This is a genomic window from Streptococcus gallolyticus subsp. gallolyticus DSM 16831 (genome assembly GCF_002000985.1).
Classification (GTDB): Bacteria; Bacillota; Bacilli; order Lactobacillales; family Streptococcaceae; genus Streptococcus; species Streptococcus gallolyticus.
The window spans coordinates 1,289,234-1,750,606 of record NZ_CP018822.1; the positions used below are offsets into that span (position 1 = coordinate 1,289,234).

At 37.7% G+C, this 461,373-nt stretch carries 434 protein-coding genes, 3 tRNA genes, 7 pseudogenes, 1 CRISPR repeat array, 2 riboswitches and 3 other annotated features (2 of these 450 only partly in view); of the genes and pseudogenes, 57 read left to right on the plus strand and 387 right to left on the minus strand.

Features of this window, described 5'->3' with window-relative positions:
* The 4 genes in view from tenA to thiW are tightly spaced (at most 3 nt apart) and all read right to left on the minus strand, a layout consistent with a single transcriptional unit that may run on beyond the window.
* Positions 1-66, minus strand: partial view of a thiaminase II gene (gene tenA, locus BTR42_RS06500; protein WP_077496932.1) — the 5' portion only. Its footprint begins 621 nt before the window's first position; the window shows 66 of its 687 coding nt (coding positions 1-66); its start codon is at positions 64-66; its stop codon lies off the left edge, out of view.
* A complete protein-coding gene (locus tag BTR42_RS06505; RefSeq protein WP_012961999.1) occupies positions 53-706 on the minus strand; it encodes an HAD family hydrolase in 654 nt (217 codons plus the stop codon). Before BTR42_RS06505 ends, tenA begins: the two co-directional genes overlap by 14 nt.
* Before the next feature lie 3 nt (positions 707-709).
* Positions 710-1,426 carry a class I SAM-dependent methyltransferase gene (locus BTR42_RS06510; RefSeq protein WP_061458591.1) on the minus strand — a complete coding sequence of 239 codons (717 nt, stop codon included), beginning with the start codon at positions 1,424-1,426 and terminating at the stop codon, positions 710-712.
* Positions 1,426-2,004, minus strand: coding sequence for an energy coupling factor transporter S component ThiW (gene thiW / locus BTR42_RS06515; protein WP_077496934.1), 579 nt, complete (start codon positions 2,002-2,004; stop codon positions 1,426-1,428). Before thiW ends, BTR42_RS06510 begins: the two co-directional genes overlap by 1 nt.
* A gap of 176 nt (positions 2,005-2,180) precedes the next feature.
* Positions 2,181-2,270, minus strand: a riboswitch (TPP riboswitch).
* A gap of 150 nt (positions 2,271-2,420) precedes the next feature.
* Between thiW and BTR42_RS06520 the strand changes: the two genes are divergently transcribed.
* Together BTR42_RS06520 and BTR42_RS06525 are read left to right on the plus strand one after the other, a co-directional pair.
* Positions 2,421-3,284, plus strand: a complete 864-nt coding sequence (locus tag BTR42_RS06520) for an Rgg/GadR/MutR family transcriptional regulator (protein ID WP_077496936.1) — start codon at positions 2,421-2,423, stop codon at positions 3,282-3,284.
* A gap of 514 nt (positions 3,285-3,798) precedes the next feature.
* A complete protein-coding gene (locus tag BTR42_RS06525) occupies positions 3,799-5,034 on the plus strand; it encodes an MFS transporter (RefSeq protein WP_077496938.1) in 1,236 nt (411 codons plus the stop codon).
* Between the two features lie 58 nt (positions 5,035-5,092).
* On the opposite strand, the gene pcrA is transcribed toward BTR42_RS06525, so the two are convergent.
* The 3 genes from pcrA to pdxS all read right to left on the minus strand — a co-directional run bounded on the left by pcrA (position 5,093) and on the right by pdxS (position 9,006).
* On the minus strand, positions 5,093-7,408 hold the full coding sequence (pcrA, locus tag BTR42_RS06530; protein ID WP_012962001.1) for a DNA helicase PcrA: 2,316 nt from the start codon (positions 7,406-7,408) through the stop codon (positions 5,093-5,095).
* Positions 7,409-7,546: 138 nt separating this feature from the next.
* Positions 7,547-8,119 (minus strand): pyridoxal 5'-phosphate synthase glutaminase subunit PdxT, encoded by a 573-nt coding sequence (pdxT, locus tag BTR42_RS06535; protein WP_077496940.1) that lies wholly within the window; start codon positions 8,117-8,119, stop codon positions 7,547-7,549.
* A gap of 11 nt (positions 8,120-8,130) precedes the next feature.
* Entirely contained in the window at positions 8,131-9,006 is an 876-nt protein-coding gene (gene pdxS / locus BTR42_RS06540; protein WP_077496942.1) for a pyridoxal 5'-phosphate synthase lyase subunit PdxS, read from the minus strand.
* 104 nt (positions 9,007-9,110) lie between these two features.
* On the opposite strand from pdxS, the gene pdxR reads away from it, so the two are divergent.
* Positions 9,111-10,511: a MocR-like pyridoxine biosynthesis transcription factor PdxR gene (pdxR, locus tag BTR42_RS06545; protein WP_074657305.1), complete on the plus strand. Its 1,401-nt coding sequence runs from the start codon at positions 9,111-9,113 to the stop codon at positions 10,509-10,511.
* Between the two features lie 180 nt (positions 10,512-10,691).
* Positions 10,692-10,883, plus strand: a riboswitch (glycine riboswitch).
* Positions 10,884-11,011: 128 nt separating this feature from the next.
* Complete coding sequence (locus BTR42_RS06550) at positions 11,012-12,340, plus strand: alanine/glycine:cation symporter family protein (RefSeq protein WP_077496944.1); 1,329 nt, start codon at positions 11,012-11,014, stop codon at positions 12,338-12,340.
* A 46-nt stretch (positions 12,341-12,386) separates the two neighbouring features.
* Here BTR42_RS06550 and BTR42_RS06555 read toward each other — a convergent pair whose 3' ends face one another.
* The 14 genes from BTR42_RS06555 to BTR42_RS06620 all read right to left on the minus strand — a co-directional run bounded on the left by BTR42_RS06555 (position 12,387) and on the right by BTR42_RS06620 (position 25,584).
* Positions 12,387-12,755 carry a hypothetical protein gene (locus BTR42_RS06555; RefSeq protein ID WP_003064981.1) on the minus strand — a complete coding sequence of 123 codons (369 nt, stop codon included), beginning with the start codon at positions 12,753-12,755 and terminating at the stop codon, positions 12,387-12,389.
* Between the two features lie 29 nt (positions 12,756-12,784).
* On the minus strand, positions 12,785-13,054 hold the full coding sequence (locus BTR42_RS06560) for a hypothetical protein (RefSeq protein ID WP_012962004.1): 270 nt from the start codon (positions 13,052-13,054) through the stop codon (positions 12,785-12,787).
* A 147-nt stretch (positions 13,055-13,201) separates the two neighbouring features.
* Positions 13,202-13,681 carry an RrF2 family transcriptional regulator gene (locus BTR42_RS06565; protein WP_009854298.1) on the minus strand — a complete coding sequence of 160 codons (480 nt, stop codon included), beginning with the start codon at positions 13,679-13,681 and terminating at the stop codon, positions 13,202-13,204.
* A complete protein-coding gene (locus tag BTR42_RS06570) occupies positions 13,681-14,256 on the minus strand; it encodes an NAD-dependent epimerase/dehydratase family protein (RefSeq protein ID WP_012962005.1) in 576 nt (191 codons plus the stop codon). The genes BTR42_RS06565 and BTR42_RS06570 overlap by 1 nt, the downstream gene beginning before the upstream one ends.
* 130 nt (positions 14,257-14,386) lie before the next feature.
* On the minus strand, positions 14,387-15,208 hold the full coding sequence (locus tag BTR42_RS06575) for a Cof-type HAD-IIB family hydrolase (protein WP_077496954.1): 822 nt from the start codon (positions 15,206-15,208) through the stop codon (positions 14,387-14,389).
* Positions 15,209-15,320: 112 nt separating this feature from the next.
* Positions 15,321-18,095: a GBS Bsp-like repeat-containing protein gene (locus BTR42_RS06580; protein WP_077496956.1), complete on the minus strand. Its 2,775-nt coding sequence runs from the start codon at positions 18,093-18,095 to the stop codon at positions 15,321-15,323.
* Positions 18,096-18,228: 133 nt separating this feature from the next.
* On the minus strand, positions 18,229-18,801 hold the full coding sequence (locus BTR42_RS06585) for a TetR/AcrR family transcriptional regulator (protein ID WP_009854303.1): 573 nt from the start codon (positions 18,799-18,801) through the stop codon (positions 18,229-18,231).
* An 80-nt stretch (positions 18,802-18,881) separates the two neighbouring features.
* Entirely contained in the window at positions 18,882-19,322 is a 441-nt protein-coding gene (locus BTR42_RS06590; RefSeq protein WP_077496958.1) for a nuclear transport factor 2 family protein, read from the minus strand.
* 30 nt (positions 19,323-19,352) lie between these two features.
* Positions 19,353-20,804: an MFS transporter gene (locus tag BTR42_RS06595; protein ID WP_077496960.1), complete on the minus strand. Its 1,452-nt coding sequence runs from the start codon at positions 20,802-20,804 to the stop codon at positions 19,353-19,355.
* A 178-nt stretch (positions 20,805-20,982) separates the two neighbouring features.
* Positions 20,983-22,488 (minus strand): glycoside hydrolase family 1 protein, encoded by a 1,506-nt coding sequence (locus BTR42_RS06600; RefSeq protein WP_077496962.1) that lies wholly within the window; start codon positions 22,486-22,488, stop codon positions 20,983-20,985.
* A 91-nt stretch (positions 22,489-22,579) separates the two neighbouring features.
* Positions 22,580-23,236, minus strand: a complete 657-nt coding sequence (locus tag BTR42_RS06605; protein ID WP_039694521.1) for an SGNH/GDSL hydrolase family protein — start codon at positions 23,234-23,236, stop codon at positions 22,580-22,582.
* Positions 23,233-24,060, minus strand: coding sequence for a Cof-type HAD-IIB family hydrolase (locus BTR42_RS06610; RefSeq protein ID WP_077496964.1), 828 nt, complete (start codon positions 24,058-24,060; stop codon positions 23,233-23,235). Before BTR42_RS06610 ends, BTR42_RS06605 begins: the two co-directional genes overlap by 4 nt.
* Entirely contained in the window at positions 24,057-24,875 is an 819-nt protein-coding gene (locus tag BTR42_RS06615; RefSeq protein WP_077496966.1) for a Cof-type HAD-IIB family hydrolase, read from the minus strand. Before BTR42_RS06615 ends, BTR42_RS06610 begins: the two co-directional genes overlap by 4 nt.
* A gap of 136 nt (positions 24,876-25,011) precedes the next feature.
* Positions 25,012-25,584, minus strand: coding sequence for a sugar O-acetyltransferase (locus tag BTR42_RS06620; protein WP_174564804.1), 573 nt, complete (start codon positions 25,582-25,584; stop codon positions 25,012-25,014).
* A 265-nt stretch (positions 25,585-25,849) separates the two neighbouring features.
* Between BTR42_RS06620 and BTR42_RS06625 the strand changes: the two genes are divergently transcribed.
* Positions 25,850-26,650: an SDR family NAD(P)-dependent oxidoreductase gene (locus BTR42_RS06625; RefSeq protein ID WP_039694524.1), complete on the plus strand. Its 801-nt coding sequence runs from the start codon at positions 25,850-25,852 to the stop codon at positions 26,648-26,650.
* Between the two features lie 51 nt (positions 26,651-26,701).
* Here the strand turns inward: BTR42_RS06625 and BTR42_RS06630 are convergent, their stop codons facing one another.
* Positions 26,702-27,466 (minus strand): AraC family transcriptional regulator, encoded by a 765-nt coding sequence (locus tag BTR42_RS06630; protein WP_077496968.1) that lies wholly within the window; start codon positions 27,464-27,466, stop codon positions 26,702-26,704.
* Between the two features lie 182 nt (positions 27,467-27,648).
* Between BTR42_RS06630 and BTR42_RS06635 the strand changes: the two genes are divergently transcribed.
* Positions 27,649-28,491, plus strand: coding sequence for an oxidoreductase (locus tag BTR42_RS06635; RefSeq protein WP_077496970.1), 843 nt, complete (start codon positions 27,649-27,651; stop codon positions 28,489-28,491).
* A gap of 45 nt (positions 28,492-28,536) precedes the next feature.
* Here the strand turns inward: BTR42_RS06635 and BTR42_RS06640 are convergent, their stop codons facing one another.
* From BTR42_RS06640 to BTR42_RS06695, 12 genes are all read right to left on the minus strand, one after another.
* A complete protein-coding gene (locus BTR42_RS06640) occupies positions 28,537-29,628 on the minus strand; it encodes a DUF871 domain-containing protein (protein ID WP_077496972.1) in 1,092 nt (363 codons plus the stop codon).
* An 89-nt stretch (positions 29,629-29,717) separates the two neighbouring features.
* Complete coding sequence (gene celB / locus BTR42_RS06645) at positions 29,718-31,043, minus strand: PTS cellobiose transporter subunit IIC (RefSeq protein ID WP_009854314.1); 1,326 nt, start codon at positions 31,041-31,043, stop codon at positions 29,718-29,720.
* Positions 31,044-31,083: 40 nt separating this feature from the next.
* The gene (locus tag BTR42_RS06650) at positions 31,084-31,596 is read right to left on the minus strand and encodes a hypothetical protein (protein WP_231097578.1); all 513 of its coding nucleotides are present in this window, start codon (positions 31,594-31,596) and stop codon (positions 31,084-31,086) included.
* A 17-nt stretch (positions 31,597-31,613) separates the two neighbouring features.
* Positions 31,614-31,928 (minus strand): PTS cellobiose transporter subunit IIA, encoded by a 315-nt coding sequence (locus BTR42_RS06655; RefSeq protein ID WP_009854316.1) that lies wholly within the window; start codon positions 31,926-31,928, stop codon positions 31,614-31,616.
* Between the two features lie 7 nt (positions 31,929-31,935).
* Positions 31,936-33,924 carry a BglG family transcription antiterminator gene (locus tag BTR42_RS06660; RefSeq protein ID WP_009854317.1) on the minus strand — a complete coding sequence of 663 codons (1,989 nt, stop codon included), beginning with the start codon at positions 33,922-33,924 and terminating at the stop codon, positions 31,936-31,938.
* Positions 33,925-33,972: 48 nt separating this feature from the next.
* Positions 33,973-34,290, minus strand: a complete 318-nt coding sequence (locus BTR42_RS06665) for a PTS cellobiose transporter subunit IIB (RefSeq protein ID WP_009854318.1) — start codon at positions 34,288-34,290, stop codon at positions 33,973-33,975.
* Positions 34,291-34,543: 253 nt separating this feature from the next.
* Positions 34,544-34,873: a hypothetical protein gene (locus BTR42_RS06670; protein WP_009854319.1), complete on the minus strand. Its 330-nt coding sequence runs from the start codon at positions 34,871-34,873 to the stop codon at positions 34,544-34,546.
* Between the two features lie 15 nt (positions 34,874-34,888).
* Positions 34,889-35,215 carry a hypothetical protein gene (locus BTR42_RS06675; protein ID WP_009854320.1) on the minus strand — a complete coding sequence of 109 codons (327 nt, stop codon included), beginning with the start codon at positions 35,213-35,215 and terminating at the stop codon, positions 34,889-34,891.
* A 193-nt stretch (positions 35,216-35,408) separates the two neighbouring features.
* Positions 35,409-35,648 carry a SemiSWEET transporter gene (locus BTR42_RS06680; protein ID WP_009854321.1) on the minus strand — a complete coding sequence of 80 codons (240 nt, stop codon included), beginning with the start codon at positions 35,646-35,648 and terminating at the stop codon, positions 35,409-35,411.
* 74 nt (positions 35,649-35,722) lie between these two features.
* Positions 35,723-37,156 carry a 6-phospho-beta-glucosidase gene (locus BTR42_RS06685; RefSeq protein WP_077496974.1) on the minus strand — a complete coding sequence of 478 codons (1,434 nt, stop codon included), beginning with the start codon at positions 37,154-37,156 and terminating at the stop codon, positions 35,723-35,725.
* Between the two features lie 99 nt (positions 37,157-37,255).
* The gene (locus tag BTR42_RS06690) at positions 37,256-38,827 is read right to left on the minus strand and encodes an ABC1 kinase family protein (RefSeq protein WP_009854323.1); all 1,572 of its coding nucleotides are present in this window, start codon (positions 38,825-38,827) and stop codon (positions 37,256-37,258) included.
* 8 nt (positions 38,828-38,835) lie between these two features.
* Complete coding sequence (locus BTR42_RS06695; protein ID WP_009854324.1) at positions 38,836-39,129, minus strand: phasin family protein; 294 nt, start codon at positions 39,127-39,129, stop codon at positions 38,836-38,838.
* Between the two features lie 452 nt (positions 39,130-39,581).
* On the opposite strand from BTR42_RS06695, the gene BTR42_RS06700 reads away from it, so the two are divergent.
* A complete protein-coding gene (locus BTR42_RS06700) occupies positions 39,582-40,505 on the plus strand; it encodes a helix-turn-helix domain-containing protein (protein ID WP_009854325.1) in 924 nt (307 codons plus the stop codon).
* A 168-nt stretch (positions 40,506-40,673) separates the two neighbouring features.
* Here BTR42_RS06700 and BTR42_RS06705 read toward each other — a convergent pair whose 3' ends face one another.
* The 21 genes and pseudogenes from BTR42_RS06705 to BTR42_RS06805 all read right to left on the minus strand — a co-directional run bounded on the left by BTR42_RS06705 (position 40,674) and on the right by BTR42_RS06805 (position 62,784).
* Positions 40,674-42,593: a beta-glucoside-specific PTS transporter subunit IIABC gene (locus BTR42_RS06705; protein ID WP_012962021.1), complete on the minus strand. Its 1,920-nt coding sequence runs from the start codon at positions 42,591-42,593 to the stop codon at positions 40,674-40,676.
* 361 nt (positions 42,594-42,954) lie between these two features.
* Positions 42,955-43,794: a BglG family transcription antiterminator LicT gene (gene licT / locus BTR42_RS06710; RefSeq protein ID WP_009854327.1), complete on the minus strand. Its 840-nt coding sequence runs from the start codon at positions 43,792-43,794 to the stop codon at positions 42,955-42,957.
* A 196-nt stretch (positions 43,795-43,990) separates the two neighbouring features.
* Positions 43,991-45,523, minus strand: a complete 1,533-nt coding sequence (locus tag BTR42_RS06715; RefSeq protein ID WP_077496976.1) for a ClC family H(+)/Cl(-) exchange transporter — start codon at positions 45,521-45,523, stop codon at positions 43,991-43,993.
* A 154-nt stretch (positions 45,524-45,677) separates the two neighbouring features.
* On the minus strand, positions 45,678-46,751 hold the full coding sequence (locus tag BTR42_RS06720; RefSeq protein ID WP_074581063.1) for an ABC transporter substrate-binding protein: 1,074 nt from the start codon (positions 46,749-46,751) through the stop codon (positions 45,678-45,680).
* Positions 46,744-47,532, minus strand: coding sequence for an ABC transporter permease (locus BTR42_RS06725; RefSeq protein ID WP_009854330.1), 789 nt, complete (start codon positions 47,530-47,532; stop codon positions 46,744-46,746). The genes BTR42_RS06720 and BTR42_RS06725 overlap by 8 nt, the downstream gene beginning before the upstream one ends.
* Positions 47,529-48,323, minus strand: coding sequence for an ABC transporter permease (locus BTR42_RS06730; protein ID WP_009854331.1), 795 nt, complete (start codon positions 48,321-48,323; stop codon positions 47,529-47,531). The genes BTR42_RS06725 and BTR42_RS06730 overlap by 4 nt, the downstream gene beginning before the upstream one ends.
* Positions 48,307-49,461: an ABC transporter ATP-binding protein gene (locus BTR42_RS06735; protein ID WP_009854332.1), complete on the minus strand. Its 1,155-nt coding sequence runs from the start codon at positions 49,459-49,461 to the stop codon at positions 48,307-48,309. The genes BTR42_RS06730 and BTR42_RS06735 overlap by 17 nt, the downstream gene beginning before the upstream one ends.
* Before the next feature lie 27 nt (positions 49,462-49,488).
* Positions 49,489-50,391 (minus strand): UDP-N-acetylmuramate dehydrogenase, encoded by a 903-nt coding sequence (murB, locus tag BTR42_RS06740; RefSeq protein ID WP_009854333.1) that lies wholly within the window; start codon positions 50,389-50,391, stop codon positions 49,489-49,491.
* A 128-nt stretch (positions 50,392-50,519) separates the two neighbouring features.
* Positions 50,520-50,999: a 2-amino-4-hydroxy-6-hydroxymethyldihydropteridine diphosphokinase gene (gene folK, locus BTR42_RS06745; protein ID WP_003065053.1), complete on the minus strand. Its 480-nt coding sequence runs from the start codon at positions 50,997-50,999 to the stop codon at positions 50,520-50,522.
* On the minus strand, positions 50,996-51,358 hold the full coding sequence (gene folB / locus BTR42_RS06750) for a dihydroneopterin aldolase (protein WP_009854334.1): 363 nt from the start codon (positions 51,356-51,358) through the stop codon (positions 50,996-50,998). Before folB ends, folK begins: the two co-directional genes overlap by 4 nt.
* Before the next feature lie 66 nt (positions 51,359-51,424).
* Positions 51,425-52,225 (minus strand): dihydropteroate synthase, encoded by an 801-nt coding sequence (folP, locus tag BTR42_RS06755; protein ID WP_043878569.1) that lies wholly within the window; start codon positions 52,223-52,225, stop codon positions 51,425-51,427.
* A gap of 37 nt (positions 52,226-52,262) precedes the next feature.
* On the minus strand, positions 52,263-52,826 hold the full coding sequence (gene folE, locus BTR42_RS06760) for a GTP cyclohydrolase I FolE (protein ID WP_009854336.1): 564 nt from the start codon (positions 52,824-52,826) through the stop codon (positions 52,263-52,265).
* Between the two features lie 37 nt (positions 52,827-52,863).
* Positions 52,864-54,117 (minus strand): bifunctional folylpolyglutamate synthase/dihydrofolate synthase, encoded by a 1,254-nt coding sequence (locus BTR42_RS06765; protein WP_009854337.1) that lies wholly within the window; start codon positions 54,115-54,117, stop codon positions 52,864-52,866.
* A 613-nt stretch (positions 54,118-54,730) separates the two neighbouring features.
* Complete coding sequence (locus tag BTR42_RS06770) at positions 54,731-55,609, minus strand: cysteine ABC transporter substrate-binding protein (protein ID WP_009854338.1); 879 nt, start codon at positions 55,607-55,609, stop codon at positions 54,731-54,733.
* A 33-nt stretch (positions 55,610-55,642) separates the two neighbouring features.
* Positions 55,643-56,389, minus strand: coding sequence for an amino acid ABC transporter ATP-binding protein (locus BTR42_RS06775; RefSeq protein WP_043878570.1), 747 nt, complete (start codon positions 56,387-56,389; stop codon positions 55,643-55,645).
* Between the two features lie 5 nt (positions 56,390-56,394).
* The gene (locus BTR42_RS06780) at positions 56,395-57,072 is read right to left on the minus strand and encodes an amino acid ABC transporter permease (RefSeq protein ID WP_009854340.1); all 678 of its coding nucleotides are present in this window, start codon (positions 57,070-57,072) and stop codon (positions 56,395-56,397) included.
* Positions 57,032-57,716 (minus strand): annotated as a pseudogene (locus BTR42_RS06785) (amino acid ABC transporter permease). Before BTR42_RS06785 ends, BTR42_RS06780 begins: the two are co-directional and overlap by 41 nt.
* Before the next feature lie 248 nt (positions 57,717-57,964).
* A complete protein-coding gene (gene pabB, locus BTR42_RS06790; protein ID WP_077496978.1) occupies positions 57,965-59,683 on the minus strand; it encodes an aminodeoxychorismate synthase component I in 1,719 nt (572 codons plus the stop codon).
* 15 nt (positions 59,684-59,698) lie between these two features.
* Positions 59,699-60,586: an EamA family transporter RarD gene (gene rarD, locus BTR42_RS06795; RefSeq protein ID WP_043878571.1), complete on the minus strand. Its 888-nt coding sequence runs from the start codon at positions 60,584-60,586 to the stop codon at positions 59,699-59,701.
* Complete coding sequence (thrB, locus tag BTR42_RS06800; protein WP_009854344.1) at positions 60,573-61,439, minus strand: homoserine kinase; 867 nt, start codon at positions 61,437-61,439, stop codon at positions 60,573-60,575. The genes rarD and thrB overlap by 14 nt, the downstream gene beginning before the upstream one ends.
* Positions 61,440-61,497: 58 nt before the next feature.
* On the minus strand, positions 61,498-62,784 hold the full coding sequence (locus tag BTR42_RS06805) for a homoserine dehydrogenase (RefSeq protein WP_043878572.1): 1,287 nt from the start codon (positions 62,782-62,784) through the stop codon (positions 61,498-61,500).
* 221 nt (positions 62,785-63,005) lie between these two features.
* Between BTR42_RS06805 and BTR42_RS06810 the strand changes: the two genes are divergently transcribed.
* Positions 63,006-63,956 (plus strand): polysaccharide deacetylase family protein, encoded by a 951-nt coding sequence (locus tag BTR42_RS06810; RefSeq protein ID WP_014620159.1) that lies wholly within the window; start codon positions 63,006-63,008, stop codon positions 63,954-63,956.
* 578 nt (positions 63,957-64,534) lie between these two features.
* Positions 64,535-65,131 carry a TetR/AcrR family transcriptional regulator gene (locus BTR42_RS06820; protein ID WP_009854348.1) on the plus strand — a complete coding sequence of 199 codons (597 nt, stop codon included), beginning with the start codon at positions 64,535-64,537 and terminating at the stop codon, positions 65,129-65,131.
* 79 nt (positions 65,132-65,210) lie between these two features.
* On the opposite strand, the gene BTR42_RS06825 is transcribed toward BTR42_RS06820, so the two are convergent.
* Positions 65,211-65,675 (minus strand): hypothetical protein, encoded by a 465-nt coding sequence (locus BTR42_RS06825; protein ID WP_077496980.1) that lies wholly within the window; start codon positions 65,673-65,675, stop codon positions 65,211-65,213.
* A gap of 117 nt (positions 65,676-65,792) precedes the next feature.
* Here BTR42_RS06825 and BTR42_RS06830 point away from each other — a divergent pair, with 117 nt between their 5' ends.
* Complete coding sequence (locus BTR42_RS06830; RefSeq protein WP_013643159.1) at positions 65,793-65,993, plus strand: helix-turn-helix domain-containing protein; 201 nt, start codon at positions 65,793-65,795, stop codon at positions 65,991-65,993.
* Between the two features lie 100 nt (positions 65,994-66,093).
* Here BTR42_RS06830 and rplL read toward each other — a convergent pair whose 3' ends face one another.
* Positions 66,094-66,462, minus strand: a complete 369-nt coding sequence (gene rplL / locus BTR42_RS06835; RefSeq protein ID WP_009854351.1) for a 50S ribosomal protein L7/L12 — start codon at positions 66,460-66,462, stop codon at positions 66,094-66,096.
* 68 nt (positions 66,463-66,530) lie between these two features.
* Positions 66,531-67,034, minus strand: coding sequence for a 50S ribosomal protein L10 (gene rplJ / locus BTR42_RS06840; protein ID WP_009854352.1), 504 nt, complete (start codon positions 67,032-67,034; stop codon positions 66,531-66,533).
* 28 nt (positions 67,035-67,062) lie between these two features.
* Positions 67,063-67,198: a sequence feature (ribosomal protein L10 leader region), on the minus strand.
* A gap of 374 nt (positions 67,199-67,572) precedes the next feature.
* Here rplJ and BTR42_RS06850 point away from each other — a divergent pair.
* The 3 genes from BTR42_RS06850 (at position 67,573) to BTR42_RS06860 (ending at position 71,212) form a co-directional block, all read left to right on the plus strand.
* The gene (locus tag BTR42_RS06850) at positions 67,573-69,681 is read left to right on the plus strand and encodes an AAA family ATPase (RefSeq protein ID WP_009854354.1); all 2,109 of its coding nucleotides are present in this window, start codon (positions 67,573-67,575) and stop codon (positions 69,679-69,681) included.
* A gap of 106 nt (positions 69,682-69,787) precedes the next feature.
* Positions 69,788-70,435, plus strand: coding sequence for an endonuclease III domain-containing protein (locus BTR42_RS06855; RefSeq protein WP_009854355.1), 648 nt, complete (start codon positions 69,788-69,790; stop codon positions 70,433-70,435).
* A gap of 108 nt (positions 70,436-70,543) precedes the next feature.
* The gene (locus BTR42_RS06860; protein ID WP_009854356.1) at positions 70,544-71,212 is read left to right on the plus strand and encodes a YoaK family protein; all 669 of its coding nucleotides are present in this window, start codon (positions 70,544-70,546) and stop codon (positions 71,210-71,212) included.
* A 39-nt stretch (positions 71,213-71,251) separates the two neighbouring features.
* Here BTR42_RS06860 and mmuM read toward each other — a convergent pair whose 3' ends face one another.
* The 7 genes from mmuM to BTR42_RS06890 all read right to left on the minus strand — a co-directional run bounded on the left by mmuM (position 71,252) and on the right by BTR42_RS06890 (position 77,363).
* On the minus strand, positions 71,252-72,202 hold the full coding sequence (mmuM, locus tag BTR42_RS06865; protein WP_009854357.1) for a homocysteine S-methyltransferase: 951 nt from the start codon (positions 72,200-72,202) through the stop codon (positions 71,252-71,254).
* Positions 72,203-72,214: 12 nt separating this feature from the next.
* Positions 72,215-73,591 (minus strand): amino acid permease, encoded by a 1,377-nt coding sequence (locus tag BTR42_RS06870; protein WP_077496984.1) that lies wholly within the window; start codon positions 73,589-73,591, stop codon positions 72,215-72,217.
* A gap of 297 nt (positions 73,592-73,888) precedes the next feature.
* A complete protein-coding gene (gene yihA, locus BTR42_RS06875; RefSeq protein WP_012962046.1) occupies positions 73,889-74,482 on the minus strand; it encodes a ribosome biogenesis GTP-binding protein YihA/YsxC in 594 nt (197 codons plus the stop codon).
* A 10-nt stretch (positions 74,483-74,492) separates the two neighbouring features.
* Positions 74,493-75,722, minus strand: coding sequence for an ATP-dependent Clp protease ATP-binding subunit ClpX (gene clpX / locus BTR42_RS06880; protein WP_009854360.1), 1,230 nt, complete (start codon positions 75,720-75,722; stop codon positions 74,493-74,495).
* Positions 75,723-75,754: 32 nt separating this feature from the next.
* Positions 75,755-75,925 carry a hypothetical protein gene (locus BTR42_RS12520; RefSeq protein WP_003065196.1) on the minus strand — a complete coding sequence of 57 codons (171 nt, stop codon included), beginning with the start codon at positions 75,923-75,925 and terminating at the stop codon, positions 75,755-75,757.
* Positions 75,926-75,941: 16 nt separating this feature from the next.
* Positions 75,942-76,436, minus strand: coding sequence for a dihydrofolate reductase (locus BTR42_RS06885; protein ID WP_009854361.1), 495 nt, complete (start codon positions 76,434-76,436; stop codon positions 75,942-75,944).
* 87 nt (positions 76,437-76,523) lie between these two features.
* The gene (locus tag BTR42_RS06890; protein WP_009854362.1) at positions 76,524-77,363 is read right to left on the minus strand and encodes a thymidylate synthase; all 840 of its coding nucleotides are present in this window, start codon (positions 77,361-77,363) and stop codon (positions 76,524-76,526) included.
* A gap of 320 nt (positions 77,364-77,683) precedes the next feature.
* Between BTR42_RS06890 and BTR42_RS06895 the strand changes: the two genes are divergently transcribed.
* The 4 genes from BTR42_RS06895 to trhA all read left to right on the plus strand — a co-directional run bounded on the left by BTR42_RS06895 (position 77,684) and on the right by trhA (position 81,386).
* Complete coding sequence (locus BTR42_RS06895; protein ID WP_009854363.1) at positions 77,684-78,862, plus strand: hydroxymethylglutaryl-CoA synthase; 1,179 nt, start codon at positions 77,684-77,686, stop codon at positions 78,860-78,862.
* On the plus strand, positions 78,837-80,120 hold the full coding sequence (locus BTR42_RS06900; protein ID WP_009854364.1) for a hydroxymethylglutaryl-CoA reductase, degradative: 1,284 nt from the start codon (positions 78,837-78,839) through the stop codon (positions 80,118-80,120). Before BTR42_RS06895 ends, BTR42_RS06900 begins: the two co-directional genes overlap by 26 nt.
* Before the next feature lie 176 nt (positions 80,121-80,296).
* Positions 80,297-80,740 carry a DUF1836 domain-containing protein gene (locus tag BTR42_RS06905; RefSeq protein ID WP_003065202.1) on the plus strand — a complete coding sequence of 148 codons (444 nt, stop codon included), beginning with the start codon at positions 80,297-80,299 and terminating at the stop codon, positions 80,738-80,740.
* Positions 80,730-81,386, plus strand: coding sequence for a PAQR family membrane homeostasis protein TrhA (gene trhA / locus BTR42_RS06910; RefSeq protein ID WP_009854365.1), 657 nt, complete (start codon positions 80,730-80,732; stop codon positions 81,384-81,386). The genes BTR42_RS06905 and trhA overlap by 11 nt, the downstream gene beginning before the upstream one ends.
* A 39-nt stretch (positions 81,387-81,425) precedes the next feature.
* Here the strand turns inward: trhA and fni are convergent, their stop codons facing one another.
* From fni to BTR42_RS06980, 14 genes are all read right to left on the minus strand, one after another.
* The gene (fni, locus tag BTR42_RS06915; protein ID WP_009854366.1) at positions 81,426-82,424 is read right to left on the minus strand and encodes a type 2 isopentenyl-diphosphate Delta-isomerase; all 999 of its coding nucleotides are present in this window, start codon (positions 82,422-82,424) and stop codon (positions 81,426-81,428) included.
* Between the two features lie 41 nt (positions 82,425-82,465).
* Positions 82,466-83,473 (minus strand): phosphomevalonate kinase, encoded by a 1,008-nt coding sequence (locus BTR42_RS06920; RefSeq protein ID WP_009854367.1) that lies wholly within the window; start codon positions 83,471-83,473, stop codon positions 82,466-82,468.
* Positions 83,460-84,410 (minus strand): diphosphomevalonate decarboxylase, encoded by a 951-nt coding sequence (mvaD, locus tag BTR42_RS06925; RefSeq protein ID WP_009854368.1) that lies wholly within the window; start codon positions 84,408-84,410, stop codon positions 83,460-83,462. Before mvaD ends, BTR42_RS06920 begins: the two co-directional genes overlap by 14 nt.
* Complete coding sequence (mvk, locus tag BTR42_RS06930; protein ID WP_009854369.1) at positions 84,392-85,270, minus strand: mevalonate kinase; 879 nt, start codon at positions 85,268-85,270, stop codon at positions 84,392-84,394. The genes mvaD and mvk overlap by 19 nt, the downstream gene beginning before the upstream one ends.
* Before the next feature lie 292 nt (positions 85,271-85,562).
* Positions 85,563-86,606, minus strand: coding sequence for a glutathione S-transferase C-terminal domain-containing protein (locus BTR42_RS06935; RefSeq protein WP_009854370.1), 1,044 nt, complete (start codon positions 86,604-86,606; stop codon positions 85,563-85,565).
* A gap of 16 nt (positions 86,607-86,622) precedes the next feature.
* On the minus strand, positions 86,623-87,579 hold the full coding sequence (locus BTR42_RS06940) for a glutathione S-transferase family protein (protein ID WP_009854371.1): 957 nt from the start codon (positions 87,577-87,579) through the stop codon (positions 86,623-86,625).
* Complete coding sequence (locus BTR42_RS06945; protein ID WP_009854372.1) at positions 87,576-87,722, minus strand: hypothetical protein; 147 nt, start codon at positions 87,720-87,722, stop codon at positions 87,576-87,578. Before BTR42_RS06945 ends, BTR42_RS06940 begins: the two co-directional genes overlap by 4 nt.
* 1 nt (position 87,723) lies before the next feature.
* Positions 87,724-88,209: a GNAT family N-acetyltransferase gene (locus BTR42_RS06950; protein WP_009854373.1), complete on the minus strand. Its 486-nt coding sequence runs from the start codon at positions 88,207-88,209 to the stop codon at positions 87,724-87,726.
* Positions 88,210-88,218: 9 nt separating this feature from the next.
* Positions 88,219-89,073: a transporter substrate-binding domain-containing protein gene (locus tag BTR42_RS06955; protein ID WP_013643175.1), complete on the minus strand. Its 855-nt coding sequence runs from the start codon at positions 89,071-89,073 to the stop codon at positions 88,219-88,221.
* Positions 89,074-89,222: 149 nt separating this feature from the next.
* A complete protein-coding gene (locus BTR42_RS06960) occupies positions 89,223-89,981 on the minus strand; it encodes an amino acid ABC transporter ATP-binding protein (protein WP_009854375.1) in 759 nt (252 codons plus the stop codon).
* Positions 89,982-90,001: 20 nt separating this feature from the next.
* Complete coding sequence (locus BTR42_RS06965) at positions 90,002-90,682, minus strand: amino acid ABC transporter permease (RefSeq protein WP_009854376.1); 681 nt, start codon at positions 90,680-90,682, stop codon at positions 90,002-90,004.
* Between the two features lie 9 nt (positions 90,683-90,691).
* On the minus strand, positions 90,692-91,384 hold the full coding sequence (locus BTR42_RS06970; protein WP_009854377.1) for an amino acid ABC transporter permease: 693 nt from the start codon (positions 91,382-91,384) through the stop codon (positions 90,692-90,694).
* A gap of 9 nt (positions 91,385-91,393) precedes the next feature.
* The gene (locus BTR42_RS06975) at positions 91,394-92,272 is read right to left on the minus strand and encodes a transporter substrate-binding domain-containing protein (RefSeq protein ID WP_009854378.1); all 879 of its coding nucleotides are present in this window, start codon (positions 92,270-92,272) and stop codon (positions 91,394-91,396) included.
* Positions 92,273-92,298: 26 nt separating this feature from the next.
* On the minus strand, positions 92,299-93,303 hold the full coding sequence (locus tag BTR42_RS06980) for a uroporphyrinogen decarboxylase family protein (protein ID WP_174564816.1): 1,005 nt from the start codon (positions 93,301-93,303) through the stop codon (positions 92,299-92,301).
* Positions 93,304-93,880: 577 nt separating this feature from the next.
* On the opposite strand from BTR42_RS06980, the gene BTR42_RS06990 reads away from it, so the two are divergent.
* Positions 93,881-94,786 (plus strand): LysR family transcriptional regulator, encoded by a 906-nt coding sequence (locus tag BTR42_RS06990; RefSeq protein ID WP_009854381.1) that lies wholly within the window; start codon positions 93,881-93,883, stop codon positions 94,784-94,786.
* A gap of 66 nt (positions 94,787-94,852) precedes the next feature.
* On the plus strand, positions 94,853-95,692 hold the full coding sequence (locus tag BTR42_RS06995) for an aldo/keto reductase (protein WP_009854382.1): 840 nt from the start codon (positions 94,853-94,855) through the stop codon (positions 95,690-95,692).
* Positions 95,693-95,852: 160 nt separating this feature from the next.
* On the opposite strand, the gene BTR42_RS07000 is transcribed toward BTR42_RS06995, so the two are convergent.
* The 15 genes from BTR42_RS07000 to gdhA form a co-directional block, all read right to left on the minus strand.
* The gene (locus BTR42_RS07000) at positions 95,853-97,082 is read right to left on the minus strand and encodes a sensor histidine kinase (protein ID WP_009854383.1); all 1,230 of its coding nucleotides are present in this window, start codon (positions 97,080-97,082) and stop codon (positions 95,853-95,855) included.
* A gap of 8 nt (positions 97,083-97,090) precedes the next feature.
* Complete coding sequence (locus BTR42_RS07005) at positions 97,091-97,771, minus strand: response regulator transcription factor (RefSeq protein ID WP_009854384.1); 681 nt, start codon at positions 97,769-97,771, stop codon at positions 97,091-97,093.
* A 30-nt stretch (positions 97,772-97,801) separates the two neighbouring features.
* Positions 97,802-98,425: a GTP pyrophosphokinase gene (locus BTR42_RS07010; protein ID WP_009854385.1), complete on the minus strand. Its 624-nt coding sequence runs from the start codon at positions 98,423-98,425 to the stop codon at positions 97,802-97,804.
* Positions 98,426-98,560: 135 nt separating this feature from the next.
* On the minus strand, positions 98,561-99,187 hold the full coding sequence (locus BTR42_RS07015) for an ABC transporter permease (RefSeq protein WP_009854386.1): 627 nt from the start codon (positions 99,185-99,187) through the stop codon (positions 98,561-98,563).
* A complete protein-coding gene (locus tag BTR42_RS07020) occupies positions 99,180-99,953 on the minus strand; it encodes an ABC transporter ATP-binding protein (protein WP_009854387.1) in 774 nt (257 codons plus the stop codon). The genes BTR42_RS07015 and BTR42_RS07020 overlap by 8 nt, the downstream gene beginning before the upstream one ends.
* Before the next feature lie 12 nt (positions 99,954-99,965).
* Complete coding sequence (locus BTR42_RS07025; RefSeq protein ID WP_009854388.1) at positions 99,966-100,886, minus strand: glycine betaine ABC transporter substrate-binding protein; 921 nt, start codon at positions 100,884-100,886, stop codon at positions 99,966-99,968.
* Positions 100,876-101,511: an ABC transporter permease gene (locus BTR42_RS07030; protein ID WP_009854389.1), complete on the minus strand. Its 636-nt coding sequence runs from the start codon at positions 101,509-101,511 to the stop codon at positions 100,876-100,878. The genes BTR42_RS07025 and BTR42_RS07030 overlap by 11 nt, the downstream gene beginning before the upstream one ends.
* Entirely contained in the window at positions 101,501-101,953 is a 453-nt protein-coding gene (locus BTR42_RS07035; protein WP_009854390.1) for a MarR family winged helix-turn-helix transcriptional regulator, read from the minus strand. The genes BTR42_RS07030 and BTR42_RS07035 overlap by 11 nt, the downstream gene beginning before the upstream one ends.
* A complete protein-coding gene (locus tag BTR42_RS07040; RefSeq protein WP_009854391.1) occupies positions 101,943-102,920 on the minus strand; it encodes a zinc-binding dehydrogenase in 978 nt (325 codons plus the stop codon). The genes BTR42_RS07035 and BTR42_RS07040 overlap by 11 nt, the downstream gene beginning before the upstream one ends.
* Before the next feature lie 268 nt (positions 102,921-103,188).
* A complete protein-coding gene (locus BTR42_RS07045) occupies positions 103,189-104,961 on the minus strand; it encodes an ABC transporter ATP-binding protein (RefSeq protein ID WP_009854392.1) in 1,773 nt (590 codons plus the stop codon).
* Entirely contained in the window at positions 104,951-106,765 is a 1,815-nt protein-coding gene (locus tag BTR42_RS07050; RefSeq protein WP_009854393.1) for an ABC transporter ATP-binding protein, read from the minus strand. Before BTR42_RS07050 ends, BTR42_RS07045 begins: the two co-directional genes overlap by 11 nt.
* A 3-nt stretch (positions 106,766-106,768) precedes the next feature.
* Positions 106,769-107,209: a MarR family winged helix-turn-helix transcriptional regulator gene (locus tag BTR42_RS07055; protein ID WP_012962070.1), complete on the minus strand. Its 441-nt coding sequence runs from the start codon at positions 107,207-107,209 to the stop codon at positions 106,769-106,771.
* Between the two features lie 174 nt (positions 107,210-107,383).
* A complete protein-coding gene (locus BTR42_RS07060) occupies positions 107,384-107,794 on the minus strand; it encodes a peptide deformylase (protein WP_009854395.1) in 411 nt (136 codons plus the stop codon).
* The gene (locus tag BTR42_RS07065) at positions 107,791-108,300 is read right to left on the minus strand and encodes a GNAT family N-acetyltransferase (RefSeq protein ID WP_077496988.1); all 510 of its coding nucleotides are present in this window, start codon (positions 108,298-108,300) and stop codon (positions 107,791-107,793) included. The genes BTR42_RS07060 and BTR42_RS07065 overlap by 4 nt, the downstream gene beginning before the upstream one ends.
* Positions 108,301-108,566: 266 nt before the next feature.
* Positions 108,567-109,916: an NADP-specific glutamate dehydrogenase gene (gene gdhA / locus BTR42_RS07070; protein ID WP_009854398.1), complete on the minus strand. Its 1,350-nt coding sequence runs from the start codon at positions 109,914-109,916 to the stop codon at positions 108,567-108,569.
* A 246-nt stretch (positions 109,917-110,162) separates the two neighbouring features.
* Here gdhA and BTR42_RS07075 point away from each other — a divergent pair, with 246 nt between their 5' ends.
* A complete protein-coding gene (locus BTR42_RS07075) occupies positions 110,163-110,660 on the plus strand; it encodes a DUF308 domain-containing protein (RefSeq protein ID WP_009854399.1) in 498 nt (165 codons plus the stop codon).
* A gap of 56 nt (positions 110,661-110,716) precedes the next feature.
* Here BTR42_RS07075 and queF read toward each other — a convergent pair whose 3' ends face one another.
* From queF to BTR42_RS07220, 30 genes and pseudogenes are all read right to left on the minus strand, one after another.
* Entirely contained in the window at positions 110,717-111,208 is a 492-nt protein-coding gene (gene queF, locus BTR42_RS12750; protein WP_009854400.1) for a preQ(1) synthase, read from the minus strand.
* A gap of 12 nt (positions 111,209-111,220) precedes the next feature.
* Positions 111,221-111,934 carry a 7-carboxy-7-deazaguanine synthase QueE gene (gene queE / locus BTR42_RS12755; RefSeq protein WP_009854401.1) on the minus strand — a complete coding sequence of 238 codons (714 nt, stop codon included), beginning with the start codon at positions 111,932-111,934 and terminating at the stop codon, positions 111,221-111,223.
* Positions 111,927-112,373 carry a 6-carboxytetrahydropterin synthase QueD gene (gene queD, locus BTR42_RS07085; protein ID WP_009854402.1) on the minus strand — a complete coding sequence of 149 codons (447 nt, stop codon included), beginning with the start codon at positions 112,371-112,373 and terminating at the stop codon, positions 111,927-111,929. The genes queE and queD overlap by 8 nt, the downstream gene beginning before the upstream one ends.
* A gap of 5 nt (positions 112,374-112,378) precedes the next feature.
* Positions 112,379-113,026 (minus strand): 7-cyano-7-deazaguanine synthase QueC, encoded by a 648-nt coding sequence (gene queC, locus BTR42_RS07090; RefSeq protein ID WP_043878574.1) that lies wholly within the window; start codon positions 113,024-113,026, stop codon positions 112,379-112,381.
* Between the two features lie 240 nt (positions 113,027-113,266).
* Positions 113,267-115,036, minus strand: a complete 1,770-nt coding sequence (locus BTR42_RS07095) for an ABC transporter ATP-binding protein (RefSeq protein WP_009854404.1) — start codon at positions 115,034-115,036, stop codon at positions 113,267-113,269.
* Positions 115,037-115,038: 2 nt separating this feature from the next.
* Positions 115,039-116,778, minus strand: a complete 1,740-nt coding sequence (locus BTR42_RS07100; RefSeq protein ID WP_043878575.1) for an ABC transporter ATP-binding protein — start codon at positions 116,776-116,778, stop codon at positions 115,039-115,041.
* Positions 116,779-116,855: 77 nt separating this feature from the next.
* Positions 116,856-118,727 (minus strand): ABC-F family ATP-binding cassette domain-containing protein, encoded by a 1,872-nt coding sequence (locus BTR42_RS07105; RefSeq protein WP_009854406.1) that lies wholly within the window; start codon positions 118,725-118,727, stop codon positions 116,856-116,858.
* Positions 118,724-119,929, minus strand: coding sequence for a CCA tRNA nucleotidyltransferase (locus tag BTR42_RS07110; protein ID WP_009854407.1), 1,206 nt, complete (start codon positions 119,927-119,929; stop codon positions 118,724-118,726). The genes BTR42_RS07105 and BTR42_RS07110 overlap by 4 nt, the downstream gene beginning before the upstream one ends.
* Positions 119,926-120,693 (minus strand): 4-hydroxy-tetrahydrodipicolinate reductase, encoded by a 768-nt coding sequence (gene dapB, locus BTR42_RS07115; protein ID WP_009854408.1) that lies wholly within the window; start codon positions 120,691-120,693, stop codon positions 119,926-119,928. The genes BTR42_RS07110 and dapB overlap by 4 nt, the downstream gene beginning before the upstream one ends.
* Before the next feature lie 19 nt (positions 120,694-120,712).
* The gene (locus BTR42_RS07120) at positions 120,713-121,561 is read right to left on the minus strand and encodes a DegV family protein (protein WP_009854409.1); all 849 of its coding nucleotides are present in this window, start codon (positions 121,559-121,561) and stop codon (positions 120,713-120,715) included.
* On the minus strand, positions 121,561-121,941 hold the full coding sequence (locus BTR42_RS07125) for a DUF1149 family protein (RefSeq protein ID WP_009854410.1): 381 nt from the start codon (positions 121,939-121,941) through the stop codon (positions 121,561-121,563). Before BTR42_RS07125 ends, BTR42_RS07120 begins: the two co-directional genes overlap by 1 nt.
* A 128-nt stretch (positions 121,942-122,069) precedes the next feature.
* Entirely contained in the window at positions 122,070-122,843 is a 774-nt protein-coding gene (locus BTR42_RS07130; protein WP_009854411.1) for a TMEM175 family protein, read from the minus strand.
* A 55-nt stretch (positions 122,844-122,898) separates the two neighbouring features.
* Positions 122,899-123,558, minus strand: coding sequence for a glucosaminidase domain-containing protein (locus BTR42_RS07135; protein WP_043878660.1), 660 nt, complete (start codon positions 123,556-123,558; stop codon positions 122,899-122,901).
* 400 nt (positions 123,559-123,958) lie between these two features.
* Positions 123,959-125,722 carry a 1-deoxy-D-xylulose-5-phosphate synthase gene (locus BTR42_RS07140; RefSeq protein ID WP_043878576.1) on the minus strand — a complete coding sequence of 588 codons (1,764 nt, stop codon included), beginning with the start codon at positions 125,720-125,722 and terminating at the stop codon, positions 123,959-123,961.
* Positions 125,723-125,901: 179 nt separating this feature from the next.
* Positions 125,902-126,372, minus strand: a complete 471-nt coding sequence (locus tag BTR42_RS07145; RefSeq protein ID WP_009854414.1) for a flavodoxin — start codon at positions 126,370-126,372, stop codon at positions 125,902-125,904.
* Between the two features lie 91 nt (positions 126,373-126,463).
* The gene (locus BTR42_RS07150) at positions 126,464-127,081 is read right to left on the minus strand and encodes an SDR family oxidoreductase (protein WP_012962086.1); all 618 of its coding nucleotides are present in this window, start codon (positions 127,079-127,081) and stop codon (positions 126,464-126,466) included.
* Positions 127,082-127,101: 20 nt separating this feature from the next.
* A complete protein-coding gene (locus BTR42_RS07155) occupies positions 127,102-127,899 on the minus strand; it encodes an aldo/keto reductase (protein WP_009854416.1) in 798 nt (265 codons plus the stop codon).
* A 48-nt stretch (positions 127,900-127,947) separates the two neighbouring features.
* Positions 127,948-128,934 (minus strand): aldo/keto reductase, encoded by a 987-nt coding sequence (locus BTR42_RS07160; protein ID WP_039695094.1) that lies wholly within the window; start codon positions 128,932-128,934, stop codon positions 127,948-127,950.
* A 134-nt stretch (positions 128,935-129,068) separates the two neighbouring features.
* Positions 129,069-130,197 (minus strand): annotated as a pseudogene (locus BTR42_RS07165) (low temperature requirement protein A).
* A 206-nt stretch (positions 130,198-130,403) separates the two neighbouring features.
* Entirely contained in the window at positions 130,404-132,260 is a 1,857-nt protein-coding gene (locus BTR42_RS07170; RefSeq protein WP_077496990.1) for a bifunctional homocysteine S-methyltransferase/methylenetetrahydrofolate reductase, read from the minus strand.
* Between the two features lie 13 nt (positions 132,261-132,273).
* Positions 132,274-134,501, minus strand: a pseudogene (gene metE / locus BTR42_RS07175) (5-methyltetrahydropteroyltriglutamate--homocysteine S-methyltransferase).
* Between the two features lie 218 nt (positions 134,502-134,719).
* Positions 134,720-136,690 carry a PTS fructose transporter subunit IIABC gene (locus BTR42_RS07180; protein WP_009854421.1) on the minus strand — a complete coding sequence of 657 codons (1,971 nt, stop codon included), beginning with the start codon at positions 136,688-136,690 and terminating at the stop codon, positions 134,720-134,722.
* Positions 136,687-137,598 (minus strand): 1-phosphofructokinase, encoded by a 912-nt coding sequence (pfkB, locus tag BTR42_RS07185; protein WP_009854422.1) that lies wholly within the window; start codon positions 137,596-137,598, stop codon positions 136,687-136,689. The genes BTR42_RS07180 and pfkB overlap by 4 nt, the downstream gene beginning before the upstream one ends.
* Positions 137,595-138,344 carry a DeoR/GlpR family DNA-binding transcription regulator gene (locus BTR42_RS07190; RefSeq protein WP_009854423.1) on the minus strand — a complete coding sequence of 250 codons (750 nt, stop codon included), beginning with the start codon at positions 138,342-138,344 and terminating at the stop codon, positions 137,595-137,597. Before BTR42_RS07190 ends, pfkB begins: the two co-directional genes overlap by 4 nt.
* 254 nt (positions 138,345-138,598) lie before the next feature.
* Complete coding sequence (locus tag BTR42_RS07195) at positions 138,599-139,609, minus strand: NAD(P)/FAD-dependent oxidoreductase (RefSeq protein WP_077496992.1); 1,011 nt, start codon at positions 139,607-139,609, stop codon at positions 138,599-138,601.
* The gene (locus BTR42_RS07200; protein ID WP_009854425.1) at positions 139,610-140,122 is read right to left on the minus strand and encodes a GrpB family protein; all 513 of its coding nucleotides are present in this window, start codon (positions 140,120-140,122) and stop codon (positions 139,610-139,612) included. It abuts the gene before it with no gap.
* A 51-nt stretch (positions 140,123-140,173) separates the two neighbouring features.
* A complete protein-coding gene (gene trmD / locus BTR42_RS07205; protein ID WP_009854426.1) occupies positions 140,174-140,911 on the minus strand; it encodes a tRNA (guanosine(37)-N1)-methyltransferase TrmD in 738 nt (245 codons plus the stop codon).
* The gene (rimM, locus tag BTR42_RS07210) at positions 140,901-141,419 is read right to left on the minus strand and encodes a ribosome maturation factor RimM (protein WP_012962097.1); all 519 of its coding nucleotides are present in this window, start codon (positions 141,417-141,419) and stop codon (positions 140,901-140,903) included. Before rimM ends, trmD begins: the two co-directional genes overlap by 11 nt.
* Positions 141,420-141,500: 81 nt before the next feature.
* Positions 141,501-141,572: transfer RNA gene (locus tag BTR42_RS07215), tRNA-Glu, on the minus strand.
* Positions 141,573-141,602: 30 nt separating this feature from the next.
* A tRNA-Gln gene (locus tag BTR42_RS07220) sits at positions 141,603-141,674 on the minus strand.
* 187 nt (positions 141,675-141,861) lie between these two features.
* Here BTR42_RS07220 and BTR42_RS07225 point away from each other — a divergent pair.
* Positions 141,862-141,987 (plus strand): annotated as a pseudogene (locus BTR42_RS07225) (helix-turn-helix domain-containing protein); the annotation flags it as partial.
* Between the two features lie 133 nt (positions 141,988-142,120).
* Here BTR42_RS07225 and BTR42_RS07230 read toward each other — a convergent pair.
* From BTR42_RS07230 to BTR42_RS07345, 24 genes are all read right to left on the minus strand, one after another.
* Positions 142,121-142,369, minus strand: a complete 249-nt coding sequence (locus BTR42_RS07230) for a KH domain-containing protein (protein ID WP_003065320.1) — start codon at positions 142,367-142,369, stop codon at positions 142,121-142,123.
* 24 nt (positions 142,370-142,393) lie between these two features.
* A complete protein-coding gene (gene rpsP, locus BTR42_RS07235; RefSeq protein ID WP_003065322.1) occupies positions 142,394-142,666 on the minus strand; it encodes a 30S ribosomal protein S16 in 273 nt (90 codons plus the stop codon).
* Positions 142,667-142,819: 153 nt separating this feature from the next.
* Positions 142,820-143,203, minus strand: a complete 384-nt coding sequence (locus BTR42_RS07240) for a hypothetical protein (RefSeq protein WP_077496995.1) — start codon at positions 143,201-143,203, stop codon at positions 142,820-142,822.
* A gap of 14 nt (positions 143,204-143,217) precedes the next feature.
* Positions 143,218-143,625, minus strand: a complete 408-nt coding sequence (locus tag BTR42_RS07245) for a hypothetical protein (protein WP_009854429.1) — start codon at positions 143,623-143,625, stop codon at positions 143,218-143,220.
* 189 nt (positions 143,626-143,814) lie between these two features.
* Positions 143,815-144,564, minus strand: a complete 750-nt coding sequence (locus BTR42_RS07250) for a class I SAM-dependent methyltransferase (RefSeq protein ID WP_009854430.1) — start codon at positions 144,562-144,564, stop codon at positions 143,815-143,817.
* Positions 144,565-144,582: 18 nt separating this feature from the next.
* Complete coding sequence (locus BTR42_RS07255) at positions 144,583-145,188, minus strand: TVP38/TMEM64 family protein (protein WP_077496997.1); 606 nt, start codon at positions 145,186-145,188, stop codon at positions 144,583-144,585.
* A 67-nt stretch (positions 145,189-145,255) separates the two neighbouring features.
* Positions 145,256-146,488 (minus strand): ABC transporter permease, encoded by a 1,233-nt coding sequence (locus tag BTR42_RS07260; protein WP_009854432.1) that lies wholly within the window; start codon positions 146,486-146,488, stop codon positions 145,256-145,258.
* An 11-nt stretch (positions 146,489-146,499) separates the two neighbouring features.
* Positions 146,500-147,210 (minus strand): ABC transporter ATP-binding protein, encoded by a 711-nt coding sequence (locus tag BTR42_RS07265; protein ID WP_009854433.1) that lies wholly within the window; start codon positions 147,208-147,210, stop codon positions 146,500-146,502.
* Positions 147,210-148,439: an efflux RND transporter periplasmic adaptor subunit gene (locus BTR42_RS07270; RefSeq protein WP_009854434.1), complete on the minus strand. Its 1,230-nt coding sequence runs from the start codon at positions 148,437-148,439 to the stop codon at positions 147,210-147,212. The genes BTR42_RS07265 and BTR42_RS07270 overlap by 1 nt, the downstream gene beginning before the upstream one ends.
* A gap of 244 nt (positions 148,440-148,683) precedes the next feature.
* Complete coding sequence (gene carB, locus BTR42_RS07275) at positions 148,684-151,863, minus strand: carbamoyl-phosphate synthase large subunit (RefSeq protein WP_009854435.1); 3,180 nt, start codon at positions 151,861-151,863, stop codon at positions 148,684-148,686.
* 168 nt (positions 151,864-152,031) lie between these two features.
* Entirely contained in the window at positions 152,032-153,120 is a 1,089-nt protein-coding gene (locus BTR42_RS07280; RefSeq protein WP_012962106.1) for a carbamoyl phosphate synthase small subunit, read from the minus strand.
* A gap of 78 nt (positions 153,121-153,198) precedes the next feature.
* A complete protein-coding gene (locus tag BTR42_RS07285) occupies positions 153,199-154,125 on the minus strand; it encodes an aspartate carbamoyltransferase catalytic subunit (protein WP_009854437.1) in 927 nt (308 codons plus the stop codon).
* A 4-nt stretch (positions 154,126-154,129) separates the two neighbouring features.
* Positions 154,130-155,392, minus strand: a complete 1,263-nt coding sequence (locus tag BTR42_RS07290; protein WP_009854438.1) for a uracil-xanthine permease family protein — start codon at positions 155,390-155,392, stop codon at positions 154,130-154,132.
* Positions 155,393-155,423: 31 nt separating this feature from the next.
* A complete protein-coding gene (gene pyrR / locus BTR42_RS07295) occupies positions 155,424-155,945 on the minus strand; it encodes a bifunctional pyr operon transcriptional regulator/uracil phosphoribosyltransferase PyrR (RefSeq protein WP_009854439.1) in 522 nt (173 codons plus the stop codon).
* A 254-nt stretch (positions 155,946-156,199) separates the two neighbouring features.
* Positions 156,200-157,096: an RluA family pseudouridine synthase gene (locus tag BTR42_RS07300; RefSeq protein ID WP_077496999.1), complete on the minus strand. Its 897-nt coding sequence runs from the start codon at positions 157,094-157,096 to the stop codon at positions 156,200-156,202.
* Positions 157,080-157,553 carry a signal peptidase II gene (lspA, locus tag BTR42_RS07305; protein WP_003065359.1) on the minus strand — a complete coding sequence of 158 codons (474 nt, stop codon included), beginning with the start codon at positions 157,551-157,553 and terminating at the stop codon, positions 157,080-157,082. Before lspA ends, BTR42_RS07300 begins: the two co-directional genes overlap by 17 nt.
* Positions 157,550-158,467, minus strand: coding sequence for a LysR family transcriptional regulator (locus BTR42_RS07310; RefSeq protein WP_077497001.1), 918 nt, complete (start codon positions 158,465-158,467; stop codon positions 157,550-157,552). Before BTR42_RS07310 ends, lspA begins: the two co-directional genes overlap by 4 nt.
* 221 nt (positions 158,468-158,688) lie before the next feature.
* Positions 158,689-158,982 carry a 50S ribosomal protein L27 gene (rpmA, locus tag BTR42_RS07315; RefSeq protein WP_003065365.1) on the minus strand — a complete coding sequence of 98 codons (294 nt, stop codon included), beginning with the start codon at positions 158,980-158,982 and terminating at the stop codon, positions 158,689-158,691.
* 21 nt (positions 158,983-159,003) lie between these two features.
* Positions 159,004-159,339: a ribosomal-processing cysteine protease Prp gene (locus BTR42_RS07320; protein ID WP_009854442.1), complete on the minus strand. Its 336-nt coding sequence runs from the start codon at positions 159,337-159,339 to the stop codon at positions 159,004-159,006.
* 12 nt (positions 159,340-159,351) lie between these two features.
* A complete protein-coding gene (gene rplU / locus BTR42_RS07325; RefSeq protein ID WP_003065371.1) occupies positions 159,352-159,666 on the minus strand; it encodes a 50S ribosomal protein L21 in 315 nt (104 codons plus the stop codon).
* A gap of 33 nt (positions 159,667-159,699) precedes the next feature.
* Positions 159,700-159,775, minus strand: a sequence feature (ribosomal protein L21 leader region).
* A gap of 84 nt (positions 159,776-159,859) precedes the next feature.
* Positions 159,860-160,405, minus strand: a complete 546-nt coding sequence (locus BTR42_RS07330; protein ID WP_077497003.1) for a GNAT family N-acetyltransferase — start codon at positions 160,403-160,405, stop codon at positions 159,860-159,862.
* On the minus strand, positions 160,396-161,610 hold the full coding sequence (locus tag BTR42_RS07335) for a CapA family protein (RefSeq protein ID WP_077497005.1): 1,215 nt from the start codon (positions 161,608-161,610) through the stop codon (positions 160,396-160,398). Before BTR42_RS07335 ends, BTR42_RS07330 begins: the two co-directional genes overlap by 10 nt.
* A 105-nt stretch (positions 161,611-161,715) precedes the next feature.
* Positions 161,716-162,930, minus strand: coding sequence for a tRNA uracil 4-sulfurtransferase ThiI (gene thiI, locus BTR42_RS07340; RefSeq protein ID WP_077497006.1), 1,215 nt, complete (start codon positions 162,928-162,930; stop codon positions 161,716-161,718).
* Positions 162,931-162,967: 37 nt separating this feature from the next.
* On the minus strand, positions 162,968-164,113 hold the full coding sequence (locus BTR42_RS07345) for a cysteine desulfurase family protein (RefSeq protein WP_077497008.1): 1,146 nt from the start codon (positions 164,111-164,113) through the stop codon (positions 162,968-162,970).
* A 196-nt stretch (positions 164,114-164,309) separates the two neighbouring features.
* On the opposite strand from BTR42_RS07345, the gene BTR42_RS07350 reads away from it, so the two are divergent.
* Both BTR42_RS07350 and BTR42_RS07355 read left to right on the plus strand, forming a co-directional pair.
* Positions 164,310-164,768 carry a DUF6556 family protein gene (locus BTR42_RS07350; RefSeq protein ID WP_012962117.1) on the plus strand — a complete coding sequence of 153 codons (459 nt, stop codon included), beginning with the start codon at positions 164,310-164,312 and terminating at the stop codon, positions 164,766-164,768.
* Positions 164,769-164,906: 138 nt separating this feature from the next.
* Positions 164,907-166,151 carry a bifunctional folylpolyglutamate synthase/dihydrofolate synthase gene (locus BTR42_RS07355; protein ID WP_077497010.1) on the plus strand — a complete coding sequence of 415 codons (1,245 nt, stop codon included), beginning with the start codon at positions 164,907-164,909 and terminating at the stop codon, positions 166,149-166,151.
* 36 nt (positions 166,152-166,187) lie between these two features.
* On the opposite strand, the gene BTR42_RS07360 is transcribed toward BTR42_RS07355, so the two are convergent.
* The 8 genes from BTR42_RS07360 to BTR42_RS07395 all read right to left on the minus strand — a co-directional run bounded on the left by BTR42_RS07360 (position 166,188) and on the right by BTR42_RS07395 (position 173,694).
* On the minus strand, positions 166,188-167,105 hold the full coding sequence (locus tag BTR42_RS07360) for an L-lactate dehydrogenase (RefSeq protein ID WP_077497012.1): 918 nt from the start codon (positions 167,103-167,105) through the stop codon (positions 166,188-166,190).
* A 97-nt stretch (positions 167,106-167,202) separates the two neighbouring features.
* Positions 167,203-167,541: a YlbF/YmcA family competence regulator gene (locus tag BTR42_RS07365; protein ID WP_039695136.1), complete on the minus strand. Its 339-nt coding sequence runs from the start codon at positions 167,539-167,541 to the stop codon at positions 167,203-167,205.
* 11 nt (positions 167,542-167,552) lie between these two features.
* A complete protein-coding gene (locus BTR42_RS07370) occupies positions 167,553-168,659 on the minus strand; it encodes a prephenate dehydrogenase (protein ID WP_077497014.1) in 1,107 nt (368 codons plus the stop codon).
* Between the two features lie 80 nt (positions 168,660-168,739).
* Entirely contained in the window at positions 168,740-169,906 is a 1,167-nt protein-coding gene (gene aroC / locus BTR42_RS07375; protein WP_009854452.1) for a chorismate synthase, read from the minus strand.
* Position 169,907: 1 nt separating this feature from the next.
* The gene (aroB, locus tag BTR42_RS07380) at positions 169,908-170,975 is read right to left on the minus strand and encodes a 3-dehydroquinate synthase (RefSeq protein ID WP_077497016.1); all 1,068 of its coding nucleotides are present in this window, start codon (positions 170,973-170,975) and stop codon (positions 169,908-169,910) included.
* A gap of 22 nt (positions 170,976-170,997) precedes the next feature.
* A complete protein-coding gene (locus BTR42_RS07385) occupies positions 170,998-171,867 on the minus strand; it encodes a shikimate dehydrogenase (protein ID WP_077497018.1) in 870 nt (289 codons plus the stop codon).
* A complete protein-coding gene (gene aroD / locus BTR42_RS07390) occupies positions 171,857-172,534 on the minus strand; it encodes a type I 3-dehydroquinate dehydratase (protein ID WP_009854455.1) in 678 nt (225 codons plus the stop codon). Before aroD ends, BTR42_RS07385 begins: the two co-directional genes overlap by 11 nt.
* Positions 172,531-173,694, minus strand: a complete 1,164-nt coding sequence (locus tag BTR42_RS07395; RefSeq protein WP_077497020.1) for a class I SAM-dependent rRNA methyltransferase — start codon at positions 173,692-173,694, stop codon at positions 172,531-172,533. The genes aroD and BTR42_RS07395 overlap by 4 nt, the downstream gene beginning before the upstream one ends.
* A 134-nt stretch (positions 173,695-173,828) precedes the next feature.
* Between BTR42_RS07395 and BTR42_RS07400 the strand changes: the two genes are divergently transcribed.
* Entirely contained in the window at positions 173,829-175,997 is a 2,169-nt protein-coding gene (locus BTR42_RS07400) for an LTA synthase family protein (RefSeq protein WP_012962119.1), read from the plus strand.
* Positions 175,998-176,385: 388 nt separating this feature from the next.
* On the opposite strand, the gene rplT is transcribed toward BTR42_RS07400, so the two are convergent.
* From rplT to BTR42_RS07425, 5 genes are all read right to left on the minus strand, one after another.
* Positions 176,386-176,745, minus strand: coding sequence for a 50S ribosomal protein L20 (gene rplT / locus BTR42_RS07405; protein ID WP_000124839.1), 360 nt, complete (start codon positions 176,743-176,745; stop codon positions 176,386-176,388).
* A 51-nt stretch (positions 176,746-176,796) separates the two neighbouring features.
* Positions 176,797-176,997: a 50S ribosomal protein L35 gene (gene rpmI, locus BTR42_RS07410; RefSeq protein ID WP_003065422.1), complete on the minus strand. Its 201-nt coding sequence runs from the start codon at positions 176,995-176,997 to the stop codon at positions 176,797-176,799.
* Positions 176,998-177,034: 37 nt separating this feature from the next.
* The gene (gene infC, locus BTR42_RS07415) at positions 177,035-177,565 is read right to left on the minus strand and encodes a translation initiation factor IF-3 (protein WP_003065423.1); all 531 of its coding nucleotides are present in this window, start codon (positions 177,563-177,565) and stop codon (positions 177,035-177,037) included.
* A 14-nt stretch (positions 177,566-177,579) separates the two neighbouring features.
* Positions 177,580-177,707: a sequence feature (ribosomal protein L20 leader region), on the minus strand.
* 23 nt (positions 177,708-177,730) lie between these two features.
* Positions 177,731-178,411, minus strand: a complete 681-nt coding sequence (gene cmk, locus BTR42_RS07420; protein ID WP_077497022.1) for a (d)CMP kinase — start codon at positions 178,409-178,411, stop codon at positions 177,731-177,733.
* 15 nt (positions 178,412-178,426) lie between these two features.
* Entirely contained in the window at positions 178,427-178,921 is a 495-nt protein-coding gene (locus BTR42_RS07425) for an SAG1386/EF1546 family surface-associated protein (RefSeq protein ID WP_009854460.1), read from the minus strand.
* 44 nt (positions 178,922-178,965) lie between these two features.
* On the opposite strand from BTR42_RS07425, the gene BTR42_RS07430 reads away from it, so the two are divergent.
* Entirely contained in the window at positions 178,966-179,163 is a 198-nt protein-coding gene (locus BTR42_RS07430; RefSeq protein WP_009854461.1) for a ferredoxin, read from the plus strand.
* Here the strand turns inward: BTR42_RS07430 and BTR42_RS07435 are convergent.
* From BTR42_RS07435 to dnaG, 26 genes and pseudogenes are all read right to left on the minus strand, one after another.
* Entirely contained in the window at positions 179,150-179,641 is a 492-nt protein-coding gene (locus tag BTR42_RS07435) for an EbsA family protein (RefSeq protein WP_009854462.1), read from the minus strand. The two genes, BTR42_RS07430 and BTR42_RS07435, sit on opposite strands and share 14 nt — an antisense overlap.
* A gap of 53 nt (positions 179,642-179,694) precedes the next feature.
* Positions 179,695-180,912 carry a peptidase T gene (gene pepT / locus BTR42_RS07440; protein ID WP_077497024.1) on the minus strand — a complete coding sequence of 406 codons (1,218 nt, stop codon included), beginning with the start codon at positions 180,910-180,912 and terminating at the stop codon, positions 179,695-179,697.
* 161 nt (positions 180,913-181,073) lie between these two features.
* Positions 181,074-181,655, minus strand: coding sequence for a DUF6287 domain-containing protein (locus tag BTR42_RS07445; RefSeq protein WP_077497026.1), 582 nt, complete (start codon positions 181,653-181,655; stop codon positions 181,074-181,076).
* 12 nt (positions 181,656-181,667) lie between these two features.
* Positions 181,668-183,833, minus strand: a pseudogene (locus BTR42_RS07450) (GBS Bsp-like repeat-containing protein); the annotation flags it as partial.
* A gap of 9 nt (positions 183,834-183,842) precedes the next feature.
* Positions 183,843-184,640: pseudogene (locus tag BTR42_RS13035) on the minus strand (GBS Bsp-like repeat-containing protein); the annotation flags it as partial.
* A 115-nt stretch (positions 184,641-184,755) separates the two neighbouring features.
* Positions 184,756-186,096: a GBS Bsp-like repeat-containing protein gene (locus tag BTR42_RS07455; RefSeq protein ID WP_077497030.1), complete on the minus strand. Its 1,341-nt coding sequence runs from the start codon at positions 186,094-186,096 to the stop codon at positions 184,756-184,758.
* Between the two features lie 82 nt (positions 186,097-186,178).
* Complete coding sequence (locus BTR42_RS07460) at positions 186,179-187,768, minus strand: glycosyltransferase family protein (RefSeq protein ID WP_077497032.1); 1,590 nt, start codon at positions 187,766-187,768, stop codon at positions 186,179-186,181.
* Between the two features lie 57 nt (positions 187,769-187,825).
* Complete coding sequence (locus BTR42_RS07465; protein ID WP_074581183.1) at positions 187,826-188,752, minus strand: glycosyltransferase family 2 protein; 927 nt, start codon at positions 188,750-188,752, stop codon at positions 187,826-187,828.
* 118 nt (positions 188,753-188,870) lie between these two features.
* Positions 188,871-190,340, minus strand: coding sequence for a glucosyltransferase domain-containing protein (locus tag BTR42_RS07470; protein ID WP_077497034.1), 1,470 nt, complete (start codon positions 190,338-190,340; stop codon positions 188,871-188,873).
* A gap of 19 nt (positions 190,341-190,359) precedes the next feature.
* Positions 190,360-192,828 (minus strand): LTA synthase family protein, encoded by a 2,469-nt coding sequence (locus tag BTR42_RS07475; protein ID WP_077497036.1) that lies wholly within the window; start codon positions 192,826-192,828, stop codon positions 190,360-190,362.
* On the minus strand, positions 192,825-194,585 hold the full coding sequence (locus BTR42_RS07480; RefSeq protein WP_077497038.1) for a rhamnan synthesis F family protein: 1,761 nt from the start codon (positions 194,583-194,585) through the stop codon (positions 192,825-192,827). Before BTR42_RS07480 ends, BTR42_RS07475 begins: the two co-directional genes overlap by 4 nt.
* Positions 194,582-195,928: a glycosyltransferase family 2 protein gene (locus tag BTR42_RS07485; protein WP_077497040.1), complete on the minus strand. Its 1,347-nt coding sequence runs from the start codon at positions 195,926-195,928 to the stop codon at positions 194,582-194,584. The genes BTR42_RS07480 and BTR42_RS07485 overlap by 4 nt, the downstream gene beginning before the upstream one ends.
* On the minus strand, positions 195,925-197,124 hold the full coding sequence (locus tag BTR42_RS07490; protein WP_009854474.1) for an ABC transporter ATP-binding protein: 1,200 nt from the start codon (positions 197,122-197,124) through the stop codon (positions 195,925-195,927). The genes BTR42_RS07485 and BTR42_RS07490 overlap by 4 nt, the downstream gene beginning before the upstream one ends.
* Positions 197,124-197,930 (minus strand): ABC transporter permease, encoded by an 807-nt coding sequence (locus BTR42_RS07495; protein ID WP_074581188.1) that lies wholly within the window; start codon positions 197,928-197,930, stop codon positions 197,124-197,126. Before BTR42_RS07495 ends, BTR42_RS07490 begins: the two co-directional genes overlap by 1 nt.
* On the minus strand, positions 197,927-198,862 hold the full coding sequence (locus BTR42_RS07500) for a glycosyltransferase family 2 protein (RefSeq protein ID WP_077497042.1): 936 nt from the start codon (positions 198,860-198,862) through the stop codon (positions 197,927-197,929). The genes BTR42_RS07495 and BTR42_RS07500 overlap by 4 nt, the downstream gene beginning before the upstream one ends.
* Complete coding sequence (cps2T, locus tag BTR42_RS07505; protein WP_077497044.1) at positions 198,852-200,006, minus strand: beta 1-4 rhamnosyltransferase Cps2T; 1,155 nt, start codon at positions 200,004-200,006, stop codon at positions 198,852-198,854. The genes BTR42_RS07500 and cps2T overlap by 11 nt, the downstream gene beginning before the upstream one ends.
* Before the next feature lie 211 nt (positions 200,007-200,217).
* The gene (rfbD, locus tag BTR42_RS07510) at positions 200,218-201,072 is read right to left on the minus strand and encodes a dTDP-4-dehydrorhamnose reductase (protein ID WP_074581190.1); all 855 of its coding nucleotides are present in this window, start codon (positions 201,070-201,072) and stop codon (positions 200,218-200,220) included.
* An 88-nt stretch (positions 201,073-201,160) separates the two neighbouring features.
* Positions 201,161-201,877, minus strand: coding sequence for a hypothetical protein (locus BTR42_RS12975; RefSeq protein ID WP_331852232.1), 717 nt, complete (start codon positions 201,875-201,877; stop codon positions 201,161-201,163).
* Between the two features lie 124 nt (positions 201,878-202,001).
* Positions 202,002-202,928, minus strand: coding sequence for an ATP-binding cassette domain-containing protein (locus BTR42_RS07520; protein ID WP_077497046.1), 927 nt, complete (start codon positions 202,926-202,928; stop codon positions 202,002-202,004).
* Between the two features lie 10 nt (positions 202,929-202,938).
* Positions 202,939-203,991 (minus strand): ABC transporter ATP-binding protein, encoded by a 1,053-nt coding sequence (locus BTR42_RS07525; RefSeq protein ID WP_074657565.1) that lies wholly within the window; start codon positions 203,989-203,991, stop codon positions 202,939-202,941.
* 8 nt (positions 203,992-203,999) lie between these two features.
* Positions 204,000-204,926: an oligopeptide ABC transporter permease OppC gene (gene oppC / locus BTR42_RS07530; RefSeq protein WP_061459706.1), complete on the minus strand. Its 927-nt coding sequence runs from the start codon at positions 204,924-204,926 to the stop codon at positions 204,000-204,002.
* Entirely contained in the window at positions 204,923-206,425 is a 1,503-nt protein-coding gene (locus BTR42_RS07535; protein WP_077497048.1) for an ABC transporter permease, read from the minus strand. The genes oppC and BTR42_RS07535 overlap by 4 nt, the downstream gene beginning before the upstream one ends.
* 67 nt (positions 206,426-206,492) lie before the next feature.
* Complete coding sequence (locus BTR42_RS07540; RefSeq protein WP_077497050.1) at positions 206,493-208,463, minus strand: peptide ABC transporter substrate-binding protein; 1,971 nt, start codon at positions 208,461-208,463, stop codon at positions 206,493-206,495.
* A gap of 592 nt (positions 208,464-209,055) precedes the next feature.
* The gene (locus tag BTR42_RS07545; RefSeq protein ID WP_009854479.1) at positions 209,056-209,391 is read right to left on the minus strand and encodes a metal-sulfur cluster assembly factor; all 336 of its coding nucleotides are present in this window, start codon (positions 209,389-209,391) and stop codon (positions 209,056-209,058) included.
* 21 nt (positions 209,392-209,412) lie between these two features.
* Positions 209,413-210,522, minus strand: coding sequence for an RNA polymerase sigma factor RpoD (gene rpoD, locus BTR42_RS07550; protein ID WP_009854480.1), 1,110 nt, complete (start codon positions 210,520-210,522; stop codon positions 209,413-209,415).
* Between the two features lie 8 nt (positions 210,523-210,530).
* A complete protein-coding gene (gene dnaG / locus BTR42_RS07555; protein WP_331852238.1) occupies positions 210,531-212,339 on the minus strand; it encodes a DNA primase in 1,809 nt (602 codons plus the stop codon).
* A gap of 320 nt (positions 212,340-212,659) precedes the next feature.
* On the opposite strand from dnaG, the gene mscL reads away from it, so the two are divergent.
* Positions 212,660-213,037, plus strand: a complete 378-nt coding sequence (mscL, locus tag BTR42_RS07560; protein WP_009854482.1) for a large conductance mechanosensitive channel protein MscL — start codon at positions 212,660-212,662, stop codon at positions 213,035-213,037.
* Between the two features lie 61 nt (positions 213,038-213,098).
* Here the strand turns inward: mscL and rpsU are convergent, their stop codons facing one another.
* The 10 genes from rpsU to BTR42_RS07615 form a co-directional block, all read right to left on the minus strand.
* On the minus strand, positions 213,099-213,275 hold the full coding sequence (rpsU, locus tag BTR42_RS07565) for a 30S ribosomal protein S21 (RefSeq protein ID WP_000048058.1): 177 nt from the start codon (positions 213,273-213,275) through the stop codon (positions 213,099-213,101).
* A 396-nt stretch (positions 213,276-213,671) separates the two neighbouring features.
* Positions 213,672-215,012 carry an ISLre2 family transposase gene (locus BTR42_RS07570; RefSeq protein ID WP_077497054.1) on the minus strand — a complete coding sequence of 447 codons (1,341 nt, stop codon included), beginning with the start codon at positions 215,010-215,012 and terminating at the stop codon, positions 213,672-213,674.
* A gap of 388 nt (positions 215,013-215,400) precedes the next feature.
* Positions 215,401-215,589 carry a hypothetical protein gene (locus BTR42_RS07575; protein WP_077497056.1) on the minus strand — a complete coding sequence of 63 codons (189 nt, stop codon included), beginning with the start codon at positions 215,587-215,589 and terminating at the stop codon, positions 215,401-215,403.
* 14 nt (positions 215,590-215,603) lie between these two features.
* Positions 215,604-216,329 (minus strand): class A sortase, encoded by a 726-nt coding sequence (locus BTR42_RS07580; protein WP_077497058.1) that lies wholly within the window; start codon positions 216,327-216,329, stop codon positions 215,604-215,606.
* A 9-nt stretch (positions 216,330-216,338) separates the two neighbouring features.
* Positions 216,339-216,527, minus strand: coding sequence for a hypothetical protein (locus BTR42_RS07585; RefSeq protein WP_077497060.1), 189 nt, complete (start codon positions 216,525-216,527; stop codon positions 216,339-216,341).
* A 104-nt stretch (positions 216,528-216,631) separates the two neighbouring features.
* Positions 216,632-218,251 (minus strand): helical hairpin domain-containing protein, encoded by a 1,620-nt coding sequence (locus BTR42_RS07590; RefSeq protein WP_077497062.1) that lies wholly within the window; start codon positions 218,249-218,251, stop codon positions 216,632-216,634.
* The gene (locus BTR42_RS07595; RefSeq protein ID WP_077498010.1) at positions 218,223-218,597 is read right to left on the minus strand and encodes a plasmid mobilization protein; all 375 of its coding nucleotides are present in this window, start codon (positions 218,595-218,597) and stop codon (positions 218,223-218,225) included. Before BTR42_RS07595 ends, BTR42_RS07590 begins: the two co-directional genes overlap by 29 nt.
* A gap of 310 nt (positions 218,598-218,907) precedes the next feature.
* Positions 218,908-219,201 (minus strand): hypothetical protein, encoded by a 294-nt coding sequence (locus BTR42_RS07605; RefSeq protein ID WP_012961410.1) that lies wholly within the window; start codon positions 219,199-219,201, stop codon positions 218,908-218,910.
* 48 nt (positions 219,202-219,249) lie between these two features.
* Entirely contained in the window at positions 219,250-223,599 is a 4,350-nt protein-coding gene (locus BTR42_RS07610; RefSeq protein ID WP_077497063.1) for a PBECR4 domain-containing protein, read from the minus strand.
* 53 nt (positions 223,600-223,652) lie between these two features.
* The gene (locus BTR42_RS07615) at positions 223,653-225,389 is read right to left on the minus strand and encodes a DNA topoisomerase (RefSeq protein ID WP_077497065.1); all 1,737 of its coding nucleotides are present in this window, start codon (positions 225,387-225,389) and stop codon (positions 223,653-223,655) included.
* Between the two features lie 63 nt (positions 225,390-225,452).
* On the opposite strand from BTR42_RS07615, the gene BTR42_RS07620 reads away from it, so the two are divergent.
* Positions 225,453-226,022, plus strand: coding sequence for a hypothetical protein (locus BTR42_RS07620; RefSeq protein ID WP_077497067.1), 570 nt, complete (start codon positions 225,453-225,455; stop codon positions 226,020-226,022).
* Here the strand turns inward: BTR42_RS07620 and BTR42_RS07625 are convergent.
* From BTR42_RS07625 to BTR42_RS07685, 14 genes and pseudogenes are all read right to left on the minus strand, one after another.
* Entirely contained in the window at positions 226,008-226,514 is a 507-nt protein-coding gene (locus tag BTR42_RS07625) for a helix-turn-helix domain-containing protein (protein WP_237394383.1), read from the minus strand. The genes BTR42_RS07620 and BTR42_RS07625 overlap by 15 nt on opposite strands.
* A 40-nt stretch (positions 226,515-226,554) precedes the next feature.
* Positions 226,555-226,698 carry a hypothetical protein gene (locus BTR42_RS12675; protein ID WP_167367610.1) on the minus strand — a complete coding sequence of 48 codons (144 nt, stop codon included), beginning with the start codon at positions 226,696-226,698 and terminating at the stop codon, positions 226,555-226,557.
* Between the two features lie 35 nt (positions 226,699-226,733).
* The gene (locus BTR42_RS07630) at positions 226,734-228,764 is read right to left on the minus strand and encodes a VirD4-like conjugal transfer protein, CD1115 family (RefSeq protein ID WP_077497071.1); all 2,031 of its coding nucleotides are present in this window, start codon (positions 228,762-228,764) and stop codon (positions 226,734-226,736) included.
* Positions 228,764-229,258, minus strand: a complete 495-nt coding sequence (locus tag BTR42_RS07635; protein WP_077497073.1) for a DUF3801 domain-containing protein — start codon at positions 229,256-229,258, stop codon at positions 228,764-228,766. Before BTR42_RS07635 ends, BTR42_RS07630 begins: the two co-directional genes overlap by 1 nt.
* 18 nt (positions 229,259-229,276) lie before the next feature.
* Positions 229,277-230,107, minus strand: a complete 831-nt coding sequence (locus BTR42_RS07640; protein WP_077497075.1) for a hypothetical protein — start codon at positions 230,105-230,107, stop codon at positions 229,277-229,279.
* Positions 230,107-230,382, minus strand: a complete 276-nt coding sequence (locus tag BTR42_RS07645) for a hypothetical protein (RefSeq protein WP_077497077.1) — start codon at positions 230,380-230,382, stop codon at positions 230,107-230,109. The genes BTR42_RS07640 and BTR42_RS07645 overlap by 1 nt, the downstream gene beginning before the upstream one ends.
* A 27-nt stretch (positions 230,383-230,409) precedes the next feature.
* Entirely contained in the window at positions 230,410-230,802 is a 393-nt protein-coding gene (locus BTR42_RS07650) for a single-stranded DNA-binding protein (protein WP_077497079.1), read from the minus strand.
* A gap of 15 nt (positions 230,803-230,817) precedes the next feature.
* Positions 230,818-231,423 (minus strand): hypothetical protein, encoded by a 606-nt coding sequence (locus BTR42_RS07655; RefSeq protein ID WP_077497081.1) that lies wholly within the window; start codon positions 231,421-231,423, stop codon positions 230,818-230,820.
* Positions 231,424-231,439: 16 nt separating this feature from the next.
* A complete protein-coding gene (locus BTR42_RS07660) occupies positions 231,440-234,139 on the minus strand; it encodes a phage tail tip lysozyme (RefSeq protein ID WP_077497083.1) in 2,700 nt (899 codons plus the stop codon).
* Positions 234,140-234,177: 38 nt separating this feature from the next.
* Entirely contained in the window at positions 234,178-234,426 is a 249-nt protein-coding gene (locus BTR42_RS07665) for a hypothetical protein (protein WP_077497085.1), read from the minus strand.
* 332 nt (positions 234,427-234,758) lie between these two features.
* Positions 234,759-235,034 (minus strand): annotated as a pseudogene (locus tag BTR42_RS12980) (hypothetical protein); the annotation flags it as partial.
* A 1-nt stretch (position 235,035) separates the two neighbouring features.
* Complete coding sequence (locus tag BTR42_RS07675; protein WP_174564818.1) at positions 235,036-237,387, minus strand: VirB4-like conjugal transfer ATPase, CD1110 family; 2,352 nt, start codon at positions 237,385-237,387, stop codon at positions 235,036-235,038.
* Positions 237,374-237,727, minus strand: a complete 354-nt coding sequence (locus BTR42_RS07680; protein ID WP_064592500.1) for a PrgI family mobile element protein — start codon at positions 237,725-237,727, stop codon at positions 237,374-237,376. Before BTR42_RS07680 ends, BTR42_RS07675 begins: the two co-directional genes overlap by 14 nt.
* Before the next feature lie 67 nt (positions 237,728-237,794).
* Complete coding sequence (locus BTR42_RS07685; protein ID WP_077497091.1) at positions 237,795-238,031, minus strand: hypothetical protein; 237 nt, start codon at positions 238,029-238,031, stop codon at positions 237,795-237,797.
* A 31-nt stretch (positions 238,032-238,062) separates the two neighbouring features.
* Between BTR42_RS07685 and BTR42_RS07690 the strand changes: the two genes are divergently transcribed.
* Entirely contained in the window at positions 238,063-238,716 is a 654-nt protein-coding gene (locus BTR42_RS07690) for a DUF6710 family protein (RefSeq protein ID WP_331852239.1), read from the plus strand.
* On the opposite strand, the gene BTR42_RS07695 is transcribed toward BTR42_RS07690, so the two are convergent.
* From BTR42_RS07695 to BTR42_RS07805, 28 genes are all read right to left on the minus strand, one after another.
* The gene (locus BTR42_RS07695) at positions 238,697-239,032 is read right to left on the minus strand and encodes a hypothetical protein (RefSeq protein ID WP_077497095.1); all 336 of its coding nucleotides are present in this window, start codon (positions 239,030-239,032) and stop codon (positions 238,697-238,699) included. The genes BTR42_RS07690 and BTR42_RS07695 overlap by 20 nt on opposite strands.
* A gap of 276 nt (positions 239,033-239,308) precedes the next feature.
* Positions 239,309-239,875 carry a hypothetical protein gene (locus BTR42_RS07700; RefSeq protein ID WP_077497097.1) on the minus strand — a complete coding sequence of 189 codons (567 nt, stop codon included), beginning with the start codon at positions 239,873-239,875 and terminating at the stop codon, positions 239,309-239,311.
* Positions 239,876-239,878: 3 nt separating this feature from the next.
* On the minus strand, positions 239,879-240,379 hold the full coding sequence (locus BTR42_RS07705) for a hypothetical protein (protein WP_077497099.1): 501 nt from the start codon (positions 240,377-240,379) through the stop codon (positions 239,879-239,881).
* Positions 240,380-240,591: 212 nt separating this feature from the next.
* On the minus strand, positions 240,592-241,122 hold the full coding sequence (locus BTR42_RS07710) for a hypothetical protein (RefSeq protein ID WP_077497101.1): 531 nt from the start codon (positions 241,120-241,122) through the stop codon (positions 240,592-240,594).
* 38 nt (positions 241,123-241,160) lie between these two features.
* Entirely contained in the window at positions 241,161-241,913 is a 753-nt protein-coding gene (locus BTR42_RS07715; protein ID WP_077497103.1) for a hypothetical protein, read from the minus strand.
* 59 nt (positions 241,914-241,972) lie between these two features.
* The gene (locus tag BTR42_RS07720; RefSeq protein ID WP_077497105.1) at positions 241,973-242,539 is read right to left on the minus strand and encodes a hypothetical protein; all 567 of its coding nucleotides are present in this window, start codon (positions 242,537-242,539) and stop codon (positions 241,973-241,975) included.
* Between the two features lie 104 nt (positions 242,540-242,643).
* Positions 242,644-242,871, minus strand: coding sequence for a hypothetical protein (locus tag BTR42_RS07725; RefSeq protein WP_077497107.1), 228 nt, complete (start codon positions 242,869-242,871; stop codon positions 242,644-242,646).
* Positions 242,872-243,123: 252 nt separating this feature from the next.
* On the minus strand, positions 243,124-247,488 hold the full coding sequence (locus BTR42_RS07730; RefSeq protein WP_077497109.1) for a GbpC/Spa domain-containing protein: 4,365 nt from the start codon (positions 247,486-247,488) through the stop codon (positions 243,124-243,126).
* A gap of 196 nt (positions 247,489-247,684) precedes the next feature.
* Positions 247,685-250,888 carry an SEC10/PgrA surface exclusion domain-containing protein gene (locus BTR42_RS07735; RefSeq protein WP_077497111.1) on the minus strand — a complete coding sequence of 1,068 codons (3,204 nt, stop codon included), beginning with the start codon at positions 250,886-250,888 and terminating at the stop codon, positions 247,685-247,687.
* Between the two features lie 34 nt (positions 250,889-250,922).
* Positions 250,923-251,735, minus strand: coding sequence for an LPXTG cell wall anchor domain-containing protein (locus tag BTR42_RS07740; protein ID WP_077497113.1), 813 nt, complete (start codon positions 251,733-251,735; stop codon positions 250,923-250,925).
* Positions 251,736-251,803: 68 nt separating this feature from the next.
* A complete protein-coding gene (locus BTR42_RS07745) occupies positions 251,804-252,130 on the minus strand; it encodes a hypothetical protein (RefSeq protein WP_077497115.1) in 327 nt (108 codons plus the stop codon).
* Between the two features lie 251 nt (positions 252,131-252,381).
* Entirely contained in the window at positions 252,382-252,642 is a 261-nt protein-coding gene (locus BTR42_RS07750) for a thiopurine S-methyltransferase (RefSeq protein WP_077497117.1), read from the minus strand.
* A gap of 77 nt (positions 252,643-252,719) precedes the next feature.
* Entirely contained in the window at positions 252,720-252,866 is a 147-nt protein-coding gene (locus BTR42_RS12600) for a hypothetical protein (protein WP_231873046.1), read from the minus strand.
* A gap of 4 nt (positions 252,867-252,870) precedes the next feature.
* The gene (locus BTR42_RS12935; RefSeq protein ID WP_257787374.1) at positions 252,871-252,999 is read right to left on the minus strand and encodes a hypothetical protein; all 129 of its coding nucleotides are present in this window, start codon (positions 252,997-252,999) and stop codon (positions 252,871-252,873) included.
* Positions 253,000-253,018: 19 nt separating this feature from the next.
* Complete coding sequence (locus BTR42_RS07755; RefSeq protein WP_077497119.1) at positions 253,019-253,498, minus strand: hypothetical protein; 480 nt, start codon at positions 253,496-253,498, stop codon at positions 253,019-253,021.
* A complete protein-coding gene (locus BTR42_RS12680) occupies positions 253,491-253,655 on the minus strand; it encodes a hypothetical protein (RefSeq protein ID WP_167367611.1) in 165 nt (54 codons plus the stop codon). The genes BTR42_RS07755 and BTR42_RS12680 overlap by 8 nt, the downstream gene beginning before the upstream one ends.
* Positions 253,648-254,196 carry a hypothetical protein gene (locus BTR42_RS07760; protein WP_077497121.1) on the minus strand — a complete coding sequence of 183 codons (549 nt, stop codon included), beginning with the start codon at positions 254,194-254,196 and terminating at the stop codon, positions 253,648-253,650. Before BTR42_RS07760 ends, BTR42_RS12680 begins: the two co-directional genes overlap by 8 nt.
* Positions 254,197-254,252: 56 nt before the next feature.
* Complete coding sequence (locus BTR42_RS07765; protein WP_077497123.1) at positions 254,253-254,483, minus strand: hypothetical protein; 231 nt, start codon at positions 254,481-254,483, stop codon at positions 254,253-254,255.
* A 107-nt stretch (positions 254,484-254,590) separates the two neighbouring features.
* Positions 254,591-255,265, minus strand: a complete 675-nt coding sequence (locus BTR42_RS07770) for a hypothetical protein (RefSeq protein WP_077497125.1) — start codon at positions 255,263-255,265, stop codon at positions 254,591-254,593.
* A complete protein-coding gene (locus tag BTR42_RS07775; RefSeq protein WP_077498011.1) occupies positions 255,262-256,242 on the minus strand; it encodes a replication initiator protein A in 981 nt (326 codons plus the stop codon). The genes BTR42_RS07770 and BTR42_RS07775 overlap by 4 nt, the downstream gene beginning before the upstream one ends.
* A 4-nt stretch (positions 256,243-256,246) precedes the next feature.
* On the minus strand, positions 256,247-256,414 hold the full coding sequence (locus BTR42_RS12685) for a hypothetical protein (protein ID WP_167367612.1): 168 nt from the start codon (positions 256,412-256,414) through the stop codon (positions 256,247-256,249).
* 200 nt (positions 256,415-256,614) lie between these two features.
* Complete coding sequence (locus tag BTR42_RS07780; protein WP_077497127.1) at positions 256,615-256,869, minus strand: DUF3850 domain-containing protein; 255 nt, start codon at positions 256,867-256,869, stop codon at positions 256,615-256,617.
* A 22-nt stretch (positions 256,870-256,891) separates the two neighbouring features.
* A complete protein-coding gene (locus tag BTR42_RS12605) occupies positions 256,892-257,053 on the minus strand; it encodes a hypothetical protein (RefSeq protein WP_157769863.1) in 162 nt (53 codons plus the stop codon).
* Positions 257,054-257,059: 6 nt separating this feature from the next.
* Positions 257,060-258,340, minus strand: coding sequence for a DNA cytosine methyltransferase (locus BTR42_RS07785; RefSeq protein WP_077497129.1), 1,281 nt, complete (start codon positions 258,338-258,340; stop codon positions 257,060-257,062).
* Positions 258,341-258,399: 59 nt separating this feature from the next.
* On the minus strand, positions 258,400-258,582 hold the full coding sequence (locus BTR42_RS07790; RefSeq protein ID WP_231873047.1) for a hypothetical protein: 183 nt from the start codon (positions 258,580-258,582) through the stop codon (positions 258,400-258,402).
* 314 nt (positions 258,583-258,896) lie between these two features.
* Positions 258,897-259,694, minus strand: a complete 798-nt coding sequence (locus BTR42_RS07795) for an alpha/beta fold hydrolase (RefSeq protein ID WP_077497131.1) — start codon at positions 259,692-259,694, stop codon at positions 258,897-258,899.
* Positions 259,695-259,885: 191 nt separating this feature from the next.
* Positions 259,886-260,260, minus strand: a complete 375-nt coding sequence (locus BTR42_RS07800; protein ID WP_077497133.1) for a pyridoxamine 5'-phosphate oxidase family protein — start codon at positions 260,258-260,260, stop codon at positions 259,886-259,888.
* 242 nt (positions 260,261-260,502) lie between these two features.
* Positions 260,503-260,880, minus strand: a complete 378-nt coding sequence (locus tag BTR42_RS07805; RefSeq protein ID WP_012962128.1) for a VOC family protein — start codon at positions 260,878-260,880, stop codon at positions 260,503-260,505.
* Between the two features lie 230 nt (positions 260,881-261,110).
* Here BTR42_RS07805 and BTR42_RS07810 point away from each other — a divergent pair, with 230 nt between their 5' ends.
* Positions 261,111-261,938 (plus strand): alpha/beta hydrolase, encoded by an 828-nt coding sequence (locus tag BTR42_RS07810; protein ID WP_077497135.1) that lies wholly within the window; start codon positions 261,111-261,113, stop codon positions 261,936-261,938.
* Positions 261,939-262,310: 372 nt separating this feature from the next.
* On the opposite strand, the gene BTR42_RS07815 is transcribed toward BTR42_RS07810, so the two are convergent.
* The 7 genes from BTR42_RS07815 to BTR42_RS07845 form a co-directional block, all read right to left on the minus strand.
* Positions 262,311-263,132, minus strand: a complete 822-nt coding sequence (locus tag BTR42_RS07815; protein ID WP_014294807.1) for an ABC transporter substrate-binding protein — start codon at positions 263,130-263,132, stop codon at positions 262,311-262,313.
* Positions 263,133-263,247: 115 nt separating this feature from the next.
* Positions 263,248-264,360, minus strand: coding sequence for an aminotransferase (locus tag BTR42_RS07820; RefSeq protein WP_077497137.1), 1,113 nt, complete (start codon positions 264,358-264,360; stop codon positions 263,248-263,250).
* Positions 264,361-264,445: 85 nt separating this feature from the next.
* Positions 264,446-265,261: a transporter substrate-binding domain-containing protein gene (locus BTR42_RS07825; RefSeq protein ID WP_077497139.1), complete on the minus strand. Its 816-nt coding sequence runs from the start codon at positions 265,259-265,261 to the stop codon at positions 264,446-264,448.
* Between the two features lie 11 nt (positions 265,262-265,272).
* Entirely contained in the window at positions 265,273-266,112 is an 840-nt protein-coding gene (locus BTR42_RS07830; protein ID WP_370289672.1) for an ABC transporter substrate-binding protein, read from the minus strand.
* A 167-nt stretch (positions 266,113-266,279) separates the two neighbouring features.
* Positions 266,280-268,544 carry a glycogen/starch/alpha-glucan family phosphorylase gene (gene glgP / locus BTR42_RS07835; protein ID WP_077497141.1) on the minus strand — a complete coding sequence of 755 codons (2,265 nt, stop codon included), beginning with the start codon at positions 268,542-268,544 and terminating at the stop codon, positions 266,280-266,282.
* On the minus strand, positions 268,534-270,075 hold the full coding sequence (malQ, locus tag BTR42_RS07840) for a 4-alpha-glucanotransferase (protein WP_012962135.1): 1,542 nt from the start codon (positions 270,073-270,075) through the stop codon (positions 268,534-268,536). Before malQ ends, glgP begins: the two co-directional genes overlap by 11 nt.
* A 179-nt stretch (positions 270,076-270,254) precedes the next feature.
* The gene (locus BTR42_RS07845) at positions 270,255-271,280 is read right to left on the minus strand and encodes a LacI family DNA-binding transcriptional regulator (protein WP_009854490.1); all 1,026 of its coding nucleotides are present in this window, start codon (positions 271,278-271,280) and stop codon (positions 270,255-270,257) included.
* Between the two features lie 319 nt (positions 271,281-271,599).
* Here BTR42_RS07845 and BTR42_RS07850 point away from each other — a divergent pair, with 319 nt between their 5' ends.
* The 3 genes from BTR42_RS07850 (at position 271,600) to BTR42_RS07860 (ending at position 275,189) form a co-directional block, all read left to right on the plus strand.
* The gene (locus tag BTR42_RS07850; protein ID WP_009854491.1) at positions 271,600-272,856 is read left to right on the plus strand and encodes an extracellular solute-binding protein; all 1,257 of its coding nucleotides are present in this window, start codon (positions 271,600-271,602) and stop codon (positions 272,854-272,856) included.
* Between the two features lie 129 nt (positions 272,857-272,985).
* Positions 272,986-274,353 carry a carbohydrate ABC transporter permease gene (locus tag BTR42_RS07855; protein ID WP_061458734.1) on the plus strand — a complete coding sequence of 456 codons (1,368 nt, stop codon included), beginning with the start codon at positions 272,986-272,988 and terminating at the stop codon, positions 274,351-274,353.
* On the plus strand, positions 274,353-275,189 hold the full coding sequence (locus tag BTR42_RS07860; protein ID WP_009854493.1) for a sugar ABC transporter permease: 837 nt from the start codon (positions 274,353-274,355) through the stop codon (positions 275,187-275,189). Before BTR42_RS07855 ends, BTR42_RS07860 begins: the two co-directional genes overlap by 1 nt.
* Positions 275,190-275,298: 109 nt before the next feature.
* Here the strand turns inward: BTR42_RS07860 and BTR42_RS07865 are convergent, their stop codons facing one another.
* Together BTR42_RS07865 and uvrB are read right to left on the minus strand one after the other, a co-directional pair.
* Positions 275,299-275,763 carry an 8-oxo-dGTP diphosphatase gene (locus BTR42_RS07865; RefSeq protein WP_061459716.1) on the minus strand — a complete coding sequence of 155 codons (465 nt, stop codon included), beginning with the start codon at positions 275,761-275,763 and terminating at the stop codon, positions 275,299-275,301.
* Positions 275,764-275,853: 90 nt separating this feature from the next.
* Complete coding sequence (gene uvrB / locus BTR42_RS07870; protein ID WP_077497143.1) at positions 275,854-277,845, minus strand: excinuclease ABC subunit UvrB; 1,992 nt, start codon at positions 277,843-277,845, stop codon at positions 275,854-275,856.
* A 188-nt stretch (positions 277,846-278,033) separates the two neighbouring features.
* Here uvrB and BTR42_RS07875 point away from each other — a divergent pair, with 188 nt between their 5' ends.
* The 3 genes from BTR42_RS07875 (at position 278,034) to BTR42_RS07885 (ending at position 282,914) form a co-directional block, all read left to right on the plus strand.
* Positions 278,034-280,259, plus strand: coding sequence for an ABC transporter substrate-binding protein/permease (locus tag BTR42_RS07875; protein WP_074657592.1), 2,226 nt, complete (start codon positions 278,034-278,036; stop codon positions 280,257-280,259).
* Positions 280,259-280,999: an amino acid ABC transporter ATP-binding protein gene (locus tag BTR42_RS07880; RefSeq protein WP_009854497.1), complete on the plus strand. Its 741-nt coding sequence runs from the start codon at positions 280,259-280,261 to the stop codon at positions 280,997-280,999. The genes BTR42_RS07875 and BTR42_RS07880 overlap by 1 nt, the downstream gene beginning before the upstream one ends.
* A gap of 415 nt (positions 281,000-281,414) precedes the next feature.
* Positions 281,415-282,914, plus strand: a complete 1,500-nt coding sequence (locus BTR42_RS07885) for an ATP-binding cassette domain-containing protein (RefSeq protein ID WP_077497145.1) — start codon at positions 281,415-281,417, stop codon at positions 282,912-282,914.
* Between the two features lie 78 nt (positions 282,915-282,992).
* Here BTR42_RS07885 and BTR42_RS07890 read toward each other — a convergent pair whose 3' ends face one another.
* The 6 genes from BTR42_RS07890 to BTR42_RS07915 all read right to left on the minus strand — a co-directional run bounded on the left by BTR42_RS07890 (position 282,993) and on the right by BTR42_RS07915 (position 289,728).
* Entirely contained in the window at positions 282,993-283,175 is a 183-nt protein-coding gene (locus BTR42_RS07890) for a hypothetical protein (protein ID WP_039692728.1), read from the minus strand.
* A 410-nt stretch (positions 283,176-283,585) separates the two neighbouring features.
* The gene (obgE, locus tag BTR42_RS07895; protein WP_077497147.1) at positions 283,586-284,899 is read right to left on the minus strand and encodes a GTPase ObgE; all 1,314 of its coding nucleotides are present in this window, start codon (positions 284,897-284,899) and stop codon (positions 283,586-283,588) included.
* Positions 284,900-284,984: 85 nt separating this feature from the next.
* Positions 284,985-285,113 (minus strand): DUF4044 domain-containing protein, encoded by a 129-nt coding sequence (locus tag BTR42_RS07900; protein ID WP_003065505.1) that lies wholly within the window; start codon positions 285,111-285,113, stop codon positions 284,985-284,987.
* 81 nt (positions 285,114-285,194) lie between these two features.
* Positions 285,195-285,923, minus strand: coding sequence for a pseudouridine synthase (locus tag BTR42_RS07905; protein WP_077497149.1), 729 nt, complete (start codon positions 285,921-285,923; stop codon positions 285,195-285,197).
* A 124-nt stretch (positions 285,924-286,047) separates the two neighbouring features.
* Positions 286,048-287,694, minus strand: a complete 1,647-nt coding sequence (locus BTR42_RS07910; RefSeq protein ID WP_099046286.1) for a peptide ABC transporter substrate-binding protein — start codon at positions 287,692-287,694, stop codon at positions 286,048-286,050.
* Positions 287,695-288,078: 384 nt separating this feature from the next.
* On the minus strand, positions 288,079-289,728 hold the full coding sequence (locus tag BTR42_RS07915) for a peptide ABC transporter substrate-binding protein (RefSeq protein WP_077497151.1): 1,650 nt from the start codon (positions 289,726-289,728) through the stop codon (positions 288,079-288,081).
* A gap of 425 nt (positions 289,729-290,153) precedes the next feature.
* Here BTR42_RS07915 and BTR42_RS07920 point away from each other — a divergent pair, with 425 nt between their 5' ends.
* Together BTR42_RS07920 and BTR42_RS07925 are read left to right on the plus strand one after the other, a co-directional pair.
* Positions 290,154-290,588: a MarR family winged helix-turn-helix transcriptional regulator gene (locus tag BTR42_RS07920; RefSeq protein ID WP_077497153.1), complete on the plus strand. Its 435-nt coding sequence runs from the start codon at positions 290,154-290,156 to the stop codon at positions 290,586-290,588.
* The gene (locus BTR42_RS07925) at positions 290,585-291,238 is read left to right on the plus strand and encodes a YczE/YyaS/YitT family protein (RefSeq protein WP_077497155.1); all 654 of its coding nucleotides are present in this window, start codon (positions 290,585-290,587) and stop codon (positions 291,236-291,238) included. Before BTR42_RS07920 ends, BTR42_RS07925 begins: the two co-directional genes overlap by 4 nt.
* Positions 291,239-291,296: 58 nt before the next feature.
* Here BTR42_RS07925 and BTR42_RS07930 read toward each other — a convergent pair whose 3' ends face one another.
* From BTR42_RS07930 to BTR42_RS13040, 9 genes are all read right to left on the minus strand, one after another.
* Entirely contained in the window at positions 291,297-292,952 is a 1,656-nt protein-coding gene (locus tag BTR42_RS07930; RefSeq protein ID WP_077497157.1) for a SulP family inorganic anion transporter, read from the minus strand.
* A 227-nt stretch (positions 292,953-293,179) separates the two neighbouring features.
* Positions 293,180-293,623 (minus strand): zinc ribbon domain-containing protein, encoded by a 444-nt coding sequence (locus BTR42_RS07935; RefSeq protein ID WP_061459089.1) that lies wholly within the window; start codon positions 293,621-293,623, stop codon positions 293,180-293,182.
* 125 nt (positions 293,624-293,748) lie between these two features.
* Complete coding sequence (locus BTR42_RS07940) at positions 293,749-294,597, minus strand: N-acyl homoserine lactonase family protein (RefSeq protein WP_009854509.1); 849 nt, start codon at positions 294,595-294,597, stop codon at positions 293,749-293,751.
* A 95-nt stretch (positions 294,598-294,692) separates the two neighbouring features.
* The gene (locus BTR42_RS07945; RefSeq protein ID WP_061459719.1) at positions 294,693-295,235 is read right to left on the minus strand and encodes a TetR/AcrR family transcriptional regulator; all 543 of its coding nucleotides are present in this window, start codon (positions 295,233-295,235) and stop codon (positions 294,693-294,695) included.
* A gap of 116 nt (positions 295,236-295,351) precedes the next feature.
* Positions 295,352-295,816, minus strand: a complete 465-nt coding sequence (locus tag BTR42_RS07950; protein ID WP_077497159.1) for a nucleoside deaminase — start codon at positions 295,814-295,816, stop codon at positions 295,352-295,354.
* Between the two features lie 117 nt (positions 295,817-295,933).
* Positions 295,934-296,383, minus strand: a complete 450-nt coding sequence (locus tag BTR42_RS07955) for a GNAT family N-acetyltransferase (RefSeq protein ID WP_077497161.1) — start codon at positions 296,381-296,383, stop codon at positions 295,934-295,936.
* A gap of 32 nt (positions 296,384-296,415) precedes the next feature.
* Complete coding sequence (locus BTR42_RS07960; RefSeq protein ID WP_074657621.1) at positions 296,416-296,826, minus strand: GNAT family N-acetyltransferase; 411 nt, start codon at positions 296,824-296,826, stop codon at positions 296,416-296,418.
* A gap of 51 nt (positions 296,827-296,877) precedes the next feature.
* Positions 296,878-297,345 carry a GNAT family N-acetyltransferase gene (locus tag BTR42_RS07965; RefSeq protein ID WP_077497163.1) on the minus strand — a complete coding sequence of 156 codons (468 nt, stop codon included), beginning with the start codon at positions 297,343-297,345 and terminating at the stop codon, positions 296,878-296,880.
* Positions 297,346-297,580: 235 nt separating this feature from the next.
* A complete protein-coding gene (locus BTR42_RS13040) occupies positions 297,581-297,874 on the minus strand; it encodes a transglutaminase domain-containing protein (protein WP_237394391.1) in 294 nt (97 codons plus the stop codon).
* Between BTR42_RS13040 and BTR42_RS12915 the strand changes: the two genes are divergently transcribed.
* On the plus strand, positions 297,796-298,002 hold the full coding sequence (locus tag BTR42_RS12915) for a hypothetical protein (RefSeq protein ID WP_237394394.1): 207 nt from the start codon (positions 297,796-297,798) through the stop codon (positions 298,000-298,002). The two genes, BTR42_RS13040 and BTR42_RS12915, sit on opposite strands and share 79 nt — an antisense overlap.
* Before the next feature lie 36 nt (positions 298,003-298,038).
* Here BTR42_RS12915 and BTR42_RS07975 read toward each other — a convergent pair whose 3' ends face one another.
* The 10 genes from BTR42_RS07975 to BTR42_RS08015 all read right to left on the minus strand — a co-directional run bounded on the left by BTR42_RS07975 (position 298,039) and on the right by BTR42_RS08015 (position 307,423).
* A complete protein-coding gene (locus BTR42_RS07975; RefSeq protein WP_077497165.1) occupies positions 298,039-298,968 on the minus strand; it encodes an AEC family transporter in 930 nt (309 codons plus the stop codon).
* Between the two features lie 92 nt (positions 298,969-299,060).
* Positions 299,061-299,948, minus strand: coding sequence for a CPBP family intramembrane glutamic endopeptidase (locus BTR42_RS07980; protein WP_077497167.1), 888 nt, complete (start codon positions 299,946-299,948; stop codon positions 299,061-299,063).
* A 32-nt stretch (positions 299,949-299,980) separates the two neighbouring features.
* Complete coding sequence (locus BTR42_RS07985) at positions 299,981-300,442, minus strand: GNAT family N-acetyltransferase (RefSeq protein WP_077497169.1); 462 nt, start codon at positions 300,440-300,442, stop codon at positions 299,981-299,983.
* A 29-nt stretch (positions 300,443-300,471) separates the two neighbouring features.
* Entirely contained in the window at positions 300,472-300,990 is a 519-nt protein-coding gene (locus tag BTR42_RS07990; RefSeq protein WP_077497171.1) for a hypothetical protein, read from the minus strand.
* A 296-nt stretch (positions 300,991-301,286) separates the two neighbouring features.
* Entirely contained in the window at positions 301,287-301,760 is a 474-nt protein-coding gene (locus tag BTR42_RS07995; RefSeq protein WP_077497173.1) for a GNAT family N-acetyltransferase, read from the minus strand.
* A 305-nt stretch (positions 301,761-302,065) separates the two neighbouring features.
* The gene (locus tag BTR42_RS08000) at positions 302,066-303,847 is read right to left on the minus strand and encodes a recombinase family protein (protein WP_077497175.1); all 1,782 of its coding nucleotides are present in this window, start codon (positions 303,845-303,847) and stop codon (positions 302,066-302,068) included.
* A 53-nt stretch (positions 303,848-303,900) separates the two neighbouring features.
* A complete protein-coding gene (locus BTR42_RS12995; RefSeq protein ID WP_331852233.1) occupies positions 303,901-304,050 on the minus strand; it encodes an SHOCT domain-containing protein in 150 nt (49 codons plus the stop codon).
* 254 nt (positions 304,051-304,304) lie between these two features.
* Entirely contained in the window at positions 304,305-304,529 is a 225-nt protein-coding gene (locus BTR42_RS08005) for a helix-turn-helix domain-containing protein (RefSeq protein WP_077497177.1), read from the minus strand.
* Between the two features lie 169 nt (positions 304,530-304,698).
* A complete protein-coding gene (locus BTR42_RS08010; protein ID WP_077497179.1) occupies positions 304,699-306,087 on the minus strand; it encodes a PTS transporter subunit EIIC in 1,389 nt (462 codons plus the stop codon).
* Between the two features lie 7 nt (positions 306,088-306,094).
* Complete coding sequence (locus BTR42_RS08015) at positions 306,095-307,423, minus strand: glycoside hydrolase family 32 protein (RefSeq protein WP_077497181.1); 1,329 nt, start codon at positions 307,421-307,423, stop codon at positions 306,095-306,097.
* A gap of 153 nt (positions 307,424-307,576) precedes the next feature.
* Here BTR42_RS08015 and BTR42_RS08020 point away from each other — a divergent pair, with 153 nt between their 5' ends.
* A complete protein-coding gene (locus tag BTR42_RS08020; RefSeq protein ID WP_077497183.1) occupies positions 307,577-308,422 on the plus strand; it encodes an AraC family transcriptional regulator in 846 nt (281 codons plus the stop codon).
* Positions 308,403-310,592, plus strand: a complete 2,190-nt coding sequence (locus BTR42_RS08025; protein WP_077497185.1) for an alpha-galactosidase — start codon at positions 308,403-308,405, stop codon at positions 310,590-310,592. The genes BTR42_RS08020 and BTR42_RS08025 overlap by 20 nt, the downstream gene beginning before the upstream one ends.
* A gap of 186 nt (positions 310,593-310,778) precedes the next feature.
* Here the strand turns inward: BTR42_RS08025 and BTR42_RS08030 are convergent, their stop codons facing one another.
* The 8 genes from BTR42_RS08030 to BTR42_RS08065 form a co-directional block, all read right to left on the minus strand.
* Positions 310,779-311,990, minus strand: a complete 1,212-nt coding sequence (locus tag BTR42_RS08030; protein ID WP_077497187.1) for an NADH:flavin oxidoreductase/NADH oxidase family protein — start codon at positions 311,988-311,990, stop codon at positions 310,779-310,781.
* A complete protein-coding gene (locus tag BTR42_RS08035; protein ID WP_077497188.1) occupies positions 311,983-312,855 on the minus strand; it encodes an SDR family NAD(P)-dependent oxidoreductase in 873 nt (290 codons plus the stop codon). The genes BTR42_RS08030 and BTR42_RS08035 overlap by 8 nt, the downstream gene beginning before the upstream one ends.
* The gene (locus tag BTR42_RS08040; protein ID WP_077497198.1) at positions 312,848-313,693 is read right to left on the minus strand and encodes an alpha/beta fold hydrolase; all 846 of its coding nucleotides are present in this window, start codon (positions 313,691-313,693) and stop codon (positions 312,848-312,850) included. The genes BTR42_RS08035 and BTR42_RS08040 overlap by 8 nt, the downstream gene beginning before the upstream one ends.
* A 9-nt stretch (positions 313,694-313,702) precedes the next feature.
* Positions 313,703-314,707: an NADP-dependent oxidoreductase gene (locus tag BTR42_RS08045; protein WP_077497200.1), complete on the minus strand. Its 1,005-nt coding sequence runs from the start codon at positions 314,705-314,707 to the stop codon at positions 313,703-313,705.
* A gap of 72 nt (positions 314,708-314,779) precedes the next feature.
* Complete coding sequence (locus BTR42_RS08050) at positions 314,780-315,211, minus strand: Rrf2 family transcriptional regulator (RefSeq protein ID WP_077497202.1); 432 nt, start codon at positions 315,209-315,211, stop codon at positions 314,780-314,782.
* Positions 315,212-315,398: 187 nt separating this feature from the next.
* Complete coding sequence (locus BTR42_RS08055) at positions 315,399-315,668, minus strand: hypothetical protein (RefSeq protein ID WP_077497204.1); 270 nt, start codon at positions 315,666-315,668, stop codon at positions 315,399-315,401.
* A gap of 90 nt (positions 315,669-315,758) precedes the next feature.
* Positions 315,759-316,031, minus strand: coding sequence for a hypothetical protein (locus tag BTR42_RS08060; protein WP_077497206.1), 273 nt, complete (start codon positions 316,029-316,031; stop codon positions 315,759-315,761).
* Between the two features lie 117 nt (positions 316,032-316,148).
* A complete protein-coding gene (locus BTR42_RS08065) occupies positions 316,149-316,769 on the minus strand; it encodes a CatB-related O-acetyltransferase (RefSeq protein WP_077497208.1) in 621 nt (206 codons plus the stop codon).
* A gap of 116 nt (positions 316,770-316,885) precedes the next feature.
* Between BTR42_RS08065 and BTR42_RS08070 the strand changes: the two genes are divergently transcribed.
* Together BTR42_RS08070 and BTR42_RS08075 are read left to right on the plus strand one after the other, a co-directional pair.
* A complete protein-coding gene (locus BTR42_RS08070) occupies positions 316,886-317,431 on the plus strand; it encodes a TetR/AcrR family transcriptional regulator (protein ID WP_077497210.1) in 546 nt (181 codons plus the stop codon).
* Between the two features lie 10 nt (positions 317,432-317,441).
* Positions 317,442-318,284, plus strand: a complete 843-nt coding sequence (locus tag BTR42_RS08075) for a hypothetical protein (RefSeq protein ID WP_077497212.1) — start codon at positions 317,442-317,444, stop codon at positions 318,282-318,284.
* Positions 318,285-318,361: 77 nt separating this feature from the next.
* On the opposite strand, the gene BTR42_RS08080 is transcribed toward BTR42_RS08075, so the two are convergent.
* The 3 genes from BTR42_RS08080 to BTR42_RS08090 are packed head-to-tail and all read right to left on the minus strand — an operon-like array spanning position 318,362 to position 320,951.
* Entirely contained in the window at positions 318,362-320,230 is a 1,869-nt protein-coding gene (locus BTR42_RS08080; RefSeq protein WP_077497214.1) for an SAG1250 family conjugative relaxase, read from the minus strand.
* Complete coding sequence (mobC, locus tag BTR42_RS08085; protein ID WP_077497216.1) at positions 320,217-320,582, minus strand: plasmid mobilization relaxosome protein MobC; 366 nt, start codon at positions 320,580-320,582, stop codon at positions 320,217-320,219. Before mobC ends, BTR42_RS08080 begins: the two co-directional genes overlap by 14 nt.
* A gap of 6 nt (positions 320,583-320,588) precedes the next feature.
* Positions 320,589-320,951, minus strand: a complete 363-nt coding sequence (locus tag BTR42_RS08090) for an SAG1252 family conjugative relaxosome accessory protein (RefSeq protein WP_077497217.1) — start codon at positions 320,949-320,951, stop codon at positions 320,589-320,591.
* A 557-nt stretch (positions 320,952-321,508) separates the two neighbouring features.
* On the opposite strand from BTR42_RS08090, the gene BTR42_RS08100 reads away from it, so the two are divergent.
* Both BTR42_RS08100 and BTR42_RS08105 read left to right on the plus strand, forming a co-directional pair.
* Positions 321,509-321,910, plus strand: a complete 402-nt coding sequence (locus BTR42_RS08100; protein WP_157769864.1) for a transposase — start codon at positions 321,509-321,511, stop codon at positions 321,908-321,910.
* The gene (locus tag BTR42_RS08105; protein WP_077497222.1) at positions 321,900-322,652 is read left to right on the plus strand and encodes a transposase; all 753 of its coding nucleotides are present in this window, start codon (positions 321,900-321,902) and stop codon (positions 322,650-322,652) included. The genes BTR42_RS08100 and BTR42_RS08105 overlap by 11 nt, the downstream gene beginning before the upstream one ends.
* 170 nt (positions 322,653-322,822) lie before the next feature.
* Here BTR42_RS08105 and BTR42_RS08110 read toward each other — a convergent pair whose 3' ends face one another.
* The 7 genes from BTR42_RS08110 to BTR42_RS08140 all read right to left on the minus strand — a co-directional run bounded on the left by BTR42_RS08110 (position 322,823) and on the right by BTR42_RS08140 (position 331,129).
* The gene (locus BTR42_RS08110) at positions 322,823-324,256 is read right to left on the minus strand and encodes a 6-phospho-beta-glucosidase (protein WP_077497224.1); all 1,434 of its coding nucleotides are present in this window, start codon (positions 324,254-324,256) and stop codon (positions 322,823-322,825) included.
* Complete coding sequence (locus BTR42_RS08115) at positions 324,253-325,176, minus strand: ROK family protein (protein ID WP_077497226.1); 924 nt, start codon at positions 325,174-325,176, stop codon at positions 324,253-324,255. The genes BTR42_RS08110 and BTR42_RS08115 overlap by 4 nt, the downstream gene beginning before the upstream one ends.
* Positions 325,157-325,783 (minus strand): YesL family protein, encoded by a 627-nt coding sequence (locus BTR42_RS08120; protein WP_077497228.1) that lies wholly within the window; start codon positions 325,781-325,783, stop codon positions 325,157-325,159. Before BTR42_RS08120 ends, BTR42_RS08115 begins: the two co-directional genes overlap by 20 nt.
* A 9-nt stretch (positions 325,784-325,792) precedes the next feature.
* Positions 325,793-326,620 (minus strand): carbohydrate ABC transporter permease, encoded by an 828-nt coding sequence (locus BTR42_RS08125; protein ID WP_077497230.1) that lies wholly within the window; start codon positions 326,618-326,620, stop codon positions 325,793-325,795.
* Position 326,621: 1 nt separating this feature from the next.
* Positions 326,622-327,536, minus strand: a complete 915-nt coding sequence (locus BTR42_RS08130; protein ID WP_157769865.1) for a carbohydrate ABC transporter permease — start codon at positions 327,534-327,536, stop codon at positions 326,622-326,624.
* A 61-nt stretch (positions 327,537-327,597) separates the two neighbouring features.
* Positions 327,598-328,797 (minus strand): ABC transporter substrate-binding protein, encoded by a 1,200-nt coding sequence (locus BTR42_RS08135; RefSeq protein WP_157769866.1) that lies wholly within the window; start codon positions 328,795-328,797, stop codon positions 327,598-327,600.
* Between the two features lie 64 nt (positions 328,798-328,861).
* Positions 328,862-331,129 (minus strand): alpha-L-rhamnosidase-related protein, encoded by a 2,268-nt coding sequence (locus BTR42_RS08140; RefSeq protein WP_077497236.1) that lies wholly within the window; start codon positions 331,127-331,129, stop codon positions 328,862-328,864.
* 156 nt (positions 331,130-331,285) lie between these two features.
* On the opposite strand from BTR42_RS08140, the gene BTR42_RS08145 reads away from it, so the two are divergent.
* Entirely contained in the window at positions 331,286-332,353 is a 1,068-nt protein-coding gene (locus tag BTR42_RS08145; RefSeq protein ID WP_077497238.1) for a helix-turn-helix domain-containing protein, read from the plus strand.
* A gap of 157 nt (positions 332,354-332,510) precedes the next feature.
* Here the strand turns inward: BTR42_RS08145 and BTR42_RS08150 are convergent, their stop codons facing one another.
* The 49 genes from BTR42_RS08150 to BTR42_RS08390 all read right to left on the minus strand — a co-directional run bounded on the left by BTR42_RS08150 (position 332,511) and on the right by BTR42_RS08390 (position 390,343).
* Entirely contained in the window at positions 332,511-332,807 is a 297-nt protein-coding gene (locus BTR42_RS08150; RefSeq protein ID WP_077497240.1) for a hypothetical protein, read from the minus strand.
* 49 nt (positions 332,808-332,856) lie between these two features.
* Entirely contained in the window at positions 332,857-333,246 is a 390-nt protein-coding gene (locus BTR42_RS08155; protein WP_077497242.1) for a DUF5945 family protein, read from the minus strand.
* The gene (locus BTR42_RS08160; protein WP_077497244.1) at positions 333,243-333,470 is read right to left on the minus strand and encodes a DUF5965 family protein; all 228 of its coding nucleotides are present in this window, start codon (positions 333,468-333,470) and stop codon (positions 333,243-333,245) included. The genes BTR42_RS08155 and BTR42_RS08160 overlap by 4 nt, the downstream gene beginning before the upstream one ends.
* Positions 333,471-333,523: 53 nt before the next feature.
* Positions 333,524-334,600, minus strand: a complete 1,077-nt coding sequence (locus tag BTR42_RS08165; RefSeq protein WP_077497246.1) for a toprim domain-containing protein — start codon at positions 334,598-334,600, stop codon at positions 333,524-333,526.
* Between the two features lie 39 nt (positions 334,601-334,639).
* Positions 334,640-335,278: a peptidylprolyl isomerase gene (locus BTR42_RS08170; protein WP_077497248.1), complete on the minus strand. Its 639-nt coding sequence runs from the start codon at positions 335,276-335,278 to the stop codon at positions 334,640-334,642.
* A gap of 95 nt (positions 335,279-335,373) precedes the next feature.
* Positions 335,374-335,664, minus strand: coding sequence for a DUF5966 family protein (locus BTR42_RS08175; protein ID WP_077497250.1), 291 nt, complete (start codon positions 335,662-335,664; stop codon positions 335,374-335,376).
* Between the two features lies 1 nt (position 335,665).
* Positions 335,666-335,977, minus strand: a complete 312-nt coding sequence (locus tag BTR42_RS08180; RefSeq protein ID WP_077497252.1) for a DUF5962 family protein — start codon at positions 335,975-335,977, stop codon at positions 335,666-335,668.
* Between the two features lie 70 nt (positions 335,978-336,047).
* Positions 336,048-342,884: a helicase-like domain-containing protein gene (locus tag BTR42_RS08185; RefSeq protein ID WP_077497254.1), complete on the minus strand. Its 6,837-nt coding sequence runs from the start codon at positions 342,882-342,884 to the stop codon at positions 336,048-336,050.
* A gap of 49 nt (positions 342,885-342,933) precedes the next feature.
* Positions 342,934-343,485, minus strand: a complete 552-nt coding sequence (locus BTR42_RS08190) for a hypothetical protein (RefSeq protein WP_077497256.1) — start codon at positions 343,483-343,485, stop codon at positions 342,934-342,936.
* Entirely contained in the window at positions 343,469-343,660 is a 192-nt protein-coding gene (locus BTR42_RS08195; RefSeq protein WP_077497258.1) for a thrombospondin type 3 repeat-containing protein, read from the minus strand. The genes BTR42_RS08190 and BTR42_RS08195 overlap by 17 nt, the downstream gene beginning before the upstream one ends.
* Positions 343,661-348,556: an SspB-related isopeptide-forming adhesin gene (locus tag BTR42_RS08200; protein WP_077497260.1), complete on the minus strand. Its 4,896-nt coding sequence runs from the start codon at positions 348,554-348,556 to the stop codon at positions 343,661-343,663.
* Between the two features lie 232 nt (positions 348,557-348,788).
* The gene (locus BTR42_RS08210) at positions 348,789-349,799 is read right to left on the minus strand and encodes an Abi family protein (protein WP_077497262.1); all 1,011 of its coding nucleotides are present in this window, start codon (positions 349,797-349,799) and stop codon (positions 348,789-348,791) included.
* Positions 349,800-349,936: 137 nt separating this feature from the next.
* Entirely contained in the window at positions 349,937-352,738 is a 2,802-nt protein-coding gene (locus tag BTR42_RS08215; RefSeq protein ID WP_077497264.1) for a phage tail tip lysozyme, read from the minus strand.
* 1 nt (position 352,739) lies between these two features.
* Entirely contained in the window at positions 352,740-355,091 is a 2,352-nt protein-coding gene (locus BTR42_RS08220; protein ID WP_077497266.1) for a VirB4-like conjugal transfer ATPase, CD1110 family, read from the minus strand.
* Positions 355,048-355,401, minus strand: coding sequence for a PrgI family protein (locus BTR42_RS08225; RefSeq protein WP_012775123.1), 354 nt, complete (start codon positions 355,399-355,401; stop codon positions 355,048-355,050). Before BTR42_RS08225 ends, BTR42_RS08220 begins: the two co-directional genes overlap by 44 nt.
* Positions 355,402-355,591: 190 nt before the next feature.
* Complete coding sequence (locus tag BTR42_RS08230; RefSeq protein WP_099046289.1) at positions 355,592-356,446, minus strand: VirB6/TrbL-like conjugal transfer protein, CD1112 family; 855 nt, start codon at positions 356,444-356,446, stop codon at positions 355,592-355,594.
* An 18-nt stretch (positions 356,447-356,464) separates the two neighbouring features.
* Positions 356,465-356,707, minus strand: coding sequence for a hypothetical protein (locus BTR42_RS08235; RefSeq protein ID WP_001072182.1), 243 nt, complete (start codon positions 356,705-356,707; stop codon positions 356,465-356,467).
* A 17-nt stretch (positions 356,708-356,724) separates the two neighbouring features.
* Positions 356,725-358,542 carry a VirD4-like conjugal transfer protein, CD1115 family gene (locus BTR42_RS08240; protein ID WP_077497268.1) on the minus strand — a complete coding sequence of 606 codons (1,818 nt, stop codon included), beginning with the start codon at positions 358,540-358,542 and terminating at the stop codon, positions 356,725-356,727.
* Positions 358,542-359,030, minus strand: a complete 489-nt coding sequence (locus BTR42_RS08245) for a hypothetical protein (protein ID WP_077497270.1) — start codon at positions 359,028-359,030, stop codon at positions 358,542-358,544. Before BTR42_RS08245 ends, BTR42_RS08240 begins: the two co-directional genes overlap by 1 nt.
* A gap of 76 nt (positions 359,031-359,106) precedes the next feature.
* Positions 359,107-359,691 (minus strand): CPBP family intramembrane glutamic endopeptidase, encoded by a 585-nt coding sequence (locus tag BTR42_RS08250; protein WP_077497272.1) that lies wholly within the window; start codon positions 359,689-359,691, stop codon positions 359,107-359,109.
* A 2-nt stretch (positions 359,692-359,693) separates the two neighbouring features.
* Positions 359,694-359,927, minus strand: coding sequence for a transcriptional regulator (locus tag BTR42_RS08255; protein ID WP_077497274.1), 234 nt, complete (start codon positions 359,925-359,927; stop codon positions 359,694-359,696).
* Positions 359,928-359,935: 8 nt separating this feature from the next.
* A complete protein-coding gene (locus BTR42_RS08260) occupies positions 359,936-360,319 on the minus strand; it encodes a thioredoxin domain-containing protein (RefSeq protein WP_077497276.1) in 384 nt (127 codons plus the stop codon).
* A 10-nt stretch (positions 360,320-360,329) separates the two neighbouring features.
* Positions 360,330-360,758 (minus strand): hypothetical protein, encoded by a 429-nt coding sequence (locus tag BTR42_RS08265; protein ID WP_077497278.1) that lies wholly within the window; start codon positions 360,756-360,758, stop codon positions 360,330-360,332.
* Positions 360,742-362,097, minus strand: coding sequence for a DNA (cytosine-5-)-methyltransferase (gene dcm / locus BTR42_RS08270; protein ID WP_077497280.1), 1,356 nt, complete (start codon positions 362,095-362,097; stop codon positions 360,742-360,744). Before dcm ends, BTR42_RS08265 begins: the two co-directional genes overlap by 17 nt.
* Positions 362,098-362,245: 148 nt before the next feature.
* Positions 362,246-363,064 (minus strand): replication initiator protein A, encoded by an 819-nt coding sequence (locus BTR42_RS08275; RefSeq protein ID WP_077497282.1) that lies wholly within the window; start codon positions 363,062-363,064, stop codon positions 362,246-362,248.
* Positions 363,061-363,234, minus strand: coding sequence for a hypothetical protein (locus tag BTR42_RS12530; protein WP_099046290.1), 174 nt, complete (start codon positions 363,232-363,234; stop codon positions 363,061-363,063). The genes BTR42_RS08275 and BTR42_RS12530 overlap by 4 nt, the downstream gene beginning before the upstream one ends.
* Positions 363,235-363,445: 211 nt before the next feature.
* The gene (gene rlmD / locus BTR42_RS08280) at positions 363,446-364,807 is read right to left on the minus strand and encodes a 23S rRNA (uracil(1939)-C(5))-methyltransferase RlmD (RefSeq protein WP_077497284.1); all 1,362 of its coding nucleotides are present in this window, start codon (positions 364,805-364,807) and stop codon (positions 363,446-363,448) included.
* A 190-nt stretch (positions 364,808-364,997) separates the two neighbouring features.
* The gene (locus tag BTR42_RS08285; protein WP_061459083.1) at positions 364,998-365,393 is read right to left on the minus strand and encodes a type II toxin-antitoxin system death-on-curing family toxin; all 396 of its coding nucleotides are present in this window, start codon (positions 365,391-365,393) and stop codon (positions 364,998-365,000) included.
* The gene (gene mazE, locus BTR42_RS08290) at positions 365,390-365,623 is read right to left on the minus strand and encodes a type II toxin-antitoxin system PemI/MazE family antitoxin (protein WP_009854526.1); all 234 of its coding nucleotides are present in this window, start codon (positions 365,621-365,623) and stop codon (positions 365,390-365,392) included. Before mazE ends, BTR42_RS08285 begins: the two co-directional genes overlap by 4 nt.
* A 158-nt stretch (positions 365,624-365,781) precedes the next feature.
* A complete protein-coding gene (locus BTR42_RS08295; RefSeq protein WP_077497286.1) occupies positions 365,782-367,224 on the minus strand; it encodes an LCP family protein in 1,443 nt (480 codons plus the stop codon).
* Positions 367,225-367,310: 86 nt separating this feature from the next.
* Positions 367,311-368,135, minus strand: a complete 825-nt coding sequence (gene pheA / locus BTR42_RS08300) for a prephenate dehydratase (RefSeq protein WP_077497288.1) — start codon at positions 368,133-368,135, stop codon at positions 367,311-367,313.
* The gene (locus BTR42_RS08305) at positions 368,132-368,608 is read right to left on the minus strand and encodes a shikimate kinase (RefSeq protein WP_014294902.1); all 477 of its coding nucleotides are present in this window, start codon (positions 368,606-368,608) and stop codon (positions 368,132-368,134) included. The genes pheA and BTR42_RS08305 overlap by 4 nt, the downstream gene beginning before the upstream one ends.
* Entirely contained in the window at positions 368,601-369,884 is a 1,284-nt protein-coding gene (gene aroA / locus BTR42_RS08310) for a 3-phosphoshikimate 1-carboxyvinyltransferase (RefSeq protein WP_077497290.1), read from the minus strand. Before aroA ends, BTR42_RS08305 begins: the two co-directional genes overlap by 8 nt.
* A 221-nt stretch (positions 369,885-370,105) precedes the next feature.
* The gene (gene lepA / locus BTR42_RS08315) at positions 370,106-371,941 is read right to left on the minus strand and encodes a translation elongation factor 4 (protein WP_077497292.1); all 1,836 of its coding nucleotides are present in this window, start codon (positions 371,939-371,941) and stop codon (positions 370,106-370,108) included.
* 168 nt (positions 371,942-372,109) lie between these two features.
* Positions 372,110-372,472: a CRISPR direct-repeat array (repeat unit 36 nt; unit sequence GTTTTGGAACCATTCGAAACAGCACAGCTCTAAAAC).
* Positions 372,473-372,603: 131 nt separating this feature from the next.
* Positions 372,604-372,984, minus strand: a complete 381-nt coding sequence (locus BTR42_RS08320) for a type II toxin-antitoxin system HicB family antitoxin (protein WP_077497294.1) — start codon at positions 372,982-372,984, stop codon at positions 372,604-372,606.
* Between the two features lie 11 nt (positions 372,985-372,995).
* On the minus strand, positions 372,996-373,184 hold the full coding sequence (locus tag BTR42_RS08325) for a type II toxin-antitoxin system HicA family toxin (protein ID WP_009854536.1): 189 nt from the start codon (positions 373,182-373,184) through the stop codon (positions 372,996-372,998).
* Between the two features lie 95 nt (positions 373,185-373,279).
* The gene (gene csn2, locus BTR42_RS08330) at positions 373,280-373,945 is read right to left on the minus strand and encodes a type II-A CRISPR-associated protein Csn2 (RefSeq protein ID WP_174564805.1); all 666 of its coding nucleotides are present in this window, start codon (positions 373,943-373,945) and stop codon (positions 373,280-373,282) included.
* Positions 373,932-374,276: a CRISPR-associated endonuclease Cas2 gene (gene cas2 / locus BTR42_RS08335; protein WP_009854538.1), complete on the minus strand. Its 345-nt coding sequence runs from the start codon at positions 374,274-374,276 to the stop codon at positions 373,932-373,934. The genes csn2 and cas2 overlap by 14 nt, the downstream gene beginning before the upstream one ends.
* A complete protein-coding gene (cas1, locus tag BTR42_RS08340) occupies positions 374,273-375,139 on the minus strand; it encodes a type II CRISPR-associated endonuclease Cas1 (RefSeq protein WP_077497298.1) in 867 nt (288 codons plus the stop codon). The genes cas2 and cas1 overlap by 4 nt, the downstream gene beginning before the upstream one ends.
* Positions 375,139-379,293 carry a type II CRISPR RNA-guided endonuclease Cas9 gene (gene cas9 / locus BTR42_RS08345; RefSeq protein WP_077497300.1) on the minus strand — a complete coding sequence of 1,385 codons (4,155 nt, stop codon included), beginning with the start codon at positions 379,291-379,293 and terminating at the stop codon, positions 375,139-375,141. The genes cas1 and cas9 overlap by 1 nt, the downstream gene beginning before the upstream one ends.
* 274 nt (positions 379,294-379,567) lie before the next feature.
* Positions 379,568-381,859 carry an alpha-xylosidase gene (yicI, locus tag BTR42_RS08350; protein WP_077497302.1) on the minus strand — a complete coding sequence of 764 codons (2,292 nt, stop codon included), beginning with the start codon at positions 381,857-381,859 and terminating at the stop codon, positions 379,568-379,570.
* 5 nt (positions 381,860-381,864) lie between these two features.
* Positions 381,865-382,752 (minus strand): ROK family protein, encoded by an 888-nt coding sequence (locus BTR42_RS08355; protein ID WP_077497304.1) that lies wholly within the window; start codon positions 382,750-382,752, stop codon positions 381,865-381,867.
* A 100-nt stretch (positions 382,753-382,852) separates the two neighbouring features.
* Complete coding sequence (locus BTR42_RS08360; RefSeq protein WP_077497306.1) at positions 382,853-383,056, minus strand: helix-turn-helix domain-containing protein; 204 nt, start codon at positions 383,054-383,056, stop codon at positions 382,853-382,855.
* A 3-nt stretch (positions 383,057-383,059) separates the two neighbouring features.
* Positions 383,060-384,274 carry a response regulator transcription factor gene (locus tag BTR42_RS08365; RefSeq protein ID WP_157769867.1) on the minus strand — a complete coding sequence of 405 codons (1,215 nt, stop codon included), beginning with the start codon at positions 384,272-384,274 and terminating at the stop codon, positions 383,060-383,062.
* A 114-nt stretch (positions 384,275-384,388) separates the two neighbouring features.
* Positions 384,389-385,219, minus strand: a complete 831-nt coding sequence (locus BTR42_RS08370; protein ID WP_077497310.1) for an alpha/beta hydrolase — start codon at positions 385,217-385,219, stop codon at positions 384,389-384,391.
* An 8-nt stretch (positions 385,220-385,227) separates the two neighbouring features.
* Positions 385,228-386,697, minus strand: a complete 1,470-nt coding sequence (locus BTR42_RS08375; RefSeq protein ID WP_077497312.1) for an alpha-L-fucosidase — start codon at positions 386,695-386,697, stop codon at positions 385,228-385,230.
* A 64-nt stretch (positions 386,698-386,761) separates the two neighbouring features.
* A complete protein-coding gene (locus BTR42_RS08380) occupies positions 386,762-388,510 on the minus strand; it encodes an extracellular solute-binding protein (protein WP_077497314.1) in 1,749 nt (582 codons plus the stop codon).
* Between the two features lie 64 nt (positions 388,511-388,574).
* Positions 388,575-389,483, minus strand: a complete 909-nt coding sequence (locus BTR42_RS08385) for a carbohydrate ABC transporter permease (RefSeq protein WP_077497316.1) — start codon at positions 389,481-389,483, stop codon at positions 388,575-388,577.
* A 14-nt stretch (positions 389,484-389,497) separates the two neighbouring features.
* On the minus strand, positions 389,498-390,343 hold the full coding sequence (locus tag BTR42_RS08390) for an ABC transporter permease (RefSeq protein WP_237394393.1): 846 nt from the start codon (positions 390,341-390,343) through the stop codon (positions 389,498-389,500).
* Between the two features lie 277 nt (positions 390,344-390,620).
* Here BTR42_RS08390 and BTR42_RS08395 point away from each other — a divergent pair, with 277 nt between their 5' ends.
* Positions 390,621-391,229, plus strand: coding sequence for a YesL family protein (locus tag BTR42_RS08395; protein ID WP_074657719.1), 609 nt, complete (start codon positions 390,621-390,623; stop codon positions 391,227-391,229).
* Positions 391,230-391,234: 5 nt separating this feature from the next.
* Positions 391,235-393,040, plus strand: a complete 1,806-nt coding sequence (locus tag BTR42_RS08400; RefSeq protein WP_167367613.1) for a sensor histidine kinase — start codon at positions 391,235-391,237, stop codon at positions 393,038-393,040.
* Between the two features lie 22 nt (positions 393,041-393,062).
* On the opposite strand, the gene BTR42_RS08405 is transcribed toward BTR42_RS08400, so the two are convergent.
* From BTR42_RS08405 to cdaA, 11 genes are all read right to left on the minus strand, one after another.
* Positions 393,063-395,063 carry a beta-galactosidase gene (locus tag BTR42_RS08405; RefSeq protein WP_077497320.1) on the minus strand — a complete coding sequence of 667 codons (2,001 nt, stop codon included), beginning with the start codon at positions 395,061-395,063 and terminating at the stop codon, positions 393,063-393,065.
* A 12-nt stretch (positions 395,064-395,075) separates the two neighbouring features.
* Positions 395,076-396,545, minus strand: a complete 1,470-nt coding sequence (locus tag BTR42_RS08410; protein WP_077497322.1) for a glycoside hydrolase family 1 protein — start codon at positions 396,543-396,545, stop codon at positions 395,076-395,078.
* Positions 396,546-396,665: 120 nt separating this feature from the next.
* Complete coding sequence (locus BTR42_RS08415) at positions 396,666-396,836, minus strand: hypothetical protein (protein WP_009854541.1); 171 nt, start codon at positions 396,834-396,836, stop codon at positions 396,666-396,668.
* Position 396,837: 1 nt separating this feature from the next.
* A complete protein-coding gene (locus tag BTR42_RS08420) occupies positions 396,838-397,518 on the minus strand; it encodes a TIGR01906 family membrane protein (RefSeq protein ID WP_077497324.1) in 681 nt (226 codons plus the stop codon).
* Positions 397,508-398,281 carry a TIGR01457 family HAD-type hydrolase gene (locus BTR42_RS08425; RefSeq protein ID WP_012962176.1) on the minus strand — a complete coding sequence of 258 codons (774 nt, stop codon included), beginning with the start codon at positions 398,279-398,281 and terminating at the stop codon, positions 397,508-397,510. The genes BTR42_RS08420 and BTR42_RS08425 overlap by 11 nt, the downstream gene beginning before the upstream one ends.
* Before the next feature lie 60 nt (positions 398,282-398,341).
* Positions 398,342-398,965, minus strand: coding sequence for an NUDIX hydrolase N-terminal domain-containing protein (locus BTR42_RS08430; protein ID WP_043878582.1), 624 nt, complete (start codon positions 398,963-398,965; stop codon positions 398,342-398,344).
* Positions 398,965-399,693, minus strand: coding sequence for an acyl-ACP thioesterase domain-containing protein (locus BTR42_RS08435; RefSeq protein ID WP_077497326.1), 729 nt, complete (start codon positions 399,691-399,693; stop codon positions 398,965-398,967). Before BTR42_RS08435 ends, BTR42_RS08430 begins: the two co-directional genes overlap by 1 nt.
* A gap of 4 nt (positions 399,694-399,697) precedes the next feature.
* The gene (gene hemW / locus BTR42_RS08440) at positions 399,698-400,828 is read right to left on the minus strand and encodes a radical SAM family heme chaperone HemW (protein ID WP_043878665.1); all 1,131 of its coding nucleotides are present in this window, start codon (positions 400,826-400,828) and stop codon (positions 399,698-399,700) included.
* A gap of 105 nt (positions 400,829-400,933) precedes the next feature.
* A complete protein-coding gene (gene glmM, locus BTR42_RS08445; protein ID WP_009854547.1) occupies positions 400,934-402,286 on the minus strand; it encodes a phosphoglucosamine mutase in 1,353 nt (450 codons plus the stop codon).
* 141 nt (positions 402,287-402,427) lie between these two features.
* Positions 402,428-403,384: a CdaR family protein gene (locus tag BTR42_RS08450; RefSeq protein WP_009854548.1), complete on the minus strand. Its 957-nt coding sequence runs from the start codon at positions 403,382-403,384 to the stop codon at positions 402,428-402,430.
* On the minus strand, positions 403,381-404,229 hold the full coding sequence (gene cdaA / locus BTR42_RS08455) for a diadenylate cyclase CdaA (RefSeq protein ID WP_003065571.1): 849 nt from the start codon (positions 404,227-404,229) through the stop codon (positions 403,381-403,383). Before cdaA ends, BTR42_RS08450 begins: the two co-directional genes overlap by 4 nt.
* 105 nt (positions 404,230-404,334) lie before the next feature.
* Here cdaA and murT point away from each other — a divergent pair, with 105 nt between their 5' ends.
* Complete coding sequence (gene murT / locus BTR42_RS08460) at positions 404,335-405,678, plus strand: lipid II isoglutaminyl synthase subunit MurT (protein ID WP_009854549.1); 1,344 nt, start codon at positions 404,335-404,337, stop codon at positions 405,676-405,678.
* A gap of 1 nt (position 405,679) precedes the next feature.
* A complete protein-coding gene (gene gatD, locus BTR42_RS08465; RefSeq protein WP_012962182.1) occupies positions 405,680-406,468 on the plus strand; it encodes a lipid II isoglutaminyl synthase subunit GatD in 789 nt (262 codons plus the stop codon).
* 232 nt (positions 406,469-406,700) lie between these two features.
* Here the strand turns inward: gatD and eno are convergent, their stop codons facing one another.
* Positions 406,701-407,999, minus strand: coding sequence for a surface-displayed alpha-enolase (gene eno / locus BTR42_RS08470; RefSeq protein ID WP_012962183.1), 1,299 nt, complete (start codon positions 407,997-407,999; stop codon positions 406,701-406,703).
* Between the two features lie 209 nt (positions 408,000-408,208).
* Here eno and BTR42_RS08475 point away from each other — a divergent pair, with 209 nt between their 5' ends.
* The gene (locus tag BTR42_RS08475; protein ID WP_009854552.1) at positions 408,209-408,658 is read left to right on the plus strand and encodes a YueI family protein; all 450 of its coding nucleotides are present in this window, start codon (positions 408,209-408,211) and stop codon (positions 408,656-408,658) included.
* Here BTR42_RS08475 and BTR42_RS08480 read toward each other — a convergent pair.
* Entirely contained in the window at positions 408,655-409,770 is a 1,116-nt protein-coding gene (locus BTR42_RS08480; protein WP_009854553.1) for a glycerate kinase, read from the minus strand. The two genes, BTR42_RS08475 and BTR42_RS08480, sit on opposite strands and share 4 nt — an antisense overlap.
* Positions 409,771-409,846: 76 nt before the next feature.
* Here BTR42_RS08480 and BTR42_RS08485 point away from each other — a divergent pair, with 76 nt between their 5' ends.
* Positions 409,847-410,341: an NUDIX hydrolase gene (locus BTR42_RS08485; protein WP_009854554.1), complete on the plus strand. Its 495-nt coding sequence runs from the start codon at positions 409,847-409,849 to the stop codon at positions 410,339-410,341.
* Positions 410,342-410,388: 47 nt separating this feature from the next.
* Here the strand turns inward: BTR42_RS08485 and BTR42_RS08490 are convergent, their stop codons facing one another.
* From BTR42_RS08490 to BTR42_RS08630, 29 genes are all read right to left on the minus strand, one after another.
* Positions 410,389-417,081, minus strand: a complete 6,693-nt coding sequence (locus tag BTR42_RS08490; protein WP_077497328.1) for a pullulanase — start codon at positions 417,079-417,081, stop codon at positions 410,389-410,391.
* Between the two features lie 231 nt (positions 417,082-417,312).
* Positions 417,313-417,627, minus strand: coding sequence for a phosphoribosyl-ATP diphosphatase (gene hisE / locus BTR42_RS08495; protein ID WP_039695478.1), 315 nt, complete (start codon positions 417,625-417,627; stop codon positions 417,313-417,315).
* Between the two features lie 19 nt (positions 417,628-417,646).
* The gene (hisI, locus tag BTR42_RS08500) at positions 417,647-417,967 is read right to left on the minus strand and encodes a phosphoribosyl-AMP cyclohydrolase (RefSeq protein WP_009854557.1); all 321 of its coding nucleotides are present in this window, start codon (positions 417,965-417,967) and stop codon (positions 417,647-417,649) included.
* Complete coding sequence (gene hisF, locus BTR42_RS08505) at positions 417,964-418,722, minus strand: imidazole glycerol phosphate synthase subunit HisF (protein ID WP_009854558.1); 759 nt, start codon at positions 418,720-418,722, stop codon at positions 417,964-417,966. Before hisF ends, hisI begins: the two co-directional genes overlap by 4 nt.
* Positions 418,723-418,725: 3 nt before the next feature.
* Positions 418,726-419,445, minus strand: coding sequence for a 1-(5-phosphoribosyl)-5-[(5-phosphoribosylamino)methylideneamino]imidazole-4-carboxamide isomerase (gene hisA, locus BTR42_RS08510; protein ID WP_009854559.1), 720 nt, complete (start codon positions 419,443-419,445; stop codon positions 418,726-418,728).
* A 51-nt stretch (positions 419,446-419,496) separates the two neighbouring features.
* Positions 419,497-420,105 carry an imidazole glycerol phosphate synthase subunit HisH gene (hisH, locus tag BTR42_RS08515; protein ID WP_003065613.1) on the minus strand — a complete coding sequence of 203 codons (609 nt, stop codon included), beginning with the start codon at positions 420,103-420,105 and terminating at the stop codon, positions 419,497-419,499.
* A 70-nt stretch (positions 420,106-420,175) separates the two neighbouring features.
* Positions 420,176-420,760, minus strand: a complete 585-nt coding sequence (gene hisB / locus BTR42_RS08520) for an imidazoleglycerol-phosphate dehydratase HisB (RefSeq protein ID WP_043878583.1) — start codon at positions 420,758-420,760, stop codon at positions 420,176-420,178.
* A gap of 34 nt (positions 420,761-420,794) precedes the next feature.
* Complete coding sequence (gene serB, locus BTR42_RS08525) at positions 420,795-421,439, minus strand: phosphoserine phosphatase SerB (protein ID WP_003065617.1); 645 nt, start codon at positions 421,437-421,439, stop codon at positions 420,795-420,797.
* Positions 421,432-422,709: a histidinol dehydrogenase gene (hisD, locus tag BTR42_RS08530; protein WP_009854561.1), complete on the minus strand. Its 1,278-nt coding sequence runs from the start codon at positions 422,707-422,709 to the stop codon at positions 421,432-421,434. Before hisD ends, serB begins: the two co-directional genes overlap by 8 nt.
* Positions 422,706-423,353 carry an ATP phosphoribosyltransferase gene (hisG, locus tag BTR42_RS08535; RefSeq protein WP_003065624.1) on the minus strand — a complete coding sequence of 216 codons (648 nt, stop codon included), beginning with the start codon at positions 423,351-423,353 and terminating at the stop codon, positions 422,706-422,708. Before hisG ends, hisD begins: the two co-directional genes overlap by 4 nt.
* Positions 423,353-424,321 carry an ATP phosphoribosyltransferase regulatory subunit gene (locus BTR42_RS08540; RefSeq protein WP_012962193.1) on the minus strand — a complete coding sequence of 323 codons (969 nt, stop codon included), beginning with the start codon at positions 424,319-424,321 and terminating at the stop codon, positions 423,353-423,355. The genes hisG and BTR42_RS08540 overlap by 1 nt, the downstream gene beginning before the upstream one ends.
* A gap of 26 nt (positions 424,322-424,347) precedes the next feature.
* The gene (hisC, locus tag BTR42_RS08545) at positions 424,348-425,406 is read right to left on the minus strand and encodes a histidinol-phosphate transaminase (protein ID WP_077497330.1); all 1,059 of its coding nucleotides are present in this window, start codon (positions 425,404-425,406) and stop codon (positions 424,348-424,350) included.
* A 492-nt stretch (positions 425,407-425,898) separates the two neighbouring features.
* Complete coding sequence (locus BTR42_RS08550) at positions 425,899-426,576, minus strand: 5'-methylthioadenosine/S-adenosylhomocysteine nucleosidase (RefSeq protein ID WP_077497332.1); 678 nt, start codon at positions 426,574-426,576, stop codon at positions 425,899-425,901.
* Between the two features lie 80 nt (positions 426,577-426,656).
* Entirely contained in the window at positions 426,657-428,381 is a 1,725-nt protein-coding gene (gene ezrA / locus BTR42_RS08555) for a septation ring formation regulator EzrA (protein ID WP_009854566.1), read from the minus strand.
* 105 nt (positions 428,382-428,486) lie between these two features.
* Positions 428,487-430,439: a DNA topoisomerase (ATP-hydrolyzing) subunit B gene (gene gyrB, locus BTR42_RS08560; protein WP_039695491.1), complete on the minus strand. Its 1,953-nt coding sequence runs from the start codon at positions 430,437-430,439 to the stop codon at positions 428,487-428,489.
* Complete coding sequence (locus BTR42_RS08565; RefSeq protein WP_009854568.1) at positions 430,440-431,000, minus strand: HAD-IA family hydrolase; 561 nt, start codon at positions 430,998-431,000, stop codon at positions 430,440-430,442.
* Positions 431,001-431,101: 101 nt separating this feature from the next.
* Positions 431,102-432,313, minus strand: coding sequence for an FtsW/RodA/SpoVE family cell cycle protein (locus BTR42_RS08570; protein ID WP_009854569.1), 1,212 nt, complete (start codon positions 432,311-432,313; stop codon positions 431,102-431,104).
* A gap of 242 nt (positions 432,314-432,555) precedes the next feature.
* Positions 432,556-432,627 (minus strand) — tRNA-Arg (locus BTR42_RS08575).
* A gap of 57 nt (positions 432,628-432,684) precedes the next feature.
* Complete coding sequence (gene rplS / locus BTR42_RS08580) at positions 432,685-433,032, minus strand: 50S ribosomal protein L19 (RefSeq protein WP_012962198.1); 348 nt, start codon at positions 433,030-433,032, stop codon at positions 432,685-432,687.
* A gap of 210 nt (positions 433,033-433,242) precedes the next feature.
* The gene (locus tag BTR42_RS08585) at positions 433,243-434,463 is read right to left on the minus strand and encodes a chloride channel protein (RefSeq protein ID WP_077497334.1); all 1,221 of its coding nucleotides are present in this window, start codon (positions 434,461-434,463) and stop codon (positions 433,243-433,245) included.
* Positions 434,464-434,476: 13 nt separating this feature from the next.
* Positions 434,477-434,755, minus strand: a complete 279-nt coding sequence (locus BTR42_RS08590) for a chorismate mutase (RefSeq protein WP_009854572.1) — start codon at positions 434,753-434,755, stop codon at positions 434,477-434,479.
* Positions 434,756-434,795: 40 nt separating this feature from the next.
* On the minus strand, positions 434,796-435,488 hold the full coding sequence (locus BTR42_RS08595) for a TVP38/TMEM64 family protein (protein ID WP_077497336.1): 693 nt from the start codon (positions 435,486-435,488) through the stop codon (positions 434,796-434,798).
* Positions 435,489-435,585: 97 nt separating this feature from the next.
* A complete protein-coding gene (sufB, locus tag BTR42_RS08600; protein ID WP_012962201.1) occupies positions 435,586-436,971 on the minus strand; it encodes a Fe-S cluster assembly protein SufB in 1,386 nt (461 codons plus the stop codon).
* A gap of 266 nt (positions 436,972-437,237) precedes the next feature.
* Complete coding sequence (locus tag BTR42_RS08605) at positions 437,238-437,681, minus strand: flavodoxin (protein ID WP_009854575.1); 444 nt, start codon at positions 437,679-437,681, stop codon at positions 437,238-437,240.
* Between the two features lie 41 nt (positions 437,682-437,722).
* Positions 437,723-438,742, minus strand: coding sequence for an adenosine deaminase (gene add, locus BTR42_RS08610; protein ID WP_077497337.1), 1,020 nt, complete (start codon positions 438,740-438,742; stop codon positions 437,723-437,725).
* A 124-nt stretch (positions 438,743-438,866) separates the two neighbouring features.
* A complete protein-coding gene (locus BTR42_RS08615; RefSeq protein ID WP_074657748.1) occupies positions 438,867-440,018 on the minus strand; it encodes an iron-containing alcohol dehydrogenase in 1,152 nt (383 codons plus the stop codon).
* Positions 440,019-440,159: 141 nt separating this feature from the next.
* Positions 440,160-441,170, minus strand: a complete 1,011-nt coding sequence (locus BTR42_RS08620) for an alpha/beta hydrolase (protein ID WP_074657750.1) — start codon at positions 441,168-441,170, stop codon at positions 440,160-440,162.
* A gap of 16 nt (positions 441,171-441,186) precedes the next feature.
* Positions 441,187-442,410 (minus strand): MFS transporter, encoded by a 1,224-nt coding sequence (locus BTR42_RS08625; RefSeq protein WP_074581257.1) that lies wholly within the window; start codon positions 442,408-442,410, stop codon positions 441,187-441,189.
* 91 nt (positions 442,411-442,501) lie between these two features.
* On the minus strand, positions 442,502-444,907 hold the full coding sequence (locus BTR42_RS08630) for a glycoside hydrolase family 2 TIM barrel-domain containing protein (protein WP_061459770.1): 2,406 nt from the start codon (positions 444,905-444,907) through the stop codon (positions 442,502-442,504).
* Positions 444,908-445,031: 124 nt separating this feature from the next.
* Here BTR42_RS08630 and BTR42_RS08635 point away from each other — a divergent pair, with 124 nt between their 5' ends.
* Complete coding sequence (locus BTR42_RS08635; RefSeq protein ID WP_231097430.1) at positions 445,032-446,024, plus strand: AraC family transcriptional regulator; 993 nt, start codon at positions 445,032-445,034, stop codon at positions 446,022-446,024.
* A gap of 9 nt (positions 446,025-446,033) precedes the next feature.
* Here BTR42_RS08635 and BTR42_RS08640 read toward each other — a convergent pair whose 3' ends face one another.
* Positions 446,034-447,032, minus strand: a complete 999-nt coding sequence (locus tag BTR42_RS08640) for a helix-turn-helix transcriptional regulator (protein ID WP_074657752.1) — start codon at positions 447,030-447,032, stop codon at positions 446,034-446,036.
* Between the two features lie 225 nt (positions 447,033-447,257).
* Between BTR42_RS08640 and BTR42_RS08645 the strand changes: the two genes are divergently transcribed.
* Positions 447,258-448,952, plus strand: a complete 1,695-nt coding sequence (locus tag BTR42_RS08645; RefSeq protein WP_074657754.1) for a glycoside hydrolase family 3 protein — start codon at positions 447,258-447,260, stop codon at positions 448,950-448,952.
* Positions 448,953-449,080: 128 nt separating this feature from the next.
* On the opposite strand, the gene BTR42_RS08650 is transcribed toward BTR42_RS08645, so the two are convergent.
* Positions 449,081-450,334 carry an IS110 family RNA-guided transposase gene (locus BTR42_RS08650; RefSeq protein ID WP_077496147.1) on the minus strand — a complete coding sequence of 418 codons (1,254 nt, stop codon included), beginning with the start codon at positions 450,332-450,334 and terminating at the stop codon, positions 449,081-449,083.
* A gap of 360 nt (positions 450,335-450,694) precedes the next feature.
* Here BTR42_RS08650 and BTR42_RS08660 point away from each other — a divergent pair, with 360 nt between their 5' ends.
* The 3 genes from BTR42_RS08660 to BTR42_RS08670 are packed head-to-tail and all read left to right on the plus strand — an operon-like array spanning position 450,695 to position 455,756.
* On the plus strand, positions 450,695-453,496 hold the full coding sequence (locus BTR42_RS08660; RefSeq protein WP_077497339.1) for an alpha-L-rhamnosidase: 2,802 nt from the start codon (positions 450,695-450,697) through the stop codon (positions 453,494-453,496).
* 3 nt (positions 453,497-453,499) lie between these two features.
* Positions 453,500-454,162, plus strand: a complete 663-nt coding sequence (pgmB, locus tag BTR42_RS08665) for a beta-phosphoglucomutase (RefSeq protein ID WP_077497341.1) — start codon at positions 453,500-453,502, stop codon at positions 454,160-454,162.
* A gap of 52 nt (positions 454,163-454,214) precedes the next feature.
* Positions 454,215-455,756: a glycoside hydrolase family 43 protein gene (locus tag BTR42_RS08670; RefSeq protein WP_077497343.1), complete on the plus strand. Its 1,542-nt coding sequence runs from the start codon at positions 454,215-454,217 to the stop codon at positions 455,754-455,756.
* Between the two features lie 226 nt (positions 455,757-455,982).
* Here the strand turns inward: BTR42_RS08670 and BTR42_RS08675 are convergent, their stop codons facing one another.
* Together BTR42_RS08675 and BTR42_RS08680 are read right to left on the minus strand one after the other, a co-directional pair.
* Positions 455,983-458,511, minus strand: coding sequence for a glycosylhydrolase-like jelly roll fold domain-containing protein (locus BTR42_RS08675; RefSeq protein ID WP_077497345.1), 2,529 nt, complete (start codon positions 458,509-458,511; stop codon positions 455,983-455,985).
* 27 nt (positions 458,512-458,538) lie between these two features.
* On the minus strand, positions 458,539-459,927 hold the full coding sequence (locus tag BTR42_RS08680) for a PTS transporter subunit EIIC (RefSeq protein WP_077497347.1): 1,389 nt from the start codon (positions 459,925-459,927) through the stop codon (positions 458,539-458,541).
* A 101-nt stretch (positions 459,928-460,028) separates the two neighbouring features.
* On the opposite strand from BTR42_RS08680, the gene BTR42_RS08685 reads away from it, so the two are divergent.
* Entirely contained in the window at positions 460,029-461,018 is a 990-nt protein-coding gene (locus BTR42_RS08685; RefSeq protein WP_077497349.1) for an AraC family transcriptional regulator, read from the plus strand.
* Positions 461,019-461,037: 19 nt separating this feature from the next.
* On the opposite strand, the gene BTR42_RS08690 is transcribed toward BTR42_RS08685, so the two are convergent.
* Positions 461,038-461,373: the 3' end of a family 78 glycoside hydrolase catalytic domain gene (locus tag BTR42_RS08690; protein ID WP_077497352.1), read on the minus strand. The gene runs 1,953 nt beyond the window's last position; 336 of the gene's 2,289 nt are visible here — the last part of the coding sequence; the start codon falls outside the window, past its right edge; its stop codon occupies positions 461,038-461,040.

Below are 461,373 nucleotides of genomic sequence, written 5' to 3' on the forward strand. Positions count from 1 at the left end.
AAAGTCATCCTCTACAATTTTCTCAATAAAAATCTCACTACGTTTTTTTAATTCATTTACAATCATTGTTCATTTCCTTTACTATTTTTGTCAATTCATCTAGTGAATCAATCGTTACAAATGTGTCATTTTGACCAGCTTGCGGGTTATCAGAATTTGCTAAATAAATCCCTGTCACACCAAGTTTTCTAGCTTCTTTGAGATTTGCAAGACTATCCTCAACATAAATAATCTGATTAGCATTCAGGCGCTCTTGTTCGAGAATTTCCTGAAAAAATGCCTGCTCTTTATCAGCATATCCCATACTTAAACACGAATATAAGGTCGTAAAATACGGCAACAACTGCTGTGATTTCAAGCCAATTTCAGCCAAATCATAATAATTAGAAGTCACTGCATAAAGCTTGCAACCACGCCTAACCAAAGCTGCTAAAACGCACTTCGCATTTTCCATAATATCGACCGTTTCGTATAATTGAAGCAAAATCGCTTTTAAAATTTCTGGTTGATAAGCTTGCCCTTGCTTGCCAAAAAGTTCTCTCAAATAATGTTCTGCCTCTAGCATATTTAATTGCCACAACTTCTGCTTCATTTCTGTGGTATAAGTCAAATTCACCGTACTCAAAAAGTCCTCAACAGCCTTATCCCACAATCCATAGGAATCAAAAATCACTCCATCAAGGTCAAAAAAGATTATCGTTTTCATTATTTATTTTTCAGCGACAAGCGCCACATAACCACCCTTGTCGTACCCTTCAATTGGTTCTTCCACAAAATCATTTGTGTAAATCGGCTGCGCTGTCAATGTTTGGAAATAACGGATATTTGTCATTCCTAGCTCCTCACGCAAGATATTTTCTTTCTCAAGTGGTGAATGGAAAATGGCAGAGCTGACAAGTTCGATTGGATAAGGGAAAGTTGGTGCGATTTGTTCAAATAATTCTTTCTCATATGACCCAACATGCGCCGCAAATTTGTACAAAATGCCATACGCACTTTCAACAGGAACATCAAGTAAAATCAAATGCCCACCTTTTTTCAAAGCACGGTGACAATTCTGATAAGCTGCTGACAAATTTTTGATATAACTTGAACAACCATTTAGATAAATCACATCATAGCTATTTTCCGCTAATTCGCTTGTCTCAGCATCACCGATAAAAACAGTCATTCCTCTTTTGCGGGCGATTTTTGCCATATCCGTTGACGGTTCAACACCATATTGGACATGAATGCCATATTCTCTTTTCAAGGCAGATTCAAAAAGCCCACTACCACAACCAATCGAAAGTATCGTTTTCTTTTCCAACGGTTCAAGCGTACGGTGCAATAACTTTAATTCACTGGCAAAAACATTTTCATTTTTCATAAACCATTGGTCATATGCATTAGCATAACCATCAAACATCTTAGCTTTACTGGTCATTATTTTTCTCCTAATTTTTTACTTGGCTTTAAATATAAATTTTCTAAATTAACAAAATAAGCAGAGTATCTCAATCCATGAACGACAGTCAATCCAAGCGCACCACCGATAAGCGTGGCACAAATAAATCTTGGCATAAAAAGAAATAAAGATTGTGCTGCGGAAGCTTTTGCCAAGAGCTCATTATCACCATTAGCTGTCATTGTCCAATACCAGTTCATAACGGGTGCAGAGAGAATCGAGCCAATAATACCAGTGCCGAGAAACTCCCCCATCCACGACATGATTGGTCTCTTGGTTAAGCGGTAAAAATAAGCAGCTAAAACCGCCCCAGGAACCGCTCCTAAGATGGCTAACGGTGCCACACTTGCTACTCCTGCTTGTGTCAAAATACGAATCACCGCAACAATCAATGCCATAGTAGCTGCATACAACGGTGTCATAAATGTTCCTGCAATGATATTGACGACGCTAGACATAAATGCCATTCCCTCAATCCGAAAAAGTGGTGTCAACAGGACATCTAAAGCAACCATAATGGCTAAAACCGTTAAACGATGAACATGATTAAATGTCATTTGTCTTCCTTTCCTGACAAATAGGCAGCCAAAAACTCAGCCAAAACAAGCATAAAAAAACACCACTTGAAAACTTCAAATGGAGTCATTTTTATCTTGAAAAACTGCAGAATAATCCCTTTAGTATTGCAATACTAAAGTATTTTTTCTATCGATTTTTAGCACAACAAAAAAACGTTGTTACTCACACATTTCCCTTCGTCAGTTCTAACTGCATCAGGTTCAATGGGTATAATCTCAGCTTTTACGCACCCCAAATGTCTTTATTTAATTACAAAATTAACTATAACACATTCACCTTGAAAGCGCAATAATTTTCAGAAAATTTTAGATAAAGAAAAATCTGCCCAGCAAGTTGTCAATTGATAAAAAAAGGGTATAATTTGTACAAAAGAACTTTTAAAATGGAGTAAAATATGAAATATTTAGGGCAGGCCTTCAAAGAATTAAGAGAAGCTAGACATATCTCACTAGCTAAAGCCTCTGGTGGGCAATTCTCTCCTTCAATGCTCTCAAAATTTGAAAGCGGAAAGAATGACCTTTCTGCTCAAAAATTATTTATAGCACTTGAAAATACTCACATTGAAATCAATGAATTTCTTTATCTGACTAGAGGATTTTTAAAAAGCGACTTGGTAGAATTACAAGAGAAAATCTATGCTTGTGAGGAAAAATTTGATAGTGCTGGTTTACAAAAATTGTATGAAAGTGAACTTAAAAAACAGCAAGATGAAGAGACAGGAATGATATATGCGCTAATTGTTAAAGCACATTTGAAAGCCTTTGATGAGACTGTTGAACTAACAGCGAAAGAGGAAACTTTTCTTTATAATTACCTTTTTGATACTGAAATTTGGGGCAATTATGAGCTGACATTACTTTCTATTTGCTCTACCTTATTAACTCCTGATTTGTTTACCATGTACGCTAGAGAATGTCTCCGAAAGACTGATTTTTTAGGAGAAATCAAAGAAAATCGAAAAATCATTCATAACATGTTGCTCAATGGGTTTCTGCTATGTATTGATGAAAATGATTTTATCAATGCTAATTACTTCGACAAACAAATTCAAAAGCATTTTTACCAAGAAAGCGAAGCTTATTATCGTATTGTTTATCTATGGGCAAAGGGGTTATTTAGCTACAAACAAGGGCAGCAGCAAGCTGGTAAGAAGCAAATGGAAGAGGCTATCCACGTCTTACGGATTTTAGAATGTCATTCAGCTGCTGACTATTACACTTCTGGCATGCAAGACGCCATTAAAGGCAATGACGATTAGGTATATTTTTTGAATATATTCAAAGTGCTTATTTTGAGAAAAATTTTATTTTCATGCTCAACGTTCACAAATAGAGATTTGATTCATTTATAAGTACAAAAAAACAGTCCACTGGACTTAATTCGCTTTCCCATTTTCGGGCTCGTGAAAAAACAGTCCACTGGACTTAACTCGCTTTCTCATTTTCGGGCTCGTGAAAAAACAGTCCACTGGACTTAACTCGCTTTCTCATTTTCGGGCTCGTGAAAAAACAATCCACTGGACTTAACTCGCTTTCCCATTTTCGGGCTCGTGAAAAAACAGTCCACTGGACTTAACTCGCTTTCTCATTTTCGGGCTCGTGAAAAAACAGTCCACTGGACTGTTTTTTTTATATTTGTCTAGCTGTTAATGGTTAAATTTAAGAACTATTCATCTTTACCATAATCAGAGCTGTTTGAATATATTCAACATTTTGTTTCCTTAAAAGATAATCATATTATAATGTTTCAAAATCAATTAAGGAGACAAAATCATGAGATTATTTTTTAAAAATAAAATTTACCACCTTTTGACCGTTTCTCGTTTTCTAAATACTATCGGCTCCTCCTTGTACAATATTGTTTTTGTCGTCTATGCTGCTACCGTTTTTCATTCGAAAATTATGGTGAGTATTGCTAATGTGACAATGGTCGTTCCGACGCTCTTTACCATTTGGATTGGAATAAAAGCTGACCAAACCCAAGCTAAAAAGAAATGGATTATTATCACAGGTTTCGTTCAAGCAATTATTTTTACATTCTTAGCTTTCATAATCAATGAGCCTAGTTTGCTTGCTTTTTCTTTTATTTGTCTGTTTAACATTCTTAGTGATATGCTAAGTGACTTTTCAAATGGTCTGCGGATGCCCATTATTCAGAAATACGTTCGCCAAGAAGATTTAATCGAAGCCTATTCCTTTACACAATTCATCTCTTACATCTGCAGTTTTTCTGGACAAGCCTTGGGCATCTGGTTGTTAACGGTTTCTAAGCAGAACTTTTCACTTGTCGCACTCATTAATGCGCTATCATTTTTACTATCAGCACTAGTGGTATTACTCATCAAAGATAACACCAATTATGATGTCTTGCCCAATGGAAAAAAACAGTCATTAAAAGAGCAATTTTCAGCTTTATACCATAATGTGATGCTGATTTTCAATGAAGCTAGTACAGCAGATTTTAGTCGGCTGCTTCTGTCAATTCTTTGCTTAAATATGCTTGGTGGCTCACTTAATGCCATTTATAATATTTGGCTACTGACTGCCAAAATCGGTCACCTCTCTTACAGCCAAGCGCTACTTCTTATTGAGTTTATCTTAGTTGGTGGTATTCTGATAGGAAGCTTAACGCCACACGATTACTTTTCTAAAAAATCAGTTAGGGAGTTGCTAAAAATTAATGCCGTTATTTTCTTTCTCGTTGGTCTGTCTAACCTCATTCACCTACCGTTAATTTTCGGTGTGCTGCTACTAGCATTCGCGAGTTATCTGGTGGGAAAAGTCAATCCTAAAATTAATTCTCTATTACTAAGCAAACTTCCTGCTAATACCTTAGCACAGACGAATAATTTCTTGTCTTTTTTATTCACCTTGTCACTTCCTGTCGGAACCGTTTTATTTAGCAGCTTATCTTCGTGGAACATCACATTCACTTGGCTTACATTTCTTATTGTAGCAGTCATTATCTTTAGATTCTCAACACCGAGCAAAACAATTAATACTGATTAAAAATCTTGCTAAAAAGGAACCTGAGTTTTGTCTCAGATTCCTTTTGATTTATACTTGTTTATTTCTTCTCAATCGGTGCGACGCTGGCTAGTAGTTTTTTAAGACCAACTTCTGGGAAATTGATTTTAAGTTCTTGTGTTTTTCCGCTTCCTGTAACGGCTAGAACGGTACCGTCACCCCATTTTTTATGGTGAGCAATGTCACCAATTTGCCAATCGACCGCTTCTTTTGAAGCGCTAGCTGATTGACCAACTGGAACAGCTTTGCCAGATTTTGAAAATGGCTGCGCTCCACGACTTGATGTTGGTTGAACTTTTGCTTTACGTGCTTGAAGAGCTTGCTGTAAGCTCATGCCTTGTCCGAAAGTCAATTGCTCATCACTACTATTGCTGTAACGAACACCAAATGATGAATTAGCTGGACGTGCTAAACCTTGGTATTGCAATAATTCGTCATCAATTTCACGAATAAAACGTGACGGACGGTTATAGCTTGTCTTACCAAACAAAGTACGTGTGTTAGCATTGGTTACAAAAAGCAATTGTTCTGCACGTGTAATCCCAACGTAAGCCAAACGGCGTTCTTCTTCTAATTCATCTTGGTCCTCGGCGGCACGAGAAAGTGGAAAGACGCCTTCTTCCATACCAATCAAGAAAACAATTGGAAATTCCAACCCCTTGGCAGCGTGCAAAGTCATCAAGGTCACTTCTGCAGTTTCCGCATCACCGTCATCAGTATCAGCAATCAAAGCCAAATCATTTAAGAAACGACTTAGTTTGTCAATACCAGATTCATCTTCTGGGGCATCTTCTTGATTATCATCAAAATTCTTAGTTACAGTCAAGAATTCTTCGATATTTTCAATACGCGCTTGGCTTTCAAGGGTATTTTGCACACGAAGGGCATCAAGGTAACCAGTTTTGTCAAGAACAGCTTCGACCAATTCTGTAACAGTCATCTGGTCTAAGTCATCACGAAGTTTCATGAGCAGATTCGCCAAATCCCAAACCGCTTGTGCTGCTTTTCCTTTTACGCCAGAAAGCATGATATTAGCAGACGCATCTAACAAACTCATGTTTTGCATATTGGCAAAATCACGAATTTTTTCAAGGGTACCAGGACCAACGCCACGTTTTGGTTCGTTGACGATACGTTCATAACTGATATTATCCGCAGTATTTGCAATCACATTGAGGTATGAAATCACATCACGAATTTCCTTACGGCTGTAAAATTTTGTTCCACCAACCATTGTATAAGGAATGTTTGATTTTAACAAAGCTTCTTCAATGGTACGTGATTGCGCATTGGTACGGTATAGAACTGCAAAATCTTTGAAGTTCTTGCCTTCTTCGCGGACAATATTGTCAATCGTAGAAGCGATAAAGACTGCTTCTTCACGTTCATCACGCGCACGGTAATAGACAATCTGCTCACCGTCAGCATTTTGCGTCCACAATTTTTTCGGACGACGATTGCGATTGTTATTAATCACCGCGTTTGCTGCTTGCAAGATTTTCTTGGTTGAACGATAATTTTCTTCCAATAGAACAACTTTTGCTTCTGGATAATCCTTTTCAAAATCAAGGATATTTTGCATATCTGCACCACGCCAACCATAAATGGATTGGTCAGCATCACCAACAACACAGATATTCTTAAAACGAGACGCCAAAAGTTTCACCAATTGATATTGCGCATGGTTAGTATCTTGATACTCATCTACATGAATGTATTGGTAGCGTTGTTGGTAATAAGCCAAGACATCAGGATTTTGGTCAAACAAACGAAGCGTTAACATGATAAGGTCATCAAAATCCATTGCTTCGCTGCGGCGCAATTCTTCTTGATAAGCCTTATAACATTTGGCAACAATTTGCGTGTACATGTCACCTGCTTGATTTTCATAAGCTACCTCATCAAGCAAATCATTTTTGGCATTTGAAATTGTCCCAAGAATCGCACGTTCATTCCATTTCTTAGGGTCGAGATTCAGATTTTTTAAAATACGTTTCATGAGCGTGCGCTGCTCACCTGGGTCAACAATCGTAAAATTGCGATTATAGCCAATGTGGTCAGCATCACGACGCAAAATTCGCACACACATGCTGTGGAAAGTTGCAATCAACGTATCAGCCGTCGCAGGATTTAACGCCATAGCACGTTCACGCATTTCACGCGCCGCTTTATTCGTAAAGGTAATCGCAAGGATATTCCAAGGATTTACAAATTTTTCATCAATTAAGTAAGCAATACGATGCGTTAAAACACGTGTCTTACCAGAACCAGCTCCCGCCATGATTAAAAGCGGACCTTCCGTTGTCTTAACAGCCTCTGCCTGCTTGTCATTCATACCATTTAATAAAGGATTCATCGTAAAATACCACGGATGTCACTATTTCGCTAAATAAATAAGCAAATTATCCGAGTTTTATTCCTCTCTAGATTAATTAGTCATATAAGATAATGCTTATCTATTGTACCATTTTTTGGAAAATAGTGTTGGCTGCTTTCACTTTGTTTGGCAAATTTTTAGGAAATAAGCATGAATACTGTCATCGCTATCGACCTCTGGGTGAAAAGCAAGTCCCAATTGATTTTGATAGCGAACCGCAACAATTTTTCCGTCTTTTTCAGCCAGAATGTCCACCCCTTTACCGACCTTGCTGATATAAGGCGCGCGAATGAAAGTTGCTGGCAGTTGACCCAAGCCTGAAAAATCCAGCCCTGTGTAGAAACTGCCTAATTGCCTGCCGTAAGCGTTTCGTTTAACTGTCACTGGCAATGTCGCAAGGTAATTTTCTTGTTGATTTTCAATTTTCTCTGCTAATAAAATCAAACCTGCGCAGGTTGCAAAAACTGGTAAACCTGCTGCTATTTTGTCTTGCAATAGTTTAAGCAACTTCAAATCCTGCAATAATTTTCCCTGAACAGTTGACTCGCCACCAGGTAAAATAATGCCGTCTAAGGGAGCTTGTAAATCCTCTCTTTGTCTAATTTCAATCACCTGCTCTCCCAAAGCACGCACTTTTTGACAATGCTCTTCAAAATCACCTTGCAAAGCTAATATACCAATTAAAACCATACATTTCTCCCTTAAATTCCACGTTCAGCCATAAGAAGTTGAATTTCATCTTCATTAATCCCAACCATGGCTTCGCCTATATTTTCTGATAATTTAGCAAGCAATGCTTTATCTTGGTAATTTGTCACAGCTTGCACAATCGCACGCGCACGTTTTTCTGGGTCACCTGATTTGAAAATGCCAGAACCAACAAAGACACCTTCTGCACCCAAATGCATCATTAGCGCTGCATCTGCTGGCGTCGCCACACCACCTGCGGCAAATAAAACAACTGGCAATTTTCCAGTTTCGTGCACTTCTTTGACTAATTCATATGGCACTTGAAGCTCTTTTGCGGCATGGTACAATTCGTCATCACGAAGTGATTGAAGGCGAGCAATTTCTTGATTCATTCGGCGCAAATGACGGACAGCTTGAATGACATCGCCTGTACCAGGTTCACCTTTTGAACGAATCATACTAGCGCCTTCAGAAATACGGCGTAAGGCTTCCCCAAGATTTTTAGCACCACAAACAAAAGGCACCTCAAAGCTTGTTTTATCAATATGATAACGGTCATCTGCTGGTGAAAGCACCTCACTTTCATCAATGTAATCAATCTCAATAGCTTCTAAAATCTGAGCTTCAACAAAATGCCCAATGCGAACTTTTGCCATGACTGGAATAGAAACCGCTTCTTGAATTTCTTTAATCATTTTTGGGTCACTCATGCGAGAAACACCGCCTGCGGCTCGAATATCAGCTGGAATTCTTTCAAGTGCCATAACGGCACAAGCACCAGCAGCTTCAGCGATTTTAGCTTGTTCTGGTGTTGTCACATCCATAATAACCCCACCTTTAAGCATTTGAGCCAATTGTTTGTTGAGTTGATAACGTTGATTTGTCATAAGAAATACCTCATTTACTTTTTAATTGATTTTCATTATAATAAAAACTGACATGGTATCAAGTGCCATTTTAAAACTTTTTTACAAGGTCAGATTGGAGATTTATGCTTACTTACACTTTGGATAATCACGGAAAAATTCCGCTTTACGAACAACTTTACCGCGCTATTAAAATAGACATTACAAATGGCACATTGAAAGCAAATGATAAATTACCTTCTAAGCGTAGTTTGGCTAAACATCTGGGCATTTCCATTGTCACCGTTGAAACCAGCTATCAACAATTAAAAGCTGAAGGCTACATTTACAGTCAAGCTAAAAAAGGCTTTTTCGTTGCTAATATTAAGCCACATCGTCCGCCAGTTAAAAAGACAGTAAGGTTAGTTTCAACTCCAGCAAGCATGCCAGATGAGACAAAACCGACCTTAAACCTTAGCAATAATCAGACGAATTCTGAAACATTTCCCTTTGCCACTTGGTCAAAATTAGTCCGCCAAGTCCTCAATAATTGTCAAAATGAGCTGGTCACTCCTTCTCCTAGTAAAGGTGTGCCACTTCTTCGGCAAGCTATTGCCAACCATTTAAATGATTATCGGGGAATGGCTGTTGACCCAAGGCAAATCATTATTGGAGCTGGGACTGAATACCTCTACACGCTCTTGATTCAACTTCTGGGGCTGGATAGAACCGTTGCTCTAGAAGAACCGAGTTATCCTAAAATCACCGAAATCTACCGACAATTTAATATTAATCCTATCTATATTCCTATGGAAAATGACGGACTTGATACGGCTCAACTCAAAAAATCGACAGCTGATACTGTTCATTTGTCGCCCTCTCATCAATTTCCGACTGGTGCCATTCTTTCTATTAGTAAACGTTACGAATTGCTTAGTTGGGCAAGTCAAGGTAACCGCTATATTATTGAAGATGATTATGATAGTGAATTTCGTTTTCAAGGCTTGCCCATTCCGAGCCTCCAAGAAATTGATAGTTCAGGAAAAGTCATCTATATCAACACTTTCAGCAAAAGCCTTGCTTCCACACTGCGAATAAGTTACATGATACTTCCACCTCAATTATTAGATACATTTGAAGAAAAGCTAAGTTTTTACAACAATACCGTTTCTAATCTGGAACAATACACCTTGGCTTACTTTATTCAAGAGGGGTATTTTGAAAAGCATTTAAATCGTATGCGGCTCTTTTATCAGAAAAAACGTGATGAATTGATTCATCGTTTGATGACAAGTCCGCTAAACAAACGAATAAGCATTCATGAGCAAGAATCGGGTTTGCATTTCATCTTGCATATTCAAAGTGACCTATCTGAACAAACAATTTGCCAATTGGCTAAAAAACATGGACTGCAGATGACACCATTATCGCGCTATTATCGTTGCCAAAACACGTATTCTGACAAGGATTTTATCATTAATTACGCCAATATCACCTCACCTGACATCGACAAGATTATTAATATTTTGTTGCAAATTGTTCCTTAATTATTTCAAAAATAACATTTTTCCCAAACATTACAAAAAATACTATTGACAAAGTTCGGATTTTGCTTTAAGATAGTAAACGAATTAAATAGCAAACCGAATGATGTCATTCAGGAGAAGAAAGCTTGCCTTTCGCCGAAGGAGTTACGCTCTCAGGTGTCATAGACAGGACTGGGTGACGGACGGACTTCTGGAGAGACCTTGTTATCAAATGATTTGATAACAGCTAGAATTTCCACTAGAGTCAGTAGTGTTTTTAAGGACTTTGTATTACTTACTGATTGCTAATTGGGTTATCTAGATTAGGCGCCGAAGGGGCAAGGTTGACCTTTGTCAACTCAAACTCTCAGGCAAAAGGACAGAAGATAAGAATGGATTCACAAGCGAGCATTAGGCTTGCTAAGTCTTCTTATCACTTTTCAGGAGTTATCTTTTTAGATAACTCTTTTTCTATTGGCATCTTTGGCGCTATATTTAAAATGGGGAGACTATTTCTTTTTATGTTAGACTTTTATACTTTACTTGATGATATTGTCTGGGGAGCACCGCTTTTAATCTTGCTCGTTGGGACTGGTGTTTACTTAACTGTCCGCCTCGGCTTACTTCAAGTGATTAAATTACCTAAAGCATTTAAATTAATCTTTGCTGATGATAAAGGGCAGGGAGATATTTCAAGTTTTGCTGCTTTGGCTACTGCACTTGCCGCTACCGTCGGTACAGGGAATATCGTTGGGGTGGCAACAGCTATTAAAGCTGGTGGACCAGGCGCACTCTTTTGGATGTGGATGGCTGCTTTCTTTGGAATGGCGACAAAATATTCTGAAGGGCTTCTTGCCATTAAATACCGTACTAAAGATGATAATGGTGAAATTTCTGGTGGTCCAATGTATTACATCCTCAATGGTATGGGAAAACGTTGGAAACCTTTAGCTGTTTTCTTTGCAGTTGCTGGTGTTTTGGTTGCTTATTTTGGTATTGGGACATTCTCACAAGTAAACTCAATTACATCATCACTTGAAAATTCCTTTGGTTTGGCGCCACAAATCGTAAGTGTTGTCATTGCAGTTCTTGTTGCTATCATCATTTTTGGCGGTATTCAATCTATCTCAAAAGTAGCCGAAAAAGTCGTGCCTTTCATGGCTATCATTTATATCGTTGCTACGCTTGCTGTTATTTTTGCTCACGCCAATCAAATCCTACCAGCGTTTGGTGAAATTTTCTCTGGTGCCTTTACTGGTACGGCTGCAGTCGGTGGTTTTGCTGGAGCAGTCGTTAAAGACGCTATCCAAAAAGGGATTGCTCGTGGTGTTTTCTCTAATGAATCTGGGCTTGGTTCTGCTCCAATCGCTGCTGCCGCTGCTAAGACAGAAGAACCTGTTGAACAAGGGCTTATCTCAATGACAGGGACTTTCATTGATACAATCATCATTTGTACTTTGACTGGGCTTTCTATCATTGTTACTGGAAAATGGACTGTTTCTGGTCTTGAAGGTGCCCCGTTGACACAAGCTGCCTTCTCATCAATCTTTGGAACGCCCGGTGCGATTGCTCTTACATTCTGTCTTGTGTTGTTTGCCTTTACGACAATCCTTGGTTGGTCTTATTACGGTGAACGTTGTTTTGAATTCCTTTTCGGAACAAAACACATCAAACTTTATCGTAGTATCTTCGTTGTTATGGTTGCCCTCGGCGGCTTCCTCAAATTAGAATTGATTTGGGTTATTGCTGATATCGTTAATGGACTTATGGCTTTACCAAACTTGATTGCCCTCTTGGCACTCTCACCAGTCATTATCCATGAAACAAAACGTTATTTTGCCAAGAAATAAATTTAAAAAAATTAGCTGAGCACTTGTCTCAGCTAATTTTATTTTCTTAATTTTTCAAACCGACAACAACTGGAATAATACCGATAAGTAGTACCAGACCAACTAGACTTAAAACGAACCCGATAACAAAATTTCCTGAGCTAATCAAGGCAAAACCACCACCGAAAACAAGCGCAGCAACAACGGAATAGACTACTTTTCCAACTAGTTTTGGATTGACGTTTGGAGCTCCTTTGCCAGCCAAGCGACGTTGAATCACCCAAGAAATCACTTCGAGCAGGAGACCAACGATAGCAACTGGCAAGCCGATATTTTGCAAGTGCCAATCAGGAAGTGTAAACATGCACATCCCAAGAGCCAAGACTAAAGTGCTAACTGTATAGGTAATAAGTGTGATAAAATCTGATTTTTTCATGTTTTGTCCTTTCTATTTACCAAAACGATTTAATATTTATGAGATTTAGCTTTTTCGTTAATGTCTTTTGAACGTGTTTTTGATTTTTCAGCTGATGCTGCTAAACGTTTCTTAGCCTCTTCGACACTTTCACCGTCTTTTGTAAAGAATTTTTCAATGAATTTGTCTGAAACTTTATTGAATCCGTTGACAGCGCCAGTTTCTGTGGCTTTGTAAGCACCGACAACTGTTTTTTCAATGGTTTTATGAGTGGCACCAACTTTTTCAGCAATTTTTTCATTTTTTTCTGTAATTGACATATCCAAGAACTCCTTTCCTTTGATAATCCTAGTATAGAAATTTTTAGTGCCTTTTAACACAACAACTTTTAAAGAAAGTGTCGGATATGAAAAAAACACCCTAGGGTGCTTTTCAGAAATAAGAGAGAATGTTTAACTGTAGGATAGCTATTTATTGAGATGATTTTTTACTTTATTGCTCCAATTAATAGCACCATTCTCATAGGCTTCTTCTTGGAGTAAATCAGCAATTGTCAATGTATCCAACTCGTGATAGAATGCAAAAAGTCCTTTTTCCAATGTTTGTTGAACCTTATTTTCAACTTGTTTGACGTGACTTGTATCATCATAGATGTGATGAGCCATATGTTTGAATTCGATAACATTAGCTTGTAAATCAAGAGCAAAAAAGACGTCTTTAAGTGTGATAGTTGTCACAGATTGGGCTAACTGATACCCACCAACTTTACTAGCATTTGATTGAATGAGACCTGCTCTTGTTAATTTAACAAGGATTTTTTTCAAATAAGAATCCGACACTTCTAAAATATCACTAAGAACATGACTTTTAACTGGTGTATGATTTTCTTGTAAAGCTAACATCGTTAGCACATAAACCGCTTGCTCAAAGCTTTTATTTAATTTCATTATGACCTCTTGATTAGTTGTGTTATTAACTCATTAGCGACATCGTCAACATGGACAGGTTTTAGCATTTTTACTAAAACACCCACCACTTTCAAAATAGGAACCATTTTGGCTAAAGTATCAGCTCGTCCATTCCCATAGACAATCGTTGGCTCAACCACTGCTAATGGAATATCTGATTTTTCCAAAGATTCGATAATCAGCTTCTTCCCATTTACAAACGATTTCGGACCGAGAACACCACCAATAAACCCCATTGCTTTAACACGATGTTTTTCAGCAACCCTAAGCATAACTTGAGCAGGTAAATTATTAACTTTTTTAAATAGGTCAACATCTTTTTCTGGTCGTCCAATAAAATCGATAATATAATCAATTTTTTCTGGCAATACTGCTTCAACTGCTCCCACAGATGTGACGTCAACAGCTATATTTTTAATACGCGAATCCTTCAATTCATTTTTTCCAGAACGCGATAAAACGTAAAATTCAGCACTTGAATCTTTTTTTAGCCAATTTTTAGTGACATTCCGACCGATATAACCATTTCCGCCTAATAATACAATTGTTGTCATCACATGCTCCATTCTTTGGATATTTTTTATCTACGGTTTATATTTTATATCTTGAGACTTTTTTTGTCAAAAGATAAGTTCAAAAAATTCTTAAGATTAATTATCTCAAGAATTTTGGTATTAAAATACTTTAATTTTCCTTTAAATACGCTTCGATAACTTGGAAAACGCCTGATTTGGTATTAGCTGGTGCAGTAAATCTGGCTGTTTCTTTCACGCGCTCTGTCGCATTTTCCATAGCATAAGAATGATAAGCCAAAGACAACATGGCTAGGTCGTTATCTCCGTCGCCAAATGCCATAAGTTCATCTGGGCTAATGTCAAAAAGTGTCATGATTTGCTTTAATCCCCAAGCTTTATCAATATTTGGTAGGACAACATCAAGCGCTCCAAAACCGCTTGCCATTGGCACCAAGTCAGGAAATTCACGCCTAAAATCGTTGGTTACCTTTTCTTCTGCTGACATTGGAACCTTCATGGTTATCTTATTAATGGCTTCCTGTGGTATTTCAGACATATTATCAAGTAAAATCACATTCGGAAAGCTGTTATTATAGTAATCCAAACTGGCTTTATCTGCTAAGTTATCGCATGAAAAAGCCCCTTTGGTCATATAAGAATGCTCTGGCGATGAAACAACAATATGATAGTCATCAAAATGATGTTCATAATAAGCAAACAAATGCTCCAACTGCTTCTCACTCAGATTTTTTAAAATCTTGGTCTCATTTTTCACAATAACGTGACTGCCATTGCCGACAACGTAAGCCAATCTATCTGACTGCTCACCAAAAATATGACGCATCCGCGAAATCTGATTACCAGTTACCACGACAAATAAAATCTCACGTTTTTCCAATTCTTCGAGTATTTTTTCAAATCGCTCAATGTCATATCGCCCATTTTCGTCTAAAAAAGTCCCGTCCATATCAACGGCAATCATCTTGATCATCGTCCTATTATTCCTCACTATCCATTCAAGTTTATTTCTATTATATCATGATACTGTGATGAATAATCAAAAAAGCTGAAAGCAATTTCACAATTACTTTCAGCTTCTTCTATTAAATATCTGTAATTTTGACAAATGGATTTCCTAAACCACGAGTATCCACGCTTTGCGTACTTTGTTCATTCCAAAGCGAAGCAATTGGATACCAACCGTTATTGGCTGAATTGTATGGGTCTGAAACATAAGTATTTCCATTTGAGTAACCTTTTAGAACAATTTCATGGCTAGTACCATAACCCCATGGTGAGAATTTATCTTGTTGAACGGCTGCCACCACATGATGCCCTTCTTTGAGAGCACTTGTTAGCGCAGCTGAGGAATTAATAACAGTCGGTGTCAAGCCCCATTGACGAGAGGCAACCAAAATACCATTTCCTGTTGTTCCTTCTGTGCCTCGGTTAAATTCAACAGTATTGTTGTAAAGGTAACTTGCTACCGTTGTTGGTAGCACTTCAGTATTGGTCAATGCTGAAAAGACCATGGCAAGACTTGTTGGCACACAACCAGTTGAAGCCATTGTGTAATAGCCATAACGCGTATTTGCCCAACGTCCGTCACGTTGATTATAATACGGTGTGTTGTAGTTGGTTTGTTTAACGGTGAAATCTGTTGATGTCAAGAAATACATCTGCCCATTATCAGATTGATAAGCATGAAGATGATATGTGCCTGTACCAGAATGATTTGCTACATTGATAAGACCAGTTGCGGTTGTTCCTGATGTCGTAGCGTCATACCATTTAATATCATCTTGTCCATTCGTATCAGACCAAACAGCGTATTTCACCGTTCCACTTGAATAAACACCAGAAATCGTCACACTATAAACACCAGTACCTTTATAGCTTGTTGTCGCCTTGGCTGTTGATTGTGTTTTCGTTAACGCATAACTTCCCAAGGCATAACCAACGGTATCACCGCTTGTTGTTTTGACATATACGTGAACAGTATAATCGCCAGAAATATTGTGATGATATTTTTCATCAACAGTCACAACTACTTTACCATTGACAACACTTGAAGTTGTGTACCAGTGAATATTTTTTTGTTCTGCTTGTGACCATGCAGCGACTGCAACGCTAGCAATATCTTTAGAAGTTTCTGTTTCTGCAATTACCACTTGCAAGGTTCCGTTAGCAGCATTGTGATTTTGAACTGTTACGGTTGGATTAGTAAGCTTTTCTGAGAATGTTAAATCAATACCACTTGTCGCTGTTAACCCAATGAAAGAGTTGGTAACGGCACTTGTTCCATAAACATGAACATTATAATGCCCTGATTCAAAGTTATGATTTTTGGCATAGAAAGTGTAAGTGTAGCTGCCGTCTGACTGCTTAGTAGCTTGATACCATTTAATATCATCTTGTCCTTTGTTTTCAGTCCAAGTTGGTAGGACAATACTAGTCATGTAAGCTGGCACGTCGCTAATAGTAACTTTAACAGATGTTTCGCTGACCTTAGTCAAATCAACAGAAACACTAGGTTTGACAACATCGATACTTGTGGTATTCAATCCAATCATGCGTCCGTTAACAACACCGTATGTGTGAATAAGATATTTACCATAATCACCAGTATATTTAGCTGTTAATTCTCCGTTAGAAGGAACTTTATACCAGACAATATCATCTTGGTCGTTTTTAGCAGACCAGACCGCATGATAAACAGTCATTGCCTTGCTAACATCACTTGGTATTGTAATATTAATCCCTTTTTGACCGAGACTAGCTGACACCGCAATATCTCCAAATGCATAGTCACCTTGGAAACTTGTTCCCAACAAACCTGTTAGAGAATTGGTAACCGCACTTGTTCCGTAAACGTGGACATTGTACTTACCACTTTCAAGGTTGTGTTCGGCAACGCTGATAGTTGCTGAATACGTTGTCGTTGAATCCTTAGTTGTCTTATACCAGATAATGTCATCTTGTCCTTTGTTTTCCGTCCACGTTGGCAAGCTTACACTAGTAATATAAACTGGTACGTCTGTGACGGTCACTTTATAAGTTGTGGCGCTGGCTTTTGTAATGGTTACTTTAGCACTCGGTTTTGGAACATTAATTGTTGTTCCGTTCAGTCCAGTCATCTTTCCATTGAGATTTTGGTACGTGTGAACATTATATTTACCGTATGAGCCCGTATATTTAGCGGTTGCTTTTCCGTTGCTGTCTGCGATGTACCAAACTAAGTCATCTTGACCGTTAACGTCAGACCAAACCGCAAACATGATTTTAGCACCACTTGCAATGGCTTGATTATATTGTAAGTTAAAGCCGTTGCTTGCTAAAGAAACACTTGTGACTTCGTTAGTCGCATTTCCAGTTGCTCCACGCTCAACAGTCGCATTGTCAGCCGATTCTTCGACGGTTGCTAGTTGTTCATCAGTTTGGACAGAATCTTGTGTATCGGTTGTAACATCTTCTGTTTGCTCTGTTATTTCACTATCAGACACTTTTGTATCTGTAGTGGCTTGTGAGCTTTCTGATGACACGTCTTTTGCTGTTTCAGACTCAACATTTTCATCAGTTGTCGTCTGTTCTTGAACGTCAGCTTGGTTATCTTCAGAAACCACTTCTTGTTCATCATTAACCGTTGCGGTCTTGTCGCTGTCAACACTTTCTACTTCAACGGTTTCGTTGTCAGATTCTCCTTGGACAGCTGATGACTCAACGACTGTTTCAATAGTTGCTGCTGTATCCACGCTTGTTTCATCTGCGCTAACGTTTGTTGTTCCCAAAGCAGCAATTAAAGCTCCCGATAGTAGCAAAGTTCCAATGGCACCATAGGCTTTTGATTTTTTGATTGTTCCATGACCTTTTTGTTTCATAATAATCTCCATAAAAAGTTATTTCAATTTTCTCTATTATTTTAACATAACTTTAATCTTAAAAGAAGAAACATTAGAGCAATTTTCTGACTTTTTTCAACTAAAAAACTTCCGCCAAAAGACGGAAGTGCTACTATTTTTCAAAAAATCCTTGAATTCCCGAGCTTGTTAAAATGATAGCTCGATTAATGATTTCATTTAATGCTATTACTTTCCCACTTGCAATCCATTGTTTATAGATTTCAAGGCTAACGGTGTTGGCATAGTTGACAATCAATTTTTTATCAAAATCAGATAACTTCTGATAAACAGAAGATTTTCCCCAAGTCACATCATTAACTTGTCCAATCATCTTGTTTCGGACATATTCATAAGAACCACTACACGTGATTTTCTCGTATGCTTCACCCTGCTCGCTAGAGTATAGGAAAAATTCGCGCGTCACTTCGGACAAGTCATCAGGTAGGCGATAGTGTTGTACGCGCTCTAAAAAACCAGAAGATAATTCGACTTGCATTTCGGCTAACAAATCATATAAATCGGCGTAATAATGATAGAATGTTTTCTTGTTGATTCTAGCTTTTTCAGATAGTTCTTTAACTGTAATTTTTTCAAAATCTTTTTGACAAATCAATTCTTCAAAAGCACTTTTTATGCCTTCTATCGTTTTAATAACACGCAAATCTTCATTTCCTGTTAAAATCATGAATTCTCCTTTTTCTAACGCTAAAACAAGTAATCCATTTAAAATATCTGCCAAATTAAGGATTTTATGAATTTATGCTACTACATTTCCTTTGTGTCGGTATAGACGAAGTGAGATGTACGGTTCGCAATTTTCCATTTACCATCAATCTTGATGTATTCGTCATTGTATCGGACACCTTGTGTCGTTTGGATACGTTTGCCCTCTTCGTTTTCACCAATCAAAACAACATGGCAATAAGCTGTGCCTGTCGCCGCGTCTCCTGTTTCATTAATATCAACAACTTGTTGACCATTCAAATGATAAACAGTATCAAAAAGAGCAAGAAAATTGGCACAAGCTGTCTCGATTTCTTCACGACCATTTTGCACCGAATGAAAATCACCGTTAAATGACTCTAATTTAGCATCTTCAACAAACAATTGAGCTTGTGTTTTCGTATCCTTGATATCTGCTAAATTTGAAAATGTATCTACCAATTCTTTTAATGCCATTTTATCAAAAAATTTCTCTGTATTCATTTTAAAACCTCACTTTTTAGTTAATCATGATTAATCTTTTTGCCAGCTAAAGCGATTCATCACAGTTCCAATAGCCACCAAAATCAAAGCAACTACAAAAATAATATGAAAACCATGATATGCGATAGCTTCCATTTGTGTCAAAACAGATTGTGACACAGACGAAACGTCTAAAGTCCCCAAGTTATTCATTGCTGATAGGGTAATTTCACCGTGACTTGCAGAAATACCGTTGGCAGTTGTTTGAGCATAGATAACGCCATAAATTGAAGTCACTAGTGTTTGTCCAAGTGTTCGAATTAACAAACTGAAAGTCGTTGCCACACCAACAATACTCTCGTCAACATCTGCTTGGAAAGCCACTTGAGCAGGTGGAAAAATCATTCCTTGCCCTAAACCTTGCAAACCTCCCGTGATGACAAGCAGCCAATATGGACTTGAACTTGGAAGTAGAGCCATGATAACGGCTGATAGTAGGACAAAACTAAAACCAATTTGAATAATCTGTTTGAAACTAAAACGTTCAAATAATCTCGGTGTCAAACGTGTTGCGACAATAAGCAAAATAGAACTTAGTATTTGCGTACCACCAGCTAGAGTAGCATTCGTGTGAAGAATATTTTGCGCCCACATCGGTGCATAAATACTATAAGCCATTGTCAAACCATAAACTAAAGTCATCAACAAACTCTTAGCAATATAAGGCCAATTTGTAACTAAAACTGGTGGTAAAATAGGGTCAATCGCATGATGTTCCACTCTCCAGAAAACAAACAATAAAATAGCAACAATCACAAGTAACCCTACAATCATACCAAGACTAAGGCTGCTGATAGAGGTGATTGTATATAATAGTAATGATAAAGCAATGATTAATAAGCCACTGCCAAGAAAATCAACTTTTGATTTTACTGATGAGATTTGATTTTCTTTATAATTTATCTGCAATAAAAGAATAGATAGGATACCAAATGGAACATTGATGAAAAAGACCAAACGCCAACCGAAGGTATCAACGAGTACCCCACCAATAATCGGACCAAGAATGGTTGCAACAGCATAAAAAGCTGTCACCCACCCAAGAGCTGTCGCACGCGCAGTTAACTCAGGATACAAATCAATGTAAATAATAAAAGGAATAGAAACCATGCCTCCAATTCCGATTCCCATGAAAGCACGCGCTAAAATCAATAACCAAATATTCGAAGATAATCCTCCAATTGCCGAGGCTACAACAAAAATAATCGTTGCAATGATAAAGCTTTTTTTATTGCCGATTTTTTCAGCAATTTTCCCCCAAAGAACAGTTGTTATGGCAATTGTAAATAATAAAATAGACGTTAAAAGACCGACTTCATTCACTGCATGCATATCACTGACAATCTGCGACAGAGCAACGTTTAAAAGCGTAGTATCCAGTCCACCCATAAAGTTTGCCAATAACAAACCAACAGTAGCTAGACCAATTTGTTTTCGTGTCATATAAACTCCCTTTCAATTTAAGATAGTCATATTATAGTATTCGTTACTAAAGGATAGAACACCACTTATCTTCAAAAAGAGAATTAAGTAACTTTTTTTAAAGAAAAGTTACTTTTTTCAACTAAAAAACTTCCGCCAAAAGACGGAAGTTAAAGGAAGTTTACATATTTTATATCAATTAATGATTTTGACTTGCTTCGTCAATGGCTTTTTGTCCGTTTGTTGCTAGAACGTCTTTGTACCAATAAAAGCTATCTTTTGGTGTGCGGTTAAGGGTGCCGTTTCCAGCGTCATCCATATCAACGTAGATAAAGCCGTAGCGTTTACGCATTTCACCAGTACCTGCTGAGACAATATCGATACATCCCCAAGTTGTGTAACCGATAAGGTCAACACCATTGTCAATCGCGTCTGCCATGGCATTGATATGCGCACGATGGTAATCAATACGGTAGTCATCGTGGATTGAGCCATCCTCTTCAACCGTATCAAAGGCACCAAGACCATTTTCGACAACCATCAATGGAATTTCGTAGCGGTCGTAGATTTTTTCAAGGTAATATTGAAGCCCTACTGGGTCATGTGCCCAACCCCAATCAGAGTATGTCAAGTAAGGGTTTTTAGCACCAGTTGAGAAATTCCCTGCTACTTCTTCAACACCTGTATGTGTCGTCACGTTGTTTGACATATAGTATGAGAAGGTGTACATGTCAACAGTACCACGTTTCAAATCTTCGAGGTCTTCTGCCGTAATGTCTAACTCAACATTGTGTTCTTTCCAAAGGCGTTTAGCATATGTGCCGTATTTTCCTTTGGCTTGAACATCACCACAGTAATAAATGCCAGATTCCCATTTGTGTTCGTTAGCCAAAATATCTGCTGGGTCACAAGTTCCTGGATAGAAAGTAATCCCACAAATCATATTTCCAATCATAAAATCAGGATTGATAGCATGACCGAGTTGCACAGCTTTAGCTGACGCTACAAATTGGTGGTGTAAAATTTGATAACCGTCTTGATAATCAGCATCGCTCGCTTTTGCACCAAACATATCAAGGAACATGGTCGTATTATTGATTTCATTGAAAGTTAGCCAGTATTTAACCAAATCTTTGTATTCAGTGAAAATCACTTCGCAATAGCGCACGTAAAAATCAATGAGTTTACGATTTTTCCAACCACCGTATTTTTCTTCAAGAGCAAGTGGCGTGTCAAAATGCCAAATAGACACCAAAGGCTCAATGTTGTATTTACGGCATTCTTCAAAAACTGAACGGTAAAAATCTAGCCCAGCTTGGTTAGGCTCTTTGTCATCACCATTTGGGAAAATACGTGCCCAAGAAATAGACAAGCGAAAGACTGAATAGCCCATTTCAGCAAATAATTTAATATCTTCTTTATAACGATGGTAGAAATCAACCGCTACATGGTTTGGATAATGTTCGGTATCAAGCACCGCATATTTAGCACCTTCTGGGATTTTACCATTGTGTCCCATTGCTGGCGCTTTACCAGGCTTGCCATCTTTATCAATATAAGTCATGTAACGTGGCGCATTAACACTACCGCCTGTTGTCACATCAGTCGCAACAAGTCCGCGACCATCTTCGTTATAAGCTCCTTCGGCTTGGTTGGCAGCAATCGCTCCGCCCCAAAGGAATTTTTTTGGAAATGCTTTTGTCATCTATCGTTTCCCTTCTTTCAATTAAGTACAATAATATTATATTGTTATTTGAAAGCGTAATCTTGCATTATCATCTTATAAAATGATACTATCACACTAAATATGGCTGAATAGCGTCAGCAATCACCCGATAACCTGCTACTGTCAAATGAAGCCCATCAACTGTCCAGTCACGTTTGAGTTGCCCAGTTTCATCACAAAGTAAATCATGAACGTCAATCCAACGTACCTCATCGCCAGCTAATCGACTAAGGTTATCATTTAGTAGTGAAATACTTTGATTATTTCGCAAGCTTGGTGTGCGTACAAATTCAGGCGATTCATTCATCGGAAAAACAGATAATAAGAAAATCTGTGTTTCTGGCAACTGTTGATGAATCTTTGTAATAATGCTCTGAATGGTTTGGCAAACCTCTTCTGGTGTGCGTTTTTTCAAATCATTGACACCAATCAATAGAAAAACTTTGCTCGGTGCTAAATCTAGTATTTGACTACTAAGGTGCTCTAGAAACTGTAAACTATCAATACCATGAACACCACGATTATACAGCGGCACAGTTGATGTCAGCAGTTCATGAATTGGAAAATATTCTGTAATGGAATCGCCTGCAAACACAATATTGGGATGTGAAACAGTTTTATTGAGCGCAACGTATTTTTCCCACAATTGATGTTGTTGGTCAGCCAAAATATACTGACGATATTCTTGCACATCAGCTTTGTGATATAGTTCTTGAAAATCTGTCATTTTATTTCTCCTGAAAGTATTTTTTCAATCGTTGTCAGCACTGCATCTTCAGCATTTGATGCAATTTGGTAACATGCAACATTTTTAATATCTTGTGTTGCATTTGCCATCGCAAAAGAATACTTAGCCAAGTTTAAGAGTTCCTTATCATTTCCACTATCACCAAAAGCAGCAACTTCTTCTGGTTTAATTTTGTATTTTGCCATCAGGACTTGTAAGCCCCATGCTTTGTGAACACTACTTTGAATGATATCAACAGCTCCGTAACCACTTGACACAGCTCGCAAATCTCCATGGAACTCTTGATTAAACTGTTGTGTTACCTCATCGACATCATCTGAGTCTACCATCATAGTAATTTTTACAATAGGATCTTTAGGACGTTTTGTAAGATCTTCTAAATAAACAAGATTAGAAAAAAATTGTCGCAGCTCATCTTGTGAAACAGCGGCTGTGCCAAATTCAAACGAAGTCCCTTGAAGTACATAAGAAGCCTCAACTCCCGACAATATCACTCGATAAGATTTCAATTTATCAGCAAAAAATACAACAACAGCATCAACAAGGTGTTTAGGCATTGTTTGTCGCGCCAATAGGTTTCCTTTGTCAATAACAAGAGCTCCATTTTCAGCGACATAATCAATATTGTCAGAGACTTCTGCAAAGATTTGTCTTAAACGTTCCATACGATTACCACTTGCAACAACAAAAAGAATATTTCTTTCGGTTAATTGCCTTAAAAGGTCTTGGAATCTTCTTTTATCATAACTTCCTTGAGGATTCAAGAAAGTTCCATCCATATCACTTGCAATTAATTTTATCACAACTCAATACCTTTCAAAAAATGATTTGACAAGACTTGTAACACGCCGTTTTCTTGATTTGACGGCGCTTGGTAGCTAGCAACAGCCTTGATTTCCTGCGGAGCGTTTGCCATTGCAAATGAGTATTTTGCTAGTGTTAGCATTTCAATATCATTGCCGCCATCGCCAAATACCATGAGATTTTCTGGAGTATAGTCCCAATGATTAAGTAGAAAATCAAGCCCTGTTCCCTTGTGAACGTGTGAGGGAATCACGTCAATACAACCAAAACCACTAGAAGTAGCCGTTAGCTGGTAATCAGCAAAAAGCGTGTTAATGTCATCACGAACTTTGAACGTCAAATCGTCACGAACCAGCAAGGTTACTTTGAAAAAATGATCATCTGGAATCGGGTGAAGATTGTCAACGTAAGTTAACACAGGCAAATAATAACTGAGCAAGTCTTTCACTTTCTTAGGTGTCGCTGCAGGAAGGTAAGATGAGTCTTTCCCTGCCAAATTAATCACCGTGTCGGGATAATACTTTTCAATATAATTCACCAAAGCTGAAATCGCTTCTTCAGTTTCAAAGGCTTCTTGCAAGGTTCTGCCGTTTTCAATAATGTGACCGCCATTTTCAGCCACAAACGTCATTTGATGTTTATGTTTAGGAAATTGTTGAATAATTTGACGGTACTGATTACCGCTTGCCACGACAAATTTAATATCATCTGCCATAAATTTATCAAATAAACGGTTAAAAAGTACTTTATCATAGGTTTTGTTATTCGTTAAAAACGTTCCGTCCATATCTGTTGCGATTACTTTTATTGTCATAAGCTTCTCCTTTTCCGCCATTATACGCTATTTTCTTGAAAATATCCTTGTCTATTATCAGAAAAACTAATACTATGATATGAAAAATCACCACAAGATTTTCAAAAATAGAAATCTCATGGTGAGTGTGACATCCTCAGTCTATATCATTGTCAATGGTTTTAATCATCTTAGCTGGTACGCCTGCGACGACGCAATTATCAGGAATATTCTTGGTGACAACTGCACCTGCGGCAACCACGACATTGTTACCGATTGTCACCCCTGGAAGAATCGTGACATTGCCGCCAATCCAGACATCATTTCCAATCGTGACTGGCTTCGCGATACCAATGTTATCACGTCTGCCTTGCGGTGTTAGCGGATGATTAACAGTCGTAATCATGGTATTTGGACCAATCATGACATGATGACCGATACGAACTTCGGCAACATCCAAAATAATCCCATTATAATTCATCAAGAATTGTTCACCGACATGGATATTTTTCCCATTATCACAATTAAAATTTGGAAAGACAGAGACATTCTCACCAGTCGTTCCAAAAAGGTCTTTAATCGCCGCAGTTCGTTCTTCCGTATTTAAAATGTCAATAGCGTTCAAAGCTTGGCATTTCCTAAGTGCTTCTTTTTTAATGGCTTCAATAGCTGAATCCGTGAAACAATATGGCAAGCCTGCTTGTAATTTTTCAAGTTCTGTCATTTTCATAAAATAAATCCTCTCATCTAAAACTACAAAAGTAATATGATTAAATAAGCGTCACCTTTTTAAAGGTTGTCTCAAAAAGTTCATTTTCTACCAGACATTTTAAAAACATTGTTTCAGTCTGTCAAGAATAGTCGTTCAATTTTCCTTAGAAAATAGAGTCCTCCGCAAAATTAACCATAAAAATAACCAATTATCATTCTTTTTTACCAAAAATTCAATACCTCTTCTGCTATGATGAAGACATCAAACAAGAAAAGAGGATATTATGATGACTAAACCTTTAGCACTTGTTACTGGTGGAAATGCTGGTATCGGTTTTGAAATTTCCCAAATACTGGCTGTAAACGGCTATAATCTAGTGATTGCAGGTATTGGTGATGTGGAAACAGCGAAAAAAGAGTTAGAAAAGCTTGGTAGCAGAGTAACCGCTGTAAGATGTAATCTAATCACCGCAGAAGGAAATCAAGAACTCATTGATGCCGTAAAAGAAACTGCTGAACCGCTAAATTTGCTTGTCTTAAATGCTGGAATTTCTGTTGGTGGTGCTTTTATCGACCATAGTTTGGAAGAACATTTGAATGTTATCTCGCTTGATTTGTTATCTCCAGTACGATTAACTTACGGCTTTTTACCTGATATGATTAAAGCTGGCGGCGGGAAGATTTTGTTTATTAGTTCCTTATCTGCAACCACTCCAACGCCATACGAAAGCGTATATGGACCGTCAAAAGCCTTTATTAGTTCATTTGCCAATAGTATTCGCGAGGAACTTCGTGACAAAAATATTCAAATTACAACTGCTCACCCAGGAGCTACGGCAACAAATTTCCACGCTAAGGCAGGTATGCAAACAACAGCATTTGGTGACAATAGTTGGAAAAATTCACCACTTGATATTGCCAAACAAGCTTACGATGCTCTAGTTCAAGGAAAAACGAACGTTGCTTGTGGAGACGAAGATACACAAAAAGCTTGGATAACTAATCACCAATTATCAGATGAAGAAAAAGCTAAAATTCACGCTGAACGAGCCATTCCAAACTCAAAACTTAAACGTGGCATGTAAAAAATATTATTCACCAAAGCAAACAAATTAGAGGTCTGATTTGTTTGCTTTTTAGCTATTCTTCGATTTTTCCTCAATAGCATTTGCTATAAACGTTGATTTATACTCCAAAGGTGTCATTCCAACGATTTTCTTAAACACTTTTGTGAAATAGCTCTGCGAGCTGAAAGAAAGTGTTTCTGAGATTTCTAGAAGTGAGTAGTCAGATTCTAGTAGCATATTTTTGGCAACGGCAATTTTCTGTGCTTGAATGTAAGACTTGACAGACTGATTCATGCGTTCCTTGAACAATTGTGAAATATAGTTACTTGAATAGCCTGTGTGTTTCGCTAAATCAGCTAGAGTAATCGTCTCATGCAAATGCAAGTCAATGTACTCAATACAACGCAAAATTGGAAGTGATTGTGCTTGGTCGAGCTTACTTTGTCTAACCAATTTTGTGAAACTGGTAAACATTTCAACCTGCAAGTCAAAAATATCTGGTACATTATCAAGTTTATCGACTTTTTGAATGTAGAGGTCACTTGTGTTGAAAGCCACTTCTTCATCTAACCCACCTTGAATCGCAAAGCGTGTGGCAAGTGTCACCGATGCGACAAAAAGATATTGATAATTTCTAACTGGATTTTCCGATAGATGCCCTGTCAAATCTGACCGGAACATCTGTTTGGTAGCCTTTATGGCATTTTCCAAATCACCATTTTTGAGATAGCTGTATTGCTGCAATTCTTCATCATAACGATGATGACGTTTCTGGCTCTCACGGTTTAAAAAAGCTTGGTAATCAATTTGTTTTCGAGTAACAGCATCAGGCATTTTAGACCACCTCTCTTTCATCTAGTCTCTAAGAAAATTGTACTAAAAATAATGGTATTAAAATACTTGAAAAGTAGAATTTTTCCTATTTCTACTGAAATTTTACCAAAAAGCGTGGAAAACTACCAAAATAAATCGGCACAATTTTTTATAATAAAGTCATCAAATTTACGGAGGAATTTATGATGACAAAAACATGGTTTATCACTGGTACTTCAACTGGTTTCGGAAAAGAATTGGCACGTTTATTAGCTCAAAAAGACGATGTCAATCTTGTCGCTACCGCTCGTAAACCAGAACAACTAAGCTACCTTGATGAGTTTGACCACGGTCAAATTTTGAAATTAAAACTTGACGTTACCAATCAAGAAGAGATTCAAAAAGCTGTCAAAGCAACGCTTGATACATTTGGCAGTATTGATGTTTTGGTTAACAATGCTGGTATCGGTTATTTTGGCACATTTGAAGAAAGTAACCGTGAAACTGTACAATATATGTTTGATGTCAATGTTTGGGGACTTGTTGATATGACACGCGCTGTTTTGCCAACCATGCGCAAACAAAATGAAGGTGTGATTATCAACTTTTCATCTATCGGTGGATTGTATTCATTCCCAACGCTCTCTTTCTATCATGGAACAAAATATGCAGTTGAAGGACTTAGCGAATCCTTAGCTAAAGAAGTCGCTCACAAAAACATTCAAGTGCTCATTATCGAACCGTCAGGTTTCCGCACTGACTGGGCAGGACGTTCTTCTGACAAAGCGTTACCTTCTATCGAGGACTACCAACAATTTACTGACTTTATCACCACAAATGAAAATGGTGCTAGACACGAAGCAGGCGACCCAATCAAAGCCGCTGAAATCATCTACGACCAAGTGACAAATAACCCACAACTTCCACTTCGTCTCCCACTTGGTGCTTTCGCGACAGATACCGCTATTGATAAATACAGCAAACAACTCGCCGAATTCAAAGAACTCCACGACCTCTCAGCATCCGCTGACATCCCAGAAAATTAACGAAAATCATCCCTATATTACAAGATAATATAGGGATTTTTGAGCTTAACTACTTATTTGTAATTTAAACTGTTGCCATGGTTTCAATAAATCCAGTATCAGCAAATTGTTCTGTTTAATTCTGCCAACAAGATTAAAGCTCCCATCATTTGGGCGGTCTTTTAGCACAATCTGTAATTCTCCCTTGTACTGACCAGCTGCATTATTACAAATCGTAATGTCACCTTTTTTCAAAGATTGTATGTCATGTGTTGGAAAATTTGAGTCTTTATAAGTAATACGCGTTTCTGACGACCGAATCATATAGCCAGAATAATCTCCACGATACATGTGTAAAGGAGTGACAATAACATCTTTTTCCACTTCTGTCACATTTTTAGCTAAATGAACCGACAACATTGGAACAGATGAATAAAATACGTGATAAACTGCTGCTAACTCTTCTTTAGGTAAAAATGACGAGCTGATAATAATATCGTCTATCACATCTGTCATTTTAAGCAGTTGAACTTGTTCTGTTATTGGTAACTGTCTTTGAATTTCTGTGCTCACCATCAAGTTAGATACCGGCCATGGACCAACCGAACCATTCATTGAATCAACAAAGGCTGCTGTGCGCAAATGATGTGATTTATATTGCCCTGCAGTTTGCACAAAATAATCAAAGTCCAAGCCTGTATAAGTTTGAGGATAAAAATTATGTGAGCCAATTATCCGATTCTTATCGGCTCCAAAATCCATGACCATATCAATGTAATGTTGCCCTCGTGAAATATTGAGTTCGATTAAAATTCCAAAAGGATTCATTGCCATTCTGGCTTCTTCAAGCCCCGTAAACCCTTCATCTAACCGAACAGACCAAATACCTAAATCACTAAAAAATTGCAAATCCTGATAAGAAATGCCGAGTTTTGCAAACAATTTAGGATTAACATCAAGCGACGTTTTCATCCCGAGTTGATTTCCATAGTCAATGATTTCTTTAAATCTTCCAATTGTTTCACTTGGATTATCTGCTACCTCTAACATCGAAGTAAAAATACGTTGATAACCTATCTCAGCCGCTTGCGCTATATAATCTTTCATCTCAGTTAAATTTGATTTTGATGGATAGATAGAAATTCCTAATTCTCCCATATTTTCACGTCCTTTCTATAAAAAAGAGGTTTGGACAAAAGTGCCCAACCTCATTATTTATATAGTTGTAATAAGCAAGATGCAGTGGCTTAAGCTTCAACACCTTCTTCTTTAAGAAGTTGGTTGTCATACATTTTAAGGAATGGGAACCAAACCAAGAATGCAGCTGCCGCACAGACAAGAGCTGTAAGTAAGGCACCAACACTACCACCTGAACCAACATAGGCACCTAAACCAATTGGGGTTGGCCATGGTGTTTGAATGATTGATACGGCAGCAAATCCAATCTTAACTGACCAGTAACCAATTGTTGCACTGACAATTGGTGCAAGCATAAACGGCAATGCAAGTGTTGGGTTATAGACAACTGGAAGACCAAAGATTAATGGTTCATTGATGTTGAAGATAGCAGGCCCCATAGCTGCACGTCCAAGCATTTTAAGTTGAGATGATTTAGCCGCAAAAGCCAACCATACACAGGCAAGGAGCATCGCACCAGAACCACCGATTGTGACATATGAATTCGTAAATTCACCAGCGTATGCAATATGTGCACCGTCAACGTTTTCTGCCATATTTGCTAAAAGGATTGGGTTAACAAGCCCCATAACGATATTTGCACCATGAATACCAACAATCCACAAAGCGTGAACAAGGAGGTAAATAACCACAATACCAAGCCATGAATTGGCAATGTTCTTAACGAAACTAAATGGAATAGCAACAACGTTGTAAATATCAGTACCTAAAACAACAAAAATACCGTTAATAACAAGAACAACAATGGCTACAACACCTGCTGGAATCAAAGCTGAGAATGAACGTGAAACACCTTCTGGAACAGCTTCTGGCATTTTTACAACCCAGTTGCGTTTGATACATGTTTTATAAAGTTGAACAGCAAGAATTGACATCAAGATAGCCGTAAACATACCTGATGTTGACAAACGATCCAAGCTATTACCACCGATTGTCCAACCATTAATAGTAGCACCGTCAACGTTAAGGTAATCAAACGCACCATTTGAAACTAACAATTCTGGAATGGTTAAGAAGAAAGCAAATACAGAAAGCAAAGCACCATAAACAGGATCTACATTCAAGTCATCTTCTTCTGCAAAAATTTTAGTATATTCATAACCAATAACAATGGCAAAGTAAAGAGATAAAATCCCCATAGTACAGTTGTAAGCTTGCAAGTATAGCGGTGCAATCTTATCAACCGAGTTTGCCCAAAGTGTGGTCAAGGCTGGAATCGGAAATGCTTGTGGGATAATACTCAATACAAGGAACATTGACCCAACAATGGTGAAGGGAATACTTGCCATACCAGCGGCAACAATAGCACGAACAGGACGCCAAGTAGAAACTTTTCCCATTGGACCCATTAGGTACTTTTCTAGAAATTCAAACATCTTTTACTCCTCCTAAAAACTATAGAATGTTTGTGATTGATTAATTTAGTGATGCCAAATATTGTTGAATACGATAATATTGCTTATCTGAATTGTGATTAATACGTCCTAATTTTACTAGCATCCATGATGCCATAAGAATCCCAAGTAATAACATCACGATAAGAAAAATTTGAGTCGTTGTAGATTCAGATAAGAATGGGTAAAAATAATGATATTGGTTAAACAAAGTCGCTAAAATTAAAACAATATTTACTGCAATAATCAGTTGAAAATACAGTTTTGTCTTAACAGCTGGTTTTTGTTCTCTTGAATACATCCGTGATTGTTCCCACATACAAATGGCACCGAATACAGCCATAAAGAAAGGGATAACAATGAAACTCACATTATCAGTAGAGAAAAACATCAATATCCAATAGAGATTGACAAAGAAGAAGAATGCCACCACATAACGAATTAGGAAATAACGTGTGTAATACATATTTTTTATCCCATTTTCACGTCTTGTTTCATCTAACTTCTTTTTCTCTTGTTCTGTTAAAGCTGCCATCATTTATCCCCTCTCAACTAATTAACTTTTTTATATAACTCTAGCATTTCAAGTGCAACTTCTCGAAGTGTCATCGTTGTCATCAAATGGTCTTGGGCATGAACCATGATGATTTCAATTTTAATCTCTTTACCACCTGCGTACTCTTGTAGCAAATTGGTTTGTGCTTGATGAGCCTTCAAAAGTTCGTCATTTGATTCTTGTAATTTCTGTTCTGCCAGGTCATAATTGCCTTCGCGCATGGCGTCAAAGGCTTCATGAACCATTGTTCTGGCATTCCCAGAATTTAAGATAATTTCAAATGCTGCGACTTGTAACTCTTCTGGATTCATATAACTCCTACCTTTCTTTTATTTTAAAAAATAATGTTCTAAATTCTTCAAATGATTGGCAGGCTAACATTTGCTCTTGAAGGTCTGGTTCATCAACCAAATCAACAATGGCAGAGGTTAGCTCTGGCAAGCCATCATTTTCATGAATTGACATTGACATTAAAAAGACAATTTTGATTGACGGATATTGGTCATCCCATAATAACTCATCTTGAATTAAAGCAACCGCAAAATGATGTTTACTACCGACAGCTTTCATCGGATGTGGAACAGCGATGTGTTCACCGAAAATAATAGAACTCATTGCTTCACGTTGTTTCATCATATCAAGCATACGTTTTTCAAACTGGTCATTTTCATGTTTAGAAATGCTTTTTACCAGCTTTCTCAATACTTCGTCTTTAGAAACATTGGACAAGATAAAGAAAGCTTCTTTTGAAAAATAGTCGTCAAATACTTCTCTGACACTAAGTTCAGAAGTCTCATCTTCCATTTTTCTCAATGACGTTGACGTATTTAAATGTGAAATGCCGTGCTTAATCTCTTGTAACTCCTCATCTGTCAGAAAAACTGATACAGTAAAAACGGGAATATTGAAAATCAAATTTGACAAATCAATCGAAGAAACGATAAAGTCAATTCCTTTTAATTTCTCATCATTAATTTCATAATAACCAATCACATCCGTAATCGAAATCAGGTTTCCCAGTTCATTTTCAATTCTACTTTTTAACATTTGTGCGCTTCCATATCCCGTTGCACAAATGACAAGAACATTGTATTTTCGTTGTTCTTTGTAACGTTCTTTAGCAGCCATAAAATGTAGCGCAATGTATGCGATTTCATTTGGTGTTAAAGAAAAAGATTGAAAAGTTGGCATTGTGGTAATGACTTGCTCTGCCAATTGATACATTTCTTGGTAATTAGCTTGAATTTCCGTAGTCAAAGGATTTTCCAAGACCACCTTACCTTCCAAACGAATCAACATGGTTGATAAATGTGCCAAAAGTCCTTCGATTAACTGAAAATCATTTTTGACTTCTGGATTGATTTTTTCAATACTGTCAATGAGCTCTTGACGCATCTGCTCTTGCATGCTTTCGGAAACATAGCGCGCGTTTCCATGACTTTTTGAAATCAAATGCAGAGTAATGTAATCTACTTCTTCGACTGGAAAATCAATTCCCGTTGATACGGACACACGTTTTAAGATATTATCAGCAATCTGCCGTTCTGGTAATTCACGTAGCTTTAACTCTTCCTCTTCTAATTTACTGATTTTAAACCCTTCCGTAATACGACGAATGGCTAAAGCAATATGAATCACCAAATTTTGAATCACAAAATCAGATAGCTTGAGCCCACCTTCTCGACATTCATCAAGCACAATAATGGTCAACTCTTCAAAAGAAATCCTCTGATTAAGCAATTCATTATCAACATAAGAGTGCATGGTATCGATAAAACCAGATGAAATAAAATAATCCATGATGAATCGCCGTTTATCACGTTCTGACCCCGTTACGTAAACACCCTTATTAGCCTTACTTTCAATCTTTAAATGATATGGTTTAAATTTTTGTCTTATCTTTTTAAAATCACTAGATAACGTTGACCGACTGACATATAATTCATCTACTAAATCGTCAAAATAAATTTCATTTTGCTCAAACAAAAGTTTATTTAGCAGATAATTGTAACGGTCATTGATATCCGTAATACTTTGATAATCAAAATGGTGGTCATTGATATGATTTTCTTCCAAGAAATCAGCCAAAGCGTCGTCATCTAAAACGTCTAACTTATAACCATAACCTTGTTTGGAAATCAAATCAATTCCAGAATAATCATCTAATTTTTCAACAAGTGTTTTATAGTAAGTTCTAATTGTTCTGTCCGAACAGTTCAAATGTGCTGCTAGTTCTTTACTAGTAACAAATTTATCCCTATCTTTCATCAGATATTGGATAATTTGCTTTTCTTTTTTATTTAACACAGAAAAGGACACCTCCAAACAACAATAGAACCATTATAACACATCAATTTAGATATTTTCCTTCACCAAAACAGCCATTTTTTCAATTCCCATTGGAATTGGAATGTACGCTTGTGGTGGAATTTGTACGATTGGTTTGTTTGTTTTTGCTGCTGCATCAGCCAATTGTTTGAAATTCATTTTCGTTTGTGGACTGACAAGATACAGATCGTATTTGTCAGCTTCGATGCGTTTTTGTCCTTCTGGAACACCAACGGCATCCATCTCAATGTCGTTTCCTTGTTCTTGGAGGAGTGTCATTGTCTTTTTGGCAATCATTGATGATGACATCCCACCAGCACAGATAATTAAAGCTTTTTTAGCCATAATGTGAATCTCCTTTGTTTTTTATTTACACATTCATTTTATAAAAACGCTTACATAAAGTAAATGTACTCTTTTTCCTCTTTGATAAGGAAAATACTTCACCAAGTGCGGAAAATCAAGATTAAGAGCCTTACAATTTCCGTAATGATTGTGGCATAAAACTAAAAAAACAGACGAAAAAGTTATTTTTTTCGCCTGAGTTTTTCTTGATTTACTGACCAAAAAATGTTTGTTTCTTGAAAGTATGTTCTTTTCAAACAAAAGTATATAATTTTATATAGGTAACCTGAACTTGATTAGTGGTTAATCCAAGTTCTTTTACAATCAACTGCTGCAATTTTTTATCATTAATTTTAGAGTACACACGGTAGTTTTTGCCGTTGCTGTCAGCATGGATAACGTCAATTGTTTCTCGTAATTTACGATTGCTTAGCAATTCTGGCAAGATGTCAACGTCTTTAAACTGAATGAGATAAGGACCTCCCATTTGCTCACCTTGCGCATAGTATTCCTTTTGATAACGGCTACTAAATACCCAAACACCAGCAATGATTATGACAAAAGCAAGAATAATCCAATTCATCACTCCGCTCTCTTTCTAAATCATTCCAAGTGCTCCTGACAACTGCGCTGTTTGCACGTGAATCTCGGTTGAATCCAAATGGTATTCTTTCATCAAAAGCGTCTTGAGCTCTGTATCATTAAGCCTAGATTGCACCGAACAACTCTGTTCAGATTTGCCAACAACTCTAACATTATTTTTTAGCTTGGTATTTTGGCTTAAATCTGGCAGCTTGCCACCATTTGTCATTGTAATCACATAATTATACCCAAATGTTTTGGTTACCCAAATCTTAGCGCGGAAAGCTTGGACAACTGCCGCAATCAATAAAATAATAAAAATTGTAACGATAATGCCTACCATACTACGCCTCCTTTTTCCCTTATATGGTATTTTTTTATTTTACGCGATTAGTATATTCCTTTTTGAAAGCCCTGTCAATCCTTTACTATCAACGGATTCCAAGATAGTTAAATAGGATAATTCATTTCAAATTTTCAATCAAAAAATCCTCTAAAACGCAGATGTACCAGCACTTCAGAGAATTTTTAAAAAATTATTTATAAATCAGTTTGCAAATCAGAATCGTTCCTGCTAGTGTAGCGGAAATGCTATTCGCAGCAATCAAAGCAATGTCAGAAATGGAAATGCCGTGTGCTAGCCAGAGTAACATTCCTGTCACAGACATGCTATACATACCTAAAGAGATAGATTCTGTATCTTTCGTTTTTAAGACTTTTACCACTTGGGGAACAAAGCCCAAGGTGGTTAGTGAAGCGGCAATCAATCCAATCATCAGTTATCCTTTCTCATCTAACAAAAACCTTCATGAGACAGGAGATTGCAGTCTCATAAAGGTTATTAACTCACTCAAACGTCCTCACCATTAGAAGCAATGACTTTTTTATACCAATCAAATGAAAATTTCGGTGAGCGTTTATAAGTACCATTACCATCATCATCTTTATCAACGTAGATAAAGCCATAACGTTTGCGCATTTCACCCGTACCAGCTGAAACGAGGTCAATGCAACCCCACGGTGTGTAACCAATCAAGTCAACGCCGTCCTCATCAACAGCTTTAATCATTTCTTTGATATGAGCACCAAGATAAGCAATGCGATAATCATCATGCACCATGCCGTCAGCCTCAACTTGGTCAATCGCACCAAAACCATTTTCAACGATAAAAAGCGGCAAATGGTACATATCTGTAAACCAGTTCAAGCTGTAACGAAGCCCTTCTGGGTCAATTTGCCAATCCCATTCTGATGCTTTTACATATGGATTTCGGACCAAATCTTCTGTTTCTAAATAATCAAAGTGTGGATTGTTGTCACGGTGTGCATCAATCGCAAATGACATATAATATGAAAAACCGATATAATCAACCGTGCCAGCCGTCAAATCAGCCAAATCTTCTTCTGTCACATCAACCTTGATTTCTTTACGTTGCCAGTATTTCAAAATATGATTTGGATAATAGCCATGCACATGAACGTCAGCGAAATAATAACGTTTTTCCATTGCTTTTTGAGCCATTAAAATGTCTTTGGGATTGCAAGTTGCTGGATAAATAGGACACATAGCAATCATACAACCAATTTGGAAATCAGGATTGATTTCATGACCGATTTTAACCGCACGCGCTGACGCTACCAATTCATAATGCGCAGCTTGATACATAATCGCTTCGCGGTCATCGCCTTCTTTATAAACAATCCCAGAATTCGTAAACGGTGCAAAATCTTCTTGGTAATTGGCTTGGTTATTAATCTCATTAAACGTCATCCAATATTTGACTTTGTCTTTGTAACGACGGAAACACGTTTCAGCAAAACGGACAAAGAAATCAATTACTTTACGATTGGTGAAGCCACCGTATTCTTTCACCAAATGGAAAGGCAATTCAAAATGTGACAAAGTCACAACTGGCTCAATGCCATATTTCAAACATTCATCAAACAAATCATCATAGAATTGCAAACCAGCTTCATTTGGCTCCAATTCATCACCATTTGGAAAAATCCGTGTCCATGCAATCGACGTACGGAAGCATTTAAAACCCATTTCAGCAAACAAGGCAATATCTTCCTTGTAATGATGATAAAAATCAATCGCTTCATGGTTTGGATAATATTTTCCTTCGATAACACCATCAGTAATCTCACGTGCGACACCATGGCGCCCAGCGGTCATCACATCAGCAACGCTTAAACCTTTGCCACCTTCTTGCCAACCGCCTTCAAGTTGATGAGCAGCAACTGCGCCACCCCATAAAAAGTTTTCTGGTAATTTAGACATAACATAACCTCCTCGATTAATACAAGAATATTATAGCAAACGGTTACAAAAACGAGAATAGAAAAAATTTCCTAAGTTATTAGGAAATTTTTGACATCTTTATTTATGTTTGAACATCAAGACAAGCTCCCATACCAATAAAATAGAAGCAAGACCAAAAAGAAATTTGGAAATTTCTTGCATTGCGACATTAAAACTAAGCAGAGCTGCGGTTAACATAACTGCCAGAAATAAAATGCTCACAACAAAGCGATTAGCTATTTGACTGATGGTCTTAATACGATTTTTATAATCATAAATGTCATGATTGATTAAAATCCGACCATTGAGCATCTGTTCAAGTAACTGATTAAGCCGACGTGGAATATTTTTCCCATTTTTCAATTGATAAAAGAGCTCAATCAGTAACGTTTCCTTGTTCAGGGCCTGTTTTAACATGTCAGGTCCCATATTTTCTAAGAAATAATTTTTAGCAAGCGTCATCAAGTCAACTTCTGGGGCTAATTCACGGAAAATTCCTTCAATTTGTAGCGCAGCTTTTTCCAAAATCGTAATCTGCGGCGAAGCCTTCAAGCCATTTTTGACGAAAACGTCCAGCAAATCTTCCAATAAATCTGTGATAGATAAGACACCCAAATCCAAACTAGAATATTTCGCCAGCATTCGTTCAACATCTTGGCTAAGTGCTGTTTTATTTATTGAAGTATCAAAACTTGTGACAGACAAAATGCCTTGCATCATCCCTTCAACATCTTGTGCCGTAAAGCTGTAAAGAATATCATTTAACGCCACGCGCATGCCATTTTCCAGATTTCCCATAATCCCAAAGTCAATAAAATAAATTTTTCCTTCAGAAATAAAGAGATTTCCTGGGTGTGGGTCACCATGAAAATAGCCGTCTTTAAAGACTTGTTTGATAAAACTTAGCATCAGCTTCTTACCAATGTCTTCCAAATCATAGCCAGCTTTAATCAATTCTTCATAATGATTGATAGGAATTCCTGAAATATACTCCTCAACAACCATACGTGATGTGGTATATTCGTCAAAAACTTCAGGAATGGCAATGCATTTTATCGATTGATTTAACTCAGCAAAAGTAAGCATCGCTTGCGCTTCGTTACGAAAATCGATTTCTTTCGTCAAGCTATCCTTGAGCTGCTGCAAAACCTCTGATAAATTAACCATGGGCAACATTGCCTTGGGAATGCGCCGCGACAAGCCAATCAACAATTCTAAATCTTCTTCGATAATTTCTGGCAAATGCGGTCGCTGAATCTTGACAACAACTTCTTTGCCATTAAGCAAAGTAGCTCGATGTGTCTGAGCAACCGAGCCACTTGCCAAAGGCTCTGAAGAAATGCCTGCAAAAACTTCCGAAATGGGTACTGGTAACTCTGCAGCAATTGCCTCCATGACAACCTCTTGCGGTAATGGAAGAACATCGCTTTGCAGCTTGCTTAATTCTCTAATATAAGCTTCAGGAAATAAATCACTTCTCGTTGAAAGAATTTGTCCGATTTTGACAAAACTAGGACCTAATTTCTCGAAAGCTAAACGTAATTTACGAGGTGTTGATTTGTCCTCGATAGTTTTTCCTTTTTCTTTTAGCGTTGTTAAACCGACCGAGCTGAAAGCTCCGATGATTTCTCTTAAGCGCTTATTTGACATAAATCATCCTACTCTTTATCATCAGATGCTGATTGTTTCAAGAGCGCATCCAATTTATCTTCAAGACGAGAAACATCTTCTTTAGTAGCATATTGAACAGTTTTCGTTTTAACATCCAATTGGTCAAGTAATTCTTTTGCTTCATCTTCGCCTTTTCGTTTTAATTCAGACTGTAATTCTTTGCCTTCTTCAACGGTCAAGCGACCTTTTTCAACCAATTCTTTGACAAAAGCGTCAGCTTTTTCCAAAGTCATTGAAGTCAAACCAATACCAGCTAACAAGACTTTTTTCAACTCATCCATGATAATTCCTCCTTGAACGATTTTTATAACAATTGTTTACCCTTTCATTCTACTACTTTTAAGTCAAAATAGCTAAAGGAAACCAATCATTTCATGAAATTTTCTGACAATAGCGGTGATATTTTTGACTCCAAAAACAAAAACTCCGCCTAAAACAAAGGAGATTGCGTTGTCTTTGCGGAGTTTGTAAGGGTATAAGAGGTGTGTTTGCCAAACACTTAAATCACGCCAGCCCTGCTATCTGTTTTGAGAGGTCTTGGTCATGATTCACCTAAATTATAATGCTTTGTCTATCACAGCGCTAACATTATCCTTTCAGATTATGATACTTTAACACGATATTAAAAAGAAAATTTTCGGAAAAAATCAAAGTATCCGTTTCCAATTTTTAGTCGATTTTGATATAATAACATTACATAATAATACTATACTATGATTGGGATGATTAATATATGAAAAATAATACTGACCCATTGGAAATAAAAATAGATGAAAACAAACATCTCTTGCCTTATGATTATTACAGTACGGTTGTTGAACATGGGCGTCCTGACGTCCTTTTCCATTGGCACCCAGAAATCGAAATCAATTATATCTACGAGGGCTCGGCTCGTTTCCACATTGATTATGATTATTTTAACAGTCAAGCAGGTGATATTATCCTCATCCGTCCAAATGGAATGCATTCGATTCACCCACTTGAAAATCAAAAACACGTCACTGATACTTTCCGATTCCACCTCGATATGATTGGACATTCTACCGTTGACCAAGTCAGTCTAAGGTATTTGCAACCGTTGCAAACCAGTCTCTACAAATTTGTCCCACGCATTCAACCAGGAATGGAAGGGTACGAGGATATCAAAGAATGTCTCTTTACCATTTTTGAGCTTTCTAAAAACGAAGGACGTCATTTTGAACTGCTACTCAAATCAAAATTAAACGAATTCTTATATCTTCTTTTCTATCACCATTATGTATTACGTAAAAATACTGATGATGCTTACCGCAAAAACGAGCAAATTCGTGAATTGATTGATTACATTAACAATAATTATCAAAAAAATCTCTCGATTGATTTTCTTTCACAATTTATGGGTTACAGCAAAACACACTTTATGGCAGTCTTTAAACAACACGCTGGCACATCTTGCACCGAATTTATCATTCAAGTTCGCTTGAACAAAGCTTGCGACTTATTAATCAACACAGCTGACCCAATTTTAGAAATTGCTACCACTGTTGGCTTTAACAACTTATCTAATTTCAACCGACAATTCAAACGTTACTACGAACTCACACCGAGCCAATACCGCAAACAATTCAAAAAAGCCCACTACATCGGACCTCACCCATCACGAAATCTCAAAAATTAACAACAAAACACTAAGCATGCTTAGTGTTTTTAGTTGCAATGAATTGAAGTTTAAAGACTTCAGACTCAAAACTTTGACATGGAATTCCACAAGAAGTCGCTTCCGAGGAAGTAGCAAAAAATTTTTCCAGTCAAAAAAGAACGCCTAACAGCGTTCCTTTTAACTTAATTATGCAAGTGTTGTCAAGAGATAATCTCCTGTGTTAACACGTGCTTCTTGTGTTGTCAAAACATCATCAAAATCAGCTGAATTTGTCACAATGATCGGAGAAATGACAGGTAAGTTTGCTTCGCGAATGGTTGCTAAGTCAAATTCTAACAATTTTTGTCCTGCTTCGACTTTATCACCAACTTCAACATATGTTTTGAAACCTTTTCCTTCCAAAGATACAGTATCCATACCAACGTGAATCAAGAGTTCAGCGCCATTTTCAGTACGCATACCAATGGCATGACCAGTTGGGAAAACAAGTGTCACTTCACCATTTGCTGGTGCAAAAACAGTACCTTCTGCTGGGTTGATAGCAATACCTTTACCCATAGCTCCTGAAGCAAAAACTTCATCAGGAACATCTTCGAGTTTAACAACATCACCCATCATTGGGCTAGCAATAATTTCCTGTTTTAATTCTTTTAAATCATTAACAGGTTCTACTACTTTTTCTTCAGTTGTAGCAGAGGCATCTTTTGGACCACCGTAAAGGTAAGGGACTGGAGCAAACATTTGAACTGCAAATGAGAGGACAACAGCAAGAACAGATAGAGCAATCATTACCCACATACCAGACATATCACCATTTGCTGGATTTACGTATGAAGGATATTGGAAAACTCCCATTGCACCAACGCTATATCCATAAACATTAAAGAACATAGTTAGCGCACCAATAATACCAGATACTCCACATGAAATGTAAAATGGAATACGCATTGGAAGTGTAACCCCGTAAATAGCAGGTTCAGTTACACCAAAGATTGAAGAAATGAATGCTGGTGTAGAAATTGTACGAACTTTTTGTTCTTTTGTTTTAAGCATGATTGCACCAAGAACACCAGTTTGTGTAAAGTTAGGAAGGCAAGCTGCAACCAAGATAGCTGACATACCATTAGTAGCAACGTCCATAATTGCAAGTGGCACAAGTGCCCAGTGAAGACCAAACATAACCAATACTTGCCACAAAGCACCAAGTAAGAATCCATAAAGAATTGGACTGAAACTAAGAACAGCTTGGAAACCTGCTGATAGCCAGTCAGTTAGGAGATTAGCAACTGGACCAACAACCAAGAATGTTAACGGAACAGTAACAAGAATTGTTACAAACGGAACAACGAAAAGTTTAACAACATCAGGTGTGATTTTCTTGATATTCTTTTCGATAAGAGAAGCCACCCACATTGCAAGGATACTTGGCATTACTGTTGAGAGATATGAGCCTGATGATGGTAATTCAAGTGAAATTCCAAATATTTTATCAAGTCCAGCATCTGCTAATGCAGGAATAGTAGTTGTTAATGTTGGATAAACAAGTGCACCACCGATAGCTAACGCTGTAAACTCATTCATCTTGAATTTACGAGCAGCTGTAACCGCAATTAAAAGTGGTAGATATTGGAAGAAACCATCACCAGCAGCTTCAAGGATAACATACCAAGCACTATTTGCTTCTGATAATCCAAAAGCTCCCATAATTGCTACAATACCTTTAATAATACCGGCAGCAGCCAAAGGTCCAAGGAAGGGTTGGAAAATACCAGAAATCAAATCAATAAATCGATTGAATAAGTTACCTTTTTCAACATCATCACCTTCATCGACATCAAGTGAACCAACACCAGAAACACCCGTTTCAAGAACAGATGCATAAACATCAGGAACGTGATTTCCGATAACAACTTGATATTGTCCACCTGCCTTAACAACAGTCACAACACCGTCACGTTGTTTTAAATAATCGTCATCTGCTTTTGATTCATCTTTTAAGACAAAACGTAAACGCGTAACACAATGACGAACATTAACGACATTATCTTTACCACCAACGTGAGCGACAATGTCTTTTGCCAACTCTGTATAGTCTTTTTTAGCCATATCTGGCTCCTTTCTCTTTTCTGGTTTTAAACAACAGAAAAAACCTAAACAAATACCAAACAATTTCTTGCGCCCATGCGGTAACGCCAAAATTATCTTGTATTCATTTAGGTTTTGCCTGCTAACCAGTAACAATCCTTTTAACAATTCATAGTATAGCATGCGCTTTTATGTTTTGCAAGCGCTTTTTTAAAACTTTTTTACAGCAAAACAACATTTTCATAATTTATGAAAACGAATTCTTCGCCTTTTATTGTCACAAAGCGAATTTACAACATTTTTCACAATGTTTTCATTTTAAAAAATTTTTACAAAAAAATTTCTCCTCAAATCACTTTGAAGAGAAATCTAATGCTTTTTATCAGTTATGACTGGTTTCCAAACGTTGAATGTGAATAGTGATATAAACTTGTTCATCACGACTCATTGGAAAATCATAACTACTTTCGATATAATTTTTTATTTTTTCAGAACATGAAAAGGCAACGGGGTAGTTTAATTTGACTTGTTCATATAAAAAACTATCATTTTTTCCTTGAACAACGCCATTAACAACACGCTGAGCAAAATACTGAATATGAGTAATAAAACGATTATAACTTACCGAATCTTCATCAACGACCTTGCCATAAAACAGACGAACAATGCCTAAAATATCCGTGACAATCTTTGAAATCTGATAATTTTGCTCTACCATTCCCGAATCTTTTTGGGCATTGATAAAATGCAAAGCAATCGATGAAATCTCATCATCAGGCAAAATGACACCTAGCTTTTCAAAGATAATCTTTAACGCATCCCTTCCAAGCTGATATTCCTTTGGAAAAAATTTACGAATCTCCCATGATAACGGATTTTGAATGGTTATGTTTTCACGAGTTCGTTGAAGCGTATAATGCAAGTGGTCTGCTAAAGCAATATAAAAGGCAGTATCAAAAGTGGTTCCAAGAACTTCTTGACCATGCTTGATAATGTCGAGGACGACCTCAGTTTCTGCTGGTGATAAATCAAGATAGACACGTGTCAATTCATTGGTTGTATCTTTGTCCTGCATAACAAACGTCTTTTCAACTAAAGCAGTATCGATTTCATCACCCGGCTTTTTTTGAAAACCAAGCCCTCTTCCCATGACAATGATTTCCTCTCCGTCATCCCCTTTAGCCAAAACAACATTGTTATTATAGACTTTATCAATTTTCATCTTCTACTACTCCTCAAAAAAATTCGGAAAGAAAAGGCAAAACTAGCGTACACAAAAAGCACTGCGTTTTAACACAATCTCTAAATGTACACTAGGTTTTGCCTGCTTAACCAGTAACAATCCTCTTACCTTCTCCCATTGTACCAAAACTTTTTGCAAAATGAAAGGGAATTCATAAATTCTTTTATCGTTCAAATTACATTAGCAATTCTCTGACTTTCCCAATTTCTGGCTCATTGACCACCAAAAAGATTGTATCGCCTGCATTTAATCGTGTATTGCCTGATACCACTTCTGATTTTTTGGCATGAATTTGAGTTGTAATAAGAACATTTTTAGGAAGTGTCAAGTCTCTGACGTATTTTCCAGCAATTTTATCGGAAACCGTTAATTCAATCAACGTTGGTTCGATGACCTCTCTATCTTGTGGCACAGAAAGTTTAGCAAGTAAAGCTTCATAGATTGGCTCACCTTTTAACAAATCCATTGCGATATATGCAACCAAAGTCACCACGGCAATCGTCATCAATTGACGGAAATCACCAACCATTTCAGTTACTAAAAACATTGCTGTCAGTGGCGCTTTTGAAATCGCCCCAAAATAGCCCGCCATTCCTAAAACGACAAACAAGGACAAATAATGACTAGAATACAAACCGAATTGTTCAAAAAATAGCCCAAAACCAAAGCCCAAAAGTGCTCCCAAAGTCAAAATCGGAAGAAAAATCCCACCAGGAAGTCCACTTGAGTAACTCAACATACTCCACACAAAGCGGATGATAAAGTATAGGCAAACAATCATAAGAGTCAGGTGACTTGTCGATAACGAAGTAATCAAGCCATTTCCGCCACCTAGCAATTGCGGATAGAAATAGCCGATTGGCAAGATTAAAATAGCAGCAAAGATACCGTAAAAATGACTTGGAATGTGACACACTTTTCCAAGAAAGTCGTAGATGATAGTTGCCTTCAAAGTCGTTTTTTCATAAACATATCCCATAACGCCTAAAAAAGCACCCAGCAATAGTAAAATCCAATAGTGCTTCAATGGCAATACCGCCAAATCTCCTGGCATATCAAGAACTGGCGTCAAACCAAAAATATTAAGCGAAATAAAATTAGCAACTAAACTGGCGACTAAAGCGGTAATCCAAACCAAACGTGAAAATTGATGATAGATTTCTTCGATAACAAAAAGCAAACCTGCAATCGGAGCATTAAAAGCTGCCGATAAGCCTGCTGCCGCACCACTCGCAATCAAAACACGTTGCTCCATGCGTTCTGCTTTTAAAGATTTGGCAACACCTTTTCCTGCCATGGCACCTAACTGAATACTTGGTCCTTCACGCCCAAGCATAAATCCCATTGAAATCGCTAAGACACCACCGACAAATTTCTTCCAGAGAACAGACCACCAATTTGGGTGAAGCAATCCTTTCAATTCCCCTTCGACATGAGGAATCCCAGAACCTTTGATGTCAGAATCGGATTTAATCAAAAAGCCAATGGCAACAACAATGAACAAAGTCACTCCCAAAATGAGAATTAAAAGACTTGGCTGTTCGTGTGACAACTCATAATAATTGACAACTTTGGCAGAAATGAAACCAATCAAAAGGCGAAATAAGCTAACCACAATACCTGACACGCAGCCAACCACAATCCCTCGCCAAACAAAACTGAGAATAGAGGAAAGCGAAAATTCATATTCTCGATGATAACTATCCATATAAAACTCCTTAATTTCTCAAATGCAACAAACTTTTTACGATGTTTGCGATTTTCCTGAAATATTAGTCACTATTATTTTATCAAAACTAAGATAACTTTTCGAGATGCAAATCAAAAGAAGCTGAGCACTTCGTCTCAACTTCCTAAAATCATTATTTACGATACATTTTAAATTGTAGATAGAGGTCATTATAAATCCCTAGCCATTTTTGTCCGAGATTATCATAAACTTCAAGGTTTTCAATGGTTTCTTCAGAAGGGTAAAAGGCTTGGTCATTTTTAACGTCATCTGGTAACAATTCTTTGGCAGCGTCATTTGGTGTCGAATAACCAATGTATTCCGCATTTTGCGCAGCATTTTCAGGTCTCAACATAAAATTGATAAAAGCGTAAGCTTCGTCGATATGTTTGGCTGTTTTTGGAATAACCAAATTATCAAACCAAAGATTTGACCCCTCACTAGGCACGACATAATGCAGGTGTTCGTTAGAATCAAGCATTTCACTAGCTTCACCAGAGAAAGTCACTCCAATGGCAGCATCACCATTAATCATGTACCCTTTCATTTCATCGCCGACAATAGCTTTGATATTTGGAGTTAAATCGTCTAACTTCTGAGAAGCCGCATTTAACTCTGACAATGACTTGGTATTAAGACTATATCCTAACGTTCCAAGTCCAATCCCCATAACTTCACGCGCTCCGTCAACAAGCATGATGTCGTTGGCGTATTCCGAATTCCAGAGGTCTGACCAATGCTCTGGCGCGTTTTCTACCATGGTGTCATTATACACAATGCCCAATGTTCCCCAGAAATATGGGATAGAATAATCGTTGTTTTCATCAAAGCTTAGCCCAAGAAATTCGTCACCGATATTTTCCAAGCCTGTGATTTTTGACTTATCTAACTTGATAAGAAGATTTTCTTTTCTCATCTTATCAATCATATAATCTGACGGCACAGCGATATCATAAGTCGTTCCACCTTGTTTTATCTTGGTGTACATCGATTCGTTGGAATCAAACGTTTCGTACTGAACTTCAATTCCTGTCTCATCCGTAAATTTTGTAATCAAATCAGGGTCAATATAATCTCCCCAATTGTAAATAACCAGTTTATCCGATTGACTTGTTGAACTTGTCGTCTTTTGCATGTAAACAGAAACGCCAAACAAAACAAGTGTGACCGCAATCACGCCCAATACAAAAGAATATAATCTACGCATCACGATCCCCCTTATCTTGCGAAATAAAGTAATAACCAATTACAAGCAAAATACTAAAAAGAAAGACAATCGTTGAAAGAGCGTTAATTTCTAGAGAAATACCACGGCGTGCTCGTGAATAGATTTCGACAGATAGGGTTGAAAAACCATTACCTGTTACAAAAAAGGTTACTGCAAAATCATCCAATGAATAGGTAAACGCCATGAAGAAACCTGAAATAATTCCTGGCGTCAAATATGGCAACATGACTTCTTTTAACATTTGCCAAGGCGTTGCTCCTAAATCATAAGCAGCGTTAATCATGTCGTCATTCATTTCTTTCAAACGTGGCAAAACCATTAACACCACAATTGGAATAGAAAAAGCAATGTGACTAAGCAAAACTGTCATAAAACCAAGATTGAAATGAAATAGCTCTGCTAAACGGGTAAAGAGAATCAGGAAACTTGCCCCAATCATCACATCAGGTGCCACCATAAGAATATTATTCATTGAAAGAATGGCGTGCTGATGTTTTCGGCGTGCTTGGTAGATGAAAATCGCACCAAATGTCCCAATAGCTGTTGCTAAAATGGAACTCAAAAACGCCAAAAAGAAAGTTTGAATGAGAATCAACATCAAACGACTATCCGCAAACATTTCCGAATAATGCTCTAAGGTAAAACCAGTAAAGCCATTCATATCCCCGCCTTGATTAAAAGAATAAAAAATCAGATAACCAATTGGAATATAGAGGATGATAAAGACCAGTGTCAAATAAAGATTGGCAAATTTTTTCATTTTCTTCTCTCCTTAGTCACCCACATCGTAGCCAACATTGCCATGATTAAAATCACACCAATGGTGGAGCCCATACCCCAATTCTGTGTTGTCAAGAAATGTTGCTCAATGGCTGTACCAAGAGTAATCACACGATTACCACCAATCAAGCGTGTCAGCATGAACAAGCTCAAACTTGGGATAAATACTGACTGAACACCACTTCTCACGCCGTTAAGCGATAAAGGAAAGACAACTTTGACAAAGGTCTGTAATTCATTTGCCCCCAAATCTCGACTAGCATTGATAAGATTGCTATCAATGTCATCAAGCGCATTGAAAATCGGCAAAATCATAAACGGAATTTCAATATATGAGGCAACAAAAATAAAGGAAAAATCTGTGAACAGAATTTGCTTAGGTCCAATACCAACAAAGCTCAAAAACGCATTGACACCACCTTGTTGCCCGAAAATTCCCATAAAAGCATAAGCTTTCAGCAAAAGGTTAATCCATGTCGGCAATACAACCAACATCAACAAGAGTTGCTTATGTTTCAAACGTGTCAAAAAATAAGCTGTTGGGTAAGAGATAAGCAAGGTCACCAATGTGATAATGGCAGCATATAAAATCGAATTGAAGCTCATGCGAATGTAAGTCCATGAACTAAAAAAGGTTTTATAATTATCAAGGGTAAAATGACCTTGAATGTCGAAAAAGGACTGCCAAAGAATCATAATCACAGGGGCAATGACAAAAAGAAGCAACCATAGCACATAAGGAATTGAGAAGAAACTAGAGTTTTTCTTCATTTCGCTCCTCCTCAATCGCATGAATCAAGCCATCTTCATGTTCTTCCATTTCGACATATTCTTCCAGACGGGCATCAAATTCTTCTTCTGTCTCATTAAGGCGCATGATATGGATATCTTCAGGCGTAAAATCAAGCCCAATAACTTCGCCCTCAATCGCCTTACGAGTTGAATGAATCATCCATTCGTTTCCTAATTCGTCATGAGCGATAATCTCATAGTGAACACCACGGAAAAGCTGTGTATCAACTTTAACACGTAATTTTCCTTCTTCTGGCAAAGTGATTTGCAAATCTTCTGGACGAATAACCACTTCAACAGCTTCATTTGGACGCATTCCACCATCAACGGCTTCAAAACGTTTGCCGTTGAACTCGACCAAATAATCTTCAATCATTGTTCCTGGTAAAATATTTGATTCCCCAATGAAAGTCGCCACAAAGTGGTTAATTGGTTCATCGTAAATATCAACAGGTGTCCCAGATTGCACGATTTCACCGTCATTCATGACAAAAATCCAATCTGACATAGCCAAGGCTTCTTCTTGGTCATGAGTGACAAAAACAAAGGTAATGCCTAAACGTTGTTGCAGCTCGCGCAGCTCATATTGCATTTCTGTCCGCAACTTCAAATCTAAGGCTGATAAAGGTTCGTCAAGTAAAACGACACGCGGTTCATTGATAATCGCACGCGCAATCGCCACACGTTGGCGTTGACCACCAGACAATTTCTGAATCGGACGTTTTTCAAAACCAGCCAAACGCACCATTTTAAGAGCTTCTTCCACACGACGTTCGATTTCTTTTTTATCAACTTTTTTTAATTTAAGAGGAAAAGCGACATTTTCAAAAACATTCATATGTGGGAAAAGCGCATAATTTTGGAAAACGGTATGGACATCACGTTTATTAATGGGAATATCATTGATACGTTGACCGTCGAGATAAACATCTCCTGTCGTCGCATCTAAAAGCCCAGCAATGATATTCAAAATCGTTGATTTTCCTGACCCTGAAGCACCAAGTAGGGTATAAAACTTTCCTTCTTCAAGTTCAAAATTAATGTCCTTTAAAACAACAGTACCGTTATCTTCAAATACTTTTGATACGTTTTTAAACGCAATAATTGGATTAGTCAATTCTCATAAAACCTCCTTGGAGCTTCTTTAACGTTTCTTTTCGCCGATAATTCGGACTTCACGCTCTAAACGAACGCCAGAATTTTGTTCAACTGTGTCAATGACATGAGCAATCAAGTCCTCATAGTCTTGTGCATTACCATCAGCCACATTTACCATAAAGCCAGCATGTTTTTTACTAACTTCAACACCACCAATACGGTGACCTTTTAAATTTGCTTCGCTAATTAATTGTCCAGCAAAATGTCCAACGGGACGTTTGAAAACAGAACCACATGACGGGTATTCTAGAGGCTGTTTTAACTCACGTAAATGAGTTAAACGTGCCATTTCTTGTTCGATTAAAACGTAATCACCTGGTTTTAAGGCGAATTTTGCTGAAATGACCACATCACCACTATCTTGAACAGCTGAATGACGATAGCCAAACTTCATATCACGAGCTTCAATTGTCTTGATTTCACCTTCTTTGGTAATCACTTGCGCTGATACCAAGATATGTGAAATTTCACCGCCATAAGCGCCAGCGTTCATAAACACAGCGCCACCAACGCTACCAGGGATACCACAAGCAAATTCAAAGCCTGTCAAGCTATGGAATTTAGCAATGCGCGTCGTTTCAATTAAATTAGCTCCTGCTTCTGCTTCAATCACATAACCATTGACCGTAACAGTGTTAAGTTTATCAAACATAATAACAAAGCCACGAATACCACCATCACGCACGATGATGTTACTAGCATTTCCTAGCACCATCCATGGAATATTATTTTTATTAGCAAATGTAACAATTCGTGCTAACTCGTAACGATTTCGCGGAAAAGCTAAATAATCCGCTGGACCACCGACTTTCGTATAGGTGTATTTTTTTAGCGGTTCGTCAACACGAATATCGATTCCTTTTAATTCTTCATTTAAAAATTCTAACATTTCTTCCAACTCTACAATTCTTTAATAAAATAGTGGGCGCATGTTGTTAAAATCACTTGAACTCACTACTAAAAAATCGGCATAAAGCCGACCTTAATTATATCAAAAAAATCAGCTTTTGACGATAGTTAAACCAGAAGTTTTCGGACCTCTTGGACATTTAAATGCGCCAGATAAGATGAAATTGATTGTCCATTAAGTTGAAGTTGCGGAGCGATTTCCTCTAACGGTACCAAAACAAAAGCTCGTTCTGTCATGTAAGGGTGCGGAACGCTCAAATTTTCAGTAGCAATCGTCTCATTACCATACAACAGAATGTCGATATCAATGGTACGAGGTCCCCAATGCTCATGCCTAACACGCTTCAGCTCTTTTTCGATGTTTTGACAAGCAAGTAATAATTCTTGCGGCGTCAAATCTGTCTCGAGCTCACAACAACTATTCAAAAAATCATCTTGGTCGGTCTTTCCCCATGCTGCTGTCTCATAAAATGAAGAGACCGACGTCACAGAAGTCTGTGCTAATTGTTCTAAGCGTTCAAGCGCAGCCAGTAAATAAGCTTTTTTATCGCCGATATTGCTTCCTAAGCTCAAATAAACCTTTGTCATGCGCGCTCCCGTTCTAACTCAATACCAACCGCATCATAATGCCCATTGATTGGCGGATTTTCTTTAAAAATCTTAATGTTAATGGCTTGAACTGGAGGAAATTGTTCAAAAATAGCTTGACAAATTGCTCCTGCCAAACGTTCAATTAAAGCGTAGCGTTCTTCTTCAACTTGTCTTTTTATCGTTTCAAAAACCAGTCCATAATGAACAGTATCTTCTAGCACATCAGACTGTGATGCTTTTTGTAAATCGACAGACAAGGTGCAATCAACGACAAAAATCTGACCAAGCGTTTGTTCTTCAGCTAACGCTCCATGGTAGCCATAAAAACGGCAATCTTTTAAATGTATTTTATCCATATTAGTAATCAATCAGAAAAGAAGAATCCCTACCCAGTGGCAAAGATAACTTCTCTCCTACCCCTTTCAACTCAGTTGACTAATCACTTTAACAATGTCACGATTAACGTCAACGTTATGTACACGAACAATTTGGCAACCTTTTGCGACAGCCCAAGCTGATAAAGCAGCTGTTCCCATATCACGGTCGGCAGCTAACGTTCCCCCACCAAGCAAATAATCAACCGTACGTTTACGTGAAATTCCAAAAAGAACTGGATAACCGAGCTTACAAACCGCATCTAATCCTTTTAGCAATTCGATATTTTGTGCCTCGTTTTTAGCAAAACCAAACCCTGGGTCAATCCAAATATTTTCAAGCGCAACACCTGCGTCCAAAGCAGCTTGGGCACGTTCTGTTAAAAAATCACAAACTTCTTTAGTGATATTATCGTATTTTTCTTCCTCTTGATTATGCATCAAAATGATAGGAACATTTTTCTCAGCTGCCAGCGCCAGCATTTTTCCATCATAAAGACCAGCCCAAACGTCATTTAAAATATCAGCACCTGCTTCCAAGGCAGCCCGTGCTGTTTCAGTTTTATATGTGTCAATACTCACCAAAACATCAAAACGTTCTTTGAGCGCTCTGATAACAGGAACAACACGATTAATTTCTTCTTCTGCTTCAACGAAAGTATAGCCTGGGCGAGTTGATTCACCACCAACATCAATAATCTTAGCTCCTGCTGCAATCATTTTTTCAGCCTGAGCAAGGGCATTTTCAATAGAAGTGTAAGAACCGCCATCAGAAAAAGAATCTGGGGTCACATTAAGTATCCCCATGATACAAGCTGTTCCGTCAATCTCGTGTTTTCCAATTTTCATCATGTCTCCCCTTATATGCTAACGTGTCAGTAAGGTCTTATTTTCCTAAAATCAGTGATAAAATTTCATTTCGTTCTTCACGATTTTCTTTGAAAATACCTTTTGCAACAGTTGTTATGGTTTTGCTACCAGGTTTCTTGATACCACGCATTGTCATACACATATGCTCTGCTTCAAGCATGACAAAAACGCCCTTAGGATGCAAAGCTTCTTCAAGTGCAGTAGCAACTTGGTCAGTCAAACGTTCTTGTAATTGCGGACGTTTACTAGCCACTTCAACGGCACGCGCTAACTTACTCAAACCAGTCACACGACCGTCACTTGGCAAATAAGCAACATGAGCTTTCCCATAAAAGGGAACCAAATGATGTTCACACATTGAATAAAATGGGATATCTTTAACTAAAACTACTTCATCATGATTTTCTGTAAAAACAGCTGTAAATTGATCTTTTGGGTCTTCATTTAAGCCTGAAAACATCTCTTGGTACATTTTAGCAACACGTTTTGGGGTATCCAATAACCCTTCACGCTCAGGATTTTCTCCCAAGGCTTCTAAAAGTTGGTAAACTGCTGCTTCGAGTTTTTCTTGATTTGCCATTATCTCTTCCAATCTTTTTTATTTTTTCTATTATAGCTTAATTTTGCTGTCTTGACAAAAGCACAGGACGTACTTGTGATATGAAATAGAGCGACCCCGTGATAAGGTAAAAATCATCTTTACTGTCACTATCGATTTGCTTAACCCAGTCCTTCCAATCTGGAACTTTATGATATTGTTCTGGGTAATTTTCCAAAGCAAGCGAATTGTGATACTCAAACGTCGTTACATCAACATCCGCTAGTTGACTAAGCAATGCTAACATCGAGTCAATCGGCTTTGTATCAATAGCTGCAAATAAAATGTGCAAATTCTTGTCCTTGTACGCCTGCATGACATTAACGAGAGCTTGAACGCTTTCATTATTGTGTGCGCCGTCAATCATCACATTTGGAAACATAAGTTCTGTTCGCCCAACCCAATGTGTCTGTGCCAAGCCATATTTGATAATTTCTTTAGTGACTTTTGGATACGTTTTACTTAATAGCAACGCAGCCGTAATAGCAAGGCTAGCATTGCTAATCTGATGTTTACCTAGCATTGCTAAACGAATATCCTCGAGATTTTCTTGTCCTTGATAATCAAAGCCATTTTCAGTTTCATTAACCGAAAAATCCTTTTTAAATTCATACGTTTGGCTGCCACAAGCTTGCGCTTTTTTAAGGAAAACTTGACGAACATTATCACGTTCTGTGGCAAAAATGAATGGAACATGTTCTTTCAGGACACCTGCTTTTTGCTCAGCAATTTCTGCATAAGTCTGCCCTAAAACATTCTGGTGGTCTAAACCGATTGAAGGACAAATAACCGCTAAAGCTTTAAAAACATTTGTTGAATCATAAAGCCCACCCATACCTGCCTCGATAAAAGCAATATCAACAGGGTGCATATGCCCAAAATATTCAAACATCAAGACCGTGATAACTTCAAATTCTGTCGCAGGTTCTAAAGTCGTTTCAAGCGGCAAACGTTCCACTACTGGACGAACACGCTCAACCAAGTCAAGAAAATCAGTCTCTGAAATCATTTGACCGTTTAAACTAATACGTTCACGAAAATCAACAATGTAAGGAGAGGTAAATGTCCCAACCTCATAACCAGCTAGTGAAAAAATATGTTGTAGATAGCTAGTCACCGAACCCTTACCATTCGTTCCGACAACATGGACAGCTGATAGCTTTTCCTGAGGATTGCCAAGTTCTTCCAACATCCAAGCCATCCGTTCCAAACCAGGCTTAATTCCAAATTTTAACTTGCCATGAATCCAATCTAAAGCTTCTTGATAATTCATTAGTGAATTTCCCAATATGACCAAAAATACTCATAAAAAAAGAAAAGTAAAACCGTCATTTCCGAACAAAATCTTTTCATAATGAATTTTTAGTCTATGTTTTATCCTTTCTGTCTTGACTTTACAATAACACTTCTATTATAGCACAAGAAATCGCTAAAAAGCTTGATAATCAGACTTTCTTCAAAGAAAGTTTCTGAATGTAGACAAACTTACTTTTAACTCAAAATAAGTTGCAAACAATTGTTGTCTCACTGTTCGATTTCAGGATTATTTGCGAACGAAGTAAGCACAAAAACGATACTTTGTGCCGCTTAAACAATCTGGGAGATTGTTTAAGGTTGCAGATAAGAGAAACGAAGTTTCTCCTACATCTCGGAAGTTTTAAGAATTCCTTGGATTCCTTCAATAGTCCACTGGACTATTGAACCTGCCGTCGACTCAAACCATTTACTGGATGGTTTGAGGTCTGAGCCTAGAAATAAAAAAGCGAGAAACCTAAGGGAAGTATCAAAAAAGACTTTTTCTTCAGCCTGAGACTTTCTTCAAAGTAAGTTTTCTCTAAAAAAACAGAACCTAGTTTTAAACTAAATTCTGTTTTAGTTATTTGAAACTAATCTACGTTACCACCTTCGACAACCAAATCATCAGGGTTAGCTGCGTCTCCATAAACAGGTTCAAGCGTTTCTTCGTAATCTTTATGGAAAAAGTTTTCTTCGCCTAATGTCTTGATTTCGTCGTTAATCCAGTCAAGAAGTTCTGTGTTTCCTTTTTGGACAGCTGGAGCAATCGTATCAGTATCTCCTAAACTTGTAATTCCAACTTCGTAACCTTTATTTTCCAATGCCCAAGCAAGAACCTCTGTATTATCAGTTGAAAGAGCATCACCACGACCATCAAGAAGCGCTTGATAAGCTTCGCTATATTGGTCATATTTTAATAAATTAACTTTTGGATAATTCTTTTCAAAATAAGTTTCAGCAGTTGTTCCTTTACCAACAATCAATGTTTTTCCTTCCAAATCATCAACAGAAGAAATCAATTTACTGCTTGGTGAGACAACTCCAAGTGCAACTTTCATATATGGAAGCGCAAAATCGACTTGTTCAGCACGTTCATCGGTAACTGTAAAATTCGCTAGGATAATATCAACCTTAGCCGATGTCAGGTATTCTACACGGCTAGCGGGGTCAACAGCGACATATTCCACATCCACGCCTAAATCCTTGGCTAAGCGATCAGCAAAATAAACATCATATCCTTGATAGTCTCCCTTATCATCAACGTAGCCAAATGGCTTTTTATCAGAAAAGACACCAATCTTGATTGTTCCGCTCTCTTTGATTTCATCTAAAGTACGAGCTTTTGCTGTATTTCCTGATGACGAACTACTAGATGACGTTGAAGAAGAGGATTTTGATGTCGAACAACCGACTAACAAAACCACAACTAACAAACTAACAATCGCTAAAAAACGTTTTACAATTTTCATATATAACTCCTTTTTATAATTAATCACTAAAACTTAACCAACCGTTGAAAAATCAAACACATTTAAAAAGTCACGTGCGCGTTGTGTCTTAGGTTGCGTGAAAAACGCCTTGGCATCATTTTCCTCAACGATATGACCATTTTCCAGAAAAATGATACGATCAGCAATGGCTTTGGCAAATTGCAACTCATGGGTCACAATAATCATGGTTCGACCTTCATTTGCCAATTCACCAATCAACTCTAAAACTTCTCTGACCATTTCAGGGTCTAGCGAAGCTGTCACTTCGTCAAATAAAATGACCTTTGGATGCAAAAGCAAGCTCCTCACAATCGCCACACGTTGCTTTTGTCCACCTGATAGTTCATGCGGAAAACTGTTTTCCCTACCAGCCAAACCAACACGTTCCAAAAGTTCTAAAGCTTCTGCTTCGACTTCCTTTCGCGGACGTTTTTGTGCTCTGGTAGGAGCCAGCAAGAGATTTTTCAAAACGGTCAAATGAGGAAAAAGGTCATAAGATTGAAAAACCATGCCAATTTTTTGGCGAATCAAAGGTAACTCTTTAGGGTTATTTAAAATTTCTTCCCCCTCAAGGCTCACAACACCTGATTGAATGGATTCCAAACCGTTAATGCAACGTAGCAAAGTTGATTTTCCACAGCCTGACGGACCTAAGATAACCAACACCTCACCTTCGTCAACTGAAAACGACAAATCATTCAAAACATTGTGTTCACCATAGGATTTCTTTAAATCGCTAATTTCTAAAATCGGTTTCAACTGCTCTACTCCTTCCACACTTTTTCTAAATACATTGATAATCGTGAAATTGGAAAACAAACCGCAAAATACATCAAGAATATCAGTCCATATATCCAAATCGCTGCGCTTGGTACCGTGAGACGGTTAGCTTCGATAATTTGCTGCCCGACTTTCACCACTTCCACAACTCCTATCAAGACAATCAATGACGTTGTTTTTATCATCCGTGTCATCAAATTAACCGCTTGTGGCAATAATCGCCGTAAAATCTGCGGAATAATCACATAAATGAATAACTGCGTTTTTGTTAGCCCTAAAGCTAGCCCACTTTCGAATTGATGTTTGGGTAGCGATGTTAGTGCTCCGCGAACAAGGTCACCCATCTCAGCAATTCCCCACATTGAAAAGACAATAAGCGCCGCAACTTCTCCCGATAAATTAAGATTAAATGTTCGTGCCAAACCAAAATAAACTAAAAACAATAGTACCAATTGTGGCATTATTCTGATAAATTCCAAATAAATCTGAGCCAAGACGCGTACGATACGAAAACGTGAGGTCATTACAAAACCGAATAAAAAGCCGAAAACAATCGAAATCACAATTGACAATAAAGAGATATTAATCGTCACCAACAGCCCTTGAAATAACCGCCATAAATTATTTCCCTGAAAGAGCACTTGTAGCCCCGAATCCTGCATGACGTAACCTCCTTTCAATCAATCTTGCTACCAACGAAATTGGCAAAAGAACGATCAAGTATGCCAAAACCAACATCAATAGCGCCTCATCAGTCTCGTAATACAAGCCAATCAAATCTTTTGCAACATACATCAAATCTGCTAAAGCAACAATTGAAAAAAACTGACGTTTCTTTAATCAAAAAAATAACATTAGCAACAAGCGATGGCAAAGAAACAGCTAAAGCTTGCGGAAAAATGACATAAAAGAAATTTTGAACTGGCTTTAAGCCGATACTCAAACCAACTTCGTACTGCGTTTTCGAAATAGCTTCCAAACCTGACCGAAATGATTCTGCCATATAAGAACCACCAAGAAAAATCAAGCCGACAACCGCGCACATCTCTGATGATAAAACAATACCAATCTTTGGCAACCCAAAATAAAGAAAATAAAGCTGTATCAAAAGCGGCGTGTTACGTGATAACTCAATGTAAACCTGACAAATTTGACTCAAAACAGGAATCTTATAATATTTAATCAAACTAATCAAAAGTCCTAAAACAAAAGCACCTAAAATCCCAAAAAATGCTAGACGAATCGTCAGCACCAACGCCTCTTGATACAAGGGAATATTCGCACGAATAAACTCCCAATTGAACATAATATCCCTCCAAACGTTATAAAGGTATTATAAAAAATTATACCCCGCTCGTGTATTCTAAATTATTTATAGGTAGCCATAAATAATTTTTATAGCGAGAATACAGCACTAATTATTTTTTCCAATAGCTAACAAATTTTCTCTTCTCCCAAAAACAAAGCTGGACAAAATGTCCAGCTTTGTTTAAGTAATTATAGTTCCAATATATAATGATTTTGACTTCAACAATTTGAAAAAATAGAATGAGATTATATAATGTCTATCTCATAAAGCCCACGAACGCTATTACACACATAAATATGGTCAGCATTCTCCAAATCTGTCTTTGTTAAATAGCGTTCAGTTACTTCTCCTTGTTGAATTAAATACTTCCTATATATGCCATCTAATATCCCAACTTCAACTGGCGGAGTATAATAAGTCCCATCGATTTCTAAAATAATATTCCCTATTGAAGTTTCTTGCAAATAGCCATCACTAGAAATGAAAACTTGTTCCTTATCAGAATTAGGAATATGAGGGCGATAACTTGTTTTAAAATAGGTAAAGGGTGAATCACACGCTTCTTCTCTTTGAACCAATTTAGCCTGTAAAAATGTTGAGGGCAAATCTTCTAACATCGACACTTCAAACGATAGTTGACCAGATTTATGAAGTAATACCCTTAGACGATAATCAGACAAATCTAGTGTCTTAAGCAATTCTGAAATTTTATCTAAAAATTCTGTTTCAGAAAAAGGCCATCCAAAAAATCGAGCCGAACTTTTTAAACGCTTTGTATGCTCTTTAAGGAAAATTACCTTTTTTTGTGTAATCTTAGCCGTTGTTAAAATATCGAATGTGGGCTGTGATTTATACAAAAAAGCACTCTTTTCACGTGTTTCCCTGTACTCACTTTCCCATTCACTATCCCAAGTAATCCCCCCACCAACACCGTAGATTGCTTGATCATCCTTCACCTGAATTGTTCTAATAGCAACATTAAAAATTGCTCTGTCATCGTGAGGCAAACATATTCCAATAGAACCACAATAGACACCTCGTGGAGAAGGTTCTAGCTGATTGATTATTGACATTGTCGAAATTTTAGGTGCTCCTGTTATGGAACCACACGGAAAAAGGGCGTTAAAAATATCAAATAGAGATAAATCTTTCTTCAATTGACTTTCAATCGTTGAAGTCATTTGCCAAACAGTAGAATATTGTTCGATATCACAGAGTTTGCTTACTGTTACACTTCCCAATTCTGAAATACGTCCCATATCGTTTCTTAGAAGATCGACAATCATCATATTTTCAGAGCGATTCTTACTATCATTAGCTAACCAATATTTATTTCTAAAATCTTGCGCATCATTAATCCCACGAGCAACAGTACCTTTCATTGGACGTGTTGTCAATTTTGAGCCATTTTTTTCAAAAAATAATTCTGGACTCATTGATAAGACGGCAAAATCATCATGTTCAATATAACAATTATATTTGGCATCTTGTTCAATCACTAGCCGATTGTAAAGCTCAAAAAGATTCGAATTAATTCTATTATGAAGCTGTACAGTATAATTAACTTGATAGGTATTTCCCTGACGAATTTGTTGTCTAATTTCTGAGATAGCTTTCTCATATTCATCTTTATCCGTCTTAGATTCCCAAACTTGTGGCATTGTGATATTCATCTCGTAATCAAGAGGAAAGGGTTCTTTTTTTACTTCACTATGAACCGTAAAGTAAACAAGGTATTCCCCAGATAACGGAAAAGTCTTTACAGAAAAATTGTTTTCAAATGCTTTTCCTGCCTCATAACTGACATAACCAACAACATAGTATCCTTGACTTTGATAATAAACTACTTTCTTAAGAATAGCCTCTACATCATCAATCAACTTTGTTGCTAATATTTTTACTGGATTTTCAAAAATTAATCGGTGTCCCAATTCTTTGAAATCAACCACAGTCTTTTTATGCATCCAAACTCCTTGTCTTTACCTGCTTTTCTTCCGCAACGACATCAGCTGTCCTAAGATAAAAATAGCAATCGCTATCCAGATGAAAATAAAACCACTAACTTCTCCATTGCCTACCTTTTCGTGAAAAACGAACACGGCTATTGCCAGTTGAATTGTGGGATTGATGTATTGGATAAACCCAATGATATTCAACGGCGCACGTTTTACCGCTTCTGCAAACAGCAACAAAGGAATCGCCGTCACAATGCCAGATACTAAAAGTAGCACATTTTCTAGCAAGCTATAATCTAATAAACTTTCTTTTGAAAAGAATAGCAAATAGATAAGCACAAAAGGGGCGACAACACTACTTTCTACCAACATGGCAACGTCACTGGATAACTTGACATTTTTCTTAACCAGTCCATACAAAGCAAAGGTAACTGCTAACAGTATCGAAACAAGAGGCACCTGCCCTGTGTTAATTGCTAAAATTCCCACACCAATGCCTGCAATGATAATCGCCGCAGTCATCCATGGACTCAATCGTTCATGTAGGAAAACTAATGCTAATAATATTGACACAAGGGGCATAATATAATAGCCAAAACTAGCTTGTGTTGCCTGCTGGTGACTAACTGCAAAGATATAAGTTAACCAATTCAATGCAATCAAAAAACTTGCCAAAACAGCCATAGCAAGTTCTTGCTTATGACTGATAAGTTGGCGAATTTCACCACGGTATCGCTCCTTATTTTTGGATAAAACCATGTAAACCAACATTGTTAAAACAGTAAAAATAATGCGATAAGAAAAGGTGTTATATGAATTAACACCTGAAAGTAATTTCCAATAAAGGGATAAAAAGCCCCACAAAATATAGGTTATTAAGCCAAGCAAAATCCCCAAATTAGTCTTTTTCAACAAAAACTCCTTTAGTATCAACGTAAAGTGCGACAACTTCACCATCCAAAGCGAGCGCTTCAAGGCGCTCAACAAGCTCTGCTTCTTTTGCTTTTGGAGCCAAGGTCATAATCGTTGGACCTGCACCAGATAGGTAAGTTGCATAGGCACCAACCTCGTGAGCTGCTTCTTTAATCGGTGCAAATTCTTTAACTAGTTTTTGACGGAAACGTTCATGGAAAAGGTCAGCTTCAATCGCTTTTCCAGCTTTTTCCAAATCACCTGTTAGAAGCGCAGCAATAGCTACATTGGCAATTGATGAGGCAGCAACAGCTTCCTTATAAGAAAACTCATTTGGCAACACATTGCGGCTATCGCTAGTCTTTAATTCATAATTAGGAATGAAAGCCACAAAAGAGGCTTCAGGAAAGGCAGCAACGGCACTATTGACCTTTTCATCAACATAAGATGAAATAACAAGATTACCAAAAATAGCTGGCGCAACATTGTCTGGATGCCCTTCGATTTTTGTTGCAATCACCAATTTTTCATCAGCTGAAAGCTGTAAATGAGCCAACTGATTAGCTAACTCAATTCCAGCCACAATAACTGATGAAGATGACCCTAATCCTCGTGCTAGCGGGATATCTGAAACCATTTTAATACGATGTGGTTGTAGGTCAGCTTTCACTTGTAAAGCTGTCGTAATCAAAAGATTTGTTTCGTCACTAGGAACGTCACCCAAATCATGTAAAACCTCCCATTTTTCAGAAGGCTCTAAAATCTCAATCGTTAAGTACTTAGAAACCGCTACGCCGACCGAATCAAAGCCTGGTCCAACATTAGCAGAGGTTGCTGGTACTGTAATTCTCATATCATTATCATACTCAAAAGGTAGTCTTGAGCTTTTCCTTTCACTTAATCAGTTATTATTATTCGCCTAATACTTTAAGTGTATTAACCACTTGGAAATCTTCTACCGCTTCCAATTTAGCTGTTACATCAGCCAACTGTGTTTTACTCATTGAGTGTGTAATGATAACCACACGCGCACGTGTACCATTGGCTTTTTGTTGAAGCACTTGTTCAAATGAAATATTTTCAGAATTGAAAATTTCAGCTAAACGAAGCAATTGACCTTTTTTATCAGGGGTATTAATCGCAAAGTAATAATGGCTCTTCACATCTGCAGGATTTGCCAATGTTGTTTCACGAACAAATTCGTTAAATGGTTTCCCAACATTACCGTCTTTAATACGACGACAAATACGGATAATATCAGCAGTTACAGACGTTGCTGTTGGTTTTTGACCAGCACCAGGTCCATAATACATTGATTCCCCGATACCGATTGACTCCACAAAGACAGCATTCATAACATCGTTAACACTAGCAAGCGGATGTGCTTTTGGCAAGAAAGTTGGTGAAACTTCTGCTGAGATACCTGATTCAACTTCACGCACATCTCCGACCAATTTGATGACATAGCCAAGTTCTTGAGCGACAGCAACATCATCTGGTGTGATTGTTGTGATTCCCTTATGTGCAACATCATCAAAATCAATCGTCATTCCAAAACCAAATTGGCTTAAAATAACAGCTTTATAGGCAGCATCGATACCTTCGACGTCATTTGTTGGGTCACTTTCAGCATAACCAAGCTCTTGAGCTGTTTTAAGCGCATCTTCGTAAGTCCAACCTTCATCAACCATTTTAGTCATCATAAAGTTAGATGTACCATTAAGAACACCCAAAATACGTGTAACTTTATCAGAAGTAAGCGAATTAGCAAGTGTACGAAGAATTGGGATACCACCAGCAACAGCTGCTTCATAATAGAAAGCAACGCCCTTATCTTTGGCAAGTTCAATTAATTCTTTACCATGAGTGGCAATCAAGTCTTTATTGGCAGAAACAACATTTTTTCCTGCTTCAAGTGCTTTTGTAATGAATGTACGAGCAGGCTCAATGCGTCCCATTAATTCAATAACAATGTCAATGCTATCATCACTCAAAATATCATCAACATTTGTAACGAAATTATAATCATTTCCAGCAGCTAACAAACGATTTTTTTCGTCATCATCTTTGACAAGAACCTTAGTGATTTCAATCGTGTCATGGGCTGCTTCAGTAATTTTTGATTGATTTTCTTTCAAAAGGAAAGGAACACCACTGGCAACAGTACCAAAACCGAGTAAAGCAATTTTTATTGACATCTTTTTCTCCTTAATAAGCAAATTTCGAACAGCATAGCCAAATTTTCAGGCTACCCACTCTCAAATAAAAACATTTCCTACATTATACCATAAAATTATTCAGAATTTACAGAAAAATAACGTCCTTTGAAAATCTTTCCACAATTTACAGTAAACAGTTCCCTTTGTCTTAAAAAATAGTACAATAGGAGTAGATTTTTGCGAGGAGATCGTTAAATATTATGGAAAAACGTCGTCAACATCAAAAACATAGCAACAAGCCATTAGCTATTATAAATATTATTCTATTAATAGCCTGTATTGTCGCAAGTGTTTTTCTTTTTATAGCTTTAAAGGAGAACAACTTCATTTTTTCAACAACTAAAACCGAACAAGTGTCATCATCAAGTGCTAGCCATACAAATACTACCACGACTTCTTCTGCATCAACGGTGACAAGCGACAGCTCTTCTGCTAATACCAATGAAAACGAGGTTAACTGGGTAAAACAGGATTCAAATGTCTCTGTTCCCATTCTTATGTATCACGCCATCCACGTTATGGCTGCGGAAGAAGCTTCAAATGCTAACCTCATCGTCGATCCGACAACATTTGAAAGCCATATTCAACGTCTTTCTGAAGAAGGTTACTACTTTTTAACACCCGAAGAAGCCTACAAAGTTTTAACTGAAAATGTGCTTCCAAACGGCAATAGTAAAATTGTTTGGTTAACGTTTGATGATAGCCTTTGGGATTTTTATGACAATGCTTACCCTATCTTGCAAAAATACGGTGCAAAAGCAACAAACAATGTCATTACAAGCACTGTTGGAAATAGCGGAAATTTATCACTTGATGAAATGTTAGAAATGAAAGCAAACGGCATGTCTTTCCAAGACCACACCGTGACACATCCTGACTTGTCAGCTAGTGATGACGCAACTCAGACTTCTGAAATGGAAGATTCTAAAAACTATCTCGATACCAATCTTAATCAAGATACTATCGCTATCGCCTATCCAGCTGGGCGTTATTCTGACACAACACTTCAAATTGCAGCAAACCTTAATTATAAACTCGGCCTAACGACCAACGAAGGTATTGCCAGTGCTAGCGACGGCTTATTATCATTAGACCGTGTCCGTATCTTGCCGACAACAACTGCTGATAGCCTTATCGCAAGTATTAGCTAACATATCATAAAAGCCCCCTTTCAAAAAAAGAGGGCTTTCTTGCTATAATCGTATTGTTATCAGCTTATTGCTATTTATTTTTCTTATGATTTCTAACGAAACTATAGATTAAGAAAGCTAAATTTCCTAAAAAAAGCGCCGACCATAAATACACAAATACCATATTTGAATGGGCAATATTGTAAATAATTGCCACAAAGAAAATAATCAAATAGATGACTGACATGTAATAAAAAGAATTATTTTGCATACGTCACAGCTCCTTCAACCTGTCATATCTTATCATAATTTTAGAAGGCTGTCTATTATTGGGCAGAGCTCTAAAAATTTTCGTATTATATTATAGAAAAAACTTACCAAAACTAGATAAAACGAAGCTTAATTGGATCGAAATTTTATATTTATCTTATTAACTAAGCAATCATAAATGCGGTTTCATTTTGTAAAAATATTTTTATGTGGGCCTTATTTTATCTATACTTTAGGTTAGAGTGGTATAATGGAACTAATATATAGCTATAAACAAGGAGCTCCCAACTCTCGTTTTCTTTGTTTTCCTGTTAGGAAGGGGTCGCAGCATGATAGACGGAAAAACAAAACAAACTAAAGAAACCAAGGATAGGCTTTTTCAAGCTCTTATCTCCCTAATGGAAAATAAAAGCTACGAAGAAATCAAAATTAAGGATATTCTTGATTTGTCAGGCGTTTCAAGACGAACATTTTACCGACATTTTGCCAATAAAAATGAATTACTAAATCACTATTTTGAACAAATTATCAATCGTTACCTTACTGAAAGAAAGTATTTTACTGAAACGGATAATTTTGAGGATATGTTGGCTGAATCAATGAACTTTTGGTATCAAGAACGTGAAACATTGCACATCTTGATAAAACACCAACACTACGATTTTTTCTTTCACCAATTCAACGAGCATGCCAAGGAAGTTTACATGAGTATCACACTTCCATGGTTCGCTTACAGCGGGAAAATTGATACCCAAAATTATGCAATGAGCTTTATCGTTGGCGGTTACTACAACACCTTGCGCAATTGGCTCATGCAGGAAAATCCAGAAGAACCAAAGAAAATTGCTCACGACATCCAACGAATGATTATCAAACTGACCGATTTCTTTGATTTAGACGAAACAAATAACATTGATAACCTTTAACAAATAAAATCGACTCTGTATTCCATGCAAAATCAAGGTTGGCATAGAATATAGAGTCTGTTTTTCTGTTCTAAAATCATTAATTATCTGCGTTGTCGTCATACAATTTTTTTAGACCAACCAATGTCTTATAGTAGTCGTTCAGCAACTCAGTCTTACGGTCTGAATCATTTAAATAATCTTCTGCTGTTGTATAGTATTTATATAGATTAGCATATTGTTTGGCTACATCATCTGTATCAACCTCTTTTTTATTTTCAGCTTTTTCTTTAGCATCCTCAAGATAATCTGAATACGATTCATTTACATGGTCTAACCAATAATAACGTTTCTTTTCTTTCGCTTCGTGATCGTCTTCATTTTCAAGGTCAACATTCCCCGTCAAGTAATTGTAAGTTACTCCTGCACCCGCTAAATTAGAGACCGCTTTATTATCACCTAAATGATCAGGTAAGTTACTAAAACCACCTAACGTAGAATTGCTACATCCCACTACTAAAAATAGCGATACTACTGATAACACAAAAATTGCAATTTTTTTCATAATATTCTCCCAAGTTCAATAGTTTATCCAAATTACACTCAATATATTAGGTATAGTCAATGAATTAAGTATGATATTTTGAAACTTGTAATCCAAAATGTGAAAGCGAGCAACAAAATGATTACTTATGACCCATTTTATAAAACCTTAAATAAGAAAAATATGTCTGAATATGAGCTGATATTTAAACATGGAATATCTGCAAACACTCTACATCGAATGAAAAAGGGTGAAGCTATCACTACAAAAACATTAGATACATTGTGTTTCATACTTGACTGTAAAGTCGAAGAGGTTATAGAATACCGAAACGAATAACCGCCCCTTTTTTGCCCCTTTTCTTAAGATACAAAAAAACCGCTAGTCCTAAGACCAGCGGGTTTATGCGTTTTATTAGGCTACTTGAGTAGTTACCCTATTATTTAAGAGTAACTGAAGCTCCAGCTTCTTCAAGTTTAGCTTTGATTTCTTCAGCTTCTGCAGTTGCAACGCCTTCTTTAACGTTAGCAGGTGCACCATCAACAAGAGCTTTAGCTTCTTTAAGACCAAGACCTGTAACTTCACGTACAGCTTTGATAACAGCAACTTTTTTATCGCCAGCTGCAGTCAATTCAACGTCAAATGAGTCTTTAGCAGCACCAGCGTCTGCAGCACCAGCAGCAGCTACAGCTACAGGAGCAGCTGCAGTTACACCAAATTCTTCTTCGATAGCTTTTACAAGATCGTTCAATTCAAGGATTGAAGCTTCTTTAATTTCAGCAATAATGTTTTCAATGTTCAATGCCATTGTAGATTCCTCCAAAATATTAATTGTTTTATTAGATAATTGTTTGTAGCGTTAAGCTACCATACGCATTAAGCAGCGTCGTCTTCTTTGTTGTCTGCAACTGCTTTGACAGCAAGTGCAACGTTGCGAACTGGCGCTTGAAGTACAGAAAGGAGCATAGATAGAAGTCCTTCGCGGTTTGGCAATGATGCAAGGGCAGCGATTTCTTCTTTTGAAGATACAGCGCCTTCGATTGCTCCACCTTTGATTTCAAGTGCTTCAGCATCTTTAGCAAAGTCACTAAGAACTTTTGCTGGTGCAATAACATCTTCGTTAGAGAACGCTACTGCAGATGGTCCAACGAAAAGATCTTTCATTTCGTCAAGACCTGCTTTTTCAGCTGCACGAGTCAAAATTGAATTTTTGATAACTTTAAATTCAACACCGTTTTCACGAAGAGTACGGCGAAGAACTGTATCTTGTTCAACTGTAAGACCGCGTGAATCAACAACAACGATAGATGCAGCAGCTTTCATTTTTTCAGCAACAGCATCAACTTGTTCAGCTTTTTTAGCAATAATTGCTTCACTCATTAGTTTTACCTCCGTTATTATTTTTGGGCTAGGTACAAAAAAATTCGCACCTAAACCTAGACACGAAAGTACAAATACGTTATTTCATCATTACGTTTTGTGCCTCGGCAGGAATATTATGAGCACGGCTCCCCTGCTGTCTTAGGTCAGTTTCATTACAAAACCTTAATTATTATATCCAATATTCCTCCTTGTGTCAACACTTTTTATGAAATATTTTATTTTTTCATTTCTTTTCATGTTTTTAAATATCCTTTAAAGATGGGAAAAATCCAAAAAACAGATTATAGTATCGGTTTAGTTTTGTATAAAACGTTTTCTTTTAAAAAAATCAGATTTTTTGCATATAAATATTTGACTTTTACTGACCAATGGTATATTATAGTATCAGAAGGTGATTGATAGGAACAATTAAGAAATCTCTTTAAATACGACCTCTCTACTACGATTTGTAAAGACTAAAGAGATTTAACCTTCCAGGTACTAAATCGTACAATAGTATCATTTTAGAAAATATGATTGAAAAGAGGTAATATTTATGGCAAATAATAATTTTTACGGAAGAGATCCTTTTGGAAATATGGATGACATTTTTAATGAACTTATGGGTAACATGGGCGGGTACAATTCAGAAAACAGACGCTATTTGATTAATGGGCGCGAAGTTACTCCTGAAGAATTTGCACAATATCGCCAAACAGGTAAGCTCCCCGGAAACGCGGAATACCAAGAAGGGACGCCTGCTTCTGCTCCTAAAGAAGATGGTATCTTGGCAAAATTAGGAACAAACTTGACCGAACGCGCACGCGCTAACGAACTCGACCCTGTTATTGGACGTAACAAAGAAATCCAAGAAACTGCTGAAATCTTGTCACGTCGTACCAAAAACAACCCTGTCCTTGTGGGGGACGCAGGTGTTGGTAAAACAGCCGTTGTCGAAGGCTTAGCGCAAGCTATTGTCAATGGTGATGTGCCAGCAGCTATCAAAAATAAAGAAATTATTTCTATTGATATTTCTGGTCTTGAAGCTGGCACACAATATCGTGGTGCTTTTGAAGAAAATATCCAAAACCTTGTCAAAGAAGTTAAAGACGCTGGTAATATCATTCTCTTCTTTGATGAAATCCACCAAATTTTAGGCGCAGGGTCAACTGGTGGCGACTCTGGTTCGAAAGGCTTAGCTGACATTCTCAAACCTGCACTTTCTCGTGGCGAATTGACCGTTATCGGTGCAACAACTCAAGACGAATATCGTAATACTATTTTGAAGAATGCTGCGCTCGCTCGCCGTTTCAACGAAGTCAAAGTAAATGCTCCTTCTGCTCAAGATAGCTTTAATATTTTAATGGGAATTCGTGATTTATATGAAAAACACCACAACGTTATTCTCCCTGATAATGTGTTAAAAGCCGCTGTTGATTTTTCAATTCAATATATCCCACAACGTAGTTTGCCAGATAAAGCTATTGACTTGATTGATATGACTGCTGCTCATTTGGCTGCTCAACACCCTGCAACTGATGTCAAATCTCTTGAAAAGGAAATTGCAGACCAAAAAGAAAAACAAGAAAATGCTGTGGCTAAAGAAGATTACGAAGCAGCCCTCAATGCCAAAGTTCGTATCGAAGAATTGCAAAAACAAATTGACAACCATACGGAAGGGCAAAAAGTTACAGCTACCGTTAATGATGTGGCAGAATCTGTCGAACGATTAACTGGTGTTCCCGTGTCAAATATGGGAGCAAGTGATATTGAACGCTTGAAAGAATTAGCTAGCCGTTTGAAAGGTAAAGTCATCGGACAAGATGAGGCTGTTGAAGCCGTCTCACGTGCCATTCGTCGTAACCGTGCTGGTTTTGACGAAGGTAATCGACCAATTGGTAGTTTCCTCTTTGTCGGTCCTACTGGCGTTGGTAAGACAGAGCTTGCTAAACAATTAGCCCTTGATATGTTCGGCTCAAAAGATGCTATTATCCGCCTTGACATGTCTGAATACTCTGATCGCACAGCCGTTTCTAAATTAATCGGTACAACTGCTGGCTATGTTGGCTACGACGACAATAGCAACACGCTTACTGAACGTGTTCGTCGTAACCCATACTCAATTGTTCTTCTTGATGAAATTGAAAAAGCTGACCCTCAAGTCATCACACTTCTTCTCCAAGTTTTGGATGATGGTCGTTTGACAGACGGTCAAGGTAATACGATTAACTTTAAGAATACCGTCATCATTGCTACCTCTAATGCTGGATTCGGCAACGAAGCTTTGACTGGTCAAGATGATAAAGATAAGAAAATTATGGATCGTATCGCTCCATACTTCCGCCCAGAATTTCTTAACCGTTTCAACGGTATTATCGAATTCTCTCACTTGACTAAAGAAGATTTGAACGACATTGTTGACTTAATGCTTGACGAAGTTAGCAAGACCATTGCCAAGAAAGGCATTGATTTGGTGGTTAGTGATGCTGCTAAACAACACCTTATCGAAGAAGGTTATGATGAAGCCATGGGTGTTCGACCACTCCGCCGTGTCATTGAACAAGAAATCCGCGATAAAATCACTGATTTCTACCTCGATCACACAGATGTTAAACACCTTAAAGCTGACATGGTTGACGGAGAACTAGTCATCAGCGAAAAATAATTCCTATTTTTAAACACTCCTATTAAGCTCAACTCACAGAAGTTGGGCTTTTTCTATGGTATTTTGATAAAATAGAATAGCTAAAAAGTTTACAAAGGATAATGATATGCAACTTACACTTTATAATCTTTATCAAAAAATGCTAACACATATGGGAGCAACGAATTGGTGGCCTGCTGATTCCAAGCAACAAATCATCATTGAGGCTATTCTCATTCAAAACACGACTGAATTAAATGCTACTAGGGCTTCACAACTTATCAAATCAGTTAGCAACTACGATTTGCAAGTGCTGGTGGATATGCCTAAAGAAAACTTAGAAGAGCTTGTCCGCCCTGCTGGTTTTATGAAAAATAAAAGCAAGGCTATTCAAGAAGTGGCTAGTTGGTATTTGGCGCATGAGGAAAATCCTACAAAAATTGTTCAACAGTATGGTAGCTCATTGCGAAAAGTCTTATTGTCTTTGCACGGTGTTGGACCAGAAACTGCTGATGTTCTCATGGCTTATATCTTTGACCAGCCGCAATTTATCGCTGATAAATACGCTCGTACATTATTTACACAATTAGGAATTAATGATTTAACTGACTATAAAAGCTTAGCAATATTGCTCGCAGAACTTCCGCAACCATTTACCTTTGCGGATGCACAAGAATTCCACGGATTAATTGATGAATTTGGCAAACAATATTTTCATCCTGTCGAGGACTTTCAGAAAAGTTTTCTAGCAGGTGACCAGTTGATTTTGAAATAAGTGTCATTTTTTCTGAAAATGAGCTAGTTAGCCGTTTGAGAAAGTGCTACAATAAAACTATTGAGCTTATTGTAGAAAGAAGGAAATGATGTGAACGAATTAGAATATATGCCTCAAAACAGTCGCTTTGAGGCCATTTTACTTGGCTTTTTGGGAGGCGCTTTAGATGTCTATTGTCAAATACAATTCGACACCTTGGTCGCAACTCAGACTGGTAATATTCTTTTTCTAATCGCCGATATTAGTCATAGTCCATTGCAGCAAACGCTGATTCGCTTGTTTTCTGTTCTTTTCTTCTCGATTGGTTTCATGTTTGGTTTGCATGTGCGTGCCAATGCCAAAACAGCCTTTTGGAGAGTTTATGCTCTGCTACCGTTGTTGATTGTCACAATGATTTTGCCACTATTGCCAGATATTCGTTTACTTTGGGTTGTCTTGTTGGCACTAGCAACTGGGCTATTGACTTTGACATTTTCAGGTAGTCAGATTGAATCACACGCTTATTCTATTCTGATGACGTCTGGGAATTACCGTAAAATGATAACAGCTTGGCATCAGTATTTTAATGCCGATGAAAAAATGTGTGCTATGAAGCGCCAAGCTATCAATTACTCCCTTGTTGTTATTAGTTTTGTCATCGGCGCTATCACGACAGCTATTTTATATCATTTTACACATGAAAAAACTATCTGGATAGTAACGCTAAATCTCGCTTGCATTATCTACCATTATTCAAGTGTCGTTGTCCGCTATCGCTTGCAAGCTTGTAATATTTGATATTAAAAAAGGTCAGGAAATTATCTTGACCTTTTGTTATTATTCTCGAAAGGCTTGGGCTAGGCATGCGATATCTTCTGGGCTTGTGCGACAGCAACCGCCGACTATTTTTGCGCCTAATTGGTGCCAAGCTCTGCTATTTTCAAGAAGAGTGTGTGAATTATCTGGTATGGATTTCCAAGTTTGTGTTGCACCGTCGTAAATCTCGCCAGAATTTGGATATGTCACCAAAGGCTTCTTGGGCGAAACCGTTCGAATCCGTTTTAGCAAGCCAGAAATAACGGCAGGGCTACTGCAATTGATGCCAAAAGCCAAAATTTGCGGACTTTGTTCACACAGAGCCGCTACTTCTTCAATCGGCGTTCCGTCGGAAATATGTTTATCATCCTGTGCCGTAAAAGAAATATAGGCTTCTGTTTGCGGAAATTCTGTCGCCAATAAATCAAGCAAGGCTTTAGCTTCAGCAACATTAGGAATCGTTTCAATTCCTAAAAAATCACTTCCAGCAGACAGTAAAGCCTGAATACGTGGGCGGTGAAATGCCTGATATTCTTCTTGCGTCAGCTGATAATTGCCATTATATTCAGAGCCGTCAGCTAAGTAAGCTGCATAAGGTCCGACATCCCCAGAAATCAAAGGATAAGGGCGTTTTTTCTTTGCCTCATCAGATAAACCATTCCAAAAAATATCTCGTGCTTGTCTAGCTAAAGTCACTGTCAAAGAAATAATATCCAACGCTTCTTTTTCAGATAAACCAAAATCCTTTAACCCTTGAACAGTCGCTTGATAACTAGAAGTTGTTAAAATATCAGCACCAGAACGTAAATACACATCATGCAAATCTTGGATAACGCTTGGATTTTCCAATAAATATTTAGCAGACCAAAGTTTGCCCGAAACGTCATAACCACGCTTCTCAAGCTCAGTTCCCAAAGCGCCGTCTAAAATCACATAATCTTGACTGGCTAGCAATTCTTTAAATGTTCCCATAGTAAATCCCTTCTACCACTTCTTATAACGCAAATAATGGTAAACATAACACAAAATGACAAATGGAATCCCAAAATACAAGCCTGCACGCTGCGAAGCATCCCAAGCAATTCCGATAATCGAAATCACCAAAAGAATAATGGTAATATAAGGCAAAACTGGTGTAAAAGGCGTTTGATAAGACAATTCATCAAGAGAATGTTCTTTCAAAAATGCCTTACGAAAATTGATTTGTGCCATTGGAATGGATAACCAAACAACCACAACCGCAAAACCTGCAATCGATACCAAGGCAAGATAAACCGTATCTGCCGCATAAATACTTGAAAATAGTGACAAGACCGCACCTGCCATTGACAAAAGAAGGGCACGCATTGGGACACCGTGTTCATTGATTTTGACGACCTTTTTTGACAACATTCCTTCGTTTGCCAAAGACCAAAGCATACGGCTAGAAGCATAAAGTCCTGAATTTCCCGCCGATAAAATCGCTGTTAGAATGACAAAATTCATAATATCTGCCGCAAAAGGAATCCCCATTTTATCAAATACATCAACAAATGGCGCTGTCGAAACCCCAGCTTCCTTCATTGGTAATAGCGAAGCGAGAACCACGATTGTCAAAACAAAGAAAATCACTAGACGACCAATCGTTGTTTTGATTGCCTTAGACACAGCTTCTTTTGGATTGTCCGTTTCACCAGCTGCAATACCGATTAGCTCTGTCCCAGAAAAGGCATAATTAACCGCCAACATGACAGAAATAACAGCTGTAATTCCCTTCGGAAAAGCACCGTTTGCCGTTAAATTTGTAAAAAGAATTGCTTTGTGTTCTCCGTCAAATGAGACTAAACCAAGCATCGCTCCCAGCCCCAAAATAATGAAAATAATAATCGCAATCACCTTAATTGAGGCGAAGAAAGATTCTGCTTCAGCAAAACTGCGTACACTTAGGGCGTTAATCGCAAAAATAATCACCGCAAACAAAGTCGCAAAAAGCCACGTTGGTACGTTTGGAAACCAACGTCCCATTAGCATAGCCGCACCGAGGAATTCTGTCCCTAGCGCAACCGTCCAACAAATCCAGTATAGCCAAGCAACTGTAAAACCTGTCCCAGGGCTAATAAATTTTGTGGCATAAGTGTGAAACGAACCTGTAACTGGCATGGCAACAGCTAATTCACCCAAAGATAACATAACGAGATAAACAACCACTGCTCCCACTAGATAAGATAAAACAGCTCCCAACGGTCCAGCTTGAGCGATAGTATAGCCCGAACTTAAAAACAAACCTGTACCTATCACACCGCCAAGTGACAACATAAATAAATGACGACTGGTCATTTTTCGCTGAAACTGACCTTCGTTTTCAAAATTATGATTTTCCATATAACCCTCTCAATTTTTAATATGTTTATGATAGCACAAGATTTTGAGAAAAGATAATAGTCATTATCTATCAATTTATTAGTTAAAAACTATAACAAAAAACTGAAACAAAAGTGTTCAGCTTCTTTGCTGTGTCATTATAATTCCAAGACGCAATACAATCTGGATTGTTGAAGGTCTCTGTCAAAAAATATAAAAACAATGATTTTCAACTTTAGACAACTTAAAATTTCCCATACGCATACAAATTTGCACCCACATAGCACAAACAAAAAAGACTGGAGACCCAGCCTTTTATCACAATTCATCTAAAATACTATCCCAAGATTCGTCTAAACCTGTGCGGTCAACGGATGAAAAGATAATAAATTTATCTGATTTATCAAAGTTTAATTTCTTTTTGATTGCTGATTCATGCTTGTTCCATTTACCACGAGGAATCTTGTCAGCTTTTGTGGCAACAACAATAACAGGAATCTCATAATATTTTAGGAAGTCGTACATTTGAACGTCATCAGCGCTTGGGTCATGACGAAAATCAACCAAGCTGACAACGGCACGCAAATTATCACGACTTACCAAGTATTCTTCAATCATCTTGCCCCATTTGGCGCGTTCTGATTTAGAAACTTTGGCATAGCCATAACCAGGCACATCAACAAAACGCAATTTATCATCAATATTATAGAAATTAAGCAATTGTGTTTTTCCTGGCTTACTAGATGTACGAGCTAGATTTTTACGCCCTAAAAGGGTATTGATAAAGCTCGACTTTCCAACATTTGAACGCCCAGCAAGCGCAATTTCTGGTAAATCATCTTGCGGATAATGGGATTTATTGGCTGCGCTCAACAGAAGCGAAGCATTGTGGGTATTTAAATACTCAGTCATCGTCAGCTCCTTACGCAATTTCCAAAATTGGTTTGTCTTTGCCTTCAACAGCCGCTTTAGTGATACGAACCTTAGTCACTTCTTCTTGGCTAGGAATTTCAAACATGATATCCATCATAGTTTCTTCAATAATTGAGCGTAAACCACGAGCTCCTATCTTGCGTTCAATGGCTTTGTTAGCAATAGCTTGCAAAGCATCTTTATCAAATTCTAGTTCAACACCGTCGTATGATAATAGCGTTTGATATTGTTTAACCAAGGCATTACGTGGTTCTGTCAAGATACGAACCAAATCATCAGCCGTCAACTGTTCAAGTGCCGCTACAACTGGCAAACGTCCGATAAATTCTGGAATCAAGCCAAATTTTTGAATATCCTCTGAAATGATTTCTTGCATATAAGAAGCATTTTCATCAATTTTACGGTTATTTTGACAAAAACCGATAACCTTTTCACCTAAACGTTGTTTGACAATATCTTCGATACCATCAAAAGCACCGCCGACAATGAATAGGATATTTTTAGTGTCAATTTGAATCATTTCTTGGTTAGGGTGCTTACGTCCACCTTGAGGTGGTACGCTAGCAACTGTTCCTTCAATGATTTTAAGAAGTGCTTGTTGAACACCTTCACCTGAAACATCACGTGTAATTGAGACATTTTCACCTTTTTTAGCGATTTTATCAATTTCATCCACGTAAATAATACCGCGTTCGGCGCGTTCGATATTAAAATCAGCTGCTTGAATTAATTTCAAGAGGATATTTTCAACATCTTCACCAACGTATCCTGCTTCTGTCAATGATGTCGCATCAGCAATCGCAAACGGTACATTCAATGTTTTAGCCAAAGTTTGAGCTAGGAATGTTTTTCCTGAGCCTGTAGGACCAATCATCAAAATGTTTGATTTTTGCAAATCAACATCTTCTTCGTTGCGACTTTCCGCAAAAGAAACACGTTTGTAATGGTTATAAACAGCTACGGCAAGCGCGCGTTTGGCACGGTCTTGACCAACGACATATTCGTCAAGAGTTGCTAACAACTCTTTAGGTTTTGGAACTTCCGCTAAATCTGCAAGAACTTCCTCAGCAAGTTCTTCTTTGATAATTTCTTGTGACAAAGCCACACACTCATTACAGATAAAAACATTGTTTCCTGCAATGATTTTTTTTACTTCATCTTGGCTTTTTCCACAGAATGAGCAATAAACTTTTACATCATTTGTTCGATTTCCAACCATCTTTTATTCTCTCTAATTCTATTCTCTCTAAATTAAAATAAGGTACCATACACGGCATGAATGGTATTGACTATATTTGTAAAGGCATTTAAAAACAAAAGAACTGCCAATCCATATCGTTTTTTTCTAAGTGCTGGGAGGGCACATAAAATACAAATAACCGCTAAGAAAGCCGTGAATACCCCAAAAATACTTCTTTGCATTCCTACCTCCCTATTTTTATTTTTCTAAGACTGTAATGGTAAAGTCGTAGGCATTTTTATCATCTTTTTCGTTGAAGGTTTCAGAGACTTTTCTAAAGCTTGTCAAATCAACGTCTGGGAAATACGTATCACCTTCAAAAACACCATGAACCGTTGTTTTAATAATAGCATCACAATGCGGTAGAAAAGCTTTATAGATACTAGCTCCACCAACGATATAAAGGGTCTTATCCTGCTTTTCAAACCAATCAAAAACCTCGTCCATGTCATGAACGATTGTTACACCATCTGCCTCAAAGGACTTGTCTCTTGTTAAAATCAATGTTTCGCGTCCTGGAAGAATACGGCGATTCATTCCGTCAAAGGTGACACGCCCCATTAAAAGGGCTTGTCCCATGGTTGTTTCCTTAAAGTGTTTTAATTCTTTTGGTAAACGCCATGGCAAGCCATCATTTACTCCGATTAAACGATTTTCATCTTCTGCCCAAATGGCAACGATTTTCTTTGTCATACAGTCCTCTCATTTCGTCTATTTCATTTTATCAGATTTCCCTAAAAAATGCAGAAATGTGATACGGAAACGACCACAAAAGAGGGATTAAATAGCCAAATCAAATTTTAATTGTGGTTTAACTGGCTCATAATCAACTAATTCAAAATCTTCTGGTTTAATATCAAAGAAATCTGTTCCGTCTGGCACGTTGAGTACCAAACGTGGTTTACAATCCGTAGATTCGCGAGAAAGCAATTCTCGAGCTTGCTCAAATTGATTATCGTAGATATGCAAGTTATTGACAAAGTAGAAGAATTTTCCCACTTTCCAACCAAAATGCTTAGCAATCATCATTTGAAGGGCAACATATTGCATAGCATTGATGTGGTGTGAAACAAGCATATCATTTGAACGTTGAGTCAAAGTAGCATCAAGGTAAATCTCACCGTCAACACGACGCACATCATACATTGTCTGAAAAGCACATGGCAAAAGTCCGTCTGTATTTTCAAAAGCTTCGTAATCCCAAAGTGAGATGACATTGCGACGATTCCATGGATTTTCCTCTAATTGTTTCAATATTTTACGGATAATGTCGTGTTTTTTGACAACAGCACCATAACGTTCACCAATCGTTCCAGAGTTGTCAACTTCCCAGTCATTCCAATATTTGACATTGTATTTATCATTTAAAACTGATAAATCATTCGTTTGGTCTTGATAAATCCAAAAGATTTCGCGAATAGCACTTTTAATTGGAATAGGGCGGAGAGTTGTAATCGGAAATTCCCCCTTACTCAAATCATATTCAGCAAACGCTCCCGTAACGTATTTTGAATTAGCTTGTCCACCGCTTTGGTAAACAGGGCGAGCATTTTCTGAAAAGACACCTTCTTCCATAATTTTTTTGATATTTTCTTTAAAAATCACATCAGCTTTTGTCATGCCATTCACTCCTTTGGATTTTTTGATTTTGTTAAAAAATCATTCCTTCCTATTTTATCTGAAATAAACAAAAAAAGCTAGTATTTTTCTTGTATTCAAAATATTTTGCCCATTACTTTGACGAATGAAATAAATAATTTTTTTGTAGAGCATTTTCACAACTTTATGGTAGAATTATGAATGGACATTTAGTCACTCAATTAATAATAATCACGAACTCACTATGCCATAAGACATTTGAGCTAATTATGAGTTAGCTAGGCAGGTACTCGTAAACATTGTAGTATCAGGTGAGTTCAATCATTCAGAAAGGTTTATTCATGAAAATCGGTATTGATAAAATCGGGTTTGCGACATCACAATATATGCTAAACATGGATGATTTAGCTGAAAGTCGTCAAGTTGATCCTGAAAAATACAGCAAAGGTTTGCTGTTAAGAACGCTTAGTATTGCACCTGTCAATGATGACATTGTAACTCTTGGTGCTTCTGCTGCTGACAGCATTCTTACTGATGATGACAAAGAAGCCATTGATATGGTTATCGTTGCGACAGAATCATCTGTTGACCAAAGTAAAGCGGCAGCAACTTGTATTCACAACCTTTTGGGAATTCAACCTTTTGCACGTAGTATCGAGATGAAAGAAGCTTGTTACAGTGCGACAGCAGCGCTTGATTACGCTCGCTTACACGTTGAAAAACACCCAGAATCAAAAGTCCTCGTTATTGCTTCTGACATTGCTCGTTACGGGGCCCACACTTCAGGGGAACCAACGCAAGGTGCTGGTAGCATTGCCATGCTTATCTCACAAGACCCACAAATTTTGCTCTTAAATGATAATTCTGTTGCTCAAACACGCGACATTATGGACTTCTGGCGTCCTAATTATTCAACAACGCCTTATGTCAATGGTATTTATTCAACCAAACAATACCTTGATATGTTGAAAACAACATGGGCAGAATTTCAAAAACGCTTTAATACATCACTTTCTGATTTTTCAGCTTTCTGTTTCCACTTACCATTTCCAAAATTAGCCCTTAAAGGCTTTAATAAAATTATGGATAAAACATTGCCAGCTGATTTGCAAAAAAAACTTAAAGCTAATTTTGAAAGCTCTATCCTTTATAGTAAACAAGTCGGAAATATGTACACTGGTTCACTCTTCCTTGGACTCCTTTCACTTCTTGAAAATAGTGAAAACTTGGTAGGTGGTGACGATATCGCCTTCTTCAGCTATGGAAGTGGCGCAGTTGCTGAAATTTTCACTGGAACATTGGTTGAAGGTTTCAAAGACAAGCTTAAAAATAGCCGACTTCAAGAACTCAAACAACGTATTGCTCTTTCTGTTGAAGATTACGAAAGAATCTTCTTTGAAGAACCTGTTTTAGATGCTGACGGCAATGCTTCTTTTGCAAATTACAAAACTGGAACATTTGCCCTCAAAGAAATTCGTGGACACGAAAGAATTTATGGAAAAACAAACGAAATCGACTAAAGTTAACTGGAGTGGATTCTCCAAAAAAACAATAACTGAACGTCTTGAACATTTGGAAAATAATCATCTTTTAAGCACTGAAACACTTAATGACTTAAAAGAAAATACCTTGCTATCGCTTGAAACAGCCAATCAGCTAACAGAGAATGTTTTGGGAACTTTCTCTTTGCCGTTTTCGGTTGCTCCTGATTTTCAGGTTGATGGTGCTACTTTCAACGTTCCAATGGTAACTGAAGAACCTTCAGTGGTAGCGGCGGCTAGTTTTGCAGCTAAAATCATCAAACGTTCAGGTGGTTTTAAGACCAAAGTTCATTCTCGAAAAATGATTGGCCAAGTTGCCCTTTATGATGTGGTAGACAAAGCTATCGCAAAAGAAACTATCCTGAATCATTCTGCGCAGCTATTGACTTTAGCCAATGAAGCTCACCCTTCTATCGTAAAACGTGGTGGCGGCGCTAGAGAATTGACTATGGAAGAAAAAGATGAGTTTCTGATCGTTTACTTGACGGTTGATACACAAGAAGCTATGGGAGCCAATATGGTCAACACCATGATGGAGGCTTTAGTGCCTAGTCTGGAAGAACTTTCTGGCGGAAAAACTCTAATGGCAATTCTTTCAAACTATGCAACGCAGGCGCTGGTTACCGCCGAATGTCAAGTTGACCTTCGCTACCTCAGCCGCAACAAAGAGGAAGCTCATGAGTTGGCTCAAAAATTTGAACTGGCAAGCAAACTTGCTCAAGTTGATGTTTATCGTGCTACCACGCATAATAAAGGGATTTTTAATGGTATAGATGCCGTTGTCTTGGCAACTGGAAATGACTGGCGAGCTATCGAAGCAGGCGCTAACGCCTATGCTTGCAAAGACGGACAATACCGTGGTTTAGCAACTTGGTCATTTGATAAAGAACAACAAGTGCTTCGCGGTCAATTAACGCTCCCAATGCCAATCGCAACACGCGGTGGTTCTATCGGACTTAACCCAACCGTTAAAATCGCTCACGAACTATTAGGGCATCCAGATGCACAAACACTTGCAAAAATCATTGTTTCTGTTGGGCTAGCACAAAATTTCGCTGCCGTGAAAGCATTGACTTCTACTGGTATTCAGGCAGGACACATGAAATTGCAAGCCAAATCATTAGCACTTCTTGCTGGTGCCACTGAAAACGAAGTTGGCAAAGTGGTTCAACAACTCTTGCAAGCACCACATATGAATTTAGAAACTGCCAAAACAATTCTAAAAAATCTGAAATAGATAAAGCGTCTGGAACCTCCCAGACGCTTTTTTATAACTGTAATTGAACGAAAAAGATTAAGTTTTCTGATTTTTTTGACATTATTTCTCCAAAATGAAGGTTTTTTCTTGACAATATTTTTTAGAGATTATATAATCTAGTTATCGATACTAGATAAAGAGGTAAATAAAACTTTATGACAATGTCTTATCCAAAATGGTCTGAATTACCAGATATAGATTTATATTTAGATCAGGTACTGCTGTATGTCAACCAAATCGGCGAAGCCAATCATCAAAACGAAAAAGGATTAACGGCTTCTATGATTAACAATTATGTTAAACATGGGCATCTCGAAAAGCCGATTAAGAAAAAATACAGTCGTAAGCAGGTGGCACGATTAATTGTCATTACAAGTTTAAAAAACGTCTTTTCCATTCAAGAAATTAGCCAAACATTGGCAATTTTGACAGCGGACAACCAATCACAAAAACGTTATGATGATTTTGTTGCTTGCATGAATGGTGAAAAGATAGACGACTTACCTCCTGTTGTCGTTTCAGCTTGTCAAACATTGCAGCTGTATTACCAAACTCACCAATTAGTTCAAGAATTAGAAGGAGAAAAAGATGAATGCTAGCATGACTATGAAATTAAGTAAACGTCTTTCATTCGGCGAAGAAGTCGCAAATAGTGTCACTCACGCTGTTGGAGCTGTGGCAATGCTTGTCCTGCTTCCTATCACTGCCATTTATAGTTATCAACATTATGGTATAGAAGCAGCTGTCGGCATGTCTATCTTTGATATTAGCCTTTTCTTGATGTTTCTATCATCGACAATTTATCATTCTATGCAATATGATTCACCGCAGAAATTCATTTTGCGGATTATCGACCACAGTATGATTTACATTGCTATTGCAGGGTCTTACACTCCTGTCGCTCTCTCTTTAGTAGGTGGCTGGCTCGGATACGTTATTATTATCTTGCAATGGGGCGCAACTATTTTTGGTATTTTATATAAAATTTTTGCCAAGAAGATTAATGAAAAATTCTCACTCTTTCTCTACTTGCTTATGGGCTGGTTAGTGATTTTCATTATTCCAAGCATTGTTAGTAAAACTGGCGTTGCTTTCTGGCTACTAATGCTTGCTGGTGGTCTTTCATATACTATCGGAGCAATCTTCTACGCTAGAAAACGTCCTTACGACCACATGATTTGGCACCTCTTCATTTTACTAGCTTCAGTGCTACATTACATTGCCATTGTTTATTACATGTTGTGATAAATTTAGTAATATATAAAAAACGTTGATTCAAAAGAATCAGCGTTTTTGGTTTGCTTCGTTTAATTTTCCGTATAGGAGATAATCTACCTGTCTAAGTTCGGCAATTGTTTTGCAATTCAGAGCACACATGATGAGACGCAAGTCGTCTTTCCAGCCATTAATGATTGTGATGACTTCTTCAACGGAATATTTTTCGACTAGTTTTAGGATTGCTCGCGATAATCCTACCGCTTTTGCTCCTAAAACCAAGCATTTTACAATATCCAAAGGATGACGAACGCCGCCAGATGCCAAGATTTCAATCTTATCAATCATCGGCTGAGCATTCAACAGCGTTTGAACCGTGCTTTGTCCCCACTCATCGAGATAAGAACGATTATGCCCACGTTGATTTTCAATATAGGCAAAACTTGTGCCACCACGTCCTGAAATATCGACAGTTTTAATGCCTAACTTGTGAGCCATTTCAATTGTTTTCAAATCCATGCCAAAGCCGACTTCTTTAAGAATGACAGGAACTGGCATCTTTGTGGCATAATCGGCGAGATTTTCTTTCCATTGGCGGAACTCACGTTCACCTTCTGGCATTAAAAGCTCTTGCATTAGGTTGACATGAACTTGGAGAAAAATAGGTTGCATTTCGTGAATGGTTTGTAGCCCTAATTCATAAGGTTTATCAATTCCGATATTGGTCGCTAGCAGCAACTCTGGAAATTCTTCTTTGCTAGGATAAGAATCATCATGTGGATTTTTCAGCGCAGCACTATAAGAGCCTGTAACCATGACAAGCCCCGTTGCTTGTGCAATTTGAGCCAATTTTTGATTAACAGCTCTGCCTTTTTCTGAACCGCCCGTCATGGCATTGATATAAAAAGGAAACTCAAAATCACGCCCCGCAAAATGGGTATGCAAATCAATCTCACTTAAATCATAATCAGGAAAAGAATGATGAATCAACTCCATATCGTCAAAAGAATTATAAGGAGATTGATATTTTAAAGCATACTTAATGTGTTCATCTTTGCGATTAATCATTCTTGGTTACCTCAATCCAAATTGGTCTGACTAAACTTAATTTATCTTTCATCACTTAATCTTTCTTGATATAGTATTTCAATACCAGCTTTCTGCCAACGTTGGGCGAGTTCGTGGCTGTCGCTTTCTGAGAATGATATTGCAATACCACAGTCGCCGCCGCCTGAGCCAGATGATTTTGCAATGACATCTAAACCTTTTTCAGCAGATTTCAACGCCTTTAATTTGTCATTGTAAATAGCTGAGCTTAAACCGAGCAACAAATCACTAACTTTTTGCAGGCTTGCCTTAACAGCCATCTTATCACCCGTTTGAAGGGCTTGCTTACAGATTTGAACATTTCTTTCTGTATCCTCAAGAAACGCTTTTGTAATGGCTGATTTGACTAAATTAATCATATCTTTTGAAATGGACGGTTGTTTTGTCCAGCCTACCAAGAAATCACATGCCAACGCAGGTTTGATGATTTCGATATGATAGCCCCAGTCTTTAGCAAGTACAGTTTTGATGTCTTCTGTTGCAATCCACGTTGACACTTTTTGACGGTCAAAAGAGGTGAAAGCCACCAAATCATCGTAAGCAATACAAGCTATATCGCCCATAGAACCATTGTCCCCCAGTTTTAAAAGCGTATAGGAAGCAAGCTTGAAAATGGTATCTGCTGATAAATTTAGCTCATAAAATGCGGACAAGGCTTTGAGCGTTAACACCGTCACTGAACCACTTGACCCAATGCCAAATTTCTTACCGTCACGCTCTAACTTTCCAGTAATATCGAGTTTAAACGCTGGTAAATTATGCAAAGATTTGTCAAGGTAAGTAGCCAGAGTTACAATGGTTTGCTGAATGAGCGCATAATTCTTATCTACTGTCATATCAGTAGCGTAGTCAAACATGTCTGAAAAAAGGGTAATTTTTTCGGCTTCTTTGACTGTCGCTGTCATATGAATGGGAATATTTTTCAAAATAGCAGTTTGCCCAGGGGTTAGTATGGCATATTCGCCTGCAATATAGAGCTTTCCACCTGTCTGCACACTAATCGTTTTCATCTGGTAACACCTTAGTACGTGATGCAATCACACGATAGTTTTCTTCAAAACGTTTTGTTAAGCGCTCTAAATTTTCTTCCAAACAAAGAACTTTAACATTTGGACCTGCATCCATTGTGAAATAGCATTTTTCACCTTGAGCGCGCAGCGATTTAACAAAATCCATAGCTGCATAAGTCTCATCTGTCAAATAATTGAATGGTGGATTAGCGTGTGTGTTAGTATCGTGCATGGCAAGCGCATTGCGTTCTGTCAATTCTCCAACTTTCTCAAAATCATTGGCTTTCAAATAAGCAAGCATATCCTTATAATCTTGCTCAGATTGTTTGACCCAATCCGCAAAAGTTGTTGACGTTTCAGCACAGCGTTTCATGCCTTCACGACTAGAAATTGGTTTCTTGCTATCGCTTAAAACAAGCATAATCATTGCTAATTTGAGATCAGTTTGCACTGGATAAATGTCTCCGCTGTCTTTATCCCACGCAGCAATCGGTCCAAAGAATGAACGCGATGATGACCCTGAAGCAAATTTGGCTTTTTGTGCCAACTCTGATTGATTTAAGCCAGTTTCGAAAAGTTCATTACAAGCCTTTACAAGCGCTGAAAGTCCACTTGAACTTGATGATAAACCTGCAGCGGTTGGCATGTTATTGCTAGTTTCAACTTTGACAAATTCGGAACGTCCACCACGGTATTGGTCGATAATGGCAGAAATTTTTGCGTGTTCTTTTTCATCTTGCAAGACACCATTGATGTAAAATTCATCATGACCAACCGATTGTGGTAAAAAAGAAACAGTTGTTGTGGTAAACATATTTTCCAGAGTCAAAGAAATACTGCTAGTTGCTGGAATCATCTTGACAGCGTCAGCTTTCCCCCAGTATTTGATAATAGCAATGTTGGCATATGATTTTACCGTTACAATTTTTCGATCCACGTTTGAACCGCTCCTCCTTCTTTTAATGCGTTACTTATTTTTTCTGCGTCAGCTTTGGTACTTGCAAGAGCAATAATACAGCCTCCAAGTCCGCCACCACTCATCTTGGCTCCAAGGGCACCATTTTCCAAAGAAAGCTTAACCAGTTGGTCGGCAACGTCAATGCTGACACCAATAGCTTGTAAATGAGCGTGTGCTTTGGTCATCATGTAACCAATTTTTTGAATATCTTTGTCTTGAATAGCTTTTTGAACAATTTCGGTTAAATCACCGAGGACTGCCAGATGTGGTAAATTCGCCTCTTCTGCCTGTGCAACCTTCTCAACAGCTTCACGCGTATTACCATAAATTCCCGTATCTGCAATAACCAAATAAGCATCCAAATCTAAATCAAGGGTACTAAAACCGATGTTACGGATAAAAGTAATGGCTTTATCACTCAAACAAGTCTTGGCATCAAGCCCACTTGGATTTGAATGTGCAATAATCTCTGCTTTATTCACCAAAATTTCCAGAGTATCCATATCAATGCTTTGCTCAAAATAATCAAAAACAGCACGGATAGCTGCGATAGAAACCGCTGCTGATGACCCCATGCCACGTTTTTGTGGAATTTCAGAACGAATCGCATAGGTAATGGAAACATCTGTGTGATTTAGGTACTCTAACGCCGCATAAACGGCAGTTGATAACGTGTCATAAAAATCAAAGTGAATCTTTTCTTCAGCTGGATAAATATGACATTCAACCTCAATTCCTTGAAGCGGAATCGCAATGGCAGGATAGCCATAAACAACGGAATGTTCACCCATCCAAATAATCTTACTATGCGCCTTACCGACGCCAATTTTCTTAGTCATGTTCTTCTCTTACAATTTTTAGTTTACACTCCATTTTATCATTGTTCCACAAAAAAAGCGACTTTTACTAGAAAATAAATGCCGCTATAAAAAAACAAACGAAGCTGGAAAAGTGCACTCAACTTCGCTTGTTTATGTCAGTAATAATGGTTAGAGGTGAAGAAAGCGATGAAGCTATAAAACAGACTTCCTATTAGCCAACTTATATCATTTCAATGTACAATTTATTAGCCACTTTTAACACTGTAATTATGAACTGAATTCTTAATTTCAATCAACCATGCTCGCAAACTCAATCAATCAAAAATTTTTGTTCTGGTGTTTTTGAAAGGTATTTGCGTTTTTGTGGTGTTGACCAAATAGCATCGAAATCAATATCATCAGCGAACCGTGAGTTGAAATCGACAAATAATTTTTCTTTCTTGGTATCCCAACCACGCGCTATATCATGAAAATAAGTATTGTGTTTAAAGGCTGGAATTTCATACAAATCACGCGCATAGCCCCAAATATTAGTGTACTCGGAAATTCGTTTTTTGATTGGACCTAAATTTCGGTAGTAATGTGTATCAAAGCGTGCTAAGGTGACAAAAAAGCGCACATCGCTATCTGTAACATAATCACCAAATAAAAATCTATTATTCTCCAATCGTTTTTCAAGCACATCTAAAGTTGTGAAAAAATCATCGAATGCCTCCTCGTAAGCAACTAAGGATTGTGCAAACATCATTCGATAAACGCCATTGTTAACAAATGGAAAAAGAACATTATCATTCAAATTATCAATATCAGCACGCAATTCTTCTGGGTAGAGATTAGGGGCATTTACTTTTTGGAATGGTTTAAAGTTAACTTCTAAATAATTAGTCAATCGATGATAATCATTATTAACAACTGTATAAGTTTCTAAATCTACAAGAGCTGGTACAGTTGTACGACCAGTATAGTCTGGATCGGCACGATAATAAAATTCAGATAAGAATTCGGCTCCTGTTGTTGGGTCAACTTGGTTTTCGTAAGCAGCAAAATCCCATCCATATCGGCGTTTTTCTGGATCTTCGTAATCATGTCCAACAATAGTAACAGAAATGGCATCTTCTAAACCTAGTAATTCTCGAACAATAGAAGCACGATTTGACCAATGGCATCCTTTTGCCCAATATAAATGATAACGCCCTTTTTCTGCTTTTAATTCGCCCTCACCATCTCCAAATGGTGTTGTAAAATGATTTGGTTGGCGTTGAAAAGCACCGCGTTCATCAATTTCTGTTTTCGTTTCAACGGGACGAATTTTTATTTCTACTGGCTTGATATTAGGATTTGTATAGTTTGGCATAGTATTTCTCCCTTAATTAAATATAGTGACGACTAGCACGGTCATGTGGTAAATCCCAAATACTCAAATCGGGACCTTTTGGTAAAATTTGATGAGGATTATCAACAGCGCTTAAATGATAATGTTTCTTGATATGGTCAAAATTGGTAGTTTCTTTAAAAGCCTCTTGCTGATAAAGGTCACGCGCATAACCCCAAAGATTAGGAAAATCAATTAAACGATTGCGATTACAGCGAAAACCATTATAGTAGGCAATGTCAAAACGCACGAGAGAGACGTAAAGTCGAATATCAGAGTCCGTTAATCGCTCACCGAATAAATATCGACTATGTGCTAATCTTTCTTCCAATTCATCCAACCGTTGAAATAATTTATCATAAGCTTCTTCATAAGCTTTTTGACTCGTAGCAAAGCCTGCTTTGTAAACACCGTTGTTAATGTCATGAAAAATAATCTCATTTAAAGCATCAATATCAGCACGCAATTCTTCTGGATAAAGGTCAGGAGCTTCTGTACTATGAAATGGTGTCCAATCCGTCTCCCAAATTTTCAGCAAATTATAAAAGTCATTATTAACAACTTCTTTTGTTTGCAAATCCACTACTGCTGGGACAGTAAAACGTCCCTGATAAGCAGAATCAGTTTTTAAATACAATTCACTTAAATAACGAACACCAAGGACAGGGTCAGTATTATTTTTATCCAAACTAAACTCCCAATCTGTCCGATTAACCCCCACAGGACGAATAGGATTAACAACGCCTACGCTAATAACATTTTCTAACCCCAACAGTTTAAGAGCAATTAATTGCCTGTGTGCCCAAGGGCAAGCATATGAAACAATCAATCTATAACGATTCTTCTCAACAGGTAACTGACCTTCTTCTTTTCCAAAAGGAGTTGTAAATCTGGTTTTCTGGCGTTTAAAATGTCCTGAATCATCTACTTCTTTGCTAACAAATTTAGTTGTCATAGTCTTTCCCCACTTTCGATTTCTTCTAAGAATAAAAGTGAAATATCTTCTAAATAACCATTTGCTTGTAAGCTTGTTAAACGATATATCATTGAACGCGGGTCATCTTCATAAATAAAAAGAGATTTTAACAATTTTTTCATACTAATACCGTCCTTTCTCACTATCAAAGCGATAATTTTCTGGTAAAAAGAACCCTTCATCTTCCATCCATTGTAAACTCTCAGGTGTTCCATGATCAAAGTGAGCAAAAGCTGTTTTATTGCGACGGAAACCATATTTTTCATATAAAGTGAGTGTTTGTGGATGTGTATAAAGAATCACATTAATTCCTGCTAGTTTTTCTAATAAGGTTGTGATAATGGTATGCCCAATGTGCTGTCCTTGATAATCTGCAGCAACTGCAACGTTATAAATCGCTCCTTGCGAAACAAAATCAGTCAAAGCACGTCCAACTCCAATCACTTTATTTCCATCTTTGATATAAATAGTAATGTCGCTGTTACGAAAAGACTTTTCAGTTTGTTTGACATCTGTATTGCTAGCAAGCCCTGCTGAATGCAAAACATCAGCAACTTGTTGAAAATCCACCTTATCCGAATCTGTTTCAATCGTATATTTAAAAGTCATAACAATCTCCTAATCATCATAAGTTGGTGAATAATCTTCATCAAAATACTTTTCATTAATTTGTTTAGAAGTTCCGTCCTCAACGACTTCTTTAAGAGCAGCATTAATATCCTCTGCTAGTTGCGTTTCTTCTTTTCCAACAACAAAATAACTATATGGTTCAGACATTAAAGCTGTTGACAAGTCTCCACTAATCGTTTTCCCCGTTAAATCCAAGCTATACTCTTTTTGATAGTATTCAAACATTGGTTTATCCATAACGAGAAAATCATATTTACCACTTTCAACGCCTTCAAGTTGTGATTTTAAATCCTCAGAAGAATAATTGAGTTCAATCGTATTGTCTGGATTTGCTTTATTATATTCTTCGATTGCTGTTGTTGAATTTACACCTGATGACCCAACCGTTGATAAACCAGCTAAATCTGACCATTCATCGGCTGTTTTGGCTTTATCGCTACCGTTTTTAAAAATAACGACGTAAGAATTTTTAAAAATTGGATCTGTAAAAAGATAATTTTTTTCACGTTCGGCGTTTTTGGCTAAATTATTCACTGCAATTTGATAGCGTCCTGAAGTTAGCCCAGAAAAAATAGATGAAAATTCAACCTTGACGATTTTTAATTTATACTGAGGCAATTTTTCAAAAACAGCTTTGATTAATTCAATATTTTGTCCAGTTAGTTCACCATCTTCCTCATAAGTAAAGGGTTTTGGCGAGCCACTTGTTGCCGCAACAACGGTGATTTTTTCACTAGAATCGGACTTGGCTTCACTAGTATTTTTAGTTACTTTATCAAAAATCAATAGCCCTACTAACGCTACTACAATAATAGAAATAATCCATTTTACTTTTTTCTTCATTCTCATTCCCCCTAAAGGTTTTATTAAGTACAACTATCTTACCACCACCTCATAAGTCTGCATAATCTATCTTTTTTATAGACCGCCATAGATTTCTTTTATATTCATCTATCACAAAAAACATCGGTACGTTGGCATACCGATGCTTTTTAAATCACTGGGTCTATATTGAGTTCTGGGATGATGCGGGTTAAGAATTGTTTGGTGCGTTCTTCTTTTGGTTTGCTGAAGAATTCTTTTGGGTCGCCTTCTTCGATAATGTGTCCGCCTTCCATAAAGATGACATGTGTTGCCACATCACGCGCAAAGCTCATTTCGTGAGTGACGACTACCATAGTGACCCCTTCTTGGGCTAATTCTTTCATGACATCAAGAACATCTCCAATCAATTCTGGGTCAAGGGCAGATGTCGGCTCGTCAAATAAAATGACATCAGGTTTCACAGCGATAGCACGCGCAATTCCAATCCGTTGCTGTTGCCCACCAGACAATTGACTAGGATAGTAGTCTTTTTTCTCTAAAAGCCCAACTTTTTTCAGCGCATTTTCAGCAATTGGGATAGCTTCTTCTTTTGGAATCTTGCGAGCAATGACTAATCCTTCCAAAATATTTTCAATAGCCGTTTTGTTAGCAAATAAATTATAATTTTGGAAAACAAAGGCTGTTTTTTTGCGAATTTCAAGGACATCCTTGCGACTGATTTTTGCCAAATCGTAGGTCTTGCCATCTAGTATCAACTCCCCAGCGTCAGCTTTTTCAAGATAATTAAGAGACCGCAAGAAAGTTGTTTTTCCTGAACCAGAAGGTCCCAAGATGACAACAACATCACCTTGATTGACTGTCAAACTAATCCCGTCTAAAACTTTTTTATCTCCAAATGATTTTTCGATATTTTTAACTGATAACATAGAAAACTCCTAACTTGACCTCAAACAATTTGAGCACGTTTTTCTAAAAATTTAAAACCGTATTGAATAAGCCCACAAATCACAATATAAATAATGAAAATAACAAAATAGGATTCAAAATAATGGTAACCATAAGCGGCTTCAATCTTAGCAATTGCCGTGATATCTTTCACCGTCATCACAAAAACAAGAGAAGTCCCCTTGACGAGATTAATCACCAAGTTGCAAAGATTTGGTAGCGCCTGACGAATAGCTTGCGGAAAAACTATTCTAATATAAGCTTGACTGGTCGAAAGCCCAATCGCCTGTGCAGCTTCTAACTGTCCTTTATCAACCGTTAAAATGGCAGAGCGGATAATCTCAGATAGGCTTCCAGTAGTCATAAGCCCAAAAATAATGTAAGCGTAATAAATAGGATTAATGTCAAAAATATTAAAACCTGTGGCTTTCAATAGCTGGTTAATCAAACTTGGAAAAAGACTATAAAAAAATAAAATCAGTAAAATAGCTGGTGTCGAACGAATAAAGGCGAGATAAATAACTGAAAATCCCGTAACACCTTTCACCTTATAAATGCGACCTAAAGCTAGAAAAAGAGCTGGAAAGAAACTCAAAAGAATGGAAACAACCATAATTCCCAAGGTTACTGGAATCCCAGAAAGAGTTTTGACAAATGTTTCTAAAATGTAAGAAAAATCCATAATCCCTCCTTAACCTCGTGTCGTGTCTAACTCATTTTCAATGAAATGTGTTCCAACAGCTAAAATTAACGCTAAAACCCAGTAAATAATGGCAACCGCTGTATAGGTTTCAAGCGAATAATTGCCCAGATTTCGTGAAATAACCAAATTTCCAGCACCCATTAAATCAACCAGACCAATCGTATAGGCTAAAGCAATGTCTTTTAATAGATTAATAATCGCTGTCGTGATATTGGGGAGTGCAATCCGAAACGCCTGTGGCAAAAGGATTCTGACAAATGTCTGATAATCTGTTAAACCAATACTAAGCCCTGCTTCTAATTGACCTTTAGGAAGTGCTTGATAAGAGGATTTAAAAACTTCTGAGATACTAGCTGCAAACAACAATGTCATCGCTAAAATAACAAACACTGAACGAGACCAACCATTGACATCGATGCCTAACCACCATTCTAAAAAACGAGGTAAACCATAAAAAACCAAAAAGATAAGCACAATAGGTGGCGTACATCTTAAAATAAAGACATATCCTCTTGCAAAAGAGGATAAGCTTTTTTCACCTGACAACTGTGACCAAGCCAAAAACAGTCCTAACAGGCTTCCAAATAAAATGGTCAATACTAAAACCCATAAAGTCAGAGGTAAAGCTGATAAGATTTCTGGAAGAAATGTTATCACACGAGACGGTTCATAAGAAACCATAGGCACCTCCTAGTCTGTGACGTAACTAAAGACATCTTCTCCAAAGTATTTTTCAGAAAGTTTTGCGATTGTGCCGTCTTCTTTCAACTCTTTAATAGCTTTATCATATTCTTTGGCAAAGGCTTCATTAGTAGCATTTTTATGAATCAATGGATAAGTTTCAATGCCTTTATATGGGAACCATGTTAATTGGTCAGCATATTGATGATAAGCACCATCTTCGTCTTGAACAGCTTCTTCAAATGACAACTTGATTGAGAAATAAGCATCGTAACGTCCTTCAAGAACCCAAGCATAGGCATCCGCAACAGAGAAACTTTCTGATTCTGTCAATTCAATCGGATTTTTAGCTGTTTTATTGTACTCTTGAATCACATTATATTGAGCATTTTGTGGTGAAATTGGAACGAGTTTACCACCGCTATTAGCAAATGAATCGATATCTGTGTATTTTGATTCATCTTCTTTACGAATGGCAAAGCCAATCACACTAGCACCAATGGCTTCGTCTGGAATCACAAATTTTTCAGCACGTTCAGCGGTGTACCATGCACCTTTGACACCAATATCGTATTTTCCAGATTCAAGACCAATCAGCAAATCTTCGTCACTTGTTCCTGTGTATTCGAATTTATAATTTTTCAATTTTTTATCGACAGCCTTCAAAACAGCAACTTCAAATCCGTCACTTTCACCATTTTCATCGACATAATCGTATGGCACATAGTTTTGTGTATGAGCGACTTGAAGGGTAGTCACCTTGTCTGAATCGCCAGATGAGCTTTGAGCACTTGCGGTCGTCTTACCTGTTAATTGACGTCCAATTACTGTCGCTGCAACAAGCGCTACAACAACTCCACCAGCAACAATCCATTTTTTCTTACTCATATAAATCCACTCCTTTTCCTAAAAACTTATAAAGCAACCGCTTCTTTCACCCAATCAATACGTTCTGACGAAATATCACTTGGTACGGTACAATCTGCTCCAATCACAACGCCTTGACGTCCTGCTTCATCAAGCAATTCTTTGACTTTTCCTTGAATAGCTTCTTTACTGCCAAGGTACAATAAACCTTTTTCAGTATTTTCAAAGCCACCAAGAACTGTTTTGCCACCGAACAATTGACGTCCTTCTGATAAGCTGACACCTTCCAATTCAACTGCCCAGTTAATGACATCTGCGGGATAATCTGTGTAATACGTAATGTCATTTGTTGCGCCTTCATAACCACAGATGTGAAGAATATTCGTACCACCAGCAGAAATCGCACGATTCAAAATGTGAAGCTCACCTGGTTTAATCACTTGGTTGTATTCTTCTTTGCTTGAACGTAAATCTTGCAAATTTTGAACGCTGAGGTAAATACCGTCAACTCTTGCTTCTTTAATTAAACGTTTTGTTAAGATGCCAATGTCGCCAGCAACCACGTCCAAAACTTCTTTAGTCAACTCAGCATCTTCCTTGATAAAGTTTTCAATGATTTCATCACCATTGCCGCCTTTTCCTGCCAATTGCCACTTCAAATAAGTCACAGGAGCAAAAATATTATAGAAAGAAGCAATATCTTCTGGGAAATCTTCACGTATTTCTTTGGCTAATTCAACTTGTTGTGTAATCCAAGGATGATTTTCACCGATAGAGACAATTCCTTCTAATTCTTTGATAGAAGTGACACCTTGATGAATTTGTTCATTAGGATAAGTGAAGAAGCCGTCACTCATCACCTTGACAAAATCTGGATTGACGTCTGAAACGAATTTCTTATGTCCTGCGATATTTTTATTGAAAATCTCAGGATTAAAACCGTCGCCTCTTTCATCATCCGTTGTGAAATGATACCAAAATCCGACAGGAACTTTGTCGACTTTTTCATTTTTAAATGCTTTTAAAACCCATTCTCTCTTTGTTGTCATAATCTGTTTCTCCTTTGCTTTTGGTATGACAATTATACTATCATGCATTTTTATACTTGAAAAATCTATATTTTTTATGAATAGCCATAAGATTTGCTTATAGCAAAAAACAAAGAAAAAGCCAGTCAAGATATTCTCTCGACTGACTTTTTATCTTCAAGGCAAATGTGTCAAACTTTTTAAGCAATTAAGATACTGTAAATCTTCTTTCGTGATTTCAGAGCTCTGGTAATCAGAAATCAATTGGTTAAAAGGAGATATTTTCAAAAAAATAAGAAGAGATAAGACAAAAATTATTAGTGTTACTATTGAAATGTTTCTTAACTGCTTTTCGGTTACTATCATAGACACGTCTTCCTTCAAGATTTTTAGTAATTCTATCTTACCACGTCTCTTTTCATTCGTATAATCTAAATTTTTTATTATTATCCATAAAATCTGCTTATAATCTAGAAAACTAATGACGGGTTATAAAAAAATCTTATCACGGCTTTATTTTTTTCTATCAGAAATTTACTGATTTTTTAATCTTATTTTTGCTATAATGACAACAACTATTATGAAGAAGGGATGAGGTTTTATGAATTTTCAACAATGTCGTTATGTTGAAGCAGTCGCTCGTGTAGGTTCTTTTAGTCAGGCAGCTAAGGAATTATTTATGACTCAACCCAATTTATCAAGTTCTATTAAGGATTTAGAAAATGAATTAGGGGTTCAACTGTTCACACGTTCCAATACAGGCACGCGCTTAACTGAAGATGGCTATGATTTTTTGAAATATGCCAAACGTATTATCGGTGAGCTTGATTTGCTTGAGCAACGTTACCATGACCAATTTAAAAAGAGTTTCACGGTAGCATCGCATCATTATGATTTCTTGTCAATTCCGTTGGCTAAGGTTGCCCAACAATTCAATCAAGATTATCAAGAATTTCAAACGATTGAAACGACCACTAAGAAAATCTTAGAAAGTGTTGCTCGTTTTGAAGCTGATTTGGGTATTATTTATCTGGATGACGAAAATAAGCATATTTTGGAATCTTCCTTGGAACACCAAGACTTGGAGTTTACGTCTTTGGGTGATTTTCCAACACGTGTCTTTCTTAGACGTAATCACCCATTGGCACATAAGGATGTCATTTCTGAAAGCGACTTAAAAGGTTACGACCAAATTCGCTTCCGTCAGGAACAATCAGGTTTGAATTTTGACGAGGATGCCTTGCAAATTCACGATGAACAGCACGTGCTTTATAGCAATGACCGTGGAACAGTCATGAATTTACTTTGTGCAACAGACGCCTACGCCTCTGGTCTTGGAATTGTAAATAGCTTCGTTCGTGACCAAATTGTCCTCATTCCTCTGCAAGATAGTCCTAAACATACCCTTGGATATGTGACCAATAAAAAGAAAAAAGTTTCAAAAATTGGAACAGCCTTTATCCAAGAAATCAAGAAAAGCCTCAATGAATTTCCTGAAGCAAACTGATAAAGCAATCTTCATACCGTTATTTTGCTTTCTTTTGTGCTAAAATGAGGCTAAGGAGGAAACATTATGCATTTTAAAACGTTAAATAATGGTATCCAAATCCCTGTTTTAGGCTTTGGTGTTTGGCAAATTTTCGACCAAGCACAATGCCAAGAATCAGTCGAAAACGCCCTTGAAGTGGGCTACCGTTTAATTGATACTGCCGCTATTTATAAAAATGAAGAAGCTGTCGGGCGTGCGGTGAAAGCTTCTGGTCTTTCACGTGAAGATGTCTTTCTGACTAGTAAAGTCTGGATTGACCACCTTGGTTATACCGAAACGAAGAAGGCTTTTGAGGAAACGCTACGCAAACTGGATACTGATTACCTTGACCTTTATCTCATTCATCAACCATATGGTGACACTCATGGCGCTTGGCGTGCGATGATTGAGCTTTATAAGGAAGGATATATCCGTGCTATTGGTGTTTCTAACTTCTCTACTGGACGTTTAACAGATTTTGCGCTCAATACCGAAGTTGTGCCAGCACTCAACCAGATTGAGCTTCACCCCTACAAACAACACCCTATCATTCAAGCTGCCAATGCCCAATTTGGCATAGCTACCCAAGCTTGGAGCCCTTTCAACCGTGGAGAAGATAATATTTTTAAGGACGCTACGCTCAATAGCATAGCTGAAAAACATGGCAAGGCTGTGGTACAAGTCATTCTACGTTGGCAAGTTCAAAACGATATCCTTACCATTCCAAAATCCGTTCACTTAGAACGCATGAAAGAAAATTTTGATATTTTTGATTTTGAACTCACACCAGATGACATCAAGCAAATCCAGTCACTTGACCGTTTTCCAAACAACTACGGACCAAATGAAAGCCCAGAACACGTCAAACGCTTATTGGGCTTGTAAGTCAGAAAACGAGTTTATATACAATATAGCAACATAGTAAAACAAGACGACTTCCAAACGGAAATCGTCTTTTGTTGATGTTAACGAGTTTTGAACAGGAGAAAGTAAGCTATTAGAGTGTTGCTTACTTTACTTGCAAATCAGCTTTGGAGTTTTCCCCCTACAAACTTACTAAGAATGTAATGGTATCTCCGCTATAAGAAACGCTAATGCTTCCTTTGAAGAGTTTGACCATGGTCTGTGCCATTGACAATCCGATACCATAACCTGATTTTTTGTTATTATGTGATTCATCTTCACGGTAAAAACGTTCAAAGAATTTGCTATAATCAACATTCTTGCCTTCGGCGTAGGTATTGGAAATTTCCAAACGTGCTTTTGAGAGGCGATTAGCTTTGCTTAATTTAACTGAAACCGTTCCTCCTGCATCACAATATTTGTTGGCATTATCAACCAAAAGGGTCACCAATTCAAAAAGTGATTTTTCTTCTGCTTTGACATGAATATCAGGTTGAATTTCCATGACAAATTGCTTGCCGTCTTTGATAACAGGACCTTTAAAGTCCTCGGCAGCATCTTCAGCAATTGCTGAAAAATTCAAATCGGTCAACACGACTTCAGGTTGTTCCTCTAGACGGGCCATAGCCACCAAACTATTAATCAAGCCAGTCATACGTTCAACTTGGTCGTTGGTACTTTTTGTCCATTCTGATTCACCGTTCATCATCTCAACCAATTCATTATTAGCCGAAATAATTGCCAAAGGTGTCTTTAATTCATGCCCAGCATTCGTGATAAAACGACGTTGTCGCTCATAATTTCGGATAAAAGGCTCAATAACCCTACCAGAAAAAATAGAAACCATGAGAACAAAGAAGGCAAAACTAACCCCTGACATCCATAAAGAAAGATGAACCAGTGTCATATTTTCTTCAACTTGATTTGTTGCGTCTAAGACAACAATCAATGTCGAATCATCTGATTCATCCGTTACAAGATAAGAATAGGTGTGATTATTGTAACGAAAATCACCGCTCGTATCACCTGATTTATTAATCTTAGTCAGGTAACTCTCCACTTGCTCATCGGTCAAATCAGAAATATTGCTCGAATTTAACGAAGTGATATTTCCATCTTCATCAATAACAGCACTAAAATACCGATATTGAAAGAGCGTATCGACAGAAACCGTGTTGCCTAATTCACTAGTTGCCTTGGAAACACTTGGGAACGTTCCGTCATTATCTGAAATCAAAGTTAAAATCTTGTTGATTTCATTTACCGTTTGAATATGACGGGCAGAATTAAGCACCCCAACCACTGAAAACAAGACAATCAGAATGGCTAAAGAGGCAATCGCAATAAAACGAATCCTTAATTTTCGAAACATGGCATCACCTACAATTCTTTCAACTCATAATCACCCATTTCCTCACCCTCAATCACTACATTTGCGCCGATTGATTTCAATTTTTGACGAAGGTAGGAAACGTAGATAAAAACATAGCCATTATCAATCTCTGGGTCATCTTTGTCATTTGCCCAAACATGGTTAAAAATTTGGTCGGTTGATAATTTCTTGCCTGCATTAAGCATGAAGAATTCCAGCATTTTAGATTCTTTACCTGCTAGGCGAATGGTGTTTTGACTGACAAGTTCCTGTTCACCAACATTCAAAGTAACTGTTCCAACGGTCAAAATATTAGACGTGAAATTGGTATCCACACGACGTGACATTGACCGCAAACGCGCTAATAGTTCTTTTAATGAAAAGGGTTTAGTCAAATAATCATCTGCTCCAGCATCTAAGCCTGTCACACGGTCATCAACTTCAGCCATAGCAGTCAACATAATAATGTGTGACTGGTTGCCTGTTTGACGAATTTCTTGCACAGCTTCGATGCCAGATTTGACAGGCATCATAATATCCATGACCATAACGTCATAGGCATTTTCATTTGCCATATCAATAGCTGCCTGTCCATCATAAACCGAATCCACATCATAACCTTCATGGGTTAACGCCGTAGTCAACACACGATTCATTTGAATTTCATCTTCTGCAACTAATATTTTCATATGCTATCTCCTATCGTAACTCGTGTTCATTTAATCTTGGGAGCTTTCTTGAATGAGGTTTCGAATGGTTTGCATGGTCAAATCACAAGACGCTAATTCATCTGCGCAGCGTTTGAGCTCACGGACAATCCGTTTTGGGTCTTTAATATCATGCTTATACTTCATTTGATGTTCCAAACTAGCCCAAGAATCCATAGCAATGGTGCGAAGCTGTATTTCAATAAAGTATGAGCCCTGCTTATTTCCCAAACAATCAGGATAAGGCGTCACAACTTCTACTATCAAATGGTAAGAACGATAGCCATTTGGTTTCGCATTTTTGATGTAATCTTTCTCAGCAACAATGGTGCAATCATCAAAAGAACGGATAAGGTCCACTAAGGTATAAATATCATCAACAAAACCACATACTATCCGCAGACCAATACTATCACGCACTTTTTTCAAAGCAGACTCGGTTGTTACTGGAAGATTTTTGCGTTGACACTTCTCTGTCATACTTTCAGATGTCTTAACGCGAGCGATAAAATGTTCAAACAGCTTATAACCAGTCTCTTTTTTAACCTCATCATTTTTCTTGCGAATACGCTGACTAAAGTCCTCCAAAATCAAAGGCAGGTAATCAGCATATTCTCCATAAATCATATCTGTCATAACTTTTCCTAACTAGATGATAGTTTCATTATAACAAAATTCCTTATAAGAAGCTAAAAGGGGCATTTTTAAGAGCTAAAAAGTTGAGCAAAATGCCCAACTTCTTGGTTTGTGTTCTTATTATTGCAAGACGCATTAACTCACGCTTTCGTTCTTGACTAATTCTTCAACAAGATACAAGATGAGGTTGACTAATAAGCTTAGGGCAACAGTCAAAATGATACCCCAAAGCAATTTAGGCAAACTCATTGTGCGGAGTCCGTCAAACAAAATACTACCTAGACCACCTGCATTAATCGTTGAGGCAATTGTTGCGATAGCAATCATTGAACTTGCTGCCAAACGTAATCCTGCAAAAATAGAGGATTGCGCCAATGGCAACTGAATTTTTGCTAATATTTGCCACCTTGTCATCCCCATACCAGTCGCCGCTTCAACAATACTGTCATCAACTTGTGTCAATCCTGCTAAAAATGTGCGAACTAACGTATATTGCGCATAGATTACCAAAGCTATTATGGCTGTTCGCGTCCCCAAACCTGTCACGGGAATCAACAAGGTAAACAGCGCAAAACTCGGAATGGCGTACAATAGTGATAAGACGTAAACAGAAGCCTGCCTTATTTTAGGGTAAAACAGCAAAATCACCGTGATGACACTAGCAAATAGCAGAGCAAACAGTAGGGAAAAACTCGTCAATTCAATATGTTCAATGAGCGCCGTGATTAACTTATCAGAAGATGTCTTAAAATAATCAATCATAGCTAGCCCTCCACAGTTTTTCTTGTTCCTGCGCGGTTGTTATCAATTTTTGGACAAATTCATTTCCTGGATTTTTGATAATATTTTCTGGTGTGTCAAACTGGCAAATGGTACCATTATCCATGATAACCACGCGTGTTCCCAGTTTAAATGCCTCATAAATATCGTGAGTGATAAAAACAAATGTCTTTTGATTTAATTTCTGATGAATCGCTTGCAATTCCTCTTGTAAATCATTACGAGTAATGGCATCAATGGCACCAAATGGTTCATCAAATAACATGACATCAGGGTCAGCAGCTAAAGCACGCGCAACACCTATCCGTTGTTGCTGCCCACCGGATAATTCACTTGGATAACGTTCGCCGTAATCCGCTGCAGGCAATTGCACCAAATCTAAAAGTTCTCCCACACGATTTTCAATACGTTCCTTATCCCAGCCCAATAACTTGGGAACAGTTGCAATATTTTCAGCAACCGTCATATGTGGAAATAAGCCGATTTGTTGGACAACGTAACCAATCTGACGACGAAGGCTAACGGAATCCATTTGCTCAATATCTTGCCCAGCAAAGAGAATCGTCCCTGACGTTGGTTCAATCAGCTTGTTAATCATTTTTAGCATGGTTGTCTTACCAGAACCTGATGTTCCCAAAATGGTGATAAATTCGCCATTTTCAATGGTTAAGTTAATATCATTAACAACCGTTTTATCACCATAAACTTTGCTCACATGCTCAAATTGAATCATTGTCTTTTCTGTCATAAATCTATCTTTCTAACCTTTTATGCTATCGTAGTATTCTTTCGCGACATCTGTATATTCTTGACCGTCAACATCCACTTTAGCATTAAGTTCCGTAACTGTTTCAGTATCAAGTTTTGCCGAAATATTATTTAAAATGGTTTTAATATCTGGATTGTCATCCAAAATATTATCTCGCACAACGGGCGCTAAATTATAAGGTGGCCAGAATTGTTTATCATCTTCCAATAAGGTGAATTCATCCGTATTGACCAACTGACCTTCGGTCGTGTAAGCTGGCGTCACATCCGCCTCATCATTTTCAAGAACACTGTATTTCAAACTGTTGTCATATACCTTTGAAGATTGCCAGTTAAAGGTACCATAAGTCTTTTCAAGTCCTGGTAAACCATCTTCACGTTCATCAAATTCCCCTTGTGAAGCAAAGCGCAATTCACTAGCATGAGCTTGCAAATCAGAAATCGTCTTGATGTTGAGTGAATTGGCGACTTCCGTACGAATAACCAAACCTTGGCTATCATTTGCTGACGCGTAATCAAGCCAAGTCAGGTTAAATTGTTCCTCATATTCCTTTTTAACAGTCTTATAAACTTTCTCTGGGTCTGTTTCCATATCCTCACCCAAAACTGACAGCAAACCAGTTCCTGTATATTCTGGATATAAGTCAATCTCATCATTGACAATTGAATTATGAATCAAAGAACTTGAAATATTTGACACACGCTCAACGGTATAACCATTGTCCTCAAGCGCAAGCGCATAAATTTCAGCAATGACTAGATTTTCCGTAAAATCTTTCGACCCCACACGAATAGTGGTTGACGATTGCTGCGCTTCAGAAGATTGATTATTGCGCCACGCCCAAATTCCACCAACAATTGCCACCAAAATGACTACCAGTAACGCTCCTGAAATCACCTTTTTATTTTTCATAATGTTCTACCCCTTTTATGCTTAAATCAAAAATAATCATACTAAGGAACGACAATATCGCAACCGAACCACCACCAATTAGCAATAAATCATAACGATAAAGTCCTAATCCTGTAAAAATCAAAGTACCAAGTCCACCTGCTCCAATATAGGTCGCCAAGGTTGCGCTAGCAATAATTTCCACCAATGCCAATTTAATGCCATTTAAAATATGTGGCAGAGCTAACGGAAATTGGACTTTTGTTAATAATTGCGACCTTGTCATCCCAAGTCCCAAAGCTGTTTCCAGCAAATTTTCTGAAACCGACGCAAACCCAACAATCGTATTTAATAAAATGGGTGGTATTCCCAAAATCACTAAAGCAATCAATGCAGGTAAGCGCCCCACTCCAATGAATGGAATCAGAATAAATAGTATTCCAAGGCTTGGAATAACGCGTAGCCCTTGCGTCAAAAGCGTTGACAATTGTCGTACAAACGGCTTTTCATAAGAAAAATAACCAAGTGGTAGAGCGATGATTAAAGCAATCAACAAAGCCTCGAAACTTAGGCTAATGTGTTGCCAAACGTATCCTAAATAAGTATTTCCATTATCTGCAAAATATGCAGCTATATCATTTAACATGTTCCTTTACCTGATGACTTTCTAAAAGTTCTTTTAACCTATCAGTGAACATCGCTGTCGCTGACAATAAAACTTCCTGTTCTTCCAAAGTCAAAGCGCTCATTGCTTGCGCTTCAAAATCTGCTAACGGCTCCAATAATTCAGCAGCAAACTGCTGACCTGTTTCAGTTAAACGAATCAACTTCTTGCGCCTGTCAATTCGGGAAGGCTCCAAATATAATATTCCTTTTTTCATATAAGTTTTAACAATTGCTTGAATCACTTGTTTCGTTGAAAATGTTCGTTTTGCAATGCTCTCCTGTGTCATCCCATGTGGATTATGATAAATCCACATAAAAACTAATAACGATTTACTATTTAGCCCATGCTTTTTAGCGTAGCTTTCATAGAGGGAAAATTGCTCATCACGCAAACGAGCGTATTTTCTAGCATTACTTATCACTAAAATTTTCCTCCTTATTTAAAACAATGACCTTGCCAAATGCCGCAACACTATCAAGATAATCATGTGCAGCTTGGATACTATCCAAATCAAATACACGCTCAGGGCGAACATCTACTTGTTCTTGCTCAATATAAGCTAACATTTTCTGAATCTTATCTTGTGAAACATTGCCTGAATAAAATGTTGTCAAATAGACATTATTTTTAAGTTCCATAATTGGATCAAATTCTTCCAGATACCATTTTCGTCCCAATTGACCGCAGGAACAAATAATTCCGTTTTCTTGCAAATGCCCTAGACTGTCTTTGATGGTGGCAGGTCCAACTAATTCTAAGATTTTCGTGAATGTCACATCCGTCTTTAGCACACCATTATCATCAATAACCAAATCATCATATCCAGCGTCCAAAAGCTGCGCTTTTTTAGCAGTATTGCGCACACTTGCATAGACGTTCACGTCAGGAAATTTAGCTTTTACCAATTTTACAAAAGCCGTCCCGACACCACTAGCACCAGCACGCACCAAAATCGTATCACGGGAGGTGATTTTTAAATTTTGATAAGCACCAAAGGCAGTATAATAAGTCTCTGGAATCGTCGCCAACGTTGCCCAATCCAACTGCGTTGAGATAGGATAAATCTGCTCATTTGGCAAAAGGACATATTCAGCATACGAGCCATCAAAATCACGTCCCATTTCTCCCATAATCGAAATGATTTTTTGACCAACTGGCAAACGTTGCTCGTCCGTCGTCTCTTCAATGACACCAACACATTCTATCCCAAGAATCCTTGGAAAGGTGACACTCGGCGACAAGCCTTGTCTGGTAAAAATTTCAGAACGATTAATCCCAAATCCCATAATTTTCACCAAAGACCAACCTGATTTCACTTGCGGTTTAGCAATCTGAGTCACCTTTAAAACACTACTATCTCCTGCTTTGCTAACAATAACAGCTTTCACTTTCTTCCTCCCTCTTGATTCTCACTATTTTCCATTATTATGTCACAACCACCAAAAATAGTCAAATATTTTTACTATTTTTCAATTCCTAAACAAATGCCACTTTTGCTTTAAAAATTGATTGCAAGTTATATAAATGCCATTACAAAATAAAAACAAAAGAAAAAGCTAGGTACTTGCCTAACTTTCTAAAATCTTCTAGCCAGACTATGCAGACAACAAAAAACGAGTCTGAGCACGTTGTCCCAGACTCGTTTAGTTTTAAGCTTTAAGCTACTTCAAATTGTGAATTGTAGAGGTCAGCATAGAAGCCGCCTTGTTGCATCAAATCATCGTGATTGCCTTGTTCGATGATGTTACCATCTTTCATCACAAGGATAAGGTCAGCGTTTCTAATCGTTGACAAACGGTGAGCGATAACAAATGATGTACGACCTTCCATCAATTTATCCATGGCTTTTTGAATCAATTCTTCAGTACGTGTATCAACTGATGACGTTGCTTCGTCCAAAATAAGGAGCGGTGAATCTTTCAGAAGAGCACGCGCAATCGTCAAGAGTTGTTTTTGACCAATTGAAAGCGTTACAGAATCATCAAGATAAGTGTCATAACCTTTTGGAAGTGTCATGATAAAGTGATGAACACCAACAGCCTTAGCCGCTGCAATAACTTGTTCATCTGTAATATTTTCTTGATTGTAAATCAAGTTTTCTTTGATTGTTCCTTCAAACAACCACGTATCTTGAAGCACCATTGAGAATTGGTCATGCACTTCTTCACGTGTCATCAAACGTGTATCCACACCATCAATAGTGATTCGACCTTTATCGATTTCATAGAATTTCATGAGCAGGTTAACAATGGTTGTTTTACCAGCACCTGTTGGTCCAACAATGGCAACTTTCTGACCAGGTTTCGCCACAGCTGAGAAATCATGGATAATTGTTTTATCCTTAGAATAACCAAAGAAAACATTATCAAAGGCAACTTCACCATTAACATCACTAAGTTGACGTTCCTTGTCAGACTCGTCTTCCATTTCATCTTCTTCAAGGAATTCAAAGACACGACTCATGGCAGCTGTTGCTGATTGCATTTGTGTGAAAGCTTGCGCAATTTGTGACAATGGTTGTGAGAAGATACGAACATAAGTCATAAAGGCAACCACGTCACCCATGGTAATATCACCATTGATAACTTTAACGGCACCAACCACACAGACCATAACATACCCAAAGTTCCCAACGAAAATCATAAGCGGCATCATAATACCTGACAAGAACTGTGATTGCCACATTGATTTATAAAGATTGGTGTTTAATTTTTTAAAGGTTTCGCTTGTTTCACCAGCAGCGTTATAACTTGTTACCACATTATGACCAGAGTAAATTTCTTCAACATAACCGTTAATCGCAGCCAAGTTATTTTGTTGGCGTTTGAACAATGGTTGTGATGAGCCCATGATAACCATAACCAAAACAAAACCAATCAGAACAGACCCAATCGCTGTTAAAGCCATGCTGACATTTGAATGGAACATCATGAAAATTGAACCAATCAATAACATGGTTGATGTCACCAAAGTTCCCAAACTTTGGTTAAGCGATTGACCAAGCAAGTCAACGTCATTTGTCACACGAGAAAGGGTGTCCCCTTGCGAATGACTATCAAAGTAATTCAATGGAACCTTGTCAATTTTGGTCTGAATAGCTTTACGTAAACGTTGTGAAAAACGTTGAACGATAGTCGCTACGGTAAAGCTTTGAATATAACCAACTACTGCTGAAATAACGTATAAAATTGCCAAAGTTAATGCAATTTCACCAACTTTATCCAAGTCGATTCCTGGAATCATACCAGTCGCCGTTGGTGTCAAACCTTTGGTGATTGTATTGGTGATTTCTTTTAATTTATCAGGTCCAATAACCGTAACCGTCGCAGAAACAATTGCTCCAATCACTGCAAGAAGAAATGGAAGCTGGAAACCTTTAATGTAGGGCTTCATTCTGCCATAGAAAGATGTTTTTTTCTTATTTTCCATTTTCTAATTCCTCCTTAGATAGTTGTGAGTAAGCAATTTCACGATAAACATCGTTGTTTGCAAGCAATTCTTCGTGCGTACCTTGACCAACAACTTTACCTTCATCCAAGACCAAAATTTGGTCAGCGTCCATAATCGTTGAGATACGTTGTGCCACGATTAATTTCGTCATATCAGCTGTACGTTCTTTCAACTGTGAACGGAGGATTCGGTCAGTCTTGTAGTCAAGTGCTGAGAACGAATCATCAAAGATGATAATTTCAGGCTTACGAGCAAGAGCACGCGCAATTGCCAAACGTTGTTTTTGACCACCTGAGAAGTTTTGACCACCTTGAGCAACAGGTGCTTTTAACTTACCGTCTTTCATTTCAACGAATGTCTTACCTTGAGCTAAATCAAGAGCTTCCCACATCTTGTCATCATCAAGCGGCGAGCTATTGCTTTCTCCCATATCCATATTTGAAGCGATATCCCCACTGAAAAGCACTGCTTTTTGCGGAATATAACCAACAATCTTATGAAGCGTATCGTGGTCATATTGACGAACATCAATGCCATCGACTTTAATCGTTCCTTCTGTCGCGTCATAAAAACGTGGAATCAAGTTCACCAAAGTTGATTTACCAGAACCAGTTGAACCAATAAAGGCAACCGTGTCTCCAGCTTTCGCTTTAAAGGAAACGTGTTCCAAAACAGCTTCTGAATTTTTGCTGTAACGGAATGAAACATTGTCAAATTCAACAGAACCTTTTTCAGTTGGTTTAGCTTGATTTGTTTCTGGATATTCAATTGAAGATTTTGTTTCAAGAACTTCATTAATACGCCCAGCAGCAACAACGGCACGAGGTAAAATGAAGAATACGACAATCATCATCATGAATCCCATAACAACTTGCATGGCATATGATGAATAAACAACCATATCTGAAAACAAATCAACTTTATCTTGCATAGCGCCAGCAATTTTCGTTGGGTCTGTCGGAATAGCAATATTTTCAATCAAATGCGCACCAATCCAGTAAATAGCAAGTGTCATTCCGCTTGAAATTCCTGTCATTACTGGAGATAACAACGCCATTGAACGTCCAATAAAGAGGTTAAGATTGGTAACATTATCATTGGCTTGTGCAAATTTGGCATCTTGATAATCTTCGGCATTGTATGCACGCACCACACGGATACCTGTCAATGATTCTCGCGTAATACTGTTCAATTTATCGGTTAATGTTTGAATCATGCGTTGTTTAGGCATCACCATCATCAACAAGAAAATGATCATCAAGAACATAACCGCAACTGCGACGATAAGAACCAATAACCATTCATGATTTTTATCAGCAATCTTGGTTATTGCCCAAATTGCCATGATAGGTCCTTTAGTAATGACTTGGATTCCCATTGTGAAAACCAATTGAATTTGTGTAATATCATTGGTTGTACGTGTCAAAAGACTAGGAATTGAAAATTTCTTGATTTCAGCATCTGAAAAATTCAAGACACTATGGAAAATATCATCACGTAGGCGTGTACTAAAACTTGCCGCAATACGAGCAGCTAGGAAACCGACAACGACAGATGCCGCAAAGCTTCCCAAAGAAAGCAAGACCATACGCATACCTGGTGCATCAAAGTTCCAAGCAAAAATATCTTTTACTTTTGTCCCTTCTGTTGATAGCAAGGTCGTGATATCCGACATATAATCTGGAATTTTTAACTCAAGATAAACATTCAAACACACAAATAATACAGCAAAAATAAGCATTGTAACTTCTTTTGCTGTTAAGCGTTTCAAAATTTTTAACATGCGTTACTCCTTGTTTTCTAAATTTTTCAAAATGCGGTCAAAGACGCGAAACGAGATTTTGAGATCCTCATGGTCAACACCAGCTAAGATTTGCCTATGCATTTCATCATGGAAATCTTGAATATCCTGAGCCTTTGATTTTCCAAGCTCAGTCAACACAACTTGCTTATAACGCTTATCTTCTTTTGACGAAACAACTTGGATAAAACCATTTTTCTCCATGCGCTTAATCAAATTACTAGTCACTGACTTTGAAATTCTTAGTCTCTTCTCAATGTCCTTAATATAAATTTCTTTATCGGGATTATCACGAAGATACATCACTGCAAATCCCTGTGGACCAGCTAGATTTTCAACACCATGACTTTCCGCAAGAGCGTGGACACGATTTTCCATTAAATTGATAAAATCCCTAAACTGTGAAAACGGATCTTTCTTGTGCATCTTTTCCTCACTTTCTGAAAAATACCAAGATTCATTCTTGTAGAACACATTATAGTTCTTATGAGAACTATTGTCAAGAAAAAAGCTTCGCTTCTGCTTATTCTTTTCAACTATTTTCTGAAATCAAAAACAAACGTTGATATATCAACGTTTGTTTGAGGTTGTTTTTGAAAATTAAATGATAATACCTTCCAAGTGGTCTAATTCGTGTTGGCAAATTTGTGCTGGCAAACCTGTCAAGGTTAAGGTCTGTTGGTTCCAATTTTTGTCTAAAAAAGACACTTCGATTCTCTGGTAACGACGTGTTGGTCGTGCTCCTGTCAATGATAAACAAGACTCTTTCGTGTCAAATGGAAGTGATTTGTTAAGCAAAACTGGATTGAACATCACCAAATCTGCTCCCCCCATATTAACGATAATTGCTCGCTTTTTAACGCCAATCATATTAGCAGCCATGCCGACACAATTATCACGGTTTGCCACTAAAGTATCTTGCAAGTCTTGTGCCAAATACAAATCTTCTTTTGTTGCTTCTTCTGACTTTTGCGCCAAGAAAAATGTGTCTCTTACAATCTGTTTAATCATTTTTTCTCCAATAGTAATTCCATAATATCAAAATCAATAGCTTGGTCATCAATTTCCATAAAGTGCTTAAACGTTCCAATCTTTTGAAAACCAAGACTGTCATAAAGATGAATCGCTCGGTCGTTATCAGACCGAACTTCAAGTGAGAGGACTTTTAAACCTGATTGCTGCGCTGCTGCAATCAATCGCGTTAATAGCTGACGCCCAATTCCTTGGTTCCAGTAGGCTTTTTTCACCGCGATACCAATTTCTGCACGATGCGCCAATCGTTTTTTACGAAAAGCACTACAATTACACGTTCCTACTATCTCACCAGCTTCTTCGGCTACTAAGAAATGTGATGTCTTAGATTTTTGAATCTCACTTAATAAGTTTCCCTCATCTGCAACAGAAACAGACACCCCTTCTTCTCCATAAGACAAGTTATCTGTTTCTGAACCAATCTGCTGGCAAAATGCCAAAATAGCCTCGGCATCACTAGCCAAAGCACTTCTCACTATAACCATATCAAGCCCTCGCTTTCGCTAAAAACATTATAACAAAATAAATAAAACCTTGCTACCATGCGCTTTCTCACATTTGCCCCAAGATTTTATTGCACCAACAAAATCGAGAATAACTAACAATGAGTTGCAACGATACCAACCAAAAGAGCCCACACTTCGTGGACTCATTTTCGGTTATTTGATATTAGAGAATTTAATTAAAGATTATAAAAGATTGTTGATTAAATCATTAAGAGTTATACAACAGTCTTGTGAAAAACAAGATTTTAAACGATACCTTGTGCTGACATTGCTTCTGCAACTTTAAGGAATCCAGCAACGTTGGCACCGACAACAAGGTTACCTTCAGCACCAAATTCTTTAGCTGCTGCTGCAGAATTATCGTAGATACCTTTCATGATGTCATAAAGTTTAGCATCTACTTCTTCGAATGACCAAGGTGTACGTTGACTATTTTGAGCCATTTCAAGAGCTGATACCGCTACACCACCAGCATTCGCAGCTTTGGCAGGACCAAATGAAACGCCAGCTTTTTGGAAAACTTCGATAGCTTCAAGCGTAGAAGGCATATTTGCACCTTCTGTAACAGCGATAACACCGTTAGCTACAAGAGCTTTCGCATCTCCCTCGTTAATTTCATTTTGTGTAGCACATGGGAATGCAAGGTCAGCTTTGATTGACCAGATTGAGCCTTCACCAGCAGGTGTAAATGTTGCACTTGGACGAGCGTCAGCGTATTTGACAATACGTGCACGTTCAACTTCTTTCAATTGTTTAAGAAGAGGGACATCAATACCTTCTGGGTCATAAACATAACCAGATGAATCTGAAACAGCAACAACTTTAGCACCAAGTGATTGAAGTTTTTCAGTAGCGTAAATCGCTACGTTACCTGAACCAGATACAAGAGCTACTTTACCAGCGAAGTCTTCACCGCGAGCTTTAAGCATTTGTTCTGCAAAGTAAACAGCACCGTAACCAGTTGCTTCTGTACGAGCAAGAGATCCACCGTAAGTAAGCCCTTTACCAGTAAGAACACCTGTGTATTCATTGCGGAGGCGTTTGTATTGACCGTAAAGGTAGCCGATTTCACGTCCACCAACACCGATATCACCAGCAGGAACGTCAGTGTCAGCACCAATGTGTTTGCTCAACTCTGTCATAAAGCTTTGGCAGAAACGCATAATTTCGTTGTCTGATTTACCTTTAGGATCAAAGTTTGAACCACCTTTACCACCACCGATAGGTTGACCAGTCAATGAGTTTTTAAAGATTTGTTCGAAACCAAGGAATTTGATGATTGATTGGTTTACTGATGGGTGGAAACGAAGACCACCTTTGTAAGGTCCAATAGCAGATGAGAATTGAACACGGAAACCGCGGTTGACTTGAACTTGACCTTTGTCATCAACCCAAGGAACACGGAAAGAAACGATACGTTCTGGTTCAACCAAACGTTCGAGAAGATTTTCTTCAATGTATTTTGGATATTTATCAAACACTGGAACAAGTGACTCAAATACTTCTTCTACTGCTTGTAAAAACTCTGGTTCGTGAGCATTTTGCGCTTTGACTTTATCAAAGACACCAGCTACATACTCTTTACCTGTTGTCATATATATTTCCTCCGAAAATCAGATTATAAATCGTGTAATCAATAGACTACAAAAAATATTATAAATTTTCTGAAAATTCTTGTCAAGTATTTATTGTACTTTTTTTGAAAAAATTACGTTTTTATGTCACAAAATATAACATCGTATGTGAAGTCGTGTGGGAAATTTCGTCATTCTGGCAGGCTTTATCCTCTCCTTTTCGCGAAAATTATGGTAATATAGGGGTATATTATTAGGAGGTATATTATGAAACGTTTATCACTATGGTCAGGTATTCTGGCACTACTTATTGGCATTTTTCTTTTTGTGCATCCTTTTACCACGACTGCAATGATTGGTTGGATAATCGCTTTATTAGTTTTCATGTCTGGAATCACCAGCCTTTTGATGTATACCAATAGTGTCGAGCGATCATTTTGGTATTTGTTGCAAAGTATTTTATCGATTATTTTTGGAATTATTCTCCTATCAAGCTCAGCCATGTCTTTATCAAGTGCTGTTATTACGATTGCTGCTTATTGGATTCTTATTAGCGGTATCCTTCGTTTAATTGGTGGCTTCCAAATGCGTAGAGCAGGTTTTTACGACGCTAATCGTTTCCTAAGCTCTGCGGTCCTTGCCATTCTTCTAGGGCTTTTCCTCTTATTCAATCCTGCACTTTCAGCTATTTTTATTGGGCGTCTAACAGGATTACTTTTAATGGCAGTTGGTGTTTCAGGAATCGCTTTTTCATTCCGTATTTAACTAAGACTACAAAAAGACTTCGTTCAAAAAAACGAAGTCCTTTTTTTAGTTCTCAATTAACGATTATCAATGGTTTCTGGATACAAGTCGTGGTTCATTAGGCGATAATCTGCCATTTTTTCATACTTGGTATTTGGTTTTCCGTAATTAAAATATGGGTCAATTGATAAGCCACCACGTGGTGTGAATTTTCCCCAGACTTCAAGATAGCGTGGCTGAAGCAAGTCAATCAAATCTTTACCAATCGTATTAATGCAATTTTCGTGAAAATCACCGTGGTTACGGTAGCTGAAAAGGTAAAGTTTCAATGATTTTGATTCCACGCAAAGTTTATCTGGAATATAAGAAATATAAATCGTCGCAAAATCTGGTTGCCCAGTAATCGGACAAAGTGATGTAAACTCTGGACAATTGAATTTGATAAAGTAATCATTGTCAACATGACGATTATCAAATGATTCCAGAATACTTGGGTCGTAATCGTAAGTGTAAGTCGTCTTTTGATTTCCCAAAAGGGTCAAATCTTTCATTTCATCTGTTCTAGTCATCTCATTCTCCTTTTAAACACCGCGTTGGTTGTCATATAAAAGCGTGTGTAATTGTGGCAACACGCGCACGCTTTGCCATTCTGGGTCAGCTGCTACTGTCTCCCATAGTTGTCGCAAACGGTCGAGCTGGTGCTCCACGATGTTGCCGCTGGCGTGCGGTTCTGGATTACCAGCTGATAAATACAAAACATCAGGCTGATAACGTTTTTGAATCATTTTAGCAAATGCCAAATCGGCATCATCAAAAACTGGAATTTTAAAGGTGATTTGGTCTTTTTTCAATTGCGAAACAATAAAATCAAGCGTTTCAAAATTAACCGTCATCTTACTTGACGGTGGCTTGGGACTAAGCGTTACTTGGTCAATGTCCTTTAGCCACGTTTGCCAGCGTGAGCCTTGCGTTTCAATAGCTAAGGTCACCCCACGCGCTTTTAATTTGGCAACAAGCTCTGCCATATTATTTGCCAATAAACATGGATTGCCACCTGATAAAGTCACATAATCGTAGGTTCCCAATTGGTCAAGCTGCTCAATCACTTCATCAACAGTCATTCGCTTAGGCTTTTCTGAGCCATCCCAAGTAAAGGCAGAATCGCACCAATCGCAATGATAGTCACAGCCACCCGTTCTCACAAACATGGTCTTTTGCCCAATCGCTCTGCCCTCGCCTTGAAAAGTTGGACCAAAAATTTCAAGAATCGGAAGGGTTAACTGACGTTTAGTCATCAATCTCCCACTCCCTTCTAAATTCCGCAAATGATGTCGGCGTTTCATACAAGCGGACATATTCTACACGAATCTCACGTTCTTTTGGCAAATGCTGCGCGACTTGCTTAAAAATCCAGTAAACCATATTTTCTGCTGTGGTGTTCATATAGGGCAGGCTTTCATTGAGGTAATGGTGGTCTAAACTTGGTTCCAAATGTTTTTTGTAAATCTGTTTGAGGTCGCCAAAATCAACTGCCATGCCACGGTCATCAAGCAGTCCAGAAACCGCAATTTGCAAACAATAAGTATGTCCATGCAAAGCCTTACATTTACCATCATAATTGAACAAATGATGTGCCGCATCAAAGGTGAATTCTTTTGAAACCATGACACGACGTGGGCAATAAACCAAGGATTCACCCGTTGGGACTTTTAGCTCTTTTGGTATTTCAAACATTAGGCTTACCCTTTCTTTGCAAGGTATTTTTCAAGACCTGCCTGACGAAGCTTGCAAGCAGGACATTCACCGCAACCACTTCCTTTAATGCCGTTATAGCACGTTAGCGTATTTTCTCGAACATAATCAAATTTGCCAAGTTGGTCAGCTAATTCCCATGTTTCTGACTTATCAAGCCACATCAGCGGTGTTTGAATAACAAAATTATAATCCATTGCCAAATTCAGCGTAACATTGAGTGATTTGACAAAGGCATCACGACAGTCTGGATAACCTGAAAAATCCGTTTCACAAACGCCAGTAATAATGTCTGTGATACCAAGACGCTTCGCCAGCACAGCCGCAAACGATAAAAACAAATGATTTCGACCATCAACAAAAGTATTTGGCAAATCGTCATCTGGATTTTCGATTGCAATATCACGAGTCAAGGCATTTTCAGTTAATTGTCCCAATAAAGACATGTCTAGCAAATGGTTTTTAACCCCTTGTTCGGCAGCGATGTGTTTGGCTACTTCAATTTCCAAACTGTGACGTTGACCATAATTAAACGTGACAGTTTCCACGTGGTCGTAGTGTTTCAAAGCCCAAAATAGGCAAGTTGTTGAATCTTGTCCGCCACTAAAGACGACAAGTGCAGATTGACGTTTCATCTTATCTCCTCTATATCTTTTCAGATATTTGGGCAAAAGAAAAGCCCTCATGGGAATCCACAAGGGCGCTAATTCAGTCATTAGGCTGGTTTTTTTTAGCGATGGCTTTTCCCAAACATCGTTATTATTAACGTTACTATCATATCATCTTTGCAACAGATATTCAATGACTAAAAAATGCAAGAATAAGAAAACAGGACTTGCTTAAAACAAAATCCTGTTTTTTATTAATAATTATGCTTATTTGCTTTTGGCAAACTGGCTATTGTAAAGGTCATAATAGAAACCTTTCGCAGCTAATAAACTTTCATGATTGCCCTGTTCAATGATTTGACCATTGTTAAGCACCAAAATCTTATCAGCCTCTTGAATGGTTGATAGGCGGTGAGCAATGACAAAGCTTGTACGCCCTTCCATTAATTTAGCCATAGCCTTTTGAATCAATAATTCCAAACGTGTGTCAACAGATGACGTTGCTTCGTCCAAAATCAGGATTTTAGGGTCAGCAAGCAAGGCACGCGCAATGGTTAACAATTGTTTTTGACCAAGTGATACGTTGCTTGATTCTTGGTTCATTTCCATATTGTAACCACCAGGTAGCGTGCGAATAAAGTGGTCAACATTGGCAGCTTTAGCAGCCTCAACAACCTCTTCATCTGTCGCATCCAAGTTCCCAAAACGGAGATTTTCCTTGATACTTGCCTCGTAGAGCCACGCATCTTGCAAGACCATTCCAAATTGTTTGCGATATTCTTGACGTGACAAGTTGCGAATATCATGCCCATCAATTTTAATCGAACCAGAGGTAACGTCGTAGAATCGCATTAAAAGATTAATCAGCGTTGTCTTACCAGCCCCTGTTGGACCAACAATCGCCACCATTTCACCTGGTTTGACATCAAGATTGAAGTTTTGAATCAATGGTTTGTCTGCCACGTATTGGAAGGAAACATTTTCAAAGCTAACTTGACCTGTTAAATCATGTGTCAAATGCTCTGTTACATCAGCAACTTCTTCTGGCTCATCTAGAACTTCAAAGATACGGTCAAGTGATGACTTGGCACTTTGAAGAATACTTGCCAACTGTGTAATGGTTTGAACGGGTTGACTGACTTGCCAAACGTATTGAACGAAAGCTTGCATATTACCAACCGTCAAGTTCCCAGAAAGAACTTGCAAAGCTCCCAAAACTGCCACAATCAGGTAAGCCATATCAGAAATTGCACTAAGAACTGGCATCATAATTCCTGAAATAAAGCTTGCCTTGAAACCAACTTCTTGCAAATTTTGAGTGATTTCACGAAATTCTTCACTTGAAATTTCTTCACGACCATAAAGTTTGATAACGTTAAAGCCAGTTAGATTTTCCTGAACAAAACCGTTCATATCACCGAGAGCGTCAGCTTGTTTTTTGAAATAGGGTTGAGATTTTTTCAAAATAAACTGAGCACTGATATAAGTGATTGGAATGATTAAAATAACCACCAAAGCCAAACGCCAATTGAGGTAAAGCACCATGCAAATAACCAAGAAAATGGTTAAGAAAGCATTGATAATTTGAAGAAAGCTTTGTTGTAAAGCGTTTGAGACTGTTTCAACATCTGACGTAAAACGTCCCAAGACATTTCCGAATTGTTGACTGTCAAAATAAGAAACTGGAATTTTATTGATTTTTTCACTTAAATCTCGGCGCAAATCATGAATACTTTTTTGCACAGCGTCAGTCATGAAATAGTTTGACCAATAGCTTCCTAGCTCATAACCCAAACCTCGCAAGAAATAAAGGGCTAAAATCATTGCAATATAAGAAATATTGATATGAGCACCTGCTACACCGTGCGCCATGTCAAGAAGGTTTGCCGTCAATTCTGTAATGGCAAGCCCTAAAATAAAAGGTTCCAATACACTCATGACACTACTGAAAACTTTCAAGAAAATGGCAAGAAAAAGCGCACCTTTATATTGTTGGAGATAATCCCATAAACGTAGAAAAACGTTGCGTTTTGACATTGTTATTCTCCTTTCATCTCGTCTGCATTTTTCAATTGTGAGTTAGCAATTTCACGATAAATCGTGTTTGTTTGCATCAATTCATCATGTGTACCACGTCCCACAATTTCACCTTTATCGAGGACGATAATTTGGTCAGCATCCATGATCGTTCCCACACGTTGTGCCACAATAAGAACAGTCGCTTCTTGAGTAACTTCTTTCAAACGCTCACGCAATTGCGCATCTGTTTTATAATCAAGAGCTGAGAACGAATCATCAAAAATATAAATATCAGGTTTCTTAACAACCGCACGCGCAATGGACAACCGTTGTTTTTGTCCTCCTGATAAATTGCTACCACCTTCTGCCAAATGTGTTTGGTAACGCTCATCACGGCTTTCGATAAATTCTTTTGCTTGTGCAACATCTGCTGCTTCTTGCAATTCATCAACTGTTGCATCCGTTTTACCGTATTTTAGATTTTCGGCAATGGTTCCCGTAAACAAGAGCGCTTTTTGCGGAATAAAGCCAATCTTCTGACGTAGAGCTTTCAATTGATATTCTCTAACATCAACACCGTCAACCAAAATTTTACCAAGTGTGACATCGTAAAAACGTGGAATCAGATTGACAAGAGAAGATTTTCCAGAACCTGTTGAGCCGATAAAGGCAATGGTTTCGCCAGGCTTGGCTTTAAAGGAAATATCTTTTAAGACTGGACTTTCTGTCTCACCAGGGTAAGCAAAGGTCACCTTGTCAAATTCCAAATAACCTTTTGTTTCAGTCTCAGTCACACCATTTTCATTAGGTGTGATTGAAATTGGCATTGCCATAACTTCTGAAATACGCTCGCTTGAGACAACAACACGAGGATACATGGTAAAGAGATTGGCAAAAAGTAAGAATGAAAAGAGCGCATGGAAGCTATATTCAATAAAAGCAACCAGATTACCAATCTGCAAATCACCTCTTGAGAGCGGATTTAAGGCAAACCAGACAATGGCAACAATCATTGAGATGATGATAAAGACAAACAAAGGCTCTGTTAAACCAGTTAGCTTGAACAGACGACTTGAAATACCTTTATAGTCTTCGTTTTTACTATCAAAACGTTCTTCTTGAAAATCTTCTCTAGCAAAGGCGCGGATAACACGCAAACCAGTCAAATTTTCACGAACGTATTGGTTAATTTTATCAAGGGTGGCTTGTTGTTTTTCAGACAAAGGACGTGTGCGTGTCGCAACGTAATAAACCACAAGAACCAAAAAGGGAATAGCCACCGCAACAATCCATGCTAAAGACGGACTTGTTACCAGAATCATGACAACACTAAAAATAATCATGAGCGGTGTTACAACCCCCATACGTAGAGATTGTTCAGCAAATTGCATAAGAATAAATGCATCGCTTGTCATCCGAGTGACAAGTGATGACACACCGATTTGTTCGTATTCATGGTGTGAGTATTCCTGCAATTTATCGTACATGTCATTACGCATGTCTTTAATCATATTAGTCGTGATTTTTCCTGCCGCATAAGCCAAAGTAACACGACCAATCGCTCCAACAATAATCACGATAAACATAACAATTGCCCAAAAATAAACCTTATCTTTATTTCCAACTGTTATCCCTTGGTCAATCATACGAGCTAGTGCTGTTGGCAACCCAAGGTTAACCACGACAAATGTAAAAGCTCCTAATACATCCAAAATGAGCCATTTGGGATATTTTTTCAAATAAGTCCAAACTAGTTTCATAGTAACTTTCCTTTCTAATCTGTTCTCTATTTTTAAGTAACGAAATACCTTCTTTCTGCAAGAAAGAGTGACCATGCTTATTCAGCTAAGTCACTCAAATAATCGTATCTTTCATATTTTTCAAGTAGGGTTTCATTAGCTTCATCTAATGAACGTTGAAGCTCTGCTAATTTGCCATAATCACTGGCATTTTCCTGCATTTGCGCTTCAATAGTTTCGATGTCCTCTTCAAGTTTGGCAATCTCATCTTCGATGACTTCCCATTCTTGTTTTTCAAAGTAAGACATGCGTTTCTTCTTCGTTTTTTCCTTCTCAGTCTTTTGTGACGGCGCTTTTTTAGCTTGTTCCACTACGGCATTTTCTTCAAACGCTTTTTCATCAAGATAATCCGTATAATTTCCGAAGAATTCGCGAACACGCCCATTTTCAAATGCTAAGATTTTATTAGCCACTTTATCAAGGAAATAACGGTCGTGGCTAACCGTGATAACTGGTCCTGAGAATGTTTGCAAGAAACTTTCAAGAACTGTCAATGTTGCAATATCAAGGTCATTGGTTGGTTCGTCAAGAAGAAGCACATTTGGTTTTTCAATCAAAATTTTCAACAGGTAAAGGCGTTTTTTCTCACCACCAGATAATTTTGAAATCAATGTGCCATGTGTTGAACGTGGGAATAAGAATTGTTCTAACAAATCTGTGACACTTGTTGTTCCAACGCTTGTTTTGACCTCATCAGCTACTTCTTGCAAATAATTGATGACACGTTTGTTTTCATCCATGTCTTTTGTCAATTGTGAGAAATAGCCAATGCGAACCGTTTCACCAATTTCAAGATTCCCAGCTGTCGGCTGCAAATCACCATTTATCAAATTAAGAAGCGTTGATTTGCCGACACCGTTATCACCAACAATTCCGATTCGGTCTTTATTTTGCACCAAAAGGTTAAAGTCAGTCAAAATCTGTTTATCAGGATAAGCAAAGGAAACATTTTCAAAATTGATAACTTTTTTACCGATTCGGCTTGTTTCAAAATTAATCTCAAGCTCTGTTGATTGTGTCGCTCCTGACAAATCAGCTTTCAACTCATTGAAACGATTGATACGAGCTTGCTGTTTTGTCGCACGCGCTTGTGGTTGCGTACGCATCCAAGCTAATTCTTGCTTGTAAAGTTGTTTTTTCTTGTGAAGCGTTGCAGCGTCACGCTCATCTTGCTCCGCACGCAAACGCACATAATCTTGATAATTTCCTTGATATTCAGTCAATTGACTATTAGCCAATTCAAAAATACGCGTTGCCACATTATCCAAGAAATAACGATCGTGGGTAATGAAGAGCACCGTTTTCTTAGAATTTTTTAGGAAATTCGTCAACCAAGCAATGGTATCAATATCCAAGTGGTTGGTTGGCTCGTCCAATAATAACAAGTCTGCATCATTTAACAAAACTTGCGCCAACTGAACACGACGACGAAGCCCACCAGACAAAGCACCAACTTTTTGTGACAAATCGTCCAAACCTAGCTTTGTAAGAACAGTTTTGACTTCACTTTCAATCGCCCAAGCGTCAAGCGAATCCATTTCTGCCATGACTTTTTCAAGTTTAGCTTGATTAGCTTCATTGTAATCAGCCATCAAGGTCTCATAGGTCTTAATCAAAGTCATCTCACGCAAATCAGACGACAAAACTGTATCCAAAATAGTTTTATCATCATCAAATTCAGGCTCTTGGGTCAAATAAGCAATTTTATAACCATTCTTAGCTGAAAACGGCGATACGTCGCCATCAAAGCCAAGACGACCAGAAATGACATCAAGGAGCGTTGTTTTCCCCGTTCCATTGACACCAATAATACCAATGCGGTCAAAATCATGAATAATAAAGGAAATATCACGAAAAACAGTCTTATCACCGACTGATTTTGTTAAGTATTCTACGATAAAATCACTCATTTGTTTTCCTTTCTAATAAAGTCAAAAATAGCTTCTTTGTCATTGGCAAGCTCACCAAGAACAATTTTTTCCTCTATTTCTTTTAATACCCGCCCTAATTCTGGACCAGGTTTGTATTGTAATTCTTTGATTAAAACTCCGCCATTGACAACAATTTCGTGTTTATCATGAATGGTTAATTCTTTATCTAAACGCTCAATACGCTCAAAATCAACTGGCAAACCAAAACCAGCACGCAAAGCTTCTGCTTGTTCAATCAAACAACTGCCATAACGGTACATTTCCATCTTATCAAGCTCATTTTCTAGACGGAAACGGTAAATCGCCACAATCTTTTCGACATCTTTTTGAAATTGACTTGATGTTTTCCATGCTTTCAAAAAGACACGAACGTCTTTGACATCTAAAGCTAATAGCAAAGCTGACCAAGCTTGTTCAGACGTTTTAAAGTGATAATCACAAGCCAAATCGTCAAGTAATTGCTGTAAATTGTCATGAGCATTCTCAAGATATGGTAAATATTTTTGAGCTTGACTAGTAATCATGGCTTTAATCCCTTTACGCCAGAAAGGTGCCATCAATAATTTATCAAATTCAATAAAAGAGCGCTCTACCGAAATTTTTTCAAGTAAGGGCGCATGTGCTGCCATAGCAGCAAACGTATCAGGTTCAATATCAAAATCAAGACTAGCCGCAAAACGGAAACCGCGCATAATGCGCAGCGCATCTTCGTTAAAACGCTCCGCAGGATTTCCCACCGCACGTAATAACTTAGCTTCCAAATCTGCCAAACCGTTGAACTTATCAATAATTAAACCTGTCTCATCAAGTGCAAAAGCATTGACTGTAAAATCGCGACGTTTCAAATCTTCCTCTAGAGAACGCACAAATGACACGCTGCTAGGTCTGCGGTAATCCACGTAAACATCTTCTGTACGGAAAGTGGTGATTTCATACTCGCCACCTTCTTCTAAAACAAGAACCGTGCCATGCTCAATCCCAATATCAACCGTACGATGAAAAATGCTTTTAGTCTCTTCTGGATAAGAACTTGTTGCAATATCAACGTCGTGAATTGGACGATTTAGTAAAACATCACGAACGCTACCGCCGACAAAATAAGCTTCGTAGCCAGCTTCGCGAATTTTTTTCAAGATTGGTAAAGCCTCCTGAAATTCAGAAGGCAGATTGTTTAATTTCATAGTAATTTTTCCAAACCATAAACGAGTTTATCTCGTTTGACAACTGCTTTAATTCCAATATTAACACCACTCATAAACGAAATACGATCATAAGAATCATGACGAAGTGTTAATCCCTCACCTTGGGCACCGAAAATGACTTCTTGGTGCGCAACCAAGCCAGGTAAACGAACACTATGGATACGCATACCATCAAAATCAGCTCCACGCGCTCCTTTTAACGTTTCAACTTCATCTGCAGCCCCTTGTTTTTTAGGTTGACGAACTTCACGAATCAATTCCGCTGTTTTCACAGCTGTACCTGAAGGAGCATCTTTCTTATTGTCATGATGTAGTTCAATGATTTCAAGGTCCGGAAAATATTTGGCAGCCTTAGCGGCAAATTCCATGAGTAAAATAGCACCAATTGCAAAGTTTGGAGCAATCAAACCACCTGTTTTCTTTTCTTCAGAAAGAGCGATTAATTCAGCGATTTCATCTTCTGAAAATCCTGTCGTTCCAACAACGGGAGCGAAGCCATTTTCTAAAGCAAAGCGGGTATTTTCATAAGCAACTGCTGGCATGGTAAAATCAACCCAAACATCTGCATCAAACCCAACTAATTGTGATTTGTCTGTGAATACTGGGACACCATCCACGTCTGATTCTGTCGCAAATGGGTCAAGTAATGCGGCTAAGGTTAATTCGTCATCTCCCTTAACCATATTAACTGCTGCTGACCCCATTCGTCCTTTAAAACCTGCAATGATAACTTTAATACTCATGTTTTTTCCTCTCTAACACTTAAACAATTGGTGTGAAACCAAATGCAACTGCGCCTTCCCCTAAATGAGTAGCAATAACACCATCAAATGTAACAATTTTAAGATTTTCAGCCTGACCTCTGTCGGCTAAAGTCTGATAAAACTGTTGCGCTTTTTCTTCTGCTCGCGAATGAATGATGAAAACTTCATAATCACCATTAACAGTCACTTCAGACAAAACGTCAATTAAACGCTTGATAGCTTTTTTCTCAGTTCTCACTTTTTCGAAAACTTCGATAACACCTTCGTCATTAAAATAAAGAATTGGCTTGATGCTAAGCAAATTTCCGATAAGTGCTGAGCCATTTGACAAACGTCCACCTTTTACCAAGTGATTCAAATCATCAACCATAATAAAGGCGCTTGTTCCGTCAATTTGTTGTTGCAATTTGGCTAAAATATCGTCGAAATCCATACCAGCTTCTGCCCAATTCAACGTATTTCTTACCATGCTGCCAAGTGGTGCGCAAGTAATTTTGCTATCTGGGAAAGCAATGGTCAATTCTGGATAATCGTCAACTAGAAATTGAATATTTTGCCAAAATCCTGAAATTCCTGAAGATAAGAATAAACCGATGACATGTGTGTAACCTTCTGAAGACAACTGTGACAAAATCTCGTCTAGTTTTGCCAAACTCGGTTGGCTTGTTTTCGGAAGAACAGGCGACATTGCCATTTTCTTGTAAAAATCATCCAAACTCAAGTTCTTACCTTCAACGTAGCTAATCCCACCAATTATGATTGGAATATCCAAAATGTGAAGGTTCTCTTTTTGTTTGATGTCATCTGACAAAACTGCGGTTGTATCTGTAATAACTGCTAATTTCATTAGTTTCTAAACTCCAATTTAATCCCTGGACGGTCTAGGGCAATTTCGGTTACTTCATACGTTAAGCGTTGCACAATGTCTAATAGCGGTGCGGCTAAATTTTCAACTTCTTCTTTGGTGAATTCACTTGGTTCGTTAACAATACGATTTTTAATGTGAACCATTTGTGACACAACGCCACTGATAACGAATTCTTTTTTAACGACCATAAATTGTAATACTGATACAATCGTTGTTTGGTTGTTTTCTGTATCTTTTTTTACTAATTGAAAAGTTACTTCAAAATTAGTCTTTGGTGTACCATTTTTCTTTTCCCATTCGAGATTTCTTGCATCATAATGGTACTGGTTTACAAATTCTTTTTCGCGTACTAATTCCATACTGGTCTCCTCTTTTGTATATCACCATTCATTATAGCATAAATAGCCTATATTTTGCACATTTTTCTTTGAAGTTTGAAATAATACTGAACATTCTTTTTTAATGTTTTTTCTCTTTTACATTCAATTTAATGTTTTTTAGATTTATGATTTTTAGAATGTCTTTTCTGATGTTCAGCATGGCGTTCAGCCACTTCTTGACGATGAATTTGCTGACGTTGTTTAATGTTTTCGTGTCTTTCCTGTAAGTTTTCTACCGCAGCACGATGTTCAACAATTTCTTTAAAAGTTTGTCCTTCATGGAAGGCTGCTTCCATTACACGCCCACGTTTAAAATTTCCAATAAATTCTAGAAAAGGCGTTAAAATATAAATATAAACGCCAACGGTGTTAAAGCAAAGTGCAATCAACATCATCACAATGTCTGAAATTAGACTAACTAATGTCCGACGTTTAAGCCAATCATTAAGCATATGTGTACGTTCATCATCTTTATCCACTAAATTCTTTATAGTCTGCATAGCCAACTCATAGGTCATACGATTAATCAAAAATGCAGTTGCTAAATTAATACCACCAAAGAAAATAATAGCAATCCATTTGATATTAAATTCTACGAGCATCTTTGTTGCTAAAGGGTAAAGCGATAAAATTGCATGCGCAATAACATCCATAACAAATGTTCTAAAAGTTGTCGTCTCTGTTGCACGCATAGCTTGAAAACGACGATACCAAAAATTAATAATAATAACAAAGCTCACCAAAAAAAGAGCTATTTCTTCTAGAAGATACGGCAACTCCTTTGTCGTAGCAGGAACAGCGATTTCCAACACCAAAATAGTCATAACTATAGCAACAATAGCATCACTCAAGGCATCAAAACGCTCTTTTAATTGTTTCATAAGTACTCCCTTTTTATTTTAATTACACATTAGCTTCAATATATCCCTTATTCACTCACCAACTATCATAAACAGTAAGTCCGTATTGTTCAATCAGTCGATTAAGTTTTGTTCCATATGAAGTGTCTGTAGCATAGGTACCTGTAAGAGCTGCAGTCGCATCCTTGTAGGAAGTTGTGTTTGATCTATGCACACCAGCATAAATATCTTTTTGGAGAAATTGGGCATAATCTTCCAATGACTCTGCTTGGCTACCATACGAGCGAAATTTGGCATCAATGGTATAAGCATTACCACTTCCGTCATCTTCCCACGTTTTCATCGTGACTGATTGCCCATTGTAGTCCCCTTTTATGCCAAAAAAGTTATAATTAGGTGCTTGACTGAGAGCTGATTGACCGCTGTTTGATTCTAGAATCGCTTGCGCAATCATCACCGAAGCATAAAGGTCATTTTGCGCAGCAATTTGCCGTGCGGATTCGCCAATACTTTCAATAAAATTTATCGTTATTTGGTCAGATATTGTAGTAGAACTTGTGGTGTCAGCAGTTGCCGTACTATCTGCATCTTGTGCTTGATAAGTGAAAATCACTAAGGCGACACAAGCTAAAACCGCCAACAAACTCATGCCATATAAAGTCCATTTAGGAACTTTTTTCTGCCGACGATGACTTCTCGCTTTCTTTCTAACCTTTCGTTTTCTTGTTTTTGCCAAATCTGTCAATCCTTTCGCAAATTCACCTTTCAGTATAACAAATTTTTAATAAAAAAGAGACTGATAACTGTTGTCAAAAATAAAAATCAGCACCCAAAAGAGTGCCGATTATCAGCGTATTAGAACCCAGTAATTGATTATTTGAGGTTGGAAATCTAGCTTACAAAGCAAACATTAAAAAGTGCCTAATCAATTGAGCATGGGAAATCTAAATTAACCAAAGGTGACTAGCGCTGTTTTAATATGCCTTGACAGCGACCTTTAACAATCTATTTCCAGATTATTGAAATTCAAACGGCATGTAACTGCATAAACAAAGAAGCTGAGCACTTGGTCTCAGCTTCTTTGAAGGCAAGTTTTGCCTTTTATCATGTTGACCGTTACTTACACTGAAAAGTTTTTATTCTGCCAAATTTTTTAAAACATTGTTAACGATATTTTCGACAGTAATGCCATTTTCTGCTAACAATTCTTGCGCATTGTAGCGGTCATGAAAGGCTTTTTCAACACCGTAATTTTGGACTTTAAGTTCCGTATCACCAAGGTAGCTTGCAATCATTTGACCGTAGCCACCTTCTAAAATACCGTCTTCCAAAGTAACCACGACTTGGTGCTCAGCTTCTAAACTATCAAGTAATTCTTCGTCCAATCCTGTGATGAATTTTGGATTAACAATTGTCGCTGTAATACCATGTTTGTCAGCCAATTCTTTAGCAACTTCCTCTGCCAATCCGTAGAAATTACCAAGACCAAAGAGCGCTACTTGACTACCTTTTTGAGTCACTTGGTTCTTATTAAGAATTGAATAATCTGTCGTATCAGCAATACCAATTTCACGAAGTGGACCAACTGGAATGCGGATAGCTACTGGGTGTTCTTTTTGCTCAATTGCCCAATCAAGCATGGCAAGATGTTCTTCTTTACTTGTTGGTGCCAAGTAAACCACGTTTGGAATGTGAGCTAAGAATGGAATATCAAAGAAACCAAGATGACTTTCGTCGTTCAAAGAGCTAACAGACGCCATGTAAACAAGAGCTGTTACTGGCAAATTATTCAAAGCAATGTCATGTGACCATTGGTCATAAGTACGTTGCATAAATGTAGAAGCAACATACCAGACTGGTTTTGCACCGTTTTTAGCAAGCCCAGCTGACATTGTAGCTGCTTCTTCTTCAGCAATACCCACATCAACAAATTGTTTACCTGCTTGTTTGCGTTGGTCTTGGCTCAACATAAACATTGGTGTTCCAGCATTTACGGCAACTACTGTTGAGTCATTTTTGATTTTATCTAAGACAAAATCTGTTGTAATGCTGTTGTATGTTTCAGCAGCGCCTGCACCACCAAGATATTCTCCTGTCTCAGGATTATATGGTCCCCCCGCATGGAAAGCTTCACGATTTTCTTCCATGAATGACACACCATGCCCTTTTTGCGTATGAATGTGTAGCAAAACTGGGTGACTAGCGTCTTTGACTTCTTCAAATAAAGCAATCAATTGGTCGAGATTATTTCCTGCGTCAAGGTAATGATAATCAAAACCGAGAGCTTTGAAAAGATTATTGTCAGCTTGACCGTTGCTTTCACGTAAGTCACGAAGTGCTGTGTAAATACCGCCAGTTGGGTTAACAGCGATTGATTGGTCGTTATCGTTAATAACGACAATCGTATTTGTCCCTTCTGTTGCGATTTGGTTTAGCCCTTCATACGCCATACCACCTGAAAGAGAACCATCACCAATAACCGCCACAACATTATAAGCTTCATCTTTCAAATCACGCGCTTTAGCCACACCAGAAGCAAGTGACAATGATGTTGACGTGTGACCTACTGTGAAGAGGTCGTGTTCGCTTTCTTTAGGATTTGTGTAACCTGATACGTCATCATAATGCGCTGGGTCAAGAAAAGCTTGCGCACGCCCAGTCAACATTTTATGAACGTATGATTGGTGTGACACGTCAAAAATGAATTTATCTATTGGTGAATTAAAGACATAGTGCATAGCAACTGTCATTTCAACCATACCAAAGTTTGGTCCGTTGTGTCCACCATGTTGGCTTGTTTTTTCAAGAAGCGCTTGTCGTGCTTCATCAACAACACGGTGCAAATCTTCACGTGATAATTGTTTTAAATCTTGTGGTGATGAAATTGTTTCAAGTACCATAAATTCTCCTTCTTTCATCTAAGAATCAATTGAAAAGTTTCATAACATTCTATTCCCAAATTGATTAATATCTTCAAAAATCAGCTAAAAACTCACTAATTTTTGCAAGTAATGCTATCATACACCCTGGAGTGCACTCCAAGTCAAATACTTTTTTAATTTTTTTCAATAATAATAAACTAACTAATCAGACCATTGTCTGCCAACCAGCTATTAATCGACGTTTCACTTGATAAAATACGCCCCTTGACAGGATTTTTCAGCAAATTATCCATTTCAATCTGGGCATCGCTATAAGTTGAACCGCCAGAGGTTGCAAAACTAGCGACTTTTTTCCCAGTCAAGTCCAAAGCTTCGATGACCGTATAGATGATACGTGGCGGAATTCCCCACCAAATCGGATGACCAAAAATAACCGTGTCATATTGGCTAATATCAGGCAATTTCCCGTGATAAGCTGGGCGACTGGCTGAATCTTTTTGTTCAACATTGGCACGACAATTTGGAATTATCCAGTCTAAATCCTTACTTGTATAGGGATTTTCAACGTCAATTTGATACAAATCAGCGCCTATTTTACGTGCCATTTGCTGGGCGACACGTTTCGTATTTCCTGTAATGGAAAAGTAAATAATCAATGATTTCGACATCAGAATCCTCCCTTCTGAAAGTCATTAAACTTTCCAAGTGTCCTTATCATACACCTTAGAGTCAACTCTAAGTCAAGTGTTTTTTTTGCATTTAATCAAATAATTGTGAAATGGCTGTGCTACCAGGATTGATCGCAATCACACGTTTAAAAGTTGACGGTTTGTCAACAATTTCTGCTAAAACACTCGCCACATCTTCAATTGAAATAGCGGTAAAGCCTTTATCTCCCAAAGCAATGTGACCTTGCCCTGCTTCTTCCAATAAATTTCCTGGCTGAACAATCGTGTAGTCCAAACCAGATTGATTCACCAGATAATTATCCGCAAAGAATTTAGCGATATAATAATCAGTCAGATTATCTGGCCATTTATCAGGTGTTAAGGAATAAAGTGCACTCAACATCACAAAACGAGTAATGCCAGCTTTTTTAGCTGCCTGCATTAATTTGACAGCACCGTAGGCATCGGTTTGTAGCAAATCCTTACCACGAGAACCCGCCGCAAACACAACAACGTCAGCACCTTTTAAAAGTTCTGCAATATTATCAACCGAAGCATGCAAATCCATTTTCTGCGGTGTAACGTTGGGCAGTTCAACAACTGCTTCTGGACGACGAGCACCCGCAATCACTTGGTAATTTTTTGCTGATAATTTTTTCAAAAGTTCTGTCGCTACACGACCTGTCGAACCTGCCACAAAAATCTTCATTTTGATACTCCTTTCCTGTCTCATTCGTTCCAACCAAATAAACCATGTCCACGGTCAAGCTGACGAATTGCTTCCATATCTTTAGCAGACAATTCAAAATCAAAAACCTCAAAATTCTCTTTCATCCGCTCACTATTGGCTGATTTTGGAATAGCTACCACACCTTCTTGAAGTAAAAAGCGTAAAATAACCTGCGCAGCTGTCTTGTGATATTGGCTGCCAATCGTTGTTAACAAAGGATGATTAAAAATATTTTCCTTGCCTTCGCCAAAGGGCGCCCAAGATTCAAATTGAATATCATTTTTGTGGCAAAATTGTCGCATAGCAACTTGTTGCTGAAAAACGTGCATTTCATTTTGGAGCACCGCTGGTTTCACAGAAAATTTAGCTAAAATTCCTTTGATTTGTTCTTGGTTAAAATTCGACAAACCGATTGCTTTTAATTGACCTGCTTGATAAGCTTCTTGCAAAGCTTGGTAAGTTCCTTCGTAATCAGATACCACCCAATGAATCAACATCAAATCAATATAATCTGTTTGCAAATTCTTTAAAGCCTGCGCAATCTGTGCCTTTGTCGCACGATAACCTGATGTTGCTAATTGGGTTGTGATGAAAAAGTTCTCTCTTGGCAAACCAGACGCCTTAATCGCCTGACCAACACCAACTTCATTACGATAATATTGTGCCGTATCAATGTGACGGTAGCCTGTTTTTATCGCTAGACTAACAATTCTCTCTGTCTCTTTTTCAGGAATTTGATAAACACCAAATCCCAACTGAGGCATCTGTGTCCCAGTGTTGAGTGTTACGTATTGCATCGCTTTCTCCTTTCGCTTTGAAATGAAAGAAAAGATTGAAAAGTCACCTTACAAAGCCCCAACAATTTTATGTGGTAAATAGTTTTCGTCCAAATAAGCCATATCGTCATTTGTCAAAGTCACATCAAAAGCCCCCATGAAATCATCTAGGTATTTTTCTTTTGTCACTCCAACAATCGGTGAGTCAATCCCTTTTTGCCATAGCCAAGCAAGAGCAACTTGGGCACGAGTAACACCGTATTTTTCTGCAACTTCTGCCACTCGCGCTACGATAGCTTTATCTTGTTCTTCGGTGCTATCGTATTTCATTTTGGCTGTTTCATCTGTCTTACTACGTGCAGTATCCGCATCCCAATCGCGCACCACGCGACCTGCTGCCAAAGGACTATAAGGCGCTAAACCAACACCTGAATCTTTACAAAACGGAATCATTTCACGTTCGTCCTCACGATAAAGCATATTGTAATGATTTTGCATGACTGAAAATTTTGTCCAACCATTTTTCTCAGCCACATACTGCGCTTTTTGGAACTGCCAAGCATACATTGCTGACGCACCAAGATAATGCACCTTACCAGAGCGCACTAAATCATTAAGTGCAGACATAGTTTCTTCAATCGGTGTGTTATAATCCCAACGATGAATGTAAAGCACATCAATATAATCTGTTCCTAAACGTTTAAGACTAGCTTCGACTTGACTAAAAATTGCTTTTCGTGACAAACCAGTTGTATTTCGTCCCTCGTGTAAACCATCACCAAAGAAAACCTTTGTGGCAATAATCACTTCATCACGATCCGCAAAGTCACGAAGAGCACGACCAAGGTATTCCTCACTTGTTCCTTTTCCGTAAACATTTGCTGTATCGAAAAAGTTAATGCCCAAATCTAAGGCTTTCTTAATGATGATACGTGATTTTTCTTCATCTAAAAGCCAACCGGAATGAAAACCAAGACTAGCATCACCAAAACTCATGCAACCAAGACATAATTTTGACACTTCAAGACCTGTATTTCCCAATTTTGTGTATTCCATACGAAACCTCCAATAAATTTCTATTTTTCTAAACGTTTTCATTGTACACCTTGGAGTTAACTCCAAGTCAAGTAAAAACATTATTTTAAAAAATAAAAAAGTTTATCAACCCCAAAAGTTGATAAACTCTCACATTAAATTCGTTTTAGATTAAAGGAAATCATAACAATCATCATGATAAGCGTCACAAGACAAGCAATTGCAATTAAAGCAAATGCGGATTGAAGCGTCAAGAAACTCAAAAGCAGTCCTAGTATTGGCATACCAAATTCAACCCAATAAAGCTTATTGGTAAATTGATGACTTGATTTATTATAATGCTGATGTGCAAAAACACCAAACAGTAATAGTAAAATCCCAAGATAAAGAAGGCAAATCGAAAACAGATTATTTGCCGCTTGATTTCCTATAAAACTTAGGGAAACTGTAATCAAACTAAGCCCTAGAAAAATAGGATAATGGTAATAGATTGCGCCATTTCCTGTCACACGGTCTTGGTTGACATCTATCATGTGGTCAATTTCAACAATGTAAATCATAAAAAGGTTAGTTACGATGATGAAAATCAAGAAAGAAGCCACAGACAGATTATCTACTGAAAAATACGGCGCTATGCCGATAATCATTTCACCGAAAGTGATGATAACCAGAAGCGATAAACGCTCCACCAAATGTGGAAAATTAATGGCACGTGTTTTCTCTGAGACATGACCTTGTTTAGGATTGGTTAAAATACCAGGTAAAATCCACGTTAATAACACACCAGAAACCGCCAGAATCAGCCCAAATTGATAAGGCAAAAAGATTGAAACAAACAAAGTCAGCGAACGTATTCCCAAAATATAAAAATATTGACGAATCAAATCACGGTCTGCTTCTGCCTTAGTATTGAAATACTCAATCACATATTGCAACAAAAGAAGCAGAGAAATAAACGCCATTGGTAAAATAAATGGCACAAAACTCGTTGACCATTCTTCTGTCACAGCCGTTGATGAAATCAAAAGGCACAGCATTTGGGCAAACATAAATAAAATATTGGTTAAACTATTTTGTCCAAAACGATTCGTGAATACCGTCTGCACCATCCAAGAATTGACAAAAATAATCAAGGCAATAACAAACGTGAAAAAAGCATATGGTTATTACAATACCATGATGAACATGATGAATCAATGTTGTGATTTGACTAATGGCATAAACGAAAACCAAATCATAGAACAACTCGGTCAATTCCACCTTTTTGTGCTTTATCAAGGTCATCTTTCTTCCCCTTAAATCCTAATTTATTTGTGTCTATTATAACAAAAAACGATGAAAATTTACTGCTATAACGCTTCTAGCCAAAACAACTCAAAAAATATTTTTCTCCACTTTTGCTCTCATCTTCAGATTTTAAAAGCCCAATCAACATATCTTGTAGCTAAAAAAGCTGGGCACTTTTGTCCCAGCTTTCCCATTCTCAATTTTTAAGATATTCTTTGATTTTTTAACTCAACTTTTTGGTGAATGTAATCAATCAACTCAACTGTCAAGTCATAGCGCATAAATGGTGTGATGAGATAAATCCCATTAAAATGCTCCAAAGCGCGGTCAATTAATTGTTTACTTTCTTCCAAAGCCAATTTTTGACAGGTTTCTTTATCATCTTTAACAACTTCTAATTTTGCTAAAAACTCATCTGATAGTTGGATACCAGGAACTTCATTATGAAGGAAAATAGCATTATTATAGCTTGTAATCGGCATGATACCTACAAAAAATGGCGCTTCATAATCTCGTGTTAAATCGGCTAATTCATCAATAATCTCTGTGTTAAAAACAGGTTGTGTGATGAAATAATCTGCTCCTGCCGCTACCTTTCTTTCGATTAAACGACCACAGCGTGATAGATTTTTGACGTTTGGGTTAAAAGCCGCAGCTGCTGTAAAATTGGTCTCTTTCTTGATACTAGCTCCACTGTATCCTTGACCTTTATTGAGCTGTTTTATGAGTGCTAACAATTTAAAGCTTGTAGCATCATAAACACTTGTGGCACCAGGAAAATCACCGATTTTTGACGGATCTCCTGTAATGGCAAGAACATGATTAAATCCTAAAACGTCCATTCCCAAAAGTCGCGATTGCAAACCAATCATATTATGGTCACGGCAGGATAAATGCAAAAGAAACGGTGTTGAAATTTCATTTTTCAATAGAGCCGCGATACTAACATTACAAATTCGCGTCTTAGCTAGCGAATTATCTGCTAAGGTAATGGCTGAAATTCCTGCTTTGTCTAAGGCTTTTACCCCTTCCGTAAATTTCGCAATGTCAAGCGTCTTTGGTGGGTCTAACTCCGCAATAATCGTAACTTCTCTTTTGACCCTATCAACCAATGTCTCTGATTGTTTAGCCGCTTTGATAAGCTCTGCTTCTTCAACCATTGGTGTCACAAATTTTCGTTCAACAGGTTTTAATCCTTTAACAGCACGTTTTACCGCTCTGATATGGTCAGGCGTTGTTCCACAACAACCACCTATCAAACGCGCACCTTCTGCCACAAGAAGTTCTGCACTCTTTCCGAAATAATCAGCATTTTGACTAAAGCCATACTGACCGCTGCCATTGTCATCAACAAAAGACAACAAACTAGCATTTGGATAAACAGACAAATAAGACTGAGCAAAAAGCGGAACTTGTTTCAGTGACTTAATCATGTGATAGGGACCGAGGTGGCAATTCAAGCCAACCACATCAGCACCTAACATGACTAATTTTCCTAGAATTTCAACTAAAGGACGACCATTTTCCGTAATTCCAGCTTCATGGAGAGCAATATTAGTGATAATTGGCAAATCAGTTATCGGTCTAACAGCTTTTAAAACTTCGATAATTTCTTCTTCATCATAATAAGTTTCAAAAAGCAAACCATCAATTTGATTCGTTTCAATCAAATACCCGACTTGTTCCAAAGTCTCCTCAATAATTTCATCAAGGGTTAAATCACATTGTTTAAGCCCACGAAGAGCTCCAACAGTTCCAAGAACAAAAGCATCATCACCTGCAGCTTCCCTAGCAATTTTAACACCAGCCTGATTGATTTTCTTAACTTGGTCATCATAAGCATAGCCTTTCAGACGATGGCGTTTAGCAGCATAGGTATTGGTTTGGATAATGTCTGCCCCTGTCTCAAGATAAGCATGATGAATGGCTGAAATTTTATCTGGATGTGTAAGATTATAAGCTTCGTAGCAATTGTCAAGACCATTGGCGTAAAGAAGAGTTCCCATAGCACCGTCGGCTACCAGAATATCTGTTTTTAAACGTTCTAATAATCGTGACATAGCATAACCTTTCTTATTTTCCGTATTTAGCTCGGACTTCCTTGGTTGCAGCCACCAAAACTTCAAGTGCCGCTACTGTTTCTGGTTCGCGACGTGTTTTAAGACCACAGTCAGGGTTTACCCAGAACTGTTCAAGTGATAATTGACGCAATGGACGTTCAATGTTAGCAATAACTTCTTCCTTAGTTGGTACACGTGGAGAGTGGATATCATAGACACCAAGACCAATTCCAAGCGGGTAAACAGCTGTTTCAAATGATTCAATAACGTCACCATGGCTACGGCTTGTCTCGATAGAAATAACGTCTGCATCCAAAGCACGAATAGAATCAATGATTTCATTGAACTTAGAGTAACACATGTGCGTATGAATTTGTGTTTCTTCTTTCACTGATGATGTTGCTACGTGGAAAGCATGAACGGCATATAAGCTTGTTGTTTGCTCTTACGAAGCGGCAAACCTTCACGAAGCGCTGCTTCATCCACTTGAATAATGGCAATACCTGCATCTTCAAGCAATTTAATTTCATCTTTGATAGCAAGACCAATTTGGTTAAACAAATCAGCACGTGAAATGTCAGAACGTTCAAATGACCAGTTTGTAATAGTGATTGGACCAGTTAACATTCCTTTTACTGGACGGTCAGTCAGGCTTTGAGCATAAACGGTTTCTTTCACAGTCAATGGTTGAATGTGTTTAACATCTCCATAAATGATTGGTGGTTTAACAGCACGAGAACCATATGATTGAACCCAACCAAGTTTTGTTGTTGTGAAACCAGCTAGTTTTTGACCGAAGAATTCAACCATGTCCACACGTTCAAATTCACCATGAACAAGCACATCAATGTCCAAATCCTCTTGAATTTTAATCCAACGTGCGATTTCTGATTTAATGAAATCTTCATATTCCGCATCAGAAATATTGCCACGTTTCCAAGCCAAACGTGTACGGCGAACTTCTGGCGATTGTGGGAATGAACCAATTGTTGTCGTTGGAAGAATTGGCAAACCAAGTTTTTCTTGTTGCACTTGACGACGAACTTTATAGTCAACACGTTCAGTAGCAACATCATCCAAATTTTCCAATGTTACATTACGGAAATCAGCTGCTTGCAAAGCATCAAAATCAGCAACGTGTTGTTTGTAAGTATCAGATTCTTCACCGTCTAAACGTTGGCTCAACAATTTGATTTCTTGCAATTTTTCATCCGCAAATGCCAAACCATTTTTAAGAACTGGTTCGAGTTCTGTTTCGTTTTTAGTCGTTACTGGCACATGAAGAAGTGAACAAGAAGGTTGTACAACAAGTGTTTTTACATTGGCTTGAATTTTTTCGAGTAATGCTGATGTTTTGACAAAATCTGTTGCCCAGATATTACGTCCGTCAACCACACCTGCAAAAACGTCTTTAGCAGTAAAATAACCTGCTTCAATAGCTTCAAGGTTTTCATCAAGACCATGAACAAAATCAAGACCAAAAGCTGCTACTGGTAACTCTGACAAATCTTTGGCATCAATCAAGGCTTCAAAATAAGTTTGGAAAATCAATTTAGCTTCTGGCACTTCTTTGGCAAAATAGGCATAAACATATTTTGCTGCTTCTAAAAGGTCAGCCCCTTCATCTGTCACAAAGATTGGCTCATCAACTTGAATATAAGTTGCCCCTGCTTCAACCAATTCTGCAAAAACTTGTTTATAAAGTGGCAACAATTTTTTCACTGCAGCTGTGAAATCATCAACTTCAGATGAAAGAGCCACATAAGTGATTGGTCCTGTAATGACTGGTTTAGCTTTATCGCCAACCACCTCTTTTGCTTCCAAATACAAGTCAAGCAAACGTGTATTTGTCAATTGTGGTTTAACACCAGACCATTCAGGAACGATATAGTGATAGTTTGTGTTGAACCATTTTTTCATTGATGAAGCAACGTTGTCTTTATTACCACGCGCAATTGCAAAATACAAATCAAGATTGATTTCTTCTTTAGCAAAACGTTTTGGAATGACACCAAATTGTACTGACAAGTCCAAGATATGATCATAAAGTGAAAAATCACCTACAGGAATAAAATCAAGCCCTGCATCAGCTTGTTTTTTCAAAAATTCAAGACGTAAATCTTTAGCTTGAGCTTGTAATTCTTCTTGTGAAATATCCCCTGCCCAATAAGACTCAATTAATTTTTTCCACTCGCGATTTTCACCTAAACGCGGATAACCCAAATTCGAAACCTTTACCATAGTTACCTCCTATACCAGCATTAGTTTTAAACTATACCTACTAAATTTTTTATAATTAAGATTGTAAAGGATAACAAGCCTTTTTTTCAATACCTTTCATCATTCTATCTTTTTATGGCCTGATATAGTTTTTAGCTATACATTTAGAGTTTGTTATAGTTTTTAACTATAACAAAAAGAACTCCCTAAGGAGTTCAATGTTAGATTAATAAAATTTATTATTTAGCTTTTCTAAGGGCACCAAATAGTAATCCTGAAACAATAGCACCGATAACAATAGCAACAAGGTAAAGAATCCAGTTACTTGTCAATGCAAAGACGAAGATACCACCATGAGGAGCCATCAATTTAATACCAAATGCACCTACTAAAGCACCTGTTACAGCTGAACCAACCATAAAGCTTGGAATAGCACGAGCAGGGTCAGCAGCACCAAATGGAATTGCACCTTCTGTGATGAACGATAGCCCCATAACAATATTTGTCAAACCAGCGTCACGTTCTTCAGCTGTGAATTTATCTTTGAACAAACGTGTTGCAACAAAGACAGCAAGAGGAGGAACCATACCACCGGCCATAACAGCCGCCATAACAACTGAACCACCATTTGAAAGAGCTGCCGCAGTAAGACTACTTGTACCAAAGACATAAGCAGCTTTATTGAAAGGTCCACCCATATCGATTGCCATCATACCACCAAGGATAAGTCCAAGGATAATAGCAGAGCTACCAGACAAACTATCAAGGAAATCATAAAGTGCACTGTTAATAGCTGCCATAGGAATGTTGATGAAGAGCATCAAGAATCCTGTTACCAACACACCAAGAAGTGGGTAAAGGAGGATTGATTTGATACCTTCAAGTGATTTTGGCAAGAAGGCAAGAGCTTTCTTAAGAACAAGAATAACACCACCAGCTAAGAAACCACCAACAAGAGCTCCAAGGAAACCTGAGGCAATTTGATTGTCAGCAAGGTTTACTGCGCTATCCAAACTATAGAATGAAATGCGACCAAAGGCAATACCTGAAGTTGCCATAGCACCAGCTGTGAAACCAGCTACCAAACCAGGTTTTTCAGCAATTGAATAAGCAATGTAAGCTGCAAATACCGGAATCATGAAACCAAAAGCTGCATTACCAAGTTGGTTAAAGACAGCTGCAATTTCATGGTAATTACCAAGGTGACTCAATTGGTCATTTGGCACTCCCATAAATTGGTCAATCAAGAATGAAATAGCAATTAAGATACCACCACCAATAACGAATGGCAACATTTGAGAAACACCACTCATCAAGTGCTTGTAGAATGCAGCACCAAGGCTTAATTTTTCACTAGCATCACTTGAAGATGAAGCTTCATCAGCTGAAGCTGTATAAGTTTCTGCTTTTCCGTCAAGGATGATATTGATTAATTCTTCAGATTTTTTAATACCGTCAGCAACTGGACGTGATACTAATGGCTTTCCATCAAAACGTGCCATTTCAACGGCTTTATCAGCTGCAACAATGACACCTTTTGCACGCGCAATTTCATCAGCAGTCAAACGATTACCGACACCTGAAGCACCATTTGTTTCAACACGAACAGTGACACCCATTTCATCACCTTGTTTGATGAGGGCTTCTTCTGCCATGTAAGTGTGCGCAATACCAGTTGTACAAGCTGTAACAGCTACGATAAGTGGTTTATCATCTGAAACTGGAGCAGCTTTCGATTCTTCTTTTGCTTTGTTATCTTCTTCTGCTGCGTTAAATGTTGCAATCACTTCGTCAGCTGATGTCACTTGACGTAATTGATCAGCAAAGCCATCTTTCAAAAGATATTTTGATAATTCAGCAAGAGCAGCCAAGTGAGTGTCGTTTGCGCCATCTGGTGCTGCAATCATGAAGAATAGGTAAGTTGGTTGACCGTCCAATGCTTCATAATCAACACCTGCAGCAGATTTAGCAAACAAAACAGTCGCTTCTTTAACAGCTGCATTTTTACTGTGAGGCATGGCAATACCATCACCTAAACCAGTAGATGTTTGCGCTTCACGGTTCATGATACCTTGTTTAAAAGTATCAAAATCAGTTACCACACCGTGTTCAACAAGGCTTGTGATCATTTCATCGATCGCTGCTTCTTTTGAAGTTGCTTTCAAATCAAGAATCATGACATCTTTTCTGAGCAAGTCTTGAATTTTCATATTTTTTCTACCTCTACTTTTTGATAAGTTTCTTTTATGAATTCAGCAGTTGCCAAGTCATCTGAGAATGTTGTTGCTGTCCCACATGCGACACCCCATTTAAGAGCTTCGATTGGGTCGCCAGATTTGACATATTCGCCTGTAAATCCTGCAACCATAGAATCGCCCGCACCCACAGAATTTTTGACAGTGCCTTTAATTGGTTTTGCAAAGTATGCTGCTTCTGGTGTTACCAACAATGCACCGTCTCCAGCCATTGAAATAATAACGTTTTTAGCACCTTTAGCGAGAATTTCACGGGCGTATTTTTCAATATCAGCAAGACCGTTTAATTCAACACCAAAAATATCAGCTAATTCATGGTTATTTGGTTTTACCAAAAGCGGTTGATAGTTTAAGGCATCTAAAAGTGTTTGTCCTTCAAAATCACAAACAACTTCTGCACCGGCTTTTTTAGCAATCGGAATCAATGTGTTATAGACTTGGTTTCCAAGGCTACTTGGAGCTGAACCTGCAAAAACAACAGTATCTTCACTTGAAAGACCAGCAAGAATAGCTTCCAATTCTTCAAGTTTTTCTGTTGAGATGTGTGGACCTGCACCGTTGATTTCTGTTTCTTCACCCGCTTTAACTTTGACATTAATACGTGTGTCCTCAGAAACTTCAACAAATTTTGTTGCAATGCCTTCATCTACCAAGCCATCTTTCACAAAACGCCCTGTAAATCCACCGATAAATCCTGTGGCTGTATTTTCAATATCAAGACGTTTCAAGATACGGCTAACATTAATCCCTTTACCACCAGCGAATTTATCATCACTAGTCATACGGTTAACACTTCCAAGTGCTAAACTATCCAAGCGAACAATAAAGTCGATAGATGGATTAAGAGTGACTGTGTAAATCATACTTCAATTACCCTCGTTTTTTCTTTTATTTTTTTCATCAGTGCTCCGCTAGATTGATTGGTAATGATAGTGACATTTTCAACCTTATCAACCTTGGCAAAAGAAATGTGACCAATCTTTGATGAATCTGTAACAATAAATGTTTTTCTGGCATTTTCAATAACCGTTTTCTTGATGACCGCTTCCTCAACATCAGGTGTTGTTAAGAATTGCTCATCGACACCGTTAATTCCTAAAAATGCTTTATCAAAATTTAATTGTTTAATTTGCTCATACGCAACCGTTCCAATACTAGCGTCAGTTGCTTTTTTGACATGCCCACCAATAATAATCGTTTGAATGTTTTTATCAACCAATTTGGCAGCATGGTGAATGGAATTGGTAACTACCGTTAAATTATCTTGGGAGAGATAATTGAGCAGCAACTCATTTGTCGTTCCTGCATCAATGAAAATAACTTCATTGTCAGCAATCAAATCAGCTGCTTTCTGAGCGACTAACATTTTTTCTTGAATGTTTTTGATAGATTTTTGTTGATTGGTAAATTCCTCTTGAAGCGAGTGAGGGAGTTCTGCGCCACCATGGACTCGGTGGAGCTTACGCTCACTCTCCAATTCGTCCAAATCGCGACGAACAGTGGACTCCGAGGTATCTAGCATGCTAACTAAGTCCTCAAGATTAACAAATTTATCATGAGACAATTTTTCCATGATTAATTGTTTTCGTTTAGACTTAAGAATGTTCATCACCTCCACTGAAATCGTTTACAGATAAAATTATACTATTTTTTCTATCATTGTCAAGCATTTTCTATCAAATTCTATCAAGTTTTTTCACTAACTAGTTAGAATGCCTACAAAATCAGAAAAATAGTGACTGTAACCCAATTTCAACTAAAACAAAAGGACTTAGTCCTGTGCAATACAGAACTAAATCCTTTCAATAATTATTTGTCTAACTTTTTGGGGTTACCACAATCACTTGTGAAGAGAGTTTCGTTTTATTTTTCCTTGTCTTTAATCAATGATGTTGAGTGCACCACACGGTTATCACGGTCAGGGTAAATGTATTTAATCGCTTGATTAATCGCAGTTGGAGCTTCACCAAAACCAGAGGCGATCAAAGCAACTTTACCTTCATAGTCAGCGGCATCACCAATCGCATAAACACCTTCTTGACTTGTCTCAAACAATGGCGAAACCGTAATGCTTGAACGTTTATAATCAACGTTCCAATTTTTAAGGTTTTTATTTGATGTCGAAAAACCAAAGCTAACAATCAAAGCATCTAATGGCAATTCAACAGTTTCATCTGATTTAACCTTTTGAATCGTTAAACTGTTAGCAAATTGACCATCACCGTCCAAAGCAACTGGTACGTACGGTGTCATGATTTTCACATTTGATTGTTTAAGCACTTCAACGCTATGTTCGTGAGCACGGAAAGCATCACGACGGTGAACGATTGTCACGCTTTTAGCCAAGCCATCCAAATGATTTGCCCAGTCAACGGCAGAATCACCACCACCACAGATAACAACGTCTTTGCCAGCAAATTGGTCTAATTTATGAACATTGTAGAAAAGGTTGTTGTCAGCGTATTCTTCTTCCCCTTCTAAACCAAGCGTACGGGGAGCAAATGCACCATTACCACAGGCAATAACAATCGCACGTGAAAAATGTTGACCTTTATTGGTCTCAATAGTGAAAACATCGCCCTCTTTCTCAAAAGTCTTAACTTCTTCTTTAAGGCAAATCGTTGTTTGGTCTTCAAAGCGTTCTAATTGTTTGATAAGATTTTCAGTTAATTCTGCTGCTGTGATTTCAGGGAAACCAGCCACATCATAAATGGCTTTTTCAGGATAAAGGATAGCTGGTTGCCCACCAAGTTCTGACAAACTTTCAATAATTTTCACTGAAACACCACGCATACCTGCATAAAAAGCAGCAAAAAGCCCTGCAGGACCACCACCAATAACGGTAATATCATATATTTCACGATTTTCTGACATTTATTTTTCCAACTCCTTATAAATTTCTTCGATGACTGATGCTTTATAAGCCATGTAACTTTCGATATTTTTGGGAAATAGCTGCGCTGCTTTCATTTTTGTTGCTCCATAAATCGCAACTGCATCAGGATGACTGCGCAAATAATCACGAAAAGCAAGGTGCCGTTTCAACTCAAGTGAATTTTTAGGACAAACATAAAGATGATGACATTGCAAATGCTCCTTACCAGAATAAGCAAAAGCTTCCCTGCCTTCAATCCCTAGATTTCCCTCATGAACATATCCAATACTTGCTAATTTTTCAACAACCATAGATAAATCCGTCTCTTGAGCAATCACAACATCAATATCAATGATTGGCTTTGCTGCTATGCCTTCAACGGCTGTACTTCCAACATGCTCAATTCTAATAGCTAACTCACCAAGAACAGCACGCAACTCTTGAGTAATTTTTTCAAAATCATCTTTCCAACTTTCTTGGTAGGAAAGAACAATCACCTCTTCTGTCCGCATGAAACCTCCTCAAAAATAAAGAGACATACAGTCCGCATGTCTCCTATTATATCACATATTTTTAGCTTTCGCGTCTTTCTCTGCGAGAATCTTTCGAAAAATAGCTTCTTCTTCCTTGCTAAAAACATAATTTTCCAATAAATCTGGACGACGTTCTAACGTCTTACGCAAACTTTGCTCAATACGCCATTTTCGGATATTCTCATGATGCCCACTCATTAACACATCTGGAACTTTCATGCCACGAAAATCATATGGGCGAGTATATTGTGGAAATTCCAAAAGCCCTGATGAAAAAGAATCATCTTGATGACTAGCTTCTTTTCCTAAGACATTAGGAATCAAACGAACCGTTGCATCAACAATCGTCATCGCAGCCAATTCTCCACCAGTCAAAACAAAATCGCCCAAAGAAATCTCATCGGTAACCAAGGTTTTAATGCGTTCATCATAGCCCTCATAATGCCCACAAATAAAAATTAGTTCATCTTCTTGTGCTAATTCTTCAGCGTAGCTTTGATCGAATTTACGCCCTGCTGGGTCCAAAAGAATCACGCGCGGCTTTTTAGCGTCAATCTTATCAATGGTATCAAAAATCGGCTGTGCTCGCAAAAGCATTCCTTGACCGCCACCATATGGTTCATCATCAACATGACGAGCCTTCTCTGCATTCTCACGGAAATTATGATAATTGATTTCCAACAGACCTTTTTCAGTAGCTTTACCAACAATCGAATGCTCAAGCGGTGAAAACATTTCTGGAAAGAGCGTTAGAATATCAATCTTCATCGTCAAGTCCTTCCAAAACGTCAACATCAATACGATTGCCAGCAACATCCACGTTAAGCACAACTGGTGGAATGTATGGAAGCAACAAATCACGTTTTCCTTTACGTTTCACCACCCAGACATCATTAGCACCAGGTTGCAAAATCTCCTTAACTTGACCAATCAAAACATCATTTTCATAAACATCAAGTCCAATAATTTCATGATAATAAAATTCACCATCATCAAGGTCAGATAAATTTTCCTCAGCAACTTTTAAAGTACAACCTTTGTATTTTTCGATATCATTAATATGATACATGCCTTTAAATTTAACAATATCAAAATTCTTTTGTTTACGGTGACTAGCAATCTCAACTTCAATAATAAAACGGTCTTTATCATCAAAAATCGCTAATTTTGAACCCTTTTTAAAGCGTTCTTCTGTAAAATCCGTCACAGACAACACGCGCATCTCACCTTGGAGACCTTGTGTGTTAACAATTTTTCCAACATTAAAATAATTCATGTTTACTCCACTTAACTTAGTCTTTACCATTGTACCATGATAGCAATGAAAAAACCAGCTGCGCTCTGCAACTGGTCAAGATAGTCCGTACGGGATTCGAACCCGTGTTACCGCCGTGAAAAGGCGGTGTCTTAACCCCTTGACCAACGGACCAAAATCAATGTATAAAACCAATGAGGTTTACTGGGGTAGCTGGATTCGAACCAACGCATGAGGGAGTCAAAGTCCCTTGCCTTACCGCTTGGCTATACCCCAAAACAACAAAATATATTCTATCGTAGATTTGACTCCCTGTCAATACATTTTTTAAATTTTTTTGAAAAAATTTTTGGTTACCAACAGTTTTGAAAGTTCTAAAATGAAGTTAGCCACTTGAGCGTATCAAAAAACATCTCAGAGAGATATAATGTCATCACCACAACAACATTAGAAGGACTCTGAGATGCAAGACTATTATACACCAAAAGGCAAACTTTTAACACTAGCAGACCGTAGAAATATTAAACGTTGGCTCAAAGAAGGTCACTCCAATCGCGAAATCGCTAGAAGATTAGCTAAAGCTCCTCAACCCCCAACATCTAAATCGCATTAGTCAGCATTCAAAACGTATAATGATGATTTGCAATCTCGGATTTTCTAATAAAAAGTTTCAATGAATACGACACTTCTTCACCAAAAACAAGAAAAAGAGTAGCAAATCACTACTCTTCTCCCTTTTCATCAATAACGAGTCTTACTTTTTTACCTTGAGTTGGTACCGAATAGACAATCGACCTTATCGCTGTAATGGTACGACCTTTTTTACCGATAACACGACCGATGTCCTGTGCATCCAAATCAAGATGATATTCTAAAAACTCAGGTGTATCTTCAATTTTAATGGTAAGATTATCTGGTTGTGAAATCAAAGGTTTCACAATAGCGATAATAAGATTTTCAATGGTATCCATAGGCTTTCTTCTTAGTGTACTCTATTATTTTGAGAATTTTGATTCGTGGAATTTTTTCATAACGCCTTCACGTGAAAGGATGTTACGAACTGTATCTGAAGGTTGTGCACCTTTTGACAACCATTCAAGAACACGATCTTCTTTCAAAGTTACTTGGTTTTCTTCAACAAGTGGGTTGTAAGTACCAACTGTTTCGATGAAACGACCATCACGTGGAGCACGTGAATCAGCTACGTTGATACGGTAGAAAGGTTTTTTCTTAGAACCCATACGAGTTAAACGGATTTTTACTGCCATTAGTATAAAGTCTCTTTTCTATATTTTTTGTTTTGGTTAATAGCTCTGCTACTAACTCACTTAACTTATTATATCATAAAAAGATAAGGTGTCAAGTTTTTTTCTTGACACCTTTTAAATTTTTTTGAAAGGTTAAAAATAAGCAGGAGCGCATTATTGTTGAGATTGCAAAATAGCTTCTTTTATTTCCGCAACAGTCACTGCTTGGTCATCTCGATAGACAACGTTGCCATCATCATCCAAAAGTTCTCCAACCAATGGCTCAGCAGCCGAACTTGCTTCATCTTTAAATGAAAATCCTCCGCCCACTTCATCAGGATAACCAATGACAAAATCAGTATCTGAACAATAAGTATCCAAAAACTCCACAAAACTATTATCTTTTTGATATTCCTCTACAGCAAGCTGTAAAGGAATCGGTTCGGCAGCAGTTTTAGGAAGCAACGCTGTCAATTCATCAGACACAATTGTTTTAGCTGTACCAACGGATACAATCGCTAAAGCACCAATAATCGGTAACATGATTCTTTTTTTCATAGCTTCTCCTTAGTTTATTTTAAATATTGATATAAGACCTGACGAGCTTCGCCAACTGTCGTTGATTCTGAACCTTCTAAATCAAGCTCATGAACAGTTCCGTCTTCGTACTGAATATAACTATTTTGTGATTCTTCCTCATCACCGTAACCATCAGCATAAGCCAAAATACCACCTTCTTCATCGGCAATAATACGCTGCTCGTCCGAATAATCTGCAAAATAGTTATCAAACGCTTCTCGCGATTTTCCTTTCCAAACCTTAATCAAACGATTTATAGTCGCATTATCACTTGATGTCTCGCAGGACTTGACTTGAACATCGTCAGCAACCACATCTTTATTTTTAATTTGATTCATTCCCAAAATACCAGTCACAAGACATGCTAATAACATTAGCGAAAAAACAGCTTTTCTTTTCATTCTATCCCCTTTTTCAAAAATCTATATTTTAATTTACATAAATATATTTTTTATTTAAAATAGCATGAAATTGCATAAAAAGCAAATAAAAACATGATAATTATCTGAAAATATTATTTTAAAAACAAAAAGAGCTGAAACAATTGTTCCAAGCTCTCTCAAAGCTATTTTCTATTATTGACTGTCGTGTTATAACTCAATAATGCCATAATGAAATTTTTGATTAGGTCTGACAATTCTTTTAAAACCAAATTTTTCAAAAACATCATCTCTAAAATGAGCTTTAATAATAAGACTCTTTCTTGCCATGCGCTTTGCTTCCCTCAAAAACTCATCAGATAGAGGACTAGGATTGGCAAATTGTCGTAAACCATCTAAGTTTTTAGATTCTGAAATCCTATCAGAAAACATTGGGTCGCAATAAACCACGTCAAATGACTTATCAGGCAATGATTTCATATAAGTAATATTGTCAGCGCAATAAGTTTTAATGGAACGCATGACAGCTGTTAAGCGTTGATTTTCTGATGGATAAGTTACCAAACCCTCTGAAACGATAAAGTGGATAAGAGGATTGCTTTCTATCGCTGTTACATCATTGCCTGCTGACGCCATAACAATGCTATCGCTAGCAAGCCCCATCGTTGTATCAAGGATTTGTAACTTGTCATCACCCAATAACGCCAATAAAGCGTCATGCTCACTCTTAATACGCAACATAGCAGTATCAGGATGAAAAACAAACTCACTACCGTCTTGATTGACCAAGCGCAGCTCATTTTCATAAACCAAAAGAAGCGCTTCTCTAGACTGTAAAAGCTTTGTCACTGATTGTTTTCGTCGTTCAATAACAGGTAAATGAAGTTTTTCGCCAATAGCTTGCGCTCGCTGACGCAAAGCAACATTTTCCCGCAAACTTGTCGTAATCGCAATAATCATGCTTTTATTATAGCAAAATTACAAAAAAGATTTAATGAAATGCCCACCGTAAATCCAGAAATAGCTATAAGCCACGATAGAAATAGGCTTACAAAGCAGAATGATATAGAGAAAACGCCTAAACGTCATCTTTGACAGCCCTGTTACCATAACCAAAATATCTGCAGGCGAAATGGGGGACGCCATATTTAAGGCAAAAACTTTTTCGTAAGTTGATGACGTTAATTTTCGCTCATAACGAGCAAATAATTTCTCCTCCATAAATAGCAAAATAAATGGCTTCCCATAGCGGCGTGTTAATAGAAAAAGAATAATACTCCCAATAACAATGCCAACATAATTGAGAATAAAGCCCAGTATTGGACCAAAAGCCATAAAACCAACTACCGTTGTCACCCCACCTGGAATAATCGGAATAACCACCTGAATAATTTGCAACAGAAGAAAAATAATGCTTCCCAAAAAGAGATGTCCTCGCAAAACATCCGCTAAAGCATGAGGGTTATTCAAAATATCTAAATGTTTAAAAAGATAAACCAAACACAAAAGGGTTAGAATAATAGAAAAAATTCCTAAAAACTTGATTACTCTTTTTAAAGCGTCATACATAACATCACCTTTCATCGTTCTCAAAAAAAGAGCTGGTGACAGCTCTTTAAATGTCTAAGCAATTTTTATATTAATGCTATTATTATTCATAACGTAATGCTTCGATTGGGTCGAGTTTACTTGCTTTATTTGCTGGTAAAATACCGAAGATCATACCAATCAAAGCGGAGAAGAGAAGGCTTCCTATTGCTACGTTAAATGAAATAGATGGTTTCATATCAGCCATATTGCTATTAAGAATACTTGTCAAACCAGCTGCCAAACCTAAACCGATCAGCCCACCAAGGAGAGTCAATACCATTGATTCAATTAAAAATTGCGTCAAAATTTTCCTGCGTGTTGCCCCCAAGGCCTTACGTAAACCAATTTCACGTGTACGTTCTGTAACAGATACAAGCATGATGTTCATAACCCCAATACCTCCAACTAACAGTGAGATACCAGCAATCGCACCAATAACTGTAGTCATCATGCCATAAGCTGAATTAATTTCAGCAATCTGTTTAGACATATCAAAAATGGTAAAGTGGCCTGTTTTCACACCTGATACTTGTGTCATCACTTTAGCAGCTTCTTCCCCTACGGTTGTTGCTTGCGTTGCATCATTAACATGGACATATGCCGCCTCAATTTCGTTAACATTAAACTCAGCAGCCAGTTGTGTGTTTGTCATGACAGCATTACCACCTGAACTCATTCCGTAGAGAGCTGAACCAGCATTTGGATCTTTATAAACACCAACAACTAAGTATGATTTAGAACCGACTGAAACCTGCTTATTTAAGGCATTATCATTCGTTCCAAATAGTTTCACAGCCAATTTCGTATCAAGCATAATGATACGTGAAAAATGCTCATAATCATCTGAACGGAAATTTCTTCCAGCTACAACCTTGTATTTTTTAACATCAAAATAGGTCTTATTAACACCTATAATGTTAACGTTTTTGGCTTTTTTCTTATTAAGCGAAACCGTTGCAGTCGTACCATTCGTCAAGTAATAGTTTTGAACCCCTGAAACATCAGAAGTAATTTTTTGCAACCATTCTTCCTGAATTTTAGGACCTTTGTCTGATGATGTCGTTTCAACATCATCGTCAAAAATACTTTTGCTGTCAGAATCCTTAGCAACATAATAAATCTCAATGTCACGTGTATCGGCAGAAAACATATCTGTGATTTGTTTTGTCATTCCTTGCCCCAACGCCATGATAACAACAACCGAAGCAACTCCGATAATAATCCCTAACATTGTTAAGAATGAGCGCATCTTGTGCCCCATGATTGAACTAAGGGCGAATTTCCAGTTTTCCATAATCTTCCTCCTTAGTCAATCCTAACACTATCTGTCGTGTCTCTTGTGATTTCACCATCACGAATGACAATTTTACGTGTTGCAAAATCTGCAATTTCCGGCTCGTGCGTAACCATGACAATGGTTTTACCTTCACGATTAAGTTCTGTCAATAGCTGCATAATCTGCTCACTGGTTTTCGTATCAAGGGCACCTGTTGGTTCATCCGCCAAAATAATCGAAGGATTATTGACCAAAGCACGCGCAATGGCAACACGTTGTTTTTGTCCACCAGATAATTCAGAAGGCAGGTGCTTCATACGTTCACCTAGTTCAACTTTGTCTAAAAATTGTTTAGCAAGTTGGTGGCGTTTTGAAACACCGACCCCAGCATAAATAAGTGGAAGCTCAACATTTTGCAAAGCATTTAATTTTGAAAGTAGGAAGAACTGTTGAAAAACAAAGCCGATTTCTTCATTTCTCACTTTAGCCAATTCTTTTTCTTTCAAGTCTTCAACTTGTGTTCCATTTAAACTGTAATCGCCAGAAGTTGGTCTATCAAGTAAACCAATAATATTCATAAGGGTTGACTTCCCTGAACCAGAAGGTCCCATTATCGCTAGGAACTCTCCTTCATAAACTGTCAAATCAATCCCTTTAAGAACTTGCAACTCCTGATCACCATTACGGTAGGACTTGACAATATCTTTGAGTTGAATTAAAACTTTTCTTTCTTCTGTCACTACTCGCTCACCTCTGATTCTTCTGCAGTGGCTGTATCATCAGAAGTAACATTGGAAACTTTTTCACCATCTTTCAAACTGCTATCTGGGTTAGAAATAACGATTTGACCAACTTCTAAACCACTCAAGATTTCTTGTTGTTTGGCATCAGCGCTTCCAAGTGTTACCTCAATTTTACTTGCTTTTTGACTGTCCTTATCGTAAACCCAAACATAATTTTTATCACCTTCATTGACAACTGCATCAACTGGCACAAGTTTGTTTTTATTTTCATTAACAACTTCTACAGATACTGTGAATCCTTGTTGAAGATTAGAAATATCACCAGTCAAATCAACTTTGTAATCATAAGAAGCTGACCCTGAAGATGAACTTGAACCGCCTGTTCCAGATGAATCATCAGATTGATTTGGGTAGTTAGAAACGTATGAAATGGTACCAGTCCATTCTTGGTCTGGATAAACTTTAGATTTGATTTTGACATTTTGTCCTGTTTTGATATTAGCCAAATCATACTCAGTCAATGTTCCTTTGATTTGTAATTGACCTTCTGTCGCAACATGGACAAGCGTTTGGCTATTTTTAGATGATGGGTCAATGTCATTATTGACTTCAACAACTGTACCAGACACATCACTCACAATAACGGTTTCGTTTAGAGCTTGTTGTGCTTTATTAACCTCAGCTTGTGCATCTGCATAAGAATCATTTAAATCTTGCAATTGTTGATTGTATTGTGCATTCTCTTGAGCTGTTGGTGGTGTTGTAACAGTTGTTTCTTCGCCAGTTTCTTCATCGGTCGTTGTCGATGTTGTTGGTAGATTACCATAAGTTTTAAGGTAATTAATCTGACGTCCAACCTTATTTAAATTACGAACAGCTGTGTCATAAGCTGCTTGGGCTGTTGTAGTGTCGTATTGAACCAATTGTTGACCAGTAGTAATTTGGTCACCTACTGACACCGTTGGTCTAGCTTCAGTTCCTTTACTGCTGTCATAATAAACGTATTGTTCTTGGAAAGCTTTAACTGTACCAGTCAACAAAGTTGATGATGAAATGGTACCCTCTGTTACAGCTGTAGTATCGTAGGTTGTTTCAACGGTTGACTCTGATGTTTTGGTTTGTTGCCACCAAAGCAGAGCTGCACCTGCAACGACAAAACAAGCTGCCGCAGCTCCAATAATCCCTTTAGTCTTTTTAGACATTTTCGCTTTACTTCTTCTAGGCATAATCTTCCTCTTTTTCTTTTGTATAGTTGTATTGTTGCGATAAGACAATTATACGTTTTTGGCATTTTACTGTCAAGAATAAAATGTAAAAACCATCTTTCATATTTATTATAAGAAAAACAGCTCTCAATAACCTTACAGTTTTGTAAGTAGAAATTTTGAGGCTCTTTGATAGTGAAAATTTATGGCTAAACAAAAGAAACTGAGCGTTGGCTCAGCTTCTTATTTCTATAATTTGAATATATTAGATAGCTTGTGTTGTGAATCCACGACTTTCAAGGACACGAATCATAGCATCTGCTGTATCGAGTGCGGTAAAGAGAGGAATACCGTGTTCAATAGCAGAGCTACGAATTGTTGCACCATCTTCGTCAAGCGTACGTTTTGTACCAACGGTATTGACGATAGCTTGAACTTTTCCAGTGCGAACAAGGGCTGGAATATCGTTCTCATCATCTTCGCCAAGTTTATTGACAATCGTTGACATCAAACCATTCTCAGCAAAATATTTGGCTGTGCCTTGTGTAGCAAAAATACTGTATCCGATATTAGCAAAACGTTTCGCCAAACCAAGCGCTTCTTCTTTTGTATCATCGGAAACTGTGAAAACAACATTACCAAATGATGGCAAATGGAAGTATGAAGCTTCAAAGGCTTTGTAAAGAGCTTTTTCAAGTGTTTGGTCTGACCCCATAACTTCACCTGTTGATTTCATCTCGGGACCAAGGAGACTATCAACCTTAGCTAATTTTGTGAATGAGAAGACTGGTGCTTTCACATGCACATAATCAGATTCTGGGTAAAGGCCATCTTCATATCCAAGGTCAGCAAGAGTTTGTCCAAGAATCAATTTCGTTGCAACTTGTGCCATAGGAATGTTAGTCACTTTAGACAAGAATGGCACCGTACGACTAGCACGAGGGTTAACTTCGATAACGTAAACTGTTTCATCTTTGATAACAAATTGAATGTTCATCATACCAAAACAGTTCAATCCAATCGCCAAACGTTTTGTGTAATCAGCAATTGTATCTTGGATTTTCTTAGATAATGTTTGAGGTGGGTAAACTGCCATTGAGTCACCTGAGTGAACCCCTGCACGTTCGATGTGTTCCATGATTCCTGGAATAAGCACATCTTTACCGTCAGAAATCGCATCTACTTCACATTCACGACCAACGATATATGAGTCAACAAGGACTGGGTGGTCTGGACTAGCTTTAACAGCTGTACGCATGTAAGAACGAAGATCTTCTTCATTTTCTACGATTTCCATAGCACGTCCGCCAAGTACGTATGATGGACGAACAAGAACTGGGAAGCCAATCTTACGCGCAGCTTCAACCGCCTCTTCTTCATTTGTTGCAGTTTGTCCTGGTGGTTGCGGAATATCCAATTCTTTCAAAGCTTGCTCAAAGAGGTCACGGTCTTCAGCACGGTCAAGGTCAGCAACTTGTGTACCAAGGATAGTAACACCAGCTTTTGACAATGGTTCTGCCAAATTGATAGCTGTTTGACCACCGAATTGCACGATAACACCTTTTGGTTGTTCGAGTTCGATAACATTCATAACATCTTCGAATGTTAATGGCTCGAAGTAAAGTTTATCAGAGATTGAGAAATCTGTTGATACCGTTTCTGGATTTGAGTTCATGATAATGGCTTCATATCCAGCTGCTTGAATGGCTTTAACTGAGTGAACAGTGGCATAGTCAAATTCAACCCCTTGCCCAATACGAATTGGACCTGAACCAAGAACGATGATAGATTCTTTATCAGATTTGACTGATTCATTTTCCCATTCATATGTTGAATAGAAATATGGTGTTGCTGATTCAAACTCAGCTGCACACGTGTCAACCATTTTATAAACTGGAATGATTTTATTTTCAGTACGAATGGCACGCACGTCATCGGCAGTCATGTTCCAAAGCTCTGCAATTTTACGGTCAGCAAAACCATTGCGTTTAGCTTCTTTCAGAACAGCGATATCTCCGACATGACTTACTAACTCTTGTTCCAGTTCAAAGATGTGGAGCAATTTATCAAGGAAGAAAAGGTCGATTTTTGTTAGTTTAGATAGTTCTTCGATAGTGTATCCACGGCGGATGGCTTCAGAAAGGTAGAACAGACGGTCATCTTGCGCACGAACAATCTTATTAACCAATTCGTCGTCTGAAACTTCTGCCAAATCAGCCATTTCATTGTGGTAAACACCGATTTCGAGTGAACGACAAGCTTTCAAAAGCGATTCTTCGATATTACGACCGATAGCCATAACCTCACCAGTCGCTTTCATTTGTGTTCCCAGACGACGTTCACCATTTTCAAACTTATCAAATGGGAAACGTGGAATTTTGGCAACCACATAGTCAAGAGCTGGTTCAAACATAGCATATGTTGTTCCAGTAACTGGGTTAACCATTTCATCAAGGGTCAAACCAACGGCAATTTTGGCAGCCAATTTCGCGATTGGGTAACCCGTTGCTTTTGAGGCAAGGGCTGATGAACGTGACACACGTGGGTTAACTTCGATAACATAATATTTGAAGCTATTTGGGTCAAGAGCAAGCTGAACGTTACATCCTCCTTCGATTTTAAGGGCACGAATAATGCTCAAACTTGCATCACGCAACATTTGGTTTTCAATGTCTGAAAGAGTTTGTGTTGGTGCAAATACGATTGAGTCCCCAGTGTGGATACCAACTGGGTCGAAGTTTTCCATATTACAAACCACAAGGGCGTTGTCGGCAGCATCACGCATAACTTCGTATTCGATTTCTTTGAATCCTGCAATAGAACGTTCAATCAAACATTGCGTTACTGGTGATAATTTCAAACCATTTTCAGCGATTTCACGAAGTTCTTCTTCGTTATCACACATACCGCCACCTGTACCCCCGAGGGTAAAGGCAGGACGTACGATAACTGGATAACCAATTGATTCTGCAAAGGCAACTGCTTCATCAACGGTATTGACGATTTCAGATTCTGGAATTGGTTGATTGAGATCTTCCATTAATTGTTTGAAAAGGTCACGGTCCTCAGCCTGATCAATCGCTGATAGCTTTGTACCTAGTAACTCAACACCAAGTTCATCAAGGATTCCAGCTCTTGACAACTCCATTGCCATATTAAGACCAGTTTGTCCTCCCAATGTTGGAAGAAGCGCATCTGGACGTTCTTTGCGGATAATACGTGTGACAAACTCGAGTGTCAACGGTTCGATATAAACCTGATCTGCGATTTCTTTATCTGTCATGATTGTCGCTGGGTTTGAGTTAACAAGAACAACGCTGTACCCTTCTTCTTTAAGGGCAAGACAAGCTTGTGTTCCTGCATAGTCAAATTCAGCTGCCTGACCAATAATAATCGGACCAGAACCAATCACCATAATTTTTTTAATATCTGTACGTTTTGGCATAATCTATGATACAAAGCCAAACAAGTAATAAAAACCACGATAACATCTATTTCTAAAGATTATCTTTTGGCGCAGCTTGTATGGCTTGTTCAAATCAGCTCATTAGCCAATCTGAACGATGTATCTTCTCCTTTCTATATTATCTAACTCACGGATTAGATTTAAATATTAGTTACGAGCTTTTTCAGCTTGAAAAGCGTCAATCAATTCAAGGAAGTCATCAAAAAGATAACTTGCATCATGTGGACCTGGCGCAGCATCTGGGTGGAATTGCACTGAAAAGGCTGGGAAGTCACGGTGACGAACACCTTCAACAGATTTATCATTGATTTCTTCATGCGTCACCATCAGACAATCAGGAAGAGTATCACGGTCAACGGCATAACCATGGTTCTGACTTGTAAAATCAATACGTCCCGTTGCAATTTCACGAACAGCGTGGTTAAATCCACGGTGACCAAATTTCATTTTGTAAGTTGTCGCACCATTAGCCAAGCTGAACAATTGATGTCCCATACAGATACCGAAGATTGGAATTTTGCCTTGAACACCACGAATCATGTCAAGAGCTTCTGGAACATCTTCTGGGTTACCTGGACCATTTGATAACATGACGCCGTCAGGATTCAAGTGAAGAATTTCTTCAGCCGTAATATTATAAGGAACAACGGTCACATTGCAATCACGTTTTGAAAATTCACGTAGGATAGAATGTTTCAATCCAAAATCAACCAAGACGATATTTTTACCAACACCTGGTGCTGGGTAAGCCGTTTTTGTTGAAACTTGTTCGATGTTATTTGTTGGTAAAACTGTTGCTTGTAATTGCACTTGCAAATGTTCGATAGAATCACCACCACTAGCAAGTGTAGCTTTCATTGTCCCGTGTTTACGGATAATTTTTGTCAAAGCACGTGTATCAATTCCTGAAATTCCTGGAATATTTTTTGCTTTCAAAAACTCGTCCAAAGTCATTTGATTACGCCAATTGTTTGCGCGACGTGCATTTTCAGAAACGACGACACCTTTACAAGTTGGTGTGATTGATTCATAGTCATCTCGATTAATACCGTAATTACCAACCAACGGGTAAGTAAAAGTCAAGATTTGACCATTATAAGATTGGTCTGTGATAGATTCTTGATAACCTGTCATACCAGTGTTAAAAACAATCTCACCTGTTACATCAAGGTCAGCTCCAAAAGCTTTTCCTTCAAAAATTGTTCCATCTTCTAAAATTAAAAGTCTTTTTGCCATTTTTATTCCTCTCGTTTGCTCTCACGGGAGCACTTTAACGTTTATTAGCAGACACTTCAAACTAAAGTAAGTTATTCATTAAGCTTTGCCGTTCAGCACAGCTTCTAGAATTGCCATTCGTACAAAAACACCATTTTGCATTTGTGTTGCAATTCGTGATTTAGGCGCTTCTACCAATTGATCTGCAATTTCCACATCACGATTGACTGGTGCAGGGTGCATGATAATCGCAGAAGTTTTCATTTTTTCATAACGTTCGGCAGTTAAACCGTATGTCTTATGATAGGTTTCCTTTGAAAAACCACGCTCGCTATCATGGCGTTCATGTTGAACACGAAGCATCATCATGACATCCACCTTATCAACAATATCATCGATTGCAACGTATTTTCCATAAACATCAAATTCACTTGAATACCATTGTTCTGGACCAGCAAAATATAATTCTGCTCCGAGACGTTTTAGAATTTGCATGTTTGATTTTGCCACACGTGAATGGGTAATATCACCAACGATAGCTACTTTTAGATTTTCAAAGCCACCAAACTCTTCATAAATCGTCATTAAATCCAACAGACATTGGCTTGGATGTTGACCTGAACCGTCACCACCATTCACAATTGCTGTTTGAATTGTTCGACTATCAATTAATTCTTTGTAGTAATCTTCCATTGAATGGCGAATCACACAAATGTCAATTCCCAAAGAACTCATCGTCAAAATAGTATCATACAAAGTCTCACCTTTGTTCACTGAACTTGTTTTAGCGTCAAATTCAATGACATCCAATCCAAGTTTCCTTTCAGCAACTTCAAAAGACTTATGCGTACGCGTTGACGGTTCAAAGAAAAGATTTGCCGCAAAATACTGCCTATCTAAACTAAAGTCTGCTTTATTTGTTTTAAACGCCATACCACGTCTAATCAAGCCAAGCACTTCTTCGTTTGATAATGTTTCCATAGTCACTAAATGTTTTAGTGAAACAACGCCATCTGTAACTGCCATTTTCTTAATCCTTTTCTGGAAGAATTTGATACAAAATGATACCTAAAAGTGTTGAGAATGCGACACCTGTAATTTGTAAACCAGCAACTTGCAATGTTAAGCCACCAATACCAGATACCAAGATAACACTTGCAATCAAAAGATTTTTCTTATTATCAAAATCAATTTTATTTTCAACTAAGATTTTAAGACCACTTGAGGCGATAACACCAAAGAGGGCAATTGAAATCCCACCGATAACTGGTGTAGGGATTGAAGAAAGCAAAGCTGAAATTTTTCCGATAAAGCTCATCACTACTGCAATCACAGCTGCCCCAGCAATAACATAAACTGAGTAAATCTTATTAAGTGCCATAACACCAATGTTTTCACCGTAAGATGTTACTGGTGGAGCACCAAAGAAACCAGCGATAATTTGTGCAATACCGTCACCTGTAAGGGTACGGTCAAGCCCTGGGTCTTTAAAGAAGTCACGTCCTGTCAAACTATTAAGCACCATAACGTGACCAAAATGTTCAGTCATAGTAACAAAAGCAATTGGTGCCATTGTCAAAATCGCGCTTGGATAAAGTTTGAAGTGATAATCCACGAAAAGAATATCAAAACTTGGAACTTGGAACCAAGCTGATTTAGCAACATCTGATAAGTCAACAATTGTTTGACCTGTTACTGCGCCAACAATCAAAGCGAAAATATAACCAACAATCAAACCAAGAAGGATTGGGATAACACCAATAATTTTCTTGCCATACATATTAAATAGAATAACAGCAAGGAGCGTTACCATACCAATCAACAGGTATGTGAAATTATATTCGCCATTTTTCAACATGACATCATCAACAGCTGTTGTTGCAAGACTAAGTCCAATAACAATAATAATTGGACCAACCACGATTGGTGGAAGAACTTTATCAATCCAAGCATTTCCAGCAAATTTGACAATCAAGGCAACGATTAAGTAAACTAGACCACCTGCGATTGCCCCTTGTGCTACTGCCGCAATACCATCGGTTTTCATTAGCATTTGCATGGTTGCAATGTAAGCAAAACTTGACCCCATGTAAGCTGGGATTTTATATTTGGTTACTGTCAAATGTGCCAATGTTCCCAAACCACTTGAGAAAAGGGCGATTGCTGGGTCAATACCAACTAGAATTGGAACCAAAACCGTTGAGCCAAACATGGCAAATAAATGTTGGAATGATAGTCCAAACAACATCCCTGGTTTAGGCATATCATGCACATCATATTTTACGTTTTCCACTTTTTATCTTCCTCCTCAATTCTATAACTGCTTAGCTTGGATCAACAATGCTGACGCGATCTTTTCCATCTACTTCAATCACTTCAACAATAATTTCTTCCACAGCACTTGTTGGAATGTTTTTACCAACATAATCAGCACGAATTGGGAGTTCACGGTGACCACGGTCAACAAGTACAGCAAGGCTAACACGCGCTGGACGTCCAAGACTTACCAAGTTATCAATTGCTGCACGGATTGTACGTCCTGTATAAAGAACATCATCAACCAAAATCACGTCTTTTCCAGTAATATCAACTGGCATATCAGTTGTATCTTCTTCGACTTTCATATCATCACGGAAAGGTTTGGTATCGAGTTCGCCAATTGGAATATCAATTCCTTCCAATTGTTTCAAGCGATCTTGAATGCGGCGAGCGATAAAAACACCGCGTGTCTTAATTCCTGCGAGAACAATATTATCAAGATTTTTATTACGCTCGATAATCTCATAAGTGATACGTGTAATCGCACGTTTCATTGTTACGTCATCAACAATTTCTTTTGTTTTCATAAAACAAACCTCTCTAATATACAAAAAATCTCCTCGTTACCAAGGAGATTCCACAAAATATAGGTACAACTATGCCAGTTGCACACTTCTTTTACCGTTCTCTCCTTGCCTGCCTCACGGGACAGTATTAAAGGATAATATTTACTCTCTATATGATACCAAAACTATGATTATTTGACAAGAGATTTACGATTATCTTTTACCAACTTTATAGCAAAAAAGCAGAATCTGGTCATCCAAACTCTGCTTTATCATTAAGCTTTGCCATTTCTTAGATTTTCCAATGTCTCTTTAAAAATAGCTGGCGCTTCTGCCGTGAAAGTCAATGTTTCACCTGTTGTTGGATGAGTAAAACCAAGTGTTTGTGCATGTAAAAACTGACCATCGCCTTTTAATGTCTTACGTGGTCCATAAAGCGGATCACCAGCAACAGGATGACCAATATACGCCATATGCACACGAATTTGGTGCGTACGCCCTGTTTCCAAAGTCAACTCAACCAACGTATAATTCCCAAAACGTTCCAAAACCTTAAAGTGAGTTACAGCGGGTTTGCCTTTTGCTGTCACAGCTTGTTTTTTACGGTCTTTTTCTGAACGTCCAATTGGCGCTTCAATGACACCACGGTCATTTGGAATATTACCATGAACAATTGCAACGTATTTACGAAGTGATTTTTTATCTTTCAATTCTGCTGCAAGTGCGTTGTGAGCTTTATCATTTTTAGCAATCATCAACAAACCTGAAGTGTCTTTATCAATACGATGCACAATTCCTGGTCGAATCACACCGTTAATCGAAGATAAATCTTTAATGTGGTACATCAAGGCATTCACTAATGTTCCAGACGTATGACCAACTGACGGATGAACCACCATTCCTTGTGGTTTATTGACCACAGCAACGTCATCATCTTCGTAAATAATATCAAGTGGAATATTTTCAGCTGTATATTCTAGCACTTCTTCTTTTGGCACTTCGTAAGTGACAACATCACCAACTTTGACAGCATATTTCGCTTTAACAGCTTTGCCATTGACCAAAACTGTTCCTTTTTTGATTTCATCGTTAGCTTGGCTACGTGACAATTCTGTCAAATCTGCTAGCGCCTTGTCTAAACGAACACCAGCTTCCTTAATGATTAACTCCATTCTCCTCCTCTTTCCAAAGGGCAATAAATAGTATCACAACCCCAACTGTTAAATAAGAATCCGCCATGTTAAACACCGCAAAATTCATAAAATCTAAATGAATCATATCAACAACATAACCAAGGCGCACACGGTCAATAAAATTTCCTAAACCGCCTGAGATAATGAGGATTAAACCAAGTAAAAACCAAAACTGACCATTGATATTTTTAACAAAATAATAGCAAGCAGCCCCAACGACCGCAAACGTAATAACCGCAAATAGCCATTGTTGATTTTGTAAAATCGAAAAAGCAGCGCCATAATTACGCAAGTAAGTTAAGCTAAAAATACCTGGCAAACACTCTTGAATGGTGTCCAAAGTGATGTGATTAACAATCCATAGCTTACTTAACTGGTCTAAAACAATCAAAACCACAGCAGCAAGCGGAAAATAAACTTTTCTTAATGTCTTCATTTAGTCACCTTTGGGCTGAATTTAGCAAAATAATCCTTCATAACAGCGATAAATTTAAGCGCACAAGCTGATAAATTCTTATCACGGCGTTTGATGTAAACCATTTTATTATCCAAATCATCTTCAAGTGGAATGACAGTAATTCCGTTTACGCTACGACTATCTAAGAAACCAGAGCCTGTTGCATAGGCATCCGTTCTTTCCAAAATACCATTCAAAGTAGCACGGTCAGTAACATTGAAGATACGAGAACTATCCGTTGTATCCACAAAATTTTCAGAATAGTAAAGGTACTCATCTTTTTCTTGGGTAAATCGCACAGTCGGAAATCCTAACAAATCAGCCATAACCAAGCTATCTTTTTTCGCTAAAGGATGCTCTTTAGCAAGATAAATATGGGTTTGAAATGGAATTAACTCAACAAATTCTAAGCCAAGCTTTTCCATACGCTGCAAAAGCCCTTTACGATTTTGATTATTTAAATAGATAATCCCTATCTCACTATCGCCTTGAGCAATTTCATCTAAAATTTGAATCGTCGTTGATTCAAAAATACGAAAATCTTTATGTTCTGGGTGAGCTTGTGAAAAAGCAGTAATTAACGGTGGCAAAAAATCATAGTGCTGACTGGCAATTGAAAATTCATCTGAATCCGCTGCTGCTTGTGAAAATTGTCTTTCAAAGGAATCAAAACTTTTCACAACCTCAAGAGCTTTCTCATAAAAAGTCATCCCATGGCTTGTCAAAACCGCTCCAGTTGTTGTTCGAGTAAAGATTTGAAAGCCAAGTTCGCCTTCCAAATCTCTAATTGCTACTGATAAACTGGGTTGGCTTACAAAAAGTTTAGAAGCCGCCTCACGAAATGTACCACTATTGGCAATCGCCACGACATAACGCAATTGTTGTATGTTCATTTAAATCATTCTTTCTAAAAATCAATCAACTTTATTATAACAAAAAAACTAGGCTGTTGCCTGTTTTCCTAATTCTTTTTGCAAAATGGTTAACAAACTTGTAATAGCCTTTTAGGCTAGTTTCAAAATTTGACAACGCAAGGCTCTCTTCCAAGGTGGTCAGGCAAATAAAAAAGCCCTGCCAAGATTGACAAAGCTTTCAATAATATCTATTTACGCTATTATTTTGCGATAGGGTAAACAGAAACTTGTTTTTTATCGCGACCTTTACGTTCGAAACGTACAACACCTTCAACTTTAGCGAAGAGTGTATCGTCACCACCGCGACCTACGTTTACACCTGGGTAAATGTGAGTACCGCGTTGACGGTAAAGGATTGATCCACCTGAAACAGTTTGTCCGTCAGCTGCTTTAGCACCTAGACGTTTAGCTTGTGAATCACGACCATTTGATGTAGAACCTCCACCTTTTTTGTGGGCGAAAAGTTGCAAGTTAGCAAGATTCATTTTTAACATATGTTGTGTCCTCTTTTCAAATTAGTTTGCAATGACTTGAACTGACACAAACTCTTGAGAGTTTTCTGCCAAATTTGTCATTCCTAAAAGAAAGCTTTCAAATAAAAGTTGAACTTTCTCATCTGTCTTTTTAGTTACATGAGAGATATCAATCTTCATATAACCACCATCAATCTCATTGATAGCTAAATCAGCGTTGCAATCTGCCAAAGCTTCTAACGAATTAACCAAGTTAATTGATAAAGTTGAGACAGCTGCACATACGATATCAAAGCCATACTCACCACTACCAGCGTGACCAGTCAGTTCAACACTTTCTAAGTTATCCTTGTGGCGAATAAAAGTTGCTTGAATCATAATAATGCCAAATTAAGCGTTGATAGCGTTGATAACAACTTTTGTGTAAGGTTGACGGTGACCTTGTTTACGGTGGCTACCTTTTTTAGGTTTGTATTTGAAAGTAACAACTTTCTTTTGTTTACCTTGTTTTTCAACAGTACCAACAACAGTAGCTCCTTCAACAACTGGTGTACCAACAACAGTTTTGTCACCACCAACAAGAACAACTTCGTTAAATGTTACTTCTGAACCAGCTTCAACATCAAGTTTTTCAACATAGATAGCTTGACCTACTTCAACTTTAACTTGTTTTCCACCAGTTTTGATGATTGCATATGTGCTCATCGTGCACCTCCTATAAATTTTTTTGCGGATTTTCCGCTTGTGAAGACTCGCCTAAATCGTGAACTTCGAAAGTTACTTATGAACGATTTTCGTGCGGTTGCACAGGATGTGCATTTAGTCAACGTTCATATTTTAACATGATAAAGTGATTAAATCAAGGAATATGCTATATTTTTTTAGCAATATTACGTTTTCATTCTGCTTTTTTCTCAAATGAGATAGCAATTAAGCCTAGCACCGCTTTTTTCGTTAATTTTTCCACTACTTGAATGTTAAGCGAGGCATCTGTTGCCATGACTTGATACACTTCTGTTCCTTCATGATAATAATAATCCGTGATGTTAAATCCATTTCTTTCATAAAAAACAACTCGTTTAACACGTTGCTGATAATTTTCAGCAGTTTTATCTAATGGTTCCATGGCAAGAATAATCGAACGTTTTCCTGCTAAATTTCTAATGTCTTGTAAAATGGCAGAGCCATAGCCACGTGAACGAATATTTGGATTAACCGCAAGAAAGAAAAGATAGATAACTTCTTCATTCTCCAACAAATACACTAAACCAACAAAGTCATCCTTATCATAGTAGGCATAAAAATTCGCTAAACGCCGATAAGCATTCAAAACTAATGGAAAATAGGGTAACCGTTCTACTGCTGGAAAGGCAGTTAGGTATAATTTTTTAACATCTTCATAACTCTTTGAAAATAGGTTAACTTTTTGACGACTTAATCCCATTGTAAATTCACCAATTCATTCATTTCTTGGTAGGCAGTATCCACTTTTTCTTGCATAGTTGAATCAAGAATATCACGATACTTTCCACCTTCAATAAAATCTTCCAAAACAAGCGTTCGATAATCGGAAAGCACAAAGCCTTCTGATCCCGTCACACCCTTGCTCCAAACCCAAACCATTGTCGGATGAGCGGCAACGGTCTTGATTGTTGTTTTATTATTTTTCTTTTCAAAAGTGATGTCCATTAAGAGACCACGTTCTGTCCAGATATTATCAACCGTTTCTAAACGCTGGTTAGAGATAAAATTTCCCATTGAATAGATGATAAATTTCTTATCACCGTCTTTTTCAAGCGTTTCAGACGGCTCAGCAACGTGAGGGTGTCCACCAAACACAACATCTGCTCCCCAGTCAATCATTTTATGATAAAGCGTTACTTGTTCGTCTGTTGGTTCAAGAGCGTATTCTGTTCCCATTTGTGGCATGACAATTGTGACATCAGCTTTCTTTTCAGCTTCTTGAATTTCTGATTTCATTTTATCTTCATCTAAATCTGACATATGTTTTTCATAATCTTCATCTGCCACATTTGCTTCCATGCCATTATAGCCATAAGAATAACCCAAAATCGCAATTTTGATGCCGTTGACATTTTTAATGAGAATGTCTTCCGTATCACGATTTTCTTTGTAAACACCGATAGTTGACAAGCCAAGATTTTCAAAGGTTTCAACCGTATTGATAACACCTAAAAGCCCAGAATCCAAAATGTGATTATGCGCTAAATCAACAACATCATACCCCGTGTCTTTCATAGCGTCAGCGATTTCACTTGGTGCATTAAAAAGCGGATAACCACCCAAAGGGTAATCAGGGCTAATCGTTCCTTCGTAATCACCGATAGCCAAGTCAGCACTTGAAATCCAGCTCTTGACATATTCAAAAAATGGCGTGAAATCATAGCTTCCGTCAGCTTGTTCAGCACTTCCATAAAGCCCGTTGTGAATAAGAATATCACCATTTGCCATGACACGCGCTGTTTTCGTCGTATTGCTTTTATTTTGTGCTTGTTTTTCTGTCGTTTGTGTCGTATTAGCGATCGATTTTTCAAAAGCTAGACTATACACACCCGAACCAAGCAAGGAAATCACCAAAAAACTCAAACAAGCAAGCGTTGTTTTTTTATAAATAATCCTATCAAACATCACTTAATCTTACCTCCAGACACTATTATAGCATTTTCTAGCAAAGGAGCCAGAATTTACCTAAAAAGGCAAACTAAAAAGCCACCAACGGTAGCTTTTTGTCTCCTATAATAAATCATCAATCAAGTCATCAACCTCATCGTGGTCTGCTTGTGGAGTGATTGTTGTTACTTTAATACCTGCAACCGCACGTTCAACAAGCCCTTCAACGTCCATACGTTTTTCGTATTGTTCAACATTTTTGATTTTAGGATTTGTTTTTGGACGGTCAGGTGCAAAAATGGTACAGCAGTCCTCAAATGGTTGAATTGAAATGTCGAAAGTATCGATTTTTTGAGCAATATCAATGATTTCTAATTTATCCATTGTGACAACTGGACGAATAATTGGGGTTGCGGTTACCGCATTAATAGCACGCATGCTTTCAAGTGTTTGACTGGCAACTTGTCCAAGACTTTCACCATTAATAATCACCAAACCATTACGTTCTTCACGCATACGGTCAGTAATACGCATCATGAAACGACGTGTCAAAGTCATCAAGTAAGCTTCAGGTGCTTTTTCTTTAATTTCTTCTTGAATTTCTGTAAATGGCACTTCGATAAAATCAATATTACCACCAAATTTAGTCAATTTACGTGTCAAATCTTGGGCTTTTTTAAGAGCACCTGGGCTTGTGTAAGGTGGGCTAGCAAAGTGAACTGCCTCAATATCAACCCCACGTTTAAGAGCAAGGTAACCTGCAACTGGTGAATCAATTCCGCCAGAAAGCATCAACATTCCTCGTCCTGCTGTTCCGACAGGGAGACCACCAGCACCTTTGATATTTTCATAGGAAAGGTAAGCTGCTTCTTCACGGATTTCAACTTTTAAATTAACATCTGGACCTTTCATTTGAGCTTGGATATCTGGTAAAACCTCAAACACGGCAGAACCAAGGTATTGGTTCAATTCGCGACTATCCATTTCAAAGTTATGGTCGCTACGTTTACTTGTAATTTTAAAAGTTAGTCCTTCGTGATAAACATCTTTCATCACATCTTGAACTGCTTTCTTAATGGTTTCAAGATTTTTCTCAACTTTGTATGATGGCGAGAAGCCTTGAATCCCAAAAATTTGTTTCAATGATTCAGCAACTGGTACGTAATCTGTGCCATTTAAATAAATGTGAGCACGGTCACGGTCAGCAACAACACGCACATCTGGATAAATTGAAAGAACGTGTTTCATGTTACGTTTCAATTTATTGATGAAACGCATACGGTTCTTTCCTTTGGTTGATAGTTCGCCGTAACGAACCATAATTTCTGAATACTGCATAGTTTATTAAAGAGAAAACTCTCTTTATCCTTTCTTATTATCTTACTTTTTTGGTTTTTTCGTAAACTTGTTTGAAAATCGTTAGAAATTGCTCAACTTGTCCCATGTCATTATCATCATCAAGACTGATTCGGACAGCTGATTGTGCTAATTTCGTTGGAACACCCATAGCAATCAATGTTCCAGCAGGTTTTCCAGCTTTTGATGAACAAGCTGATGTGGTTGAAATGTAGATTTCATGTTCTTCAAAAGCATGAACCACAACCTCACCACGAACCCCTTTAATTCCAAAGGTTAAGATATTTGGGGCAAATGTGTCATCTTTACCTGAGAAAATGACAATATCTTTGTGCTTAGCTAGCTCATCATAGATAACTTCTTTCATCTTGGCAATTTTCGGAAGAGCATAAGCTTCTTTGTCAGTCACCAAGCGAAGTGCTTTAGCCGTAGCCGCAATTCCTGCCACATTTTCAGTTGTAGAACGAAGGTCGCCTTCTTGACCACCACCAGCTAGTAATGGGTTTAATTTTTTACCTTCTTTTTTATAAATGAAACCAACCCCACGAACGCTGTGGAATTTATGCCCTGAAAAGCTTGCAAAATCAACACGGTCAGTTAAATAATCCGCTGCTGGAATTTTTCCGATAGCTTGAACAGCATCCACATGGAATGAAATGCCTGGCTTATCAGCTAATAATTCAGAGATTTCTTTAATTGATTGGATAGAGCCAATCTCATTATTCACTGCCATGATTGATACCAAAGTTGTATCTGGTCGCAAAAGCGCAGCTAATGCTTTGACATCAACAAAACCTTGGTCATTAACAGGTGCATATGAAACGTCAAAATCGTGTTCGCTTAGCCATTTTGCCGACTCTTTAACCGCTGGGTGTTCAATATCTGAAACGATGATGTGTTTGCCATAACGTTCTTTTTCAAAGGCAACACCTTTAAGTACCCAGTTATCACTTTCTGTACCACCAGACGTAAAAATAATTTCAGTGCTCTTAACCCCTAATAAATCCGCGATTTGCTTGCGACTAGCTTCTAAAATACGACTAGCCTTTGTTCCTAAATTATGCAAACTTGAGGGATTTCCAAATATCTTGCTAGCAACTTCCTGATAAGTGCGCAACACTTCAGGATAGGGAATTGTTGTAGCTGAATTATCAAAATATATCATTTTTTCTTCCTTCACAAAAATCAATACTACCATTATAGCACAGACTTTTATGAGTGTGAAAGTTTTAATTTTAAGTTTTTTTAAGGTTAACTTTAAGAATTTGGCGTACAATAATTTTTGAAGCAAAAAAATTCTAACGCTGGACATTTAAAAAGAATATTTTATAATAGAGTCATATGCGAAAAAGGAGTTAATCATGTCTCAAAAATACTCAAGACGTCAAAAATCATCATCAAAAAACGATAAGTCAGCTGCCCCAACAAAACACATTAAGACAGGCTTTTCTGCCCTTCAAAAAACAGTTGCTCTTATTGGTTCTATTCTTAGTATCATTGTGGCAAGTATTACCATTAGCAATGCCTTAAAGGGGTCAAACTCAAAGACAACAGACAAATCAACAACGACAACAACTGTTGTCATCAAAGAAAGCGACAGCGATAGTAAAACAGACACTTCCGCTTCGACAACTTATTCAAGTTCTGCTTCTGCTAATAATAACTACAACAGTGGTTCTAATAACAATACTTACAGTTCAAGTTCAGATACCACTTATAGTTCAAGCTCTGCTACAAGCCAAAGTTCAACAACACCGTCAAGTTCAGATACAACTTCTGACGATACCACTACAAGTAGCAACACCGAAACAACTGAGTAATCATTACTAGTGGCAATATCGTTTTCAACGAGCATTTGCTGCTCATATTGATTTTTAGTCTGTCTCAATCACACTCAAAAGAGGTAAGTACACTAAGTTCTCACCTCTTTTTTACGAATTTAATCAAAAAGAAAAGTTATGAATTATATTGAAACATTAAACTGGATTCATTCTCATAAAGCCAACGGACGTCGTCCGAGCCTTGAGCGTATGCAGTATTTACTCGCATTACTCGACAATCCGCAAGATAAATTTCCTGCGATTCACGTCGTCGGAACCAATGGCAAAGGTTCAACAACAAGCTTTTTACAACATATTTTAACTGCTTCTGGTTACAAGACTGGGACTTTCACATCGCCATTTATCACTCGTTTTAATGAGCGCATTGCTATTGATAGCATTGAAATCCCTGACCAAGATTTGGTCAAAACAGTTCAAGCTATTAAGCCGATTGTCGATAGCGCAGAATTTCAAGACAAGGTCGGCAAAGTGACCGAATTTGAATTAGTCACTGCTCTCATGTTTTATTATTTTGCAGTCATTAATCCCGTCGATATTGCGGTCATCGAAGCTGGGATTGGTGGCACTTACGATTCAACCAATGTTTTCACAGCCAAAGCCGTCATTTGCCCCTCAATCAGCATCGACCACCAAGAAACACTCGGCAATTCCCTAGCTGAGATTGCCCAGCACAAAGCAGGTGTCTTAAAAACAAACGTTCCCTTTATTTTTGGAAAAATGGCAGAGCCCGTTCGCCGCGTTTTTTATCAGAAAACCGAAGAGACAATGTCCAGCATTTATGAGTTAGGGAAAGATTTCTCGTTTATAGAAAATGGCAGAGCTTTTGATATGATTTATCATCAAACCATTATTCCAGATATTCAGCTCAAAATGCTTGGTAAACACCAAAAAACTAACGCTTCTTTGGCAGCTATGACTGCATTGATTCTTCAAAAACAATTGCCAGCTATTACACCAATTACAATCAAATCTGGTCTAGAAGAGACTGTTTGGGCAGGACGTTGTGAACTCATCAAGCCCAATCTAATGCTAGATGGTGCTCATAACGAAGATTCTATCGCCAAATTAGTTGACTTACTAAAGAATGACTTTGCTCAACAGAAAATTCACATTTTATTTGCAGGGCTAAATCGCAAGCCTTTAACACAAATGCTGGAAGAATTGTCCGCCTATGACTTAACCGTCACAACATTTGATTTCTACCAAGCGCAGGCATTGTCAGACTACCCAGAACAATACCCAAAAGTTGCTGATTACAAAGACTGGCTCTCAAGGGTAGATGACAATCCAGAAGACTTATTTGTGGTGACAGGGTCACTTTATTTCATTTCTGAAGTTCGAAATCACTTGCTAAATCACTAATCCCACCTGATTTTCCAGATGGGATTTCTTTTTTCTTTAATTTAGACTTTCTGCAAATTTACGTTTAATAAAGTTGGCAGAATTTTCAAGTTTTGCTTCTTCTTCTGCTGGTAATGTCAATTTTATTTGCTCGATAATTCCTTCACGTCCAACAATGGCAGGATAGCTAAGGTAAGTATCAAGCGGTTCATAATAATTTGACACTGGTAATTCTTCGTGGCTATCTGACACAACAGCTAAAGCTAAACGGATTGCCGCACTTGCAATGCCATAGCTAGTGTATTTTTTACCGTAGAAAACAGTATGCCCACCAATCATCGCTTCATGAGCAATTTCGTCCAAAGTCTTAGCATCTGTAAATATTGAAATCGGTTGCCCCTTCACACGCACTTGGCTCCATGCTGTAAATTGAGAATTCCCATGCTCACCTAAATTATAGCCATAAACACTACGAGCATCTACACCGAAACGTTCTGAAACTGCACGTTTCATACGTGCTGTATCAAGCAACGTTCCCGTACCAATGACGCGTTCCTTAGGAAGCCCTGAATAATGTTGATAAAGGCTAGTCACAACATCAACAGGATTAGAAATCGCGATAATAATACCTTTAAAACCAACTTCTTTTAATTTTTTAGCAACAAGTGGTACTTGCTTTGCTGTAAAAGGCAATTCTGCAAAACGGTCCGCATCTGGATTGTCCTGCAAAGCAATATTCCCCAAAGCTGAAATCACAACATCTGCATCTGCCAACGCTTGATAATCATTGACAACGATATTAGCATGCTGATTGAGATTAGCTGCCGCATCTGTAAAATCAACAGCATCCGCCGTAACTTTCTTTTCGTTAATATCTATCAAAACATAATCATCAAATGCACCTTGAGCAATCAAACCATGAGCAACTGTTGACCCAACATGCCCCATTCCAATAATTCCGACCTTACGTGACATACAACATTCCCCCTTATAAAGTTATCACTCATTATAGACCTTTGATTCAGAAAATACGAAAACAACCTAACAAAGAATGTCAGGTTGTAAAATATCATTATTTCAAAAGGTCTTGCAAAGGTCCAAAGACAATTTTTTCAATGTCAGATACATAAACTGACAAAGCTTGTTGCGCATCGAGGTAAGCTTTCAGAACTGGATTAGCTTCAATTTTAGCTCCTAATTCTTGCATTTTAGCTTGTTCGTCACCAGTAGGCATTTGTCCAGATTGCAATTTAGCATAAAGCCCTTGTTGAAAATCTGTAAATTCTTTGAAAAGTTCTTTAGCTGCCGCATCTGCTTCAATCGCTGCACGACTTTCTTCAGCTTTTTTATACTCCGGAAGGGCACGGATGCCACGTTCTAATTCATTTGCTAAATCATAAATATTTGCCATAGTAAGTCTCCTTAATTAACATAAACTTTATAATCAGTATTTTCACTGATAACTTTCTTAGCGTGTTCCAAATCTTTGATATTCTTAAAGGAAATTTGTAAAATACCGTTAATATCCTCACGGTTTTCTTCGTTAATATGAACGTTAACCAAAGATGTTCCACGAAGTAATTCCAAGATTTCCAAGATAACATCTTCTTCATCAGGAACGTCAACAAAAATATCAAAGCCACTTTCGACACCACCACGTTTGTGAATGTTCATTTCCTTGCGGGTTTCTTTGGCATGGTTAAAATAATTCCAAATAGCATCGGCGTCATTTTGCGAAATAAGCTCCGCAACGCCATCAAGTCTGTTTTTAAAATCATCAATACGCTCTAAAACCGCAGCCTTATTGGTTAGTAAAATACTAGTCCACATACCTGGTTCGCTTTCCGCAATACGTGTCATATCACGAAAACCTCCAGCCGCAAAGTGGTTAGTCATCTCATGTTCCGAAGCATAATCCCCAGCTTGTTCCATTAAACTAGCTGCCAAAATATGTGGAAAATGCGAAATTTGACTTGTAACACGGTCGTGCTCAGCAGCATCAATTTCAATGTAGCGCGCATGAAGCCCTGACAAAATAACTTTCATGTCAGCAATTGTGCTGGCATCTGTCAGCCTTGACGGCGTGAAAATATAATAAGCATTTTCAAATAAATTGACTTCAGCAGCAATAGCACCAGATTTATGAGAACCTGCCATAGGATGAGAGCCAACAAAACGAACGTTTTTTCCAGCAAGGTATTTCTCACCAGCTTCGACAATTTCACGTTTTGTAGAACCTGCATCTGTAATAATGACATTGTCTTTCAAATCCATATCAGCTAAAGCCTTAATAAATTCGATCGTTTGCTTAATTGGCACAGCTAATATAATGACATCGGCTAAGGGCGCAAATTCCTTAAAATCAGCAGTCGCTTCATCCACAATTCCGCGTTCAAGGGCAACGTTGCGTGATTTATCAGAGCGATTATAACCAAGGATTTTATAATCAGGGTGGTCACGTCTGATTCCCAAAGCAAGGGAACCACCAATCAAACCTAAACCTGCAATATAAATCACTTTATTTTCCATAGTTACTCCATTTCTGGTTTGCAAATCTTTATAGCAATATTGGAGAGCATACGCCCTCCAATTGTCAAAATGTTATGTTTTTAAAAATGTTTGACATAATCACGATGACGAGCGACAGCTTCTTTTAATTCCTCAAGATTATCAGAAGAGAATTTTTCAAGAATTTCATCTGCCACAACAGTTGCAACAACTGCTTCCATAACAACACCTGCTGCTGGAAGAGCTGTTGGGTCTGAACGTTCAACCGTTGCTTTGTATGGCTCATGTGTTTCAATATCAACTGACATCAAAGGTTTATAAAGTGTTGGAATAGGTTTCATGACTCCTCGAACAACAATTGGTTGTCCATTAGTCATACCACCTTCAAAACCACCAAGATTATTGGTACGACGAGTGTAGCCATCTTCTTCGTTCCAAAGAATTTCATCCATGACTTGGCTTCCTTTGAGGTAACCATCTTTAAATCCTAAACCAAATTCAACTCCCTTGAAAGCATTGATTGAAACGACCGCACCTGCAATTTTTGCATCAAGTTTCTTGTCCCATTGAACATAAGAACCAAGACCAACTGGAACGCCACCGACAACAGTTTCAACAACACCGCCAATAGTATCACCATCTTTTTTGATTTGGTCAATATAATCTTTGATTTCTTGTTCACGCTCTTGATTGACAATTGAAACTTCTGATTGACTAGCCAATTCTTTAATTTGTGAAACAGTCAGTCCCTCTGGAACATCAATCTCTTTGCCACCAAAAACAACAACGTGATTAGCAATTTCGATATCAAGCTCTGCTAAAATACGTTTTGCCACCGCTCCAACGGCTACACGCATTGTTGTTTCACGTGCAGATGAGCGTTCAAGAGAATTACGCAAATCTTCAAAACGGTATTTCATCCCACCAACAAGGTCAGCATGCCCTGGACGCGGATGAGTAATTTTACGTTTTGTTTTTAAGCTATCATCAATATCCTCAACTGCCATAATATCAAGCCATTTTTCATGGTCTTTATTGATGACATGAAGGGTAATTGGAGCACCAGTTGTTTTTCCGTGACGTACACCAGATGTGATTTCTACCTTATCTGATTCGATTTTCATACGCCCACCACGTCCATAACCACCTTGGCGTCGTTTTAAATCAACATTAATATCCTCAGCAGTTAAAGGAAGCCCTGCAGGAACTCCTTCGATAATTGCTGTCAAACGCGGTCCGTGGGATTCACCAGCTGTCAAATATCTCATTTTACTTCTCCAAATACTCTTTCATCTCTTCAAGTGGGATCTGATTGATCGCTGCGCTACCAAGCTCTGGTACAATAACTGTCTTAATCATTTTACCGCGAGCTTTCTTATCATGTACTAAAGCACCATAAAGTTCGTCAACATGCCATGGTTTGTAATCCGTAGGCAAACCAAATTTTTGGCACATGTCAAAAATTTCTTTTGTAATGCCTTGAGGCATCAAGCCTTTTTTCTCAGCAACACGCGAAATTTGTACCATTCCAATGGCAACAGCTTCACCATGCATGACTTTTCCATAACCAGCAGTCGCTTCAACCGCATGACCAATGGTATGACCAAAGTTAAGATAAAGGCGAACACCGTTATCAAGTTCATCTTCAACAACAACTTTACGTTTGACATTGCACGAACGGTAAATAATGCTCTCAGCGTGTTCTAAGATACTTTCAGGAGAGCCATCCATAGCAGATAATTCTTCCCAAAGTTCAACATCATCAATCAAACCATATTTGATAACTTCACCCATACCTTCAATGAGTTCACGTTTACCAAGACTTTGTAAGGTTTCAGGGTCGATTAAAACACCATCTGGTTGGGTGAATGTTCCCACCATATTTTTGGCAAACGGCGTATTAACCCCTGTTTTACCACCAATAGATGAATCAACTTGAGCTGTTAAACTCGTCGGAATTTGCAAGAAATGAATGCCACGCATATAGGTAGATGCTACAAAACCTGCCAAATCTCCTACGACACCACCACCAAGCGCAACAATACCGTCACTGCGTGTCATGCCATTTTTGACAAGAAATTCATAAGCTTTGTTAACTGTTTTTAAATTTTTAGAAGCTTCACCTTCTAAAAAGTCAAAAACAATCACTTTAAAACCAGCATTTTCAATACTTAGCTTAACCTTTTCAGCATATAAACTGCCAACATGATTATCAGTAATAATAGCGATTTTTTGTGGTTTCCAAAGTTTTTTGACCCAATCGCCAGCTTTTGATAAGACACCTTTTTCAATCACAATATCATAAGGTGTTTGTGGGAGATTAACATTCAATTTCATTCGCGTCACCTATCAGTTGTTCTTATTTCGTGTTGTATTTTTCTTCAAGCGCTGACCAGATTTCAGCTGTAGGCATTGTTTCACCAGTCCAGATTTCGAAAGCTTCAGCAGCTTGGAATAAAAGCATTCCTAAACCATTAAGAGCTGTTAAACCTTTGCTACGAGCTAATTTCAAAAATGGTGTTTCAAATGGTTGATAAATCGTATCAGCAACCAACAAACCTGCTGGGAATTCAAAATCTTCTGTAATAATCATTGATTTTCCGTCCATACCTACGCTTGTAGCATTGACGAAAAGTTGTGATTCTAAAACTTTTTCTTGAATCGTTTTTAAATCTTCAACTGGATAAACAGTGATAGATACACCCGTTTTGTCGGCAAATTCTTGCGCTTTTTCACGTGTCGCCTCTAAAAACTGAGTTTGGTTAAAAATGTTAATATGACTAGCACCATTCAGAGCAGCTTGCGCAATGAGTGCTGTGGCAGCTCCGCCACCACCAAGAATCGTCATCGTTTTATCTTTAACATCAAAATCAGCAAACGTTGCTAGACTTCTAAAGAAACCAATACCATCTGTATTGTGACCAACTAATTTCCCTTCACGATTAATAACCGTATTAACAGCCCCAATCAATTGGGCAGAATCAGTCAATTCATCCATGTAAGGAATCACTTTTTGTTTGTAAGGCATTGAAATGTTCACACCAAACATATCGTAACGTTTTACATTTTCTAACGTAATTGCCAAATCTTCTTCAGGAATATCCCAAGCGACATAAACACCATTAACACCCGTTTTATCAAAAGCATAGTTATGAATAAATGGTGAAATAGAGTGTTTAATCGGTGTTGCAACAACCGCAGCTAAGCGTGTGTATCCATCAATCTGCATCAAGTACCTCCCTAATATGTTTCATATCTGCAAGAGCAACCTGTCCAGGCGCACTCGCTTGCTCCAAACTAGCAAATGACCACGAAGAGCCAAAAACATCAACAGCAAAACGTGAAACGCGTCCAAGTTTTCCCATAGACATTGTTGCGTATTCTTGCTCTGGATTTAATGTTTTGAAACCACGTGTGTAATTCATCAAATCCAACACATCTTGTTCACTCTGTGGCATAACAGCAACCTTAACCACACGCGGAGCAAGGGCTGTTAGTTCAGAAAATGACTCCATCAAGTTCTCAGGTGTTTCATCAAAATTATGATATGACAAAACAAGATTTGGGAAGTCTAACATTTGTTGAAAAGCTTCTTTATGAGAAAAATATTCAAAATCAACATAGTCTGGGTGGTAAATAGCATTAATATTTTTCAAAAGCTCAACATAGTCACCGTCAGATAAGTTAATGTTGCCACCTTCCTTATCCGTACGAATGGTAAAAATAATTTCTCGACCTGAAAATTTTTCAAAAATAGCTGGCGCAACAGTCATAATGTCATCTTTATCTAAGAAATCTGCTCGCCACTCAATAATATCGACTTCGTCGAATTTCGAAATATCAATCGACTGTGCCTCTTCTAAATTTTTAGGCATTATAGGTACTACTATTTTCATTTTTTAACCTTTATTGTAAATACTTTCAAATAATTACTGTTGACATCTGCTTTGTTAACCGTGAAATCACTTGGCAATTGTTGCAAACGAACATAGTCATGTTTAACAGAAGCAAAGCCTTTTTCTAACTGCTTTTTAAATTGTGCGACCGTCAGGTTAGCTGCATTGGTTGAAGCAATAATGATGCCATCTTCTGACAGAACTTCCAAAGCTTGACTAATCAAGCGGTGATAATCTTTAGCTACAGAAAATGTTTGCTTTTTATTCCGTGCAAAACTTGGCGGATCAATAACAATCAAATCAAAAGTCAATTGTTTACGTTTTGCGTATTTGAAATACTCAAAAACATCCATTACCACAAAATGGTGATTACTCAAGTCAAGACCATTCGCCTCAAAATGCGCTTGTGATAATTCACGTGAGCGTTTTGCAAGGTCAACAGATGTTGTTTCGATAGCGCCACCCATTGCTGCCGCTACTGAAAACGCTGCGGTATATGAAAACATATTAAGGACACGTTTTCCAAGACCAAGTTCATTAATCAAAGTATCACGAACGTCATGTTGGTCTAGAAAAATTCCTGTCATCAACCCGTCATTCATAAAAACACTGTATTTGACACCATTTTCCAAAATAGTAAATGATGCTGGTGCCTCTTGACCATAAATGTGAGCTGATTCGTAATCAAGTCCTTTAAAACGAATTTTCTCATAATCGCCTTTGATAGCTGGATAAACTTTTTGGAAGGCATTTATAATGACATCGCGATACTGATAAATAAACGTATTATACCAAGAAAATACAACAAAATCAGCATAACGATCTATCGTCACACCACCAAAATTATCTCCATCTTGATTAAATAATCGATAAGCCGTCGTCAAATCTGAATTTTCAAAGTTTTGGCGTTGTTTTTTAGCTTTTGTAAACAAGTCCACAAAATAAGATTCTGTCAATTCAATTTTTCTTGAACCCAAGAACCAACCAATCCCCTTATTTTGTTGAGACAAGTAAGCTGTCCCTAAAAACTGATGAGAATGATTGTAAACAGCGACTAACTGATTATCAAAATCAAGTTGATGAAAATCTCTTCCATCCAAAAGTTGAATACCACGCTTAATTTTCTTTTCAACGAAAGAATCCACGTATAGTTTGTTCATGAAGCCTATTATATCAAAAATTCAGAATTTTTCCCACTAAATTTTATATTTCTCACACATAACAAAAAAGTTTTTATGATATAATTGAAACTGAGATTTTATCTTTAGGAAAAAAAATAAAGGAAGTTCCTACAGTGAAAAAATTGAAACAAGTTATCTCACACGTGCTAAACACACGCTTGGGATTCATTTTGACGCTTTTGTTTATGTACTGGCTAAAAACCATGTGGGCTTACCATGTTGACTTTAGTCTTGATTTGGGAAATTTATATCAAGTTTTCCTTTCAATAATCAACCCCATTCCGCTTGGTTTGCTTTTACTTGGATTAAGCCTTTATATTAAGAGGACACGTGTTTTTTATGCCGTTAGTTGGATTATTTACACTATTTTAAATATTCTACTTATCGCTAACGCCATTTATTTCCGTGAGTTTTCTGATTTTATTACTGTTAGTGCAATGCTTGCAAGTAGTAAGGTTTCTGCTGGTTTAGGGGATTCTGCCTTAAATCTACTGCGAGTTTGGGATATTGTCTATATCTTTGATTACATTATCTTAATTATTTTATTTGCTACAAAAAAAATAAAAACAGATAAACGTCCTTTCAACAAACGTGCTAGTTTTGCGATTACAGCATTATCGGCTCTGCTTTTCTCTATCAACCTTTTTATGGCGGAAATTGATAGACCTGAATTGCTAACTCGTGGTTTCTCAAATGTCTATGTCGTTAGAGCGCTTGGTTTACCATCTTTCACCGTCTATAGTGCTAACCAAACTTATCAAGCTGAAAAAGAACGTAGTGAAGCAACTGCTGACGATTTGACCGAGGTTAAGGAATACGTTTCAGAACATTATGCAGCACCAAACTCTAAGTATTATGGTATTGCTCAAGGAAAAAATGTTATCGTTATTCATTTAGAAAGTTTCCAACAATTCTTGATTGACTACAAACTGGAAGTTGATGGACAATCTTATGAAGTAACACCATTCCTTAATTCGCTATATCACTCAAACTCAACTATTTCTTTCTCAAACTTCTTTAACCAAGTTAAGGCTGGTAAGACTTCCGATGCCGAAACATTAATGGAAACATCGCTTTTCGGACTTAGCAGCGGGTCATATATGGTTAACTACGGTGGAGATAATACAGCGTTTGCTGCTCCTTCTATTCTTGCTCAAACAGGCGGATATACTAGCGCTGTATTCCATGGTAATGTCGGTTCGTTCTGGAATCGTAACAATACTTATAAACAGTGGGGATATGACTACTTCTTTGATTCATCATATTTCCAAGAGCAAACTGATGAAAATTCATTCCAATACGGCTTGAATGATAAATACATGTTTGCTGATTCTATTAAGTATTTAGAACACCTTCAACAACCATTCTATACGAAATTTATCACAGTAAGTAACCACTATCCTTACACTAGCTTGGCCGGAGAATCTGATGAAGAAGGTTTCCCACTAGCTCAAACTGATGATGAGACCATTAATGGTTACTTCGCTACAGCTAATTACCTTGATTCTGCCATTGAGGCTTTCTTCAATTATTTAAAAGAATCTGGTTTATATGACAATTCTATTATCGTGCTTTATGGGGATCACTACGGTATTTCAAATTCAAGAAATACTAGCCTAGCTCCTCTACTAGGTAAAGATTCAGAAACTTGGACAGAGTACGATAATGCTATGCTCCAACGTGTTCCATTTATGATTCACATTCCAGGGTACACAGACGGCTTTATTAGTGACACCTATGGTGGTGAGGTTGATGCCTTACCTACACTTCTTCACTTGCTTGGTGTTGATACTAGCAACTATGTTCAACTTGGACAAGATTTGCTTTCTGAGGATAACGACCAAACTGTCGCTCTCAGAACGGCTGGATATTACATCACACCGACATATACAAGTTATAGCGGACATCTCTACTACACAGCGACTGGTGAAGAAATCACCAATCCAGATGAAAGCACTACTGCGGCAACAAAAGAAATCCGCAATGCCGTTGCTAAACAGCTTTCTGTTAGTGACGAAGTCCAGACGGGAGATTTACTCCGCTTTGATACAGATACTGGTTTAGAAACCGTTGATAGTTCGTCGATTTCCTACTCCGACTCCTTGAAGAGCCTGAAATCGATAGAGAAAAAACTAGGTGATGAATCGACAAGCTTGTATAGCGAAAATGGTAACCAATCTACCGTTGACCTCTTTAAAGCTCCAAGCTATATGCAACTGCACAGTAGCTCATCAAGCTCTAGCAGCAGTTCATCGTCATCAAGTTCAAGTGACGGCTCCTAACCCATAATTAACATAATCAAAACAACCAATCACTATTACATTTAGTGATTGGTTGTTTTTGCCTTATACCAATAAGTAAAAATAATCCTTTTCTAGTACTCCTATGATCACCTTTCAAGTCGAAGTTACATTCTAATTTCTCTAGCAGACCCAAAATCGAACTCACAAGTAAATAATAAATCCTGCCTTGCCAACAATATCTTATCACCGTTTTTCGACGGTAATCCCGAACACGCTATTTCAAAATTCTTAACGTCTAAATCATAGCGCACCAGGTAACGATATAAATAGTTCACATGTTTTATTCTATTTGAATACAAAAAAGCACTAAGCTGTAAGCTTAGCGCTCTTAATTGATTGTAAGTAGAACTTACGTTTGTTTTAATTCTTATTTACCAAGTTTAGCTTTAGCTGCATCTGCAAGAGCTGTGAAAGCTGCTGCATCGTTAACTGCTAAATCAGCAAGCATTTTACGGTTAACTTCGATTTCAGCTAATTTCAAACCGTGCATCAATTGTGAGTATGACAAACCATTCATACGAGCTGCTGCATTGATACGTGTGATCCAAAGTTTACGGAAATCACGTTTTTTCTGACGACGGTCACGGTATGCATAGTAGTAAGAGTTCATTACTTGTTCTTTTGCAGTACGGAACAAGATATGTTTTGCACCATAGTAACCTTTAGCAAGTTTCAATACACGTTTACGACGTTTGCGTGATACAACGCCACCTTTAACACGAGCCATTTATATTCTCCTCCAAATAATTCTTAATAATATTGAGTAAATGCTTTATTCTTATTTAAGACCTGAAAGCATTGCTTTAATACGTTTGAAATCTCCTGAGTGCACCATAGCGGCTTTGCGAAGATGACGACGTTGTTTTTTAGTTTTACCGTGGAAACGGTGTGAAGTAAACGCACGGAAGCGTTTCAATCCACCAGAACCTGTACGTTTGAAACGTTTAGCTGATGCGCGGTGAGTTTTTTGTTTTGGCATTTTAGAATTCTCCTCTTAAAATATTTAAAATTGACAATTATTTTTTGTCAGGAATTGGAGCAAGTTGCATGAACATTTGACGTCCATCCATCTTAGCTCGTTGCTCAATAATAGCAATATCTTGCGTTCTTTCTGCAAATTCCGCCAATACCTTTGCTCCAATTTCCTTGTGAGTAATCATACGACCTCTAAAGCGAATTGAGACTTTCACTTTGTTTCCTTTTTCAAGGAATTTACGGCCGTTACGAAGTTTAGTCTCAAAGTCACCTTTATCGATAACTGGGCTAAGACGAACTTCTTTAACAGTCACAACGCTTTGTTTTTTACGTTGTTCCTTACGTTTCTTTTGATACTCAAATTTGAACTTTCCATAGTCCATAATTTTTGCAACAGGTGGCGTAGCTTGTGGCTGAATTAAAACCAAGTCAACATTAGCATCATCAGCAATAGCTTGTGCTTCTGATAATGGTTTAATTCCTAGTTGTTCACCATCAAGACCAACGAGACGAACTTCGCGAACGCGGATTTCATCGTTAATGAATAGATCTTTCTTAGCTATGATTTTCACCTCTTTATTTTTTTAGAGAAAAACAAAAACGGACTTGACAAACCAAGCCCGTACATACATAGTATTCCCGAAGGAATCTTTGACATGTTGGGCCAGACAACCTTAGTCGCAAGGCGAGAAGTTCTCACTTCTGCTTTTCTCATTGTCTCTATTCTATCACAGAGACTAATCCATGTCAATGATTTTTTCTGCTTTTTCTTGAATAAATTTGACAACACCGTCGATATCAACACCAGTTGTATCAAAAGTAATGGCATCATCAGCAGCTTTCAACGGTGAAACTTTACGATGACTGTCTTTGTAATCACGTTCTGCAATTTCACGCTTCAATGTTTCAAAATCCGTTTCAATACCTTTTTCTTGGTTTTCTTTAAAACGACGTTCTGCTCGTTCTTCTACCGACGCAATCAAGAAAATTTTCAATTCTGCATCTGGTAAAACAACCGTTCCAATGTCACGACCATCCATGATGATAGCGCCATTTTTAGCAATGCGACGTTGTTGCTCAACCAGTTCTTCGCGAACTTCTGGTATAGCTGCCACCCAAGAAACGTTGTTTGTCACATCATTTTGGCGGATAGCAAGTGTCACATCTTTGTCACCAACAAAAACAGTTTGACTACCATCTTCGGCACGTCCAAAAGAAATAGAGTGCTTAGACAAAGCTTCTAAAATTTCTTGAACGTTGTTTTCTGTTAATCCATTTTGCAAAGCTAGATAAGTTGCTGAACGATACATTGCTCCAGTATCAAGATAAGTATAGCCAAGATTTTTAGCAATAATCTTGGCTACTGTACTCTTTCCACTTGAAGCAGGACCATCAATCGCAATTCTAATTGATTTCATGATTTCCTTTTCTTCCTAATTAATATAAACTTCATCTCCTGGGTTAGCATACCAATAACCCGATGTCATGTGGTCAGGGTTAAGCTCATAGAGTGTTTCAACTGAAATGCCTGCACGTGCTGCAATAGAAGCTGCACCTTCTCCTGATAAAACAGTAATAGTGTCGCCGCTACCAGTAGAGCTTGAAGATTCAGTTGTATCATCTGAACTTGCATCTGTTGAAGACTCATCAGTCGTTGTTTCAGCAGTTGTCTCTGATGATGACGCTTCTGACGACGAAGAAACAACGCTAGATGATGATGCACCATAAAAATTCGATGTTTCTGATGCTTTATCACTACCACGATTTGAAGTGTAAAAAACAACAAACAAAATCGCAACCACAATGACAAAGAAAATACTAAGCAACGCTGTCAACAAAGGCGTACTAATAGCAGAGCCTTTTGTTTTACGGCTGATTTTAATTTCGTTGTCATCGACTACTTTTTCTTCCCACGGTTGTTTTGCCATAATGTCCCCTTGTTAAATAAATCAATTCATATTACAATAATACTATGAAAGTATCAATAATTCCTGAAAAATGTATTGCTTGCGGCCTATGCCAGACATATTCTAAACTTTTTGATTACCATGATGACGGTATCGTAAAATTTGCTGATTCTGAGGACTTAGAAAAAGTTGTTCCTAACTCAGATCAAGACACCCTCACTGCTATCAAATCTTGCCCAACAAAGGCTCTTACGATTTTGTAGGAGCTTTTTTGTTAGCCTTGTAAGCTTCAAAGTAATCCAGCTTGATAAAATTGTCTATCAATTCTACTTCGCCAAGAAAGTCAGGATGAACTGCCAAAGCATCTAAAAAGTATTTCTTAGGCCATTTTCTCATATAAAAAATACGGTCTGGCTGATTTTTGATTTTTATGATAATACCAGATTTGTTGACTTCAATCTTTTTAATCTGCGCAATCGCTACGCTTGATTTTTTAAAAGGATTCAAAGAAACAATCCGTAATCTTCCATTTTCTTCGATAACGAAATACCGATGAAAACCAAGACCAACCAGCACAATAAAGATAGCAAATAAGATAAAAAATTGACTTGGTATTTTTGTCCGCTCAAACAGTAATGATAAGCCGATAAACATTGGCGCTACAGCAATTGACCAATAGATAATTGACCAAGATAACTCAGGTTGCCAATGGTATCGCATCTTTCCAAAGATTTTAATCATAACAGTCCTCCATTAGTCTAATCTAACAAACAATACTTATGTAAAGCTTAAGGTTATTTTTGGACAATACCGATAATAACATCCACAGCTTTTTCCATTGTTTGAAGACTGACAAATTCAAAGCGACCATGCATATTTTCACCACCTGCAAATAGGTTTGGTGTAGGAATTCCCATAAATGAGATTTTTGAACCATCTGTTCCGCCACGAATTGGCTCGATAACTGGCTTGATTTCCAAATCTTCCATGACTTCTTTAGCAAGTTCAACTGGTGTCATGTCTTTTTCAATGATTTTCTTCATATTGTAGTATTGGTCATGAAGATTGACAATAACACTTTCTTTACCTAATTCAGCATTCATCTTATCAGCGATTTCTTGAACCAATTTTTTACGATTTTCAAATGAGTCGTCTTCAAAATCACGGATAATATATGAGCTGTGCGCTTTTTCCACAGTACCTTCCATACCATGTAAATGGAAGAATCCTTCATAGCCTTCTGTATTTTCAGGACGTTCATTTTCTGGTAGTTGATTATGGAAATCAATCGCTAGTTGCAAAGCGTTAATCATTTGATTTTTAGCTGTTCCTGGGTGAACGTTACGTCCCATGAAATCAACTTCCAAAGCAGCTGCACTAAATGTTTCGTATTGAATTTCGCCAAGTGGTCCACCATCGACCGTGTAAGCAAAGTCAACGTTGAAATCATCAACATCGAATTTATCAGCACCGACACCGATTTCTTCGTCAGGACCAAAACCAACACGAATCTCACCATGTTTGATTTCAGGATGAGCTACCAAGTATTCAACGGCTGTCATGATTTCAGCGATACCTGATTTATCATCAGAACCAAGAAGGGTTGTTCCGTCAGTTGTTACCAAGGTTTGACCAAGGTAGTTATTTAAATTTGGAAATTCTTCTGGGTTGAGGGCATAACCAGATTGACCAACTTCAATAGCGCCACCTGCATAATTTTCAATAACTTGTGGCTTGATACCTTCAGCGTTAAAATCAGCCGTATCCATGTGTGCGATAAAACCAATTTTTCGTGTTTTTGTTGAATCGTTAGCTGGTAAAGTACCAACAAGATAGCCATTTGTCAAATAGTGTACATCTTGCAAACCAACTGCCTCCATCTCAGGCTTCAAAACGTTTAATGCAAAATCGACTTGAGTCTGAGTTGAAGGTGTTGTAGTACTATCAGGATTACTACGCGTATTCACTTTCACGTAGCTTAAAAAACGATTTAATAAATTTTCGTAAGACATTATTCACCTCTATTTTTTTCATTACCATTATAGCATAAAAAAACAGTCCAGTGGACTGTTTTTTAACGAGTCTTGAAATTAATGAACGAGTTCAGTCCAGTGGACTGTTTTTTCATGAGGCTTGAAATTAATAAACGAGTTCGTTTTAAAATTTAAGACTTTTATTCTGATACATGATAATAAGCTTTGTTAGCGATATCTCCAGAACTAATATCGGCAGAAGAAATAATACGGTCTTTTGATACCTCAGAATTATCACTTTGTCCGTTCAAATAATCACTAGAAAAGCTAGTATTAGCAGGTACAATGTAAAGTGTCACATTTGTTTTTGACCCTGTTTGAACATCTAAGAGTAAGATTCCATTTTGATCAATATCCAGAAAATCAGCCGTTAACCCTTCTGTTGCCAATCCTGCATCATTAAACGTCAAAGTTTCCCCAGAAGCATTCTGCCACGTTCCAGCCATTGTTGAATAGTCTGCTTTCAAAATAGCACCTGTATTAATTGGAGCTAACGTAACTTCTGTTGATGGTGAACTTTCTGTTGATGATGCTTCTTCTGATTCAGATGAACCAGTTGATGATGTACTTGTCTCACTTGAATTTGTCGATTTCTTAACACTACTACTTACGGTAGTTGACGAAGAACTCTGATTGGTATTATTTTGCGAATGCGTAGAACACGCCGCTAGCAATCCTAAAGACAAAAGTAAGGTTAGGTAACATCTCAATTTCTTTTTCATTGGTAACCTCCTTTACCATGTGAAGCGACCAGTATAATCAATGTTTTCATCTAAAGCATGTGATAATTTAGGTGATACACTTGTATATTGCCATGCCGCTGCTGATGAATAATAAGCAAGGGATTTAGCCGTTTCTTGGTCTAAATAGGTGTATCCATAAACATAGTGAGCTACCCAGAAATTAGACATGCCAAATGTTGATGTGCTAACTTTTCCGCCCTTGATATCCAACCAACTTGCCATTGTATAGTAAACCAAATCACTATAACCAAGGCGAGTCATTTCTTCTTTCCAAGCTTGCGTGTTAGCATTAATATCTCCATTTAGCATTTCTGAAGATTCCATATCATTAACCATAACTGTTGAACTTGAAAGCCCTAATGATTTTGCAACCGAAACAAAGTATTGCGCTTCGGCTTTAGCTTCCGCAGCCGTTTCATAATGTGAATAATGATAAGCTGAAACTTTCAAACCAGCTGCTTGTGCGTTGCTAATTTGAGAACTTGCATATGGATTGGTATAACTTGTTCCTTCTGTCAATTTAACAACCACACCTGTAATTCCTTGACTCTTCAACGATAGGAATTCACTAACTGAAATAACGCCATTATGACTACTGATGTCAATGAAATATGATGATTCTTGCTGAACAGGTTGGTCTGCATTAAAAGTATAGCTACCTAGATTATAACCTGATGTTGTCCCATCACTAAAATCAACATAGACATGCACCGTATAATCACCTTTGATGTAATCATGATACTTTTCATCTACTGTTAAGCTTGCTGTGCCATTAGTAATATCTGATGTTGTGTACCAGTAAAGGTTAGATTGATCACTTTCTGACCAAGCCGCTACACGAATGAATTTCAATTGCTTACTTGTGCTTGTCTCAGAGACTGTAACAGTCAATACTCCACTATCTTTATCATAATTTGAAACAGTTATTGTTGGTGCTGTTGCACTTGTTTCTGTGACTGTAAAACCTTTGGTTACAGCTAAGCCGATAAACTGATTACCGAGTTTGCTTTGCCCATAAACGTGAACATTGTAGTCACCTGAATCATAATGATGATCTTTCAATGAAATGGTACCAGTATAAGTTGATGAATCTTCTTTAGTCGCAGTTAACCAATCAATATCATCTTGTCCGTTTACCGTACTCCAAACTGGTAAAGATACTGATTTGATATAAATTGGCACATTTGTCACCGTGACTTTGTAGGTATTGTCATCAACTTTGGTAATAGTTGTTTGAACATTTGGCTTTTCAATAACAATATCTGTCGCATTCAAACCAACAGCTTTACCTGTTTCAAATGAATACGTGTGAATATGATAAGTTCCATATCCTGAATGATTTTCATATGATGCTAAAGCTGTTCCAGCAGAACTTGCATCGTACCAAACCAAATCATCTTGACCTTCGTCATCTGACCAAACCGCAAATTTAACCTTGCTATAATCCGTTACGGTATTAGAATCCAATGTTAAAGCAATACCATCACTTGTCAGGGTTGCCGTCACATCGTTTTTAGGCGTTGGTTTTGTAATTTGATAAGCTCCCAAAACTTGCCCCACACGTGTACCATCAGCGTAGTCAGTATAAACGTGAACATTGTAAATATCTGAAGTGTTAGAATGATTAGCAATGTCAATCGTTACACGCGCAGAATTATTGGTAATCGTTGGTGTGTACCAGATAAGATCATCCTGCCCTTTATCCTCTGACCAGACAGCGATAGCAACTGATTTGATTGTTTTTGTTGCAGAGCTACCAGTGACAACGACATCAAATGTTGTTTTATCCTCAGCATAATTAACAACTGAAACCGTAGCATTAGGACGAGTATCTACATTATCAAAACCAGATGTTACTGCCAAACCAATTAAGCCACCTGTGATACTGCTTTGTCCATAAATATGGGCGCTATAATGACCATTGTCACTATTATGATTGGCAACTGAAACCGTAGCTTGATAAGTTCCTGTCCCAGTTTGTTTAGCAGAATACCATTTGATGTCATCTTGACCATTGTTATCAGACCAAACAGGTACTAAAATACTAGTAATGCTGTCAGGCACATTACTAATTGTAATGGTGAAATTGCCATTGCTCGTTTGTGTAATATTTGTTGTGACTTCTGGCCGTGCCACCGTTACAGTCATAGCATTCAAACCAGTAGTTTGACCATTTTTGAAAGAATAGGTGTGAATATTGTAAATACCGTAATCTTTATGATTTGATAAATCGATATAAGCCGCACCAGAAGCATCTGCATCATACCAAACCAAATCATCTTGGTCATTATTGTCAGACCAAACCGCAAATTTTAGAGATTCTCCTGCTGTGATAGTTCCATTATATTGAACGGAAAGCGTATTTCCAGAAACAGAAGCCTCTACTAATGATTTTTGAGTCTGGGTTGAAGTCACTTTCTTTGCTGTTGATTGCAATGACGTCGTAAGACTTGCTGTATTGACTTCAGAAACAGTATCAGTATTCACGGTCAAAGTTTCAGTCTCATTGTCATCTTCCGTTGCTTCTTCATCCACAGCGCCAGTAGTTGTAGTGCTTGTTTCTGCTGTTTGAGAATCCTCGCTGACTTCTTCTGCTTTTGTATTGGCACCAAGATTATCAGACGTCTCAGACAATGCTGACTCGTTAGCTACTACTATCGCATCTGTTGTGTCTGTAGTTGCTGAATCTATTGAAGAATTATTTTCAGAAACCGTTGTTTCGTTATCGCTATCTTCTACAAGTGGCTGTTCAGATGACGATTCCGTTGCTTGTTCCGCTTCTGATACAGATGTATCTGCAACAGTGTTTTCTGTCGTCGATGAAACTTGCTCTGTCTGAACATTCTCAGCTGTTGTAGAAATCGTTGTATTTTCATCTGCCAAAACTAAACTTGAACTTAGAAAAGCTCCGATAATCACTGGCGATAAAAGACAACTTCGCAGGACATTCTTTTTCAAATGCATTCCTCCTCTTTCTTACTTCCTTTTCATCATTGTAACATGAATCTTCATGTCATTCAAGCGCATACAAATGCAGTATAACAAACAAGGCAGCGATTTCAAAATCGCCGCCTTATGATTAATCTGGATAAATATAGGTTACACTTCCACCCCAAAATGAATCAAGTGGATTAAACCAACCACGGAAATTCGCTATGTATTGATTTCCAGCGTAATTAGATTCTTTAACTTGAATACGTGTATTACTTGCTACATCTGTCACATAAGCTACGTGACCATAACCGCCACCATCATTTGGCCAAACTGCAATCGACCCCACACGTGGCGTTGAGCCAGTCCTAAATCCCTTAGCTTTGGCATTTGTGGCCCAGCCGCCAGCATTTCCAAGCCAATTCGGAATCCATGGCGCTAATGATTTCACCGCCCAAGTACACTGACCAACAGGGTAAGTATTCGTTTCATTGATGTAAGTCGTGATACGAGGGGTTGGGGTAGTATTCTGATTTGGAACATTGTCTGCTCTAAAACCTGAAGTTCCTTTCAATCCTTCAAAGTTATTAGTAATCGCATTTTGACCATAGATATGGACACTATAATCTCCTGATGCATAACCATGATTTGCTAAATTGATTTTCGCCTTATATGTCCCATTATCTACTTTAGTAGTAGTGTACCATTTTATATCATCTTGACCATTTGCGTTAGACCAAGTAGGTACAGCGATAGAAGTAATGTATTCTGGCACATTAGTTACTAATACATCGTAAGTTGTATCGTTAACTTTGTTAATCTGATACGAAACTTCTTGTTTATTAATGACAATGTCTTGACCATTAATTCCAATCATTTTCCCACCTTGAGATAAATAAGTATGAACAAAATATCTTCCATATCCGCTATGATTTTTCAAATCTGCTTGCGTAATTCCTTTACCACTATCTTCATACCATCTTAAATCATCTTGATCATTCTCCTCAGACCAAACTGCATATTTAATCTGACCATTTGATGGTGCATAAATATCTGTTGTCATTTGGATAGCACCATTTTTTACAGAAAGTTGCGGTGCTTTCGGGTTAATCTTAGTATTCTCCAAAGCAACTCCTGAACAACTACCGTCCGTGTAATTTGTATAAACATGCGTGATGTAATTTCCTGCACGATTACCATGATTTGCTAAATTAAATTGAACCTTGACTTGCCCCCCTGATACATTTGAATTTGTGTACCACTTCAAATCATCTTGACCATTTTCTTCAGACCAAATAGCAACATTAATCCCTTTGATTGCTTTTCCGTTATCTGACTGCTGCGCTGTAACTTCAAATGTTTTACTTGCAGAATCAAAATTAGTTTTAGAAACAATGGCATTCCCTTGCTGATCAGCAAAAATGGGATGTGAAAGACAAGTCGCACCTAGTACAACTGTTGACAATAAAGCTGTTTTAAGTTTACTCAAAAAGCTGTTCTCCTTCTTTGTATAATGTGTTTACACTATATAATTCGGAAAAACAGCTATAAAATCTGTGAAAAATATAAAATTATTTATTTAATTTCGCATTCTCAATAGTATCACTTAAAGAAAATAAAACTAATCTTAGTTTTTGAACTATTCTCTTCCAAAGAACTGTTTTCTTCAGTTGTGGAAATTTAAATAGACCAAATGCAGCGACGGGAAATAATAATACAATATAAGGGTAAGCGTATTGACTTTTAGTTTCCCAAATGAGATGAAAAAGGAAGCCTCCTGAAAAATAAATATATGGATAAAAAATAAGAGAATTTACTACTTTTTGTGAACCAACTAAATAAAATAGAAATACTAAACTTCCAAAATAAATCAAAAACAGTATTGCAGTACTAAAAAGTGAAAAGAATTTATAGAAAAACTTTCCATTATATACACTTTTCCAAAGAAAAGTCCTCACTCCTTGGTTAAGAGCTGGAGCTGGGCCTGACCAGATACTTTGAAATAAACCTTCTGTCCAAGTTGAAAGAACTTTTGTTGCAAAGAAATCCCATGCATACTTAGGGTGACCAGTTAAATAATCCAAGCGTTCTTTAACCTTATATTGACTTAAAATTTTAATTTTTTCAAAGTCTCCTTTGTTTTCTACATACACATTATCTATTGATTCATCGTACCATCCTGGTAAGCGAGGAGATTTTGAATTATCATCTAATCCCATTGCAATCCAAGCGATATGTGGTGTGCCAGAAATATCACTTCCGTTTGATAAATTTTTATAGTGACTATTGATACTGGTATTAGCTGCAGAAAGCATTGTAAATAAAACGATTATTCCTAAAAAAGAGGGAAAAGCTTTATGATTAATTGCATCCAGAATTAAAATAATGCTTATCGTAACAACCAAAATAATATAGTTATTTCTAATAACCGTTGCACAAATGAGTGCGATGATTAAGCCAGCCAAAAATCTTAACTGTCTTTTCTCAAAATAAGCGATTAAACAATATATTGCTATCATGGAAAAAAATAAACCAGGTACTAATCCATACACAAAAAGTATCGAAAAAAACTGTGGTAAAAATATAAACGATATTACAATTGATATTTTTGAAATTTCTTCATTATCAAAGAGTTTTTTCGTTATTCTCCAGTTTAAATAGTTAATAGCAATAATCATAATAAAATTCAAAAGAAAGAAAATCTTAGCATTTTTTGCACCTGTAAGTGCTAAAATAATTCTTTCATAGGTCACTAAACCTAATTGATGAGGGAATCGATACAAATAAGAATTTATTTCCAAATAACTAAAATCACCATTATTTAAACCACGAGCAGCATCATATACCGCTACAGCATCATTTCTTAAAATTCCCGACACCGAAAGAAACAAATAAATAGCAAAAATAGTGTATGCAAGTACTCCTAGAAAAAAGATCCTTTTTGCACTACTCTTTCTTAGATTGGCTATTACAAAATAAAATATCCCAAGAGCAAGAAAAAGAATTAGAAGAAACAAGCGATTTTGCTTTATTTCAGCCAATTCTGAATATCTTGGGATAAAAGTTCGATAAAATAAACTAATTAAAGTAATTAGCGTAAATAAAAGCAGTGACCAAGCATGAAGTAAATTGATGATTACATCATGGCATTTCTTTAACATAAATTTCCTAAAACCCCTTTATAAATAATTGCTATCTCTTAAAATAGTCAAGATAGTTTACCCTTTTTCTTTTACGATGTAAACTGGGCGTTTTTTGGTTTCAAGGAAAATTTTGGAAATGTATTTTCCAATGATTCCGAGAGCAAGCAGTTGGATACCACCAATGAACAAGATGATACAAACTAGACTAGCCCAACCAGTGACGCTTCCACCGATAGTCAATTTTCGAACAATAATAAATAAAATTCCTAAAATTGATGCTAAAAATGATACCGCACCAGCCCACAAAGAAAGATTCAATGGCGCTTCAGAAAAGTTGATGAACCCTTCCATTGAGTATTTTAATAAACTCCAAAAGTTCCATGACGTTTCACCAGCGACACGCTCACGATTTTCATAAGCAATGTAAGTCACATCGTAACCAACCCATGAGAAAATTCCCTTTGAAAAACGATTGACTTCACCAAGTTCTAAAATGCTATCAACAACTTGTCTAGTCATCAGGCGGAAATCACGCGCACCATCTACCATTTCAGTATCTGAAACAGCATTTATTATTTTATAAAACATCTTAGAAAAGAAAGAACGAATAACAGGTTCACCTTTACGGTCGGCACGACGTGTTCCAACAACATCATAGCCCTCTAAAATCTTTTGATACATATTAATCAAAAGCTCAGGTGGATCTTGTAAATCCGCATCCATAACAGTGATTAAATCACCATCAGCAGCCTCAAGCCCTGCCAAAAGCCCTGCTTCTTTCCCAAAGTTACGTGAGAAAGATAGATAATGAACGTTAGGAAAACGACTTGCAACATCACGCAATACGTTTAATGTCTCATCTTTTGAACCGTCATTAACAAAAATATAATCAAATACCAAATGATTTTTTAACTTTTGCTCGACTTTTTGAGTTTCTTCCAAAAATGGGTAAATTGTTTCTTGCTCATTGTAACAAGGAACAACGATAGATAGTTTTTTCATAATAACCTCTCTAAGATATGCAAACTGTGAATTTATGAATAACTTACAACAGAATATATAGCAATAGTCCAACGGTAAATAAAATTACACTATAACAAGTAGCTAACTATTTTCAATATTATTTAGTATAGACATAAATTTCCCCGTTCAATTGGTAAATATCCCATAATTTATTTGACTCGAGCAACTCCAAAGTGTTCATATCAATTGTATTAAAATCAAAACCAACTAGATTGACATTTAAATTTGTTAAAGTATTAAACCACAGTAAATTTGGCCAATAAAGATTACTATTGCTTGGGATTAAATCATCCAGTATAGGATATGTTTTTAGAGTATTAAGATAAGCTGGAGAATCCTTAAACATTGAACTAATATATACTGTTTGATTATCAGCTGTAACATAATCATTTAAATCTTCGGCTAACATAACTGCACTATCTTCAAATGCTTCTTTCTGATTATCTAAGGCACTGGCATATATAAATGCAAACGATACAGAGTAATACACTAATAAAACTACTACTAAACCTTTAACATAATCAATCACCTTATTGCTAGAATAACTTCCTAACAGAATCATGATAATAGCAATAAAATATGCAAAACCATATTCATATCTGGGGCGATCGTCTGCAAGTGGAGTTGAAAAGAACATATAAACTCCAAAACTCAAAATAGAACCAAGAGCAATATATATAATTCCAAAAATACTTGATATTAATTTATTAATCTTGCTACTATACGTCATATAAACAAAAAACATTATAAATAATACAATAGCAAGATATAACCAAGCATTGGTACTTTGGCTTTTTAAAGTTATAAAATACACTCTAAGATTATTAAAAACTGCAGCTGGCATATCCTTCAAAGGTGCTATACTAGTTGTATCACCACGTAATGCTAATTCAGGGTTCAATTTCGTTTCTAAGAGGTATACTCCCATTGAAATCACATAGGCTAAAGCACTTATTAAAAGTTTTTTTAAGAGTTCGGATATCTCAACGCCCTTCAAAAAATCACGATAAAGTAATGTTAATAACATTATAATATAAATTCCTGAAGAGCCTTGATAAGAATTACACATCAAAAAAATTCCAATAATTGATAAAAGAAAATAGTTTCTTTTTTTTGAATAAAAGAAAAGAAATGGAATAACTGATACCAATACAGAAAGACAAATATAAGGTGCGTCAAATCTAAAACTAATTGGTTCCAAAAACCATGGATTTATACCTATAAAAACTGAACCCATTGCTGAAACCCACGAAATTTGCTCGCCATCAAACATAACATATAAAACGACTACGCTTGTAAGTGTTAAAATAATTGCACTTACCACAAAAGTGGTCAAACCTGTATCTGTTAAATGATGACTTCCTTGAACGATATACGAAGCAAATTCACTTAAATAGCGTGAGTAATGAGCTGCAAAGTTTCCAACTCCTTCAATACGTCGAGCAATATCATCTATATAAGGATAATTAACTACACCTATTGAACAAGCAGAAACGCAATACAATACAAAAATTATAAATATTTTTTGCTTATTCAAATTAACAAAATCATTAACTTTATTTTTCATAAAAACTCCAGTAGTTTAATTATTCAGTCTCAAAAAATTTCTCATCCACTTTTGTTATATAACTCTTTCCTAATGTAAGGTCATACTGCAACATCTGTAAATCCATTGATAGAGCTTCTAAATCGTCAGAAGATTGATTTTCAGCTTCTAGAATATCAGTTAATAAAGCATAGTAAGGAGAAACTTTTGAATCTGTTTGTTTTAGTACGAGTGCTGGGAAATCACTTGAATTAACAGATGGATAAGATAGTTTTTCTGTTTCATAGTTACTCCAAATAAAATAATCAGTTTCATATTGATTTAAAGGATCACTTGAGAATATACTTGTAGGATACAATCCTGGCAAATGATCGCCATAAAAAACAACTGTTATTTTTTTGTCATAACCAGATAACTCGTTAAGAAAGTCGGCAGTTGCTGAATCAGTAATGTTTAAAAGTCTAGCATAGCTAGTTAAACTTTCATTCTCCTCATCTGATAATCCTTCTCCATAAGCAGTAATCTCTGCTGGCTCCTCTGCTTCCCAAGGAATATGGTTTTGCATGGTGATAACTGAGAAAAATTGGCTTGTATCTGATGATAAGTTACTTGTGACAGCATAGTAAGTTGAGCTATCTCTAGCCCCTGCACTGAGATACTCTAATTGTGTCGGCTTATCGTCAGTACCATCCAAAGCTATAAAAGTGTCAAATCCTAAATCTTTATAAACAATATTTCGAGAATAATTTGCACCATTATGAAGATGTACTGCAATTTTTTCGTCATCAGTATAACTATCACTTATAGAAGGAATATACGACATTTTAGGAAGTACCTCAGTATTCATAACAGAAACGCTAGGCGATAAATTAGAATAAGATAAACCTGTCAAAGCCTGAATTTCCATGTTAGCTGTACCACCACCATAAAAATCTGATATCATCAAACCACTTGTATATTCATCTTTTATTTGGGTAATATTTGGAATAACATTTTCAGATAAAGTAACACCTGGAACACGACTCGGGTCTGAAAAACTTTCACTTAAAATAAAGATGACTGTTTGGTCTTCAATTTTATTAGCTCTAGAAGCATTAATTATTGAAGCTTCATTACGATACTTTTCCGCAAGCTCTTTAATTTTCTCTTCGCTATACCCATCAGGAGTTTCCATTACCGATTTTGTTAATTGCTTTGTCCAAACATATGTCAACGATTTATAGCTAGCATTAGTCGAAAATCCCATCCAATTAATATCAACCCAATTATTAACCTTGGAAACAACGGGGATATTATCAATAATTTTAGAATCTGTTTCATTTCTAAAGACAATAAAATTGAAAACTCCAAGACCAATTAACGCTCCTAAGAAGGAGAATCGTAATCTTTTAATGTTAAAAATTTTTCCAGGTAAAATACGTTTCCTTAACAGAATATAGACACCAAGTGTCGCAATGACACCAAGCACAATATAAATAATAACACTTTTATCGACAAAACTAGTTAACAACGAAATCTCTTTTAACCAAACAAAGTCTGTAATAAGAAGAGGTTCACTTCGCAGACCTTCCTTAATACTATTAACAACAGATATAATCACTCCAGTTACAATAATAAGGAAAGTTGCAGATAAAAAGCGATTAAATACAAGATAGATAATTAAAAAGAGACATGTTAAAGCAATAATTTGATAAGCTGTTGCTCCTGGAAAAATAAATTTATCTAGTAATGTTTCATCACTTCTAACTCCTAGCTGTAACGTATAATTAAAAATAGTTGCTAATGCAAAGCTTACCGTTATCATCAATGATGGAGTAGGAGAATTTGTAACAATTGCTTGATAAGCATTAATCACAAAATAAGACACCACTCCCATAACCATTAAAGTTAAAGCAAGATTGCTAGATAAGTGAATTATAAAGTGAACATAATCATTATCAGAAAGATAAGAGGATACTAATTCTTTGAAAATCTTTAGCATCTGTCTATCATTAACGACAAAAGATGCTAAAAATCCAAAAAGAATTGTGTTTTTAGAATCATAATCCTGAAGATAATCTTCAATAAATGCAAGATACCTATTTTTTTGAATTAAAAAATATAGTACTCCTGAAATACCTATAATAATCAAAAGTGTAACAAGAAAATTCGGTTGAAAAAAATGATTTTTAATCAAATCCCATACTTTAAATTTTTCATTATTTAAATTTCTTGTTACTAAAATAAAATAGGAAACAATCTGATAAATAAAATATCCAGAAACTAACTTTATAAAGAATGTTTTACTCAGATCCTTAACAAGGTAAAAACTTATCCCAACAATAGATAAAATATAGGCAATCAAGCTAAAGTGTAAGCTTGATTGAAACCCTAAAGACAAATCACTTGTTGCCCCTTTAAGTACATAAGAATTTACTAAATAAAAATTGATGTAAAACAGAAAAATAATTAATAAAACTATCCTTAGAAGATTAACCCAATCAAAACTTTTCAAAAACTTTTTCATCATGATTTAAATTTCAGTACCATCCTCTTGATAATATATTTAATAGCACTACCTGGACCACGGTAAATATACTTAAGTGCTCCTTTAATACCACCAATGTTGTCAAAGTTCACGTAGGTGTTAGGCATTGTATTCGGACGAATGTTAAACACCACATTATCCACAAATGGTGTTATATAGATATCGTTTTTAGCAATGGCATAATCATAATTATTTGCCCATGCAAGATAAACCAGGATACGTTCAATTGAATGCAAAATTGTATGTTGTGGAATTGGTTCTGATGGTATTTCATCGTCCGTCAACTCTAAATCAAATAGTGGTTTAAGTGTATCACGTTTGAACCAAATAAAAGTTCCATAGCTCATGATAAACGTACTCAAGTTATTAAAATCAATTTGTCGCCCGAGATTCATACGTTCCCAAAGTTCATTCATACCATCAGCAAATCGATTTTCGTTCCAAGGATCAACTATTTTAGTATATCTAAAGAAGGATGGGATATCAGCAATAACAAGTCCAAGATTATCGTTATTTTCTAGATTAGCTAAGATATTATCAGCAGATTGAATTAACATCTGATAAAGTTCATTTCTCCATGAATCCCCTACCCAATAAGGATATTCTGGAGATTTTTTGGTATGAAAATGCCCAATATAATCATATGAAGATAATTCTTCTTTCAATTTTAACATTGGAATAATATCACGACCCCGATTTCCTGTTAGAAAGACTTGAGCTATTTTACCATTTTTCTCAAGGATAGACTCAATCTCTGCTTTTTTAGCTTCTGTATCAGTTGTCAAAAACAAGTCATAGTCAAAATGGAAATTCTCAAATTGATTCAAAAATTCCTCTAACAAATCAACGTAAAAAGTATGAAGATGAACTGCTACTTTTTTAGTATTTGAATATTCTTTTTCAACTACCTTAAGTACTTTACGATCTAACAAATAAGGTGGGGTAGGAAGACTTATATCCGACATATGATCTAAAATTAATTTCGTTGGATAATTAGAGACTTTTTCAATTTCTTTCAACAAATAAGGTGCTAAATGTTGTGTCAAATCAAAAGTTTTTATTTTTATAAAAGGAACATGATTATCTAAAAGCACATGTGGATAATGAATTGTAAAATTAGAATGGAAAAAATTATCTGCAATTGGTACTGTATTCAATACAGAAGCATAACGAAAACCAGCATCAACAAAACGCTTAGTATATTTCGTTTCATAATTATCAATAACTTTTTGAACATCTGCATATGCTTCAACAGACTTCCAAAACTCTTGAAAAACTTCAGAAATTACAATACTTTTCTTAAAAGACATAAAATATGATTGTAAATGTTCATCAATATAAATATGCCCCGCATCAATCGCTCTATGATTTGTCATTCCCCAAAAGTCAACTTTTTCATCTGATTCATACTTATCATATACAGGAGCCATATCCCAAAGTGGTCCAAAGCAAGTATCATTCATTGCAGTTACTGAATCATAAGCTTTTAAGTTTTCAAAACCTTCAAAAGCCATACCGTCATGCCATGCTGCAAAATCGTATCCAATATTTTCACGTTGTATAAAAGCATCAATTAATTGACTTTGACGTAATTTATCAACTTCACCCTCATCAAGTTGACTATTTGAAATAAAGATTACTTTTGAAAAGAGAGGGTGCATATGTTCTAGTTGATAATAGACATGCTCACTAATTTTATTATATTTATTGAAATGAACATATAAGAGTAAGCGTTTCATTTTTTTCTCCTAAAGAAATTAATAATTTTAGTTGGTATTTTCCACCATATTGAGTTTGTTATAGAACGATAGTTAGATAGTAAAGTGTTATACTCCTTACTTAAGTCATCGAATTCCTGTGTTTTTTGATTAAGTTCACTTTCAAGTTGTCTTTGTTTCTGCTCATACGATAGAATAGTTTGTAAACGATTATATTTTTGCTTCGCAAGCAATTTTCCAATATAATCTTTAGCAACAATGTCATTGATATTATAGCGTTTATAGCTCAACACTAGCTTATCACCTTCTGAAAGAGTAAATTGATAATCAAGGAAAGGATAGAAATCCTCAAAAACTACACTATTTTCATCGATTAAACCATTTGACATTATTGGAAGAATCTCAGTCTGATATTCCTTCGATTTTAAAACAAAAAATTCATAGAAACTTGGAATATTAGAAGGTCTTATTCTGATATAATTCTTACCTTTTACTACAGGAATTTCAATTTCATCTTGAAATTGTATTTGATTCTGATAATCTGGAATATCCGAAAATGCCTCATTCTCAGAAAAATAAATCGATATTTTTTCTTCTTTAATAGAGTGTTCAATATCTAAACTCGTTAAGCGTTCAAAATGATAATCTAATGCCTCTTTTACATAATTAGGGAATCGAGTCAGATATTTCCCAATTATATATCCATACGTTTTGTAATATGACTTTAGATTTTGATGGCTACTTCTTGAATCAAATGACATACGATAATTTAATCCAGTTGCATAACAAGGAACTACTTTTAATTCCTTGCTTGTCACAAGATTTAAATAGAAGTCGTAGTCCTCTAATTTTTCACGATTCAACTGCTCATCAAATTTAATATTTCCAATCGCTGATGTTCTTATTAAACTTGAAGCATGTATGAAATTACCAATAAACATTTCTTGTAAATCATACTCTTTAATAGGTAAAACAACCTCTCCAGAATTCAATTCATAGAGTGCAGAATAAACTATATCCGCATTTTCTTTTTCTGCAGTTTCAACTAATAAACGAATATAATCCTTTTTTAAAGTATCATCACTATCAACAAAAACAAGGTAATCTCCTGAAACATGCTCTAAAGCAATATTTCTGGTAAGAACGACTCCTTTATTCTCATGGTAAAAATACTGAGTATTTTCAAAAGGACTCAAACTTAGCGTATCTTTAATAACAGTATCAGAATCGTCTAATGACCCATCATTAAAAACCAATAGCTCAATATTTTTATATGTCTGCTGAAATATACTCTCAAGACAATCTTTTACATAAGATTCGTGGTTGTAACAAGTTACAACAATACTAACTAAAGCATCCATCATTTAAATTTCCAAGTGCCATTTCTTTGAATTAAACCTGTAGCCGAATCTCTACCTGATTTATCATCTAGTGCTAGATCATTACGACTAACAAGAATAACATTTGTATTACTTGAGTTAGCAAAAGCTAACATTTTACCATTTTTATCTCTTATAGAGACCTCAAGTTTTAATTTTAGATTGTTTACATTATTTAATAAACAAGAATACGTAGCATGTTTATAACCTTTTCCACTTGAAAGGTATTCCATAGAATTATCGTTATAAATCCAAATATTACGGTCAATATCTGTAAGTGAAAATGCTACATATGTCTCTAAATCTTCGAGAACATTATAACTGATACTGAACTCAATTGGCTTATCTGGTGTAGTTTGACCAGAAGAAAGTAGATTAACTTCTAAGTTATCAACAACTAATTTTTCAACAGTTTTTCCATCGTCATTTTTTTCAGTATTAGCATTATCATAGCTATATTGGTTAGCTACCTCGTCTGGCTCACCTTGTGCTTTGATATAACCATCCTCAATCAAAATAGCTTTATTACAATATTTCTTAACAGCACCCATGTCATGGGTAACTAAAATAGTAGTCTTTCCGCTCGTTTTTCTCTCTAGGAAATAATCATTACATTTACGTTGGAAAGCTTCATCACCAACTGCAAGAACTTCATCAAGGATAAGTACGTCACCTTGAGCCTTAATAGCTACTGAAAAGGCTAGACGAACTTGCATCCCGCTTGAATAGTTCTTAAGTTTTTGATTCATGAAATCTTCAAGTTCCGCAAACTCAACAATATCATCATACATGGCATCTACTTCTTCAGTTGTAAATCCAAGCATGGCACCGTTCATATAAACATTTTCACGTCCTGTTAGTTCTGGATTAAATCCGACACCAAGTTCAATGAAAGATACCATTTTACCATTTACAGTGACTTTCCCCTTTTCAGGAACATAAATTTGAGAAATGATTTTCAAAAGGGTTGATTTACCTGAACCATTTCGTCCAACAATCCCAAAGAAATCTCCTTCTTCTACTTCAAAGTCAATATCCTTTAAGACATGTTGTTCACGATAACCTTTTATACCTTTAAAATAATTAACTAAATTTGTACGTAAGCTTTGAGTTGCTTCTGTTGGCAATTTAAAATACTTACTAACATGATCAACTTTTACTGCAATTTTTTTATCTGACATTATAAAATCTCCGCGAATTTTTTAGCATTTTTATGGAAAATATAATAACCAATTCCAAATACAAAGAATGGAAGAATATAAGGAATCATAGTAATAGCTTTATGACCAACTAAGTCCCAACCACGCATATTTCCTGAAAATACGATAAAGTGACGCATATCTTGAATAATTTGTGCTAATGGATTTAGCATCATCAATTTTGCGACTGTGACTTGACCACGTTGCAAAATAAATGTAAGTGAATAAATAATCGGTGTCGCATACATACCAGCTTGCATCACCACTTCCCAGATAGGACCAATATCTCTATATTTTACAAACAGAGTAGCAAGTACAAAAGCGATACCCGCTGAGAATAGGAATAACTCTATAAAGAGAGGGAAGATAGTTAACCAACCGAAAGAAACTGTCACTCCATTAACTAATGCAAAAACAAATACAACAATCAAGTTAATACCATAATTAATTGCCGCACCAACAACTGATGAAATAACAATAATTTCTTTTGAAAAGTTCAATTTACGTAATAAATCACCTCGAGATACGATAGACATCATCCCCATATTAGTTGCTTCAGAAAAGAAGTTCCATGTCACCATACCAATTAACAAACCAATAGCATAGTGTGGCGTTCCATCATCGAATCGCAAGAACTGAACAAATACCAAGTACATGATTGTGAAGAGCATCAATGGTTTTAAGATTGACCATAAATGCCCAATTAAACTTCCTTGGTAACGAAGTTTAAAATCTGTTTTTACCATCTCTTTTAATAAGATTTTATTTTCTTTACTAAAGAATTTCATTTATTTCTCCTATAACCAAATTTGGTAATAATTAGTGTTTTAAAGACAAGCGTATGGAAGTTTCTGTTCTTACGTAAACCATATTTGTTTAAAGTGTGGATACGCTGAGACAGTGATTTATCCATAATAGTTGTAAAGTTTTCAACTAATTCTCTGTTTTCTGGTGATAAATTTAAGTCTAGCAGAAAGCGCGCTTGTGTTTGACTGGCATCAATTAACCACCAATATTTTTCAACGAGTTTATGTGGTTTTAACCAGTTTTTCATCCGTTTGGACCATGTTCTTGCCCCGAGAACATTAGCGTCATGCTGACGATACAATTCTGTTGGGTAATCGAGGTAAACCAAATGTCCCAAGGCACTAGCAATCAATGCTAAATACCAGTCATGCATTAAGAGATTATCCGTTGTTGTCCAAAGCTCGGCAAGAGCATGATTGATCATCGCTGTTCCACCAGTTACCGTATTTTCGGTTAATTCTTGAACTAGTTTAGTATTGGCATGATCAGACTGTGTTTTAATCATGCTTTCATGCAAAACATTTAGCTCTCTATCAACAATTTTCAAATCCGTATAAACGAGCAATGGTTTGTCATTGCTATATTTTTCAGCCTCAGCTAAAGTCACCGCTAATTTATCTTCCAACCAGATGTCATCTTGGTCAGAAAAGAAATAATAGTCAGCTTTGCTATGTTTTAAAAGCGTATAAAAGTTTTTAATGACGCCAAAATTTTCACGATTATCAGCATTGATAAAGATAATACGTGAATCCTTTTGAGCATATTGCTGAATAATTTCTGGTGTGCGGTCGCTAGAGCCGTCGTCTCGGATATATAATGTCCAGTCTTTGACTGTTTGTTTTTGAATACTTTCAATCTGCTCAGCCAAAAATTGTTCACCATTGTAGGTGGACATGAGAATATTAATTTTCATTTAAAAACAGTTCCTCATACTCTCCTACTATTTTTTCCCATGTGTAATTTTGTTTAACAATCGCACGGGCACGGTTTCCATATTCTGTAAAATCATAATGACCGTCTGCATCATTTATCAAACATGATAAATTCCCAGAGGTTTTATTCCAATAAAAGGCACTTGCGTCAGCTACTGATTTATTGAAATCAACGTCAAGGACAAGATTAAGTTTAGTATGTCCTAGAGCTTCAAGCAGACCTGGATTTGTTCCTCCAACTTCATGTCCATGAATGTAGGCAAATGCATTTTCTCGGATATAATTTAACAAATCACGGTCATAAACTGTTCCAACAAACTTCACACGTTTATCTCTTTCAAAATTCGTCAACCGTTTCAATTTGTCAAAATAAGGGTTATTCTTATGGTTACAAATGATAATCAAATCACGCTTAGTATTTGATTTCATAAATTCTCGGATTGCTGTTTCGTAGTTATTTTCTGGAACAAATCGTCCGACAATTAGATAATACCCATTTTCCTTTGTTTGCCAGTTTTCAAAGCATTTTCTGACCTTATAATCATCAGCAGTCAAGCTTGACCTTGTCAAGTCGGTTCCATAAGCAATAAACCGTGTCTTAGCTTCTGGATAAGACTCCTGAATATAAGTTTCAATACCGATATTATCTGAAATCACCAAATCAGCCGTTTTAGCCATTGATTTTTCAGCATATTTTAAATAAGCTTGAACAGGTTTTGACCATTTAGATCGTTTCCATTCCAAACCATCGGGATTGACAAAAACTTTACCACCGACAGCGTGAATTTTCTTAGCAAAAGGCACGATAAAAGCACCAATCGTATTACCCAAAATATAAAAAATAGGGTGTTCAATGCGCTCTTTTTTTACCATTTGAAGTCCATAATTAATAGCCATCATATCATAAGCGATGACCCGAGCAGGACCAATCTTAGGTGCCTTGATGGTAAAACAATCCGCGCCTTCATAGCTAAAGTGCGTTTGATGCTTATCGTCACTCAAACAAGCCACATGATAAACAATGTCTGCGCTCTGCTTATTTTTTACCAACTCCTCAACAAAAGTCTCGAAACCACCGTATTTTGCTGGTAATCCACGACTTCCGATGATGAATACATGTTGCATGGCACACTTCTCCATTCTAAAATACAATCGTTTTTATTATACCATAATTTACATAAGCTGGCGAAAGAAAAAAGGAAAGTCTAAGCGACAGAATGTGATGAATTGTACAATTTTTAAATACTACAAAAGCACCTAGGGCGTCACAATCAAAAATGAGGTTAGAAAATCTCCTAACCCCATAATCATGTTTTGAAACTGCGACGAACAGTTATTATTTTTTAACGTCTTGTTTGTAAAATTCTTGCAAAGCTTCTTGCCATGTTGGAATAACAAAACCAGTTGCTTTAGCTTTAGCAAGGCTCATTGTTGAGTTAAGTGGACGTTTTGCTTTAGCTGGAAATTGACTTGAATCAACTGGTTTCACTACAACATCGGTATCTTTCAAGATTTCTACTGCGAAATCATACCAAGTTGTGTCTTCAGTGGCATCATTTGACAAGTGATAATAACCAAATTCTTTTTGATTTTCTGTCAAATAAGTCATAAATTCAGCCAAAGTACGAGTCCATGTTGGACGACCATGTTGGTCATTGACAACAGTTAATGTGTCATGTGTTTTGGCAAGGTTTTGCATTGTGAAAACAAAGTTTTTACCATAATTACCAAATACCCAAGCTGTACGGATGATGTAGAATTTATCAGTGTATTTTTCAACGGCTTCTTCACCAAGACGTTTTGTACGTCCGTACTCTGTTTGAGGATCTGGTGTATCATCAACTTCCCATTCTTGACCAACTGGTTTCTTTCCGTCAAAAACGTAGTCAGTTGAAATGTAAACAAGAGTTGCACCATATTTAGCAGCTGCTTTGGCAACAATTTCTGTACCAGTTACGTTGATAGCATAGTCAAGTTCTTTACCTTCATCTTCAGCAGCATCAACGGCTGTATAAGCCGCGCAATGGTAAACAAGTGTTGGTTTCACTTGCGCAAATACTTCATCAACTTTTTCAGCATTTGTGATGTCCATTTCCGCAACATCAACCGCCACGTACTCTTCACCACGTTCATCTAATAAATAGCGTAATTCTGTTCCTAATTGCCCATTGGCACCTGTAACTAAAATCATGTTAGAACTCCTTTAAATTCATTCCCTACTATTTTACACTATTTTTTCAGAAAAAGCACTAGAAAAAGAGAAGAGACTTCTCTTCTCCTTAGTTATATTTTTCTTTTTCAGAATGATGTTTTCCACGCGAAATAGCTGTCTGCTCACTCATTTTAACAACATTGTTAAAGTTTGTATTACTAGGCATATTTTCGATACGGTACCAATAAACATCCGAATTTCCACCGCTAGCAACATATACCATTCCATCAGCATTAGGACCAACTAAACTTTTTCCCGAATTTCCACCGTTACTATTGGAAAAACTACTTGCATCCGCATAGGCAGCTCCGTCATTGATAGCATACCAAGATACACCTTCATAACGCCAACCTATACTAGCAAGCGAATTTCTCTCTCCTCCAGATAATGTATAGTGATGTGTACCAGTTCGAGCATTAGGATTATACAAACGATAAACAGGAACACTCCCGCCAGATTGCCATGCTATTCCTTCATAACGCCAACCAATTCTAGTTAATGAGTCTCGTTCAATAGCCGATTGAGTATAATGATGATCACCGCTATTAGGATTATACAAACGATAAACAGGATTTCCAGAATCTGGCGCTAACCACCCAACCCCCTCTTTTTTCCACCCTATACTTCCAAGGGAATCACGTTCATAGGTTGAGCTCGTATAAAAATGTTCACCTGAATTCGGATTATAAAGCCTATACATCGGTGTATCTGCAGAAACTGTCACTCCTATAAAAAGAGAAATTCCTACTATAAATCCAATTAAATTAACTAGTAACTTTTTCATTTTTTCTCCTTTAGTCAATTTCAGTTGAAATTATACCACAGAAAAATAGCGTTTACAATAGTTACTTTTTATTTATCTTTTTGAGTTTCGATAAAAAGGGAAACTATTAAATTCTCTCTTAATTTTACTCACCATTCTCTTGATATTTCTCAGTTTCGGCTTGATTTGCCCAGACGAAGTGATTGGGTTTAATTTCAACCATTTGTGGTTTGTCGGTTGTGTAATCGTGTTGCTCTGGGTCGTAGATAATTAATTCTTTTTGGCGCTCCAAAATAGGATCTGGAATTGGAATCGCTGATAAAAGTGATTGAGTATAAGGGTGGATAGGATGCTTGAACAGCTCCTCAGTTTCTGCCACTTCAACAATCACTCCTTGGTGAATAACCGCAATACGATCAGAAATAAAGCGAACAACTGATAAATCATGAGCGATAAATAGATAAGTTAAACCACTTTCTTGTTGAATTTGTTTTAAAAGATTGAGAACCTGCGCCCTGACTGAAACATCAAGAGCCGAAATCGGTTCATCTGCAATGATAAATTCAGGATTCATAACAAGTGTTCTAGCAATTCCGATACGCTGACGTTGACCACCTGAAAACTCGTGTGGATAGCGCGTTAAATGTTCTGGTAATAAACCAACTTTTTCAATAATCTCTTTTACTTTCTTTTGGCGCTCTTCTTCATCCTTAAACAGTTTAAAATTGTACAACCCTTCTGAAATAATGTAATCAACGGTAGCACGTTCATTCAAACTTGCAGCTGGATCTTGAAAAATCATTTGAATTTTTCGGATAAGTTCTTCTTTTTCACGTTTTGATTTCTTACCATTTATTTTTTTGCCATTGTAAACAATGTCACCTGAACTGGTTTCATTTAGACCGACAATTGCACGACCAATGGTCGTTTTTCCGCTTCCTGATTCGCCCACTAGCGAAAAAGTCTCTCCTTTATTAATGAAGAAATTCGCATTTTTGACAGCTACAAACCGTTTGTCTCCTTCCCCGAAGGAAATTTCCAAATCATGAATTTCAACTAATTTTTCAGACATTTCCTTACTCCTAACTTAACATTTTTCGTGAAATCTTATGATGCAAATCTTGAATCACTTCTGGTTTATCAATTTTGGGTGCATCTGGGTGAAGCAGCCACGTCTTAGCCCAGTGTGTGTCAGAGACATTAAAAATAGGCGGCTCTTTTGTAAAATCAATTTTCATTGCAAAATGTGAGCGTGGTGCAAAGGCATCACCGTCGATTTCAGTATAAAGTGATGGTGGTGCTCCTGGAATGGAAAAGAGCAAACCACTTTCTTCGTCCGCTAATTGCGGCAAACTTGATAACAAACTCCACGTATAGGGGTGTTTGGGATTGTAAAACAATTCTTCAACCGTCGCATACTCAACAACTTGTCCTGCGTACATCACGGCAACCTTGTCAGCAATACTAGCCACCACTCCCAAATCATGAGTAATGAAAATAGTTGTAAATTGATACTCTTTTTGCAAACTTTTCAGCAGAGCAATAATTTGCGCTTGAATGGTAACATCCAATGCTGTTGTTGGTTCATCACAAATCAACACATCAGGCTTACATGCCAGTGCAATCGCAATCACAATTCGCTGACGCATGCCACCCGAATATTGGAACGGATATTCATTAAATCGACGTTCAACATCAGAAATGCCCACTTTCTTCATATAATCAAGCGCTAATGTTTTAGCTTCTGCTTTTGAAACTTTTTGATGTTTGATAATGGCATCAACAATCTGACTACCAATCGTTTTAATAGGGTCAAGCGATGTCATTGGGTCTTGGAAAATCGTGGCAATTTTCCCGCCACGGATATTTTCCCACTCCTTATTTGTTTTTAAGTCAGTCAATTCTTGCCCACGATATAAAATAGAACCATTTGATACATAACCATTGCTTTCAAGCATTCCTGTGAAAGTCTTAGTTAAAACAGACTTACCACTTCCAGATTCGCCCACTACAGCCAGAACTTCTCCTTCATAAAGGTCGAGAGAAATATTTCTAATCGCAGTCAATTGACGGTTACGCACTCTGAATTTGACGACCAAATCACGAATACTGATGATTGTATTTTTCTTTGTCATAATCTCTCCTATCTATGTGTTCTTGGATCACTAGCATCCGCAAGGTTTTGACCAACGATATATAGTGGCAACGATACCAGCACTAGTATTGTTAGAGGAATCCAAAAAAGATAGGCATTCGAGGTTAAGTTTGATGAATAATTTGAAATCAAGCGCCCCAAGCTTGGATCTGTGATTGGTAACCCAATACCAAAATATGAAAGGAAAGCTTCATAAGAAATGTAAGACGGCAATAATTGTGAAACCATTGTCACAATAACAGAAATCAATTGTGGCAACAAATTTTTGACAATTATTTTAACTTTTGAAGTTCCTAAAATTTGACTGGCAAGGTTATATTCTAAATCACGATAACGAAGGATTTGCACACGGATAGAATAAGCAATTCCAATCCACCCCGTGATACAAAAGGCTAAAATCATATTCCAAAAACCAGCACCTAGAGAGTAAGTCAACACCATAACAATCAGCAACTGAGGAATATTTGAAATCACATTATAAACCTCAATCATGATAGCATCTACCGTTTTTGAAATACCCCAGATACCACCAATAACAACTCCGATAATCATGTTTAACACCGTCGCAATCACCGAAATCAGAATCGAACTTCTAGCACCGTACCACACGCAGTCAAACAAGGAACGACCGTCCTTATCCGTTCCAAACCAATAGTGACTATTTGGCCAAACATAACGTTTTGAAAAATCATTAATGTCACTAACGTCGCTAAAATCACAATGAACAAACAGCGGATAAACAAAACTCATTAAGATAATCGCAATCAAAATAGCCAACATAAAGAAAGTGGATTTTCGTGAAAAGAATTGTTTAAAGACTGATTTCCAATAAGAGTAAGTAGGTGCATCAATGGTTTCAGAAGCAGCACTATCCAATGTTACAAACTCAAACTGTTCTTTATCAATACTTGTCATCTTTTTCCTCCTTTCGAAGCTAACTTGATGCGTGGATCTAAGATAACCATTAACAAATCACCCAGTAAAAGTGAAATAACAGATAAGCTTGTAAATAAGAAAACAAGACCGACAACCATAGCATTGTTTGTCGCTTTAATGGAATCAATCAACATTTTTCCCATCCCAGGAAAAGCAAAGATTGTCTCTGTCAAAGTCGCTCCAACAATCGTGCCTAAAATCGCTTCAGGGATACCATTAACAACAGGAACCATGGCTTGTTTAAACAAATGTTTTCGTGAAATTTCATTTTCAGACAACCCTTTTGCACGCGCAAAACGGACAAAATCGCTATTTTGCAAATCAACCACGTAACGTCTGAACCAAACAACTGTTCCTGGAATGCTAAGAAATCCTAAGATAAAGGCAGGAAGGGCATATGAACGCCAATCATGTGCTCCCAAAGATGGAAACGAATCTGGCAAACCTAGCGCCGAACCAATAAAACGAATTGCATAAATAATTGCAATACTTGGTAAAGCTAACAAGAACGTTGTCACACCAGTTGAGAAACGGTCAAAAAAGCCATTTTTAAAACGTGCCATTAAAAGCCCAATTGGCAAACCAAAAGCATAAGAAATAATAACACCGATAATGCCGATTCTGACTGAATTAGACACCATAGACGGATCAGAATAATGATTTCGCGTTGCTGTATAAGCATCACCTTTTCCAAAATTATCAATCGCCATCGCATCGGCTTTCTTAGGAGATTTATAAGTGCGCGAATAAATGTCAATCGAACTCATCTTCGTTTTCCCCGTTGGGAAAGTCACTTCCCTTGCTTCCGTTTTCCCTTGCCCTTGCCCAATAACTTGTAAAATAGGTAGATTAGCATAACTTGGATAAGAAATTCCAAGATTCATTGTTATGATATTTTGATGAATGTAAGGAAAACTGCTATTAAAGTAAAGCAAATATTTATATTCCGTGCCCGAGCCAACCAAGGCTGGACCAATGGCAGGATCATTTTCAAAACGAACGTATCGTTTTAAATTTGGATTTGAAGAATCTTTGATTTTCCACGGATGATCAATCACAATCAAATGTGAATAAAAACGGAAAACACGTTCATACAAAGGGATATCGCGAACGGCATAGAATTTTTTACTTTCTGGAAATTGATATAATTGCCAATTGCGACCAATACTTTTGATGTATTTTTGATAAATTTTCTTATTTTTAGTTGTAACAGCCGTTGTCACTTCAGAATCAATTTTAGACGCTTTCTTCTGCAAGTCTTTACTATCCATGTAGTCAATATAGCTCGTGCGTTTTAAAACTGTCGCTTCATAATTGACGCGTCTGTCAGGCGTTGCTGCCATTTTATTGTAGTTAGGGTCTTGGCTAAAAATTAAACTCCTAGGAACCAAAGAATAAATAATTAAATATGTCAACGTTGTCACTAGAAAAATCGAGACAAATGAACGTAAGACACGCATTCCAATATATTTTTTCATAACTCCTCCAACCATTACCAAATTAAGAGTTTCCCCATAATCGAGAAAACTCTTATGTCATAAAATGCTAGTCTTCAATATGCTCTGAAAGTTTTTCCTGATATTCTTTGTTTGATTTTTCCTTAGCTTTTTCCCATTTCTTCAATGCTTTTTCATATTGCTTAGTAGTTACAGGCTCATCTTGAATTTCAACGTATTTATACGTTCCCCCTTTACTACCAGATACTGAATAAGATGCTGTAAATGGTACGACTTTTGAAAGTTTTGGTGTTGCTCCTAAACTAATCGTTGGAATAATAATAGCATTATCCGTTAGCCAAGCTTGTGCTTTCGCATAAGCTTTATAGCGTGCATCCAAATCATCTGTAATAGCAGCAGCAGCCTTTGTTAACTCTGTATAAGTATCAAGCCCTACTGCCTTTTCAGCTTCAGCCTTAGCATCCGCATCGTTGGTATCAACTCCAATATTATCAGATGTGGCACCAGATTCTGAATTGAAAATATCTAAATAAGTTGAAGGGTCGTCATAATCCGGAGACCAACCTGAACCATCTGAAATATCATAATCTTTTTGATCTGCGGATTCAGCGTAGTAACCTGTACGATAATAATCATCTTCACTTTCTTTTTGAATATCAATTATAATATTATCTGTCCCAAGCGAAGCTTCAACAGATTGTTTCAAAGAGCTTACTCGTTGGACTGCAACATCAGAAGTCTGATCAGCCGCAATATCTATATGAATTGGGAACTGCACTCCCTCTGCTTCAAGAGCAGCTTTTGCTTTTTCAAATGAAGTTTTTGCTTTATCAACATTATAAAGCCCATCTTGAGCATCTGAAAAATCAACATCGCTCCAAGTTGAATCACCCGCCAAATCTTCTTTAACAAGTTCTCCAAACTCCGTTCCGTTAGTAGAAATAAATGTTGGCGGTACAAATAAATTACGAAGTGATTTCGATGCTGCTTCCTTACCTACACTTTGCGAATTATAAGCTGTTCTATCAAAAGCAAAGGTAATGGCTTGACGGAAATCTTTATTTAAAATTGCTTTATGTGTGTCCGTTTTTTGAGTATCATTTTCTTTTGAAGTAAATTCGTAAGCTTTACGATTCAAGTTAAAGGATACATAATAAGTCGTCTGATCTTGTGGTGCATAATAAATTTCGTCTTTATATTTTTTCTCAATAGCTTTATAACTTGACTTCGTTGGATAAAGACGTGCTTCACTATAGTTACCTTTATCAAAGTTTTTATAGAGTGATTCTGGATCAGAACCGTCACTATAAGTTAATTTCACCGCATCAAGTTTTACTTTATCTGCATCCCAATAATTTTCATTCTTTTCAAACTCTATGGAAGATTTAGAAGTGATTGATTTTACGATAAATGGTCCATTGTAAAGAATACTTGATGGATCCACAGAACCAAAGTCATCGCCTTTTGATTTCAAAAAGTCTGCATTAACAGGTTGCAAAATACCGTAGGTTGTTTTTGAATTCCAATAACTTTCTGGTTGGTTTAAAGTGTATTGAACAGTGTATTTATCAACTGCTTTGATACCGACTTCTGAGAAATCCTTTGTCGTTCCTTCAACATAATCATTCAAGCCTTTAATCGAATCTTGAACGATATACAAAGCATCAGACTTCTTATCAGCTGCGTGTTTTAGACCTGTTACAAAATCATCTGCTGTCACTTCGGCATATTCTTCACCATCAGAGGTGTACCACTTAATACCTTTGCGGAGTGTATAGGTATATGTCAACCCGTCCGCTGAAACTTTCCAATCTTTAGCAAGAGAAGGAATCAAATTACCATATTTATCATTCTCTAGTAAACCATCTATACCTTCGGTAGTTATATTAGATGTTGTAGCACGACCAGATACAGTATAATCAAGCGTATTAGGATCCGCAGTATATACGTAAGAATATGTCTTGCTTTCTGTTTTAGCAGAACTTGAATTTGAACACCCTTGCAAAGCCGCCAACGACACAAGAGTGACACCTGCTGCTACTAAATAACCCTTTTTCATAAATAACCTCTTTTCTTAAAACGTCCACAATCTCGTGTGACTAAATTTAAAACAACCTATAATAAAAAACAGCATCATTACCATGAATAGCCGAATCACCGATAAGTTATTTCATGAATAAAAGTATATATCTATTGTTATTCTTTGTAAAATAACTATTTTCTATCAAGTGATAAATAAAAACTATCGGCATCCTCATCTCATGAGCTGTTTTGAGCTAAATTGTTAGCCTTATTTCTTCTGTCAAAAATGACTTGCCACTACCTTTAACCATACAAGAACTCTCCTTTTCATAAAATTTTCTGACATTTCAGAATCGCAAAATAAGATATCTCCACACTAGAAAATCATATTTTATGAAAGATAATATAACACTATACTTTTATGTTGTAAAGTATTTTCGGTTAAAATTTCAGAATTTTCTGTTTTTATAACAAATCGTGTTATCCTGCAACAAGATATGGCAACGTTTTAAAAGCCACTACATCAACTTATTTAAAAATTTACACGCTCTTACCATAACATGTCATTTATTTTTCAAGTAAAAAAAGACCAACAATCGTTAGATTGCTGGTGCTATATTTATTAATAGTTATCTAATTCCTAAAGCAATGCGAGCGTAGCGGCTCATCTTATCTACCGTCCAAGCTGGGTACCAGACCAGCTTCACTTCGGTATTCGTTACTTCTGGAATTTCGCGCATCACATCATGAATTTGATCTGTAAGAAGATCAGCAAGTGGACATCCCATTGTCGTCAACGTCATGTCAATTTCAGTATGACCATTTTGCTCAAAGCGTATTTCATAGACAAGACCTAGATTGACAATATCAATGCCCAATTCTGGGTCAATAACCATTTCCAAAGCTTCAAGAATACGATCTTTGATTTTTGCTACTTCTTCTTCAGTATATTTTTGTTCTGACATAAGCGAACCTCACATTAATAATTAATCTTCGATAAAATCACGGAGTTGTTTACTACGGCTTGGGTGGCGTAGTTTACGAAGAGCTTTGGCTTCAATTTGACGAATACGTTCACGCGTCACATTGAAAACTTTACCAACATCTTCTAATGTACGCATTTTACCATCATCAAGACCAAAACGCAAACGTAACACATTTTCTTCACGGTCTGTCAACGTATCCAAAACTTCGTCCAATTGTTCACGAAGTACGACACGAGTTGTGTAATCTACTGGGTTTTCAATAACTTCATCTTCAATGAAATCACCAAGGTGACTGTCATCTTCTTCACCGATTGGTGTTTCCAATGAAACAGGTTCTTGAGCGATTTTCAAAATTTCACGAACTTTGTCAGGCGTCATATCCATACGCTCTGCAATTTGTTCAGGCGTTGGGTCTTGTCCAAGTTCTTGAAGGAGGTTACGTTGTTCACGAACAAGTTTATTAATAGTTTCAACCATGTGGACAGGAATACGAATCGTACGAGCTTGATCAGCAATTGCACGTGTGATAGCCTGACGAATCCACCATGTCGCATAAGTTGAGAATTTGAACCCTTTTGAGTAGTCAAATTTATCAACAGCTTTCATCAAGCCCATGTTTCCTTCTTGAATAAGGTCAAGAAATTGCATACCACGTCCAACATAACGTTTTGCAATTGAAACAACCAAACGCAAGTTAGCTTCAGCCAAACGTTGTTTTGCTTGAAGGTCACCAGCAGCAACGGCAACAGCCAATTCTTTTTCTTCCTCGCTAGTGAGCAATGGCACGACACCAATCTCTTTGAGGTACATACGCACTGGGTCATTAACCTTGGCAGAATTACTACCAAGTAATTCTTCGTCTGTCAATTCTTCTGGTTTTGGTTCTTCAACGACGTATTTTGTTGATGGATTTCCTTCTTTGTCCGTAATTGAAATACCACCATCTGTCAAACGTTCCAAAAGGTCATCTATTTGATCGGCATCTAATGAAAATGGAATAACTAATTTTTCAGTTACTTCATCATCAACGGCAGTGCCGTTCTTTTTGTGATTACGAATAAATTCTGCAACTTGAACATTAAAGGTTGTAATTTCTTTTTCTTTTGCCATATTTTCCTCTATTCCATATTTCTTTTTTGGGCAATGAAATTTTCCAAAGCCGCTAAAGCTGCATCAACATCTCCAAGAGTGCTAGACTCACGAATGAGTTTGCTTTGCTTTTGCAAATCTCTTTCTCGAAGAAGACGATCACGCTTATCAATAATTTCCTCTATTTCATTATTCGCAATTTCATCTGGTAAATTTTCCTCCAAAACGCGATAATACATCTGGCGCGTTGGGTCATCAAATTGCGCTAAATCATAGGAATTCACCTCACCTTGCTGCACTAATAAATCATACAAAGCTTGCAACTCTTGGGTATCAAAGGTAAATTCGCCACGATTTCTAAATTCATTGAGGAGATAATCGTGTGTCAAAAGTCGGTGCATTAACTGACTTTCTGCTTTGATAATTGCAGATATATTCTTGGAAATAGGTAATTCCACAACAGTCACTCGTTGTTTAACTGCTTCTGATTGCAGATTTGAGCGGTTTTGCAGACGTTCACTATTTACCGATTGCTCGACTTGATAGTAATCAAAGTCAGGCAATAAATCAGCCACCATATTAATATACGAATTTTGTGCTGTAATTGACGGCGATTGCGCAATAATTTTTGAAATTTGCTCGACATAGGCAATCTCAGCTTGGAGATTATCGCTATTTTCAGGTTTCAAGTAATGAATAAAAAATTCTGTACTACTTATCCTGTTATTCTCAAGCAAATTTGCCAAAGCTTGTGGCGAATTTTTTTGGATAAATTCATCAGGGTCCATTTGCTCAGGAACACGCACAATCTCAACGTTAAAGTCTTTTAGAAGCTCCAAAGACTTGGCAATCGCATTTTGACCAGCGTTATCACCATCATAAGTCAAAATCACTTTTTTGGCGTAACGTTTCAGATGTCTAACATGGTCTGGAGTCAATGCCGTTCCCATAGAAGCGACAGCATTTTCAATACCAGCACGGTAGGCAGCAATAACATCCATAAAACCTTCCATCAAATAGACTTCATGTTTTTTCGACATTACTGGACGAGCTTTATCTAAATGATAAAGTTCATACGATTTATTGAACAGCGCTGTGGAACGAGTATTCTTATACTTCGCTTGCTTATTTTCAAGGTCCTCTTTGGTCCAAATCCGTCCCGAAAATGCAACAACCTGACCACTGTCATCGGTCAATGGAAACATAATCCGATTTTGAAAAGCATCATAGACACGATTCGTTCTTTCGGACAAATTAAAAAGACCTGAAGCCATTAAAGCATTCTCATCATAGCGTTTTGCTAGAGATTGGTATAAAAAATCAGGTTCGTTTGGCGACAATCCAATATTAAAATAATCAATCAGCTCATCTGTCAAACCACGTTGTGCTAGATAGTTCTTCGCTTCTTGCCCTTCTTTTGTCGTCTTTAAAACAGCATTGTAAAACTTAGCCGCATCTTTATGAATGTCAATCAATATCTGATTAGGATTTTGTGGCTTTGTTTGCGTCTGTTGAACATCAACTTGCAAAGGGATTCCAGCGCGCTCAGCTACCAGATGAACACTCTCTAAAAAGCTAACCTGACGATATTCTTCCAAAAACTTATAAACATCACCAGATTTTCCGCAACCAAAACAATGAAAAAATTGCTTGTCTTCTATGACATTAAAAGACGGCGTTTTTTCCTTGTGAAATGGACAAAGTCCAATATAGTTGCGACCAGCACGTGTAAGACTAACCACCTCGCCAATAACATCAACAATATTAACGCTATTTTTTATCTCGGAAATTAATTCTTTGTCAATTGCCAAAAGATCACCTCCACGCACTAAGCCCATTTTAGTTTTGTATTTCATTATAACATTTTGAGCAGCATTTGTAAATCTAAAACTCCGAATAGTTGCAATGATTTTAGGAAATTGAATCCCCCTTTTTCACTTTAGTTTCTTGACGTTTTCAATCTCAATAGAATCATTTTCAATATAAAAAGTATTTTTTTGAAAAGCTCAACATTAACGTTTAATGAATAAGAATGGCATTTTTTGAATATTTCTCTAAATAAATACTAGATTTATTCACATTTTTAGGCAGATAGCTGCCTTTTGTATGTTTTTTTTGGTATAATGATACTGTTAACGTTTAATTAGGAGGTTTTTCTATGATTAAAGAACTCAAAGAGTTTTTGTTCAAGGCCAATGTCCTTGACCTTGCTGTCGCTGTTGTTATTGGTGCAGCTTTCAACGCTATTGTAACATCTCTTGTTGAAGATGTTATCACTCCACTTTTCCTTAACCCTGCTTTGAAAGCAGCTGGTGTGGAAAAAATTGCAGAACTTTCTTGGCATGGTGTTGCCTATGGTAGTTTCTTAAGCGCTGTTATTAATTTTCTAATTGTTGGTACAACCCTCTTCTTCATCGTTAAAGCTGCTAACGCTGCTTCTGCTTTTGGTAAAAAACAAGATGAAGTGGAAGAAGAAGCCGCACCTACACAAGAAGAACTTCTTACAGAAATCCGCGATTTGTTGAAAGAAAAATAATTTTTCAATCTAGAGCATAAAAAGAGACGCTTGGCGCCTCTTTTCTTGTATCTAAATTTAATTAGAATTTTTTACGTTTGCGAGCTGCTTCTGATTTGCGTTTACGTTTCACAGAAGGTTTTTCGTAGAATTCACGCTTACGTGATTCTTGAAGAGTCCCAGCTTTAGTCACAGAACGTTTGAAACGACGAAGTGCATCGTCAAGTGATTCGTTTTTACGTACTACTGTTTTTGACATGTGTTTCACCTCCTCAAGATATTGTAACATTTACACGTTCCCTACTAGGATACCTAATTTATCAAAAAAAGTCAATCCTTACACGCGCTAAGTATGTGTCTTTTTTTCTGGGAATTTTCAAATAACCTAGACAAAACGTTGAAAACAGAGAATTCTTATCATCGAAAAAAGACTGAAACAAATTTTTCCTTTGCTTCAGTCTTGACGATATTATCTTTTTTGTGTTACAATAACTCGTGACTGATTAAGCAAAAGGTAGTTTGTCTTAATCGGTGCTCAGGAGTTACCCGCTCCTGAGCTTTTTCGTTTTCTGCTAAGTACATTATACCATAAATAAAGCTTAAATGTAAAGGAAAACAGCACAAAAAAGCCTTAAAAATTAAATTTTTTAAGCGTTTAGTATTTATATTGTTGACGGTCATAACCGATATACTTCCCACCCCTTTTCAAAATTTTCTGTGATGGAAACGGATCGTTATTAGCACGATCCCCTAAAGGTCCCACTCCTAAACGTTTAGCATGATAATACTGATAGTCTTTGCGCCAAGCCCCAAAGAAAAGTTCCTCTAATTGATCAATTCTCTCTACAAGAATAAGCTTTGCCATTGCACAGGCACCTTTGATTGACCAGTACATCCCACGATGTTTCATCCGATAAGTGACTTGTCGATGTTGACTTTCCATACTGCCAATGCCATTCAGCGATAAGCCTCTTAATTGAGCTGGTTTGGTATCCTTAAAATTATCAAGTAATTTCTGACGAAAATTTTGAAAATCATAATGGTCTTCTTCATCAAGGATTAAAGCCTCAGTGGTATCTAAAACCGTTTTTAATAATTTTCGATCGTGCGTCTGAACCGCTTTAAAAGCCAAATCTTGGAGGACTCTTGGATAGGGTTTAAAAAATTGTTTAAGTTTTTCTTTCACATGGTAGGCATCCCAAAAGTGTTCGTGACGTTTAATTTTGAGCGCCTTTTGAATATTTTGAAAGACACGTCTGGTATAGCCCTTGCCATTGTCTGAGTTAGTCACTAAAATGGTTTGGTCAGTGATTTCAAAATGATTATAAAGGTAATCTAATAACTCTTCTCTGGCTATATCATAATCAGTATGAATAATTTCATGTTTATTAAGCAATGCTGATCGGCCGTGTACTTTTTGGGTTCCTGTATGAATCAGAAAGTGTGCTAAATCTGTGTTATGTTTCTCGTTATTTTTAGAAGTTGTTTTCACCAGAACACCATCACCCTCAACGTAAATAATCGGTGCTTTGATTTTTTCTGGGACATGCTCTTCTACGAAATAACGATAATGACTCTTTTCAGAGAATAATTGTCCTGTTAATTTAACAGCCTTTAGAACAGTGTCTTTCGTAATATCTAAGCGATAAGATAGTTTAATCATTCGACAAACTTGGCGATAAGACATTTCTGAAGCATATCTAGCAAGGTGATACATTAGTTCAAGAGAACACCTCTGATATTTCTTTAAGCCCAGCCAATCATCAACAGGATAACGTGTCTCATTTCCCCTGCGCCATCGGTTTCTTGAAAAGGTGATTTCACCGAATGTAAATAATACGGTTCGTTCACTACTGTCTACCCTTTTATAACCATTGGCTCGCATAGCTGGCGCCATTTGCTTATCGTAGTCTGATACTCGTTTTAAGAACTCATACTCACGTTGTTTATCTAGTTCTTCAGCGAATCCTCTTTCATCAAATCTCATTACAACCATGGTCTTATTTTAACGAATTTTTGAAAAATTTGTGAAATAATATGTTTATTATTAGCTTTTAAAAAGGAAAATTGCTATACTGTAGTCATCCTAAAAATAACTTTATTTTTATTCCCTAAGTGGTCGCAGATTTGTGACCACTTTTCCCTTTTAAAAAACTATGTTACAATAATCAAAATGCTTTTCAATCCATTTTAATTAACACGGGCGTACCTTTGACACTTGAAAAGCACAAAAACAGGTAGTAGTTACCCTAAATTGGATAGCTGTTACCTGTTTTTTAGTATGCCCTATAATAGAGCTAGCAGTTGTTACGACTGCCAGAATGTATTCTTTTCGTTATCAATTCTTGTAACTTGTTAAGGTTGTTACAAGTATTTTGGATAATTTAAGAATTATAGCCAAAAAGGACAAAAAATAATGTAGCATAGCCTAGCACCAAAATTCCAACAATGAACAAGACAAGTAACCCATACGCCAAGGGTTTGGGTAAGGCCAGATCATTATGATGCACAATAAGTGCTATTCCTAAAACGATGTATGCTAATAAAAACAAAGCTGATATTAAGCAAATCATCTCCCTCTCCTTATTTATAACACAATTTGATTATAAGCTGTGTTAAAAGCCTCTAAAATGTCCTCTGGAGCTTGCTTAAAACTAACTTCAGAGTCATAAATACCTTTGACAATCGTCCGTGAGGTCGCTTCAGCATCCGTACACGTGACCAAGGTGACTTCTGTTTCTTCTGTATCATCAATTACCGCTACCTGACTAGGAGCAACGCTCTCAATCGATGTGACAACGTAAGTATACACTGTTTCTTTATCTGTTAAGTAAATCTTCATCCCTGTTTTAACATTTTCTAAAGGGGAAAAGAGCATTTGAGAAGAACCTGTTAAGCCAAACACATGGTGACTGGCAAGAGCGTAGTTACCACTTCCCATGACTTGATTTTCTTTCATGGTTCCTGCCCCATAAGTCAATTCTGTATTACCGAGTCCCTTAAAAATGGGAAGATTAATCCCAACCTCTGGAATAGCAACCCCACCAATAACAGGAAGATTAGCGCTATTGGTTTGGGCTTTTAGAACAGATTTGGTTGAAATGGATTCGACCGAATCAAAATCATAACTCACATTAGCGTCTTTATTTTGCTCAATGGTTTGTTTAGAAACCTGTGAGACTTGATACTGATTAGTATTCCACGCAATTAAGGTATTTCGGATAGATTTGTTAAAAATTAAGGCTACTCCTATAAGCAATAATAGCACCAAGAGAAGCCCCTTTAACAGTTTTATTAGGTTATGTTTTTGCAATTCCTCACCTCATTCCTTGAAAGCAGCTGCTCTTTGTTTTAAAAAGATATCCAGATCAATTTTTAATTGTTCCACTTGCTCTTCTGTCATGTTGTCATCAGCTATTGCTTTTAATAACTCATCACTTGAAAGTTTTGTGGTCGTCTCAACAAAGAGACACTTTCCTGAATTTTTAATCTGTTCTTTATTTGTTACCATAGTATCATTTCCTTTTGTATCATTTAGTTTATTATATCAGATAAAAAGCACTATAGAAAAAGTTAGTTACTATCTTTTTGAGACTATCCCTTTTGTTAAATTGCTTACAATGATATTTCAGTGCGTTTTTCATGCGTTTGTTTGATCTCTTTAGTAAAGTCATAATCTTTTACAATCTTATCTCTATGCTTTTTGAGTGTGTCACGTTCAATTTGAAGCTCTTTAATTTCTTTTTGTAACTCGTCAAGTTTCATTGTCTTATCAATTTTTCCTTTTTCTAAAAGGTCAAGACTCACTTCTGATGGAACAATATTATTTTGATAATCAGATAACGCTCCTAGCAATTTATTAAGATAAAAAATCTTATCACCCAGTGCGGCTAAAGTTTTATCCGTCTCATCCAGCTGCTCTAAAAATTGTTGTTGCAGATTTTCAAATTGTTTTGAATTGGTAACATTGTTTGCTGATAGAAAGTTAAATTCATCGACTAACCTATCTAAGTTTGTAATATTTTTGTTTCTAGTTAAAATCAGTTCACCATTTTGAGCCGATAATTGTTTGATTAAAGTGACTCCTTTAATAAAACGATTTTGTTCAGAGTGATCCGCATTTAAAAAATAAAAGGAATCATTTTTCTTAATATAGGCGGTAAACGTTCCATCTTCATTTTGATCTAACATCCGTGCAGGAATAGAAACGGTTCCTTTTCGGTCTAATCCAAAAGTGACAGGAACATGAATTGACTGACTCGTCAGTTGTTGAATTTGCCAAGGTTCAATTGTGAGTTGCATCTCAAAATCATCTTGTTTACTTTCCTGTTCCTCATCATATTTTTCTTTGAGAATAGTTACATCGTAAACAACTTCGTTTGTTGCAATTTGTTCTTTGATTTTTTCAAGTGAGAACTTTCCTTTTTTTGATAACGTACGGTCACGAACAAAACGCTCTTGTGGCTGGTCAAGTAATTTGTATTTAATATATTTACCACTCGTATCAACTTGTAAATTTAAAGTTTTGGCTTTTTGTAAAAAGTCAGTCATATCTAAAGAGTGCTTTAACAAAAAATTCAATCGTTCTTTAATCTCAAACCGAAAATTATTTTTTCGGCGCCATGCCGAATAATCTGTGTGAGAATTTCTAAGTCTCGGTTCTAAAACTTTTGCACCATAAAGCTCAGCATACTTATCTGAAATATGTTCTAAACTCTTTTTGGTTCCTTTTTGCCAACGAAACTTTTTCAGAGTCACTTCATTCGTTGTGTTAAAAATAATATGATTATGCAAATGCCCTTTATCCATATGTGTTGAAACGACAAATTGATAATCACCTCCCGTTAACTCTAAAGCGGTTTTTCGTCCAATCTCGTTAACCTCTTCTGGAGTTAAGCCATCTTCTGGCGAAAACGATTGAATGATATGGTGTGCTAAAACACGTTTATCATTTTTCAAATCGGATAGCTCATCGTTATTATAAAGAGCATCAACAGATTGTTTTAACAACACAAAATCATCATAAATTGTTTGTGGATCTGAAATACCGGTGACATCATGACCAGATACCAACCGTTTCATCACTTGACCATTGACCATCTCATAAGAATAATTGTCATCACCTTCTAAACGTTCAGTATCTAATTTCAATGTTGCACTATCACGAGTAATATAATCAATTGCCCGTTTTAAATTACGGCTTGTTTTAATCTGGATTACTTTTGTCACCACCATTTAATTTTGCCCGACCTTTCGTTTTAAATTCATCAATGAGCAATACTTTCATTTCATCAATTTCAGCTTGCAAAGCTTTAAACAATTCACTATCAATCTCATCAAACGTATTCACATAACGCACTAACTGGTTAACGTTTTGACCAATACGATTAACTTCTACTCGCAACTGTTGTAATTCTGAATAATCATAGGTTTCAATTTTGCCTTTCAACAACATCTCTAACGCATAGCCCTGAAAGGTTTTCTTATTAGCCATTGTTATCCGTTGGCGTAATTGAAACGCTTCTTCATCAGTCGTTCTTAATTCAAAGCGGTTAACTCGTTTTCGTCTTTTGGTTGTCATCACTCTCTCCATTCTATGTAAATTTTCAAATACCAATACTTCATCTTTTTCCTGAAGCAGACCCACTTGTGCTCTGGCAAGCGTAGCAAGTGTCCGGACACTTGCGAAAATAAAAAGGTCAATAAGTCGGTTTGCAGGAACCTTACAAACCGACTTTTGACTTTTTACACTTTGGGGAAATCCCCAATCCCCTTTTTCGCACTTCGTGCAATTATCAAAATTGACAATTTTTGATAATTGCATTTTGGTAAAATGCAACAATAGAAAAACTGACAATTGAACAATTGTCAGCCCTCTTCTTTTACGATTTTTATTTTTTCTTGCTTGGTTCCCAAGAAAAAATAGCTGTTTTTAATTTTTGGTAGTTATCTTCTGACAACTCTTCAAGAGTGCCAATACTGATTGAGAGGTCATCAAGATAATCGTTATTATCTTCGGTTGTGAGTTGTTCAAAATCAGTTTTAAGAACATCCAATAAATCATCTTTTGATTTTTGAACGATATCACTATTAATGATTTTATTTCCTTTGAGCCATTCGCTCATATCAAAGTAATAACTCATTAATATCATTTCAGTTATCGTCATCATTTCGTCTGTTATCATATTGTCCTCCTTGTGGGGTTAGTTGTTTTCGACGTGACCTACGCTGTGTTAACACTTCGTAGGTCGATTGTCTTTTTTTACGGTTTTCTCATTGCTAGGTTCATCACCTTTTTTCATGTTGTTAACTTCGGCTTTGGCTTTTTGCAAACTTTGATAAAAGGGATTTGCTGACTTCTCTAAGTTACGTTTTTGAGTTTCGGTTAATGGTTCATCTTTTGAAACAGTTAACGTTTGGTATTTAGTTAGCTGCTTATCAATGCGGTTCATCAGTGAATTAGCTTCTTCTTGAACAATTTCAAGTTGCGCTTTTAGATTTTCTAATCCATCTGCTTCTTGCGACCAAGAAGCAAGATAGGCAAATGAATCGTTACTTGTATCAAAGCCTAAGTGATTAGAGACAACATAAGCAACTGACTCAGCTTGTAGCTCTTCTGAGGAACGAGTGAGTTTTCCTTTAAAATGTTCAGCTAAACTTTGATTGTTATGTAATTCAGAATGCGCCATTTCATGAATAAGCGTGGAAAGGGTTTGTTCATAAGTCATCCCTTTTTTGATTGTAATATCATTTGTTTTAGGATTGTAGAAACCATCTGATTGCTCTAATTCTCTAAAACGAATTGGAATACCATTTTCTTTTTGTGAAATATCTCTTAGCGCTCGATAAACATTTTGATAATAATCTTTATTAAGTTGGGCAGGAATAGCTTCAGATGATTTGGGCAGGTTAAGCTGTTTGCCTTGCTGAGGAGAAATTTGGCTAATATCAAAAACAGGAACTGGTTTAAAGTAAGTGAAAGTTTCTTTTTCTCCAGTTTCTGAATTGACGACAGGGTTGCCGTCGGCATCTTTTTTAATCACAGTTACTGGCGCTTGAACATATAGAGCTTTTTCACCCTTGTTAACATGACCATTTCGCTTTTTCCATTCTTCAAAAGAAGCGACCATTGTTGCCTCTGGCAATTGTGCTTTTATCAATTGAATGTTACGAGGAGAATAGTGATTGAAGTGTGCCATACCTTCCAAATAATTTTTATAGGTATCACTATCAAAGTAATCTTTGATCCCTTCTTGCAAGTGCTGATTTAGAGCAGCGGTATCTTTAGCTTTAATCATTTCTGACAAAGCTAAATTGTGCTTCGTTTGTTCGTTTTGCCTATTGTCTGGTGTATCAGAAGGGTTCGTCGCATCTGTTCCACTTCCTCTTTCAATACTATCTATGACACCGTCACCGTCAGTATCTGGGCTATACGGATTTGTTCCTAATGCGATTTCTTCATCATCGGTTAATCCATCTCCATCAGAATCTTTTACTTTCTGATTTTCTTCTTGAATTTTTCGAAGCCAGACATCTTTATAAAAATCAGAATTTTCATCAAAGAGATTATCTGCTCTTGCTGCTTTAACAATAACCTCAAAATTGTTATCATATCTTTCAGCATATTCATAGTATTTATCCCAAGCTGGATACAATTCTTTGGGAATATTAGCTCTGTTATCTTTACCAACTTGAGCACCAACATTGTAAACAGCATCTAAAACTTTAGTAAAGTCTTCAGCAGTCACTTCTGCTTTAGAATGATTTTCAAATTGGTTATTTTTTACAATTGATAACATTTTTTCACCACCATCTTTGATAATTTCTTCATTGACTGAAAAAACTTTAAACTCTCCATCTTTCTCACCAACAATACCTAAAACGTCTTTATTATTTGCAATTGACAACTCTGACTCAAGCTTATTAGTAACTTTCATAAGAGATGCAGGAAGATACTCACCATCAACATTTCTAAAAGCAATCAAAACATCCTTATCCTCTGTTCGAATAGCCTTTGCTAAGTCAAGACGATTCATGCGTTCTACTTCTGATAAATCATCAAAAATAAAGCTATTTGAATCAACAACAGCTTTAAAATCAGGTAATACTTGAATTTTACTAAAGGTAGCCCCTCGGTTGGCAACCATAATATTTTGATAATCTCCTTTCCCAGATGCTAAATCATCCAAGGTTTTACTTGCGCTTTGATTTTCATCAATTGCAAAGAAACCTATGAGATGTGGGTACTGCTCTGCTTTAAAAGTAACCTTTAAAGCTTCTAGATTATCGTTATTTTTATAAAAATAAGTGACATTGCTATCGGCCAATTCGTTCTTATACCAGGTTGCATTTTCTTGAATTTGGGCTGCATAGCGATTTAATTTGTTTAACTCTTTTCTATTGACTGGATGATAACCGACCTTATAAATTGACTTATCTGGATTAGAAATGTTAAAATGAAGTAAAGGTTGAGACTGAGTTTGAGTCGGTAACGACTCATTCAAAGAGTACTCTTCGTGAGTATTAGGTAGAGGTGCTGCCTCCTGACTTTGCTCAGGTAAATCCCCGATTGGGTTCTCAACCTTTTTTTGTTGCTCTGAATTAGCACTTTCTAGCTCTTGAGGTACTTCAGGAGTTTTTTCTTTTTGTGAAGATAACCCATACTGGTCAACAATTGCATTAAATTGTTCATTATAGTGGTCAGTAATTTTATTCCAGGTATCATCAACTGCAGTTTTTAAATTCTTAAGAAACTGTACTTTTTGATCAAACGTCCAATCTTGATCAGCTAAATACTCTTCAATACTATCGCTATCAAGAGAATTTCCGTCTAGTGAAAGATAACCTGTAACACCATCAGTTGATGATTCTGACACATAAAGATGAATATCATTTTGGTTGTATTGAATATCTTGTAAATGGTAATGGAAATTCAAGAAAGCTTCATCAGGTGCATTTAGTTTTTCTAACTCTTCATCGTGCCAAAGGTAATAGGTTTCAGCATCTGTAATATCAGAAATCATTGCATCAATGGCATGTTGACGTAATTCTTCTCCTTCAAGCTGACTCTTTCCGAAGTCATAAATACCACCACCTTTAAGGACAAAGTCACCCATTTTGGGCTCAACCTCTTGTGTGCTAGCTAAAAACGCATTAATATCTTTTTGAGTATATAAATGATTAGTAACTTGGTTGTCTTTAACCCAATTTTCAAGATTAACTAACTCATCTTCAATATCAAAATCATTGCCCCAATCTTCACCATAAGCAAGATAGCCAAGTGACTGACCTTTCTTCATGACTTCAAGTGTCCAAGGTGCTTGAATATCTGAGAGATTATCTACTTCATTAGGACTATGAATCTCTAAATTAAGGTTATAATCTTGGTTAAAGCTTACTGTATTCGTATAAATAATACTGCTATCACTTGTAATGGTACTAACTAAATCACCTTCGTTTGATAAGCTTTCTTGGAGCTCAGAAAGTGATTGTTTTTCTACTTCTGGTGTTTCTGCCATTTGTGCGCTCTCTTTCTTCATTTGTTTAAGATAATCGTTCCAATCCATTTTCTTTTGAGCTGTTTGACGTGGTGGTAAATCTGGTATCACAGGAATACCATCATCTTGCAAGCCTTTAACAAAATTTTGACCTGCCTCATCATTATCAACTGCTAGCGTAATCATATCTGAATGCTCTTGTAACAGATTAGTGGTCTGATTTAAAGCATCTAAAGCACCTCTAATTTGCTCAGCTGACATGGTTTGAGAATATTTGCCATCCGTTAACAAATCAGCCACATAGCGGCTAACAACGCTTTTTTTCAGACCATCCATAGCAACAAGCTTAACATCTTGTAAGTCATCTTTGTTGACCTCGTAATAAGACATCAAATCAATTGGGGCTTCCGCAAAGACTAACCGCTTAGGAGTCCCAACATCTAAACTAAAGCCTGCAGTTCCCTCCGAATTCTTCATCATCTGTTTAAGACGTCCACGTTCAGGATGCTGTACTCGATTTTCAACAATCCCTTGAAGACTGGCGCCAATCATTTTCCCATCATTATCACGGCTTTTAAAAACAATCACAGGTTCAAAATAATCACCTTTTTTACGCGTCGCAGTGGCTAGATTGCCTGAAGCTAAGAACGTATCAATTGTTTCATCAGACAAACCACGTTCTTCTTTCAGATACTGTCTCCCAATATTAAAATCAGGGTGCTCATAGCGCTCTAGATAATACTCAAAAGGTTCTTTCACAATTGGTTGTACTGTTACATTGTCAAAGTGACCAGTTTCAAGAAAGGCTGCTACTTCTCTAAAACTTGGTTTGTGACCTGTCATTTCTTCTTGTACCACTTGAACCAGGTCAATAGTATTTGTGCCAATACTTCTTGACCACCAGCGGAACGTATTCGTATTAGGGTAGATATGAAAGCTATCATGTTCTTCCCAATAATAGGTACCACTTGAACCTGGTTTTAGTGTCATTCCTAAAGATTCCGCAACTGCCACAATATCCATGCTAACGAGTTTTTGCCTTTGAGCTTCAAACCGTTGCGAAAGCAATTCTTGCATATTTGCCATTTGTTACTCCTTTCCATAAAAAAAGCGCTACTATTTAGTCAACATAGTAGCGTTTAAAGTTGTTTGCCTTTTTCAATTTGTTTAGTAATCGCCCATTTGATTTTGTTGACAAAGGCTTCTTTTTGAATTTTTCCTTGACCAATTTGAGCTAAGACTTCTTCCCATTTTCCTGTTGTTTCAGGATTAGTATAAGCAATCTCTAGTTGGTCAAGATAGTGGATTAATAGTTTTCCTCTTTCAGTTGGGAAAAATTGCCCTGTTTTTTTATGTTTAGTGACGTATCCTTTATCCTGAATTAAATCAATCATCCCATCACGAGTTGCGGACGTCCCTAAATGGTATTTTGGTAATAATTTCTTTAGTAGAATTTGCTCGGTGATTCGTGTTGGTGGCTTGGTCATTTCTTCTAAAAGGTTACAATCGACAATCATCTCTTGCCGCTCCTGGTAATGAGGTAACTCTTTGTCTTCTTTTTTGACTGCGAAATACGCACGCCAACCTTTATCTTTCGTTACGGTACCAGATGCTTTAAATTCAAGCCCGTGATTATCAAGAATGACAGTTGTTGATTGATAACGATAGTCAGGCGTAAACATCAGCAAAGTTCTAAAGACCACTTTTTGATAAATGAGCTTTTCATCATCACTTAATTCACTCAAATCTGGAATGGTTTCCGTTGGAATAATAGCATAGTGTTCTAGCACTTTCTTATCATTCACATAGTTTTTCCTTGGTGAGCGATTAGGAGTCTCTAGTTGTTTATTAATAGCTTTTTGATAATCGTCTATATGTTCAACAAGATAAGCAAATTCATTGGTTGTAATCAAAGTTGAGTCGGTACGTGGATAAGAGAGGTACCCTTTTTGATAAAGACTTTGAACCAATTCTTTGGTTTTAGTGGCATCAAAATGATACAGCTTACTCATTTCTGATTGAAAATTAGTCAGATTATAAAGTTTAGGTGCTTCTTGTACCTTTTCCTCACTCGTAACCGCTTTGACAACGGCAGTATTGGCTAGTTGGTGCAACATCCGCTCTGCTTCATCTTTTGATTGATATTTAATATCGTTGCCAAATATAATCTTAGCTTCAGGATCGGTAAGCTTTAGCTGCCAATAAGGACTAGGCTTAAACCTTTCAATAGCTTCATCATTTCTAACGATTAAACTAACGATAGGCGTTTGAACACGTCCAACTGACATAGAATGTTCTTTTTTATCCAAGTAGCCTTCCTCTTTCATTTTGATGGTTACGAAAGGACTTAAATTAAACCCGACCAGCCAATCAGCATCACCTCTTGCATCGGCTTCATGGAAATAATTAATGGAGTCTTTTGGATTTTTAAGACTTGAGAAGACTTGTTCCAATCCCCTTTTCGTTAAAGAATTTGCCCATAAACGGTATTTAATCTTCTTTAGTGCTCCTGGGATTAATTCTAAAATTCGGTAAGCAATCGCTTCTCCTTCACGGTCAGGGTCGGTACCAATAATAATGGCATCTACTTCTTTAACCGCTTGCTTGATAGCTCTAAAGCGTTTAATAGTATCCTTTTTAGGCTCATAAGAAAAACCTTCAGGCAAAGCTGGTAGATTAGTCATCTCCCAATTTTCAAAATTAGTGTATGGATTAATTCGTTCAACTAAGTGACCAACCGCTGGTGCAACAATCACTTCAGCCTTTAATACAGACGACTGAACACGCCAAACGCCTTTATCACTTTTAGGATTTCCTAAAGCATTAGCATACTTTTTAGCCTGGTCAGGCTTTTCTGCTAAAAGTAAATATTTCAACTTATAATAGCCTCACTTTCTAGTTTTGTTGATATAATAATTAATAAAAGGAGAATAATAACTATGGATTTTACCAAAGCCTTTAAGACTCTCAATAATTTACAATCAAAATACTTCCGCTATGATTATAAATTTCAAAAAGGTAATATTAGTGTCCTTTCTAATACTGCAGAGGAAAATTTTCAATTATTTATAGTCATTTCAACTGATGAAATTCAAGTATGTCGTCAACTTAATCTGTATCTAAAAGATGGTAAATATCAATTCAATGCTTACTGGCATACAGAATATTTCTCTCAAATTTACCCAATCATAGCTGTTGATGGAAAACTAGATAATTTTTGGAATGATTTAATTGAAAGAATTGCTAATTTAAATGAGAAGTCTCTTCAAAAAATAGATTATCTCCAATTTGAGAGAAGTGTTCGGAACAACACAAATAACTCAAAGGATAATATCTATCTGAGTCATCTAAGAAAATCAAAAATGAGCCAAAAACAATTTGAAAAAATAAAAAAATTATATGGCAAAGCTGTCGCATACAAGGTACAAAGTATGGGATGTACCCTAGTTTTTAGTAGTAACCCTTTAAAAAGCCATACAATTATTATTGATGATTTAATTATCAAATAGAGTCAATTTATCTGGTGTAAAATACAGTTCATCAGTTTCAAGAAGAATATCCAATTTACTGATTGCATCCGATAAAGTGTTAGCTATTAGTATATGACTTTCAAACTCTACTCCATAATCGTTTCCAGCATAATTAACTAAAGTTTCTAAGGCATTTTTTAATAACTCCTGTGCAGCTAAAACATTATCTCCCGCCTGTAGTACTTCATGAAGTATCGTTATTTTTTCTAAGACATCCAGTGACTGTGAAGTAGTTAAATTAGGATTATCATCCAAGCCAAGTAAATATGGAACAGATACACCAAAATAATCTGCAAGTTTCTGTGCATTCTGCTTTTTAGGAGTTGAATATCCATTTTCATAATTTGAAATGGTTGATAATCCAATACCTATCTCTACAGATAACTCCTTCATTGTCTTTCCTAATTGTTTCCGTAATTCATTTACTCTATTATCCAACGAAACACCTCCACTTGAGCCATATTTTATCACATATACATACAACAAAAGCTACACCGTTTATCGATGTAGCTTATTTTTTAGCTGATAAGTTTAATAGTAACTGTTCGAGTTTAGTAACCAAAGGATCGTCTGGGTGTTCCTTCAGATAACTTAATAAGTCGTCTTCTGAAATCCCATGTGTCTTAAAAAAAGAGCTTTGTTTTTTTCCTGTCATGTTGACCTCCCTAAGTTATTATAACTCATTTGACGTTAGACTTCACCATAATAATCGTCAGTTTCGTCCTCTTCTTCAGGGGGTAATTCAAAGAGTTCACCTGTTTCAAGATCTACTGTCCTTAGGCGAGTTGGTGGTGTCTGAGATTGGCTTTCTGAGGTCGTTTCAGCCATTTGAACGGGTACTTGTTCATCAACAAGCCCCTCAGGGGCTTTCTGAGAACTCTCAACAAACGGATTTTCTTTCACAAACTCACCGTAATCTGCCATATCTGGATACCAAATATTCTCAGCTGAGATTTTCCCTTGATAAACCGCATTGAAGAATTCTGGGTCTTCTACCATAAACCGACGATAATGATACCACTTGCCATCGGTTGGATGATTAGATAGCTCATCTTTCATAGGATGGTCGCTAACCATTGCTTTTTTATCCCGAAAAACATTTTGTTTTGAAATAAAGACCAGAGCCTCGTCAACCCCAATACGAGCAATTTCATCAGGAGTCATTAAATCACGTTGATGAGATTGAATGCTTGTTGTTCCTGAAACACGTTGCCCTCGCTGTTCAGAATAACTGTTTTGCGTAATCGTTTGTTTTCCTGCACGCATGGAAAAGTACCGCATGGTATCTTCATCGTTAGTCCCTAAAAATAACAAGGTTGCACAGTTGTTGATAATCGATTTTCGAGCCTTATCTCCATAAATCGTGTCTAGCTGACTAATGGCCTGAATGATAATTTTGACCGACATTTCACGACTACGAACAGAGGCCAAAACTTCATTAAAATGAGGAATTTTACCAATGTTCGCAAACTCATCAAAAATGAATTGCACATGTATCAAATCATCAGTCGTGTATCCCTCTTTTTGTCCTTGGATAATCGCATCTGCGGTGTGTGTTAGTTGGTCAAACATGACTGTAAATAAAGTAGAGGCTAAAAAGCTATAAGCTTTATTCGTTTCTGAAATAGCCACAAAAACGGCTGTTTTTTCAGTGTTCCATGTTTCCATCTCCATCGTATCAGCTTTAATTAAATCAGTGACAGCTTCATGGTCAAAGATAGAGTATTGGGTAGCGACAATGGCTAGAACACTCGTCCTTGTTTCTGCTTCAAAGTTACTGTTAAATAATTCCCATTGCCGACAAGCATAATTCCCTGGCATAGCTGCTTCAAGCTCATCAAACATCTTTTCAACTGGACTTGGTTCTTTTTCATTTGGACGTTTCATGTTTCGAAGAAGCTCAGAAACCATTGACAGGTTAGGGGTGTAATCTCTAACTTGACTATCAAAATAGAGGTAACCAATTAAAGCACGATTAAGAAGCAGTTTCGCTTGATTCCAGAAGTCTTCACCTTCACGATCACCTTTTTTAGTGCCTTCAACAATCGCTTCCGTGATACGGTCAATATCTAGTTCAGACGTCATGTAATGAAAAGGATTGAACATATCTGAATTGGTGAGATTGACAAGGTCAAAGACCTTTACTTGATAGCCATGTTTTTCAAGCATACTTCCAACCTCACGAACTAACAGTCCTTTAGGGTCAGTTACGATAAAACTGGAATTCATTTGCATCAAATTAGGCTTTACATAAGTAAAGGTCTTCCCGTCGCCAGGAAGACCTACCACGACGACATTTTTATTCAGTTGCCATTGAAAGGGTAATAACTTATTAAATAGCCCCATCTGAGCTTGTTTTGAAAAAATCATGTTGTTGGTTGGTTCGGAATCTTTAAAACCAGAAAGTTCTTGAGCAGTCGCAAAACGAGCTGACCCAGCTTCTTCACCATGGCGATAAGTACCACCTGGTTTAATTTTCAAATAAAACATCATACCAATAAAAAAGCCCACTAAAGCTGCTAAAAGCGCTAGTGGACTCGTATCAAGATAAAAAATTGGTCGTTCGAAATAATGCTCTAAAACGTAGGTATATTGACCAAATAGATCAGACATGTCAGGGTCAGGAGCTAAACTATATAAGACATAAGCCCTGTATGTACAAAAAGCTAAAATGAAACTGAGAAGAAGATAAGGGATGAATGGTTTCTTTTGATAAGTCATCAAATACTCTTTCCTTTCTTTTTCGCTTTAACCGTATCCACTTTTTCCTTAGTGGCTTCCTTGATTTTAGTAATCTGTTCTTTGGGTGTTAACTCCTTTTCAGATTTCATGTACTTTTCTCTCGCTTTTTTAGGGTCATTAATAATCTCATTAAGCGTTTGGCGAAGCGCATCAGCGATGACTTCTCTATTGTGCGCTTCAAACCAAACCTGTTTCGTGCCATCACTATTATCTTTAAAAGCAAAACGTACCCCTGATTTTTCGAGCTCTTTGGTAAATTTTTTAAGGTTGACATCGGCTTCTAAGAAATCGATATGATCTTTCGTCAGTGAGTTCTGATTGAAAAAGTTTTTATAGGACTGCTTCCCAGTTAATTTGCGTTCATCATAAACTTTATATAACTGACCTGCTGCATAAGCTAAAAATTGAAACAGTTGTCTTCCCGTATCTAACGTCACACGGGCGCCTCTATCTAAGATTTGTTCTTGTTCCATAACGTTTTTTCCTCCTACTTAAGGATAAGCGGTTAACTGTGGTAGTTTCGTCACTAGATAACCATACTTAGCTTCTTTATTTTGTTTAACCGTTAATGTTAAGCGTTTATTTTCGGTCGTCTCATCATCATAACGACACGAAATCACATACGTTAAAGTTGTTGTCGTTTGCTCTGTGGTTTGGCTTTCCAGTAACACACTAAGCGTGGTAGCTTTCTCAACTGTCATTCGGTCAAGATCCAGTGATTTCGACACAAAATCCTCACGAGCTGAGGAATTGGCAAAATAGTTACCAATAAAATAGCGGCAGAACACATCTGCTTTCTGATTAATCGTGACTTGCTCTGTTTTGGCCGTAGACTTTTGTTTTTCTTCTCTTGTGCTTAAAGATACCCACAGGCTCACACAAGACAGTAACAAAGCAATCAGTAATACGAGTACCTTAAGTCCTCTTCCAAAAAGTGTGCTAGCTGTTTGACTTTTTGATAAGTTAGATGGCTTAGGGTCTTTTTCTTTTCCAATAACCTTTTTGACTGGATGAGAACGAGCTTTAGACTGTTCTTCTTGTTTTGGCTTCTGACGACCACGCTTCCAAAAGGCCTTGCTTTCCTCTTTTTTGAGTCCAAAATCACCCAAAAGCATTTTGACATCCTCACCGCCAGATGAGGGAATGGTCAGTTCCATTGACTCTAGTACTTCTTGATTTTTATCAAGGTGAAAGACTTGAAAGGTTGCGGTTTGGTTTAACTGTAAACATCGATTTTCTTCACCTTCCAATCCTAATAAAAGAGCTGCTCGGTTCGGAAATTCTTGTTCTTGTCCTGTTCCTAAATTTTGGATGCGAAACATTACGCATCACCCCCTAATTTATCTTTGTTATTAGCTAAAAAAGCTTCCAAATCCGAAAGGCTCATCCCATATTCTTGTAAAATTTCTTGTTGGCGTTTATTTTCGAGAAGCTTAATCTCTTCTTCCAAGCCTTTAATTTTCTTTTGAATAACAGCTTGTGAGGCTTTTGCTTTTGCCAACTGATTCTGTTTAGCCATTAAACGCTCACTCGTTGATTTTTGACGACGTGAAGCTTTTGAAGTCTGTTGCTCAGCTGTATATGTTTCTTCAGTCATAATATCGCTCCTTTGCTTTTTTGTTTTTTAAAGTGATAAATTATCCAGACTATCGCTATCCTTGACAATTGTTTTTTCTTTAACAGGATACTCACCTTGAGTTTGGCTAACACCAACAAGATACCATTTGTCAACCTGAAGTTCTGTCACTTTGTGAGTTACTTCTTTTTTATCCTTATAGGTTCGTGTTTGTAGGCGCCCTGTAACTTGTAAAGTATCCCCTTTAGCCGTTAAGTTCACCAAATTTTCAGCAGCCTTTCCCCACAGGACACAATCAATAAAATCAGCGGGGTAATGGTCTTCGTCATCTTTGTAATCTCTGCTTGATGCCAAGGTAAATGAGACGACTGCTCGCTCTTGAACCATTTTTAAATCAGCATCTTTCGTTAGACGCCCCGTAACAATACTTTGATTTAACATTGCTTTTCTCCTTTTTTAATCATCATTACTCGCAATCACATCGCCATAAGCTTCTTGTGAACTGGTTGGGTCTTGAGAATCTGTGATTAACAGAGTACTCATATTATTAACAAGATACGTTTTATCCACTTTACTGTAGGTTAGTTGGATAATTGTTGTGTTGCTAACATCTGTTTGTGCGCCTTCACTGGAATCTTTTTCCTGAAGAAGGTCATTCGTGTAATTCACGTAGCAAATAACTTTTTCATTGGTTTGATCGATATAAATTTGGGCTGACTGAAATTCAAAATTAACCACATAACCTTTATAGGCTTGGTTTTGGGCGGTTTCTTCTTCAGAAACCGTCGCATTATACATGCCTTCAGTCATATATTCTTTATAACGATTGCGGTTCTCTTCCAAATCTTTTTTGGTATAGTAAGCAATTAAGAACTCTTTGACCCACTTTTCCGTCAATTGACTGCCTGCTTTTGCCTTTTTGGTCGTTGTCTTAGGTGTTGTCACTTGTTTTTGATTCGTTTTCCCCATTTGACCAAATCCTAAGCCAAGGAGAAAAACAATAATAACCCCAACTACTAAAAATAAACGTTTAAACCAGGTCAGTTTATTCGTATCTATCATTGATTTCTTTTCCTTTCTATGGTGTCGCAAATGTATAGTAAGAAGCATTTTGACAAACTCGCCAATGAATTTGACTTTGATTGCCTGCGTAATTGCATTCCGAAACTAAGAAGCTACCATCATCATTAACCGCTTCAACAATCATGACGTGTCCGTAAATAGCGTAAGTGCTGTCAAAACCACCTGCTGTTGAACAAACGGCTCCAACAGACGGGGTGGTTGAATAATGCCAGCCTTTCGCAACCAAATTCCTCACCCAATCTTGACCATTTCCTAGATGACCATAACTTCCTGAAAGGTCTGTGATTTCGCCGAGTTCTACCAAACGGTTATAAGCATACCAGGTACATTGCCCCACTTTATAACCACTACCTGCTTGTGTGGTCATACTAGCAGTAGTAGGCATGCTTTTGATTTTATCTCGGTATTCTTCAGGAAAGTCCCAAGAGGAAGCTAATGTCCCACCACCTGCAATTGATTGGTGGAACCAAGATAAGGCTTGTTTGGCATAGCCTTGCCGTTGCGACAACGTGCCGTTATTAATACCTTCCCATTTCGTTAAGAAGGTTCTGGTAAGGCTATCTGTATCGGCATTAGAGGTCAAAACTGTTTTTAAGATGTTTTGATAGTAAGGGGAGTCCCCTTCTAGCATGAAGCGAACTTGTGTTTCTAGCTCGTACCATTTTTTGCCAATAGCATTTGCATAATTGATTAGCATGGTATGACGAGTACCACCATCAGAGGTGTCCGTCCATTGACCTAAGCCAAGTCCTCGATGAAGAATATTAGGGTAACCTCCTCCATAGATTTCTGTACCGCCCATATTTAACCAAGTCTCATCATCCCAGCAACCATCAGATGCACCAACAGGCGGACTTAAATAATCACCTTCAGCACGTTTCGCTGTGATTGAGGACTCCACCGCAAAGTTACCAACAACAGCCGCAATACCGTTATCCGTCGCATTTGGGTAGTACTTTTTCACTAAATCATAAAACTGTTTCGCTCGACCACTCATTTCAGAAGACGTTTTGGTCACTACGGTGGTTTGACTATATTTTACAAAGGGAAAATAAAAGCCTGGGTTAACAAATACCCAGACATTAGTCTTATTCTTTGTTGTTTTTTCGGTATAGCCATAGGAAACGTCTTTTTCCTTGATGTCTTGTAACCACTGAGAATCTTTAGGATCAACCTCACCATATTTTTTAACATAGGCTATCTTTTGAGAGCTACCTGAAACAGTCCCAAGTTCGGCTCCTGCTTCAACCTTATCACCTGTTTTGACTCGGATACTGGCAATATTATAATAGATAAACCGAGCATCGCTATCTGTAATAATCACATTAGTCGTCTCTGTTTCATCACCTTTTAAGTCTTTTGTTGTGACGGTGACCTTTCCATCCATAGTAGCGTAAAGTTTTTGTCCTGATGAAGCTTGTAAGGTACTTGTAGGGTCAATAGTATCCTTATCTATATACCCATAACGCTTTGAAATGGTTAGATACTCCGTTTCACTTTTGTCATCATCAGCGGGGTAAAAGGGATTGCTTAATTCTTGATAAGCTAAATATTTTCCTGTTTCAGATTGACTTTCAAGAATTTCCTTGTATTCAGCTAAATCATCGTCATCTAGTTTCAGCCACTCCTTACCATTGGTGTAAAGTTCCGCCATGGTTTTTAGGTTATCAATATCCTTATTTTCTTCTTTCCAAATATCATCTAAAGCATCTGAAAAGTGATTGAAGCCAAGAGCTCCTGTCAATTTACCACCTGTGCCATCATCCCATTTTGCGTCAGGTTCCCAGTCACCACCATAACGGTAGTTCATGTAAAGTAAGATAGAATCAATATCTGTGTAGTAGTCAACCTGGTCAGAAGAGTTCTTTCGATCCACTTGAGAGATGTGAAGCCAAGACTGATTCAAGGTAAATTCGGTTTGCTGGGCAACATTACTTGAAAAGATTGAGGAAACGATAATAACTAAAAAGAGCACCAAGGCTACAACGCCACTAACAATCCAAGTAATTGGATTTGCTAGTAAAGACGTTGCAGCACTCGCTACACTTTTAGCAACTGTCGCAAATCCCTGAGCCGTTTTAGCGGCTACTTTTGCGGTGGCTTGTGTCGCTTTTTGCGTGCCTTTTCTAGCCCCTTTGTAAGTGTATTTGGTAGCTTTGGCAGATAACTTAACCGTTCCTTTGGCTCCACGATAAGCTAATTTCGTTCCTTTAGCCGTCGCTCGACCTGCGTGTTTCATTGTGATTGCAGTTTGTCGGGCTTGACGTTTTAATCTAATGGCATCCGAAAGGGTGTCATCTTGTGTCATAGCGGTTGTTAACACTTCACGACTAACCGTTTTACCAATATTTCTACCTGTTTTTCGAGCTTTTTGGCCAACTGTTGGGTTTGTTTTCCGAACTTTCTTTTTTACCTTTTTAGCAGCTTTTACCTCAGCTTTGGCTTTTTTGACATTAGCCTCTAACTTTTTTAGTTTTTCAGCTTTTTCTTTATCTGACAAATCAGCTGTTTTTAACTCTTCTTTAGCTTTATTTAAAGCTTCCTCAGCTTTTTTGAGATTAGTTTTTGCTTTTTGATACTCTACTTTCGCTGCCTTTTGGGCTTTTCGAGCAGATAGCTGATTGTGACGTTGAACACTTTCTTTAATGTGACGATTTCTCACCACACGCTTTCTTAAATCATTTTTATCTGACATGGTTCACCCCCTTTCAGGTATATTTCTTTTAAGCATTTCTATTCACTTTCAACTCTACGTTTTGCTGCTATTACTTTAATATCTGTTTCCAGCCATTTCTTACGCTTTTTATAGCGTAGCCAAACAAAAGCAACTATGAATGCCAGTGACAATATGCTAGTAATAATTAAACCAAATATATGCTTAGCAGTTATGACACTAAAAAAGATACCTAAAACTATCAAAATTCTTTTATTTCTAGCTTTAGTTTGTTGTTGAAAAATAGTCTCAAAATCTTTTAAGTTCATAACAATACCTCTTTTTAAATAGATAATTCTAAACTTTCCAGTGCCTTCTCTTGTTCCTCTGTCAATGTAACGTAGTAATAACGATTTGGATGCATCGCAATACCAACTTCATTTACTAGATAAGTTAAATAAACAGGGCATCCTAGTCCATCATATTCTAAAAAATATAGTGGTGACCAATAAGAAAAATCTTGAATATCAGTTTCTCTAAGATCTTCAATTAAATCAAGAACAACTTCCTTAGGATAAGTAATAATTGTCCCAAATACATGCTTAATTGATAAGTAGCCAGGTAAAACTTTCATCTGATTTTCTTGAGAAATAATTTTATTTCTTTCAAAATGATTTAACCATTTTAAAATTTTTCGTTTATCGTATAAAGTTACTCCATCAATGACCATATGGGGCATACCTTCTTTTTGCCATTTAACAACAGTAGTTGTCGAAACATCTAGCCAACGACATAAACCAGACATGCGAACCATTGGCTTATAAAATTCCTTGTCTTCAAAGGATTTTTCAATAGCATCCTGTATTTTAGTATTATAATGAGCTAATAACTCTTTTTCCCTTTTTTTAGATAACTTTAAAGTAACATCTTCAAACATTTTATTCCTCTATCTTTCTATAAGCATCGGTAGCAACCAGTCTGAACAATTCAGTGTTCTCAGGAATTGGATTCTCAAATGGTACTGCTATCTCACCCGCAATAATTAATCCAGTTCCTTTTGCTTTTGGCTTTTCAACATAGCGAATAAGGGCGTCGGTAAGATTGATCGTCTTTAGTAGATAAGGTATCGTTGTTTTCTTTTGTTTTAAGAGAACAATAAACTCACTATTATAGAGCAAGTTTCGACCTTCTTTACGATCTAGTAGAGTTTCAACGCTTTGGGTGATACCTGTTGGAATAGAGCCATATTTACGGATACGAGCATACATATTCGTAAAGAAAGTGGCTTGGTCTTCAGTTTCAAATTGATACTGCATCTCATCAAAGTATGCTCTAGTGACGAACTCACCTTTGTGCTCTACCACATGTTGCCAAATATAATCCTGAATGACCATCAGTGCAAACGGTTTTAATTTACCACTTAATTTTTTCAAGTTGAAAATAACAACTTGCTTATTTAAATCGACATTCGTTTCATAAGCAAAAATATCCTGTGAGCCTTTGGTGTACGATTCTGATTTAAGCGCAAGGCTTTGAGCTTCCTCTTCAGGCTGCTCTAGAAGAATATCATGCCAATCCTTTAGGGTTGGTGTTCGATCAGTAATCTGTTCATAACAAAGACGAGTCACACGGTCAATCAGAGAGATATCATCGTCGGTCACCTCTTGAAGAATATTTTCAAATAAGCCCATGATGAGAGAAGATTTTTGACCGACAAAGTCTTTATCTTCATCACGTAGTTTATCTTGATCAGGAATATCCATGAGATTAAAATGCGTTTTAGTTCCTGGATAGATATCAATGACTTGAGCATCAAAGGCACGACCGATATCAACATATTCTTCTTCAGGGTCAACGATGATAACACGATCATTAGGAAATCTTAAAATCGCTGGAATCACTTCATTTGTTTTAACAAAGACAGACTTTCCTGAGCCAGATGACCCTAGAATAACTCCTGAAGCGGTTGCTAAATCACGTTGGCGGTCAAGGGTGATAATGTTATTCGAAATTTGATTCTGACCGTAATAATTAGCTAATGGACTGTTACTTTGTAAGTCCGTATTGGTAAATGGGATTTGAGTTGCAATATTCGTTGTGGTCATATCGCGCATAAAGCGACGTTTGACATCAAGATACGTTTTACCAATCGGTAACATGGTATTTAAGGCTTCTTCTTGATGATAATAGATTTCTTCAAATTCAACCACATGTTTTCGGCCTGCCTGTTTGACACGACTGGTATAATCAGCTAATTCCTCTGGTGTGTCGGCCTTAAGCATGACTGCAAAGACACCAGAGAACATTTTCTGGTCATTGTCATTGATTTCTGTTTTCCATTTTTCAGCTTCTTCAGCGGTAGCCTGAGCCACACTCGAAACAGCTAGACTACTCGAGATACCTTTCTCCGCTGCCGCAGCTTGTGACTTAACCATATCCATTTTGACACCTGCTTCAGCCGTATTCACTTTTTTAACAGCTTCTGCGACATCATAAGGCTTCGCATGAATCGTAATGGCTAGTTCAATTCCAATATCTGTAATAGACTTGACTAAGCGATCATTTAAAAAAGCAGGAAAACTTCTGGCAAAAAGAACCCTGCAATACTGTTTATCCATCAGAAATTGATCCTCTTGAAACAAGATTCGTCCAGGAGCGATAAAGGATTTTGTGGTTAAATCACTAATACGGACATCTTTATAATCAACGTTCAGATAAGGATTCCCACGAAGTAAATCAGCAAAAATATTTAAGCGGTCTGTTCCATTTAATGATTTAAAGGGGATGTCAACGACTTGAAATTGTTTCTTAAAGTGATTGTCAACGTCATTTAATTTACGGTAGGCTTGCTTTCGATCTCGCGATTGTGTAGAGACCGTGACAAATTTTTCAACCTTAAAATTATTTTGATCCGTCGCAAAACGGGCGGTAATCATATCGTTATATTCTTGACGAAAGATATCACGATTATCGCCTTCTAACTCATAGGTAATTTGACTTAAAAGAGTTGAGGGGACAGGACGATTAATAATCAGTAACTGATAGGTATTATCACTATCCAAACCGTTCAAAGCTTCAACATAATAGTCGATAATATCAAGTTTTTCCTCCTCATCTGCCGTGAGGTAATTCGCATCTCCAAGTTCCCAAGTTTTGGAATACTCTTCCCCATCAATATGCATGAGCCCATCTTCAAATAAAGAGGTGTATTTAATCGTATTTTGGGTGCTAGCCTTTAACGCTTTTTTGAGCTGCTTTGCCCGCTCTTTGTCTTCTTTAGTCAAGGTCATTCCACTCATGGACGCCCTTTTCGGGAATATACTTACCATTGATTTCCTCACTTTCATATTCTGTTTGATAAGACCGCTCTTGTATCTTGAATTTAAACAGCAGTCTTTCTTTAATCACTTCATCTTTCTTAATACCGTAAACGAAAGATGGCACAATTGTTAGGGTAAGTGACAAATAAAACAGAATGCTAGGAAGCTTAAACATGGTAATTAATGCGGCTAATCCTGCACCAACCACAATGCCTAGCATCATGATAATTTGTCGCCAGGTAAAACCACCGATGACACTTCGTTCAAACTGGTCGATGGCTTTAAAAAATTCACTACCTAATTTGTTCATAGGTCTCCTCCAACAAAAAAACAAGCTCTCACTTGAACTTGTTTGTCATACTGTTTCTTATGATACTCTATTTGTTTTTTGATAAAATGTAATCATAACCAGGTCTATCTAACCTGTCTTCAACCATCTTATAAATCTCAGGAGTATCTGCTATGTTTATCAAATCTCTTAAAAATTCAATATCTTCTCTTAAATTAGCAAAGAAAGCCAGTCTTGCTATATTTAAAGACTCTAGTTTTTCGTCGTTAATTTCAGAACACTTTTCGTCTGAATTACCTAAAAATCTCTTTGTTGCTTCAAACATTTACCAACCTCCTAAATCGGTTTACCTCAATATCCTCAAAGATATGTTGGCTAATAGTAACTATAAGCCTCAGCAGATCCAATCAGTCGCTTTAAAGTTTCAAAAAATTCTATCCTTAGAGATAGAACAATATACCATAGAAAGACTTCTTAGTAATCAAACTGCTACTCATTCATCAGATTTTGGGGGAGCTTATGATATTTTCCCAGAAGATCTTACCTGTGAACAATGTCATACTGAGTTTAGTATGAACTATGATGAGCAAAAAATTTCTGTTAATATAACAAATACGCCAACTATCTGTACCCTTTGGAGTCAGAATAGATTAGTTAAAAATTTTGCCCAAATTGGTAATCTAGTTGATAATCCTTTCCAATATACGAGCAATAGCAAGGGTTATTTTATCTTTCCGATTAATTTAACAACCATCTATAATGGTAACCATAGCACTAATGTCGCCTTATATGAAAATAATACTGTACTAGATAACATTGCTTTTATGGATATTTCTAGCTGGATGGACAAAATCTACTTTAATCGCAAAACAAATACTTTTGATCATCTTTCTTGCAATGCAAAAACAACTAATCAACAATTATTTCATGAAAATATTGGATATATTTATGAAATCGGACAATTCTTATACCTCAATGGGCTTTCTATATCTACTGAGAAATTTTCTTAAGTTGAGATTGTAACTGTAAAATATAGTCATCAATATCATTCTTGGCAAAGTTGTATAAGCTTTTCGAGGTTGTTAGCTGCTTCATTTTCTGTATAAGCCTTCTATAACAAGCTTTCAATTCAGGATTAATGATGGTTTCTCCCAAAAAATCAGGCTCTAAGCTCCTAAAACAAAACGTTAACATGTAAAAGTCTTCTTGACCAGAAATACTCATCTGTACAGCTAAGACGTCATCATACTGACTGAGAATAAATTCTTTTGTTCGCTTCAGTGAAAAGATTAAGAGTTTGATGTACAATCGTTCCTTATCAGTCATCTGTTAACCTCCCATCATCTTATTTTTTCAAAAGAAAAAACAGCTCTGATTTCAGAACTGTTTGCTATCTATTTAAAATCATATCCTACCTTCCTTTGAGGATAACGTAGGGGAAAGTCTTCTGTCTTTATTTTTGACCTCAAAATATTTCCGCAATAAACTGACTCTTCCTCAGTTATCATAATTTTTATTTTTTGTAACACATTCCTTTTTTTAGACATATATTCTCCTCATACCTAAAAAAACAATTTGAAAGTTGAATTGCTAAACTTATGATTACAACAACGAAACCCAGTCTCTATTATCTTCCATATCTCCAATATACTCCGCAAACAACTCTTTATGAGCTTCTTGGAGCTTTAGGAAATATTGGTCATAGTCTTTACTGTCTTTAAAGGCAGATAGCCCAAAGGCAAGATACCGTAACCATTGCTCAAGATACTCGCCATAAGCTTTTTGATCTAACTTTCCCAAATGAACAAGTTCAGTCATGTCTGACTGAAATAAATCAAGAATAGCCATACCATAGTCGGCATCATGTTTAGCCTCTGCATATCGCCAGGCGTAGTTATAAGCATGGGAGAACAGTCGACTATCTATGGGGATCTCTTCAATTTTGACTCGCCCATAAAGTAACCAACCATACAAGGGTTCTTCTAGAGACTCAAACATCCTTTTGTAGGGAGTCAGATAGGTAATCATTTCTTCTAGAGCTTCAATTTCTCTTTTCAGATTTGAAACCTCTTCTGCTTCCATTGATTTATTAAAGTTAGATCGAGTTGAATGTGAGTCTTTTTTAACCTTGTTAAATTCCTGCTCTATCAGTTTTTGTAAATGAGTCATCTATTAACCTCCTCTATGAAACTTCCTGTTTGGCTGATACTGAAAGTCTTTAAAAGTTAGAACTTGTTCAACTAATTCTTTATGACGTTGAACACTGATAAGCCCTTTTTGGTAGCAAACGTCATAAATCAAGCACCACAAGTCTCCCACTATATCCAAAATTTCCTTTAGCAAATCCAGTAAAAAACGATAAATAGAAGTTGCCACAATGATGTAGCTCGCCAATTTAACCACTGGTGAAAATAGGATAGCTTGCCCATTCGACCCTGTTAAAAGCCAACTTGTGGTTATCCCATCAAAATACAGAGTGAGCACAAACGCTAAGCAACCGATCAGTATTTTCATAATAGTTCTGATTCCTGGAATATCAGATTGTTTTAAAAACAATTTAGTTTCAACTCGGCGCTTAGTGGCATTAAAGGGCTTGATTTTAAATGTGTTACTACCTCTAATCACTGTGCCACTTTTGGGATGTGAAAACATCTGTCGTCTGACTAATTTCATATTTAATTAGACCTCCTCTTGTTATTCCTTATTTTTAGAAATATTTAGATACAGTAACGGTTTAATTTGACTGAAGTAATCTTCTAGAACTTTTGTCATTGCAATAAGTTCAATTATCCTGTAGTTTTAACACCATCAATACTGACTATATACCTATCCCTTGTCAGCTCCTCTTCTAAATGAAAAAACAGTCCTTGCCTTAAGGACTGCATCTATAAACGTGGTCCAGATGGATAATCTAGACTTTTTACTTTTCTTTTTGATGGCTGATTAGCTCGCCTCAAGGTGCTAATCTCTTGCCGTAATGCTTCATTTTCTTGTTTTAAACGAAGTGTCTCAGCCTGCGCATCTTTAACGCCTAATTCTAAATCTTGGCATCGTTTCTGTAGCATTTGGCGTTCTCGCTGACTATCTGATAAATACTTGACTAAGACATCTGTAGCCACTTGTGCCTCTCTTTCGGAAGAGTTGAGAGACTCTAGTCGCCTATTTGAAGTTTCTATGGATGTTTTTACAAAATCCATTTTAGTGTCTAAAACAGCTAAAGAAATATTAGTACTTTTTCCTGATTCCAGTAACTCTTTATGATCAATAGCCAGCTCATCTTTCAACCGTTGAGATTGTTTTTTGAGTTCCTTCTGACCAGAAGATAAGGAACGATTATCAAAAAAAATCTTGATAATCACACCTAAGCTAGTTAAAATACCTGCAAGTATTGTCCAATTCAAAATCTGTTCCTCCACAAGTGTTCTCCTTTCATTATACCATAGAGTTTGGTCTATCAAGATACTTGTAGCAATTGTTTAGCTTTCCGTTGCGATCCAACTAATAAAATCAAAAAGACGACACATTTACCTATGTAGCTGAATCCGTCAGCGTATCCACCTAACCAGGAATCTTTTGAAATCTGAATCGCAGTATCAACATTAAAACCTTGCCAAATAACAAGTGTTAAAACAATAACCGCTCCTTGAAGTGCTATTGCTCCAAATGTTTTTAAAAAATTAATGGCAATATGTCGTGTATTATCGCCCATCCAAAAAGCAACGATGACTGGTGCTATTGCTTTAAAGAAATAAAGTTCAATAAAACGTAAAAGTGTCATTACTTTTATTGATAGCATTGCGGCAACTCCTACAAATCTAGCGACTAGGTTGATTGGATGTCTAATAAAAGGATTTCCTTTTTTTATATCAATATATTGGAACATCGTATCACCAGTCAAGTCAACACCAATTAATTTAGTGATACCACTAGTAAACCACATAATGGCATTTAAAATAGCGCCTGACTGAGCAACTAAAAAGTAAGCAATAAAATACTTAACGGCTACTTCTAAAAAGAGCTTCCAGGTCATTTCGCCACCTTGATTACGGATGAAACGATACCAGGATAGCATTTCAAGTAAAAATAAAATTGATACTAAAATATAGCCAATGGCCATTAAGGATTTATTAACCGCTACCATTGATGAATTGACGGTTTTATTATAACTCCCCAAACCTTTGGTTAGCTCTGTTAGTATATCTTTCATCGTTCTCCTTTCATACAAAAATAAAAAGAACCTCGAAAGGTTCTACATGAAATAATATATTAAGATTCTTCAACTTTTGAAAATGTTGTTACTAGAGCAAGAAAGACTATGAGTATTCCAATAATCCAAGCATCTAATACAGGGTGAGGGAAAAAAGTTAAAAGCCCCGTCTCACTTAAAACACCCTTACCAAAGAGAAATTCGGCAAACCAGGTTAAAATTCCTGGAAATTTTGTATAATCTCCATTATAGAGAGCGAATCCAATAAATGATATCATACATAAAATAACAAACTTTGAAACAAACCAAATCACAAACACACCAATAGTTGATTTGATGAGATTAAAGAAAAGAAGAGTAAGGTAGATTGGCGACTTAATAAGAAATAGCAATGCTTTAAAGAAGCCATGGCCTAAAAAACTGAGTCCAACTTTGAAACGTTCCCAAAAGCTTGGTTTGTAAGTTGCTTTAATACGTTCTAATTCAGCTTGTGACTCTTCTGGTGTATGCCATTTAATGCCATAGTGTGACCATTTAGCTTCATCCAATTCCTCTGCTGTTGGAGGTCGGCCATTAGTTGCTTCAAACTCTCTAGCAAAAGCCACATAATCAAATTCCTTACCCATTTTCTCATCTCCTTCAATTAGCCATTTTACATATATTATTATACCATAAAAATCTTTCGTAACGTTGACTTTATGACACTAATAACACGAAACGTGTTAGCCATTTAGAACGAAATGGCTCTCATAGCAGCAACAATAGTGGCGGCGATGCTCCCTGCAAGAGCAGCTAAGGCGCCACCAGAAATCATAGCATTCATGCCTTGATCCATCAGGGTAGGGTTTCCATTCTTACGACCAGAAAAATAGTCAAAAGCTCCTGAAAAAGTCCAAGACAAACCCATAACAGCAACAATAGCACCAATTGCTATGATAACACGAGTAGCTGTATCCATAAGATATTCTCCTTTCATATTTAAGAAACAAAAAGGTTGCTTGATTTGAGCAACCTTACTGTTTTAGTTTTCTGATAAAAGAAAGACTGTAAATTGTCTTATCAGTTATTTTTACAGTCACAGTCTTTTATTGAATTTTTAGGGAGCAATTACCTGCTCCTAGAAGCACACTATCTGGAGATTTAAAGACGTTAATATTTTAGGCAGGATAATGTACTTCTAGGAACAGGCAATGCCTGCCCTTAATGTCAATTAGTGATGTTTTTCTTTTTTACGAAGACCAAAAACAGCACCAACAGTCATCATAAGACCAATAAGCGTTGCCAATACGTTCATTGGTGTTGTTTTCTCACCAGTCATTGGAAGTGCACTAGCTTTAACAACTGGGACTTCTTCAACTGTTTTTGTTGGTTCTTCTGGTTCAACTGGCGTTTCAGGTGTTGGTGTATGAGTTGTTACTTTAGCAACTAGCTCACGACCATTGATAGTATTGATGAAAGTATTTTCCACTTCACCATCTTTAATACGTTCCACTTCAATCCAGAAGTCAGCATCAAAAGTCCCTTCAACGCCTAGTGAATTGAGGAAGTCTTTATCGATACTGTACGTCCATTCGCCTCTTTGAGCATCCCAAGTGACTTTAACAATTTGATTAATAAAGTCATCATTAGTATCTTGATCAAACTCAAAGATAAAGTGATAGCTTGTTCCAGCTGTGATAGTATCACCTGCTTTGAGGACTGTACCATCTTCAGTAATCACATCATAAGGTAAAGTCATATCTTCTTTAGCAGTGTATTCAGTACCAGTGATAACACCTTTCCAGTTTCCTGTGTAGCGGTCATGTTCAAGGTCTAGCTTGTCTTTACCATCATATTGCCAAAGTGTATCATGATCTTTTGGAACAGTCACACCATCAAGTTTGTAATTAAAGACTTGATTAAGCCCAACTTCTTGACCATCAAGAACAGTACCCTCTTTACTAATGGCATGTTTTTCTGGTGATACATCTGGAACTTTAACAAAGACAAGGTTTGATTGATAACCATTTCCAAATTCAACTTGAACAAAGGTATTTTCAGCTTTTTCACCTGGTTGAGCGATAATTTCAACTGGTAGGTTAACAATAACGTTATTACCAGTTAGCACATAATTTTGGTAGTAATCTTGTAGATCATTTGGAATCCAAACCACAAATTCACCATCTGGCGTGAGATGAGCGCCATCTAGGAAAATTTGAATTTCAGCTGGAATTGGTTGTCCTGCTTCAATATCGTAAAATGTTCCTTTTGCTGTAATATCATTACCTTTACTATCCGTTACAGTAGCTTTTGTCACGTCAGGTTTGACAGTGGCATCATCAGTATCATCATAGATACCTGCTGATTTTGCTATTGTGTCAACATCAACAACCGTATTAACGTAAACACTGTAGTCAGTAATCAAGTGGAAGGTCACTTCTTTATCAAAGACGGTTTTACCATCAATATCGCTACCTGCTTTATCAGTGACCGTTTTGGTTGGTGCAGGATTATCTGGCGTGTCAATTGAAGGAATATTTGACACCACTTTATAATAGCCTTTTGCAGTTGAATAAATGGTTTCAAAAGCATTATCATAATGGGCATTGTCATTTAATGGTTTACCTACAAAGACAAAACCAGGGACTTCAACATCTTGATCACGATGAGCGTTTAGAAGTGACAACAGTTTAGCCGTTCCAACAAGTTGATAAGCACCATCATCAGTTGTTTTAAGGGTATAGTAATCCGCATTTGCCTCAGTTGTCGCTTCACTATCCACTTCAAAACCTGCTGGGAATGGATCATTCATCACAACAGCAGTCAATTCCTCACGACCTGCTAATAAGTTGTTATTTTTAAGCACCCATTTAACCGTTGAGCCTTTCGCAACTATCTTACCGTTAATATCAATATCGTCATTGTTAGTAACGGCTTTTTCATTCGTTGGTTTTTGAGTCACTTCAACGGGATGAACTGCTGTTTTAAGGGTGATATCATGAACAGTTGCTAAAAGGGCTGGAGTTGTCACTTCTGCTTCAACTGTTATTGGAGCTACTGCTGTTTCAAGTTTGATAGCATGCGTTTCAGTCGTTAAAATAATATCATGTAAAGTGACATCGTTTGGAACAGTAACTACCTCCGGTGTAATATGGATGTTCTGAACTGAGACAGGTTCAGGTGTTGGAGGAGTAATATCATTCGGAACATCTGGACGATATTTTGGCGGTGTAACTGACGCAATGTTAGATGAAAAAGCAAACCAATACTGACCGTATTGATGACGTTCCGCATCTGAACCAGCATCCATCACAATATCAAAGGAAATGGTATCTCCGCTCTTAACAATACCAACCGCTGCTCCATACCAGCGATTTGCTTGAGTATCACCATCCCAATAATCTGGATCACCAGAAGCTGGATTAGTTTCAAAGCGTGATCCATTTGATTTATAATCGTTGTAGCCTGAAGCATGCAAAATACCATTTTCATAAATAATGCTTGAGCCATTAATCGTCGCTACTTCAATGTTTGAAGATAGATTTTGAATAGTTTCACCGTAACCAGATCCCGCATAAACTTTAGTACGGTTTAACGAATTAAAAGCAATAAGAGCTGGATTGTCTTCGTTAAATGAAATTACTGTTCCTTTTTCATCAAAAAATTGGATTGACATTCCCAAATGACTACTCCAAGAGCCTGATTGCTCACCTGTTGCATCTGGTAAAGCAAAATCGGCACCATAGAAAGTCACCGTAACGTTAGGATCGTGATTAATGTGTAACCCATCCGTATCATCTTTAGCAGTATAAGTATAAACAACTTTTGAAATCTTAGTACCAGCATAAGATGAATTTTCAAGATGAGTGTAAGTTACTGTAAGGCTTTCACCTTTATGTAAGACGACACGAGTATCTTCTGTACTATCACTCGTAATCACTGTCCCATCGCTCTTAATAATGGTATTTTTGGCATTAGGTTCTGATTGAAAAATCAATGATTGGGAGCTTGGAACAGAAAGATAACCATCTTTCTTAGCGGCTAACTCTTCTTCATATTTAGCTTGTGCTGCTGCATTCTGTTTCGCAATTTCTTCATTCTGAGCATCAATCTCCGCCTTTTTCTTATCATAGTCAGATTGTGCTGCTTGATTTTTAGAAACGATTTCATTGATTTTATCAACTTGCTTTTTAGCAATCTTTTCTGCTTCCTCAGCCGTAACTTCAATCGTGCCAGAAGTTATTACCGTTGTTCCTGCTACCTGAGCTGATGAAACCGCATCTGAAATAATTTTATTAGCTGTATCTTCAGCAGCTTGTGCTGCTTTCGCATTTGCTGCATTGGTTTGTTCAGCCTTAGTTTTAGCTACTTGCGCATCTTTCAAAGCTTGTTCTTGTTTAGCAAGATCTTGTTTCGCTTCTTCAACTGAAGTATAAGATTTTGAGGCGCCTTTGGTAAGGTCTAAACCAGCTTCTTGTGCTTGTTTCGTTAAGTCTGAAATAACTTGAGTGGCTTCTTTTTGCGTTTCAGCCGCATTATCTAAGCTTGATGTTTGTTTAACACTATCAGCTTTCGCTTCATCAACCGAAGTATACGTTTTGGTTTCGCCAATTGAAACAGTTACTCCTGAAGCTGTGGCGTTATCAGCTGATTGTTTAACAGCTTTATCTACACTAGCTTGGGTTTCTTTAAATTCAATGAGTTTAGCAACCTGTGCTTGAGCATCCGCTAATGCTTGGGCTAAGTCATCATAAGATTTTGAATTAGTGGTATTGATAATAACACCTGCTTTTTTAGCCTCTTCAAATGCTTGAGCCATTGTGTTAGTAATTGTAGTCTGTGTCGCTTGAGCTTTTTGCAGACTAGCAACTTGATTTGCTAGTCTTTCAAGGGCTTGTGTGGCATCGCTTGTTTTAGCGCCAGCAGTTACAGTAACTTTAACACCTGATTTTGTAGCAGCTTCGACTGCTTGAGGAAGCTCTTTATTAACTTGTTTTTGAGCTTCTGTCACTTCAGAAAGATGATCAACTTGTGTTTTAGCATCAGCTTGTGCTTCATCAACTGAAGTATACGTTTTTGCTTGACTGCCTGCTTCAGTTGAAATGTCAACACCAGCTGCTTTAGCAGCTTCTTCCGCTGTGGCTTTCGCACTATCAACGGCTTGTTGGGTTTCAGTTGCTTGGTCAACCGCTTCTTTTTGTTTCGCTAAATCCGCTTGAGCATCCGCATAGCTAGAGTGAGTTACCGTTCCATTTTCATCAACTTCTACACCAGCTTGTTTAGCATCTGAAACCGATTGATCTAAGCCATCTGATGTTACTGTTTCCGTTAATTGACCAGTTTGTTCACCAGACTGATTCGTTAAATCAGCGTGTAATTGACTATTATCTGCTTGTGTTTCTGCTAAATTAGTGGCATTACTGTCAGATACAACAGTTACTTCTGGTTGTGTTTCAACCGTGTTTGTTGCATCATCCGCATAGGCAGCACCTGAGATGGTAACCACTGCACCAAGCGCAATACCTGAAGCTAATCCTTTAGCCCATTTTTTCTTGCGGAAAAATCCGTGTCCATTTTGTGTGTTTTGATTTGTCATAATAACCTCCGTATGACTTTCCTAAAAAACTATAGCAATAAAAAATGAACAGTTTAATGACATGTTCAGGTCTACTTTAAATTAAAGAAAAGAATAAGGAAAAGCAGTTTTACGACCTACTTAGGTCAAAAGAGAAAAAGACGTTATGAATAAAGCAAAAACTCTATGATTATAAAACCACAGAGTTGCTTTTTGATTAATTATTTTTTCTACGCACACCTACTAAGCCCCAAATCGTCATAAGACAACCAAATAGGACAGCAAGCACTGAACTGTGTTCACCAGTCATTGGAAGTTCGCTAGCCGTAACAACTGAGACTTCTTCAACTGGTTTAACTTGAGCTTTGACTGATGTTGATTCGACAGTTGAAGATTGAATAGTTGTTTGAGGATCTTCAGCTTGATAGCTGACAATTTTACCTGTTTCATCAACAATTGCTACAGGTGTTTTTCCTTGAGCGATAATCGCATTATATTCATCTTGCAAACGTTGTTTTTCTTGTGCATCAAGCATGGTTTGATAAGCTTTTGAAGTCGTATCATAAACTGCTTGTGCTGCTGCTTGTTTCACTTGTAAGTCTTTTAGTTTCAGTAATTCTGTTTCTAAGGTATCAAGAGCAGCTAACAAGTTGGCTTTTGCAGTTGCTTCTTGTTGTTGAGCTTGTGCTAATAATACTGGTGCATTTTGTAAGCGAGTCAAATAAGTTTGAACTTTAGTAAGGTTAGCTTTAGCAGTAACAACATTTTCTTTAGCCTTAAGAACATTTGCCTGAGTAGGTGCAAGATTGTTTTGCAAACTTGCTAGACGATTTTGTTCAGTCGTAAGAATTGCTTGCTTAGTAGCTAATGTCGCTTGTTTGGTAGAAAGAACTTGTTTAGCAGATGCTAGATTAGCTTGTTTAACTGCAATATCAGCACTTAAATCATCCACCGCTGTTTGAGCTTTAACAAGATTTTCCTGTGCTTGCTTCAATGTTGCTTGAGCTGAAGCAAGGTTAGCTCTCGCAGCTGGTGTTTGAATAGCTACTGACTGTGCTTGTGTTAAGGTATCACTTGCTGATGACAAGTTTGATACTGCATTATCATAAGCTGTTTGAGCAGCTGCTTTGGCTTCTTGCGCTACACGATTTTCAGCTTGAGCTTTGGCTAAGTCTGATTGTGCAGCTTCTAGTACCGCTTTAGCAGAAGTTAAAGCAGCTTGTTTTGCTTTAATGTCAGCATTTAAATCATCTACTGCTTTATTCGCTTTTGTTAAACGTTCTTGAGCTTTAGTTAAAGCTGTCTCTGCTGAGGCGAGATTAACTTTAGCAGTTGGCGTTTGAATGACGACTGATTGGGCTTCATCTAAAACTTGTTGAGCTTTAGTGTTAGCAGCAATCGCAGTATTGTAGCTATTTTGAGCAGCACTTAGAGCTGATTGAGCACTGTTGTTAGTTGCTGTTTTAGCTTCTAAATCTGCTTTAGCTGTATTATATGTAGTAGTAACTTTCTCAGGTGTTTTTAGGTTTTCAATAACTGTTGTACTAAAATTATTATTTTGAGCGTTTTTGACATAATTATCTCCAACAAGAAGAAAATGTACTCCATCAAAGCGACTAGTGCTTAAACTTGTAAATCCGACACCTAAATAGCTAACTGTTGTGGTATTAGCAGCTCTAATACCAGCAATACTAGACGCATGATCATACTCATCACCATCAAACATAAACCGATAAATGGCATCATATATATCTGCTTTCAAATCTGACATAGTCAATTGACTATGACGTGACAAACCAGCCCAATTTTCATAGTATTGCAAGCCTTGTTTTTCCCACTGTTCAGTAGAAGTACTTAAGCCATAATATTTTGCCGCATTATTGACCGCAAAGGCATCATGGCCTTTTGCCATATCCCAATTGTCTAAAATGTAATTTTCAGTAACCTTTTTCGCAAAACCAACAGATGAATCAGTTACCACTGTACTTGCTGACCCAACTTGTTGTCTAATTTGATTAACTAAGTCAGAAGCAAATAGACTTAATTCCGTTAATTGATTTAAACTCAAATTATTGAGATCGACTATATGTTTATCATCATTTGAATTAGACTTAAAGACATACTCAGGTTTTAAGTCATTATTTTTCAATTTTAATTCTTCTAACGCTTGTTGGCGTTCCTGTAAAGTGTTAGCTGTATATGATTGCTTAAGAAGTCTAATGTAATCTTCACTTAATGTGATTGTATTAATCGCTTTATAGTCGTTTTCAGCTATTTTATATGTTGATTGAGCATCCACTAAAGCTTGCTCTGCTTGTTGTGCTTGTGCTGCTTTAGCATCTAAATCTGATTTGCTTGACGTAACAGTTTGATTGGCTTCATCAACGGCTTGTTGAGCGTTGTCAATCGCTTGTTGGCGCTTAGCATCTGCCTCTTGCGCTTGTTTCAAAGCTGATTGAGCAGCTGACAAATTAGCTTGTTTACTGGCTTCATCATTTCTTGAAGCTTCAGCTTCGTCCAAGATAGCTTTTTGACCTGTGCCATCTAAGATGGCTTGTTTATCATTGACATCTTTTTGCGCTGTAGCAACATCGGCTTGTTTGGCGTCTTCAATAGCTTGTGTTTGATGAGCTTGAGCTGTCTTAGCATCTAAATCTGCTTTTGTTGACGTAACAGTTTGATTGGCTTCATCAACCGCTTGTTGAGCGTTGTCAATCGCTTGTTGACGGTTTGCATCTGCTGTTTGAGCTTTTGTTAAATCAGATTCAGCTTGAGCTACTTGATTTTGAGCTGAGTTAACATCATTTTGTGCTTTATCACGATTGGCAATAATTTCAGCTTGACCTGTGCCATCTAAGATAGCTTGCTTATCGTTAACATCTTTTTGGGCTGCATCAACGTCTGATTGAGCTGCATAGACCGCTGTTTGAGCTGAGTTAACAACTTCTGTTTGATTATTGACTGCTTCTTGTGCTTGAGCAACTGTATTTTCAGCCACTCTTTCAGCATTATCAGCCTGAGAAACTTGTTTTTGAGCCGAGTTAACGTCAGCTTGTGCGCTAGCAATATTTTCTGGTGTTGCTTGATCTACAAGATTTTGAGCCTCATTAGTTGATTGTTGGGCTTGATTATATGTTGATTGAGCTTCATCGGCAGCTGTTGCTACATCACTAACAACTTGTTCTTGATAGCTAACCGCTTGATTAGCTGTATTAAGATCAGCTTTAGCAACATCGACATCTGCTTTAGTCACATTGCTTTCTGTTTGATTGGCTTGTGCCTCAGAATTTTGTGTTGGAGATGAAAGCTCAACTTCATCTGCATTAACGTGAGAAACTACTCCCAAACCTGCTACTAATGTTGCTGTAGCTGTCATAACTTTTGCTTTATTCATAACGTCTTTTACTCCTTTAACTGCCATTTTCTTTACTCCTTTTTATTTTAGCTTTTTGAAATTAACTTTCTTGATGGTTACGTTTTTTCAAACTAAAACCAAGAACTGATAAAATGAATGCACCTAGAACAGATAAAATTGTTGTATTTTTTTCACCTGTGTGTGGCAACGTTACCATGTCACCTTGAATCGTTTTAGCTGTGTAAGTACCATCAGCGTTTGCCGTTACGCCAACTGATTCTGGCGTAACTTTTTCACCGGATGAAAGTGTTACTAAACCATCACGAATATCAACAAGACTTGCACCATTATAGAGTGTTACAGGATTACTATGAGTTACATCTCGTACAACTTGACCAGTCACTGTTGAAGTAGTACCAACTTGTGAAGCGCCAGCATTTTGAGCTGTTTCCGCTGTGATGTTTGGATTATTGGTTGGTACGGACGTGTCTGGAGTTACTGTTGCAGTCCCACCATCCGTTGTTGGAACTTCTACCTCACCAGGTTGTTCTGTTGAAGGTTGTTCAGGTTCAGCTGGGGTTTCAGGTTCTGTGATTTCAGAACTTGGATTACTTGGTTCATCCTCACTAGTTCCTGGATTTGTTGAACCGTTATCTCCTGTGTTATCACCAGTCGATGGTGTCGTTGGATCAACAGGAACGGTTGGCTCTGTTGTAGAACCTGTATCTGTTGACGGGGTGGTTGACCCATCATCAGGGATAACAACCTCTGATGAGGTATCTGTTGATGGGGTCACTTGCTCTGTTGAGGGAGAAGTGGTTCCATCTGAAATCAATTCATCCGCATAAACTCCTGTTGAAGCTATTGCTAAAATAGCTGTTGAAAATAAAGCGACTGCTTTAATCTTTTTCATTGGTTTCCTCCTCGTAAAAAGTCAAGAGAAAGTTGATTAAACTTTATTTGATTTTTTACCACTAGACTTTATTTATTTCGTTGGCGATGATAGCCAACTCCTGTTAACACAAGAAGATTATCTCCGTTTCGATTAATTCTTTCAGCAATGATAAAGTGTTTTCGCTTGACAGTTAGAATTGCTGAGTAGATCTCGTGAAAACGGAGAATCTCTTCACTAACAACCTGCCAATTGCCATTAACCATTCGTTTTTCTTGCACTACTGCAAACTTTGGTCTGACAATGGCTTGCCTTCCGTCAACAAGGTAAAGAATAGCTTCACCTTGTTGTCCAAGAAGACGTAAGTCTGATAGCGTCATTTCTGGCCTATCAAATGATTTGATTAAGTTTGTCATGGCAAACTCCTTTTCTTTTTGCTTATGTAGGTAAACTGCCTATCCGCTTTAACGCATGAGCTAAACTCATAACTTCTTCATTGAAGCTGAAGCCAGGATATGCCTTTCGTAAAAGACTGTTACACCGCCTTCCTTATACATTGTTATTCCCTAGGCTTCGCTGATCAGGTCGGTGGAATATATTATTGTCAAAGAACAGAGGTAGTTTAGTGACCTGCCTAGGTCAAACATTCATGTTTTGATAGCATTATTTAGTTAGTCGCTTTTCTAAACGTGATTTTCTTGATCCACCTTGGATTGATGAAAAAAGGTGGATTAGCTGATACAAAATTTATACATACCCCAGATTCAAAGGAACTGGCAACTGCTTCTTGAAGCTCTTCAAGATTATAAGTAATGGTGATGGTTTCTCTCGTAGCGTCGTGATACTCCACTAACATTTCAATTGGTTCTACTGGTTTAGGCTCCGAATAGTGATGAGCCATATTATCAGAATTGGTAAAGAGTCCCATGTTTTCTCCCTTCTCGTTATAATTTAGCGAGTGAGTGCTGGAGCTTCTCGCTTTCTTTTTTCAACACCTTTAAGCTCTCAGTATCTGCTTGTAATAAGCATCACTTGAATCGTGCTATCATCCGCCGTAGAAGCCACGATAATCAACTCATCCAATTCTTGTTGTTGGGCTAAAATAGCGGTATCTTTTAAAAGCTCCAGAGCCTTTTGATTAAATGGTGTCATCTTATCAGTCCTCCTTTACAATCACAGTCACTTCATCATCTGTCATGAGGGGCGCATGATGACTTTCAACAGCAATCAAGGTAATGCCAACAAGAGCTGTAAAACCAGCAATAACAAATACAATACTAAGCATCAGTGTCTCTCCTCTCTCATCACTCATCCACTAGGAACCATTCAGTCGTTTTAAACTTCCCTGAACGGTAAGCTAGTCCAAACTGTGCTTTTGAAGCGGTGTACTGTTTTTTCAAAAGTGTATCCCCTTTTGAGAGCTGGTTATCATCTCCTAGAATCGAAAGTAATGATGATAACAATGTTTCTGTATCCCCTTGCTCAGAGGTCAATTCATACGTCTTCTCATCACTATCAAGGTTCGTTTTAACTTGTGTCACTTCATATTTTGTGGTTATGATTGACGGATTAACATAAGTTTTTGCACTGGGGTGCATGAGCATCAATCCGTGTACAACACAAACAAATAATGACGTAGCACTAATAGCAAAGATAAGGAATGAAAAGGCAAACCCTAAACCAAATAGATATAAGTCTAAGTAACGTATCACTTTTGATAATGAGTATCCGAAAATGATGAAACTAACTAAAATACCGATAGCTAGAAAACGATAATCAATCATCTGCATACTCCTTATTTGACAATTGCTTTTCCACCAATTCTTCTACACGTTTCATACGTTCTCTATTGCTAAGATTGTTCTCTTCGAATAGAGATTTTGGAATTGCAATAAACTTCTCTTTTGGACTACGACCAACGGTTAAAATTTTGTTACTCATGTTGTAACCTCCTCAACTGTTCTAAAGCTTCAGATAAATTGTCATCTGGAATCAAATAGCCATTGACACAAGCTTTTTCAACTTTATTTAGATAGTCAGACTCAATAATTTCAACAACTTGACCAGAATCACTATCCTTTAACTGATAGATACTTCCGCCCAAGACCTGTCTTGATAAAGATAATTCAAAAGTACTACCGTTTAGCTCTTTGATTTTAATAACTTTTGGATTATCTCTCTGTACTCTACAAGGAACATCAGGTATGGAGTTTAGCAGCCGCAACTCTTCTCTTAAAACAGCTACTTCATCACCTAAATCACGGGAAAGCCAATTAGCTTGTGCTGGACTTTCTGCTCTTTGAATAATGTCTTCTATGTCCTCCAAACGCTTTCTTAACCGCTTTGATAAAATACTTTTCACAATAGCCGTTTCAGTTTTTGGCTTATCAGTCTTCTCTTTTTGATATTCTTGCGAACCGTTCTTTTGACCTTCACTATCATCAGGAATTAATGGTCTTTTATCTTTCTTTAAAAACTTCATTCCTCTACCTTCCTAACTCCTATTTGTGATTAATGACTCTCTAAATATTTTGTTACTTATAGCAACTTTGAAGCTAATATTAGCTTTTCTAGCCTATCAATTCCTTCATCAGAGCGAGATAATGCAGTTGCTATCTTTAAGATCTCTAACCCCTCAGAAAGGGATAATGTTTCACCTTGTAAAAGTACTCTTAGCCTTATATATTGGTCTTCATAGAATTGTTTGAGTGCAATTTGAAGTACTGTTGGAATGGGATGCCCAAGCTCTTTCTGATGATTTTGATTCAAGATATCTAATACATCATCAAAATTTTCAAGAAAATCTGCATATAGTTTTTAAAACTCTTCTTTCTGTTCTCTCTGAGTTAGTTGTCTTGTCATTATTGGCTTCCCTTCTATCCATGATTAATGACGGCTAAATGAAAGCTTGTCTTCTCAACAACTGAGCTTTCATAAAGCTGATGATAGTTATCCGTGTTCACCTCAAAATGAATTTGAGCATCTTTTAATCGATTTTGGATAACTTGGTGATACGTTTGAAGCAACTCTGTCGTATCAAAAGCTTGGTGATAAGCTTCTCTATATCGTTCAGGTAACACATCGTGTTTAGCCACAATGACTAAACGTTGGTTAGCATAAGGCTGAGGTATTAAATCTTTGGAAATTGAGAGGTGCTCTGGCTGCCCCTGGTATTCAAACTGAATATCAACAGTGCCATGGTCATAACTTAACAAAAAGTCGTAAATCAATTCTTCACTAGATTCAGCGTACAACTCAAAGCTATCAGCTTGACACTGAAAAAATTTAGTAAGAATGGTGTCTAATCCTTGAGATAAGTTATCAAGATAGCCCATCGCCAAAAAAGCTGTGGTAATGATAGTTCCTATGACGCTAACTTTTAAAATGTTAAGTAATGAAGCCCCAGACGATAAGAAACCATAAGTAAGAACAGTCGTCACCAGGAACACTAAGGCTGTCAGTTTCAACAAGCCCTTAGCAGGATGAGCACATCGATCTAGTTGGTGTTGCAAGTTGGTTTTAAACGTTTCGTTAAACGGATTGTCACTCATTCGCTACCACCTCCGTACCTCAATTCGGCTTGTTTATGGGCGACGATTTTGGCTTCTAATCGCCGTTCTTCTTTGAGGTTCTCAAGCATCTTCATGAGATAAGCTAGAGGATGTTCACAGTCATAAGGCATTCGTTCAATCATCTCAATCACTTCGTGACTGGTGACATACTCTTCCGTCAAATACTGACCAATCTTCATTTTCTGATGATGGGTTAGGGTATAGTGTTGAGACTCGCCTGAAAAAAGATCAATTTGACAAAACTTCCCGTTATAACGATCCGCAATGACATTTAGCAATGAGTAATATTTAGGGGGAACGTACTTAAGCGATTGATTTTGGGAAGAATGACAATCAGCTCTAGCAGGTTGAGAAAATTCATCAGAATTTTGCTCAGCCTTTCTAGAACTATAATTATCTTTACTAGAATCAGTTTTACTAGAGTCTTTATAATTCGGGTCAAAATCGTTAACTGCACCCGTTAAATCTTTTGACACCCCCCGTAAATTATTTTTACGGGGTCTGTTTTGGCGTTTTTCGATACGTTTTTGGAAAGCTTTTTCTTGACGTTCCAAGCGTTCTTGTTTGTACTTCTCAGCATCATAGATCATGACCTGACCAATGTAAATACGGTTAGCCAATTGACCATCTGCATTTGAGAATTGACTATACTCATAAATTAAGCCATAGTCTGACAGATCTTTTTTCAGTTTGATAGCTGTCGGTTTGGAACAGTTAAAATACCGTTGGATTTCTGCATTGGAAAATTCAATATAAACACGACCTACCTCATCTACCCAGCCATTTTTAGCAGAGAGTTCTAAACGATTTTTCATCATGCTATACAATACCTTGCAGTCTGACTTAAGCTTTTGATAATGAGTATCCTCCCACAGCACCCAAGCCATCGGAAAAAAGCGTTCCGATGTCTGCATCTGCTCTAGCGTAATGGCTGAAAATTGTTCTAATCCACTCATCATCTCACCCCTCAAAAACTCTTAAGCTCAAGTTGCCATTTTCGGCAATACAAATTGTCTTTTCCGCCTCCATCAACTCCAGTGCTTTAACGACTCTTTCTCGTGACCAGCCTGTCTGTTTCATGAGGTCAACAACAAGTAAATTCTGAGTTAACTTAGCAATCGGTGTCATCTTTAAATCCTTTCTTTTGCATCTTAGTATTTCAATACTAAATCTTATTTTTGGTCTTTTAGAACAGTCCAAAGTGTTTAAAAATCAAGTAAAGAGATGTGGCCATATTCATCACAAAGAGAATTAAAACAAGTCCTGATGGTTCTCTGCGATAATACCGAATGATAAACACGGCATAAAAGACCATAGCAAAACTTATATTAAAAATAATCAACGGGCTCATGTTTCACTCCTAAAATCACATAACCATCTTTTAAACCAATAAACCCCGATAGGACATAGGTTACTGTCATCACGATACAACGAGCTGTGTAACCCTCCTTAGGATCGTATTCTCTTAGTAGTAGTTCATCTCCAACTTTAAAGTCCCGATCGTTATACCGATATTCAAAGGTTTTACTACCATCATGGAGTGCTTCAAAATAGTCTGGGTAGCATTTTAAATCATGTTGCATTGATGTCTCCTCCGTACTTTCTTTAGCTCACACCGAACAAATCAAGTAGCCAACCGCCGAATACTATTTGAGTTAAAGCGTAAGCAATAGCAATAACCAAACAACAGAGAGCAAGGAACAGCCCAAAATACAGCCAGCCTTTTAACGTCATCTCTTCTTGCTCATTATCATTAGTCTTTTTCATATCGCTCTAGACTCCTTCTTTAAAATTCTTTGCGATAGCTTGAATCACTGGAACCGTAACCGAATTTCCCGCTTGTTTATACAGTTGACTATTGCTATTGACTGCTTTGGCTCTATCAAAAGCCCAATCTGGAAAGCCCTGTAATCGCCAACATTCACGAGGTGTTAATTTACGGATACGATAGCCTTCTGTAATGCCAAAAGTTCCCATTGTTGTAAATCCTCGGTGACCTGTTGTGGTTAATGTACCGACTTCGTCACGATAGGATTTATTGTAAAAATCATAAACTTGTAACAAGTTGTTTTCATGCCAGGAATGACTTGATAGCGTTGGAGAGATAGAGTGGCTACCACCATTGTTATAGCCTCTCGCTTTTTGAATAATCTTCGGCTCTTGGTCACCGCCTTGCATCGTTGATAAGGTTGGTGCTAATCCTTCAGTTGCATACACACGACTGGATTGTTGGCGTGCAGAGGGTAAACGTCCTGCAATCACAATCCCGTGTCTATCTTGACTGGTCAATGTGAACATTGGCTCACCATTCTCCTTAAAGCGCCTGCCATTTTGACGTTTTTGAAGTCGATCAGGCGTCAACACAGGAATGGCGATTTTACTGCCTTCACCTTTATTCGTCGTTACTGTTGGTGAAAGAGCATCCACCTGATAGACCTCGCCATTCATTCCTCTACCACTAGGGTTGAGATTACCTAGTCGTTTTGGTTTGAGCAAGTCAGCTGTTGGGCTTTCTCCTCTGATAGGAAATACATTTCTGGTACCTGCTCCTCTAAGATGTCCGATAAGGAACACCCGTTCTCTGTTTTGGGGGACTCCGAAATCCTTGCTGTTAAGCACTTGCCATTCCACATCATACCCCAACTCATCCAGGGTTCTGAGGATGGTTTCGAAAGTAGTTCCGTTGTCATGACTGAGGAGTCCTTTAACGTTTTCAAGGAATAGATATTTAGGTCTGAGAATAGATGCGAACCTTGCAACCTCAAAGAAGAGAGTTCCTCGTGTATCTTCAAAACCTCGTCGGTTGCCCGCAATTGAGAAAGCTTGGCACGGAAATCCTCCACAGATAATGTCCACACGTCCGATTCCTCGAATAGCGTCAGTTGTAATGTTTCTGATGTCATGAAACTCAATATCTCCTTCCGTATCATAGATCGCTTTATAACTAGTTCGTGCAAACTTATCAATTTCACAAAAACCAACACAATGATGACCAAGACTCTCTAGTCCCATTCGAAAACCACCAATACCAGCAAATAGATCAAAAAATTTCATTACTAGTGTATCCTCCTATTTTTTCTTAATTCCTTACTAAGAGGAATCTTCAAAACTAGCTAGGTTAACAGCAATAAGGTCAACTGAACAGCATTAGTGTGATAGGACTTTGAAGTTAATACTTGTTTTTCTACCACTTCTTCTGGTGATTCTAAATCATCCTTACTGTTATCATCAGAAGAAATGACTTCAAAAATTTCTAATGTCTCAATATCCATCACGAGTTCTAATTCATCAGCCATGGTTTTGTGTCCTTTCGTTTTGATTTAGAAACAGAAAAAGGAGGAACAGATTTCTCCGTTCTTCCTTGGTTTTCTCTATTTATTTTTCATTTCCCAAAACTCTAGACACTTACACGCGCTAAATGCCATAAAAATTTAAAAAATGTTTTCAGCAAAATTTCCATCACACTTATGATTTTTTTAAGGTTCCCTCACTATACTATAAACAATCCTAAAACTTTTCTTTTTCATAATCTCCTAAAAGACGACTGCAGAAATGCGGTCGTCTTTTTGTTATTTAGTGTGTATTTTTCTTGCTTCTGGCATTTCGACAGTTATCTCAAAGTGTTAAGAAAAGCGGCAATTTGTTTATTCACTGTTACAGGATTATCAACATTGGAATTATGGGCAGAATCAGCAATCCAAACTAACCGAAATCCTGTTCTTTTAGACCATTCTCTGTTATAGGCTTTCACCTTACCTGTGGTATCCTTTTCACCTACTATCAAGAGTGTCGGACAAGGTATAGACAGTTCTTGATTATCTTCTAGAAACCCTGCATATCCAATTCCCATGAGGTGGCACAGCTCCGTTTTATCATACTTGGCAATCATTGTTGCCATATTTTCTCGACCCCATTTCGTGATAGTATTTTGCTTCACAATAGATGATTTCAATAATTTCTCAGGGAATAATTTTGCCATCCACTCAATTTGATGTAGCCACCACATATCAGATTTTGAATAGTAATTGCCATACGGTGATGAGTCAATGGATACAAAGGCCTTCACCATTTCTGGATATTGCCTTATGAACGCCTGCGAGATATACCCGCCCATAGACTGTCCGATTAGAATAACCTGCGATATACCACATTCAGTAAGGATTGTTTTTATGGCATTTGCAGCCTCACCATAGGTAAAAGAGACGTAAGGGCGAGACTCCCCATGTGCTGGTGCATCCCATGCGATGATATTATAATCATTTTCAAAAAATAAAAATTGTTGTTCAAACATCGTATGATCTGCTGTCAATCCATGAAGAAAGAACAGAGTATCTCTGGATAAAACAAAGACATCTGATTTCCAGTAAGCAATACTTCCATTGGGATTATTAATCTGCATTTTCTTCATAATCTATCACCCTACATTCCGGTTTAACTGTATACCCCACCTGTTGCGTGTTGTTTGTTGTTGCACTACTGATAATAGTATTAATTTCTTCATTATATCATATTCAAAATAAAATCGTAAAATGGTAACCTTGACAAAAAAGCCAACTGATGACTAAATCAGCACCAATCAGCTTTTACCACGTGTGATTATTATAGCAGTTGTTTTGCTTCTGTAACGGTTACTTCCAAGACACTTCGCAAAAATGGAAATTTTGTTTTCATTTCGTCAAATTCTGCGCCCTCATTGACCAATCTACCCGTTCCTAATATTCTAAACCCCGTCCCTTGATAGCCGTTAAATCCCTCTACTTGACGAGCACCACATGTCAGAATAAGATTCGGATTAACCTTTAAATCCTTTTCTGTACTATGCATCCCCGCTACTGGCAAGAGTATCCGATTATCTCCCTTTAAAACAAGATAAGAATTCCAAGTGCACGTAACATGCGGCATTTCTTCACCCCACGACGTTATTGAAACAACACCCTCATGATTTAAAACATTTTTAAAAGTCTCAGTAAACATAAGAAATATCCTCTGTATTCATATTTTGAGCTAAATCACGCTTCAACTCAGGGTCATTGTAACATCTCAATTTAAAGAAATGATTTCAGTTATGCTACAAGTAAACTTTTATAATTAAAAATTTTCTGGCATGATAATTATGATTTCTTTAAGATTCTCCCTCTATACTATAAACAATCCTAATAAACTTTCTTTTTCATAATCTCCTAAGAACGACTGCCAATGGTGGTCGTTTTTTGATATTATTTTGATTCTGAGAAAGCAAAATAATGCCCTTCAGGATCACAGAAATTACATGTCAACACGTTTCCAATTTGAACAATATCACCAACTACAACACCAAGTCTTGTAAGATTTTCACGAGTCTGTTTGACATCATCACAACTAAACATCAACGACGGTGTTTCGAGATTCACTTCTGGAGAATATTCTGCTACTGCCCTCTTATTCAGTAATACAATTGCTGTTTCAGAATCAGCTTGTGGAACAAGAACAAACGCTGTCGTTTCAGCTGGTCCAAGCATTGTTTGTTTTAAGGTAAAGCCAATTTTTTCCACCCAAAATGTCGCACATTTTTCTGTATCTTCCACATACAGCATAATTTGAGAAATAGATTTCATAAATAATTTTCCTAGTTTTCTATATGATTTGCGTTTTAAATTAGTAATAGTTTGCCTTTTTTTCAAGCAATCGTCAACAATTATGCTTATCATTAAAAAAACACTCAAGATTTTTTAAACTAAGCATCTACTGTTAATCAATTCTAAAATAATATCTTTTTCAAGGAGTATGTTATAATACTGGAAACGTTTTACTTTTATAATCATCTCAAGAAAGGAATTTAATTAATATGGTTTTAAGTGTAAAAACAGTTGCTTACGCTAAGCAATCTGAAAAACAAGTTATGGATATTTATTTTCCAGAAAATCAAGAGAAAAAGTGCCCTGCAATTATTCTAGTTCATGGTGGTGCATTCACTTTTGGTGACCAAAAAATGCCATTAATTCAGCCGATTATCAACGAGGCACTGGCTAAAGGCATCTTAGTAGCTTCTGTTGATTATCGAAAATCACAAGATGCCATTTTTCCAGCCGCATTAGCAGATGTCAAAGCCGCTGTTCGTTATTTGAAAGCTCACAGTGAAGAATACCAGATTGACATAAACCAAATGACTATCTGGGGTGAATCTGCAGGAGCTTACTTAGCACTAATGACAGCTCTAACCCCGACAGTACCTACTTTAAACGGTGATGTTTCAGAAAATAGTGACCAGTCTCCGCAAGTTAATGGTTTAGTTAGCTTTTATGCTCCCGTTGAATTTTACACAATGCAATCCGAATATCGCTCTCTCGATAATCCTACTGCTGGAGAAGGAAAATTTGAAAGTGACTTTTTAGGTGTTGATAATATCTATCATGATAAAGCTGCCTGTGACAAGAGTTACTGGAAAACTTATCTAGATTTTCTTCCTAACGACTTTAAATTAAAAGCAGTTGTTCAAGTGGGAGGAGAAAAAGATATCATGGTACCTTATTTGCAATCGGTTCATTTTGCTGAGCAACTAGCACAATTACCTGGCATTGATATTCAATTCACAAAAATAACAACTGCTAAACACGAGGATCCTATATTTTATACTCAAGATAATATTAAGCATATCTTGAATTTTTTGAGCTAGAATTTTAAATTCAAAATCTATTTTATACCTTATGATTTCTTTAAGATTCTCCCTCTATACTATAAACAATCCTAATAAACTTTCTTTTTCATAATCTCCTAAGAACGACTGCCAACGGTGGTCGTTTTTTTGGGGGTGATATAAAAGGGAGTGGGACAAATAAAGTCTCCAGTGGAGACTTTATTCATGAGCCTAGAAATTAAAAAGCGAATCAGTAGTTTCGTAGAAACTTGATTCCTCAGCAAATCTTAATTTCTTGTTGCTGACCAAAAACGGTCTATCACCAGATTATTGAAGTCCAAGCCACTGCACCTTGTAAATAATCGCTATGTAAACAAAGAAGCTGGGTACTTTGTCCCAGCCTCTTTTATTTTATTCATCTTCATCAACCGCATCACCTGTAAGTTGTGCTGCGTCTGAAATGAATTGTTTGTATTTATCTTCTTTGGCTAATTTTTTGATGACTTTGTTAACCGTTTTCACCAATTCGCCGCTATCTTTTGGCATAGCTACTGCTTTGGCGTCACCTTCGCCTGTTTCAAGAGCAAAGCTTGCTAGAGCTAAGTCAGAATTTTGTGAAAGGTAACCTTCTGCGACTGGTTTTTCCAAATCGACAGCTTGAACTTGACCAGATTTTAATTCATTAATGGCTTCACCCATAGCTGTTAACGAAACAATGTTAGAATCTGATAGTTGGTCTTTTGCCAAATTTTCTTCAATCGTTCCTTTTTGAACTGCCACTTTTAAGCCTGACAAACTATCAACTGATGTGTAGGTATCAACATCACTCGCTTTAACTAAGATAGCATTTTCAGTCTCATAATAGGCATCTGAAAAGTCATACACTTTGGCACGTTCTTCAGTATAAGACAAACCAGAGATTGCCATGTCAGCTTTTCCTGTTTGAAGACTTGAAAGAACATTATCAAAACTCATTGATGATAGTTCTAACTCGACACCAAGTTCATCAGCAATAGCTTGCGCCAATTCCACATCAGCACCAACAATGGTATCTTTGCCATCAACCAAAGCCTTGAACTCAAACGGGGCGTAGTCTGGGCTGATAGCCACAACTAATTTCCCTTTTTTGACAATTTTTTCTTGTAAATTTTCATTTGATGACGAGCCACAAGCAGCTAACGTCAGCACAGAAATAAGCGCAAGAACCCCTAAAAATATTTTTTTGATTTTCATATTTATTCTCTTTTCTCTTAAACTTATCTCTATTTTAGCTATTTTTTTGCAATACGTCAACGAGTTTTTGAATAAAAATTCAGTTTGTCAGTCGGTTGTATTTTACAAGATTTCCTTAAAACTCTTTCAAACATGCCGATAATAACTGCAAGCCCTGTTTTAGTGTTTCTTGCTGGCAAGAATAGCCTAAACGAACATAACCTTCTCTATCAAAACGATTTCCTGGAACCAATAAAACACCATATTTTTGCAATAACGTTAAGCAAAATGCTTCGATTGGAACATTAACATCAAGCTTAACAAAAGATGTTGGTACTTCTGCAGGACGAATGTAAGACGCTTTAGGTTCTGAGGCAATCCATTGATCAAGAATTGCCAAATTTTCTCTGATAATATGGCGATTTCGTGCCAAAATAGCTTCTTTATGCTCAAGTGCTAAACTGGCTACCATATCATCAAAGACGCCCGCACAAATCATGGTGTAATCCCGATAATCTCGTAAAATATCAGTTACCTCATCACAAGCTACTACCCAGCCGACACGAATACCAGGTAATGAAAATGTTTTTGAGAGGCTGTTAACCGAGATTCCCTTATCGTACAAATCCATAATAGAAGAAACTTTTTTAGTCGTAAACGGACGATAAACCTCATCTGCCAAAATATAAGCCCCACACGATTTCGCAATCGCAACTAACTCTTGCAAATACTCATCGTCCATAACAGCTCCCGTTGGATTGTTGGCATTATTAATGCAAATCATTTTGGTATTTGGGCGAATCAGCTGGCGCAATTCATCTAAATCAGGCAACCAATTATTTTCCTCTTTGACTTGCCAAAAGTCAACTTCAGCTCCCAATGATTTTGGAATATCATACAACTGCTGGTAAGTCGGATAGATAGAAATCACATGGTCTTTTGGTTCAATCAATCCATATAAAACCAACATATTCGCTCCCGTTGCCCCATTGGTCTGAAGAATCTGACTTTCTGCTACCGAATGATAGAGATTACTAACTGCCTTTTTGAATTCAGGTGAGCCTTCAATCCAACCATAATTTAACTTTTTAGTTAATAATTCTTGGTAAAACTCTTCTTGCGAAACGCCTGCCAAGTTAAATAATTCTTGCAAAGTCAGCGCATCAATTGAAACGCCTGCAATATCATAGATTGCTTCCTTTTCATGGACATTAAGCCATTCTTCAACGCCAAAACGTGGTAATTTCATCTCAAACCTCATGGACTTTCTATTACTATCATCATTTTACCATGATGACATAAAAACTGAGAGTGAAAAGCTCTCAGTCTTGACATTATTCATCTGAACTTGAACTACTTTGTGTGTAAGTCGCTGCTTTTTCAAGCCAAGCATCAAAATCACCAGAATCTTTGGCTTTTTTGATAACGTCATTGACGGTATCGATTAAGTCTTGATCTGTTCCTTTCGCAAATGCGACTGCGTAAGCATCTGTATCACTTGATTCTAAGGTCATATCTGCAATCATCAAATCGTCATTTTGTGAAACATAGCCTTCGGCAATAGCTTTCTCCAAAACAACTGCTTGAAGCTGATTATTTTTCAATTCATTAATCATTTCGCCGTTTGATGTTAAGGAAACAAGGCTCGAATCTGGCAATTGGTCTTTCGCAATGTTTTCTTGGATTGAACCTTTTTGCGCACCAACTGCTTTTCCTGCCAAACTTTCAAGTGTGGTATAGGTTGCCTCGTCCGATTTTTTGATGATGACAATATTTTCAGCCTCATAGTAAGCGTCCGAAAAGTCATAAGCTTTCTTACGTTCGTCCGTTACTGAAATTCCTGCGATTGCAATATCTGCTTTCCCAGAAGTCACCGAAGCCAATACATTGTTAAATGACATTACCGAAAAATCTGCATCAACACCAAGAGCATCAGCGATAGCATTTCCCAGTTCAATATCGGCACCAACAAGAGTATCTTTGCCATCAATTAGTGTTTTAAATTCAAACGGTGCAAATTCTGACTCTGTTGCAATCACAATTTTTCCTTTATCTTGAATACTGGATTGACTGGCACCTGTCGAAGATGAACAAGCTGACAAACTTCCTACTATTATGAGTAAGATAAATCCCCTAAAAAACTTTTTCATACAGTATCTCCTTAGTCGTCAGAGTCACTAGAATCGCTAGAGTCACTTACTGATAATTCGTAAGCCTCTTGAATAAACTGATCAATTTTTCCAGATTCTTTTAATTCCTTGATAACTTTATTAACTTTCTTAGTTAATTTTGTACTACCTTTAGGAAGGGCGACAGCGTAAGCATCAGCATCATCTGACGTTAACGTGATATCTGAAATAGTAAGGTCACTGTTATTTGCAACATAACCTTCGGCAATTGGTTTTTCAAGGACAACTGCTTCAATTTGTGAATTTTTTAATTCGTTAATCATTTCACTGTTTTGTGTCAATGAAACGACTTTTGCACCTGTTAATTGTTCAGAGGCAACTGTTTCTTGGATACTTCCTTTTTGAGTACCAACTGATAGACCGTCTAAAGAGTCTGTATCTGTATATTTATCAATATCTGTTTTTCTGATAAGAACAACATTCTCAGCTTCATAATAAGGGTCTGAGAAATCATAAGCTTTCTTACGTTCTTCTGTTGCTGAAATTCCTGAAATGGCAATGTCTGCTTTGCCAGATTGGAGACTTGCAAGAACGTTATTAAATGACATTGATGAGAATTTGACATCCACACCAAGTTCTTCTGCAATAGCTTTAGCAATCTCAACATCAGCCCCAACAATAGTATCTTTGCCGTCAACCAATGTTTTAAATTCAAATGGAGCGAACTCTGGGTTCAACGCAACAACAAGTGTTCCTTTGTCTTTGATATCTGATACTGATGTATCTTCTGAACTGCTAGAACCACAAGCTGACAATAGGAAAAGCGAAGCAGCCGCTACTGCTAAACCACCAAATAATTTACTTACCTTCATAATCATTTTCTCTTTTCTTTTTGATATAAATACATTATATTTAATTTTTATACATTTGTCAACTTATATTTTTATAAAAATTCAACATTTTGACATTATTTCTGTATAAAATAGCAAAAAGGCTGATTTCTCAGCCTTTTTTGTATTTTCACATTGCGCGTTACTTCTTAGTTGCTGTGCCAGATTTCGTCGTTGTATTGTTCAATTGTACGGTCTGATGAGAAGAAACCAGCTTTGGCAATATTTTTAACGACTTTTGTCATCCAAACTTTTTGGTCTTCGTAATCAGCAAGCATTTGTTCTTTAACAGCAATGTATTCTTTAAGGTCAATCAAAGTCATGAACCAGTCTTTGTTAATCAATTCATTGTAAAGACGCTCAAGACGTTCTGCGTTACCATGTTTCACTAATTCATCACTAACGATGAAGTCAACAGCTTCTTTGATAACTGGGTCATTTTCATAGTAATCAGTTGATACATAACCTTCCGTTGCATAAAGGTCAATGATAGTATCAGAATCTTTACCAAATGTATAAATATTATCCATTCCTGCTAATTCAGCAATTTCAACATTGGCACCGTCCATTGTACCAAGAGTCAATGCACCGTTGAGCATGAATTTCATGTTACCAGTACCTGAAGCTTCTTTTGATGCAAGAGAGATTTGTTCAGAAATATCTGTCGCAGGAATTAAGTGTTCAGCAACTGTAACGTTATAGTTTTCAACCAAGTGAACATTTAGGTATTGGTTAACTTCTGGGTCGTTGTTAATCACTTCTGACAAGCAAAGAATCAAGTGAATGATATCTTGGGCAATGATGTAAGCAGGTGCTGCTTTACCACCAAAGATAACAGTAATCTTACGTTCTGGCAGGTTACCACGTTTGATTTCAAGGTATTTGTGAATGACATAAAGAGCATTCATTTGTTGACGTTTGTACTCGTGGAAACGTTTGATTTGTGTATCAATAATTGAGTTTTCGTCAAGTTCAATACCTTTATTTTCTTTGAGGTAACGTTTAAGAGCAAGTTTATTATTGTGCTTGATTTCAGCCAATTTAGCATGAACAGCTTCATCATCAGCAAAAGCAAGTAATTTTTCAAGCTTAGTCGCATCAGTCAAGTAGTCATCGCCGATAAGTTCTTTGATATAGTCAGCCAAATCTTGGTTGGCAAATTCAAGCCAGCGACGGAATGTGATACCGTTTGTTTTGTTGTTGAATTTTTCAGGATAAATATCATAGAACGGTTTCAACTCACTGTTTTTAAGGATTTCAGTGTGAAGCGCAGCTACCCCATTGACAGATGTTGAGAAATGAATATCCATATGTGCCATGTGAACACGGTCAGCTTCGTCAATGATTTGAACAGCTGGGTCAGAGTATTCGCTAGCAATCAATGTATTCAATTTTTCAATGATTGTTACCAAATGAGGAACAACTTCGTTAAGGTAGTCAAGAGGCCATTTTTCAAGCGCTTCTGCCAAGATAGTGTGGTTAGTGTAACCAACCATATTTTTCACGATTGAAACAGCTTCGTCAAAGTCAATGTCATGTTTTTCAGTCAAAAGACGGATAAGTTCTGGAATGACCATTGATGGGTGAGTATCATTGATTTGCACATAAGCATAATCAGCCAAATCATGCAAGTTTGACCCACGTTCGATAGCTTCATCAATCAATAACTGTGCCGCATTTGAGACCATGAAATATTGTTGGTAAATACGAAGCAATTCACCGTTTTTATCTGAATCATCTGGGTAAAGGAAGAGTGTCAAGTTTTTCTTGATTTCCGTCTTATCAAATGAAATACCGTCATGAATCAAACCATAATCAAGACCGTCAATATCAAACAAGTTCAAATAGTTTTTAGTGTCACGTTTATAACCCAAAACATCGATACGGTCAAGACGAGATTTAAGTGTGAAATCTTTAAATGGCACATCATAACTGATATCAGTTGGAACAAGCCATGAATCTTTTTCAATCCAGTAGTTAGCTTCTGCTTCTTGTTGGTTATCAACGAAAACTTGTTTGAAAAGTCCGCAGTGATAGTTAAGACCAACACCTTCACCATTGATACCAAGTGTTGACATTGAATCGATGAAACATGATGCCAAACGACCAAGTCCACCGTTACCAAGAGATGGTTCAAGTTCAACATCTTCTACTTCAGCAATTGATTTCCCTGCTGCTGCTAATTCAGCTTTAACATCTTTGTAGATGCCAAGGTTAATAAGGTTGTTTGACAATAGTTTTCCGATAAGGAATTCAGCAGAAATGTAGTAAACTTTGCGTTTTGCTGTGTTTTTTGGTTTTTCAGCCGCCAATTCTTTAACGTAATGCAAAAGCGCTACGTAAATATCTTCATTGCTCAATTCAGCAAGGTTTTGTCCTTTTGATTGGAGATAGTTTGTGAAATTAGTTGTCATTTTTAGTTTCCTTTTCTTCTTTAATTGTCGTTTTAAATGTATTTTTGCGGCAGTAAAGTGCTGTAATATCTTTCAAGAAAGCTTTGCGCTCATCTGTCAAATCTTCTTTAAGCATACGCCATTGCCAGTTGCCACCAACAGTATTTGGAATATTCATGCGGCTATCAGCCGGTTTATCAAGTAGATCTTGCATTGTCGCAATCGCAACATCACTAACAGTCGCAAACAATGTCCGAAGCATAGCTTGTGCAATCGGTTCATCGTCACTACGGTGAGTGTAAGCATTCACAAATGCTTTTTGCTCGTCAGTCAAGTTGTCATACCAACCGTTGATAACTTCATTATCGTGTGTTCCTGTATAAGCAACGCTATTTTTATTACAGTTATGAGGAGCATCAATACTCTTTCCTTCGGTGTCATAGAAGCCAAATTCAAGAATCTTCATGCCTGGAAAAGCTGTATCCGTCAACAACTGTTCAGCTTTTGCATCGATGTAACCAAGGTTTTCAGCAATAATTGGAAGGTCGCCAAGTTCGTCTTTGACAACATCAAACAAAGCACGTCCTGGACCTGGTTCCCAACTACCGTCATTTGCTGTTTCGTAGTCACCACGGATTTCCCAATAATCTGAGAAGCCTTTGAAATGGTCAATACGAAGAAGGTCATACAATTTGAAGCCTTCTTGAATACGGTAAACCCACCAAGCATAATTCGTCTTAGCATGGTTTTTCCAATCATAAATTGGATTTCCCCAAAGCTGACCATCATCGCTGAATTCATCCGCAGGAACACCAGCAATGCAAAGTGGATTTTTATCACTATCTACTTTGAACAGATCAGGCATTGTCCACACTTCAACACTGTCAGCTGAAACGTAAATTGGCATATCACCAATAATTTCAATCCCATTTTCATTAGCATAAGCTTTGAGCTTAGCCCATTGTTGATAGAAGAAATATTGAGTGACTTTATGGTAAAGAATAGCGTCTTTTAATTTAGCACGGTAAGTTTCAAGAGCTTTTTCTTCTCGTCTAACAACCGCTTTATCATCCCATTCTTGTAGAGCTTTGTTATCAAAAAATTCTTTAATTGCCATGAAATCTGCAAAATCTTGGAGCCAGCTAGTATCTTTTTCAAATTCAGCTAAGGCTTCAACATTTTCCTTTTGGCTCAAGAAGGCTTTGACGGCTTTTTCCAAAATAGGACGGCGCAATTCAAAAATACGAGCGTAGTCAACAGACTCTAAATCATCACCAAAATTAACAGTTTCAAAATCTTTTTTATCAAGGTAACCTTGTTCACTAAGGAGTTCAAGGTCAATCAGATGCGTATTCCCCGCAGTAGCTGAGAACGATTGATAAGGGGAATCACCATAACTTGTCGTTGTTAGTGGTAAAATTTGCCAGTATGTTTGGTCAGTTTCAACTAAGAAATCAACAAAGTCATAGGCTTCTTGTCCGAATGTTCCCACCCCTTGCTTTCCAGGTAGCGATGTGATATGCATCAATACACCACTTGCACGTTTTTTCATACGTTTTCTCCTTTATCAACTATCTTTACACTGCAAATTATAGCGCAACCGTTTGCGTAAGTCAACTATTTTCTTAAAAAATTTTTACAAAAAAATCGCCCTACTAGCTAAAAAGCATTAGCTAATAAGGCGATATAGGGTATTAAAACAAAGCTAAAAAGTTATTGAACTCTTTTTAGTTAATCATTGACGTGTAATTGGCGTACACTTTCACGTTCTCTAAGTGTAAATGGAACAATAATTTTTTCAGTAATAGCTGTTTTAGGCGATTTAATCAACTCTACTAATCTTCTGAAACTTGTTCGTCCAAGATTTGAAACATTGATATCAAAGGTTGTTAAATACGGGTGAACTAGGGTTGAATACGCTGAGTTATTGAAAGTAATAATCGAAATATCATCAGGTACACTCAATTGATAATAAGATAAGAACTGCGTAATTCTAACCGAAATCGTATCTGCAATAACAATTAAAGCGGTTGCTTTGCTCTCTTCGATTTTTTGAATCAGTTCTTCTAATACCATAGGATCTCTACGGTCAAATAAGAGTGCAGGATTGCTATCAAGCTCTAATTTCTCCATGCCACGTAGGTAACCAAAATAACGTTCTGATGACACTTCAGATTTTAAATCATCTGTCACAAAAAGAATCTCACGATGTCCTTTTTGGTAAAGGTATTCTACTGCTTTTTTCCCCATTAATTGGTTATCATTATCAATATAAGTAATGTCGTTTTCAAAACCTTCTGGTGCTCCTACGATAACAAATGGCACATCATTGTCCATTAAATACTTACGAACAGGATCGTCAGGATCAGAATAAAGGATAATAAAACCATCAACGCGCTTCTGACGGTACATTAACTTAACCTGTTCTTCAAGTTCATCAACCGTCATCCCTGTTGCGATTGATACCGTAAAATCATTTAGTTTTGCTTCACTTGTAATTGTTGACAAAATCTGCATAAAGAAAGGTTCATTCAAACGATCTGGAGTCATTAATGGTGGAAAAATCAAACCAACGTTATAAGTCAAACCGCTTGCTAACATTTGCGCAGCAACATTGGGCACATAACCAAGCTCTGCCATCGCTTTCCGAACTTTGTCTTTTGTTTTCTGAGAAATGGATTTATTATCTTTTAAAACACGGCTAACTGTTGAAGGATTCACGCCAGCTTTAGCCGCTACATCTTTTATTGTAACCATCTAAGTCTCCTTTTCACTTTTCATTTTATAATAGATTTACAGTGCTGACAAGGTTTTACTTGCAAAATCTTATTTTACTCCCTATTATACATAAAAGCAGATTTTCTGCAATTGTTTGCTTTTATATCCTGCAACTTTTTTAACAAAAAATTTTTTATCGTTATGAAACCGCTTAAATTCAGCTTTTGTGACTATTTTTTTGTTTGAAAACTCAAATTTTTTAAATTTTTTTCAAAAAAACGCTTGACAATATCTGCAAACGGTTGCATAATATAACTGTAAAAATAATATTACTAATCTTTCTCTAGGAGGGGAAATCATGAAGAAGAACACATGGAAAAAAATGGTCCTTGCTGGTGCAGGTCTTACACTCGCAGGTAGCGTATTAGTCGCTTGCTCAAATTCCTCATCAAATAGTTCAAGCTCTTCATCAAGCAAGACTATTAAATTATGGGTTCCAACAGGCGCTAAAGAATCTTATTCAGAAGTCGTTAAACAATTCGAAGAAGAATCTGGCTACACTGTAAAAGTTGTTGAATCAAACGATTCAAAAGCACAAGAAAATGTTAAAAAAGACCCAGAAAAAGCTGCTGATGTCTTTTCACTCCCACATGACCAACTTGGTCAATTAGTAGAATCTGGTGTTATTCAAGAAGTTCCAGAAGAATATGCCAACGAAATTGCTGAAAACGATACCGACCAAGCAGTTGCTGGTGCTCAATACAATGGTAAAACATACGCCTTCCCATTCGGTATTGAATCACAAGTTCTCTTCTATAATAAGTCTAAACTTTCTGAAGAAGATGTTACTAACTATGAAACAATTACAAGCAAAGCTACATTTGGTGCTACTTTCAAATCAATGAATGCTTACGCTACTGCCCCACTTTTCATGTCAGTTGGTGACACATTATTCGGAGAAGACGGTGAAACAGTTGATGGCACAAACTGGGGTAACGAAGCTGGTGTATCTGTTCTCCAATGGATTTCAGACCAAAACTCAAACAGCGGATTTGTTAACCTAACAGCTGAAAACGCTATGTCTAAATTTGGTGATGGTAGTGTTGCTGCTATCGAAACAGGACCATGGGATTTGTCAGCTGCACAAGAAGCTATCGGTGAAGAAAATCTCGGTATCGCTGTTTACCCTACTGTAACAATCGGTGGAAACACTGTTCAACAAAAAGCTTTCCTTGGTGTTAAACTTTTCGCTGTAAACCAAGCACCTGCTGGTTCTGATACAGACCGTATCGCTGCTTCTTACAAACTTGCTTCAATGTTGACTAGCGCTGAAAGCCAAGAAAACCAATTCACTTACGAAGGACGTAACATCATCCCAGCGAACAAAGAAGTTCAAGAATCTGATACCGTTCAATCAAACGAATTGGCACAAGCAGTCATCAAGATGGCGTCATCATCTGACTACACAGTTGTTACACCTAAACTTAGTCAAATGACAACATTCTGGACTGAAAGTGCTGCTCTTCTCAGCGATGTCTATAATGGTAAAATTCAAAGTAGTGACTACCTCACTAAATTACAAGAATTTGACGCAGATTTAGCTGCTGCTGAGTAAGACGTATTAAAGTGGGGAGTCACTTCCCCACTTTATTTTTAGGTTAATCATTATAGAAGTTATTGCTAAGATATTTAAGCTTAAAACTTTTAGCAGTGACTTCCAATAATGATGTAAAAGGAGTTTTGTATGATTAATTCACAATATTTTGACAGTGTATCTGTTAAAGAAGCTTTCAAAAAAGGTGGCTTTGATACTAAACTGTCATTTCTGATTATGGGATTTTCAAATTTCTATCATAAACAGATTATTAAGGGATGTTTATTCTTACTTTCAGAAATCCTATTTTTGATTACTTTTGTTACTTCGATTATTCCGAGTTTGCAAGGGTTAATCACTTTGGGTACGCAAGAACAAGGACTTGTTGAGAAAACAGTTGGTGGCATTAAGATGAAAGTCGCTGTTGAGGGTGATAACTCAATGTTAATGCTAATCTTCGGTTTAGCAGCCTTGATTTTCTGCCTTGTCTTTGCTTACATTTACTGGTGTAACCTAAAAAGTGCGCGTAATCTTTATGTTCTAGATAAAGAAAACAAAAAGATTCCAACGTTCAAAGAAGATTTTGAAACACTTGCTAATGGTCGTTTCCACATGACTTTGATGGCAATTCCAATGATTGGTGTTCTGCTCTTTACTATCTTGCCATTGATTTACATGATTTGTTTGGCATTTACAAGTTATGACCACAATCACCTACCACCAAAGAGTCTCTTTGATTGGGTTGGTTTCACTAACTTTGGTAATATCTTCAACGGTCGTATGGCAGGAACATTCTTCCCAGTGCTTTCTTGGACCTTGATTTGGGCAGTATTTGCCACAGTAACAAACTTCTTCTTTGGTATTATTTTAGCTCTTATTATCAATACTAAAGGTTTGAAATTGAAGAAAATGTGGCGAACAATCTTTGTTATTACCATTGCGGTGCCACAATTCATTTCACTTCTTATCATGAGAAACTTGCTTAGCGATGCTGGTCCAATCAATGCTATTCTTGAAAAAATCGGACTCGTCTCAGCTGCTAATCCATTGCCGTTCTTATCTGATCCGCTTTGGGCCAAGTTCTCAATTATCATCGTCAACATGTGGGTTGGTATTCCTGTAACAATGTTGGTTGCTACTGGTATCATCATGAACTTGCCACAAGAGCAAATTGAAGCTGCTGAAATTGACGGAGCAAGCAAATTCCAGATTTTCAAATCAATCACATTCCCTCAAATCTTACTGGTTATGATGCCGAACTTGATTCAACAATTTATCGGTAACATCAACAACTTCAACGTTATCTACCTCCTTACTGGTGGTGGTCCTACTAACTCTAATTTCTATCAAGCTGGTAGCACAGACTTGCTTGTTACATGGCTTTACAATTTGACAGTTACTGCAGCAGACTACAACCTTGCTTCTGTTATCGGTATCATCATCTTTGTTCTTTCTGCCGTGTTCAGTCTTCTAGCTTACACAAGAACAAGTTCTTATAAGGAAGGGGTTGCGAAATAATGAAAAACAAAAAACGATTAAGATTGACGTTTGTCTATATTTTACTGATTGTTTTATCAATCATCTGGCTCTTTCCAATTGTTTGGGTTGTCCTTACAAGTTTCCGTGGCGAAGGAACAGCTTATGTTAACTACTTCATTCCAAAAACTTGGACGCTGGATAATTACATCAAACTATTCACATCAGATGCCTTTCCTTTTGGACAATGGTTCTTAAATACATTGCTAGTTGCAACAGCATCTTGTATCATTTCAACCTTTATCACGGTTGCTATGGCTTACTCACTCAGTCGTATCAAATTTAAACACCGCAACGGTTTCTTGAAACTAGCGCTTGTACTTAATATGTTCCCTGGCTTTATGAGTATGATTGCCGTTTACTACATCTTAAAAGCCTTTAACCTTGACCAAACCCTTCTTGCCCTTGTCTTGGTTTACTCAGCTGGTGCGGCACTAGGCTTCTATATTGCCAAAGGGTTCTTTGATACCATTCCTTACTCACTTGATGAATCTGCCATGATTGATGGAGCAACACGCGCTGATATTTTCTTTAAAATTACACTTCCTCTTTCAAAACCAATTATCGTTTATACAGCGCTTATGGCTTTCATCGGACCTTGGATTGACTTCATCTTTGCTAAGGTTATCTTAGGAGATGCGACAAGTAAATACACCGTTGCCATTGGACTCTTCTCAATGTTGCAACAAGATACCATCAATGATTGGTTCATGTCATTTACAGCAGGTTCAGTTATTATCGCCATTCCAATCACATTACTCTTCATGTTTATGCAAAAATACTACGTGGAAGGTATTACTGGCGGTTCTGTTAAGTAATCTAAAACCTAGCATTTCCCCTTCTAAATTAATTATCAAAAACAGCTTAGAACGATTGTTCCAAGCTGTTTTATTTTTACTACATCATTATAGTAGAAAATTTTGTTTCTTACCAAAATTCGCGTAAGAAATCATCTTTCAAACGTTCACGGTAAAAGAGTTCGTTGAGGTCATCTTCCTCAAAAACGCGAAGCAAATTGAGCATATCATAAGCTAAATCTAGTTTTGGTAATTCCTTGCGAGGAACCCATTTAATTTCGCCCTCATCAGTCGAATGAATATCACCGACGTAGTCAGAAGCTCGATATAAGAAAACAAGGTAGCGTTCATCTTCTTTAGTGTACCAATGTTTCATTCCCACTAATTGTGGATTGTTAATCGTCAAACCAGTTTCTTCCTTAACTTCACGAATAACAGACTCAACCAAGCCTTCGTGTGGCTCAATATGCCCTCCAGGAAGCGCATAACCTGACCAACGATAACGTTTTGGGTCACGAATCTGCATGACTACATTCCCCTGACCGTCCTCAATTAAGCACATATTTGTTAAAATCACACTCTGTGCACGTGACATATTTTCCTCCGAATTCTATTTTCTACGCTAATACTTAATATTAATTGTTTTTAAGATGTTCTAAAGTGAACTTTTACATGAATCTCAATTCTAATCCATGGCTTTCAATTCTAATACCATATCACGCAATTGGGCAGCAAGTTCGAAATCGAGCATTTCTGCTGCTTCTTGCATTTGTTTTTGAAGTTTCTTAATTGTCTCTTGACGTTCTGCTTTCGTCATAGCATTGTAATCTGGAATATCTTCTGCGACATCTGTATCAGAACTTTTCGAAATGGCAATCAAATCGCGAATATCTTTTTTGATTGTTTGCGGAATAATACCATGCTCTTCATTGTAACGCATTTGAATTTCACGACGACGCGCCGTTTCGTCCATGGCTTTTTGCATAGATTCTGTAATCTTATCAGCATACATGATAACATGCCCCTCGCTGTTTCGCGCTGCACGCCCAATCGTTTGAATAAGACCACGTTCATTGCGCAAGAATCCTTCCTTGTCCGCATCAAGAATGGCAACCAAGCTCACTTCTGGGACGTCAATTCCTTCACGGAGCAAATTAATCCCAATCAAGACATCAAAAACACCTAGACGCAAATCACGAATGATCTCCGTACGTTCCAACGTTTTAATATCTGAATGCATATACTTGACTTTGACCCCCATTTCTTTGAGGTAATCAGTCAAATCTTCTGCCATTTTCTTAGTTAATGTTGTAATGAAGGTGCGTTCGCCTTTTTCAGCACGGCTATTGATTTCACCGAGCAAATCATCCATTTGTCCCATGGTTGGACGCACTTCCACTTCAGGGTCAAGTAAACCAGTTGGACGAATGATTTGTTCAACAACAGTATCAGTTTGTTCCAGCTCGTAATCCCCTGGGGTGGCTGACACGTAAACAATTTGGTGAACATGACTTTCAAATTCTTCACGGCGCAAAGGACGATTATCAAGCGCACTTGGCAAACGAAAACCATAATTAACCAGCATTTCCTTACGCGAACGGTCTCCGTTATACATTCCTTTGATTTGACCCATGGTCATGTGACTTTCATCGACCATAATAAGGAAATCTTCTGGGAAGAAATCAAGTAAGGTAAACGGCGGCTCCCCTTCTGAACGACCGTCCATATGACGCGAATAATTTTCGACACCATTCGTATAGCCCATTTCACGAAGCATTTCAACATCGTATTCCGTTCTTTGGCGAATACGCTGCGCTTCTATCAACTTTCCTTCTGCCTCAAACTGCTTGACCTGCTCTTCCATTTCTTCCAAAATGTTGTGAATGGCGTGCTCCATATGTTCCTCATTGGTCATGAAGTGTGTAGCAGGGAAAATCGCTAAATGTTCCACCTCACCAAGAACTTTACCTGTCAAACTTTCGATTTCTCGAATACGGTCAATTTCGTCACCAAAAAATTCCACACGAAAAGCGTGCTCATCACGACTGGCTGGGAAAATTTCGACAACGTCGCCACGCACACGAAAACGGCCACGTTGAAAATCAATGTCATTTCGTTCAAATTGAATGTCAACCAAATCGTTTAACAATTGGTCACGTGATATTTCTTGCCCAGGTCGCAAACTAACCACACTATCAGCATATTCTTTTGGTGACCCCAAACCATAGATACACGATACCGACGCTACTACGATAACGTCATTACGCTCTAGTAGGGCTGATGTTGCTGAATGGCGCAATTTATCGATTTCATCATTTACCGAGCTATCTTTTTCAATATAAGTATCGCTAGAAGGCACATAAGCTTCTGGTTGATAGTAATCATAATAAGACACAAAATATTCAACAGCATTGTCTGGGAAAAATTCTTTGAATTCCCCATAAAGTTGCCCAGCCAAAGTTTTATTATGAGCAATAACCAACGTTGGTTTGTTGACCTTAGCAATAACTTGGCTCATCGTATAAGTCTTACCAGTTCCTGTTGCTCCAAGAAGAATTTGAGCTTTTTCCCCACCTTCAATATTATCCACCAAAGCCTCAATAGCTTCTGGTTGGTCTCCAGACGGTTGGTATTTTGATACTAATTTAAATTGATTGTTCTCTACTCTATCTATCATGATAATCCTCAAAACTGAAATTTATTACTCTTATTGTAACACAAGTCAGTAAAAAAGGGATTTTTAGACTATTATTGCTAAAATTATAGTATTTCATGTAAGGTTTTCTAACATCACATGTTTCTTAAATTTGCCTTAATGTCTGAATTTTGGTATAATAATACTATTCTAACCAAAAGGAGACTAACATGAAGCACAAATTGAAAGCTCTTATGCTAGCAATATTCTCTGTATTCTTTGTGTTTGGTGTCAAAGCTCAAGCGGACACAATTAGCATTGTATCTGATACAGCTTATGCCCCATTCGAATTTAAAGATTCAGATCAAACTTATAAAGGGATTGATGTTGATATCATCAAAGAAGTCGCTGAACGCGAGGGATGGGACTACGAACAAACTTACCCCGGTTTTGATGCTGCAGTAAACGCTGTTCAAGCGGGACAAGCGGATGCTCTTATGGCAGGAACAACCGTTACTGATGCACGTAAGAAAGTCTTTACTTTCTCTGATACCTATTATGATACTTCAATCGTTATCTACACCAAAAGTGGTAACACAGCCATTTCAAAATATAGCCAATTAAAAGGTAAAACTGTCGGTGTTAAAAATGGTACTGCTGCCCAAACTTGGCTTGACGAACATGCTGATAAATATGGCTATACTGTCAAAACATTTGATACTAGCGATTTGATGAATAACAGCCTTGATTCTGGTTCTATTGATGCAGCGATGGACGACACACCAGTTGTTCAATACGCTATCAATCAAGGAAAATCATATGAAATCAATATCGATGCAGAATCAATCGGAAGCTTCGCTTTTGCTGTTAAAAAAGGAAGCAGCTACGAATATTTGATTGATGAATTCAACGAGGCTCTTGCTGCTATGAAAGAAGACGGTACTTATGACCAAATCATGCAAAAATGGTTAGGTGATTCGTATACATCTTCTTCAACAAGCTCATCATCTAATAGTTCAGCCGCTTCAAGTACCTTAACATTAACTGGAGACGCTTCTGCTAAAGCTACACCCGTTAAAAGTACTTACAAAATCGTCATGGACTCTTCTTTCGCACCATTTGAATACCAAAATGATTCTGGTGAATACGAAGGTATCGACGTTGAATTGATTAAAGCTATCGCTGAACAACAAGGTTTCAACGTTGAAATTTCTAACCCTGGTTTTGATGCTGCGCTTAACGCGGTTCAAGCGGGACAAGCGGATGCGGTCATGGCAGGTATGTCAATCACAGACGCTCGTAAAGAAATTTTTGATTTCTCTGATGCTTACTACACTTCAAATATCTTACTTGCTGTAAAATCTGGTAGCAGCGTTAAAAGTTATAGTGATTTGAAAGGCTTAACTGTCGGAGCTAAAAACGGAACATCATCTTACACATGGTTATCTGAACACGCTGACGAATACGGTTATACCTTGAAAGCTTTTGACGAAGCCTCAACAATGTATGACAGCTTGAACTCCGGTTCTATTGATGCCTTAATGGATGATGAAGCCGTTCTACTCTACGCTATCCAACAAGGACGTGATTTTGAAACACCTATCGCTGGGGAAAAATCCGGTGAATACGGATTTGCCGTTAGCAAAGGTTCTAACCCAGAATTGATTGAAATGTTCAACAACGGTCTTGCTGCCTTAGTTGAATCTGGCGAATACGACGAAATCGTCAATAAATACCTTGGTACAAGCGATAGTTCAAGTTCAAGCTCAAGTTCATCAAGCGTTGATGAAACAACAATCTGGGGACTCCTAAAAAATAACTATTCACAATTGCTTTCAGGTTTAGGCAAGACACTTAGCTTAACACTGATTTCATTTGCAATTGCCATGGTTATTGGTATTATCTTTGGTATGATGGCTGTTGCGCCAAACAAAGTTCTTCGTACTATTTCAGCTGTCTTTGTTGACATCGTACGCGGTATCCCATTGATGATTGTAGCTGCCTTTATCTTCTGGGGAATTCCAAACCTTCTCGAGTCTATCACTGGCAAACAAAGCCCAATCAACGATTTCGTTGCAGCTACTATTGCGCTTTCGCTTAATGGTGGTGCTTACATTGCAGAAATCGTCCGTGGTGGTATCGAGGCTGTTCCTCAAGGTCAAATGGAAGCCAGCCGTAGTTTAGGTATTTCATATGGTAAGACAATGCAAAAAATCATCTTGCCACAAGCTGTTCGCCTAATGCTACCAAACTTCATCAACCAATTCGTTATTTCATTGAAAGATACAACTATCGTATCAGCAATTGGTCTTGTTGAACTCTTCCAAACTGGTAAAATCATCATTGCTCGTAACTACCAATCTTTCCGTATGTATGCTATCTTAGCAGTTATCTACCTTGTAATGATCACCCTTTTGACACGTTTAGCAAAACGTCTAGAAAAGAGGCTTAAATAATGGCAGAATTAAAAATTGATGTACAAGATTTGCACAAATCTTATGGAGATAATGAGGTCCTAAAAGGAATCACAACTCAGTTCCACGAAGGTGATGTTGTTTGTATTATCGGTCCTTCAGGTTCAGGAAAATCAACATTCCTACGTACCCTCAACTTACTTGAAACAATCACAAGTGGAAAAGTTATCGTTGACGGTCATGAACTTTCTGACCCAAAAACTGATGTCGATAAAGTTCGTGAGGATATCGGAATGGTATTCCAACACTTTAACCTTTTCCCACACATGACAGTTCTTGAAAACATTACCTTTGCGCCTATCGAACTAGGTAAGGAAAGTAAAGAAGAGGCAGAAAAACATGCCATGGAACTTCTTGAACAAGTCGGCTTAGCTGATAAACGTGACGCAAAACCCGAAAGCTTATCAGGGGGACAAAAACAACGTGTGGCTATCGCTCGCAGTTTAGCTATGAATCCTGATATCATGCTTTTTGACGAACCTACTTCTGCACTTGACCCAGAAATGGTCGGAGACGTTCTTAACGTTATGAAAAATCTTGCAGAACAAGGCATGACAATGTTAATCGTCACTCACGAAATGGGATTTGCTCGTAAAGTTGCCAACCGCGTTATCTTTACTGACGGCGGTGAATTCCTCGAAGACGGCACACCAGAACAAATCTTCGACAACCCACAACACCCACGCCTAAAAGACTTCCTTGATAAAGTCTTGAATGTGTGATAAATCAAAAAGGTCGGATGCTAAGGCATCTCGACCTTTTACGTCACCTACTATTTGGTAGGTGACTAGATTTCTCACTAGGTTAAGTTAAAGCTGTTAGGTTTCTACGCTAGGTATTACAGCGCTTAGCTAACTCACTTATTAACACTACCTACTATAACCTTTGACTTTTATAGCACCTTTTGATAAACTAATATCAAATTAACATTTAGGAGGAAAAGGAGCAATGAACAACTAAGAACAGAATTTTTGATACTACCATATCAAGTTTTGTTTTTAGTGCGCTCTTTAATAAACTTCCTCAGCTAATAGATGGCTATTTCCCGCCTTTATTAGTGCTATTTTGTTTTATTAATAGAAAGCCTCACTCTCTACTTGATTTGGTAGAGAGTTTTTTATTGAAAGCGAGGTTCTTATGCTACAAATTAATCATTTAACAATTACACATCTTAAAGACTTAACACAGCTTATTTCTGATTTAAATGTAATCGTCAATTCTGGGGATAAATTAGCTATTATTGGCGAAGAGGGTACTGGGAAGTCAACACTTTTAAAGGCTATTTTGTCTCCGCAATTAATGGCTAACTACTGTATTCTCGAGGGAAAAATTGATAATCATTTTCCCAAAATTGGATATTTACCACAAGCTTTGTCACAAAAACAAGAAAAGATGACAGTTTCAGAATTTCTTTATGATAATTTAGATTATGTTAGTTTCGATTTCAATGCTTTTTACCAAATGGCTGCGCGATTAGATTTGGATATTCAATCCTTAGAAAATAGAAATCAGAGTTTGAAAAGTTTATCTGGTGGAGAAAAATTAAAGTTACAACTTGCTAAACTGGTTGGTGAAACCAATGATTTACTCTTACTAGATGAACCCTCTAGCGACCTTGATGCGCAGGCAATTAATACTTTACAAGCATTCATTCAATCATCTGACAAAACAATTATTTTTATCTCTCATGATGAAGCCCTGCTAGAAAAAACTGCTACTGCTATTCTACACCTTGAATTAATAAAGCGTCGTCAAGTTGCTCGCGCAAGCTACTTTTCAGGAAGTTACACAGATTATATGACTTATCGTCACAAAGCTTATACCAAACAACTGGGACAAGCCAAAAACGACCGCAGTATAAAAGCTAAAAGAGACGCTAAAATACAACGGCTTCATCAGGCGGCAGAATATAATGTGCGAAATACTCATGATAGCACTATGGGAAGATTAGCGGCTAAAAAGATGAAAAATGTCTTATCTCTTGAAAAACGGTATGTCAAAGAAGAAGAAAAAATGGTCGATTTTCCTGAAGAAATGGATAGTATAAAACTATTTTTCGATGATATTGTCCCTCTCGATAAAAAGAAAAAACTTCTGTCTTGGGGCAATCATGATTTATCAACCGGCCAAAAAGTCAGTTTAACCATTTTAGGTCAAGATAAACTGGTGATTACTGGGAGAAACGGTATCGGAAAAACACGTCTGCTCGCACAAATTTACCAAGAGCTAGATAAAAATCATTTTTCAATCGGTTATATGCCACAAGATTACGATAGTGTTTTTAGCAAAGAAATGACCGCTCTAACATTTTTAACACAGGTATCAGACAGCGAAAAAGCTCGAACACTCCTTGCCAGCCTTCAATTTACAAGACAAGAAATCGAGCACTCCGTCCTTGAACTTTCAGGTGGGCAAAAAGCAAAATTATTCTTAGCACGTATGGTTTTAGCCCAAAATCATATCTTAATTCTTGATGAGCCGACAAGGCATTTTTCACCAACTAGTCAGCCATTAATCAGAGAACTTTTAAGAAATTTTAACGGCTGTATTATCAGTGTTTCTCACGATAGAAAATTCATTGACGACATTGCTAATCTACGTTATCAATTAACTGACAAAGAACTTCAAAAATATTAAAAAAACTGTCCACTGGACAGTTTTTTCATGAGCCTGAAAATTAAAAAGCGAGTTTTATGCAGGTAAGTAAGGCGAGTATTATGATTCTTGATCCTTGGCTTCGCCTGCTTTTTCTTTAGCTAATTTTTCGCGCTCCAAGCGCAAACGTCGATTTGGATTAAGGGTATTGAAAAGTTCTTCTAGCTTTTCAGCATTCCAAACATCGGCTGCTGATACAAAATTACCATCTTTATCTCGAAAAGATATCGGTTTATCACCCATAAGAACCTCCAGTAAAATGTAATATAAGCTCAATTGTGAATCATCACAATTCCTATTAATCTTTAAAATTTATAATTCTTCCAATTTAAGCAAACCAGCACAGCAATCAAACACGTCGTTAGAACATACGTTACGACGTGAGAAAATGGTTTCGATAATAAACCATTTTCGAGCTAGTAAGATGCCTAGGCAATACTTAATAGAACTGTTACGACACGGAGTTAAGACAGTCGATACTTACTGTCTTAACGTAGTTAGTAAGTTGGTAGCTAGTCCACTATAACGGCTAACATAGCAACTGAACACGTCCTACGAGCTATGCAAAAAAGATAATTTTTTCCTAGAGCTCACGGCTCTTCGTCAAAATTCCTATTTTTGCTTTGCTCGCTTAACGGACTTTGTATCGTATTTTAATCCACAAATTCGAATTCGAAGTTTCCGATTCGGACAATGTCTCCGTCTTTAGCTCCGCGTTCGCGAAGGGCTTCATCAACCCCCATACCACGCAATTGGCGAGCAAATTTCATAACGGATTCATCACGTTCCATATTCGTCATGACAAAGAGTTTTTCAAGTTTTTCACCTGACAATACCCAAGCAGCATCGTCATCACGTGAAATTTCAAATGGACGTTCATCTGGGTCAAAGCCATAATAAACTTCTTCGTCAATCATGTCATCATCAGTGTAAAGCAAGAATTCATCTGTCTTAGCAAGCAATTCTGCTGTCGCTTCCATTAGATTTTCTAGCCCTTGATGCACCAAGCTTGAAATTGGGAAAATCATTGGCATTTCTTCAAAATCATCATAATTCGCTGCCAATTTTTCTTTGAAAATTTTCAAGTTTTCTTCCGCTTCTGGCATATCCATCTTGTTTGCAACAATGATTTGTGGACGTTCCATCAAACGAAGATTATAGGTTTCAAGCTCATTATTAATAGAAACATAATCTTCATACGGGTCACGACCTTCACTAGCTGACATATCAATCACGTGTAAGATAACGCGTGTACGCTCAATATGGCGAAGGAATTGTGTACCAAGTCCAACACCTTGTGAAGCGCCCTCAATCAACCCTGGAAGGTCGGCCATAGCAAAGCTATCACCTGATTTGGTACGAACCATTCCAAGATTAGGCACGATTGTTGTAAAGTGGTAAGCACCAATTTTAGGTTTAGCAGCTGTCACAACACTCAACAATGTTGATTTACCAACTGACGGGAATCCAACCAAACCAACGTCAGCCAAGATTTTCAATTCTAATTGAAGGTCACGTTCCTCACCAGGTTCACCATTTTCAGCGATTTCAGGTGCTGGGTTACGTGGTGTCGCAAAGCGAATATTACCACGTCCACCACGTCCACCACGAGCAACAACGAATTCTTGACCATTCTCAACAAGGTCAGTGATCACTTTATTGGTTTCCGCATCACGAACAGTTGTTCCTTGTGGGACACGGACAATAAGGTCCTCCGCACCACGTCCGTGCATTCCTTTTGTCATCCCTTTTTCACCAGATTTGGCTTTAAAAATACGATTATAACGGAAGTTCATCAAGGTACGAAGCCCTTCGTCAACTTTAAAGATGACTGAACCACCTTTACCGCCATCACCGCCCCAAGGTCCACCGTTAGGGACGTATTTTTCACGACGAAAGGCAACCATTCCGTCACCACCACGACCAGCTTTTACGCTAATTTTGGCAGTATCTAAAAACATACTCATTATTAATTCCTATTCTTTCATTATTGTAAAAATTGCTTTAAAGTTTGATGGGTTAAAGCATAAAAAAACGCCTCTTCAGCGTTCTTTAAATAATTGAACCAATTGCAGTCGCAATAAGACCACCTACGGTTACTAGAACCATTAAGATAACAACTACTAAAGTCAGTTTTTCAAACGCTGTTTTTTTACGTGGTCCGTTTTCACCAAATGCCACTTTAATACACCTCGCTCATTGAATTTATTACTATTATCTTAACATGATTGCCCCAAATAATCAAATAACTACTGCAGAAATTTACAATTCAACGTCAAATTCTTCAAGGCTTGCTAACTCATCATCTGTTAATCGACGCCACTCTCCAAGAGCCAATTGCTTATCCAATTGAAGTGGACCCATGCTGAGACGTTGAAGATCTGTCACTTTTTTACCACAGGCCTGTACCATGCGTTTGACTTGGTGGAATTTTCCCTCTTTAATGGTAATTTCAACAACACTTGTTCTTTCTGCTTCATTTGTTTCAAGAATCACCAACTGCGCTGGCTGACATGTAAAATCTTTCAAGTCAATACCGTTGGCAAAAGCTGCCACATCAGCGGTCGTCATCAGACCAGCAACTTTGGCTCGGTAAGTTTTATCAACATGTTTTTTAGGAGATAGCACGGCATGCGCTAACTTACCGTTATTAGTTAATAGTAAAAGCCCATGCGTATCAATATCCAAACGCCCAACTGGAAAAACTTCCTTATCCCAAGCTGTTTTATCGAGCAAATCTAAGACGGTTTTATGATGATTATCCTCCGTTGCTGAAATCACACCTTTTGGTTTATTCAACATATAATAAACGTATTTTTCATAAGAAAGCGTCTGCCCCTGACAACTAATCCGGTCGGCTTTCTCATCAATCTGTGTTTTAGGTGATATTTCCACTTTGCCATTAACAAGTACTTGTTTTTTCTTTAGCAGTTGTTTGACTTCCGTCCGCGACCCTATGCCTGCTTCTACTAAAAATTTATCTAACCGCATCTTCTTTCCTTTACCTATTCTTACGTTTTTCAAACAATTTCCTATCTATTGTATCATTTTTCAAGGCACAAATAAAACAAGGCGGGCAAAGCCCGAACCTTGTTTTACATTAATTTGATTGGATTTATTCTTTATATGCGTAAGTGAAATCTACTGACAAACCAGTTGAGCTACGAACAAGTCCTTTAAGGTCTGGATTTTGAAGTCCTTTACCACTACGGAAGTAGATTGGGTTATAAAGCGCATTATCATAAAGTGCTTTTTCAGCAGCTTTATAATCGTCTGCAGCAGCCGCTGGGTCTAAAGCATCTGTTGTGATTGCTTTTTGGTAAGCCGCATCATAATCTGCATTTGAGAATTTACCGTAGTTGTAAGATGAGTTAGTAGTGAACAGACCATAGAAAGTAGAACCTTCTGGATAGTCACCACCCCAAAGCACAAGAGCTACATCAAAGTTTTGGTTTTTAGTATCTTCAAGACGTTGTTTGAAAGTAACGAATTTTTCTTCGACTGTCAAACCTGAAAGAGTATTTTCCCAAGTTTCTTTGATATAGTCAACTGCAGCTTTTGCAACTGGTGCATCTGAATCAGCTGTGATTGTCAATGTAACTGAATCAGTACCAAGTTCTGCCAAACCTTCTTTGAAGAGTTTAGCTGCTTCTTCTTCATCATGGCTATAACCTGGAGAAACATATTCAGCCAAATCAGTACCGTCTGGCAATGTTTCAAGACCCGTAGGCGCAAGAGCTGTCGCAGCTGTTGAACCAGTATCGATAGCAGCTTTTACAATTCCTTCACGGTCAGTTGCCAAGTTAAGGGCTTGACGAATTTTAGTGTTGTTCAAAGCAGTTACAGTACCTGTTTGGTTATAAACCATGTAGGCTGTTGTAGCTTCTGGAACGTCAACAACATCATCACGATTTTTATTAGCTTTGTATGTTGCTTCAGTATTTGAGATGTTTGCGTAATCAAGGTCACCATCTTTGTACATTTGCACAGCTGTATCTGGTTTCTTAATCGTTTGGATGTTTACTTTCTTAGTTTTAACATCTTTAGCATCCCAATAGTATTTATTTTTCACAAGAGTGAATGTTCCGCTTGTTCCGTTCCAATCTTCAACGGTATATGGTCCAGAATACAATGATTTTTCAGAAGTTGTTCCGTAATCATCACCAGCTTCTTCAACAAAGTCTTTGCTTTGTGGCATGAAGTTCGCAAATGAAAGCAAGCTCATAAACTGTGGTGAAGGGTCAGACAAAGTGAAAATAAGTTTATTTCCATCTGCTTTGACACCCAATTCATCAACACTCTTAGTTCCTGCAATAACTTCTTCAGCATTCAAGACATGTGCGTCTGATACAAGATAAGCGTACTCTGAAGCAGTTGCAGGGTCAACAATACGTTGCCAGCTGTACACAAAGTCTTCTGCTGTCAAATCACTACCGTCTGACCATTTAAGGTCATCGCGAAGTGTTGCTGTATAAGTCAAGCCATCATCAGATACTTCTACTTTTTCAGCCAAATCAGGTTGTAACTCACCATCTTCATCACGACGAAGAAGGTTACTTCCTGAGTTACCGATAGCAATTGATGAATAAGTATCTGTAACTTTTGAAATGTCCAAGGTACTAATTTCAGTTGGGATAAACCAATTGATTTCATCACTTGAAGAAGATGATGAACTGCTGCTATTGCCACAAGCTGCTAGAACAGCCGCTGATAACAAGGTCACAGCTCCTAGACCTACACGTTTCCAATTTTTAATCTCCATAATGGATCCTCCTACCATAAACTTTCTTTCGGTATGTTAACTATTATAACACAGTATTTTCTAAAAATACAGAAAATTTGTAAATTAATTAATTTTTCAAAAAGCTTGGTTACATTTATTTTTCACTCATTTTACACACTTTTATGAGAACGAACGCCAAAATATGCATAAAAATGCTATTTTATGCACTTTTACGTCTTTTTAGCGTTTTTATTTTTAATAATTATTAAAAATTTGAATATTCCAAGTGTTTTTTGTTTTATCATACAAACAATATCAGAAAATCTAACATCAAAATTCAACATTACTCCAACTATTGCTCTTAGAATCTTACATATAAAGTAAAAAACAAGGTTGAACTAATCTCAACCTTGTCTTTGATTATTAATCTTTGTAAGCGTAAGTGAAATCTACTGTCAAACCAGTTGAATTGCGGACAAGTCCTTTGATTGAAGGATTTTGTAGCCATTCAGTACTACGGAAGTAGATTGGATTGTAATGAGCGCCGTCGTAAAGGGCTTTTTCAGCAGCTTTGTAATCGTCAGCGGCTGCATTTGTATCCAAAGCATCTGTTGTAATGGCTTTGTTGTATGCTTCATCGAATTCCGAACTTGACACTTTACCATAGTTGTATGCTGAAGTTGATGAGAACAATCCATAGAATGTAGAACCTTCTGGATAGTCACCACCCCATGACACAAGAGCGACTTCAAAGTTTTGGTTTTTAGTATCTTCAAGACGTTGTTTGAAGGTAACGAATTTCTCTTCAATCTTCAATCCTGGTAGAGCATCTTCCCAACTTTGTTTGATATAGTCAACAGCTGCTTTGGTAACAGCATCATCAGAATCTGCTGTAATCGTTAATGTGATTGAGTCAGTTCCTAATTCAGCCAAGCCTTCTTTGAACAATGTTGCTGCTTCATCTTCATCATAACTATATCCTGGTGAAACATATTCTGAAAGGTCTGTGCCGTCTGTCAACTTAGCTAGACTTGGTGTAACAAGTGATGTTGCTGGTTTAGAACCTGTATCAATAGCTGCTTCGACAACACCTTGGCGGTCAGTTGCCAAGTTAAGTGCTTGACGAATTTTAGTGTTAGCTAGTGACGGAACTGAGCCAGTTTCGTTATAAACCATGTAAGTTAAACGAGCTTCTTGAACAGCAACGGCATCTTCATTGCTCTTATTAGCAGCATAGATAGATGATGTTGCTGAAATATTAGCCGTATCTAGCTCACCATTTTTGTACATTTGAACAGCTGTGTCTGCTTTTTTAATCGCTTGAACATTTACAGTTTCAGTTTTGACATTGTCAGCATCCCAATAGTATTTATTTTTTACCAACTTGAAGCTACCGTCACTACCGTTCCAATCTTCAACAGTATATGGGCCTGAGTAGATTTGGTCATCTGATGTTGTTCCATAATCACTGCCTTCTTCTTCAACGAATGATTTTTTCTGTGGCATAAAGTTAGCAAAAGCAAGATAGTATTTGAACTGTGGACATGGGCTTGTCAAAGTAAATGTGATTGTATTGCCATCAGCTTTAACACCTAATTGACTAAGGTCAGTAATTTCACCTGAATTAATCTTATCGGCATTTTCAAGATGAGACTCTACTGCCAAATAAGCATATTCAGAAGCTGTCGCTGGATCAACGATACGTTGCCAAGTGTAAACAAAATCATCTGCTGTCAAATCACTGCCGTCTGACCATTTGAGATCATCACGTAAAGTAGCTGTATAAGTCAACCCATCATCTGAAATCTCAACGCTTTTTGCCAAATCTGGTTGTGGGGCACCATTTTCATCTACACGAAGCAGGTTACTTGATGAATTTCCGATAGCAAGCGCTGAATATTGATCGGTATTTTTTGAAATATCTAGTGTTAAAATTTCAGTTGGTGTGTACCAATTAATCTCGTTACTAGATGACGATGATGAACTACTGTTTCCACATGCGGCTAAAAGAGCAGCTGACGCCAAACTAACTACTCCCAAACCAACACGCTTCCAAGTTGATTTAAACTCCATAATGGTTCCTCCTAACCATAACTTTCTTTCAGTATGTTAAGTATTATAACACACCGTTTTTGAAAAATACAGAAAATTTTAAAATTAATAAATATTTCAAAAAGTGTTTTTCTGAAAGAAAAATGAAAGAAAAATAGACTTATTTCATAAGAAAATCAGCCTATATTCCCTAAAAAGATAGTTTTTAAGAGCTTCTAAAAATAACTAGCTATCATTTTTACGAAATATTAAAAGTCATTTATCCCTGCTGCTGCTTTGAAACTGCTGAAATAATCTGACATCATTTTTATCATAAATACAATAGTTTGCATGATATGTCATTTGAAAACACTTACTTTCAGGATATGGTTAACAGTGCAATCTTTTTGTGTTATACTAAGAATGCTTATAATAAGAATTCTTAGTATTTTACTAAAGGAGGTTACATGACATTACATTATCAACTAATGCGCACCCATACAGCGCTTGGGCGTCGCATTTTTGCGAGAGCACAAAAAGAGCTTGGTTTGTCATCTGGTCAACCCAAAGTGCTTGATGCCCTTCTTGAAAATGAGGGAAGCGACCAGAAAACATTAGCCAAACTCTGTGAAATCGAGCAAGCAACGCTCGGAAATATTATTATGCGAATGGAAGAAAATGGGCTTGTTGAACGTCGGCAAAAAGCTGGCAATCGTCGTTCTTTTTATGTTTATCTGACAGAACACGGAAAGACTGTTGCTGAACAAATGAAAGTCATTTTCGACGAAGAGGATACCAACGCTCTCCAACTCCTATCAAAAGACGAACAGCAATTAGCTGAAGAATTACTTGATAAGATTTGGCAAGGTATCGATAATATTTCTGGAGGTGATAAAGCATGAGAGATCACCTTTCCAAACGACTTATCATGTATTTTCTTGGGCTTTTCACAATGACAATCGGGGTTGCCTTATCTGTTAAGTCTAACCTTGGGGTGTCACCCGTTAGCTCAATCCCCTACACGATGACTTGTATTTGGGGAATTGAAATGGGGAAAGCAACGATTATTTTCCATTGTTTTTTGGTTTTGTTGCAAATGATTTTGCTTAGAAGAAATTTTAAACCTATTAATTTGCTCCAAATTCTTGTCGGTATTGTTTTTGGGTATTTTACAACATTTTGTAACTGGGGTGTTTCTTTCTTACCGACTCCTGAAAATTTGGTGATTCGTCTATTGATGATGTTAATTTCAACTGTTATCATTGCTTTTGGGATTTTCATGTATTTACCACCTAATATCATGCCACTTGCTGGTGAGGGGGCAATGAAAGCTGTCTCTGATGTTACTGGTATCGCTTTTCCAAAGGTCAAAGTCGGCTTTGATATTACAATGGTTGTCATTTCCTTGATTTCATGCCTTATCTTTATCAAAGGCTTGGGAAGTGTGGGAATCGGCACAATTGTTGCGGCTTTTCTAGTCGGCTCGATTCTTAACGTTATTGAAAATTTCCTTGGCAACTACCGTGATAAATGGCTAGGAATAAAAAATTAGATAACCAACCAAAAAAAGGTCGGCAGAATCATATCTGCTGACCTTTATCTATATAACCTTAAGCGAGGCTTGCTGCGCGTTTAAGGGATGCATCGATATTTTCGCAAAGGTTTTCTTGACCGACTTTTTCAATAAACCCTGCTTTTTCCATAACGTGGTAAGGTTGTTTGTTAACGTGAGAAAGAATCAATGTCATGCCACGTTTTTGGCAAATTTCTAGTGTTTCTTCGAGTGCTTCTAATCCTGAAATATCCATGGCAGGAACGTTACGCATGCGAAGAATCAAGACATTTTTACCTTCTTCATGGTTAAAATTAAGGAAGTCATTTGCGGCACCAAAGAACAATGAACCAAAGATTTCGTAAACGACGGTGTTGTTTGGCACGTGTTTCAAATCAGTATTTTCAGAAAGTTCATTATCATCAAGGCTGTCTTTATCGACCCATTGGCGAACAGCTGCTACATCTGACATACGTTTTAGGAACAAGAAAGCTGCTAAAACCATGCCAAATTCGATAGCTACGACGAGGTCGAAGAATACTGTCAACACAAGTGTAATGACCAAAACAGCAATATCACTCTTAGGTGCTTTTTTAAGCATATGAACAAATGTGCGCCAACCGCTCATGTTGTAAGCCACCATAATCAAGATTGATGCTAAACAACTCATTGGAATCAGTGATGCATATGGCATTAAGAACAACAAAATCAAAAGAAGAGTCACGGCGTGCATCATACCAGCGATTGGGGTACGTCCACCATTTTTAACATTAGCTGCTGTACGTGCAATGGCACCTGTTGCAGGAATACCACCAAACAAAGCAGACATCATGTTACCAACACCTTGTCCGACCAATTCGGCATTTGAACGATGATGACTACCAATCATCCCGTCAGAAACCACACATGATAAAAGTGATTCAATAGAAGCCAAAATCGCAATGGTAAAGGCTGGTGAAATCATTTGACGGATAAGACCGAATGATAATTGCGGCATTGTAAATGTTGGAAGCCCAGCCTTGATAGTGTACAAATCACCGATTGTTTTGACAGATGAGATGTGCCCCAAACCAACAATGGCTGTTGTGACAATAATCGCGACCAGTGAACCCGGGATTTTTTGAGAAACACGTGGCCAGAAGATTTGGATTAGTAAGGCGATCAAACCAATCAACAACGTTGGCCAATGAATAGTATTGATATGTTGTGCATAAGCTATCATTTTTTCAGCAAATTCTGCTGGAACAGCACCCATGCTCAATCCGAAGAAATCTTTAAGTTGCCCAACCAAGATTCCGACAGCAATTCCCAAAGTAAAACCAACTGTGATTGTTTTAGGGATGAATTTAATCAAATCACCGAAGTGTAATAACCCCATGACAATCATCATGATACCAGCTAAGAATGTTGCAATGGTAAGACCTGCCATACCATATTGTGCAATAATTCCATAGATGATAACAACGAATGCGGCTGTCGGTCCACCGATTTGGACACGGCTACCTCCTAAAAATGAAATAAAAAAACCTGCAACAACAGCAGTATAAAGACCTTGTTCTGGATTAACACCTGACGCAATCGCTAAGGCAATTGACAACGGTAAGGCAATGATTGCCACAATAATCCCTGCAACAAGGTCTTTTGCAAACTGCGCACCCGTATAATTCTTAAGAGTACTGAACAGTTTAGGTTTAATATACTTAAAAGCGTCCACTTTTTTCCTCCTAAATTTATTTGTTCTCAGACGCTTACGAGAACTTCACAATACCATTTTATCACACAAAAAATGAAAACTCTAGGTCTCTTGGGATAAAAAAGGCTGTTATTTGGGATTTTTTGCCGTTTTATGGCATGGATTTGCTTCTTGGAATCAAAAAATATCCCAGAGGATAAATGTAAGTGCTACACGCGCCTATATCCCCTGAGACGTATTTCAATATTTTATTTCCAATGTTTCAATTGTGACAAATAAGCATCAAATTGCAAACGACGTTCCTCATCAGAAAGATTGTCAGGATTTGGCATATTTGCCACTAGATAATCAAGTAATGAGTCTTTTGTCGTGTAAACAAACGCACCGTCTGCATAGCACCATTTGCAATAATCTTCGTTGAAGTTCCCATCTGTCTCACGACTGATGACCTCATCTTCTGTCAAAGGCATGCCACAACATTGACAAATCAGCTGACGCGGTGAGCCAAGCAGGGTGTTAATCGATACATTAAATTCTTTTGAAAGCAATTTTAAGGTATCCGTATTTGGTTGTGTCTCACCTGTTTCCCAACGACTAACCGCTTGCCTCGTCACCAAAACACGCGCTGCTAATTCTTCTTGCGTTAACTGATATTTGTCACGCAAATTTTTCAATACTTCTTGAATCTCCATAATAATAATCTCCTTTTAACGTCTTCTTTTTCATTATGCCATAAAATCCCACTTTGACAAGCAACTCGCTGTTACTATTGGGGGCGTTCCATTAACTTTTCTATAATTGGGGGATTCCTTATTTCTTAAAATTCAATAACATGGGGTTGAATATCTGAATCGTGATTTGCCAAAGATTCAATACAATTAGGGTCTAAACTTTGTTCTCTAATCCAAGCTAACGACTGACGTTGTTTTTCTCTGTCGGCAGCAATACCTGATGTAATCATTTGTTCCCAACTTTTTGTCGCATAACCGCCATCTGAAAATAATAGGACAAATTTGCCTTCGTCATTTTTAACTTTTACAGCAAATAAGCCATCTGCATGCCCTGGGATACTAATTAATTCAATCGAACCATCACCCAGCAAGTCATAAGATTTTGAAAATGCTCCTTGAGTGTCATTCCAATCAAAGGCAGTAAGATTAACGCCTTCCCACCAAGTTTTTCGATAACGGACTCTATTCGTTAATTTTTGAGCAAATGCCACTTCGTCAGCTGATACCAGAAATTTTTTAGCGTTGCTTACTTGTTTTAAACCATTAGCATGGTCACAATCAAGATGTGTCAAAAGCACCGCATCAAGGTCTGAATCTTTGATTCCTAGCTTTAATAGTTGTTCATCAATACATTGTCCCAACCCAACTTTTCCTTGATTAATTTTGTAAAGTAATCTACTATCTAGTGATTTTATTTGTGCTTTTTTATCAAAAACACCGTTCGGGCTCATGTCTCGTGACCAGCCAGTATCAACAAGAAACGTTCCTTTTGGGTGTTCAATTAGATATGAAGAAACAGGAAGCCAAATGCGGTCTTCTTTTTTGCCAAAGATACCTGATGCTTCAATCACACTACAGTCATCTCCACCAAAAGGTAATTTGGGAGCGACACAAACTTCACCAGTATGAAAAACATGAATTTTAATTTTTCCCATAAGACTATTCCCTCCCTTATTGGGTAACTAACTTTTATTGGCTTTATTATAAAACAAAGACTGTTTCATTCACACTACACAAATGACAAATGTGTTCAAAGTTCTAAAAGTTTTACGATAGATTCGAGAGCTTGAGCAATCAACTTTTTCATTTCTTCGGTATTAACCTTGCTTGGATTTTGCATCCAGTAAGAATAAGCACTAATCGTTGCAGAAGCAAGCATTTCAGCTATCAAATCATAATTTGGTAAGGAAATTTTATCAGGATAACGTTTTTTAAAATTTTGTTTAATGGCTGCTTTCCATTTATCAATAAACCTAAGATTTGGCTGACGAATTAGAAAAGTATCGAAAGTGTCCCAATGTGCTTGAATGTAACATTGCGTTGCATCAAGAAATTCAGCAAAAATCATTTTTTCAATATCACCATCAGCAATCTCATTGACCACATTTAGCAACCCCATTATCAAATTATCCTCAATTTCTGCCTTTAGGTCATCAAGATTGTCATAATAGGTATAAAATGTTGTCCTAGCTATTGGAACAGCAGCACAAAGGTCTTTTATTGTCATCATTGCATAGTCCTTTTGAGCGTACTGGCGCACAAAAGTTTGCTGAATATTCTCTTTGGTATCCATTAGACTGCTCCTTTACTTTTATTCGCTAAATTCTAAAAAGCTATTAGTGATATTATAACATTTTAAGTAAAATAGACTGCAGTTAGTGAGCCACAGTCTGATTGGTATTTGTTCCATTAGTAAAGGTTATGTGTCATCTCTTGATAATCTTTGAAGAGTTTTAAGCACTCATCGTGGTTTAATTGAACGAGGTAATCTTTGGGGAGATTTTTTCGTCCGCCCATGAGTTCGTCAAAACGTTGGTCACGAAAGCCAATCATGGCATTGTCAGCAATGGTGCAACCATAATAAACCTTGTCAATATTTGCCCAGAGGCACGCAGCCAAACACATTGGACAAGGTGCACCAGTTGTAAATAAAGTTGTTCCTGATAAATCATGTGTGCCAAGTTTTTTACCAGCTTTACGAATTGCCGTCACTTCTCCGTGAGCTGTTGGGTCATGATGAGCTAGAACCATATTGTGACCGCTAGCAACAATCTCACCGTTTTTTACAATCACAGAACCGAAGGGACCACCGTCACCTTTTTTAATACCGTCATAAGCTTCTTGAATCGCTTTTTGCATGTAATCTTCAAGCATTTCAAACACGCTCCTTTCACTATTAATATAGCAAAAAATCTAATTTGTAACCATTTTTAGACAATTTACAAGGTGATTAGATATTAAGCAATTAATATTTTCAGTAAATACCACTCTTCACACTTCCTCTCTTGTTAGCATGACAAGATACTCTGTTGTTCCTTCTTCAAATTTCTTTGTGTCGGTTAAGTGAAAGCCATGTGCCTCGTAAAAACGAATGGCATCTTGATTTTTTTCAATTGCCCACAAAAAGGTAATCGGATAATGTGCCTTAGCGTATTCAATCAAGGCAGAGCCAATGCTCTGATTTTGGAAAAAGTAGTCAACATACAGTTCGACAATTTCATTTCCCTCTACACGAATGAATCCCTTGACAATCCCGTCATCATAAACCAAAATATTGTCAATAATGCCTTCGTCAATGTATTGCTTCGCAACTGAAATCACTTGTAGCTCACCAAATGAAAAGTCATCATCTTGAAAAATCGGACGGAATTTTATTCTTTTTACAAAGACAAGGATTTCCGCAATTCGTGAAATATCCTCTTTTCTCGCTTTTCTTATCATATTTTCTCCTTTTCAATCATTAATACTAAAAACTAAGTCCATAAGGATGTGATAAAAAGCGGTGAGCAATCTTCACTTTTAACAAAACCACAGTTTTCATAAAAGTTAATTTCTTTATTATATCCAATCACTGCAATCCGCATGAAAGATTTGTATTTTTCCTTTACCATCTGAATCAATTTTCTACCGATAGCATGTCCTTGATAGTCTGGATCAACAAGTAAATAGTGAATATAGGCATTCATCACCCCATCATCCATGACACAAATCATCCCTATTAATTTATCCCCATCCCAAGCCGAATAAACGGTTTTAAAATTCTGCATGGCAAGGACTAATTTTTCAGGAAAATGACCAGATGACCATTCCACCGACAGAAACAAACGTTCTAGATCACTACATTTAAAATTTTGAATAGATTTATAATCAATATTTGTCACCATTTGATATCCTCTTTTCTTTATTCAGCTGTGGCTATGATAGCACCACACGCCTTAATCTTTATTATAATATTGCATTTCGTCTTGCATTTGACAAAAGCCGTAATTTTCATAGAGCTTTCTTCCTATTTGGGTAGCTTCAAGCGTAATATGGTCAATGCCTCGTTCTTTTGAATCGGCGATTAGTAAATCTAGCAATTTTGTTGCTATTCCTTTTCTGCGGTGTTCGGGTGCGACATACATATTCATGATATAAGCTTTTTTGCCACTTGGATTATGATAAGTCGGCATGACCTGATAATATGACACGGCGCCAGCACCGATGACATTATCATCGGCATTATAAACAAGAAAAGCAGTATGATTATCACTAGCCAACGCTTCTTGGTAATAAAGTCTTGACGACTTCTCAACTTCCTTCATATCGACTGATAGGTCTAATTGGTTGGCTGAACGCAGAACATTTACTCTGGTGGAAACAAGGATTTCCAAATCTGATAAACTTGCTTTTTTAAACTTCATTTTAACTCCTTAATGTCATTGCTTAAGCTGTCTGGCAAATGATGCAAATACATATCGATAGCATCTGTGCTATGTTCAAGGACTGTCATCAAGCCTTGGTCTGGATTAGCATGATTGTCATGATAATCAATTTCACCCTCGGCATTGGGATAAAAAGCTAATTTTTCCTCATCAAGTGAAAACTCTGCATGAACATTCTTCTTGTTTCCTCTAGCATCTAAGCGCAGCCATTTTCCTAAAGAATCAAGATAAGCGGTATTAAGGGCGTGAATGCAATAGCCCGTGTCTGGAGTCGAGCCAAGAGTATCAAGCGCTGATAAGAAAAGCCTGACGGGATCCCGTTCGCACGAAGAAGGGCTGCTAAAAGATTGGCTTTTGCCCAACAAATACCGACACCCTCGCGCAGACAATCACTAGCCGATACTGTCACTCTGCTATCTTGAACATCCCATGAATGTGAAATCTTATCTCGCACAAACTGAAAGGTGTTTTTTACCAAGTCAATCTCGTCACTACTCTCCTTTTTCAACTGACGTGCTTGTTGTTGAATCTTTGGATGATCATAATCAACATACTTTGTTGCTTCTAAATACGCTTGGTTCATGCACATTTCCCTTTGAATTATCAGAATATTATGGTAATAGTATTTTAACATAAAAAAACTGCCGTTACAATGAACGACAGGTATGTTTGTTATAAAATCGCCATTAGCAAACTTACGATAGGTAAGGTGATTAGGCAGGCGATTGTTGTCATCATGATTGCACAGACGGCATAATCACCGTCAGACCCATTGGCTTCAGCGAGCATTGGCACGAGTTCAATTCCTGGTAGCGCAGCCATATAGGCAATGGTAGCTGACATGTCTTCTGGCAATCCTAGTTGTGCCATGACAAAGAAAGCAACAACTGGAATAGCAATCATTTTAACGATAATACCAGCGTATAATTCACCACACTTAAGGACTGGTTTTAGATTTGCTGAGCAAAGAACACCACCAATATAAATAAGGGCAAGTGGCATTGATGTGCTTCCAATGGTGTTAAGAACGGATTCAGCAATAGTTGGAACGGGAATTCCCACTACTATGAAAATGACGGCTAAGACAATAGCGACAAGTGGTGGAGAGACCAGATTTTTTAGCGTTGCCAAAGAAAAGCCTTCTTTTGCTTGACTGGCTGGCTGTGTTAAGGTCACTCCGTATGTCCAAAAGAATAATTGATCGACAATGGTAAAGACTGACACGTACAAAATTGCTGTATCTGGATAAATAGCCGCAACTAGCGGAATTCCCATGAAACCAATATTCCCAAAGACAAAAGATGCTCTGTAAATCTTCTGACGATTGCCTTTTAAGCCAAATACTTTTTCAATACAGATATTGACAAGCACCAAAGCGATATAAAGTGCAATGCCGACAGGGACAATAATCAAACTCTGCATCAGTGACTGTCTGGTCGCACTCGTCACAGCATTAATAAAAATATAACAAGGAAGCGCGATTTTCATAACAAGTCCAGAAACACCTGCTAATGACGCTTCTTCTAATATCCTTAATTTTACAGCCAACACGCCCACACAAATCAAAATCAAAAAAATCCCAATCTGCGTCAGCACTATCATAAATTGTTCCAATGTCTTACTAAACCTTTCTTTAAATACATTTATTTAACGGTAAAACGACTAGTGCGCCTTAACCTAGAAGACGACATTAACTAGTTTTGTTTTGATTTGAAAAACAGAAACATAGCAAAGATAAACAGAGGTATTCCAGATACTATTCCAATAAGAGCTGGACCAAGCAAAGTCATCGCTCCTGTGTTCACAACACAAACCATTAAAGGAAGGAGCGTAACGGCATTAATCGCACCATGGCAAATTGCTGGAAACCAAATTGATTTACTCTTTTCATAAACCCAGTCACATAATATGCCTGAGGTAACCGTGAAAATACAGAAAATCAGCATTCCTACAATCGGAAAACCTGGATAGTCAGTACCATATTCATAGCCGATCAGTCCGATAATTGGCCAATGCCAGATTCCCCAAATAATACCTCCAAGTAATCTGCCCTTATTTTTTCCATATTTTGCTTTCAATTGAGGATACAAGAAACCTCGCCAACCAACTTCCTCACCAATCGCTAACATGGCATTTATCACTGGAGCATAGGTTATACAGGCAAAAGTATTTATCAAAACTAAGAGAGGATAGCTGATTCCTTTTGCTTGCAGCTGAGCAAGAGCCTCTTTTCCATTATAAGAAGCCGCATAATACTGACCACTCAAATCAAACTGTTTTGGGAAAATCATAAAATAAAGTATCGCACCCAAAACCGTTAAAAGCAATGGAGCAAACCAAGTAATCAAGAATACTTTAGCATTTCCTTTAAATTGAAATTTCCACCCCAAACCTTTTAGATGATGTTTTGTTAACAGCACTCCTAACAAAGGTGTGAACATCATTATAGAAAGTAGTAACTGCACAAACAGCGTGTTTCCCATATGATAAACAATAGCAACAACTATCTGCATTAGCCATGCTAATGCAAATGTCCATAATAAATACCGTTGTACTTCTTTTCGTGAATATCCCTTATTCATAATAATCACTCCCTTTTACGTTATCAATAGCATCACTCTAACGCCATGACATATATTTGACATGGGTTGCAGTCATCCCACAATGTCGGAAACACTTCAAATTCCTTAAAACCAAGTGAAAGATAGAAACGATTTGTGCTATCATAACTATCGTATTTTCCCATTTGAACCGTTTTGACTTGAAGAAAAGTGTAACCTTTTTCGGTAGCAATCTCTTTAGCTTTCAAAACAAGAGCTTTTCCAACACCCTGTCGGTGATATTCTTTCAAAACTCCCATTACAAATAGCTCAACTGTATCTCTTCCAGTTTCTTTCAAATAAACAAAACCAACTGGGTGTTTTTTATCATAAGCAGCTATAAATGGGCACTTTGCACTTTCTTTGATGTAGTTCTCACGCGCTTCAGAAATCCCAAACCATTCAGGCAAAGCTCCTAAAATAAAATGTGTTATATCTTGTTTCTCAGTATCATCAATTATTTCTTTGAGTTTCATTGTATTTTTAAAATTTTGAAACAGACTTCCTAATCAATTCTGCCACTTTTAGCTAATTTCATAGCGTCCGCAGTTAAAAAAGTTCTACGAATCATTGTTTCAATGTAGCGCTCCATAAGTTTTTCATCATCAAGAAACAACGTAAAAAATCTTAATGTCCTTGTTTGATTAAACCAAACGATTTTTATTGGTACTTTTAAGGTTTTACTTTCTCCACCGACTGCCAAACTTGATTGTTCATCTTTCAACTCTTGCATTTTAAAAAAATCATTTTCATTCTGACGAAAATTTTCGATACATTCAATCTCTTTAGAACCAGGTAGTGAACTGTAAGTAATGGTAGAAATATTCATTAAATCAGCCTTGTTCATATAACTAGCCCAATCAACCATGCCTTTCCAACCATAACCACGAGCAGCTAACAAAACGTCATACTGATGCCAAGCTTCTTGACTACAATGACGAATCTCTTTAATGTAACTTTCATCATCTAAAACATCACTAGAAGTCAACCTCTTCTTTTTCTTGAAAAAATCAAGTAGTCCCATAAAATCCCCCTTCATAAATCTTAAAAATCTTCATAAACAACTTACCTTAAAAATCAAATGCAAGCTAAACTTTCATTCTGCGTTTTTAACTAACAAGCTAACACACTCAACGGTTCGCTGTTACCGTCTCATTTCGTCGTTAACTCCTCATTCTACGACAGCTATCGCATGGGCAGAACATCTGCTTCTACTTTCGCTGTTTCATCAGCTCGTACAAGCAGTGATACTGCCTCAACGTGATGCGTATTTTGGAGTGCGACTATCCAGTGGATAGTTGCAGCAGCTTTCCTTAAAATTCAAAAATCCAACATATAAAGAATACTATCCCTATCCGGGTACGTATACGGTATAGGAAGTTCTTCCATACTTATTATATGAAACCCAGCCCTTTCATAAAATCTATGAGATGCCGTAGCAACAGAAGGCGTATCTAAAATAATATGCTGGATATCTATTTCTTTAGCGTATTTCAGTAATGCATTATATAAAGACAATCCTACTTTCTTTGAGCGGAAATCTTTATGGACGAAAAATTTCTTTAAGATTGCGCATTGATTTTCTTTAAGCATTAACCCGATTGTTCCTACTACTTTCTCATCAGATAAGGCAATCCAAAACTCTCCTCCGTCCTGTTGATAAAACCGGCTAATATCTATCAAATCCGGCTGTTCCTGAAGTGAAAGATTGATCTTTGCTTCATTGTTCTGTATATCAAGAATAAGTGATATTATTTCATCATTATATTTTCCTTTATAAGTCTCGATTTTCATTTATAGCAACACACCTCTCATTTCTAATTGTTAGCGTCTATCTTCCTTAGCCACTAATATTTAAAAATAATTGTTATCTCAGATTTCGGCAGTAATCTGACATCTAAATCACAGCTTCAACCCTATCACAAAAACATCTAAACCACTAACTCAACCCTCTGACATCCAAACCGCCTACTCAACCCTACGGACAATTTCTTTGATATGTTTCCACAGAATGATTTTTGCGGCCATTTTCTCTCACCGCAACCGACGTCCGGATGCCCGAAAAGCCCGTAAATACTCACTTTTCCGCACTCTATCGTTCAACCCGTGACATCAAGACTACCGTCTCCACATGTGTTGTCTGTTCCTTGAGAATACAATTTTTTATCCTCGTCACTGTTTTGAGGACACAATTTATCTGGTTCTAGTTTAGCATTTTTACGTTTACTTTTAAATTTTTTACCATTCTTGTTTTGAGTTTCACCCGTTTTGAATATTATAGTTAACATTGCAGGATCAATTTCTCCGTCGCTATTTACTCCACCTACAATAATTTTCTCAACAATACTTTCAAAAACTGTACGATCAAACTCCGTAAGCATTTTCTGTGAAGATAGCGAGTGCTTAAACTCAGTTAGTCTTTTCTTTACATCAACTTCTGACTTCAATGTTGTTTCAATATTTACCTTCTCTTCTGATAGAAACTCTTTTTCTGAGGAAATTTCATTGTACTTTTCATTGTATATGGAATCGCTAATTTTCCCTTCGAGCCTTAGATTTACAAGATTCTCCTCTTTTTTTAGTAATGTTCGAAGTTTGTTTGTAATCCTTTTTAGTTCCTTGTTAAGGCTATTGTCATTCAATTCTGATTCAATTGTTTCAAGTAAGTCTGTCATTAAATTTTCATTTGAATGATAGAGTTGTCTGTAAGCTTCCATGAAAGCCCCCTCAATAGCGAGCTCTTCTAATCCTTTACTATGCTTACAAAATTTCTTTCCTTTCTTAATTGATGTAACGCAGTGCCACACAACTTTGCGATAATCTGATCGGCAGTGCCAACTTCTTCTAGATAATATTGAACCACAAAAACCACATTCTAACATGCTACTAAAAGCATACATTTTTGAATAACGTTCACGCTTGCCATTTACATTTGCAGCAGTCTTCTTATTTCCTGCTCGACGCAATCTAATCTCCTGTGCTTTTTCAAAATCTTCTTTAGATATTATAGGTTCATGATTATCTTTGATATAATACTTATCTTCTTCTCCAAAATTACTCAACCTTCTCTTACTTATTGGGTCAACTGTAAAAGTTTTCCCCATTAGAATATCACCTTTATATTTTTCATTCTTTATGATTCCTAGAACTGTTGTATCATTCCAATGTTTTAATCCTCTTGGCGATTTGTAACCAAGTTCATCAAGTTCCCTTGCAATTACTTTTCCTCCAATACCTTCTAGATATCTTTCAAAAATGTAACGAACAATTTTGGCTTCTTTTTTATTAATTGAAATCTGCTTGGTTTCTACATCATAATCATACCCTAGGCACCCTTGAAAGCCAACCAATTCTCCACGTTGCATCTTCATTTTTAATCCTTTTTTCACATGGGCAGAAGTATTTTCTACTTCTTGCTGTGCAACGGAGCTGAGAATAGTCAGAAGTAATTCTCCATCCATTGTTAGGGTATCTATGTTTTCTTCCTCAAAATATACTCCAATTTGCATATCCTTTAACATTCTGACATACTTCAAAGTATCTAGAGTATTCCTTGCAAATCTAGCAATTGCTTTTGTGACAATGTAATCTATTTCTCCATTTACACAATCATTTATTAATCGTTGAAAATCTTGTCTCTTTCCTACTTGTGTTCCTGAAATACCTTCATCTGCATAAATATCTGCCAGCTCCCAATCTGAACGCTGAGAAATATAATCTTTATAATGTCTCACCTGAGATTCATAGCTGTTCTTCTGATCTTCGCTATCAGAACTAACTCGGCAATAAGCAGCAACCCTCTTTAAGTGTCTTTCTATATTGTCGCCTCTTCGACGAACTAAAGAATCAGCTTTTATTATTTCAACATTATTTTTTTTCATACTGAATTTCCTCCTTTTGATTCTATATTACCGCGTTCAAATCAAAAGGTCAGCTATTTTGTGTACTTAATACGCAGTCTATTTTTTATTTTTTCATATTCCTTTTTAGTCAACATATTTTTGGAATATAAAAAGTTAAGCATTGAAAGTTGCATACTGTATTTTACTGCTGATTGTTCCAAAACTTTCCCTCCTGAAAACATGTTACTCTATGTTATTCTTGTGGGTATGAATGGTTAGTTCAATCATGGGAATTTCACCCGCTGTCCTTTTACGATGGCAGCCTGAACGGTCAGAAGTATCATTATCAATATTTGTGTCATGGCAGATAGGTTACCATCCTATTTTTGAATAAATGATTTTCGCTCATTTCCTGGCGCATTACATTCTATTGCTCAACAAATAAATAAAGTCCCACCTAGAATTATTCAATTGTCAATGAACAAATCAGGAGGGACTATTTTAAATTATTCTTTATTCGGTGGGGAAAGTCAGTTTGCCCCAACAAATAATCTGTACTGACATTATATAAATTTGAAAGTTTTATTAATACTTCTGCCGTTAAGATACGTTCTCCTCTCTCAATTTTTGCATAAGCAGAGTGAGTAAACGAAAGTTTTTCGGCAACGTATTTTTGAGTGAAATCATTGTCTTCTCTCAAATCCCTTAAACGTCGGTACATCAATCTTTCTCCTAAGGAAAAGTATAGAGGTTGACTCGGGAAATATTGAAAAATTGTCCTATTTGGACAATTCATTTCTGAATACAAAGCACTTCTCGAACATAATTAATCGAGAAGTGCACTTAGGTTAACTATAAGTTAGAAAAAATTATCATTAATTACTACTTATTTATAAAACTTCATCTTTTTTATAACCAAACATCCAAGTTAGGGCAAATGCAGAAGCAAATGCAATCAAGTTTGTCAGGATATAAAGTGGTAATTGTTCATTCAAGTACAGAAGTGTTCCAGGAATACCTGTCAATCCCAATCCTGTTGCTTTAAGTTGGAAAATTGATGCGAAGAATCCTCCAACGCCACCACCAATCATTGACATAATAAATGGTCTTCCAAGGCGTAGTGTAACACCAAAGACTGCAGGTTCAGTAATCCCAAGAGCTGCCGACAAGGCAGATGGATATGCTACTTGTTTCATTTTGTTTGAAACTGTCTTAATTGCAATCGCTAGAACTGCTCCTGCTTGAGCAACGTTACCACATGTCCCAACAGGATTTAGTAAGTTCCATCCGTCTTTCGCAAGCATATTAATTTCAAGAAGACTTAGAATATGATGGATTCCCAAAATACCAAGTAGTTGTCCAAAGGAACCATAAATCAAGCCACCAAGACCAAATGGTAAAGTTAATAAGAATTCTACAGCTGCAAGAACGTAAACTTCAATCTCATGAAAAACTGGGCCGATGATAAACAAACCCAAGACCAAACCACTTAAGAGAGTCAAGAATGGGCGTAAGATTAAATCAAGAGAATCTGGAATTGTCTTTTTGAGCCATTTTTCAATCCTTGTTGTAACGAGTGCAGTCATAAAGGCAGGCAATACAGATGCTTGGTAACCAACAACCTTAATAAATCCAAAGAAGATCATTGGCTCAGCTTCTCCTGCTCCCACCGCATAAGCATTAGGCAAGATAGAGTTAACCAACATTAAGCCCAATACCATTCCAAGGATAGGTGTTCCACCAAAGATATTGAATGTAGACCAAGCTACAAGTGCAGGTAAAAATGCAAAAGCTGTATCTGTCAATATTTGAGTAAATTGAATTAATTGAACTGGTACATCAGCTGGTGTCAATCCAAAAACACCAAGAACTGCTTCCTGTGTCAAGAGTCCACGTAATCCCATAAATAAACCTGTGGCAACCAGAACAGGTATAATTGGCACAAAGACATCACCAAATATACGAATTGCTCGTCTGAAGGTCCGTTTTTCTGGTTCAGCTAACTCATCGTCAACTTTAGCAGTCATTGCTTGTCCAATTAGAGGCATAAATTCTTCATAGACTTTATCAACAAGTCCTGTCCCAAGGATAATTTGATATTGCCCTGAATTATAAAAACTACCTTTTACCTTATCCAGATTTTCAATAGCTTTTACATCCACTAAATCTTGGTTTTTAGTAATGATGCGTAACCGAGTTGCACAATGTTGAGCAGACTTTACATTTTCTGCACCACCGACATATTTTAATATTTCTTTTGCTGTAGTTTTATTATCCATTTTCTTCTCAACTTTCTAATTTTGAATAGGAAAGATTCATTTGATTCGAGGAACGAATGTCACAAGAACGATTTTCTTGCTGTAAGAAATAACGTAAAGACATAACTTTCTCACCCTTGTTTATGAACAGTTCCATAGCAGAGCTGTCAATAAAAATTTGAAGTGCTGTCAGTTCCTTGAGTGGAATTGTTTTTGTATGCACCTGTTTGTCTGACCATGATTTTCTTGAAAGAATCAATTTCTGATGTTTGTATTTAAGTGTCACATTTTGGTCGAACAAGGCAAGTTCAATGCTTGATGGGCTCTTACTCCATGTCATATCAATGACAGACTGAGTAGCTAACTCCTCTGATTCATAAAGAACCGTTTCAAGCGATTCTATCGTCTTTCTACTTTGAAGAATTTCTTGGAGGGGCAGTTGGTAAAGTTTGCCATCTATCACCCTTAATTCTCTAGGCATGGTCAAACAATGGAGATAACCAAAGTCTTTTGTAGGGCAAGCCGCTTCTTCTTTAGAGTCCATACGGTTCATCCAGGCCCACATCAGCCGTCTCCCTTTGGGATCTGAAAACGTTTGAGGAGCATAGAAATCAAATCCGTCATCCATTGGTTGAATCTCACTTGTAGGATAAAATTCATTATCTCTAATATCTCCCATATAATAGGCTGAATAACTTGAAATATCTGTATCACTTCCCAAATCGCGTTGTTGCGGACAGACCAGAAGCAGAGACTCTCCATCAAGCTCAAAATAATCTGGACATTCCGCCATTTGTTCTAAATCCTTTGAAGTATAGAAGATACCTTGATAGTCCCACTCTTTACAATCAATGGATTGATAATAGGCTATCGCACCATATCCATTTTTAGTTTGACTGCCAACAATCATATGGTAACCATTTTGGTCAGACCATATCTTCGGATCACGATGGTGTTCTGTAAACTCTTTTGGTGTTTTGATAAAGGAATTACTTTTTAGAAAAGTTTTACCATCTTCACTAATAGCTTGACATTGAAGAGAACGCCGACTCCCATCAATTTTACTATTACCAGTGTAAAATAGATGCATTTTATCTTCAATTACAATAGCCGATCCTGAATAAACTCCTGACAAGTCTTTATCAGAATCTGGAAGCAAGGCACTCCCTTGATGTTTCCATCTTAATAAATCCTTTGATGTAAATAAACCCCATTCCTTATAATTATGATTGAGGTCAAAGCGATTCCATTGGTGAAATACATAATAGTTTCCTTGAAAATAGGCTAATCCATTTGGATCATTTAACAAGCCTCTGGGAGGTTCAAGGTGATAATGGTTTTTATATAGATTTTTCAAATATTACCTCCTAAATTAATAAAACGCTTTCAACTAGTTGTTGTCTATATTATATCGGATTTGTTTTAGCATTCATATAGAAAATCTAAATCAATTTATGGAAAAATCTAATATCGACTGGTTTTTTATTTCTTGTTTCGGTATACTGTAAATATGGAACACTTTCTCAAACAATACACCGATCGATTTACAGATTTTAGCAATAAACATATCTCAGACTTAATTCTCTACAGTGGTGGGATCGAGCAATGCTTGCCTAATTATTCTTATAGTTTAAAAAGTCGGGACTATCATCTTATTACCTTTGTCAGTCAAGGAAAAGGAACCTTGGAAATTGAAGAAAAGGTATACGATATAAAGGCTAATCAATTGTTTATTATTCCAGCGGGCTATTGGTTCAAGTACACAGCTGATGCTGATGAACCTTGGAGATATTCTTGGATTGGTTTTTTAGGAATAAAGTCAAACTTTATTTATCAAGCTGCAGAAAGACACCAATTTGTATATGATTGTCAGAATGCCAAACAATATGAAAATATTATTGCAACCATTCTTGAGAGTTCAGGTGATACCTTTAGTTCATTCCTAAAAATTAACGGACTGATGTATAGTTTGTTAGGTGACTTAACAGAAGAAATCGGGATTTTGAACCAGTCCACTAATCAGCAACTATCCACACTGGCTAGGCATTTTATGGATTTACACTACCATGACCCTATCCAAATGACCGATGTTGCAGAATTTGTTGGAGTTCATCCCAACTACCTCGCTACTATCTTTAAAAAGGAAACCAATACCACTCCCAAAAACTATCTGACTCATTTACGAATTCGAAAAGCTAAGGAATTACTTCTTGAAACTGGTGACTCCATCTACTATATTTCACAATCAGTCGGATTTTCAGATAGCCTCTCCTTCTCAAAATTTTTCAAAAAAGAAACGGGACTTTCTCCACTCCATTATCGAAAGGAATTTCAGCATGACACACATTCACTTTGATTCAGAAACAAATTATTTCTACATTCAAAACAGTCGAATGACCTATATTATCGAACTCTATCAGAATCGTCACTTACTTCATCGTTATTGGGGTCCACAAATTTCCAACTTTAAAGCTTGGAATCAGGCACCGAATCAAAAAAAGACATTTGCTGTCTTTAGTGATTTTGATAATCCAACCGAATCACTCGAATACTATCCTCATGAATTTTCCTTACCTTATCAGGGAGATTATATGGAACCTAGCCTTGAGCTTACCTTAGCTAATCTTTCTCAGATTGTCCATTTTCATTTCCAATCCTATAAGATTATGGAGGGGACGCCTGCATTAGATGGTTTGCCACACGCTAGAAACAATCAGGACAGTCCTGCTCAAACTTTGATAGTGACTTTTGTAGACGAACAAGCCCAACTGACAATGGAACACTATTACACCATTTTTCAGCAGCATGATATTATCCTTCGTTCCTACAAACTAATTAACCATGGAATAAATTCTGTGATAATCAATAAGTTCATGAGTTCTTCTATTGATATTCCCTTCGATAATCAAGTGCTAACAAGTTTTTCTGGCTCACATCAGGCTGAATTTCAATTGCAGAAGAAAGAAATTCATCCAGGACGCAGCATTCAGTCTACACGCAGAGGGGCTAGCGGCCCCCAGTACCCACCTTTTCTGGCTATTTCAAATGCCAACACAGATGACTTCTCAGGTGAAGTAAAGGCCATGACTCTGATATATAGTGGTGAACACGCTGAATCTGTAGAGCGTAATCAGTATGACTTTGTTCGCCTGCAAATCGGTCTAAATCCAGACAGTTTCTCTTGGAAACTCGAGCCAAATGATCATTTTCAAACACCTCAAGCCGTCCTCGCTTATAGCCAAGCTGGTTTCAATGGTATGTCTCAAGAATTTCATCACTTTACGAGAGACCATCTTGTCCCACCTCAATTCGCCAATCGATTTGCTCCAATTTTAGTTAATAGCTGGGAAATGACATACTTTGATGTCAATCATGAAAAGATGGTTTCACTAATCTCAAAAGCTGCTCAACTGGGATTCGAGGCTGTTGTTTTGGATGACGGTTGGTTCCTTGGAAGAGAGAATAGTCGTTCTTCTCTTGGTGATTGGACAGTGGATAGAGAGAAATTTCCAGATGACCTTCACCCCCTCATTCAAGCCTGTCATGAACAGGGCTTGCAATTCGGTATCTGGTTTGAACCAGAAATGATTTCGCAAAAAAGTATTCTAGCTCAAGAAAAACCTCACTGGATTGTACGCTCAAAAAACCATCCCCCTCTCTACAGTCGTCATCAGTATTGTCTAGATTTAAGCCAGATAGAAGTGCAAGATTGGTTAATTGAAACCTTATCTCAATTTATCTCAGCCTACAAGGTTGATTATATCAAATGGGATATGAATCGACATCTGGTAGAACACGAAAGTCAAAGAACTATACTAGGTAGTCCGAAGGAATTTGCCCATCGCTACATGCTGGGCCTATACCGTATTGTTGACATTATTACAAAACGCTTTCCTGACTTGTTGATTGAAAACTGTTCAAGTGGTGGTGGTCGACTTGATTATGGAATGCTCTACTATTTCCCACAGACTTGGGCAAGTGATAATACAGATGGATTTGACCGTCAGTCTATACAAGGCGGAGTAAGTTATCTATTCCACCCTTATCAAATTACTGGGCATGTTTCTGTCACTCCCAATCATCAAACCCAGCGACATACGCCATTTCAGACTCGTCTTGATTTGGCATCTGCAACCAATATGGGCTACGAATTGAATCTTCTTGAGTTTTCTGAGGAAGAAGAGAAACGAGTTGCTGAGCATATTAAGGAATATAAGCAACGACGTAACCTTATCAAACACGGTAATTTCTACCGCTTAATGTCTCCTTTTACCAATGATCAAACTACATGGCTTTTCGAGAGTCAAGATAAATCTCAGTATCAACTAATTGCTTTCAATAATATCTTCAAGGTTTCTAAACAACACTTTATATTAAAGATTCCATATCTCGACCATGATGCAAACTACGTTGACCAGTTTGGAAGAGAATTTTCAGGAGCAGAATTGGCTTACTCTGGTATTCATATTCCATTTGGAGCTAGTGATTTTCAGTCATATATTTTGGAATTGTCAGTCGTAAAATAACTTACTGTCACTACTGATTAAATGCAGAAAACGACCCCATTATGATTGCAGAATTACATGAAAAATGCTCCTCGGCGATTCCTACTATCAAATGAATAAGATACTTAACCGAGTCAAAATTCTGACTTGGTTTTTCTTATAGAAAAAAGATCTGAGATTGATTCTCAAATCTTTTCTAGTTTGGTTCTATTTTCTTCTTGGTTTCAAGGCAGACAATCCATGGGTTTTGACTGTCTGAAGAAGATATGGCCAGGCATTTCGACTAATCTTGATGCTTCTTCCCTTGGCCAAACGCTTCATCTGTGCTTCGTAATAACTCACACCGATAATAGGACCTAGCGTCTTATCAAGCTTTGGAAGTCCTGTTGTTAGGCGTGGTGTTGACAGCTGAAAATCACTGTCTTCTCGGTAGTCTTTGACGAGACTTGGGCGCACGACAAAGGGTCTGGCAAGACCAATCATTGATACTCCCTCCTCAATCGCTTCTTCCATTTGAGTGACCCTACGAAAACCACCTGTTGACACAATGGGAACTGAAGTAAGGTCTGCTAAGGTGGCTGCATAAGTGAGAAAGCCAGCACCACTCTCGTATTCACCACCAAAGACAGGAGTTTCATAATTACCACCTGAAATTTCAATCAGGTCAATGCCCAGCTCAGACATACGCTTTACCACATATTTGCAATCCTCAAAACCAAATCCTTCTTCTTTAAAGTCAGAAGCATTTAATTTCAAGGCAATGGTAAAATCAGGTCCCACTTTTTCACGAAGTCCTTGGTAGATTTCAACGAGAAACCTCAGGCGATTGTCTAGACTACCTCCGTAAAAATCTGTTCGCTGATTATCAGCAGGTGAGAGGAATTGATTGATCAGATAACCATGAGCAGCGTGCAATTGCACCCCTGCAAATCCAGCGGCTTTTGCACGTACGCCTGCTGCAATAAATTTATCTCTCGCCTCCTTTATCTCAAAAACAGTCATCTCTCTTGGCGGACGAAAGGCAGAAGCTGAATTACCTGAAATCGGAATAGCACTAGGTGCAATCGGTATTTGATTGATTGACCGATACATCTGTTTCCCAGGATGATTGAGTTGAAGCCAGATTGGTACACCTTTTTTTTGTCCAACTGCCGCCCATTTCTGAAATCGATTCAAATGAGCATCTGAATCAAGTACCACATTGCCCGGTTCTCCCAGATAGCGACCATCCACCATGACATTACCTGTCACTAAGACTCCTATATCCTGCTTGGACCAGTAATCATATAAGGCAAGTAAATCATCAGAGGGAGTTTGTTGTCTATCAGCCATGGTTTCGCTCATGGCTGACTTGAAAAAGCGGTTTTCTAAATATTGACCATTTGGAAGTGTAAGTCCATCTAATAATATTTTAGACATGACTAGCCTCCTTAAATGTAGCAATTTTGCTATCACAATACTCTATCAAGGACTGGCCTTTTAAAGAATCATAACCTTTTAAACTTGTCAGGGCCAATTTCTTATTAGAAAAATATCGTCCAGAAAGATTATTCACATGCGGTGATAATGCTAAAAAATAGCCGGTTTCAATACCTTGATTCACATCCTTGGTAAATGGTTTCATAAAAGTTGTTAATAATCGAGTTTGTAAATTACGTTTTACTCCATCATTACCAAGATTTGTTGAAATAAGTCCGGGATGATAGGCATTGACCGTAACTGATGAACCCTTCTTTTCTAAAGTATCGGCCTGTGAAATCGCCAACCAAATGGAATATAGTTTAGCATTATTGTAAGCCAATGCAGCGGAATAATTTTTCTCCAAACCAAAATCCAATACCTTAGACTGTGCAAAATGATGCATAAAGGAAGAGGTATGAATAACCCTACCTGATTTTGCTTTTTCTAGCAAAGGTAACAGCTCTGTCGTCAAAATATATGGAACTTGGACGGACAACATAAATGTCATTTCAATATTTTCAGCCGTCGCTACACGGGTATCTCCAAAGTAGGCTCCAGCATTGTTTATCAAAACATCTATCTTGTCAAAATCTCGAAGAATCTCTTCACTAAACTTATATACTTCCTCTAATTTTGAAAAGTCCGCTAAATAACCGTGAATCTTCTTACTTCCTGTTTTTAGTTGAATTTCACTAATGGTTACGCGTAACTTTTCACTGTTTCGTCCATGTAGGATGACTTCATGCCCCTCACTTGCTAGTTTCATGGCCAAGTGTTTACCAATCCCATCAGTTGAACCTGTGATTAGTATTGTTTTAGTCATTTGTCACCTCCAAAAATGCGATCAACTCTTTTGAAAAGTCCTCTGCATTTTGGAAGATTGAGCCATGACCTGCATTTGGATAGATGACAAGCTGACTGTTTTTGATTTTCTCATGCATGATATAGGAATTTTCAGTCGGAACTTGCATATCCTTATCACCATTGACAATTAGGGTTGGTTGTGTGATAAATGCCAAATCATCTTGAGGCTCCTTACCCCAACGTTTGATAGCCTTCAGCTGTACCAAAAATCCGAGGATTTTTATTTCCTTATCAGCATCCGCAGCTTTTCTTTCTCCCATTCGCCCCAAAACTTTTTCTGCTTCAAGGCGACCTGCTTCATCATGGTTGTAGAAAATGTAGCGTTTTGGATCTACGCGCTCTAAGCCAGCCTTTAGCATATATCGGAAGGTTTTTCCCGTCACTTTATCTATTTCTACACCACCACGGTAACCTGTTCCAGCTAGAATCAGACGATTAACAAGCTGACTATCGTGACGAACAATTTCTTGGGCGATAAAGCCACCCATTGAAAGACCGAGCAGATTGATTTTATTATGTCCAAGAGCTTTGATAATAGAAATAGCCTGCTCTGCCATCGCTGGGATAGTGGATGCCACCTTACCCTGACTGGCTCCTACGCCAGGCAGGTCTAAAACGATGACATGTTCTTTTTCAGCCAATAAATCCAATAATTTGGGATCCCAGTTATCCAAGGTTGCAGCCAAGTGAACCAACATGACCAGAGGCAGATTTGATTTGCCCTTACCCAGTTCACGGTAGGCAATCTGGTTGCCAGCGACAGTTATATATTGATTTTTTGTTGTAATATAAGACATGACTTTCTCCTATTTTGCAAAACTGAGGACAGTTTTTCCACGTGAGCGACCGTTGGCGACCTTGTCCAAGGCTACGTTGACTTCTTCAAATGGGTAAACGGTGTCGATAGACGGTTTGATTTCAAGTTGGCTGAAAATATCTGCCACTTCTTGTAGCTGTTGCCCATTGCTTTCTACGAAGATGAAATGATAGTTCACACCGTAACTTTCAGCCATCTTGTCAAACTTGCGACCGACCAAACCAAACAAGAATTGCTTCCATTTTGGTAGATTCATGCGTTTGGCAAAGGCTCCGTTTGGCATGGCACGGAGGGATACCAACTGACCACCTTTTTTCATAATCGACATTTGTTTTTCGGTTTCTGCACCACCGAGTGTATCCAGTACATAATCGATTTGGGACAGGGTTTGGGTGTAATCTTCTGTCTTGTAGTCGATAAACTGGTCAGCTCCCAGCGCCAATACCCGTTCTGCATTTGCACCATCACCGTTGGTAATGACTGTCAAGCCCTTGGCTTTGGCAATCGGAATGGCCATACCACCGACGCCACCTGTACCACCTGAGATGAAAATGGTCTTGCCAGCCTCTGCACCCATGAGGTCAAGGGCCTGCATAATAGTCAAGGCAGTCAGGGGAACAGCAGCTGCTTCTACATCGCTCAAGTAAGCTGGAACTTTGGCAAGGGCAGCAGCCTCGACCGCCACATATTCGGCAAAGGCACCGATATTGTCGAGGGGAAGACGACCAAAGACACGGTCACCAACTGTAAAATTAGTCACGCTTGAGCCTACTTCTTCGACCAATCCAACAACTTCATTTCCAGCTGTTTGTGGGAGCTTGTAAGGTACAATCAGCTTAACCTCACCACGAGAAATCATATTATCCAAAGGATTGACACCTGCTGCTGTCACTTTGACAAGGACTTGGTCTGGTTTGATGTCTGGCTTAGTAATGTCTGTTAGGTTGAGTGTGATATTGTTTTTGTTATAAGATGTGTGTTGTGCTGCTTTCATGGTTTACTCCTTTATTTAACAACTTGTATCTGATACAAGTTTATTTTTCCTTTAAGAAAATCTGACACTTGGTCAGATACGTTTTTTCTTGGCTGATTGGTAGAGATTGGTAATGACATCATCCAAAGTTTCTTGCCTTAGTTCTTTTTCAAGTTGCTCTTCAAGGTTTGAAAAAATAGGGGACATGGCATTTTCAATGTGCTTACCAACTGGGCATGCCTGGTTGGCATTTTGATGAATTTGAAAGAGATTGATATGTTCTACTTCTTGGGTAGCAAAATAGATTTCCAATAACGATATCTCTTTTGGTGATTTACTTAATTGATAGCCTGATCGCCCTTGTTGAGAGGTAATGAGTCCTGCATTTTTTAATAGCGCAATCACCTTACGAATGTAACTGGCATTGGTGCCGACACTTTCAGCTAAGGATTGCGAACTGAGGACTTCCTTGCTCTCACTTATCATTGTAAGAATATGAAGGGCAACTGAGAATTTAGTATCCATATTAACGACCTCCTTTCCTGTTGTTGTATCACCGACAAGAACAAGTTTATCAGATAATATTGAATTTGGCAACTATTATGCTTAAACATATTAAACTCGTGCTCATAGAAAAAAACTAGTACTAAGATAAACATAGCACTGTTTTGTTCAAAATGTAACACATAAATGATTAATTGTATTAGATTGTTTATTTATTATTAATGAAATTAATCGTCCAACTTCCAACACCTGGAAGAACAATTGAACCGGCAAGCATTGGTAAGATGGTTTGGCCAAAGATTACAGGACCATATTGACCCCCAAGAAGGTAGTTTGCTGCAATTGCTCCTAAAATTCCAAGGAGAGGATTAACAATCCAATGTGCCAATGAAACCTTTTTGCTCAGTTTTGAGGCAATAAATGTGATTGCTACTGAAATGATGAGACCGAAAAAACCAGATAAAATGATAGATAACATGAGATAAACTCGCTTTCTTTTTTTGATAAATATAGTATAATTCTTTAATTAAGTAATTAGAACGACAAGATGATGACAAAGTGTCGGTTACTATTTTTTAGTTTGTAAGCGACTGACTATCCAACTTCCAACACCTGGAAGAACAATTGAACCGGCAAGCATTGGTAAGATGGTTTGACCAAAGATTACAGGACCAAATTGTTTAAAGAGTAATTCGTTAGCTGCAACTGCACCTATAGCTCCCAAAACCCAATTTACTATCCAGTGGGCAAGAGTGACTCTAAATTTTAATTTATAAGCTGTAAAAGTCACTAGCATGGACACCGCATGTCCGAATAAAATTGTAATAGCTGTACTAATCATGAGATAAACTCGCTTTCTTTATTTGATAAATATAGTATAAAGTTAATATTAATTATTTTGAACGACAAGATGATGACAAAGTGTCGGTTACTGTTTTTATCGTTTCTACTACAGGAATTATTGACTATTTTTAATGTTTAGTAAGGCTTGTTTTGATTTTTCTAGGTTTAAATTTGTCAGATAAGGGACTGCCTGGTCTAATTGAGCATCAGAAAAGTGCCACCATTCTAGTTCGTTTAGAAATGTAATCATTTCAGTAGAAAACCGATAACGAATAATTCGTGCAGGATTGCCCGCAACAATAGCATAGTCTGGCACATCTTTTGAAACAACTGCATTACTGCCAATAACTGCACCATTTCCGATAGTCACCCCAGGTAAAATTGTTGCATTCCGACCAATCCAAACATCATGGCCGACTATAGTGTCTCCTTTTTCTGGTAAATCTTTCACAGTCATACTGGTTTTATCAGCCCATTCGTTTTTAACTAACATAAACGGATAGGTTGAAAAAGATGTCATAGAGTGATTTGCTGAAGGCATAATAAATTCTACTCCGTTTGCAATACTAGTAAAATTTCCAATGATTAAATTTGATCGCCCTTCTTTGTTATATAGGACATAGTCACGTTCAAAGTCCTCATGGATATTCTCTTTAGCAAAGTAGGTATATTTTCCAACAAAAATATTTTTGCTCTGTATGGTATCTTTTAGATAAAAGTTTTGTGATTTTGTCATTGTGAGCTCCTTTCGATTATGCTAGCTATTATACGCTAGTGTAACACCTGGCAACACGACAAGTTTTGAAAAAAGTGTTGGATTTTGTTATAATTAATCAAAATTTGGAGTGAACTATGGAAAATAAAGCACCATTAAGATTGCAACAAGCCCTAATTAAATTATTAGACCAACAAGAACTCGATCAAATTTCAGTAAGCAAGATATGTAAAGAAGCTGGCGTTCATCGTTCAACATTTTATTCCTACTATGATCATCAATATGAACTTTTAGAAGATGCTTTACAAGGAATTTCTAAACTTTTCGATGAGGAATATGAGTTAGAGCAAGCGAAACTACAACAAACTTCAGATATAGATAGTATTTTGGATACTTATTATTTAAAGCCATATCTACTCTTTATCAAAAAACATAGAAAGTTATACCGTATCTATCTAGGAAGGTCTCGGGAATTTAATAAAGAAGAAACGTTTTCCTACCACATGGAAAAGACATTTTCAACAAGACTTAAATTCAAAGGCATAAAAGATTCTAGGCAAATAGAATTGACTGCGCGTTTTTACGTAGCCGGTCTACGAGCAATAATAAATGATTGGGTGCTAAGTGATTGTTTAGACGATGTCGATGACATTATTCGAATCATTCATGAAATTGTATTTTAGGAGTATCATTTTGGAAAAAATTGATAAACAGTTACAGTTCGTTAAAGATTATTGGCAGTACTTTTTACTAGCCAATGCTTGTATGCTCATCTCTAGCGCTTTAGTTATCACTAAAATCCTTCCAGATAGAAGTCTATTTAACATTCTTGCTAGTGTTTTATCAGGCATTGTTGCTGTTATTGACGTATTTCTACTAGTACAAGTTGTTCGAAAACTAGTTAATAGCGTATCTCTTTTTCAAAATACATATTTGACCAGCCGTGTCTCACTTTTAGTTGGGACATTCTATAATGCTGTCTATGTATTATTATCCCTGATTTCGGGGTACCTTCATCAATCAGTTTGGTATTTGATATTTGCTTTTTATCATTTAACTTTTGCCAGTGTCAAATTTTTAATTGGAAAACGTTTCCGCAAAGAAGTCGAGGAAGAAGACTGGAATAACTATGGCAGAGTGGGAGTTTTCATCCTCTTTTCATCAGGAGTATTTTTAGCAATATTCTATTTTGTTACAACAGGGATGGACAAGGTTAATTCAGCTTTTCCTTTGTTAGTTTATCTTACTGCACTAACCACATTCATCAATTTTATTAATTCTTTTTCTAGTCTGTTTCGCTATAGAAAAAATCCATCTCCTCGAGAAAAATCTAGTAAACAGATAAGTTTCACTAATTCATTATTTGCACTATTCTTTCTCCAAACTATGATGTTAAAACAGTTTGGACAAGCAGATAGCCATGAAAGTAAACTATTTTTGACCTACGCTCTTGGACTAAGTGTGCTCACTATCTTAATTGGGCAAGGGCTGTTTATGATACAAAAAGCTAAAAAACAACTCAAAAACTTAAAATAAGTTTATGAGTTGTTTTTTATATTATTTCCTCAGCTTTTCCCTACATATATTTTTATTTTTGTAGCTATGAACTCAATTCAAATAGATTTCGTATTTTCTTTCTTGTCAATGTAATTATGTCGTCCAGATATCATCTTTATTAGTGTTTCCAAATTGATTACTAGGTTTTCGTATTTTTCAATTTTGCTGTCCATCTGATTTTGAAAAAGAGCAATTTCGAATTCAATAAGTCCAATCGTTACATCCTGCGATAAATTCAACTTGGAACATTCATACTTAGCTAATCGCTTGGTATCTAGATTCTCGCTTTGTAGGTTAACAACTACTTCTGCCATCTTGTTTAAGGTGGCAGTTTTTTCTTGTAGATTTGTCAAATCTATATCTAGCTGTGCAATTTCTTCAACTAATTCATCTTTTAATTCAAGAAATGTTTTGTTTTGAGTGTTTAGTGTCATTAATAAATTGATTTCTTCTATTTTTTGTCGGAGATCGACCAAACTTATTCGTTTCTTATAAGGTAGAGACCTATTGTCAAATGTCAGTTGGCGAATCAAGTCTCTCCCCTTCATAAAACGATTCTTTTCTGAGTTCTCTTTATGATAAACGAAATAAGAAGATGTTTCTCGAACAAACACCTGATACTGTTTCTTATTTTCTTGTTCTAAGATATTTAGTTGATGATTCGGAATGAAGATTAGTCCTTCTTGTCCAATCCCCATCCAAACTTTAATAAAAAGCCCATCTGAAACCATCTTTTCAACTTGCTCCTCAGGAATCTTAACTTCAAACTCATGTACAGCATCTCTCTTAGTTTTATACGTTTCATATGCTTCGGTTATTTCTTCTACGGACAATGTGTCTGAATGCTGTTGTGACTCAAACATTTCAAATTCCGTTTTTACTTCACTATTATGAAGTACTTCAACCACATCATGTTCTTTGAAGTAGCTCTCAAAATACGTAGTGTCATAAAGATTTTTCTTACTTAATGACTTATTTGGTATGGAGATGCAGCTTTGTCCATCAGAAAGAACAAAATCTATCGTTTTTATTTTGCTCTTCAATTCCAATCCCAGAAACCCAGCTTTCTCAACTAAATCATCAAATGAATTGGATCTTGGCAACAAAAATTCTAAAATCTGTTCAATCTTTTTCTTGGAAAAGTAATGTTGAAAGGATTCTTTTGAATAGGGTTCCCTCTTATTCAACTTATCTCCTCGGATGACTTGCTTCTTATCCCTATCTGTCATGAAAAATCGACTATGTTTCCTTGAGAAATCCATTTTGACATTTAGTTGCTCAGCTTTTTGCATAAAATCATTGAAATCAATTGAATGTTCCATGAGAAAAAATAACCGCTGCTTCAATTCGTATTTGTGATTAGAACGGCGATAGACTTCGTAATCCCTATGAGAATAGCGTTTAGGGGGAATGATTTTGGCACCAGCTAATTTAGAAATTCTATCCGAAATCATTTGCAAATTTCTTTCAAGAGCGTAGTCCCACTTCAACTTTTTTTGAGATTGGCAGTCGATTGAGTTGATAATAATGTGATTATGATAATGGTCCTGATCAACATGAGTGGCTACAATGAATTTATATTGACCACCTGTCAACTCTTTTACTGTTTCATAGCCTATGCGGTTGATCTCCTCTGGACTTAATTTATCCTCGGGTGAGAAAGACTGAATGATATGATGAGCAAATATTTTCTGTTGCTTTTTCTCTTGTCTATCAAACCGTGAATCGTAGAGTTGGTCATTTGAAAGGAAGTTATTTTGATACATCTTTACCAGTTCCATATAGTCAGGGAAGTCAAGATAATTGCTCATCCCAAAATCTGAAATCAAAGATAATTTCCTGGTCTTCTTTGGATTAAGAATATACTTGATTAATTGACGTCGGTATTTTTTCCCATGAACAGCATAATGCTTAGTGATGACCATAAAATTCTCTCAATCGTTGACACTTTATGTCAAAATCGTGTTGCAACTGTTTTTCTAACTCAGCTATACCGAGCTGCAATCCTTTTACTTGTTGAAGACTTAATAGGTGGCTTTGATTTACCGCACGTGCAATCTGGTTTATATTATTTCCAATCCTACGAATTTCAAAAATCAGATCTTGAAATCCGCTTGTATCGATTGTAATAAAATTCATACCAGGATCAAGTAAGGTTTGTCTGGCATAATGAGAAAAGCTTGGACACTGACTCTGAGCAAGATTTTTGTTGAGGATAATTAATTCTTGATCACTCAAATATACCTTTTTCAAATTGGTCCGATAACGATTTTCCATAATAGCTTACCTCATGTACTTGCCTTTGAATGAATGGCTTAATGGAATACTTATCTCAATTTCCTTCATCAAGTCTTTGACACAAGTCAAAATGATTTCAAGATGTTCCATAGTGACGGATTGAGACGACTTTGCTAGAACAAGTATTTCATGTACATCCCGGTAAATATGTTCTACTTTTTGGTGCTGTAAATATTTTATCCATTCTACAAGCTGCTGAGATGATTGGTGGTTTATTTTCAATAATTTACCTCTAGCAAAAGGGGAAAATTGTTCATATCCCTCCTGTTCCATCAAATTTTGTATCTGTTGATACTCTTCTATTGAGAAATTGACTTCCTTACGTATCTCTCTAACTAGGTTTCCCATGCTACATCCTCCTGATTCTTTATTATCGGTATATCCCCGCCCTCGTATTAGACACGGCACTGCATAATATCCTCCTTTTAGGTCTTTGCGAGCTCAGATATTGTGTCCACAATATCCCAAAAATCATATCGCCAGCGGATCAAAATCTTCCAGTTTTGACAGCTAACGATAAGATAACTTGGTGGCTCCGCCCCCAAACCCCCAGTGAAAAATTGAGGTTTTATTTTCTTAGGAATGCTATTAGAATAACAAGGATAATTTGGAAAAGTTATCACATCGTAGAAATGAGGGTAAGAAAAAAGAGAGCTGAATGGCAATGTCATTAAGTTAAGGATCCTACTCCAATATTTATTGGATAGGGTCTTTTTATTTTTCAATAAAGTGATAAACTAAAATAAAAAAGTTGTTTTCCCATGGTTTAGTCTATACAAACAATCCTAGAATCTTGCATCTCACAACTCTCATCAGACATATCTTCCTATATTGTCGAACCAGATAAAGATTTTACCCGTGCCAGAAAGTGCTCCTTTCAACAAATGGTTTCTGCTATACTAAACATGGGCGGTCAAACACTATCAATAGAACTCATCAATCAAGACTTACCCATTTCAAAGGCTGCTTTTGTCCAAAATCGATATAACATTAAGCACCAAGCCTTCCAAGATCTCTTCAACAACTTTACACAGGCTGTTCTTCCGAAAACCGAACTTCCTATTTTGGCTGTTGATGGGTCGGATATCCATATTCCAGTCATACCTGAGGATACGGCCTCTCATTTTCCTTCAAAATCAGGTGGGAAAGCCTACAATCTCCTTCACTTAAATGCCCTCTTTGATTTGGAAAGCAAGCTCTATTGTGATGCCTTGGTTCAAAAGAGACGAGATGTTGATGAACGGAAGGCTCTGATTGATATGATGGAGAATTCTCCCTTTCGAACAAGCTTTCATTGTGGCAGATAGGGGATATGAATCTTATAATTTGATGGCTCATTGCCAAGAAAAAGACTGGTTCTATCTGATTCGGATTCGAGATGGGAAAAACAGTATGAAGCAAAGTTTGGACCTTCCCCCTACCGAAACCTTCGATCAATTCTTTACCTTGCAGTTAACCCGCCGACAAAATAAAACTACGAAAGAGCTTCTTGCAAATAAGAATCAATACAAGTTTATTCCCAGCAATCAAACCTTTGATTTTCTTACTAAAGAATGGGAAAGGGGATCTAAAGAAGAGTTTTACCCCCTTTCTTTTCGCATGGTTCTGTTTCAAATAGCTCCAAATAAGTATGAGACCCTCGTGACCAATTGCGATAAACCTGTAGACTATTTAAAAAGCCTCTATGCCCGTAGATGGGGCATAGAGACCGCTTTTCGTCACTTGAAATATGCACTTGGGATGGTGAGTTTTCACGCTAAAAAGCTGGAAGGAATTCTTCAGGAAATTTTCGCTCGCCTCACCTTTTACAATGCCGTCAAAATGACCACTTCTAAGGTCATCATTAGGGAGCGAAAAACAAAGTATAGATACAAAATCAGCTTTTCAGATGCCTGCTATATTTGTCGTCTATTTTTCCGTCACCAAATACCTTCCAAGCAAGTTGAAATCTACGTCCAATCCCACCTCTGTCCAATTCGACCTGATAGACAGGCAAGGAGGGAAGTTCGTCATCAAACACTTGTAGATTTCACTTATAGAATAGCATAAAATCGGACAAATGAATACAAAAAATAAGGATGGAAAGCCTCTTTTTGTGCTGGCTAAATACAAAAATCCCAAGTATCACATCAGAAAGATACTTGGGATTACACTTTATAGATTATCTACACTGAGTTAACTTAATGACATTGACCTGACGGGTCCTTTCTACTATGTTTTTATAATATAGCGCCATTACTTTCTGTGACTTTTTTGTACCAGTCATAGGAGTCTTTTTTGCTACGCTCAAGCGTACCAGAACCATCATTGTTGCGGTCGACATAGATAAATCCATAGCGCTTTTTCATCTCACCTGTCGTAAAGGAGACACAGTCGATACAGCCCCAGGGCGTATAGCCCATGAGCTCAACGCCATCTTCATTGATGGCTTTTTCCATCTGCTGGATATGACTACGCAGGTAGTCAATACGGTAGTGATCATGCACACTGCCGTCTGCTTCTTTAACATCAATGGCTCCAAAACCATTTTCCACAATGAAAAGTGGTAACTCATAGCGCTCGTAAAAGGCATTGAGAGCATAGCGCAACCCTTCTGGGTCAATAGCCCAGCCCCAGTCTGATTCCTTTATATACGGATTTGTGACAGAGTAGGTAGACCCGCCATTCAGGTTTCGAGACACGTCTTGTCGGGCGGTGGAGTCCACCGTGTTGGACATGTAGTAGGAGAAGCCGATGTAGTCCACTCTTCCATTTGCCAATGTTTCCTTGTCTTCTTCTGTGATAGGAATTTTGAACCCCTTGCGCTCAAACATCTTGAGAGCATAGCGGGGATAGTGCCCACGCACCTGTACATCACAGAAAAACCAACGGTCATGCATCATCTGCTGAGCTAAAACTTGATCAGCAGGGCGAGCTGAGTAGGGATAAACAGGTACCATAGCAATCATGTTTCCAATTTTAAAGTCAGGGTTAATTGATTTCCCAATGACAACAGCCTTGGCTGAAGCTAGCAAAGTATGGTGAGCGCAGATATACATAGCTTCCTCAGGATTGTTATACTCGCTAAAATGCGCACCAGAATTGGTCCAACCGAAGATGTCGTTGTGGTAGTTCATCTGGTTGTTAATTTCATTGAAGGTCATCCAGTATTTGACCTTATTCTTATAACACTTGAAAACCACTTCCGCAAAACGGACAAAGCAATCTACTGTCTCCCGACTCATAAAGCCGCCGTACTTTTTGGCAATCCCATAAGGCATTTCAAAATGAGACAGAGTGATGACAGGCTCGATTCCGTATTTGAGAAGCTCGTCAAACACGTCATCATAAAAGGCAAGACCTTCTTCATTTGGCTCCAGCTCGTCCCCATTTGGGAAAATCCGTGACCAAGCGATGGAAGTCCGAAAACACTTGAAACCAAGGTCAGCAAAGAGGGCAATATCTTCCTTGTAGCGATGATAAAAATCAATGCCTACATGGTTGGGATAGTAATTACCCTTAACAACGCCATCCGTGATGACACGGGGTACACCGTGAGCGCCTGCCGTCATGACATCTGCCACAGAGAGACCTTTAGAAGTTTCTAAAACCCCACCTTCAAATTGATGGGCAGCCAGGGCTCCACCCCATAAAAAATTCTTTGGAAAAGTCATTGGGTAACTCCTATTTGTTTCATCAATGCGTAGGCGGAGCCTAGAAGATTGGCATCGTTTTGAAATTGACAGGCCACCACTACTGGAAGTGTTAAGTGCTGATTACGGGCTTTTATGGAATCATGTAAGATTTGTAACTGGTGACTGATTTCTTGAATCAGAATAGGTTGGCTACTAACGCCCCCTCCTATGGCAATTCTGTCCAAGTCCAAAACCGTGTCAACGGTCAGGAGCACATTTGCCAAGTCCTTGCAATATTGCTTAAACAAGGGCTGCAAAATATGGTCTCCCCTGGCAATACTGTCAAATACCAATTCTCCCTTGGCTGATGGCAGGCCTAAGATTTTCGCAGCTGCTTCGACAAAGCCGACTGCGGACAAGGAGTCTCCAATATTTGGAATGAGGCGATTAGAAAGGCTTCTATCCTGACCGGTGTAGGCGATAAAGCTAAGCTCACCCGCTTGGAAATGACTGCCTTCTAGCACTTCTCCATTTATCAATATAGCTCCGCCAATGGCTGTCCCCAGCGTCACAACTAAGGACTGTTTGCTGCCGACAAGCGTACCTTGCCAATATTCAGCTAAGGCTGCTGCCTTTGCATCATTGATGGTCAGAAGATGGCTTTCAGGAAAATCATCTTCCCCAATAAGCTTCGTCAACTCCTGCTGATCAAGGTAGGGAAGAGAGCCGCCATGTTCAATCAAGTGGCTCCCTTTTTGAACCTTTCCGGGGCAACTGAGGGAAATCCCGTCCAGCTGCCAGTCAGCTTGGAGATTTTTCTTGACCGCTATGAGCTGTGTGACTAGGTCATCGAGGTTGTCTGGGGTAGACATTTTCCCTTGGTGGACAATCTGACCTTCATCTGTCACGACAGCGTACTTGGTATAGGTGCCGCCGATATCAATTGACAAAAACTGCATGGCTGCCTCCTTTCAAAATCTTTTGATTGGCACTAGCCCAAAGGTAAAATCCTATGATAACCCATAGTGTACTGAGGACTGGCCAGACCATGAAGGACAGACTAGCTAGTAAACTTAGTCCAACATTCATAGCTGCTAGGCGGATGCTCACATGCACATCACCCGCTACCTCAGCGACAAGCTGCCTCAATTCCATTTTCTGACCTTGCACCATTTTCCATAGATAGCGAGGTATAGCCGCTGCAAAGTATAGAATGGTGCTGCATAAAAGAGCCAGAATAATGACCATAAGAAAACCGCTAGAGACTTGAAAAGCCAGATAAAAGCCACCGAGTAGAATCACTCCGAATGCGACGAAAGGTAGATTGGAAAGCAAGTAGCGTTTAGTCAGAAAATAGCTAAATTCCTGAATATAGGCAAGGAAGAGGTTGGAAAAACTGCCCATGTCGCCTACTTGTCCTGCCAATTTTGTCAGTGTAGCAAGAGCTGGGCCGAGGGTCACCAAGGGCAGACAGGAAATCAAAAAGAGAAGGTTGAGACAAGCTGCCATCATCCATTTTTCAAAGCGGGTGTACCAGCCTGTCTGTGAAAACATCTTGTCATGCATAGGAGCACCTTATCCTTTCTCTGCGCCATCTGTCGCCCCGTCTACAATCTGTCTTGAGCAGAGGATGTAGAGGAGAAGGATTGGCAATAAGGTCAAAATAACAGCTGCAAATGTCAAATCCCAGTTACGGATGAAGTCACTCATGTACTTGTAGACACTGAGCATGAGGGTTCGCTTGCTGGAGCTGGATAAAAAGACCATAGGGATGTAGAAATCATTCCAGATACGGATACCATTGATTAGTCCCAGAGTAAAGAGGACAGGTCGGGTAATCGGTAGGATAATCTGGAAGAAAATCCGGAAATCACTCGCCCCGTCAATCCGTGCGGATTCTTCGATAGATGCTGGAATGTTACGGAAGAACTTGGTCAGTGTAAAGACTGGAAAGGACATGCCTGCAATATAGAGCAGGATAACACCAGATATGGTGTTTAGGAGTCCCAGATTGCGCATGATGACAAAGAGCGGCATCACGCACAGCTGCACTGGAAACATCATACCAAGAAGGAAATAATTGCTCAACAGCGTTTCGTGCTTAAACTCATAGCGACTAATCCCGTAAGCGACCATGGCACTGAGGAAAATCAGTCCCACCACACTTATCAGCGTAATGGTCAGACTGTTAAAAAGGTAACGGAAGAAATGGTCCTCTGTCAGCACGCGCACATAATTGTCCAAGGTAAAAGCTTTTGGAAAGCCGAAGGTATTGCTGGCCAACTCTGAACTAGTTTTAAAGGAGTTCATAAAGGTGATGGCCAACAGCACCAGCGTGATGGAGGTAAATAAGAGTAGGCAGATGGAGATGATATTTTTTAGAAGGGTATCTTTTTGCTTCATATTAACGAACACCTGCCTTTTCTTCTAATTTACGGGTCACAAAGGACATGAGAGCTGTCATGATGAGGATAATGATAAACATAACGACAGAAATTGCTGCACCAAATCCCATATTGGATTTGCCATTCAAAGCTGTACCAAAGGTATAGCGGTAGAACATGATATTGACGAAATCAAGTGAACCGTCTGCTCCACCTGTCACACCACCTAATAGGAAGGGCAGGTCAAAGACTGCTAAGGCCCAGATAGTGGACATGGTCATATTTGTCGAGAAGGATGATAGCGACATAGGGAAAATGATGCGGGACAATTTAGTCCATTCATTTGCACCGTCCATATCTGCTGCCTCTAGAAGAGAAGGCGAAATCACTTGCATGTCTGAGTAGAAAATCATCATCCCTGTGCCAATCCCTTGCCAGAGGACAACTCCAATCAGAATCGCAAAGGCCATCTTTGGATCCCCCAGCCAGAGTTGGGCTGGCAAGCCAATTTTCTCCAAGAGGTCATTGAGACTACCGATATTTGGGTCAAAGAGAAGAGTTGTGAAAAATCCGATAATGGTCGAACTAATGACGTAAGGAAAGAAGAGCATGAGTTTAAAGTAATTATGACCTCTGACCTTGATAAAGAGGAAATAAGCCAAGATAAACTGGACAGGTGTCACGATAAACCAGATACAGATTATATATTTTAGGTTATTCCAGATAGCATTGGCAAAAATGGGTGCCACTGTCTTGTCTGTAAAGAGAGTCACAAAATTGTCAAGCCCGACAAACTTCATAGGTCCAATCCCACCCCACTCAAAGAAGCTATAATACATAGCACAAAAGAGCGGAATAATGGCGAAAATGGTATAGATGATAAATCCAGGACCGATAAAGCCTAGCTGAGGCCACTTTTTAAAAAATGCACGCATAAGAAGTCCTTTCTGTATTAAATGCCCCTTGAGAAATCGATTTCTCAAGGAGGCCAGTAAGTTAATCCATGGCTTTTCCAATCTTGTCCATGAGTTCATCAACTGTCATAGAGCCATCAAGGACTTGAGTGCCTTCTTCTTCCCAGATGGAGGCTGCTGAGGTATCCCCTGAGGAATGTTTGGTCAACATAGATTGCCATGTGCCTACTTGACGGTCAGCATCTGCAATTTCAGAAGTCACACCTTTTACGGATGCAATGTCGGCACTACCAGATACAGCTTGGAGTTCTGTGACATAGATTTCTTGTGCTTCTTGTGTCGCCACGAAATTGAGGAAGGCTTCTACTGCTGCTTGATTTTCAGAGTCTGCATTTCCTGAGAATCCATTTGCAAATGATCCCATCATCGTTTTTTGACCATCTTCGCCTGGAATGTGGAAGGCTCCAAAGTTGAGGTCTGGATTATTTTCAGCAATGGTCTGATTCATCCAAGAGCCGTCAATGGTCATAGCTGCTTCGCCTGTTGTGAAGGCAAGAGTCTGACCATTTGTGTCCACACCTTTAAAACCATCACCGAAGTAGCCTTTTTCTGCCCAATCTACAACTGTTTGTAAGGCATCACGTGCTTCATCAGAATCTGCTTTAACCGTGTAATCATTAAAACCTGCAGCGTAATCAGGGTATTTGGTAGCAAGAATATACTCATAGACCCAGAGCAGTTGCCATGAGCTCATGCCTGATAGGGAGATCGGTACATATCCCGCATCCTTGATGGTCTCCAGCATGGATTCAAATTCTTCAAATGATTGGGGCTCAGAGAGGTTTAATTCTTCAAAAATATCTTTATTGTAGTAAGCAACACGCGTATCAAAAGCCATCCATGGTACGGAATAGGTCTTGCCATCGATTTGTGCTAAGTCAAAGGACTCTTCGTTGAGCGCAGATAAGTCAACTGAATCGGTGATGTCCAGTACTTTACCTTGTTCGACATAGGTGGCCATATTTTCAGTCGCAGTCCCATTTGTCCAGAAGACATCAGGACCTGTGCCAGACTGGAGAGCTGTGGTCAAGAGTGAATAATAGTCGTTGCTGGCTTTTGATTCGTATTCGACTTCGACATCTGGGTACTCTTCCTCAAAAGCTTCGATGACTGCTTCAATCGCCCCGTCATAACTTGGGTCGTGTTCCCAAACGACTAAATCGCCAGATACTTCCCCATCTGCCGATGAGGAACTGCCGTTGCCACAGGCTGCAAGTAGCATCGCGGAGCAAACAAGGCCGAGCCATTTGATTGATGTTGATTTCATGAGTGTTCTCCTTAAATTTTTAATTTTTTTCTACGATTACTTGGACTCCTTCTGGAGCCTGATAGGTCAGGTCGAGGCCATTTGCTGTACGCTTCCAGCTGACAGATACCAGACCTTTTGGAGTGATGACTGAGCCCTTGGCCCAACTGAGATGCCCGATTTTGGGGGAAATAAGTATCCGATTGAAACCAGGGTCCAAAGGCTGGATTCCCAGAGTATATGTCGGAAGCACATAGAGTGCGACCGCTCCCCATGCATGACAGTCACTGCGTTCGCCATCTACTGCCTCAATCGAGGTTGTCAGGTTTTTGGCCAACATAGCTCGCCAGATGTCCCAGTAGTGATCGCTGAGTTCATAAAGATTCACTTTAGCCAAGGCCTGAAAGAGGTAGAGCGACATAGCCACCGAGCACTGGGCAAATTGTTCAGGTCGTTCAACCGTCGTAAGAAGGATTTTCCTGCCCTCTTCTGGACTGACTAGACCGGTCAGGATGCCAAAAACTTGTGCATGCTGACTGTAACGATTTGTTGTCGGTCCATCTTTTAGGAATCCTTGACTGTCCATTGTCTGGCTGATTAGTGATTTTTTCAATTTGATTGCCGACTGCTTCCAAGTTGCATAGGCAAGTCCATCATCCATGACTAGAGCCAGTTCTTTTGCTGCTTCTAATCCCATCAGATAGAGCAAACTTTCCAAGGTAATCTCATCGCCGCCTGCCACAATCGGGACACCAGATGATTCCTGCCACTCTTTGGTCCAATCGATAAAGGACCAGTGGGGTGATTTTCCATTTTCCGTCCCAATTCTCTCAACCAAACCCCTTGGTCCAATATGATTAGAAAAGTAAGCCAAAACCTTTTGAATGGTCGAAAAATGTCTCTCCACCAGACTTTTGTCTCCAAAATACTGCGAGTGATCCAAGACCATCAAAATGTAAAAAATAGAAAAGGTCGGGATAATATTATCAGCGTGAGAGGGGGCAGCACCATTTAAGAGACCTGACTGAAACTGGCTATCCTTGAAGTAATCCATCGCCTGTCTTGCCAGTCTATCATCCGCAGATACCGTATAGGTATAGAGAGCTTGTGCCCGTGTATCCATGACATATTGGAGCTGCTCATAGAAGGGACAGTCTTCGTAGGTCTCATGCATACATCGCCGCAGGGTCCGCTCGCTGAGCTCCCAGATTTTTGATAGGGACTCATCTGAGGTCTCAATCTGCGTCTGTACTTGAAGCGGATAGCCTGTCTCCTCGTAGTCAAAACTACCAAGCAACAAGTCCTCCTCCACCACCTCAATCTCTAAGCGAATGAATCGGAAAGTCCGAAACCAGTAGGGTTCAACAGTTTCAGGATGTTCTTGACTGCCAAAACCAGCCACATGATAGTCATCTTGGAAACCTTCCAGATGACCGTTTTCAAAATCCAATCGATTTCCTTTAACTGGAATATCGAGGCCGTTGACCATGGTACGTTCTGGAAGGGCATACCCTTCTGATTGTAGAATCCGCATTTGACTTTTAGTACCGTTAGCGACTTGCAACTTGAGAAATCCTGTCATCTCCTCGCCAGCGTCCAGTTCGACCATGTGACGACTCTTTGCAGGTAAGGTAAGAAAGGGAGTCTTTCCTGTCAACCAATCTTGCCAGACCTCCTTGTCTTGAGTTGACTCCCTCACCACTAAGATGCTTTTGAACCGTCGTGCCTTTCGATAGAGAAAGGGAATTGTCCGTTCTATCAGATATCGCTGGTCTTCAAACTTAATTTCAGTTGCGGTAGGCCAATTGAGCTCACTAACTGGCCTCAAGCACCAATCCCTCAAATCTCGATTGCCAGACCGTTTTTCATAGAGTTGTAAAGGGGCAAAGACAGGTGATTCAGAAACCAGTTGGACTTTTTGATTTTCATAGACTGACCAAGTAGCGTCGCTATTTAGCTCGGGATGAGTATCCGAATGAAGATAGAGACCCGCTTGACCAGAGCCTATCAGCGAAAACATCCGATTGCCACTAGACTCTGGATAGGTCAAGACAATCACACCAATCTGATTCAGTCCAACCTTGAGAAAATCTGTCACGTCAACCGTATCGATATATCTCGTTTTTTGACTAGAACGCTGAGGTCCAATCTCGGTCAATCGACCGTTGATATAGAGTTTGTAACGGTCTGACGCGAGTATTTGTAGCTGACACGTCTCAAGTTTTTCGAGAGAGATATCTTTTCGGAAATAAATTTCCCGACTGCCTATCCTATTGTCACTGTGTAGACCAATCCATTTGGCTGCCATGACCTACCTCCTTTCTATGAATCTAGTATAGTAAAGCGCTTACAAGTTTTCAATGATTCCATTATCAAAAAAGATTGATATTTTCTAGATTATTTTGTAGAATTTTAATATAAATTGATATTATTTTGTCAAATTGTGCGGAAGGATTGACTAAATATGAACAAAGATCAACTCATCAAGAAACTCTATACCTATACCCCCATTGAAGAAGAGCTCATGAAGCATTATGAAATCCGAAACGATTACAAGTTAATTGAGGATTTCAATGCTAATTTAGATAGTGATTCTTCTAAAGAAGTCATGTCTAGCATTGTCAGCAAGTACATCAGCGAAGAAGGAGAAGAGCTGCCCTTGTTTCCTGTCGATTACTTCTTCTCGGAGGATGATTTGATCAAAATCAAGGTGACCCAGCATACTCGCTACTCGACGCCCATTCCTCACTATCATAATTTCTACGAAATATTGTATGTCTACGAGGGGGATTTTGAGCAGACCATCAATCATCAGACAATCCGCATGAAATCTGGGGATATTTGCATCATCTCGCCTGGTGTCCATCATTCTCTGGATGTGAATAATTACAGTATTGTACTCAATCTCATCATAGAAAATGACACCCTGATTAGATTTTTACGAGACGACTTTTCTACCAGCACTTTTTTCGCTCCGCTTTTGCAGTCCGTTTACGCGACTCCTTCAGACTACCCATTTTACATCGTAGAGACATTTGGCGACCGCCTCATCAAGGACCTCTTTTTATCCATCTATCTGGAAACCTTAAACAAGGAAACCTCCTATCCCGCCCTAATCCACTCCTACCTTCTCCAGCTCCTGACCCAGCTGGAACGCCAGCATCAAGACTCCACCACGGTATACAATACCTTGAAAAATCAAGAGTTGCTGGACTTTAAGCTCTTGAAAAAAATGGATCAGGAATATGCAACCATTACCCTCGCGGCTTTGGCCGAGGAGTTTCACTATTCCAGCCAGTTTATTTCCCACCGTATCAAGCAACTGACCAATAAAACCTTCCAAGAATTTATCACTGATAAACGCTTATCTGTCGCCTGTCAGCTCTTGGAGCATTCTAATTTTAAAGTCAAAGAAATTTCCTACAAAGTCGGCTATCAAAATGAAGAACATTTCAGTCGCCTCTTCAAAAAACATTTCCAAGCTCCCCCCCTCCAGTACCGCAAACAATTTAACAGCGCCTTTAAAGCATAAGAAAAAGCACCCGTGGGTGCAATGTCATTAAGTTAAGATCCTACGAGGCTGGGCAAAAACTAGCTTCTCACAAATCGAGTAGAGGCTGGGCAAGACTCTATTGCTACGATTCAACGATGACACATATTTCAAAAAACAGGCCAAAATAATTGGTCTGTTATTTGTAATTATTGCTCTCTCGCCTACCTTGTCTAAACCTCTCAATGTTTTTTTCCAATTGTTCCGTGTTAAGTTTATTTTTCGCTTCCTGAATTGACCTATCAAGACTTTGTTCCTCATCGGTTATAACGCTTTGAGATATTTCAACTCTCCTATCAGGCTTGAAATCTGGATCAAAGACCACATCTAGGAGCTCTTCTACTTTGGTTAGTTCACTATCTGACATCTCTGATAGTCGATGAATCAGTCGTTTGAATTGATCCTGGTTCTGTTTTTTCTTTTGAAAAAATTTCATTATCTTCTCCTTAAATCGTAAAAAGGTAGCCCGCATAGGACTACCTGACTTATAAATCATCAATGGCTACTGAAATAGCCTGTAACTTTTTATTTTGGATTTTCTTTTCATCAATCAATTGATGAAGTTCTTCAATTTGCTTCTGACAGGCTGAAATATCCTTGTTGTTTTGTGCAATGGTATCTGCCAAGTGCTGTTTGTAGTCACTTGTAATATTTACCTTCTTCGGCTGATTTTGTTTTACTTTTAATTCAGGCGTCTGTACATCTTTAGATTCTGACTCCTTTTTTTGCTGTTCAAAAGCAGCCACATAATCTACTTCTTCAATTAGTTTTTCATCCTGTTTTTGGAAAAGTGCAGCGATTTTAGCTCTTTCTTCATGGGACGATGTCGGTTTCACATCATCTAGTGGCTGATCAAAATTCCATGTTTTACTCATTCTATATCCTCATTTCTGTAATCTGGGTGTAGTGTGTTTGCTTTACCAAAGGCTTGCTCTAGTGCTTCATGAAATGACAAGTGACTAGATTGTTGCCGTTTGATAAAGGTACTGTACATAGCTGTTTGTAGTTGGTCACGATAGTGTTCCAATTTCTCCGTCTCACGTGAGACCTTTTCTTCTTGCCTAGCTACTTTTTCAGCTAGACGTTCAATCACACTCATAGGGTGTCCTCCTTGTCACATTCTAGATTATGATAGCGGACTTGATTTTGTTATCACAATTCCAATGCATGCTCCCATTTAGGTGGAGGATGATTCCTAATGACTTGTGTTTGAGCTGATTGGACAACGTCTCCTAAAGATATTTCCCTCTGCTGTTTCACAATATCATTCCAATCTGACTTTGTTTCAAGTCCCTGCAATGGTGGTAAATCTTGAGAAATCGGAAGTCCTTTATCTGACAGTTTCTGACAAAATTCTCTTCCTGCTTCATCGTTATCAACAGCCAATGTTATGACATTTGAATGAGTTTGAAAAAAGGTTGTCGTCTCTTGTATTGCCTGAAGATAATGGCTAAGTCTGTTTGGTTTTACTGTATCTAGAAATGCCAATTTCCCCTGTTCCTCTGCTGCTAGACGCAAGGTCTGATAAGCAATCACTGAAAGTTTTAAGCCTTCCATTGAAATCAGGCGAACATCGGATAATTGCTTTTGATGAAGCTGATAATAACTCATCATATCGATAACGGATTCACAAAAAATGAGTCGATTGGGATTCCCAATATCGAAACTAATACCGACATGGCCATGAGAGCCTTTCATGATTTTTTTGAGATAGTCTCGATCATGTCTTTCTTCATTTTTGACGAGACCTTGAAGGCTTGCTGCCTGTAAGGTCCCATTATGATCAAAGCTTTTAAACACTAATACTGGCTCCGTTTGATAAGTAGCTTGAGCAAGCAATCCTTGTCTGCCAAAGGTATTAATAGTCTGATCACTTAGACCCCGAATGTCTTTTAAGTAAATACGTGCTTTCTGAAAGGGTTCTTCACGCAAATAATATTGAAATGGTTGATAAACCTCTTCTATTACTTTGGTCTGTTCAAAATCTCCAGTTTCAAGATAGGATACAGCCTCTTTGAAAGAAACACCTGCCACTAATTGAACAAAGTCAATCACATCCCCTTGTATATCTCTTGAAAACCATTTGAAAGTATTGGTATCCGCAAAAATCCGAAAGGAATCATGGTCTGGGTGTTCATAAATGTGTCCTGATAATCGTCTAAAAGAATACCCCAGACTTTCAGCCACATCTAAAATAGCCTTTTGTTTTACTGCTTTAATTCGTGTCATCTTGTCTCCCTATCAAAAAAAGTAGAAGACTGTCTCCTGCTAGTTGTTCTCGCTTGTTGTAGTTCCTTGGATCGTTGGTATGCTGGAATTAGCACCATTTGTGGCTTCTTTCATGTCCTCTAGTTTCCCATTCCAAATGGTCAACTGATTAACCAGGAGCTTGTCGGAAACTTTAGAGTAGGACAACATAACCGTCTTGTTTTCTGTCTGAGTGGTTCGTTGTTGTTGCTCACTCAAATCAGAAACATAGGTCACTTGATAGGTAACTTCCGCCAGTGCAACATTGCTTTCTGTATTGACATAGATACTGGATGATTCAAATCGGTAGTCAAGTATGTAATCTTTATAAACTTGGTTGATCGCTTTATTCTGATTTGCTTCCTCTTCTGAAAATGCCGAATCCGTCATGTAGGGTTTGATACGACTGTTATTTTCTCCTAGCTGAACCTTGGTGAAATATTGAGTGAGAAATTCATTGACAAGATCATCTGATAAGACCGTTGCTTTTTCTTCCTGCTTTTCCTTTGTCACAAGTTTATTGGCTTCTGCTCGTATTTGGTGCTCAGTTTGCTTTGAAACGGATTGTGAGCCAATCGTATATCCAATCATGACCATAAAACTGACTGCAATTAAACCTCCTACTCCAATCAGAAATCGAGCTTTCACTTTATTTAACATGGCTTACTCCTTTATTAGTGATAGCCTCATCATAACAAGATTAGCTTGGAGATTTTATCACAAGAAAAAGGACTACCAATCGGTAATCCTCCGTGTTAGACCATTCTATTTTTCCACCACTTCATAATAAAGCTTAAAACGAGAAATAGATTCAAAACAATAAAAAATCCTGTAAAACTCCAAACACCATTGGTGGCTAAATCTTCTGTATAAAGGTATCTCTCAGTAAAGAAGAGGTAAATTCCATAGATTTCAATAAAGACTGATCCACCGATGAGTCCGATAAGGAATAAAGTACTTGAAACTTTCAGAATCCGATAAAAGACAAGCAATATTAGTCCTATTGCTGCGATAATCAAAAGGCTTTGTAGAATTTGTTCCAACATCTTACACCTCTTTCTGGACTAATTGCTTGCGATAATAGTCAGCCTGTTCCTGGTCAAGTTCATCAAGTTGGGCAACCAAGTCAAGGTATTCCGCTTTCGTTACCTCATCTAAGCTTGGAAAATCATTCTCACGACTCGTGATGATGAGTTCCAGCTGTCCAGTGATTTCACGCTTTGAGAAGCTATAATCAAGCGTTTCATCTTCATACTGTTCCTTTAAGGTTTGGTAGTTACCTCTATCCTCTGTACTCGCAAAGCCTTGTGCCAACCATTCTTCAAGTCGATAACGCATTTCTTCTAGTGTTTGGGCCATGATCTATTCTCCTTTTGTGATTTCTTGACTTCATTTTACCGCGTTCAAAAATATTTGTCAGCTTTTTTTCTTATATCTCAAGTGCTATTCGTTGCTTCATTTGGGGTGTTGTATCTTCACTAAACTTGGCCAAAGCTGCATCTATCTCATCTATCTCTGCTTCTCTTTCAACCAAGGGAGCTAAAACATCATATTTAGCCTTTACAAGCTGATAATCTTCTTCCTTGGGAAAGACTTTTTCAACTTCTACTTTGGCTACTCGTAGTTTATCTTTTAAATCCTTTACCAGCTCTTGCATCTTTTCTTGGTCATCTATAATATGGTCAATGGCATTACTAATCCGTTGAATGGTTCCCACGTCTGATTTCAAATCAAGGGCGACTGTATATTGATTATCACCTACAATCATCAAAGAAACCGTCTCTGGTAAGGGCTCACTAGGACCTCGTGTCGTCATTTTTAAGTCAAATCCTCTAAAGCAGGCAAGTGTTTTGACTTCCTTGGTCTCTGAGCGGTTATAGGTAATGAGTTTTCGCAGATAGTCCCCTGCTTCTGCACGATTATCCATTGCTTGATTGTCAAATTTCATGACAAAATCTAGATGTTTAGTTGCTAGGGATTGGGCAATATCTTTATCGTATTGGCTCAACCGTATTTCCATGATAGGGAGATGCTTCTCGCAATAGGAAATAGTGTGACGATATTCATCTTTTGAACGGTTAAAGGCTCGTTTTTGATTTTCTAACACCGTCAGTTCATTTTCCAATTCCATTTTCAGTTTGAGATAGGGGTTACCTGTCGCTAAAGCTTTGAAGTCAGAAGCTGTCATGGTTTGTTCATCAATGTCTTCAGCTGATCTCACAGGATCTTTTGAGGTCATAATCTGGGTGATATACTTGAGTTTATTCTCCTGAGTCTGCCAGAGATAATTGTCGAAGCTCCCTTTGGTAATATAGTGATAAATGTCTACCTCCTGGTGCATATTTCCCTGACGAATCAATCTACCATTTCGCTGTACAATATCAGAAGGACGCCAGGGAACATCTAAGTGGTGAACAGCTTTCATGCGTGATTGCACGTTTAGACCCGTTCCACCTTTTTCAGTAGAAGCCATGAGAATCCGTACTTCTCCGCTATTGACCTTTCTAGACAGTGAGTTTTTCTTCTCATCGGTATTGGCATCATGCACAAAAGCAATCTGCTCTTTTGGAATCCCTCGATCGACAAGTAGATCTTTGAGTTCATTGTAGACATCAAACCCTTCTTCCTTACTTTTAGGAGTTCCAATATCAGAGAAAATCATCTGAGTGGCTTTGTTTTCAGCTCCGTCACTGTAAATCCGCTCGACATTATCAACTACTTGAAGGATTTTCTGATTATCCGATAAGGTATAAGCAGAGTCAATCAACCGCATATCAATGGCTAGTTTTCTGGCTTCACCTGTGATTTTAAGCATGTTATCTCTACTTGGATCAACACTACCTGACTTGATAGCGTCTGACCGCTCTACCAGTTCCTCTAAATAGTATTTCTGAGCTTGCGTTAACTCGCTTTCCACCGCGATAATCTTGGCTTCAGGTACAGGTAAATCAAGCATATCTGAAGTCTGAATGTCTGCTGTTTCCTTGTAAATACGCATAAGTTCAGGCAGATTGACAAATTTCTTGAACCGTTTCTTAGGTTGGTATTTATCACCTGTCGGGGCTAGTTCCATAGAGTTTTCGATATTCCCAAAAGCACCAACCCAAGAGTCAAAATTGGATACCTGGTATCGTTCCAAGACATCAGGTTGAATGTAATTCATCATGGTGAAAAGTTCACTAATGGAGTTTGAGACTGGTGTTCCTGTCGCAAAAACGACATTTCTATCACCATGCTCTGCCTGAACCTGTCTCACCTTCATCTCCATATCCACGTTCTTTTTTGAAGTGGTATTGGTAATTCCCGCGACATTCCCAAGTCCAGTGATTGGACGGATATTCTTGAAATGATGAGCTTCATCCACAAAGAGAAAATCAATGCCAAGGTTTTCAAATTCAATAAAGGTATCTCGTTCCAGTTTTTGGAGTTCTTCTAGTTGGTGTTCTAGTCCCTTAATCGAACGCTCTGCTTCTTTAACTGTATAGTCAGAATCACTTCCTAGCTTGATTTCTCTGAGTTGCTCGAGTTTGTCATTGATATAGGTGACCTGTTTCTCACGACTCATCGGTATTTTCTCAAATTGTGAATCCCCAATGACAATGGCATCATAATCCCCTGTAATAATCCTAGACACAAACTGCTTGCGTTTGGCTTTGGCAAAGTCTTTCTTAGTGGTCACATAGACTTTCTTGGTAGGGAAAAATTTCATGATTTCTTGACCAAACTGTGCAGTCAAACTAGAAGGAACCACATAGAGAGGCTTATGCACCATCCCGAGTTCTTTCAATTTGAATCCTGCTCCAAGCATGGTCAAGGTCTTTCCAGAACCTACCTCATGGGCTAGTAGGGCACGTTTTTCTTCTACAATCCGTTGAATGGCATTCTTTTGGTGAGGACGTAAGGAGATATTCTGGGCAAGTCCATCAATGGTTAAATGACTACCATCATAGGTCTTAGATACTGTACGATTGTAGAGCCTATTATAGGTATCTTCAATCATTTGTTGGACTTCTGGATACTTTGCTACAAAATCTTGAAAGAGTTCTTGGAGGTGTGTTTCCTTGTCACGTAGGACCGTTGTTTTCTCCACATCCGTCACATTCTTTTTCTTATCCCCTTCGACAACTTGTTTTGTGATCGTTGGTTGATTGGAATTCAGGAGATTTTCAAAGATTTTTCGACCACTATCATAGCGTGAAGCAGGGACACCTAAACTCCTATCCGTTGCGTTGGAATAGGTGTAGGCAAATTTAGATTGGTAAGTGATAACCCCGTCAATGGGACTGACTTCAAGGACTGTCGCTACTTCTTGGTCAGACAGTTCATAGCCTTTCCCCATAAAGGTTTCTTGGGCAAATTTTCCGTAAACAGACAAGGGAATCCAGCGTGAACCAATCCGATAATCAATGTCTGCTAAAGTAATGCGTGCTGGTTTGATAGCTTCTAGAAGTCCTGCATAATGCGGCCAGTTAAAGTCCTGATTGCCTTGTTTCACAAATAGGTCCACCACTTCTAACTTGGTAACGACATCACCTGACAGGAAGTCTTGGCGAGAAACATAGGACAGCTCCCCATTCAAATACTTCTCAGGATCAGGCATAATGAGGTCGCCTAACTCCTCAATCAAAGTCATCTTCGAATCAACCTGATAGATGGACATCATATAATCAAAATCAACACCTCGTCCGTCAGCCAAGCTGGAATTTAAGGCATCAAGGGCAGTATGTACCTTTTTAACCTCTTTTTCAGGACGCACCAGAGCCTTTTCAAAGGCAAGGGATTTAGTATAGATAACAGACTTTCCACTTGGATCTAGACTTTCATCTTCCAAACTAGCAAGAAGCGAATACTTATCATCACTATCAAAAAGATTGCGGTTCACTGCACTATTCAAATACCCATAGCGTTTGACAAAGCTATCATAGGTACGATTGAGTTTGCCTAACAAGTGGTTAAAGCTCTCCTTATCATAATCATAATAGCGTTGAATGGCAATAACTTCTTGGTAGGCATTGCGAATATCGACCATTCCTTTGATTCGTGCCACTTCTTTCTCAGACAAAGGAGCTTCATAGAAAACTGTCTTTTTATAATATCCCTTAAACTGACCACGTTTTGCTGCATCATCGGTCACATAGACATCTAAAGCAGTACTATCTGTCACTTCTAAGGCATTAAAGCGATCAATATGCTTTTGGGAATGTTTGGTGTCCCATGCTTTAAAGTTGCCTTCTTCATCGACATAGTAACTGATTTCTTCCGTCTTGGTCCCCACTCGAATGCCTTTATTGTCTCGATAGTAGACCGTAGAACCCTGATAACCAAAACTGTACTGACCTAGATTCTCCCTCATTTCAGCTGGAATGGAGGTATCAATGACTTGTTTGGTCAACACATTTGGGTTAATGATGATTTCATTTCTATCAATCTCCCTTGGGGCTTTTACTTGATGTAGAGCAGTTTGAACACTTGCGATGAGGTTGTCACTAGTCCCCTTAACAGAAAGTGTTCCACCGTTAAAGTTTCTGACTTCATAGGTTCCTAGCACTTGGCTATTGTATTCTCCATCAAAGTAAGGATTGAGCCAAATACGACTATCCTTTTCATAACGAATGGAACCTGAAAAGGATAAGTCATCTGTCACATATCCCTTGTCCAAGTGTTTCTGGAAGAACAACATATCCGTTGTAACATTCGTTCCGGCAATGGCCTTAAAGGCAGAATCAGGCAGTCGAACCCCACCAAGAAATTCAGTTGTCTCACGAATATCTTGTAAGATGTTTTCTGTTCGTTTGTCCATGGTCCCTGTTGAAGAGATAATCGCTACTTGTCCACCATCATGGACTAAATCAAGCGACTTTTTGACAAAGTAATCATGAATCATGTAAGGCTTATCGTACCTGTTATCCGCAATTCGAAGATTGGCAAACGGCACATTTGAAATCACTAAATCAAAGCTATTGTCGTTAAAAGCTACCGTCTCAAAACCCTTAATTTCAATATAACTATTGGGATGAAGGTGTTTAGCTATAGCTCCTGTAATGGTATCTAACTCTACGCCATATAGCTCACTCTTTTCTCTTAACTGTTTAGGCATAGCCGCAAAGAAATTCCCTGTTCCCATGGAAGGGTCTAGGATTTTACCACCTGTAAAACCATCTCTTTCCAACTTATCCCACATCCGACGGATAAGGGCAGGGTCTGTGTAATAGGCTGTCAGAGAGGACTGTTTCATATCTGAATACTCTTTATCTGTGACTAAGCCTTTCAGTTCTTCTCGTTCCTTAGAAAATTTTGGATTATAGTCATCAAAGACATCATTGGCAAGTCCACCCCAACCCACATACTTGGCAAGGAGTTCTTGTTCACTTGGTGAAGCAATACGGTGCTCTACTTCTAGATTTTTTACCAACCGAATAGCCGCAATGTTTGTCTCAACCTTATCTCTAGCAGTCTTAGGATAAAAGTCTGTCATATCTTCTGGAAAATAAAAGTCTGTTACTGGAATCTCTGGAATTGATTCCTCTACCTCCTCAACAGGACCTTGGTTGTTTGGTTGGTCAACAACATCATTGTTAGTCTCCTCTACACCACTTGGTTCCAAGAGACCGACAGTCTGAATAGGGTGCTCAGTAGCTGATTCCTCTTCCAAAAATGAAAAAAGATTTAGTTCTTGGTCCGCTCCTTCTAACTCTATTTGTGGTTCTGCCTTTGGCTGATGAAGTGCCTGACTGACTTCTTCCCAAGTTCTCACATAAAGAACTGGATTTTGTTCAATGATATCCGAAAAGTCATTGACTAACTCAATCCGAATCAAACCGTTTAATCGAGCATCGCTGACCGACATGACCTCAAAGTCCTGTCCCTTATAGGAAACCAATGAACCCAGCGGATAGTGGTTCAAAACCATCTGAACAAGTGGATTTTCCTCAAACGCTTCATCAACCACTTCTTTCTTCTTAGGTTTCTCTAGATTACTCTTCCAATCCCGAAGGGTTAAATCTGACTGACTATTCTTATCTTTTTCAAATGCTTCCGCATCTTCTCGGCTAAGTTCTTCATGTAAAAAAGCATAGGCAATCTGTCGTAGTTCTTCTAATGGAAGCTGGCTACCAAAGAAAAATTCAACCTTGTCATGACTTATCCCCATCTGGAGTAGTTCTGTCGCAAGAGCTAGTTGAGTTACAGAGGCATTGGGATAGCCACCTAATAAGGCAAGATCCGCATTTTTCAAATGAAAACGACCTGCCGCATTCAATAAAATACCGATTTGGTCAAGGTCAAACTGAGATAAATCAATCCCTAACTGAGTCAATTTTTCTTGATTTTCTATCCTAATGACTTGTCCAATTTTTTCTAATTCCTTTTCTTCGACTGTAGTTAGCGTTCGTTTCAGCTCATAGGGACTACCATCAGCTTCTAGATAGGCGAGTAATTCCTCGCCATCAAAGACTGGTGTCATTTCCATCTCAGTGTCAAAATCACCTCGTCTAAAACTTGGGACTTTTGAACGTTCATTTCGAATTTGATCAAAATATGTCAGTATCTCAAATTTACGTCGTAAAGATAACTCTTCATAGGCAGGTAGATGACTAGTTTTCCCTGTTTGAACATCCAGTTGAGACAAATCTACATCCAAACTAGCAATAACTAAAAAGCCCTCTTCTCTAAAAGATATTGCTTGATTACTACTAGCTTTGTGCTCATCAACAGTTTCTTCATTTTCTAGAGCAGTTTCATCAACTCCTGTTTCAAGCTCAGGCTCATAAGTCAAGAGAAACTGTTCAATATCTCGGCTGATCCGATCCGCTAAATTATTAGCCACACGATAAACATTGACCAAATTGGCTCCCGTACTATTTTGTAAGAGCGAATCTGGCGATATGGTTTGGTAGTGTCCATTGGAATCCAATAATTGAAAACGTGTGGCCAGATTAAACAAGGCCACTTCAATCACCAATTCTTTTTCAGACGGCGATAGTTTGTCGAGTTTTTGGAGACCAGTTTGGCCGAATACTTGTGTATAGGTCAATAGATCATGAGCAGTATCATAAGGACTAGCCTGGACAAAAGCTGAAACATCCATCTCAAAGTGAAGTACCTGAACAGGTCTGATGTTTGCTTGCCTATTGGTTAAAAACTGACGAAGAAGACTATCCCACTCCTCATCAAAATGCTCTGCTTGGTAATATAAAAACGCCTCAAGCAAGGCTCTATCACGAGGAATGGTGGCTCTCATCATTTGTAGTAAGACTTCTTGATTCATTTTTCCCTCCCATTTAAAAAAGGCTGAGAGTGTTTCTCAGCCCTTTGCGTTAATCTAGGACCAAGGCTCGTTGGTCTCTTTCTTGTGGAATACCTTCCATTACAGTTGCCACGTAGTGTTGTAAGAAATGACTTTTCTGGTCTAGTAAATCTTTTTGCAAGGCAAGGTGAACCAGATCTCCAAAATAATCCTGACTGGAAATGGCCAAGTCCTGTTGAATCATGGCCTGTAAGGTTTCAAGACTAAGTGGTGAATAATCGTCACTATCCAAAACATCATATTGTTCCAAGGTCTCTGAAAGACTATTTGAGGACATCAAGTCCATAATAAAACTAGAGCCTTCCCCTGTTCGGTACAGTTTTTCCAGAATATCAGTCAAATCCGCCTGTACTTCATCCTGATATCTATCCGCTTTATCTCGTAGCTCATCACTAATCAAGGACAGGTCATCTTCATCCATATAATCTTGGTATACTTGATTGAGGATTGTTCTATCAGAAATACTCAGTTCCAAAGAGAGAAAGGCTTCGATAAACTCTTGGTAATTGACCTTCTCCATTTCAGACAAAGCCTCTTTCATGGTGTCAAAGTTCCAAGCCATCACACAACTCCTTTTGTGGGACTAGTGGTGAATGTCCAGATTGTAGCTCTTCTAAATCAGCTTGACCATCACCATCTGTGTCAATAGCATATGGATCGGTTCCTAAAGCCAGTTCCTGAGCATCTGTCAAACCATCTTGGTCCGAATCCTTTTCATAAATGGTTTTGGGATTCATCTACTTCTCCTCCTTTTTCTTCAGTCCATAAGCTGTACCGAGTAAAATCCCAGCCCCAATCAAGCCCAAAAGGGATTCCTGTTCGCCTGTATTTGGCAAAACGCTTGCTGGAACAGGCGGTTCAATAGTCTCAATTGATGGTTGAGGTGGTGTGGGATGATTTGGACTTGGTTCTTCAGGTTTAGGTGTATGTGTTACAACTGTATTTGAGCTGATGATATAGCCATTCACTGTATGGAGATAGGTATTCTCCACCTGACCAGTCGCAATTCGTTTCATCTGAAGGTAAACATCTACCTGAAAGGCTGAATCATCAGAGATAGTCTCTAAGAAGGATTTATCAAATGAAATTGACACGAGGCCATTTTCTGTATCTACCTGTTGCAAGGTATATTTCGTGACTTCCGTTCCTTCTTTTAAGACAGAACCGTCTTTGAGGGAAACATCCGTCATCAGATAGCTGCGATAAACACCATTGTACTCATCATGCTTTTCATCATAGTTATCTTCAAAACCATATTCAAATAAATCTGTCGCACGATTGCTTGGAATCATCGCTCCAACTAAGCGATAGTTAAAGATTTGATTCAAGGCCACTTCTTTCCCATCAAGGCTGTCATTTTTATGAGACAAGTCAATCACCACATCTTTTTTGGGGTCTAATTTTGGAACATTATTGACCACTGTTTCCGTGACATAGGCCCAGCCAAAATCAATCTGATAGGCTGTATTTTCATATTGACCACCTGTTTTGGTCAGCTCATTCTTAACCGTCATAGGAAGCGTGACAACCAAGGTTTGACCAGTCTTCACATAGGTCTCATAAAAGGTTTTTGGAGCGTTGCTACTAAGGACTTGAATGGCTCCTTTAGGTATAAACTGACGCTTAGCCATGGCATCTTGGACGACTTTCGGAGCTTCTGACAAACTTGCGTAGGTGATGACAGAGATACCAGATACACGATTGCCATCCTTATCCAAAACTTGAATGCTATCAGGATTTAGGGTAAGGGCTTCTTCTGTGTAATCATCTACCATGTAAAATCCCTTGGCAAGAACATCATCCGTCACGACCATGTCCTTGTATTGACTGTAATCCAAGACAATTTTGTAATAATTGACTGTATTCGGAAGAACAGTCTTTCCATCAATTGAAATGCCTTCTTGATTGGTATTAGACTTATGTGGAGTTACTTTAGGGACGAAATTGGTCACCGTATTGGTTTCATAAGCTTGGCCAAAATCCACCTGATAGGCCACGTTATCATAAGACTTCCCTGAATTAATCATGGTTTCCAAAACCGTCATCGGAGTGACAATGGTAATATTCTCCCCCTTAGTCACATAAGATTCATAAAAGGCTTGTGGGTCTTCTGGCATGAAAACTTGAAAAGCTCCTGTAGGCTGAATTTTTTGTTTAGAAAGGGCTGCTTGTAAAGATTTAGGAGCTTCTGATAATTGAGCATAGGACTTCACCGTGATTCCTGAAACTGTTTTGCCATCAGATGTGATAAACTGAATAGCTGCTTCATCCGGCAATAAAGCTTCTTCTGGATAATCATCCACAAAGTAAAATCCTTGTGCAATCTGAGAGTTGTTAGCTTTAATCCCTCGGTATTGGTCCAAGTCCCATGAGAGAGTATAGTAATTTTGAGTTCCCACTAGCATAGGCTTCCCATTGATATCCAATTTGTCTTTATTGAGGTTTTGTTTCTTAGGTTCTGGAGAAACCAGGGTGTTGGTCACTTCCTTGGTTTCATAGCCATTACCGAAATCCACTTGGTAGGCCTTGTTTGTATAGGTCTTTGTCTGACCATAGTGACTATCTTTAACCGTCATTTTGGTCAGTAAAGCTAAAGATGTACCTGTTTTGACATACTGGTCATAAAAGGCTTGGTTGTCATCGGGCATAAAGACTTGAAAGGCACCTGTCGGTGTAATCTTAGCACGAGCTAATTTATCTTGAAGGTCTTTAGGGGCTTCATTTAACGAAGCATAGGTTTTAACAGTTATGCCTAATACCTTCTGACCATCAAGGGTTGTAACAGCCGTGCCATTTTCCACCACATCAAGCACTTCCTCTGGGTAATCATCCACAAAGAAGAAGCCTCGTGCAATTGTCACTTTAGCTGAACGATCTCCCTTATACTGGTCCAAATCCCAAGTCAATCGGTAGTGGTTGGTTGTACCAAGAGCCACGACCGTATCGTTAATGAGAACACCATCCGCATTTTCATTGTTTTTATCCGGCGTAATAAGTGTAGTTGTCTCCCCATCACCTGGTGTACGAACCGTCACCACATTTGAAGAGACAGTATAGGCATTGATTGTGCCCTTGTTCAAAAGGAGTTTGTAACTATTGGAATAGATTGCCCCATCATTTTGAACAGTTCCATAAAGTTTAGGAGCGGTCAATTGATAAACCTTGGTTAAATCTTTATTCACCTCCTGCAATAAGTTTTCCTTTGCGGTCAAGGTCACAAAATTCTTAGTTTCATCAAAGCTAAGGACATAGTTTCCATTCTCATTTTGTGTTGTTTCCTTATCAAACAGGTAACCTGCAGGTAAATAGTCCTCAAAAATGAGGCTAGTCGTTTGAGCACGATTGGGCGATAAGGCCTCAACTGTTAAGGGATAAATCACCGTTGAATCTTTTGCGACAGTTTTCTCATGAAGATTAGCTTGATCACTATTGACCACTTCTTTCATAATCTCTGGAGTTGTCGTCAAACGATACGCATGATAATGGATAGTCGGTACTTGTGGTGGCGTTGGAAGTTCTTTTGGAATAGGTTTAACAGGTAAGGTTACCTTGGTCAAAGTTAGACTAGGCTGCACCACTTCTTCCAAAGGCTTTGGCGTGAAGGTTACAGGCTTTTCTGGGGTAAAGGTTTTTGGTGTATAAACATCAGGTGTTACCGTAATCGGTTCTGGAACGGGTTCAAGTTCCACCGTTACATGAGGTTTGGGACTATAAGGTGTTACTGTACGTGCCACTGGTAGGGTATTCAAGGCAAACCAGTAAGACAATCCAACATTCTGTGGCATATCGCCTTGTCCAAAGGTGACTGTGTAGGTATTGCCTGATGTGACCGTTGAGACAATAGCTCCTTTATACGCATAACGACTTGATGTGGTATCCCATTCCTCAGGTAAGTTCAAATCACTTGCACGGTTGGAACCCAAAGAACGTGCTAGTCCTTCATTAGTCACTTGAACGGTTGAGCCATTAATCGGCACAAATTTCCCAGATGAATCTTTAACATATTCTAGACCAATGTCATTATGATTGAGGGACGAGTGTGTGAAGACACCTGGCTTTTCTTTTGAAAAGGTTACTTGTGAACCGTCTTCCAAAAAATACTTAGCAACTACACGAAACTCCATCTTGTCTGTTCGCCAATCACCGTTTCCGTCATTTCGGTAGGCGATAAAGCCTTCAGTTGGATCATTTGGTACAACCAATTTCACGAAATCGGTTCCAGCTGGTGACACAAGATTGGTAATATCGTAACTCACACGACTAATCTTTTTGCCATCAAATCGTGCATTTTGAAGATTTTGATAATTAAAACTGAGGGTCTCACCTGTTTTGAAGCTATCATAAACAAAGAATCCTGTTGAATCCAAAATTCTTGAGTAGCCCCCAAGCATAGCATCCCCAGTTGAAATAATCTGATCAGGATTTCGGGTAATGGCCCCATGTTGTGCTTGTGGTTCACCGTTATTGAGATTTAGAGCTTGAGCAAGGGCTTCAGAAATATAGCCTTCTTCGCCTTTTGAAATCTCGGCCAAGTCACGTTGATAGCGTTCCAATTCTTTGGCATTATAGGCATCAATCGCTTCATTTTCTTTTCTTGCGGCTTCTTCTTTTTCTTGATTGCGTTTGGTTATAGATTCAATCTCAGCTGCTCGGTCTGAAGCTAATTTTTGTTTCTCTTGATTAGATTTATCTACCGCAGCTTGACCGGCTTGGTTTTCAGCATCTACAGCTGCTTGACCTGCCTGATTACGCCTTTCAATGGCTTCGTTATCTGCTTTTGCCTTTGCAAGTCCAGCTTCATTTTCTTTTTGAATGACCTGATTTTTCGCAACAATATCAGCTGCCTTGGTTTTCTTTGTTAGATAATCTGCTACAGCTTGTTCGTTAGTTGATTGAATGGTTTCAACAGCCTTGCCATAGTTTGTATAGTCAAGGACAGATGTCCCATTTCCTGATGAAACCACTTGTTCTTTTACTGTCACATCAGCATCTGCATACTGGGATTTTAGGTCATTAACTTTGGTATCAACCCAAGCATTTGTCTCTTTACCAGTTTGGTTGGCCCCTTGGTAAGCCTGTGTCAGCTCCTTATTTTCTTGTTCAATGCGAGCTTTATTCGATTCGTATGTCGTTTTATCAGCTTTGTAGGATTCAGTAACTTCATTGATAGCCTCAACTTGGTTTTGGGCATCTGCTTCAGCTTTTGAAATTTGTTGGTTGGTCTCTGACGCAGAGCTTGTATTTCCCAAATCCATTGGACTATCTTCAACTGTAGAAACACCTTCAGCCTTGGCTTCTTCAACTGCTTGTGTTACCGTATCATGCGGTACGATGACAGCAATCGCTCCATTGGATTGACCAGTTGATCCTAAACTTTCAGTTTGTTCAGAAACAGGGGTTGGCTGTGCTTCTGGTAAATTCGTGGCGGGATTTTCCGTTCGTTGAATGGTTGTGTCAACCGAGGATGTGACTTCATCAGCATGTGCAACCGTCCCACCCCAAGCAACAACAGCGGTCACCATTGTTCCAAGGGCAACCGAACATAACGTTCGATATTTTTTACTCTTGCGAAAGACGTGTTTCTCGCCTTTTTCCTGATTGACAAGAAAGTGATGATTACATGTTTTGGTCATAAAGTGTCCTTCTTTTCTTTTTTCTATAGCAACAAACTGTCACTCTTTCCTCATCATAAAAAAGAAGACTTGATTTTGTTATCACATTAAGTTCAGTGAAAAGAAAAAAGCTATCGGAAGCACAACCAATAACCTCTGAAGAATACTAAAAAATAAAAAAAGAGGAGGACTGACGCATCAGACCCTCCCAGACGTGACTAGCACGCCCCAATTCGATACAACTATGATACCACTAATTTCGTTTTTTGTCAATGAATTTACTTAGTTGTTGAATTGATGTTTTTCTATTTGTACTGATAATCTTAAAGAGAATGTCACGATTATTGAGCGAAACATCAAATCCTTCAACAATTTCATTGAATTGATTGATGTAGTTATTGAGGACTACTGTATCAAAGTTTAAAATGTTCAAAGTCCAAATTAGTAGAATGAAATAATCTTCAATGAAAACACAAGTGAATGTCGATAATCCTAAATCTTGTTTTATCTGTTTTTTGAGTGCTTTAGATACACCGCTTGAAAAATTAGCATCAAAAATCGCACTGTTGTGCATGGTAGCATTTCTTAACTCAATAAGAGCATTGACAACTAACTCGAGAGAATTTGACCTATTAGGAATGATCGTGAAATCTTGATTTAATTTTTCACGACTTGACTTAGTTAAACTTCCTAAAAATCTACTAAACTGTCCCAAAGTAATAACTTCAAAATAAGCCCAGAGAGGAATTTGATAATCACTTTTTAAATAATGCTTAATGACCTCATTTTTATCCGAGTAATAGTCAATTGTATCCAGTATATTTTGCCTTGTTTCATTATACTGATTGAGTTTATTACTATATTTTTCGTGGTCTTCAGGATAGTCCATGTAACAAGCTAATTGATGTTCTAATATATCCTCTATCCCACTACTAGATTCTGCTACAATTGAATCGATAGTCCGATTTTTTAATGCTGTCTCTACAAGCATCACTATTGGATAAAAAAGTCCTTTTAACTCCATATCAAAATTGTAGATTGCTTCAATTTCCTTAAATGAAGAAACGGGCAGAATCCCATCTGAATTAGATTTTTTTACAAATCTGTATCGTTTATACCCATGATAATATCCCATATTTAAGAGTGTGACAGAGTCATCATCTTGAATATCTATTTTATGATTTTTAAAGATATGGTCAACTAGATCCCCAGAAGTTAAACCAGTTTTCGACTCTTTTTTCATTCTTTCAATAATTGTTTCCATTTAAAATATTCAGTAACCTCTCCTTAGTATTATACCATATCACTAAACTTTTCAAAGTAACTAAAAGGTAGAATTTCTAACGAAATATTTACAAAATAATATGCTAACATTTATACATTTTGTTAGCATATCCTTTTTTATTTCGTCGTATAAGCAAAACTCAAACTACTATCCACTCCAGATAATTTACGGAAGGTGTAGTTGGGATTGCCATTGTAGTTGGTTTCGGAGATAAGGAATGAGCCTTCTGGGTAGACTTTCTCCACAAAAGCCACATGTCCGTATTCTGCTGGTGTGCCATGTCCTCCACCCGCAAATGAGAGTATGGCTCCTGCTTGCGGACTTGTTCCAGTTTCCCCACCGAGACTTGCGGCTGTACGCACCCAATCTTGGCCATTACCCATGGTACTGATAATTGGAATCTTCTCACCATTTTTACCTTTGAGTTTAAGACCCAGTTGGTTGATACGGGCTGCAACGCCCCAAGTACATTGACCGTAAGCATAGCCCATACCGTCACCACCTCCTGGAATAGAGTTTTCAAAGAGGTCTCCTCGTACAGCTTCTAAAGATTTTGGATCGCTTTGTGCTGTCCCTCCGTTGGGTTGACTAAAGCCTTTTTCAATTTGGTAATACCACTCACTGGCTCGTGTCTGACGTTCAAGTAGCTTATCACCACTATTACCTTCCCAGTAAATGAGAAAGAGTTGGGCAAGACTGGCTGGACTACCTGAATTTTTGAAGAAGTCCTTTAACCAGTTGGTATAATAAGGACTATCCCCATGCAACATGAAATCCAGTTGTAACCCTAAGTCATACCACTTTTGATGTTTTCCTTTGGCATATTCTAGCAATAAGGTATGTCTGCGTGACCCATCTGCCGTATCTGTCCATTGGCCTAATCCTAAACCACGTTTAAGAATATTTGGGTAACGTCCATTGTATATTGTTGGACCATTAAGTGAGAGCCAGCCCTCATCATCCCACGAGCTGTCTGTTGCACCAATAGGAGGAGATAGATAGTCGCCTTCTGCACGCTTGGGATTAATAGAGGATTCTACCGACCAATTTCCTAAAATGGCTGCGATAGCTTGATTGGTCACACCTTTACTTTTGAGATAGTCATAAATCCCCTTGGCTCTCTCGAACTCGTCGCCACCAAATTGACCGATAGTTGGAAGAATGGTTGTCTGAACCTGGATTACTTTTGGAAAGTAGAAAGCTGGATTGACATAGACCAACTTATCCGTGTCATCATCAACCTTTTGATAGGTGACTTTTAGACCCGTTCCGTCTTTGGTTTGACCAATAATGTCTCCTGCCAAGACTTGTTGATTTTCACTCACACGACCTGAATGAATGCCAAACAAGGTTAGTTTAGTCTTATTCACTCCCTTACCAGATGTCAGAATAACGGTCTCCCCATCAAGAGATACCTTACCATCCATCGGAGCCACAATGACTTGGTCTTCTTTTGCTTCTAAGATAATATGGTGATGAAGCGTTGGTTTCTCATCAATGACCTCATAACCATATCGGTAGGACATGCTTAAGTAATCCTCATCCGTCTGTCCCTGAAAGGGATTATCCAATTCTTGAAGGGCTAAATAGTTGCCTTCTTCGGTCAACTCCTTTAGTTCTTCTTGGTCCTCATCTGACAGCTTGTAAGGAGGTTTCTGGAATAAGTCAGACATGGATCTAATAGAGTCACCACCGTTTAAGTCCGTCCACACCTGACTGAGAAATGCTTTGTAAGTCGCACCGCCTGTTCCCATGAAATCGTCAAGCTTATAGTCTTGGTATTGATGATTCATGTAAACCATGACCTCATCAATCTTAGTGTAATAGGTAATCCCTTTATCGTTGGTTCTTGTATGCTCCGCATCTTCCCACGTCATGTGGGTATAGGCCTTGGTCAATTCCATCTCATCTTGTTGAATGACGCTGCTTCCTGAGACACTCATGAAAAAGCTCATCATCAAAAGGAGTATCAAGAGAAGGCCTGAGACAATCCAAGTCAAAGGATTTCCCGCAATTGCAGAAAAGAAGGTCAGACTTCCCTTAATGGCTTGAACAAACCCCTTAACTCCTGCTAGACTGTGCTTTCTGGCATGCTTTAAAAAGGTTTGGTAGCGTCTTTGTGGTTTAAGAGGTTTCTGGCGTGTGAATCCTTTTCCCTGTTTTAAGTTCTGGAATCGTTCCTTTCCATGAGCCACTTTCGTCTTTGTAAAACTCACACCAGTCTGTCCACTCTTCACCGCCACTTTACCTGCTTGATAGGTAAACCTGCCATAGCGTCTGGCTTTCAAGCTGGTATCCTTTAAGGTTCTTAGACCATCTAAATCATCATCCTGTGCCACCAAGTCAAGCGATTCAGATGCAGCTAAGCCTAATCCAACTTTGACTTTGGTAGAGTTTTTCTTAGACTTTTGGACTTTCTTGAGTTGTTTGACTTCACGTTTGGCAGAACTTACTTCTTTTTCTGCACTGAGTCGATCAAATGATTTTTCTTGGTGAAATTGAAAGCGAGACTTCACGGAAGATTTATCTTTTTGGAAGGGAAACTTAGGATTAACCGATTTTGACTTTTCACTTAGTTTCACTTCTGACAAATGTTTTCTTGCCGTCCGCAAACGTTCTTGAGCTTGAGGAAGTCGATAGTTCTTGATTTCCTTTCCCCTTAACAGGCTAGGAGACACATAGGTAATTTCCTTTAGGAACTTCTCTTCTGCATCCTCTTGGCTACTGAGTAGATTTTCTTTTAACTCAGTTTTCTTTTCCTGAAAAAGCGAATTTTGGGCTGGTTTTCGAAATCGTCCTTTTTTAGGAACAGTCTGTTTTAAGGCTCTAACTTCTTTCCGATAATGCATACGGGCTGATTTTAAGTTGCTTCGAAAATTTTGCCTTGCTTGTTTGACTACCTTTTTATCCTCTTTCATCTCATGTCCTCATTTTTTCAGGGTCCGTACTCATGATGTCAAAGAGCTTGGTGTCTTGTGGAATCTTATTCTTGAATGGGACAACGGTGGAACCGGCCTTAATTAAGCCTGCCCCTTTTTCAGGATTGACCAAGTATTTCTCCAGTTCCTTGGAAAGTCCAAGCATATGCACCAATTCTTCGCGATCGCTCTTAGCCTGTTTTAATAGAATCATAAACTCGCTATTGGCAATAATACGTCTGCCATTGGCATCTAAAAGAAGAGTCTCTACATTTTGAGTAATACCTGTCGGTATCGCCCCATATTTACGGACACGACTCCAGAGTTTAAAGAAGAAATCAGACGCATATTTGTCCAATAAAAGAAGCTGCATTTCATCAAAGTAAATCCAGGTCTTCTTCCCTAGCTTTTGGTTTTTGACCACACGATTCCAAATTTGGTCAAAGATAACCATGAGGGCAATTTGTTTTAATTCATCGCCTAACTTTTTGACATTGTAAATCAGGAAATGACTGTCAGTTTTGATATTGGTTCGATGTGAGAAAATATCCAGCGACCCTTCCACATAGAGTTCCATATCCAGTGCCAAGTCCTTAGCTTCCTGTTCAGGTTGTTGAGATAAGACAAAGACCCATTCGACCAAGGACGGTGTGTCAAAATGCTTATAGGTAAGTCTCGTCACACGGTCAATCAAGGACTTCTCACGACCATCCATTTTACGGTCCAAGAGCTTCCCAATCCAGGACAAGAGAAATTCTGACTTGACCTTGACCGGATCATCATCCATATTCTCATCTGATAGATCGAGAACATTTAAAAACGTTGTGGAATCTGGGGCAATATCAATACTTTCCCCACCAAAGGCTTGACCGATAATACTGTACTCATTTTCTGGGTCAACTATAATAATTTCGGTATCACTATCTGCTTCCTTAAGCTTAGTAGAGATGATTTCATGTTTTGTCGCCATCCCTTTGCCAGCTCCAGAAGTCCCTAAAATCAAACCTGACGGTGTATTTAACTTGCCACGGTCAATACTGATGATATTACTTGAAATCTGATTGATGCCATAAAATTTCCCACCCTTGTCCTGAATATCAACGGAAGTCCAAGGTGCATTCACGGCAATGTTTGAAGTCAATAGAGAACGAGAAACTCCTTCGAGATAGTTCTTCCCAAATGGCAAGAGACTATTAAAAGCAGCTTCTTGCATGTAGGTCAAGTTGTCAATAATCATATCATTTGACCCCGCCACTTGCTTGATAATATCAAGAGATTGTTTGAGTTGGTCTTCAGTATCTGCCAGCACGCCAATTAGAAATACAGTGTCAAACAGTTTATCTCCTGTTTGGGTCATGGTTTGAAGAAGAGCTTCTGCTTCATCGATATTGTTTTCAAGAACATAGCCGACCTTCTCCAAATAGATGCCTGTCCGAGCCATCTTTTGTTGTTCCCCAATCTTTTGCGATTCCATCAAGGTTTTCTTGGTTCGCAGCTTGGTCATGGTTTCAGACTTGGTGGAGCCTTTAGCATGTAGGCTAATCATCACTTCCAAATCTGACTGCATCAGGTCTCTAATAAATTTATCCCCTAGCTCCATACCATAGTCACGAACATAGACAATCTGTAATAATCTATCGTCCAATTCAATATGATTCTTGTGTTTAAAGGAAAGGTAGGGTGGGGCAATAAAGTGTTTGGTGGATTGACCTGAGAGGGTCAAATCCTTGTAAGAGAACGGTAAATGATTTTCACCTCGCAACATATCCGCAAGGACATTCACTCGCTCCTCTCCACCAAGCAGACCAAGAGATACATCAATCTCTGAAAAGCCACTCTTGAAATATTCCCCAATTTGCGACAGAGAACGAAAAGCTAGTTTTGGTGTTTGGTCGCTCTTGCCAAATGAAAGAAACTTGACAGCCGAAAAGTTGTTTTCACCCGCCTCTAAGTTGGCATTCATCATGCGATTTAATTCATCACGATAAGCATCAAACCCATCTTCCTGTAAGGGATAGAGAATACTCTTACGGAATTTTTCCAGATTGACCTTTTTATTGAAAATGGTCAGTTGGAAATTGGTCTTATCATCCAGTGAATTGATTAAATCAGAATATTTCTCAACAATAGCTCCTTTATCATCTAAGCCAACTGTTTGATAATTGACATCTCCTAAGAGATAGGTTTGTGAGAAATAACTTGGACTGACCTGCATAAGGCCATTCTGAAAAAGCCCTTGATAGGCTAACGTATTTACGGTAGAAGGGCTGATTTCCTGTTTCTGTGTTTTCGTCTTTTGCTTTTTGTCATTAGAAGAGGTCTTTGGTTTCATTGAGTGTTTTAATTTTTTCACGTTGGTCTCCTTTTCTTCCAGTAAATGTACGATCTGGTACTGTCAGTTCATAATGAAATCGGTACTTTAGGTAGATTTCAAATGGTAAATCATTGGGTCGGTAAACCCCAAATAACATGAGTGGAATGGTAAAGCTAAAAACAAAGCCATAGACAAACCAATCCCCAAATTGCCAGTAAAATAGGTTCAAGCCCAATACCAAAATGGTTATGGCGACGGCTGGAAATACAAAAATAACCTGTCTGGTTGTAAATCCTAACCATGCCCTGTGTTGAACCTTTGAGATGTCCTTAAAGACACGAGTGTTCATAAATAATAGCTCCTTCTTTGATAAAAGGACTAAGATGAAAATCTCAGTCCAGTTTGAATTGCTTCATGATTTTGACGCAGTAGACGTCTGAACTCTCTACGCTAGTTCCTAGCTATGACAGTTCTAGTCGTCCTTGCGGAGGTAGGACGACGTAATCGACTGCAAAGCAGTTCCGATTCCTGTCCTACTCTCACATCCCCAAAATACTTCGGGCGGTTCGTTGACTGCCAACTAAGGCAATGATTAACAAGATGGCCTGTACCAAGCCACCAAACATAATGGCGAGTGATTCCATAACTCCAGCTCCATTTGATACGGCAATCTTTCCAGCAGATTCAAACAAGGGAACAAGAGATACGATTAGAAAAATCAAAATACCTTGAACGGCATAGACCATGATGTTCTTAAGGTAGCCAATCCCAACACTTCTCCAGTCATCACTGAGGAAGGTTGGAATAGTTACAGGGGCAAAAGGAATCATTAGATAAAGTTGGATAAAGCGAATGGTAATCAAGATATTGACAACCATGATACTGGCCATTCGCACCAACCAAATGAGAATCGCAAAAAAGCCAATAATCATTTTTCCTACAATTCCAGAACCCTTGATGCCTGAGATAGTATCGTAACTAGCACCACCATTTGTGACAAGCCCTGCCACTTGTTCAATAACATAAGAGGCAATGGCAATAATGGCTTCCACAATAACCGTCGTATTGGTAATCACGACCGCGACCATAATGTAGCTGACAATCATAGGTGCTATGGCTTCAAAGGTCATCGCACCACCTGAGTTGGCGATTTTCTTGGCCATTTTTGAGAATTCGAGTACGAGAACAACCGCAAGAATAGCTACTCCCAATGGCTGCATAATCCCCTTGGTAACGGCTGTCATGTAAGACCACACCGTCGGATTAAAGTCCGCTAGTGACTTAATCAAGTTGGCGGTTGATTCTAAATCCACTTGAAAACCTTCAAAAAGACTATCGCTAGATACTTTTTCAGAGGCTAAAAATACAAAAGGTGACGTAAAATTCATCATCATGTCATGTTCTGACCTCCTCTAAATGGTAATCTGTGTTACAAAAGCACCAGCGGCACCCACCATTACCCCACCAACAATTTCTAGAATGGCATTTCGGACACCTGGACCTCCATCTTTTATGTTGGTTGAAAGGTTGATAATACCCATGACAACAAGAAAGGCTCCTACTGCAATTAAGCCTTTTTGTAATAGAGACATGGCTTGGGAGAACATGGAGCTGGCGTCCACTCCGTAAACAAAGCCTGTTAGTTTTTGATTCATATTTTTCCTCATTTCTATTAATGTAGTGACGTTTCTGTGCTTAAATCCCTTATTGTATGGCCTGACAAATCTATCTCTTCCTCAGTGATTAGGGGATTGATGTGGTAGTGCCACCAGCGTTCATCAGATTCCTTATCTGCAAGCCATTTCCAATTCTTATGTTTGAGTGGAAAATATTTCTTTGATCTAAATACTGGCACTCCTGCAATTCGTACGAGGCACTCATCTCGTTTCATATTTCCTACTTCATCTGCTGTCATCAAGTCACGGGCAATTTTCTGGTGAGAGGTAGAACTTGAGCCATTCTGCCCAAATGAACGACTGGTGCTTCTGACATCAATGGTTTGTTTACCTAGAAGACCACTCATGAATTTGAAAGTTTCCTCGTCATTTCCACCCAAATAGAGGAGGCTGTCACAGTTCCCCAGTATAGTTTTCCAAGCCTCTTTTTCCTTATAAAGTCCTTGGAGTTGAGCAATATTTTGCAAGATTGGAACTAGACTCATGTTCCTAGAGCGAACTGTTGAGGTTTGTTCGGCAAAGTCTGGGATTTCTCCGACATTTGCAAACTCATCCAGATAGCTTCTAACATGAATCGGCAGTTGCCCTTTAAAGTCAACATCAGCCTGCCTGGTCAAGGTGGAGAAAACTGTAGAGAAAAATAAAGCAGATAGAAAACGAAAGGTCGTATCATTGTCTGGAATAACAAGATAGACCATGGTCTTTTGAGTGCCCCACGTTTTCAAATCCATAGTGTCTCTTTGCGTCAAATCAATCACCGATTGAATATTAAAAAGGGCAAATTTAGCTGTTGTGACCGCAATCACCGAATCCAAGGTCTTATCCTTATAGTTTTGAAAATCTGCCCAGTTTCTCATGGTAAAGTTCTCGTGACCATATTTCTTAGCATAGTCTTCAAACAAGACTTCAAGTACACTTTTGTCCTGATTATCTCCCTTTGATAAGAGTTTGATGAGTTTCCCAATCTCAGAAAAGGCTGGATAACAGCCACGCTTATGTCTTGCTTCCTGCTCTTGCTTGGAACTTCCTGGTGGATTGTAAAAATCTACCAAATAAGAGGCAATAGCTCTCACCAATGTCATGGAAGCCTCGTCCCAAAATGGATCACTGCGAGAACCAGACCCACGGGTATTGTTAAAATAGACCGTTAACATGCGGTTCAAATCATTCTCTGTTTCTACATAACGAAAGGGATTAAAACCGTCTGAATTGGTCATATTAACCAAGTCTAAAACCTTGACCTGATAACCGTTTTCTAAAAAGAGTTTACCTGTCTTCTCAGCCAAATGGTCTTTAGGATCTACGACAATATTGGAACAGTTTAGTTGGATAAGGTTGGGTTTAACAAATCGAAAGGTCTTGCCTGCCCCAGAACCCCCAATGACAATCAAGTTTTTATTTCGGTCAAACTGGGGCTTCTTCTTTTCCAACAAGGTTAGACGAACATCACGAGCCAAAATCGTGTCATTGAAAGGGTTCTTACTGTAAAAGTTCCGCTTTTCCTTACTGGTTCCAAATCGGGCAGAACCGTATTCTTCCCCTTCTCGATAGACCTTCTGTCCTGTCGATACATAAAGATAGACTAGTGTCATCGTTAGAATCCCAAGGATAAAGGCAAGAAGAGATTTTTGAGTAAAAGTAAAAAGCCATAAAGGATTGAAGACTTGATTTAGCCCTTCTCCTAAGATGTAGGCTAATCGTTCCATAGGTGGGGCATTGGTTAGACTATCATAGAGTAGGGTTAGACGGTGACAGAAATAGCCAAAAGCAAGACCCAAGAGTCCAAAGACAAATGCTTTTTGCCTGGAATACATTACAAGGTCACCTCCTTGGTTTTGACTGCCGAAGGTTCTGTCACTCTAATTTTCTCTTTGGCCAGTTCTATCTCTTGGTCCAAGGTTTTATCAAAGGTTAGACCTTCTAACTTTTCTGGGTTAGACACCAGTTTCTTCACGAGTTCGTCCAAGTGATGATCAAGCAAGGTCTTGTCCTTGGCATAAAAGTAGAGATAGTCTTTTTGCCAACTAATAGCAAGTGGCAGTTTTTCTGACTCCATCAACTCCTTAAATTTCTCCACATCAATTGGCTTATCTAAAATGTCTTTACTAACATCTATCGCTTCAATAGCGTAAGGGCTTTGAAGGAGCTCTTCCAGTTTCTGAACTCCAATCTTATAAGCTGAATCTTGAGCTAAGGCTTGCCTAGCTGACCACTCTAAGAGCTTTAAGAGGGTTCTGACTGTCAATAAACTACTTCTTTCTACGTATTGCATCGCTTGACGTTCTTGTTGTTCAGATGACATGGTGACCTCCTCTTCTTTCGATTCCCTATCAAACATAAGGTGCTTCCATAATACGGAAGCACTCTTGATTTTGGTATCACAGAATAGACACTACATAAACAAGAATATTCCAAGCAAGATGTAAGGCGATTACCGTCTGACAATCTGTTTTTAATCGAACAACAGCCAAGGTCAAGCCCAGACAGCTATACATGAGCCAACTCCCTAACTGATTTGGTCCATGGACTAAAGAAAAGAGAAAACTAGTCACTCCTATTTGTACAAGAGGATGTTTCAATTTTTCCCACAGCAAATGCCTATAAACAATCTCTTCAAGGACACTTGCATTGACCAGAAACAATAAAAAGATAACATGTGGAACCTGCTTTCCTACTTCAACTAATACCGATTGATTCCTAGTCTGAACTGGAAAAAGAAAACTAATTAAGACTGCAAAAGCAACCATACACGCAAAGCCAAGAAGCAACCATCTTAGGCGATTTTGTAAGGTTATATTTTTTGCTTGAACAGTTTTGTGATGAGTAATCTCTAGACAAGCTACACCTAAAAGAAGCATTTGTAGCAGGATTAAGACCTTAATCGTCATATAGTCATGCAGGTATAAACTCACAAGAAGACCGTTAAGCTGTATGGCTAGATAAAACAACACTATCCTTATCATTGTCACCTCTTGAATAAATCTTCATAATCAATATCTAAGACTAGAACAATACGCTCAACCCATCTTGTTTGTGGCATCAGACGATTGGATTTGTAATGCCGTAATTTTTGATAGAGGCGATTAAACTCACTGGGATAGACATATTGACCTTTGAATACTTTGCGAGCTAGTTCTGCCCAAGTGAGGTCTCTTTCTGCCAGAATGATTTCTAAATTGTCCCAAAATCGTTCATTCATCTTCACACCTACCCTGTCACTTGTTTCATCAGGCTGGCCTGAAACAGCTCTTCTTTTGCCTGTCTGGGAAGAAAGGTTCGCACTTCATCTAACCCAATAGCTGGATAGACATGATTCTGGCAGACTATGAGAGGCAGACGAAGGTTTTGGTCTGGCTTTTGGAGAATGAGCTGGATCATCTCGTTTAAACTGATGGTGTATTGACGCTTAAAGCGAAGAAATCGGGGCGACAGCAACTCAAAACAATCCGTGGTTTTGGCAAAAAGTGACAGTAAGATTTCACGGTTTACATCACACGCTTTTGTACAACGATAAGCCACACCATAAGTTGTCAAAATGGTTAGTAAGTCTTGATTTGTACTGGCATTATTTCCTAGATATACCTCAAGCATAGGCTCCTCCTTATAGGGTTAGGCTATTTTCAACTGTTGGTTTAGGAGTTGAGAAATAGTGACTCATATCAATGGGCATCCGTCCTTCACCAAAGCACTTGACCGTCACCAAAGTCGTTAATATGCCCTCCTTTCCCCTAGCAGTATAATTTTCACCAAAGGCACGAAAGGCCAGGTGATTGTCTTTCGTCAATAGTGTATCTACACCATTTTTAATATCCCTAGTTTCCAAAAAATCCGATATCCGATGAAGATTGGATTCGTAGAATAGGGGATCATTCATCTCTTTGTGGTAATCATCTTCAAAAGTCACCTCAAAGTCACAATCAAAATTGGGGAGCGACAATATCTTTTGGAGTAGCTGATTGGTTTCAACTTGGTGAATACGTTCCTCTAATTCAGTACACTCTAGGATACTTTTCTTATGTAGTAGGTTCATGTTTTTCTTCCTCTTCTATTCTTCTAAATTCTCTGGCAATGGCTTCAATAACTGTGACAGTCACGCTATTGCCTGCCTGTTTGTATAGTTGGCTCTTACTAGAAACACTTTCTGCTCTTTCATAAGCCCAATCAGGAAAGCCTTGAAGTCTGAAACACTCTCTTGGTGTCAGTCGTCTAATTCTTAGGCGATAAAGTTTCCCCTCTAAGACAATGCCTGTGACTTCATACCACTTATCCTGTCGATATTCCAGAGCTGCAACTACCACTCCCATATTATCTGAAGTCGTCAAGGTATTGGATATTCCCTTTCCCACTCGTCCCCTACGTTTGGTTGAGTCTGGATAAGCCAGATTGACAGAGTCTCCAAGAGTTGCCTTTGCATATCCCGTTTTTGTGGCTTCTTTGATTTTCAAATGTGGCAACTCTTCTCTTAGTAAAATTTTTGGCACCTTATCTCCACCCTGCATGGTGGTCAAGGTCGGTGACAAGCCAGAAATGTCAAATACTCTTCCAGTCTGGTCAAAGCTAGTCGGCAGATTTCCTGCAACAACAACACCATGTCTATCTTGACTGGTCAAAGTAAACATAGGGTCTAGATTTTCTTTAAAGCGACGCCCATTTTGCCGTTTTTCAAGTCTATCTGGTGTTAAGACTGGAATGGCGATTTTTGCCCCCTCTCCTTTACCTCTTGTTAGTGTAGGAGCAAGTCCACTCGTCAGATAAACTTCACCATTCAAACCACGTTTAGAGGGATTGATATTTCCTATCCTTTCAAGATGAGCTGGGCTGTCTTCTCCTCTGAGAGGAAATAAGAATCTGGAACGGAATCTTCTAGAATGTCCGATAATAAAGACCCGTTCTCTGTTTTGCGGGACTTGGAAGTCCTTACTGTTAAGCACCTGCCATTCGACATCATACCCCAATTCATCCAGCGTGGAGAGGATTGTGGAGAACGTCCGTCCCTTGTCGTGATTGAGTAGGCCTTTGACGTTTTCCAAAAATAGAAAACGTGGTTGGATTTGTTTGGCCGCTCGAGCAATCTCAAAAAAGAGAGTCCCTCGAGTATCTTCAAATCCCAGTCGTCTTCCTGCGAGTGAAAAAGCTTGGCAAGGAAATCCCCCGCAGATAACATCCACTTGCCCTCTAAATTGTCTAAAGTCATGGTCTGTGACCTCTTTAATGTCATGGTATTCTATTTCTCCTTCTGTGTTAAACATGGCTTTGTAGGATGTTCTAGCGAATTTATCAATTTCACAAAAGCCCAAACACTCATGTCCCTGTGATTCCATTCCTAACCTAAAACCACCTATCCCAGCAAATAAATCTAAAAATTTCATTTTTCCTCTCTTTCCAAATAAAAAAGAGCCTTACACTTGCAAAACTCTTGCCTATATATGATCATCCATTTCAGGTGCACGGATGATTTCAACAATCAATATGATGATAGAAATCAGATAGATTCCACCTAGTATCCACCAAATCATCTTAATCACCTCCCTTTGCTTCTTGTCGTCTCAGTTGCTTGGTCCACTCTGATAGCACTCCATTGAACACATATTCAGCTATCACTTCCGCTGACCGAGCAAATCTCATATGTTCTAAAGCATACTGATAACGCTCACTAAAATAGATCATGGCATAGTCACTAGCCGACTGAGATAGACCTGTCTGTCTTAACTGGTCATGAACCAAACCCCAAATATAGTCTCGATCGTACTTGGTCACGGCATCGACTTTTGAAGAAAAGTTTTCTTCTTGTTTTCCATCTACTAGCTGCCTCTCCTCCTCGTCCTCAATAATGAAATCACTCCCTTCAGTTTCACTATATTTAGTCTTACTTCCTTCAGTCTCACTAGGGGCTGAATTTAAGACTGGCCCCGTCTTTCTTTGAGACCCCCCTGGTGTTTTTTTAACACTAGCCCCGTTTGAATCTAAGACTGGGTTAGGTTCATGTTCTAATTCCCCCAAGTAAATTTTATTTGCCATTCGACCTTTTTCACTAGAGGACTGTTGGACTTCATCAATTAAGCCATATTCACGTAAGGTTTTCTTAATAGAAAGTAATTTAGACTTTGAACAACCTAAAAGTGCCATCAGATTTGAATTGGAATAAATCAAGAAAATAGCCCCATCTTCATCAATCCAACCTTTACTCAAAGACAACTCCAACCGATCTTTTAAAACCGCGTAAGCCACCTTAACCTCCAGCTTCATATCCTTATAACGTTCACTTTCAAACAAGACTTTTGGGAGTTTATAATAACGCTCTGATGTCTGATATTGATTAGCAGTAATACGTTTCATGATTGTCCCTCCAAGACTAAAAGTCCAACATTTCCGAATTCATCAAATCGGATTAAACCTACTTGTTCCATTTCATCTACTAGCTGAGTTGCTTTCTCAATATCAACTCCCAAAATAGTCACGAGATGACACATCACGATTTGACGTGATGATTGTTCTTTCTTTTGCATGAATTCCTCCTGAAAATAAAAAAGGCGAGAACACTTATTAAAATGTTCTCGCTGAACTAATATATTTTATGACGTATCTATATTTTGTCTACGCAGTCGACATCCAAACAGACGTTCACATCAATGTACTTTTTTTGCACCTTTTTTATGTCAAAATCACTCTTTTCAATAAACACAAAATGCTTGAAAAAGTGCTTAAAATAAAGGATTTTCACCCGTTGCTTCGTTGTAGCAACACTACGCACTCGACGTGATGCGTATTCGGAAACAAATCAACTGGTTGTACTTTTATGAGTTTGTAGCCGAGTTCTTGATAGAGCTTGATGTCACGCGCCATGGTTGCTGGGTTACATGAGATATAAGTGATTTTTTCTGGCTGCATGGCAACGCTGGCTTTGATAAAGTTTTCTGTCAAGCCTTTGCGTGGTGGGTCAACCAAAATCACACTTGGTTTGATGCCGTCTTTGCTCCAAGTTGCCATAGCATGTTCTGCCGAATCAGCGACATAATGCGCATTGGTAATACCGTTTAGTGCAGCATTTCTTTTGGCATCTTTCACAGCTTCTTCAATTACTTCGACGCCGTAAACGGCTTTAACATTTTTGGCAAATGAAAGCCCAATTGTTCCAATACCAGAGTAAGCATCAATGACAATATCTTCAGGCGTCAAGTCTGAAAAATCAATGGCAGTTTGATAAAGTCTTTCAGCCATTTCAGTATTGACTTGGTAGAATGAACGAGCAGAAATTTCATATTGATTGCCAAGCATGCTGTCAATAATCGTATCTTTGCCATACAATGTCTTAAACTCATTACCGAAAATCGCATTGGTATTTTTATCGTTAATATTTTGAACGATTGATTTAACCGCTGGAAATTCTGCCACAATTTTTTCAATGATTTGCTCAATACGGAAGATTTTTGGGCGTGTTGTCACAAAGACCAGCATCATTTCACCAGAATAATGCCCACGACGAACAACCAAATTACGAATCAATCCAGTTTGCTCTTTTTCATCATAAGGTTTAAGGTCAAAACGGCGAAGCAAATCACGAGTAAAATTAATCAAACGGTCGATTTCTTTGTTTTGAATATAATAATCAGAAATCGGCATCAAATCATGCGAATGTTTACGGAAAAATCCTGTCTCCAACTGACCATTAACACGACGAACTGGCACTTGTGCTTTATTTCGGTAAGCGTATGGGTGCGCCATACCAAGTGTTTCTGACACCTCAATATCTGAAATACCAGCTGTTTTATAGAGATTATCCATTACTTGCTTGCGTTTAAATTTTAACTGTTCAGCATATGCAAGATGCCCAAAATCCGCAATTCCTGTGCGCAAATAATCCACATTCAAATCTTGATTGCGGTGTTCAGAGATTGTCACATACTCCTCAACTTTACCAAATCCGATGTTCTTTTTCACTTTCAAGACGCGCATTTTGATTTTCTCACCTGGAAGTGCATTTTCAACAAAAAAGACGAAACCGTCAACCTTGGCAACACCTGCTCCTTCGTGTGATAAATCCGTGATTTCAGCATCTACAATAGCATTTTTACTTAACATAATTTCCTTTCAGCCAATTCTAAATTGGCAATGTTCTATTTCTCGGTCTCTTTTCTCCATAATAAAAATAGAGAAGCTTAACTGCCTCTCTATTATATCATATTTACAAGACGTACCTTTCAACTTTTCTATTTCACATAAACATGCATTTAGACGTTATCTCTCGTTTTAGCAGTTGATAGATCTCTTATCAATCAACTCGCTCATTTAACCATTCACAATACTCTTTAAAGCTATCATCTGTTAATGGATTAGTGGCTATCAAAACCGTAAAATCAACCAATTCCTTCGTACTCACCATTAATTTTATTTGGTTCAACTTTAAAAAAGCAACTAAAGCGAATACTGCTGTTCTTTTGTTAGCATTCTCAAAAACATGTTTTTTAATCAACTGAACAAATAAAACCGTCGCTTTTTCCATTAATGTTGGATATAACTCTTTTCCAAAAACATATTGTTCAGGCAAATTTACAATCATATTTAAAGCAGACGGGCTAACAAGTCTTGAATTTTCTAAAGGAGAATATTTTTCTATTACCATTTTATTAATGGAAACGAGTTGTTCTTCTGTCAAATATTTTGTCATTTATCTACCAACTCTTTAAAAACATCATCATAGTCTTTAAAAATATCATCTGTTATAGCTGATATGTCCTCATTTGTTGCAAATTCTCTTTTTGATTTTTCAACTGGTGAAAAAATCAACTCCCCATTTGCAGAAGCTTTCACTTCGTACTCTGTCCCCTCTGGAACATTAAGATAGCTAGGGATTGTAATCATTAAAGAATTGCCTTGTTTTCTTGACTTAACAATCATATGTCATTCCTCGCTCATTTTATTAGCGTCATTATATCAAAACATTACAGTAATTACAAATAATAACTTTAAGTGCATAATAAAACGCACTAGTGAAACTAATGCATTTTATTCTATAACTAATTGATTAAAAGATGTCGGTCAATATTTTTTTATATCTACCGCAAGCCAAGTTCTTTTAACTCTTCTTGATATTTATCAAAATCAATGGCAATTCCTAAGCCACCATACATATCGTAGTCATCTGTCCAGTCACCTTCGGCTGGAATGGTTGTTTGCTCGATACCTTCTTGACCGCTCGTGATAACAGATAAGCCCTCTTTTAGGAGAAATGGATAGGAAATGTTCGTTGAGGTCAAAGCATAGATTTTACCAATTGCAGCTGAGCCTGTAAAGAGTTTTGACGGGTCTTTAATCTGGTTGATAATGGCAGAAATAACTTGTTGCTGGCGCTGCGTCCGACCATAGTCACCGTCATCATCTTTACGGAAACGGGCATAATTGAGCAAGGTACGACCATCCATTTTTTGTGTTCCAACTTCAATCGTTTGATTTGGAACAGTACCGTCAGCCTGCATATTGAGGTCATCAGGAACTTCAACAGACGAAACTGCTTGACCGTCAACCGTGCCAAATTTGGCGTCTATTTCAACACCATTTGGGAACAAGGTATCAATGGCTTCTGCAAAGGTTTCAAAGTCAACCATGACATAATATTTGATATTAATATCAAAATTATCTTTCAACGTCTGGCGCATGAGTTCTGCCCCTTGGTTGTCATCTTGTTCACCAATATTAAATGCGACATTCAATTTTTGGTCATTTGAATAAGCATTGTAGCTGACACCGTCAATATTGACCAAGGTATCACGCATAAAGCTGACTAATTTAATTTTTCCGTCGCTGTTGCCAATATTCATCACCATAATCGTATCGGTTCGGGCATCCGAAGACCCTTGCGTAATCCGCTGGTCACTTCCTAAAATGAGAATATTAGTACCGTCATCGCTATCTTCCCCATTGAATGTTTCTGTTACGGCTGCTGTGTAATTTGTCTCACCACTTGAAACATCATTAATGCCTTTGAAAAACATGTAAATCATCCCTGCCATGACAAGAATCACCAAGAAACCAAGAAGTTTCAACAGACGCTTAATACGAATTCTGCGACGCTTCTTTTTGGGTTTCTTTGCTTTTTTAGGCGTTACAGGTTCGGGTTCTTGATAAAATGCCTCATCATAATTCTCATAATTGTCTTGATAAGTTGGAAGAATCTCTGCCTGCTGCTCGCTCGTTCTTCTAAAGGAACGTTTCGGCTGCTTTTTTTCTTCTGGATATTTGGGAAGCCCTTGCGATGTCCAGTTATCGTCATCATAATAATCCACTTGATTATCATAAGCATCGTCATAATAATCATCGTAGTAATTGTCATTATAGGCAGACGACGGCTGAGATCGTGGTGGCTCGCTGACCTCACTAGCTTGTTTTTTATTGTAAAGATAGTCAAATTCTTGTTTTTCGCGCGCACTCAAATACTCAAGATTACTCAAGAGGTATTCGTATCTTAATTCTTCGTGCCGACTTAAATTACTTCTTGCCATATCTCATACCATATCTTTCCCATTTTCATCAGACTAGAGCAAGCACAAGCGCTTAACAATTCCTAAATACCAAAAATCAGAGGATTTTACAGTTTGTAAACATCATAACGTCCGAGGATTTTATAGCCAATACCAAGAACACTCAATTCTTCTAGTGCAAATGACACTAGTGTATCATTTTTATTTTCAACATCAACGATGAAAAAATATTCTCCCAAAGCTGTTTTTAGAGGGCGACTTTCAATTTTGGTCAAATCAATGCCACGCCAAGCAAAAACAGATAATGCTTTATAAAGCGCACCAGGCAAGTTATCTGGCAAGGTCAATGCCAATGAAACTTTTTGATTGAGTTTTGCCAAATCAAACGACCGTTTTTGATGCCCTAGTACCCAAAAGCGCGTGTAGTTTTCATCCATTTCTTGAATATCTTGGGCAATAATGTCCAAACCATATTCTTTTGCGGCAGCTACTGGCGCAATGGCAGCAAAGTTTTCTTCTGGATGTTCGGCAATGAAACGTGCGGCGTAAGCCGTACTAGCCGTCATCTCAATTTTTGCTGCTGGATAATGTGCTTTAATGTATTTTTTCCCTTGAGCAATAGCTTGCGGGTGTGAAAAAATCTTTTCAATTTTCTTTGTTTGTGTTGTTGCTAAAAGCTGTTGTTTAATCGGTTGAATGATTTCTGCAATCGCCTCAATTTCAGCTTGATGAAAAAGGTAATCCAACGTTTCATGCACTGAACCCTCGATTGAATTTTCAACAGGGATAATGGCATAATCCACAAAACCTTCTTCATAAGATTTGATAACTTCGGTGATATTTGCAAAAGGCATGCGATTAGCTTCTGGAAATGCCTTAACAGCGACATTATGCGTAAAAGAACCACTTGGTCCTAAATAGCCAACTTTCATCCGATTTCCTCAACAATTTCTTCAGGCGTTTTACCAGCTACGTCAATAATACGATTAGCTGCTGCTTCATACATTTCTTGGCGACCGTCAAAGATTTCTTTGAAAGCTTCCTTGCTGTTGTTGACAAACAAAGGACGAACATTTTCTGTATCATGCTCAATGCGGTCATAAAGCGTTTCAAAGTCTGATTTTAGGTAAATCGTTTCTGGATTTTTTGCTAAAATCTCTCTATTAATCGGATTGATGACAACGCCGCCACCAGTTGAAATGACTTGATCAGAATCAGCCAATTCCGCAAGCACTTGTGACTCAATTTCACGGAATTTAGCTTCACCCTCTTTAGCGAAAAAGTCTGCGATTGACATGCCGATACGCTCTGTAATCAAAGCATCCATATCAATGTAATTTTTATCTAACAATGATGAAATCGTTGATTTCCCAGACCCCATAAAACCAATAATAATTCTAGCCACGTGAGAGTACCTCCAAATCATTAAAGAAGCTTGGGTAGCTTGTATTAATCGCTTCTGCTCGTTCTAGTTCAACATCTCCGTCTGACACCAAAAGCGCAGCAATGGCAGTCATCATACCGATACGGTGGTCACCGAAAGTATTGACTTTAGCGCCATGGAGCGGTGTCTTTCCTTTGATAATCATGCCGTCATCTGTTGGCGTAATGTCAGCACCCATTGCATTAAGAGCATCCGCAACCACCTGAATACGGTCTGTTTCCTTCACTTTCAACTCTTCTGCATCACGAATAATCGTTGTACCATTAGCTTGTGTGGCAAGAAGAGCGATAATTGGCAATTCATCAATCAAACGCGGAATGATTTCGCCACCAATTTCAACGCTGTGAAGTTCAGATGTTTCAACGGTAATCGTTGCTGATTTAGCAATCTCATCAACGTTTGAAATGGTCATTTTGCCACCCATTTCCTTGATAACATCAATGATACCAGTACGTGTTTCATTGATACCGACATTTTCAAGGATTACTTTAGCATTTGGAACAATGAGCCCTGCGACTAACCAGAAAGCCGCTGATGAAATATCACCTGGGACAACCACATCTTGACCAGTAAATTCTTGACCACCTTTGATGCGAATTTCTTTGTCATTGACATCAATTGCGCCACCAAACTGGACAATCATATCTTCTGTGTGATTGCGTGTTTTTTCTTTTTCAATGATGACAGACTCACCGTCAGCTTGCAAAGCTGCAAAAATGAGTGCTGACTTCACTTGAGCAGACGCCACAGGAAGTTGATAATGAATCGGTTTAAGCGCTTTGCTACCACGCATAGTAAGCGGTGGCAAATCACGGTCTGTTTGCCCTGACACTTCAACTCCCATTTGACGAAGCGGAATTGTCACGCGGTCCATTGGGCGTTTTGACAAACTGTCATCACCAAACATTTCAACCGTAAAATCTTGCCCTGCTAACACGCCAGAAATCAAGCGGATTGATGTTCCTGAATTTCCCATATCTAGTTTGTTTTTTGGAGCCTTAAGCCCGTCAAAGCCAACACCTGTAATGGTTACGATGTTACCGTCGTCTTGGATATCAACCCCTAAATCACGAAATACTTGCATTGTTGACAGCACATCTTCACCACGCAAAATATCATGAACAGTTGTTGTTCCCTTGGCAAGACTGCCGAACATAATTGAACGGTGACTGATTGACTTATCTCCAGGAACTCGCAAAGTTCCTTTTAATTGTGACACATTTGTCAGTAATTTCATACAACTCTCCCATGGTATAGTTTTAATTCTATTGTACCATAAAATAACTGAAAATTTGAACAGTTCTCTAAAATTACTCTTAACAAAAGCTTGCAAATTCATTATGAAACTATCTCAAAACAAAGACATTTCGCCCCAAAACCTCTTTCTCACTTTAGCTCGAAGCATTAAAATTTCTCAAAAAAACAACTGAAAGAAAAACTTTCAGCTGTTTAATCGTTTTATTTTTTACTGTTATCGTCATCCATTGAAAGCACTGACAAGAAGGCTTCTTGTGGCACTTCAACAGAACCGATAGCTTTCATACGTTTTTTACCTGCTTTTTGTTTTTCAAGCAATTTACGTTTACGAGAAACGTCACCACCATAACATTTAGCAAGCACGTTTTTACGAAGGGCTTTGATATCTGAGCGTGCAACGATTTTTTGACCGATAGCTGCTTGAATTGGCACTTCGAATTGTTGACGTGGAATGATTTTCTTGAGTTTTTCAACGATTAATTTACCACGTTCGTAGGCAAATTCGCTGTGAACAATGAAGCTGAGCGCATCAACTTTATCACCGTTAAGGAGAATATCCATTTTAACCAATTTTGATTTACGGTATTCTGAAATTTCGTAATCAAAACTTGCATAACCACGTGTTGATGATTTCAATTTATCAAAGAAATCAAAGACAATTTCAGCAAGCGGAATCTGGTAAATGACATTGACACGATTTTCATCAATGTAATCCATTGTCACGAAGTCGCCACGTTTGCGTTGGGCAAGTTCCATAACTGCTCCGACAAATTCTTGCGGAACCATGATTTGTGCTTTCACATATGGTTCTTCGATACTTGCAACCTTAGTTGGGTCTGGGAATTCAGACGGATTTGACACCTCAAGCATTTCGCCGTCAGTCGTGTTAACATGGTAAACAACGGATGGCGCTGTCATAATCAAATCAATGTTGAATTCACGTTCCAAACGTTCTTGGATAACGTCCATGTGAAGCAAACCAAGGAAACCACAACGGAAACCAAAGCCAAGAGCTTGTGATGTTTCAGGCTCGAATTGGAGACTAGCATCGTTCAATTGCAATTTTTCAAGCGCTTCACGGAGGTCATTGTATTTATTTGATTCGATTGGGTAAAGACCAGCAAATACCATTGGGTTCATTTGTTTGTAACCATGAAGCGGTGCTTCTGCTGGATTTTCAGCAAGAGTTACTGTATCACCCACACGGGTATCAGCAACTGTCTTGATTGACGCTGCGATATAACCAACATCACCAGTTGCTAAGAAATCACGTCCAACAGCTTTCGGCGTGAAGATACCAACTTCTGTAACATCAAACGTTTTACCATTTGACATCAATTGAATCTTATCACCAGGTTTTACCATACCATTAACGATACGAACTTGCAGAATAACCCCGCGGTAAGCATCATAAACAGAGTCAAAGATAAGCGCTTGAAGCGGTGCTTCAACATCTCCTGCTGGCGCTGGCACGTACTCGACAATTTGTTCAAGGATTTCTTCAATCCCGATACCTGCTTTCGCTGAAGCAAGCACAGCCTCTGAAGCATCAAGACCAATCACATCTTCGATTTCTTGACGCACACGCTCTGGATCTGCTGCTGGCAAATCAATTTTATTGATAACTGGCAGAATTTCCAAATCATTATCAAGGGCTAGGTAAACATTGGCAAGGGTTTGAGCTTCGATACCTTGTGCCGCATCGACAACCAAAATTGCCCCCTCACAAGCCGCCAAAGAACGTGACACTTCATATGAAAAGTCAACGTGTCCTGGGGTGTCAATCAAGTGGAAAATGTAGGTTTCACCGTCTTTAGCCGTGTAGTTCAACTCAATCGCATTAAGCTTAATCGTGATACCACGCTCACGCTCCAAATCCATGCTATCCAAGAGTTGAGCTTGCATTTCACGACTAGAAACCGTCTCTGTTTTTTCCAAAATACGGTCAGCCAAAGTTGACTTCCCGTGGTCAATATGTGCAATGATAGAGAAATTACGAATCTTCTCTTGTCGTTTTTTTAATTCTTGAATATCCATCTTACAATCCTATACAATTAATCATTATTTCTATTATAACAGATAAACAGAAACGTTGCTATAAAAAGTTTTAGAAGTCATTTCAAGAAAAGAAAAAAGCATCATAAGATGCTAAAATAAACAGCACAGCTCTAAAACCAAGTGATGAGACGGATTTGAAATTGGTGAGTTTTGGAACCATTCGAAACAGCACAGCTCTAAAACAAATCGTTGCGTAAAATGAAAAACAAACAGTTTTGGAACCATTCGAAACAGCACAGCTCTAAAACAAATCGTTGCGTAAAATGAAAAACAAACAGTTTTGGAACCATTCGAAACAGCACAGCTCTAAAACAAATCGTTGCGTAAAATGAAAAACAAACAGTTTTGGAACCATTCGAAACAGCACAGCTCTAAAACCTGGGTCGCAAGCACCTCGGGCTTGCTGCGGTTTTGGAACCATTCGAAACAGCACAGCTCTAAAACAGACCACCGAGTGGCTGTCCAAGCAGCTCGGTTTTGGAACCATTCGAAACAGCACAGCTCTAAAACCTCGTGGACCATTTTCTCACGAAATTTCGTAATCGCGCCATTCGTCTCAGCTAGACTTCAGCCTCGAATGGTTCATTATTTTTAACTATATTATACCTCAAAAGCCTTGATTTTACAACGTTTATAGCAATTTAAAGCTGTAATTTTTTCTCTAAAGCTTGTGTCAAAACTTCTGAATAATTAACATGTTCCCTATCAGCTAATCTGACTAACCATTCTGGAACCGTAACGTTTTTTCGAATGGCTTTGGTACTTTTTAAATATGGGGAAGGGTCTGCTTGAATTAAAGTAATAAAACCATCTTCAACTGATAATTCACTCATATCAACAACTTTTGGAAGCTCTAACCCTTCATCTAAATAAGCAGCCAATGAGCTTTCTAACATTTCTCGAGCATTTTTCATCGCTTCTTCGACATCATCACCTTCGGTACCACCACCAAATCCTGGAAATTCTACCCAAAAACTTCCATCATCTTCTTTGTGAAAAATTGCTGGATATGATTTTAACATAAAAACCTCCTTTATAGCCCTATGTCTTTTAAAATTTTCTTTTCCAAACCTACACCTAACACCTTGTTGCCATGAATTGGAATCGTAAGAATATAGGGTACGCCATCCTTTTTGAACTGATGATGACTTCCCTTTACACGAACTTCTTTCCAACCTTTTAACACAGCAAGTTTTGCTAACTCTCTGCCTGTTAGCGGCACATCTCTTCACTCCTTTATTATATACACATAATGCGTATTCGTCAAATTATAAGAAAAGGCATCTACTTTTTTAGTAGATACCTTATTATTCGTATTTAATTCATATTTTCAGCTATCAAAAAATAATCACTATCCAATACGTATTGCGGAAAATCATAAAGTTTTCGCGGTTCTAGAAAAAGTACTTTTTGATTTGAAAGCTTGATATACTCTATTAGTTTTTCCATTTCATTTTTGGTTAAATAAGCTCCGCTATTAACGAAAATTAACAATTTCTTTTTACTAAGATAATTGTAAATTTGAAGGATTTCAAAGCATTTTTCAAAAATAGTATCACTCTGTGTTTCAATTTTCACACCAAGAGCTTTAATAAGTTCTAAAATGGTAATTTCGTCATATTCCAAATCCAACTCGTTTTCCAAACATTCGTACGAGAGCAACTCTGTAATGGTGTTTGCCAACTGCTCAATCATTGATTTCACTTCTGGTTTGTCATTTAATTGACTCTCCAAATCAGCATGAATGAGTTTTAACATTGACTGTGAATTAACATCAAATCCAAAAATATCTGTCACCAAAAGTAACTCTGAAACTTTTAAAGACCGTAATTTTTCGTCAAACAACTTCAAATCACATTCTTCGGAATAGGAATAAAATTGCCTGACAAGGTTTGAAAATACAGTAACGTCTTCAACCGTTAAAATCGTTGCATCAAGAATTTCAATTGGTTCATCAAGTATGGGGAAATTAATTTTCATCACTATAATCCTCTCCAAGAAATACAAGACGTCTATCAGAATTAGCGACGCTGGTATTTCGCTCACCATTCAAATAAATCATACGAGCAAACTGTTTTTCAGTCACTGTCAAAAGTGTGATGCTTCCTTTTTTAGGATTATTGGCTTGAAGTCTATCAATCATCGCTTTATTGGCAGAATTATTTAATAACAATTTGCTATAAACTGAAAATTGGTGCATGATAAAGCCTTCACTCAATAAAAATTTTCGAAATTTACGATAGGCTTTTCGTTCTTCTGCTGTTTCGGTTGGCATATCAAACATTAAAATCATTCGCATATATCGATAACTCATATCCTAAATTCAGGAACTCCTTTCCCACCATGATTTAGAGCTTTAACCACTTTCTTCGTATAATCACTAACGATATTGTTTAGGAACATTTCTTTATGGTTATAAGAATAGGTTTCATCAAACATCGTAAACAATTCGCGTTTAATCTTAACAAAGGAAGCGTTACGATTTTCATACACAATTCTATCGACAATTGGACGGAATGGCTCCATGATATCACTAGCCAGATTAAACTGGTTGAATTGGTTTGCATGTTTTAAGCCAAATTGCGTCATACAACCACAAACAACTAATTCACGCGCAAACATGCTCAACAACAAAGTATATCCATAATCTAACCCAGCATTAATGTCATTATCCTGCTCACGCGAGAAATCATTTCCAAACAAGGTATTAAAATAAATTCTTGCAGAATGTCCCTCACGATTACTGGGATCAAAAGGCTCTAAGCCGTGATATAACTCCATAATAGATTGGGATTTTTCAAAGAAAGAACATTCACCAAGATACATGCTTTGGTTTAATATTTTCTGGGCAATAATCGTTGTCCAAACATCACATTTGACATCATCGTCCCAAGCAATTTGATTTGTCAGCTGTAAACTAGAATCGTGGCGTCCATAGTAAGGCGTCAGCATTGCAGTTGGCAAACGTTTTTCATCACAAAAAATAATTAAAATATTTCTCTCGACTAAGCGTTCAAGCAACATCGTCGTCAATACAATATTCGTCGTTTCAAGCAACAGAATATCAATCTCTTCCAGATGAATCATTTCAGTATGATAAGCATCTTTAAAAATCAAATGATTATTCTTATACGACAATTTAGAATGCTCATTAACAATAACCGTACGCCATCCCATTACTCTTCTCCTAATTTACTCAAATCAATACGTGTTTCATAAAGACCAGTGATAGATTGGTGGATAAGGGTGGCATTCAAAATTTCTGTAATACTTTCATATCTTAAATTTGACTGTTTGACTTCTAATTTTAGGAATTTGAATGCTCCGGGAGCACCAAATGAAGTGAATTTTAATAAATTAATAAATGACTCAGATAAAGCAATAATTCCTTCTTCATCATAATCAGTAAACTCATTTATTAGATTATCAACTACTTTTGTTTTTAAAATATTTATTCGAGCAATTCGAAGAATCAGATTAAAAAGATCTTCAAATTCTTGCTTATGCTTCACTAAGTACTCTAAGTGTTCCAATCCCTTTGTAGTTTTTACTTTATTTGCATGATAAAGCAAATCTACCATATATTGTGGTAACACTACTTCGTTCCCCTTTTGTAGTTCACCTTTCTTATTATCACTCGTCCTGACACTAGCCAACAAACGTCTTCTTCCACCTTCAAATTCAAAAAGACTGTATTTTGGAAGTTTTATTAATTTATCTTCTCGAATATTGTGATATCCTTTATTTTCTAAGAATTCAACTGGATTTTCTTCAAAGAAAGAACGTTCCATGATAGAAATACCAACTAGCTCTTTTACAGTTTTCAATTTCTTAGCTTTACCTTTTTCGACGTCAGCTACAACAAAAACAGAATAAGCTACTGTTGGACTATCAAAACCACCATATTTTTTAGTATCCCAATAAACTTTTTTTGTCTTTCGTGGAATTAATTTATCAGAGTCGCCTTTAGGTAAAATTGATTCTTTTGAGAATCCTCCCGTCTGAGTTTCAACCTTTTTAACAATATTGACTTGTGGATAGGATAAAACTTTTCGAACTTTTTCAAAGTCAGTTTGCTTATTCCAAACAATTTCACCGTCAGCATTTGTCTCAATATCTGGTCGTTCAAAGACTCTGCCATCCGCATATTTAACCTTAGTTTTAAAGAAATTCATCAAATTTGAATAGAAGAAATATTTTACTGTTGCTTTACCCATTTCAGAATGGTCATCAGAAGATTTGGCAATAAGTTTATGAACATCATATTTTTTATACTCACCATATACAAATTCAGAAGCTAATTTAGGATATTTTTTCAATAATGCTGTTCCAACAACTGCATTAAGATAAGCATCATGAGCATGATGATAATCATTGATCTCGCGAACTTTGTAAAATTCAAAATCTTTTCGGAATTGTGAAACCAGATTTGATTTTAAAGTAATGACTTTCACATCACGAATCACCTTGTCATTTTCATCACTTTCTGTATTGAAACGAGCATCTAAAATTTGTGCCACATGTTTTGTGATTTGACGTGTTTCAACCAATTGACGTTTAATAAAGCCAGCCTTATCTGCTTCAGTCAATCCACCACGTTCGGCTTTCGTTAAATTATCAAATTTACGTTTAGAGATTAGTCCTGATTTATACAATCGAACCCATTCTGCCTTTCTAGCACGAACAATATCAAGACTTGGTACATCATCTGATTTACCTCGATTTTTAGCAGAACTTGTTAGTACTCGATTATCAATAGAGTCATCCTTAATAAAGGCTTGAGGAATAATGTGGTCAATATCATAATCGCTTAGATGGTCAATATCCAACTCATCACCAGTGTACATATCTTTACCATTTTGAATGTAGTAAAGGAAGAGTTGATCATTTTGAAGATGACTATTTTCAACCTTATCTTCAATATATGACGGTTTTTCCTCATTAAGAATATTACTTCCTAACTCTTTTAATGAGTTCTGAAGTTTTTTCAAACGTTGTTGGGATTGGCTTCTTCCTCTATTAGTTGTTTGATTTTCACGCGCCATTTCAATAACAATATTATCAGGATTATCTCCCATCACTTTAACTAGCTCATCAACGATTTTGACACTTTGTAGAATACCTTTTTTAATAGCAGGACTTCCAGGTAAATCATGAACAACAGCTTCAACATCATCGACATCACCAACAACTTGCGATTTTTGGATGATTTGTTTAAATGGTAATGTATCATCGTTAATTAACTGCATAAAGTTACGATTAGCAGAACCATCATCAATCAGATAATCAAGAATGGTCTTATTATTTTCTTTATTACGAATACCGTTAATTAATTTATATGACAAACGTCCCCAACCAGTATAATGACGTCGTTCAAGTTTTTTCAATTGATCAGCTGTAAAAATATCACTATATTTTTGAAGACGTTCATGAATCATATCTTTATCTTCAAACAAAGTTAACGTTTTAATAATATCTTCAATGACTTCTTCATTTACTTTATCATCCAAGAAAGCTTTATCCAAAATCTTTTTCAAATCATGGTAAGTTCCAAGACTAGCATTGAAAGATTTATTTTCTTTATCAAGTCCAATTAAATCTTTAATACGATATTCAGGAAATTCTTTATTAAGGTAATTTAAAAGTTTTTCCTTGGTAACTTTGCGATTTTCTTTAAAAACATGGTCAAAGATTTCTTGTTTCATATTTGAATCAAAGAAAGACTCTTTTCCTTGCTCATTGACATACTTAATTTTGGTTAATTCATTATAAACCGCATATGTTTCATATACATGACTGTGTTTTGGTAGAACTTTCTCCTCTGGTAAATACAAATCATTTAAAGTCATGCGTGTAATGAATTTTTCAGCTGATTTTTCTTTATCAATTACCTTATCGAAATTCCACGGTGTAATCTTCTCATCCGAACGATATTCTGCCCATGCAAATCGGCTATCTTTTCGCACTAACGGTCCGACATAGTAAGGGATTCTAAAAGTCAAGATTTTTTCAATTCTATCTTGGTTCTCTTTTAGAAATGGGTAATAATCACCTTGACGACGCAAAATTGCATGCATTTCTTGTAAATGAATTTGGTGCGGAATCGAACCATTATCAAATGTTCTTTGTTTTCTTAAGAAATCTTCACGTTCAATTTTATCTAGGAAATAATCACTTCCACCCATTTTTAAGAGAGTGTTTTTTAAATATTTATAAAATACATCCTGCTTGACACCATTTTTAATATAACCCGCATAACCATTTTTGGTTTCATCTTTAAAAATCTCGTGATACAACTCAGATTTATTTGCCTTAATGAATTCTTTTAGCTTTTCTAAATCTTCATGGTGTTCAACATAACGTTTAATCATCGAAGCTGATAAAGGAGCTTTAGTTGAATTATCATCAACAGTTAAGATACCTGAAAGTAAGATTGCATCATAAAGATTTTTAGCTGAAGTAAATAAATCTGCATAATCGTCTCCAATTTTCCCAAGTAACTCTTCTAAATCTTCTTCGTAGGTATCTTTAGAAAATTGCAATTTAGCATCGTCAGATAATTTGAAATTCGTTTTAAAATTAGGCTGTAATCCTAAAGCCAAAGCAACAAGATTTCCAAATAAAGTATTTTTCTTTTCTGTTGGGTAGTATTTAATAAGATTCTCTAAACGGCGTGATTTGCTAATTTTTTCTGTCAAAGTACTTGCAGCATCAACCGTAATTTCTGATAAGTGACTATCATCAAATGTTCTATCATACACTCCTACGAAATCAGTAAATAGTTTTTGAACATCTGTATTTTCGGCATTCAATTTCCCCTCAATTAAGAAATGTCCACGATATTTAATTATATGTGCCAAAGCTAGATAAACCAAGCGTAAATCTGCTTTTTCAGATGAATCTGCAAGATATTCTCTTAAATGGTAAATTGTAGGGAATTTCTGATGATAGGCATCTTCTTCTGCTTTATTGCCAAAGATTGGGTGTGAATCAAAATTTTTATCATCATCTGTCAAAAACGACTCATCTAAGCGTTGAAAGAAACTATCATCAACTTTTGCCATTTCTTCAGTAAAAATATCTTGTAAATAGCGTAAACGATTTTTACGGCGTGTGTAACGACGGCGAGCAGTACGTTTTAAACGAGTCGCTTCAGCAGTCTCTCCGCTATCAAATAATAACGCGCCTAGTAAGTTTTTCTTAATATACCTTTTATCAGTGTTTCCTAGAACTCTCATCTTTTTAGCTGGAACTTTGTAATCATCAGTAATCACAGCCCAACCTACGCTATTAGTACCTATGTCAAGTCCAATTGAATAAGATTTTTTCATTTTTATCTCCTTTTTTCAATAAATTACTTGCAAATTTATTAGTAAAATACTACAATAATCTTGTTGGAACTATTCGAAACAACACAGCGAGTTAAAATAAGGCTTTGTCCGTACACAACTTGTAAAAGTGGCACCCGATTCGGGTGCATTTTTTGTACTCCTACAAATAATTTCAACAAAACTAAACAATTTTATTTTACTCTTTAAAATATAAAAAAACAAGCGTTTTCAAGGCGCTTGTTTTCTGTTTAAAAGGAGGGAAAAAGAGGAGATTTTAAGCGTTTAAAGTGATTGTTTGAGGATTATCTTTAAGCGCTGTTTTGTAGTGTTTTACTTTGTCGTCATCGATATAATGGATGTGGAGGAGTGCATCGATGAGACCTGTTGTTTCTAGGTGGTAATCACCTCCTTTTCTGCTAATCTTAATAGTTGCTGCTTTTTGACCTTGGGTGTCAAAAATAGCTGTTTGTGCTGTTTTTCCGTCCTCTAGGTTATAGACATGAACGGTGACTTGTTGGTTATAGTCATATTCTGCTCTGTTGACAGCTTCTTTTCTCACCAAAATGCTATTTGGTCGGACAAGGACTGGGAGGTGGAAATAATCAAAATTTTCTTGATACCACTGTCCTGCTGAATAGGCTTTATCCGTCAAGAGGTCAATCCACGCGCCGCCAGCATTTGGTACGTAAAAATCTTTTTGCCCTTTGTCATTGAAAATCGGTGCGACCAGTAATGACTCACCAAGCATATATTGTTGGTCAAGGTCATGCGTTGCTAGGTCTTTTGGAAATTCCAAAACCATGGCACGCATCATTGGAACACCTGATTGTGAGGTTTGGACAGCTTCTTTTTGCAAATATGGCATTAATGATAGCTTCAATTTTGTAAAGGCTCGTGTGACATCAACAGCTTCGTCACCGTAGAGCCATGGCACTTTATACTCCCAACTACCGTGATAACGACTGTGTGATGATAGTAAGCCAAATTGTGTCCAACGTTTATACAAATCAGGATTAGCTCCTGCTTCAAACCCTGAAATATCATGGCTCCAGTAACCAAAACCACCTAAACCAAATGACAAACCTGCTCGAAGTGATTCCGCCATTGAAGGATAATCTGATGTGCTATCACCGCCCCAATGGACTGGGAATTTTTGAGAACCGACAGAAGCCGAACGCGCAAAGACAACCGCTTCCTTATCACCACGTTCACGTTTGAGCAAGTTAAACACCACTTCGTTGTAGAGATACGCATAATAATTGTGCATTTTAGCAGGATCAGCATGGTTATAATAAACGGTATCTGTTGGAATACGTTCCCCAAAATCGGTCTTAAAGCAATCAACACCCATATCTAGGAGATTTTTCAATTTTGATTCATACCATTGGCATGCTTCAGGATTGGTAAAATCAACGATTGCCATTCCTGCTTGCCATTTATCCCATTGCCAAATATCACCATTTGCTTTCTTCAGAAAATAGCCATGCTCAGCCCCTTCATCAAATAAAGGAGATTTTTGTCCGATATAAGGGTTAATCCAAACACAGATTTTCAAACCTTTTTCTTTAAGACGTTTGAGCATATTGACAGGGTCTGGGAAAGTACGGTCATCCCATTCAAAGTTACACCATTCGTATTCTTTCATCCAGAGACAATCAAAATGGAAAACTTCTAGTGGAATATCACGTTCAATCATGCCATCCACGAAAGAATTAACTGTTGCTTCATCATAATCTGTTAAAAATGATGTGCTCAACCACAGCCCAAATGTCCAAGCTGGTGGTAAACTTGGTTTCCCAGTCAAATCAGTATAGTGTCCTAAGACGTCTTTCATGCTATCTCCAGCGATGACATAATACTCCAGACTTTCTCCAGGGACTGAAAATTGGACACGTGAAACTTTCTCGCTGCCAACTTCAAAACTGACTTTATCAGACGAATTGACAAAAACACCGTAACCTTTATTGCTGACATAAAATGGAATGTTTTTATAGGCTTGCTCAGTTCCTGTTCCGCCGTCTTCATTCCAAATATCGACCGTTTGTCCATTTTTGACAAAATTTGTGAAACGCTCACCGAGCCCATAAATTTTCTCACCGACATCAATCGTTAATTGTTCGCTGACATGAGCGACTTTCTTATCATCAGTAATATAAGCCTTACTACGTGGTAAGCTTTGCGCGATGACTTTTCCCTTATAAGCAAATTCGACTGTCAGTTGCTCACCTTTGCTGATTGAAATGCTTAAATCGTCAGAAGTCAAAGTTAGCTGTTCTTCATTATCAAAAATCTGAGATGCTACTTTTTCTGTTGACAATTCAAACTGCGGTGCTTTTTTGACTTGTCCTTTGTGATTGTAAATCTTCACACCGATAATCTCTTCTCGCGGCGTAAAAATTTCCATAGTCATTAAACCACCGTCAAGCGTTGCGCCCTTGTGAGCGACATAAGAATATGGCATGTAAACCGTTAGACGATTGGGCTCAACACGGTAATCGTACAGATGTGTGGCGTATTTGACTTCGTAGCCGTCTTTGACTAGCCAGCCACCGTTTAAAAATTTCATCGTATCTATTCTCCTTTTTCTTTTAACAAATGATAAGCACCAAGCAATCCTGCTAAGTTTTGATGCTGACAAATTTCGATTGGCACTTCAAAGGTCTCCCAGAAAGGATTTTTTGCCAGAGCTAGCAAAATATAAGGCAATAAATGTGGATTGCGGCTGATGCCTCCACCCAAAAGCACCTTGTCTGGGTCATTTTGACAAACCACATTAAAAATCGTTATGGCTAATCTGGTTGACCATTCTTGGATAAGTCTTTTGACAGCTAGGTCATTATCTTCAAAAATAGCTGCGCCATGAATAGTTTCTTCACTAGGCAATCCTTTTAAGACTTTATATTGCTTGACAAGAGCGCTGGTTGAAGCGAGGTCATGCAAGGTTTGATAACCACTTTCTTGGTAATCGATAATCATCATCCCAAGCTCACCTGCTTTGTAAGAATGCCCATGAACCACTTTTTTATCATGGACAAAAGCACCGCCAATGCCCGTTCCAATGGTAATCAAGCAAAAATCATCACAATCTTGTCCACGACCCGAATAAGCTTCAGCGATTGCTGCACAATTGGCATCATTTTCGATAATTATTGGAATATCTGGCTGACTTAATTCTTGTCGTACTAAGTCAATGACATTACAGCCACTTAAAACACCGATTGCTCCTGCCTGCAAGGCGACGCCAGTTTCTGGTACAATGTGCCCAGGAAAACTAATCCCAATTCCTTTAATCTCAAAAGATGTCAGGTAAGGATTGATGAGCTTGCTAAGTGAGTGAATAAAGGCTTCTTTACTTTCTTTTTGTGTTGGGATTTCGTCATGTTCAAGGACTGCTTCGTGTTCGTCAAGCAAAGCATATTTGACCATGGTACCACCCACATCTATACAAAAATACGGCATCTGCCACCTCCTATGATAGCGTTTTCTTAATTCTCATTATAGACAAAAATACGCTACAAAAATACCAGCAAGATTAGATATTCTTACTGGCATTTTTAGTCTATTTTGATTTTTGAGCAATTTGTCTGCGATATTCGTTTGGGGAAATATGGTAAAAGTGTTTAAATTTTTTGTAGAAATAATCAATATTATTATAGCCGACTTTGTCTGCGATTTCATAAACCATTAAATGAGATTCTTTCAATAAATCCGTAGCTTTTTCCATACGAACTTTTTCAAGGTAATTCAAGAATGATTCGTCCATTTTTCACTTGAATTTTTTACCGAGATAGGCGCTATTGTAGCCAAAATGGTCTGCGATATCTTTCAAGGTCAAATCTTCCTCGTAATGACGGTCAACATAATAAATCAATTGGTCAATAATATCAATATTGTTAAATTCTTCCGCAATCTGACGGGATAGCTTTTCAAGTTCTTCCTTAAATAAAGTGATTAATTCGGGGTAAGAATCTGCTTGTCTAGCTTTCTCACAAAACGCACTTTCATCGACAGCGATTGATTTTTGCAATTTTTCCTTAATCTTATCAAGAATCGTTGCATAATCGTGACGCATTTTCCAAATAAGGTCATCTTTTAGGTAATAATCTGCGCAAAGACTACGACCGTAAGCCATAACGACTGTCGTCAAATCATTAGTGGCAATAATTTTTGATACGAGGTCATCTAAAGTGACTGGAATCATGATTTCTGGTGACATTCTCGTGATTTTTTCAGGTAAAATCAACTGATTTGGAAACATAAATGCTGCTTCGGATAAATCGTTTAACTGTTTTGGAATGACTGTCAAATCTTGCTTGGCACTCACCCAGCCTGTGCTGATAATTTTCCCGCGATTCGCACAGATTTTGGTAAATTGATAAACGTCTTGATTTAGCGGCGCAGTTGTCAGCAAAATAAGGTAATATTTTGAGAGATTGTTCAACACGACGTATTTCAGAGGAAGCTCCTCTAGTTGTTCCAAAATATCAACTGGAATAGCTTGGTCAAAGCGTGAGCAGTTGATAAATTGATAATCTGTCAAGCCTGTCTTGTCAGTACCGAAAATCTTATCAAACAAACGTTTTTCAAAATCATTTTCATCAAGCTTGGCTGTTTCTTCTTGGATAGTTTTCAATACAGCAATCAGTTCGTCCTCATCAACTGGTTTTAACAGATATGACGTGAAACCTAGCGATACCGCCTGTTGAGCATATTCAAATTCCGAATACCCTGATAAAATAATGGAATAAAAAGGATAGTCAAGGCGTTCTTTGGCTGTTTGAACCATTTCAAGACCCGTTTGTTCAGGCATTTTGATGTCTGTGATAACCAAATCTGGGTGATAGGTCTCAATCGCCTGCAAACCTTCCTTACCATTACTTGCCATGGCAACAACAGAAAAGCCATAATTTTCCCAATCAATTAAGTATTTCAATCCCTCTCTGATAATTTTTTCGTCATCAACAATCAATACTTTTTTCACTTTTCTCCCCCCTGATATTATTGCCAAATTTTTGACAAAAAGATTCTTTTTCTTCACAAGAATCCTCCTTACATACTACTATATCAAGTCTCGTTTCATGGCACAAGCACTTTTTTAATGAGAATTTTTCTTTTGAGATGGTAATTTTTTAAACCACTGCACAAATAAATCTACCCATGGTTGAATATTTTCTTCAATGCCATACCCATTTGGAGCTGCGCTAGCTTCACTACCAAGAGATAAACCATGGCCTCCGTACGAGAATAAATGGTATTCAACAGGAATGTGATATTTTCGTAAAGCTTGAACAAAAGCTAAGCTATTTTCAGCTGGCACAAGCTCATCCTCACCCGTATGCCAAAGAAATGTTGGGGGTGTTTGAGAAGATACTTTATTTTCCAGTGATAAGTATTTTGCTAATTGTTCAAAATCATCCCCTAACAACTGTTTGAAAGAGTCAATATGAGCAAAAGAACCGCTAGAAATAACAGGATAGGCTAATAAAATTGCATTAGGTTTCCATTGCTCCACATCATCCCCAAGTGCTTGTTTGAGAATATCTGATGCCCAATCAACACCTAAATTAGCAGCTAAATGACCACCAGCAGAAAAACCTGCCACAACGATTTTTTGAGTATCAATTCCCCATGGCACCGCATTTTCTCTGATAAAAGCCACTGCTTTTGCTACTTGAACAAGGCTTGACGGATATCTAACAGGAGCTACCGAATAGCGTAGGACAAAAGTAGCAAAACCATATTGTAACAGTTTTACAGCTATGGGTTCTGCTTCTCTATCTGACGTCATTTGATACCCTCCACCTGGGCAAATGAGAAGTGCTGGACGCTTTTCAATCTTTAGTTCTGGGGAATTTTCTAAAATATAAGTGGTTAAAGTGGCTTGATTCCCATTTTGGTCAGTAATCGAAAATTCTTTATAAAGCATAGAAACTCCTATCTAACTTGAACTTTTAAAACTTGTGGCAAATCACTAGAAACTTTAGGAATTTCTACCTTAAGTCCACCTGATGTTTGCTTCCAAAGAAGCGATTGATTCTTTCCAAGTAGAAATACTTTTTCAATAATCCCATGAAATTCTGGTAAATCTTGGTCTTTCGACGTTGCTAATGCTTTAATGGTTAGCTGTTCTGGACCTGAAAGTCTTCCCATGATAAAAACATAGATTGAATTGCCACTCACCGTAAATCTAAAATCTTTTGTTGTGTAATAAATTGGTTTGCTGTCTGAAAATTGACCGCTCGGTTGACGAGTTGGTCCTTCTTGGGCTTTCCGCCACACTTTTGCACCATAAATCGCCTCCCCATTAATAGACAGCCAATTCCCAATGGTTTCTAAAATATCTTGGTCATGTTTCGCAATGCTTCCGTCAGCTTTTGGTCCTACATTAAGCAGTAAATTGCCATTTTTAGCAACAACATCAATCAAGGTTTGAATGATTTCTAAAGGTGTTTTGTATGCCAAACTGTCCGTATAGCACCACGAATTGCGAGCGATAGCCGTGTCTGTCTGCCAAGAAAATGGCTGCGCTTGTTCAAAACCACCTCGTTCCATTTCAACAATGCCAGTCCCAAACATCATGGCATCATGTTTATAGCAAATACTAGTTGGCTTTTGCCACTTGACACCTAAATTATAATAATAAGCAGCAATTAGTTTTAGATAGTCTTTGAAACTGTCGTGCTCAATCCACCAATCAAAATAAAGTATTTCTGGTTGGTAATCTCTGATTAATTCTGCCGTTCGCAGCAGCCAATCCTCTAAAAAAGCTTGGTCTAGGTAAGGCTTACTAAATAAATCTTGGTGGTCAGGTTCAGGCATGGCTGGCCAATAAAGGCTATCTTTTGTTAAAGGGGCAACAATATCACTCTCAAATTCCTTACCATGTCCAAAGAAAAAATAATGCTCGGCGCGGTGCGATGAGGTACAAAAATGAATCCCTCGTTTCTCAGCTTCCTTTTTTAATTCTCCAAGAATATCGCGTTTTGGTCCCATTTCAACAGCATTAAACGGTGATAAGGCACTTTGGTACATCTGAAAACCGTCATGGTGTTCAGCAACAGGAAAAATATATTTCGCACCAGATTCTTCAAAAATTGCTAACCACTCTTTTGCATTAAATTTTTCAGCGGTAAACATAGGAATGAAATCTTTATAACCAAACGTTTTATGCTCGCCGTAAGTTTTGACATGGTGCTGAAATTCTGGGTGTGATGTGATGTACATATTCCTTGAATACCATTCGTTGCGATAAGCAGGAACACTATACACGCCCCAATGAATGAAAATTCCAAATTTAGCCTTTAAAAACCACTCTGGCACTTGGTACTGAAACAGAGATTTCCACGTTGGTAAATATGGTCCTTGATTGGCAATACGTTTGATTTCTTCAATGGTAATGCTCATGTTTTCTCCTCACAAGTCAAAAAATGGAGTGAGACCAAGGTCCCACCCCACCCGCAACTAGACATTAATCGTTATCATCAGCTTTGGCTTCTTTGACGACTTCTTCACGCGCTTTTTGTTGGTCTTTGGCATTTTGCATATCAATCGCTAACACTTTGTCGTAATTCAAACCTTTAGCTGTATCTTGCATTTCTTTTAACAATGAGTTGAATTCTGCTTCATCTTTGGCAAATACCATTTTCCAAGAATATTCAACCACCGTTGATTTCACTTGATTTCGAAGAGTTTCGATTTCAGAGTCATCTTCAGGCGCAAGATAGCTTGCTCCTGGTGCAACAAGAAGTTGGTCATTCTTTTCAAGATAGTCAATGGTTGTTTCGGCATTGTCCATATGTGAGCTCCAGTCAGTAATGACAGGATTTGTGTTGTATTCTTGTTGGTAAGTATCCCACAAAGTGAAGTAATATGGACTATTGGTATCTGGGTCAATATCAATTGGAATGATTGTGTCAACGTTCAATGTTGAAAGACCGTCGCTGTATGAACCACTACCGTATTCTTCAGGCACTTCTGCACCGTCGCTAGACAAGAGGGCTGATTTCCCGAAGTCTGTCAATTCTGGTAGCCCGTCATCGTTAATATCCCATGTCAAGCCTTCGATACCTGCACTACCTTGACTTGATGAACTGTTGGCACGTTCACCTTCTGGTGAATACAACCAGTCAATAAATTCAGCAATGCGTTCTGGGTCTTTGGCATTAGAGCCGATACCAATGAATTGTTTACCACCGTAAGCATAGGCACCGTATGAGAAGATTTTTTGGTCTTTAATAGGAACTGACATAAAGCCTTTACCTGCATTTAAATTGTCAGTTGTGTTGTAGGCTGCTTGTCCAAGCCAAGGCCACCATGAGAAGAGAACTTGTCCGTCTTGGAATTTTGAATAAAGGGTATCGTAGTTTTGTGTTGTTGATTCTGGGTCAACAAGTCCTAGTTGATTAGCTTCAAAGTAGAATTTCAAAGCACGCACATATTGTGAATCACTGTCAATGATACTTTGATAATCAGAGCCGTCTGCTTTGGCTAAAACAAAGCCTAATTCATCATAACCATAAAGCGCAGCCAATTGTTTCGCAGCTCCCATCATATTGCCGTCCCAATCGCCAAAGAGTGAGAAGGCATAGACTTTTTTGCCTGAATCAGATGTTGGGTTGGCTTCTTGCATTGCCGCTAAAACTGGCAACAAATCTTCAAGCGTATTGACTTGTGGGTAACCAACTTTCCCATACAAATCCCAGCGCAAATAAGTTCCGAAGGTTGGGTCTTGAGCTTCTGAAGGCTCCGTTGGGGAAGTACTTGAAACTTCTGTTGGGAAACCATAAATAGTCCCATCACTATTTAAATGTTGAACAGCTGCATCATATTCTCTGACATTGTCCATTTTTTTGTAGAGCTCTGTTGAATCGTAAAGCAAGCCAGCTTGCACCAATTCATTGTAATGCTCACCACTACCTGTGATAATAATATCACCCAAATCACCTGCGGCTGTTCGTGTTTGGTAAAGCGTATCACCATTTCCAGCAACGTTTGGTGCGATAATGTTTAATTCGATGTTAAATTTATCTTTGACAAGTTGTGCAAACCACCCTTTTTGGATTCCCATATAGTTGGCAACATCATCATAAACATCAACAGTAATGGTTTCGCTTCTATCTACGCTAGCCGTTTTTTTACTGCTACATGCTGACAATAATGCCAAAGAAGAAGTTGCAATAATTCCTAATGTCACAAGCTTTTTCCAACTTTTTTTCATTAAAATTCTCCTTATTTTATATTACATTGGCTGTTAACCAATTTTGCATACCAATTGAAAGTCATTAACCTTTTACAGCACCCAACATAATCCCTTTTACAAAGTATTTTTGGAACATTGGGTAAATAAACATAATCGGCAAAACCACGATAACAGAAACCGTCATGCGAATTGATGTTGGTGTTTGAGTCGTTGCCGCAGAAACCACACTACCAACTGCTCCACCTGTATTTTTCACCATTTGCGCTAAGCTATTAGCTTGATTAATATAAGTATAAAGCAAATATTGCAGAGAGTATAGCTTCTGGTCAGTAATGTAAATCAAGGTATCTTGGAAAGAATTCCATTGACCAACTGCTGAGAAAATCGCTACCGTTGCTAAAATTGGGGTACAGTTTGGCAAAATGACTTTAAAGAAAACTTGTAAAATATTTGCCCCATCAATTTCAGCTGCTTCTTGCAATGATTTTGGAATTGATTCGATATAAGTCTTAACCAAAATAATGTTAAATGGCTGAACAACGGCTGGCAGCACATATACCCAAAAATTATTGGTCAATCCCAACGTTTTCATAGTGATAAACATTGGAATCATACCTGCATTAAAGTACATTGTGATGATAATAAAGCGGTACCAAAATGCTTTTTTCCAAAACTGCTCTTGGGTGAACATAAATCCCAAGAAAGCCGAAGCTAAAACCGTCGCTGCTGTACCAATCACAGTCCTAGCAACTGAAACAACTGCAGCCGTTGGCAAACCACCCAGTTTTAAAATTTGAATATAATTTTCAAAATGAATTTCTTTTGGTAAGAAACGAATTTCTCCCAAGGCACTTAATTCATTGTTACTAATCGAATTAATAATTAAATAATAGAATGGATAAAAACAGATAAATGTAAAAATTATAAAGAATAAATAGTTACAAATATTAAATGTTATATCCGAGCGTGTTAACTGATCTTTTTTCTTCATCTTTTTCTACCACCCTAAACAATACTTGTGCCACGGATTTTCTTGGAAGCAATATTAACAACTGCCAATAAAACCACACTGATAACACTCTTCAACATACTAAGTGCTGTGGCAAATGATAAACTACTACCACCAAGACCGATATTATAAACGTATAAATCCAAAACTTGGATATGTTCTTTGTTAAAGGCGTTTTGGAATACAAAATATTGATCCATACCATTACTTAATAAATTAGCAATAGACAACATCAACATTACCAAGTAAGTCGGCATAAGAGCTGGCAAGGTAATATGACGCATTAAATCAAAACGGTTAGCACCGTCAATCTGTGCTGATTCGTACAATTCAGGATCAATCCCAGCAATCGCAGCCAAGTACATGATAGCTCCCCAACCTAGTCCTTTCCAAATGCCCCACAGACACATGATTAACCAAGTATGTTTATCACTATCGAGGAACTTAACAGGCTCTGTAATAATGCCATAATGCTCTAATAACGTATTAACCAAACCAGTGCTTGAGAAAAGGCTAAAAGCAATCGTGTAAACAAGCACCCAACTGATAAAGTTTGGCAATGTTGTCAAGGTTTGAACGATGTTCTTAAACCATTTGCTCTTAATTTCATTTAGAAAAATGGCAAATAAAACTGGAAAGAATGATGTCGCAATGCCCAAGAAACTCATGGCAAATGTATTTTTCATTACTTGTACCAGTTGGTCTAATTGGGTCTTGCTAGAAACAATCATCTTGAACCATTTCAAACCAACAAATTCACTTCCCGACAGCCCCAGAGCTGGCTTGTAATCATACAAAGCATAAATCCAACCATGCAGCGGGAAATAAGAAAATAGAAACACTAAAATCAAAAAAGGGAGAACCGTTAAAAACATCACTTTCCCTTCGCGGGAATGCCTGTCGCTTATGGTCTGTTTTGATTTGTGCGAACTAGGTTTTATCATAACCTTCACCTCTCTTGTAATCGTTTACATAAAAGATAATATCATCTTTTCAACCGTTTGCCACTAGCTAAAACTATACCACCTTACTGTAAAAAATAGACATTCCCTAAAAATTAAGCCCTTTCATTTGGGCTTTTTGCTATAATGAATACAGAAAGATAAGAGGTGCAGTTCCATGAAATTTGACTACAATAATCGACTATTCCAAGCAGTAACTGAAATCTGCAATTTTATCGCATTGAATCTTTTGTTTCTAATAACGTGTTTTCCAATTATAACCATTGGACCTGCCCTTTCTTCTTTGTTCTATGTCACCTTACGATACGCTGATGACAAGAGTGGTTATCTCGTAAAAGACTACCTTATTCAATTAAAATCCGATTTAAAAAATAGATTTCTGATTAGTTTTATCTTCTTGCTGGCTGGAGCTCTGCTTAGCTTTTTAACCTTATTTTGGTTTTCAGTCCAAACAACTATCGGAACTATATTTGCAGTGATTTGTTTAGCACTTCTTCTGCTTCTTATCGTTGCATTTATCATTTGCTGTGCGCTTAGCGGACGCTATCAAAACAGCTTACGCCAGACACTCAAGAACAGTTTTTTATTGGCAATTGCTTCCCCTTGGCATTCCATTATCATTCTTTCTATTCCTGTGGCATTACTCTGCTTGGGAGTGATTATGAGTTCGTTTAAGATTTTCCTTGTCTTATTTGGAGCTTCGTTAAGCGCTTATTGCTCTGCTTTTTGCCTATTATCATTATTTAAAAAATTTGAATGGCGATAAAACATATGAAAATAAATTTTTTTAAGCATTCAATTAATGATTTTTCAATCAAGCATCAACTCCGTTTGATTATCTTACCTATTCTGGTCTCTTCTGTGCTTATTATCGGTGGTTATCTGGTGTATGACTCAACACGGCAATTAAACGTAAACTATCATAGTTTAGCCACTCAAGATGCACAGCACACACGCTCCATTATCCATGACACGTGCAGCAATTTCAAAAAATACGCCGACGCTCTCACCAATGATAGCCAGCTGCGAAGCTTGCTAGAAGAAAACTATTCTGATAATGAAAGTGCTACTCAAGCCATTGATAATTATCAATATCTTAATAATGTTTACAAGCAAGATACTGCTATCAAAAGCATTTTAGTTTATAGTGATAACACAAGCCTGCCAAATTACCAACATTTCATCTCAATGACACATGATGACATGGCAAAAGAAGCTTGGTATGAAAAGGCTAGTGAGCAATGGAGTGCCTTCTGGCTAACCATTCCTGACGATGATGATGACTTTCAATATTTGACCATTTATCAACGAGTTCCCATGCCTTTGTCGGACAACATGGCTGTTCTTGAAATCAAAATGGATTACAATTATTTAAAAAATAGAATCAACAATTCCAATTATCTCAATCAGATGTTTCTTAACCAAGATACGATTTTTTATTCTGATAAATTTTCTGAAGTTAGCACGAAAGCCATCAGCATTAACGAAAGTGTCAGCACAAAAGTTGCCGCCAATTATGTTCACAACAATAACAACCAAACCACATTATTAGCCTACACTGCTCTGCCATTGTCAAATGGTACCAATTCGGATACGGTGTATATCTACTCTTTTGATACTAACGCTTTTTCAGCCATTCTTGAAAATGGGCTCCGCTGGTCAGGCATTCTCATCTTCATTTTGAGTATTTCCATTATACTCACGCTTTATTTTTCACGATTTTTCTCAAGCCGTATCCAAAAACTTCAAGAGACTGTTTACCGTGCTTCTATCGAAGATTATAGTTTCTTCAATGAAATCGCCGGTCATGATGAAATTTCAACCATTTCGCTTAATTTTCACAAGATTATCAATCACATCAAGAAAAAAGAAGAAGAAATTTATCAATCAAAAATCACGGAGCAAGAACTGCTCAACCAGCAACAAAAAATGGCATTTAGCATTCTAGCTAGCCAGATTAATCCACATTTTTTATTTAACACCTTGGAAACGATTCGGATGACAGCTCTGCAGCACAAAGACCGTGATGTCGCTAATGCCATTCGCCTGCTGTCAAAATCAATGCGTTACACCTTGTCCAATCAAGGAAAACGCATTACCAGCCTGCAAGAGGAATTAGATGCTATTCAAGTTTATACCCAAATTCAGCAACTTCGTTTTGGCGAACGTGTCCATTACAACTGTATCATTGACCCTGAACTCAATCCAAAAGAGATTTATCTTTTGCCACTTTTGATTCAGCCGCTGATTGAAAATGCCATTTCACACGGTTTAGAATCAGTCGCTCAAAATGGTTTTGTGACACTAGCCATTTCCTTACAAGAACCTAACACCCTTTGCATTAGCGTGAGTGATAACGGAGTAGGTATTGAACCTGCTAAACTCGCACGCATTCAAGAGGACATTTCTAAAAATGACATTGAAGACACTAGCCACATTGGACTAAAAAACGTTCACAACCGCATTAAACAGTATTACGGTGATCAATACGGACTATTTATTAGCAGCATAAAAGGACAAGGAACCATGATTAAACTCCTTTTCCCACTCCAAAGACAAGTTGATGATGATAACTAAAAAGAGGTCGCTGACCTCTTTTTTACTGTACAATGATTTTCACGTCAAATGCTGGAATTTCTGTGATATTTTCTATCTGCTTTTGGCTTAGTAAATCATAGCCTGTCAATGCTAAGTTGCATGGGATTGTTTGGGCTGTGTGATTGATTAAGAATTGATATGTTTTATCACCTTTGCGGCGTGTTTTTAATTCCAATCCGTCTGGCAATACCCGACTTTCAATGCCTAGTGTTCCCAAAATGCTATCAAACAAAGCTGACAAACCAACTTCGTCTAACATTGTGCCAACATAATAAGCGTTACCATTTTCAAAATGATTTTGTGTCACCACAGGATAGCTATTATAAAATTCCTGACTATCATAATAAGCCAATGCCTGCGCGTCATTCAAATGAATAACGTCACATAAGAGCTGTGCTTTCGCTCTTTCCCCTGATTTAAATTGGACATTTTCACGATATTCTGGTGGCAAGGCGTCAAATTCTTCAACCCAAATCCCCAAAACATCTTTTAACGGTCCTGGGTAACCACCCAAATGAACATTATCTGTCTCATCAACAATGCCACTCATCATCGTTGTAACAAAATGCCCACCCTTTCGCACAAAGTCTTCAATCTTTCGCGTTTGCTCTTGGTTGACCATATATAGACACGGTGCAATTAAAAGATCGTATTGACTGAAATCTTGCTCTAAGCTAACCATATCAACATCTATCTGACGGCGGTACAATTCTTTATAGTAATGATGAATTTGGTCAACATATTTTAAATCGATTGTCGGTCCACTGGCGTATTCTAAGCCCCAGTAATTTGGCCAATCAAAGATAATACCAACTTTAGCAGGTGTTCTTGCTCCTAAAAATTGGTCGCCAAGGCGAGCTAGTTCCACTCCAAGCTGACTAACTTCTCTAAAAACACGAGTGTGCTCATGTCCCACATGGTCAATCACTGCTCCATGGAATTTTTCACAACCGCCAACCGAGCGACGAAGCTGGAAGAATTGAACCGTATCCGCTCCATGTGCCATGGCTTGATAGCTCATGCTTCGCATTTGACCTGGCTTCTTCAAGGAATTATACGGTTGCCAATTTTGCTGACTAGGTGTCTGTTCCATTAGCATAAAAGGTTGTCCAGCCTTTAATCCCCGCATCAAATCATGCGTCATAGCTGTAAAACTAGCTGGCGTATTATAGGCAGGGTAATTATCCCACGAAACAATGTCCATTTCTTTCGCAAATTTGAAATAATCAAGTGGCTTGTAAGTTCCCATTAGATTGGTTGTGACAGGTGTTTTTGAATCAAATTCTCTAATCGCATCACGCTCATCTTTGAAATTTTGCAAAATAGAATCCGACATAAAACGGCGATAATCGAGCGATAGCCCTGCAAAAGCTGTTTTTTCAGTTCCAATGGCTTCACCTAACACATTAGGCAGGACAATCTCATCCCAGTCATACAGCGTATGCCCCCAAAATTGCATATTCCATGCTTTGTTGACCGCTTCAATTGTGCCGTATTTTGCTTTCAACCATACGCGAAACGCTTTAGCACAGTTATCACAATAACATTCACCGCCATATTCATTTGAAATATGCCAACAAACAACATTGTCAAGATGACCGTAACGCTCTGCTAATTTTCCAGCTAATTTTTTAGCATAATATTGGAAAACTGGGCTATTTGGACATGCATTATGACGATGACTAAAACGATGATGACGTCCTTCAAAATCTGTCCGCGTCACTTCTGGATAACGACGACAAAGCCAAGCAGGTAAAGCCGCCGTCGAGGTGGCAAAAATAATCTTGTAATCACGCTCTACCAGCATATTGACAATCTCGTCCAACTGTTCAAAATCATACTCATTTTCTGACGGTTGAATCGTTGCCCAAGAAAACACATTGATTGTCGTTGAATTGATATGAGCCAAGTCAAACAAGCGCATATCTTCCTGCCAAATTTCCTTTGGCCATTGCTCAGGATTGTAATCTCCACCAAATAATATCGTTTGAAATTGTGTCATCTGAAGCCTCCGCTAGTTGATATCAGAACCATTGGTTTCAATGACAGTTTGATACCAGTAAAAACTATCCTTAGGAATTCTTGCCAAATCTTTTTCAGAATATTCATCACGATTAACATAGACAAAACCATAACGTTTTTTATAACCATTCAACCAACTCAACAAATCGGTAAACGACCAAGCACAGTAACCAATAACCTCAACACCGTCAGTAATTGCCTTTTTCATCTCAAGCAGGTGTTTTTCGAGGTATTGAATACGGTAATCGTCATGAATTTCTCCGTTAGCCGTTAATTCATCAATGGCACCTAGACCATTTTCAGTAACAAAAACTGGCAAGTCATAACGGTCATAGATACGGCGCAAAGCCACTCTGAACCCTGCAGGGTCAATTTCCCAACCCCAGTCCGTTTTTTCCAAATAAGGATTGTCAACAACCGCAAACATGACTTTTTCTGGTGAGGCTTCTTCGCTGCGATTATTTTGCATTAAATAAGGATCTGTGACATTCGAGTCTTTATCCGTAGCGACAGCTTCTTCTGTATCTTCAAAACCATTAACTTTAGCTGTTCCGCCATGATAATAATTGATTCCGACAAAATCTGGCTTGCCTAATTTCAAAATCTCGTCGTCACCTTCCTCCAATGTTGGTGCCAAGCCCAAGGCTTTTAACTGTTTAAAAATAACCTTAGGATATTGCCCTTTACAATAAACATCAAGCCACCAGCTATTATTCAAGGCTTCCCCATTTTCAGCTGCCAAAACGTCTGTTGGATTTGCCGTCAACGGATACATAGGACCATAACCAAAACTTGGACCAATCAAACCATTTGGCACCATTTGGTGGAAAAGTGCAATTGCTTTCGCATTCGCCAAATTAACAATATGATTAGCTTCATACATTCGTTTTAAATCACGAACTCCAGGTGGGTGTGCTTCCAAACGATAACCTAGCGTCGTGAAAACATTTTGCTCATTAAAGGTCACCCAATATTTCACTTTATCTTTAAAAGCCGTGAACAAAATATCACAATATTTCAAAAAGGCATTGATGGTTTTGCGTGATTCCCAACCGCCATAGCGTTCTTGCAAAGCAAGTGGCAAATCCCAATGATAAAGCGTCAAAACAGGCTCAATGCCATTGCTAATCAATTCATCAATCAAATTAGCATAAAAAGCTAAACCAGCTTGATTGACTTGACCATCACCGTCTGGAATGACACGTGACCATGCCACACTGAAACGATAAGCTTTCAAGCCCATTTTCTTCATTAAAGCAACATCTTCTTTGTAGCGGTGATAATGGTCAACTGCCACATCTCCATTAGTGCCTTCAAAGGTCTTATTTGGAATCTTAGAAAATTGGTCCCAAACTGATGGGCCTTTACCATCCGCATCCCAAGCACCTTCGACCTGATAAGCAGCCGATGCCGCTCCCCATAAAAACTCTTTCGGAAAATCATCTAACGTCTTATGATACATATTTGCTCCTTCTAAAAATGTATTCGTTTACATTTTTAGTCTAAATAAAAAAAGCCCAGTTTACAACTGGACAAAATAGATAATCTCCTAGTAAAAACTGGACTGGTTAGTCTCTCCTTACTAACTCACCAACCAACCCCAGAAAAATGGGAGGGCAAAGGCAATTAAGCCACAAATCACAAAGAGGGCTTTCAACCATTTTTGAGGGATAGTCGTTGATTTAATCCAAAGAAGAATGGCAAACAGCCACGAAACGGCAAATAATAGCCAATAATACCATGCAAGGGACATCTTAATCGTTCCTTTCTACCTTAATGGTTTTCGGATGTTTCTGTTGGTCTTGCAGACGTTTAGTCAATTGACGGCGAGCAATGACAAGTAAGCCAATCATAATAACTTCGTAAGTGACAAAGAAAATGATAAAACAATGCAAGAAAAATTCCTCTGGTAAAACCCAGATAATTGGGTCTGTGGCGGGGTTGAACAGCCATGTTGAATCACCAGGGAAAAGCACTTCATGAAATAGCGTAAAAAATTGGTCAAAGCCAATCAGCAATCCTGCTACTGCAATTAGCACAGGTAAAACAGCTGCTAAAGTAAACGCTCTTTGATGTAGAAAAAGTGATTTTTCAGCTCTGCTATTTTTCCAAAAACGCCAAGACGGATACAGCAGCACCACAAAAACAGCTTGCGCTAGGTGAAATAAATGCTTAACGTCACGAAAATGCTTGAGCCCGTCTGTTGATGACGGGAAATCTGGCATAGAAAGGGTGTGCGAAAGTGGATTGGTCAGATAGGTCATCAGAATATTAAAGTTTTTCAAGAGGTCGTCTTTTGTAATCGTGACCTGAAGGGTTAGTTTGAGCCAATCAACTTCCAAAGGGTAAATCAGCCAAGCACCATAAATAGCTACCAAGACAGCTAGAGCAAGGAGCCAGAGCCAAGTGCTAAACGTCCAAAGTTTATTTTTCATCAAAATTCCATTCATCTAAGCTAGCAAGGACATGGTCAGGTTTCACTGGAAGGGTAGGCACTTCTTCTGGTTTGGTGAAACCAGTCGTCACAAGCAAAGTAGCAATATCATTTTGAATTCCTGCCATAATATCTGTTAAATAATTATCACCAACCATGATAGCTTCTTCACGTTTAACTCCCAGAACATCCAAAGCTTTATTCATGATAATCGCATTTGGTTTGCCGATAAAGACTGGCTGCACACGTGTTGCAGTCTCCAAGAGTTTATTAATCGAACCAGCCCCTGGCATTAACCCACGCTCCGTTGGGATATTCAAATCAGGATTCGTTCCAATAAAGACTGCTCCTTTTTGAATGGCAAGCGTTGCAACGGCAAGCATTTCATAAGTTAGTTGCGTATCTAGTCCGACAACCACATATGCTGGATTTTCAGTATCTTCAACATAGCCAGCCTCAGCAATAGCTGTTTTCAAACCCGTTTCACCAATCACATAAACTGTTTTTCCACGATTCATGTCATTCATGTAATCAATCGTCGCCATTGTTGCTGTATAAATCGTTTCAAGCGGTGTATGCACATTGAATTGTGTCGCAAGCATTTCTTGAACTTTTTCTGGTGTGCGTGTTGTATTATTCGTCACCAAAACATAAGGAATATTACGTTCTTGCAAACGTTGAATAAAACGTTCCCCAGCAGGAATACGATTTTTCCCTTTGTAAATTGTTCCATCTAAATCAATCAAATAGCCTTTATAAGTCATTCTTTCCTCCATTTTTACAACACCAAAAAGACTTTCTAGCTAAAAAGTCTCTGACTATCCTTAGTCAATTAGTGTTTTCCAATTCTCATCGTAATAAGCAGTAAAGCACATCGCAATCTGCTCTTTCGTTGTCTTAGATTCAGCAAGCTCAGGCAGGTTGTCACACGCAAAATACCCACTTGCTATCGTTTCTAAATTCTTTGTAAAATGCCCACCTTTGGCATGGCATAATGAAAAAATCTTACAAATCTTGTGAGCAGAAACTGGTTGATTGTGTTTTTCACGGTCTTGAATAGCAATCACGCGCTCCAATTCCACATCAAGTCCAGCTTCTTCTTTCACCTCTTTAAGCGTGTTTTCCGCCACAGATTGGTCAACATCACACCAACCACCTGGCAGCGCCCACTTTCCATTAGCTTCTTGCACTAGTAAAATCTTGTCATCTTGAAAAATAGCTGCGCGTGTATCGATTTTTGGGGTTTGATAGCCCGTTTCGTTAGCAAACAAATCAGCCACTTTCTGAGCTGGTAACTGCGATAATTCAGCCATCATTGCAACTGCAATCTCTCGAATTTCCTTAAAACGTTCAATATCATACTTATCGCGACCATAAGCTAGCCCTGCTTGTGCCAAAGATTGCAAACGAACAAGCCAATCAACCCACTTCTTATCATCAACAGTCATTATTTTTCCTTCCACTCGATGCGAGCTTGTGCATGAACAGCACCTTGGGTAACAATTTCATGTTTTGTTATCAAACCATCTGTTTCAACACGTGATTTAATATCATGCCCATAATGGACTTCTTTCACGTATTTGAGGTTAATGTGGTGTGGAATGTGTTCCTCTAAAAACGCCACGTCCAACACATCATACATCCATTCAAGGTATTTGCTATTGTTAACATGACCATTCAAATCAAGGTCAAAAAAGCGAACGTGATAAGTTGTTTCTTCTGGATTTTCCAAGCTTTCGTAACGAGGACCACGAGAGATTTTTTTAATCTTTTCAACATCATAAACGTCAACGATTTCATCAATAACAGGGTGAACCTTTCTGCTATCATAATCCATGAGGACAAAAGTCGAATGAATCGTCATGATTTTATCACCAGATTCACCATAAACATTGAAATCACGGTAACAAAAGAGCTTATTATAAGCCGTAGGTACCGTTTCAATCACGATATTTTCAGTATATTTTGGCAAACGCTCGATTTCAATCGCATACTCTGTGATAATCCAAACAAGATTGTACGTTTGATAAATATAATCATCACTCATCCCCAGACTAAGTGACTGTTTCCCTGAAACTTGCAACACTAACGATAAAAGTTGCGGCAATTTCATGTTGTGATTAATGTCACTTTCGTAAAAAGGTACTTGATAATTTTCTTGATAACTTAATCCCATGTCATTACTCCAATATAAATCTCTCTGCTACCGTGTCTCCTAAAAAGAGACCTTTTTTAGTCATTCGAACCACCTTATCATCTGGCACCAAAAGCCCCTGCTGACAAAGTTCTGTCACGATTTGACCATAACGTTCTTCAAAAGACACGCCAAACTTTTCTTCAAATTTTGCAATGGAAACGCCAGATTTCTTACGCAAGCCCAAGAAAAGTTCTTCTTCCATCATTTCGTCCTTGGTCAAGACCTCCTCTGACAACCTAGCATTTCCTTCAGAAACAGCCTTTAAATAATGTTGAATCGGCCCACGATTACGATAACGAACACCGTTTAAATACCCAGACGCCCCAGCACCGACACCATAATATTCCGCATTATCCCAGTACATCAAATTATGACGACTTTCAAAACCTGGCTTGGTAAAATTAGAAATTTCATAATGCTCAAAGCCATTAGCTTCCAATTCAGCAATAATGTACTCAAACATTTCCGCCTCAAGGTCCTCTTGGGGTAAATTCAATTTTCCACGACGCATTTTATTCATGAAAACCGTGTGATTTTCTAAAATCAAACTATACAAACTCAAATGAGGAATATCCAGCGCTATCGCCTTAGCAACATTTTCCTTAACATCTTCCATTGTCTGACCAGGAAGCGCATAAATTAAATCAATCGAAATATTATCAAAGCCTGCTGTTTTCAAATGGTCAATCGTCGAATAAATTTGCGATTCATTGTGGCTACGCCCAATTCTCTTTAATTGCTTATCATTAAAAGTCTGAACACCAAGCGACACACGATTAACAGCAGATTTCTTCAACACTTCAATCTTGTCATCCGTCAAATCCCCAGGATTTGCTTCAATGGTAAATTCTTCTAAGACGCTCAAATCTAAATGCTTTGTCAAATTCGTCAGCAAATAATCCAATTGCTGCGCGGTAATTGAGGTTGGCGTTCCACCTCCGATATATAAAGTCCGCAATTGTTTAATATCATAACTCTCAAATTCACGAATAAGAGCCTGCAAATAATCGTCAACAGGCTGATTTTTGATAAATACTTTTGAAAAATCACAATAATAACAAATCTGCGTACAAAATGGTATATGAACATAAGCTGATGTTGGTTTTGTTAACATGACGCTATTATAACATTTTTGCCAAGGATAACCAATGACTTTATTACGAAAGAAAAGGAGCAGGCAAAACGCATTTCCCATACTCCTCTTTTTATGAAAATGATTTTAGTCAATACCGATTTCTTTACGAACAACGTCAGCAATGGTATCCACGTAATAGCTTACTTCTTCATCTGTTGGTGCTTCTGCCATGACACGAAGAAGCGGTTCAGTACCACTTGGACGCACTAAAATACGACCATTGCCATTCATTTCAGCTTCCATTTTGCTGATAATATCAGCGATAGGTGGTACTTCCATGGCTTTGCTCTTCATGCTATTTTCAACACGAACATTCACTAATTTTTGTGGGTAAATAGTAACTTCGGCAGCCAATTCAGAAAGTGATTTGCCAGTTTCTTTCATCACTTTTGTCAATTGAATAGCCGTTAACTGACCATCACCTGTTGTGTTATAGTCCAGGATGATAACATGACCTGATTGTTCACCACCAAGGTTGTAACCAGATTTACGCATTTCTTCAACAACGTAACGGTCACCAACTGCTGTAATCGCTTTGTTAATCCCTTCACGGTCAAGCGCCTTGTGGAAACCAAGGTTTGACATAACCGTTGTAACAATAGTGTTGTGAGCTAATTGTCCACGTTCTGATAAATATTTGCCGATAATGTACATGACTTTATCACCGTCAACAATGTCGCCATTTTCATCAACAGCAATCAAACGGTCGCTATCACCGTCGAATGCCAAACCAACTGCTGCGCCAGATTCTTTAACCAATTCTTGCAATTGTTCTGGGTGAGTTGACCCAACGCCATCATTGATGTTAAGACCGTCTGGTTTTTCACCGATAACAGTAATATCAGCATCCAAATCCAAGAAAACATCACGCGCTGATACAGAAGCAGCTCCGTTAGCGGTATCAAGGGCAACTTTCATCCCTTCCAAGCTAACACCTGTTGAAACAAGAAACTTTTCGTATTTACGAAGTCCTTCTGGATAGTCAACTAATGTTCCTAAACCTTCAGCTGAAGGGCGTGGAAGCGTATCTTCTGGAGCGTCAAGTAATGCTTCGATTTCGTCTTCTTGGTCATCAGCCAATTTAAAACCATCGCCACCGAAGAATTTAATCCCATTATCTAATGCAGGATTGTGACTAGCTGAAATCATGACACCAGCGCTCGCTTTTTCTGTACGAACTAGGTAAGATACCCCTGGAGTTGCTAGAACACCAAGCTTGTAAACTTCAATCCCAACAGAAAGAAGCCCAGCAACCAAGGCAGATTCTAACAATTCCCCTGAAATACGTGTGTCACGTGCCACAAATACTTTTGGACGTCCTGTTTCATGCTGACTAAGAACATAGCCACCAAAACGTCCCAATTTAAACGCCAATTCAGGTGTCAATTCGACATTTGCTTCTCCACGAACACCATCTGTACCAAAATATTTTCCCATTATTCTACTAGCGAAAAATCGCTTCCTCCATTACTAAATTCATTTCCTAAGATAATCTAAAATAATAGTTGCATTATAAAAATCACATTTTCATCTTAAATTATCATTAATTCATTAATATATAGTCTTTGCTATTATCTATTATTTTTTCGTTACTGTCAACTGAACAGTCACAACAGAAGGGTCAACAGTCACATTATTTGCTGATAAATTCACGCTGACACTTGTGTCTTTTGTAACATTAGCAATATCAACATTAGCAACAACTTCATCCACCGCATCCAAAGCATCCTGACTACCAGAAATCGTTACTTGGCTTTGGCTTAATTTGTATGAAATGTCAGAGATTTTATCACTCATCTCTCCTGTTGTTTTCACAGTTACTGGAACTGTTTTTGTCAATTTTTTCACGGTCACTTCTAATTTGGCTTTCGAAGGGTTGATAGCACTAGCTAAGATTGTGCCGTCTGCTGCCACAGCCTGCAAGGCTACGCGTCCACTGTAATTACTGTCCAACACTTCTGTTTCTGGCAATTTAGCAACCACATGGTCAATTTGGTCAATAATTGATTCCGAACTTGTAACTTCAACTTCAGAAATATTTGTCGAAACTTTTTTCAACTCATAGCCAGTAGCCAATTGACTAGAATCTACTTCACCTTGAACTTCAAATGTTTTTGTTTTCTTTTTACCGATTGTTACTGAAATGCTACTTGGTGAAGCTGTCGCTGTAACCCCTGACGGCAAATCTGTCACTTGCAAAGGAACGGTCTGTGTCCCCTCACCCAAGTTTGTCAAATCAGCTACTACCTTAAAACTTCTTGTATCACTATTAATCTCAGAATCCAATTTGACACGATTAATCGATGTCAGATAAACCTCTGTTTCATAAGAATAACCACTAATAAAATACTTATCAGTATCATATTTAATATCAATGGGAACATTCTCCAAAGTATGGGTATAAGTTTCTGTTGCCCCCGATACTTGCGAACCTGTCCGTGTGTAATTACTTGATGTGGCTGTTAAAAATAGGAGAATGGAAAAGACAATGGATACAATAACCAACCAAAATTGACTATTGAAAAATTTCTTCATTGTTTCTTCCTCCAAATCTTATGATACCAGTGTTCTTCTTCCTCTACTTCTGTGATTAATTGTGTTCGAAGAATAGCTTCAAAGTTTTCTTTGGTCAAATCGTGTAAAAATTCACCTTTTGACGTAATTGAAATACCACCTGTTTCTTCTGAAACAACAATTGTTAAGGCATCCGAATTCTCTGACAGACCAATCGCTGCGCGGTGACGTGTCCCAAATTCTTTTGAAATCGCCATTGATTCTGACAAAGGAAGATAAGAACAAGCCGTCGCAATTTTATTGCCTCTGATAATGACAGCACCGTCATGCAAAGGCGTATTTGGAATGAAAATATTAATCAATAACTGACTTGAAATATCCGCGTCCAAAGGAATTCCTGTTGAAATATATTCCTGCAAAGTTTGCGTGCGCTCAATTGAGATTAAAGCCCCAATCTTACGCGGACTCATGTAAGCCACCGATTTCACCAGTGCTTCAACCAATTTTTCCTCGTCACTCACTTGCTGTGTTTGTAGGAAAACTTGTGTTGAACGACCAAATTTCTCAAGACCAGAACGAATTTCAGGAGCAAAGATAACCACACCCGCAATAACACCGTAGGTGATGACTTGATTCATCAAGTAAGTAATCGTCGTAAAGCCAATCCATTCAGCTACAAACTTTAGTAAAATGAAGAACACGACCCCTTGAATCAAGGACATGATTTTCGTACCCGCAAGGGCTTTGATTAAACGATAAATAAAATACGCAACAATTAAAATATCCAAAATGTGAACGACAATTGTCCATGGGTTTTCAACTAAAGTTGCCCAAAATTTAGCATCAATAGCCGTAAAATTACTCATACATGCATCTCTTTTCTCTAACTAATTAAAACTACCTTTCTATTATACCACGTTTAAAACAGATTTTCTTTATTAGAATATATCTTTTTGTGGTACAATATTTCTATGAAAGTAAACACACTTATGGGAATCACGGCTGGGAAGTCAGCTCACTTTGTCCTTTCAAAAATGGGACGTGGCTCAACCTTGCCTGGAAAAATCGCCCTCAAATTCGACAAAGATATTTTAGACACTATCGCTAAAGATTATGAAATCGTTGTGGTAACAGGAACAAACGGTAAAACTTTGACCACTGCTCTTACAGTTGGGATTTTACGTGAAACTTTTGGTGAAATCGTCACAAATCCAAGCGGTGCCAATATGATTACTGGGATTACTTCAACTTTCTTGACAGCCAAAAAAGCCAAATCTGGTAAAAAAATTGCCGTGCTTGAAATCGACGAAGCTAGTCTGCCAAAAATCACAGAATACATCACACCAAGTCTCTTTGTATTCACCAATATTTTCCGTGACCAAATGGACCGTTACGGTGAAATTTATACCACTTACCAAATGATTTTAGACGGTGCTGCCAAAGCTCCAACAGCAACAATCTTAGCCAACGGAGACAGCCCACTTTTCAATTCTACAAACGTGGTAAATCCTGTTAAATATTATGGCTTTGATACTGAAAAACACACTCCAGAACTCGCACACTATAATACCGAAGGCATTTTGTGCCCACAATGTCAGCAAATTCTAAAATACAAATTGAACACCTATGCAAACCTTGGTGATTATGTCTGTGAAAATTGTGGTTTCCACCGTCCAAAACTCGATTATGCCTTGACAGAATTGACGAAAATCACCAATACAACTTCTGAATTTGTCATTGACGGTCAAGATTACAAAATCAACGTCGGTGGCCTCTATAACATTTATAACGCTCTTGCTGCGGTGTCTGTTGCTGAATTTTTCGAAGTTGCTCCTGAAAAAATTAAAGCTGGTTTTGATAAGAGTCGCGCCGTCTTTGGACGCCAAGAAACCTTTAAAATCGGTGATAAATCTTGTACCTTGGTTCTCATTAAAAACCCAGTTGGCGCTAGTCAAGCACTTGATATGATAAAATTAGCCCCTTATCCATTTACACTTTCTGTCCTACTCAATGCCAATTACGCTGACGGAATTGATACCAGTTGGATTTGGGATGCTAACTTCGAGGCTGTTTTAGATATGGATATTCCTCAAGCATTTGCAGGCGGTGTTCGTCATTCTGAAATTGCTCGTCGTTTGCGTGTGACAGGCTACGATGAAAACAACATCACCGAAGCCGAAAGTCTCGAGGAGATTATGGCATTAATTGAATCACAAACAACTGAGCACGCCTATATCCTTGCAACTTATACCGCTATGTTGCAATTCCGAGAAATTCTAGCTAGTCGCCATGCCGTTGGAAAGGAGATGAATTAAAATGACTTACACTTCGCTACAATCTCCTAACACAAAAGATTACAACTATGAGTTAAACGTTGCCCACCTTTACGGCAATCTGATGAATACCTACGGTGACAATGGTAATATCCTCATGATGAAATATGTCGGTGAAAAGCTTGGAGCTAAAATGACCTTTGACATTGTTTCATTAGGAGATACCTTTGACGCTGATTACTACGATATGGTTTTCTTTGGTGGTGGTCAAGACTATGAACAAACTATTGTCGCCAAAGACCTTCCAAGTAAGAAAGAAGCCATTGCTGACTTCATCAACAAAGACAAAGTCATTCTAGCTATCTGTGGTGGTTTCCAACTCCTTGGTCAATACTATGTTCAAGCCAATGGTGAAAAAATCAATGGTATTGGTGTTATGGGACATTACACCCTCAACCAAGAAAATAATCGTTTCATCGGAGATATCAAAATTCATAACGATGAATTTAACGAAACTTACTATGGTTTTGAAAATCACCAAGGTCGAACATTCTTGTCTGATGACGAAAAACCACTTGGTATCTGCGTTTACGGAAATGGTAACAACAAAGAGGACGGCACTGAAGGTGTTCATTATAAAAATGTCTATGGCAGCTACTTCCACGGACCTATCCTCTCACGTAATGCCAACCTTGCTTACCGCCTAGTGACAACAGCTCTAAAAAATAAATACGGTTCTAGTATTACACTACCAAGTTACGATGACATTCTTTCAAAAGAAGTTGCCGAAGAGTATGCCGATACTAAAAGTAAAGCCGAATTTGAAAAATAACCTTAAAAGGATTGCAGTTTATCGCAGTCCTTTTTGTTTGTAGTCAAGCTTCCTAATTACCATAACAAAGTCACCTTAATCAAAAATTAAGCACTTTTAAAGCAGAGATGATTAGGTATTAAACAACCTCTAGCCATATTTAAATTTAAATCACAGAATTCAGCTACCCTTTATACACAAAAAAGAGCCTATCCGAAATAGATAGGCTCTTAAAACGTTGATATATCAACGATTATTTTTTAAGGTTGTAGAATGATTTCAATCCACGGTATTCAGCTACTTCACCAAGTTGGTCTTCGATACGAAGCAATTGGTTGTATTTAGCGATACGGTCAGTACGTGAAAGTGAACCAGTTTTAATTTGACCAGCGTTAGTTGCAACTGCGATGTCAGCGATTGTTGAATCTTCAGTTTCACCTGAACGGTGTGATACAACGGCAGTGTAACCAGCTTCTTTAGCCATTTCGATAGCTTCGAATGTTTCAGTCAAAGTACCGATTTGGTTAACTTTGATAAGGATTGAGTTAGCAGCTTCTTCTTTGATACCACGTTCAAGGTATGAAGTGTTAGTTACGAAGAAGTCATCACCGACCAATTGAACACGTTTACCAAGACGTTTAGTAAGTTCTTTCCATCCGTCCCAGTCGTTTTCGTCCATTGCATCTTCGATTGTGATGATTGGGTATTTGTTAACCAATTCTTCGATGTAATCGATTTGTTCTGAAGCAGTACGTTTAGCTCCGCCTTCACCTTCGAATTTAGTGTAGTCATAGATTCCGTTATCGTAGAATTCTGATGAAGCACAGTCAAATCCAAGGAATACATCTTCACCTGGTTTGTAACCAGCAGTTTCGATAGCTTTGATGATTGTTTCTACGGCATCTTCAGTTCCGTCAAATTTAGGAGCAAATCCACCTTCGTCACCAACAGCTGTTTCAAGACCACGTTCTTTAAGGATTTTCTTAAGAGTGTGGAAGATTTCAGCACCCCAACGAAGAGCTTCTTTGAATGTAGGTGCACCAGCAGGTACGATCATGAATTCTTGGAAAGCGATTGGAGCGTCTGAGTGAGAACCACCGTTGATGATGTTCATCATTGGAGTTGGAAGAACTTTAGTGTTGAAACCACCAAGGTAGCTGTAAAGTGGAACTTCAAGGTAGTCTGCTGCTGCACGAGCTACGGCAATAGAAACACCAAGGATAGCATTTGCACCGAGTTTACCTTTGTTTGGAGTACCATCAAGAGCGATCATTGCACGGTCGATAGCTTGTTGGTCACGAACATCGAAACCGATGATTGCTTCAGCGATGATGTTGTTAACGTTGTCAACAGCTTTTTGAGTACCAAGACCGTTGTAACGAGATTTGTCTCCGTCACGAAGTTCAACTGCTTCGTGTTCACCAGTAGAAGCTCCAGAAGGAACCATACCACGTCCGAATGCACCTGATTCAGTGTAAACTTCTACTTCAAGTGTTGGGTTACCGCGTGAGTCAAGGACTTCGCGAGCGTAAACATCAGTAATAATTGACATTATGTTACTCTCCTTATGAGTTTTTAATATTTTTACACTAAAATAATACCATAATATCGCCACTTAGGCAAATAAAAACGAGAAATTTTGAAAAACCAATTTAACTTTCATGCCCTTTTTTCAAAATACTTTATGCGCTTACGGCTGAGAAATGACAGTTTAGTAAATTTAACTTATAATGAAGTTAAGAAATAATCGAGGTTAATAGTATGAGTGATTTAGAAAGTAAAGTTTTACATGCTGCTGCAGGGGAAAATCGACTTAATCCTGATGAACAACGACGCTATTTTGGAACATTTGCCGAACGTGTGGTCTTGTCAATACCGCTTGATGACAGTCGTTTGGAAGATACTAAAGAACGTTTCGAGGATATTTTAAAACATCTAGCGAGTGATTATGACACGCTATTTGTCAAAATTTCGCCAAAATTAGCGGTTGCCGACCAATGTTACTATATGAAAATAGCGCAAAATCTTGAAATTCAAGCAACAATCGTTGATGAAAAAAATGCGCATTCACCTTATGGGATTATCGTTCATTCGAATCAAGCTGAAAATGTTGATAATCCACTGTTAGCAGTGCGTTTTCCACAAGCACATGACAAACCAAAAGAAGCCCCTAAAAAGGGCTTCTGGTCAAAATTATTCAATAAAGATTAACGTTTGGTAAAGGCTAGTAGATTGCCAATATTTTGGGCGGTGCGTTCTAGATTTTGAGGTGCCTGCGCTAGCGTATTTTCCAAAGAATCGACGCCTGAGATAATCGGAAAAGCTGCTTGAATATTAGCAACTGGAAAGTCTGGCAAATCATCTTTTAAGCTACCGCAAATGGCAATAACTAATTTGCCTCTTGGCGTACGACTAGCAACGCCAACAGGGGCTTTCCCAGACAAACTTTGCTTATCCATGCGTCCCTCACCAACAATGACGACATCCGCAACTTGGACTCGACGGTCAAAGTTAAGCATATCAAGGACTGCGTCGATACCAGAGATAATTCGTCCGCCAGTAAACGCAGCTAGCCCTGCTGCCATTCCGCCGCCTGCTCCTGCTCCCGCTAAATCAAGGATTACTGGGAAGAAGCTTTGGTAAAATTGCTCCATATCCTTATCTACACTTGCAAATTTTTCGTTTGCAAGCCCTTTTTGTCCACCAAAAACGTAGGTTGCGCCATTAGGACCGCATAGTGGATTGGTAACGTCAGTAATAATTGTTAGCTCAACTTGTGATAAATCCCAATGGTAATCTTCATAGGAAATCGTTGTGATGTTTCCAAGATTATCACCAACTGCAGCAACTTCTTGACCAGACTCGTCAAAGAAACGATAGCCTAATCCTGCTGCCATTCCAATACCACCATCATTAGTGGAACTGCCGCCAACGCCAATCATGATTTCTTTGATACCAAGGTCAACAAGGTGTCCAATCATTTCACCGACACCTTTTGTCGTTAATGTTAACGGATTGCGCTTATCAAGTGGAACTTTTTCCAAGCCACATATATCAGCCATTTCAAAAACAGCTAATTGACCATTGGTCGCATAGTGAGCTTCCACAGGCTGACCTAATGCTCCCGTAACAATATGGCTATCACGCCTTAGGTGCAAGCCATCAGTTAAGGTCTCCAAGGTTCCTTCGCCACCGTCGCCAATCGGCATTAAGTCAAAAGTCGCATTTGGCAGTGCTTTTTTAAATCCCCTTTGAATGGTTTTTGCCGCATCGAGGGCAGATAAACTTTCCTTAAATGAATCGGGTGCTATCAATATGTGCATGGTACCAACTCCCCTTCATATGTTACTATATATAATACTATTATATAATTTTTTGAACGAAAGAGGTTAGAAAAACATGGAAAAATGGGATGCTTATTTAGCAAATGGGCAAAAAACAGGTTGTATCTTAACGCGTGGTCAGTCAATTCCTGATGATTTGTACCACTTGGCAGTAGATTGTTTGGTGCAACATGTTGACAATGATATTTTGTTTGTGCAAAGACATTTAGAAAAAGAGGCTTTTCCAGGATTTTTTGAAGCTAGTGCAGGCGGATCTGCTCTTTATGGTGAGGATTCTAAACAAGCTGTTCGACGTGAGTTACTGGAAGAAACTGGGCTTGTACCAGTTGAATTAACATTTTCAAAAAGGACTGTTTACAAAGATGACAACTGTATCATGGATAGCTACCTTGCTCTGGTAAATTCTCCCAAAGATACCATAACTCTCCAAAATAGCGAAACCATTTCGTACCAATGGGTGGCAAAAGAAAAGTTAAAAGCATTTTTAGAAACACACCCAGTCGTTCCACGACACCGCTTACTGATAGAAACATTATTTTTAGATGATTAAGAGGCTAGGATTTTATCCCTAACCTCTCTTTTTGTGCCTACTGTAAGTTATTCTGATTTTTTGCGGCGTTTGAGTTCGAGCAAAGCTATGCTTGCTAGGCTTAAAACACCTGCAAAGGTAAGAAGTGTGCCATCTTTTTCACCTGTCGCTGGTAAAGTATCAGCAGCATCAGTACTTGATAGTGTTTCAAGATTGGCATCTACTGTGATAGGTGTAGTTGTCGTTTCCACGACAGAAGCTTGCGCTTGGTCATCAGGTGTCACGCCATTTTCAGCTGAGGTTTGTGTTGCCATAGCTGATGATGATTGAGCAGCTTCTTGAGCATAAATAATGCCGTATTGACTAAAATGTTCCGTATCAAAGATGACAAATTTCAATGTTTGTCCTGCCACAGTACGGCTGATTTCTTCAAATGCTAGTGACTGTGGTTGTCCATTTTCTGGGAGATAAAAGACTTGAGCAACAGTCTTGCCAGCATCAATTGGTAAAATAACTCGCGCTGTTTTTGTAATAGCTAAGACATTTCCAAAATCGTCAGTTGGCTGAATATCAAACAAATCGTAATCTGTTCCTTTTAGAACTTCTGGTGTTTTGACATCATTTGTTTCTTGGTGACTTACCTTAATTTTCTTGATGTCATCACGTTCACCTGCTCCTAAAATAACGCTAACACCACTTGCTTCATCATAAAGTGTACGTTCCGTTTCAGCGCTAGCTTTTTTCAAACGTAAAATGGTAGCTGTTAGTGGCTCGATGGTTAATCCTGTTTCAGTCATTGTGACACCGCTTGGATTTTCTATCGCTTCTACTCCTGCTTGCTTACCATCCGCAATGATTTCAGCTGATAGGAGATTTCGGTAATCATCTGTCAATACAAAATCACGCGCCACGGTATCTGCATTGATAAAAACAGCGTAAATATCGCCATTGCTAGCAATTGTTTGATAAGCAATAATCAAATCTTCTTGCCCAACACCATTTTCATTTGGAATGGTTATCAAGCTCACATTGCGGTCAACTTCTTCTTTGGTTTTAAGCGTAAAAGCATCTGTTGAGCGGCGAATGGCAATCAAACCTTTTGTATAAGCTTGGCTTTGCGTATTTTCTGGGTAAGCTTCGCTATCTGTGGCTTTAGCCCAATCAAAATGATTAATCGCATCTGTCGAATCATAAGAATCACTGATGAAATATGGGTATTCAAACGGTGTGCCGTCAGCATTGGTCAACAAATCAGATTTTGCTGGCACTTTATCTGCTGAAACTGGTGTCTTGTAATCCTCGTCAAGGAATTGTTTCGTACGACCGTACTCTTGACCAGAATGAATAAAGGCAGTTCCTTGTGATGTCAAGACAATAAGGTTTCCTAAACGCAAACGACGTTGGATTTCTGCCTCATTTTCAGCAACAGCTGGGTCTTTTTGAATGGATTTTGCAATCACATCATGAAGCGTTAAATTGTCATGAGCAGCAATGTATTGAATCACATCACCTGGGTCATCTGCGGTGAAATTGCTTGGCTGAGCTTTAATATTATTAAAGAGTGTTTGCAAATCTTTTGCGCCACCTGTAATAAATGCTGCCGCTCCTTCACTTGGATAACCTGATTTGAGGAGGTTACGAATGTCATCAGAGAAAGAAGCGACGCTATCAGTTTGTGACATCCAAGTCTGGTCTGCTGGTTGTCGGCTATCATTAGCATCTCCAACATAAGAAATCCAGCCCTCGCCAAGCATGATAATATTCGGATTCAGTGCTTTAGCCGTATCATATGCCATTTGCACCGTTTCGGCATCCAAATCTCCCATCATATCAAAACGGAAACCGTCAACTTTGAACTCATCAACCCAATAAGCAATTGAATCAAGCACCAAACGTCTTGTCATATAATGCGTTGTTCCTGGGCGACCGCCACCAAAGCTTGTTTTAGCTGTTCCATCAGCTTCCATGAAATGATAATAATTTGGCTCCAAATCTTCAAGAATAGCAAGGTCAGCTGTGTGATTGTAAACCACATCAAGAATAACACCCATCCCACGTTTATGGATTTCAGCAATCAAATTCTTGAATTCCTCAATGCGTTTTGCTGGGTCAGTTGGGTCTTCTGAATACATTCCTGTCAAAGCAAAGTAGCTCTGTGGGTCATATCCCCAGTTATAATTCGTATTGCTAGAAGCATAGTCCGTCAAACGCTCAGCATTCGCCAATTCATTGACATAATAATAGCTCATCACTGGCAAAAGTTGAATATGCGTCACGCCAAGCTCTTGAAGGTAATCTAATTTTTCAACAAAGGCTGCAAAAGTCCCAAATTGATGTTGGAGTTCATCTGAAATAGCGGTATCTGATGTGAAATCACGAACGTGTGCTTCGTAAATAATAGCATCTTCACGGTCTGTGTATCCGCTAATATCAGCATAGGTCAATTCTTGATTGCCAATTGTACTAGTATCTACAATCGCAGCTTTTGCTACCTTGTATGACGGGTCAGTTCCAATCAAATCACTATTCCATTCCGCTAATGATTTGGCATAAGGGTCAAGTGCGAGAACCGTTTCATCTCCACGTGTGATTTCATAATGATAATAATAACCACGATAATCAGAAACACCAAGACCTGATTCTTGCGTCAAAGCTGCTGACCATTCGCCCTTATCACCTTTAACCATAGCAATCTTTCCAACAACCTTAGTTTGGTCATCTTTATCATAAAGAACCACCGAAACACTATCTGCACTTGGTGACCAAACGGTCAAATCAACACGCGCTCCTTCTTCTGATACGCGCGCGCCTAACTCACCATCATAGGCATAAAGAGAATCTGTATATTGCCAATTGGTCTTAGCTTGATAGTCATCACCAGCATAACTAACCGTGTATGGTGCTAAAAGTTGTGAAAAATCACCAACAATCGTTAACTGATTAGCTTCAGGATTCAATACAAGGTCAGAAATAGTCATCAGATTACCATCTTTATCAGTTACCTTAACATTTTCAAACAAGTCATCCTTATCAGCGTCAGCTAAATTGCTAACGATAGCAACAATCTCTGTCGGACTTGTTTGCTGAGCTGATGTCAAACGAACAGTGCTTACAAAATATGGATTCGTGTAAATTGTCTTATCCTCGTCTTTCAAGAAAATTTGTGTGTGATTAGCTAAATCTTTAAAGCTATAATTGTCTGGCTGAATTTTGGCATCATCGCCCTCCTTAGACTCATCTAGTAAGAGAAATCCAAGTTCATTGAAATCTGATAGAGCAATATCCATATAAACGCCGTATTTACCTACATTTTCAAAATCAATGCCGTCTGGCCATGACCCCAAACGGTCTGTAACGGAAGAATCAACACTTCCCCAAAGCCAAAGCGCTAAATTGTCATAATTACCATCACTGCGATAGTAATTAATTCGAATCATTCCTTCTTCAAGTGGTTCGTAATAATTGATCGCGTAGTTCTCATCAAACCAAACTTCATTCATCTCTTGACTGATTAAATTGACAACTTTATCGCCTGTCAAATTATCACCATTGGTATTATTGATGAGCAACCCTACTTTCTGACGATTTCCGTCCACCAATTTCACATCAATATAATAGCCATAGCTATCTTGTTTTAGATTGGATAAATTGATAGCGCCATTTGGCCAAGATTCTGACGGTGTTTCAACGTCTTCCCAAGTCCACAATCCCAAACTAGACAAATCATCTGTCGGCAAGGTTTTAAAATGAATGCGAATGGTATTTTCGGCAATTGGTTCTTCTTCAGTTTGTGCAATAAAAGCAGACGTAATTGCCCCTGTTGACACTTTAAGAAGCATGGTACCGCCAGCTGAAATGGCTGGTGTTTCAAGGTCAAGATAATAAGCGCCATCTTCGCCAAGCACCGCTTGGTAAGTTTGACCGCTATAATAATCTGTCACCACGGCATCATCAGACAATAACAAACGAAGAGTCTGGCTTTCATCTTTAAGATTATACAAAATGTACGCAGCATCCGTATCATTTTCACGTTTAGCCAGTAGCCATTGTTGACTATCATTAACCGCTACCGTGCTATGGCTACCACGTGCTAACAATTCGCTGTTGTCACGACGAAAGGCTAATAATTTTTGGTAATGTTCCAAAACATCATTGCCCTCAACATCATCCCAGTCAAACTCGTAACGATTATCGTAATAAGGCCAGTTATTGGCACCAGATTGACCAAGTTCCTCACCATAATAAATCACAGGCTGACCTTTGGCGGTCAATAAGAGCGTTGCAGCAACTTTTAATTTGGAAAGGTCACCACCAATGCTATAAAGGAAACCATCTTCGTCATGACTGCCAAGGAATTGTGCCAAAGTGTAAGAACTTGTCAACACATCATTACGCGCGATTAATTCTTCATTGGCTTGTTTCAGATTGCCATTAACAAGCAACTTCGCAATATCTTTAAAGCCAAAGTCCAGTAAGCTATCCATACTGCCAGTACCCAAGTCGCCTTTGGTGTCCTTATAGCTCGCTCCCCAACTTTCACCTACCAGATGAAAATCCGCATCTTTCAGCGCTAGCTCATTTTTAAAATATTGCCAAGTAGTGTCATCAACGTGCTTGACAGTATCTACACGAAAGGCATAGATACTATTGCCTTTGGCAGTTGTTGACTTTTCAAGCCAAGCTGTTTGCCATGCTACCAACTGCTCACGGACAGTTTCTTCTTCAGTTTTGAAATCAGGCAGACCAGATTGTGAACCTTGAATGTCGTCGCCCTTGTCCTCCTCTGCTGTCCGAACCATACCTGCAAATGTTTCTTCCGTACCATAACCAGAATGGTTCAAAACCACATCTACAATAATATTGATACCACGCTCTGCCGCTTCGTCAATTAATTCATGGAAATCATCAAGTGTTCCAAGATGTGGATTGAGCGCTTCAAAATCACTTGCCCAATAACCATGATAAGCATAGTATTCCATGCCTTCTTCGGTACCCACATTTTGTGGAATATTCTCCACGATTGGTGTTACCCAAATGCTCGTTACGCCTAGTTCCTTGAGATAATCTAATTTTGCTGTTACGCCTTTGAAATCCCCACCTTTATAAGTACCAGCTTGGTTAATTGCTCCAGCATAATCTTGATTGTAAGGATTGTCATTGCTAGTATCACCATTATAAAAACGATCTGTCAGCATGAAGTAAATCACTTGTTCATCCCAATCAAGTTCACCTTCTTGCTTAACACGTTCTGTAATGGTTACCGTAACAGTTGTATCATAATAGCCGTTGTCACTATCATAAACACGGACAGGTAAGTCATAGTCTCCAGGCGTTGTGTCAGAAGTTGCTGTGATTGTCACACGATTAAGCTCAGGCGAAATTTCAATAATGCCTCCACCAATTGCTGTTGTATCCACTTGCATACGTGTAATGTCAACATTTTCAGGATTCGTAACAACAACATCAATCAAGTCGGTTTCGTTATAATTAAACGAACGATAACTGCTGGCTGATACAGTCACTTGATGAACACCAGGCGTGGCTTTTGAAAAATCTTGCCCAGTAACTGTCGCAATATAATATGGGTTGGTGTAAACTGTCGTATCATCATTGTGCAAGAAGATTTGGCTATGACTATCGCGTTCTGAGAAGCTCAAATCAATCGTTTTATTGCCGACACCGTCTGGGTCATTTTGATTAACCAATAAAAAGCCAATGTTAGAATCTAATAATTTTGATAGCGGAACATCAACATAACGTCCGTATGCTCCCTCTTGCGTGAAATCAAGGGCATCAGTTGGCCAAGTTGAAACTTCACCTGCCACATCTCCCCATACCCAAACGCCCCAACCATCATAATCGCCGTCATCACGTTGGTAATTTATTCGAATAATACTATCATCAGCTAGAGGTTTGTAGGTATATGTCTTAAAATCAGAGGTCACCCAAACTTCGTTAACATCTTGAGATAAAGGCGTTATATTCTGGTCAGAATCGCTGATTTTCTCACCATTTTTTAAGAGAAGGTAGCCAATCTCACCATGGCTAGCAGTCTGTTTGACATCAATGTAGTAGCCAAAATCATCTTTTTGGTTTTCTGAAAAAGCCATTGCGGCTGCTGGCCAATTATTCCCGTCAGACGGTTCAGCAACAGCACCCCAAGTCCATAAACTATACTGACTAAAATTGTCATCAGTCACTTCTTGAAAATGCACTCGAATGGTATCTTCTGCAATGGCAGGTGCCGTATTCTCAGCAGTTTCTGGTGTGGCGTTAAGAAGTGTAACCTCACTAGTTTGTGTAGTGTTTTCAGCAGTTGCATCCGTTGCTAACTGGTCAAGGCTAGTAGTGTCATTACTCGCCTCTTGAACATTAACTTCTGCTACGTTTTCAATTGTGACTACTTCCTCAACAGCTTGGTCAACATCAGTTTCAGCCGTAGCAATTTGAGTATTATCTTCGCTAACTATTGATTCAACATTTTCAACTTCAATTTGCGTATCAGCCTCAACTTGTGTGTCAGCCAAGGTATCAGTCTCACTTTGTGCGACATCAATAGCTTGCTCTGCTATTTCCGATTGATTTGCTACCAATTCCGTTGCTGTTTCAGCGCTGATTTGGTCAGCAGAGACGCTATTTGCTAAACTGGCACTCCAAAAAAGAGCCGTCGCAATAGCAACAGAAGCAACGCCAACTTTTAGTTTACGAATTCCAAAAAACTGCCGTTTTTCAAGAAAAGAAAGCCGACTTACCTTTTTCATATAGAACCTCCGTATCTTTCAACATAATGATTTTTTATGCTTTCAGTATATAAAATGTTTTAAAATTACGCAAGCGTTTTCGTAAATATTTTTTATAGTTATTCAGAAGTTCAAAAATAAATATTATATAATTTGCGTTGTCTTAAGTGCAATCGATTGCCTCAAAATACAAAAAAAACCGAGCATGGCTCAGCTTCTTTGGTTATATCGTTAAACATGCAAATGCAGTGCTTAATAATTAGTAATTTCTGGTCGGTCGTGGACATTACTTTTCTTACCTTGGCGTGCTTTTAAAACAGCATCAACATCTTCAATACTAACGCCAGTTTCGACCAACATTACTGCCAAATGGTACAGAACATCTGCTGTTTCATTGGCGATTTCATCTTTGTCTGCATTTTTGGCTGCAATAACAACTTCTGTCGCTTCTTCCCCAACCTTTTTAAGAATTTTATCCAATCCTTTATCAAAAAGGTAATTGGTATAAGAACCTTCCTTTGGATTTTCTTTACGGTCTATTGCTTCTTTATATAATGTTTCTAGCATGTCTTTATCCTTTCTATCATCACAAAATATCATTGAAAAAACAGCTGTAAGCGCCTGTATGACAAGCAGCACCTTCTTGCTTAACAGCGACCAATAAGGTATCACAGTCGCAATCCGTTTTGATTGATTTGACGTATTGATAATGACCGCTGGTTGCCCCTTTATGCCAGATTTCTTGACGTGAGCGGCTCCAGTAGTGCATTTGCTTGGTTTCCAATGTTAAGTGATACGCTTCTTCGTTCATATAGGCTAACATCAGTACTTGTCCTGTTTGGTAATCCGTCACAATCACAGGAACAAGACCATCTTGTTTCGCAAAATCAAGTTTTATTTCACTCATTGTCTCACCTCAATTCCTGCAGCAGCCATGGCAGCTTTGGTGTCAGTAATTGAAACTTCGCCAAAGTGGAAAATGGAAGCGGCAAGCGCACCTGTTGCAGTTGTTTTTCCAAAGACGTCAACCATATGGTCAATATTTCCTGCACCACCAGACGCAATAATTGGGACATTAACCACATCAGCGACAGCATTTAGCATATCCAAATCAAATCCTGACTTCGTGCCGTCTTTATCCATGCTGGTTAGTAAAATCTCACCTGCACCAAGGCTGACAACAGTCTTTGCCCATTCAATCAAATCAATGCCAGTATCCTTGCGCCCACCTGCCACATAAACATGCCAAGTGCCATCAGCTTCTTTACGAGCATCAATAGCTGATACCACACATTGATTGCCAAATTTTTCAGCACAATCTTTGATGAGTTGAGGATTGGCTACCGCAGAAGAATTAACTGCGACCTTGTCCGCACCAGCTTTAAGCATTTTATTCATGTCCTCAACCGAGCGGATGCCACCGCCAACTGTAAAAGGAATGAATACTTGGTCAGCCACACGCTTCACCATTTCCACAGTTGTGTCACGTTTTTCATGTGTTGCGGTAATGTCCAAGAACACCAATTCATCACACCCAGCTTCATAATAAGCACGCGCCGCATCAACAGGGTCACCAACATCTGTTAAATTAACAAAATTAACCCCCTTAACCACGCGCCCATCTTTAACATCAAGACAAGGAATAATGCGTTTTTTCAGCATAAGCTATCCTCCAAAAGCTTTCAATTCGTCAAGGCTAATATTGCCGTTGTAATAAGCTTTACCAACGATTGTCCCAGCAACACCAATTTCTTGCAATTTCACCAAATCATTCTTCTCAGCAATGCCGCCAGAAGCAATAACTTTAGCTGTCGTTAACTCAGCCACCAAACGTTCATAATGTTCAAAATTTGGTCCTGTTAGCGTGCCATCACGGTCAACATCTGTATAGACAAATAGGGTCACCCCCATTTTCTCCATGGCTTTAGCTAAGCTGATGTAGTCAACGTTACTCGTTTCTAACCAACCTTCAGTTGCCACAAAACCATTTTTAGCATCAATACCAACCACAATTTTATCACTACCAAATTTATCTAAAGCTGCCTTGACAAAATCTGGATTTTTCACTGCCATAGACCCGATAATCACACGGTCAATGCCAACCGCTAGGTAATCTTCAATTTGCTCAAGGGTACGAATACCGCCACCAACTTCGACACCAAGCCCTGATTCTTGCTTCAACTTGGCAATTAAATCGCGATTCGTTGCTCGCCCATCAAGCGCTCCGTCCAAATCAACAACGTGAATAAATTCAATACCAGCTTGCGCAAAGATTTTTGCTTGTCCAAGCACATCTGGATTAACAACCGTTTTTTGGTTGAAATCACCTTTAAAAAGACGAACTGCCTGTCCTTCTTTAATATCAATCGCTGGAAGAATCTGCATATAAACTCCTTTTCTTTATAAAACGCTACTCTAAGCAACTTAAAATCATTCTTAGTCACCACAAAGGGCAATAAATTTTTCAAGAATTCCTAAACCGACGTCACCTGATTTTTCAGGGTGGAATTGCGCTCCGTAAACATTATCCTTGTGAATCATGGCTGGTACTTCAATACCATAATCAGCAGTCACATCAATGTATTCTTTCGGAACATCTGTAAAATAGCTATGCACAAAATAAACGGATTTGCCAGCAAGCCCTGCTGTTAACGGACTATCTTGTTTCACTGTCAAATCATTCCATCCCATATGCGGAACAGGCATAGTCTTAGTTGCTTGAATTTCACGACAAACACCTGGGATAAAGCCAAGTCCTTGTGTTTCTTGGTGTTCCAAGCCAATCTCTGTCAAGACCTGCATTCCTAAACAAATACCCAGTAACGGCGTTCCCTTAGCTACTGCTTCCTTGATAGCAGAAACCAAGCCACGCTGTTGTAACTCAGCCATGGCAGCAGGATAAGCACCAACCCCTGGCAAAATCAGACCGTCCGCAGCTAAAATCTTGTCTCGATTACTAGACAATTCAGCCTGAACACCGATTTTCTGTAAAGCTCTTAACACATTAGCAGTATTACCTGCATCATAATCAATCACAATTATCATATCTCAGCTCTCAAGCCTTCCACACACTACTAAATGAGACGTGTCACGGCTGATTTCCTTTCTCTGTATTTTAAAGCAATCCTTTTGTTGAATTAACACCATGGATTTCAGGGTTAATGGTAATCGCTTCGCGAAGAGCACGACCAGTTGCCTTAAAAAGACTTTCTGATTTATGGTGATTATTTTTTCCGTGTAAAATCTTCAAATGCAAATTCATTTGAACATTAAATGCCAAGGCTTGGAAAAATTCTTCAACCAATTCTGTATCAAAATTGCCAAGTTTTGGATTATCAAACTCACAATCAAAAACAAGGTAGCTACGCCCTGATAAATCAAGACTTGCCATACCAAGCGTTTCATCCATGGGAACAAAAGCTGTACCATAACGATTGATGCCAGCCTTATCGCCAAGGGCTTCTTTCAAAGCTTGTCCTAAAACAATTCCCACATCTTCAACCGTATGGTGACTATCAACATGCAAATCACCATCTGCTTTTACTACAAGGGAAATACGGCTATGTCTTGCAAAAAGGGTCAACATATGGTCAAAAAAACCAACACCAGTATCAATCTCTACTGGTTCTTGAGCATCTAAATTAAGGCTCAACTTAATCTTTGTTTCAAAGGTATTACGTTCAATCTCTGCTTGTCTCATAAAATATCCTTTTCTTTCTGTGCAAGTAACGTCACTAGTTTTTACCATCTAAAATATCAATGACTTTGTACAAATCTGCTTCGTTGATTTGGTAAGGCGCTTCTTTTCGTACAACTGGCTTAGCACAAAAAGCGATACCAATACCAGCTGTTTTAATCATTGGTAAATCATTAGCACCATCTCCCATAGCAATGGTTTGACTTAATTCTAAGCCATTTTCAGCTGCCCACTCAATCAAGCTAGCTTTCTTGACGTCTTTAGTGACGACCTCGCCAAGAACCTTGCCTGTCAAAACACCGTCTTTAACTTCTAAACGGTTAGCCTTGACATAATCAAGTCCGATACGTTTTGCCAACACATCAACCGTTTCATGGAAACCGCCTGACACAACAGCCACTTTATAACCACGACGATGCAATTCTGCCACTAATTTTTCAGCACCATTTGTAAAATGCATGCGCGCAAGCACCTTATCAAAAATGCTTTCTGGCAAGCCCTTCAACAAACCGACACGTTCATCTAACGCTTGTTTAAAATCAAGTTCACCATTCATGGCACGCGCAGTAATGTCAGCAATCTTCTCACCAACACCCGCTTCTTCACCCAATAAATCAATTCCTTCTTCTTGAATGAGGGTAGAGTCCACATCCATTACCAATAATCCATTTACCTTAGTCATGACGCACCTCAATAGCTCTAGCATGAGCTTGTAATCCTTCAGCATAAGCAAGTGTTGTAATATCGTGACTAGCTGCATTCACAGCAATTTTTGAATATTGCATATACTGGATACGTTTGACAAAATCATGCACACCTAGCGCTGATGAGAAACGGCTTGTGCTAGTTGTTGGCAAAATATGATTTGCCCCTGCGTAATAATCACCGATTGGTTCACTCGTAAAATGCCCAAGGAAAACAGAACCCGCATTTTCAATCGCATCAAGATAATCATAAGCATTATCCATAGCAATTTCCAAATGTTCTGGCGCCACTTGGTTCATCAATTCAAACATTGCCTCAACAGAATCTGCAATGATGATACGACCATTATTTTCAACAGAAGCACGCGCAATTTCTTCACGTGGCAAGGTTTTAAGTTGTTCTTCGATTTCCTTTTCAACCGCATCCGCTAACGCTGCTGAATTTGTCACCAAAATCGCACGCGCACGCACATCATGCTCAGCTTGTGAGAGCAAATCTGCTGCAACGTATTTTGGATTGGCTGTGTCATCTGCGATCACACCAATTTCAGACGGACCTGCAATCATATCAATACCAACAATACCGTAAACAAGTTTTTTAGCTGTCGCAACAAAAATATTTCCTGGTCCAGTAATCTTATCAACACGAGGAATCGTTTCTGTACCATATGCCAAAGCAGCAACACCTTGAGCCCCACCAACTTGATAAATCTTATCAACACCAGCTAACGAAGCAGCCACCAAAATCGCAGGTTCGAAATGCGCTTGTGGCGGTGTAATCATGATAATTTCTTTAACACCAGCAATCTTAGCTGGAATGACATTCATCAAAACAGATGACGGATAAGCAGCAGTTCCACCTGGGACATAAACCCCAACACGCTCAATCGGACGAATCAATTGCCCACGAACAACGCCTTCAGTTGGTTGGTCCTCAAATCCTTTTTCCAACTGTTGCTTGTGATAACTTTCAATATTCGCTTTGGCATTTTTGAGAGCTTCCAAAACCTCGGCATCAATTTCCTCAAACGCTTGGTCAACCAACTCCTTGCCAACTTCAAAATTATCAAGCGTAATCTTGTCAAATTTTTCTGAATAGGCTTTAAGTGCTTTATCACCATTTTCTTTGACATCTTCTAAAATTTGACGAACCGCATCATCAACATCAAGATTTTCTTTGCTTAATTCTAATTGTTCTTGGTAGAGAATTTTTGAAATTTCTTCTGTCGTTCCTGTTAAACGTTTCATTTAAAAGCTACCTCCTCATTTCCAACGATACTTTCCAATTTTTGGATAAATGGCATGATTTCAGGATTATTTTTCAAAGCCGCTTTGTTCACAATCAATCGCGCTGAAATGCGGCAAATATCTTCATAAACTTTAAGACCGTTAGCAACTAGCGTATTTCCAGTCTCAACAATATCAACAATAGCGTCCGCTAAACCAATAACAGGAGCAATCTCAACACTTCCTTGAATTGAAATGATTTCGACATCTTCTCCTTTTTTATTAAAATAATCGGTCGCAATGGTTGGGTATTTTGTGGCAATTCGTTTTCGTTTATGGTCATGTGGGTCATAAGAATCCGTTGAAGCTACTGAGAATTTACATAAACCAAAATTCAAATCAAGCATTTCAAGATAGCCTGTTGGGTGCTCAATCAACAAGTCCTTTCCAACCACACCAAGGTCAGCCACACCATGGCGCACATACGTTGTCACATCAGGTGCCTTGACGAGCAAAAAACGGAATTTTTTATCTGGGCTTTCAAAAATAAGATTACGTCCCTTATTTTCCATAAACGTCATGTCAAAACCCGCTTTTTCCAGAAGTTTCACCGTATCTTTTTCAATACGTCCCTTGGTTAAAGCAATCGTAATTTGATTTTCCATTAGGCACCTCCTTCTAAATTATCATGTACAGCTTGGTAAACGGCATCAATATCTACTGCCCAACCGACCGCAGTCAATTTTTTAGCCCCAAAACGTTCAAAAAGTTTATCGTAACGCCCACCTGAGGCAAAAGCGTCTGGCACCTTATCTCCAAAGACTTTGAACATCACGCCAGTATAATACGGCATTGTCGGAATTTGTGCCAAATCAATGTTGCTCTTTGGTAAAATTTCAGATACTTGATTAAGCAAGTTTTCCAAATCTGTCAAAGCAGCCAAAATCGCTTGATTCTTGACAAGTTCACGCGCACTCTCTAAAACTTGATGACTTTCTCCAAAAAGATAAGGCAAATTTTTCAAAAACTCATCAAATTCACTCGGATATTTTTTGGTAAATTCATTTAACTGAGTGATATTTTTATCTTTAATCGCTTGTGCCAAAGTTTCTTCAACTGCTTGTGGCAAAGCCAAAGTCTCAAAAATGGTTTGTAAAATCGCAGCATGTGAAAATTCAAATTGATAAGACGGAATATCCGCTCTATCAAGAGCTTCCTTGGCTGATTGGATTGCCTCAAAAACAGCTTCCTTAGCTGGAAAACCAACAATCTCAACACCAGCTTGCGTGTGCTCATTCATCAAACCACGCATTTCTTCGTTGTATTTGAAGACCTTGCCCGAATAGGAGAATTTAATCGGCGTTTCAACTTGCGTCGAAGCAATGACACGTCCAATCTGACTGGTAATATCAGGACGAAGCGTCAGCAATTCACCACTTTTATCAAAGAAATTGTAATTATTTTTCGTAATCGTATCACTAAAGACTTCAAAATGTTCCAAGGTCGGTGTTTCAATTCGATTGAATCCCTGACTCATCAAGAAATCACTGATATCACGTTCTATTTTGTAGGTAACACGCGCACGTTTAAATAACTTATCATGCATTCCCACAGGTAATGTTGTTTTTTTCATCTTGTCAACTCCTAACATCATTAAAATTAGGCTTTCTGATATTCTTTAATCGCTTCAATCACTTGTTCCATTTCAGCCTGCGTTCCGATTGAAATTCGCAAATGATTTTTGATACGTTCAACTTTCGGGAAATAACGAACATAGATATTCTTAGCTTGCAAATAATCAAATAAGTTTGCTGCATCATTTTGAGGACATTCCACTAAGACAAAGTTGGTCTTTGATTCTAAAACTGAGAAGTCAAGGTCTCGTAATTCCTTAGTAAACCAATCTCTTGTCGCTATAATTTTTTGACACGTATCTTCGTAATAATCCCATGATTCAACAGCCGCCACAGCTAATTTCTCAGCAATTAAATCAACATTGTAAGGATTGACCGAATTTTTAACGGCATTAATAACCGACATTAATTTTGGACTTCCCATACCATAGCCAACTCGCAAACCAGCAAGCGAAGCATCTTTTGAAAATGTTCGTGTAATAAAGACATTGTCATATTTTTTGAGCAATGGCAGAGCTGTTTCACCACCAAAGTTAATATATGCTTCGTCAATAATAACCACCACATCTTGATTAGCCTTGATAATCGCCTCAATAGCCTCTAAAGATTTGTAAATGCCCGTCGGTGCATTTGGATTCGTCAGAACAACACCACCATTATCAACAATATAATCATTACCATCAATCTCAAAATCGCTAGTTAACGGCACTTCATGGTAATTAATGCGGTACAAATCAGCCCAGACTTTGTAAAAACCATAAGTCAAATCAGGAAATAGAACAGGCTCATCACTATTAAAAAATGCAAGAAATGCCATAGACAAAACATCATCTGATCCATTACCAACAATGATTTGACTTGGATCAAGACCATGTTGCTTAGCAAGCACAACACGTAGTGATTCTTGGTCCAAAGTTGAATACTTCCGCAATTGATGAACGTCAAAATTTGAAAACACTTCTGCTACTTTTGGACTTGGTCCATAAGCATTTTCATTTGTATTCAATTTTATTAAATTTTCACCGCTTGGCTGGCTACCAGCTACATAAGATTCAATATCTCTCAATCCTTTAATAGTTGTCATAATAACGCCCTTTCTATTTCTGATATTCAAAAAACGCCCTCGCAAAAAAATTGCAAGGACGTTAAAAACGTGGTTCCACCTCTGATTCAACAGCCAGTCGCCTAGACTGTTCTCATGAAGTACATGACTTCTGCTCCGTAACGTGGAACCACCCGTCGTGCACTACTGTCAGCTCTATCAGCTGAGTTCGCACACGCGCTCAAGAATGTGTCGCCCAAGGATTGCACGCTTTTCTCACCACCAAGCACTCTCTGTCTGTTGTCTCAGGCTTTTTCTATCAACACTTTTATATTTAAAAATATTCTACAAGAAAATTCTGAAAATAGCAAGCTTAAAATCAAGATTTTTATATTTATACAAAAAAATCAGCAAAATTTAGCTGATTTAGGTTAAAAAAGTCTTTTTTGATGCTTCTTTTAAGTTCCTCAATTTGCATTTTTAAGTTCAAACTTGCTTTATGCCGTCGGCTAATTTCAAAGAATCTCTGATTAATTATAGTTCTTTCAGAATATCGTCTAAAATTTCTAGACAAATATCTGCAGCTTTTTCAATAGATGAACGAAATTCTGCCGCACCACCCGTTATACTGTCCGAAACCGTTTTAAGGATAAGATTTGGAATGTTATTCTGGTCACAAATCAAGACAATTGCTGCACTTTCCATATCACAAATATCAGCCTTAAAGTCATGATTTAAGGCACGTTTCTTTGTCTCATCAGCAATAAATTTATCACCAGAAGCACAAATAACTGGACGAATAAAAGGATGATGATTTTTCACCAACTGCACATACTTCGTCGTTGTTGGCAAATAGATATCTTGATATTCCAAATAACGTCCAACTTCGCAATGGTCAGCAGCTGAGGTATCCATATCATAATGAACCACCTTTTCAACCAAACAAATATTGGTTACCTTTAATTCTTCCGTAAGAGCGCCGACCACACCATAATTAACAATTAAATCGACATCAAAAAAGCTAATTAATAATTGCGTACAAGCAGCAGCTCTGATTTCTCCTGCACTTGACTGTGTAATATATAAAATTTTATCATCAAATGTAACCGAATAAACTTTAAATCCTCTGACATCTTCTCTTTTGAGATTATCAGCGTATTTTCTCATGACTGACTGTATTTCAACAGCCACTACCATACCAATCTTTTTCATTATCACTCCTCATTTTAGTTATCAAAAAAGGTTTGGCAATTTTTCCAAACCTTTATATTGTATCAGTCAACACAGTCGTTTTAAAAACGAATTTGTTCACGTGTTTTTTCGTACGATGATACGAAACGATCTGTTACACCTGGTTCAACCGTTTCAAGTGCATATGAAATTTCATCAAATGATGCTTGATAGTCATTATCAACTTCAAATAATTTCAAAGCGTGTTCAAAACTACTTTGTACACTTGGTTCAAAACTACGATAACGATTTGAGTATTGCAACAATTGTTCTGTCAATGTCGCATTTTGAACCACTTGATAAGTTGCATTTTCAAGATTTGCAATAGCTGATGTCGCAACATCTGTTAAACGAGACACAGCTTCAATATCGATACGCCCACGACTAAGTTCATCAATTAACACTTCCAATTGTGAACTTGTTGTGAAAAATGCGCTCAAGAAATCTTGTGGAATACCTGGCAAATTACGTTTTTCCATATAACGTTTAATCATATGCAAACGATTAATATATTGTTCCAAGCTTTGACGAGCAACCGTCTCAATTTCTTCGATATTCTTAACTTGTTCAAAGACTTCCATTTGCCCTTCTTCGACAGCAGCCAATGTTTTTAAGGTTCTGTCAAAAGTCACTTGTAATTCAGAGAATGGCTTGTCTTGTGTCTCAAAAGCAACAACGATTGGCAATACTTCTGTTTCAATCTCTTCCAAGTTTTTAGTAAATGAACGAAGGCTAAGACTTTCACTATCATTCAAGATGTACTTGTGAGATAGACGCTTAATTTCATGAGCAAGTTGTTCATTATTTGCCTTAGCATGAGCCAAATAGTCAGGAATAATCTTGCTATCTTTAAGCGCAGCCTTATGAGCAGCAATTTCGCGTTCAAACAATTCATACAATGAATCGATTTTCTCTTGAATGTGCTCATTTTCATCACGAGCACGGTCCAAATCCAATGTAACAAGTTCAGAAGAATTGGCACGAATAGAATCACGAACTTCTTGGAAACGTGTTTCAATATTCTTTTCAGCAAAATGATAATTTTGTTCAAGCAAACGGCGATAACCTTGCTCTAAATCATCAAGTTGGTCTGGGAAATCATCTTCTAATTTTGCAACAATCGCTGGAATTTGTTCTGAAATTTGACCAAGTGCGATAGTGTGTTCTTCTGCACGGTCAAGCACTTCAGACGCTTCAACAGGGTCACCAGTTGAGTTAAGCGTTACAAATTGAGAAAATTCAGCTTCAATGTTTTTCAATTGTTTTTCAATCTCAGACATTGTAGAGCCAAAATTGTCCTCTTTTTCTGAGATAGAAGCTTGTAATGTTTCATACAAATCCAAAGCGTGTTTAACACGAGCACTATTTTTTTCTTCTTGTTCTTTCAAGACAGAAAGTGCCTCACGAATCGAATTAATGTCCTCTTCAACTAAATTTAATTGGCTTTCGACATTATCAATTTCGTGTTTTGCTCTGATGAATTTAAAACTATCATTTAGATTTTCAGCTTCAAAAATATGATTTTCAATATCCGAAAAAGAATTTAAAGAAAGGTCAACCCATTTTTGATTCCATTCACGAAATGTTGTCTGACTTTGCCCGATAAGATGAAGATTTTTAACAGCCTCGACTTCTTCATTAACAGGTAAACCAAATAATGATTGTTTTCTTTCTTCTAAGCTTGCAATCAATGAATCATTTCGCTTGCGTACAATAACGCCAACTAGGTAAGCAACAATTACTAATAAAACTATTGCTACAAGCAGTAATATAATTCCGCTCGACATTTAAAACTCCTTATAAATTGTCTTTTTATCGTAAAAAATAGCTATAACATTACGATTATAACATACTTAGAGATTGTATGCAGTAATTTTTCGTCAATATTCTTATTAAATATCAAGCGTACTGTAAACCGCATTTTCTTCGATGAACTCGCGACGCGGTTCTACCCTATCTCCCATAAGCATATCAAAAATCTTATCTGCTTCAGCGGCATCATCAACAGAAACTCTCGCCATTAAGCGATTCTCTGGATCCATTGTTGTTTCCCAAAGCTGGTGATCGTCCATTTCTCCAAGCCCTTTGTAACGTTGAACCGTTGGTTTTGAACGTCCAACACTATGACGTGCCATAGCTTCTTGCAATTCAATTTCTTGATTAGCACCTGGTTGAATGTACTCTTTAATTTCACTACCAACTTTGACACCATAAATCGGTGGTTGAGCAATGTAAACATACCCTGCTTCCAAAACAGGACGCATGAAGCGGTAAATCAGCGTTAACAACAGGGTACGAATATGAGCTCCGTCAACATCGGCATCAGTCATGATAACAAGCTTATGATAACGCGCTTTTGAGACATCAAATTCAGCACCAAAACCTGTTCCCATAGCTGTAAATAAACTACGAATTTCTTCGTTAGCAAGAATTTTATCCATGCTAGCTTTTTCAACGTTCAAGATTTTACCACGAATTGGTAAGATTGCTTGGTGCTCACGGTCACGTCCTGATTTAGCAGAACCACCCGCAGAGTCCCCTTCGACGATGAACAGTTCATTCATAGTTGCATCATTTGAAGAACAGTCAGCCAATTTACCAGGAAGATTTGAAATTTCCAGTCCTGATTTTTTACGTGTTACCTCGCGTGCACGTTTAGCAGCGATACGAGCTTTAGATGCCAGAATACCTTTTTCAACGATTTTCTTAGCAATCTGTGGATTTTCTAATAAGAAACGGCTGAAAGCCTCGCTAAACAAACGATTCGTAATTTTAACAACTTCGGAATTTCCAAGTTTTGTTTTCGTTTGTCCCTCAAATTGAGGATTTGGGTGTTTAACAGAAATAACTGCCGTCAACCCTTCACGAACATCCTCACCAGTTAAATTGTCATCTTTTTCTTTTAGCAATTTATTCTGACGAGCATAGTCATTAATCACACGTGTTAGAGCTGTACGGAAACCCTGTTCGTGCGTACCACCTTCATGCGTGTGAATGTTATTGGCGAAACTCATCACTGTTTCATGGTAACTAGTTGTATATTGCATGGCTACTTCAACAGAAATGCCGTCTAATTCACCATCAGTATAGATTGGATTTTCAAAAATAACTTCTTTATTTTCGTTGATAAATTCAACGTAGCTTGAAATACCACCTTCGTAATGGTAATGTTTTTCTTGCTCAATTCCTTCACGTTTATCAGTAATTGAAATACGCAAGCCACGGTTCAAAAAGGCTAATTCTTGGATACGTTTGGCTAATTTATCAAAATCAAAAACCGTTGTTTCTGTGAAAATCTCTGGGTCTGGAGTAAAGTGAACAGTCGTTCCATGACGGTCAGTATCACCAATAACAGCTAAATCACTAACAACGTGTCCACGACGGTACTCTTGATAGTGAATTTTACCGTTACGGTGAACAGAGACATCTAATTGTGTTGAAAGTGCGTTAACAACAGATGACCCTACACCGTGCAAACCACCTGAAACCTTGTAGCCGCCACCGCCGAATTTACCTCCAGCGTGTAAAACCGTAAAGACTGTTTCAACGGCGGGACGACCTGTTTTTTCTTGAATATCAACAGGAATACCACGCCCGTCATCGACAACTGTAATCGAATCATCTTTTTCAATAAAAACTTCAATATGAGTCGCAAAACCAGCTAATGCTTCATCGATAGAGTTATCGACAATTTCCCATACCAAATGGTGCAAGCCTTCTTTGGACGTTGAACCAATGTACATACCTGGACGCATTCGAACAGCTTCAAGCCCTTCTAAGACTTGAATCTGACTGGCGTCATACTCTTTCGCTAATTCTGCTAAATTTTTATTTTCTTCCGTCATTTACTTCACTATCTCCATTAAGGATTTTTTTCCATCAACTAATAACGTGTCAAAGCCAGCAGCTTGACCTGCCTTCCTATCAATCTCACGATCTCCAATTACCAGTGCTTCTTTAATGTCATATTTTTCCTTCAAATACAACATCGATTCTGGGCTCGGTTTACGAGAAAAGCCATTTTCTGAAGTGACTACTTCCGTAAAATAAGACAACAAATTAGTTTTTTCTAAAATATCAAGGACTTGTTTGTTACGATGCGATACTAAAAAATTTCGCCCGCCACTTGCAACAATTGCCTGCAAAACGTCATGCGCTCCTGCAAATAAAACTGGCGTTTTCAAATATTCGGCTTCCAATTTTTTGTACGCCTTTAAAAATTGAGGTTCGTTTGGGATAAATTGTGCAATAGCAGCATCCGTGGACTCTTTTAGCTTGTTATAAACCTCATCATGCGAGGCAGATTGTCCAAATTCCGCTAAAGTTTTCACGAAAGCTTGAGCAGACATTTCATAATTATCAAGCAACGTTCCACCCAAATCCCAGATATAATCATGGTAATTCATACGCCCTATTATATCATATTTTTAAGTTTTTTTATAGTCTATACTGTATCAATTTACATGTTAGTATATAAGAAAAAAGTCGAGCTAACGCTCAACTTTTATTAATAACGGTCACTTCTTTTAAAATGTTCTGTAATTTCTTGTTCACGGTGTAGGTTGTTTTGATAACTCATTGATAAAATCAGACCGACACAAATCAAATTGGTAATCAACGATGAGCCACCTTGTGAGATAAATGGTAAAGGAATACCCGTTAACGGCAAAATACCAATTGCTGCTCCGATATTTTCAAAAATATGGAACAAAATCATCATGATGAAACCAGTTGAAATGTAAGTATAGAAACGGTTATTTGATTCAAAAGTTACACGAATCATACGATAAATCAACAAAAGATACAATCCCATGACAACAGCACTACCAATAAAACCAAAATCTTCAGCAATAACGGTGAAAATCATATCACTCTCACGAACTGGCACTGATAAATCAACAACATTGAACCCTTTACCAGTAAGACCACCACTACCAATAGAAATCATTCCTTGTGTTTGTTGGTAGGCAATCGTTTTAGCATATGAAAACGGGTCTAGCCAAGCTGAAATACGATTAATTTGGTAAGTATCCATTCCCAAACCATAAAGGAATTCTTTCCCATTTGGCAAAAGGAAAATTAACATGAAACCACCAAATGCAAGAGCAACGATAATAACAACTGGAAGGATAATCCACCACGAAATCCCTGATAATAAAATCAAACCAGCTAAAATCGCTGAGAAAACCATTGCTGTTCCTAAGTCTTTTTGAAGCCCTAGTAGCACCATCACAGGTAAGGTAATAAGCGCAAAAATTCCAAGGAGTTTCCAGTCATTTTTCAAAGAATCTTCCTTGAACTTTTGGCGAAACCAAATGGAACATCTGGCAAGCATCAAAATATAGGACACTTTCATAAATTCCGAGGGCTGAAATAACGTTACCGAACCGATTGTAACCCAGTTTTTCGCCCCTGTTGACTCAACCAACTCTGGACTATAAAAGATGAGCGGCAGCACCATTAATATCAATCCAAGACCGTATAGGAACGGCGTTATTTTCCATAAAAATTCGGTGCTAAATAGCATGACAACAAACGCCACACCGCACCCTAAAAGTATCCAAATCACTTGTTGTGTCATCACTTTTGCAATTGTGCTTGGGTAATCATTTATGGTTGCGATATAGATTGCCACCAAGCCAATTAACAAAAGGAAAAAGACAGGTAAAATTACAGAATAATCAATCCGACTATCAATAGAATATTTTTTTCTCGCCATTGTACTTCCTTCGTTTCTGATCAAAAATAATTATATCATTTTTTAATCAAAATTGAGGAAAAAAGCTTGTGAAAATAAAATAAATTTTCAGCAAAAACTAAAAAGCTATACTTTCTATTTTCAATAAATTACCAACTGATTCTTGTAAGAAAGATTTGAAAAAAAGACGAAATAATTCAAGGGTTATCTGCTCTGTAAATCAAAAAAGCCCCTAAAATCAAGGCTTTTTTAATATAGTTCTATCTCCCCTGCCGGAATCGAACCAGCAACTACTCCTTAGGAGGGAGTTGTTATATCCATTGAACTAAGGGGAGCTATGAAAAAATCTGTCACAAGGACAGATTTTTATCGTCGAATAGTTATCGTCAAAATTAACGACGGATTTCTTTAATACGAGCAGCTTTACCTTGTAATGCACGCAAGTAGTAAAGTTTAGCACGACGTACTTTACCATGACGAACAACTTCGATTTTTTCTACACGTGGAGTGTGAAGTGGGAATGTACGTTCAACACCGATACCACTTGAAATTTTACGAACTGTGTACATTTCTGAGATCCCTTGACCTTTACGTGAAATAACCACACCTTCGAAAACTTGGACACGTTCGCGGCTTCCTTCAACAACTTTTGCGTGAACACGAACAGTATCACCAGGGTGGAATGTAGGGATGTCAGTACGTAATTGACTTTCAGTCAAACTTTGGATTAATGGATTCATTATTTTTTCTCCTATCTTACTAATCATTAGGTGCTTGTCCCAGCGGATTAGCCGTATTTTTGTGTGTCCATTACACACTCTTCATATTTTAACAAAAAACATTGGTGGTGTAAAGCCATATCTCGCAACTTTTTTGATGAATTTTTAATAAAAAATACTTAATTTTAAAAGCAGAGTTTAGTCATTACCCAAACTCTGCTGATAAATCATTTAAAATGTCAGAACTTCTTGTCCGCCGTAGATAGAATGTTTTCGATTAACGCTGTAAGCAAAAATCATAACCACAACAAAATATGGTAAATTAGCAAAGCCAAATACTTCACCACCAATAAAAATAGGGGCTATAAGTGTATTGGTTGCACTACCAAATACGCTGATATAACCAGCTGCAGCGACAAATTCAACAGGCAAGCCAAAAAGATTTGCCAAAACAACTCCAAGAGATGCACCAATCGCAAAGAGTGGTGTCACTTCGCCACCTTGAAAACCGATAGCCAAAGTCGCTACCGTTAAAAGCAATTTGAGTAACCAATCGTAGAGATAAATTTCTTTGCCTGCAAAGCTTGCTTCAATCAAATTTGTTCCCAAACCTGAATAACGTCCATGATAGCATATCAAAAAAATCAGACTTAATAAGATACCACCAAATAGAATACGGTAATAAGGATTATCCATGACATCTTTAGCTTTTTCTTTAGCAATAGCCAACAATTTTGCAAAAAGATTTCCAACCAAGCCAAAGATAATGCCTAGTACAGCTAATTTGCAAAAAGTCATCACATCAAGTGTCAAATCTGCACTCACTAGGTGAGAAAATTTTTCCAATCCCAATGAGTGTGAAGTCGCACTTGCTACAAAAGAAGCGACAGTCATCGGAAGCAAAGCTTGTAATTGCAATTTGCCAAGCACCAAAATCTCTAATGCAAAGAACACGGCTGCTATGGGCGTTTGGAAAAGCCCTGCAAAACCAGCTGCCATACCTGTAACCAGAAAAAGGCGCGAGTTATTTTCAAAATCAAAGAAACGGCTAAAACCATGAGCAATCGCCGCCCCTAGTTGAACCGCTACGCCTTCTCGTCCAGCACTACCTCCAAAAAGGTGTGTCAACCATGTTGCCAAAGTGACTAGAGGAACCAAAATAAGCGGAATTTCCTTTTCTTGGCTTTGACCAACCGCAAAAACTAAGCCCATTCCTTTGCTTGCTCGCTCATCTGCCTTTTGATAAAGAAAAACAATTAAAAGCCCAACAATTCCTAAAAATGGGATAAGATAGTTGAAATGCTCTGTTCGAAAATCGCTAAGAAAAAGTAACACGCGACCAAATACGGTATCAACAAAACCAACCAAAAGCCCGATAACAATGCTAACTAGCACTAATTTTAGCAAGAGCAGATAAGAATAATCTTCATTGTCTTTCAGTTTCTTTATCATCTTCTCGCACCTCTCAAGCTAAATCATTATCGAGTTGTTTTGCTTGGTAGTCACGTGAATTTTTCATGATATCTGCAAATGTGTTAACAATCGTTTGTTCAAACGCTTTATCTTCGACACGACTTGCCGCCTTTTGAAGCACTGCGTCTTCACGGCTAGTATCTAAAATAGGTTTTCCTGTAGCCTTCTTATAAGCAACAACTTGATTAACCAACTGCATGCGTTTTTCCAATAAAGCGACCAACTCCTGATCAACGTGATCAATTTCCTGACGGATAGTATCTAAATTCATCAATAAGATGCCCTTTCTAAACTAATAGCTCACTTTTATATTATGCTTTCTTTTTACCTCTTCGCTTCAAATAAGTAACGACTAAATAAACAACAGCAACAATAACCAAAAGCACTACGATACGTTTAAAATTACCTGCAACAACCGCATCACCACCAAGCGCGTAAACGAAACTGCTCGGAGTCACTCCAATGGTTATATAGAGAAGCCATTTACGCCAAGAAAGCTTGGTTTCAGCGACATGATAATTGACAAGAATCGTTGGCATAATCGGTATCATATAGCCTAAAATAATTCCAAAATCTGTATTTTCAAGTGCGTCAATACCAGCAAATCGATTTTTCAATTTTTTCTCACTATCTGTGATGTCAATCATTTTAAGAATCTTGATAAAAACAAAATTTCCCAAAATATTGCTAAAAACGTTCATCAAAAATCCGATACCAGGACCATAAACAACACCGTTAAATATCGCAAAGATAGCATTAGACATAAATGGAATGGCAGCCGTAACCGCCGTTAACAAAATTAAAATAACAAAATTGAGGATTGTTTTTGAGCGCAATTGCGACAGAATAGCTTTCATTTCAGCTTGAGAGCGTGATTGCAAAAAAGTGACAATAATGTCCCAATGCCCGATCACATAAATCACAAAATAGCTAACTACCGCAATAACACCAATCGTTATTAAAATCTTGCGTAGGTCATCGTACCCGTACTTAAATTTTTTCATACCGCTACCATTATAAAGAAAACTTTTTCACTTGACAAGATGAGTGTAGAAGGCTTTTTGAACATGTTAGCTAAAATGATTAAGGCATCTTATTTGATTAACCAACTGAACCTTCCATGCTCATGGTAATCAGACTGTTTAATTCAACAGCGTATTCCATTGGTAATTCTTTCGTAATTGGCTCCATAAAGCCGTTGACAATCATTGCTGTTGCTTCTTCTTCTGAAATACCTCGGCTCATCATGTAGTACAACTGATCCTCAGATACTTTGGAAACTTTAGCTTCATGTTCCAAAGCCACATTTGAATTGTGAATTTCATTGAATGGAATTGTATCTGAACTTGATAAATCATCCATGAGAATCGTATCACATTCAATGTGGGATTTTGAGCCACCGCTATTTTTGCCAAAATAAACAGAACCACGATAATCTGTCTTACCACCGTCTTTGGCAACTGATTTAGAAATCAAGGTTGAAGAGGTGTGTGGAGCATTGTGATATACCTTACAACCCGCATCCAGATGTTGTCCATAATTTGCAAATGCCATAGACAGAACTGATGTTCGGGCGTGTGGTCCGTTTAAGATAGAACATGGGTATTTCATGTTAACCTTACTTCCAAGGTTACCGTCAATCCATTCTAACATACCATTTTCTTCAACTGTTCCACGTTCGGTAACAAGATTATAGACATTGTCAGACCAGTTTTGAATGGTTGTGTAGCGGAAACTTGCATCACGTTTAACGATAATTTCAACCGTTGCCGCATGCAGACTATTGGTTGTGTAATTTGGCGCAGTACAGCCTTCGATGTATTGAATAGAAGCACCCTCATCTACGATAATCAAACTACGTTCGAATTGCCCAGCGTTTTCACCATTAATGCGGAAATAGGTTTGAACAGGAATTTCACATTGCACGCCCTTAGGAACGTAAATAAAGGTTCCACCTGACCAAACAGCACCGTTTAAAGCAGCGAATTTATGCTCGCTATTAGAGACGATTTTCCCAAAATATTTTTTGAAAAGGTCAGGGTATTCTTGCAAGGCTGTGTCTGTATCTGTAAAGATAATGCCTTGCTTCTTGAATTCATCTTTCATATTGTGGTAAACCACTTCAGATTCATACTGTGCTACTGCACCTGACAAAAATTGGCGTTCCGCTTCTGGAATTCCAAGACGTTCAAAGGTTTGCTTGATTTTGTCAGGAACATCATCCCAGTTATTGGCACGACGGTCGGATAACTTTTGAAAATAAATGACATCATCAAAATCAATTCCAGAAAGGTCCGGACCCCAATCAGGCATTGGGAGTTTATGGAACAGCTCCAAACTTTTTAAGCGATACTCAAGCATCCAATCAGGCTCATTTTTCACCTTTGATATATTGCGTACGATTTCCTCTGTCAACCCCTTACCTGTGGAATAGGTCGGATTGACATCATCGTGAAAACCGTAATCGTATTCTCTATTTTTTGCCATATAAAACCTCATTTCTAAACAAGACTTCGTCCTTATATGACCAACTAAAACTTTCTTTATCAGTCAAACTCTGCAAAGAGAGAAAATTACTTAAATTGCTGCAAAACGCTTCAAAATTCAGTAATATCAAAGCCTTGCTATTTTAATTATTATACCTTCTTTGGCAAAGATTTTCACATAAAAAGTATTAAAATACAGCTTTTTAACATAAAAATAACTTTTATCAGCATTTAGGCAACAAAAAAAGAGGTTGAACCTCTTTTTGATTAATTTACTTTTTCAGAAATTGTTTCTGCAAAAGCTTCCAATTTTTGAATATCTTCATCATCAGCTGACAAATCAACCTTGATAGAATCAGCACCTTTTGTAGCACCAGTTAATGCAAATTGAGCTTCAAATTCATCAACTGCTTTACAGAAATAATCGTAGAAAGTATCACCAGAACCAACAACACCAAAGATTTTATCTGACAAATCAACGTCGGCAAGATCTTCGTAGAAATCAACGATTTCGTCTGGCAATTCACCGTCGCCATAAGTGTATGATGCTACGATAGCAACATCAGCATCTTCAAAATCAGCTGCATCAACAGTTGTGCATTCGTCAACTTCGACAGTGTGTCCAAGTTCTTCAAATTTATTTCCTACAATGTCAGCAATTTCTTCAGTGTTTCCTGTCATGCTGGCATAGACAATCTTAACTAAAGCCATAGTTTCCTCCAAACATAAATTACCACTATTGTAGCATATTTTTACAGAAATGTTTCATATAAATTGTCTATTTTTGATAATAATTCAGCTTTTTGGGCTTCATTTGTGAAAGAAGCTTGGATAGCATTTTTATTAAAGGCTAGAAAATCAGCTACGCTTACCCCAAAGTGTTTGACAAAAAGAGCATATTCTTTGGTTAAATTGGTATCAGAAACTGTTCGGTTATCCGTATTAATCGTAATTTTAGCGCCAGCATTTTTTAAAGCTAGAAATGGAAATTCATCCAATGATTTAGCGGCTTTTGTCTGTAAATTACTTGTTAAACATAGCTCTGCTGTAACACCCTTTTCGATGAACTCTTGAATTAATTCAGGCTGATTGTAAATAGCTGTACTATGCCCGATGCGCTTAATATCAAGGGCGATAGAGTCTGCAATATAATGCGCACAGCCACATTCTCCAGCATGAAAAGTCATTGGAAGTCCTAGCGCTTGTGTTTCTTTAATCAAATCGGCCAATTGAGCAGGTGGAAAGTCCAATTCATTTCCCGCGAAATCAAAACCAACCAAACCTTTTTCAGCTAACTCAACAACATGTTCAAAAATATCTCGCGTCACTTCTTTTGGCGACTGCTTCATGCCACAGACGAGCACTTTAGCGACAATGCCAAATTCTTCTTCAGCTTGCTTGAGCCCAGCAAGCACTGCTTCTACCGTCTCAGAAGCACTCAAGCCCTCATCCATTGACAATTCAGGCGCAAAACGAATTTCAGTATAAATTACGTTTTCTTGCGCTGCTTGTCTTGCAACGTCATAAGCTGCCAAATGTAGCGCTTCTTTGGTCTGTAAAAGTGGACGAACAAAATCAAAAGTTTTGAGATAATCCATTAAAGATTCTGCATTTTCTGGCGCAACCACCAATTGTTTCAGCTCTTTATCTGACACTGGCACCACTATATTTGCCATTTCTGCCAATTGACGAATGACCTCCAGCGAGATAGAACCATCCAAATGACAATGTAATTCTGCTTTTGCTAAATCCTTTAATGTTGTTTTATCCAAGTTAGCCTCCTTAATAAATTTTTTAGCTACTATCTTAACACATTATTGCATTTTTGCAAAGATATTTTAGGTAAAAAATAAGCCACAGGAGATTATGTGGCTTATTTCTTTTCATATTTAACTATTAAAAGAGTTGCTTATAGAGCGCAATTGTTTCTTCCAAAGTTGGCATAAATGGATTACCTGGTGCACAGGCATCAAGGAGTGCATTTTTAGAGAGAAATTCAAAATCGAATTCTTCTTCCTTAATATCAAGTTCTGTTAACTTTTTAGGAATGCCAACAGCAGCTGATAATTTTTCGATTTCAAAAATAGCATAGTCGGCACACTCTTGGTCGGATTTATTTTCAATATGAAGTCCCAGTCCTTTAGCAACGTCACGAAAAGCTTCTGGGACATGTTTAGCATTTTCACGTTCTACAATTGGTAAAATCATGGCACAGCAAACGCCGTGTGGCAGATGGTAAACAGCACCTAGTTGATGTGCCATGGCATGCACGTAACCAAGACCAGCATTGTTAAAAGCCATGCCACCAAGAAAAATCGCATTAACCATGGCTTCACGCGCTTCCATGTCATCACCTTTTTCAACAGCTCGAGGCAAAAATTCTTTGATAAGCTCGATTGCTCCAATAGAAAGTTTTTTAGTTACTCCGTACGCACCTGGTGTAACCAAGGCTTCAATAGCATGTGTCAAAGCATCCATACCAGTTGCTGCAGTGAGAGATTTTGGCATTGAAACCATTAACTCTGGATCATTGACTGACATCAAAGCTAGGCTGTTCTTATCAACCATTACCATTTTAACCTTACGTTCTTCATCAGTAATGACATAATTAATCGTAATTTCAGCTGACGTTCCCGCTGTTGTATTAATAGCTACAACTGGAAGACCTTTTTCTTTTGACTTATGAACACCTTCATAATCCTGTGGGCGACCACCATTAGTTGCTAAGATTGAAATGCTGCTAGCAGCATCTTGTGGCGAGCCTCCTCCCAGTGAGATAATGAAATCACAGCCATTTTCTTTTAGGATAGCTAGACCTTCTTCAACATTCTTCACTGTTGGATTTGGATCAACCTCACTATAGATGACATATTCAACCTTTTCACTCTCTAATGGTGCAGTCACTTTGGATAAAATATCACTTCCAGCAATATAATGGTCAGTAACCAAAAGTGCTTTGTTATATCCTAATTCCCTAATATGACTTCCAATTTCATTAACAACACCACAACCAATTAAATTAACTGACGGAACATAAAAGTCTGACATGAACATATCCTCCTAAAATTTATTTTTTATCTTTTAGAAAACGTTTACATTTTTATTTTAGCACCTCTTGCAGTTTTGACAAGAACTAGGAATTAGATTATTCGTATCAAATTTACAGAAAAAAACATGAACTAAGAATTGTTATTTTTCCTCAAATAAATGATTTAACCATGTTACGAATAAATCTTTCCATTGTCTGACCAAACTTCTATCATGATAAAATTGTGGGATTTGTTCACCTAAACATGCTCCAAAACCATGACCACCATACGGAAAAAGATGTAACTCAACTGGAATTTTTCTATCTTGAGCAATTTGAGTTAATCGTAACAAGTGGTGTGCAGGAACCACCTCGTCATCCATAGCTGCACACAAGAATAAGGGCGCATCACCTTTCTGAATATGGCTAAAAACATCGTAATTTTCAGCGAATTTTTGACGTTTCGTTGGATCGTTATAAATGTCCTTCCCACCTATTGCTGCAATAATCTTATCTTCTGCTATGGCAACTGCTGGATAAATTCCTGCTAAACCAGCAACCGAGGCATCCATTTTATCAATCTCATCTGGTTGATAATCATCAATAATAATTGTTTGATTACGCATGATAAAGTTGGTCACTGATACCAAGTTTCCTCCAGCAGAAAAGCCAACTATTGCAATTTTATTAGGATTTATTCCAAAATTTTTAGCATAATAACGCACGTATCTAATGGCACGTTGACAATCTAAAAACATCAGTGGCGCACGATAAGGATATGTGCGGTACCAAAGAACCAGAGCAGAGATTCCAGCCTGATTAAGAAATTCAGCAACATCTTTTCCTTCTTCAATCATTGATTTCGTTAAATAGGCCCCACCAGGGCAAATGATGACACATTTGTCACTCCCCTCAACCAGATAAGGGATAAGAAAAGGTTTATCCTCATAAGTTAGTTGAGCTGGCCCATTTTCAATTTCTTGACGATAGACCATTGTATCATTTCCAGACATATCATCAATTTTTGATGTAGATTTATCCCAAATACCTGGGTATTTTTCAAATAAATCCTGAGTAGTGTAGTTTTTGTGAATGTCTAAAATATCCATTTTACTTTTTGGACTATTTCCAGGGATTTTTTCTCCCCAAATATATATTTTTTCATCAGTCATCTACTTGTCTCCTTAATTAATCAGCTAAAGCTTCTTCTGCTGTGCCGCGTCCATCAGGGATGAGTGAGCCACTTTCAACTTTTTCACCAAAACGAGTTATCATTAAAACAATAGCAACGATAAGCGAAACAACACCTGCAAAGATAAATGATGGCACCCCTGCTGGCACTTGAAGCCAACTAATTAATTTAGGAGCAATAGCTGAGCTAAGAGCATTTACAAAAGCATAAACTGACATAACCACTGGAATTTGAACTGGTTTGGAAACCATTGAAAGTAAAAATGGACAAGTCGCCATTACCATAACCATTGCCATTGCTGCAAATACAGCTGCAATCATCAAGACAAATGGATTAGCAAAAAAGTAAGTCAAAAGCAAAGTAATCAATAAGAAGATAAATCCAAAAGCAAGAGTATTTGGTTTAGTTACTTTACGGATATACTTTAGACCAAATCCTGCAAAAATACCACCAAAAGTACCTACTGCGTTAATAATACCAGTCATTGCAGTACCACCAACACCACGCTCAGCTACTACAATTGAAAGGTTTGCTGCATATGCTGTGTAGGCAATTCCTAGAAGGAATGCAATAAAAATAATGATATAAACTGGGGCTTTTAACTCTTTTAAAACTGCGACTGTTGATACTTTTTCTTTTTTACCATCTGCTGTTACCATTTCTTTTTCGGGCTCATCTTTTGGTAAACAAAAAAGTACTAAAAGAAAAACTAAAATACCAATCGCAAATACCCAATAAAGATTACGCCAATTTTGTCCACCAAGTATACCACCAACACCAGTTAAAATCATCGCTCCAAGTGATGTCATACCAGTATTGACTCCCATCATACCAGAACGTTCTTCGCCATCAAAGTATTGTGATAAAAGCATTGGGTTTATTGTTGAAATGAATCCAACTCCCATACCTAGAATAACTGAACAAGTAAGTAATCCAACCATTGAACTATTCCAAACAGCCGGAATAAGACCACCAATCGTCACTAGTGCTACTCCAAGAAGAACAAGATTCTTTTTAGAAATGCGCATAGCCATTTGACCAGCAATTAGCGTGATAATTAGTGACCCGAGTCCTGGTAAAGTCGAAAGAAGTTGAACCGTTGAAATAGGAGTGTTGGGAAAGTCAGCTGAAATTGCTGCGATAGCTGATCCTGCTACAGAACCTGACATGGCTAGTGTTGCCATGCTAACGACACCGATTTTTGTTTTTGCAGTACTCATAGTAAGTATTACCTTTCTGAAATTATTTTACGACTCTAGTATATTTATTTGTAAACGTTTTCTCTATATTCATATTAAAGGTCTTATATGTCTATTTCACAGATTTTAATTTAACCGAGATTTCTGCTTTGCCGTTTTCATCTAATGCAACAATTACCATTGCTTTCCCAGAAAATAGGCTAATTTCTTGTAAATTGTAATCTGAGGTATCACTTGGATTGCCATTTCCTAGACCCACAACTGTTCCTTTTTCACCTTTAATAGACATAGAATTATCAGCCATTGGAACAAAATGGTCATATTGGTCTAATGCGGAGATGGCAAACAAAGCAAAACGATTACCTGAATAAATTTTTTCGACGGAAAGTTTGCTTACTTTTTCTGAAGTCACGTGATAATCTGTGGCAACGACTTTTCCATCTTGATAAGCTAAAACTTTAATATCTCCTTCTTGATAAAGAACCTTATAATTAGATTGACAATCATTAAGTGGAAGTTTTCCTTGACTAATGCCGTTGATAAACAACTCTACTTCTTCAGCATTTGAAAAGACGCGAATAGGAGTGTAGCCACGTTCATCAATTTCAAGACCCTCTTTATTCCAGTGAGGCATCAAATGAACCATTGGGGCATCGGTCCAATGAGCTTGGTAATAGTAATAATAATCTTTTGGAAATCCATTTAAATCACAAATACCAAATTGTGAACTAATCGCAGGGTACACAAATGGAGATGGCTCACCAAAGTAATCAAATGCAGTCCAAAGAAAGACACCGCCCATATAAGGATGAGTTGAGAGATAATTAAGCACCTCTTCTGGATGAGCTGTCCCTCCAACACCTGGGTCCCCTGGTTGGCGTTTTCCAGGCAAAACCATTGAATACATTGAACCAAAATTATTACAATGGCACTTGTCTCCATTATCTTTATAGATTCCTCTTGTAGAAAAATACGAAGCATTTTCAGTAGACATCATTGAAAGCTTAGCATACTTTTGGTGAATTAATTCAGCTCCTGCTCCCATAACACCAGCTTCTGGATAATTCACACCTAAAATATCGAAATATTGAAGATAATCCTCATTAACAAAGCCTTCAGGACTTAATAATTCCGCGGATAACAAGAGGTGTTCCTTATCAAATTTTCTAATGATTTGTGCTAAACGTTTAATATTGCGTCCACCAAAAGTAGTGTTTCCTGTTAATTCCTCATTTCCAATTGACCAGAAAGCAAGAGAGGCATTCATCCGCGATTGTTTAACTGCCTTTCCTAAATCAGCTAATCGCCAAGGACTACTTTCTGGTATACGATTTTCGTTCATCACAAGAATTCCATATTCATCACAGATCTCTAACAAGTCTTTTGATGCAAAATGATGAGCACTACGATAAGCGTTCACTCCCATTTCTTTCATTATTTTAATTTTATAATGAATGATATCCTTATTTAGTGCTACTCCTACTCCTGTAAAATCTTGGTGCTCACAAATACCGTGTAACTCATATGGCTTTCCATTAAGGTAAAAACCTTTTTCATCATAATCAAACGTACGAATTCCAAAATTTTTGACAATTTTATCGTTTTCAAGAACCGCAGTTGCTTGGTAGAGGTATGGATTTTCTGGAGACCATAGTGTCGGATTATCAAAAACTACTTCTTTTGTAAAAATTTCTGTTGTTAGTGGAGCAACTATTTTTTCAGATAACTTGATAACTGTGCCTGCAATATTAATCTTTGGTGAAATTAAAACAGTGTCATCACCATCATTAGTAACGGAGACTTCAACTCCTAACTGAGCATTGCCATCTTCAAATGATTTAGTATAAACATAGAAATCTTCTTCATTGAGGTGAAGGTTAGGAATAATTTTCAGTGATACTTCTTTATAAATCCCTGCTCCTTCATACCACCATCCTTCTGAACCTGATGTTGTATCTACTTTAACTAATAATATATTATCTCCTTCATCTCCATAATAAAGCATTTCAGTAATATCAAATTCAAACATCGTATAACCACTATTATTATGCCCAAGATAGGAGCCATTAAGCCAAATATCAGCCATCCGCATAACACCATCAAACTGTAGAATAATACGATTTTCTTGTTTAATATCATCATCTATCTTAAATCGCTTACGATAATAAGCAATACCATCAGCCTTTGAGCCTGCCATTAAATTAGCAGGATTATCTTCATAAGGAAGAGTCACCTTCCAATCATGTGGTAACTCAACAGTTTTCCAAGAGTCATCTAATTGACTCTCTAAGTCTGTTGCACATAGGTTTCGTAATCCCTCTTCCATATTTCCTTGTGCAATTAATTTTAAAAAGTTTTCTCCACCAGAGCTTACTGGTAACCGTTGTTGGTTCTCTTCTGGGAGACTTGCAGTAAAACCACCAAAGGCATAAGCTTTCTTGGCTACTTTTTTGGGAGGCTGTGGAAATTCTCCTAAATGAAAGCGCCAATTATGATTCAAAGAAATTTTCTGTCTCATCCTGTTCTCCTTCTTCTTTTAGTTTCTGACTGTATTTTATCCCAAATAAAATTGTGTTATAATGCAAATATCCAATCATTAGAAAGCGTTTACTATAAAAAATCAACTTAGAAAGGAGTTTTTCATGTTAGAATCTGCTAAAAAAGAATTCCAAAAACTCGAAGGAACTATTATGACTAATAATGTCCCTAGACTTGAAAATACGGCTTCTTTAGCCCTTTTTTATAAAAAAGGAGTTAAAGATAAAGTCCTTTACACTAATGTTCAGGAAGAAAAAATTCAATATTTTATCGCTGAAAATTATGATCAAATGCATCAAAACACTGCATTTGAACTTCTCTATGTTTTATCTGGAACAGTGATTAACAAGATTGAAGATAAAGAATTTATTTACCATGCTGGTCAAGGATGCTTACTAAATCGGCGGATTACTCATAGTGACATTTTAAAAAATGGTCATCTTCTAGTTTTAAATATCTCGGAAGATATTTTAAAAGAAGTGCTTCTCCCTCTTAAAAGTACCCCAGAGATCCAAGGAAAGATTTTCCAATTCTTATTATCCAATCTGCAGGGAGAAGATGACTGGATGCGCAGCTATATTGAATTTTCTCCATGTGCTCCGGTTGATAATCCAATTTTTAGAACACTTTTAGATGCTATACAACTAGAACTAGCCACTTTTAAAATTGGAGCTGAGTATTTTCAAAAAGGCTTATTACTTCGTCTATTAACAGAGCTTGAAAATCCTAATATCTTTCAACTAAATAGAGTCGATATTGACCTTAACAAAGAGGAGTTTTTAGTTAGTCGATTAATTAGTCTAATTGAATCACATTATGGAAATATTTCACGAAAGGATATTGAAAAACAACTTCACTATAATTCTGAATATCTTAACCGCCTCCTCAAAAAACAGAGCGGGATGACTATCATTAAATATGCCAAATCTATCCGTATTAGTAAGGCAAAGCAGCTGCTTCATACTACAAATATGAAAATTACGGATATTGCTAATGGGCTTGGCTTCTCATCTGAAAATTATTTTTACCATTATTTCAAAGAAGAAACTGGACTATCACCTAATCAATACCGCACACAAAAAGCGCAGGAAAACTAATCCTGTGCTTTAACTATTTTCTATCCGATACTCTTTGGGCGAGACACCTAAAATTTTTCGAAACATTTTATAAAAATAAGAAGGATTTTCATAGCCGACCTTTACAGAAATCTGCTCAATAGGTGCTTTTGTATACTGAAGATACTCCGCAGCTACATTCACACGCTGTAAATGAACTAACTTAATAAATGTCATCCCTGTATTCTTTTTAAGATATGAAGAAAGATAATTAGGATTAAAACCAAAATAATCCGCCATCTTTTCTAAGGTAATATCAGCATAATGTTCTTCAATGTATAATAACATAGGCATTAATGTATTCTGATGATTTTTTGATTGCTCTACAGAATAGTCCGTATGATAAAAGTGACGAATTAAACGTGAAAAAAGTGTTAAAACATTAAAATGAATGATTTGATTAGCTTGAATATCATTCTGATAATATTCATCAATAATGTCATAAATCAGGGAAACTATCTTTTTGTCATGCTGAATCCTAAAAAGATTATACTGGCTATCTCCGTAATTTTCATCATTCAAAATAGTAAACAATATATTAGAAATACTTTGTCCACCTCCTGGATGTAGCATAAAGTTTAAATCATTAAATGAAAATGCTGAAGGTTGTAAAGCAATATTAACAACGATAGTAGTTGGATCAATTTCATGAACACGATGAACAGTACCTCGTCCTACAATCATAATATCTTCCTGTCCTATTTCAATAATACCATTACGTGATTCAAATCGGCAATTTCCTAAAAGAGGAACAATGATTTCAACATAATTATGAACATGAAAGGGAATATAAGAGCGGATGGGTTGAACTGAAACTGAAATAGCATTGGCAGTAATTTCAAGATTATCCGTTAGTGTTTGAAAAAAATTATAAATTGGTTCATTATCAATATGACCTGTAATATCCGCTTTAAAACCGTACTTGACTTTTTCCCAATCAACAGGATTTTGATTATTATGACGCAATCTTTCAAGAACATTAGTATCCATTTTTAACTCCTTCATCAACTTATTGTATTTTCATAGTTATTTTCTAAAAAGTGTCGCTTTATTATATTCAATTTAGTTTTTATTTTACGTAAAATAAAATCAAAGTACAAGTTCATTTTTATAAATCTGTGAAATCGACACAAAAGTACTTTAATTTGGCAATAGTATCGCTTCTTTTTTTAAGATACACTGTAAGCGTAAACATTTTAGAATCGGAGAAAAATTATGATTGATTTGACTACAAATCCATATTATTTAACAAAAGATGAGATTGACTATGTTTACCAACAAGTTAATCAAATGACAGTTGATGAAAAAATCGGGCAATTATTTTTTGTCATTGGTCAAGATGAAAACACCGTTAACCTTGATGAATTTATCGATAAATACAAACCAGGCGGCATGATGTTTCGACCTGGCCCAGCAAAAGATATCAAACGCCAAATCAAACAGATTCAAAGCCGCAGCAAATACCCTCTCTTTTTTGCAGCTAACCTAGAATCTGGTGGAAATGGTATCGTAAATGAAGGAACTTGGCTTGGAATGCCAATGCAAATGGCAGCCACTGACAACACCGATGCCGCTTTTCAATTAGGTAGTATAGCAGGATATGAAGCCAATCAAGTTGGTTGCAACATGTCTTTTGCTCCTATCGTTGATATCGACAATAACTTCCGTAACCCGATTACAAACACACGAACATTCGGTTCTGATCCTAAGCGTGTTCTCCGTATGGCACAAGCACAACGAAAAGGTTTAGAAGAAAACCAAGTCATTCCTGTTATCAAGCATTTCCCCGGTGATGGTGTTGATGAGCGTGACCAGCATTTACTTTCAAGTATTAATAGTTTATCAGCTGATGACTGGTCAAATACATACGGGCACATTTATAAAACCTTTATCGACCAAGGCATTTCAACTGTTATGATTGGGCATATCTATCAACCAGCTTGGGAGCGCAAATTGCAAACAGGCATCAAAGACCAAGATCTTCGTCCAGCTTCTGCATCAAAATTACTCATCAACGGCTTATTACGCCAAGAACTTGGCTTCAATGGACTTGCAATGACTGATGCAACTGCTATGGTTGGCTACAATGTTATCCTTTCCCGTGAAGAACTGCTCCCAGCTACCATCAACGCTGGTGTTGATATGATTCTCTTTAATAAAAATATCGATGAAGACTATAAAGCCATCACAACTGCAGTCAAAACTGGCGTCGTTTCTCTAGAACGACTTGATGAGGCGGTAACTCGCATCCTTGCAACAAAAGTTTCTCAAAAAGTACTAACGACGGATGGTGAACTTGGAATTACAATCCCTGAAACATTAACTCTTAAAACTAACGAACACCAAGCAATCACGAAAAGAATCGCTAAACAATCTGTCACACTTGTTAAAGACCGTGACCATCTTCTTCCTATCTCACCTGCTAAAACACCACGTGTTCGTTTAATTGTCCTTGGAGACTCTGACGATGGTGGTTTTAAAGAAGGTGGAAAAGTTACAGATTTGTTTAAAGAAGAACTCGAAAAAGTTGGTTTTGACGTTTCGCTTTATCAAATGGACTTCCACGAAATGTTTGAAGAAGGTGTCGCTGATTTAAAAGAAAAATTCGACCTTGCTTTTTACGTTGCTAATGTCGAAACTGCTTCTAACCAAACCACAACACGACTTGATTGGATTCATCTCATGGCTGCCAATGCACCATGGTTTGCTAAAGCCATTCCAACAGTTTTTGTTTCAACCGCAAATCCTTATCACTTATTCGATGTTCCTTACCTTTCAACCTATATCAACGCTTATACTGGAAACCCAGCCAACGTTAAAGCAATTATTCGTAAAATGACTGGACAAGAAAATTTTGAAGGTATTAACCCTATTGACCCTACTTGCGGTGATTTCAATGCAGCACTTTAAGTCTAGTGGTAAAAAGTCAATAGAAAGTTGATTAATTTTTAGTTGATTTTCTAGAAAAAAGGGTGCACTAAAAATACCTAGCAAAAAACGCTTTTTTCACTAGCTTAACCAAGGACTTGTGCCGATAATCACTTATCTTCCATAGGCCTCCTTGGTGGCGTATAGAGTTGGCGGTTACGTAGTAGCGCATCCACCAGACGCACAAATTTTCTAGCGGTTAAGACGATGGCTCGTTTGTGTTGATGTTTAGGAACTTCTTGATACTTCTTCTTGTAAAAGGCTTGATACTCGCTATCATGTCGTCTGACAGAGTTGGCGGCTTCAACTAAGTAATAACGGAGATAGCGATTGCCACGTTTGACAAGGTCAGTATTTTGAGAATTAGCGTTCCCAGATTGATTCTGTTTCCAATTCAATCCCGCATATTTAGCGACTTGAGGATGGTCTTTAAAGCGTTCAATCTGCCCAATCTCAGCGATAATCCCTGCAGCGTAAACTTTACCAACACCAGGAACAGAAGTTAAGCACTGGTATTCAGGGATGACTTCTACCATGTCTTCAATAGCTTTATCAATATCTTTAATCATTTGTTCCAGATTTCTGATTTCTCGAGCTAATAGCCCGAGAACAACATTGACGGAATCTTGTTGGAGTTTAGAGAGACGATAAGAGCCATTGATAGCTGCTTGAATAGCTTTAGCTAGCTTTTCAGGAGCTTTGAATCGTCCTCTCCCTAATTTTTGGATAAAGTCCGCTAGGTCTTTGAGAGGAACAGTCGCTAATTCGTCTAGAGTATAGTCTTCGGTCATTAGGGAAATGATAGCGCTAGACCAAAGAGAGGTCGTTAGATTCTCATTCTTGATTTCAGTTGATAAGGTATTGCACTTATAATAAATATTTTCGATAAAGTGTTGTTTTGTTCTTGTCAACTGTTCAATGAGTTGAAGCCTTGTTCTCGTTAGGTGTTGGAGAGCCATATACTTTTCTTCTTTGAGAAAAGCAGGTGAAAATCGCTCAATACGGAAATAATCGGCTATGTAGAAGGCATCAATGGTATCATTTTTACTTTCTTCAAAGGCATCTCGATATTTCTTAATCTTATTGGGTTGTTCCACCATGACTTCAACGTTTAAAGCTTTTAAGTTACTATCTTCATGAAAGAACATAGCAGGATGAAAACTATAGAGGCTAGTGGCTTCCATGCCAATGACGATACGTTCAAATGAATAGGTGTCATTGAGTTCAAGAATTTGGTTCTTGATTGCTTGAGCACCGATTAAGTTATTAGGAAGAGAAGATACAAAGGGAGTTGTTGTATCACTAAGCATGATACAGACATCTAATTTGGTAGAGCTAACGTCTAAACCGACAAAACATTTCATTTGGAAGGTCTCCTTTCATTTGTATTTGGAAAGTTTCTTGACTACTGTAAGGTTCCCCAGAAACACGTTGAACCAACAGCCTCGCCTAAGAGAATTCTAATCACTAGCTCACCTGCCGCCTGTACGCTACTACGCACAGAAGTGAGCGTAGTGGAAACAGCTAGTGTGTTGGAAGTAGGAACAACGCTTGGGTAACAGACTTAAAAATGAAGTCTAAGCAACAAGGAGAAAAAGAAACAACCATGAGTCCATTCCATGACTCTATTGTTCTGGAAAACCTTGCAATAGTCAAGTTATAAAAAATTGTTAACACTTGGGATTGAAAAATCCCCATAAACTTATTTTACGAGGAGATAACTTATGAAAATAACAGCTATTAGTATTAACCATATGACAGAACCCCTAGGATTTCTGTTAGAAAAACTTCACATCAGTTTTAAAATTAACTCTGAAACAAGTGAAACCATTCAAAAACAGCTCATTATCAAACATCAAGAACAAATAGATTATCAAACAGATTTTCTGATTTATGATAATAATATTTTTGAACCAGATTTTCCATTAACCCCTCGCACAAGATACGACGTTACAATTAACCTCAAACGTGAATCTGGCGAGATTGTTAGTTCCACTTCTCATTTTGAAACAGGAAAAATGACTGAAGCTTTTGAAGCAAAATGGATTACTAATAATGACAAAACAATTCAAAATACACTTTTTCGTAAAAATATAAGTATTACTAAAAAAGTAATCAAAGCTCGCCTCTATATGACAGCTCTTGGAGTCTATGAAACTTTTATTGACGGCCAAAAAGTGGGAAATGAATTTTTAGCTCCTGGTGTTGACGACTACACACAATGGATTCAAGTGCAGACTTATGATATTACAAAAGCTCTCCAAAAAGGAGAACATGAATGTCTTATCTCAACAGCTGACGGTTGGTTTAAGGGACCTTATGGTTTTATTGAAGGTGTAGACTGCATTTATGGGGACCAACACCGCGCTATTGCAGAATACCATATTGATTATGAAGACGGTAGCCATGAAGTAATTACTACTGATTCAAGTTGGGAAACTACAGCTGGCAATATCACAAAATCTTCTATTTATTACGGTGAAGACCGTGATGATACGATTGAATTAACTGAGTGGCAACCCGTTGCTATCACCAATGCAGACAAAAGTATTTTATCTGACCGACTTAGTCTTCCACTAGTCGTCAAAGAAACGCTCGATGTCAAAGAAGTGATTCAAACACCTGCTGGGGAAAACATGCTTGATTTTGGGCAAAACCATGCTGGACTTTTCCGTTTTTACAACCGTGCTCCAAAAGGCACTAAAATTTATCTTCAAGTTGGTGAAATTTTGCAAGAAGGTAATTTCTACCGCGATAATCTCCGCACAGCACGCGCAGCATTTGAATACATTTCAGATGGTATTGAAAAATGGGTACAACCTAGCTTTACTTACTACGGCTATCGTTACATGAAAGTTGAAGGAATTGATAACCTTAACCCAGATGATTTTAAAGCTGACGTGATTTATTCTGATATGGAAAGCACTGGTAACATTACCACTCAAAATAGCAAAGTCAATCGTTTATTCCAAAATGTTATTTGGGGCCAAAAGAGTAATTTTGTTGATTCTCCAACAGACTGCCCACAGCGTGATGAACGCCTAGGATGGACTGGAGATGCCAATGTCTTTTCAAATACAGCCATTCTAAACATGAACGCTTATGCTTTCTATCGTAAATTTTTAAAAGATGTTGCCATTGAACAAAAACTAAATGATGGTCGTGCACCAATGTACGCTCCTGCATTCGGTAACGAAGATGGTGGAGGAGCTATCTGGGGCGATGCAACAACATTTGTTCCATGGAATGCTTATCAAGCAACAGGTGACGCTAGTATCTTAGTAGAACATTATGATGCCATGCGTGACTGGGTAGACTGGATTACCCGACATACAGCAACTCCAAATCTTTGGACTGATTGTTTCCAATTTGGCGATTGGTTAGCTTTAGATGGCGAAAATCCAGCTATGCCAACAGGAAAAACCGATGAAGATTTTATTGCATCTATTTATTACTATTATTCAGCTTATATCGTCTCTGAAACTGCAAAATTGATTGGAAATACTGCAGATGAAATGAAATACGCTAAACTTTCTCAAGGCATCAAAACAGCCATTCACGATGAGTACATTTCAAAAAATGGTCGTTTGACAATTGATACTCAGACAGCTTATGCTCTTGCCCTTCAATTTAAATTGATTCCAAATGAACAAACTAGTCGAGTTGTTAGCGACCTTGTCAATCGTATTGGTAAAGATGATAATCACCTTAAAACTGGTTTTGTCGGTACTCCATACACCAACCAAATGCTCTCAAAATATGGTTACCACAAATTAGCAACAACTATCTTTTTGCATGAAGATTACCCATCATGGCTTTATGCTGTTAATCTCGGTGCCACTACAGTTTGGGAACGCTGGAATTCTGTAATGCCAGATGGTTCCATGAACCCTGAAGGGATGAATTCACTAAACCACTATTCAATTGGTGCTATCATGGAATGGGCTTATAAATACGTTTTAGGTATCAGAAACTCTAAAAAAGGTTATCAAAAATTTGATTTAGCACCAGAATTTGATGCTCGCTTAAACAAAGTAAGTGGTTACTATGAATCATCATATGGAAAAATTGCTGTCGCCTACGAAATTGAAACAGACGACAATCATACAATTAAGATGACTCTTAGCATTCCTTTCGGTGCAACTGCTCATGTGAAACTACCACGTTCTGAGAATGTTACTATAATGATTAACAATCACGAAATTATCGGTGGACAATTTGATTTAACTGCTGGTACTTATACTATCAGCTACCAACCAAATCAAGATTACATCGAACGTTATTCCGCTGAAACTCCAGCCGCAGAAATTATGTCAGATGCTTATCTAGTTGAAAAAATTGATAAAATTGATCCAATTCTTGACTTCTTCCGCAATGACCCAGATGCTCTTAATGGCGGTCTTGGTAAATTGTCCCTTAAGAAATTAAATGAAATTTTACCGTTTATCACTATTTCACAAGAAAACCTTGACAAAATTGTCGAACTTCTTGAAGCAACACCCGTCATTTCTCAAAGAAAGGATTAACTCATGAAAGGTGCTTTATTTGATCTTGACGGTGTTATTACTGACACAGCCATTTACCATTTTGCAGCTTGGTGTCAATTAGTAAAAACACATTTTGACGCTGACTTACCAGATGAACTAGAAGAAAAAACAAAAGGTGTTAGCCGTGAAGATTCTTTACAAATCATCCTTGATTACCTCGATATTAAGGTTTCTAAGGAAGAGTTTGCTGCTTTAGCTGCTGAAAAAAATCAACTTTACGTTCATACCTTGGAAAATTTATCACAAAATGATATTCTCCCAGGAATATCTGAACTTCTTATTGATTTAAAACAACACGGTATAAAAATCGCTCTTGCCTCTGCTAGTAAAAACGGACCATTCATTCTTAAAAAACTTGGTTTAACAAACTCTTTTGATGCTATCGCAAACCCTGCTAAGATTACCAGTGGCAAACCTGCTCCAGATATTTTTCTAGCAGCAGCCTTTGCTCTAGCTATCTCTCCTTATGATTGCGTAGGCATCGAGGACTCAATCGCTGGTGTTACAGCTATTAACAAAGCAGGAAGCGTCTCCATCGGTGTAGGTGAAGATGAGCTTAACCATGCCAATAAACGCTTTAAAACAACCTCTGACCTAAACTATCAGGACATCAAAAAGGCTTGGCAAGCCTATCATCGTAACTAAAGAATAAAGCTGGGCATCCTGCTCAACTTTTACACAACGAAAGGAATTTCTTATGATAGTGACTGCATATCAAAATCCAATATTACGAGGTATGTATCCTGACCCATCCATTGTACGAGTCGATGATACTTTTTACCTTGTTAACTCAACATTCGAATATTATCCAGGAATCGCTCTATCAAAATCAAAAGACCTTCTTAACTGGACAAAATTGCCTAGTATTGCTAAAAATCATAACCAAGCTGATTTGCGCAAAGCTAAATCTAATGAAGGCATTTTTGCCGTTTGCATTCAATACCACGAAGGTTACTTCTACGTTATCACCACAAATTTTGCTGAATGGAAAAACTTTATTATTCGTGGAAAATTAAGTCCTGATAAAGAAAGCGTTATTTGGGAAAATAATCGAATTGAAGTTGAATTTCCAGGTATAGACCCTGACTTATACTTTGAAGGTGATAAAACTTATATCCAATTCACTGGTTACCTCGAAAACGATCAAAAAGCCATTCGTCAAATCGAAATAGATATCACAACTGGTCAGACACTTAGACAAGCTGAGATTCTTTCTTATGGCTCTGGTGGACGTGATGTTGAAGGACCTCACATTATCAAAAAAGGTGATTACTACTACCTTCTACTTGCTGAAGGGGGAACTGGACTTAGTCATATGATTACCATGTTTCGAAGCAAAAATCTTTGGGGACCTTACGATGAAGCTGCACCAAATAATCCACTCTTTACCAATCGTGATCGTGCCGAGCAAGCTCTTCAAAACATTGGACACGCTGACCTTTTTCAAGATCAACTTGGTAATTGGTGGCTAACTTGCCTTGGCACACGACCAGCTACAGTTGGCTTCGTCCAGTATACCAATATTGGTCGTGAAACACTTTTGTACCCCGTGGATTGGTCAGGAGAATGGCCTCTTATCAACAATGGAATTCCAACTGACACTGTCAATATGACGAATTTCCCAGAACATGCTCAAACACTTTCACCGCAAAAATTCACTGATTTTGTCGATACCTTTGAAACTTCTGAACTTAATCCTGAATGGCTCAGTTTGCGTGATAGCTTAGCTAATCGAATCACTATCAAAAATAATGCCCTAAGCCTCACTGGCTCATCTGAAAAACTTGAAACCCTCGGAGTACCAAGCTTTCTTGCAGTACGCCAGACAGAACACGCAGAAATTTTCCAAGTTGACATTAGCTCAGAAAGTCACCCCAATAATGGTGCTTTTGGTTTAGCAATTATGATTAATAATGATCACTATGCCACACTCACGCTTGAGAAAACTCAAAATAATAAGTTTTCGATTTACAAACACATTAAAGTCCTTGATTTAGAAGTCAACGAAAAAATCGGTGAACTTTCTGACTTACCACAAACACTTAGTATTACAAATACCAAGGACAGCAAGATTTTCAAAGCAACAAGCAATAACCAAGAAATCAGCTTCACTATTAATGCCATGCATTTTTCAAACGAAGTAATCGCTGCTCTAAACACGGGTGATGTCCAAGGTATCTATGCTACTAATAATGCCGTAATAACCATTACTCAAGCTAGCCGTAGAAAAATTAAGTAAAAAATAAACTGGGGAAGCTGTTCAGTTCCTCAGCTTGTTTTTTATGTAAAAATTAAACAGATAAAAATTGAAAAAGTAGAGCCACACTCTTATGACTCTACTTTGTTGGAGATTATGAAAAAGAAAAGTTTTAGGATTGTTTATAATATAATCGTTTAAACTTAATAAATTCTTAACCATATTTAAAATTCCCCAGAAGTGGTTTCTCAGATAATCTTGATATTTCCTATTTTCTTCTTGCAATTTTTACAGTTTCAGTCAAACCAAATGGTTCAACCAAAAGGTATTGGTTTAATCCACCTCTAAACTGTGTTCCAAGTGTATTTGTAACTTCGATTCTAATCGTATTTTCTCCCTCATGGAATAGATTAGTGACATCAAAAATGTATGGTGGTGCAATTCTAACACCCGCCGATTTACCATTAATAAGGACTTGAGCGACTTCGTAAGCGGCACCTAAATCAATTTTGCAAATTTGCTCCACGTTATCTAGATTTACTGTTGCTGTATAGGCTACTGTGCCAGTAATACGGTCATATGATGGTAAAGTATTAATTGGTTTTAGCTTTGCCATTTTCCCAATGACGTTAAATTTTGGGTATTCTTTTGCTGAAGCTAATTCAACTTCCCAATTTGGAGTTAATGCTTCATCCAAGTTTGATTTTTCTTCTTGAGAAATTTCAGTATGATTTTCGTTATCAAAAACCCATACAATGGTTTGATAAGGCGCCAATATGAGTTGATTGTTAACAATCTCTTTTTTGACATCATCATAGGCTTCATAAGCATAGCTTGGCTTTTCTGAAGATGAGAAATAAACTTGCGCATCAATAGTTTGGCTTAAACTTTCATTGAAAAACATCCAATAGTCTTTGTCATTTTTTTGATAATGGTAATAGACCAATTCAGGATAATATTTGCTCAAACGTATTTCAGTAGACTCTTCTAAAATATCAGGAAGTTCACTTAAGTTAGCAAGCTGTGGATTTTTAACAAGTTCAGCAATATTTTCAGGATATTCTTTCAAAAAAATCACTTCAGTTCCTGATAAAAGAACATTATTCAATGCATTTACCACAACTTTTGGAAGATACTCAGCATATGGAATTACAAGAACATCAAATTCATGTTGGTTAATTACTAATTTTTTATTTTGAAAGCTTGCCGTTTGAAGCAAATCGTTACTGATAATATCAAAATCAATTTGATGTTGCGTCAACACACGAGCTGGAACTTCAACTGGCATATAATCGCCAACCCATTCAAATTCTGCTGGATAAAAGAGTGCTACTGGCGCTTTATGACTTCCATCACTAAACATAGACATCAAACGATTGACATAATCTGAGAAATAAGTCATATAGCGATATTGTGGATTATTTCCTCTAGCGTAAAAATGAGGTGGACAATCAAAATCAGGATATTCTTTAGGATTAAAGGCATGAGGCACTAGATAATTGATACCACGTACAATTAAATGATCAGCAATCCATTTCATTGTTTTTAAACCTTCATTCCAACCATAAGCACCAAAGGCTTCGCACATAGCACGTCCCTTTTTATGAGGGTATAAATCAGCCGCAGAAGCCCCCAACTTGGCTAGGGCATAATGATAAAATTCTCCATTTGAACCACCAGTCTGATAAGCATCATGATGATAATTCATTCCTGGAACTACTTGACCACCAATGACATCAATCCCAGAAAAATGTTGTGCCTCTTGGCCACGGAAAAAATGTCCTGTGCCGTAACCAAGTCTAGCATGGGCACCGTTATCTTCAATATTGTGACCTAGATAAGCAACGCCGTGCAATTCACACCAATCAGCCAAAACTTTGGTGAAATTTTTATTATACTCACGTGTAACTAAATCCATATAAGCGTAACGAACTTCACGTTCAGCTTTATTATCTGTTGGTATCCACAAAAGTGGTAAGAATTTATTATCAAACTCTAATTCTTTTTCCAGTTTAGGACGCCAAGGTAAAACCATGTTCTTTTTTCCAATTGTTGCATCTGTTCCCTTGACATTTCCAAAACGAGGTTCATCTGAGAAGAATGCCGTAATGGTATCACCAAAATATTGTCCTACATGTTTAAAATGCTTTTCATAAACTTCATCAATTAAAATTTGTGTCGCTTCAGAAACCAACGGATTAAGATAATCTTTGGTACTTTCTTCACCGCCTTCATGTGTTGAAAAAACAACAAAGACACTCCAATCTCCTGTTGGAATATCAAGATAAATCGTATCACCTTGAAAATTTTCCGTAATATCAACTAAAGTTTCTGTTTTAATTGGATCTCCAGCCCGGTTGCCTGTAGAGCGTTCTGCCAAATAAACACCAATGATATCAATCATTTCAGCTTGTCCAATTTCCCATGGACGTCCTTTCAATTGTGAAGCATCAATTCGTGCTCCTTTCATTGGCCCTACAATATCAAAGCGCCTCATTGCCAAATACTGCTTCAAATAATCAGGATAATTTTCCTTAATTTTGCCATTAGCAAAACCAGTTGGAAAATGAGAGTCATCCAGCACCCAAATTTTCATATCACGCTTCTGACATTCACGAATAATGATTCCTAAATCTTTCCACCACTTTTCTCCTACAAAATTTGGGTGAGGACGAGACTCCACACAAAGTCCCCTCATACCAGATTGATAAATTTTTTCAACATATTCAATCAATACTTCTTCTTCCTCACCATGTTGCCAGAAGAATGGATAAAGATGATTTTTTACTAATTCCATAAACTAAAACTCCGTTCTAATACTGTATCATCCTTCTTTTTGTTGAGGAGTAACAACAAAAAATGTCACAATCGTTGAAATGATGAGAGCTAATACTGCACAAGCAATAAAACCATAAAAGCTAATATCTAATCCTGCTGGGTTAATCATAGCAGGTATGCGGAACAGACCATCCCCTCCGATAGCATACATTTTCCCACCAAGGCTTGCAAAAATAGCTCCAGAAACTCCTCCTCCAACAGCAGCACCTATAAATAATTTAAAATTGGGTACAATCAATGAATAAATTGTTGGTTCAGTAACACCACATAGACAAGATACTAAATTTGCTGTTCCTAATGACTTCTCCTCTTTACTTTTAACTTTCAAAGCATATCCTAGAGCAACACCAGCAAGAGCCCAAACCGTCAATCCTAAAACACCATTAATTGGATCACTTCCATTTTCGAAATAGATGTTCATTAAAACAGGAATAAAAGCAGAATGTAGACCAAGTAAAACCATTAACTGCCACAAAGCACCAAATAATAAACCACCTAAAAGAGGGCTAAAATTAAAGATAGCTAAAGCAACGGTAGATAACGCTTGAGATACTATTGTCATAATCGGTCCAACCACCAATAATGTTAGAGGAACAGCTATAGCCAAAGTTAAAGCAGGAACAAACATCAAGTGAACAATTTGTGGTAAAATGCGTTTTAAAAATCTCTCTAAATAAGATGCTAACCACACTGCTACAATAATTGGAAGCAAGCTTTGAGAATAATCTACTAATTGAACTGGTAGTTTCAAAAATGTTAACGTTGTTCCTTCATTAACAGCCGTTAGAATCGTTGGATACATAATAGAAGCACCAATGACTGCAGCAACGAATTGATTCATTTTAAAAACTTTTCCAGCATTAAAACCTACAAAAATCGGTAAGAAATACAATACTGCATTTGACGCCGCATATAAGATAATATAGGTTCCGTCTGTATCAGATAGCCAACCTAACGTTGTACAAATAACCAAACATCCCTTGATTAACCCCGAACCAACCAACACACCTAAAAGTGGCATGATACAACCGGATATAATTTTAAAAATACGGTTGAACAGCTTATCTTTTTGAACGCCATCTTCTTTTGTATCTTCAATAATTTCTTTCTCGTCATTTATTCCTAGTTCTGAACGAACTAGGGGAGCAATTTCTGAGACCTCAGTTCCTACAATGACTTGATATTGTCCACCTTGTCGAACAACACCTTTAACCAATTTTTGACTTTTAATTGCCTTTTCATCAGCTAATGATTCATCTTTCAGTTCAAACCGCAAACGTGTCATACAATTTAAAACATTTTTGACGTTACTCTTTCCACCAACTAACTTAACAATCTCTTTTGCAAAAAGACTATAATTCTCTTTTTTTGCCATTTGACTTCTCCTTTATTTTTATATTTGAATTATAGCGCTTTCATAGTATAATAGAAATAGCAGATTTGTAGACAAACACTATCATTTTTTTAGGTATTATTATGGACATAAAACAATTAGATAACTTTCTATTTGAACTAACACAACACGAAAAAAATTATCAACAGAACCCTTTTATACAAGCTTTTTCAGATAGAATGCCACGCTTCAACTATCAAGGAAAAGATATTTTTTATTTGAATACGTCTCTAGCTAACAATTTTAGACAGCTACCATTTTTTATTCGAAAACAAAGCCGTTTTGTTCCTGTCCCTGAACACATTCATGACACCATTGAAATTAACTATGTTTACCATGGGAGCTATACGCAAGTAATTAATGGACAGCAACTCACTTTAAAACAAGGAGATTTAATTATTATTGACACAGGTATACCACATCAAACCGATGCCCTTGGGACAGATGACATTATTATTAGTATGTTGATAAAACAAGATTTTTTTACAAAGTACTTTTATACTGAACTAGCTCCAGATACGCTACTATCTAAATTTATCCTTCGAGCCATTTCAGAAAGTAACAATCATAATCAGTATCTCTTTTTTAGGAGTAATCATTTTCAAAAATTACATTATTTTTTCCAAGAACTATTATGTGAATACTATTCATCAGAGCCTCTCCCTTTTTCCGAAAACTATCTGACAAACTACTTAAAACTAATTTTCTTAGAACTTATTCGTTATTATTCTGTTGAAGACAATGGAACGACAAATGCTAATCAGCAATTTATGTTTGATGTTATGAATTACATTGACCAAAATTATAAAAATTGTCATTTAAATCAGTGTGCTAACCAGTTAAATTACAATAGTAGCTACCTTAGCCAACACATTAAGGAAAGTACAGGTAAAAACTTTAAGACACTCGTTCAAGAAAAACGCCTATCTATCAGTCTTGTCTTACTCCAACAGACTCAAAAATCTATACGAGACATTACTCTTGACGTCGGCTTTTCAAACCTCAACCAATTTTATAAAGTATTTAAAAAACAATACCATATGACTCCAGCTGAATATCGAATAAAAAAATGAGCTTACAGGCTCATTTTTTCTAATCACTAACTCTCCCACCAACCTTACTTAAGTCAACTATCATATCAATTGCTTTAGGAACTGTTATTTTCCAATCTTTTCCTACTTTGATAATAGAAATAGAGCCTTGTGGTGATTTAAAATTAAAGTTAAAGTTCTCAACAATTTCTACACTTGGTTTAATGGTAATAGCTCGGTAACCTGATTTTCTAATATGTAACCCAACAGTTTCTCGTATCATCCAATCCAAGACACAGCCAAAAGCATAGTGATTAAACGAAAAAGCCCCTACTTTTCCATCCGGATGAATACCAGCCCATGATTCCCAAATAGTTGTTGCTCCTTGCTTCACTTC

Bases quoted from the DNA above. Each gene is read 5' to 3' on its own strand.
- murT (WP_009854549.1), top strand. From the start codon at position 404,335: ATGAAAGTAAACACACTTATGGGAATCACGGCTGGGAAGTCAGCTCAC.
- BTR42_RS08245 (WP_077497270.1), bottom strand. From the start codon at position 359,030: ATGTCATCTGAACAACAAGAACGTCAAGCGATGCAATACGTAGAAAGA.
- BTR42_RS07725 (WP_077497107.1), bottom strand. From the start codon at position 242,871: ATGGATACAGCTACTCGTGTTATCATAGCAATTGGTGCTATTGTTGCT.
- hisH (WP_003065613.1), bottom strand. From the start codon at position 420,105: ATGATAATTGTGATTGATTATGATGCAGGTAATACTGCTAATGTGTTA.
- BTR42_RS07805 (WP_012962128.1), bottom strand. From the start codon at position 260,880: ATGAAATCTATTTCTCAAATTATGCTGTATGTGGAAGATACAGAAAAA.
- BTR42_RS07005 (WP_009854384.1), bottom strand. From the start codon at position 97,771: ATGAAAATATTAGTTGCAGAAGATGAAATTCAAATGAATCGTGTGTTG.
- BTR42_RS06615 (WP_077496966.1), bottom strand. From the start codon at position 24,875: ATGACAATAAAAGTAATCGCAACAGATATGGACGGAACGTTTTTAACG.
- BTR42_RS06855 (WP_009854355.1), top strand. From the start codon at position 69,788: ATGCAACTTACACTTTATAATCTTTATCAAAAAATGCTAACACATATG.
- BTR42_RS12680 (WP_167367611.1), bottom strand. From the start codon at position 253,655: ATGAGTAACAAAATTTTAACCGTTGGTCGTAGTCCAAAAGAGAAGTTT.
- BTR42_RS06525 (WP_077496938.1), top strand. From the start codon at position 3,799: ATGAGATTATTTTTTAAAAATAAAATTTACCACCTTTTGACCGTTTCT.
- BTR42_RS07925 (WP_077497155.1), top strand. From the start codon at position 290,585: ATGAGAGATCACCTTTCCAAACGACTTATCATGTATTTTCTTGGGCTT.
- cas1 (WP_077497298.1), bottom strand. From the start codon at position 375,139: ATGGGATGGCGTACGGTTATTGTTAATGAGCATTCTAAATTGTCGTAT.
- BTR42_RS07195 (WP_077496992.1), bottom strand. From the start codon at position 139,609: ATGTCAGAAAATCGTGAAATATATGATATTACCGTTATTGGTGGTGGT.
- BTR42_RS08670 (WP_077497343.1), top strand. From the start codon at position 454,215: ATGATAGTGACTGCATATCAAAATCCAATATTACGAGGTATGTATCCT.
- BTR42_RS06635 (WP_077496970.1), top strand. From the start codon at position 27,649: ATGATGACAAAAACATGGTTTATCACTGGTACTTCAACTGGTTTCGGA.
- BTR42_RS08475 (WP_009854552.1), top strand. From the start codon at position 408,209: ATGAGTGATTTAGAAAGTAAAGTTTTACATGCTGCTGCAGGGGAAAAT.
- BTR42_RS07285 (WP_009854437.1), bottom strand. From the start codon at position 154,125: ATGGCAGTTACAGATGGCGTTGTTTCACTAAAACATTTAGTGACTATG.
- BTR42_RS08135 (WP_157769866.1), bottom strand. From the start codon at position 328,797: ATGCTACTTGCAGCCTGTGGCAACGGCAGTTCCTCATCGGCAGATGGG.
- BTR42_RS08420 (WP_077497324.1), bottom strand. From the start codon at position 397,518: ATGAAAAATAAACTTTGGACGTTTAGCACTTGGCTCTGGCTCCTTGCT.
- rpoD (WP_009854480.1), bottom strand. From the start codon at position 210,522: ATGGCAAAAGAAAAAGAAATTACAACCTTTAATGTTCAAGTTGCAGAA.
- mvk (WP_009854369.1), bottom strand. From the start codon at position 85,270: ATGACTAAGAAAATTGGCGTCGGTAAGGCGCATAGTAAGATTATTTGG.
- hisB (WP_043878583.1), bottom strand. From the start codon at position 420,760: ATGAGACAAGCAGAGATTGAACGTAATACCTTTGAAACAAAGATTAAG.
- aroD (WP_009854455.1), bottom strand. From the start codon at position 172,534: ATGAAAATAGTAGTACCTATAATGCCTAAAAATTTAGAAGAGGCACAG.
- BTR42_RS06575 (WP_077496954.1), bottom strand. From the start codon at position 15,208: ATGATCAAGATGATTGCCGTTGATATGGACGGGACTTTTTTAGACGAA.
- BTR42_RS07790 (WP_231873047.1), bottom strand. From the start codon at position 258,582: ATGGCTGATGAATTAGAACTCGTGATGGATATTGAGACATTAGAAATT.
- BTR42_RS06830 (WP_013643159.1), top strand. From the start codon at position 65,793: ATGATTACTTATGACCCATTTTATAAAACCTTAAATAAGAAAAATATG.
- BTR42_RS07655 (WP_077497081.1), bottom strand. From the start codon at position 231,423: ATGATAGATACGAATAAACTGACCTGGTTTAAACGTTTATTTTTAGTA.
- BTR42_RS07360 (WP_077497012.1), bottom strand. From the start codon at position 167,105: ATGTCACGTAAGGTCGGAATTATTGGAATGGGGCATGTTGGGTCAACA.
- BTR42_RS06780 (WP_009854340.1), bottom strand. From the start codon at position 57,072: ATGCAGGATTCGGGGCTACAAGTGCTCTTTCAGGGAAATAATTTATGG.
- BTR42_RS08410 (WP_077497322.1), bottom strand. From the start codon at position 396,545: ATGTATCATAAGACGTTAGATGATTTTCCGAAAGAGTTTTTATGGGGA.
- fni (WP_009854366.1), bottom strand. From the start codon at position 82,424: ATGATTAATCGCAAAGATGAACACATTAAGTATGCTTTAAAATATCAA.
- BTR42_RS07230 (WP_003065320.1), bottom strand. From the start codon at position 142,369: ATGGATACCATTGAAAATCTTATTATCGCTATTGTGAAACCTTTGATT.
- BTR42_RS06960 (WP_009854375.1), bottom strand. From the start codon at position 89,981: ATGTTATCAGTTAAAAATATCGAAAAATCATTTGGAGATAAAAAAGTT.
- BTR42_RS08480 (WP_009854553.1), bottom strand. From the start codon at position 409,770: ATGCACATATTGATAGCACCCGATTCATTTAAGGAAAGTTTATCTGCC.
- BTR42_RS12605 (WP_157769863.1), bottom strand. From the start codon at position 257,053: ATGAAAAAGACTAATGATAATGAGCAAGAAGAGATGACGTTAAAAGGC.
- BTR42_RS07985 (WP_077497169.1), bottom strand. From the start codon at position 300,442: ATGAAACTCAAAGAAATAATTGATGATACTGAGAAACAAGATATAACA.
- BTR42_RS07705 (WP_077497099.1), bottom strand. From the start codon at position 240,379: ATGAAATTAGTCAGACGACAGATGTTTTCACATCCCAAAAGTGGCACA.
- BTR42_RS07150 (WP_012962086.1), bottom strand. From the start codon at position 127,081: ATGAAGATTTTTGTGGCAGGTTCGACAGGTCGTGTAGCGACAGAACTT.
- BTR42_RS07890 (WP_039692728.1), bottom strand. From the start codon at position 283,175: ATGGGTGATAAACCGATATCTTTTCGAGATAAAGATGGTAATTTTGTA.
- BTR42_RS07810 (WP_077497135.1), top strand. From the start codon at position 261,111: ATGGTTTTAAGTGTAAAAACAGTTGCTTACGCTAAGCAATCTGAAAAA.
- BTR42_RS07545 (WP_009854479.1), bottom strand. From the start codon at position 209,391: ATGTCAGAACAAAAATATACTGAAGAAGAAGTAGCAAAAATCAAAGAT.
- BTR42_RS06820 (WP_009854348.1), top strand. From the start codon at position 64,535: ATGATAGACGGAAAAACAAAACAAACTAAAGAAACCAAGGATAGGCTT.
- pcrA (WP_012962001.1), bottom strand. From the start codon at position 7,408: ATGAATCCTTTATTAAATGGTATGAATGACAAGCAGGCAGAGGCTGTT.
- BTR42_RS06825 (WP_077496980.1), bottom strand. From the start codon at position 65,675: ATGAAAAAAATTGCAATTTTTGTGTTATCAGTAGTATCGCTATTTTTA.
- BTR42_RS08150 (WP_077497240.1), bottom strand. From the start codon at position 332,807: ATGAAATTTTTTCAAAAGAAAAAACAGAACCAGGATCAATTCAAACGA.
- BTR42_RS07830 (WP_370289672.1), bottom strand. From the start codon at position 266,112: ATGAAGGTAAGTAAATTATTTGGTGGTTTAGCAGTAGCGGCTGCTTCG.
- BTR42_RS07490 (WP_009854474.1), bottom strand. From the start codon at position 197,124: ATGTCAGATAAAAAAATTGCAGTAAAAGTTGATCATGTTAGTAAGTAT.
- BTR42_RS07585 (WP_077497060.1), bottom strand. From the start codon at position 216,527: ATGGTAACAAATAAAGAACAGATTAAAAATTCAGGAAAGTGTCTCTTT.
- pabB (WP_077496978.1), bottom strand. From the start codon at position 59,683: ATGCATAAAAAGACTGTGGTTGATTTCAAAGAATTGGGACACCGATTA.
- pdxR (WP_074657305.1), top strand. From the start codon at position 9,111: ATGCTTACTTACACTTTGGATAATCACGGAAAAATTCCGCTTTACGAA.
- BTR42_RS07715 (WP_077497103.1), bottom strand. From the start codon at position 241,913: ATGAAAGATATACTAACAGAGCTAACCAAAGGTTTGGGGAGTTATAAT.
- BTR42_RS07595 (WP_077498010.1), bottom strand. From the start codon at position 218,597: ATGACAACCAAAAGACGAAAACGAGTTAACCGCTTTGAATTAAGAACG.
- BTR42_RS07740 (WP_077497113.1), bottom strand. From the start codon at position 251,735: ATGAAAAAGATTAAAGCAGTCGCTTTATTTTCAACAGCTATTTTAGCA.
- BTR42_RS07675 (WP_174564818.1), bottom strand. From the start codon at position 237,387: ATGACCTTGACTAAAGAAGACAAAGAGCGGGCAAAGCAGCTCAAAAAA.
- BTR42_RS08235 (WP_001072182.1), bottom strand. From the start codon at position 356,707: ATGAATCAAAAACTAACAGGCTTTGTTTACGGAGTGGACGCCAGCTCC.
- cmk (WP_077497022.1), bottom strand. From the start codon at position 178,411: ATGAAATCAATTAGAATTGCGATTGATGGTCCTGCTTCAAGTGGAAAG.
- glgP (WP_077497141.1), bottom strand. From the start codon at position 268,544: ATGACAACTAATTTCACAAACTATCTCCAATCAAAAGGACAAAACCTT.
- BTR42_RS07060 (WP_009854395.1), bottom strand. From the start codon at position 107,794: ATGATTAAACAGATTGTAAGAGACACATTTTTCTTGGCGCAAAAGTCA.
- BTR42_RS07130 (WP_009854411.1), bottom strand. From the start codon at position 122,843: ATGAAACAATTAAAAGAGCGTTTTGATGCCTTGAGTGATGCTATTGTT.
- BTR42_RS06725 (WP_009854330.1), bottom strand. From the start codon at position 47,532: ATGAAAAAATTTGCCAATCTTTATTTGACACTGGTCTTTATCATCCTC.
- oppC (WP_061459706.1), bottom strand. From the start codon at position 204,926: ATGACAAGTATTGATAAAGAACAGTTTGAGTTTGTAACATTGGATAGT.
- aroC (WP_009854452.1), bottom strand. From the start codon at position 169,906: ATGAGATATTTGACAGCTGGTGAATCCCACGGACCGCGTTTGACAGCA.
- rplL (WP_009854351.1), bottom strand. From the start codon at position 66,462: ATGGCATTGAACATTGAAAACATTATTGCTGAAATTAAAGAAGCTTCA.
- BTR42_RS08275 (WP_077497282.1), bottom strand. From the start codon at position 363,064: ATGAAACGTATTACTGCTAATCAATATCAGACATCAGAGCGTTATTAT.
- BTR42_RS07110 (WP_009854407.1), bottom strand. From the start codon at position 119,929: ATGAAATTAAACAATCTGCCTTCTGAATTTCAGGAGGCTTTACCAATC.
- BTR42_RS08450 (WP_009854548.1), bottom strand. From the start codon at position 403,384: ATGAAGAAATTTTTCAATAGTCAATTTTGGTTGGTTATTGTATCCATT.
- BTR42_RS07335 (WP_077497005.1), bottom strand. From the start codon at position 161,610: ATGTTTGATAGGATTATTTATAAAAAAACAACGCTTGCTTGTTTGAGT.
- BTR42_RS07815 (WP_014294807.1), bottom strand. From the start codon at position 263,132: ATGAAAATCAAAAAAATATTTTTAGGGGTTCTTGCGCTTATTTCTGTG.
- BTR42_RS06595 (WP_077496960.1), bottom strand. From the start codon at position 20,804: ATGACACGAAAACAAATTGGTCTAGCTACTGTTGGTTTGTTATTGGCA.
- BTR42_RS08020 (WP_077497183.1), top strand. From the start codon at position 307,577: ATGGAACACTTTCTCAAACAATACACCGATCGATTTACAGATTTTAGC.
- BTR42_RS07155 (WP_009854416.1), bottom strand. From the start codon at position 127,899: ATGCAATACGTAACACTCAACACTGGGACACAGATGCCTCAGTTGGGA.
- celB (WP_009854314.1), bottom strand. From the start codon at position 31,043: ATGTTTGAATTTCTAGAAAAGTACCTAATGGGTCCAATGGGAAAAGTT.
- BTR42_RS08630 (WP_061459770.1), bottom strand. From the start codon at position 444,907: ATGAGACAGAAAATTTCTTTGAATCATAATTGGCGCTTTCATTTAGGA.
- BTR42_RS07795 (WP_077497131.1), bottom strand. From the start codon at position 259,694: ATGAAGAAAATGCAGATTAATAATCCCAATGGAAGTATTGCTTACTGG.
- BTR42_RS07425 (WP_009854460.1), bottom strand. From the start codon at position 178,921: ATGGCAAAACAACCGTGGGAAGAAAAAGTAGTCGATGACAACGAAATT.
- BTR42_RS08240 (WP_077497268.1), bottom strand. From the start codon at position 358,542: ATGTATTCCAGGCAAAAAGCATTTGTCTTTGGACTCTTGGGTCTTGCT.
- pyrR (WP_009854439.1), bottom strand. From the start codon at position 155,945: ATGAAAACAAAAGAAATTGTTGATGACGTAACAATGAAACGTGCGATT.
- BTR42_RS07960 (WP_074657621.1), bottom strand. From the start codon at position 296,826: ATGGTGACAAATATTGATTATAAATCTATTCAAAATTTTAAATGTAGT.
- BTR42_RS07605 (WP_012961410.1), bottom strand. From the start codon at position 219,201: ATGATAACAGACGAAATGATGACGATAACTGAAATGATATTAATGAGT.
- BTR42_RS07030 (WP_009854389.1), bottom strand. From the start codon at position 101,511: ATGTTAAATGATATAGCTGCATATTTTGCAGATAATGGAAATACTTAT.
- BTR42_RS07460 (WP_077497032.1), bottom strand. From the start codon at position 187,768: ATGTTAAAGAAATGCCATGATGTAATCATCAATTTACTTCATGCTTGG.
- BTR42_RS06920 (WP_009854367.1), bottom strand. From the start codon at position 83,473: ATGAAAACGATTAGTGTGCAGACAGGTGGAAAGCTCTATATTGCAGGC.
- mobC (WP_077497216.1), bottom strand. From the start codon at position 320,582: ATGGAAAATCGTTATCGGACCAATTTGAAAAAGGTATATTTGAGTGAT.
- BTR42_RS06705 (WP_012962021.1), bottom strand. From the start codon at position 42,593: ATGGCTAAAAAAGACTATACAGAGTTGGCAAAAGACATTGTCGCTCAC.
- BTR42_RS08570 (WP_009854569.1), bottom strand. From the start codon at position 432,313: ATGGCGAGAAAAAAATATTCTATTGATAGTCGGATTGATTATTCTGTA.
- BTR42_RS08225 (WP_012775123.1), bottom strand. From the start codon at position 355,401: ATGAACACTCGTGTCTTTAAGGACATCTCAAAGGTTCAACACAGGGCA.
- BTR42_RS08065 (WP_077497208.1), bottom strand. From the start codon at position 316,769: ATGACAAAATCACAAAACTTTTATCTAAAAGATACCATACAGAGCAAA.
- BTR42_RS08590 (WP_009854572.1), bottom strand. From the start codon at position 434,755: ATGAATTTAGATACTATCCGTCAGGAAATTGATCACGTTGATCAGGAG.
- trhA (WP_009854365.1), top strand. From the start codon at position 80,730: ATGAATGCTAGCATGACTATGAAATTAAGTAAACGTCTTTCATTCGGC.
- BTR42_RS08400 (WP_167367613.1), top strand. From the start codon at position 391,235: ATGAAAATAAATTTTTTTAAGCATTCAATTAATGATTTTTCAATCAAG.
- gdhA (WP_009854398.1), bottom strand. From the start codon at position 109,916: ATGACAACAGGTAAAGAGTATGTAGCTGGTGTCTTTGATAAAGTCAAA.
- BTR42_RS06935 (WP_009854370.1), bottom strand. From the start codon at position 86,606: ATGCCAAACTATACAAATCCTAATATCAAGCCAGTAGAAATAAAAATT.
- BTR42_RS08010 (WP_077497179.1), bottom strand. From the start codon at position 306,087: ATGGATAATAAAACTACAGCAAAAGAAATATTAAAATATGTCGGTGGT.
- mscL (WP_009854482.1), top strand. From the start codon at position 212,660: ATGATTAAAGAACTCAAAGAGTTTTTGTTCAAGGCCAATGTCCTTGAC.
- queF (WP_009854400.1), bottom strand. From the start codon at position 111,208: ATGACTAGAACAGATGAAATGAAAGATTTGACCCTTTTGGGAAATCAA.
- BTR42_RS06585 (WP_009854303.1), bottom strand. From the start codon at position 18,801: ATGATTTTAACAGGAAATGAAGATTTGCGTGTTATTAAAACGATAGAA.
- murB (WP_009854333.1), bottom strand. From the start codon at position 50,391: ATGTTAGAATTTTTAAATGAAGAATTAAAAGGAATCGATATTCGTGTT.
- BTR42_RS08145 (WP_077497238.1), top strand. From the start codon at position 331,286: ATGAACAAAGATCAACTCATCAAGAAACTCTATACCTATACCCCCATT.
- rpsU (WP_000048058.1), bottom strand. From the start codon at position 213,275: ATGTCAAAAACAGTAGTACGTAAAAACGAATCACTTGACGATGCACTT.
- BTR42_RS12675 (WP_167367610.1), bottom strand. From the start codon at position 226,698: ATGACAGGAAAAAAACAAAGCTCTTTTTTTAAGACACATGGGATTTCA.
- BTR42_RS08265 (WP_077497278.1), bottom strand. From the start codon at position 360,758: ATGAACCTACTACATAAGAAAAGTATCCTAGAGTGTACTGAATTAGAG.
- lspA (WP_003065359.1), bottom strand. From the start codon at position 157,553: ATGAAGACATTAAGAAAAGTTTATTTTCCGCTTGCTGCTGTGGTTTTG.
- BTR42_RS07635 (WP_077497073.1), bottom strand. From the start codon at position 229,258: ATGGAACAAGAACAAATCTTAGATAGAGGCGCCCGTGTGACGTTAGAT.
- BTR42_RS06730 (WP_009854331.1), bottom strand. From the start codon at position 48,323: ATGAAGAAAAACTCTAGTTTCTTCTCAATTCCTTATGTGCTATGGTTG.
- BTR42_RS07990 (WP_077497171.1), bottom strand. From the start codon at position 300,990: ATGGGACTACTTGATTTTTTCAAGAAAAAGAAGAGGTTGACTTCTAGT.
- BTR42_RS07645 (WP_077497077.1), bottom strand. From the start codon at position 230,382: ATGACTGAAGAAACATATACAGCTGAGCAACAGACTTCAAAAGCTTCA.
- BTR42_RS07120 (WP_009854409.1), bottom strand. From the start codon at position 121,561: ATGAAATTAGCAGTTATTACAGATACAACCGCAGTTTTGTCAGATGAC.
- BTR42_RS07200 (WP_009854425.1), bottom strand. From the start codon at position 140,122: ATGCGGACAGAAGAGGTGATTGTTCTTTCCTACCAAGAAAGTTGGAAA.
- pheA (WP_077497288.1), bottom strand. From the start codon at position 368,135: ATGAAAGTTGGCTATTTAGGACCAAGTGGTTCTTTTACGCATAATGTC.
- BTR42_RS06600 (WP_077496962.1), bottom strand. From the start codon at position 22,488: ATGACAAAAGCATTTCCAAAAAAATTCCTTTGGGGCGGAGCGATTGCT.
- queD (WP_009854402.1), bottom strand. From the start codon at position 112,373: ATGTTTGAAATACCAAAAGAGCTAAAAGTCCCAACGGGTGAATCCTTG.
- BTR42_RS07190 (WP_009854423.1), bottom strand. From the start codon at position 138,344: ATGAACATTCTTAAGTCTAAACGAAAACAATTAATCATGGAAAAATTG.
- BTR42_RS08360 (WP_077497306.1), bottom strand. From the start codon at position 383,056: ATGGACGAATCATTCTTGAATTACCTTGAAAAAGTTCGTATGGAAAAA.
- BTR42_RS08160 (WP_077497244.1), bottom strand. From the start codon at position 333,470: ATGAGTGTGATTGAACGTCTAGCTGAAAAAGTAGCTAGGCAAGAAGAA.
- BTR42_RS06965 (WP_009854376.1), bottom strand. From the start codon at position 90,682: ATGGATTTTTCTTACATTTTAGAAACATTTGTCAAAACTCTTTCTGGG.
- BTR42_RS07575 (WP_077497056.1), bottom strand. From the start codon at position 215,589: ATGATTTGCTTAATATCAGCTTTGTTTTTATTAGCATACATCGTTTTA.
- glmM (WP_009854547.1), bottom strand. From the start codon at position 402,286: ATGGGAAAATATTTTGGTACAGATGGTGTTCGTGGAGAAGCAAATGTC.
- BTR42_RS07680 (WP_064592500.1), bottom strand. From the start codon at position 237,727: ATGAACAAATTAGGTAGTGAATTTTTTAAAGCCATCGACCAGTTTGAA.
- BTR42_RS08640 (WP_074657752.1), bottom strand. From the start codon at position 447,032: ATGGATACTAATGTTCTTGAAAGATTGCGTCATAATAATCAAAATCCT.
- BTR42_RS07095 (WP_009854404.1), bottom strand. From the start codon at position 115,036: ATGTCAAAACGCAACGTTTTTCTACGTTTATGGGATTATCTCCAACAA.
- BTR42_RS07280 (WP_012962106.1), bottom strand. From the start codon at position 153,120: ATGGCAAAAAGACTTTTAATTTTAGAAGATGGAACAATTTTTGAAGGA.
- aroB (WP_077497016.1), bottom strand. From the start codon at position 170,975: ATGAAATTGAATGTTAATCTCCCACAAACACCTTATGATATTGTGATT.
- BTR42_RS06770 (WP_009854338.1), bottom strand. From the start codon at position 55,609: ATGAAAATTGTAAAACGTTTTTTAGCGATTGTTAGTTTGTTAGTTGTG.
- BTR42_RS08595 (WP_077497336.1), bottom strand. From the start codon at position 435,488: ATGAAAAAATTTAAGTACGGGTACGATGACCTACGCAAGATTTTAATA.
- BTR42_RS08170 (WP_077497248.1), bottom strand. From the start codon at position 335,278: ATGTTAAATAAAGTGAAAGCTCGATTTCTGATTGGAGTAGGAGGTTTA.
- BTR42_RS08140 (WP_077497236.1), bottom strand. From the start codon at position 331,129: ATGGCAGCCAAATGGATTGGTCTACACAGTGACAATAGGATAGGCAGT.
- BTR42_RS08620 (WP_074657750.1), bottom strand. From the start codon at position 441,170: ATGACTGATGAAAAAATATATATTTGGGGAGAAAAAATCCCTGGAAAT.
- hisC (WP_077497330.1), bottom strand. From the start codon at position 425,406: ATGACAACTATTAAAGGATTGAGAGATATTGAATCTTATGTAGCTGGT.
- cas9 (WP_077497300.1), bottom strand. From the start codon at position 379,293: ATGAAAAAATCTTATTCAATTGGACTTGACATAGGTACTAATAGCGTA.
- BTR42_RS07965 (WP_077497163.1), bottom strand. From the start codon at position 297,345: ATGAAGTTTAAAAAAGCAAGTTTATCAGATTTGGAAATCCTTGTTTCC.
- BTR42_RS08035 (WP_077497188.1), bottom strand. From the start codon at position 312,855: ATGACTAAAACAATACTAATCACAGGTTCAACTGATGGGATTGGTAAA.
- BTR42_RS06640 (WP_077496972.1), bottom strand. From the start codon at position 29,628: ATGGGAGAATTAGGAATTTCTATCTATCCATCAAAATCAAATTTAACT.
- BTR42_RS07145 (WP_009854414.1), bottom strand. From the start codon at position 126,372: ATGTCGAAATCATTGATTATTTACTTTTCCATTACAGGAAATACGAAA.
- BTR42_RS07000 (WP_009854383.1), bottom strand. From the start codon at position 97,082: ATGTTTCGAAAATTAAGGATTCGTTTTATTGCGATTGCCTCTTTAGCC.
- BTR42_RS06695 (WP_009854324.1), bottom strand. From the start codon at position 39,129: ATGGATGAGTTGAAAAAAGTCTTGTTAGCTGGTATTGGTTTGACTTCA.
- BTR42_RS06885 (WP_009854361.1), bottom strand. From the start codon at position 76,436: ATGACAAAGAAAATCGTTGCCATTTGGGCAGAAGATGAAAATCGTTTA.
- BTR42_RS07010 (WP_009854385.1), bottom strand. From the start codon at position 98,425: ATGACAGATATGATTTATGGAGAATATGCTGATTACCTGCCTTTGATT.
- BTR42_RS12600 (WP_231873046.1), bottom strand. From the start codon at position 252,866: ATGACACCATTTAATCAAAAGGCTCTGGAGCTTTTAAAAGATACCGCT.
- clpX (WP_009854360.1), bottom strand. From the start codon at position 75,722: ATGGTTGGAAATCGAACAAATGATGTAAAAGTTTATTGCTCATTCTGT.
- aroA (WP_077497290.1), bottom strand. From the start codon at position 369,884: ATGAAATTACTGACAAATGTGTCACAATTAAAAGGAACTTTGCGAGTT.
- eno (WP_012962183.1), bottom strand. From the start codon at position 407,999: ATGTCAATTATTACTGATGTTTACGCTCGCGAAGTCCTTGACTCACGC.
- BTR42_RS06625 (WP_039694524.1), top strand. From the start codon at position 25,850: ATGATGACTAAACCTTTAGCACTTGTTACTGGTGGAAATGCTGGTATC.
- lepA (WP_077497292.1), bottom strand. From the start codon at position 371,941: ATGGATATTCAAGAATTAAAAAAACGACAAGAGAAGATTCGTAATTTC.
- BTR42_RS07520 (WP_077497046.1), bottom strand. From the start codon at position 202,928: ATGTCTGAAAAATTAGTTGAAATTCATGATTTGGAAATTTCCTTCGGG.
- BTR42_RS08645 (WP_074657754.1), top strand. From the start codon at position 447,258: ATGATTGATTTGACTACAAATCCATATTATTTAACAAAAGATGAGATT.
- BTR42_RS06605 (WP_039694521.1), bottom strand. From the start codon at position 23,236: ATGACAGATTTTCAAGAACTATATCACAAAGCTGATGTGCAAGAATAT.
- BTR42_RS08215 (WP_077497264.1), bottom strand. From the start codon at position 352,738: ATGAAAGAGGATAAAAAGGTAGTCAAACAAGCAAGGCAAAATTTTCGA.
- BTR42_RS07775 (WP_077498011.1), bottom strand. From the start codon at position 256,242: ATGAGTGGATTAGAACAATTTTCAGCCATTACGCTAGAGCAGATGCAG.
- BTR42_RS07920 (WP_077497153.1), top strand. From the start codon at position 290,154: ATGACATTACATTATCAACTAATGCGCACCCATACAGCGCTTGGGCGT.
- BTR42_RS06580 (WP_077496956.1), bottom strand. From the start codon at position 18,095: ATGAAACAAAAAGGTCATGGAACAATCAAAAAATCAAAAGCCTATGGT.
- BTR42_RS06860 (WP_009854356.1), top strand. From the start codon at position 70,544: ATGCCTCAAAACAGTCGCTTTGAGGCCATTTTACTTGGCTTTTTGGGA.
- BTR42_RS07270 (WP_009854434.1), bottom strand. From the start codon at position 148,439: ATGCCTAGAAGAAGTAAAGCGAAAATGTCTAAAAAGACTAAAGGGATT.
- rpsP (WP_003065322.1), bottom strand. From the start codon at position 142,666: ATGGCAGTAAAAATCCGTTTAACTCGTATGGGTTCTAAGAAAAAACCT.
- BTR42_RS07435 (WP_009854462.1), bottom strand. From the start codon at position 179,641: ATGATTAAAATCTTTGGAAAGATGCGATACCATTGGCAACCTGAGTTA.
- BTR42_RS06560 (WP_012962004.1), bottom strand. From the start codon at position 13,054: ATGTCAATTACAGAAAAAAATGAAAAAATTGCTGAAAAAGTTGGTGCC.
- BTR42_RS08430 (WP_043878582.1), bottom strand. From the start codon at position 398,965: ATGACTGTTGATGATAAGAAGTGGGTTGATTGGCTTGTTCGTTTGCAA.
- BTR42_RS07050 (WP_009854393.1), bottom strand. From the start codon at position 106,765: ATGTTAAAAATTTTGAAACGCTTAACAGCAAAAGAAGTTACAATGCTT.
- BTR42_RS08565 (WP_009854568.1), bottom strand. From the start codon at position 431,000: ATGAATTACCATGATTATATCTGGGATTTGGGTGGAACGTTGCTTGAT.
- BTR42_RS07180 (WP_009854421.1), bottom strand. From the start codon at position 136,690: ATGAAAATTCAAGACTTGCTCAGAAAAGATGTCATGATTCTTGATTTG.
- BTR42_RS06955 (WP_013643175.1), bottom strand. From the start codon at position 89,073: ATGAAGAAAAAAGTAAAATGGATTATTTCTATTATTGTAGTAGCGTTA.
- BTR42_RS07320 (WP_009854442.1), bottom strand. From the start codon at position 159,339: ATGATTCAAGCAACTTTTATTCGCCACAAGGATAACTTAGAAAGTGTT.
- BTR42_RS07735 (WP_077497111.1), bottom strand. From the start codon at position 250,888: ATGGCAGTTAAAGGAGTAAAAGACGTTATGAATAAAGCAAAAGTTATG.
- BTR42_RS08435 (WP_077497326.1), bottom strand. From the start codon at position 399,693: ATGGGATTAAGTTATCAAGAAAATTATCAAGTACCTTTTTACGAAAGT.
- BTR42_RS07745 (WP_077497115.1), bottom strand. From the start codon at position 252,130: ATGACAAACTTAATCAAATCATTTGATAGGCCAGAAATGACGCTATCA.
- rplT (WP_000124839.1), bottom strand. From the start codon at position 176,745: ATGGCTCGTGTTAAAGGTGGCGTTGTATCACGCAAACGTCGTAAACGT.
- BTR42_RS08625 (WP_074581257.1), bottom strand. From the start codon at position 442,410: ATGAGTACTGCAAAAACAAAAATCGGTGTCGTTAGCATGGCAACACTA.
- BTR42_RS07045 (WP_009854392.1), bottom strand. From the start codon at position 104,961: ATGGAAAATAAGAAAAAAACATCTTTCTATGGCAGAATGAAGCCCTAC.
- BTR42_RS07385 (WP_077497018.1), bottom strand. From the start codon at position 171,867: ATGCAGATTGATGGATACACACGCTTAGCTGCGGTTGTTGCAACACCG.
- BTR42_RS08090 (WP_077497217.1), bottom strand. From the start codon at position 320,951: ATGGGAAACCTAGTTAGAGAGATACGTAAGGAAGTCAATTTCTCAATA.
- BTR42_RS07300 (WP_077496999.1), bottom strand. From the start codon at position 157,096: ATGGAGTTAATCATTAAGGAAGCTGGTGTTCGTTTAGACAAGGCGCTA.
- BTR42_RS07525 (WP_074657565.1), bottom strand. From the start codon at position 203,991: ATGACAAAGAAAAATACAATCATCAGTATTCGTGATTTGGTCGTCAAA.
- BTR42_RS08175 (WP_077497250.1), bottom strand. From the start codon at position 335,664: ATGTTGGAACAAATTCTACAAAGCCTTTTGATTATCGCAGCAATAGGA.
- BTR42_RS06620 (WP_174564804.1), bottom strand. From the start codon at position 25,584: ATGAAAATGACAGAACTTGAAAAATTACAAGCAGGCTTGCCATATTGT.
- BTR42_RS07640 (WP_077497075.1), bottom strand. From the start codon at position 230,107: ATGTTTCGCATCCAAAATTTAGGAACAGGACAAGAACAAGAATTTCCG.
- BTR42_RS07540 (WP_077497050.1), bottom strand. From the start codon at position 208,463: ATGAAAAAGGGTTATTTAGTAGCAGCAGGTGTCACTCTTGTGTCGTTG.
- BTR42_RS07660 (WP_077497083.1), bottom strand. From the start codon at position 234,139: ATGTCAGATAAAAATGATTTAAGAAAGCGTGTGGTGAGAAATCGTCAC.
- BTR42_RS07770 (WP_077497125.1), bottom strand. From the start codon at position 255,265: ATGAGTGACAATCCGTTTAACGAAACGTTTAAAACCAACTTGCAACAC.
- BTR42_RS08375 (WP_077497312.1), bottom strand. From the start codon at position 386,697: ATGAGCATTACCATTGAAGAAATCAAACGTATTGCCAATCAAGGACCA.
- pgmB (WP_077497341.1), top strand. From the start codon at position 453,500: ATGAAAGGTGCTTTATTTGATCTTGACGGTGTTATTACTGACACAGCC.
- BTR42_RS07170 (WP_077496990.1), bottom strand. From the start codon at position 132,260: ATGTCACGATTATTAGAACGTTTAAAAACAGATATTCTGGTAGCCGAC.
- ezrA (WP_009854566.1), bottom strand. From the start codon at position 428,381: ATGTCGAGCGGAATTATATTACTGCTTGTAGCAATAGTTTTATTAGTA.
- BTR42_RS08395 (WP_074657719.1), top strand. From the start codon at position 390,621: ATGAAATTTGACTACAATAATCGACTATTCCAAGCAGTAACTGAAATC.
- BTR42_RS06670 (WP_009854319.1), bottom strand. From the start codon at position 34,873: ATGAATTGGATTATTCTTGCTTTTGTCATAATCATTGCTGGTGTTTGG.
- BTR42_RS08355 (WP_077497304.1), bottom strand. From the start codon at position 382,752: ATGCCGTATTTTTGTATAGATGTGGGTGGTACCATGGTCAAATATGCT.
- BTR42_RS06870 (WP_077496984.1), bottom strand. From the start codon at position 73,591: ATGGAAAATCATAATTTTGAAAACGAAGGTCAGTTTCAGCGAAAAATG.
- BTR42_RS07100 (WP_043878575.1), bottom strand. From the start codon at position 116,778: ATGAAACTAGTTTGGACTTATTTGAAAAAATATCCCAAATGGCTCATT.
- BTR42_RS07855 (WP_061458734.1), top strand. From the start codon at position 272,986: ATGATTAATTCACAATATTTTGACAGTGTATCTGTTAAAGAAGCTTTC.
- BTR42_RS07750 (WP_077497117.1), bottom strand. From the start codon at position 252,642: ATGGGACTCTTTACCAATTCTGATAATATGGCTCATCACTATTCGGAG.
- BTR42_RS08070 (WP_077497210.1), top strand. From the start codon at position 316,886: ATGGAAAATAAAGCACCATTAAGATTGCAACAAGCCCTAATTAAATTA.
- BTR42_RS07935 (WP_061459089.1), bottom strand. From the start codon at position 293,623: ATGGAGATTCAAGAAGTATTGAAAAATTTGCGTGACAAATATCAGTTA.
- thiI (WP_077497006.1), bottom strand. From the start codon at position 162,930: ATGCAGTATTCAGAAATTATGGTTCGTTACGGCGAACTATCAACCAAA.
- BTR42_RS07470 (WP_077497034.1), bottom strand. From the start codon at position 190,340: ATGAAAAATAAAGTTAATGATTTTGTTAATTTGAATAAGCAAAAAATA.
- BTR42_RS07995 (WP_077497173.1), bottom strand. From the start codon at position 301,760: ATGAAAATCGAGACTTATAAAGGAAAATATAATGATGAAATAATATCA.
- BTR42_RS07500 (WP_077497042.1), bottom strand. From the start codon at position 198,862: ATGAAAATTAATATTCTCATGTCCACCTACAATGGTGAACAATTTTTG.
- BTR42_RS06700 (WP_009854325.1), top strand. From the start codon at position 39,582: ATGAAAAATAATACTGACCCATTGGAAATAAAAATAGATGAAAACAAA.
- BTR42_RS07240 (WP_077496995.1), bottom strand. From the start codon at position 143,203: ATGAAAAAAAGAATCATGTTACCGATTATTGGTGCTTTAGCGATTGTA.
- BTR42_RS06555 (WP_003064981.1), bottom strand. From the start codon at position 12,755: ATGAAAAAATCAGATTTTATCACACTTATTACCTATACAGTTAGCACT.
- BTR42_RS06510 (WP_061458591.1), bottom strand. From the start codon at position 1,426: ATGACCAGTAAAGCTAAGATGTTTGATGGTTATGCTAATGCATATGAC.
- BTR42_RS07355 (WP_077497010.1), top strand. From the start codon at position 164,907: ATGAATTATATTGAAACATTAAACTGGATTCATTCTCATAAAGCCAAC.
- BTR42_RS07105 (WP_009854406.1), bottom strand. From the start codon at position 118,727: ATGAGTGATTTTATCGTAGAATACTTAACAAAATCAGTCGGTGATAAG.
- BTR42_RS12995 (WP_331852233.1), bottom strand. From the start codon at position 304,050: ATGTTTTCAGGAGGGAAAGTTTTGGAACAATCAGCAGTAAAATACAGT.
- BTR42_RS08320 (WP_077497294.1), bottom strand. From the start codon at position 372,984: ATGTTAAAATCATATCCAGCAATTTTTCACAAAGAAGATGATGGAAGT.
- pfkB (WP_009854422.1), bottom strand. From the start codon at position 137,598: ATGATTTACACAGTCACTCTTAATCCATCTATCGACTTTATTGTTCGC.
- BTR42_RS06520 (WP_077496936.1), top strand. From the start codon at position 2,421: ATGAAATATTTAGGGCAGGCCTTCAAAGAATTAAGAGAAGCTAGACAT.
- folE (WP_009854336.1), bottom strand. From the start codon at position 52,826: ATGGCAAATCAAGAAAAACTCGAAGCAGCAGTTTACCAACTTTTAGAA.
- BTR42_RS07495 (WP_074581188.1), bottom strand. From the start codon at position 197,930: ATGAAATTCTTTAGTAAAGAAAATAAAATCTTATTAAAAGAGATGGTA.
- BTR42_RS06630 (WP_077496968.1), bottom strand. From the start codon at position 27,466: ATGCCTGATGCTGTTACTCGAAAACAAATTGATTACCAAGCTTTTTTA.
- BTR42_RS07910 (WP_099046286.1), bottom strand. From the start codon at position 287,694: ATGGAGATTAAAAATTGGAAACGTGTAGGTCTAGGAGCTGTGACCTTG.
- BTR42_RS06690 (WP_009854323.1), bottom strand. From the start codon at position 38,827: ATGTCAAATAAGCGCTTAAGAGAAATCATCGGAGCTTTCAGCTCGGTC.
- BTR42_RS07250 (WP_009854430.1), bottom strand. From the start codon at position 144,564: ATGATTATTGCGATTACGACAAGTTTGCGGGAAAATGTTGCTTTGCGT.
- BTR42_RS07310 (WP_077497001.1), bottom strand. From the start codon at position 158,467: ATGAACATACAACAATTGCGTTATGTCGTGGCGATTGCCAATAGTGGT.
- BTR42_RS08155 (WP_077497242.1), bottom strand. From the start codon at position 333,246: ATGAGTAAAACATGGAATTTTGATCAGCCACTAGATGATGTGAAACCG.
- folK (WP_003065053.1), bottom strand. From the start codon at position 50,999: ATGACAAAGGTTTATTTGAGCTTAGGAAGCAATATCGGCGATAAAAAA.
- BTR42_RS07760 (WP_077497121.1), bottom strand. From the start codon at position 254,196: ATGAAGTTTTTAAAGAAAGATAAAAGACCATTAATTCCTGATGATAGT.
- hemW (WP_043878665.1), bottom strand. From the start codon at position 400,828: ATGTTAACAAAACCAACATCAGCTTATGTTCATATACCATTTTGTACG.
- BTR42_RS07905 (WP_077497149.1), bottom strand. From the start codon at position 285,923: ATGCGGTTAGATAAATTTTTAGTAGAAGCAGGCATAGGGTCGCGGACG.
- hisD (WP_009854561.1), bottom strand. From the start codon at position 422,709: ATGAAACGTTTAACAGGAACGACAGAAGAAATTTCAAAAATTCTCTAC.
- rlmD (WP_077497284.1), bottom strand. From the start codon at position 364,807: ATGTTAAGTAAAAATGCTATTGTAGATGCTGAAATCACGGATTTATCA.
- BTR42_RS08405 (WP_077497320.1), bottom strand. From the start codon at position 395,063: ATGACACAATTTCAAACGATATTATTTGGTGGAGATTACAATCCTGAG.
- BTR42_RS08380 (WP_077497314.1), bottom strand. From the start codon at position 388,510: ATGAAAAAAAGTTGGAAAAAGCTTGTGACATTAGGAATTATTGCAACT.
- BTR42_RS06720 (WP_074581063.1), bottom strand. From the start codon at position 46,751: ATGCGTAGATTATATTCTTTTGTATTGGGCGTGATTGCGGTCACACTT.
- BTR42_RS08490 (WP_077497328.1), bottom strand. From the start codon at position 417,081: ATGAAAAAGGTAAGTCGGCTTTCTTTTCTTGAAAAACGGCAGTTTTTT.
- BTR42_RS07980 (WP_077497167.1), bottom strand. From the start codon at position 299,948: ATGAATAAGGGATATTCACGAAAAGAAGTACAACGGTATTTATTATGG.
- BTR42_RS12935 (WP_257787374.1), bottom strand. From the start codon at position 252,999: ATGCTTAGTATTGTATTTGTTATTGCTGGTTTTACAGCTCTTGTTGGC.
- BTR42_RS12685 (WP_167367612.1), bottom strand. From the start codon at position 256,414: ATGACACCGATTGCTAAGTTAACTCAGAATTTACTTGTTGTTGACCTC.
- BTR42_RS07055 (WP_012962070.1), bottom strand. From the start codon at position 107,209: ATGCACAAGAAAGATCCGTTTTCACAGTTTAGGGATTTTATCAATTTA.
- BTR42_RS08260 (WP_077497276.1), bottom strand. From the start codon at position 360,319: ATGCTTGAGGTATATCTAGGAAATAATGCCAGTACAAATCAAGACTTA.
- BTR42_RS07260 (WP_009854432.1), bottom strand. From the start codon at position 146,488: ATGGAAAACTGGAAATTCGCCCTTAGTTCAATCATGGGGCACAAGATG.
- hisF (WP_009854558.1), bottom strand. From the start codon at position 418,722: ATGCTGAAAAAACGCATTATTCCTTGTCTTGATGTTAAAGATGGGCGC.
- queC (WP_043878574.1), bottom strand. From the start codon at position 113,026: ATGAAACGTCAATCTGCACTTGTCGTCTTTAGTGGCGGACAAGATTCA.
- yicI (WP_077497302.1), bottom strand. From the start codon at position 381,859: ATGAAATTTTTAAACGGTGGCTGGCTAGTCAAAGACGGCTACGAAGTC.
- BTR42_RS08285 (WP_061459083.1), bottom strand. From the start codon at position 365,393: ATGACAAAATATTTGACAGAAGAACAACTCGTTTCCATTAATAAAATG.
- BTR42_RS07940 (WP_009854509.1), bottom strand. From the start codon at position 294,597: ATGGGAAAAATTAAAATTCATGTTTTTCATACTGGTGAAGTTTGTGTC.
- BTR42_RS06715 (WP_077496976.1), bottom strand. From the start codon at position 45,523: ATGGATAGTTATCATCGAGAATATGAATTTTCGCTTTCCTCTATTCTC.
- BTR42_RS07350 (WP_012962117.1), top strand. From the start codon at position 164,310: ATGTCTCAAAAATACTCAAGACGTCAAAAATCATCATCAAAAAACGAT.
- BTR42_RS07885 (WP_077497145.1), top strand. From the start codon at position 281,415: ATGCTACAAATTAATCATTTAACAATTACACATCTTAAAGACTTAACA.
- BTR42_RS06905 (WP_003065202.1), top strand. From the start codon at position 80,297: ATGACAATGTCTTATCCAAAATGGTCTGAATTACCAGATATAGATTTA.
- BTR42_RS08100 (WP_157769864.1), top strand. From the start codon at position 321,509: ATGGGCGGTCAAACACTATCAATAGAACTCATCAATCAAGACTTACCC.
- BTR42_RS07780 (WP_077497127.1), bottom strand. From the start codon at position 256,869: ATGCAACATGATTTAAAATGCTACCCAGACTATTTTGAAGCACTCCAT.
- BTR42_RS06765 (WP_009854337.1), bottom strand. From the start codon at position 54,117: ATGAATTATCAAGAAGCTTTAGATTGGATTCATGGCAAGTTAAAATTT.
- BTR42_RS07020 (WP_009854387.1), bottom strand. From the start codon at position 99,953: ATGACAGAAAAGACAATGATTCAATTTGAGCATGTGAGCAAAGTTTAT.
- queE (WP_009854401.1), bottom strand. From the start codon at position 111,934: ATGACTAAACGTCAGTTAACCCTTCCGATTCTTGAAATTTTTGGTCCA.
- dnaG (WP_331852238.1), bottom strand. From the start codon at position 212,339: ATGGGCTTAGTGCGTGGAGGTGATCTTTTGGCAATTGACAAAGAATTA.
- BTR42_RS07825 (WP_077497139.1), bottom strand. From the start codon at position 265,261: ATGAAAAAGTTTTTTAGGGGATTTATCTTACTCATAATAGTAGGAAGT.
- thrB (WP_009854344.1), bottom strand. From the start codon at position 61,439: ATGAGAATTACAGTACCAGCAACCTCTGCTAATGTTGGACCAGGCTTT.
- BTR42_RS07140 (WP_043878576.1), bottom strand. From the start codon at position 125,722: ATGGTACTTGAAACAATTTCATCACCACAAGATTTAAAACAATTATCA.
- BTR42_RS06650 (WP_231097578.1), bottom strand. From the start codon at position 31,596: ATGGCAGCTTTAACAGAACAAGAGAAAAAGAAGTTAGATGAAACAAGA.
- BTR42_RS06655 (WP_009854316.1), bottom strand. From the start codon at position 31,928: ATGAATCCAGAAGAGTTACAAGTCGCAGCATTTGAAATTATCTTAAAT.
- trmD (WP_009854426.1), bottom strand. From the start codon at position 140,911: ATGAAGATTGATATTCTAACGCTCTTTCCAGAAATGTTTTCACCGCTT.
- BTR42_RS07015 (WP_009854386.1), bottom strand. From the start codon at position 99,187: ATGATTGATTATTTTAAGACATCTTCTGATAAGTTAATCACGGCGCTC.
- BTR42_RS07800 (WP_077497133.1), bottom strand. From the start codon at position 260,260: ATGTTTACTGAGACTTTTAAAAATGTTTTAAATCATGAGGGTGTTGTT.
- yihA (WP_012962046.1), bottom strand. From the start codon at position 74,482: ATGACTGAGTATTTAAATACCCACAATGCTTCGCTTCTGTTGAGCGCA.
- BTR42_RS08080 (WP_077497214.1), bottom strand. From the start codon at position 320,230: ATGGTCATCACTAAGCATTATGCTGTTCATGGGAAAAAATACCGACGT.
- rfbD (WP_074581190.1), bottom strand. From the start codon at position 201,072: ATGATTTTAGTTACAGGTGCCAATGGGCAATTAGGAACAGAATTACGC.
- BTR42_RS06810 (WP_014620159.1), top strand. From the start codon at position 63,006: ATGGAAAAACGTCGTCAACATCAAAAACATAGCAACAAGCCATTAGCT.
- BTR42_RS08250 (WP_077497272.1), bottom strand. From the start codon at position 359,691: ATGATAAGGATAGTGTTGTTTTATCTAGCCATACAGCTTAACGGTCTT.
- BTR42_RS06945 (WP_009854372.1), bottom strand. From the start codon at position 87,722: ATGAAAAAATTGTTAAAATCTCTTTTTATTTATGAAGATGACCCGCGT.
- BTR42_RS08635 (WP_231097430.1), top strand. From the start codon at position 445,032: ATGTTAGAATCTGCTAAAAAAGAATTCCAAAAACTCGAAGGAACTATT.
- uvrB (WP_077497143.1), bottom strand. From the start codon at position 277,845: ATGATAGATAGAGTAGAGAACAATCAATTTAAATTAGTATCAAAATAC.
- BTR42_RS07685 (WP_077497091.1), bottom strand. From the start codon at position 238,031: ATGTTTGAAGCAACAAAGAGATTTTTAGGTAATTCAGACGAAAAGTGT.
- BTR42_RS08295 (WP_077497286.1), bottom strand. From the start codon at position 367,224: ATGGCAAGAAGTAATTTAAGTCGGCACGAAGAATTAAGATACGAATAC.
- BTR42_RS08000 (WP_077497175.1), bottom strand. From the start codon at position 303,847: ATGAAAAAAAATAATGTTGAAATAATAAAAGCTGATTCTTTAGTTCGT.
- BTR42_RS07430 (WP_009854461.1), top strand. From the start codon at position 178,966: ATGAAAGTATCAATAATTCCTGAAAAATGTATTGCTTGCGGCCTATGC.
- rplJ (WP_009854352.1), bottom strand. From the start codon at position 67,034: ATGAGTGAAGCAATTATTGCTAAAAAAGCTGAACAAGTTGATGCTGTT.
- BTR42_RS08415 (WP_009854541.1), bottom strand. From the start codon at position 396,836: ATGTCCCTTGCATGGTATTATTGGCTATTATTTGCCGTTTCGTGGCTG.
- BTR42_RS07730 (WP_077497109.1), bottom strand. From the start codon at position 247,488: ATGACAAATCAAAACACACAAAATGGACACGGATTTTTCCGCAAGAAA.
- BTR42_RS12530 (WP_099046290.1), bottom strand. From the start codon at position 363,234: ATGCAAAAGAAAGAACAATCATCACGTCAAATCGTGATGTGTCATCTC.
- hisG (WP_003065624.1), bottom strand. From the start codon at position 423,353: ATGGAAAATCAAATTACGATTGCTTTAACCAAGGGACGTATTGAAAAA.
- BTR42_RS07125 (WP_009854410.1), bottom strand. From the start codon at position 121,941: ATGGAATTAGTACGCGAAAAAGAATTTGTAAACCAGTACCATTATGAT.
- BTR42_RS07075 (WP_009854399.1), top strand. From the start codon at position 110,163: ATGAAACGTTTATCACTATGGTCAGGTATTCTGGCACTACTTATTGGC.
- BTR42_RS07370 (WP_077497014.1), bottom strand. From the start codon at position 168,659: ATGGAAAATAAAGTGATTTATATTGCAGGTTTAGGTTTGATTGGTGGT.
- BTR42_RS08660 (WP_077497339.1), top strand. From the start codon at position 450,695: ATGAAAATAACAGCTATTAGTATTAACCATATGACAGAACCCCTAGGA.
- BTR42_RS12915 (WP_237394394.1), top strand. From the start codon at position 297,796: ATGAATGTGAAATCTTATCTCGCACAAACTGAAAGGTGTTTTTTACCA.
- BTR42_RS07665 (WP_077497085.1), bottom strand. From the start codon at position 234,426: ATGAACTTAAAAGATTTTGAGACTATTTTTCAACAACAAACTAAAGCT.
- BTR42_RS08040 (WP_077497198.1), bottom strand. From the start codon at position 313,693: ATGTCTTATATTACAACAAAAAATCAATATATAACTGTCGCTGGCAAC.
- BTR42_RS07480 (WP_077497038.1), bottom strand. From the start codon at position 194,585: ATGAAACGCTTACTCTTATATGTTCATTTCAATAAATATAATAAAATT.
- BTR42_RS08190 (WP_077497256.1), bottom strand. From the start codon at position 343,485: ATGGCTTGGAACTTTGACACCATGAAAGAGGCTTTGTCTGAAATGGAG.
- BTR42_RS08425 (WP_012962176.1), bottom strand. From the start codon at position 398,281: ATGACTTATAAAGGCTATTTGATTGATTTAGATGGAACAATTTACAAA.
- BTR42_RS08115 (WP_077497226.1), bottom strand. From the start codon at position 325,176: ATGCAGTTTTTGTCAATTGATATCGGCGGCACCTATACCAAGTACGCT.
- BTR42_RS08685 (WP_077497349.1), top strand. From the start codon at position 460,029: ATGGACATAAAACAATTAGATAACTTTCTATTTGAACTAACACAACAC.
- hisE (WP_039695478.1), bottom strand. From the start codon at position 417,627: ATGCTAGAAACATTATATAAAGAAGCAATAGACCGTAAAGAAAATCCA.
- BTR42_RS08110 (WP_077497224.1), bottom strand. From the start codon at position 324,256: ATGACTTTTCCAAAGAATTTTTTATGGGGTGGAGCCCTGGCTGCCCAT.
- BTR42_RS06685 (WP_077496974.1), bottom strand. From the start codon at position 37,156: ATGTCTAAATTACCAGAAAACTTTTTATGGGGTGGCGCAGTTGCTGCT.
- BTR42_RS06850 (WP_009854354.1), top strand. From the start codon at position 67,573: ATGGCAAATAATAATTTTTACGGAAGAGATCCTTTTGGAAATATGGAT.
- dcm (WP_077497280.1), bottom strand. From the start codon at position 362,097: ATGAAATTTTTAGATTTATTTGCTGGGATAGGTGGTTTTAGGTTAGGA.
- BTR42_RS07445 (WP_077497026.1), bottom strand. From the start codon at position 181,655: ATGAAAAAGAAATTGAGATGTTACCTAACCTTACTTTTGTCTTTAGGA.
- BTR42_RS08200 (WP_077497260.1), bottom strand. From the start codon at position 348,556: ATGACCAAAACATGTAATCATCACTTTCTTGTCAATCAGGAAAAAGGC.
- BTR42_RS07850 (WP_009854491.1), top strand. From the start codon at position 271,600: ATGAAGAAGAACACATGGAAAAAAATGGTCCTTGCTGGTGCAGGTCTT.
- hisA (WP_009854559.1), bottom strand. From the start codon at position 419,445: ATGCAGATTCTTCCAGCGATTGATATTAAAGAAGGACAGGCAGTTCGT.
- BTR42_RS07610 (WP_077497063.1), bottom strand. From the start codon at position 223,599: ATGGCAAATATGCAAGAATTGCTTTCGCAACGGTTTGAAGCTCAAAGG.
- gatD (WP_012962182.1), top strand. From the start codon at position 405,680: ATGACTTACACTTCGCTACAATCTCCTAACACAAAAGATTACAACTAT.
- BTR42_RS06995 (WP_009854382.1), top strand. From the start codon at position 94,853: ATGCATTTTAAAACGTTAAATAATGGTATCCAAATCCCTGTTTTAGGC.
- BTR42_RS08675 (WP_077497345.1), bottom strand. From the start codon at position 458,511: ATGGAATTAGTAAAAAATCATCTTTATCCATTCTTCTGGCAACATGGT.
- gyrB (WP_039695491.1), bottom strand. From the start codon at position 430,439: ATGACGGAAGAAAATAAAAATTTAGCAGAATTAGCGAAAGAGTATGAC.
- BTR42_RS08005 (WP_077497177.1), bottom strand. From the start codon at position 304,529: ATGTACCGACGTTTAAGGGATTTGAGAGAAGACAATGATTTCACTCAA.
- BTR42_RS08210 (WP_077497262.1), bottom strand. From the start codon at position 349,799: ATGGAAACAATTATTGAAAGAATGAAAAAAGAGTCGAAAACTGGTTTA.
- BTR42_RS07945 (WP_061459719.1), bottom strand. From the start codon at position 295,235: ATGGATACCAAAGAGAATATTCAGCAAACTTTTGTGCGCCAGTACGCT.
- BTR42_RS07915 (WP_077497151.1), bottom strand. From the start codon at position 289,728: ATGGAGTTTAAATCAACTTGGAAGCGTGTTGGTTTGGGAGTAGTTAGT.
- BTR42_RS08550 (WP_077497332.1), bottom strand. From the start codon at position 426,576: ATGAAAAAGATTGGTATGGTAGTGGCTGTTGAAATACAGTCAGTCATG.
- BTR42_RS07695 (WP_077497095.1), bottom strand. From the start codon at position 239,032: ATGACTGATAAGGAACGATTGTACATCAAACTCTTAATCTTTTCACTG.
- BTR42_RS08615 (WP_074657748.1), bottom strand. From the start codon at position 440,018: ATGTCAGACTTTTATGTTCCGTCAGTTAATTTAATTGGTTGTGGTGTT.
- carB (WP_009854435.1), bottom strand. From the start codon at position 151,863: ATGCCAAAACGTACAGATATTAAAAAAATTATGGTGATTGGTTCTGGT.
- BTR42_RS07880 (WP_009854497.1), top strand. From the start codon at position 280,259: ATGGCAGAATTAAAAATTGATGTACAAGATTTGCACAAATCTTATGGA.
- pdxS (WP_077496942.1), bottom strand. From the start codon at position 9,006: ATGACAAATCAACGTTATCAACTCAACAAACAATTGGCTCAAATGCTT.
- BTR42_RS07590 (WP_077497062.1), bottom strand. From the start codon at position 218,251: ATGGTGGTGACAAAAGTAATCCAGATTAAAACAAGCCGTAATTTAAAA.
- BTR42_RS07860 (WP_009854493.1), top strand. From the start codon at position 274,353: ATGAAAAACAAAAAACGATTAAGATTGACGTTTGTCTATATTTTACTG.
- BTR42_RS07255 (WP_077496997.1), bottom strand. From the start codon at position 145,188: ATGAAAGGTGATGTTATGTATGACGCTTTAAAAAGAGTAATCAAGTTT.
- BTR42_RS08680 (WP_077497347.1), bottom strand. From the start codon at position 459,927: ATGGCAAAAAAAGAGAATTATAGTCTTTTTGCAAAAGAGATTGTTAAG.
- BTR42_RS07535 (WP_077497048.1), bottom strand. From the start codon at position 206,425: ATGAAAAAATATATTGGAATGCGTGTCTTACGTTCATTTGTCTCGATT.
- BTR42_RS08130 (WP_157769865.1), bottom strand. From the start codon at position 327,536: ATGCGTGCATTTTTTAAAAAGTGGCCTCAGCTAGGCTTTATCGGTCCT.
- BTR42_RS06900 (WP_009854364.1), top strand. From the start codon at position 78,837: ATGGAAAAACAAACGAAATCGACTAAAGTTAACTGGAGTGGATTCTCC.
- BTR42_RS07570 (WP_077497054.1), bottom strand. From the start codon at position 215,012: ATGGTTGTAATGAGATTTGATGAAAGAGGATTCGCTGAAGAACTAGAT.
- BTR42_RS06970 (WP_009854377.1), bottom strand. From the start codon at position 91,384: ATGGTTTCTTATGAACCGTCTCGTGTGATAACATTTCTTCCAGAAATC.
- BTR42_RS07025 (WP_009854388.1), bottom strand. From the start codon at position 100,886: ATGAAAAATAAAAAGGTGATTTCAGGAGCGTTACTGGTAGTCATTTTG.
- BTR42_RS06940 (WP_009854371.1), bottom strand. From the start codon at position 87,579: ATGACAACTAAATTTGTTAGCAAAGAAGTAGATGATTCAGGACATTTT.
- BTR42_RS06590 (WP_077496958.1), bottom strand. From the start codon at position 19,322: ATGAATACAGAGAAATTTTTTGATAAAATGGCATTAAAAGAATTGGTA.
- BTR42_RS07865 (WP_061459716.1), bottom strand. From the start codon at position 275,763: ATGTCACGTGCACAGAGTGTGATTTTAACAAATATGTGCTTAATTGAG.
- BTR42_RS07700 (WP_077497097.1), bottom strand. From the start codon at position 239,875: ATGACTCATTTACAAAAACTGATAGAGCAGGAATTTAACAAGGTTAAA.
- BTR42_RS06565 (WP_009854298.1), bottom strand. From the start codon at position 13,681: ATGAAATTAAATAAAAGCTTTGAGCAAGCGGTTTATGTGCTAACGATG.
- BTR42_RS08165 (WP_077497246.1), bottom strand. From the start codon at position 334,600: ATGACACGAATTAAAGCAGTAAAACAAAAGGCTATTTTAGATGTGGCT.
- pdxT (WP_077496940.1), bottom strand. From the start codon at position 8,119: ATGGTTTTAATTGGTATATTAGCTTTGCAAGGTGATTTTGAAGAGCAT.
- BTR42_RS06950 (WP_009854373.1), bottom strand. From the start codon at position 88,209: ATGACTTTTAAATATACGATTGAAACAGATTCGGATAAGGTGGATTTT.
- BTR42_RS08585 (WP_077497334.1), bottom strand. From the start codon at position 434,463: ATGATAAAGAAACTGAAAGACAATGAAGATTATTCTTATCTGCTCTTG.
- BTR42_RS07785 (WP_077497129.1), bottom strand. From the start codon at position 258,340: ATGAAATTTTTTGATCTATTTGCTGGTATTGGTGGTTTTCGAATGGGA.
- BTR42_RS07820 (WP_077497137.1), bottom strand. From the start codon at position 264,360: ATGAAATTACCACGTTTTGGCGTTGAAGAATGGCTTAATGTCCATGAA.
- BTR42_RS08370 (WP_077497310.1), bottom strand. From the start codon at position 385,219: ATGCTTTATAAAGAATTTTCGATTACTGACCAAAATGGGAATCAAGCC.
- BTR42_RS06505 (WP_012961999.1), bottom strand. From the start codon at position 706: ATGAAAACGATAATCTTTTTTGACCTTGATGGAGTGATTTTTGATTCC.
- BTR42_RS07620 (WP_077497067.1), top strand. From the start codon at position 225,453: ATGGATTTTACCAAAGCCTTTAAGACTCTCAATAATTTACAATCAAAA.
- BTR42_RS06990 (WP_009854381.1), top strand. From the start codon at position 93,881: ATGAATTTTCAACAATGTCGTTATGTTGAAGCAGTCGCTCGTGTAGGT.
- BTR42_RS07330 (WP_077497003.1), bottom strand. From the start codon at position 160,405: ATGGGATTAAGTCGTCAAAAAGTTAACCTATTTTCAAAGAGTTATGAA.
- BTR42_RS07950 (WP_077497159.1), bottom strand. From the start codon at position 295,816: ATGCTTGAAGATTACATGCAAAAAGCGATTCAAGAAGCTTATGACGGT.
- BTR42_RS12520 (WP_003065196.1), bottom strand. From the start codon at position 75,925: ATGCAAAGAAGTATTTTTGGGGTATTCACGGCTTTCTTAGCGGTTATT.
- BTR42_RS07160 (WP_039695094.1), bottom strand. From the start codon at position 128,934: ATGGAATACACAAAATTGGGAAATACAGGTCTTGAAGTGTCAAAATTA.
- BTR42_RS08045 (WP_077497200.1), bottom strand. From the start codon at position 314,707: ATGAAAGCAGCACAACACACATCTTATAACAAAAACAATATCACACTC.
- cps2T (WP_077497044.1), bottom strand. From the start codon at position 200,006: ATGCAACATGTATTCATCATCGGAAGTCGTGGATTACCAGCAAAATAC.
- BTR42_RS06570 (WP_012962005.1), bottom strand. From the start codon at position 14,256: ATGACAACAATTGTATTATTAGGCGGAAATGGTTATATCGGTCGGAAT.
- BTR42_RS07630 (WP_077497071.1), bottom strand. From the start codon at position 228,764: ATGACTTATCAAAAGAAACCATTCATCCCTTATCTTCTTCTCAGTTTC.
- BTR42_RS07365 (WP_039695136.1), bottom strand. From the start codon at position 167,541: ATGGCAAATATTTATGATTTAGCAAATGAATTAGAACGTGGCATCCGT.
- BTR42_RS07955 (WP_077497161.1), bottom strand. From the start codon at position 296,383: ATGATAAGAAAAGCGAGAAAAGAGGATATTTCACGAATTGCGGAAATC.
- BTR42_RS07875 (WP_074657592.1), top strand. From the start codon at position 278,034: ATGAAGCACAAATTGAAAGCTCTTATGCTAGCAATATTCTCTGTATTC.
- BTR42_RS08120 (WP_077497228.1), bottom strand. From the start codon at position 325,783: ATGCATGACAAGATGTTTTCACAGACAGGCTGGTACACCCGCTTTGAA.
- BTR42_RS07720 (WP_077497105.1), bottom strand. From the start codon at position 242,539: ATGGGTAAGGAATTTGATTATGTGGCTTTTGCTAGAGAGTTTGAAGCA.
- BTR42_RS08125 (WP_077497230.1), bottom strand. From the start codon at position 326,620: ATGAAGCAAAAAGATACCCTTCTAAAAAATATCATCTCCATCTGCCTA.
- BTR42_RS06550 (WP_077496944.1), top strand. From the start codon at position 11,012: ATGTTAGACTTTTATACTTTACTTGATGATATTGTCTGGGGAGCACCG.
- BTR42_RS08195 (WP_077497258.1), bottom strand. From the start codon at position 343,660: ATGAATCCCAAAACCATTTATGAAAAGGATTCGGACCAAGATGGTTTG.
- BTR42_RS08255 (WP_077497274.1), bottom strand. From the start codon at position 359,927: ATGAATGAACGATTTTGGGACAATTTAGAAATCATTCTGGCAGAAAGA.
- BTR42_RS08185 (WP_077497254.1), bottom strand. From the start codon at position 342,884: ATGAATCAAGAAGTCTTACTACAAATGATGAGAGCCACCATTCCTCGT.
- cdaA (WP_003065571.1), bottom strand. From the start codon at position 404,229: ATGAGTAATTTTACGGCTATTGATGCTAAATTTTGGGCAACTTTAGTT.
- BTR42_RS06665 (WP_009854318.1), bottom strand. From the start codon at position 34,290: ATGGCTAAAAAAGCTTTAATTATCTGTGCTGGTGGGATGTCATCATCA.
- BTR42_RS08030 (WP_077497187.1), bottom strand. From the start codon at position 311,990: ATGTCTAAAATATTATTAGATGGACTTACACTTCCAAATGGTCAATAT.
- licT (WP_009854327.1), bottom strand. From the start codon at position 43,794: ATGAAAATTGATAAAGTCTATAATAACAATGTTGTTTTGGCTAAAGGG.
- mazE (WP_009854526.1), bottom strand. From the start codon at position 365,623: ATGATTGTTAAGTCAAGAAAACAAGGCAATTCTTTAATGATTACAATC.
- BTR42_RS08230 (WP_099046289.1), bottom strand. From the start codon at position 356,446: ATGATGATGAATTTTACGTCACCTTTTGTATTTTTAGCCTCTGAAAAA.
- obgE (WP_077497147.1), bottom strand. From the start codon at position 284,899: ATGAGTATGTTTTTAGATACTGCCAAAATTAGCGTAAAAGCTGGTCGT.
- BTR42_RS07245 (WP_009854429.1), bottom strand. From the start codon at position 143,625: ATGAAAAGAAAAGCTGTTTTTTCGCTAATGTTATTAGCATGTCTTGTG.
- pepT (WP_077497024.1), bottom strand. From the start codon at position 180,912: ATGTCTTACGAAAATTTATTAAATCGTTTTTTAAGCTACGTGAAAGTG.
- sufB (WP_012962201.1), bottom strand. From the start codon at position 436,971: ATGGCAAAAAATAGAGAATACGATTACGGTTTTCACGATGATGTCAAT.
- malQ (WP_012962135.1), bottom strand. From the start codon at position 270,075: ATGAAAAAACGTGCAAGTGGTGTATTGATGCATATCACATCGCTACCT.
- BTR42_RS07465 (WP_074581183.1), bottom strand. From the start codon at position 188,752: ATGAAAAAACTATCTATCGTTGTTCCTTGTTACAATGAGCAAGAAACA.
- BTR42_RS08055 (WP_077497204.1), bottom strand. From the start codon at position 315,668: ATGTTATCTATCATTTTATCTGGTTTTTTCGGTCTCATCATTTCAGTA.
- BTR42_RS08050 (WP_077497202.1), bottom strand. From the start codon at position 315,211: ATGGATACTAAATTCTCAGTTGCCCTTCATATTCTTACAATGATAAGT.
- BTR42_RS08485 (WP_009854554.1), top strand. From the start codon at position 409,847: ATGGAAAAATGGGATGCTTATTTAGCAAATGGGCAAAAAACAGGTTGT.
- BTR42_RS06895 (WP_009854363.1), top strand. From the start codon at position 77,684: ATGAAAATCGGTATTGATAAAATCGGGTTTGCGACATCACAATATATG.
- BTR42_RS06975 (WP_009854378.1), bottom strand. From the start codon at position 92,272: ATGAGTAAGAAAAAATGGATTGTTGCTGGTGGAGTTGTTGTAGCGCTT.
- rpmA (WP_003065365.1), bottom strand. From the start codon at position 158,982: ATGTTAAAAATGAATCTTGCTAACTTGCAACTTTTCGCCCACAAAAAA.
- folP (WP_043878569.1), bottom strand. From the start codon at position 52,225: ATGAAAATTGGAAAACACGAGATTGACGGAACAGCTTGTATCATGGGG.
- rplS (WP_012962198.1), bottom strand. From the start codon at position 433,032: ATGAATCCATTAATCCAAAGTTTGACTGAAAGTCAATTACGTACTGAC.
- dapB (WP_009854408.1), bottom strand. From the start codon at position 120,693: ATGAGTATTAAAGTTATCATTGCAGGTTTTAAAGGACGAATGGGGTCA.
- rplU (WP_003065371.1), bottom strand. From the start codon at position 159,666: ATGAGCACATATGCAATCATCAAAACTGGTGGAAAACAAGTTAAAGTT.
- BTR42_RS06805 (WP_043878572.1), bottom strand. From the start codon at position 62,784: ATGTCAATAAAAATTGCTTTACTCGGTTTTGGTACTGTTGCCAGTGGT.
- folB (WP_009854334.1), bottom strand. From the start codon at position 51,358: ATGGATAAAATACATTTAAAAGATTGCCGTTTTTATGGCTACCATGGA.
- BTR42_RS08650 (WP_077496147.1), bottom strand. From the start codon at position 450,334: ATGAAATGTTTTGTCGGTTTAGACGTTAGCTCTACCAAATTAGATGTC.
- BTR42_RS07845 (WP_009854490.1), bottom strand. From the start codon at position 271,280: ATGGTTACAATAAAAGATGTAGCGGCTAAAGCTGGCGTGAATCCTTCA.
- mmuM (WP_009854357.1), bottom strand. From the start codon at position 72,202: ATGGGAACATTTAAAGAATTGCTAGCCAGTCAAGATTATGTGATTTTA.
- BTR42_RS12975 (WP_331852232.1), bottom strand. From the start codon at position 201,877: ATGAAAAAGTTACTAGTTAATTTAATTGGATTTATAGTAGGAATTTCT.
- BTR42_RS08025 (WP_077497185.1), top strand. From the start codon at position 308,403: ATGACACACATTCACTTTGATTCAGAAACAAATTATTTCTACATTCAA.
- BTR42_RS06890 (WP_009854362.1), bottom strand. From the start codon at position 77,363: ATGACAAAAGCTGATGTGATTTTTAAAGAAAATATCAAAAAAATTATG.
- BTR42_RS08540 (WP_012962193.1), bottom strand. From the start codon at position 424,321: ATGAAAAAAACAACATTACCTGTGGGAATGCATGATAAGTTATTTAAA.
- rimM (WP_012962097.1), bottom strand. From the start codon at position 141,419: ATGAATTATTTTAATGTTGGAAAAATTGTTAACACACAAGGTCTCCAA.
- serB (WP_003065617.1), bottom strand. From the start codon at position 421,439: ATGACTAAGGTAAATGGATTATTGGTAATGGATGTGGACTCTACCCTC.
- BTR42_RS08605 (WP_009854575.1), bottom strand. From the start codon at position 437,681: ATGGCTTTAGTTAAGATTGTCTATGCCAGCATGACAGGAAACACTGAA.
- BTR42_RS08060 (WP_077497206.1), bottom strand. From the start codon at position 316,031: ATGATTAGTACAGCTATTACAATTTTATTCGGACATGCGGTGTCCATG.
- BTR42_RS08385 (WP_077497316.1), bottom strand. From the start codon at position 389,483: ATGAAGAAAAAAGATCAGTTAACACGCTCGGATATAACATTTAATATT.
- thiW (WP_077496934.1), bottom strand. From the start codon at position 2,004: ATGACATTTAATCATGTTCATCGTTTAACGGTTTTAGCCATTATGGTT.
- BTR42_RS08180 (WP_077497252.1), bottom strand. From the start codon at position 335,977: ATGGCCCAAACACTAGAAGAAATGCGTTATCGACTTGAAGAATGGTTG.
- BTR42_RS06680 (WP_009854321.1), bottom strand. From the start codon at position 35,648: ATGATTGGATTGATTGCCGCTTCACTAACCACCTTGGGCTTTGTTCCC.
- cas2 (WP_009854538.1), bottom strand. From the start codon at position 374,276: ATGAGTTATCGATATATGCGAATGATTTTAATGTTTGATATGCCAACC.
- BTR42_RS07395 (WP_077497020.1), bottom strand. From the start codon at position 173,694: ATGAACAAACTATACGTGGATTCTTTCGTTGAAAAGAAAATTAAGCGT.
- BTR42_RS06675 (WP_009854320.1), bottom strand. From the start codon at position 35,215: ATGGTAGGCATTATCGTTACAATTTTTATTATTTTATTGATTGCGGCA.
- BTR42_RS07755 (WP_077497119.1), bottom strand. From the start codon at position 253,498: ATGATTGATTATCGTTTTCTAGCTATCGGTATTTTAGTTAGTTTCATC.
- BTR42_RS07650 (WP_077497079.1), bottom strand. From the start codon at position 230,802: ATGTTAAATCAAAGTATTGTTACGGGGCGTCTAACGAAAGATGCTGAT.
- BTR42_RS07065 (WP_077496988.1), bottom strand. From the start codon at position 108,300: ATGGTTATAGTGAGAAGTGCTTTGGCTAGTGATGCCGAGGCTATTTTG.
- BTR42_RS07475 (WP_077497036.1), bottom strand. From the start codon at position 192,828: ATGATGAAAAAGTTTTTGAAAAGTTTTGATTGGGTTAATCTTCTAAGG.
- BTR42_RS07975 (WP_077497165.1), bottom strand. From the start codon at position 298,968: ATGATAGTGCTGACGCAGATTGGGATTTTTTTGATTTTGATTTGTGTG.
- BTR42_RS07485 (WP_077497040.1), bottom strand. From the start codon at position 195,928: ATGATGGATGCTTTAGTTAGTATTGTTGTAACTTGTTACAACCACGAA.
- hisI (WP_009854557.1), bottom strand. From the start codon at position 417,967: ATGAGTGAAATAAAACTTGATTTTGCGAAACAAGATGGTCTTGTTCCT.
- rpmI (WP_003065422.1), bottom strand. From the start codon at position 176,997: ATGCCAAAACAAAAAACTCACCGCGCATCAGCTAAACGTTTCAAACGT.
- BTR42_RS07345 (WP_077497008.1), bottom strand. From the start codon at position 164,113: ATGATATATTTTGATAATTCAGCTACAACAATTCCCTATCCTGAAGTG.